Source organism: Tenacibaculum sp. SM2510 (assembly GCF_057002845.1).
Map to the genome: position 1 here is coordinate 702,501 of NZ_CP192703.1, position 461,373 is coordinate 1,163,873.

The 461,373-nt window shown below is 31.9% G+C and carries 398 protein-coding genes, 16 tRNA genes, 3 rRNA genes, 2 other RNA genes, 3 pseudogenes and 1 riboswitch (1 of these 423 cut by a window edge); of the genes and pseudogenes, 203 read left to right on the forward strand and 219 right to left on the reverse strand.

Annotated elements, in window-relative coordinates:
• Positions 1 to 664: 664 nt before the first annotated feature.
• The 17 genes from rrf to ACQ629_RS03120 form a co-directional block, all read right to left on the reverse strand.
• A 5S ribosomal RNA gene (rrf, locus tag ACQ629_RS03040) occupies positions 665 to 773 on the reverse strand.
• Positions 774 to 873: 100 nt separating this feature from the next.
• Positions 874 to 3,757, reverse strand: a 23S ribosomal RNA gene (locus ACQ629_RS03045).
• Between the two features lie 222 nt (positions 3,758 to 3,979).
• A tRNA-Ala gene (locus tag ACQ629_RS03050) sits at positions 3,980 to 4,053 on the reverse strand.
• An 87-nt stretch (positions 4,054 to 4,140) separates the two neighbouring features.
• Positions 4,141 to 4,214 (reverse strand) — tRNA-Ile (locus tag ACQ629_RS03055).
• An 81-nt stretch (positions 4,215 to 4,295) separates the two neighbouring features.
• Positions 4,296 to 5,813: ribosomal RNA gene (locus tag ACQ629_RS03060) — 16S ribosomal RNA — on the reverse strand.
• The 16S, 23S and 5S rRNA genes sit together here with 2 tRNA genes alongside, the layout of an rRNA operon.
• Positions 5,814 to 6,607: 794 nt before the next feature.
• Positions 6,608 to 7,345: a DUF4294 domain-containing protein gene (locus ACQ629_RS03065; protein ID WP_483706480.1), complete on the reverse strand. Its 738-nt coding sequence runs from the start codon at positions 7,343 to 7,345 to the stop codon at positions 6,608 to 6,610.
• A 104-nt stretch (positions 7,346 to 7,449) separates the two neighbouring features.
• Positions 7,450 to 8,700, reverse strand: a complete 1,251-nt coding sequence (locus ACQ629_RS03070) for an aminotransferase class I/II-fold pyridoxal phosphate-dependent enzyme (RefSeq protein ID WP_483707150.1) — start codon at positions 8,698 to 8,700, stop codon at positions 7,450 to 7,452.
• A gap of 135 nt (positions 8,701 to 8,835) precedes the next feature.
• A complete protein-coding gene (locus ACQ629_RS03075; protein WP_483706481.1) occupies positions 8,836 to 11,055 on the reverse strand; it encodes a xanthine dehydrogenase family protein molybdopterin-binding subunit in 2,220 nt (739 codons plus the stop codon).
• 10 nt (positions 11,056 to 11,065) lie between these two features.
• Complete coding sequence (locus ACQ629_RS03080; protein ID WP_483706482.1) at positions 11,066 to 11,527, reverse strand: (2Fe-2S)-binding protein; 462 nt, start codon at positions 11,525 to 11,527, stop codon at positions 11,066 to 11,068.
• Between the two features lie 66 nt (positions 11,528 to 11,593).
• Positions 11,594 to 13,498, reverse strand: a complete 1,905-nt coding sequence (acs, locus tag ACQ629_RS03085; protein WP_483706483.1) for an acetate--CoA ligase — start codon at positions 13,496 to 13,498, stop codon at positions 11,594 to 11,596.
• A gap of 146 nt (positions 13,499 to 13,644) precedes the next feature.
• Positions 13,645 to 14,121, reverse strand: coding sequence for a hypothetical protein (locus ACQ629_RS03090; protein ID WP_483706484.1), 477 nt, complete (start codon positions 14,119 to 14,121; stop codon positions 13,645 to 13,647).
• Between the two features lie 83 nt (positions 14,122 to 14,204).
• Positions 14,205 to 15,392 (reverse strand): enoyl-ACP reductase FabV, encoded by a 1,188-nt coding sequence (gene fabV, locus ACQ629_RS03095; protein ID WP_483706485.1) that lies wholly within the window; start codon positions 15,390 to 15,392, stop codon positions 14,205 to 14,207.
• Positions 15,370 to 15,780, reverse strand: a complete 411-nt coding sequence (locus ACQ629_RS03100; RefSeq protein WP_483706486.1) for a glyoxalase — start codon at positions 15,778 to 15,780, stop codon at positions 15,370 to 15,372. Before ACQ629_RS03100 ends, fabV begins: the two co-directional genes overlap by 23 nt.
• Positions 15,773 to 16,720: a phosphoribosylaminoimidazolesuccinocarboxamide synthase gene (locus ACQ629_RS03105; RefSeq protein WP_483706487.1), complete on the reverse strand. Its 948-nt coding sequence runs from the start codon at positions 16,718 to 16,720 to the stop codon at positions 15,773 to 15,775. The genes ACQ629_RS03100 and ACQ629_RS03105 overlap by 8 nt, the downstream gene beginning before the upstream one ends.
• A gap of 102 nt (positions 16,721 to 16,822) precedes the next feature.
• Entirely contained in the window at positions 16,823 to 18,268 is a 1,446-nt protein-coding gene (locus ACQ629_RS03110) for a bifunctional metallophosphatase/5'-nucleotidase (protein ID WP_483706488.1), read from the reverse strand.
• A 62-nt stretch (positions 18,269 to 18,330) separates the two neighbouring features.
• Entirely contained in the window at positions 18,331 to 18,513 is a 183-nt protein-coding gene (locus ACQ629_RS03115; protein WP_483706489.1) for a hypothetical protein, read from the reverse strand.
• Position 18,514: 1 nt separating this feature from the next.
• Positions 18,515 to 19,468, reverse strand: a complete 954-nt coding sequence (locus tag ACQ629_RS03120) for a PhoH family protein (protein WP_483706490.1) — start codon at positions 19,466 to 19,468, stop codon at positions 18,515 to 18,517.
• 119 nt (positions 19,469 to 19,587) lie between these two features.
• On the opposite strand from ACQ629_RS03120, the gene ACQ629_RS03125 reads away from it, so the two are divergent.
• The 5 genes from ACQ629_RS03125 to gldG are packed head-to-tail and all read left to right on the forward strand — an operon-like array spanning position 19,588 to position 23,619.
• On the forward strand, positions 19,588 to 20,451 hold the full coding sequence (locus ACQ629_RS03125; protein ID WP_483706491.1) for an SAM hydrolase/SAM-dependent halogenase family protein: 864 nt from the start codon (positions 19,588 to 19,590) through the stop codon (positions 20,449 to 20,451).
• 4 nt (positions 20,452 to 20,455) lie between these two features.
• Entirely contained in the window at positions 20,456 to 20,752 is a 297-nt protein-coding gene (locus tag ACQ629_RS03130) for a putative quinol monooxygenase (protein WP_483706492.1), read from the forward strand.
• Complete coding sequence (locus ACQ629_RS03135) at positions 20,752 to 21,276, forward strand: GNAT family N-acetyltransferase (protein ID WP_483706493.1); 525 nt, start codon at positions 20,752 to 20,754, stop codon at positions 21,274 to 21,276. The genes ACQ629_RS03130 and ACQ629_RS03135 overlap by 1 nt, the downstream gene beginning before the upstream one ends.
• Positions 21,276 to 21,986, forward strand: coding sequence for a gliding motility-associated ABC transporter permease subunit GldF (gldF, locus tag ACQ629_RS03140; RefSeq protein WP_483706494.1), 711 nt, complete (start codon positions 21,276 to 21,278; stop codon positions 21,984 to 21,986). The genes ACQ629_RS03135 and gldF overlap by 1 nt, the downstream gene beginning before the upstream one ends.
• Positions 21,979 to 23,619: a gliding motility-associated ABC transporter substrate-binding protein GldG gene (gene gldG / locus ACQ629_RS03145; protein ID WP_483706495.1), complete on the forward strand. Its 1,641-nt coding sequence runs from the start codon at positions 21,979 to 21,981 to the stop codon at positions 23,617 to 23,619. Before gldF ends, gldG begins: the two co-directional genes overlap by 8 nt.
• 294 nt (positions 23,620 to 23,913) lie before the next feature.
• Here gldG and ACQ629_RS03150 read toward each other — a convergent pair whose 3' ends face one another.
• From ACQ629_RS03150 to ACQ629_RS03170, 5 genes and pseudogenes are all read right to left on the reverse strand, one after another.
• Positions 23,914 to 24,480, reverse strand: a complete 567-nt coding sequence (locus tag ACQ629_RS03150; protein ID WP_483706496.1) for a hypothetical protein — start codon at positions 24,478 to 24,480, stop codon at positions 23,914 to 23,916.
• 5 nt (positions 24,481 to 24,485) lie between these two features.
• Positions 24,486 to 24,650, reverse strand: a complete 165-nt coding sequence (locus ACQ629_RS03155) for a hypothetical protein (protein ID WP_483706497.1) — start codon at positions 24,648 to 24,650, stop codon at positions 24,486 to 24,488.
• A gap of 99 nt (positions 24,651 to 24,749) precedes the next feature.
• Positions 24,750 to 25,142: pseudogene (locus ACQ629_RS03160) on the reverse strand (transposase); the annotation flags it as partial.
• Positions 25,139 to 25,903 carry an NAD-dependent epimerase/dehydratase family protein gene (locus tag ACQ629_RS03165; protein ID WP_483706498.1) on the reverse strand — a complete coding sequence of 255 codons (765 nt, stop codon included), beginning with the start codon at positions 25,901 to 25,903 and terminating at the stop codon, positions 25,139 to 25,141. The pseudogene ACQ629_RS03160 and the gene ACQ629_RS03165, both read right to left, overlap by 4 nt.
• Positions 25,890 to 26,555: an MIP/aquaporin family protein gene (locus ACQ629_RS03170; protein ID WP_483706499.1), complete on the reverse strand. Its 666-nt coding sequence runs from the start codon at positions 26,553 to 26,555 to the stop codon at positions 25,890 to 25,892. Before ACQ629_RS03170 ends, ACQ629_RS03165 begins: the two co-directional genes overlap by 14 nt.
• A 107-nt stretch (positions 26,556 to 26,662) precedes the next feature.
• On the opposite strand from ACQ629_RS03170, the gene ACQ629_RS03175 reads away from it, so the two are divergent.
• Both ACQ629_RS03175 and ACQ629_RS03180 read left to right on the forward strand, forming a co-directional pair.
• A complete protein-coding gene (locus ACQ629_RS03175; RefSeq protein ID WP_483706500.1) occupies positions 26,663 to 27,502 on the forward strand; it encodes a DUF2911 domain-containing protein in 840 nt (279 codons plus the stop codon).
• Between the two features lie 115 nt (positions 27,503 to 27,617).
• On the forward strand, positions 27,618 to 28,805 hold the full coding sequence (locus ACQ629_RS03180) for a BaiN/RdsA family NAD(P)/FAD-dependent oxidoreductase (protein WP_483706501.1): 1,188 nt from the start codon (positions 27,618 to 27,620) through the stop codon (positions 28,803 to 28,805).
• Positions 28,806 to 28,810: 5 nt separating this feature from the next.
• On the opposite strand, the gene ACQ629_RS03185 is transcribed toward ACQ629_RS03180, so the two are convergent.
• The 4 genes from ACQ629_RS03185 to ACQ629_RS03200 all read right to left on the reverse strand — a co-directional run bounded on the left by ACQ629_RS03185 (position 28,811) and on the right by ACQ629_RS03200 (position 33,700).
• Entirely contained in the window at positions 28,811 to 29,269 is a 459-nt protein-coding gene (locus tag ACQ629_RS03185) for a GNAT family N-acetyltransferase (protein ID WP_483706502.1), read from the reverse strand.
• Positions 29,270 to 29,271: 2 nt separating this feature from the next.
• The gene (locus tag ACQ629_RS03190) at positions 29,272 to 30,927 is read right to left on the reverse strand and encodes a sodium:solute symporter family protein (protein ID WP_483706503.1); all 1,656 of its coding nucleotides are present in this window, start codon (positions 30,925 to 30,927) and stop codon (positions 29,272 to 29,274) included.
• A gap of 111 nt (positions 30,928 to 31,038) precedes the next feature.
• Entirely contained in the window at positions 31,039 to 31,791 is a 753-nt protein-coding gene (locus ACQ629_RS03195) for a DUF6503 family protein (protein WP_483706504.1), read from the reverse strand.
• Between the two features lie 139 nt (positions 31,792 to 31,930).
• Complete coding sequence (locus ACQ629_RS03200; protein ID WP_483706505.1) at positions 31,931 to 33,700, reverse strand: ABC transporter ATP-binding protein; 1,770 nt, start codon at positions 33,698 to 33,700, stop codon at positions 31,931 to 31,933.
• Positions 33,701 to 33,857: 157 nt separating this feature from the next.
• Between ACQ629_RS03200 and ACQ629_RS03205 the strand changes: the two genes are divergently transcribed.
• Entirely contained in the window at positions 33,858 to 34,427 is a 570-nt protein-coding gene (locus tag ACQ629_RS03205) for a VTT domain-containing protein (RefSeq protein WP_483706506.1), read from the forward strand.
• 8 nt (positions 34,428 to 34,435) lie between these two features.
• On the opposite strand, the gene ACQ629_RS03210 is transcribed toward ACQ629_RS03205, so the two are convergent.
• From ACQ629_RS03210 to ACQ629_RS03240, 7 genes are all read right to left on the reverse strand, one after another.
• Entirely contained in the window at positions 34,436 to 35,161 is a 726-nt protein-coding gene (locus ACQ629_RS03210; protein WP_483706507.1) for an acyl-CoA desaturase, read from the reverse strand.
• A 59-nt stretch (positions 35,162 to 35,220) separates the two neighbouring features.
• Positions 35,221 to 35,793 carry a Crp/Fnr family transcriptional regulator gene (locus ACQ629_RS03215; RefSeq protein WP_483707152.1) on the reverse strand — a complete coding sequence of 191 codons (573 nt, stop codon included), beginning with the start codon at positions 35,791 to 35,793 and terminating at the stop codon, positions 35,221 to 35,223.
• A 234-nt stretch (positions 35,794 to 36,027) separates the two neighbouring features.
• Complete coding sequence (locus ACQ629_RS03220) at positions 36,028 to 36,408, reverse strand: hypothetical protein (protein WP_483706508.1); 381 nt, start codon at positions 36,406 to 36,408, stop codon at positions 36,028 to 36,030.
• A 56-nt stretch (positions 36,409 to 36,464) separates the two neighbouring features.
• Positions 36,465 to 37,760 carry a Glu/Leu/Phe/Val family dehydrogenase gene (locus ACQ629_RS03225; RefSeq protein ID WP_483706509.1) on the reverse strand — a complete coding sequence of 432 codons (1,296 nt, stop codon included), beginning with the start codon at positions 37,758 to 37,760 and terminating at the stop codon, positions 36,465 to 36,467.
• An 8-nt stretch (positions 37,761 to 37,768) separates the two neighbouring features.
• Complete coding sequence (locus ACQ629_RS03230) at positions 37,769 to 37,960, reverse strand: hypothetical protein (RefSeq protein WP_483706510.1); 192 nt, start codon at positions 37,958 to 37,960, stop codon at positions 37,769 to 37,771.
• Between the two features lie 176 nt (positions 37,961 to 38,136).
• On the reverse strand, positions 38,137 to 39,453 hold the full coding sequence (locus tag ACQ629_RS03235) for a sigma-54-dependent transcriptional regulator (protein WP_483706511.1): 1,317 nt from the start codon (positions 39,451 to 39,453) through the stop codon (positions 38,137 to 38,139).
• Positions 39,443 to 40,558 (reverse strand): sensor histidine kinase, encoded by a 1,116-nt coding sequence (locus tag ACQ629_RS03240; RefSeq protein ID WP_483706512.1) that lies wholly within the window; start codon positions 40,556 to 40,558, stop codon positions 39,443 to 39,445. The genes ACQ629_RS03235 and ACQ629_RS03240 overlap by 11 nt, the downstream gene beginning before the upstream one ends.
• A 458-nt stretch (positions 40,559 to 41,016) precedes the next feature.
• Between ACQ629_RS03240 and ACQ629_RS03245 the strand changes: the two genes are divergently transcribed.
• Positions 41,017 to 41,895 carry an AraC family transcriptional regulator N-terminal domain-containing protein gene (locus ACQ629_RS03245; protein ID WP_483706513.1) on the forward strand — a complete coding sequence of 293 codons (879 nt, stop codon included), beginning with the start codon at positions 41,017 to 41,019 and terminating at the stop codon, positions 41,893 to 41,895.
• A 12-nt stretch (positions 41,896 to 41,907) separates the two neighbouring features.
• Positions 41,908 to 42,678, forward strand: coding sequence for a sulfite exporter TauE/SafE family protein (locus ACQ629_RS03250; RefSeq protein WP_483706514.1), 771 nt, complete (start codon positions 41,908 to 41,910; stop codon positions 42,676 to 42,678).
• Positions 42,679 to 42,682: 4 nt separating this feature from the next.
• Here the strand turns inward: ACQ629_RS03250 and ACQ629_RS03255 are convergent, their stop codons facing one another.
• From ACQ629_RS03255 to ACQ629_RS03265, 3 genes are all read right to left on the reverse strand, one after another.
• Entirely contained in the window at positions 42,683 to 44,419 is a 1,737-nt protein-coding gene (locus ACQ629_RS03255) for a cytochrome-c peroxidase (RefSeq protein WP_483706515.1), read from the reverse strand.
• 51 nt (positions 44,420 to 44,470) lie between these two features.
• Positions 44,471 to 45,991 carry a PhoX family protein gene (locus ACQ629_RS03260; protein ID WP_483706516.1) on the reverse strand — a complete coding sequence of 507 codons (1,521 nt, stop codon included), beginning with the start codon at positions 45,989 to 45,991 and terminating at the stop codon, positions 44,471 to 44,473.
• Positions 45,992 to 46,179: 188 nt separating this feature from the next.
• Positions 46,180 to 46,650 carry a Dps family protein gene (locus ACQ629_RS03265; RefSeq protein WP_483706517.1) on the reverse strand — a complete coding sequence of 157 codons (471 nt, stop codon included), beginning with the start codon at positions 46,648 to 46,650 and terminating at the stop codon, positions 46,180 to 46,182.
• Positions 46,651 to 46,765: 115 nt separating this feature from the next.
• Here ACQ629_RS03265 and ACQ629_RS03270 point away from each other — a divergent pair, with 115 nt between their 5' ends.
• A complete protein-coding gene (locus ACQ629_RS03270) occupies positions 46,766 to 47,707 on the forward strand; it encodes a LysR family transcriptional regulator (RefSeq protein WP_483706518.1) in 942 nt (313 codons plus the stop codon).
• A 37-nt stretch (positions 47,708 to 47,744) separates the two neighbouring features.
• Here ACQ629_RS03270 and ACQ629_RS03275 read toward each other — a convergent pair whose 3' ends face one another.
• Entirely contained in the window at positions 47,745 to 49,637 is a 1,893-nt protein-coding gene (locus ACQ629_RS03275; RefSeq protein ID WP_483706519.1) for a SulP family inorganic anion transporter, read from the reverse strand.
• Between the two features lie 145 nt (positions 49,638 to 49,782).
• Between ACQ629_RS03275 and pyrR the strand changes: the two genes are divergently transcribed.
• From pyrR to ACQ629_RS03300, 5 genes are read left to right on the forward strand one after another with little or no spacing between them, the layout of a single operon-like run.
• Entirely contained in the window at positions 49,783 to 50,340 is a 558-nt protein-coding gene (pyrR, locus tag ACQ629_RS03280) for a bifunctional pyr operon transcriptional regulator/uracil phosphoribosyltransferase PyrR (RefSeq protein ID WP_483706520.1), read from the forward strand.
• A gap of 24 nt (positions 50,341 to 50,364) precedes the next feature.
• Positions 50,365 to 51,297 (forward strand): aspartate carbamoyltransferase catalytic subunit, encoded by a 933-nt coding sequence (locus tag ACQ629_RS03285; protein ID WP_483706521.1) that lies wholly within the window; start codon positions 50,365 to 50,367, stop codon positions 51,295 to 51,297.
• 2 nt (positions 51,298 to 51,299) lie between these two features.
• Positions 51,300 to 51,632 carry a hypothetical protein gene (locus ACQ629_RS03290; protein WP_483706522.1) on the forward strand — a complete coding sequence of 111 codons (333 nt, stop codon included), beginning with the start codon at positions 51,300 to 51,302 and terminating at the stop codon, positions 51,630 to 51,632.
• Between the two features lie 32 nt (positions 51,633 to 51,664).
• Positions 51,665 to 51,982 carry a T9SS type A sorting domain-containing protein gene (locus ACQ629_RS03295; protein ID WP_483706523.1) on the forward strand — a complete coding sequence of 106 codons (318 nt, stop codon included), beginning with the start codon at positions 51,665 to 51,667 and terminating at the stop codon, positions 51,980 to 51,982.
• Complete coding sequence (locus ACQ629_RS03300) at positions 51,983 to 52,924, forward strand: ribonuclease Z (RefSeq protein WP_483706524.1); 942 nt, start codon at positions 51,983 to 51,985, stop codon at positions 52,922 to 52,924.
• Here the strand turns inward: ACQ629_RS03300 and ACQ629_RS03305 are convergent.
• Complete coding sequence (locus ACQ629_RS03305; protein ID WP_483706525.1) at positions 52,921 to 53,283, reverse strand: CoA-binding protein; 363 nt, start codon at positions 53,281 to 53,283, stop codon at positions 52,921 to 52,923. The genes ACQ629_RS03300 and ACQ629_RS03305 overlap by 4 nt on opposite strands.
• Before the next feature lie 267 nt (positions 53,284 to 53,550).
• On the opposite strand from ACQ629_RS03305, the gene ACQ629_RS03310 reads away from it, so the two are divergent.
• Positions 53,551 to 55,935 (forward strand): TonB-dependent receptor, encoded by a 2,385-nt coding sequence (locus ACQ629_RS03310; protein WP_483706526.1) that lies wholly within the window; start codon positions 53,551 to 53,553, stop codon positions 55,933 to 55,935.
• Positions 55,936 to 55,990: 55 nt separating this feature from the next.
• On the opposite strand, the gene ACQ629_RS03315 is transcribed toward ACQ629_RS03310, so the two are convergent.
• Positions 55,991 to 56,998, reverse strand: coding sequence for a 3-oxoacyl-ACP synthase III family protein (locus tag ACQ629_RS03315; protein WP_483706527.1), 1,008 nt, complete (start codon positions 56,996 to 56,998; stop codon positions 55,991 to 55,993).
• Between the two features lie 285 nt (positions 56,999 to 57,283).
• On the opposite strand from ACQ629_RS03315, the gene htpG reads away from it, so the two are divergent.
• The 3 genes from htpG to ACQ629_RS03330 all read left to right on the forward strand — a co-directional run bounded on the left by htpG (position 57,284) and on the right by ACQ629_RS03330 (position 60,241).
• Complete coding sequence (gene htpG / locus ACQ629_RS03320; RefSeq protein ID WP_483706528.1) at positions 57,284 to 59,197, forward strand: molecular chaperone HtpG; 1,914 nt, start codon at positions 57,284 to 57,286, stop codon at positions 59,195 to 59,197.
• Between the two features lie 152 nt (positions 59,198 to 59,349).
• The gene (locus ACQ629_RS03325; protein WP_483706529.1) at positions 59,350 to 59,706 is read left to right on the forward strand and encodes a VF530 family protein; all 357 of its coding nucleotides are present in this window, start codon (positions 59,350 to 59,352) and stop codon (positions 59,704 to 59,706) included.
• Between the two features lie 124 nt (positions 59,707 to 59,830).
• On the forward strand, positions 59,831 to 60,241 hold the full coding sequence (locus ACQ629_RS03330; protein WP_483706530.1) for a GNAT family N-acetyltransferase: 411 nt from the start codon (positions 59,831 to 59,833) through the stop codon (positions 60,239 to 60,241).
• A 78-nt stretch (positions 60,242 to 60,319) separates the two neighbouring features.
• Here ACQ629_RS03330 and ACQ629_RS03335 read toward each other — a convergent pair whose 3' ends face one another.
• Together ACQ629_RS03335 and ACQ629_RS03340 are read right to left on the reverse strand one after the other, a co-directional pair.
• On the reverse strand, positions 60,320 to 60,727 hold the full coding sequence (locus tag ACQ629_RS03335; RefSeq protein WP_483706531.1) for a hypothetical protein: 408 nt from the start codon (positions 60,725 to 60,727) through the stop codon (positions 60,320 to 60,322).
• A complete protein-coding gene (locus ACQ629_RS03340) occupies positions 60,714 to 61,298 on the reverse strand; it encodes an RNA polymerase sigma factor (RefSeq protein WP_483706532.1) in 585 nt (194 codons plus the stop codon). Before ACQ629_RS03340 ends, ACQ629_RS03335 begins: the two co-directional genes overlap by 14 nt.
• Positions 61,299 to 61,435: 137 nt before the next feature.
• On the opposite strand from ACQ629_RS03340, the gene ACQ629_RS03345 reads away from it, so the two are divergent.
• The 4 genes from ACQ629_RS03345 (at position 61,436) to ACQ629_RS03360 (ending at position 64,617) form a co-directional block, all read left to right on the forward strand.
• Positions 61,436 to 61,783 (forward strand): DUF6249 domain-containing protein, encoded by a 348-nt coding sequence (locus ACQ629_RS03345; protein WP_483706533.1) that lies wholly within the window; start codon positions 61,436 to 61,438, stop codon positions 61,781 to 61,783.
• A gap of 94 nt (positions 61,784 to 61,877) precedes the next feature.
• A complete protein-coding gene (locus tag ACQ629_RS03350) occupies positions 61,878 to 63,203 on the forward strand; it encodes a M28 family peptidase (RefSeq protein ID WP_483706534.1) in 1,326 nt (441 codons plus the stop codon).
• An 89-nt stretch (positions 63,204 to 63,292) separates the two neighbouring features.
• Positions 63,293 to 63,820 carry an RNA polymerase sigma factor gene (locus ACQ629_RS03355; protein ID WP_483706535.1) on the forward strand — a complete coding sequence of 176 codons (528 nt, stop codon included), beginning with the start codon at positions 63,293 to 63,295 and terminating at the stop codon, positions 63,818 to 63,820.
• Positions 63,820 to 64,617 (forward strand): anti-sigma factor, encoded by a 798-nt coding sequence (locus tag ACQ629_RS03360; RefSeq protein ID WP_483706536.1) that lies wholly within the window; start codon positions 63,820 to 63,822, stop codon positions 64,615 to 64,617. The genes ACQ629_RS03355 and ACQ629_RS03360 overlap by 1 nt, the downstream gene beginning before the upstream one ends.
• 449 nt (positions 64,618 to 65,066) lie before the next feature.
• On the opposite strand, the gene ACQ629_RS03365 is transcribed toward ACQ629_RS03360, so the two are convergent.
• The 4 genes from ACQ629_RS03365 to ACQ629_RS03380 all read right to left on the reverse strand — a co-directional run bounded on the left by ACQ629_RS03365 (position 65,067) and on the right by ACQ629_RS03380 (position 70,073).
• Positions 65,067 to 67,295, reverse strand: coding sequence for a TonB-dependent receptor (locus ACQ629_RS03365; RefSeq protein WP_483706537.1), 2,229 nt, complete (start codon positions 67,293 to 67,295; stop codon positions 65,067 to 65,069).
• A gap of 13 nt (positions 67,296 to 67,308) precedes the next feature.
• Positions 67,309 to 68,604: a tetratricopeptide repeat protein gene (locus tag ACQ629_RS03370; RefSeq protein ID WP_483706538.1), complete on the reverse strand. Its 1,296-nt coding sequence runs from the start codon at positions 68,602 to 68,604 to the stop codon at positions 67,309 to 67,311.
• Positions 68,605 to 68,763: 159 nt separating this feature from the next.
• Positions 68,764 to 69,321, reverse strand: a complete 558-nt coding sequence (locus tag ACQ629_RS03375; RefSeq protein WP_483707154.1) for a DUF4331 family protein — start codon at positions 69,319 to 69,321, stop codon at positions 68,764 to 68,766.
• Positions 69,322 to 69,422: 101 nt separating this feature from the next.
• Complete coding sequence (locus ACQ629_RS03380; RefSeq protein ID WP_483706539.1) at positions 69,423 to 70,073, reverse strand: DUF4331 family protein; 651 nt, start codon at positions 70,071 to 70,073, stop codon at positions 69,423 to 69,425.
• A gap of 276 nt (positions 70,074 to 70,349) precedes the next feature.
• On the opposite strand from ACQ629_RS03380, the gene ACQ629_RS03385 reads away from it, so the two are divergent.
• Both ACQ629_RS03385 and ACQ629_RS03390 read left to right on the forward strand, forming a co-directional pair.
• Positions 70,350 to 71,240: a TIGR01777 family oxidoreductase gene (locus ACQ629_RS03385; RefSeq protein WP_483706540.1), complete on the forward strand. Its 891-nt coding sequence runs from the start codon at positions 70,350 to 70,352 to the stop codon at positions 71,238 to 71,240.
• Positions 71,233 to 71,910, forward strand: coding sequence for a GNAT family N-acetyltransferase (locus ACQ629_RS03390; protein WP_483706541.1), 678 nt, complete (start codon positions 71,233 to 71,235; stop codon positions 71,908 to 71,910). The genes ACQ629_RS03385 and ACQ629_RS03390 overlap by 8 nt, the downstream gene beginning before the upstream one ends.
• A 44-nt stretch (positions 71,911 to 71,954) precedes the next feature.
• Here the strand turns inward: ACQ629_RS03390 and ACQ629_RS03395 are convergent, their stop codons facing one another.
• Both ACQ629_RS03395 and ACQ629_RS03400 read right to left on the reverse strand, forming a co-directional pair.
• Positions 71,955 to 72,692: a DUF6263 family protein gene (locus ACQ629_RS03395; RefSeq protein WP_483706542.1), complete on the reverse strand. Its 738-nt coding sequence runs from the start codon at positions 72,690 to 72,692 to the stop codon at positions 71,955 to 71,957.
• A gap of 97 nt (positions 72,693 to 72,789) precedes the next feature.
• Complete coding sequence (locus tag ACQ629_RS03400) at positions 72,790 to 74,088, reverse strand: dihydrolipoamide acetyltransferase family protein (protein WP_483706543.1); 1,299 nt, start codon at positions 74,086 to 74,088, stop codon at positions 72,790 to 72,792.
• A gap of 323 nt (positions 74,089 to 74,411) precedes the next feature.
• Here ACQ629_RS03400 and ACQ629_RS03405 point away from each other — a divergent pair, with 323 nt between their 5' ends.
• Positions 74,412 to 77,048: a DEAD/DEAH box helicase family protein gene (locus ACQ629_RS03405; protein WP_483706544.1), complete on the forward strand. Its 2,637-nt coding sequence runs from the start codon at positions 74,412 to 74,414 to the stop codon at positions 77,046 to 77,048.
• Between the two features lie 18 nt (positions 77,049 to 77,066).
• Here ACQ629_RS03405 and hemF read toward each other — a convergent pair whose 3' ends face one another.
• The 10 genes from hemF to hemA form a co-directional block, all read right to left on the reverse strand.
• Positions 77,067 to 77,969 (reverse strand): oxygen-dependent coproporphyrinogen oxidase, encoded by a 903-nt coding sequence (gene hemF, locus ACQ629_RS03410; RefSeq protein WP_483706545.1) that lies wholly within the window; start codon positions 77,967 to 77,969, stop codon positions 77,067 to 77,069.
• 28 nt (positions 77,970 to 77,997) lie between these two features.
• Complete coding sequence (locus tag ACQ629_RS03415; RefSeq protein ID WP_483706546.1) at positions 77,998 to 78,744, reverse strand: EI24 domain-containing protein; 747 nt, start codon at positions 78,742 to 78,744, stop codon at positions 77,998 to 78,000.
• Between the two features lie 70 nt (positions 78,745 to 78,814).
• On the reverse strand, positions 78,815 to 79,432 hold the full coding sequence (locus ACQ629_RS03420) for a TlpA family protein disulfide reductase (protein ID WP_483706547.1): 618 nt from the start codon (positions 79,430 to 79,432) through the stop codon (positions 78,815 to 78,817).
• A 26-nt stretch (positions 79,433 to 79,458) separates the two neighbouring features.
• The gene (gene hemE / locus ACQ629_RS03425; RefSeq protein ID WP_483706548.1) at positions 79,459 to 80,484 is read right to left on the reverse strand and encodes a uroporphyrinogen decarboxylase; all 1,026 of its coding nucleotides are present in this window, start codon (positions 80,482 to 80,484) and stop codon (positions 79,459 to 79,461) included.
• Position 80,485: 1 nt separating this feature from the next.
• The gene (locus ACQ629_RS03430; protein ID WP_483706549.1) at positions 80,486 to 80,923 is read right to left on the reverse strand and encodes a protease complex subunit PrcB family protein; all 438 of its coding nucleotides are present in this window, start codon (positions 80,921 to 80,923) and stop codon (positions 80,486 to 80,488) included.
• An 11-nt stretch (positions 80,924 to 80,934) separates the two neighbouring features.
• Positions 80,935 to 82,224: a glutamate-1-semialdehyde 2,1-aminomutase gene (hemL, locus tag ACQ629_RS03435; protein ID WP_483706550.1), complete on the reverse strand. Its 1,290-nt coding sequence runs from the start codon at positions 82,222 to 82,224 to the stop codon at positions 80,935 to 80,937.
• Positions 82,225 to 82,315: 91 nt separating this feature from the next.
• The gene (locus ACQ629_RS03440; protein WP_483706551.1) at positions 82,316 to 82,570 is read right to left on the reverse strand and encodes a GIY-YIG nuclease family protein; all 255 of its coding nucleotides are present in this window, start codon (positions 82,568 to 82,570) and stop codon (positions 82,316 to 82,318) included.
• Positions 82,571 to 82,624: 54 nt separating this feature from the next.
• Positions 82,625 to 83,590, reverse strand: a complete 966-nt coding sequence (gene hemB, locus ACQ629_RS03445) for a porphobilinogen synthase (RefSeq protein ID WP_483706552.1) — start codon at positions 83,588 to 83,590, stop codon at positions 82,625 to 82,627.
• 121 nt (positions 83,591 to 83,711) lie between these two features.
• Positions 83,712 to 85,298: a hydroxymethylbilane synthase gene (gene hemC, locus ACQ629_RS03450; protein WP_483706553.1), complete on the reverse strand. Its 1,587-nt coding sequence runs from the start codon at positions 85,296 to 85,298 to the stop codon at positions 83,712 to 83,714.
• Entirely contained in the window at positions 85,282 to 86,550 is a 1,269-nt protein-coding gene (gene hemA, locus ACQ629_RS03455; RefSeq protein WP_483706554.1) for a glutamyl-tRNA reductase, read from the reverse strand. The genes hemC and hemA overlap by 17 nt, the downstream gene beginning before the upstream one ends.
• Before the next feature lie 209 nt (positions 86,551 to 86,759).
• On the opposite strand from hemA, the gene ACQ629_RS03460 reads away from it, so the two are divergent.
• From ACQ629_RS03460 to ACQ629_RS03480, 5 genes are all read left to right on the forward strand, one after another.
• Positions 86,760 to 87,647, forward strand: a complete 888-nt coding sequence (locus ACQ629_RS03460) for a helix-turn-helix domain-containing protein (protein ID WP_483706555.1) — start codon at positions 86,760 to 86,762, stop codon at positions 87,645 to 87,647.
• Positions 87,648 to 88,178 carry a TrmH family RNA methyltransferase gene (locus ACQ629_RS03465; protein ID WP_483706556.1) on the forward strand — a complete coding sequence of 177 codons (531 nt, stop codon included), beginning with the start codon at positions 87,648 to 87,650 and terminating at the stop codon, positions 88,176 to 88,178.
• Between the two features lie 72 nt (positions 88,179 to 88,250).
• A complete protein-coding gene (gene hemH / locus ACQ629_RS03470; RefSeq protein WP_483707156.1) occupies positions 88,251 to 89,261 on the forward strand; it encodes a ferrochelatase in 1,011 nt (336 codons plus the stop codon).
• 231 nt (positions 89,262 to 89,492) lie between these two features.
• On the forward strand, positions 89,493 to 90,083 hold the full coding sequence (locus ACQ629_RS03475; protein WP_483706557.1) for a CopD family protein: 591 nt from the start codon (positions 89,493 to 89,495) through the stop codon (positions 90,081 to 90,083).
• A gap of 79 nt (positions 90,084 to 90,162) precedes the next feature.
• A complete protein-coding gene (locus tag ACQ629_RS03480; RefSeq protein WP_483706558.1) occupies positions 90,163 to 90,588 on the forward strand; it encodes a hypothetical protein in 426 nt (141 codons plus the stop codon).
• Between the two features lie 61 nt (positions 90,589 to 90,649).
• On the opposite strand, the gene recR is transcribed toward ACQ629_RS03480, so the two are convergent.
• Positions 90,650 to 91,267 (reverse strand): recombination mediator RecR, encoded by a 618-nt coding sequence (gene recR / locus ACQ629_RS03485; protein WP_483706559.1) that lies wholly within the window; start codon positions 91,265 to 91,267, stop codon positions 90,650 to 90,652.
• A gap of 93 nt (positions 91,268 to 91,360) precedes the next feature.
• Between recR and ACQ629_RS03490 the strand changes: the two genes are divergently transcribed.
• From ACQ629_RS03490 to ACQ629_RS03575, 18 genes are all read left to right on the forward strand, one after another.
• Entirely contained in the window at positions 91,361 to 92,824 is a 1,464-nt protein-coding gene (locus ACQ629_RS03490; protein ID WP_483706560.1) for an aminoacyl-histidine dipeptidase, read from the forward strand.
• A gap of 68 nt (positions 92,825 to 92,892) precedes the next feature.
• Positions 92,893 to 93,480, forward strand: a complete 588-nt coding sequence (locus ACQ629_RS03495; protein ID WP_483706561.1) for an acyl carrier protein phosphodiesterase — start codon at positions 92,893 to 92,895, stop codon at positions 93,478 to 93,480.
• Positions 93,481 to 93,484: 4 nt separating this feature from the next.
• Positions 93,485 to 95,176: a gamma-glutamyltransferase gene (gene ggt, locus ACQ629_RS03500; protein WP_483706562.1), complete on the forward strand. Its 1,692-nt coding sequence runs from the start codon at positions 93,485 to 93,487 to the stop codon at positions 95,174 to 95,176.
• A gap of 102 nt (positions 95,177 to 95,278) precedes the next feature.
• Positions 95,279 to 95,701 carry a VOC family protein gene (locus tag ACQ629_RS03505; protein ID WP_483706563.1) on the forward strand — a complete coding sequence of 141 codons (423 nt, stop codon included), beginning with the start codon at positions 95,279 to 95,281 and terminating at the stop codon, positions 95,699 to 95,701.
• A 144-nt stretch (positions 95,702 to 95,845) separates the two neighbouring features.
• Entirely contained in the window at positions 95,846 to 96,706 is an 861-nt protein-coding gene (locus tag ACQ629_RS03510) for an RluA family pseudouridine synthase (RefSeq protein WP_483706564.1), read from the forward strand.
• Positions 96,707 to 96,736: 30 nt separating this feature from the next.
• Positions 96,737 to 97,414 (forward strand): tRNA (guanosine(37)-N1)-methyltransferase TrmD, encoded by a 678-nt coding sequence (gene trmD, locus ACQ629_RS03515; RefSeq protein ID WP_483706565.1) that lies wholly within the window; start codon positions 96,737 to 96,739, stop codon positions 97,412 to 97,414.
• Positions 97,407 to 98,156, forward strand: a complete 750-nt coding sequence (locus ACQ629_RS03520; protein ID WP_483706566.1) for a glycosyltransferase — start codon at positions 97,407 to 97,409, stop codon at positions 98,154 to 98,156. Before trmD ends, ACQ629_RS03520 begins: the two co-directional genes overlap by 8 nt.
• Before the next feature lie 4 nt (positions 98,157 to 98,160).
• Positions 98,161 to 99,570, forward strand: a complete 1,410-nt coding sequence (locus ACQ629_RS03525; RefSeq protein ID WP_483706567.1) for an ArnT family glycosyltransferase — start codon at positions 98,161 to 98,163, stop codon at positions 99,568 to 99,570.
• A gap of 145 nt (positions 99,571 to 99,715) precedes the next feature.
• Positions 99,716 to 100,063, forward strand: coding sequence for a 50S ribosomal protein L19 (gene rplS, locus ACQ629_RS03530; RefSeq protein WP_483706568.1), 348 nt, complete (start codon positions 99,716 to 99,718; stop codon positions 100,061 to 100,063).
• Positions 100,064 to 100,762: 699 nt separating this feature from the next.
• Positions 100,763 to 102,988, forward strand: a complete 2,226-nt coding sequence (locus tag ACQ629_RS03535) for an NADP-dependent isocitrate dehydrogenase (RefSeq protein WP_483706569.1) — start codon at positions 100,763 to 100,765, stop codon at positions 102,986 to 102,988.
• 131 nt (positions 102,989 to 103,119) lie between these two features.
• Entirely contained in the window at positions 103,120 to 103,935 is an 816-nt protein-coding gene (murQ, locus tag ACQ629_RS03540; protein ID WP_483706570.1) for an N-acetylmuramic acid 6-phosphate etherase, read from the forward strand.
• A complete protein-coding gene (locus tag ACQ629_RS03545) occupies positions 103,928 to 104,167 on the forward strand; it encodes a DUF6095 family protein (RefSeq protein ID WP_483706571.1) in 240 nt (79 codons plus the stop codon). The genes murQ and ACQ629_RS03545 overlap by 8 nt, the downstream gene beginning before the upstream one ends.
• Position 104,168: 1 nt before the next feature.
• Complete coding sequence (locus ACQ629_RS03550) at positions 104,169 to 105,227, forward strand: D-alanine--D-alanine ligase (RefSeq protein ID WP_483706572.1); 1,059 nt, start codon at positions 104,169 to 104,171, stop codon at positions 105,225 to 105,227.
• A gap of 111 nt (positions 105,228 to 105,338) precedes the next feature.
• Positions 105,339 to 106,274 carry a hypothetical protein gene (locus ACQ629_RS03555; protein ID WP_483706573.1) on the forward strand — a complete coding sequence of 312 codons (936 nt, stop codon included), beginning with the start codon at positions 105,339 to 105,341 and terminating at the stop codon, positions 106,272 to 106,274.
• A 34-nt stretch (positions 106,275 to 106,308) separates the two neighbouring features.
• Positions 106,309 to 107,013, forward strand: a complete 705-nt coding sequence (locus tag ACQ629_RS03560) for a hypothetical protein (protein WP_483706574.1) — start codon at positions 106,309 to 106,311, stop codon at positions 107,011 to 107,013.
• 117 nt (positions 107,014 to 107,130) lie between these two features.
• Positions 107,131 to 108,324, forward strand: coding sequence for a hypothetical protein (locus ACQ629_RS03565; RefSeq protein WP_483706575.1), 1,194 nt, complete (start codon positions 107,131 to 107,133; stop codon positions 108,322 to 108,324).
• Positions 108,321 to 109,484 carry a T9SS type B sorting domain-containing protein gene (locus ACQ629_RS03570; protein WP_483706576.1) on the forward strand — a complete coding sequence of 388 codons (1,164 nt, stop codon included), beginning with the start codon at positions 108,321 to 108,323 and terminating at the stop codon, positions 109,482 to 109,484. Before ACQ629_RS03565 ends, ACQ629_RS03570 begins: the two co-directional genes overlap by 4 nt.
• A gap of 602 nt (positions 109,485 to 110,086) precedes the next feature.
• Positions 110,087 to 111,418, forward strand: coding sequence for a hypothetical protein (locus ACQ629_RS03575; RefSeq protein WP_483706577.1), 1,332 nt, complete (start codon positions 110,087 to 110,089; stop codon positions 111,416 to 111,418).
• Positions 111,419 to 111,535: 117 nt separating this feature from the next.
• Here ACQ629_RS03575 and ACQ629_RS03580 read toward each other — a convergent pair whose 3' ends face one another.
• Positions 111,536 to 112,099, reverse strand: coding sequence for a DinB family protein (locus ACQ629_RS03580; protein WP_483706578.1), 564 nt, complete (start codon positions 112,097 to 112,099; stop codon positions 111,536 to 111,538).
• A gap of 168 nt (positions 112,100 to 112,267) precedes the next feature.
• Between ACQ629_RS03580 and ACQ629_RS03585 the strand changes: the two genes are divergently transcribed.
• Complete coding sequence (locus ACQ629_RS03585; RefSeq protein ID WP_483706579.1) at positions 112,268 to 112,999, forward strand: hypothetical protein; 732 nt, start codon at positions 112,268 to 112,270, stop codon at positions 112,997 to 112,999.
• Between the two features lie 183 nt (positions 113,000 to 113,182).
• Here the strand turns inward: ACQ629_RS03585 and rny are convergent, their stop codons facing one another.
• The 4 genes from rny to ACQ629_RS03605 form a co-directional block, all read right to left on the reverse strand.
• Positions 113,183 to 114,748 (reverse strand): ribonuclease Y, encoded by a 1,566-nt coding sequence (gene rny, locus ACQ629_RS03590; protein WP_483706580.1) that lies wholly within the window; start codon positions 114,746 to 114,748, stop codon positions 113,183 to 113,185.
• A gap of 49 nt (positions 114,749 to 114,797) precedes the next feature.
• Positions 114,798 to 114,906, reverse strand: a non-coding RNA gene (gene ssrS / locus ACQ629_RS03595) — 6S RNA.
• 55 nt (positions 114,907 to 114,961) lie between these two features.
• Positions 114,962 to 115,249, reverse strand: a complete 288-nt coding sequence (locus tag ACQ629_RS03600) for a cell division protein ZapA (RefSeq protein WP_218773341.1) — start codon at positions 115,247 to 115,249, stop codon at positions 114,962 to 114,964.
• 13 nt (positions 115,250 to 115,262) lie between these two features.
• A complete protein-coding gene (locus ACQ629_RS03605; RefSeq protein ID WP_483706581.1) occupies positions 115,263 to 115,553 on the reverse strand; it encodes a hypothetical protein in 291 nt (96 codons plus the stop codon).
• 151 nt (positions 115,554 to 115,704) lie between these two features.
• On the opposite strand from ACQ629_RS03605, the gene ACQ629_RS03610 reads away from it, so the two are divergent.
• The 17 genes from ACQ629_RS03610 to ACQ629_RS03690 all read left to right on the forward strand — a co-directional run bounded on the left by ACQ629_RS03610 (position 115,705) and on the right by ACQ629_RS03690 (position 133,150).
• Positions 115,705 to 117,396 carry a M23 family metallopeptidase gene (locus ACQ629_RS03610; protein ID WP_483706582.1) on the forward strand — a complete coding sequence of 564 codons (1,692 nt, stop codon included), beginning with the start codon at positions 115,705 to 115,707 and terminating at the stop codon, positions 117,394 to 117,396.
• Positions 117,397 to 117,408: 12 nt separating this feature from the next.
• Positions 117,409 to 119,853: a TonB-dependent receptor gene (locus ACQ629_RS03615; RefSeq protein ID WP_483706583.1), complete on the forward strand. Its 2,445-nt coding sequence runs from the start codon at positions 117,409 to 117,411 to the stop codon at positions 119,851 to 119,853.
• Between the two features lie 100 nt (positions 119,854 to 119,953).
• On the forward strand, positions 119,954 to 121,141 hold the full coding sequence (locus tag ACQ629_RS03620) for a tyrosine-type recombinase/integrase (protein ID WP_483706584.1): 1,188 nt from the start codon (positions 119,954 to 119,956) through the stop codon (positions 121,139 to 121,141).
• A 197-nt stretch (positions 121,142 to 121,338) separates the two neighbouring features.
• On the forward strand, positions 121,339 to 121,818 hold the full coding sequence (locus ACQ629_RS03625; RefSeq protein WP_483706585.1) for a hypothetical protein: 480 nt from the start codon (positions 121,339 to 121,341) through the stop codon (positions 121,816 to 121,818).
• Entirely contained in the window at positions 121,815 to 122,489 is a 675-nt protein-coding gene (locus tag ACQ629_RS03630) for a hypothetical protein (protein WP_483706586.1), read from the forward strand. Before ACQ629_RS03625 ends, ACQ629_RS03630 begins: the two co-directional genes overlap by 4 nt.
• A 202-nt stretch (positions 122,490 to 122,691) precedes the next feature.
• Entirely contained in the window at positions 122,692 to 123,396 is a 705-nt protein-coding gene (locus ACQ629_RS03635; protein ID WP_483706587.1) for a hypothetical protein, read from the forward strand.
• A gap of 544 nt (positions 123,397 to 123,940) precedes the next feature.
• The gene (locus ACQ629_RS03640; RefSeq protein ID WP_483706588.1) at positions 123,941 to 124,495 is read left to right on the forward strand and encodes a hypothetical protein; all 555 of its coding nucleotides are present in this window, start codon (positions 123,941 to 123,943) and stop codon (positions 124,493 to 124,495) included.
• Positions 124,496 to 124,690: 195 nt separating this feature from the next.
• Entirely contained in the window at positions 124,691 to 125,377 is a 687-nt protein-coding gene (locus tag ACQ629_RS03645) for a hypothetical protein (protein ID WP_483706589.1), read from the forward strand.
• Positions 125,378 to 125,536: 159 nt separating this feature from the next.
• Positions 125,537 to 126,115: a hypothetical protein gene (locus ACQ629_RS03650; protein ID WP_483706590.1), complete on the forward strand. Its 579-nt coding sequence runs from the start codon at positions 125,537 to 125,539 to the stop codon at positions 126,113 to 126,115.
• A gap of 151 nt (positions 126,116 to 126,266) precedes the next feature.
• Complete coding sequence (locus ACQ629_RS03655; protein WP_483706591.1) at positions 126,267 to 127,034, forward strand: hypothetical protein; 768 nt, start codon at positions 126,267 to 126,269, stop codon at positions 127,032 to 127,034.
• Positions 127,035 to 127,594: 560 nt separating this feature from the next.
• Positions 127,595 to 128,221, forward strand: a complete 627-nt coding sequence (locus tag ACQ629_RS03660; protein ID WP_483706592.1) for a hypothetical protein — start codon at positions 127,595 to 127,597, stop codon at positions 128,219 to 128,221.
• A 216-nt stretch (positions 128,222 to 128,437) separates the two neighbouring features.
• Entirely contained in the window at positions 128,438 to 128,977 is a 540-nt protein-coding gene (locus ACQ629_RS03665; RefSeq protein ID WP_483706593.1) for a hypothetical protein, read from the forward strand.
• Positions 128,978 to 129,107: 130 nt separating this feature from the next.
• Positions 129,108 to 129,842 carry a hypothetical protein gene (locus tag ACQ629_RS03670; RefSeq protein ID WP_483706594.1) on the forward strand — a complete coding sequence of 245 codons (735 nt, stop codon included), beginning with the start codon at positions 129,108 to 129,110 and terminating at the stop codon, positions 129,840 to 129,842.
• 2 nt (positions 129,843 to 129,844) lie between these two features.
• Positions 129,845 to 130,612, forward strand: a complete 768-nt coding sequence (locus ACQ629_RS03675) for a hypothetical protein (RefSeq protein ID WP_483706595.1) — start codon at positions 129,845 to 129,847, stop codon at positions 130,610 to 130,612.
• A gap of 688 nt (positions 130,613 to 131,300) precedes the next feature.
• Positions 131,301 to 131,759, forward strand: a complete 459-nt coding sequence (locus tag ACQ629_RS03680; protein ID WP_483706596.1) for a transposase — start codon at positions 131,301 to 131,303, stop codon at positions 131,757 to 131,759.
• The gene (locus ACQ629_RS03685; RefSeq protein WP_483707158.1) at positions 131,705 to 132,553 is read left to right on the forward strand and encodes an IS3 family transposase; all 849 of its coding nucleotides are present in this window, start codon (positions 131,705 to 131,707) and stop codon (positions 132,551 to 132,553) included. Before ACQ629_RS03680 ends, ACQ629_RS03685 begins: the two co-directional genes overlap by 55 nt.
• A gap of 108 nt (positions 132,554 to 132,661) precedes the next feature.
• On the forward strand, positions 132,662 to 133,150 hold the full coding sequence (locus tag ACQ629_RS03690) for a hypothetical protein (RefSeq protein WP_483706597.1): 489 nt from the start codon (positions 132,662 to 132,664) through the stop codon (positions 133,148 to 133,150).
• Positions 133,151 to 133,249: 99 nt separating this feature from the next.
• Here ACQ629_RS03690 and ACQ629_RS03695 read toward each other — a convergent pair whose 3' ends face one another.
• Positions 133,250 to 134,218 carry an IS110 family RNA-guided transposase gene (locus tag ACQ629_RS03695; RefSeq protein WP_483706598.1) on the reverse strand — a complete coding sequence of 323 codons (969 nt, stop codon included), beginning with the start codon at positions 134,216 to 134,218 and terminating at the stop codon, positions 133,250 to 133,252.
• 356 nt (positions 134,219 to 134,574) lie between these two features.
• Here ACQ629_RS03695 and ACQ629_RS03700 point away from each other — a divergent pair, with 356 nt between their 5' ends.
• The 5 genes from ACQ629_RS03700 to ACQ629_RS03720 all read left to right on the forward strand — a co-directional run bounded on the left by ACQ629_RS03700 (position 134,575) and on the right by ACQ629_RS03720 (position 138,632).
• Positions 134,575 to 135,276 (forward strand): fibronectin type III domain-containing protein, encoded by a 702-nt coding sequence (locus tag ACQ629_RS03700; RefSeq protein WP_483706599.1) that lies wholly within the window; start codon positions 134,575 to 134,577, stop codon positions 135,274 to 135,276.
• A gap of 242 nt (positions 135,277 to 135,518) precedes the next feature.
• The gene (locus tag ACQ629_RS03705) at positions 135,519 to 136,082 is read left to right on the forward strand and encodes a TetR/AcrR family transcriptional regulator (protein WP_483706600.1); all 564 of its coding nucleotides are present in this window, start codon (positions 135,519 to 135,521) and stop codon (positions 136,080 to 136,082) included.
• 79 nt (positions 136,083 to 136,161) lie between these two features.
• Positions 136,162 to 136,725, forward strand: a complete 564-nt coding sequence (locus tag ACQ629_RS03710; RefSeq protein ID WP_483706601.1) for a carboxymuconolactone decarboxylase family protein — start codon at positions 136,162 to 136,164, stop codon at positions 136,723 to 136,725.
• A gap of 82 nt (positions 136,726 to 136,807) precedes the next feature.
• Positions 136,808 to 137,470 carry a DsbA family oxidoreductase gene (locus ACQ629_RS03715; RefSeq protein ID WP_483706602.1) on the forward strand — a complete coding sequence of 221 codons (663 nt, stop codon included), beginning with the start codon at positions 136,808 to 136,810 and terminating at the stop codon, positions 137,468 to 137,470.
• A gap of 82 nt (positions 137,471 to 137,552) precedes the next feature.
• Entirely contained in the window at positions 137,553 to 138,632 is a 1,080-nt protein-coding gene (locus ACQ629_RS03720) for an NADH:flavin oxidoreductase (RefSeq protein ID WP_483706603.1), read from the forward strand.
• A gap of 137 nt (positions 138,633 to 138,769) precedes the next feature.
• On the opposite strand, the gene rlmF is transcribed toward ACQ629_RS03720, so the two are convergent.
• On the reverse strand, positions 138,770 to 139,627 hold the full coding sequence (gene rlmF / locus ACQ629_RS03725) for a 23S rRNA (adenine(1618)-N(6))-methyltransferase RlmF (protein WP_483706604.1): 858 nt from the start codon (positions 139,625 to 139,627) through the stop codon (positions 138,770 to 138,772).
• A gap of 12 nt (positions 139,628 to 139,639) precedes the next feature.
• Here rlmF and ACQ629_RS03730 point away from each other — a divergent pair, with 12 nt between their 5' ends.
• Positions 139,640 to 139,930 carry a hypothetical protein gene (locus ACQ629_RS03730; RefSeq protein ID WP_483706605.1) on the forward strand — a complete coding sequence of 97 codons (291 nt, stop codon included), beginning with the start codon at positions 139,640 to 139,642 and terminating at the stop codon, positions 139,928 to 139,930.
• A 1-nt stretch (position 139,931) separates the two neighbouring features.
• Here the strand turns inward: ACQ629_RS03730 and bshC are convergent, their stop codons facing one another.
• Positions 139,932 to 141,518 carry a bacillithiol biosynthesis cysteine-adding enzyme BshC gene (bshC, locus tag ACQ629_RS03735; protein WP_483706606.1) on the reverse strand — a complete coding sequence of 529 codons (1,587 nt, stop codon included), beginning with the start codon at positions 141,516 to 141,518 and terminating at the stop codon, positions 139,932 to 139,934.
• Positions 141,519 to 142,184 (reverse strand): class I SAM-dependent methyltransferase, encoded by a 666-nt coding sequence (locus ACQ629_RS03740; protein WP_483706607.1) that lies wholly within the window; start codon positions 142,182 to 142,184, stop codon positions 141,519 to 141,521.
• A 183-nt stretch (positions 142,185 to 142,367) separates the two neighbouring features.
• On the opposite strand from ACQ629_RS03740, the gene ACQ629_RS03745 reads away from it, so the two are divergent.
• From ACQ629_RS03745 to ACQ629_RS03760, 4 genes are read left to right on the forward strand one after another with little or no spacing between them, the layout of a single operon-like run.
• Complete coding sequence (locus tag ACQ629_RS03745; RefSeq protein ID WP_483706608.1) at positions 142,368 to 144,299, forward strand: BatA domain-containing protein; 1,932 nt, start codon at positions 142,368 to 142,370, stop codon at positions 144,297 to 144,299.
• Entirely contained in the window at positions 144,296 to 145,555 is a 1,260-nt protein-coding gene (locus ACQ629_RS03750) for a dihydroorotase (RefSeq protein ID WP_483706609.1), read from the forward strand. Before ACQ629_RS03745 ends, ACQ629_RS03750 begins: the two co-directional genes overlap by 4 nt.
• A gap of 2 nt (positions 145,556 to 145,557) precedes the next feature.
• Complete coding sequence (locus tag ACQ629_RS03755; protein ID WP_483706610.1) at positions 145,558 to 145,884, forward strand: hypothetical protein; 327 nt, start codon at positions 145,558 to 145,560, stop codon at positions 145,882 to 145,884.
• Between the two features lie 4 nt (positions 145,885 to 145,888).
• The gene (locus ACQ629_RS03760) at positions 145,889 to 146,527 is read left to right on the forward strand and encodes an alpha/beta hydrolase (protein WP_483706611.1); all 639 of its coding nucleotides are present in this window, start codon (positions 145,889 to 145,891) and stop codon (positions 146,525 to 146,527) included.
• A 135-nt stretch (positions 146,528 to 146,662) separates the two neighbouring features.
• Here the strand turns inward: ACQ629_RS03760 and bcp are convergent, their stop codons facing one another.
• Positions 146,663 to 147,115, reverse strand: coding sequence for a thioredoxin-dependent thiol peroxidase (gene bcp, locus ACQ629_RS03765; RefSeq protein WP_483706612.1), 453 nt, complete (start codon positions 147,113 to 147,115; stop codon positions 146,663 to 146,665).
• Between the two features lie 34 nt (positions 147,116 to 147,149).
• On the opposite strand from bcp, the gene ACQ629_RS03770 reads away from it, so the two are divergent.
• Positions 147,150 to 147,806: an endonuclease III domain-containing protein gene (locus ACQ629_RS03770; RefSeq protein WP_483706613.1), complete on the forward strand. Its 657-nt coding sequence runs from the start codon at positions 147,150 to 147,152 to the stop codon at positions 147,804 to 147,806.
• A gap of 237 nt (positions 147,807 to 148,043) precedes the next feature.
• Here the strand turns inward: ACQ629_RS03770 and ACQ629_RS03775 are convergent, their stop codons facing one another.
• Positions 148,044 to 148,631, reverse strand: coding sequence for an RNA polymerase sigma factor (locus tag ACQ629_RS03775; RefSeq protein ID WP_483706614.1), 588 nt, complete (start codon positions 148,629 to 148,631; stop codon positions 148,044 to 148,046).
• A gap of 236 nt (positions 148,632 to 148,867) precedes the next feature.
• On the opposite strand from ACQ629_RS03775, the gene uvrA reads away from it, so the two are divergent.
• A complete protein-coding gene (gene uvrA, locus ACQ629_RS03780; protein WP_483706615.1) occupies positions 148,868 to 151,660 on the forward strand; it encodes an excinuclease ABC subunit UvrA in 2,793 nt (930 codons plus the stop codon).
• Positions 151,661 to 151,782: 122 nt separating this feature from the next.
• Here uvrA and ACQ629_RS03785 read toward each other — a convergent pair whose 3' ends face one another.
• Positions 151,783 to 152,868, reverse strand: a complete 1,086-nt coding sequence (locus ACQ629_RS03785) for an HmuY family protein (RefSeq protein ID WP_483706616.1) — start codon at positions 152,866 to 152,868, stop codon at positions 151,783 to 151,785.
• 11 nt (positions 152,869 to 152,879) lie between these two features.
• Entirely contained in the window at positions 152,880 to 155,006 is a 2,127-nt protein-coding gene (locus ACQ629_RS03790; RefSeq protein WP_483706617.1) for a TonB-dependent receptor plug domain-containing protein, read from the reverse strand.
• Between the two features lie 101 nt (positions 155,007 to 155,107).
• Between ACQ629_RS03790 and ACQ629_RS03795 the strand changes: the two genes are divergently transcribed.
• From ACQ629_RS03795 to ACQ629_RS03830, 8 genes are all read left to right on the forward strand, one after another.
• Entirely contained in the window at positions 155,108 to 156,013 is a 906-nt protein-coding gene (locus ACQ629_RS03795) for a DUF6607 family protein (RefSeq protein WP_483706618.1), read from the forward strand.
• Between the two features lie 5 nt (positions 156,014 to 156,018).
• Positions 156,019 to 157,503: an ankyrin repeat domain-containing protein gene (locus tag ACQ629_RS03800; protein WP_483706619.1), complete on the forward strand. Its 1,485-nt coding sequence runs from the start codon at positions 156,019 to 156,021 to the stop codon at positions 157,501 to 157,503.
• A gap of 25 nt (positions 157,504 to 157,528) precedes the next feature.
• The gene (locus ACQ629_RS03805) at positions 157,529 to 158,002 is read left to right on the forward strand and encodes a DUF2271 domain-containing protein (RefSeq protein ID WP_483706620.1); all 474 of its coding nucleotides are present in this window, start codon (positions 157,529 to 157,531) and stop codon (positions 158,000 to 158,002) included.
• Positions 158,003 to 158,020: 18 nt separating this feature from the next.
• Positions 158,021 to 160,195, forward strand: coding sequence for a PepSY domain-containing protein (locus tag ACQ629_RS03810; RefSeq protein ID WP_483706621.1), 2,175 nt, complete (start codon positions 158,021 to 158,023; stop codon positions 160,193 to 160,195).
• 277 nt (positions 160,196 to 160,472) lie between these two features.
• On the forward strand, positions 160,473 to 160,973 hold the full coding sequence (locus ACQ629_RS03815) for a GbsR/MarR family transcriptional regulator (RefSeq protein WP_483706622.1): 501 nt from the start codon (positions 160,473 to 160,475) through the stop codon (positions 160,971 to 160,973).
• 11 nt (positions 160,974 to 160,984) lie between these two features.
• Positions 160,985 to 162,115 (forward strand): efflux RND transporter periplasmic adaptor subunit, encoded by a 1,131-nt coding sequence (locus tag ACQ629_RS03820; RefSeq protein WP_483706623.1) that lies wholly within the window; start codon positions 160,985 to 160,987, stop codon positions 162,113 to 162,115.
• 22 nt (positions 162,116 to 162,137) lie between these two features.
• Positions 162,138 to 165,275 carry an efflux RND transporter permease subunit gene (locus ACQ629_RS03825; RefSeq protein WP_483706624.1) on the forward strand — a complete coding sequence of 1,046 codons (3,138 nt, stop codon included), beginning with the start codon at positions 162,138 to 162,140 and terminating at the stop codon, positions 165,273 to 165,275.
• 4 nt (positions 165,276 to 165,279) lie between these two features.
• A complete protein-coding gene (locus tag ACQ629_RS03830) occupies positions 165,280 to 166,701 on the forward strand; it encodes an efflux transporter outer membrane subunit (RefSeq protein ID WP_483706625.1) in 1,422 nt (473 codons plus the stop codon).
• A 547-nt stretch (positions 166,702 to 167,248) separates the two neighbouring features.
• On the opposite strand, the gene ACQ629_RS03835 is transcribed toward ACQ629_RS03830, so the two are convergent.
• Entirely contained in the window at positions 167,249 to 167,779 is a 531-nt protein-coding gene (locus ACQ629_RS03835; RefSeq protein WP_483706626.1) for a hypothetical protein, read from the reverse strand.
• Between the two features lie 254 nt (positions 167,780 to 168,033).
• Between ACQ629_RS03835 and ACQ629_RS03840 the strand changes: the two genes are divergently transcribed.
• The 5 genes from ACQ629_RS03840 to ACQ629_RS03860 all read left to right on the forward strand — a co-directional run bounded on the left by ACQ629_RS03840 (position 168,034) and on the right by ACQ629_RS03860 (position 172,860).
• Positions 168,034 to 168,249, forward strand: a complete 216-nt coding sequence (locus ACQ629_RS03840) for a hypothetical protein (protein ID WP_218773421.1) — start codon at positions 168,034 to 168,036, stop codon at positions 168,247 to 168,249.
• A 27-nt stretch (positions 168,250 to 168,276) separates the two neighbouring features.
• Complete coding sequence (locus ACQ629_RS03845) at positions 168,277 to 169,362, forward strand: hypothetical protein (RefSeq protein WP_483706627.1); 1,086 nt, start codon at positions 168,277 to 168,279, stop codon at positions 169,360 to 169,362.
• A 107-nt stretch (positions 169,363 to 169,469) separates the two neighbouring features.
• Positions 169,470 to 171,461, forward strand: coding sequence for a sensor histidine kinase (locus ACQ629_RS03850; RefSeq protein WP_483706628.1), 1,992 nt, complete (start codon positions 169,470 to 169,472; stop codon positions 171,459 to 171,461).
• A gap of 1 nt (position 171,462) precedes the next feature.
• Positions 171,463 to 172,212: a LytR/AlgR family response regulator transcription factor gene (locus ACQ629_RS03855; protein WP_483706629.1), complete on the forward strand. Its 750-nt coding sequence runs from the start codon at positions 171,463 to 171,465 to the stop codon at positions 172,210 to 172,212.
• Between the two features lie 90 nt (positions 172,213 to 172,302).
• Complete coding sequence (locus tag ACQ629_RS03860; RefSeq protein ID WP_483706630.1) at positions 172,303 to 172,860, forward strand: YqgE/AlgH family protein; 558 nt, start codon at positions 172,303 to 172,305, stop codon at positions 172,858 to 172,860.
• Here ACQ629_RS03860 and ACQ629_RS03865 read toward each other — a convergent pair.
• Together ACQ629_RS03865 and ACQ629_RS03870 are read right to left on the reverse strand one after the other, a co-directional pair.
• Positions 172,857 to 173,687, reverse strand: coding sequence for an aminotransferase class IV (locus ACQ629_RS03865; protein ID WP_483706631.1), 831 nt, complete (start codon positions 173,685 to 173,687; stop codon positions 172,857 to 172,859). The two genes, ACQ629_RS03860 and ACQ629_RS03865, sit on opposite strands and share 4 nt — an antisense overlap.
• 97 nt (positions 173,688 to 173,784) lie before the next feature.
• Positions 173,785 to 174,168, reverse strand: a complete 384-nt coding sequence (locus tag ACQ629_RS03870; protein WP_483706632.1) for an START-like domain-containing protein — start codon at positions 174,166 to 174,168, stop codon at positions 173,785 to 173,787.
• Positions 174,169 to 174,272: 104 nt separating this feature from the next.
• Here ACQ629_RS03870 and ACQ629_RS03875 point away from each other — a divergent pair.
• Positions 174,273 to 174,346 (forward strand) — tRNA-Met (locus ACQ629_RS03875).
• Between the two features lie 36 nt (positions 174,347 to 174,382).
• Here the strand turns inward: ACQ629_RS03875 and ACQ629_RS03880 are convergent.
• On the reverse strand, positions 174,383 to 174,814 hold the full coding sequence (locus ACQ629_RS03880) for a GNAT family N-acetyltransferase (RefSeq protein WP_483706633.1): 432 nt from the start codon (positions 174,812 to 174,814) through the stop codon (positions 174,383 to 174,385).
• A gap of 837 nt (positions 174,815 to 175,651) precedes the next feature.
• Here ACQ629_RS03880 and ACQ629_RS03885 point away from each other — a divergent pair.
• The 3 genes from ACQ629_RS03885 to ACQ629_RS03895 all read left to right on the forward strand — a co-directional run bounded on the left by ACQ629_RS03885 (position 175,652) and on the right by ACQ629_RS03895 (position 175,956).
• Positions 175,652 to 175,727 (forward strand) — tRNA-Gly (locus tag ACQ629_RS03885).
• A gap of 40 nt (positions 175,728 to 175,767) precedes the next feature.
• Positions 175,768 to 175,843 (forward strand) — tRNA-Gly (locus ACQ629_RS03890).
• 40 nt (positions 175,844 to 175,883) lie between these two features.
• Positions 175,884 to 175,956: transfer RNA gene (locus ACQ629_RS03895), tRNA-Gly, on the forward strand.
• A gap of 35 nt (positions 175,957 to 175,991) precedes the next feature.
• Here ACQ629_RS03895 and ACQ629_RS03900 read toward each other — a convergent pair.
• On the reverse strand, positions 175,992 to 176,633 hold the full coding sequence (locus ACQ629_RS03900; RefSeq protein ID WP_483706635.1) for a rhomboid family intramembrane serine protease: 642 nt from the start codon (positions 176,631 to 176,633) through the stop codon (positions 175,992 to 175,994).
• A 91-nt stretch (positions 176,634 to 176,724) separates the two neighbouring features.
• Between ACQ629_RS03900 and ACQ629_RS03905 the strand changes: the two genes are divergently transcribed.
• Positions 176,725 to 177,636 (forward strand): lysophospholipid acyltransferase family protein, encoded by a 912-nt coding sequence (locus ACQ629_RS03905; protein WP_483706636.1) that lies wholly within the window; start codon positions 176,725 to 176,727, stop codon positions 177,634 to 177,636.
• Positions 177,637 to 177,693: 57 nt separating this feature from the next.
• Here the strand turns inward: ACQ629_RS03905 and ACQ629_RS03910 are convergent.
• The 3 genes from ACQ629_RS03910 to ACQ629_RS03920 all read right to left on the reverse strand — a co-directional run bounded on the left by ACQ629_RS03910 (position 177,694) and on the right by ACQ629_RS03920 (position 179,695).
• A tRNA-His gene (locus ACQ629_RS03910) sits at positions 177,694 to 177,769 on the reverse strand.
• A gap of 55 nt (positions 177,770 to 177,824) precedes the next feature.
• Positions 177,825 to 178,541, reverse strand: coding sequence for a bacillithiol biosynthesis deacetylase BshB1 (gene bshB1, locus ACQ629_RS03915; RefSeq protein ID WP_483706638.1), 717 nt, complete (start codon positions 178,539 to 178,541; stop codon positions 177,825 to 177,827).
• Positions 178,542 to 178,549: 8 nt separating this feature from the next.
• On the reverse strand, positions 178,550 to 179,695 hold the full coding sequence (locus ACQ629_RS03920) for a trans-sulfuration enzyme family protein (RefSeq protein WP_483706639.1): 1,146 nt from the start codon (positions 179,693 to 179,695) through the stop codon (positions 178,550 to 178,552).
• A gap of 73 nt (positions 179,696 to 179,768) precedes the next feature.
• On the opposite strand from ACQ629_RS03920, the gene ACQ629_RS03925 reads away from it, so the two are divergent.
• Genes ACQ629_RS03925 through ACQ629_RS03935 form a run of 3 tightly spaced genes read left to right on the forward strand, consistent with a single transcriptional unit; the run spans position 179,769 to position 181,509 of the window.
• On the forward strand, positions 179,769 to 180,527 hold the full coding sequence (locus tag ACQ629_RS03925) for a Rossmann-like and DUF2520 domain-containing protein (RefSeq protein ID WP_483706640.1): 759 nt from the start codon (positions 179,769 to 179,771) through the stop codon (positions 180,525 to 180,527).
• Entirely contained in the window at positions 180,511 to 181,038 is a 528-nt protein-coding gene (locus ACQ629_RS03930) for a KdsC family phosphatase (RefSeq protein WP_483706642.1), read from the forward strand. Before ACQ629_RS03925 ends, ACQ629_RS03930 begins: the two co-directional genes overlap by 17 nt.
• Positions 181,039 to 181,086: 48 nt before the next feature.
• Positions 181,087 to 181,509: a DUF2147 domain-containing protein gene (locus ACQ629_RS03935; protein ID WP_483706643.1), complete on the forward strand. Its 423-nt coding sequence runs from the start codon at positions 181,087 to 181,089 to the stop codon at positions 181,507 to 181,509.
• Positions 181,510 to 181,567: 58 nt separating this feature from the next.
• Here ACQ629_RS03935 and ACQ629_RS03940 read toward each other — a convergent pair whose 3' ends face one another.
• Genes ACQ629_RS03940 through ACQ629_RS03955 form a run of 4 tightly spaced genes read right to left on the reverse strand, consistent with a single transcriptional unit; the run spans position 181,568 to position 189,053 of the window.
• The gene (locus ACQ629_RS03940) at positions 181,568 to 183,166 is read right to left on the reverse strand and encodes an OmpA family protein (RefSeq protein ID WP_483706644.1); all 1,599 of its coding nucleotides are present in this window, start codon (positions 183,164 to 183,166) and stop codon (positions 181,568 to 181,570) included.
• Positions 183,167 to 183,168: 2 nt separating this feature from the next.
• Positions 183,169 to 184,092, reverse strand: a complete 924-nt coding sequence (locus ACQ629_RS03945) for a PorP/SprF family type IX secretion system membrane protein (RefSeq protein ID WP_483706645.1) — start codon at positions 184,090 to 184,092, stop codon at positions 183,169 to 183,171.
• Between the two features lie 5 nt (positions 184,093 to 184,097).
• Positions 184,098 to 185,321, reverse strand: a complete 1,224-nt coding sequence (locus tag ACQ629_RS03950) for a T9SS type B sorting domain-containing protein (protein WP_483706646.1) — start codon at positions 185,319 to 185,321, stop codon at positions 184,098 to 184,100.
• 21 nt (positions 185,322 to 185,342) lie between these two features.
• Positions 185,343 to 189,053, reverse strand: a complete 3,711-nt coding sequence (locus ACQ629_RS03955) for a beta strand repeat-containing protein (RefSeq protein WP_483706647.1) — start codon at positions 189,051 to 189,053, stop codon at positions 185,343 to 185,345.
• A 679-nt stretch (positions 189,054 to 189,732) separates the two neighbouring features.
• Here ACQ629_RS03955 and ACQ629_RS03960 point away from each other — a divergent pair.
• Positions 189,733 to 190,611, forward strand: coding sequence for a metalloprotease (locus tag ACQ629_RS03960; protein WP_483706648.1), 879 nt, complete (start codon positions 189,733 to 189,735; stop codon positions 190,609 to 190,611).
• 88 nt (positions 190,612 to 190,699) lie between these two features.
• Here the strand turns inward: ACQ629_RS03960 and ACQ629_RS03965 are convergent, their stop codons facing one another.
• From ACQ629_RS03965 to ACQ629_RS03990, 6 genes are all read right to left on the reverse strand, one after another.
• Positions 190,700 to 190,915 (reverse strand): Arm DNA-binding domain-containing protein, encoded by a 216-nt coding sequence (locus ACQ629_RS03965; RefSeq protein ID WP_483706649.1) that lies wholly within the window; start codon positions 190,913 to 190,915, stop codon positions 190,700 to 190,702.
• 248 nt (positions 190,916 to 191,163) lie between these two features.
• Positions 191,164 to 191,370 carry a hypothetical protein gene (locus ACQ629_RS03970; RefSeq protein WP_483706650.1) on the reverse strand — a complete coding sequence of 69 codons (207 nt, stop codon included), beginning with the start codon at positions 191,368 to 191,370 and terminating at the stop codon, positions 191,164 to 191,166.
• A 112-nt stretch (positions 191,371 to 191,482) separates the two neighbouring features.
• Positions 191,483 to 191,556: transfer RNA gene (locus tag ACQ629_RS03975), tRNA-Arg, on the reverse strand.
• Between the two features lie 29 nt (positions 191,557 to 191,585).
• Positions 191,586 to 191,660, reverse strand: a tRNA-Pro gene (locus ACQ629_RS03980).
• Between the two features lie 15 nt (positions 191,661 to 191,675).
• Positions 191,676 to 191,759, reverse strand: a tRNA-Ser gene (locus ACQ629_RS03985).
• Between the two features lie 99 nt (positions 191,760 to 191,858).
• Positions 191,859 to 193,910 carry an HD family phosphohydrolase gene (locus ACQ629_RS03990; protein WP_483706651.1) on the reverse strand — a complete coding sequence of 684 codons (2,052 nt, stop codon included), beginning with the start codon at positions 193,908 to 193,910 and terminating at the stop codon, positions 191,859 to 191,861.
• A gap of 105 nt (positions 193,911 to 194,015) precedes the next feature.
• Here ACQ629_RS03990 and ACQ629_RS03995 point away from each other — a divergent pair, with 105 nt between their 5' ends.
• Positions 194,016 to 195,191 carry an acetyl-CoA C-acyltransferase gene (locus ACQ629_RS03995; RefSeq protein WP_483706652.1) on the forward strand — a complete coding sequence of 392 codons (1,176 nt, stop codon included), beginning with the start codon at positions 194,016 to 194,018 and terminating at the stop codon, positions 195,189 to 195,191.
• A gap of 18 nt (positions 195,192 to 195,209) precedes the next feature.
• Entirely contained in the window at positions 195,210 to 195,980 is a 771-nt protein-coding gene (locus ACQ629_RS04000; RefSeq protein WP_483706654.1) for a C40 family peptidase, read from the forward strand.
• Between the two features lie 73 nt (positions 195,981 to 196,053).
• On the opposite strand, the gene ACQ629_RS04005 is transcribed toward ACQ629_RS04000, so the two are convergent.
• On the reverse strand, positions 196,054 to 197,289 hold the full coding sequence (locus tag ACQ629_RS04005; RefSeq protein ID WP_483706655.1) for a tetratricopeptide repeat protein: 1,236 nt from the start codon (positions 197,287 to 197,289) through the stop codon (positions 196,054 to 196,056).
• A gap of 17 nt (positions 197,290 to 197,306) precedes the next feature.
• Entirely contained in the window at positions 197,307 to 199,823 is a 2,517-nt protein-coding gene (gene gyrA, locus ACQ629_RS04010) for a DNA gyrase subunit A (protein WP_483706656.1), read from the reverse strand.
• A gap of 310 nt (positions 199,824 to 200,133) precedes the next feature.
• Here gyrA and ACQ629_RS04015 point away from each other — a divergent pair, with 310 nt between their 5' ends.
• Positions 200,134 to 202,686: an ATP-dependent Clp protease ATP-binding subunit gene (locus ACQ629_RS04015; protein ID WP_483706657.1), complete on the forward strand. Its 2,553-nt coding sequence runs from the start codon at positions 200,134 to 200,136 to the stop codon at positions 202,684 to 202,686.
• Between the two features lie 178 nt (positions 202,687 to 202,864).
• Positions 202,865 to 204,253: a TlpA family protein disulfide reductase gene (locus tag ACQ629_RS04020; protein ID WP_483706658.1), complete on the forward strand. Its 1,389-nt coding sequence runs from the start codon at positions 202,865 to 202,867 to the stop codon at positions 204,251 to 204,253.
• Between the two features lie 70 nt (positions 204,254 to 204,323).
• On the opposite strand, the gene ACQ629_RS04025 is transcribed toward ACQ629_RS04020, so the two are convergent.
• Complete coding sequence (locus ACQ629_RS04025; RefSeq protein WP_483706659.1) at positions 204,324 to 205,124, reverse strand: TIGR00266 family protein; 801 nt, start codon at positions 205,122 to 205,124, stop codon at positions 204,324 to 204,326.
• A gap of 276 nt (positions 205,125 to 205,400) precedes the next feature.
• Here ACQ629_RS04025 and ACQ629_RS04030 point away from each other — a divergent pair, with 276 nt between their 5' ends.
• Positions 205,401 to 205,574, forward strand: coding sequence for a hypothetical protein (locus ACQ629_RS04030; protein WP_483706660.1), 174 nt, complete (start codon positions 205,401 to 205,403; stop codon positions 205,572 to 205,574).
• 113 nt (positions 205,575 to 205,687) lie between these two features.
• Here ACQ629_RS04030 and ACQ629_RS04035 read toward each other — a convergent pair whose 3' ends face one another.
• Complete coding sequence (locus ACQ629_RS04035; RefSeq protein WP_483706661.1) at positions 205,688 to 206,146, reverse strand: DUF4442 domain-containing protein; 459 nt, start codon at positions 206,144 to 206,146, stop codon at positions 205,688 to 205,690.
• A 155-nt stretch (positions 206,147 to 206,301) separates the two neighbouring features.
• Between ACQ629_RS04035 and ACQ629_RS04040 the strand changes: the two genes are divergently transcribed.
• The 5 genes from ACQ629_RS04040 to ACQ629_RS04060 all read left to right on the forward strand — a co-directional run bounded on the left by ACQ629_RS04040 (position 206,302) and on the right by ACQ629_RS04060 (position 210,297).
• The gene (locus ACQ629_RS04040; protein ID WP_483706662.1) at positions 206,302 to 206,730 is read left to right on the forward strand and encodes a DUF4870 domain-containing protein; all 429 of its coding nucleotides are present in this window, start codon (positions 206,302 to 206,304) and stop codon (positions 206,728 to 206,730) included.
• 18 nt (positions 206,731 to 206,748) lie between these two features.
• A complete protein-coding gene (locus ACQ629_RS04045; protein ID WP_483706663.1) occupies positions 206,749 to 207,093 on the forward strand; it encodes a PadR family transcriptional regulator in 345 nt (114 codons plus the stop codon).
• Positions 207,086 to 209,059, forward strand: coding sequence for a PspC domain-containing protein (locus tag ACQ629_RS04050; protein WP_483706664.1), 1,974 nt, complete (start codon positions 207,086 to 207,088; stop codon positions 209,057 to 209,059). The genes ACQ629_RS04045 and ACQ629_RS04050 overlap by 8 nt, the downstream gene beginning before the upstream one ends.
• A gap of 15 nt (positions 209,060 to 209,074) precedes the next feature.
• The gene (locus ACQ629_RS04055; RefSeq protein ID WP_483706665.1) at positions 209,075 to 209,581 is read left to right on the forward strand and encodes a nuclear transport factor 2 family protein; all 507 of its coding nucleotides are present in this window, start codon (positions 209,075 to 209,077) and stop codon (positions 209,579 to 209,581) included.
• A 194-nt stretch (positions 209,582 to 209,775) separates the two neighbouring features.
• Positions 209,776 to 210,297 (forward strand): hypothetical protein, encoded by a 522-nt coding sequence (locus ACQ629_RS04060; RefSeq protein WP_483706666.1) that lies wholly within the window; start codon positions 209,776 to 209,778, stop codon positions 210,295 to 210,297.
• Positions 210,298 to 210,385: 88 nt separating this feature from the next.
• Here ACQ629_RS04060 and ACQ629_RS04065 read toward each other — a convergent pair whose 3' ends face one another.
• Positions 210,386 to 210,673 carry a hypothetical protein gene (locus tag ACQ629_RS04065; protein ID WP_483706667.1) on the reverse strand — a complete coding sequence of 96 codons (288 nt, stop codon included), beginning with the start codon at positions 210,671 to 210,673 and terminating at the stop codon, positions 210,386 to 210,388.
• A gap of 212 nt (positions 210,674 to 210,885) precedes the next feature.
• On the opposite strand from ACQ629_RS04065, the gene ACQ629_RS04070 reads away from it, so the two are divergent.
• From ACQ629_RS04070 to ACQ629_RS04085, 4 genes are all read left to right on the forward strand, one after another.
• The gene (locus ACQ629_RS04070; RefSeq protein WP_483706668.1) at positions 210,886 to 211,551 is read left to right on the forward strand and encodes a M15 family metallopeptidase; all 666 of its coding nucleotides are present in this window, start codon (positions 210,886 to 210,888) and stop codon (positions 211,549 to 211,551) included.
• Between the two features lie 109 nt (positions 211,552 to 211,660).
• On the forward strand, positions 211,661 to 212,341 hold the full coding sequence (locus tag ACQ629_RS04075) for a hypothetical protein (protein WP_483706670.1): 681 nt from the start codon (positions 211,661 to 211,663) through the stop codon (positions 212,339 to 212,341).
• A 142-nt stretch (positions 212,342 to 212,483) separates the two neighbouring features.
• A complete protein-coding gene (gene pdhA / locus ACQ629_RS04080; RefSeq protein ID WP_483706671.1) occupies positions 212,484 to 213,479 on the forward strand; it encodes a pyruvate dehydrogenase (acetyl-transferring) E1 component subunit alpha in 996 nt (331 codons plus the stop codon).
• Positions 213,480 to 213,482: 3 nt separating this feature from the next.
• Positions 213,483 to 215,108, forward strand: coding sequence for a 2-oxo acid dehydrogenase subunit E2 (locus ACQ629_RS04085; RefSeq protein ID WP_483706672.1), 1,626 nt, complete (start codon positions 213,483 to 213,485; stop codon positions 215,106 to 215,108).
• A gap of 64 nt (positions 215,109 to 215,172) precedes the next feature.
• Here ACQ629_RS04085 and ACQ629_RS04090 read toward each other — a convergent pair whose 3' ends face one another.
• The 4 genes from ACQ629_RS04090 to aroC all read right to left on the reverse strand — a co-directional run bounded on the left by ACQ629_RS04090 (position 215,173) and on the right by aroC (position 220,385).
• The gene (locus ACQ629_RS04090; protein ID WP_483706673.1) at positions 215,173 to 217,287 is read right to left on the reverse strand and encodes a DUF5916 domain-containing protein; all 2,115 of its coding nucleotides are present in this window, start codon (positions 217,285 to 217,287) and stop codon (positions 215,173 to 215,175) included.
• 49 nt (positions 217,288 to 217,336) lie between these two features.
• Positions 217,337 to 217,765 (reverse strand): nuclear transport factor 2 family protein, encoded by a 429-nt coding sequence (locus tag ACQ629_RS04095; RefSeq protein WP_483706674.1) that lies wholly within the window; start codon positions 217,763 to 217,765, stop codon positions 217,337 to 217,339.
• Between the two features lie 102 nt (positions 217,766 to 217,867).
• Positions 217,868 to 218,782: a helix-turn-helix domain-containing protein gene (locus ACQ629_RS04100; RefSeq protein ID WP_483706675.1), complete on the reverse strand. Its 915-nt coding sequence runs from the start codon at positions 218,780 to 218,782 to the stop codon at positions 217,868 to 217,870.
• Between the two features lie 541 nt (positions 218,783 to 219,323).
• Positions 219,324 to 220,385, reverse strand: a complete 1,062-nt coding sequence (gene aroC / locus ACQ629_RS04105; RefSeq protein WP_483706676.1) for a chorismate synthase — start codon at positions 220,383 to 220,385, stop codon at positions 219,324 to 219,326.
• Positions 220,386 to 220,719: 334 nt separating this feature from the next.
• On the opposite strand from aroC, the gene ACQ629_RS04110 reads away from it, so the two are divergent.
• A tRNA-Ser gene (locus ACQ629_RS04110) sits at positions 220,720 to 220,804 on the forward strand.
• A gap of 190 nt (positions 220,805 to 220,994) precedes the next feature.
• Here ACQ629_RS04110 and ACQ629_RS04115 read toward each other — a convergent pair.
• The 10 genes from ACQ629_RS04115 to ACQ629_RS04160 form a co-directional block, all read right to left on the reverse strand.
• Complete coding sequence (locus ACQ629_RS04115) at positions 220,995 to 221,486, reverse strand: CAP domain-containing protein (protein WP_483706677.1); 492 nt, start codon at positions 221,484 to 221,486, stop codon at positions 220,995 to 220,997.
• Between the two features lie 2,731 nt (positions 221,487 to 224,217).
• On the reverse strand, positions 224,218 to 224,934 hold the full coding sequence (locus ACQ629_RS04120; RefSeq protein ID WP_483706678.1) for a LytR/AlgR family response regulator transcription factor: 717 nt from the start codon (positions 224,932 to 224,934) through the stop codon (positions 224,218 to 224,220).
• Positions 224,935 to 224,943: 9 nt separating this feature from the next.
• Positions 224,944 to 225,267 carry an Hpt domain-containing protein gene (locus tag ACQ629_RS04125; protein WP_483706679.1) on the reverse strand — a complete coding sequence of 108 codons (324 nt, stop codon included), beginning with the start codon at positions 225,265 to 225,267 and terminating at the stop codon, positions 224,944 to 224,946.
• A complete protein-coding gene (locus ACQ629_RS04130; protein WP_483706680.1) occupies positions 225,267 to 228,014 on the reverse strand; it encodes a PAS domain-containing sensor histidine kinase in 2,748 nt (915 codons plus the stop codon). The genes ACQ629_RS04125 and ACQ629_RS04130 overlap by 1 nt, the downstream gene beginning before the upstream one ends.
• A 539-nt stretch (positions 228,015 to 228,553) precedes the next feature.
• A complete protein-coding gene (locus tag ACQ629_RS04135) occupies positions 228,554 to 228,967 on the reverse strand; it encodes a response regulator (protein WP_483706681.1) in 414 nt (137 codons plus the stop codon).
• Positions 228,968 to 229,446: 479 nt separating this feature from the next.
• A complete protein-coding gene (locus ACQ629_RS04140) occupies positions 229,447 to 230,007 on the reverse strand; it encodes a phosphatase PAP2 family protein (protein ID WP_483706683.1) in 561 nt (186 codons plus the stop codon).
• A gap of 2 nt (positions 230,008 to 230,009) precedes the next feature.
• Complete coding sequence (locus tag ACQ629_RS04145; RefSeq protein ID WP_483706684.1) at positions 230,010 to 231,053, reverse strand: peptidylprolyl isomerase; 1,044 nt, start codon at positions 231,051 to 231,053, stop codon at positions 230,010 to 230,012.
• Between the two features lie 89 nt (positions 231,054 to 231,142).
• A complete protein-coding gene (gene bamJ, locus ACQ629_RS04150; RefSeq protein ID WP_483706685.1) occupies positions 231,143 to 231,868 on the reverse strand; it encodes a BamJ family beta-barrel-assembly machinery protein in 726 nt (241 codons plus the stop codon).
• Positions 231,869 to 231,881: 13 nt separating this feature from the next.
• Positions 231,882 to 232,406: a gliding motility-associated peptidyl-prolyl isomerase GldI gene (gene gldI / locus ACQ629_RS04155; RefSeq protein ID WP_483706687.1), complete on the reverse strand. Its 525-nt coding sequence runs from the start codon at positions 232,404 to 232,406 to the stop codon at positions 231,882 to 231,884.
• Complete coding sequence (locus ACQ629_RS04160; RefSeq protein ID WP_483706688.1) at positions 232,396 to 233,424, reverse strand: DHH family phosphoesterase; 1,029 nt, start codon at positions 233,422 to 233,424, stop codon at positions 232,396 to 232,398. Before ACQ629_RS04160 ends, gldI begins: the two co-directional genes overlap by 11 nt.
• Before the next feature lie 93 nt (positions 233,425 to 233,517).
• Here ACQ629_RS04160 and ACQ629_RS04165 point away from each other — a divergent pair, with 93 nt between their 5' ends.
• Entirely contained in the window at positions 233,518 to 233,937 is a 420-nt protein-coding gene (locus ACQ629_RS04165; RefSeq protein WP_260585078.1) for a nucleoside-diphosphate kinase, read from the forward strand.
• 306 nt (positions 233,938 to 234,243) lie between these two features.
• Here ACQ629_RS04165 and ACQ629_RS04170 read toward each other — a convergent pair whose 3' ends face one another.
• From ACQ629_RS04170 to ACQ629_RS04180, 3 genes are all read right to left on the reverse strand, one after another.
• A complete protein-coding gene (locus ACQ629_RS04170) occupies positions 234,244 to 234,888 on the reverse strand; it encodes a response regulator (RefSeq protein WP_483706690.1) in 645 nt (214 codons plus the stop codon).
• Positions 234,885 to 237,035 carry a tetratricopeptide repeat-containing sensor histidine kinase gene (locus tag ACQ629_RS04175; protein WP_483706691.1) on the reverse strand — a complete coding sequence of 717 codons (2,151 nt, stop codon included), beginning with the start codon at positions 237,033 to 237,035 and terminating at the stop codon, positions 234,885 to 234,887. Before ACQ629_RS04175 ends, ACQ629_RS04170 begins: the two co-directional genes overlap by 4 nt.
• A 298-nt stretch (positions 237,036 to 237,333) precedes the next feature.
• The gene (locus ACQ629_RS04180; protein ID WP_483706692.1) at positions 237,334 to 237,753 is read right to left on the reverse strand and encodes a hypothetical protein; all 420 of its coding nucleotides are present in this window, start codon (positions 237,751 to 237,753) and stop codon (positions 237,334 to 237,336) included.
• A gap of 266 nt (positions 237,754 to 238,019) precedes the next feature.
• On the opposite strand from ACQ629_RS04180, the gene ACQ629_RS04185 reads away from it, so the two are divergent.
• Both ACQ629_RS04185 and ACQ629_RS04190 read left to right on the forward strand, forming a co-directional pair.
• Positions 238,020 to 244,673 (forward strand): T9SS type B sorting domain-containing protein, encoded by a 6,654-nt coding sequence (locus ACQ629_RS04185; RefSeq protein ID WP_483706693.1) that lies wholly within the window; start codon positions 238,020 to 238,022, stop codon positions 244,671 to 244,673.
• Between the two features lie 3 nt (positions 244,674 to 244,676).
• Positions 244,677 to 245,597: a PorP/SprF family type IX secretion system membrane protein gene (locus ACQ629_RS04190; protein ID WP_483706694.1), complete on the forward strand. Its 921-nt coding sequence runs from the start codon at positions 244,677 to 244,679 to the stop codon at positions 245,595 to 245,597.
• Positions 245,598 to 245,722: 125 nt separating this feature from the next.
• On the opposite strand, the gene ACQ629_RS04195 is transcribed toward ACQ629_RS04190, so the two are convergent.
• Both ACQ629_RS04195 and recF read right to left on the reverse strand, forming a co-directional pair.
• On the reverse strand, positions 245,723 to 246,019 hold the full coding sequence (locus ACQ629_RS04195; RefSeq protein ID WP_483706695.1) for a DciA family protein: 297 nt from the start codon (positions 246,017 to 246,019) through the stop codon (positions 245,723 to 245,725).
• 83 nt (positions 246,020 to 246,102) lie between these two features.
• A complete protein-coding gene (gene recF, locus ACQ629_RS04200; RefSeq protein WP_483706696.1) occupies positions 246,103 to 247,182 on the reverse strand; it encodes a DNA replication/repair protein RecF in 1,080 nt (359 codons plus the stop codon).
• 114 nt (positions 247,183 to 247,296) lie between these two features.
• Between recF and ACQ629_RS04205 the strand changes: the two genes are divergently transcribed.
• The 11 genes from ACQ629_RS04205 (at position 247,297) to ACQ629_RS04255 (ending at position 258,965) form a co-directional block, all read left to right on the forward strand.
• Positions 247,297 to 248,079, forward strand: coding sequence for a tetratricopeptide repeat protein (locus ACQ629_RS04205; RefSeq protein ID WP_483706698.1), 783 nt, complete (start codon positions 247,297 to 247,299; stop codon positions 248,077 to 248,079).
• Between the two features lie 92 nt (positions 248,080 to 248,171).
• The gene (ribH, locus tag ACQ629_RS04210) at positions 248,172 to 248,678 is read left to right on the forward strand and encodes a 6,7-dimethyl-8-ribityllumazine synthase (protein WP_483706699.1); all 507 of its coding nucleotides are present in this window, start codon (positions 248,172 to 248,174) and stop codon (positions 248,676 to 248,678) included.
• 177 nt (positions 248,679 to 248,855) lie between these two features.
• Entirely contained in the window at positions 248,856 to 249,140 is a 285-nt protein-coding gene (locus tag ACQ629_RS04215) for a riboflavin synthase subunit beta (RefSeq protein ID WP_483706700.1), read from the forward strand.
• Positions 249,140 to 250,999 (forward strand): DNA mismatch repair endonuclease MutL, encoded by a 1,860-nt coding sequence (mutL, locus tag ACQ629_RS04220; protein ID WP_483706701.1) that lies wholly within the window; start codon positions 249,140 to 249,142, stop codon positions 250,997 to 250,999. The genes ACQ629_RS04215 and mutL overlap by 1 nt, the downstream gene beginning before the upstream one ends.
• 9 nt (positions 251,000 to 251,008) lie before the next feature.
• Positions 251,009 to 251,734 (forward strand): rhomboid family intramembrane serine protease, encoded by a 726-nt coding sequence (locus tag ACQ629_RS04225; protein WP_483706702.1) that lies wholly within the window; start codon positions 251,009 to 251,011, stop codon positions 251,732 to 251,734.
• Positions 251,735 to 251,772: 38 nt separating this feature from the next.
• Positions 251,773 to 252,630: a rhomboid family intramembrane serine protease gene (locus ACQ629_RS04230; protein ID WP_483706703.1), complete on the forward strand. Its 858-nt coding sequence runs from the start codon at positions 251,773 to 251,775 to the stop codon at positions 252,628 to 252,630.
• A 4-nt stretch (positions 252,631 to 252,634) separates the two neighbouring features.
• Positions 252,635 to 253,648 (forward strand): endonuclease/exonuclease/phosphatase family protein, encoded by a 1,014-nt coding sequence (locus ACQ629_RS04235; protein ID WP_483706704.1) that lies wholly within the window; start codon positions 252,635 to 252,637, stop codon positions 253,646 to 253,648.
• An 83-nt stretch (positions 253,649 to 253,731) separates the two neighbouring features.
• The gene (locus tag ACQ629_RS04240; protein WP_483706705.1) at positions 253,732 to 255,132 is read left to right on the forward strand and encodes an FAD binding domain-containing protein; all 1,401 of its coding nucleotides are present in this window, start codon (positions 253,732 to 253,734) and stop codon (positions 255,130 to 255,132) included.
• Complete coding sequence (locus ACQ629_RS04245) at positions 255,132 to 257,387, forward strand: xanthine dehydrogenase molybdopterin binding subunit (RefSeq protein WP_483706706.1); 2,256 nt, start codon at positions 255,132 to 255,134, stop codon at positions 257,385 to 257,387. Before ACQ629_RS04240 ends, ACQ629_RS04245 begins: the two co-directional genes overlap by 1 nt.
• Before the next feature lie 170 nt (positions 257,388 to 257,557).
• On the forward strand, positions 257,558 to 257,932 hold the full coding sequence (locus ACQ629_RS04250; protein ID WP_483706707.1) for a hypothetical protein: 375 nt from the start codon (positions 257,558 to 257,560) through the stop codon (positions 257,930 to 257,932).
• An 82-nt stretch (positions 257,933 to 258,014) separates the two neighbouring features.
• Positions 258,015 to 258,965 (forward strand): XdhC family protein, encoded by a 951-nt coding sequence (locus ACQ629_RS04255; protein WP_483706709.1) that lies wholly within the window; start codon positions 258,015 to 258,017, stop codon positions 258,963 to 258,965.
• 29 nt (positions 258,966 to 258,994) lie between these two features.
• On the opposite strand, the gene proC is transcribed toward ACQ629_RS04255, so the two are convergent.
• The 6 genes from proC to ACQ629_RS04285 all read right to left on the reverse strand — a co-directional run bounded on the left by proC (position 258,995) and on the right by ACQ629_RS04285 (position 264,604).
• Positions 258,995 to 259,801, reverse strand: coding sequence for a pyrroline-5-carboxylate reductase (gene proC / locus ACQ629_RS04260; RefSeq protein WP_483706710.1), 807 nt, complete (start codon positions 259,799 to 259,801; stop codon positions 258,995 to 258,997).
• Between the two features lie 48 nt (positions 259,802 to 259,849).
• Complete coding sequence (locus tag ACQ629_RS04265) at positions 259,850 to 260,041, reverse strand: hypothetical protein (RefSeq protein WP_218771113.1); 192 nt, start codon at positions 260,039 to 260,041, stop codon at positions 259,850 to 259,852.
• A gap of 526 nt (positions 260,042 to 260,567) precedes the next feature.
• Positions 260,568 to 261,230 (reverse strand): HAD family hydrolase, encoded by a 663-nt coding sequence (locus ACQ629_RS04270; RefSeq protein WP_483706712.1) that lies wholly within the window; start codon positions 261,228 to 261,230, stop codon positions 260,568 to 260,570.
• Between the two features lie 55 nt (positions 261,231 to 261,285).
• Complete coding sequence (locus ACQ629_RS04275) at positions 261,286 to 261,912, reverse strand: tetratricopeptide repeat protein (RefSeq protein ID WP_483706714.1); 627 nt, start codon at positions 261,910 to 261,912, stop codon at positions 261,286 to 261,288.
• 4 nt (positions 261,913 to 261,916) lie between these two features.
• Positions 261,917 to 262,336, reverse strand: coding sequence for a DUF2141 domain-containing protein (locus ACQ629_RS04280; protein WP_483706715.1), 420 nt, complete (start codon positions 262,334 to 262,336; stop codon positions 261,917 to 261,919).
• Positions 262,337 to 262,447: 111 nt separating this feature from the next.
• Positions 262,448 to 264,604, reverse strand: a complete 2,157-nt coding sequence (locus tag ACQ629_RS04285) for a TonB-dependent receptor (RefSeq protein WP_483706716.1) — start codon at positions 264,602 to 264,604, stop codon at positions 262,448 to 262,450.
• A 223-nt stretch (positions 264,605 to 264,827) separates the two neighbouring features.
• On the opposite strand from ACQ629_RS04285, the gene pdxH reads away from it, so the two are divergent.
• From pdxH to ACQ629_RS04300, 3 genes are read left to right on the forward strand one after another with little or no spacing between them, the layout of a single operon-like run.
• Entirely contained in the window at positions 264,828 to 265,475 is a 648-nt protein-coding gene (gene pdxH / locus ACQ629_RS04290; RefSeq protein WP_483706718.1) for a pyridoxamine 5'-phosphate oxidase, read from the forward strand.
• 30 nt (positions 265,476 to 265,505) lie between these two features.
• Positions 265,506 to 265,994 carry a SixA phosphatase family protein gene (locus ACQ629_RS04295; RefSeq protein WP_483706719.1) on the forward strand — a complete coding sequence of 163 codons (489 nt, stop codon included), beginning with the start codon at positions 265,506 to 265,508 and terminating at the stop codon, positions 265,992 to 265,994.
• Positions 265,995 to 266,005: 11 nt separating this feature from the next.
• Positions 266,006 to 266,899, forward strand: a complete 894-nt coding sequence (locus tag ACQ629_RS04300) for a Ppx/GppA phosphatase family protein (protein ID WP_483706720.1) — start codon at positions 266,006 to 266,008, stop codon at positions 266,897 to 266,899.
• A 66-nt stretch (positions 266,900 to 266,965) separates the two neighbouring features.
• Here the strand turns inward: ACQ629_RS04300 and ACQ629_RS04305 are convergent, their stop codons facing one another.
• The 9 genes from ACQ629_RS04305 to ACQ629_RS04345 form a co-directional block, all read right to left on the reverse strand.
• A complete protein-coding gene (locus tag ACQ629_RS04305; protein ID WP_483706721.1) occupies positions 266,966 to 268,411 on the reverse strand; it encodes a DUF389 domain-containing protein in 1,446 nt (481 codons plus the stop codon).
• A gap of 115 nt (positions 268,412 to 268,526) precedes the next feature.
• Positions 268,527 to 269,642 carry a C1 family peptidase gene (locus ACQ629_RS04310; RefSeq protein WP_483706723.1) on the reverse strand — a complete coding sequence of 372 codons (1,116 nt, stop codon included), beginning with the start codon at positions 269,640 to 269,642 and terminating at the stop codon, positions 268,527 to 268,529.
• Positions 269,643 to 269,704: 62 nt separating this feature from the next.
• Positions 269,705 to 272,104 carry a TonB-dependent receptor gene (locus tag ACQ629_RS04315; RefSeq protein ID WP_483706724.1) on the reverse strand — a complete coding sequence of 800 codons (2,400 nt, stop codon included), beginning with the start codon at positions 272,102 to 272,104 and terminating at the stop codon, positions 269,705 to 269,707.
• Between the two features lie 118 nt (positions 272,105 to 272,222).
• Positions 272,223 to 272,305, reverse strand: a tRNA-Tyr gene (locus ACQ629_RS04320).
• Positions 272,306 to 272,355: 50 nt separating this feature from the next.
• Positions 272,356 to 272,428 (reverse strand) — tRNA-Lys (locus ACQ629_RS04325).
• A gap of 231 nt (positions 272,429 to 272,659) precedes the next feature.
• Positions 272,660 to 272,742 (reverse strand) — tRNA-Tyr (locus ACQ629_RS04330).
• A 49-nt stretch (positions 272,743 to 272,791) separates the two neighbouring features.
• Positions 272,792 to 272,864: transfer RNA gene (locus ACQ629_RS04335), tRNA-Lys, on the reverse strand.
• Between the two features lie 131 nt (positions 272,865 to 272,995).
• The gene (locus ACQ629_RS04340; RefSeq protein WP_483706726.1) at positions 272,996 to 273,760 is read right to left on the reverse strand and encodes an ABC transporter ATP-binding protein; all 765 of its coding nucleotides are present in this window, start codon (positions 273,758 to 273,760) and stop codon (positions 272,996 to 272,998) included.
• Positions 273,760 to 274,500 (reverse strand): MlaE family ABC transporter permease, encoded by a 741-nt coding sequence (locus ACQ629_RS04345; protein ID WP_483706727.1) that lies wholly within the window; start codon positions 274,498 to 274,500, stop codon positions 273,760 to 273,762. Before ACQ629_RS04345 ends, ACQ629_RS04340 begins: the two co-directional genes overlap by 1 nt.
• Before the next feature lie 117 nt (positions 274,501 to 274,617).
• On the opposite strand from ACQ629_RS04345, the gene pafA reads away from it, so the two are divergent.
• Positions 274,618 to 276,258 (forward strand): alkaline phosphatase PafA, encoded by a 1,641-nt coding sequence (gene pafA / locus ACQ629_RS04350; RefSeq protein ID WP_483706728.1) that lies wholly within the window; start codon positions 274,618 to 274,620, stop codon positions 276,256 to 276,258.
• Between the two features lie 259 nt (positions 276,259 to 276,517).
• On the opposite strand, the gene ACQ629_RS04355 is transcribed toward pafA, so the two are convergent.
• Together ACQ629_RS04355 and ACQ629_RS04360 are read right to left on the reverse strand one after the other, a co-directional pair.
• The gene (locus tag ACQ629_RS04355; protein ID WP_483706730.1) at positions 276,518 to 276,673 is read right to left on the reverse strand and encodes a YqaE/Pmp3 family membrane protein; all 156 of its coding nucleotides are present in this window, start codon (positions 276,671 to 276,673) and stop codon (positions 276,518 to 276,520) included.
• A 113-nt stretch (positions 276,674 to 276,786) separates the two neighbouring features.
• Complete coding sequence (locus ACQ629_RS04360) at positions 276,787 to 279,291, reverse strand: M14 family metallopeptidase (RefSeq protein WP_483706732.1); 2,505 nt, start codon at positions 279,289 to 279,291, stop codon at positions 276,787 to 276,789.
• A gap of 153 nt (positions 279,292 to 279,444) precedes the next feature.
• On the opposite strand from ACQ629_RS04360, the gene ACQ629_RS04365 reads away from it, so the two are divergent.
• On the forward strand, positions 279,445 to 280,584 hold the full coding sequence (locus tag ACQ629_RS04365) for a geranylgeranyl reductase family protein (protein ID WP_483706733.1): 1,140 nt from the start codon (positions 279,445 to 279,447) through the stop codon (positions 280,582 to 280,584).
• Positions 280,585 to 280,653: 69 nt separating this feature from the next.
• On the opposite strand, the gene ACQ629_RS04370 is transcribed toward ACQ629_RS04365, so the two are convergent.
• Genes ACQ629_RS04370 through ACQ629_RS04385 form a run of 4 tightly spaced genes read right to left on the reverse strand, consistent with a single transcriptional unit; the run spans position 280,654 to position 283,578 of the window.
• The gene (locus ACQ629_RS04370; protein ID WP_483706734.1) at positions 280,654 to 282,288 is read right to left on the reverse strand and encodes an ABC transporter substrate-binding protein; all 1,635 of its coding nucleotides are present in this window, start codon (positions 282,286 to 282,288) and stop codon (positions 280,654 to 280,656) included.
• Entirely contained in the window at positions 282,245 to 282,757 is a 513-nt protein-coding gene (locus tag ACQ629_RS04375; protein WP_483706735.1) for a DUF4442 domain-containing protein, read from the reverse strand. Before ACQ629_RS04375 ends, ACQ629_RS04370 begins: the two co-directional genes overlap by 44 nt.
• Entirely contained in the window at positions 282,758 to 283,084 is a 327-nt protein-coding gene (locus tag ACQ629_RS04380; protein WP_483706736.1) for an antibiotic biosynthesis monooxygenase family protein, read from the reverse strand. It abuts the gene before it with no gap.
• Entirely contained in the window at positions 283,081 to 283,578 is a 498-nt protein-coding gene (locus tag ACQ629_RS04385; protein ID WP_483706737.1) for a GNAT family N-acetyltransferase, read from the reverse strand. Before ACQ629_RS04385 ends, ACQ629_RS04380 begins: the two co-directional genes overlap by 4 nt.
• Before the next feature lie 127 nt (positions 283,579 to 283,705).
• On the opposite strand from ACQ629_RS04385, the gene mtaB reads away from it, so the two are divergent.
• The 5 genes from mtaB to ACQ629_RS04410 are packed head-to-tail and all read left to right on the forward strand — an operon-like array spanning position 283,706 to position 287,409.
• Positions 283,706 to 285,040 carry a tRNA (N(6)-L-threonylcarbamoyladenosine(37)-C(2))-methylthiotransferase MtaB gene (gene mtaB / locus ACQ629_RS04390; protein ID WP_483706738.1) on the forward strand — a complete coding sequence of 445 codons (1,335 nt, stop codon included), beginning with the start codon at positions 283,706 to 283,708 and terminating at the stop codon, positions 285,038 to 285,040.
• Between the two features lie 38 nt (positions 285,041 to 285,078).
• On the forward strand, positions 285,079 to 285,600 hold the full coding sequence (locus ACQ629_RS04395; RefSeq protein ID WP_483706739.1) for a DUF6438 domain-containing protein: 522 nt from the start codon (positions 285,079 to 285,081) through the stop codon (positions 285,598 to 285,600).
• Positions 285,600 to 286,265, forward strand: coding sequence for an alpha/beta hydrolase family protein (locus ACQ629_RS04400; RefSeq protein ID WP_483706740.1), 666 nt, complete (start codon positions 285,600 to 285,602; stop codon positions 286,263 to 286,265). Before ACQ629_RS04395 ends, ACQ629_RS04400 begins: the two co-directional genes overlap by 1 nt.
• Before the next feature lie 37 nt (positions 286,266 to 286,302).
• Entirely contained in the window at positions 286,303 to 287,202 is a 900-nt protein-coding gene (locus ACQ629_RS04405) for a lytic transglycosylase domain-containing protein (protein ID WP_483706741.1), read from the forward strand.
• A 3-nt stretch (positions 287,203 to 287,205) separates the two neighbouring features.
• Positions 287,206 to 287,409 (forward strand): hypothetical protein, encoded by a 204-nt coding sequence (locus ACQ629_RS04410; protein WP_483706742.1) that lies wholly within the window; start codon positions 287,206 to 287,208, stop codon positions 287,407 to 287,409.
• A gap of 15 nt (positions 287,410 to 287,424) precedes the next feature.
• Here ACQ629_RS04410 and ACQ629_RS04415 read toward each other — a convergent pair whose 3' ends face one another.
• From ACQ629_RS04415 to nadC, 11 genes are all read right to left on the reverse strand, one after another.
• Positions 287,425 to 287,625 (reverse strand): YwbE family protein, encoded by a 201-nt coding sequence (locus ACQ629_RS04415; RefSeq protein ID WP_483706743.1) that lies wholly within the window; start codon positions 287,623 to 287,625, stop codon positions 287,425 to 287,427.
• Positions 287,626 to 287,715: 90 nt separating this feature from the next.
• The gene (locus ACQ629_RS04420) at positions 287,716 to 287,907 is read right to left on the reverse strand and encodes a cold-shock protein (protein ID WP_483706744.1); all 192 of its coding nucleotides are present in this window, start codon (positions 287,905 to 287,907) and stop codon (positions 287,716 to 287,718) included.
• A 195-nt stretch (positions 287,908 to 288,102) separates the two neighbouring features.
• On the reverse strand, positions 288,103 to 288,294 hold the full coding sequence (locus ACQ629_RS04425) for a cold-shock protein (protein ID WP_483706745.1): 192 nt from the start codon (positions 288,292 to 288,294) through the stop codon (positions 288,103 to 288,105).
• A gap of 195 nt (positions 288,295 to 288,489) precedes the next feature.
• A complete protein-coding gene (locus ACQ629_RS04430) occupies positions 288,490 to 288,681 on the reverse strand; it encodes a cold-shock protein (protein ID WP_483706745.1) in 192 nt (63 codons plus the stop codon).
• 515 nt (positions 288,682 to 289,196) lie between these two features.
• On the reverse strand, positions 289,197 to 289,889 hold the full coding sequence (gene folE, locus ACQ629_RS04435; RefSeq protein ID WP_483706746.1) for a GTP cyclohydrolase I FolE: 693 nt from the start codon (positions 289,887 to 289,889) through the stop codon (positions 289,197 to 289,199).
• Between the two features lie 44 nt (positions 289,890 to 289,933).
• Positions 289,934 to 291,298, reverse strand: coding sequence for a histidine--tRNA ligase (hisS, locus tag ACQ629_RS04440; protein ID WP_483706747.1), 1,365 nt, complete (start codon positions 291,296 to 291,298; stop codon positions 289,934 to 289,936).
• A gap of 158 nt (positions 291,299 to 291,456) precedes the next feature.
• Entirely contained in the window at positions 291,457 to 292,386 is a 930-nt protein-coding gene (locus tag ACQ629_RS04445) for a YihY/virulence factor BrkB family protein (protein WP_483706748.1), read from the reverse strand.
• A 143-nt stretch (positions 292,387 to 292,529) separates the two neighbouring features.
• A complete protein-coding gene (locus ACQ629_RS04450; RefSeq protein ID WP_483706749.1) occupies positions 292,530 to 293,099 on the reverse strand; it encodes a pentapeptide repeat-containing protein in 570 nt (189 codons plus the stop codon).
• A 56-nt stretch (positions 293,100 to 293,155) separates the two neighbouring features.
• Entirely contained in the window at positions 293,156 to 293,914 is a 759-nt protein-coding gene (locus tag ACQ629_RS04455; RefSeq protein ID WP_483706750.1) for a hypothetical protein, read from the reverse strand.
• A gap of 95 nt (positions 293,915 to 294,009) precedes the next feature.
• Complete coding sequence (locus ACQ629_RS04460) at positions 294,010 to 296,115, reverse strand: M3 family metallopeptidase (protein ID WP_483706751.1); 2,106 nt, start codon at positions 296,113 to 296,115, stop codon at positions 294,010 to 294,012.
• Between the two features lie 15 nt (positions 296,116 to 296,130).
• Positions 296,131 to 296,991, reverse strand: a complete 861-nt coding sequence (gene nadC / locus ACQ629_RS04465) for a carboxylating nicotinate-nucleotide diphosphorylase (RefSeq protein ID WP_483706752.1) — start codon at positions 296,989 to 296,991, stop codon at positions 296,131 to 296,133.
• 61 nt (positions 296,992 to 297,052) lie between these two features.
• Between nadC and rlmH the strand changes: the two genes are divergently transcribed.
• From rlmH to ACQ629_RS04500, 7 genes are all read left to right on the forward strand, one after another.
• Positions 297,053 to 297,526, forward strand: coding sequence for a 23S rRNA (pseudouridine(1915)-N(3))-methyltransferase RlmH (rlmH, locus tag ACQ629_RS04470; RefSeq protein ID WP_483706753.1), 474 nt, complete (start codon positions 297,053 to 297,055; stop codon positions 297,524 to 297,526).
• 140 nt (positions 297,527 to 297,666) lie between these two features.
• The gene (locus ACQ629_RS04475) at positions 297,667 to 298,515 is read left to right on the forward strand and encodes a hypothetical protein (protein WP_483706754.1); all 849 of its coding nucleotides are present in this window, start codon (positions 297,667 to 297,669) and stop codon (positions 298,513 to 298,515) included.
• A 220-nt stretch (positions 298,516 to 298,735) separates the two neighbouring features.
• On the forward strand, positions 298,736 to 299,314 hold the full coding sequence (locus tag ACQ629_RS04480) for a non-canonical purine NTP diphosphatase (protein ID WP_483706755.1): 579 nt from the start codon (positions 298,736 to 298,738) through the stop codon (positions 299,312 to 299,314).
• Positions 299,315 to 300,346: a FecCD family ABC transporter permease gene (locus ACQ629_RS04485; RefSeq protein WP_483706756.1), complete on the forward strand. Its 1,032-nt coding sequence runs from the start codon at positions 299,315 to 299,317 to the stop codon at positions 300,344 to 300,346. It abuts the gene before it with no gap.
• A gap of 2 nt (positions 300,347 to 300,348) precedes the next feature.
• Positions 300,349 to 301,146, forward strand: a complete 798-nt coding sequence (locus ACQ629_RS04490) for an ABC transporter ATP-binding protein (RefSeq protein ID WP_483706757.1) — start codon at positions 300,349 to 300,351, stop codon at positions 301,144 to 301,146.
• Between the two features lie 67 nt (positions 301,147 to 301,213).
• Positions 301,214 to 302,260: a M28 family metallopeptidase gene (locus ACQ629_RS04495; protein WP_483706758.1), complete on the forward strand. Its 1,047-nt coding sequence runs from the start codon at positions 301,214 to 301,216 to the stop codon at positions 302,258 to 302,260.
• Between the two features lie 108 nt (positions 302,261 to 302,368).
• Positions 302,369 to 303,085: a 3-ketoacyl-ACP reductase gene (locus ACQ629_RS04500; protein ID WP_483706760.1), complete on the forward strand. Its 717-nt coding sequence runs from the start codon at positions 302,369 to 302,371 to the stop codon at positions 303,083 to 303,085.
• Positions 303,086 to 303,128: 43 nt separating this feature from the next.
• Here ACQ629_RS04500 and moeB read toward each other — a convergent pair whose 3' ends face one another.
• The 8 genes from moeB to thiS form a co-directional block, all read right to left on the reverse strand.
• On the reverse strand, positions 303,129 to 304,184 hold the full coding sequence (gene moeB / locus ACQ629_RS04505) for a molybdopterin-synthase adenylyltransferase MoeB (protein WP_483706761.1): 1,056 nt from the start codon (positions 304,182 to 304,184) through the stop codon (positions 303,129 to 303,131).
• Positions 304,184 to 305,311, reverse strand: a complete 1,128-nt coding sequence (gene thiH / locus ACQ629_RS04510; RefSeq protein ID WP_483706762.1) for a 2-iminoacetate synthase ThiH — start codon at positions 305,309 to 305,311, stop codon at positions 304,184 to 304,186. Before thiH ends, moeB begins: the two co-directional genes overlap by 1 nt.
• Before the next feature lie 109 nt (positions 305,312 to 305,420).
• Positions 305,421 to 306,191, reverse strand: coding sequence for a thiazole synthase (locus ACQ629_RS04515; protein ID WP_483706763.1), 771 nt, complete (start codon positions 306,189 to 306,191; stop codon positions 305,421 to 305,423).
• Positions 306,192 to 306,281: 90 nt separating this feature from the next.
• The gene (gene thiE, locus ACQ629_RS04520) at positions 306,282 to 306,929 is read right to left on the reverse strand and encodes a thiamine phosphate synthase (protein ID WP_483706764.1); all 648 of its coding nucleotides are present in this window, start codon (positions 306,927 to 306,929) and stop codon (positions 306,282 to 306,284) included.
• Complete coding sequence (locus ACQ629_RS04525; RefSeq protein WP_483706765.1) at positions 306,926 to 307,687, reverse strand: hydroxymethylpyrimidine/phosphomethylpyrimidine kinase; 762 nt, start codon at positions 307,685 to 307,687, stop codon at positions 306,926 to 306,928. The genes thiE and ACQ629_RS04525 overlap by 4 nt, the downstream gene beginning before the upstream one ends.
• A 1,070-nt stretch (positions 307,688 to 308,757) precedes the next feature.
• A complete protein-coding gene (locus tag ACQ629_RS04530) occupies positions 308,758 to 309,360 on the reverse strand; it encodes a thiamine phosphate synthase (protein ID WP_483706766.1) in 603 nt (200 codons plus the stop codon).
• Between the two features lie 294 nt (positions 309,361 to 309,654).
• Positions 309,655 to 311,514 (reverse strand): phosphomethylpyrimidine synthase ThiC, encoded by a 1,860-nt coding sequence (thiC, locus tag ACQ629_RS04535; RefSeq protein WP_483706767.1) that lies wholly within the window; start codon positions 311,512 to 311,514, stop codon positions 309,655 to 309,657.
• Between the two features lie 33 nt (positions 311,515 to 311,547).
• Positions 311,548 to 311,751, reverse strand: coding sequence for a sulfur carrier protein ThiS (thiS, locus tag ACQ629_RS04540; protein ID WP_483706768.1), 204 nt, complete (start codon positions 311,749 to 311,751; stop codon positions 311,548 to 311,550).
• Positions 311,752 to 311,796: 45 nt separating this feature from the next.
• A riboswitch (TPP riboswitch) is annotated at positions 311,797 to 311,891 on the reverse strand.
• 270 nt (positions 311,892 to 312,161) lie between these two features.
• Between thiS and ACQ629_RS04545 the strand changes: the two genes are divergently transcribed.
• Positions 312,162 to 312,446: a hypothetical protein gene (locus tag ACQ629_RS04545; RefSeq protein ID WP_483706769.1), complete on the forward strand. Its 285-nt coding sequence runs from the start codon at positions 312,162 to 312,164 to the stop codon at positions 312,444 to 312,446.
• Positions 312,447 to 312,508: 62 nt separating this feature from the next.
• Here ACQ629_RS04545 and ACQ629_RS04550 read toward each other — a convergent pair whose 3' ends face one another.
• From ACQ629_RS04550 to rpsL, 38 genes are all read right to left on the reverse strand, one after another.
• Positions 312,509 to 313,462 carry an arginase gene (locus ACQ629_RS04550; RefSeq protein ID WP_483706770.1) on the reverse strand — a complete coding sequence of 318 codons (954 nt, stop codon included), beginning with the start codon at positions 313,460 to 313,462 and terminating at the stop codon, positions 312,509 to 312,511.
• 59 nt (positions 313,463 to 313,521) lie between these two features.
• Positions 313,522 to 314,808 carry a citrate synthase gene (locus tag ACQ629_RS04555; protein ID WP_483706771.1) on the reverse strand — a complete coding sequence of 429 codons (1,287 nt, stop codon included), beginning with the start codon at positions 314,806 to 314,808 and terminating at the stop codon, positions 313,522 to 313,524.
• Between the two features lie 343 nt (positions 314,809 to 315,151).
• Entirely contained in the window at positions 315,152 to 315,499 is a 348-nt protein-coding gene (locus tag ACQ629_RS04560; RefSeq protein ID WP_483706772.1) for a hypothetical protein, read from the reverse strand.
• A 299-nt stretch (positions 315,500 to 315,798) separates the two neighbouring features.
• Positions 315,799 to 317,088: a phosphopyruvate hydratase gene (gene eno / locus ACQ629_RS04565; RefSeq protein ID WP_483706773.1), complete on the reverse strand. Its 1,290-nt coding sequence runs from the start codon at positions 317,086 to 317,088 to the stop codon at positions 315,799 to 315,801.
• A 125-nt stretch (positions 317,089 to 317,213) separates the two neighbouring features.
• Positions 317,214 to 318,329 (reverse strand): glutamine-hydrolyzing carbamoyl-phosphate synthase small subunit, encoded by a 1,116-nt coding sequence (carA, locus tag ACQ629_RS04570; protein WP_483706774.1) that lies wholly within the window; start codon positions 318,327 to 318,329, stop codon positions 317,214 to 317,216.
• Between the two features lie 80 nt (positions 318,330 to 318,409).
• Positions 318,410 to 319,087 (reverse strand): hypothetical protein, encoded by a 678-nt coding sequence (locus ACQ629_RS04575; protein ID WP_483706775.1) that lies wholly within the window; start codon positions 319,085 to 319,087, stop codon positions 318,410 to 318,412.
• A 92-nt stretch (positions 319,088 to 319,179) separates the two neighbouring features.
• Entirely contained in the window at positions 319,180 to 319,653 is a 474-nt protein-coding gene (gene rplQ, locus ACQ629_RS04580; protein WP_483706776.1) for a 50S ribosomal protein L17, read from the reverse strand.
• 60 nt (positions 319,654 to 319,713) lie between these two features.
• Positions 319,714 to 320,706: a DNA-directed RNA polymerase subunit alpha gene (locus ACQ629_RS04585; RefSeq protein ID WP_483706777.1), complete on the reverse strand. Its 993-nt coding sequence runs from the start codon at positions 320,704 to 320,706 to the stop codon at positions 319,714 to 319,716.
• Positions 320,707 to 320,801: 95 nt separating this feature from the next.
• Entirely contained in the window at positions 320,802 to 321,407 is a 606-nt protein-coding gene (gene rpsD / locus ACQ629_RS04590; RefSeq protein WP_483706778.1) for a 30S ribosomal protein S4, read from the reverse strand.
• Between the two features lie 135 nt (positions 321,408 to 321,542).
• Positions 321,543 to 321,929 carry a 30S ribosomal protein S11 gene (gene rpsK, locus ACQ629_RS04595; RefSeq protein ID WP_028887452.1) on the reverse strand — a complete coding sequence of 129 codons (387 nt, stop codon included), beginning with the start codon at positions 321,927 to 321,929 and terminating at the stop codon, positions 321,543 to 321,545.
• Positions 321,930 to 322,010: 81 nt separating this feature from the next.
• Entirely contained in the window at positions 322,011 to 322,376 is a 366-nt protein-coding gene (gene rpsM, locus ACQ629_RS04600; RefSeq protein WP_218771177.1) for a 30S ribosomal protein S13, read from the reverse strand.
• A complete protein-coding gene (gene ykgO / locus ACQ629_RS04605) occupies positions 322,376 to 322,492 on the reverse strand; it encodes a type B 50S ribosomal protein L36 (protein ID WP_073316873.1) in 117 nt (38 codons plus the stop codon). Before ykgO ends, rpsM begins: the two co-directional genes overlap by 1 nt.
• A 12-nt stretch (positions 322,493 to 322,504) precedes the next feature.
• Positions 322,505 to 322,720 carry a translation initiation factor IF-1 gene (gene infA, locus ACQ629_RS04610; protein WP_104808455.1) on the reverse strand — a complete coding sequence of 72 codons (216 nt, stop codon included), beginning with the start codon at positions 322,718 to 322,720 and terminating at the stop codon, positions 322,505 to 322,507.
• A gap of 1 nt (position 322,721) precedes the next feature.
• On the reverse strand, positions 322,722 to 324,041 hold the full coding sequence (gene secY / locus ACQ629_RS04615; protein ID WP_483707160.1) for a preprotein translocase subunit SecY: 1,320 nt from the start codon (positions 324,039 to 324,041) through the stop codon (positions 322,722 to 322,724).
• Positions 324,042 to 324,055: 14 nt separating this feature from the next.
• Entirely contained in the window at positions 324,056 to 324,505 is a 450-nt protein-coding gene (gene rplO, locus ACQ629_RS04620; RefSeq protein ID WP_218771178.1) for a 50S ribosomal protein L15, read from the reverse strand.
• 11 nt (positions 324,506 to 324,516) lie between these two features.
• Positions 324,517 to 324,699 (reverse strand): 50S ribosomal protein L30, encoded by a 183-nt coding sequence (rpmD, locus tag ACQ629_RS04625; protein WP_218771179.1) that lies wholly within the window; start codon positions 324,697 to 324,699, stop codon positions 324,517 to 324,519.
• 11 nt (positions 324,700 to 324,710) lie between these two features.
• Entirely contained in the window at positions 324,711 to 325,235 is a 525-nt protein-coding gene (gene rpsE, locus ACQ629_RS04630) for a 30S ribosomal protein S5 (protein ID WP_483707162.1), read from the reverse strand.
• Positions 325,236 to 325,243: 8 nt separating this feature from the next.
• Positions 325,244 to 325,594: a 50S ribosomal protein L18 gene (rplR, locus tag ACQ629_RS04635; RefSeq protein ID WP_483706779.1), complete on the reverse strand. Its 351-nt coding sequence runs from the start codon at positions 325,592 to 325,594 to the stop codon at positions 325,244 to 325,246.
• Between the two features lie 18 nt (positions 325,595 to 325,612).
• Positions 325,613 to 326,158 carry a 50S ribosomal protein L6 gene (rplF, locus tag ACQ629_RS04640; RefSeq protein ID WP_483706780.1) on the reverse strand — a complete coding sequence of 182 codons (546 nt, stop codon included), beginning with the start codon at positions 326,156 to 326,158 and terminating at the stop codon, positions 325,613 to 325,615.
• 12 nt (positions 326,159 to 326,170) lie between these two features.
• Positions 326,171 to 326,569: a 30S ribosomal protein S8 gene (rpsH, locus tag ACQ629_RS04645; RefSeq protein WP_218771183.1), complete on the reverse strand. Its 399-nt coding sequence runs from the start codon at positions 326,567 to 326,569 to the stop codon at positions 326,171 to 326,173.
• 371 nt (positions 326,570 to 326,940) lie between these two features.
• Complete coding sequence (rpsN, locus tag ACQ629_RS04650) at positions 326,941 to 327,210, reverse strand: 30S ribosomal protein S14 (protein WP_101046946.1); 270 nt, start codon at positions 327,208 to 327,210, stop codon at positions 326,941 to 326,943.
• Positions 327,211 to 327,213: 3 nt separating this feature from the next.
• Positions 327,214 to 327,765, reverse strand: a complete 552-nt coding sequence (gene rplE / locus ACQ629_RS04655) for a 50S ribosomal protein L5 (RefSeq protein WP_483706781.1) — start codon at positions 327,763 to 327,765, stop codon at positions 327,214 to 327,216.
• 2 nt (positions 327,766 to 327,767) lie between these two features.
• Positions 327,768 to 328,076, reverse strand: coding sequence for a 50S ribosomal protein L24 (rplX, locus tag ACQ629_RS04660; RefSeq protein ID WP_483706782.1), 309 nt, complete (start codon positions 328,074 to 328,076; stop codon positions 327,768 to 327,770).
• A 12-nt stretch (positions 328,077 to 328,088) separates the two neighbouring features.
• On the reverse strand, positions 328,089 to 328,457 hold the full coding sequence (gene rplN, locus ACQ629_RS04665; protein WP_218771186.1) for a 50S ribosomal protein L14: 369 nt from the start codon (positions 328,455 to 328,457) through the stop codon (positions 328,089 to 328,091).
• A gap of 1 nt (position 328,458) precedes the next feature.
• Entirely contained in the window at positions 328,459 to 328,716 is a 258-nt protein-coding gene (gene rpsQ, locus ACQ629_RS04670) for a 30S ribosomal protein S17 (protein ID WP_068703444.1), read from the reverse strand.
• A gap of 18 nt (positions 328,717 to 328,734) precedes the next feature.
• Positions 328,735 to 328,926 (reverse strand): 50S ribosomal protein L29, encoded by a 192-nt coding sequence (gene rpmC / locus ACQ629_RS04675; protein ID WP_483706783.1) that lies wholly within the window; start codon positions 328,924 to 328,926, stop codon positions 328,735 to 328,737.
• Positions 328,927 to 328,937: 11 nt separating this feature from the next.
• Positions 328,938 to 329,369, reverse strand: a complete 432-nt coding sequence (gene rplP, locus ACQ629_RS04680) for a 50S ribosomal protein L16 (RefSeq protein ID WP_218771188.1) — start codon at positions 329,367 to 329,369, stop codon at positions 328,938 to 328,940.
• Positions 329,370 to 329,391: 22 nt separating this feature from the next.
• On the reverse strand, positions 329,392 to 330,114 hold the full coding sequence (rpsC, locus tag ACQ629_RS04685; RefSeq protein WP_483706784.1) for a 30S ribosomal protein S3: 723 nt from the start codon (positions 330,112 to 330,114) through the stop codon (positions 329,392 to 329,394).
• A gap of 11 nt (positions 330,115 to 330,125) precedes the next feature.
• Positions 330,126 to 330,530, reverse strand: coding sequence for a 50S ribosomal protein L22 (gene rplV, locus ACQ629_RS04690; RefSeq protein ID WP_418649878.1), 405 nt, complete (start codon positions 330,528 to 330,530; stop codon positions 330,126 to 330,128).
• 9 nt (positions 330,531 to 330,539) lie between these two features.
• On the reverse strand, positions 330,540 to 330,818 hold the full coding sequence (gene rpsS, locus ACQ629_RS04695; RefSeq protein WP_028887472.1) for a 30S ribosomal protein S19: 279 nt from the start codon (positions 330,816 to 330,818) through the stop codon (positions 330,540 to 330,542).
• 3 nt (positions 330,819 to 330,821) lie between these two features.
• Positions 330,822 to 331,646, reverse strand: a complete 825-nt coding sequence (gene rplB / locus ACQ629_RS04700; RefSeq protein WP_483706785.1) for a 50S ribosomal protein L2 — start codon at positions 331,644 to 331,646, stop codon at positions 330,822 to 330,824.
• 11 nt (positions 331,647 to 331,657) lie between these two features.
• Positions 331,658 to 331,948: a 50S ribosomal protein L23 gene (gene rplW, locus ACQ629_RS04705; RefSeq protein WP_218771192.1), complete on the reverse strand. Its 291-nt coding sequence runs from the start codon at positions 331,946 to 331,948 to the stop codon at positions 331,658 to 331,660.
• A gap of 8 nt (positions 331,949 to 331,956) precedes the next feature.
• Positions 331,957 to 332,586 carry a 50S ribosomal protein L4 gene (rplD, locus tag ACQ629_RS04710; RefSeq protein WP_483706786.1) on the reverse strand — a complete coding sequence of 210 codons (630 nt, stop codon included), beginning with the start codon at positions 332,584 to 332,586 and terminating at the stop codon, positions 331,957 to 331,959.
• A complete protein-coding gene (gene rplC, locus ACQ629_RS04715) occupies positions 332,586 to 333,203 on the reverse strand; it encodes a 50S ribosomal protein L3 (protein ID WP_483706787.1) in 618 nt (205 codons plus the stop codon). Before rplC ends, rplD begins: the two co-directional genes overlap by 1 nt.
• 282 nt (positions 333,204 to 333,485) lie before the next feature.
• Complete coding sequence (gene rpsJ / locus ACQ629_RS04720) at positions 333,486 to 333,791, reverse strand: 30S ribosomal protein S10 (RefSeq protein WP_024740605.1); 306 nt, start codon at positions 333,789 to 333,791, stop codon at positions 333,486 to 333,488.
• 12 nt (positions 333,792 to 333,803) lie between these two features.
• The gene (fusA, locus tag ACQ629_RS04725) at positions 333,804 to 335,921 is read right to left on the reverse strand and encodes an elongation factor G (RefSeq protein WP_483706789.1); all 2,118 of its coding nucleotides are present in this window, start codon (positions 335,919 to 335,921) and stop codon (positions 333,804 to 333,806) included.
• Positions 335,922 to 335,924: 3 nt separating this feature from the next.
• Positions 335,925 to 336,401, reverse strand: a complete 477-nt coding sequence (gene rpsG, locus ACQ629_RS04730) for a 30S ribosomal protein S7 (RefSeq protein ID WP_218771196.1) — start codon at positions 336,399 to 336,401, stop codon at positions 335,925 to 335,927.
• Between the two features lie 32 nt (positions 336,402 to 336,433).
• Complete coding sequence (gene rpsL, locus ACQ629_RS04735; RefSeq protein WP_028887479.1) at positions 336,434 to 336,808, reverse strand: 30S ribosomal protein S12; 375 nt, start codon at positions 336,806 to 336,808, stop codon at positions 336,434 to 336,436.
• Between the two features lie 307 nt (positions 336,809 to 337,115).
• Between rpsL and ACQ629_RS04740 the strand changes: the two genes are divergently transcribed.
• The 6 genes from ACQ629_RS04740 to rlmB all read left to right on the forward strand — a co-directional run bounded on the left by ACQ629_RS04740 (position 337,116) and on the right by rlmB (position 348,320).
• A complete protein-coding gene (locus ACQ629_RS04740; RefSeq protein WP_483706790.1) occupies positions 337,116 to 340,394 on the forward strand; it encodes a SusC/RagA family TonB-linked outer membrane protein in 3,279 nt (1,092 codons plus the stop codon).
• An 11-nt stretch (positions 340,395 to 340,405) separates the two neighbouring features.
• Positions 340,406 to 341,836, forward strand: coding sequence for a SusD/RagB family nutrient-binding outer membrane lipoprotein (locus ACQ629_RS04745; RefSeq protein WP_483706791.1), 1,431 nt, complete (start codon positions 340,406 to 340,408; stop codon positions 341,834 to 341,836).
• 162 nt (positions 341,837 to 341,998) lie between these two features.
• On the forward strand, positions 341,999 to 345,205 hold the full coding sequence (locus ACQ629_RS04750; protein ID WP_483706793.1) for a SusC/RagA family TonB-linked outer membrane protein: 3,207 nt from the start codon (positions 341,999 to 342,001) through the stop codon (positions 345,203 to 345,205).
• A gap of 17 nt (positions 345,206 to 345,222) precedes the next feature.
• Positions 345,223 to 346,689 (forward strand): RagB/SusD family nutrient uptake outer membrane protein, encoded by a 1,467-nt coding sequence (locus ACQ629_RS04755; protein ID WP_483706794.1) that lies wholly within the window; start codon positions 345,223 to 345,225, stop codon positions 346,687 to 346,689.
• Between the two features lie 60 nt (positions 346,690 to 346,749).
• Positions 346,750 to 347,493 carry a hypothetical protein gene (locus ACQ629_RS04760; RefSeq protein WP_483706795.1) on the forward strand — a complete coding sequence of 248 codons (744 nt, stop codon included), beginning with the start codon at positions 346,750 to 346,752 and terminating at the stop codon, positions 347,491 to 347,493.
• A gap of 89 nt (positions 347,494 to 347,582) precedes the next feature.
• The gene (gene rlmB, locus ACQ629_RS04765) at positions 347,583 to 348,320 is read left to right on the forward strand and encodes a 23S rRNA (guanosine(2251)-2'-O)-methyltransferase RlmB (RefSeq protein WP_483706796.1); all 738 of its coding nucleotides are present in this window, start codon (positions 347,583 to 347,585) and stop codon (positions 348,318 to 348,320) included.
• Between the two features lie 37 nt (positions 348,321 to 348,357).
• Here the strand turns inward: rlmB and ACQ629_RS04770 are convergent, their stop codons facing one another.
• Complete coding sequence (locus ACQ629_RS04770; protein ID WP_483706798.1) at positions 348,358 to 349,071, reverse strand: rhomboid family intramembrane serine protease; 714 nt, start codon at positions 349,069 to 349,071, stop codon at positions 348,358 to 348,360.
• Positions 349,072 to 349,147: 76 nt separating this feature from the next.
• Here ACQ629_RS04770 and ACQ629_RS04775 point away from each other — a divergent pair, with 76 nt between their 5' ends.
• Positions 349,148 to 350,419, forward strand: coding sequence for a replication-associated recombination protein A (locus ACQ629_RS04775; RefSeq protein WP_483707164.1), 1,272 nt, complete (start codon positions 349,148 to 349,150; stop codon positions 350,417 to 350,419).
• Between the two features lie 49 nt (positions 350,420 to 350,468).
• Here the strand turns inward: ACQ629_RS04775 and ACQ629_RS04780 are convergent, their stop codons facing one another.
• From ACQ629_RS04780 to radC, 4 genes are read right to left on the reverse strand one after another with little or no spacing between them, the layout of a single operon-like run.
• Positions 350,469 to 351,200, reverse strand: coding sequence for a hypothetical protein (locus ACQ629_RS04780; protein ID WP_483706799.1), 732 nt, complete (start codon positions 351,198 to 351,200; stop codon positions 350,469 to 350,471).
• A 28-nt stretch (positions 351,201 to 351,228) separates the two neighbouring features.
• Entirely contained in the window at positions 351,229 to 351,906 is a 678-nt protein-coding gene (locus tag ACQ629_RS04785; RefSeq protein ID WP_483706800.1) for a YjjG family noncanonical pyrimidine nucleotidase, read from the reverse strand.
• 30 nt (positions 351,907 to 351,936) lie between these two features.
• Complete coding sequence (locus ACQ629_RS04790; RefSeq protein ID WP_483706802.1) at positions 351,937 to 353,241, reverse strand: polysaccharide deacetylase family protein; 1,305 nt, start codon at positions 353,239 to 353,241, stop codon at positions 351,937 to 351,939.
• Between the two features lie 24 nt (positions 353,242 to 353,265).
• Positions 353,266 to 353,952 (reverse strand): RadC family protein, encoded by a 687-nt coding sequence (gene radC, locus ACQ629_RS04795; RefSeq protein WP_483706803.1) that lies wholly within the window; start codon positions 353,950 to 353,952, stop codon positions 353,266 to 353,268.
• Positions 353,953 to 354,050: 98 nt separating this feature from the next.
• On the opposite strand from radC, the gene trkA reads away from it, so the two are divergent.
• From trkA to ACQ629_RS04830, 7 genes are all read left to right on the forward strand, one after another.
• Positions 354,051 to 355,397 (forward strand): Trk system potassium transporter TrkA, encoded by a 1,347-nt coding sequence (gene trkA, locus ACQ629_RS04800; RefSeq protein ID WP_483706804.1) that lies wholly within the window; start codon positions 354,051 to 354,053, stop codon positions 355,395 to 355,397.
• Entirely contained in the window at positions 355,397 to 356,896 is a 1,500-nt protein-coding gene (locus ACQ629_RS04805) for a TrkH family potassium uptake protein (RefSeq protein WP_483706805.1), read from the forward strand. The genes trkA and ACQ629_RS04805 overlap by 1 nt, the downstream gene beginning before the upstream one ends.
• Before the next feature lie 243 nt (positions 356,897 to 357,139).
• Entirely contained in the window at positions 357,140 to 357,778 is a 639-nt protein-coding gene (locus ACQ629_RS04810; protein ID WP_483706806.1) for a phage tail protein, read from the forward strand.
• A gap of 132 nt (positions 357,779 to 357,910) precedes the next feature.
• On the forward strand, positions 357,911 to 362,776 hold the full coding sequence (locus ACQ629_RS04815; protein ID WP_483706807.1) for an Ig-like domain-containing protein: 4,866 nt from the start codon (positions 357,911 to 357,913) through the stop codon (positions 362,774 to 362,776).
• A gap of 11 nt (positions 362,777 to 362,787) precedes the next feature.
• A complete protein-coding gene (locus ACQ629_RS04820) occupies positions 362,788 to 362,958 on the forward strand; it encodes a hypothetical protein (protein WP_483706809.1) in 171 nt (56 codons plus the stop codon).
• Between the two features lie 64 nt (positions 362,959 to 363,022).
• Entirely contained in the window at positions 363,023 to 364,132 is a 1,110-nt protein-coding gene (locus tag ACQ629_RS04825) for a hypothetical protein (protein ID WP_483706810.1), read from the forward strand.
• Positions 364,122 to 365,177: a nucleotidyltransferase domain-containing protein gene (locus ACQ629_RS04830; protein ID WP_483706811.1), complete on the forward strand. Its 1,056-nt coding sequence runs from the start codon at positions 364,122 to 364,124 to the stop codon at positions 365,175 to 365,177. The genes ACQ629_RS04825 and ACQ629_RS04830 overlap by 11 nt, the downstream gene beginning before the upstream one ends.
• Here the strand turns inward: ACQ629_RS04830 and ACQ629_RS04835 are convergent.
• Positions 365,170 to 366,525, reverse strand: coding sequence for a UDP-N-acetylmuramate--L-alanine ligase (locus tag ACQ629_RS04835; RefSeq protein ID WP_483706812.1), 1,356 nt, complete (start codon positions 366,523 to 366,525; stop codon positions 365,170 to 365,172). The two genes, ACQ629_RS04830 and ACQ629_RS04835, sit on opposite strands and share 8 nt — an antisense overlap.
• 154 nt (positions 366,526 to 366,679) lie before the next feature.
• Here ACQ629_RS04835 and ACQ629_RS04840 point away from each other — a divergent pair, with 154 nt between their 5' ends.
• From ACQ629_RS04840 to ACQ629_RS04860, 5 genes are all read left to right on the forward strand, one after another.
• A complete protein-coding gene (locus ACQ629_RS04840) occupies positions 366,680 to 369,550 on the forward strand; it encodes a T9SS type B sorting domain-containing protein (protein ID WP_483706813.1) in 2,871 nt (956 codons plus the stop codon).
• A 4-nt stretch (positions 369,551 to 369,554) separates the two neighbouring features.
• Positions 369,555 to 370,505 (forward strand): PorP/SprF family type IX secretion system membrane protein, encoded by a 951-nt coding sequence (locus tag ACQ629_RS04845; RefSeq protein WP_483706815.1) that lies wholly within the window; start codon positions 369,555 to 369,557, stop codon positions 370,503 to 370,505.
• Between the two features lie 12 nt (positions 370,506 to 370,517).
• Entirely contained in the window at positions 370,518 to 372,584 is a 2,067-nt protein-coding gene (locus tag ACQ629_RS04850; protein ID WP_483706816.1) for an OmpA family protein, read from the forward strand.
• Between the two features lie 201 nt (positions 372,585 to 372,785).
• Positions 372,786 to 378,917 (forward strand): alpha-2-macroglobulin family protein, encoded by a 6,132-nt coding sequence (locus ACQ629_RS04855; protein ID WP_483706817.1) that lies wholly within the window; start codon positions 372,786 to 372,788, stop codon positions 378,915 to 378,917.
• Positions 378,918 to 378,971: 54 nt separating this feature from the next.
• Positions 378,972 to 379,457, forward strand: a complete 486-nt coding sequence (locus tag ACQ629_RS04860) for a hypothetical protein (RefSeq protein WP_483706818.1) — start codon at positions 378,972 to 378,974, stop codon at positions 379,455 to 379,457.
• A 57-nt stretch (positions 379,458 to 379,514) separates the two neighbouring features.
• Here ACQ629_RS04860 and ACQ629_RS04865 read toward each other — a convergent pair whose 3' ends face one another.
• The 3 genes from ACQ629_RS04865 to ACQ629_RS04875 form a co-directional block, all read right to left on the reverse strand.
• Entirely contained in the window at positions 379,515 to 380,030 is a 516-nt protein-coding gene (locus tag ACQ629_RS04865) for a DUF4136 domain-containing protein (protein ID WP_483706819.1), read from the reverse strand.
• Between the two features lie 88 nt (positions 380,031 to 380,118).
• Positions 380,119 to 381,597, reverse strand: coding sequence for a S8 family peptidase (locus tag ACQ629_RS04870; RefSeq protein WP_483706820.1), 1,479 nt, complete (start codon positions 381,595 to 381,597; stop codon positions 380,119 to 380,121).
• A gap of 178 nt (positions 381,598 to 381,775) precedes the next feature.
• Positions 381,776 to 382,774 carry a M20/M25/M40 family metallo-hydrolase gene (locus ACQ629_RS04875; protein ID WP_483706821.1) on the reverse strand — a complete coding sequence of 333 codons (999 nt, stop codon included), beginning with the start codon at positions 382,772 to 382,774 and terminating at the stop codon, positions 381,776 to 381,778.
• A gap of 169 nt (positions 382,775 to 382,943) precedes the next feature.
• Here ACQ629_RS04875 and ACQ629_RS04880 point away from each other — a divergent pair, with 169 nt between their 5' ends.
• Positions 382,944 to 383,897, forward strand: a complete 954-nt coding sequence (locus ACQ629_RS04880; RefSeq protein WP_483706822.1) for a transglutaminase domain-containing protein — start codon at positions 382,944 to 382,946, stop codon at positions 383,895 to 383,897.
• On the opposite strand, the gene ACQ629_RS04885 is transcribed toward ACQ629_RS04880, so the two are convergent.
• From ACQ629_RS04885 to ACQ629_RS04900, 4 genes are all read right to left on the reverse strand, one after another.
• A complete protein-coding gene (locus ACQ629_RS04885) occupies positions 383,887 to 384,249 on the reverse strand; it encodes a DUF1801 domain-containing protein (protein ID WP_483706824.1) in 363 nt (120 codons plus the stop codon). The genes ACQ629_RS04880 and ACQ629_RS04885 overlap by 11 nt on opposite strands.
• A 20-nt stretch (positions 384,250 to 384,269) precedes the next feature.
• Positions 384,270 to 384,491 carry a DUF3820 family protein gene (locus ACQ629_RS04890; RefSeq protein WP_483706825.1) on the reverse strand — a complete coding sequence of 74 codons (222 nt, stop codon included), beginning with the start codon at positions 384,489 to 384,491 and terminating at the stop codon, positions 384,270 to 384,272.
• Between the two features lie 33 nt (positions 384,492 to 384,524).
• A complete protein-coding gene (locus ACQ629_RS04895) occupies positions 384,525 to 385,508 on the reverse strand; it encodes a mechanosensitive ion channel family protein (RefSeq protein ID WP_483706826.1) in 984 nt (327 codons plus the stop codon).
• A gap of 341 nt (positions 385,509 to 385,849) precedes the next feature.
• Complete coding sequence (locus ACQ629_RS04900; RefSeq protein ID WP_483706827.1) at positions 385,850 to 387,058, reverse strand: NAD(P)-dependent oxidoreductase; 1,209 nt, start codon at positions 387,056 to 387,058, stop codon at positions 385,850 to 385,852.
• A 195-nt stretch (positions 387,059 to 387,253) separates the two neighbouring features.
• Between ACQ629_RS04900 and ssrA the strand changes: the two genes are divergently transcribed.
• The 6 genes from ssrA (at position 387,254) to ACQ629_RS04930 (ending at position 393,255) form a co-directional block, all read left to right on the forward strand.
• Positions 387,254 to 387,649, forward strand: a transfer-messenger RNA (tmRNA) gene (ssrA, locus tag ACQ629_RS04905).
• Between the two features lie 477 nt (positions 387,650 to 388,126).
• A complete protein-coding gene (locus ACQ629_RS04910) occupies positions 388,127 to 389,518 on the forward strand; it encodes an arginine decarboxylase (protein WP_483706828.1) in 1,392 nt (463 codons plus the stop codon).
• A 12-nt stretch (positions 389,519 to 389,530) separates the two neighbouring features.
• On the forward strand, positions 389,531 to 390,469 hold the full coding sequence (gene speB, locus ACQ629_RS04915; protein WP_483706829.1) for an agmatinase: 939 nt from the start codon (positions 389,531 to 389,533) through the stop codon (positions 390,467 to 390,469).
• Between the two features lie 9 nt (positions 390,470 to 390,478).
• Complete coding sequence (locus ACQ629_RS04920) at positions 390,479 to 392,011, forward strand: bifunctional GNAT family N-acetyltransferase/carbon-nitrogen hydrolase family protein (protein ID WP_483706830.1); 1,533 nt, start codon at positions 390,479 to 390,481, stop codon at positions 392,009 to 392,011.
• A gap of 7 nt (positions 392,012 to 392,018) precedes the next feature.
• Entirely contained in the window at positions 392,019 to 392,987 is a 969-nt protein-coding gene (locus ACQ629_RS04925) for a deoxyhypusine synthase family protein (protein WP_483706831.1), read from the forward strand.
• Positions 392,988 to 392,991: 4 nt separating this feature from the next.
• On the forward strand, positions 392,992 to 393,255 hold the full coding sequence (locus ACQ629_RS04930) for a hypothetical protein (protein WP_483706832.1): 264 nt from the start codon (positions 392,992 to 392,994) through the stop codon (positions 393,253 to 393,255).
• Between the two features lie 472 nt (positions 393,256 to 393,727).
• Here the strand turns inward: ACQ629_RS04930 and ACQ629_RS04935 are convergent, their stop codons facing one another.
• Positions 393,728 to 394,501, reverse strand: a complete 774-nt coding sequence (locus tag ACQ629_RS04935) for a hypothetical protein (RefSeq protein ID WP_483706833.1) — start codon at positions 394,499 to 394,501, stop codon at positions 393,728 to 393,730.
• A 60-nt stretch (positions 394,502 to 394,561) separates the two neighbouring features.
• Positions 394,562 to 395,629 (reverse strand): hypothetical protein, encoded by a 1,068-nt coding sequence (locus ACQ629_RS04940; RefSeq protein WP_483706834.1) that lies wholly within the window; start codon positions 395,627 to 395,629, stop codon positions 394,562 to 394,564.
• A gap of 141 nt (positions 395,630 to 395,770) precedes the next feature.
• Here ACQ629_RS04940 and ACQ629_RS04945 point away from each other — a divergent pair, with 141 nt between their 5' ends.
• From ACQ629_RS04945 to ACQ629_RS04955, 3 genes are read left to right on the forward strand one after another with little or no spacing between them, the layout of a single operon-like run.
• Positions 395,771 to 396,295: an RNA polymerase sigma factor gene (locus ACQ629_RS04945; RefSeq protein WP_483706835.1), complete on the forward strand. Its 525-nt coding sequence runs from the start codon at positions 395,771 to 395,773 to the stop codon at positions 396,293 to 396,295.
• A gap of 50 nt (positions 396,296 to 396,345) precedes the next feature.
• Complete coding sequence (locus tag ACQ629_RS04950) at positions 396,346 to 397,251, forward strand: FecR family protein (RefSeq protein WP_483706836.1); 906 nt, start codon at positions 396,346 to 396,348, stop codon at positions 397,249 to 397,251.
• Positions 397,238 to 399,745: a TonB-dependent receptor gene (locus ACQ629_RS04955; protein WP_483706837.1), complete on the forward strand. Its 2,508-nt coding sequence runs from the start codon at positions 397,238 to 397,240 to the stop codon at positions 399,743 to 399,745. The genes ACQ629_RS04950 and ACQ629_RS04955 overlap by 14 nt, the downstream gene beginning before the upstream one ends.
• A gap of 68 nt (positions 399,746 to 399,813) precedes the next feature.
• Here ACQ629_RS04955 and prfA read toward each other — a convergent pair whose 3' ends face one another.
• Complete coding sequence (gene prfA / locus ACQ629_RS04960; protein ID WP_218771254.1) at positions 399,814 to 400,890, reverse strand: peptide chain release factor 1; 1,077 nt, start codon at positions 400,888 to 400,890, stop codon at positions 399,814 to 399,816.
• A gap of 80 nt (positions 400,891 to 400,970) precedes the next feature.
• Here prfA and ACQ629_RS04965 point away from each other — a divergent pair, with 80 nt between their 5' ends.
• From ACQ629_RS04965 to ACQ629_RS04985, 5 genes are all read left to right on the forward strand, one after another.
• Positions 400,971 to 401,402 (forward strand): hypothetical protein, encoded by a 432-nt coding sequence (locus ACQ629_RS04965; RefSeq protein ID WP_483706838.1) that lies wholly within the window; start codon positions 400,971 to 400,973, stop codon positions 401,400 to 401,402.
• 134 nt (positions 401,403 to 401,536) lie between these two features.
• Positions 401,537 to 402,277 (forward strand): hypothetical protein, encoded by a 741-nt coding sequence (locus ACQ629_RS04970; protein ID WP_405376577.1) that lies wholly within the window; start codon positions 401,537 to 401,539, stop codon positions 402,275 to 402,277.
• On the forward strand, positions 402,270 to 403,586 hold the full coding sequence (locus ACQ629_RS04975; RefSeq protein WP_405376579.1) for a DGQHR domain-containing protein: 1,317 nt from the start codon (positions 402,270 to 402,272) through the stop codon (positions 403,584 to 403,586). The genes ACQ629_RS04970 and ACQ629_RS04975 overlap by 8 nt, the downstream gene beginning before the upstream one ends.
• Positions 403,587 to 404,199: 613 nt before the next feature.
• A complete protein-coding gene (locus ACQ629_RS04980; RefSeq protein ID WP_483706839.1) occupies positions 404,200 to 404,364 on the forward strand; it encodes a hypothetical protein in 165 nt (54 codons plus the stop codon).
• A gap of 459 nt (positions 404,365 to 404,823) precedes the next feature.
• Entirely contained in the window at positions 404,824 to 405,420 is a 597-nt protein-coding gene (locus tag ACQ629_RS04985) for a hypothetical protein (protein WP_483706840.1), read from the forward strand.
• Between the two features lie 128 nt (positions 405,421 to 405,548).
• Here the strand turns inward: ACQ629_RS04985 and ACQ629_RS04990 are convergent, their stop codons facing one another.
• Entirely contained in the window at positions 405,549 to 406,517 is a 969-nt protein-coding gene (locus tag ACQ629_RS04990) for an IS110 family RNA-guided transposase (protein WP_483706841.1), read from the reverse strand.
• Between the two features lie 350 nt (positions 406,518 to 406,867).
• Here ACQ629_RS04990 and ACQ629_RS04995 point away from each other — a divergent pair, with 350 nt between their 5' ends.
• The 4 genes from ACQ629_RS04995 (at position 406,868) to ACQ629_RS05010 (ending at position 411,108) form a co-directional block, all read left to right on the forward strand.
• A complete protein-coding gene (locus ACQ629_RS04995) occupies positions 406,868 to 407,743 on the forward strand; it encodes a pPIWI-associating nuclease domain-containing protein (protein ID WP_483706843.1) in 876 nt (291 codons plus the stop codon).
• Between the two features lie 271 nt (positions 407,744 to 408,014).
• Positions 408,015 to 409,265, forward strand: coding sequence for an alpha/beta hydrolase-fold protein (locus tag ACQ629_RS05000; RefSeq protein ID WP_483706845.1), 1,251 nt, complete (start codon positions 408,015 to 408,017; stop codon positions 409,263 to 409,265).
• A 144-nt stretch (positions 409,266 to 409,409) separates the two neighbouring features.
• On the forward strand, positions 409,410 to 409,910 hold the full coding sequence (locus ACQ629_RS05005; RefSeq protein ID WP_483706846.1) for a GNAT family N-acetyltransferase: 501 nt from the start codon (positions 409,410 to 409,412) through the stop codon (positions 409,908 to 409,910).
• Between the two features lie 481 nt (positions 409,911 to 410,391).
• Entirely contained in the window at positions 410,392 to 411,108 is a 717-nt protein-coding gene (locus ACQ629_RS05010; protein ID WP_483706847.1) for a lysostaphin resistance A-like protein, read from the forward strand.
• A gap of 291 nt (positions 411,109 to 411,399) precedes the next feature.
• On the opposite strand, the pseudogene ACQ629_RS05015 reads toward ACQ629_RS05010, so the two are convergent.
• Positions 411,400 to 411,642 (reverse strand): annotated as a pseudogene (locus tag ACQ629_RS05015) (IS110 family transposase); the annotation flags it as partial.
• Positions 411,643 to 411,903: 261 nt separating this feature from the next.
• Positions 411,904 to 412,335: an Lrp/AsnC family transcriptional regulator gene (locus tag ACQ629_RS05020; RefSeq protein WP_483706848.1), complete on the reverse strand. Its 432-nt coding sequence runs from the start codon at positions 412,333 to 412,335 to the stop codon at positions 411,904 to 411,906.
• 103 nt (positions 412,336 to 412,438) lie between these two features.
• Here ACQ629_RS05020 and ACQ629_RS05025 point away from each other — a divergent pair, with 103 nt between their 5' ends.
• Positions 412,439 to 413,374, forward strand: coding sequence for a proline dehydrogenase family protein (locus ACQ629_RS05025; RefSeq protein WP_483706849.1), 936 nt, complete (start codon positions 412,439 to 412,441; stop codon positions 413,372 to 413,374).
• A 123-nt stretch (positions 413,375 to 413,497) separates the two neighbouring features.
• Here ACQ629_RS05025 and ACQ629_RS05030 read toward each other — a convergent pair.
• Positions 413,498 to 413,704, reverse strand: a pseudogene (locus ACQ629_RS05030) (IS110 family transposase); the annotation flags it as partial.
• Between the two features lie 253 nt (positions 413,705 to 413,957).
• Between ACQ629_RS05030 and ACQ629_RS05035 the strand changes: the two are divergent.
• The 8 genes from ACQ629_RS05035 (at position 413,958) to ACQ629_RS05070 (ending at position 419,965) form a co-directional block, all read left to right on the forward strand.
• Positions 413,958 to 414,446, forward strand: a complete 489-nt coding sequence (locus ACQ629_RS05035; protein WP_483706850.1) for a hypothetical protein — start codon at positions 413,958 to 413,960, stop codon at positions 414,444 to 414,446.
• Positions 414,447 to 414,522: 76 nt separating this feature from the next.
• Positions 414,523 to 415,023, forward strand: coding sequence for a hypothetical protein (locus ACQ629_RS05040; RefSeq protein WP_483706852.1), 501 nt, complete (start codon positions 414,523 to 414,525; stop codon positions 415,021 to 415,023).
• 206 nt (positions 415,024 to 415,229) lie between these two features.
• Positions 415,230 to 415,565: a hypothetical protein gene (locus tag ACQ629_RS05045; RefSeq protein ID WP_483706853.1), complete on the forward strand. Its 336-nt coding sequence runs from the start codon at positions 415,230 to 415,232 to the stop codon at positions 415,563 to 415,565.
• A 27-nt stretch (positions 415,566 to 415,592) separates the two neighbouring features.
• Positions 415,593 to 416,468, forward strand: a complete 876-nt coding sequence (locus tag ACQ629_RS05050; protein ID WP_483706855.1) for a LytR/AlgR family response regulator transcription factor — start codon at positions 415,593 to 415,595, stop codon at positions 416,466 to 416,468.
• Between the two features lie 90 nt (positions 416,469 to 416,558).
• On the forward strand, positions 416,559 to 417,686 hold the full coding sequence (locus ACQ629_RS05055; RefSeq protein ID WP_483706857.1) for an acyltransferase family protein: 1,128 nt from the start codon (positions 416,559 to 416,561) through the stop codon (positions 417,684 to 417,686).
• Positions 417,687 to 417,995: 309 nt separating this feature from the next.
• Positions 417,996 to 418,883 carry an alpha/beta fold hydrolase gene (locus ACQ629_RS05060; protein ID WP_483706858.1) on the forward strand — a complete coding sequence of 296 codons (888 nt, stop codon included), beginning with the start codon at positions 417,996 to 417,998 and terminating at the stop codon, positions 418,881 to 418,883.
• Positions 418,870 to 419,376: an RNA polymerase sigma factor gene (locus tag ACQ629_RS05065; RefSeq protein ID WP_483706860.1), complete on the forward strand. Its 507-nt coding sequence runs from the start codon at positions 418,870 to 418,872 to the stop codon at positions 419,374 to 419,376. Before ACQ629_RS05060 ends, ACQ629_RS05065 begins: the two co-directional genes overlap by 14 nt.
• Positions 419,369 to 419,965, forward strand: a complete 597-nt coding sequence (locus ACQ629_RS05070) for a hypothetical protein (RefSeq protein WP_483706861.1) — start codon at positions 419,369 to 419,371, stop codon at positions 419,963 to 419,965. Before ACQ629_RS05065 ends, ACQ629_RS05070 begins: the two co-directional genes overlap by 8 nt.
• A gap of 130 nt (positions 419,966 to 420,095) precedes the next feature.
• Here the strand turns inward: ACQ629_RS05070 and ACQ629_RS05075 are convergent, their stop codons facing one another.
• Positions 420,096 to 420,959: a winged helix-turn-helix domain-containing protein gene (locus ACQ629_RS05075; RefSeq protein WP_483706862.1), complete on the reverse strand. Its 864-nt coding sequence runs from the start codon at positions 420,957 to 420,959 to the stop codon at positions 420,096 to 420,098.
• Positions 420,960 to 421,287: 328 nt separating this feature from the next.
• Between ACQ629_RS05075 and ACQ629_RS05080 the strand changes: the two genes are divergently transcribed.
• Both ACQ629_RS05080 and ACQ629_RS05085 read left to right on the forward strand, forming a co-directional pair.
• Positions 421,288 to 421,866 carry a hypothetical protein gene (locus tag ACQ629_RS05080; protein WP_483706863.1) on the forward strand — a complete coding sequence of 193 codons (579 nt, stop codon included), beginning with the start codon at positions 421,288 to 421,290 and terminating at the stop codon, positions 421,864 to 421,866.
• A gap of 38 nt (positions 421,867 to 421,904) precedes the next feature.
• Positions 421,905 to 422,489 (forward strand): hypothetical protein, encoded by a 585-nt coding sequence (locus ACQ629_RS05085; RefSeq protein ID WP_483706864.1) that lies wholly within the window; start codon positions 421,905 to 421,907, stop codon positions 422,487 to 422,489.
• 57 nt (positions 422,490 to 422,546) lie between these two features.
• On the opposite strand, the gene ACQ629_RS05090 is transcribed toward ACQ629_RS05085, so the two are convergent.
• Genes ACQ629_RS05090 through ACQ629_RS05100 form a run of 3 tightly spaced genes read right to left on the reverse strand, consistent with a single transcriptional unit; the run spans position 422,547 to position 426,429 of the window.
• Positions 422,547 to 423,725 (reverse strand): AIR synthase related protein, encoded by a 1,179-nt coding sequence (locus ACQ629_RS05090; protein ID WP_483706865.1) that lies wholly within the window; start codon positions 423,723 to 423,725, stop codon positions 422,547 to 422,549.
• 53 nt (positions 423,726 to 423,778) lie between these two features.
• Positions 423,779 to 424,246 (reverse strand): GNAT family N-acetyltransferase, encoded by a 468-nt coding sequence (locus ACQ629_RS05095; protein ID WP_483706866.1) that lies wholly within the window; start codon positions 424,244 to 424,246, stop codon positions 423,779 to 423,781.
• A complete protein-coding gene (locus ACQ629_RS05100) occupies positions 424,246 to 426,429 on the reverse strand; it encodes a glutamine synthetase III family protein (protein ID WP_483706867.1) in 2,184 nt (727 codons plus the stop codon). Before ACQ629_RS05100 ends, ACQ629_RS05095 begins: the two co-directional genes overlap by 1 nt.
• A gap of 188 nt (positions 426,430 to 426,617) precedes the next feature.
• Between ACQ629_RS05100 and ACQ629_RS05105 the strand changes: the two genes are divergently transcribed.
• Positions 426,618 to 427,643: a glutamine synthetase beta-grasp domain-containing protein gene (locus tag ACQ629_RS05105; RefSeq protein ID WP_483706868.1), complete on the forward strand. Its 1,026-nt coding sequence runs from the start codon at positions 426,618 to 426,620 to the stop codon at positions 427,641 to 427,643.
• Between the two features lie 220 nt (positions 427,644 to 427,863).
• Here ACQ629_RS05105 and ACQ629_RS05110 read toward each other — a convergent pair whose 3' ends face one another.
• Positions 427,864 to 428,802 carry a calcium/sodium antiporter gene (locus ACQ629_RS05110; RefSeq protein ID WP_483706870.1) on the reverse strand — a complete coding sequence of 313 codons (939 nt, stop codon included), beginning with the start codon at positions 428,800 to 428,802 and terminating at the stop codon, positions 427,864 to 427,866.
• Positions 428,803 to 429,322: 520 nt separating this feature from the next.
• Between ACQ629_RS05110 and ACQ629_RS05115 the strand changes: the two genes are divergently transcribed.
• The 4 genes from ACQ629_RS05115 (at position 429,323) to ACQ629_RS05130 (ending at position 431,298) form a co-directional block, all read left to right on the forward strand.
• Positions 429,323 to 430,660, forward strand: coding sequence for an SPFH domain-containing protein (locus ACQ629_RS05115; RefSeq protein ID WP_483706871.1), 1,338 nt, complete (start codon positions 429,323 to 429,325; stop codon positions 430,658 to 430,660).
• A 95-nt stretch (positions 430,661 to 430,755) separates the two neighbouring features.
• Entirely contained in the window at positions 430,756 to 430,908 is a 153-nt protein-coding gene (locus ACQ629_RS05120; protein WP_483706872.1) for an SsrA-binding protein, read from the forward strand.
• Between the two features lie 12 nt (positions 430,909 to 430,920).
• Entirely contained in the window at positions 430,921 to 431,145 is a 225-nt protein-coding gene (locus ACQ629_RS05125) for a putative signal transducing protein (protein WP_483706873.1), read from the forward strand.
• A gap of 79 nt (positions 431,146 to 431,224) precedes the next feature.
• Positions 431,225 to 431,298: transfer RNA gene (locus tag ACQ629_RS05130), tRNA-Arg, on the forward strand.
• A gap of 123 nt (positions 431,299 to 431,421) precedes the next feature.
• Here the strand turns inward: ACQ629_RS05130 and ACQ629_RS05135 are convergent.
• The 3 genes in view from ACQ629_RS05135 to ACQ629_RS05145 are tightly spaced (at most 28 nt apart) and all read right to left on the reverse strand, a layout consistent with a single transcriptional unit that may run on beyond the window.
• Positions 431,422 to 433,368, reverse strand: coding sequence for an OmpA family protein (locus tag ACQ629_RS05135; RefSeq protein ID WP_483706874.1), 1,947 nt, complete (start codon positions 433,366 to 433,368; stop codon positions 431,422 to 431,424).
• 12 nt (positions 433,369 to 433,380) lie between these two features.
• Positions 433,381 to 434,307 (reverse strand): PorP/SprF family type IX secretion system membrane protein, encoded by a 927-nt coding sequence (locus ACQ629_RS05140; RefSeq protein ID WP_483706875.1) that lies wholly within the window; start codon positions 434,305 to 434,307, stop codon positions 433,381 to 433,383.
• Between the two features lie 28 nt (positions 434,308 to 434,335).
• A protein-coding gene (locus ACQ629_RS05145) for a Calx-beta domain-containing protein (protein ID WP_483706876.1) crosses the window boundary here: on the reverse strand, positions 434,336 to 461,373 show its 3' portion. The gene runs 2,914 nt beyond the window's last position; 27,038 of the gene's 29,952 nt are visible here — the last part of the coding sequence; its start codon lies beyond the right edge, outside the window — the gene reads right to left on this strand; its stop codon occupies positions 434,336 to 434,338.

Genomic DNA, 461,373 nt, shown 5'->3' on the forward strand with positions numbered 1-461,373 from the left:
TTTTTTCGTTTTTCACCTATCTACTCTTTTAAAATTGCTTGAAACATTATTGCAAAATATCGCTTTTTGTTTACTTCACTTTTTAGAGAACACTAAAAACTTGTTTTTTATCTTTTTATAAGTTTATATTCTAATTTAATCTCGATAATTGCATGCTCTAAAAAGCGTTTTTATTCAATATTTCTCTTTATAAATTACAATCAGTGTTTTTTAATCACTCCTTTCTACTAATCAATTTTCATTTTCCTTCTCTGGAGACTATAAAGCTATTTGTAATCCTTTTTTTTGTACATAATTGTACTGTATAAGTTTGGGTTACTTAATAGTACTTTATTCTTTTTATTTTCTAAGAAATATCTTGAATTTAGGATTATAAATACTGTGGTTTTAATCAGCGTCTGAACATATTGGCTGCTATAATAATTTGAACTCGCAGAACACCCAATTAATAAATTTACAATCAGTCATTATAGTGCTATAGTTAACCTTAATTTAGAGAAAAAGGGAAACGAACTATTAGAAAAAATAGAAAGCTATGAGTAATTTAAAATTATATAAGCTTTATTTATAATATAAGAAGAGGGGTAATTATGCTAAAAGCGATGTATTTCAGTTAAATTTCGCGTAAAAAAAAACCTCAATCTATAAAGATTGAGGTTTAAAAGAAAGGCAACGACCTACTCTCCCACCATTGGCAGTACCATCGGCGCAAATGGGCTTAACTTCTCTGTTCGGGATGGAAAGAGGTGAGCCCCATTGCGATAATCACCTTAAATTGTTTCAGTATATTGCAACTGTATAAGTTAACATATTAGTAAAATCATATCGTAAATTATCAAAAGAGTTTGCGTCCCGGTCCGAAGACCGGGAACTATACATAAGCCTATGGGTTATTAGTAATACTCGGCTATGACATTACTGCCTTTACACCTGTATCCTATCAACGTGGTAATCTTCCACGACCCTTTAAAGAAATCTCATCTTGTGGTGGGTTTCGCGCTTATATGCTTTCAGCGCTTATCCCTTCCCAACGTAGCTACTCTGCAATGCTCCTGGCGGAACAACAGATACACCAGAGGTTAGTTCAACTCGGTCCTCTCGTACTAAAGTCAAATCCACTCAAATTTCTAACGCCCACAGCAGATAGAGACCGAACTGTCTCACGACGTTCTGAACCCAGCTCGCGTGCCACTTTAATGGGCGAACAGCCCAACCCTTGGGACCTTCTCCAGCCCCAGGATGTGACGAGCCGACATCGAGGTGCCAAACCCCCCCGTCGATGTGAGCTCTTGGGGGAGATCAGCCTGTTATCCCCGGAGTACCTTTTATCCTTTGAGCGATGGCCCTTCCATGCGGAACCACCGGATCACTATGCTCTACTTTCGTACCTGATCGACCTGTATGTCTCTCAGTCAAGCTCCCTTATGCCATTGCACTCTACGCACGGTTACCAAACGTGCTGAGGGAACCTTTAGAAGCCTCCGTTACTCTTTTGGAGGCGACCACCCCAGTCAAACTACCCACCACGCACTGTTCTCATTGCTGAGTTAGACTCTAGATAAGCAAAGGGTGGTATTTCAAGGACAACTCCACAACGCCTAGCGACGCCGCTTCATAGTCTCCCACCTATCCTACACATTACTTATCCAAAACCAATACGAAGCTATAGTAAAGGTTCACGGGGTCTTTTCGTCCCGCTGCGGGTAATCGGCATCTTCACCGATACTACAATTTCACCGAGCTCATGGCTGAGACAGTGTCCAGATCGTTGCACCATTCGTGCAGGTCGGAACTTACCCGACAAGGAATTTCGCTACCTTAGGACCGTTATAGTTACGGCCGCCGTTTACTGGGGCTTCATTTCATTGCTTCGCCGAGGCTAACAACTCCACTTAACCTTCCAGCACCGGGCAGGTGTCAGGCCTTATACATCATCTTTCAATTTAGCAAAGCCCTGTGTTTTTGATAAACAGTCGCCTGGACCTTTTCACTGCGGCCCATCCGAAGATGGGCGACCCTTCTCCCGAAGTTACGGGTCGATTTTGCCTAGTTCCTTAGCCATGAATCACTCGAGCACCTTAGAATTCTCATCCCAACTACCTGTGTCGGTTTACGGTACGGGTTCTCATAATCTGAAGCTTAGAGGTTTTTCTTGGAAGCCTTTAGGCACACTATCAACGCATCCGAAGATTTGTTGTACTATCACACTTCACCTAGATCTGCGGATTTACCTACAGTTCCAATAGCTACATGTTTCAACGAACTATTCCGTCAGTTCGCGGTGCTTTCATTACTCCGTCACCCCATCGCAATTATAAGAAGTACAGGAATATTAACCTGTTATCCATCGACTACTCCCTTCGGATTCGCCTTAGGACCCGACTAACCCTCAGCTGATTAGCATCGCTGAGGAAACCTTAGTCTTTCGGTGAGGGGGTTTCTCGCCCCCTTTATCGTTACTTATGCCTACATTTTCTTTTCTATCCGCTCCAGCATACCTTACAGTACACCTTCGGCGCAAATAGAATGCTCCCCTACCACTTACGTGTCTTTCAACGTAAATCCATAGCTTCGGTAATATGTTTATGCCCGATTATTATCCATGCAAAACCGCTCGACTAGTGAGCTGTTACGCACTCTTTAAATGAATGGCTGCTTCCAAGCCAACATCCTAGCTGTCTAAGCAGTTTCACCTCGTTAGTTCAACTTAACATATATTTGGGGACCTTAGCTGATGGTCTGGGTTCTTTCCCTCTCGGACATGGACCTTAGCACCCATGCCCTCACTGCTGAGTAACATTTAATAGCATTCGGAGTTTGTCAGGAATTGGTAGGCGGTGAAGCCCCCGCATCCAATCAGTAGCTCTACCTCTATAAAATTTTCGCTCAACGCTGCACCTAAATGCATTTCGGGGAGTACGAGCTATTTCCGAGTTTGATTGGCCTTTCACCCCTACCCACAGGTCATCCAAAGACTTTTCAACGTCAACTGGTTCGGTCCTCCACTGTATGTTACTACAGCTTCAACCTGCCCATGGGTAGATCACTCGGTTTCGCGTCTACTACTACTAACTATGGTCGCCCTATTCAGACTCGCTTTCGCTTCGGCTCCGGACCTTAAATCCTTAACCTTGCTAGTAACAGTAACTCGTAGGCTCATTATGCAAAAGGCACGCCGTCACACAGTAAATGTGCTCCGACCGCTTGTAGGCGTACGGTTTCAGGTTCTATTTCACTCCCTTACTTAGGGTTCTTTTCACCTTTCCCTCACGGTACTAGTTCACTATCGGTCTTTCAGGAGTATTTAGCCTTACCGGATGGTCCCGGTGGATTCATACAGGATTACTCGTGTCCCGCACTACTCAGGGTACTGCTATATCTTCTTCGCTTACCTATACGAGACTATCACTCTCTTCGGTTTGTCTTTCCAGACAATTCTAGTTCACTTAGATTCTAATGTCGCAGCCCTACAACCCCATATTTGCCGTAACAAATATGGTTTGGGCTAATCCGCGTTCGCTCGCCACTACTAACGGAATCACTATTGTTTTCTCTTCCTCCGGTTACTTAGATGTTTCAGTTCACCGGGTTTGCCCCTCTTACGAGGTGATATGTCTTCAACATACCGGGTTGCCCCATTCGGAAATTAACGGATCATAAAATATGTGCTTCTCCCCGTTACTTATCGCAGCTTATCGCGTCCTTCATCGCCTCTGAAAGCCTAGGCATCCGCCATACGCCCTTATTTAGCTTATTGTACTTTTTGCTCTAAACATAAATGTTTAGAACGAGCTCTTTATAATTTATTATAAAAAATATTGTTGTTAGATTTAACTCTAACTCTCTATCTTGATTTCTTTACGATATCATTTTACCAATATGTCAATGAACATGGCGAATCGCCATTGATAAGTATTTTATCAACTTAAATTCTGCAATACTCTTGGAATAAATTTAATTATCCCTAGGCATTGCCTAGTGGAGAATATCGGAGTCGAACCGATGACCTCTTGCGTGCAAGGCAAGCGCTCTAGCCAACTGAGCTAATCCCCCATTATAAAATCCTAGAATACTATTCAGAGATTTGAATGTCGAATCCTCTAATTTCTAGAATTTCCTTTCTAATAAATCGCCTTATAGTAGTCTCGGGCAGACTCGAACTGCCGACCTCTACATTATCAGTGTAGCGCTCTAACCAGCTGAGCTACGAGACTATAATAGCTTATTATTAGTGTTTTTTTAAAATTAACAGCAAAGAGTAAAATTTCCTTTTGTAACTCACCATCTTTCTCTAGAAAGGAGGTGTTCCAGCCGCACCTTCCGGTACGGCTACCTTGTTACGACTTAGCCCTAGTTACCAGTTTTACCCTAGGTCGCTCCTTGCGGTAACGAACTTCAGGCACCCCCAGCTTCCATGGCTTGACGGGCGGTGTGTACAAGGCCCGGGAACGTATTCACCGGATCATGGCTGATATCCGATTACTAGCGATTCCAGCTTCACGGAGTCGAGTTGCAGACTCCGATCCGAACTGTGATATGGTTTATAGATTCGCTCCTGGTCGCCCAGTGGCTGCTCATTGTCCATACCATTGTAGCACGTGTGTAGCCCAGGACGTAAGGGCCGTGATGATTTGACGTCATCCCCACCTTCCTCACGGTTTGCACCGGCAGTCTCGCTAGAGTCCTCAGCATTACCTGTTAGCAACTAACAATAGGGGTTGCGCTCGTTATAGGACTTAACCTGACACCTCACGGCACGAGCTGACGACAACCATGCAGCACCTTGTAAATTGCCCGAAGGAAAAACTATCTCTAGTCCTGTCAATCTACATTTAAGCCCTGGTAAGGTTCCTCGCGTATCATCGAATTAAACCACATGCTCCACCGCTTGTGCGGGCCCCCGTCAATTCCTTTGAGTTTCAGTCTTGCGACCGTACTCCCCAGGTGGGATACTTATCACTTTCGCTTAGTCACTGAACCGAAGTCCAACAACTAGTATCCATCGTTTACGGCGTGGACTACCAGGGTATCTAATCCTGTTCGCTCCCCACGCTTTCGTCCATGAGCGTCAGTATATACGTAGTAGACTGCCTTCGCAATCGGTATTCTAAGTAATATCTATGCATTTCACCGCTACACTACTTATTCTATCTACTTCCGTATAACTCAAGTCAACCAGTATCAAAGGCAGTTCCATCGTTGAGCGATGGGCTTTCACCTCTGACTTAATTGACCGCCTGCGGACCCTTTAAACCCAATGATTCCGGATAACGCTTGGACCCTCCGTATTACCGCGGCTGCTGGCACGGAGTTAGCCGGTCCTTATTCTTACAGTACCGTCAAGGTGGTACACGTACCACTGTTTCTTCCTGTATAAAAGCAGTTTACAACCCATAGGGCAGTCATCCTGCACGCGGCATGGCTGGTTCAGAGTTGCCTCCATTGACCAATATTCCTCACTGCTGCCTCCCGTAGGAGTCTGGTCCGTGTCTCAGTACCAGTGTGGGGGATAATCCTCTCAGACCCCCTACCTATCGTTGCCATGGTAAGCCGTTACCTTACCATCTAGCTAATAGGACGCATAGTCATCTTGTACCCATAAATGTTTAATATAAAAGAGATGCCTCTTCTATACATTATGGAGTGTTAATCTTCATTTCTAAAGGCTATCCTCCTGTACAAGGCAGATTCTATACGCGTTACGCACCCGTCCGCCGGTCGTCATCTGCGCAAGCACAATGTTACCCCTCGACTTGCATGTGTTAAGCCTGCCGCTAGCGTTCATCCTGAGCCAGGATCAAACTCTTCATTGTATATTTTAAATAATATTAATGAATAAGTTTCAAAAGAATTTGTTCTAAATTAATAGAACGTGGTTATTCTACTCTTTGTTTACGCTGTCAATTTCAATATTTTCAATGAACGTGTCGAGTCGACACTCACAAGTATTTTCAACTTGATTATCTTCTCAGACTTTTTGTAGAAATGCTAGATTCGAACTAACTGATTCTTATTACAAAACCATTCCAAAATTTCTCTGATCGTATCGCTTTCTTAAAGCGGTTGCAAATCTATAAACTTTTCTAAAACTGACAAAACTTTTTGAAGTTTTTTTTGAGTTTATTTTTACAACATTTTAATGAACTATTTGCCCTAAATCGGACTGCAAAGATACTCCCTTTAATTTGTATCAAACAAGAAAAAATTAACTTATTTTTTACACTTTATTGAACTTATCTTAACCAGCATTTTCAAGAACTTTTAGAGTATATCACTCATGCCCTAAAGCATTCGTTTTCCTCTTAGCGGGTGCAAATATAGATTCCTTTTCTAACATAACAACTACCTTTATGAACCTTTTTTTAAAGTATTTTATGCAACCCTGTTATACAACTACTTAACACCTGTTTTAATCTTGTAAATTATTAACTTTGACTTTAAATGCTCTTCACGTGAGGGATTGAATATTTCGACTACGCTCAATACAAGCTCTTTGTTTGAGCTCTTTTGACCTCTTTTGGTAAAAAAGCGAGTTGTGAAAGCCCGACAATTTTAGAAAAATTGACATGCCATAAAGCTTTTCAAACTTAATAACACACCTCATAAATTACTTCTTCTTGCTTTTATTTTTCCTTGCGCGCTTTTTTCGCTGCTTAGCAAACATCTTTTTATAGACCTCTAGATTTAAGACACCTCTTCCTTTTGATACTAATGATAAATACTCTTTTTTTAACTTTGGTTTTTGATACTCTAGCTTTTCTTCAATGAAAGCACGCTGTAAAACATCCTCTATTAAAAAGTCTTCATTTTCTTTTTGTGGTGAATACTCTGATTTTAATGATAATTTAAATACGTTTGCTGATGCATTATACCAAAAAGCTTTCCAACCACTTCGCAATTCTTTAATATTATCGAATGCTGTTTTACCTGATTGACGGTGGATTAACTTTAATAATATTCGTCCTTCTGTTCTTGTTAATTTTTTTAATGGTTTTGTTAATTCTTCTTCTAGGTATTTTTGCGTTTTTTTTACAAAACGTCTTTTTTTTCTTTTTGAATTTATTTCTAATAAATGAGCGTTTACACTATCTATTTTTTTTACTGTTAGTACGGCATAAGGGTAAGCTTTAAAAACTTTACGGCGAAACCAATAATAATAATGTGCATCTGATTTCTCATTGTATTTATGTTTTGGTAAAATAGACACTTCGTTTAATGTTATCATTAAACTATCACCTTCTTTTATTAAAAAATACTCATTATTAAAATTTGGAAGTGTGTCTTTTATTTGTCCTATTGAGGTAGCCGCAAATAATATTATATATAGGTGTAAAAAAAATTTCATTATTTTTTATTTATCAAAAAGAATTCCAAATGTATTCCTTTCTTTTTTAAAATAAAAAAGCTCATGAAAATTTCATGAGCTTTTTTATTTTAATCTATAATTTATTACTCAGCCATTATAGCTTCTGCAACTTTTTTATATGTTCCGTTTTCTAACTTTTCTCTTATCGCTGAAAATGCAACGATTGTTTCTTCTACATCTTCTTGTGTATGCCTTGCAGTAGGAATTAATCTTAAAATAATTAATCCTTTAGGAATTACAGGGTATACTACTATTGAGCAAAAGACTGCATGATTTTCACGTAAATCTTGTACCATTGCCATTGCTTCTGGTATTTCTCCTTTTAAAAACACTGGAGTAATACAGGTTTGTGTTGTTCCTAAATCGAAACCAGCTTTTCGTAAACCAGACTGTAAAGAATTCGTAATTTTCCATAAGTTCTCTTTTAACTCAGGCATTGTGCGAATCATATCCAAACGCTTCAGTGCACCCTTTACCATTGGCATAGGTAATGACTTTGCAAACATTTGAGACCTCATGTTGTACTGTAAATACTGAACTACATCTTTATCACCTGCAAAAAAGGCTCCAATACCAGCCATAGATTTTGCAAACGTTGCGAAATATACATCGATACCATCTTGAACACCTTGCTCAAAACCAGTACCTCTACCTCCTTCTCCTAGCGTTCCGAAACCATGTGCATCGTCGACTAAAATTCTGAAATTATATTTTTCTTTTAAAGCAATAATCTCCTTTAAACGACCTTGCTCTCCACGCATACCAAAAACACCTTCAGAAACTAATAGAATTCCTCCACCAGTTTTTTCAGCCATTCTAGTAGCTCTTTTTAAGTTTTTCTCACAACTTTCGATATCGTTATGACGGTAAACAAAACGTTTACCTGAGTGTAAACGCACTCCATCAATAATACAGGCATGTGTATCCATGTCGTATACAATAATATCGTCTTTGTTTACCAAAGCATCAATAGCCGAAACCATTCCTTGATATCCGAAGTTTACCAAATACGCTGCTTCTTTATCAACAAACTCAGCACATTCTTGCTCTAACTGCTCGTGATATTTTGTGTGACCAGACATCATACGAGCACCCATTGGGTATGCTAATCCATCAGTTGAAGCTGATTCTCCATCTACTTTTAAAACTTCAGGATGATTTGCTAATCCTAAATAATCATTGATACTCCAAGTAATTACTTTTTTTCCATTAAAAGACATTCTGTTTGAAATTGGTCCTTCTAACTTAGGAAACACAAAATATCCTTCTGCTTTATCTGCCCATTTTCCTAAAGGCCCTTTATCTTCTTTAATTCTTTCAAATAAATCTTTTATCATTATTACCTTTGTAATTTTATATGTGGCGAAATTAACGCTTTTTAACAGATTTTCAAAATTGATATTTTCTTCATTAAACATCAATAAAAAAGATGCCTTAACGATGACACCTTTTTATATAAAACTATAATCTTATCCTTTTATTGATTGATCAAACTCTTTAATAAAAGGTTGTTTATACAATCTTTTACCTAATGCCTTAAAAATAGCATTCGCAACAGCACCACCTGCTGGCGGCAAACCAGGTTCTCCTAAACCTGTTGGCGATAGTTGGTTTTCGACAAAATGCACTTCTACTTTAGGAGTTTCATTCATTCTTATTAATCGGTAGGTATCAAAATTTTTGTTAGATGGTTTTCCGTTATTAAAAGTTAAATCACCATACATTGCGTGTCCTATTCCGTCGATTACACCACCTTGCACCTGATTTATTGCTCCGGTAGGGTTTACAACAATTCCGCAATCTACCGCAGCAACTACTTTTGTAACCACCGGTAATCCATCTTTTAAAACAATTTCAGCAACTTCGGCAACATGAGTATTATGACTATAATATGCTGAAAAACCTTGATAAACACCTTTTTTTGCTTTTCCCCAACCACCTTTCTCTGCTGCTAGCTTAATAGTATCTTCCATTCGTTTACCGGAATATTCTATTTTTTCATCTTTATTATCTTTAACATTTTGCAATAAATCGATTCGTAATTGCACAGCATCTATATTTAATTCTGTTGCTAATTCATCAAAAAATGATTGCTCTGCAAAAGCTAAAAAATTAGTGTATGGTGCCCTCCAAGCTCCTGTAGTAATATCACTTTGATAATTTTTCGTAGAAACTTTATAGTTTGGAATACATCCCGCAGGGAAAAAGTGCGGAATTAATCCGTACATATTACTATTTGCTCCTGCTTCTTTTAAATGATATCCTGTAATTTTATTGCCTTTTATTGATGCTGCTATTCGGTATTTTATTGCTGGTCGATAAACACCAGTAGTCATATCATCTTCTCTGGTAGATATCACTTTTACTGGTTTTTTAATTACATTAGAAATCTCAGCTGCTTCATACACAAAATCACCATATAAACGACGACCAAATCCACCACCCATTCTTGTCATATGCACTTGAACTTCGGATAAATCTCTACCTAACATTTCTGCAACCACCATCGCAGCAAACTCTGGAGTTTGTACTGGGCCAATTAAATCAACTTTTTCGGGAGTAACATTGGCGAAAAAATTCATTGGCTCTAAACAATTATGAGGTAAAAAAGGTGAATGGTAAGTTCTTTCAACTATTTTATCTGCTGTTGCAAATGCTTTTTCAATATCTCCATCTTCACGACGTACATCAAAATCTTTAGCATCTAAAATATCATTTAGCGTTTTATCATGAGCTTCAGTATTTTCTAATTCTTTATTATTCGTTTTCCAAACAGCCTTTATAGCATTTTTTCCTTTAATAGCTGCCCACGTATTTTCTGCAACAACTACTACTTTATCTGTTTCAGACATTTTAAAAGTCCAATTAGATTTACCTGAATCTAAAAAACTTCTAACTTTATCTCCAATAGTTATAACATCTATTACTCCTTTTACTTTTTTTGCTTCGGATGCATCAAAAGAATCTAATAATTGTCCAAATGCCGGAGGTCGTAATACTGTTGCGTATACCATTCCGGGAGCTTTATAATCTAAGCCAAATAAAGGTTTACCGGTTACTATTTTTTCTAAATCGACATTGGTTGCACTCTTTCCTATAATGGTAAATTCAGATGGCTTTTTTAAAGTTACATTTTCAGGCACTTCTAAAATAGCTGCTTCTTTTACAACATCTCCGTAACCTAAAGTTTCTCCTTCTGCATTTGTAATAACACCTTTTGATGCTTTACATGTTGCTGCATCCACGCCCCATTTTACGGCAGCTGCATTTACTAACATTTGTTTTGTAGTAGCTCCTGTTTGCCTTAATGCGTCCCAACCAAAACGTATTGACTGACTTCCTCCTGCTAATTGGCGTTTATAATTTTTAGTATCTAAAGGAGCTTGTGCTACGTGTACTTTATCCCAATCGATGTCTAACTCTTCTGCGATAATCATTGGCATTGATGTTTTTACTCCCTGCCCTATTTCGGGATTTGGAGAGAAAATCGTTGCATAGCCTTCTTCAGAAATTTTAATAAAAGCGTTAAAATCGTTATAATTTAAGTTTTCGATATCGATTGATGGAGTTACATTTGGTTTACATGCTGTAAATAGATTAAAACCTATTATAATCCCGCCACTTGCCAATGCTGATGTTCTTAAAAAATTTCTTCTACTAAACGTGAATTTATTTTCTTGTGTGCTCATAGTTCAATTTTTAAGACATTTTTTTTGCAGCAATTGCTACTGCTTTTTCAATTCTATTATAGGATGCACATCTACACAAATTACCATGCATTGCTTCGCGAATTTCTTCTGTTGACGGTGTTGGATTGTCCTTTAAAAACGAAGCGGCAGTCATTATTTGACCAGCTTGACAATATCCGCATTGCGGAACATCAACTTCTTTCCAAGCCTCTTGTAACGGGTGATCTGCATTTTCTGATAAACCTTCAATTGTTGTAATTTCTTCTTTATCTAACATCGACATTTTTAACTGGCAACTTCTCATTGCTGTCCCATCTACATGTACTGTACAGGCTCCACATTGCGCAATACCACAACCGAATTTAGTACCAACCATATCTAATTCATCTCGTAAAACCCATAATAAAGGCGTATCATCATCCGCAGAAAAAGAGCGTGATTTTCCGTTAATTTTCAAAGTATAATTTGGCATATTGATTGTTTTTTTATTATTTGTAAGGTACAATAAATTAATTATTTTCTAAAAAACAGCTTTCTTTTAAGCTTGTTTAATTATATCTGCTACAACTTCTGGGTTTAACAATGTGCTTATATCTCCTAAATTGTCAATATCATTATTTGCTATTTTTCGCAAAATACGTCTCATTATTTTCCCTGATCTTGTTTTTGGTAATCCTTTGGTAAATTGTATTTTATCTAATTTAGCAATCGCACCTACTTGCTCCGTTATAATTTGATTTATTTCTTTCCTTAAATTATCTTGGTTTCTAGACTCGCCTGTTTCTTTTAAAATTACATAACCAAACAATGCGTTACCTTTTATATCATGAGGAAACCCAACAATTGCTGATTCTGCCACAGCAGGGTGTTCATTAATCGCATCTTCAATCGGTGCGGTTCCTAAATTATGTCCTGACACAATAATTACATCATCAACTCTTCCTGTAATTCTGTAATAACCTACTTCATCTCTTAAAGCTCCGTCTCCTGTAAAATATGTATTCTCATATGCAGAAAAATAAGTTTCTTTATATCTTTTATGATTTCCCCAGATAGTTCTAGCTATCGAAGGCCATGGAAATTTAATACATAAACGTCCGCTTACTTGATTTCCTTCTATCTCTTTTCCTTCTTCATCCATTAAAGCTGGCTGAATACCTATAAACGGCAACGTTGCATATGTTGGTTTTGTTGGTGTTACATAAGGAATTGGTGTTAGCATAATACCGCCATTTTCTGTTTGAAAATAGGTATCTACTATAGGTGCTTGATTTTTACCGATATTATCATCATACCAATGCCATGCTTCTTCATTTATTGGTTCTCCTACCGTTCCTAAAACTTTTAATGATGATAAATCATAATTTTCTACATAACCAATACCTTCTTTAGCTAATGCTCTTATGGCTGTTGGCGCTGTATAAAACTGTGTAACTTTATGTTTCTCTACTGTTTGCCAAAAACGACTATAATCTGGATAACTTGGTACACCTTCAAATAATACTGAAGTAGCGCCATTTGCTAAAGGTCCGTATATTATGTAACTATGACCTGTTATCCAACCAACATCTGCACTACACCAATACACATCATTCTCTGTGTAATTAAACACATTTTTAAAAGTATATGCCGAATACACCATATAACCTGCTGTAGTATGTAACATTCCTTTTGGTGTTCCTGTTGAACCAGATGTGTATAGTATAAATAACGGATCTTCAGCATCCATAATTTCAGGCTCACATGCTATTGAGGCTTCATCTAAAAGAGCTGCTAGCCAAAAATCTCTATCCTTTTTCATTGTAATATGAGATTGGATTCTTTTAACTACTAAAACAGCTTCAACACCTAAGCAACTTTCTAGCGCTTCATCTACTATTCCTTTTAAATCTATTGTTTTACTTCCTCTAAAAGAGCCATCACTTGTTATTACAATTTTACAATCACAATCATTTATTCTTGTTGCTAGAGCCGTTGATGAAAACCCAGCAAAAACTACTGAATGTATTGCCCCTATTCTAGCACAAGCTAAAACGGAGTAAACTAGTTCTGGAATCATTGGTAGATAAATACAAACTCTATCTCCTTTTTTAACTCCTTTATCTTTTAACACATTTGCCATTTTACATACTTTTTGATGTAAATCTCTGTATGTTATATGCTGCGCTTCTTCCTTTATATCATTTGGCTCAAACAGAATCGCTGTTTTATCGCCTCTTGTTAACAAATGACGATCTAAACAATTTTCTGTAATATTTAATTTCGCGCCTTCAAACCACTTTACTTCTGGCTTCTTAAAATCCCAGCTTAGTACTTTGTCCCATTTTTTTCTCCAAAGAAAATGTTCTTCAGCAATTTCCTCCCAAAACTTCTCTGGAGTATCTACTGATTTTTTATATACTTGAAAGTACTCTTCTAAATGTTTTATATGATAGTTGCTCATGTAATTTAGCTAATTGTAATTTGTTTTAAATTTAGCTTTTTTATAGAAATAAAAAAAAATGTATTCATACATTTTTTAAATAACAATTTATCTTTTTAAAAAGTGACAGTAGGTTAAACTAATTGACTTATCAAGTATATATTTTTCTAATCTTTTAATTTATCTAATTCAAGTCGATAATCATATTGTAAATCTTCGTGTAGCGTTGTTATTAGTTTCTCTATCAACTTTACTTGCGCCGTTAATATGTTTTGCAAACGCGGACTATTTTTTATGGAAGGCTTAAAGTTTTTAAGTTTTATACAGAAATACAAAAGCAATTCGACCTCTGTTTCTTTTTTCTTTGAAAAACGGATATACTTTTTAGCACTTGTTAATATTTTACGTGCACTTTTTCTGATAAAAAAATAACTTTTAGTATTAATGCCTTCAAATAATATATCTATATCATTTTTTACACCTAAAATATATCTTTCTTCATCATGAGATTCAAATAATAAGTAGGTAAGTAATTCTTTATTTTCTTTTTTGAATCGCGCTAATTTTAAACACAGCTCTAACAATTCGTTAGAATTTTTATGTTTTAATTCATCTTTTAATGCTTTTACTGTAGCTGTTTCCATACTATAATTTAAAAAATTGAATATAACTAAAAAACCTCATAGACTTAACATCTATGAGGTTTTCAATTTAATTTTTTATCGACTTATTGAATACTAGGAATATTAACCAATTCGTTAACATCAACATCATAATCTACTCCGTCAACTTTAAATCCGAATAACTTAAAAAATTCTTTACTATACCCCTCTAAATCTCCTATCTCGGCTAAATTTTCTGTAGTTGCTTTTTTCCATAATTCTGCTATTTCTACTTGTACATCTTCACGCATTTCCCAGTCATCAACTCTAATTCTACCTTTAGCATCTAAATTTAAATCACCACCAAACAAACGTTCGCTATACAAACGTTGAATTTGCTCGATACATCCTTCGTGAATTCCTTTTTCCTTCATCACTTTAAATAATAAAGAAATATATAACGGAATTACCGGTATTGCAGAACTAGCTTGTGTCACCAATGCTTTATTTACTGAAACATACGCTTTTCCGTTTAATGATTTTAAATCATCTGTAATTTTAAAAGCTGTTGCTTCTAAATCGTCTTTTGCGGCACCAATTGTTCCGTTTCTGTATACTGGCTTTGTTACTTCTGGACCAATGTAAGAATAAGCAACTGTTGTAGCACCTTCTGATAATAAGTTCTCAGATTGCAATGCGTCCATCCACATTTTCCAATCTTCACCTCCCATTACCGTTACTGTATTTTCAACATCTTCACCTTCGGCAGGATTTATAGATATTTCTGATACTTTTCCTGTATGAAAATCAACTGTTTTGTTCGTAAAAACTTCTCCGATTGGTTTTAAAACCGACTTAAAGCGTTTTCCTGATGTGGGATGCGTTCTTACCGGTGATGCTAAACTATAAATTACTAAATCAATTTGACCTAAATCCTCTTTGATTAAGTTTACAACTTGCTCTTTTATTTCGTTAGAAAAAGCATCTCCGTTGATACTTTTTGCATACAAACCTGCTTTTGTTGCTTCTTGTTCGAAAGCTGCTGTATTGTAAAAACCTGGCGATCCTGGTCTTCCTTCTGTCGCTGGCTTATCAAAGAAAACTCCGATCGTTGCTGCGTCAGAACCAAAGGCACTTGAAATTCTTGATGCCAATCCGAAACCTGTTGAGGCACCTATTACTAATACTTTTTTAGCGCCTTCTATTTTACCTTTCGATTGTACGTATGCTATTTGATCTTTTATGTTTTGCTCGCATCCTATTGGGTGAGATGTTAAACAAATAAACCCTCTAGTTCTTGGTTCTATTATCATTGTTGTTTGTTTTAAAATCTTTAATTTCTAATTGGCTATCTTTAATTCGTTGCCCAATCATCGTTAAAATTCTTTTATTAATATCAGCATTGTTTTCTTTATAAAACTCAAATTCACCAACGGTAAACTGACCTATAATTAAACCTAAAAACTGATTTTTTAAATTTATGTTTTTTTTGGTGATATTGTTCACCGCTTTATTAAATTTCTCTTTTTCGATATTTAAAATATCTACTTTTTGATTCTTACAAAAGAAAACAAAAAATTGTAAAAGCAGCTCGTGCTGTAACTTTAAAATTGGCCGTATTGTTTTATTCTGAAAATCTTCTACAGGAATTTCAGAGGATAAATTTAAAACCGGACGAATACTTATTTTGTTACTATCCATTTAAAAAATTAACTACATTTTTTTCTATACGATCTAATACGTTTGTTGTATTTGCTTTTACAAATTTCTCTCCTGTAATTTGTTCGTACAATTCGATATATCTATTTGAAATCTCGATAACCTTTTCGTTAGACATTTCAGGAATTTGTTGTCCGTCTTTTCCTTGAAAATCATTTTCAATTAACCACTGACGCACAAATTCTTTTGATAATTGCTTTTGAGCTTCTCCTTTATCTTGTCTTTGCTGATATCCTTCAGTATAAAAATAACGAGAAGAATCTGGCGTATGAATTTCATCAATCAAAACAATTTTACCATCCTTTGCTTTTCCGAACTCATATTTAGTATCTACTAAAATCAATCCGCGAGAAGCTGCAATTTCAGTTCCTCTTTGAAACAATGCCCTGGTATATTTTTCTAAAATGATGTAATCTTCTTCAGAAACTACATTTTTAGCTAAAATTTCTTCACGTGTAATATCTTCATCATGATCACCATTATCAGCTTTGGTAGATGGTGTTATTATAGGAATAGGAAACTTGTCGTTCTCTTTCATTCCTTCTGCCATTGTTACGCCACATAAAACTCTTTTACCTGCTTTATATTCACGCGCTGCATGACCAGACATGTAGCCACGAATTACCATTTCTACCTTAAAAGGCTCACATAAATAGCCAATTGCTACGTTTTCATCAGGATTTGCATGTAACCAATTCGGAACAATATCTGCTGTGTCATTCATCATTTTGGTCGCAATCTGATTTAAAATTTGCCCCTTAAAAGGAATTTGACGTGGTAAAACTACATCGAAAGCAGATAATCTATCAGAAGCTATCATCACTAATAACTCATCATTAATATTATAAACCTCTCTTACTTTACCTTTGTAAACAGATTTTTGTTTTGGAAACTGAAAGTGAGTTTCGTTAATTGTATTCATTTTTTGTTTGTTGTGTTGTTGGCTACAAAAATATGTTATTTATTCTTCTTTTTTATTTAACAACACTTTTTAATTATCGAAATTATCTTTCGTAAAAAAGACCTAAATAGTGTATTTAAAGTAATTAGCACAACTAGGATAATTTACCTCTGAGTTGGTGTTTTTTAAATAAGACATTATTGATTCTGCTGCCGAAAGGTCTTGAACTTTATTCTCTTCAGGGAAATACTCATCGTGAACTGCAGGAATATAATCATTTAAACCTACAGAAAGTATCGTACTATTATCAATTAAATTACCAGCGGCATCTTTAATTTCAAGTTCATCTCCTTTTTGTTCAATTGTAATCCCTGAATAATAAAATCCAGATTTTGAACCTATTAAAAAATCCTTTATCTGTTGAACACTCATATCGTATTTTACGGTTCCGTTATTAAAAGGCTCGATCGTATATATTTCTTTTTTAGTAATATCTCCTTTATCTAAAGAGCTCCTAACACCTCCAGAATTTTGAAAAGAAACATCTACATTCATGGCACTTTTAAGAGCATCAGCATAAAAACAACCTACTTTATGTTTTTCGTGATATATTAATGACTCACCAACTACTTCTTTTAATTCTGGCAAATCGTTATAACCGTCAATAATATCTTTTAAATTTTGATCATATTCTGTTACTTCATCAAGATTGATAAGTGTATATTTAATATTAGTAATTGCTTTATTTTTTACTGATATTTCAATTTTTCCTAAATTCTTTAAATAAGATCCTGATTGAAAAATAGGAATTCCGTTTTCAACTGTGTTTATTTCTTGATGAGAATGACCACCTACTATTAAATCGAAATACGGATATTGTTCTGCTAATTGTACATCTCCTAACCCTTTATTTGTAGAATGCCCTAAATGAGTTAATGCAATAAAAAGATCTGAATCTTCAGATTTCTTAACATCCTTATATTTGCTTACAACAGCTTCTGGTCTTTGAAAAGCAAAGTTTTGAACTTTCCATGGATGTGTAGACGGAATTGTACCGTTTTCTTTTCCGTTTGTTTCTACCAAACCTAAAAACGTAATTTTTAAACCATCTTTTAAAACCGTATAATATTCGTTTGGTTGCGGCACATTGGTTTCTAACATATCAACATTTGCGCACACCCATTTAAAATTAGATTGATCTATTCTATCTTTCAATGTTTCTTCACCGTAGTCGAATTCGTGATTCCCTAAAACTGAAATATCAAATCCTACTCTATTCATAACATCAATCATTGGGTATCCTTGATTGTCTGTATAATTATCAACCACTGGACTGCCTGAAAACATGTCGCCACTACACGCTACAACTACACTATTATTTTCTTTTTCCTTATCAATTATATATTTAATTTTAGCGAAATTGTCCAATCGTGCATGCTGATCATTTACAAAAAAAAGTGTTATGCTTTTTTCTATATTATCATTGTTATTATCTGTCTTTGGTGAACATGAAAAAAGTATTAAAAGAGAGATTATATTTAGAAAATAAAAAGGTAATTTATTTTTCATTCTATTGAAAATTTTAATCGTTTTATCAATTTGATGTATTATTAAAAATAGTAGTTGTTATTTTATTTTTTCCTATCAAAAAGAGAATAAAAAAAAGCAACTGATGACCCTAAAAGCAGAATAAACAAACTTGTTCCTTCTAAGAAAGAGGGAAGAATAGGGTTGTTATTATATTCTAAAAAATAAATAGTTGCACCTATAATGCAAATTAAAAGTCCCAATAAAGCGATTACTTTCTTTTTCATATTATTCAGTTTCTATACTTTTATACGCTTTAATGATACTTTTTATTAATCGATGACGCACTACATCTTTATCATCTAAATACACCATTGCAATTCCTTTAATATCTTTTAAAGCCAGTAATGATTCTTTTAAACCAGAAATTTGTTTGCGAGGTAAATCTATTTGGCCAGGATCTCCGGTAATAATAAATTTTGCATGCATTCCCATTCTTGTTAAAAACATTTTCATTTGGTTGTGCGTTGTATTTTGCGCTTCATCTAAAATAACAAAAGCATTATCTAACGTGCGACCACGCATAAATGCCAAGGGAGCAATTTGTATAATTCCTTTTTCTAAATGTGACTCTAGTTTTTCATGCGGAATCATATCACGCAACGCATCGTATAAAGGTTGCATATACGGGTCTAGTTTTTCTTTTAAATCTCCCGGAAGAAAACCTAAATTTTCGCCCGATTCTACCGCTGGCCTTGTTAAAATTATTCGGCGAACTTCTTTTTCTTTTAATGCTTTTACAGCCAATGCTACCGCTGTATATGTTTTCCCTGTACCTGCTGGCCCAACAGCAAATAACATATCATTTTTACCCATCAAATCAACCATTTTACGCTGATTTGTTGTTTGCGGTTTTATTAATTTACCATTAACTCCATGCACTAAAACACCTTCAATTTTTCCTGATTTTCGAATTTCTTCTTCTTTACCTGTTGATGTTAGAACACGCTCGATACTGTTTTCATCTAACTTATTATACTTATTAAAGTATTTCATTAGCATATCAACCCGTTTTTCGAGTTCATCTAAAATCTCGGGCTCACCATAAACTTTAAGCTTATTTCCTCTGGCTACAATTTTAACTTTCGGAAAATACTTTTTCAACTCAGTTATCGTACTATTTTGAGCTCCAAAAAACTCATTTGGGTCAATTTCTGTTATTTCAATGATACGTTCGTTCAATTGATAAAAGTTTTAATTTATTCACTTTAAAAATAATGATTATTTTTATTGATTTATGTAGTTTTGCTATAAAATTAAGCCTATTTTTTCAACCTATTAATTAACAAGTACTTATATTAATGTCTCTAATTACATTAACCACCGATTTCGGAATAAAAGATCACTTTGTAGGGGCTGTAAAAGGGGCGATATATAGTGAATTACCTGAGGCCAAAATTGTTGACATTACACATCATATAACGCCTTTTAACATTACCGAAACTGCTTATATTTTAAAGAATACCTACAAGAGTTTTCCTGACAAGACAATACATATTATTGGGGTAGATTCTGAATTAAGCGTAGACAATAAACATATTGCCATTGAATTAGATAACCATTATTTTATTTGTCCTAATAACGGATTAATATCTATGATTGCTTCAGAAATTAATCCTACTAAAATTGTAGAAATCAACATTCATAATCATATAGAAACCAGTTTCCCTGTGTTGGATGTTTTTGTACAGGTAGCTTCGCATATTGCTCGTGGCGGTAGCTTAAATGTAATAGGTAAAGAAATAACTTCTTATAAAAATATTATTGAAATACAGCCAAAAGTAAATCAGGCTCAAACTGTTATTATTGGTGGCGTTATTTATATAGATAACTACGGAAATGTAATTACCAATATCAATAAAAAACTCTTTAATACTATAGGAAAAGGCCGAGATTTTAAAATTTCAGCAAAACGCTCTTTTTTTAATAAAATTTACAATCGTTATAACGAGATTGTAGATTATACTATTCCTGAAGAAAAAAGACGCTATGACGGAGAAAAGCTTGCCATTTTTAATTCGGGAGGTTTTTTAGAAATTGCTATTTATCGAAGTAATTTAAACACCGTTGGTGGCGCATCATCATTGTTAGGTTTAGGATATAGAGATACTATTACCATTGAATTTGAAACGATTACAGCACCAAATTTTACCACAATAAATTAATTATATGTTTGTACGAATTGTAAAAATGAGTTTTCAATCAGAAAAAATTGAAGCGTTCTTAGCTAACTTCAATACCAAAAAAGAGTTTATTAGAAACTCGCCAGGTTGCCGTTTATTAGAATTGTATAGAGACAAAACAAATTCTGATATCTTTTTTACTTACAGCTACTGGGAAACCGAACAAGATTTAGAAAACTACCGAAACTCTGATTTATTTAAAGGAGTTTGGGCACAAACAAAAGTATTATTTAACGACAAACCATTAGCTTGGAGTGTTGACAAAACCGTAAGCCTACCATAATGAACTACCCTACAATTTTCCCTGAATTATCTACCGAAAGATTAACATTACGTCAATTATCTTTTAACGATAAACGAACTATTTTTAAACTGCGTTCTAACAAAGAAATCAACAAATTGATTGTTAGAGATACGCCTAAAAACTTAAATGATGCTGATTCTTTTATTCAAACTTGTTTGGATGAATTTGAAAAAGGAAATCGAATTTTTTGGGCAATTCAGCATCAAGAAAGCAACCAAATAATTGGTACCATTGTTTATCATAATATCAATGCCGAAAATAATTATGCAGAAATTGGCTATGAATTAAATCCCGATTTTCACAATGAAGGTTTTATGAGTGAAGCTATGGCTACTGTTTTAGAGTATGGTAAATCGGTTTTAGAACTAAACACCATTGAAGCTTTTACACATCAAAAAAATACTGCATCAACAACGTTATTACAAAAACATCAGTTTATTTTAGATGATGAGGATTTATTTGACGACAATACTATTTTTCGCCTCGATATAACCCAAGAATAATGTACGCCATACTAAAAAAAGAATTCAACTCATTTTTTGCATCACCAATAGCTTATTTAGTTATCGGTGTTTTTTTACTCGTAAACGGATTATTCTTATGGGTTTTTAAAGACAATTTCAATATTTTAAATGCTGGTTTTGCCGATTTAAGTTCTTTCTTTTATTTAGCGCCTTGGTTATTTTTATTTCTGATTCCGGCAATTACCATGAAGAGTTTTGCTGATGAGTTTAATAGCGGAACCATAGAGATTTTAAAAACCAAACCAGTAACCGATTGGCAAATTGTACTTGGTAAATTCACAGCTTCTTTACTTTTAGTATGCATTGCGTTGCTACCTACTTTAACATATGTATATACCGTTTATTTGCTAGGAAATCCTATTGGTAATTTAGATATTGGTAGTACAATTGGTTCGTATTTAGGATTACTTTTTTTAGCTGCTACTTATACCGCGGTTGGCTTATTTACTTCTACCCTTTCTAAAAATCAAATAGTAGCTTTTATCTTAAGTATATTTATCACTTTTATTTTATTCTACGGATTTGATGCAGTAAGTGACACTTTAGGAAATTCGATTCAGCAATTCGGAATTAACGAACACTTTAAAAGTATTAGTCGCGGTGTGGTAGATACTCGCGATGTTATTTACTTTTTAAGCGTTACTATTTTCTTTTTATTCATCACCAAACAACAATTAAAAAATGAATAAGAAGCTACAACATATTGCTTTTGCACTTATCGGATTAATCTTGATAAACTACCTTTCTAATGCTGTTTATAAGCGATTCGATTTAACGCAAGATAAACGATATACAATTTCTGATGTTACCTATAAGTTGCTCGAAAAACTAGATAACACTATTTTAATAAACGTGTATTTAGAAGGCGATTTTCCTGCAGAGTTTAAACGTTTACAAACAGAAACACGTCAGTTTTTAGAAGAATTAAAAGCAACAAACTCTAATGTTCGCTTTCGATTTATCAATCCGAAAAATATTCGTGAACGTTTGATAAAAAGAGGAATGATGCCAAGTCAATTAACTGTTGAAGAAGACGGTAATTTATCTGAAGCTATTATTTTTCCTTGGGCAGAAATTAGTGTTGGTGAACAAACAGAATTGGTTTCTTTATTACCAAATTCGCTAGCCAAAACACAAGAAAATCAATTGCAAAACGCTATTGAGAAATTAGAATATTCTTTTGCTAACGCAATTCATAACATCACCAAAACAACAAAGCCAAAAATAGCTGTAATTGCTGGTAATGGTCAATTAGAAGATATTCAATTATACAGCTTACTAACCGAGCTCGGTAAAAAATACCGTTTAGCGAAATTTACTTTAAATAACGTAGCAACTAATCCGCAAAAAACAGTAACCGACTTAGCAAAATACGATTTGGCAATTATAGCCAAACCTACGGAACGTTTTACAGAAGAAGAAAAATTCACTTTAGATCAATTTATTACCAATGGAGGAAAATCTCTTTGGATGATTGATCAAAATTATGCAGATACTGATAGTTTATATAACAACGGAAAAATGTTAGCTTTTCCACGTGATTTAAATTTAACCGATTTATTATTTAGCTACCAAGTTCGTGTAAACAACAAATTAATTCAAGATTTGTATTCCGCTAAAATTCCATTAGCGACTGGTAATGTTGGAAATCAAGCACAGTTTCAACATTTAAATTGGTTTTACCATCCGTTGGTAAACGGAAATCCGAAGCATCCGATTACTAAAAACCTTGCTCCTATTCGTTTTCGTTTTGCTACGCAAATAGACACTTTAAAAGGAAGTCTAAAAAAAACACCTTTATTAGTTACTTCTGTACTTACAAAAAAAATAGGAACTCCTAATTTTGTTGAGTTACAAAGTATCGCTAAACAACCTGTAGAAAACGAATTTAATAGTGGGCCGCAACTTTTAGCGGTCTTATTAGAAGGTACTTTTAATTCAGCTTATAAAAACAGAACGAAACCTTTTAAAACACCGCTTTTTAAAGCAGAAAGTAAGGCAAATAAAATGGTGGTTATTGCTGATGGAGATATTGCCAAAAATCAGATTTTAAAAGGGAAACCACACGATTTAGCTTTAGATAAATGGACAGGTGAGCAATTCGGAAATAAAGATTTCTTAATCAATACAATCGATTATCTTTTGGATGATTCAGGTTTAATAAATCTTCGTAATAAAACAGTAACCATTAATTTATTAGATAAACAGAAAGCATACAATGAAAAAAGCTTTTGGCAATTTATAAATATTGGAGTTCCGTTACTACTACTTGCGTTGTTTGGTTTTGGTTTCAATTATTTAAGGAAGCGGAAGTATTCTTAATCAGCTAACAAATTTTCATATGTAAAGGTTTACAACATTTTTTTCCTTGTGAAAGAAACTCACTAATGCAGTCACAAGCAGGATGCTAGCGCTAGCGAGGACTTATTATGAAATTTATATTTTCTACTCATTTATTCTTTTTACGCTGCCTTTTATTTTGCTCACTTCATTTTTTGCTAGTTCGAGGGTCTCGCTCGTAATAATTATTATACTTTTTTACTATTAATTATCTTTGATGGCACGAGCAGGATGCTCGCGCTAGCGGGTTGCAAATCCGCGCTATCGGGAATACAATTATTTTTTCACAGGATATATAACTTTCCCTCCTTTATAATATTTAATTTCTTCTTGAGTAGGTGAGAAATTATAATCTGTAGCAATATTAGGACACTCTAATACATATTTTATTAAAATTGTATCTCCTATTTTTTTTCTCTTTAATAAACTTCCATTTATTTTAAAGTATTTACTTATACTATCCTTACTTTTATTTATCTTAAATCTAGAGATTGCATGCCAAGAAAATTTTGAATTACTTTTTTCTACTATAATAGCTCTATCAATAATAACCTTACTATTCAATAATAATTTATCTCTTTTTAAATAGTAAACTCTAGAAGAAACTAAAAGTAACACCACAGGTAAAGTATAAATTAACGTTAACCCGTTATATCCTTTCTTTTCAAAAAATTTTCCCATTAGAAAACATAAACCAAATAAAACTATTAATAAAATATACATTGATGATAAATTACTTGCTCGAAATACACTATAATCTTTTAAATCCAGAAAATAACCGCTATTAAAAACTGTAGTAGTTATTAAAATAATAGTATATATAATTAATAAACTGTTCTTCATGTTATTTAATTTTTATTCATGTTATTTTCTTCTTTGAAAATATCACTTCTATCATCCTTTATAATATTAGTAATAGCACCTATTGTTATATCTGTAACTTTATCTACAATAATAAGTAACCCTTCTTTGTCTTTTAGTTTAGCAAAATATTCTTTGCTTCCTTCTATCATTCTGTAATATTCAAACCCATCTTTTGATGCTAGAAAATCCCCCCGCTGGCGCAAGCGTCTCGCTTGTGCTATTATACAAACTATATGTATCTCTCATTGTCATATATCTATTTCTAAAATAGTTTGGTCTTCTTGATAGTTCCTTGCACTACTATATTTCCAATCTATAGGATTTGTTACAAATCCACTTTCTACAGGATTGTTGTGTATATAAGCTATCTTTTGTTGTATTACTTTTTCACTCCACAATTCTATAAGCTTATTATGTTATTGCCAAAACTGGCGCTTTTTAACATTACTTTTTTTACTTCCCCCTCTTTCCATCATCCATAACAGCCATTCTTTTCTGCTCTCTTGTAGATTCTCTTCTATTGTTTTAATTAACTTTCTTGCTGTAAACCCTTTAAAATCTCGTATCAATCCTGATGGGTCTTCATTTATAGACCTAAAAATTAAATGAACATGACTCGGCATAAAACAATACGCTATTAATCAACTAACAAATCACCATAAATAAAAGTATAATTCAATCTCTTTTGCACTTTATCAGCATTTATAATTTTATATTTTAAAGGAGAAGAATCTTCAAAGGTTGGTGGTTCTTTTTTTAATACTTTCTTCGCGTTTATATAATATTCTTTTCGTGTTGGATGGTGATTTGAGCAAGCATTAAAAACTTCTCCAAAAACATCTTGTTGTATAATTTGATAGATAATTTCTACGCAATCATCTTGATGTATCATATTTACAAAACCTTTGGGTTGTGGTACTTTTTTATTTTGAAACCAATTTCCGGGCTGTCGTTCATATCCAAAAAGCCCTGCAAAACGGATTATTGTTGTTTTAAAGTTTTTATTAACTCTAAAAGCATTTTCTATTTCAACTAAGGGAGAATTTATTGTTGCATTTTTTTCTGTCATTTCTTTATTCAAACTAGGATATACCGAAGTTGAACTTATAAAAATCACTTTTTTAATAGTTGACTTTTCTATTTCTCTAATCAGGTTTTTAAAACCTAATACATTCTTTGAAGGAATTGCTACGATTAATATTTTAGAAGTCAAAAATGGTTGAATAGTCTGTTCATTAACTTCATCAATATCAACTAAAAAAGAGTTAATTCCAAGGTTTTTAAAAACAGGTAGCTTATCTACAGATGTTGTAGAACCTTTTATTATAAATTCTTTACTTATTAAATATGTAGCCAATGGTTTTCCTAACCAACCACATCCTAAAATACTAACATCCTTCATCACAACAATTATCGTCTTTAACTAATTTACAAGAAACCACCGCTAACAAAGCCCCTAAAATTGGCGCCAATATATATAACCACAAATGTTCTAAATGCCCAGAAACCAAAGCTGGAGCAATGGAACGAACAGGATTCATAGATGCTTTTGTCATTGGCCCAGCAAACATTGCTTCTAATAAAACCACGCCTCCAATAGCAATTCCTGCCATTACGCCTACCTCTTTACTTCCGCTAGAAACATTAATAATTGTTAGCATTAAAAAGAAGGTTAGTAGTAATTCTAAAATAAATGCACGCCACGGTTCAAACGACGGAATCGTAGCTCCGTAATATTCACTTGCAGGAAACAACACCCATAAAATACAACTTGCCAATATTGCACCTAGTAATTGGGCAATAATATATTTCGGAACTTCTTTCCATGAAAATTTTTTAGCATACGCAAAGGCAATTGTTACTGCAGGGTTAAAATGTGCTCCTGATATTTCTCCGAAAGCATAAATCATTGCCATTACAATTAAACCCCAGGTAATTGCAACACCTGTATGCGTTAAATCGGTTCCGCTGGTTATTTCACTCACTGTCATGGCACCTGTACCACAGAAAACTAAGGCAAAAGTTCCTATTAATTCTGAAATATATTTTTTCATATTGCAAATATCAACTAAAAAAATGATGTTTATTTTAAGTTTTCATTAACATTTAACTGAATTATTACTTGTAATTTTAACATCTAAATTTAAAACAATCAATTATCATGAAAAAAATAGTTTTAAGCCTATTTGTAGCAGCACTTACGTTAACTACAAACGCACAAATAAAAACACCTGCTCCAAGTCCTACTTCTAAATTAGAACAAGCTGTTGGATTATCTGATGTAACAGTTGAATATGCAAGACCAGGAATGAGAGGAAGAACCATTTTTGGGGACTTAGTACCTTACGGAAAAGTATGGAGAACTGGAGCAAATGAAAACACGAAAGTTACTTTTAGTACTGATGTTACTATCGACGGAAAAGAATTAAAAAAAGGAACGTATGCTTTATATACCAAGCCTGGAAAAGATGCTTGGGAAGTAATTTTTTATACGGATGCAACTAACTGGGGAACTCCACAAAAATGGGATGCTAGTAAAGTAGCTTTATCTACAACTGCTAAAGTTGAAATGATGCCTATGAAAATAGAATCTTTTACAATTACTATTGACGACCTTAAAAACGATTCAGCTGTTTTAGGAATGTTATGGGAAAATGTGTATGTTGGTGTGAAATTTAACACGCCTACTGATAAAGCTGTAGAAGCAAGTATTGCTGCTACTATGCAAGGGCCAAAAGCAGGTGATTTTTATTCTGCTGCTGTATATTATTTACAAAGTGGTAAAGACATTAAAAAGGCTGCAACTTGGATTAACAAGGCTGTAGACATGACTAAAGATAAGCCTCGTTTTTGGTATTTACGTCAGCAATCTTTAATTTTAGCAAAAGCTGGTGATAAAAAAGGAGCTGTTAAAGCTGCAAAAGCATCTTTAGCTGGTGCTGAAAAAGCAGGTAACGCTGATTATATTAAAATGAATAAAGAGTTTTTAGCAAAAATGTAATCCATTTAGAGTAAAAACGTTTATATAAAATAAAGTTTGCAACCAAAGTTGCAGACTTTATTTGTTTTGTACCCTTTTTTATCACACCATAAAAAACAAATAGTAACTTTGTGCTATGAAAAAATCAATAGCCATTATTGGTGGAGGTCCATCTGCATTATTTACTGCAGCTTTTTTAGATACTAACAAATTTGATGTTACCATCTACGAAAAAAAGAAGTCTTTAGGACGAAAATTCTTAGTTGCTGGTGATGGCGGATTTAACCTTAGCCACGGAGAATCTATTGATAATATAATTGCTCGTTACACACCTACTTCATTTCTTAAAAATGCTTTATTAAACTTTACGAATGAAGATTTACGTAACTGGTTATTATCTATTGATATTCCAACTTTTGTAGGAAGTAGTAATCGTATATATCCTGAAAAAGGAATTAAACCTATTACAGTTCTTACTAACATCAAACAGTTTTTAATTGATAAAAATATACAATTCGTGTACAATTATGAATGGAAAGGTTGGAATGATAAAAGTGAATTGGTTTTTAATGACAACAAAACTATCAATGCTGATTACACTATTTTTTCATTGGGTGGCGCTAGTTGGAAAATTACTGGATCAGATGGTAATTGGACGGATAATTTCAAGGAAAAAGATATAAATATACTTCCTTTTTCACCTGCAAACTGTGCTTATAATATTAACTGGAAAAGCGATTTTATATCTAAAAATGAAGGGCAACCTTTAAAAAACATGGCGCTTTCTTGTTTGGATAAAAAACAAAAAGGAGAATTGGTTATTACTAAATTCGGACTAGAAGGAAATGCCATTTACGCTTTGAGTCCGCAAATACAATCGCAACTATCTGCTAATATAAAACCTGTGGTTTATTTAGATTTAAAACCGATGCTTACCTTTACTGAAGTTGCTAAAAAAATAAATGATTCTCATTTAAGAACAACTGATATTCTTAAAAAAATATTGAAGTTAAGTCTACCTCAAATTACTCTTTTAAAAACTACTTTAACAAAAGAAGAGTACATCGATAAAAACAGTATTGCTGAAAAGGTAAAAAACTTACCACTTATTATTGAAGCTGCCGCTCCTTTAAATGAAGCTATTTCAACTACTGGTGGAATTCCTTTAAACGAAGTCAACGAAAACTTCGAGTTAAAAAAACTCAAAAATAATTATTGTATCGGTGAAATGTTAGATTGGAATGCCCCTACCGGAGGTTATTTATTACAAGCCTGTTTTAGTATGGGTGCCTACGTTGCTAAGCACTTTAATGAAAAAGAATAAGGCAATTACTTTAAACTTCTTCTCATATTAATTAAATGCTTGCTAAACCCTGCTTTCTCATACGCTTTAATGGCTGCAGGATTATCAGCATATACATCTAAACGGACTTCAAATGTGTTTTTAGATATTACCCAAGTATGCAAAGTATCAATAACTAATTTATTAATTCCTTTACCTCTATGGGAATTTTCAACATACATAAAACCTAAATACCCCAAGTTTTGATGTTTTAAATATGGTTTTGCTAGTTGTATTCTCGCATATCCAGAACCAACAATACTTTCTTCATCTATAGCTACAATAACCTCTACTTCATCAGACAAAATCATTGCTTTAATATCGTAATATGATATTTTCTCTTCTTTTAAAGTAACATCAAAAGGCCTTTCAAAATTAATAAGCGCTTGTTCAAACTCTAAAAGAATAGGTAAATCTTTTAAAGTCGCTGTTCTAGTTGTAATCATTCTTATTTCTTATTTAAAAATGGTTGTAATAAAGAAGCTATTAAAATTACCAATCCGCAACCTAAAGCATTTAACCATAAGAAAGGTAACCAATCTGCTTTCCAAACATAAATAATAATTAACTGGGTGATAATTGCGGCTATAAAAACGGCATTCGATTTCACAAATTTAAAGAAGAATGCCAATAAGAATATTCCTAATACATTTCCATAAAAAATAGAACCTATAATATTAACTAACTGAATAAGGTTGTCGAATAAATTGGCGACACAAGCAACGGAAATTGCCAAGATACCCCATCCTAGAGTAAACCATTTGGTCATTTTTACATAATGCTCTTCACTCCTATCTTTTGTTTGATTTCTTTTATATAAATCGATAACAGTAGTTGATGCCAAGGCATTTAACTCGGATGCTGTTGAAGACATTGCTGCCGATAAAATTACTGCTAATAATAAACCTATTAAACCTTTTGGTAAATTGTGTAGTATAAAATGAATAAAAACATAATCTTTATCATTCGTTTCTACTAGAGCATCTGCCTTTGTAATTACTTCTTTAGCTTGTTTTTTTATTAATTTATCTTGCTCATTTAATTCTTGAAGTTGCTTTTTATTTTCATCTGTTAAGCCTTCAAAAATTAAAGCTTTCTTTTGATTTTCTATATTGATGTGTTTTTCACCTAAAATCTTGTATTCTGAAGCGTATCGAGAGTTTTCAACAGCTTCACTGGCTTTCGGATTAAAATTTAAAGGAGATGTATTAAATTGATAAAATACAAATACCATTACACCAACCAATAAGATAAAAAACTGCATTGGCACTTTTAACAATCCGTTAAAAATTAAACCTAATTGACTCTCTCGAACCGATTTTCCTGATAAATATCGTTGAACTTGACTCTGATCGGTTCCGAAATAAGAAAGCATTAAGAAAGTTCCTCCTAAAATACCTGTCCATACAGTATAACGATTGTTTAAATCCCACGAGAAATCTAATACTTGCATCTTATCTGAAGCTCCGGCAATTTCTAATGCTTTTGTAAAGGTAATTCCGTCAGGTAAATATTGTAATATTAGGTAAAAAGCAATAAACATTCCTGCAAAAATTACCGCCATTTGTTGTTTTTGAGTAACACTTACGGCTTTTGTTCCGCCAGAAACAGTATAAATAATTACTAAAAAACCGATGATTATATTTAATGTAATTAAATCCCATCCTAATACAGCAGACAAAATAATTGCAGGCGCAAAAATGGTGATTCCTGCAGCTAATCCTCTTTGTATTAAAAATAGAATAGCGGTTAAGGTTCTTGTTTTTCTATCAAAACGACCTTCTAAATACTCGTATGCTGTATATACTTTTAATCGATGATAAATAGGAATAAATACCAAACAGATAATAACCATAGCTATTGGCAATCCGAAGTAAAATTGTACAAAGCCCATTCCGCTATGAAATGCTTGACCTGGTGTAGATAAAAAAGTAATTGCACTTGCTTGTGTTGCCATTACCGACAAACCAATTGTCCACCATTTACTATCACTTCCTCCTTTAATATAATCTTCTGCGTTTTTTCTTCCTCTAGTTTTCCAAACTCCGTAAAAAACAATAAATGATAATGTTAACGAAAGTACAATCCAATCGATTACCTGCATATTCTAGTTAGTATATAAGTTTGTAATAATATAAAATAATGCGATGTAAACTATATTTGCAATCAACACTACTGTGTATTCTTTTTTCCAAGTATATTTTTGTGAATCCATTTATTTTGTTGGTTTTACATAAAAGTCAGCATCAAATGAAGCTTCACTTAATAAAGGTAATACAAATTCAGTCGGTTCACCTGCTGGCTCAGTAGGATTACCATTTTCGTGCTTCTTATACCAAGTTAAAGATTTAGGTAATAAAAACCCGTTAACGTTTTGCCAATCGTTATATCTAATAATACTCTTTTTATTTGATGCTTTTTTACTATGATACGTAACCGTATAAGCTAACCAACTCATTTCATTGGTAGTTTCATTATAATAAATAAAATAATTATCATCTGGCGATGAACCTACATTTTCATTGTATGAAATTTTAAACCCTGGATATTTTTTTCCTTCAAACTCTAATGGTTTTGTTTCTGAATAAACGATTCCGTCATCTGCCAAAACAAAAGGCATTGTATAAAAATAGAAATATAAGTTATAATAAAATTTAGCATCTTTCTTATAAACTGCAGTATCTGAAACCCAAACATCTTTACCATCAAAACCTAATGAATATTCTTTAGCATTTATAACTGTTTTTCGTGAATGTAAATCAGTTGTATGCTCTTCATTTTTTAAAGTATAAGACAACGTATTCATTTTTTGCCAATTATCAATACCACCATGTTTATCAAAAACAGCGGCCAAAGCTTTTGGATATTTTTCTGAAATTGTTTCTTTTTGTACAACTTCCTTTTTTGCTTCATTTTTACAAGCAATAGAAATTACTGCAATGACAATTAATAAGATTATTTTTCTCATTTTTTTATAGATGTTTTATTACTAAAAATACAGTCGAGTAAGAAGAGTAAACTTACACAACTTCTATGAATTTATAAAATAAAAAAGCATCCGAATTCGGATGCTCATATTTTATTGATTTACTTGAAAGTGTTTTTTATTAAATTTTTGATTGGTAGGTGTACAACTCAAAATATCGTCCTTCTTTTTTTATCAACTCATCATGCGTACCTCTTTCTACTATCGAACCGGCTTCAATCACTAATATTTGATCTGCTTGTTTAATCGTACTTAATCTGTGTGCGATTACAATGGTTGTTCTGTCTTTTATTAATTCTGATAAACTTTTTTGAATTAAAGCTTCACTTTCGGTATCTAAGCTAGAAGTTGCTTCATCTAAAATGATAATTTTCGGGTTTGCTAAAATGGCTCTTGCAATTGCTAAACGCTGACGTTGTCCGCCTGAAAGCTTCACGCCTCTTTCACCGATTAATGTATTTAATCCGTCATCAAAACGATCGGTAAATTCATTTACATACGCTGCTTTTACAGCGTTTTGTAATTCTTCTTCAGTTGCATTTGGTCTTGGAAATAAAATATTTTCTCTAATGGTTCCTTCAAATAAAAACTCATCTTGTAAAACTACTCCTAGATGCTTTCGGTAAGAATTTAATTGAACTTTAGACATATCATGGTTGTCAATCGTTACTTTTCCTGATTTTGGATTTAAAAAAGTCGCTGATAAACCCGCAATGGTAGATTTACCCGACCCAGAACTTCCTACCAACGCTGTTACAGTTCCTTTAGGAACCTGAAAACTTATATTATTTAACACTTGCTTTCCTTCTTCATAAGCAAAAGAAACATCGTCAAAAACTAACGCTCCTTCAACATTATCTAACTCAATAACTCTTTCTTCATTATCTTCTTCAGCTTCCATGTTCATCAACTCTTCCGTTCTATCTAAACCTGCTAAAGCTTCTGTTAATTGACTACCAATGTTACTCATTTGTACAATGGGTGCAATCATTAAACCTAATAAAAAAGTAAATGATAAAAAATCACCTACGGTTAACTCTCCCATCATAATTTTATAACCTCCAATTCCCATTATTCCGGTAGACGCGATTCCCAACAAGAAAGTTGCCGAACTTGTCATGATTGCAGTTGCCGTTAAACTCTTTTTTACGTTTTGAAATAAAAGATCAACTCCTTTTTCAAAAGATTCATTTTCTTGTTGTTCTGCATTAAATGCTTTTATAACTCTTACCCCTGCCAACGTTTCTGTTAAACGCCCTTTTACCTCGGCATTAATTACACCTCTATTTCTAAATATGGGTCTGATATACTTAAAAGCTTTTAAGGCAACTAAACCAAAAACAATTACAGGAATCAACACAAAAAGTGTCATTGAAAGGCTAATATTTATCAATAAAATTAAAGAAATTACTGCTGTTATTGTTCCTCCTACTAACTGAACCAATCCGGTTCCTATTAAATTACGAACACCTTCAACATCACTCATAATTCGAGAAACCAATGCGCCCGATTTTGTGTTATCGAAAAAACTAATGGGTAACGATAATACTTTCTTTTGCACTTTTGCGCGCAATTCTGAAATTAAATATTGTGCTTGTACACTTAAAATACGTGTTAATAAAAATGACGTTACCGCTTGTATTAAAATAGCCGCACCAACTACAAATAATAAGCTATACAACGCATTGTAATCTTTATTAGGAATTACATCATCTAACAGTGATTTAATTTTTAAAGGAGCCACCAGGCTTGCCAATCTACTTACCACAATTAATAACAAACCGATAAAAACTAATTTTCGTTTTGGCCAAATAATCGTTTTAAAAGCGGTACCAATAGTTATTTTAGGTTTTTTATTGGCTCTTTTTGATGTTTCACCTAGATGTTGCATGGTTTATTTTTTAGTTAATATTTTCTCTAACTAGTTCTTTTTTGTCAAATGACATGCCACTATAAATAAGCATGACAGGTTAACAAATATTAAAACACTGTTACATTATTTGTTTTTAATCGTCATATACAGACCAGACTAACCGATTTCAAAATTAATGCTAAAAAAAGGAAAAATACTAATTTATGTTATTTGGATAACATTCTTAATTGGATTGCTAATTACCTACCTATTAAACCCTGAACTCATAACAGCTGATAATTTGGTTGCTGTTATACAAAAATTTAAAGGTGAAATGTTACTTATATATGTTTTGTTAACATTAATAAGAGGCTTTTTTTTAATACCCAGCACACCTTTTGTTATTGGAGGTGGTATTTTATTCCCCAATCAATTGCTATTAATTTTACTCATCTCAATTCTAGGAGTGCTATTTTCAGCTACAGCATTATATTACTTTTCTGACTTGCTAGGTTTCAGTAATTATTTAGAAAGTAAATTCCCTTCAAAAATTACCATTTTGAAAAAAAAGTTAAATACACCAAGATCAACTTTATTGATTGCGTGTTGGTCTATTTTTCCTTTTGTTCCTACAGATATTATTTGCTATGTTGCAGGCATCTTAAAAACTCCTATCAAAAATGTACTTTTTGGAGTTTTTTTTGGTGAATTTATTTTATGCAGTTTGTATGTTTATTTTGGAGGAACAATTTTCAATTCACTTTAAATAAAACATTATTTAAGTTTTATCAATCTTAACTTATCTAAAACAACCATTATGCAATAAGTTACATCAATTTCGTGCCATCTTACACCTCCAAAATTAGCACGACCACCATTAGCATGGTGATTATTATGATACCCTTCTCCCATCATTAAAAAATCGAATGGTAACAAGTTTTTAGAAGTATCACTCACTTTAAAGTTTACATATCCATAAATATGAGCAAACCAGTTAATAATTACTCCGTGTATTGGTGCCATTAAAAAAGCTACTGGCAAAAACAACCATTGCCACCAAGCAGTTGCAAAAAACACAAAAAATACAACATATAAAGCACCCCAGGTTAATCTAGAAAACTTTGAGCTTGCAAAATTATCAAAACTCTTCCATTGTGGTACATTTTTGGTAAACTTATCAGCTACTTCAATTCTGTTATTATTTATATCTTGATATATGTTTTTGGTACGCCACATCATTTTAAATAAGTTTTCATCATACTTTGGCGAATGCGGATCTTTCTCTGTATCTGCATACGCATGATGAAGTCTATGCATCACTCCGTAACCATAAGCACTTAGGTAATTAGAACCTTGTGTTAACCAAGTTAAAAAGAAACATAATTTTTCTCCAAAATTTGACATTTTAAAGGTTTGATGCGCTGAATATCTATGTAAAAAGAAGGTTTGAAAAAATAAACCTGAGTACCATAAAATTATTATAAAAATTACTATTGTCATTCTTGTAAAATTAGCCTACAAAGAACCGATTTTAGTATGATAAAAAAAATGAACCCAAGTTAAGTAATTCGTTTTCTAATTCGACTTAAAGCCTGTGCTGTAACACCAATATATGAGGCTATATATTTTAGTGGAATTTCTTTAATTAACTTAGGACGTTCATCAAATAAATTAAGGTATCGTTTTTCTGCTGTTTCATTTAACAACGATTGTTCTCTTTTAGATTTTATTAAAAATAAGCGTTCAGACGATAATCTACCAATGGTATTTCCTATGGTTGTTTTTTTGTATACTTCTTGTAAATCTTCATACGACATACTCCACATTTCTACATTTGTAAGGGTTTCTAATTCGTATAACGAAGCAGATTGCGTTAAAAAAGAATCATAAGCACTTACAAACTCATTGTTAAAACAAAAACCAAAAGTTATTTCTTTTTCTTTATTTTCTTTAGGTATAAAAAAGCGTACAACACCTTTATCTATAAAAGAAATATACTTTTCTACTTCACCCAATTTTAAAAGCTTTGTCCGTTTTTTTACTTTTCTTAGCTTTAATTTAGATGTAAAGAAATCCCAGTCACTATCATTAATTGTAAGTGATTTTTCTAGGTATGTTCTAATATTTACAATACTCATAGTACGCTATAATCTTTTGCACAACTTCTTTTGGTTTAGTATAAGAGACATCTTCTTGATTGTCTATTTCACTAAGTGTAATTTTGTGCAAGATACAACGCTTAGTTTTATCCTATTAGGTTCTTTCTTTTTTATAAATAGACTTTAACCTAAAAAAGTACCCTAAAACAAAACTGTCTTATGGTACTTTTAAATTACTACTGTTCTATTCTAAAAAAACTTATTAAACTACACTGTTAAAAGATAATACAAAACTTCTTCCTTAAGCTTTCTATAAATTTTAATGTGTTTTAGATATAACGACCTCGTACTTTCATGTTCATTTAAATAGAATAACTCACAAGCAACATCATCGCATTCATTTAGTTTTTCAGTTTCATTTCTAGCATTATATAATTGTGTTAAAACTTTAGAGTTTTCTAGGAGCATTAACAACAACTCATCTCTTAAATCTTTATCTTTTATTAAATTAGAAGCTATTTTAGCTAAATTATCACATTCATTTGTAATATAACTTACATGAGAAATCCACATGTCTAATTCTCTAAAACTTCTTCTTTGAATAATTTGTGTTTCTGTATCGTAATCAGTGTAGGTATTTAATTCCATAATCTTATTATTTATCTTTTCAATCACTAACTTTTGTTACTTTATAATATTATTTTCTATGGAAAAATACCTCTTTGCACATAAGCTCTTTCTATACGTTCTATTGCTATTACATATGCAGCAGACCTCATATCTAGCTTTCTGTTTGCAGCCATATTTAAGACCCTAATAAAAACTTCTCTCATCTTCTTATCTAGTCTCGCCATAATTTCATCTAGCTCCCATAACTCACCATTTCTGTTCTGTAACCATTCGAAATAACTAGCAATTACACCGCCTGAATTACATAAAATATCCGGAATAATTTCTACTCCCTTTTCTAACAATATTTTCTCTGCTTCGACAGTTGTAGGACCATTTGCTCCTTCAGCAATTAAAAAAGCTTTTATTCTTGATGCATTATCTTTAGTTATTTGATTACCTAAAGCTGCTGGAATACAAATATCACAATCCAAACCAAAAAAGTCTTCAGTATTTACTTCTGCGGTATTTAAAAACCCAACAACACTTCCGTTATTAAACTTTGTGTACTCAAATAAGTCTTTTACATTAATTCCTTTTGAATTTGTAATCGCACCAAAAGCATCCTGAACCCCAACCATTATGGCTCCTTCTTTTTCTAGAAAATGTGCTGCCCAGTAACCTACGTTTCCAAAACCTTGAACTATAAACTTTTTATCTGTAAGATTTAAACTTCTTTGTTCTGCCCAAAATTTTATATTTAAGAAAACTCCATAACCTGTTGCTCTATCTCTTCCTTCTAATCCTCCAGAACCAATTGGTTTTCCGGTAACAACATGTTGATTTTTTGATCTTTCTGCTGGTGCTTTTGTAGACATATACGTATCAGCAATCCAAGCCATAGTTTGCGAATTTGTATTTACATCTGGAGCAGGAATATCGTGCTCTGGACCAATATTATCTCCCAAAGCATAGGTAAAACGTCTTGTAATACGTTCTAACTCTGATTGTGAATATTTTTTAGGATCCATTTGAATCCCTCCTTTTGCACCACCATAAGGCAAACCTGTTAACGAAGTTTTCCAGGTCATCCACATTGCCAATGCTTTTACAGCATCAATATCTATCGTTGGATGATATCTTAATCCACCTTTATAAGGCCCTAATGCATTGTTATGCTGCACACGATATCCTTTAAAAATTTCTACCTCGCCATTATCCATACGAACCGGAAAATGAATAATTAACTCGTTATTAGTGATCCCTAATATTTTTTTAATATTCGGGTTTAAGTTTACCAAGTCAGATGCAGCATCAAACTGCTTCATAACATTATGCAACATTCCTTGCTTTGGTTCCTTTTTCTGTTTTAATTCTTTTGTTAAAGTCATTTTGTTAATTAAATAAGTTCTAATTCTTTTTTACTGCTGATTTCATCAAAATCTTTAGCAGTTAGAGTAACAATGTTTTCTTCTGATGTTTCTTCTTGATCAAACTCACTACAAGACCAAATAAAAGCGTTATTTGATGTTAAGCTGCAAGAATTAACATGAATACAAGTACTACACAAACTTCTTTTATAAGCGTTCATAAATCATAATATTTGAATATGTTACTATATTGGCAACAGGTATACCAAAAAAACACCATCAAACAAAACAAAAACATTAACAACTAACTAACAGGTACTTAAACCTAAAAAAGATATTTTTGCAAAAAAACAAAAGCGGGTAACTATTACCCGCTTGATACTTTTTTACCCGATACTTATTTTAATTTTTCTCGAAGTGTTTTTCTATCTATTTTAAGAATCTCTGCCGCTTTAGTTTTATTATTATTGGTAGCGGCTAGAACCTTAATGATGTAATTTTTTTCTAGTTCTTTTAAAGATATCAATTCTTGATTTTTAGGGAAATCTATTTGATATTTCACATAATCTGGAAGATGTACAATTTCTACTGATTTATCACACATAATTACAGCACGCTGAATTACATTTTCTAACTCTCTAATATTACCAGGCCAATGATATCTTTTTAGTACTTCTATGGCTTCTTGACTTATTTTTATAAATCGATCTTTATATTCTATTCCATATTTAAAAAGGAACTTCTCTACCAGTAGAGGAATATCTGAAATTCGTTCAGATAATTTAGGCACCTCTATTTGCACTACTGTTAATCGATAATATAAATCTTCTCTAAACTTTCTTTTTATGATTAGCTCTTGTAAATCGATATTAGTTGCTGCTATTACTCGAACATCTATTTTTTCTGTTTTTTGAGAACCTACTCTTACTATTTCTTTTTCTTGTAAAACTCTTAACAAACGCAACTGTGTTGCTAAAGAAGCATTCCCTATCTCATCTAAAAACAATGTTCCTTTATTTGCTGCCTGAAAAAAACCAGTTCTATTTGAATCTGCCCCTGTAAAAGCACCTTTTACGTAACCAAATAATTCTGACTCTAGTAAATTTTCTGGAATTGCACCACAATTTACTGCTACAAAAGGCGCTGTAGAAAACTTACCCATATAATGTATAGAACGTGCTACGAGCTCTTTTCCTGTACCACTTTCTCCTGAAACAAACACTGTTGCTTTGTTGTTTTTAAGTCGCTCAATTACATCTGTAACTTTTTGCATTGCAGGAGAGCTTCCTATTAACTCACCATAAGAATTTTCTTTAGCCTCTTTATCTACTTTAATCGTTTTTGGAGCATTCTTTAAAGATTTTAATATCGCCGTTTTTAATTCCTCTTTTGTAAATGGTTTGGTTATATAATCTGCTGCACCAGATTTCATAACCTCTAGTGCCCCATTGATTGAAGGAAAACCTGTAACTACTAATTTTGGAGTTTCAGGAAAATGTTCTGAAGCGTATTTTATCAGCTCTAAGCCATCAACTCCTGGCATTTGTAAATCGGTAATTAATAAATCGATTGACTGGTCTTTTAAAATTTGCAATGCTTCTTTTACTGAAATTGCCTTATATGTATGATAATTTAACGATTGTAAATGACGCTGAATAAGCTCCAAAATTTGAATATCATCATCAACAATTAAGATATTTTCTTTATGTAACATTTGTTATTTTTTTTAGAAAATTAATTACAAAAACAGTTCCTTTGGGTAAATTTGGCATATGTTTTATAGTGCCTTTATGGCTTTTTACGATTCCATGAACAACACTTAAACCTAAACCTGAGCCTTCTCCTATAGGTTTTGTTGTAAAAAAGGGATTAAAAATATTTCCCGCAGAATTTGAAGGAATCCCAACTCCTTCATCTGATATATTTAGCTGTACGTGTTCTTTAGTTTCTTCAATAGCAATTTTAATTTTTCCTTTAACAGGCGAAAAATAAATTGCGTTGATAACTAAATTAAAAATCACTTGTGTTAATTGAATTTTGTCTGCTTTTAATTGAATATTTTCTTCACTGAAAGACAATTCACTTTGAATATTCTTTTTTATAAAATTCGGAGTCAATAAACCAATCGCCTCCTTTATAATTGGCACACAGTTTATGACTTCCATTTGTTGCGGCATTTCACAAGAAAAAAACATTAATTTTTTTACAACTTCTCTAGAGTAAATAGCACTATTTATTACTTTTTGTAAATCTTTTTTTCCAACCTCATCAGTTTTAAACCGCTCTTTTAGCAGCTCTGTAAAACCTAATATATTAGCTAAAGGCGTATTTAACTCATGTGCTATTCCTGCTGTAATTTCTCCTAAAATAGACAGTCTATCTATACGCTCTATTTGTCTATTGGCAAGAATTTCTTTTTCCTTAATTTGTTTACGCTCAAATAAATCTCCAATTTCTGAAGCTATTTTGTTAAGCAAAAACTGTTCTTCTTCTAAAAAAGCGTTTTGAGAAAACTTTACTTTTGAATATCCTACTTTTATCGAACCATAAATCTCTCCGAATACTTTTATAGCTGAAATGATAAAAATAGCATCCTGGTTCTGATTACCCTCTATACTAATATTCTCTTTCGTTTGAATTTGTACAAAAGCAGCATCTGGATAACGGATAGACTTTTTTACATTTGATGCAATTCCGCTTAACAGGGTTTTTATATCAGATAAATCACTATTTCTAATTAAAGAGCTAACGTTATACAAACAGGTTAATTCTTTAACGCGTTCTTTTAGTTTATCTTCTATTGAGACTGGTTGTTCCATACGTTTTTAGTTCAAAAAACAAATTTAAAATTTTTGCTTTTTTTTAACAATCAAAAAAACACAATTTATACTTAAAATTACAACGTTTCCTTAATAATATACTTGAAGCTTAATAACGCAGAAATTATCTAAAATTATTAGTTTTATAAATAAAAATTTATGAAAATTGATGCCATTTATAGCAGTTACCCTGAATTTTGTCTTCATAAAAAAAACTAACACCTTTTAAAGTGCTAGTTTTCTTTCTCTTTTTAATTGCAATTATGTAAAAAAGGTATTTTGGGGGAACTCTCCTATTTATAATTAGATAAAGTATTGAAAAAATCAATATTAATTAATAATAAATCAAACTTACAGTTAAAATTACAACAATAAATGAACTATAGTATTAAATAATTGCACTATATTACTATATGAATAAAATTATGATGCCCCACAAGCATTTTCAAACAAGAAAGTTGACATCTCTTATAGAGAACAAAACAACTTATGCTTCTGAATATGCGGAACTTAACATTTTTGAAACCTATAAAGCTACTAAAAATGTGTTTTTAAATTTCGATAGCACTATTATTGCTAGTGTATTAACTGGTAAAAAAATAATGCATTTCGATAAGGCATCTCCATTTTCTTTTATCCCTGGTGAATCATTAGTTGTACCAGAAGAAAATGGTATGAATATTGATTTTCCTGAAGCTTCATTAGAAAATCCAACTTCGTGCTTAGGTTTAGCTATTGATCAAAATAAAATTAATGAAGTTGTTTATAATTTTAACGAAGCAACTGTTATCGAAAGAGAGAATAACACTTGGGATTTCAAAAAAAAATGTTCACACCTAAATAATAATGAAGACATAAATGTACTCATTAACAGGTTAACGAATACTTTTATTAATAATACAAAATCTAAAGATGTATTGTTAGATTTAATGATTCAAGAATTAGTTATTCGTTTATTACAAAGTAAAGCTAGAAAACTTATTTTAAATAACGTTGACGATATATATGATGATACTCGAATAGGATATGCTGTAAAATATATCAAAGAAAACTTAACCAAAAGCAATTTAACTTTAAATGATGTTTCTAAGAAAGCCTGTATGAGTAAATCGCATTTTTTTAAGAAGTTTAAAAGCACTTTGGGAATCACACCTACAGATTACATAAATTCTGAAAAAATAAAATTCGCTAAAAATTTAATTAAAAACAACCCTAATGAAAACATTTGCAACATCGCATATAAAGCAGGTTTTAACAACGTAAGTTACTTTAATCGTCTTTTTAAGAAGAATGAACTTTTAACACCTCAACAATTTAAAATATCTTTGAAAGATTAATTTTATAAAACTTTGACTTTCTTAATTGACGCTTTTACTTTAAACTGGCATATAATATTGCTTTTCTTTATTATTGCCATACTCTACTCTTCTGTTGGTTTTGGCGGTGGCTCTAGCTATTTAGCCGTATTAGCTTTAACCGGCATTGCATATACACAAATAAGATCAACTGCATTGATATGTAATATAGCTGTTGTTTTTAGTAATGTGCTTTTATTTCACAAAGAAAAATTACTTAATTGGAAGAAAGTAACGCCGTTAGTTTTATTTAGCGTGCCATTAGCCTTTTTAGGTGGTTTTCTAAAAATAAATCAGACCATATTTTTTATCCTTTTAGGCATTACTTTATTAATAGCTGCGATTACCATGTGGCTTTCTAAAAACATTTTTTTAAGCAGTAAAAAACCTAAAACAAACAGCTATAAAAATGCTATTTATGGCGGTGGTATTGGTTTTATTTCTGGAATGGTAGGAATAGGTGGTGGCATTTTTTTAGCTCCTTTTTTACATTTAAAAAAATGGGATATACCTAAAAAAATTGCTGCGACATCAAGTGTTTTTATTTTAGTAAACTCTATCGCTGGCTTACTTGGTCAATACATTAACCCTAATTTTGCAATTGACTGGAATTTAACTTCTATTTTATTAGTAACAGTGTTTTTAGGTGGGCAAATTGGTAGCAGAATGAGCCATAAATTCTTTAGCCCGATTCAATTAAAAAAGGCAACCGCTATTTTGATTGCCTTTGTTAGTATTCGTATTTTAATAAAATATTTATTTTAAATAATTACTCATCGGTAAGTGTTTTCATAAAATCGATAACCTGGTCTATTTCTTTGTCTGATAAATTTAAATTATCAAAAGGTAATGTTTGATATTCGTTGTGAATCCCCAAACCTTCTCCGCCTCCTTTATTATAAAAATTCATTACTTCCTCTAGAGTTGTATATACACCATTATGCATATAAGGTGCTGTTTTAGCTATATTTCTAATAGTAGGTGTTTTAAAAAAATGTTTTCGCTCTGATGTTTTATATAGATTATAGCGTCCTAGGTCTGTTGAAATTTCAGCATTAATAGTGTCTGTAGATATAGGAACACCAATGAACTCTAATTCTGTATCGTTATAATTAGGCGGAACGGTTCCGTTAAAAACAGGTGCGAAATGACACGTTGCACACATTGCCTTTCCTGCAAACAAGTTAAACCCCTTTTGTTCATTTTCTGTCAGCGTTTTTTCTTGTCCACGAATGTTTTTATCAAACTTTGAATTAAAGGTGTTTAAGGTTCTTATATATGATGCAATTGCATGTCGTATATTAAAATTCACTCGTTTATTATTATATAAATAAGCAAGTGATTTTTTATATTCTTCGTTTTTTAATACACGATGTACAACAGAATCCATCGACATATTAAACTCATTATGATTCTCTACAACTCCAACAACCTGACCTTCTAAACTACCAGCTCTAGCATCCATAAAAAAACCTCTTTGATATGCTGAATAAGCTACTGTTGGTGTATTTCTTGTTTGATTTTTATCAAACACTCTTCTGCCGTCTGTAAAAGCTAAATCTTTAACATGGCAAGTTGCACAAGCCATATTGTAATTCTTAGAAAGTGATACATCATTAAATAACTGCTTTCCTAAAACCACCTTTTCTGCCAATTGAGTGGTATCACTTAAATGATCTGAAAAATAATTAACATTTAATGTTTCTTCTGAAAATAAGGTTTCCATCGTATTAGATAATGCCATTTCAAAAGGAAACTTAACGTTCCAATCTTTTTGAATTTGAACCAATATTTTTAATTGAAAATTCGTGTGCTTTTTTATAAAAGTGAATCTATCAAAACTATCAAAATCATGTTTTAAAAATTTTTGAGCATTTATAACTGCTTCTTCAAACTTTACTAATAATTCTTTTGATTTGAACTTCTCCTCATTAAGTTTAATAATTTTTAATACTGTTTCATAAGTATATGAACTTTCTAACAGGGATTGATTTAAAACAGGCGAATCGAAACCCGTAATACCAGTTGTAGCTACACGTGTAATTTGATCTCTTAACAGCCATACAATATGATGGTCTTTTAATTTAAGAACACTATTTTTTTTTATTAATTTTAATCGATTACTTGTAACACGTACGGCCCTTTTTAAAACCTCTTTATCAATATTTTTATCATAAAGAGTTTCTTCTATCACTTGAAAACCTATCGGTTTTATAACTCTTGTATCATTACTCGTTTCTCCCTTAACACTAATTATATTTGGTGCATTTAATGATTTATAGTTATCCTTATCAGAAAAAGCTAAAATTGGCTCTAGTAATTTAAAATGCTTTCTTGCTAGCACATAATATTTTTGCTGCTCTTTAATTGATTTACCTTTCATACTATCTAAATTATTAATAGTATTAGATAGTTGATTTAGGTATAATTTATTTATACCATCAGAAAGTACTGTAACAGATTTGTATTTATCTATCTTTTGATTACACGATACTATTACAAGCAAAAGACATACACAAAGGTATGTCTTAGCTTGACTTAAGAAGTTTTTCATTTTTTATCTTTCTAAACCTGTAATTAAGTGTAAAACAGAACCTTCTTTTCTGTTTGCTAAATTAGGATTTGCCTTTGGATCTGTAAATGAAGTTCCGTCTGCTGGTTCCCATCCATGGTTTTGAGTCATTACTAAAAATGAGTTCTTACCATTATTTACAATATCAGTTACGTCAATCATTCCTGTAATTTCCCAATTTCTTGAAGTTGTTCCGTACCCTAAAGATTCTGCTCTTTCTTGATCACATTCTAACACCGTTTTTATAGCACCGGTTGTTAAATTGTATTGGTATAATTTAGAATATCCGATAATATTTGGATTTACAGATGCATATCCGTTAGGATCTTCTTGAATATAAGCATAGTTTTCGGTTACTAAGATATTATCAGGCGAGTGAAATCCGTCCGCTTTTCCTCCTGCAATATCACCATCTAACACACAGGTAATTTTAGCAGCTCCTGTTGGATCTGTATCATTTAAAACTACTTTATAAACACGACCTAAAATAGAACCTTTACCTACTAAACCTGGTTTGTTACGACCTGTAACCGCAAAATAAATTTCTCTATTATTTGCTGCAGAACCTCTTCTCCAATCAATATCTTCTAACCTAGAGAATCCCATAACACCTTTCGTTTTACATTCTGTATCTAAAGCATTAATTTCTTTTTCTTCAAGTTCTACAAATTCTACATCATACTCAGCTCCTTCAGCCATGTCCATTTCATAAGTTACACCAGAAGATGTTACCTTTAAACCATATAGTTTTCCTCCATTTAAATCTCCTCTATCGCCAACATACATTCCTAATTGACCCGATGGCACATTATTATCTGCATTATCATCACCAATAAAAGCCACTGTTTTATCTGAATAAGCATCTTTACCTATTACTACGGCGTTTTCTGTAGACCATTGCCCAAATGCTGATAACATATTACCTGCACTTGCATCTGTAGGTGACTTATAAGGATCTGTTACAAAAACACCTTTTGATGCACCACCCCATTCACCTCCTGACAAATACAACGGACCAAAACCATGTTCTTCTGGAGAGATCATTGAGCCAGAACATTGAGCCGTTTCACCAGTTGCTGTTGCATTTAAAATGTATTCTGCTGATAATGGTTTTAAATTTTCATTTAATTTAATTCTTGCGATAGCATAATCTGCTTCTATATTATTAATTAACGTAAAAGTACCATCAGTTTCAGGTAACAATCCTGCACCATCTGCCATAGAGCCGTATACAAAATCAGGTGAATTTGGTATTACATCTTCTGATGATAATATCGGTGTAATTTTTAATCCGATAAACTCACTTCTTACTTTTAAAAAGTTAGGTGTTTTAGAGGTTTTTAAATAAGCTGTTGCATCAGAACCATCATTCCCATCTGCTCCATTACTTCCATCAATACCATTTACGCCGTCTGTTCCGTCAATTCCATCTTGACATGCAGTAAATGTACTAACACCAATACAGGCTGTTAATAATGTTAATAAGCTTAATTTTAGTTTTTTCATTTTAATAATTTTTAAGTTTTTTTAATTCCTCAAATTAAAGGCTCGTTTGTAAAACTTACATCAATGCTATTTTAATAGCACATCATTAAAATGTAAATTTTATTAAGAGAACTTAAACAAATAGACCTATTCTAAATAAAAAAGGTGTGCTAAATTAGCACACCTTTCACCTCTTAAATCAACTAGATTTATGCTAACCAAGCATTTAACATCCATATTGTTTTTTCTTGCTCAGCAATAAAGTCACTCATCATCGAATTTGTTCCTTCATCATCTGCATTGTCTGATAATTCTAAAATTTCTCTTTCTATTTTTAATAATTCAGCCAATGATTCAATTACTAATTCTACCGCATCAACATCTTTACTTATATTTTTGCCTACAGGTACTTTTGCTGCTTTTATATAATCATCAAAAGTATGTAATGGTGTTCCTTGTAGTGTTAAAATTCTTTCAGCAATTAAATCTACCTTTAATTGAGAATCTGTATAAAATTCCTCGAACTTAACATGTAATTCAAAGAAATTTTTTCCTTTAATGTTCCAATGTAATCCTCTTACATTTTGATAATATATTTGAAAGTTTGCTAATAAAGTGTTTAATTCCTTTACTAAAGCTATCGATTTGTTCTTATCTAATCCTAAAACAGTTGTGTTCATTTTATTATCTTTTTAATTATTCTTATTTCAATACCTCAAAATTAGACTTAAATAAACAACAAAAACTATAACTGTTATTGATAGTTTTAATATCTTTATCAAAAAATCTGATACAATGACAATCACACAGTTAAAATATACGCTAGCTGTAGCTGAATATAAAAATTTTACGGTAGCCGCCGAACATTGTTTTGTTACGCAACCTACCTTAAGTATGCAAATACAAAAGCTAGAAGACGAGTTGGATGCTAAAATATTTAACCGTTCTAAAAAACCCATTGAATTAACCGAGGTTGGTAAAAAAATTATTGAACAAGCCAAGGTTATTGTTGATGAAAGCAATCGTATTGTAGATATTGTTCATCAACAAAAAGGATTTGTAGGTGGCGAATTTAAACTTGGTATTATACCAACGGTTATGCCTACCTTATTACCAATGTTTTTAAAAACCTTTAGTAAAAGCTATCCCAAGGTTCAATTAATTATTGAAGAGTTAACCACCGAAGAAATTATTAGAAAACTAACTGATGGTCACATAGATGCTGCTTTAGCGGCTACTCCTTTAGAGAATGAAGCCATAAAAGAGCGTGTTTTATACTACGAACCTTTTGTAGGTTTAATACCTAAGGAACATAGATTATATGATCAAAAAAAGATAAAAGTAGAAGATTTAGAGCTTGATGATATTTTACTACTAGAAGATGGTCATTGTTTTAAAAATAGTATTATTAATTTATGTAGAGCTAATAAGAAAAATTCCACTCATCATTTTCAGTTAGAAAGCGGAAGTTTTGATACGCTTATAAAACTATCTAAAGATGGTTTAGGAATGACTTTATTACCATATTTAAATACATTAGATTTAAACGATAAAGACAAGGAGCATTTAAGAGAGTTTGAAACACCTCCTCCAGCAAGGGAAGTAAGTTTAATATACCATAAATCGCAACTTAAAATGCAATTAATAGAAGCTTTAAAAAGTACTATAGACGGTGTAATAAGAGGCGCAATTGCTTTTAGTGATGTTGATATTATTAGCCCGATAAATAAAAAATAACTCATAAAAAAATCCCGCAATTGCGGGATTTTTTTATTTAAAATTTATATTCTGATAAAGGTTTCGGAAAATCTTCTGGATTCGCCGCTAAATGATAACGAGGATCCTCTACATCTTCTTCTATAACTCCTGTAAAAATTGGACTCGCTTTATAAAGCAATATCTTACAATCTTCACTTAAATGTTTTAAAGTAACTTTTTTACCTGCCGCTTGGTATTTTTCCACCAAACCAAAAATAGCTTCGATTGCTGAATGATCTGAAACTCTAGATTCAACAAAATCAATTTCTATTTTTTCTGGATCATTTTTAATATCAAATTTACCGTTAAAAGCTGTAATACTTCCAAAAAATAAAGGTCCCCATATTTCGTACACTTTTGTTCCGTCTGCTTTCATTCTTTTTCTAGCTCTAATTTTCTTAGCGCTTGTCCATGCAAAAGATAAAGCTGATATAATTACCCCTACAAAAACAGCAATTGCTAAATCAAAAAATACAGTAACTGCAGATACGATTACCAATACAAATGCATCTGAAGCTGGAATTTTTTTCATGATTCTAAAGCTAGACCATGCAAAAGTTTCAATAACCATCATAAACATTACTCCTACTAAAGCTGCAATTGGCACTTGCTCTATATATTTATCAGCAAATAAAATAAAGGTTAATAAGGTTAATGACATCATTACTCCTGATAATCTTCCTCTACCACCAGCATTGATATTAATAACTGTTTGACCAATCATACCACAACCACCAGTTCCACCAAATACACCACTTACAATATTTCCGGCTCCTTGCGCAACACATTCTTTATTTCCGTTTCCTCTACTGTCTGTTAATTCATCTACCAAATTCATAGTCATTAAAGTTTCTATCAAACCAACAGAAGCCGCTAAAAAGGCATAAGGTGCTATAAATTTAAGCGTATCTAAATTAAAAGGAAGGTTACTCCAAAGCTCTAATAAATTTAGTTTTTTTGATATTTCATCAATACCATTTAAACCAGCGCCACCACCATCTCTAATAAAATCACCAACATTAATTGAACTTAAGCCACTAAATATTGATATTAATGTAACAATTAAAATAGCCGTTAATGCTGCCGGTATTTTAGTAGTTATTTTTGGTAACCCCCATACAATAAGCATCGTTAATAAAACTAACCCAATCATTGTATAAAGCTTTTCTCCTTGCATGGTTGATTTTACAACTCCGCTATCTTTTACCGAATAAAACCCTTCTTCTGAAGCGTTAAAAACCACTTTTTTTGTTTTAGCGTCAAAAACTTGTCCGTCTGACACAAAAAACATTTCCTCATTTGTGTTATTATTTTTTACTGAATTACCATCAACAGTAAATAAAACAGCACCAGAATTTAAATCTTTAACTTGATTATCTGTTACATTATAAACCAACTCTTTCGATTCGGTTTTACGCATATTTTGTCCAAAAAAATCTTTCTTATTTTCTGTAAACATTCCCAATTGCGCCATAAAAATAACAATTGCCAATCCGTTTACAAATCCCATCATTACAGAATGCGGAATTAAACGCACAAATTTACCTAGTTTAAATACACCAGCTAGCACTTGTATGACTCCCATTAAAACTACTGCTGCTAGCAAATAGAAGTATCCCATATTTTCTACAGGATTATCAAATAAAAGACCTTTTGCATGTCCTTCTTGTATCATCGTCACAAAAATAACTGCTACAGCTCCTGCTGCACCAGAAATAAGTCCTGGTCTACCACCAAAAATGGCAGATATTATTCCTACCACAAATGCACCAAATAATGCTACTATTGGGCTAATTTGAGCAACGAAAGCAAAAGCAACCACTTCTGGTATCATTGCTAAAGAAACTGTTATACCTGCTAACGTATCATCTTTAATGTTAAGTTTCTTATTTTTAAGGTATTTCATCATAATATTTTCGACTATTGTAAAAGTTGGCAAATGTAAAGATAATTTTATTCATATAGTTTTATGTTTGATCAACTTTAATTTTGTCCGCAGTTTTTTTTACTTTATTTTTGGACAACGAACTATCATACCAATTTGATAGCAAAACATGAGCAGGAAAACACTACTTACTTCAAAAGAAATTGAAATTATTCTGCATCGATTAGCCTGTCAGTTAATCGAAAACCACAACGACTTTTCTAATACCTTTTTAATAGGTTTACAGCCAAGAGGTACTTTTTTAGCGAAACGATTGGCTAAACTTTTAACCGAAAAATATGCTATTAAAGATCTTAAATTAGGGTTGTTAGATATTACTTTTTATCGTGATGATTTTCGTAGAAGGAATGCGCCATTAGAAGCTACTTCTACTCAAATTGATTTTTTAATTGAAGATAAAAAAGTAGTTATTATTGATGATGTATTATATTCTGGTAGAAGTGTACGAAGCGCTTTAACAGCTATTCAATCATATGGAAGGCCTAAAAACATTGAATTATTAGTATTAATCGATCGTCGTTTTAGTCGCCATTTACCAATTCAACCTAATTATAGAGGTAGACAAGTAGATGCTATTAATGAAGAAAAAGTTGTTGTTAATTGGCAAGAGACTCACAAAAAAGATACAATATACCTAGAAACCAAGCCTACTAAGCTTGATGATTAGTTATGATTATAAAAACAAACTAAGATGAAGCAGTTAAGTGTTGAAAATTTATTAGGTATAAAATACCTAAACAAAACTGATTTAGAGCTTATTTTTGAAACTGCTTCTCATTTTAAAGAAGTTATAAATAGACCCATTAAAAAAGTTCCTTCTCTTCGAGATATTACAATTGCTAATTTATTTTTTGAAAATAGTACACGTACTAAACTATCTTTCGAATTAGCAGAAAAACGTTTATCCGCAGACGTGATTAACTTCTCTGCAGCGCAATCATCTGTAAAAAAAGGAGAAACTTTAATAGATACCGTTAACAATATATTAGCCATGAAGGTTGATATTGTTGTAATGCGTCATGCAAGTGTTGGTGCTGGTATTTTTTTATCGAGGCATGTAGATGCCAAAATTATTAACGCGGGTGACGGAACTCACGAACATCCAACACAAGCTTTGTTAGATAGTTTTTCGATGCGAGAAGCTTTAAATAGCAACTTAAAAGGTAAAAAAATTGTAATCGTTGGTGATGTCTTACACTCGCGAGTAGCGCTTTCTAACATATTCGCTTTGCAGCTACAAGGCGCTAAAGTTAAAGTTTGTGGACCAACTACTTTAATTCCCAAATACATTACTAGCTTAGGTGTTGAAGTTGAAACAAACTTAAAAAAAGCTTTAGAATGGTGTGATGTAGCCAATGTTTTACGTGTACAACATGAACGAATGGATATTAAATATTTTCCATCAACAAGAGAGTACACACAACTTTTTGGTATCAATAAAGAAATACTAAACAGCCTTAATAAAGAAATTGTAATTATGCATCCAGGGCCTATAAATCGTGGTGTAGAATTAACAAGTGATGTTGCCGATAGTAATCAATCTATTATCTTAAATCAAGTAGAAAACGGAGTTGCAGTGCGTATGGCCGTTATATATTTATTAGCGCAACAAATAAAAAGATAAGAATGAAAATAGACGATAAAGTTGATTATACTTTAATTAGTTCTGATGAAAATAGCTTTCTAGAATTTTTTACTGAATTTAAAAAAAAGTATAATCAATATGAAAAAAAACACCTTATTATTAAAATTTTAGAAAATTTTAACCCTTCTAAAGAAAATATTTTATTATTTTTACCATATTGTGTTGAACATCAACAAAATGGTATATCTTTTGTTATAGTAACAAAAGGTGTAAATATTGATGATTTTCCTGAAACATTTAATATTGTTCCAACATTAGTTGAAGCTGAAGATGTTATTGAAATGGAAAATATGCAACGTGAATTAGGTTTTTAGCCTTATATTTATTACCCCCTAAATGAATACACATGGTGAAAAAAGTACTCTTTCTATTCTTATTAGTAACGCTATCTAGTTTTTCTCAGCAAAAATCTATAGATAACATGGTTGCTTCCCCAAATCCTTTTATTAATAACACTACTATTTTTGTTAATTCTAAAACAAGTCAGACTGTAATTTTAACTATTAGAAATGTACTTGGTAAAACTGTATATTCTAAAGAAATTAAAATTCGTAATGGACGTAACTCTATTCCTTTTCAGCGTAATGACTTAAAATCGGGCATGTACATTTATGCAATTCAAAATAACAAAGAAGTTATTTCTAAACGCTTTGTAATTAAGTAAATGAGCTTAAACTTAACTATTTTAGGTTGTCATTCTGCTACACCCAGAGTAAATGCACATCCAACGTCACAGTATTTAGAAATTAACAATCGTCATTTTTTAATTGATTGTGGTGAAGGAACACAAAGGCAAATGCGAAAATATAAAATTGGTTTTTCTAAGATCAATCATATTTTTATATCTCATTTGCACGGTGATCATTTTTTTGGACTTATAGGTCTTATCTCTACATTTGGTATTTTAAACCGAGAGAAAGACCTGCATATTTATGGCCCAAAAGGAATTAAAGAAGTTACTACTCTTCAATTAAAACTATCTAAATCTTGGACAAAATATCATATTCACTTTCACGAATTGGTATCTAAAGAAAGTGAGTTGATTTTTGAAGATGATAACGTTTCTGTACATACAATTCCTTTAGATCACAGAGTTTATACAAATGGGTTTTTATTCAGAGAAAAAGAAAAGTTAAGAAAATTACATATTGGTAAAATAGAAGAGTATAAAGAAATAGACACGTGCGATTATCATAATATTAAAGCAGGAAAGGATTTTGTATTATCTACAGGTAAAATTATACCAAATTCAGAATTAACACTAGATCCTCCTAAATCAAAAAGCTTTGCTTTTTGTAGCGACACTGTTTATAAGCCAAATATAGTTCCTATTATTAAAAATGTTGATTTACTATATCACGAAGCTACATTTTTAAAAAACAGAGAAGATTTATGCGAAAGAACAAAACATTCTACTGCCGAACAAGCTGCTTCTATAGCAAACCAAGCAAATGTTGCTAAGTTAATTATTGGTCACTATTCTAGTCGTTATTCAAATATTGAAGACTTTAAAGAAGAGGCACAAACTATTTTTAAAAACGTAGAATTAGCTGAAGCTGGTAAATTATATTCAACAAATACTGTTCCCGTTTCTATTTTAAATTAATATTCATTGGTTGCTAATAAAACCAAGGTACAAGCTACTTCTGACTTGATTCCATTTTCTTTTAAAATCTCATAAAACTCCGTATTCTCAGTACCTGGGTTAAAAATAACTCTATGAGGATTCAATGAAACTATATATTCATAATATTCTTTTTGTCGCTCAGCATTTAAATACAACGTAACTGTATCTATATCTTTAAATGGCTCTTTTTTTGTTGTTATAGCAACACCTAATACTTTACCACTTCTTAAACCAATTGCAGTTGTTTTTATTCCTTTATCTGCCAATCTTTTAATAGCGATATTTGAATATCTAGTAGGATTTAAAGACGCTCCTATAACTAATGTATGCTTTTTCATAACGATTAATATTTAGTTAAATCTACTTAAAATAAGTAACAAATTGTTTATTTGTTAAACTAATTGTTGTTCAAAAATTAGACCATACGTTTCAATTACAGATTAAAGGAAGAAAAAAGAGCACTAAACACAAAAGAAATAAAAGGCTTTAACGAGAAAAGAAGTCGTTAAATTTTCATATCGTAAAACATCTTCCTATCAGATATTTAACACAAAAAGTATTCTGTTTTTTTTATTATATTTACCTTTAAAAAAAGTCCCCTCTAAATGAAAAAGTTACTATTTATAATTGGATTAATAACTATTAATACTTTTTGTTATGCTCAAGTCACAAAAATCACTGGTAAAGTAATCGATTCAAAAACTAAACTACCTTTAAATTACGTTACTATTTCCTGTAAAGAATTCAGTAACAAGCTTATTAACGGAACGATTACTAATCCTAAAGGAGAGTTTACCATCCAAGAAATACCTTTAAAAAAAATACTTCTTAGTTTTCAATATATTGGTTATAAAACACAAGTACTAGAGGTAGCATTAACATCTAGTAATTTTAATATTAATTTAGGGATTATTTCATTAGCTGAACACGCAACCCATATAGATGAAGTTGAAATACAAGCTGAAACAACAACTGTAATTCAAAAAATAGACAAAAAAATAATTAATATTGGTAATGACTTAGTGTCTACAGGAGGTAATTCTTTTGAAATGCTTCAAAATATACCATCAATAGATGTAAACCAAGCATCTGGGACTGTGAGTTTAAGAGGTAATGAAAATGTACGTATTTTGATAAATGGGAAACCATCAAATTTAAACTCAAAAAATCTTCTAAGCCAAATTCCTTCAAGCACTGTTAAAAGCATTGAAATTATTACAAATCCTTCTGCAAAATATACTCCAGAAGGAATGAGTGGTATACTTAATATTATTTTAAAGAAAAACACTAAAATAGGCTTTAATGGGAGTGTTTCTTCTGGAATTACCCACAGTAAAAACACAAGACCTGAAGCCTCATTAAGCCTTAATTACAAAACAAAGAGTGTGAATTTTTACACAAATTATAATACTGACTGGGGTGATTATGCTACTTTTAATAGTTTAAATAGAACAGACAAAAACCTACTTCAAAACATTGATTTTTTAAATAAATCATATACAAACAGTTTTAAAATTGGTGCTGATATTGATTTATCCGAAAAGAGTATACTTTCTATATACACTAATCAGAGTTTTAACACTAACAGCCTACAAACTAACACTATTGTTTCTGAAAACTCAAACACTATTTTTAATAGTAATAATTTATCTGAGTATGATGAAAGTGAACAAGCTTATAATATTGATTACCTGCATAAGCTTGATAGCTTAGGTCAAAACATTGAGATAGAACTTAATCACACAATTACAAAAATCCCTGAAAAATCGATTAATTCAGAATTAAAAAACCCCAATTCAAAAGAATATAATTACACCAACGACATAATTGATACCCGTAAATTATGGCTGCTAAATGTTGATTATACAAAACCCATTAAATCAGGGAAAATTGAAATAGGGATAGAATATCGAAAACAAGGTTTTAAAAATAATATATTAACAGATCAAGAAAAGTCAACAAATAATACTTCACCGCAACAACCTGTTGGGAATACTAACTTAAATTACAGTCGCTCTTTATATTCAGGATATATAAATTTTAACAAAAATTTTTCTAAACTCTCTTTTCAAACTGGTGTTCGATTTGAACAATTTAATTTAAAAGCTTTATTTAATAATACACAACAAGGAGAAAAAAACCTAAAAGATAATATTTTTAGTGTATATCCATCTGCTTATGTTACATATCATATTACAGATAATGATGATTTACAACTGGGTTATAGTAGAAGAGTTGATAGGCCTTCTTCATATCAAATAACACCTATTCAAGAATGGGTTTCTCCTCTTTCAATTTCTAAAGGAAACTTTAATTTAAAACCACAATTTACAAACTCCTTAGAGTTAAACTATACAAAATCTATTACTAAAGGATATATTACATTTGGTACTTTCTATAGAAAAACTCATAATAAAATAGGCCGCTTTATAGAAAAAGAAGACGCTAATCCTGACAAGCAAATTATTTCTTTTACCAATTATGATTTTTCTGACAGCTACGGTGTTGAATTTTCAGCAAGCTTTAAACCTATAAAATGGTGGACAATTAGACCTTCCTTTCAAACATACATTCAAGATTCAGAAGGCATCTTAAATAATAGAACACAAATAATAAAAAACACCCGTATCAAAAGTAACCTTAGCAACTCATTTAAGCTATCTAAAAAACTAAACATCCAACTATCTGGTATATACAGTGGTAAAAATGAAAATGTTCAATACACCATTAAACCCTATACTATGGTTAATATCGCTGCCAGATTGTCTATTTTAAATAAAAAAGGAAAAATTACAGTAAGAGCTTCAGATATATTTAATAATTTAAACTTTGATTATACCGCTGTAAATCCTTTTCCTCAAAAAGGTAAATACATTTTAGAGTATAACACAGTTTACTTTGGTTTTTCTTATAATTTTGGAAGTGTTAAAAACCGTGCAAAAAAACGAAAATATAGAGATAATAATGAGTCTCAAGGAGGTTTGTTTTAATAAAAAAACCGAAGCTAGTAGCTTCGGTTTTTTTGTATTATATATTTAATTAATATTACCAACGAATCACTACCGACCCCCAAGTAAATCCGCTACCAAAGGCAGCTAATACAACTAAATCATTTTCTTTAATCTTTCCTTTTTCCCAAGCTTCAGTTAAAGCTATAATTACAGAAGCAGCAGTAGTATTACCATACTTCATAATATTATTATGTACCTTATCATCACTCAATTGAAACTTCTTTTGAATGAACTGAGCGATACGTAGGTTTGCTTGATGCGGAATTAACATATCAATATCTTCTTTCTTTAATCCGTTTGCTTCTAAACCTTCTATAATAGCTTCAGAAAAACGACCAACAGCATGTTTAAACACAAATTGACCATTCATGTGCGGATAGTAAGAAACATCTTCAGGATCATTTGCTTCCATTATTTCAGGTACCCATCTACCAGTAGAAGGTCCCATTAAAGCTAATTCTTCTGCATGTTTTCCTTCAGAGTGTAAGTGAGAAGATAAAATTCCTTTTCCTTCTTCTTCACTTCTAGACATTACTGCAGCTCCAGCTCCATCACCAAAAATTACAGTAACTCCTCTACCTCTTGTAGATTTTTCTAAACCTCCTGAATGATTTTCAGCCCCAATTACAAGAATATTTTTATACATTCCTGTTTTTATAAACTGATCGGCTACAGACATTGCATAAATAAAACCAGAACATTGGTTACGTACATCTAACGCACCAATAGTTGGCATATCTAACATATTTTGTATTTGCACTCCCCCACCAGGAAAATACATATCAGGACTTAAAGTTGCAAAAACGATAAAATCGATGTCATCTTTAGTTAATCCAGCTCTTTCAATTGCTATCCTAGAAGCTTTTGCTCCCATAACAGCAGTCGTATCACCAGTTTTTGGATCTATCCAACGACGCTCTTTAATACCTGTTCTTTCTTGGATCCATTCATCTGATGTTTCCATAAACTCTTTTAAGTCATTATTAGTAACCACATTATCTGGCACATAATAACCTAATCCTGTTATTTTTGAATTATACATACTTTATGTTATTCTTTTTGTTGTTTGTTTATTTGTAGTCTGTAAAAATAGTAATTTTTACCATGATATAAAACCGTCTAAAAAGATAGTCATTATTAACACAAAAAATGTCATCTTGTCACAAAACTTCTTTTGGTATTTTTTTTGACTACTACTCTAACAGAAAACGAACTGTTAGTTCGAGTGCATTTAATTTCTTATCTGATTTTCAAAAGAAATTTAAATAAGTATAGAGAACATCTCGACTGCGCTCGATGAGACACAAATCAAACAAAATATATAATTATGAGTAAAGGAAGTATTAATGTGTCGGTAGAAAATATATTTCCACTGATTAAAAAATTCTTGTATTCTGATCACGAAATCTTTTTACGTGAGTTAATATCTAACGGAACAGATGCAACAACTAAATTAAAACACTTAATTTCTATCGGTGAAGCAAATACCGAATTAGGAGATGCTAAGATCGAAATCAGTATTGATAAAGAGGCAAAAACTTTGACGATTAAAGATCAAGGTTTAGGTATGACTGCTGATGAAGTTGAAAAATACATTAACCAAATTGCTTTTTCTGGAGCTGAAGAGTTTTTAGAAAAATATAAAGATGATAAAAACGAAACAGGTGTAATTGGGCATTTTGGTTTAGGTTTTTATTCTGCTTTTATGGTGGCTGATAAAGTTGATTTAATTACAAAATCATTTAAAGACGAACCAGCTGCACATTGGACTTGTGATGGTTCTCCTGAATATACGTTAGTAGCGCATGACAAAGCTGACAGAGGAACTGAAATTGTTTTACATATTGCAGAAGATTCTTTAGAATTTTTAGAAGAAGGTAAAATTGGTGGTTTATTAAATAAATACAATCGTTTTAACCAAGTACCAATTAAATTTGGAACGAACAAGGTTAACGACCCTGAATTTACACCAGCAACAACTACAGATGCTGAAGGTAAAGAAACTACTGAGCCTCACAAACAGATTGAAGTTGATAATATTATCAACAACACAAACCCTGCTTGGACAAAAGCACCTGCAGATTTAAGTGATGAAGATTATACTAACTTCTACAGAGAGTTGTATCCAATGCAATTCGAAGAATCTTTATTTCACATTCACTTAAATGTAGATTATCCATTTAACTTAACAGGAATTTTATTTTTCCCGAAGTTAACGCAAAGTTTAGATATGCAAAAGGATAAAATCCAATTGTATCAAAACCAAGTATATGTAACTGATAATGTTGAAGGGATTGTACCTGACTTTTTACAAATGTTAAAAGGTGTTATCGATTCTCCAGACATTCCATTAAACGTTTCTCGTTCTGGTTTGCAAGCAGATGGTGCTGTAAAGAAAATCTCAGGTTACATTACTAAAAAAGTAGGTGATAAATTAGCTTCTTTATACAAAAAAGACCGTGCTGATTTTGAGCAAAAATGGAACGATATTAAAGTGATTATCGAGTACGGAATGTTATCGGAAGATAAATTCTTTGATAAGGCTAAGAAATTTGCATTATATCCAACAGTTGCAGATACATATTTCACTTTTGATGAGTTAATTGAAAAAACAAAAGCTGCTCAAACGGATAAAGATGGAAACCACATAATCTTATATACTTCTAACAAAGAAGCACAACACAGTTATATTCAAGATGCAACTGCAAAAGGATATGAAGTTGTTGTATTAGATTCTCCAATCGTATCTCACTTAATGCAAAAATTAGAAACTTCAGGTGAATCTAAAGTTCAGTTTACACGTGTTGATTCTGATTTTATTGATAACTTAATCAAGAAAGACGAAGCTGTTATTTCTAAATTAACTGATGAAGAAAAAGAAACGTTAAAACCAGTTATTGAAGGAGTAATTGCATCACAAACATATACTGTTCAATTAGAAGCTATGGATTCTTCTTCGTCTCCTTTCTTAATTACGGTACCAGAATTTATGCGTCGTATGAAAGAAATGCAAGCTTCTGGTGGTGGAGGTGGAATGATGGGAATGGGTAATTTACCTGAAATGTATAACTTAGTTGTAAATACAAATCACCCATTAGTTTCTGAAATCTTAAATGCTGATGAAGACAAGAAAAAAGGATTGATTACGCAAGCTTTCGATTTAGCTAAACTATCTCAAAACCTATTACATGGTGAAGATTTAACTAACTTTATTAAACGTTCTTATGCGTTAATTAAATAAGTAACATAGTTATTTTAAGTATTACAGAACCTCTTTGTTAATTCAAAGAGGTTTTTTTAGCAAAAAATTCTTAAAAACTATATTAAATTGGTTTAATTACTAATGCAAGTTCTATTTTTGTAGTTCAGTATTAAGATAAAAACACCTGAGTAATGGATACAGAAAACAATCCAATTAATAACACAACACCATCTGAAGATCTTACAAACACAGATTTTAAGCCAATAACGAACGAACAATTAAATAAAGAAGACCCAACTAGACAAAACAGGAGACAGGCAACTGAAGAGCAACTTAAGAATCCGTTACATGGTGTTAAACTTGCGCAGCTTCTAGAACGTTTAGTTGATCATTATGGTTGGGAGTATTTAGCAGAGCGTGTAAATATTCGTTGTTTTAAAAACAATCCAACTATGAAATCTAGTTTAGGTTTTTTAAGAAAAACACGTTGGGCTCGTGAACATGTTGAAGATGTTTATTTAGATATGTTAGAAGAACAACAGCAGTAATATAATTTAAAATATAGAAATCATTAAAATAACAAAAGCAAACACCGCACAAGCAAAACTTTTTTCTGAAATTAGTGTCGCTTCTTTTTTGCCTGCTCATGGTCATTCTGCCCCTGAGAAAGATATGAATGCATATATCGCTAATAACTTTAAAGAAAGTGACTTTATAAAAGAATTAGAAACTGCAGAGAATGAATATTATTTGTTAGAATATGAGAACGAAACTGCAGGCTATTCAAAAATAATTTTCAATAAAACCTGTAAAGATGTTGTTGCTAAAAACATCACTTATATGAGTAGGCTGTATTTACTTGAGGAATTTTATGGTTTAGGACTCGGTAAAACATTATTTGATTTTAATGTAGCCTTATGTAAGGAAAATAACCAGGCTGGAATTTGGTTAAACGTATGGGTGGAAAATAAAAAAGCAATTCAGTTTTATGAAAAAGTAGGATTTAAAATAATAGGGGAAACTGATTTTCAAATATCAGATACACACTCAAATCCGAATCATATTATGTATTTAGAATTTTAAAAATATTTTATAATACTTCCTTATGTAAATCATAAAAAAATCCGCTTTGAAAAACTCAAAGCGGATTTTTTATGCTAATTATAATTCTTTGGTAAAATAATTTTTAAGCATATAAACTTGACCAAAAAACATTATCGTAAAAAAGAAACAAGCATATAACATTGTATTAGAAACGGTAAGACCTTCAAATAAGTTTGGCATCTGTACTTCTGATAAAAAGCCTAAATTAATTTCAGGCATTTTAATCGATTTTAATGAACTTCCTCTTGATACGTATAAAATACTTGCCGTTAAAACTCCCACAAGAACAAACCATATTTTAGTTGATATTAAAGGCGTAGCTTTATAAACCTCCATATTTTCTTTTTGTAATATTGTATCCATCAAATTAGCTGTAAAGTTTACAGACGGACTCTCTATTTCTATTTCTTTGATATACTTTTTAGTAAAAGCATCAAGATTTTTTATGTCTTTATTTTCTCCCATAATGATTAATTAATTCGGGTTCTACTTTCTTTTCTACTATATTTAATAAACTCTTTCTTGCTCTGTGCAGCTTTACTTTTAAATTTGCTTCCGAAAAATCTGTTACCTCAATAATTTCTTTTAAACTTAATTCTTCAAAATAAAACATCCATAAAATGGCTCTTTCATCTTCAGGTAATCTTAACATACAGCCATTTATTACTTCTGCCCGTTCTTTACGCTCAATACCTTCTAAAATACCTTCTGTCGATTTTATTTTATTAATAGTAACCTCATCTATTGTATCAATATTGTATTTACCTTTATTCTTCTTTAAATTATCTAAAGAAGTTCGGTAACCAATTTTATAAAGCCAGGTAGAAAATTTTGAATCTCCTTTAAACTTATTTAAATTTTTATAGGCTTTAATAAACGTATCCTGAGAAATCTCTTCGGCCTCTTCCCTATTCTTTACCATTTTTAAAGCCAAAGTAAACACCATATTTTTATACCTATCTACTAAGGTAGAAAATGCATTGGCATCACCCTTTAATACTTTATCAATATATGTTTGGTCGTTGTTAGTCGTCATTTTATTCTTTGACAGTATATTCTTTTAAAAGGTTACATAAATTTTAAAAAAAGTTTTTTATTTTTTCTGTAACCTTTTTTTTAATAACACGGTCATACTTGCAAACACATTAAAAATAATCATTTAAAATTAAAAATATGGAAGTAGCAGTTGTATTTATGTTCTTATTCGCAATAATATTCGGAATCTTTTATTTATTCTTTTCAACTCGTAATAAAGAACGTTTGGCTTTAATAGAAAAAGGTGTAGATGCTAAAGTTTTTATACAAGGAGAACGAAAAAAATCAACACTAACAGGTAGCATCATTGTTTTAAACTTAGCCTTATTATTAATGGGTATTGGCTTAGGTATTTTCTTAGGATTAATAATAGATACGTACACATCTATTAATGAAGATGCTGTTTATCCTGCAATGATTTTTATTATGGCAGGTGTAGGTTTATTTACAGGTTTTAACATTACTAAGAAATTAGACAACGAATAAATTAATATAATACCTTATATTTTAAAAGAGAATGAAACAATGTTTCATTCTCTTTTTTGTTTTTGTAATTTAGTCACCTAAATTTTTATTTCAAATGAAAAAACTAACATTATTTTTTTTTATAATTACCTCAACCTTAATAGCACAAACCGATGCTAGAATTTACGATATTATAAATACTATTTCTGCGGATAGAATTAAGGCTGATATAAAAACACTTACAGAGTTTGGTACAAGAAATACTTTTTCTGATACTATTTCTAACACGCGTGGTATTGGTGCAGCAAGACGTTGGATAAAAAATGAGTTTAATAAAATATCGAACGGTTGTAATAACTGCATAAACACATTTTATCAAAAAGATTTTGTTACCAAAAAAGGTAATAGAAGAGTTCCGCATGATGCTTGGATTGTAAATGTTGTAGCTATACAAAAAGGAACAAAATACCCAAACAGATATGTTATTATGAGTGGTGATATTGATTCACGTGCTAGTAATACTATGGATTTTACAACGGATGCTCCAGGTGCCAACGATAATGCTTCCGGCATGGCTGGTACCATTGAAGCTGCTCGAGTTTTAAGTAAGTATAAGTTCGAAAGTAGCATTGTGTATGTTGGTCTTTCTGGAGAAGAACAAGGATTATTTGGTGGTGCAGGATTGGCTAAATATGCTAAAAAGCAAGGTTGGGATATTATTGGTGTTTTAAATAATGATATGATTGGTAATATTACCGGTGTGGATGGCGTAATTGACAATCGTAGTTTTAGAATTTTTTCTGAACCTGTACCTGCGAATGAAACTGAAAGACAACGAAAAATGCGCCGCTTTTATGGTGGTGAGGTTGATGGTATTTCGCGTCAATTAGCTCGATATATTCATAAAACAACAAAAACATATATGCCCGAAATGAATCCGATGATGATTTATAGGTTAGATCGTTTTGGTCGTGGTGGTCATCACAGACCTTTTAATGATTTAGGTTTTGCAGGAATACGAATCATGGAGGCTCATGAAAACTACACACAACAACATCAAGATATAAGAACCGAAAAAGGCATAGAGTATGGTGATACTTTTAAACATGTAAACTTTGGTTATGCAAAAAAATTAACGGCTGTAAACGCAATTACAATGGCTAGTTTAGCGTTGGCTCCACCTAGCCCGAAGGAAGTTGCTATAGGCGGAATTGTAGAAGCTTCTGTAAAATTAAAATGGAATAAAGTTGCTGGAGCAAAAGGCTATAAAATTTATTGGAGAGATACCACATCCCCTACCTGGGATAATGCTAGATATGTAGAGACTACTGAATTTACTTTAGACGGAATTGTAATTGATAACTTTTTCTTTGGCGTAGCCGCTGTAGGAGAAAACGGGCATGAAAGTGTTGTTGTTTTTCCAAACAAAATTATGAGGTAACATCTTTATTTTTTAAAAAAACATTTTAATACTCTATTAAAGATAATACTTAAATTTAAGTACCTTAGAAAACTCTTAAAAAAAATAAAATGCAATTAGAAGAACTTGTTATAAAATTTAAAGAAAAAGATGTAAAGGCTTTTGAAAAACTACATCAAATGTATAATAAAAGTGTAGAAGGTGTTATTTTTAATATTGTAAGAGATAGAGAAATTGCTGAAGAAGTAACGCAAGATGTTTTTATTAAAGCTTGGAATAATGTAGATTCTTATTCACAAAAAAAAGGACGCTTCTTTACATGGATTATCAATATTGCTCGTAATGCAGCTATTGATAAAACACGATCTAAAAATTTTAAGAACAGTTCTAAAAACCTTGACGCTCAAATTTTCGTAGATATATTAGAGACTTACGATAGTTTAGACTCAAGAACTGATACCATTGGTATTAAAAACTTTGTTAGCAAGTTAAAAGACACTTGTATTAAGGTAATTGAATTACTTTATTTTAAAGGTTTTACGCAAAAAGAAGTTTCAGAAAGCTTAAACATGCCTTTAGGAACCGTTAAAACGAGAAATAGAAATTGTATTAATGAATTAAGAATAATGCTTAAATAATGGAAGCAAAAAAACACATAGAATCTGGTATATTAGAACTTTATATTGCTGGCGCTCTTTCTGAAAAAGAAAACGAGCAAGTATATAAATTAATAATGGAGCATCCAGAAATTTTAAAGGAAGTAGGTGAAATAGAAAAATCAATTTCTGTTCTTACAGCTCATGTTGCTCCGAAAGAAAACAAAAGCTCTTTTAAAGACATTTTAATTAAAATGTTACAAGAAAAAGAGAGTTCTACCAAAGTTATTCCTTTAAACCCGTCAAAAAATAATTGGCTTACCTATACTGGTTGGGCTGCTACTTTTATTATTGGTAGTACTTTGCTTTTATCAATAAATAAAAACAATAATTTACAAGGTGAACTAGACACCATAAATCAAGCAAAAGATCAGTTTGAAATTCAATTAGAAAAATCGAACACCTATTTAGCTCAAAATGAAAGTTTGCTAAAGGTAATTAGAGATAAAGATATTGTTGCAGTGCCCCTACAAGGACAAAAGGTGCGTCCTGAGGCTTATGCCAAGGTTTACTGGAACAAAAACACAAAAAACATTTACTTAGATGTACAAGGATTACCAGATCCTCCTAAAGGAAAAGTATATCAAGTATGGTCTTTAAAACTTGATCCTTTATCTCCTACCAGTTTAGGAACTATAGATAATTTTACAGCTAGTAAAAACAAGGTATTCACAATAAGTAACCCTAATGATTCTCAAGCTTTTGGTATTACATTAGAACCTGCAGGTGGTAGTATATCTCCTAATTTAGAGCAATTATATACGCTAGGTGCTGTTTAATTAAAGAACCTTTTACATATGTTATAAATATAGCCGCTTAAAAGCGGCTATATTTATTTCTATCAAACTTATATATTTAAAATTGATGCCTGATAGATTTGGTTTTGCTGTAAAACTATTTATTTAACTCATTAATATAGTCAATCACTTAATTGAATTTTTATTCGTCCATATTTATTATACTTCACCTTCACATCTATTGATTTACTTTAATCGTACATCGCTTCTTGTTGTAGAAAAATATTTATCAATTATTAAAAGATTAAATTTAAATAGTCTATTCACTAAACAAATAATAATTATTTAGCAAATAGAAATAAATAAGCTAAACTCTTTATTAAACAAAATAAATATAGCCGCATAAAGCGGCTATATTTTGTTATCACTAATCCTTCTAAAGAAAATGATAACAGTCAATAGTTGTCCCCCCGAACAACTATATTTTTTTTTTAAAATGAATACCTTATTGATGCCTTTACCGAAAAAGGTGTACCTGGTGTAAAATGAATTTCTTCTACTGAGTTAGATTCATTTTCTAGCCTAGATTCTGTTGCAAACTGCGTCTCGTTCCAGGCTACATTAAATAAATTTTCGACAGACAAACCAAGCGTTATATCATTCATCTTATAACTAATATTTGCATCTGCAACAAAATAACCTTCTGCTACAATCGAATTATCTTCATTTGCAGGCCTATCTCCTAAATATCTATAATCTATACCTCCAGAAAAATTTTTATAATTATTTATTGATAACCCTCCTGTAACTGTTACAATCGGTGCCAATGGTATATTATCTTCACCTGATGGTGTTCCTAAGCTTTTTGCTTTAGTCAATGTAGCATCACTATTTAAATACAACCATTCGTTTATTTGGTATCTAAACCCTAAGTCTAAACCAAAACGTTGTGTTTCTCCTGAAGGTTCTATAATACCAGCATCACCAACATACACCAATTCATCTTCTGATAATAAAAACCATAAGGCTGTGTTTATAGCTACTTTTGATGTAGGTTTCCATACATTTCCTATATCTAATCCGTAAGCTCTCGGCAATGTTTTTCTATTGGGTTGTTTAGCTACTACTCTAGTATCATTTGTATGAAACCCAATTCCTGATTTTAAAAACCACTGAGTTTTAGCATTGGTAGTATACGTTATACTTACTTTAGGGTTTACAATTACTTTTGATTTTGAAAACGTTATATATTCATCTAACAAATAATCATTGTATGAAAAATTTAAATAATCTAAACGTAAAGCAGGTGCTATTATAAACTTACCTAATTCAAATTCACTATTTAAAAAAGAGTAATAATTTGTTTGATGTACTGCTCCTAGCTGAATTTCATCTAAAACTTCTTTTCTTTGTAAGGTGTGTGAAAGCTCTAAATTATTAATTATATCTGTCCTTAAACCTGTTCCGAAAGTTAAAGTTACAGGTGTATTAGAAAGCTTTGTTTTCTTTTTAAACTGCGTATTAAATCCAAAAATATCTCTATTTTCTGTTTGTTTAATTTGATCACCATTTATAGGATCATCTAAGAAAAAAGTAAAGTTAGAAAACAGGTTAAAATTATAGTTTGAATAGAAAACGTTAGAAGTAACTTTTACATCGTTTTTTAAAACTTTAGAATGTTCTAAATTAATATTTGTTCTAGAGGTGGTTCCTCCTTCTGTATCATCGATACTTCCAAAACGAGTAATATTTCCATTAGCAACTTCCCTTACAGGAATTTGACCCGATGCATCCCATTTACTTGTAAAGTGCGATGCTGATAATGACAAGCTACTATTATCTTTTAAAAACGTTTTGTATTTAGAAAAAAGATTGATTCTGCTAAAATTCTGAGAAGATTCTACAAAACCGTCTGTTGCTAAATACTCTATCGCTACATAAGCATTATCTGTACTGTTTTTATCTAAAAGATTAAACATACCTAATGTTCTAAAAGTATTAAATTGCCCTATTCCTATTTCAATTTGACTTTCATCTAAATATGATTTTGTTTTAAAATCTACATAACCGGCTGTATTAAAATCACCTTTACTGGCATAATAAGGTCCTTTACCAAAGTTTATTTTTTCAATAGTTTCTGGTATCACAAAATGCAAATCACTATATCCCTGTCCGTGTGCATGAGAAACCATATTTACTGGTATTCCATCAACTGACAATGCTAAATCGGTACCATGATCAATATCAAAACCTCTTAAAAATATTTGCTCTGCCTTTCCTCCACCGGCATGTTGACCTATAAAAAGCCCTGGTACTTTTTGTAAAATTTGCTGAGAAGAGCTTACTGGCTTCTTATCTAAATCAATTCTAATAAAAGTTTGCAAAGGGTCTTGCTTACTCGACAATGTCATTTCATCTAACATAAAACTCTTCATCGATAAAGTTATAACATTTGCCTTGTTAAAATCTTTTTTGGTTAATTGTATTATTTTTTTCTCATATCCTAAAAGACGAAACTCTACATAATCTCCTTCTTTAGCATTATTTACAACAAATTTTCCGTTTAATTCAGTGTGTGTATGACTATTACTTGTTATGTTATATACATATACGTTTTCTAAAACTTTACTATTTGTATTTATAACTTCACCACTATACTCTTGTGAAAAGATATAATGACAGTTTAAAATTGTCAGGAATAATAGTAGTTTAGTCTTCAAAATGCTATTTTTTTTAAATATTTAAAATTTTATTCTCCATTAAAGGTCCTAATTCAAAAGAACTTTCTAACAACTCTTTTTTTAATTTCTCTGCTTTTTCTTTCATACCATTTGCCTTGTATATTTCGGCTATATGATACTGTACTAATGGTTCGAAAGTTTTTCCTAGCACATGCTTATTTACAATTTCTAATGCTTTTTTAAAATCTTTATTCTTGTAATAATACCATGCTAATAAATCGTAAGACTGTGGTGTTGGTCTGCTTTCAATTTCTTTTTTTATTAAAGGATAAGCCTTAACAACATCATTATATTCTTCTAAATATAATTTTGCTAAATGTTGATTATACATTACACCGTACAAACTATCTTTTACTGCCGACAAATATATATCTACATTCTCTTTTGTCATTGTTAAATTATTCTTAAACCCTGCTATTTCGGCTTTTAATAAGTAATAATCTGGTGAAGAATGTTCATTACTTATAATGTCTAAAATTCGCAATGCTTCATCTGCATTTTTATCATAAGAATACACAATCCATGCAATACCTTTTTTAGCGTAAGCGTTATTATTATCTAATTCTAATGTTTTTAAATATAAATTATAAGACTCTTCTATTTGACCATTATGACCATAAAAATCAGCCAAATTAGTATAACTCCAAATTTTAAGAGCTGTATTGTTTGACTCTTCTGCTTTTTTCATTCCCTTTTTCATAAAACGAATTGCTGAAGTTAAATCACCTTGATGATCATGCCATTTAGAAGCTCTTATTAAGTAATCGAAATCTGAATAATTTTCAATTTTAGATAAATATTCAGATGCTTTTTCAGTATCCCCTAATTCTAAGTAAACATCAAAAAGCATTTTATGAGTACTATTTAAATTATCTGCATTTATTGCTGCTTTTTTTAATAATTCTAATGATTCCTTAAACCGATGTTGTGATATGTAGTTTTTTGCTAATGATCGCAAGCTCGATGAGTTACTAAAATTAGTCTTTATGTTTATTTGGAGTAATTTTTTCTCAGCTTCTATTAAATAAGAAATGTTACCTTTTTCTGAAAAAAGTAATGTATTTGCACTTGCTATTTTAGCCAAGTAAGGGTATTGTGTAGGTTGTTCTTCTAATTTTTTTTGCCAAAACTCTAGTTCTTTTTCAGCTGAAGAAACTAATACATTTACTGTATTGTTTAAATATTTACTATAATCTGACTCTTTAGTTATTTTTTCTTTTTTAGAAGTTGAGCAACTTAATAATATGCTTAAAGTAGCTAACGTAAGTATTGTTTTTAACGTTTTCATAATGTAAGAAGGATTAAAATGTTTTTTCAAAAAACTGGCTGCTACTTTTAAAGCAACCGGTTTTTATTCAGGGGAAAGGTTTTAAAATATTTTCAAAAAACTGGCCACTAATTAATTAGCAACCAATCTTTTTTTAGGGATTTTTTTTTAAAATCACTATTACCAAGGACTCGCTAAGTAAGGAAAAGATGTTAAAAAATCTTTATCATTAGCACTTACATTATCATCCGATAAAGTTGGGTTCTCAGTAAAGTCCTCACCTCCAAAAATCAATAATAATTCTACTGTAATTACATCGTCTGCCAATGCTCTACCTGTTAATACATTTGTTCCATCATAAAAGGTTGTTTTTCCATCTAATGATACAGTTAAAACATCTGTAGCTAAAACTCCTGCAAATGCATTTGCATCTAAACCTAAAGCATTTTTATCGCCATCATTGGCATAAGCAGGGCTTAAAGCCTTTAAGTTTGTTTCAAACATTGTAGCAAATGAGACTCCTTGTTCAGAAGGTATTGTTACATTAAACATATCTTTTTTATCACTGTTTACAAATACTGTATTAACAGCTGGCCTACCCATTTGATCTTTCTGAACATAAGTTCCTGAAAAACTAATTGTTGCTCCTTTATCTATATTATCGTCATCACTACAACTTGTTAGCGTTAAAAACGATAACATTAATATTGTTACTATTCTTATAGGCTTAAGTTTCATTCTTGTAGGCTTTGTTAAAATAAAGATTGATAGAATTGAAATTGCTATGTTTTTTATATTTTTAAGTTTCATAATTGTAGAATTTAAAATTTGATTAATGATTACTGCTTAGTTTTAGTTTCTACCCAAGTATTAATATTTCCTGATCCTCCGATCATCGCCTTAGGTACTTCAACAACAACAGATAATACATTTGTTCCGTTAAACGTATCTGATCCTGGATTATCAAATCCGGTTGCGGTACCACCAATAATTTCTCCGTACTTAGCAAAATCCATAAAAAAAGGATCATCCCTAGGCCCAGCAAAAAACTTCATTGCTCCTTTACTACCTATTATTACATTAGAACCATATGGAGTAATTGATACACCATATTCAGAACCGTCTTGTGGCAATGTACTATTCAAACCTGTTGCTGATGGTTTATAAGGTCCAAAAAAATACATTTTTCCATTTCTTGGTGTTGCTTGAATAACCAGGTCTTCTACATTATCTAAATCAGTATCTATATTGAACTCAATTAACACATTCTCATCAAATTTAGCCGCTCCTGTTACGGCAGGGCCTAATAAACCTTGAACATTAGCTACAAAAACCAAATTAGCTGTGTCTTCTGCTTCAAATGCATAAAAATCTGTAATATCACTTGAACCTCCTTTTACATCTGGAGCTTCGATATGGTCTGCTGCAAAAAGCATCAATCCTATTAAGGCAAAAGCTCCTGCTCCGATAATTAGTTTAATTTTTTTCATAATTATAAATTTATTAGTTAATTATTCATTCACCTTTACTTACGGAAAAAAATCCCTTGCGGTTTTATTTTTCAATTTATTTTAAATATTTTCTCAAAAAACATTTCTAAAAAACACTTTAATATTCTTTTAATTTTTTGAATGTAAATAACAAATTGGGGTTATATATTTGTGTTTTACAATCTAAAGACATTCCTTTGGTTTTAATTACTTCTCTTGTACACCTTAAAAATTAAGGTTGTATAACCAACATAATAATTCTAATACTAACTAATAATGAGTAAAATTCTTATAACAGGTGGAACCGGATTAGTAGGAAAACATCTTCAAAAAAAATTAGAAGAAAAAAATCATTCTGTTGTTATACTTTCCCGAAGTCCGACCTTAAAAAATGAATTTAAATGGGACATCTCCAAAGAATATATTGATGATAATGCTTTTAAAGACGTTACACATATTATTCATTTAGCAGGAGCTGGTATTGCTGATAAAAAATGGACGACTAAACGTAAAAAAGTACTTATCGATAGCCGTGTAGCGTCTACTAACTTGCTTTTTAAAAAAATAAAAGAGTTAAAAATTGATTTAAAAGGTTTCATTTCTGCATCGGGAATTGGTTATTATGGTGCCATTACTTCTGACAAAATATTTATGGAAGATGATGCTCCTGAGAATGATTTTATTTCTAAAGTTTGTGTTGAATGGGAAAAAGCTGCTCATCAATTTAAACAACTAAACACTTCGGTTACTATTTTACGAACTGGTATTGTACTTACAAAATTAGGCGGTGCTTTGCCAAAAATAAATACACCTTTATTTTTAGCTTCTTTAGGAACAGGTAAGCAATACATGCCTTGGATTCATATTGATGATTTATGTAACATATATGTAAAAACAGTTGAAGAGGTTAATTTTACAGGAATATATAACGCTGTGGCCCCCGAACATGAAACGAATAAAAGTTTTACTGAAAAATTATCAAAAACTGTTTCTAAACCTATATTCCCACTTAATGCTCCATCATTTGTTTTACAAACGATTTTAGGAGAGATGGCTTCCATATTACTAAAAGGTAGTAGAGTCTCTTCATTAAAAACATCTGCTATTTATTCTTTTATATTTACTGATTTAAAATCAGCTTTAAAAAATATTTACAGTAATGAATAATAAACTAAAAAACCCGGTTTGGTATTCTTTAAATGAAACTCATAAAAATATAGCCATTAAATATGATGGTGTACAATTTTACGACCCTGAAATTTGTCCTTTTGGTGCTTTTAATGATCACTTAAAAATAACTGCTGCTATAAATGAATATGCTAAACTTACAGATAGTTTTTTCTTAGTAACAGAAAATGAAATTCCGATTTACGACACCAATATTGTTTCTTTTGATAAAAAAATAGAAGGTTGCCAAATGGTGTTATATGATTTAATTGAAGTTAAAATTACAGAGGAAATTATACCACTTACTTCTAAACATATAAATGAAATTTACGATTTAGTGTGGTTAATTATGCCTGGATACTTTAAAAAAAGAACTTTTGAAATGGGTAAATACTTTGGTGTTTTTAAAAACAACAAACTCGTTTCAATAGCGGGGCAAAGAATGCAAACTAATGATTTTATTGAAGTAAGTGCTGTAGTTACACATCCTGATTATACTGGTAGAGGTTTTGCTAAACAACTAACAACTCATGTTACTAAAGAAATCTTAAAAGAAAACAAACATCCTATTTTACATACTACAAAAGGAAATACTGCTATAAAACTATATGAAAAATTAGGTTATAAATTAACTCGTGAAATGAATTGGTGGCTTTTTCATAAAAAATAAAAGCCCAAACATTACTGCTTGAGCTCTTTTATGAGAAAAAAATATTATTTTTTTGTGATACTCATACTTACATTTGTTTTTAAATCTTGCTCTTGAACTTTCATCAACATTTCTATTTTTGATGTTAAGGCTACACCTGTTTTTTTATCAATATTCATTGTCCCTGTAATGTTTCCTATACCAATACCTGTTACATCACCAGAAACATCTACCACTATGTTTTTTGCAGTAATTGAATTTACTTTATAAATGAAATTTAATTTCATTCCGTTAGTATCTTTATTCATAGACCACGTATCTCCAACAGAAACTGCTTTTTCAGGATAAACTACATTACTAGATTGTTGTGTTAAATTATTTGCTCCAGGAATATTAGGTTCAACTTTTGTTTCGATAACCTTACCTAAGTTATCTCCTTTCGTTGTTATTAATACCTTCATCATTGGTGCCATTTGAGCCTTCATAGCTTCATTTGTCTGACTTAACTCTTCCTCTTTATTATTAGAATCATATGACATTAATTGTCCTCCTTGTGATACATTCATTACCATACTAGTAATTTTCATATCACTTTCATACTCCTCTTCGGAAACACTTTTAATTTCTTGGTGCATTGTTATTTCTGAATCCATAGACATTAAACCTGCACCCATTTTTTGAGATACTTCCATTTTCATTTCATAAACATCACCTTTTTCATAGTTTAAACGAAGTAATACTTTTTCTTGACCTACACTTACCATTGTTATACCTAATAACAATGCTACTAATAAATTTTTCATTTTATACTTTTTTATTATTACAAAAGCGAATATACATAAAAACAAAAAAAGGCTTAGAAAATATTCTAAGCCTTGGTTTACTATACTATGTAGTTATTTAAAAATCTTGATTTACATCCCAAGATTCTAATATTTCTTTTAATGTTTTAATAAACATTCCACCTAAAGCTCCGTTAACAACCCTATGATCGTAAGAATGAGCAACAATCATTCTTTGACGAATTCCTATAAAGTCTCCATCTTTTGTTTCAATAACCGCTGGTTTCTTTACAATTGCCCCTAAAGCTAAAATCGCTACCTGTGGTTGGTTTATAATTGGTGTTCCTGTAATACTTCCAAAGCTACCTACATTTGTAACTGTGTAAGTACCTCCTTGAATATCGTCTGGTTTTAATTTATTTCCACGAGCACGACCTGCTAAATCATTTACTTGTTTGGTCATTCCTACCAAACTTAACTGATCTGCATTTTTAATTACTGGTACAATTAAATTACCATCAGGTAAGGCAGCTGCCATTCCTAAATTAACATTCCCTCTTTTAATAATCTTATCGCCATCAACAGCAATATTAATCATTGGATGTTTTTTAATTGTTTGTGCTACTGCTTGCATAAAGATCGGAGTAAACGTTAATTTTTCCCCTTCTCTTTTTTGATAAGCATCTTTTACTTTATTTCTCCAAGTAACAATATTGGTAACATCAATCTCTATAAACGATTGAACATGTGCAGATGTTTGAACAGAATCTACCATATGCTTAGCAACTAATTTCCCCATACGTGTCATTTCGATAATCTCGTCTTGACCGCTTAAAGTAACTGGTGCTGCTTGTACTTTTGCTTTTCGCTTTTCTGCTTTAGCAGAAGAAACAACATTTTTAGGTTGATTCCCTCTATTTTCTAAATAAGATAAAATATCTGTTTTAGTTACTCTTCCTTCTTTTCCTGTTCCTTTTATTGTTTCTAATTCAGAGAAAGAAATCCCTTCTGTTTTTGCTATATTCTTTACTAAAGGAGAATAAAAACGATCACTAGATGAAGTATCAATAGCACCAGAAACTTCTTCTTTTGCATCTTCTACTGTTTTCTCTACTGCTACTACAACTTCTTTTACCGCTGCTTTTTTAGGCGCATCGTTTGAAGCAGCATCACCACCTTCAGTTTCAATAATGGCTATTGTTTGTCCTACTTGAATAACATCATCCTTACTAAATAATATTTCTACTAGAATTCCTTCAACTTCACTGGGCACCTCACTATCTACTTTATCTGTGGCTACTTCTACAACAGTTTCATCAATTTCAATAGTCTCTCCTATTTCTTTAACCCAAGAAGTAATCGTTGCTTCTGCAACACTTTCGCCCATTTTAGGCAACTTTAGTTCAAATCTAGCCATTGTATCTTTTTTAATCTTTCGCGAAATTACTAAAAAACATGCATTTTTCAATATTTTTAGTATTAAAATATTTATAAAAAATAGCAGTTTTTTTAAATTATTCACAACAAAAACTCCATTTAATAAAGTATTTTGTTTTTAAAGACAAATAGTGTCTTGTATAATTATTGATTTATCAATTAAAAAAGGTTTATTTATTATTAGTATTATCTTTTACGTTTAATTAAAAAAAGAACAGAAATAGTCTTAAAAACCTATTTTAAATACTAATTTATTACTTTTACTTGCATGAATAATTTTATTATAAATAACAACATCACTTTTTGTCAGCACTAATTAAACAACTTAACTTTTTACATACTTGGCGTCCTTACCAAGACAAAATATTATCTAATTTTTCTAAGCACCTAGAAGATAATCATTTTCATATTGTTGCTCCGCCTGGTTCTGGAAAAACTATTTTAGGTCTTGAAATTTTAAAAAGAATTGGTAAAAAGACGATCGTGTTAGCGCCAACTTTAACAATTCGTAATCAATGGGAAAATAGATTGCAAGAATTTTTTACGGAAGACTGTGATTTTAAAGAGTTCTCTTTTGATATAAAAAAGCCTGCTGATATTACCTTCTCTACTTACCAAGGTTTGTATTCTTTTTACAAGACATTTAATAATAAGGAAGACTATTTTTTATTCTTCACTAAAAACAATATTGAGGTAATATTGTTAGATGAAGCACATCATTTAAAAAGTGAATGGTGGAAATGTTTATATGAATTAAAACAACAACATTTACAAACCGTAATAGCGCTTACCGCAACACCACCATACGATAGTGAGGCTTCTGAAATTCAAAAATATTTTAATTTATGTGGAGAAATTGATGATGAAATACTGGTGCCAGATTTAGTAAAAGAAAAGAATTTGTGTCCGCATCAAGATATTGTTTACTTTTCTAAACCTGAAGATAAAGAAATTAATGCTATTGTTGATTTTAGATTGAAAACGGCTGATTTTATTACTAATCTATTAAAAGATAAAGAGTTCATCAATTTTATAAAACAACATCGATTTTATAACAATACTGAAGAAAACATAAACGAACTTTATAAGTTTTCTGCTTTTTTTTCTGCAATACTTATTTTTTTAAATGAAGCTGGAACCATTATTTCAAGAGAGAAATTATCAATATTAGGCTTTGAAAAAAATGAGTTTGTTGAGTTCCCTAAAGTAACACATAAATGGATTGAAATTCTCTTTCAACATATTCTTGTTATTGATAGAGACCAATTAATTGAAGATGAAATTTACATTAATTCTTTAGAAAAAAAGCTAAGAAAACTCTCTATATTCAGTAATAAAAAAGTTAACTTAATAGGGAATGCTTTTTTATATAAATCACTTAACAAAAGTCCTAGTAAATTAAAAAGTATTGTTGCTATTGTACAACAAGAACAAATAAATTTAAAAGAGCAACTGCGCTGTGTTGTCTTATCTGACTATATCAGAAAAGAATACCTTAATATTTCTTCTACTGAAGTAAGAAGTATTGAAAAACTTGGTGTAGTACCCATTTTTCATCATATAAGAATAACGACAAAAAACAAACAAAACTTGGCAGTTTTATCTGGGAGCTTGGTCATTGTTCATTGCTGTTGTATAGCTAAACTAGATCTAATTGATTCGATTACAAACTATACACAAACTCCTTTAATTTCTGATACTGAATTTGTAATTCTACATTCAAAATCATCTTCTAAAAACACGCTAGTAGCAACTATTACTCAATTATTTCAATTAGGCCATATTAAAGTTTTAGTGGGGACTAAATCTTTACTAGGAGAAGGTTGGGATGCGCCTGCTATTAATAGCTTGATTTTAGCCTCTGTCGTTGGCTCTTTCGTTACTTCTAATCAAATGCGTGGAAGAGCTATTAGAATCGATAATAACGACCCTGATAAAACAAGTATCATTTGGCATTTGGCATGTATTGATACTTCTGATATTTATGGAGGTAAAGATTTAGAAGTGCTTAAAAAACGTTTTGACGCTTTTATTGGGATTTCAAATAATGATAAAAATGTTATTTCTAACGGAATTGAACGCTTAGGGTTACCTAATATTTTTCTTGATGAAAATGTAGATATACTAAACAAGAAAGCACTAGCTACATCTAAAAACAGGACTTTAATAACAGAAAAATGGAAAAATACTGTCCGTTTTAAAAAAGAAGTTGCTCACGAAATAAAGCTGTATCATAAAAAAGATCAATCATTTTTAAAACAAAAAAAAACCTATTTAAACGATTTTGTTAAGTATTCAATTCTTGAACTTTTAATTAGTCTCGCCTTATTTTTTCCTCAATTTATCTTCAAAAATTTTAATTTAATAGCGTATAAAGGTTTTTACTATTTTTTATATTCTTTACTAACTACACTAGGTTTGTCTTTTGGTTATAAACTTTATAAAACTTTTAAAATGTATTTTCACTATGGTCTTGTTCATAAAAAAATACGTAAAATGGCTTATGCTATTTTAAATTCTTTATATGAATTAGGAGAAATAACCACTCCAAAAAAAGAAATTAACATCGTTGTAGATTTACTGTCTATGGGCGATGTTACTTGTTCTATTAACGGTGCTAATAGATATGAAAGCAATTTATTTATTAAGACTTTAGAGGAACTGTTGCAACCTATTGACAATCCCAAATATTTAATAATTAAAACCAATTGGTTTCGTAAAAAATTAAACACTCAAAATTTTTATCCAGTTCCTGATATTTTAAGCAAAAGAAAAAAACAAGCGTTACTATTTCAAAAACATTGGAATCATCAACTTGGCAAATCTAAACTTATTTACACTAGAAGTATTAGCGGGCGAAAATATCTTTTAAGAGCTAGATTATTTCATGCTCATAACATACACAATGAAATTACAAGGAAAAATATAATTTGGAAATAACCCTAACCTTTAAGTTATTTAAACCCAATTTTTAGGTTTTTCTAAAACTTTTAATAATTTAGCTTCTTCACTTCCTTTTTCTGGTTCCTGATTATAAACCCACTGAACTACAGGCGGTAAACTCATTAAGATACTTTCGATACGTCCGTTTGTTTTTAATCCAAACAAAGTTCCTCTATCATGCACTAAATTAAATTCAACATAGCGCCCTCTTCTAACTTCTTGCCAATCTTTTTGTTCTTTACTATATGTTATATCTTTTCTTTTCTCTACAATAGGCACATAAGAGTTTAAAAAACTGTTACCTACTTCTGTTACGAAGTTATAACGATCTTGCATTGAAAGCTCATCCGTTTGCTTTAAATAATCGAAAAACAAACCTCCAATTCCACGAGCTTCATTTCTATGAGCATTCCAAAAATAATTATCACAAGTTTCTTTAAACTTCGGATGAAATGCTGAACTATGTTTATCGCATGCCTCTTTACAGACCGAATGAAAATGTATGGCATCTTCATCAAATAAATAATAAGGAGTTAAATCTTGACCTCCCCCAAACCACTGAGTAACTATATTTCCTTCTCCATCATACATTTCAAAATAACGCCAGTTTGCGTGTACTGTTGGTACGAAAGGGTTTTTAGGGTGTAATACTAAACTTAAGCCACATGCAAAAAAATCGCCACTCTCAACGCCAAATTGTTTACGTAAAGCTTCTGGCAGCTCTCCAAAAACCTTAGATATGTTTACGCCTCCTTTCTCAAAAATATTTCCATTTTCAATTACACGAGTTCTTCCACCACCACCTTCAGTACGTTTCCAATTATCCTCTTTAAACATTGCGCCTCCATCAACGGCCTCTAGCTTAGAGGTTATTGTATCTTGTAATTGTTGAATATATGTGTAAAACTGATCTTTCATTTGTATAATTCTTGAGAAGCAAAAATACTTATTCTATTGCTTTTTTTCGTTGAATATTCTTAATAGTTTCCGTTGTTGCTGCTGTTACCGATAATGGCAAAACAAAAATTACTCCGATAACAGGTACTAATAAAAATAGCATAAAAACGATTCCATTTCCGATTGCGACTCCTTTATTTTCCTTTACAAAACTGATACTTTCTTTATATTTAAAATGACGTTCTAAGGTATAATCCATATTACCAAATCCGGCATAATATGCTTGCATAATAAATAATAAAATCGCTGAAAAGAAACCTATAACAGGTATAAAACTTATTAGTAAAATAGGAAGTGTAAAAAACAACTCTCTTAAAAGGTTTCTTACATTTATTCGAATACCTCTTATTAATTGTTCTTGAAAAGAAGTTTTTCTATGCTGATGTTTTTCTTTTGTTAAGTAATGTTCTATTTTTTCTGAAACTGGACTCATAAATGGTGCCGATAATGCCATTACAATATGCTTGTATAAAAGTAAACCAATCACTATAATTAACAATCCGCTAAAAAAAGTACTAAGCATTTCAAACGCTTGCTTACCAAATTCCCATCTCCAAATTCCAGCAATATAATAACCGATGTTATCTGATAAAGCATAGGCTGTTACTCCAATTAAAGTTGCTGTTAAAATACTAATCGTTATTGGCACAATAAAGTATTTCCACAATTTTAGTTTTGATATTATTTGAAAAGCACCAAAATAAGCTTGTATTCCTTTTAGTATATTCTGTATCATTTTTAATTTTTCACTAAAATAAAAAACCTCTTTCTGTTAAGAAAGAGGTTTTTTATAAATCTTTATAAAATTATTTTAAAACAGGCTTAATAAAAGTTTCTAATTCTTCTTCATTAATTTTATTTACTTCATCCCATCCCATTTCTTTTGTTGGAGATAAAGCTCCTCGCTTAAAGTCTAAAATTCTTTTATTACTCGTTATCAAATATGCCGATGGATAATCTAACTTATGAATAAAACCGGACACGTTTAAACTTGATCTGTCTTTCATTTTTTCTTTTGAAGCTACTAAAGTTATTCTTTTATCAAATTTTTCAGCGATTTTTTTAACGTCATCTTCTTCATTTGAAAAAAGCATAATAAATTTAATCTTATCGCTATACTTTTCTACGATTTTATTTATCGCAGGTATTTGAGCTCTACATGGCGCATATCTAGTAGACGCAGCGAATAACATGATTGGCTTTTTAATTTGATTTGTGCTAATAGTTATTCCATCAATTGAAGTAAAATCGTAATTAGAAATAAACTTATCTTTAATACAATTATACACAACATCTTCTAACATAGCGGCATCACTACTGGCTGTCGTAATACAATCATCTACAATATCTTTATAATATATTTTCTTTTGTGAAAAGCTTTTCGTAACTAATAAAAGGGTTAATAAAAGTAATATTTTTTTCATTTTTAATAATTTAAGGGGATTAAATTTTAAGCCTTATATTCTTTTACCGCATCTACAAATGCTTTTGCATTTTCAAGCGGAATATTAGGTAAAATTCCGTGCCCTAAGTTAACAATATATTTATCTTTACCAAACTCATTTATCATTTGGTGTACCATTCTCTTTATTTCAGCAGGTGGAGATAATAACCTAGAAGGATCAAAATTACCTTGTAAAGTAATATTCCCTCCTGTTAAATATCGTGCATTTCTTGCTGAACACGTCCAATCTACACCTAAAGCAGAAGCTCCTGATTTTGCCATTTTATCTAAAGCAAACCAACATCCTTTTCCGAAAGCAATTACTGGAGCATCATCTTTTAACGCATCAATAATTTGTTGAATGTATTGCCATGAAAATTCTTGATAATCTATTGGAGATAACATTCCGCCCCAAGAGTCAAAAACCTGAACAGCATCTACACCTGCTTCTACTTTTGCTTTTAAATAAGCAATTGTGGTATCTGTTATCTTCTGAAGCAATTCGTGTGCCAAAACTGGTTTTGTAAAACAAAATTCTTTTGCCTTGTCGAAATTCTTAGATCCTTGTCCTTGTACAACATAGCATAAAATTGTCCATGGAGACCCTGCAAAACCTATTAAAGGAACCTCGTCATTCAACTTTTCTTTAGTTGCTTTTATCGCTTCCATTACGTAACCTAATTCTTGATGAACATCAGGAACAACTACAGTATCTAATCCTTTTTGATCTCTAATCGGATTTGGTAAATAAGGTCCGAAATCAGGTTTCATTTGCACTTCAATATTCATTGCCTGTGGAATCACCAAGATATCTGAAAACAAAATAGCTGCATCCATTCCGTATCTACGAATAGGTTGCACCGTAATTTCAGAAGCTAATTCTGGAGTTCTACAGCGTGTAAAGAAATCGTATTTCTTTTTTATTACTTGAAATTCTGGTAAATATCTTCCTGCTTGACGCATCATCCATACTGGCGGACGATCAACAGTTTCTCCTTTTAATGCTCTTAAAAATAAGTCGTTTTTAATCATACTATTTCGTTACAAAGACTATTTCTTTGCTTGTTTTATTAATTTTAACAATATGTATTGGTTGTGTAAGTGCCATTGTTACCATATCTGTTGGCTTTGGTCCTTCAGACGTAATATTAACATGAAGCTTACCTCCTTTTTCTGTTATTTTTGATATCTCTATCGAAAATCCTCCTGTATTTCTTTTACTATCAATAGCAACTAAGACTGTTTGCTTTGAAAAATCAATAGCATCTTTAAATTGGTTATCAACAGTTGTTTTAGCTAAGAAATCTTGCCATTCTTTTGTAGAGTTAATTACAATGTTCTCTTTTGTAAATCCTTCAGAACCGTCGCCTTTTAAACTACCTTGATATATAGAAATCATTGCAGCTGTTTCTTGATTACTAGGACATGAACTCATTAAAAAACTAAAAAAAATGGTTAGAATAATTTTCATAAATAGTTGTTTTACATTTTAGATACCGCTTCCATTCCTTTATCAATTGCCTTAGCAATCTTTTGAATATCTTTTTCTGTTAAAGCTGATGATAAAAACCATGCTTCAAACTGCGATGGTGGTAAGAAAACACCGTTATGCATCATCTCCCAAAAGAAGGTAGCAAACTTTTTAGTATCAGAAGTTTGTGCTTCTTCAAAATTAGTCACCGTAACATTCGTAAAAAATGGATTGATCATAGAACCAAATCTATTTACTGTAATTTCTACACCGTGTTTCTTTGCTTTTTCTAATAAGAATACTTCAATAATTTGAGCAATCTCATTAAATTTCTCATACGGATTTTGTTTCTTTAACTCTGTTAAGGTAGCAATTCCTCCTGCCATAGCAATCGGGTTTCCACTTAAAGTTCCTGCCTGATACATTCCTCCTAAAGGTGCTACTTCTTGCATAATTTCATTACGCGCTCCGTAAGCTCCTACCGGAAAACCACCACCAACAACTTTACCTAAACAAGTAATATCTGCTTCTACTCCTAATAATTCTTGTGCACCACCAAATTTAGAACGAAAACCTGTCATTACCTCATCAACAATTAACAACGCTCCTTTAGATTCTAAATACGTTTTTAATTCTTTTAAGAAATCATTTTGAGGAATTACAACTCCCATATTACCAGCAATTGGTTCTAAAATAACCCCAGCAATATCGTCGTGTTCTTCAAAATGTGCTTTTACACTTTCTAAATCGTTATATTTTGCTATTAAAGTATTTTTTACCGCACCTTCAGGAACTCCTTTAGATCCCGGTAAACTTAACGTTGCTAAACCAGAACCTGCTGCTACTAATAAAGCATCTTGATGCCCATGATAACAACCTGCAAATTTTATAATTTTATCTTTTCCTGTAAATGCTCTTGCTAAACGTATTCCGCTTAAAACGGCTTCTGTACCTGAATTTACAAAACGAACTTTATCCATTCCTGGAAAAGCATCGCAAACTATTTTTGCTAATTTAATTTCGTTTTCTGTTGATGCACCAAAAGTATAACCGTTCTTTAAGGCTTTGTCTATTGCTTTCTGAACTTTTTTATGACGGTGACCTAAAATCATTGGCCCGTAAGACAATACTAAATCTACAAACGTATTACCATCTACATCTGTAATTTTGCTTCCTTTTGCCTTTTTGATAAATAACGGATTCCCTCCTACTGAAGAAAATGCTCTTACCGGAGAATTTACCGCTCCAACAAGATGTACCAATCCTTTTTTATATAATTTTTGTGATTTTTTAAATTCCATCTTTTAAAATATTCTGTCATTCCTGCGCAGGCAGGAATCTTTTATTTAATGAAACCAATTTTCGGATAAATCTTTCCAATCGGTATTGTTTTCAATTATAATTAACTTTCCAATCTCTTTTCCACTTTTTCAAATTCTTTTCTCTTTTGATAGCTTCATCTATATATTGATGAACTTCAAAGTAAACTAATTTATCTAAATTATATTTTGAAGAAAATCCTTTTACTAATTTGTTCTTATGTTCAAATATTCTTCTTTCTAAATCATTTGAAACACCTATATATAAAACTCCATCTTTTTTATTTGTAATAATATACACATAATATTGATGATTAGTTTTATGCACTTCTTTTCTAGTATGAGATTCCTGCCTTCGCAGGAATGATACTATTAATAATCTTTATTTTTTTAATAATACTTTTGCGGCTTCTTTTGCAAAATAGGTAATAATAATATCTGCTCCTGCTCTTTTCATAGATAGTAAACTTTCCATCATTACTTTTTCGCCATCAATCCATCCTTTTTCAGCTGCGGCTTTAACCATTGCATATTCTCCACTTACATTATAACATGCAATTGGTCGGTCGAAATTATTTTTTAAATCTCTAATGATATCTAAATACGATAACGCTGGTTTTACCATTAAAATATCTGCTCCTTCTTGATCATCAAAGGTAGCTTCACGCATTCCTTCATCTCTATTAGAAGGATCCATTTGATAGGTTCTTCTATCGCCAAAAGTAGGCGCAGAATCGGCCGCATCTCTAAATGGCCCATAAAATGCGGATGCATATTTTACCGAATACGCCATAATTGGCAAGTTTACAAAACCTGTATTATCTAAAGATTGGCGAACCATATCTATCGTTCCGTCCATCATTCCTGAAGGCGCAACCATGTCTACTCCTGCTTTTGCATGAGAAATAACTTGTTTTGCTAAATTTACCAACGTTGCATCGTTATCAACATCATTATCGTGAATAATTCCGCAATGCCCATGTGAAGTATATTCACAAAAACAAACATCTGTAATTACGTATAAATCTGGATAGTTCTTTTTGATAAAACGGATTGCTTGCTGCATAATTCCGTTATCATTCCATGTTTCTGTTCCTTCATCATCTTTTTCAGATGGAATTCCGAATAATAAAACAGCGGGAATATTTAATGCTACAACCTCATCTAATTCTTTAGAAATTGTATCTAAAGAAAAACGTTTAATACCAGGCATTGAAACTATTTCTTTTTCAATTCCCGTTCCTTCTTCTATAAATAAAGGATAAACAAAATCATCTACAGATAGTTTTGTTTCCTTTACCAATCTTCTGATTCCTTCTGTTTTTCTTAACCTACGTGTTCTAAACATAATTTGTCACTTGTTAGGTCGAGCGCAGTCGAGACCTCATTATAAAACCCTCTCTTATGAGCTGCACTTACTACTTTCTGCAAAACATGTTTTGCTTCAGTAATGCTCGAGGTGATATTTATTATTTCTTAACAAAATGCAAATTCACTAATTCTACCACACTTTCTACAGTTGGTAAGTTAGCTACTTGTACATTCTTAAAATGTTTTCTTGCTTCTTTTGCGGTGCTTTCGCCAATACAAAAAGCTACTTTATCAATAGGGTTTTCTTGCATATAACTTTCAACCCCTGATGGACTATAAAATAACACTCCGTTTACTTTTTCATCAATTTTAGACGGACTGTACATTGTTTTGTATGCTTCTACTTCGTTTACCGTAATTCCGTTTACTTTTAAAGCATTTGGTAAGGTATCTAAACGTAAATCGCTACAGAAATAAGTTACTTCTTTTCCTTTTATTTCTTTAGCTAGATAAGCAGCTAACTTATCTGCATTTCTCTCAGATTTAACAACTTTTCCTATTTTTTGTTCGATTAACTTTTTTGTTCTTCGCCCAACACAGTAAATGTTTTTGAATTTTAATTCATCTGCTGTAAAAGAATTTGCTATTGCTTCTACTCCGTTTTGACTCGTAATAATTACATTTTCAATTTCATTCTTAATTACCTTAGGTGCGATTCTGTTAAAACGAATTTTAATAAAATCACTATCTGTAATACTAACAGATGCTGGTAATAAATCTTTTTGAATTTCTGATAACTTCTTAGTTGAGTAAACAGAAAACTCTTTTTCTTCCTCAACGTCATCGGCCATTAATTCTTTTCCGCCTCTATTAATTACATAATCAGCACAATCTTTTGCTAAGAAACGATGACTTCCTACTTTTGCGTTTTTTGTTACTGATATTTTCTTTTTACCGTCCTTACTTAATAATAAACCTTTAAAGTTTATTTCTTCTGTTTTAGGATCAACGTAAGCAATCGCTCCTATTGGTGCTGTACATCCGCCTTCTAATAAATTTAAGAATTCACGTTCTATACCCACACAAACTTGCGATTCGTAATGATTTAATTGCTCACAAGCATCTCTAGAAAAATCATCATTTTCTAAAGCCGTAATCATTATAGCGCCTTGTGCTGGCGCAGGAATCATCCAAGAAAGATTAATTGCTCCTTCTGGTCTTTTTCCTAATCTCTCTAAACCAGCTGCTGCAAAAATTGCACCGTCCCATTCGCTATTTTCTAACTTTTCTAAGCGCGTATTTACGTTTCCTCGTAAACCAACAACTTCATGCGTAGGATAGCGATTTAACCACTGTGCTTTTCTTCGTAAACTACCTGTTGCAATTACACCATTAGGCTGACCAAAAAACTCTTCGTTGTCTTTTAAAACTAAGATGTCGTTGTAATTGGCACGTTTTAAAACAGCTGCTTGAATAATCCCTTCAGGTAAAACCGTTGGAACATCTTTTAAAGAATGTACTGCAACATCAATATCGCCATTTAACATTGCGATATCTAAATTTTTAGTAAAAATTCCTGTGAATCCTAATTCATACAAAGGCTTGTCTAAAACAAGATCTCCAGCAGATTTAATCGGCACTATTTCACATTTATACTCTAATTCTTCTAGTTCTTTACGAACTTTGTTTGCTTGCCACATAGCCAATTGGCTATCACGTGTACCTATTCTAATTGTCTTCTGCATGGATAGTTTCTAAATTTGCACCAAATACTTTAGCCATTACCTCTATACTATTACTTACAGAAGTTTCTTCAGCTTTTAAGTGTTTTACAAATTGTGTAGTTATTTTTTGAATAAATCTCGACGTAATTACTTCTGCCTGAGATTCATCAAAGTCTTTTATTTTTTTCTTATGAAAAGCTATTTCGTCTTGTTGAATTGTTTTTAACGATTCTTTTAACGCAGTAATAGCTGGGGTAAATTTTCTATGATGCAGCCATTCTCCAAACTCTTCTTTATGAGTTTCTATAATAGCTTCGGCTGTAGGTATTTCTTGCTGACGAATTGCTAATGTTTCATCTGTAATTTTAGATAACTCATCAACATTTATCAGCGTAACATTTTCTAAATCTGCTACTTCTTTCGAAACATTTGCCGGCATCGATAAATCTAAAATTAGCAATTCTTTAGTCGTTAAAATATGTTCTCTTTTGATAGTCGCTTCAGAAGCACCTGTAGAAACAATCAAAACATCTGTATTTGCTACTTCTTTCGTTAAATTATTATATTTAACTTTTTTTATTGATGGATGTTCTTTTACAAACTCTTCCGCTTTTTCTTCGGTTCTATTAATTAAACTTACTGTTTTATTTTGAGTATATTCAGCTAAGTTCTTGCAAGTGTGTTTCCCCATTTTACCCAATCCGAAAACTAAAATATTTTTCGAATTATAATTTGGCGAATTTTTAATGATGTATTGAACTGCGGCATAAGAAACCGATGTAGTTCCTGAACTTAACTTTGTTTCATTCTTTACACGCTTACTTGCCTGCATTACATGATTTAACAAACGCTCGAAATATGCATTGGTAGTTCCTACTTCTTTTGCTAATTTAAACGCTTGGCGCAATTGGCCTACAATTTCGTAATCTCCTAAAATTTGGCTATCTAAACCAGTACCCATCCTAAAAAGGTGCGTAATAGCTTCGTTGTTTTTATATACATTAGAAACTTCTGCAAACTCCTCTACCGCTCCGTTTGAATACTTACAAAGCATACTAATTAATTGAAAAGGGTGTTCTGCAAAACCAGTAATTTCTGTTCTATTACAAGTTGATAACACAAAAATACCATCAACACCGTTTTGCCTTGCTTCTTCTAAAAGTTGTATTTGATTTTCCTTAGAAATACTAAACTTACCTCTAATAGTAGCATCAGCCTTTTTGTAACTAACACCTATGTTATATAAATTCTTATTATGTGTATCTGCTGTCATTCAGTCTTCTTCAATAAGGTGGGTCAAAAATATAAAGATTAAATATAAAAAAATGTCGCTGAAAGAACTTTTAATGTCGTTATCAGTTTTTTAAACTAAAAACATCTCTAAAACACAGATAAAGTGTATTTTTGCAATGAAACCCACTATTGGTAGCATTTCAATTTAGAGTCGTTCTAAATAAATTGTTTTTAAATATATTTTGATCTATGTCAAAAAACATCGCAGAAAGTACGTTTAGAGAAGTATTGTTAGAAAAAGGTTTTTTTGTCTTAAAATTTCAAAATAACTCTAACAAAACAGAAGTCTATAAAAGAGACATCGATAACTCTTATATACAGCTACATTATTGTGTAAAAGGAAATTGTAAGTTCCATTTTAATGAAAACAGCTATACTTTTAATGTATTAGATAAACACGCTATATTTTTATACAATCCGCAGCAAAACTTACCAATAAACTTAGAGATTTTACCAAAAACATCTTTGGTGTCTGTTTTAATAACTATCGAAAAATTTCATGCTTTGTTTTCGAAAGAAGCTAGTTATATTCCTTTTTTGAGTGATGATAACAAGAATAAAAAATATTATGACAATACAGAAATAAGTTCGAATACCTTAATGGTATTGCAGCAAATTTTAACAGCACAAAATCATAGCTCAATGAAAGACCTTTATATTAAAGGTAAAACATACGAGTTACTTAGTCTTCATTTTGATACTGGCGAAAATACAGAAAATGAATACTGTCCGTTTTTAGTTGATGATCGTGAAATTTTAAAAATCAGGCAAGCTAAAGACATTATTATCTCAAGAATGAGCGAACCACCAACATTGCAAGAATTAGCAAACGAAGTTGGTTTAAACTTAAAGAAATTAAAAGAAGGTTTTAAGCAAATATATGGTGACACTGTTTACAGTTTTCTGTTTGATTACAAGATGGAACATGCTCGTAAACTTTTAGAAAGCAACCAATACAATGTAAACGAAGTTGGCTTGCAAGTTGGCTACAGCACTTCTAGCCATTTTATAGCAGCCTTTAAAAAGAAGTTTGGCACCACACCAAAACAATATGTAATGAGCTTACAAAACAACTAAATGAAACAACTTACACATTACGACATCGAAAACAAACAACAACTGTTTCCTATAACTATTGTTTGCGACGCTATAAGAACTCCCGAGAATATTGGTATGTGTTTTCGTATTTCTGAAAGCTTTGGTGTTCAAAAAATATTTTTACATGATAGTTCGCCTTCTGTAAAGAACAGAAATGTATCTCGTACTGCTAGAAACACCATAAATCAAATTGAACACGCTACTTACAGTGATTTCAACTTGCTAATAAATCAACTAAAAAAAGAAGGAAATACTATTATTGGTATTGAAATTACTGATGATAGTATAAATATTCAGGATTTTGATTTCACAGCAACAGAAAAAATAGTTTTACTTTTGGGTAGCGAAAGAAATGGAATTGAAAATATTGATTTGTTAGACGCAACTGTTGGAATACCAATGTACGGCCGCAACTCATCTATGAATGTGATACACAGTTTAAGTATTGCTTTATATGAAACAACAAACCAGTTAAATAAAAAGAACGTCATTACGAACATAGTGAAGTAATCTTTAACTTAAGATTACAACGTTTTACTCGCAATGACAGATAAAATAGATACTGAAATAAATTCTAAAAAAATGAAAGGAGCTTTATTAGTAAACCTAGGATCACCAGAAAGCACAGGTCCTAAGGATGTGAAAAAATATTTAGGAGAGTTTTTAATGGACGAACGCGTTATTGATGTTCCTTATTGGTTTCGTTCGTTTTTAGTGAAAGGAATTATTTTAAATACGAGGCCTAAAAAATCTGCCGCTGCTTATAAAAAAATTTGGTGGAAAGAAGGTTCTCCTTTAATTGTACTTTCTCAACGCTTACAAAAAAAAGTGCAACAAAAAACTGAGCTTCCGGTTGCATTAGCAATGCGCTATGGTACAATGACCATAAAAAAAGGACTACAAGAATTACATGATAAAGGCGTTACAGAAGTTATGTTAGTTCCGCTTTACCCTCAGTTTGCAATGGCAACTACCGAAACTATTGTCGTTTTAGCAGAAAAAATTCGCAAAGAGTTCTTTCCTGAAATGAAAATAACATATGTTCCTGCGTTTTATAATAAGCCTGAATATATTAAAGCTTTATCAAATAGTATTAAAGATTATTTAGCTGATAAAGATTATGACCACTTATTATTCTCTTACCACGGAGTTCCTGAACGCCACATTGGTAAATCAGACATTACAAAAAGTCATTGTAAGATAGATGGTAGCTGTTGCAACACACCATCAAAAGCACATGAGTTTTGTTACCGCCACCAATGTTATCAAACAACAAAAAATGTGATTTCAGCATTAGGTTTGGATGAAAATACGGTATCTACTTCTTTTCAATCTCGTTTAGGTGTAGACCCTTGGTTACAACCTTATACTGATAGAACGATTGTGAAAAAAGCTGAAAAAGACGGAGTTAAAAAATTAGCCATTGCTACTCCTGCTTTTGTTTCTGATTGCTTAGAAACATTAGAAGAAATTGCCATGGAAGGAAAACATGAGTTTTTAGAAGCCGGTGGAGAAGAATTTTACACGGTGCCGTGTATTAACGACAATGATGAATGGGTAAGTGTTTTAGCCGGATGGATTAATAATTTTTAACTAGTAGTTAGTAGAAAATATAAGTTGTTTGGTCGAGCGCAGTCGAGATCTAAAAACTTCTCGACTGCGCTCGAAGTGACATATAATTATCATTTAGAGCATTTTTTTAAATAAAAACGAATGTCAGTTCGAGTAAATTTTTGAGGAACAAAAAACTGTATCGAGAACTTTGTTTAATTAGTTTTTGATCTGTCTCTAAACTATAACAGTTAATAAATTTAAATAGAAAAAATGGATTTTTTATACGTAAAAGCATTACATATTATTTTTGTAGTTACTTGGTTTGCTGGTTTATTTTATATTGGTCGCTTATTTATTTACCATGTAGAAGCCGAAACAAAAGACGAACCCGCTAAAACTATTTTGCAAACGCAGTATAAATTAATGACAAAACGCTTGTGGTATATTATCACATGGCCTTCTTTAGTTTTAGCTAGTTTTTTTGCTTTTTGGATGCTTTATAAAAACCCTGCTTATTTTCAAATGCCTTGGATGCATGTAAAGCTAGCATTTGTTTTAGCTTTATATTTTTACCACGGATTTTGCCACAAAATATATAAAGAATTACAACGGAATAAAATTAACTACTCACCAACAAAACTAAGAATATTTAACGAAGCGCCAACCGTAATTTTGTTTGCCGTAGTATTTTTAGTCGTTTTAAAAAGTGCTATTAATTGGATTTGGGGAGTTGTAGGTATTGTTCTTTTTGGCGTTTTATTGATGATCGGAATTCGTTTTTACAAAAAAGTAAGAGCAAAAAAATCGTGGGATAAATTTGAAAAAGAATTGATTGAAAAGGATGAAGAATTAGAGCTATAAAAAAACCATATATAAAGATAAATTACTGAATAATAAATTATTATTAGTATCATTGCGGCTTAATTCTAAAAAAAAAATGATGAAAAAATTACTTATCTTATCTATTGCTGTATTTACCTTATTTTCTTGTTCTGACAATAATGATAACCTTGACCCTTTTGTTGGCAGCTGGTATCCTTTTTCTCAAAGCGAAATTATTGATGGTGTTACGAATACTGAAGAAACAACAACCTGCGAAAGAAAAAGAAGCATAAATATTCTTGAAAATGGAAAGTTAAATATTGAATCATTTTTCTTTGATGGAACTGATTGTGTTAATGAAGGAACGACAACTGGTACTTGGACAAATAAAGGGAACGGTAGCTATGGAATAACTACGACTAGAGAAGCTGAGGAAATATCTAACTTAACTTTTAAGGATAACGACAATACTTTTGTTATTTCTGAAACAGATGATTTTGACGGTGTTATTACAATTTATACTTCAACATATAAAAGAAAGTAAATATTTACTTTTTCCATATTAAATATAAAAAAAGGTGAAGTTTTAAAACTTCGCCTTTTTTCTACCCTTTTATAGATTGCTCAAAAGGTATTCTATTAACAATACTTCTACCAAGCGTAACTTCATCAGCATATTCTAATTCATCACCAACCGAAATTCCTCGTGCAATTGTAGAGGTTTGTATATTGCATTCCTCAATTTGCTTGTAAATATAAAAATTCGTTGTATCACCCTCCATAGTAGAGCTTAAAGCAAAAATTAATTCCTTAATATTCCCTTCTTTTACTTTATTAACTAAAGATTCTATTTGTAAGTTTTGTGGTCCAATTCCTTCGATAGGAGAAATTTTCCCACCTAATACATGATACACACCTCTAAACTGAGCTGTATTTTCAATAGCCATTACATCACGAATATCTTCTACAACACATACTAATTCAGCATTTCTATTTGGGTTATTACAAATTTCACACAAAACAGTATCTGAAATATTATGGCATTTATTACAAGATTTTACATCAGTTCGCAAGTCTGTTAAAGCAGCCGTTAAATACTTTGTATTCTCTGTAGGCTGTTTTAATAAATGCAATACCAAACGAAGTGCTGTTCGTTTACCAATACCGGGTAATCTACTCACTTCATCTACCGCTCTTTCTAATAATTTTGATGAAAAATCCATGCCGCGAATTTACAATTTTTCAAACACAGCACACTAACATATATCACTTTAAAAAAGTATATTTGTACTTTAAATTTAAACAAACATTTTACAATGAATTCAGATATAAAAAACTTAGAACCTAAAGCAATTTGGAAGAATTTTGCGCTTTTAAACGCAGTACCTCGTCCATCAAAAAAAGAAGAAAGAGTTATTCAATTTATGGTTGATTTTGGTAAAAGCCTTAATCTTGAAACGATGGTTGATAAGGTTGGTAACGTAATTATTCGCAAACCAGCTTCTTCTGGAATGGAAAATCGTAAAATGATTGTGATGCAGAGTCACCTAGATATGGTACATCAAAAAAATTCTGATACTGTTTTCGATTTTGATACAGAAGGAATTAAAATGTTTATTGATGGTGATTGGGTAAAAGCAGACGGAACTACCTTAGGTGCTGATAATGGTTTAGGTGTAGCGTCGATTATGGCTATTTTAGAGTCTACTGATATTGCACATCCTGCTGTTGAAGCCTTGTTTACTATTGATGAAGAAACAGGTATGACTGGTGCAATGGGATTAGAAGGCGGAATTTTAGAAGGTGAGATTTTATTAAACCTAGATACAGAAGATGATGATGAAATTAGCATGGGTTGTGCTGGTGGTGTAGATGTTACTGCAACAAGAACATACAATGAAGAAACTACTCCTGATAATACCACTGCTTTTGAGATTTCTATTACAGGTTTAAATGGAGGACATTCAGGAATGGATATCCATAAAGGCTTAGGAAATGCCAATAAAATAATGAATCGTTTATTATTTGATGGTTTTACAAACTTCGGATTACGTGTTGCTGAAATAAATGGTGGTAGTTTACGTAATGCAATACCTCGCGAAAGCTTTTCTACTGTAGTTATAGATACTGTCTCTAAAGAGCCATTCTTATCCGAAATTCAAGAATTAATCAACAGTATTAAAGCTGAATTTTCTTTACTTGAACCAAATTTATCAATCGAATTAAAAACTATAGAAACTCCTAAAAAAGTAATGGATTTAGGTGTTCAAGAAGGATTGATAAAATCAATATATACAGCTTTAAATGGTGTGTATCGTATGAGTCCGGATATTGAAGGTTTAGTTGAAACTTCTAACAATATCGCTAGAGTTATAGTAAAAGAAGGAAAAATTAAAATAGGATGTTTAACACGTTCTTCTTCTGATAGCAATAAATGGGACTTAGCAAATTCGTTACGTTCAGCGTTTGAATTAGCAGGTTTTGATGTTGAATTTTCTGGAACATACCCTGGCTGGTTGCCGAATTTAGATTCTGAAATCTTAAAAATGGTTGCAAAACTATATGAAGATTTACATCATGAAAAACCGAATGTGGCTGCTTGTCATGCAGGTTTAGAATGCGGTCTTTTAGGTCAGAATTACCCAAAAATGGATATGGTTTCTTTTGGACCAAACATTAGAGGACCTCACTCACCTGATGAACGTGCACAAATTTCATCTACTCAAAAATATTGGAAATTTTTATTAGCGGTTTTAAAAAACATTCCTAGTAAAAATTAATAAGTTATATTAAAATAAATACTAAAACCACAACTTACAAGTTGTGGTTTTTTGTTTACTTTTATCAAATGAATTTTTTAGCACATTTATATTTATCTGGGAATAATACAGACTTAATGATTGGTAATTTTATTGCTGATCATATTAAAGGAAATAAATTTTCTCATTTTAAAGAAGAAATAAAAAAAGGGATTCTTTTACACCGTCAAATAGATACTTTTACAGACGCACACCCTATTGTTAGAAAAAGCAAAAGACGATTACATGAACGTTATCGTCATTATGATGGTGTAATTATCGATATTTTTTTCGATCATTTTTTAGCCAAAAATTGGAGTACTTACTCTGAAATTCCTTTGGGTATTTATGTGAAATCTGTTTATAAACTTTTAGAAGAAAATTTTGATATTCTTCCCGAAAAAACACAAGAAATACTTCCCTTTTTAACCAAATACAATTGGCTATATAACTATCAATTTGCAAAAGGAATTCAAGAAGTTTTAAACGGCATAAACAAAAGAACTAAAGGAATCTCTCAAATGAATTTAGCTTCTGAAGATTTATTAATTCACTATCAATTATTTGAAGAAGACTTTACCTTATTCTTTGAAGATTTACGTGAGTATTGCAATTCAAAAATCAACATTACAACTTAAAATCATGAAAAACATATTCTTATTTATATTCTTTTCAGCAACTATATTAAGTTGTAAAAAGACACTTCCTAAAGAGAAAATTATCGGATTAGTTACAACCAAAGCAATGGTTGTTTCTGCTAGAGAAGAAGCTTCAAAAATCGGAGCTGATATTCTTAAAAAAGGGGGAAATGCTTTCGATGCAATGGCAGCCACAGAGCTATCTTTAGCGGTAGCATATCCGTATGCAGGTAATATTGGCGGTGGCGGATTTATGGTATATCGTAAAAACACAGGAGAAATTGGCGCGTTAGATTATCGTGAAAAAGCACCACTCGCGGCTGCTAAAAACATGTTTTTAGACAGTCTTGGTAATGTTGTTAAAAACAAAAGCACACTTGGCGCGATGGCTGTTGGAATCCCTGGTACAGTTGCCGGAGTTTTCGCTGCTCATAAAAAATTTGGAATTTTACCTATTGCTGATATTTTGATGCCGGTTATTGCTTTGGCTAAAAAAGGCGTTATCGTTACGCAAAAACAAGAAAATCGCATAAAAAAACACCAACCTTCATTCTTAAAAGCAAATAAAGACACGATTCTTTTTAATAAACCTTGGAAAAAGAACGACACTATTAAATATCCTGCGCTAGCAGCAACTTTAGAGCGCATTTTAGTAAATGGTAGGAATGAATTTTACAAAGGTGAAACAGCAAAACGTTTGGTGAGGTTTATGCAAGCCAATGGCGGAATTATGACTGAAGAAGATTTGGCGAAATACGAAGCTAAATGGCGAACTCCAGTTACCTTTAAATATGATGACTTACGTGTAATTTCTATGTCGCCTCCATCTAGCGGCGGCGTTTGTTTGGCACAAATAATGAATGCTATTGAACCTTATGAATTAGATAAGTTTGGCCATAACTCTACAAAAACGATTCAGGTTATTACAGAAGCCGAAAGACGTGCATATGCCGACAGAAGTTTCTTTTTAGGAGACCCTGATTTTGTTCATATACTGCTAGATACTTTAACGAGTAAAAGATATACCAAATACAGAATGAGAGATTTCTCTTTTGATAAAGCAACTTCTTCTGATGATGTTTCTCATGGTGATGTTCAAATGACAGAAAGTGATGAAACAACGCATTACTCTATTGTTGATAAATTTGGAAATGCCGTTTCTGTAACCACTACAATTAATGGTGCCTATGGCTCTAAATTATATTGTGCCGATTTAGGTTTCTTTTTAAATAATGAAATGGATGATTTTAGCAGCAAACCTGGTGAACCAAATATGTTTGGATTAATTGGTGCAAAAGCAAATGAAATTGCTCCAGAAAAACGCATGTTAAGTTCAATGACACCAACTATTGTTGAAAAAAACGGTAAACTATGGATGGTTGTTGGTACGCCTGGCGGATCTACCATTATAACTTCTGTATTACAAGCTATTTTAAATGTACACGAATTTAAAATGGGCATGCAAGAAGCTGTTAATCAACCACGATTTCACCATCAATGGTTGCCTGATGTTATTATGATGGAACCTAATAAATTCGATACAACTGTTAAACAAAATTTACAAAAATTAGGATATCTTTTAAATGAAGAAGACAGTCCTGTTATTGGTAAAGTAGCCGGGATTTTAGTATTACCTAACGGGAATTTAGAAGGTGGCGCGGACCCTAGAGGTGATGATAAAGCTGAAGGATTTTAATGAGTAGTTAGTAGTTAGTAGTTAGTAGTTAGTAGTTAGTAAAAATGAAAAAATAATGAATGTCATTTCGAGCGAAGTCGAGAAATATCAACTTTAAAACTAATGCAAATACAACCATTTCACATAGCAATTCCTGTTCAAAACTTAGAAAAGAGCAGAACTTTTTATAGAGATATTTTACAATGTGAAGAAGGTAGAAGCTCTGATCATTGGGTAGATTTTAATTTCTTCGGACATCAATTAGTTATACATCAAAAAGAAGGTTATCAACCAACAAATTCAATTACAAATCCTGTAGACGGGCACGATGTTCCTGTTCCGCATTTTGGAGTTGTTTTAAAATGGAATGATTGGATAGCACTTTCTGAAAGATTAAAAACGAATAACACCAAGTTTATTATAGCTCCAACTATTCGCTTTAAAGGATTGGTTGGCGAACAAGCAACGATGTTTTTTAATGATCCAGAAAATAATGCTTTAGAATTTAAAGCCTTTAAAGACATGTCGCAATTGTTTGCTAAATAATGAACAAGGTATTTAATGACAATTACCAACCAGTTTCGGCAACCTGAACTTGTTTCAGGTTCACATAATGAGTGATTCATATAAAGTTCAAAAATATTAAAGTAAATTTAGAATCATACTAAGAAAAAGGATTTTCAAAAAACAATGACTGTATCAGAAACACATGAGGTTCCGACGTTAGAAAAATCGCTTCGATTACAAGAATACGGAGTTGGTATTTTTAAAACAATTCCGACTAAATCTGGTTTAAAAAAAGCAATTAAAAAAGAATTGATTTTAGTAGATGGTAAAATTGCCACTACTGCCCTATTTATAAATGGTAATGAACTTATCGAATTATATAAAAAAGTAAACGATACTACGTTTAAACAATTTGAGTTTGACTTAGATATTCTTTTTGAAGATGATTATTTAGCCGTAATTTATAAACCTTCGGGAATTTTAGTTAGCGGAAACTCATTTGCAACGATAGATAATGCTTTGCTGCAAAACATAACAAAAAGTACTCTTTTTGACGCTGTACGACCAAGACCTGTGCATCGATTAGATTACCCGACAAGTGGATTATTACTAATCGGAAAAACTAGCTCAAGTATTATTGCTTTGAATCAGTTATTTAAAAATAAGCAAATTCAAAAAACATATCATGCCATAACTATAGGTAAGATGGAAGAAAAAGGAGAAATTAATTCCCCTATTGATGCAAAAGCTGCATTTACTTCTTATCAAGTTTTAAAAACCGTTATTTCTGAGCGTTTTAATAATTTAAATTTAGTTGAATTAACACCAAAAACAGGCAGAAAACATCAATTAAGAAAACATCTATTAGCTATTAAAAATCCGATATTAGGTGATAAAGAACACTTTATAGACGGACTAATTTTAAACGGAAAAGGATTGTATTTACACGCATCTGCTTTAAAGTTTGACCATCCGTTTACGAAAGAAACAATTAACGAAACAAAAGAACTTCCGAAGAAATTCAAAAAAATATTTCCATCTTAAGTATCCTTTAAAAAATATATCTTTGCCATTATGCGAATAGATATTATTACCCTAGCACCAGATTTACTAAAAAGCCCGTTTGAACATTCTATGATGAAACGCGCCATTGATAAAGGTTTAGCTGAAATCCATTTTCACAATTTACGTGATTACGGAATCGGTTCTTACAAAAAACTAGACGACACCCAATTTGGTGGTGGCGCTGGTATGGTTTTAATGATCGAACCGATTGATAATTGTATTTCTAAATTACAATCAGAAAGAGCGTATGATGAGATTATTTATATGACTCCTGATGCTAAAACGTTAAATCAATCTACCGCAAATACACTTTCGTTAAAAGAAAATATTATTATTTTAACAGGGCACTATAAAGGAGTAGATCAGCGTGTTAGAGATCGATTTATTACGAAAGAAATTTCTATTGGCGATTATGTTTTAACAGGTGGCGAATTGGCCGCAGCAATTTTATGTGATGCTGTTGTTCGTTTAATTCCGGGTGTTTTAGGTGATGAGCAATCTGCTTTAACAGATTCTTTTCAAGACGACTTATTATCTCCGCCAGTTTATACAAGACCTGCAGAATATGATGGAATGAAAGTTCCGGAAGTATTATTATCGGGTAATTTTCCAAAAATTGATGAATGGAGAAATGAAAAAGCGTACCAACACACTAAGAATATAAGACCCGATTTATTAGATGATTAATCAAAAACCACATCACGATTTAATTATTGTTATTCCTTGTTATAATGAGGAAAATCGATTACCTATAAATCAGTTTAAACAGTTTTTAAATACAACTCCTGGTGTGCTGTTATTTTTTGTAAACGATGGTTCTTCGGATAAAACTGATGACGTTATAGAGAAATTAATTACTGTATATCCTAAAAACATAAAACTACTTTCTTTAGCTCAAAATGTAGGAAAAGCAGGTGCTGTTAAAGCTGGTTTTAATTTCTGTGAAGCAAATAATTCCTTTTTAAAAATTGCTTATTTAGATGCTGATTTAGCAACTACCTTAGAGGAGTGCCAAAGTATAAGTAAAGAAATAAATACAACAGTTCAATTTGCTTTCGGATCTAGGATTGCAAAAATAGATACTGATATTCAGCGTAAACAATATCGTTTTTTTATCGGTAGATTTATTGCCACTTTAATATCTAAACAATTAGATTTAAAGGTTTATGATACACAATGCGGATGTAAAATTTTCAATAAAGAAATCGCTTCAAAAGTTTTCAAAGAAGATTTTATTTCGAAATGGCTATTTGATGTAGAAATTTTTCACCGTTTAATTTTCATTTTCAAAAAAGAAAACATGAAAAATATCGCTAGAGAAATCCCTTTAAAATCTTGGATTGATGCTGACGATAGTCGTGTAAAAATGACTTATTTCTTTAAACTTTGGTTTGATTTACTTTCTATAAAAAAACGATACAAATCTTAAATAAATGCGTAACCTAATCAATAAGAAAAACTTTTTTGCCATCACTGTACTTCTCTTAATACTATGGAGAGGTTTTTTAAACGCTGTAGTTCCATTAATGGATAAAACAGAAGCTCGTTATGCAGAGATTGCCAGAATAATGGCAGAAACAAACGACTACATAACACCGCAAATAGATTACGGAGTTCCGTTTTGGGCAAAACCACCACTTTCTACTTGGTTATCTGCTTTAAGTTTTGATATTTTCGGAGTTTCTGAGTTTACTGTAAGGTTGCCATACTTATTATTAAGTATTTTACTAATATTCTTAATTGGTAAATATGCCAAAAGAGAAAATCTTTCGTTTTTTTTACCAGGATTTATAGCACTTACTATTCCTGAATTTTTAATTCATGCCGGCGTAGTTTCTACTGATACTTCTTTAGCTTTTTGTGTAGCCTTAGTAATGCTTTCTTTTTGGGAAGCCATACATCATCCAGAAAAACCTATTTGGAAATATTTAATTTTTGTTGGTTTCGGATTAGGATTATTAGCCAAAGGACCTATTATTTTTATTTTAACCTTGCCTCCTATTTTTATGTGGACGCTAATTTCAAAATCATTTAAAAAAGTATTTAAAACATTTCCTTATCTCTTAGGAATACTAATAATGGCACTAATTGCAATTCCCTGGTATTATTTAGCAGAACAAAAAACACCTGGGTTTATCGATTATTTTATCGTTGGTGAGCACTTTAGTCGATTTTTTGATAGTAGTTGGTCTGGTGATAAATATGGTTTTCCGAAACAACAACCTTTAGGAATGATTTGGATTTTCCTTTTATTGTTTGCCTTACCTTGGGTTCAAGTAATCATTGGCAAACTATGGAAAAACCGCACAGAATTATTTTCTAACAAATGGGTATTATTTTTAAGTGCTTGGCTTATCTGGACACCACTGTTCTTCACCGTTTCTAAAAGTTTAATTCACCCATACATATTACCTATATTAATTCCGATTGCACTTTTAGCTGTTCATTTTTGGAAAGACATCAAACAAAAAACAGCAATAATAACAATTAGTTTAATCGTACCTATTGCAACTATTTTGGTTTATAGTTTTGGTTTGATAAATAATAATATGGAAACATATGCAAATTCTGATAAATATTTCATTCAGGATTCTTGCAAAAAAGATATTCAGATTTATCATTACAAAACAAAAAGCTACTCTAGTCAGTTTTATTCTAAAGGAAAGGTTAAATCTATAAAAGTAAAAGAATTAGAGACTATTTCAAAAAGTGAGATCCCGTTTTATCTAATAATATCAAAAAAGAATTTAAAAAAAACAAACATAGTCAGCAACCTTAATTACAATTTAATAGCTAGTAATAAAAAGAAAAACATCTATCTGTTTAGTTCCAAAAATAATTAATTGTAAAGCTGTTTTATAAAGTGAAAAATATTATGAAACAAAAGTTCGTATTTTATAATATTTTAATTAATTTTGCAGCCATAAATTAACCTCTGACGAAGATATCGTGAATGTTGTTTTATAAAATCATATAAATATCATTACAATGGATTTAGTTAAATTTGTTCAAGACGAGTTTGTAACAAGAAATGAATTACCAGAATTTTCGGCTGGAGACACACTTACAGTGTATTACGAAATTAGAGAAGGTGAAAAAGTACGTACGCAGTTCTTTAGAGGAGTAGTAATCCAAAAAAGAGGTGTTGGTGCTTCTGAAACTTTTACAATCAGAAAGATGTCTGGTACTGTAGGAGTTGAACGTATCTTCCCTGTAAACTTACCTGCTATTCAAAAAATAGAAGTAAACAAAAAAGGTATTGTACGTAGAGCACGTATCTTTTACTTTAGAGGTCTTACTGGTAAGAAAGCAAGAATTAAAGAAAGAAGAGGTTAAGATTTACTTCTTAATTCGATTTATAAAAAAGCGTTGTGATTTTCACAACGCTTTTTTTATTCACAATTGTTAACAACTTCAGTTCATATAGTGTTGATATCTAAATTATTAAAAATTATTATAGTAAGATATAAGTATGTATTTTTACAATAGAGTTTATATTAATAGCTAGTATTAGTTCATAGCTTAATAATCGCTACTATAAACTCGTTAAAGAAATGTTCTTTATATATTATTTTTAAACATTTTTAGTTTGATTATCTAATTGAATATAATATAAGTTGTTTTTATAAATTACAACGATTTATTAGACATTATTGATGACAGCATAAAAAATTAAAAATAATGAAACATAATTTTAAAGATATGTTTCGATTTAAAATAGGAAAGTAGTCTTTTCATAAAGAGAAGCATAGAACATTGTTCTATTTGGTAAGCACAGCAATACATATCAATACAACTACTATTTTAAAGAAAGCCATGTTATTACAAGAAATTGTTTAATATGGCTTTTACTTTTAAGAAAAACAACCTACTAAATCTTCCTTTTTTTTATCAAATCCATAATAAAACACCCTAATTAATAACGTTTTACCATGTAAAAACTCATCTGTAATTCTTAAATTTGCAATACTTCAAAAATAAAATTAATGATTACTGTGTGTATTTTTAATAATACCACCTTAAAACAACTAATATATGAGCAAAACTGCTAAAATCATGTACACTAAAACGGATGAAGCTCCAGCATTAGCTACACGTTCGTTTTTACCGATTGTAAAAGCTTTTACAAAATCATCTAATATAGAAATAGAAACAAAAGATATTTCTCTTGCAGGACGTATTCTTGCTAATTTCTCAGATTTCCTTACGAAAGAGCAACAAGTAGAGGATGCTTTAACCTTTTTAGGTGATTTAGCTAAAAGACCAGAAGCAAACATTATTAAATTACCTAATATTTCTGCTTCTGTACCTCAATTAAAAGCAGCTATCAAAGAATTACAAGCTTTAGGATATGCTTTGCCAGATTTCCCTGAAGAAGCTAACTCTGAAGAAGAAAAAGCAATTTTAGTACGTTATAATAAAATTAAAGGATCTGCAGTAAATCCTGTTTTACGTGAAGGAAACTCAGATCGTAGAGCACCAAAAGCAGTAAAAAACTACGCAAAAAAGAATCCGCATTCAATGGGAGCTTGGAGCCCTAGCTCAGAAACGCATGTTGCAACAATGACTAGCGGAGATTTTGCACACACTGAAAAATCAGTTACTCTAAAAAATGCTACTGATGTAAAAATTGTACATACTGATGCTAACGGAACAAAAACTACTTTAAAAGAAAAAGTTTCTTTATTAGATGGTGAAGTTATAGACGGATCTGTAATGAATAAAAAAGCTTTATTAGCCTTTTTAGCAGAGCAAATTGCAGATACGAAAGAAAAAGGATTGTTATTTTCATTACATATGAAAGCAACCATGATGAAGGTTTCTGACCCTATCATTTTTGGACATGCAGTTCGTGTTTTCTTTAAAGACTTATTTGCTAAACACAACGCTACTTTCGAAGAAATTGGAGTTGATGTAAATAACGGATTCGGTAACTTACTAAGTAACCTAGAAGCGTTATCAGCAGATAAAAAAGCAACGATTTTAGCAGATATTGAAGCTATTTATGCAAACAATCCTGATGTTGCAATGGTAAATTCTGATAAAGGAATTACCAACTTACACGTACCTTCGGATGTTATTATTGATGCATCTATGCCAGCAATGATTCGCACATCGGGACAAATGTGGAACAAAGCAGGAAAACAACAAGACACAAAAGCAGTAATTCCTGATAGTTCTTACGCCTCATTATACCAAGCTACTATAGATTTCTGTAAAGAAAACGGTGCGTTCGATCCTACCACAATGGGAACAGTTCCTAATGTTGGTTTAATGGCTCAAAAAGCTGAAGAATATGGATCACATGATAAAACTTTCGAAATCGCATCAAACGGAACAGTTAATGTAATTGATGCAAACGGAAAAACCTTAATTTCTCACGAAGTGGAACAAGGTGATATCTGGAGAATGTGTCAAACAAAAGATGCACCAATTCAAGACTGGGTTAAATTAGCTGTTACTAGAGCTAGAGCTACTAAAGCACCTGCTGTTTTTTGGTTAGATGAAAACAGAGCTCACGATGCTGAAATCATCAAAAAAGTAGAAAAATACTTGGCAGATCACGACACTAACGGTTTAGATATTTTTATTATGTCTATTCCTGAAGCAACTACTTTTACTTTAGAAAGAGTTAAACAAGGTGAAGAAACTATTTCCGTAACCGGAAATGTATTACGTGATTATTTAACTGATTTATTTCCTATTTTAGAATTAGGTACCTCTGCAAAAATGTTATCAATCGTTCCATTAATGAATGGTGGTGGCTTATTTGAAACTGGTGCTGGAGGTTCTGCTCCGAAACACGTTGAGCAATTAGTTAACGAAAACCACTTACGTTGGGATTCTTTAGGTGAATTTTTAGCTTTAGCCGTTTCTTTAGAGCATTTAGGTGAAACGAATAGCAATAGTAAAGCAAAAGTATTAGCTGAAACTTTAGATGACGCTACTGATAAATTGTTAGACAACAGAAAAGGGCCTTCTAGAAGAACTGGAGAATTAGATAATAGAGGTTCTCATTTTTACTTAGCAATGTATTGGGCACAAGCGTTAGCTTCTCAAACTAAAGATGCTGATTTAAAAGCGCAGTTTGCTCCTATTGCAGATAAAATGGCAGCAAACGAAACTGTTATTGTTAATGAGTTAAACGCTGTACAAGGAAAGCAAGCTTTAATTGGTGGTTATTATGAACCAACAGATAATTTAGCTGATGCAATTATGAAACCGAGTGTTACTTTAAATACTATTTTACAAAGTATTTAATTTTTTAAATTATATATTATAAAAGCAGGTGATAAATCACCTGCTTTTTTTGTGCTATAAAAACACTACTAATAACAATTTGAAACACATGCTGTTTCTTTTTTTTGTTTTATTATTGCTAAATTTGAAATATGAAATTCACAAAAACAACCGAGCAATCTTCAAAATATAATCATTTAGAAAAAATGAGTATTTCTGAATTATTATCAAACATTAACATCGAAGACAAAACAGTTCCTTTAGCTGTAGAAAAAGCATTGCCTCAAATAGAAAAACTAACAATTCAAATAGTTTCAAAATTAAAAGAAGGAGGTAAATTATTTTATATTGGCGCTGGTACAAGTGGTCGATTAGGTATTTTAGATGCTAGTGAGTGCCCTCCTACTTTTGGGGTTCCTCATGAATTGGTTATCGGACTTATTGCTGGTGGAGATATCGCCATAAGAAAAGCCGTAGAAAATGCCGAAGATTCAACAACCCAAGGTTGGATAGATTTACAAGAACATAACATATCAAATAAAGATGTAGTTATTGGTATTGCTGCCTCAGGTACTACTCCCTATGTAATTGCTGCTTTAGAAAAATGTAATGAAAACAACATCATTACAGGCTGTATTACTTGTAACGAAGGCAGTCCGGTAGCTTTAACAGCAAAATTTCCGATAGAAGTTGTCGTTGGTCCGGAATTTGTAACCGGAAGCTCACGTATGAAAGCTGGTACTGCTCAAAAACTAGTATTAAACATGTTATCTACCGCCACCATGATTCAACTAGGTAAAGTAAAAGGTAATAAAATGGTTGACATGCAATTATCAAACAAAAAATTGGTAGATAGGGGTGAAAAAATGTTAATATCCGAATTAAATATCGACCAAAAAACTGCTAGTCAATTATTAAAAAAATACGGAAACGTGCGTACTGTAATTAAAAACTATCCGAATGAATAAGACAAAAACATTTGACACCGTTGTAAGAAAATTTGTTTTTCTATTAGGGCTATTAATCTTATCTCCTATTGTATTAAGTTTCGGTTTTAAAGCTTTTAGAATTTACACAAAAGCACCTGAAACTTATATTGCTTATGTATTATTAACTTTAGGTACTTTTTTAATTTTATTTACTGTATACTTCGGCTTTAAAACAATAAAGGCTTTTTTAGATTATTTATTTCAAAAATAACTTGAGAAAAAATTCTACTATACAGAAACTTACAAAATGGGAACACTGGCCAACAGCTATGTTTTATGTTCCTAATTTACCATATGCTTTTTATTTAGCTTTTAAAGCCAAACACCTTGCCTTTTTTAGTGCTGTAAATCCGGCCATAAAAAGCTCTGGAAACGGCACCGAAAGCAAGTACGAAACTACCATGCTAATTCCTGAAAAGTACAGACCTAAATCGATATTAGTAACACCTAATAACGATTTTAATAGTGTTTTAGCTAAGATGCAACAGCTACAAATCACGTTTCCTTTAATAGCGAAACCGGACATTGGCTTTAGAGGTTTATTGGTGAAGAAAATATATTCTAAAACTGACTTAAAAGAATACTTAAATAAATATAAAATCAATATCATTATTCAGGAATTTCTTGATTTTGAAAATGAATGTGGTGTGTTTTACCATCGTAATCCACAAAACAATAAAGGCCACATTAGCTCTTTAACTTTAAAGCGTTTTCTATCTGTCGTAGGAGATGGAAAATCTTCTTTAAAAGAACTAATTTTAAATGATGATAGAGCCAAGTTATATATTGAATTATTTACCGAAATTCATCAAGAAAAACTAGCTAAAATCCCTCAAAAAAAAGAACTCATAAGGCTAACTGCAATCGGAAATCACTCTAAAGGAACACAGTTTTTAAATGGAAATCACTTAATCAATGAAAGTTTAATAAAAACTTTCGACAAACTAAGTATAGCAATTCCTGGATGGTATTATGGTAGAGTCGATTTAAAATACAATTCTTTTTCAGCTTTAGAAAATGGTAGTGATTTTAAAATTATTGAGATAAACGGTATTCTAGCAGAACCTACACATATATATGACGCTGAAAACTATACTTATTTCAAAGCTCTTAAATGTATAAGAACTCACTGGAAAAGCATATACGAAATAGCTACCACGAACAATAAAGAGTTTAGAACTCCTTATAAAAGTTCGAAAGTTTTTGCTAATGAAATGTTAGAATTAAAAAAATATATCTCGAAACTAAAAAACACCTACACCCCTAGATAAAATGACCAAAACACTAAATAACAACAGCTTGAATTTTTTATTTATCAAAATAAAATTTTTATTTAATAAAATTTTCGTTATTATTGTGTAGCTAATCACCCAAGTAATTATATGAAGACAAAACTATTTTTACTCTTTATTATTTTAATTAACAGCACTATTTACGGCCAAATAAAGGTAGGTGATAATCCGTCATTAATTCACTCCAATTCTATTCTAGAATTAGAAAGCACCAATCAAGCATTAGTTATAACTCGTATGTCAGAGGCACAAATGAATGCGATGTCTCCACTTAGAGGTGCATTAGTGTTTAATGTAAACGCAAACTGTGTGTTTTTATTTGATGGACTACTTTGGCAAAACCTATGCAACTCTAATATAAAAGTTACCACAAACACCACCGCACCAACAGATAATAACATAGGTGATTTTTGGATTAACGACTCAGAGAACAATTTAACTAGTATCTGGGACGGTTCAAATTGGATTTCGATAGACAACAACCCAAGGCGAGGCTCAGGGCCGCCAAATACATCAACCGCTGCAAATCCTTTAGCAGGTGATGTGTATGTAGATAATACTACTGGATATATTTATGCCTTCGATGGTGTAAATTGGGTGAATTCAAACATTATACCAACAGCAAATAACGGATTACTTATAGATAGTAGTAACACTATACAATTGGGTGGTATATTAATAAAACCAACCACTATTCAAACCGATATAACAAACACACTTGCTATTACAGGTCTAGAAGATGGAGACTTAACTACAGATGACGTAATTACAGTTAACCGAACAAATGGTACCTTAAGAAAAGTACCCTCTTCAAGATTATTTAATGAAGAAGTAGCTGAAATTACTGCCTTTGATGGACAAGTACAGTTTAGCCCGCCTTTAAGTATTGAAGATGCTAAAAAAATTAATGTATACAGAAATGGTGTTCGGATAGATTTCACTATCGTAAACATAAATACCATACAACTTGAACCTGAAGCAACTTGTTACTTAGGGGATCAAATAAGAATCGTACAATTTTATTAACTAAAACCAATTATTAACTTTAAAATAATTAATTATGACCAAAATTACAAACAAATTTAAAATCGCAATCGCTGCAATCGCTTTTATGAGCTATGGTGCAGTAAACGCACAAACTGCAGGAGGTGCAACTACTTCTCTTGGAAAAGGAGCTGAAGCTGCAGCTGATGCTCAAGGAGGGCATGTTAGAGTTATTGATAACAAAGGAACAAAAAAGTTTCTTACTTCAAATAACGGTATTACAATGTTTACAGATAACGCACCCGATGGAGGTATTGTTACCACTTGGCAACTTGGAGGTACTTTAACTGAAAGTACTATTATTGATACTAATGGTCAGACATTTGCTATTACTGGTACTGCTGATGCATCAGCTGATGCCGCTGCTACGGCATATGATGCAACTGGATATACCTTAGTTGTGAGAGACGAAGCTACAGGAGAAATGAAAAAATTATTGGTTACCGATCTTATTACCAGTGGTCAAACTTATTTTACTGCTGCTAATAATCAACTTACATATGATGTTTCTGCAGTAACTGCCACACCAACAATGGCTGGGGCTCAAATCCCTTTACCTGAATACAGTAAAGTATGGGTTTATAGAAATGGTGCTAAATTAATTGCAGGTGTAGATTACACAATAGCTGCTAGTACTGTTACACTTGACCCTAGTGGTAGTGTAGGTGGTGCTTGGGCTGTATATGCAGGTGATATTATAGAAGTTCAATATTATAAATAATTAATTTTCATTATAAATTATATTAAAGTTAAAGAAAAGTTGGTTGAAAAATCAACCAACTTTTTGTTATAACTTCTATCAATGAACCTATAATTTTTTTACATATACATGGTATAAATGTCTCAAACTAAAAAATATATATACTCACTCCTTATCTTATTATTAAGTTTAGTTAATACATCTTTCGCCCAAGAGGTTAAGGTTATTGACAATAAAGGAACCATAAATAATATAAAAAACACACGTGTGTTTACTGGAACAAAACCAGCAAATGCTGATGTTGTAACTGGAGATATATATTTTGATGTATACCCTAACCCTACTTCTATAGAAATTTGGGATGGTAACAATACTGAATGGAGAACATTAACTAGTAATAGCAACCATACAGGTACTACGGGATCTGTTTTTTTTGCAAATACCGATGGCACACCTACAGAAAACAATTCTCAACTTTTTTTTAACAATTCTAATAATCGATTTGGGATTGGAACAAATACACCAACAAATAAACTTCAGGTTACTGGTGCAATTAGGTCTGCAGGAATGTTAAACTCAGATGGTAATGCAGGAGAACCTGCTTATCGTTTTAATAATGACACTAATACAGGTATGTACAGGCCTGCTACAGATGAACTAAGTTTTAGTGCAGGCGGAATTGAAGCTATAAACATCGATGAAACAGCTAATGTAACAAAAGTTACGATTAGAGAAAATTTAGAATTAGATGGTACTTTACTAGATATTAATAACAATGCAGGAACAGCTGGCCAAATACTATCATCTACAGCCACTGGTGTTGATTGGATTGATAATACTAGTGGAGGCAGTAATACAGTTACAGAATCTACAAATGTAACCGAAAGAACACCTGCTACGTTTACATTTCCAGTAGGCTATACGCCTTTAGAAGCTGATGTTTTTATATTTTCACTTGCTTCAGGCAACCATAAAGATGTTTTTATATACAACGATGGCACATGGGTTCAGATAACACCTACTAAAGCTGATAAAGCTATTTACTTACCTCCTATTGAAATAAATGTTGAGTTAGGGACTACAACTCTAGTAGATCTTTATATTCAATACCTTAATCAATTTAACACTCCACAAGTTGTTGGTGCTGGCGCACCTGCTAGTATTCATTCATACAATAGAGATGAATTTTATTATTATGTAACCTATTATGATAACAGTGCCGGGCTTATAGGTTCAGTTACTATAGATAGCGATGGAAACATGACAATAACCTCTTCTAACCCAGCTCTTTCAACATCTGCTTTATTTAATATAGTTTTAGTTGTTAAATGATAAAACACAAAAAACATATCATAACCTTATTTTTAATAAGCCTAAGTTTACTATGCTCAGCACAGGCTGCATTTCAAAACTATGGTACTATACAATTACATGACAATGCTAAAATAGGCTTTCATACCGATTTAATAAACAACGGAACTTTTAATAACAACAGAGGATTGGCTGGTTTTTACAGTGATAATATTACCCGAGTTGTTACAGGTAGTAACATGCCTGTTTTTTACGATGTTGATATAGATACCTATAATGATTTAGAACTTCAAATATCAATGGGAGTTACCAATGAATTAAGTTTTATAAACGGTAAAATTTTAACTGATAAAAACGATTTATCTGTTTCTTTAAATTTTATAAATCACAATTTTTATGCTGGTGAAGACGACGACAGGTATGTTGATGGCTATTCACAAGTTGAAGGCTTAAACGAATTTTCATTTCCTATTGGAGACGATAATCGCATAAGGCCTATGATTTTACCAGAACAAAATCAGAGTACCACATTTAAGGGAGCTTATTTTTATGAAGACCCTAACTCACCAATGACATTTAGCACTTCATTTTTAACAGATCAAAGGCAAATATTCATTGAAAATATAAACACAAATGAATTTTGGGATCTCGACGGAGCTACTGAAACTACCGTAACATTAACCTGGGATGTTTTTAGCTATATACCTGGTATGACCGACAAAATAGAAAACCTACGTGTTGTAGGTTGGAGCAGTGTAATAAATAAATGGGTAGATCTTGGTCGCACCGCTGTATCAGGTAGTGTAATTAAAGGCCAGGTAACCTCTAATAATTTTATACCCGATAATTACGATGTAATTACAATAGGTTCCAACTTTTCTGATGGTAACCTAGACAGTGTAAACATTATATTTACTCCTAACGGAGATACCACAAACGAAACCTTAGTATTTGAAGGTTTAGAACAATATGATAAAAGCCATCTTGAAGTATATAACCGATGGGGTATATTAGTGTATAAAGCTACTAATTATCAAAACGATTGGAATGGTAGATCTATGGGTAGAGCAACCATTAAAACAAACAGCGATTTACCTGTTGGTACTTACTTTTATTTATTAAAATTTGGCGATGCTACTTTATCAAAACAACAAAAAGGTTGGGTTTACATACATAGGTAATTATTTACTTCACCATTCCATTAGCATATCTCTCTAAATTGCTGTACATTCCTAAATAAATGTGCTAATTAACTAAACTCTTTATTACCCTCTTCTTTTTTACATCAAATCTATAATTTCTTACACACCATATAGATTCAATAAAGATAACTAACAGTCTTTTTAGAACTTTTGCTCTGATTTTTCAATAACCAAATAATATAGCAAAACACCCTTCGTATGCAAACTATAAGACATAATTAATTCCTTAAAAATCCAATTACTTTACGATTTTTTACAAAAAAAATAAAAAAAACCACGTTAAATTTAATTCAAAATAGTGGTGAAATTCTCTTAAAAATAGAAATATGTAAAAATACATGCTATTAAAAAAATAATGCTGTAAAAAAATTCACCGATATAATAAACTTAATTAAACATAGTGCTAAAATTCATTCTTATACTAAACATTGAATATTTTCCTTTACAAAAAAATATTATATTAGCAATCTGTAATAAAAAATTACAGTAATTAGAATTCTATATTTAAAACAATAAAACTAAAAATATTTACCATATTACCCCACTTGTTTATGGTATTTTTTACATTAACCTTCCCCTATATGCAACCATATTATACATTACTAAAACTATTTATTAGTTCCCTTGCCTTAATATCTCCTTTTTTAGTTTCTTCACAAGAAATTAGAGTTATAGATAATAAAGGTACCATACAGTTTGTTAATAACAACAATGTTACCTCTGGAGCAGAACCTACAACCCCTTTAGAAGCAGATGTTTGGTTTGATACAACTGTTACACCTAATGTTATTAAAATAAGAGATAATGGCGTGTGGAGACCTATTTTAGACAACGGTAAATGGGCCTTAACCGGAAACGCTACTACCAACCCTACTACTAATTTTTTAGGCACTACAGATGCACAAGATTTGGTTTTTAGAACCAATAATTTAGAACGCATGAGAATTACTAATGATCGTGGCCAATTAAGAATAAATCAAGCTCCTGTTTTTAATAATCATCCACTTGTAATACGTGCTAACGGAAGTGATATACTAGCCTTTCAGGATAATACAGGTACACCAAGATGGCATTGGAATCTTTTAGCTAGTGGTTTAAACTTTGTAGAAAGCAATGTTGCCGATTACAGACTTTTTCTTGAAATAGGTGGAAATGTAGGTGTAAACACAAATGCCCCTACAGAACGTTTAGATATTAATGGTAAACTACGCATACGAGATATTGTTACAACTACTGCAAACAATGATATTTTAACAACTACAGCTACTGGTGTTGTAGAAAAAAAAGTAGGCTCTAAGTATGAAAATACATGGCTTGGAAAAGATGATGATTTAACGGCTGATAAAAACGATACTGAAATATATAAAAACGGAAAAGTTGGTGTTGGAGATTTTTCTGGTGCTAGCACTATTGATGCTCAACTACACGTAAAAAGTACTACTGTGCCTTTTAAAATTCAACCCAATACAACTACTCCTGCTGGAACTAGTGGTGGCCAAATGTTTGTAGACAATACAAATGGTATTTTATATATATTCGACGGCACAAGAAACAAGTGGTTAAGCGTAGACAGAACCATGGTAGGTTGGGGAAGAAACAATGCTACTACAACAAATGAATATTTAAGACAATTTAACGGAGCGTTATCTAGCGATAATGGATGGAGAATGATTAGAAACGGTACAATAACAGCCATCAGTGCTCAGAGTAATATTAATCAAAACTGGACCTTGGAAATTCGTAAAAATGATGCTACCGCTGTTATTACATCTATAACCATGACTGGTGTACAAGGAAACCACAACAATACAATTAATGTAAATATTAATGAAGGTGACTTTATACAAGCATATTGTAATGGTACTAGTGTAGATTTTCCTGAAGTTTTAATTGAAATAGCCTGGAGAAAATAATTTTACATAAAAAATACCTAAATTTAGGCAGCAATTAGTTATGCTTTATCTTAGGTGTATTAAACATTCGTAATTTAAAACTTATAAAGATTTAGCATCAATTTATGCTTAACACCTCTAGTTTACAAATACTTTTTTTGGTGTTGTTGGGTTGTAACCAAAATCGGCATCAGGCAGTGCTATTTCTAGTTGATTTACTATAAAACCAATACTTGCAAAATGATGTATTGCATGGCTGTGTGCTTGCATTAATGCACTTGCTAAAGTGTAATTTACTGTTATTTTCCCTGTACCTAAATCATCCGTAACCGCAACAATAACATCATAATCTGCAACTTTTAAAGAATGTAATTGCCTTAAAACATCATTAAAATATTCAATTCCGAATTTAGTTTGCTCCTCTGCTAGCTGATTTCTTTCTCTGTCTGAAAAATCAACAACCTTATTCTCTACCCCATTAAAAAGACAAACAAAAACATCTAAAACATGACGCATATTTGCACCTATACTCGAATAATAGGGTGCTATTGATGTGTTACTGTATTGCTCATCAGAAATAGCGCTTAATAGTTTTATTCCTCTTCGCAAATTTTTATCAATAGCATCAATCATTTTTTTGTGGGATTTAAAAGTAAGGTGTATAAATATAGCGTTTTTAATAACTAAAATAAAGTATTTCATCACATTCGGTTAAAAAACTAAAAATCAACACCATACCTACCACTAAACTATCTTTTACTTTAAAATATAAATACCCTATTTTATTTTTGGCACGTTCTTTGAAAATTATCAATCAAATGCGGAAGCCGAAAAGCAAATAGAGTAAGCAAAACCCTAAATTTAGCAATTATGAAAAAAGGGATACTTTTATTATTAGCAATTATGTCATTAGCAACTGTTAATGCTGAAAACATAAATAAATCAACAAATAAAGTTGGGGTTACAAACCGTTACAACGACGTTGTTACCTTTATTGAAAGAGATGTTCAATTTCACGTATTTTTAAACGGTGATTTTGACTTTAATACACACTATAGAAACTCAAGGTATGCTGATTATAACGGCAGACGTGTTAACACAAATAGCGGTGTTCGTATAGAACGAGATCGTAGGGGCCGTGTTAGGCGTGTTGGTAACACTTATATTAATTATGATGGTAGAGGAAATGTAAAAAGAATTGGTAGTGTTTATATTGATTATAGGTATGGAAAATTATCAAAAGTTGGAAATTTAAAAATTAAATATGATCGTTGGAACAATCCTCGTTTTTATGGAAATGTAAGGTATAATGATTATTGTGAAGATGATACTTATTACAACAACGGAGGCATAGACATTGGTATTAACATTGGTGGTATATTTAATTATGATGATGCTTATTTTTACAAAAGAGATTTCAGAAAGAACTACCGAAAGTATAGAGAAGATAAAAAATTCTTTTATTACAGAGCTGTTCCTAATGCGAAAACAGGAAAAAGAGGTAAGTTATTAAAAAGACGTAAAAATAAAAATTACTCAAAAAAATATCATAAAAAAAGAACAACTCCTGAGCAAAAAGGAAAGTCTAAAAGAAATAGATAAAACAAAAACGTATTGAAGCTGTCGTTCTGAACTTGATTCAGAATCACATCAGAATGGTAGTCAAATATCATAAGAATCTAAAATGGATTTCGATTCATGCAAAGCTTTAATTATTTAGATAGTTTTCTATAAAAAAAATCCTCATCAATTACGATGAGGATTTTTTAAGATTATTAATTGCTATTATTTAGCAACATTAACAGCTCTTGTTTCACGAATCACAGTAACTTTTACTTGCCCTGGATACGTCATATCATTCTGTATTTTTTGTGATATATTAAATGATAACTCAGCAGCTTTAGTATCATTTACCTTAGCACTTTCTACCATTACTCTTAATTCACGACCTGCCTGAATAGCATATGCTTTTTGCACACCACTAAATCCGAAAGCAATATCTTCTAAATCTTTTAAACGCTGAATATAAGAATCTAATACCTGACGACGTGCACCTGGTCTTGCTCCTGAAATAGCATCACAAACCTGAACGATAGGTGACAATAAACTCTTCATTTCTATCTCGTCGTGGTGAGCTCCAATGGCATTACATACATCTGGTTTTTCACCAAACTTTTCTGCCCATTGCATTCCTAATAAAGCATGCGGTAATTCACTTTCAGTTTCTGGCACCTTACCAATATCATGTAATAAACCAGCACGTTTAGCTGCTTTTGCATTTAAGCCCATTTCTGATGCCATAATACCACAAAGATTTGCTACTTCACGCGAGTGCTGTAATAAATTTTGCCCATAAGAAGAACGATATTTCATACGACCAACGATTTTTATTAATTCAGGATGTAAACCATGAATTCCTAAATCGATAACGGTACGTTTACCAACTTCTATAATTTCTTGACTAATTTGTTTTTCTGTTTTTTTAACAACCTCTTCAATTCTCGCTGGGTGAATTCTTCCGTCTGTTACTAATTTATGCATTGATAAACGAGCTATTTCTCTACGAACAGGATCAAAACAAGATAAAATAATTGCTTCAGGTGTATCATCTACAATAATTTCTACTCCCGTAGCCGCCTCTAAAGCACGAATATTACGTCCTTCACGACCAATAATTCTACCTTTAACATCGTCTGATTCTAAATTAAAAACAGATACACAGTTTTCTACAGCTTGCTCTACTCCTACTCTTTGTATGGTATTCAATACAATTTTACGAGCATCTTGTTGCGCTGTCATTTTAGCTTCTTCAATAGCATTTTGTATAAACGACATTGCATCAGCTTTTGCTTCATCTTTTAATGACGAAACTAATTCTGTTTTTGCATCTTCTGCCGATAAGCCAGAAATTTGCTCTAACATATCTACCTGACGTTTGTGCTGTTTTTCTAAATCTGATTCTTTTTTATCTAAAAAATCTAATTTATAATCAAAATCCGCTTCTTTCTTCTCTACAGATTTGTTTAATTTTTTACTTTTATCTAATTCTGAAGAAATCTGACTTTCTTTATCTCTTATTCTCTTTTCTACATCAGACATCTTTTTTTCTCTCGAAAAAATTACTTTTTCATGCTCAGATTTTAGTTCAATAAACTTTTCTTTCGCCTGTAATATTTTATCTTTCTTTATTACTTCAGCTTCTACTTTAGCTTCTTTTACAATATTTCTTGCTTGCTTTTTAGTTTGTTGTATTAACTTATTAGCGGTCGATTTTTCTAATATTTTAGCGATTATAAAACCTATTGCTATCCCTATAATTCCTGCTAGTACAGGAAATAATATTCCATCCATAATTTTAATTTGATTGTATAAAAAAAGCCTACATTAGTATGGGTTTTATAAACTCCGATAAAACAGGTTTAGGACTAACTGGCTTATCAAGGGTCCGATCTAAAATCGGCATGCTTTACGAACCAAGACTCATCCTTTCTAAATAAATAGTGTTGAGTTTAACAAACAATGTACTAATGTAGGCAGTATATTAATAATGTATTTTAAAGAACGTTACAAATGTTTATCTAACAAGTTAGCTAAATCATTTATTTTATTTATTACTTCAGTATTTTCTTTAGTATTTGTTAAAGATACTATTTCTGATTTAGATGCAAACTGCAATGCGCACATTGCCAATACATCTTGTTTATCTGATACTGCATAACTTTGTTCAAACTTAGCAATTAAATCATTAATGTTTTTTGCCGCACTACGCATCCCTTGTTCTTCATCTGTGTTTTCAACACTCAACGGGTACGTTCTTCCTGCAATTACTACATTAACTTTAATCTTTGCCATGTAAATAACTTTTTTATGAATTCAAAAGAGTAATGCATTTATCAATCTCCCGAACTAATGTATTTATTTTGAGTTTTGTTTCTCTTGTGTTTTCATTACTGCCCTCTATAGTTTTAGCAATTTTAAGCAATTTATATTCTTCTTGCTTTTTGTTTAATTCTTGCTGTTTCTCTTGTAATAAAATTTGTAACTCTGCATTATTTTGAAGCAATACCTGGTTTTCTTCTTTTAAAAACTCATACCTCGAAAGTAGGTTTTTTAACTTATCTTCCAGTAAATGAATTGCTTCTAAAGGGTTACTCATTTATTTGTGAGAATAAAACTATACTTACAAAGTTATCAATATAGAATTTAAATAACAACTATTTTATTGTTTTTTTAACAACACCCCTGATTATAAAGCTTCTAAGTGTTTTAGCTTATTTTTAGTATTTTTGTTTTAAAACCGCTATACCTTGAAATTTTATTTTTCTATTATTTTTTTATTGTTCTTTTACACAGCTAATGCTCAAAAGAAATATCCTAAAAATTACTTTGCTTCTCCTTTAAAAATACCGATTATTTTATCGGGTACTTTTGGTGAATTAAGAAGTAATCATTTTCATTCGGGGATTGACATTAAAACTGAAGGTAAACAAGGTTTGCCCATTTTTGCCGCTGCAAGCGGATATGTTTCTCGCATAAAAGTATCGCAATATGGCTTTGGTAAAGCAATATACATTAAACATCCTAACGGATATACAACGGTATACGCACACTTAAAAAACTTTAAGCCCACTATTCAGAAATACGTTAAAGATATTCAATACAAAAAAAAGAGTTATCAAACGGGAAATATATTTCCGAAACCAGAACAATTTCCTGTTATTAAAGGTCAAATTATTGGTTACACCGGTGATACTGGCGGCTCTGGTGGCCCACATTTGCATTACGAAATTAGAGACACTAAGACAGAACATATTATAAATCCTTTGCATTTCGGAATCACCGTTGCAGATGATACATCGCCTAGTATTAAAAAAATAATGGCATATCCGTTAAATGAACAATCAAGAATTAACAACTCTAGCTTAAAATCGGTTTTATCATTTAAAGAAGTCAGTGAGAATAAGTTTATAACTGAAAGTATTACTGCAAATGGTGTAATTGGTTTCGGAATTAGCGTTTTTGATAGATTAAACGGGGCTTTGAATAAAAACGGAATTTACAGTTTAGAGATGAAAGTAAATGGTAGTAGAGTTTACTATCATGATGTTGAAACTTTTTCTTTTTCTGAGAGTAAATACATTAATTTATTAATTGATTATAAGCATTATAAAACTTATAAAAGCAAAGTACAAAAAACACATAAAGTAAGTGCTAGTAAATTAAACTTATATGAAGATTTAGTAAATAATGGTAAAATTATTATTGAAAAAAATGCGAGTTATAATATTGAAATTATTGCAAAAGATTTTAAAAATAACACCGCTTCTGTTAAAATACCAATTAGAGGTGTAGAAAGCAATTTAGTATACCAACAAAAAGATACTACAAATTATAAAATCATTGCTAAAAACTTTCAAACATTTACCCTTAACAACGTAACTGTTGCCTTTCCTAAAAACACTTTTTATAAAGACTGTTTTATCGATTTTTCTTTTAATGATGGTATTGCTAAAATTCATAATAAAACAAAACCAATAGACAAGCGATATACATTAACTTTTGACAGCTCTTTTTTAAATGAAAAACAAAAGCAACAAGTATATATAGCTAATGTAACCAACTCGAAATACCCTAGGTATGCTTCAACAAGAAAAAAAGAAAATAAAATATATACCACCACAAAACTTTTAGGCGACTATACATTGCTTTACGATACCAAAAGCCCAACAATTAAACTGTATAATTTTAATGATAAACAATGGATCTCAAAAAACAAAACCCTAAAAGTAAAAATTAAAGACAGCGAATCGGGTATAAAAAATTACCGCGCAACCATAGATGGTAGCTGGGTATTAATGGAATACAATCATAAAAAAGGAATTCTTACCTACGATTTTACCGACAAAAAGTTGGTTGGCAGCAAACATCTCTTTAAACTTGTAGTTTCGGACAATGTTGGAAATATAAAGACTATTACTGCTACATTCTTCAAAAAATAAATTATAAAACCCTTGAAAAAACTACTTTTTTTACTGCTATTTCCTTCATTAATATTTGCTCAAAAAAAAGCAATTGTAACAGGTACAATAACCAACAAATTTAACACTCCTATAGAAGGTGTAGCTATTACATACCTATCTGAAGGAGCCACAACTAATGCCAAAGGAGACTATAATTTTACCATACCCATGCGTAAAACAGTAACTGTTACCTTTAGTCATGTTTCTTATAAAACGGTTACAAAAAAATTTACTTCTAGAGGGAAAAAAATCTTTAACTTCTCTCCTTCTCTTACTTTTAAAACAGAACAACTAGAAGAAGTTAGTCTTAAAAACCTAAGAAAAGAAGCACAAGGAATTACAAAAATCGACACAAAAAAAGTTCAAAAAATAGTAGGCGCCAACGCAGGTGTAGAAAATATTTTAATGACGCTGCCTGGTGTTAGCAATAATAATGAGCTAAGTACGCAATATAATGTTCGTGGTGGTAATTTTGATGAAAACTTGGTATATGTAAACGGCATAGAAGTATATCGTCCGTTTTTAATCAGGGCAGGGCAGCAAGAAGGACTTAGTTTTATTAATCCGCAGATGGTGCAAAATATTAATTTTTCCGCAGGCGGATTTCAAGCCAAATACGGCGATAAACTTTCTTCTTTTTTAGACATCACCTATCGTAAACCAACTGAATTTAGTGCGCAACTAGATGTTAGTTTATTAGGCGGAAGTTTTACGATAGAAGACACTTTTTTAAATAACAAGTTAAGTGCCATTGTTGGTGTTCGTTATCGCGATAACAGTTTATTTGTAAATAGTAAGCAGGTAGACGCAAATTTTAAACCCACTTTTACCGACCTACAATCTTTTTTAACCTACAAAGCAACCGATAAAGTTACTTTCAATTTTTTAAGCAACTTCTCTCTAAACAATTATAATTATCAACCATTAACAAGAAAAACACGTTTTGGTACATTGGTGAATCCGTTAGAGCTTATTGTTTATTATCAAGGGCAAGAAAAAGATCAATTTAAAACACTTTTTGGTGCTTTTTCTACCGATTATCAAGTAAATGATAATTTAAAAATTACAGGAACCATTTCATCTTTTAATACCCAAGAAGAAGAATATTTTGATATTGCCGCTTCTTATAATTTAGGGGAAGTAGATAGCAATATTGGTTCTGAAAATTTTGGTGAAGTCGCTTTTTCACAAGGAATCGGATCGCAAATTAACCATGCCCGTAACGATTTAGATGCCTTAATAAGCAATATGCAACTTAAAGCCACTTTAAAAGATGGTAAAAACGAATGGAAAGCAGGCGTAAAATATCAAACAGAAAACATAAAAGACCGTATACGTGAATGGGAAGTGATCGATTCTTTAGGTTTTTCTGTGCGTCCGCCAAACCATACAGGTAACAATCAACCTTATGAACCTTTTACAGGACCGATTGAACCATTTAATAACGTTAGAGCAGATAATGATGTAACTATTAATCGCATTACAAGTTATGTACAGTTTAGTAGAAAAACTGACTGGAAAAGCCATCAACTATGGATGAATATTGGTGTACGTGCTCATAATTGGCGTGTAAAAACTGCTAATGAAAGCGCTGAAAATCAAATTATATTTAGCCCTAGAGCGCAATTTGCTATCAAACCAGATTGGGACAAAGATATGTTGTTTCGAGTTTCTGGTGGATGGTATTCTCAGCCTCCATTTTATAAAGAGTTAAGAGGTTATGACGGTCAAATTAATCCGAAGGTAAAAGCCCAAAAATCAATTCATTTAGTAGCTGGTAATGAATATAGTTTTACCATGTGGCAACGCCCTTTTAAACTAACAACAGAGTTATATTATAAAGATTTATCAGATGTAAATTCGTATTCGGTAGACAATGTTCGTATTCGTTATAGAGCAGATAATGTAACAAATGGGTATGCTTACGGATTAGATGTTCGTTTAAATGGAGAATTTGTGCCAGGCAACGATAGTTGGGTAAGTTTTGGTTATTTAAAAACAGAAGAAAACATCAACAACCAGGGATATATTGCAAGACCTACCGATCAGCGGTTAAAATTTGGCGTTTTATTTCAGGATTATGTACCTAACATACCCGATTTAAAAGCCTATTTAAATATTGTTTATAACACAGGGCTTCCCGGTGGCGCTCCTGCTTATTCAGATGTATATCAATATCAAAACAGGCTAAATGATTACAAACGTGCCGATGTAGGAATATCATATGTATTTACAGATGCTAATAAAAAACGAACTACTGGTTTTTTACGTAATTTTAAAGAACTGACAGCTGGTTTAGAACTTTTTAATCTTTTTGACATCAGAAATTCGATAACCAATACTTGGGTTCGTGATGCATACAGCAAACAACAATACGGAATTCCGAATTACATGACTGGTAGAGTTTTAAATTTTAAAATTGGCATGCAGTTTTAAAATTCGTCAAACCACCCACGCAAAACAAACACTTGATTTAAAACAACTTAACACCTTTAAAGTTTATATATTATCAATCATTTTGTATCTTTAGCAAGATATGAAAACGACATTGGCACCAAAGAAAATTATTTTCGCTAAGAAAACATTGCATAGAAAAAAAGTAGTTTTATTACTTACTTTTAAATATGATGATGCTATAAATAACCATATTAGGAGTTTAAAAAAATTTACTTGGAGTAAAACTTTAAAAGGATGGGTTAGCCCTTTTGCTGATAAAACACTTTCTGACATACAACAACTATTAACTGCTACTGCTGATTTTAACATAGATGAATCAGTAACTAAAAAATTATATCACAGAGGTGTAAAAAAAGAACGTAAACTTACAAGTGCGAACAAAGAAATTATTCGGAATTATGTAAAGTATTTGCGAGGTAAGCGTTACAGTGAAAGTACGGTGCTTACGTATTTTACATTTATTGCTGATTTTATTGATTTTAGTCAGCCCACTCCTATCGAATCACTCACTAATAAGAATGTTGAATTGTTTATTGAAACTATTTTTATTGCCAGGAACTACAGTATAAGTTCGCAACGACAGTTTATAAGTGCTTTAAAACTGTTTGTTGTTTATTACCCTACATGTAATATTGAATCTCTTACTTTAGAAAGACCTAAAAACTCTAGAAAACTACCTTCGGTTTTGTCTCAACAAGAAGTGGTAACCATATTACAGGTTACTAAAAACTTAAAACACCGCGCTATTTTAGCCATGTTATATTCTGCCGGATTACGTATTGGTGAATTAACAAAACTAGAGTTAAGACATATTGATGTTGCAAGAAGACAATTATTTATACAAAACGGAAAAGGAAGAAAAGATAGGTATGTAATTTTAGCCGACAGTTTTTTACCTTTATTACAAAACTATATTAGCACATATGTTCCGAAACGTTTTTTTGTTGAAAGCCCAACCGGAACAAAATATTCTGAAAGTAGCATTCGGAAATTCTTGCACACCTCTACCCGACTTGCCAAAATAAAAAAACATGTTACTCCGCATACATTAAGGCATAGTTATGCTACGCATTTATTAGAAAACGGTATTGGCTTGCGTCATATTCAGGAATTATTAGGCCATGCAAAGCCAGAAACAACGATGATTTACACACATGTTGCTAAAAAGGATTTATTAGAAATAAAAAGTCCGCTAGATACCATATTATTAAGTCTCCAAAAAAACACTTCAGCATCAGAACAATTTTTAAATTCTAGAAAGGTTTAAGAAAAATAACGTCAATTATTTTTATATATTAGTAGCTCTTAAAAAAACATTTTATTGCTATAAAAATGCTTTTTTAAGATCCGATAAAAAAGCGTAATAGTTCCTTTTATCTGGAACTATTTAATACAAAAGAGGAAGTTATTTCTCTATATAACGAGTTAGCTTTAATGCAAAAAAAATCCGTCTTAATTTAAAATATGAACTATAAAATAGAAGAATCAAACCTGTTAGAGAAATTAAGTGAATTGGAAATTGACGTTCCTGAATCTCTAACTTTTCTGCCAGAAAACATATCTGAAGTAGGTAATAAATCGGATTTTATATTTTCAGATTCTACAACGGATTTTAAAAAAGTGTTTAGACTTAATAACCTTGGAGCAACCGAATTAAATTCTGACTCTTCAATCTATCGTAGTAGAAAAAGTGCTGACTATTATGGGCCAGCAATTTTCATAAGTTTATCAATGTTATCTGAAAACCAGCACCTCATTGCAATAGCTATTAATGTTGCTTCTGAATATTGCAAGGACTTTTTCAAAGGCACGCTTGGAAAGAAAAAAGTAAAACTTGACATATATGTAGAAACTCATAAAAAAAAGACTGTCAAGAAAATATCTTACGAAGGAGATTCAGAAGGAATCAAGGATTTAGCTGACGTTATTAAATCATTAAAATGACAAAAGCATATCTTATAAATCCCAATGAACTCATTCGTGATTACAACGAAGTGGTAGATAAAGCCCAAAAAATAGCGGTTTTCACAATTGGAGTTGAGCTACAAAAAAAGGAAATAGAAAATTTACAGCTCTATATTGATAAACTTTCTGTTCAAAGAGAAGAATTTGCGACAAAAAACAATGGAAATGAAGCAAATTTAATTTATTGTTTTGAGCGTTTAGCAATGATAATTCAGAGTGAAATAAAAATGCTTGTAAGTTTAAAAGAAGGTGAAATGTCACAAGCTTGGGATATTCTTGTCGATTGTCAAGTTCATTTAGGAACAGTAATTAGAAACTATCCATTTGAAAGCGACCACTTAGAAAATTACTTACAACGTTTACATAATTACGAAAAAACTCTATTTCCAAAAATGATTTTCAATAGTTATGGTGGTTTTGTTAAAGAAAGCCATTGCTCAATTTGTAAATCTGATTATGGAGATTGTGACCATATAAAAGGAAAGTTATATAATGGAAAAATGTGCACAAGAAATATAACAGAAGTTGAGCTTGAGGAAGTTTCAATTGTGGAAAATCCTGCAAATAAACATTCAAGAGCTCTTTATATTGAGGAAAACGGAGTTAAAATAGATTTATTAACAAAGAGAGAAGTAAGCACTAAAAGCTAACACTATATATAACAAATTGAGCGATTAGTGTTTAACCCAAAAGTTATTGTCTATTTGCAAAGTCGCCAAATCTTTTGATTTGGTATTAAATGAGAAAAATTAAAACAAAATAAAAAGATTTGGCTTGTGGCTAAACCGAGAATAATCGCTTGTTTTCTGCCCAACTTGCCATATATTTAACGTTAGCAATAATTTAACGCCAATGAACATACTTTTAGAAATACTTCAATACGTAGGACCATTTATTGGAGTTCTTATTGGCTGGTTTTTAAGCCAAAGAAGTGAAAAAAAGAAAATTCAATATGACGAACGAAAAAAAGTAAATCATACCCTTTTTCTTCTTCTTGAAATCCGAAACGAATTGACCAACATTCTAAAAGATGATAAATTCTTGCGGACTTATATTGACAAAGTAAAAGAAAAATTAAACGTTGCTGAACCGACTGCTGAAGAAAACACTTTACTAAAAGGATTTATGTTAAATCTAAAAAACACAATGAAATCGGATAATCAAACTGATAATTTGGAAAGCCAATTTTTATCTTGTGTCCGCAATCTTTCAGAAATAAACCCAATATTAGCATACCGAATAAGTGGAAAACAAGATTTACGAAAATTTATAGAGAATTGGGAAAATCAATCAAAACAAGTTTTGAGTTTGGAGGATTTCAATCAGACTGAACAAATGTTGGAGCATTTTAAACCTAAAGTAATTAATGAATTGGAAACAGACTTAAACGACATTATAATCAATGTTGCTAAACTGACAGAAAACGAACAAGTCATTGAAGACACTACCGAATTAATACAAAGGAAATCTGACGGAGAATTCGAAAAGGAAATAACAGAATTAGTAGGAAGATTATTCGATGCTGACGGAATAAAAACTATTGCTAACACCGTATAAAAATAATTGCGGTTTAGTGCTTAATCAAAGGTCGTTGCGTGTTTGTTACGTCTGAATTTCCTTCGGAAATTCCTCGCATACAAACCCGCAACTATTCTTATACATAAACGTTAGCAAAAACTTTGGAAATTACTCAGACGGAAATAATTTTGAGTTAAAAATCTTAAATTTATTATTCAATAATTTTCTTTTCATAACATTGGAAAAATAACAAACAAAAGTTAAGAGCAACTTTACGGAATTCTTACTCAAACGGAATTCTAAACATTGACATCAACAGAACTGAACGCAAAAAATCACTCTTGCGGAATTGAAAACCTTTGCGGAATTGTTTACTCAAACCCTGAATTTTGAAACTATTAGAAAGCTAAAAACGGAATTGTAAACCGAAAAAAACGCATTTGCTAACAACTTGTATATAAAAATTGCTTTATTTTAGCTAAACTAAATAGTCTGTGCTTTTTAACCAAGTCTAATTTTCCTGCGGAAAATTCGCCGCGCACTTACAAAGCAACTTTCTATACAAAAAACCGTTACACCACATTTGAAAAAACCACTCGAAATAGAAATTAACAATTACGAAAAGCCGATTAAGGAATTAATTGGGCAATCAATTTTGGACGTAAATTATTACGAAATTGATTACGGAGAGCCTTTATGGAATGAAACCGAATATCACTCATTGGATTACGGAATTGAAATTATATTGTCGGATAATAATTCTTATTATTTTATTTGGGGAAACGAATTCACTCAATATGATGTGAAATTCAGAAAAGGTAATATTTCAACTGAATTTAGCTCTGAAAATAGTGCTAAAAAATATATCGCAACAGAAAATCAAAAATGGACGGAATTGATTGGAAAAAAAATATGCAGAATTAAAAGTTTTTGGTCATATTGGAGTTTGATTAATGACAAAAAGCGGAATCATTATCCACAGGATGTTCGAATTGATTTTGAGAATGGGAAAAGTATATGGATTTCAGCATTTGAGGTTAGAGATAAAACAAATTTTGGAATGCAAGACCACATAACTATATTTTTTGACAAACAAACGGCTGAAAAATACAGCATCGGAAAAGAAAACGTGGTGTAACAATGGCTATAATTAATACGGGTTTTACTACTCAACCCAATGTTTAGTGCTTTTTAACTAAGTCCGCCAAATCTTTTGATTTGGCTTTAAAAATGAAAAGATAAAACAAAATAAAAAGTTTTGGCTAAGTGCTTAATCGGAAATTCAGTACTTTTAAATCCCGTACTAACCATAGTCGAGACGTTACCTACAATTATGAAAAACATTCCGTTACTGATTTTAACATTGATTTTAATTGCAAGTTGTAATTCAAAACAACCTTCATCGGAGTTGGAAAAATTGACTAAAAAACTGACCAAAAAAGAAAAGCAGATTTCGAATTTACAAACCCAAATTGAGAATTTAGAAAAAGATAAAAGTTCATCTGAAAACACTCAAACTTCGGATTACTATCGCTTCGTGGAAACTTCGGACTCTGAAATAAATGTTGCGGAAAAATTAAAAAGCGGAGAACAGAAATTAATTGACAAAAAGGATTTTAAAGACACTTTAGATATATCAGACAATTTTTTCGTCTATAAACATACATCTGAAATCACTCAAACGTCTGAATCGGAATTTGAATCAGTCCTACGTGATTTTGACCAAGTCAAATCGGAATATGGAAATGACTTTTTTGTTAGAGTAATGACTTTTTACAATGGACAAAGTTTACCTCTTGAAACAGAAAATTCTAAAACTGATATTCATATTTTAATCCAACCGACTGAATTGGGTTATGAAAATAAAACCTTCGTGATTTCTGACTTTTATAATGTTGACATAAAATCTCTTGATAAAAAAGGAGATAACGTAGAACTGATTTTTGAACACGGAGAATTTCCGAGAAAAAAAGAATTGATAATTATAAAACCCGAGTTAGTTAAGTTCGGAAAAAAATAACTGTAGGTAACACCGTATAAAATTAATGGCTAGTCCTCGCCTACTTACGAAAATCCTCGCGGATTTTCTATCTGGTGTTTATTTGCTAAATTAGGTGCTTAAACACGCCACTAATCTTATACAATCCCGTTACCAACAAGCTGACCAAAACACTCTGAATTGAAAACCGAACAAACTTACTTAAAAGGAAAATCTGTTTTTATAGTCTCGCTACTTGTAATCGGAATTGCAATTCTGACTGTGTATCTGACTGGGATTAACTTTAACCGAAGTCTGACTTCTAATCTCTATTTGTCTCTTGGAATTATAGCGACTGCTCTTTTTCTGTTTATGACTTATGGACTTTATAAGGGAATTGGACTGATTGACAATTTTCCAAAATTTCGGAATTTTAAAAGAGGAGATATAATGGGAAATGCAACACCAACTTTTGATACACCAAGTGTTTCGGTTGGAGATGGAATTGGAGGACTGATTTTATCAATTGTATTGTGGATTGGAATGACGATTTTGATAATCATATTACTAATCGTATTGGAAGCAGTTTTTTGGTTTTCGCTTTTCATAATATTAGCAATGTTATATTGGGTGTTTTTCAGAGCATTAAAATTTGTTTTTAATAAATCAAAAGATACAAAAGGGGATATTGGAATTTCAGCAGCTTACTCGCTGACTTATACTCTACTCTATGTTGGTTGGATATTCGGAATCGTTTATCTGACTGAAATAATAAAATAAAGCCAGTTGGTAACACCGTGTATCATTAATTGCTAGGTTCTCGCTTACTTGGAAAATTCCTTCGGAATTTTCTCTGGTTCGTTTTTGTTTACTAAATTGGTTACCTAAACACGCAACTAATCATACACCAAACGTTGGCTATAATTAAAAAATGAAATCAATATTTATAATTTTATTAGCTTCAATAATTTTATTTTCTTGTGGGAGAAATAAAAGCGAAAAAAAATTAATTGGAAAATGGTATGAAATTAGAGAAATCAGTAAACTTGAATTTACTAAAGATTCTTTAATTATTTCGGAATTATCATTTACAAAAACAAAGTGGAAAGCAGATCAAGAGGAAATTACATTTGAATTTAAAGATGTTTTTAATGATTCTATTAAAAGTAATTCTTTAAAATACAAATTGAATAATGATACTTTATTTGTTAAATCTGAAATAGACTCAATGCCTGAATTTAAATTCATAAAGGCTGAAAATTTTACTGACTTTATATTTAAGAAAAATAATGTAAATATAAATTTAGAAAATAATTTAAATTCTGACTTTCAAAGAACTGAAAATAAATATGGTTTAAAAATTTTCATAGAATATAAAGATGGAACAGTTAAAATGAAATCTGAATATTCTGAAAACTTGGAGAATTTGGAAAATGATTTGGGAAAAATTCTTATTGACTTAAGTCCTTACTTTATGAATGAGTATAAAGATTTACACACTGAAAGGTTTACGGTTGAGGAATGGATTAGAATGAACATTTATTATTCTCTATTTATAGACGAAGGAATACCTGAATCAAAAATTAATTCTATTGTGGAAAAATTACGAAAAACAAAAATTAGGAAAATTTATAGAGTGTATAAAACTTTAGAAACAGAATTTGTTGATTTTAATAAATTGAAAGAAATAAAACTATAGCCAACACCGTACAAAATTAATTGCTTGCTTTTTGCTTACTTACGAAAATCCTCGCGGATTTTCTTTGTCAGTAATTATTTATTAACTTTATTGCTTAAACACAGCAACTAATCTTGTACAACAACGTTAGCAAAAACTTTGGAAATTACTCAGACGGAAATAATTTTGAGTTAAAAATCTTAAATTTATTATTCAATAATTTTCTTTTCATAACATTGGAAAAATAACAAACAAAAGTTAAGAGCAACTTTACGGAATTCTTACTCAAACGGAATTCTAAACATTGACATCAACAGAACTGAACGCAAAAAATCACTCTTGCGGAATTGAAAACCTTTGCGGAATTGTTTACTCAAACCCTGAATTTTGAAACTATTAGAAAGCTAAAAACGGAATTGTAAACCGAAAAAAACGCATTTGCTAACAACTTGTATATAAAAATTGCTTTATTTTAGCTAAACTAAATAGTCTGTGCTTTTTAACCAAGTCTAATTTTCCTGCGGAAAATTCGCCGCGCACTTACAAAGCAACTTTCTATACAAAAAACCGTTACCCACCATTTGAAAAAAACAACGCACATACAATTTAAAATACCGAAAAGCGAGCAAATAGCTCAAGCTGACGGAATAGTAAAACGGAATTTAAAAAAAGCCATAATTGGAATTTTAAGCACGATAATTCCAAAAGCAAATCCTGATTTCGAAAATAAAATTGACCTCGTAGAAACGTGGATTGTTGAATTGGATAACGAAACTGGAATTCCAGAACGTGAAATCGGAATGGATAAAAACGGGAGAATAATTATGAAAATGCCATTTAAGAATAACTATGGCTATTGGACTGACAACAATTTATTATTGACTGATTTTAAAAATCACTTTGAGACTTCAGAAATTAGTCGCGATAGTTTTGAAAATTATTGGAGTTTATTTGAAAAGACAGAAGACTTTGAAGCCGAATTAACGGACTTTAAAATTCAATCGACTGGAGCTGACGGCGGACATCATTACTTATTGGCAAAAGTTGATTACAACGGACAGAAACGAGATTTAATTGCTTATTTTACTGACAAATCGGACGAGCAAAAAATTAAGGAATTGAATAAAGTCAAAATACGTGGAAAAATAGTTGATGACGGAATTGAACAATCATTATCACTATTCGAAACTAAATTACTGGACGGATAAAAACGGTGGGTAACAATGTATATAAAAAATAGCGCAAGTCGTTGCTAAAACGAAGGTTTGGGCATTTTTGGAAAGTCGCCAAATTTTTAAATTTGACGATTCCCCAAAAATAAAATAAATAGTAAAATTTAAAAATTCGGCTTGTGTTTAATTCGAAAATTATCGCCTATTTTTAGCGCTACTTTTCATATACGAGACGTTGGCTATAATTTAAAAATGGAAAAAAACGAAGAAAATATAATTTTGAAATTTAAACCTAAACAGGGTTTATTATTTAGACTCTCTGACTTAATAACTATTCCATTTACACTTTTAATACTAGTCTTTTCTTCAATCTGGACAAAGAGTAGTTATCAATTAAATTTAGCTTTTACATTATTTGGAACTTTTTTCATTATTATATCTTTTACATATGCCTTTTTGAGATTTTTTATAGACAGCTATCACAGGAAAAATACTGAATATATTTTAACTCAAAATGAAATAATTATAAAATCAAACTTATTATTTAAAAGAACAACTGGAGTAGATTTAAAATCTATTAACGGAATTGAGTTATATGAATATTCTAAAGGCTATGGAAACATTTATTTTGGGAAAAAAGATCCTTTTGACTTTTATAATTTTAACGGCTTTCATTGGACAAATGAATTATTTGGAAGAAAATTAAGTTATACAATTTTGGAATATGTGCCAAACTCTAAAGAAGTTTATGATTTAATACGGAAACAAAAAACTATAGCCAACACCGTATAAAATTAATTGCTTATTTTAGGCTTAAACAAAGATCGTTGTGTTTTTGTTACGTCTGATTTTCCTTCGGAAAATCCTCGCACACAAAACCGCAACTAACCTTATACAAACACGTTGGCAATAATTAAAAAACATGACAATACTATTAATAATAATTGGAATATCATTACTAGTTTTTAGTATTTGGAATTTAATTTCTCTTAAAAGACTTAAAAAAAATTCAACTAAAAAAGATAAGCAACTAAACGATGCAAAATATTATGAACTTAAATATAAGTCAGAATTTATAATAGCTGTTTTTTCTATAGTTGTAACTGTAGCTGGTTTATTAGGTTATAACACTTTAATTAGTGCTAAAAACGAAATAAAATCTGATTTATTGAAAAAAACAAAATCTATTGATTCAATAATTACTATTACAGAAAAAAGAATAAAATCAAAGGATTCTATATTAGCAGAAATAGAATTAAAACAAAATATAATTAATTCATTACTACCTTTAAACGAGCAAAAAATAAATTTTCAAAACGCGGAAATAAATAAAATTCAAAAAATAATTTCTGACTTAAACGAGAATAATAAAATAAAACAAAGCTTCTATCTTGTTAGAGATTTTGTTCTTGAAGAAAAGAAAAGTTTAAATAAAACTTATAAGTTTGAGGGTTTGAAAACAAATATTGGAGATAATCTTCCCAAATTCACGAAAAAACCTTTTATAATACCAATTCCTGAATCTACAGCAAATATTGAGATTTATGGGATTTCAATAAATGGGTTTTCTGTAGCAATAAACTCTTGGACTCAAATGAATGACTCGAGTAAACTTGAAAATTTTAAATTTAGTATTATGATAATCGAAAATAAATAACTATGGAAATTGTAATTTTAGCTGCAATTGGTTTTCTGATATGGAAAGTGATTGTAGGAAAAAAGAAATCAAATGAAGAAATTAACGTTTTTACAAATAAACTTAATAAGACAGCAAATAAATCTGTATCAGTAATTGAATCAAATATTATTAAAGCTAAAAAAAATATAGAAAAATCTATAAGTAAATCCTACATTGTTGGTTCAAGTTGGTTACAAACAAATAATGATAATACTAACATCATTTATACATTTAGAAATAATGGTGAACTTTTATTAACAAAAAATGGGATTGTTGAAAAAGCTTCATATGAACTCATAGTTGATAATAACAGTATTTTAATTACTCAAGATAATATAACGCAACATTACAATTTAGTTAATGAAAAAAATGATTTTCTTTTTTTAAATAAACTTTCAACCGACTATATAATAATCTTAGCAAATCAAACAAAATTTAAAGACAAAGTAAAATCTGAAATAAATAGAATAGCAAGGAAACATCAACTTTTTGAGTTGGAACAAAATTTAGAAAGAGAAAAGTATAAAACAATAATTAACGAAGACTTTTATAATGGCTTTGATAGCTATTATAGAACTTGGAAAGAAATTAACCCCAACTCTGGAATCTATGATTATGTAGATTATATCGAAAAAGAAGCAGAAAAAGTAGATATTCACTATAATATTTGGAAAGAGCATAACCCTAAGTCCAATAGAATAAATTTTGGAGAGTATTTAGTTAGCAGGAATATTCACGGATTAAAATAAACTATTGCCAACAATGGCTATAATTAATACGGGTTTTGGTGCTTAACCTAAAGTTAGAGCCTTTAAACTAAGTCCGCAAAATCTTTTGATTTGGCTTTAAAATGAAAAGATAAAACAAAATAAAAAATTTTGTCTAAGTGCTTAATCGGAAATTAATTACTTTTAATTCCCGTACTAACCATAGCCGAGACGTTAGCAAAAACTTTGGAAATTACTCAGACGGAAATAATTTTGAGTTAAAAATCTTAAATTTATTATTCAATAATTTTCTTTTCATAACATTGGAAAAATAACAAACAAAAGTTAAGAGCAACTTTACGGAATTCTTACTCAAACGGAATTCTAAACATTGACATCAACAGAACTGAACGCAAAAAATCACTCTTGCGGAATTGAAAACCTTTGCGGAATTGTTTACTCAAACCCTGAATTTTGAAACTATTAGAAAGCTAAAAACGGAATTGTAAACCGAAAAAAACGCATTTGCTAACAACTTGTATATAAAAATTGCTTTATTTTAGCTAAACTAAATAGTCTGTGCTTTTTAACCAAGTCTAATTTTCCTGCGGAAAATTCGCCGCGCACTTACAAAGCAACTTTCTATACAAAAAACCGTTATGCTCAATTACAATTATGAACTTTCCTGAAATAGGTTGACTAAAAATTAAACCATTAATTATAGTCACTTATGAAAACACAAAATGAACACTGGCGAAAAAAAAGCTATCAAAAAGTAACCTTGGAGACCAAATTATTGGTCGTTGACCAAATCTTAAACGGTCAAGTATCCACAAACTTTGCTTCCAAAAAATACGATGTTCCTAGAACAACTATTTCTTATTGGATTAGAAAATACAGTACCTTAGTACAACAAAATACTGGTATGAGTAAATTAGATGAGATTAAAAAACTTAAAGAACGTATTGAAGAACTAGAGTTTCAAAAGGATTTTCAACAAGATATTATTGCTGATATGGAACTTATTACAGGTGTCGATATGTCAAAAAAGTCATTACCCAAAACATTAGCAAAAGAGATAGAACTAAAAAAGAAAAACCGTTTAAAAGAAAGTGGTTCTATGGATGTTTTGGGATTAGTAAACAAGCCTTCTATAAAAGACTCAAAACTCAACAAAAAAAAGAAATAGACCATCAAAAATTGATTAAGATGGTCAAAGACTACCGTAAAAAAGTAGGCTCTAAAACTGGTGGCATAAAACTACACACAGAACTAAATCAAGACTTTATAAAGGCTGATATTAAGATAGGTAGAGACAAGTTCTATCGTTTCTTAAGATTAAATAATCTGTTAATTCCAAAAACTAAAAATTACATCACCACAACAAACTCAAACCATATGTACAAAAAATATAAAAACTTAGTAAAAGACCAGGTTCCTACTCGTCCTGAACAATTATGGGTAAGCGATATTACTTACATCAAAACACAATATGGCCATAATTACTTAGCTTTAGTTACTGATGCATATTCTAAGCAAATTATGGGATATAAACTCGATAACCATATGAGAACATCACTTTGCACGGATGCGCTCGCGATGGCTATTAAAAACAGAAAATACCCTAAGAAAAAACTCATTCACCATTCAGATAGAGGTTTTCTGTACTGCAATCCTAAATACACCGAATTTGCTAAAAACAACGGGATTACAATGAGCATGACTGAGCAATATGACCCTTACGAAAACGCTGTGGCAGAACGCATTAACAGAACTCTTAAATATGAATACGGCTTAAAACAAACCATTAAGAACACAGATCTGGCTCAAAAAATGACTGAGCAAGCTGTGTACATCTATAACAATCTAAGAACACATTTTAGCCTGAACCTCAGAAAACCAGCAGAGGTACATTTAAATCCAAACATCAAATACAAATCATATCGAAAAAATAAGGTAAATTTACCTGAGCTTAAGATTTAAAAATAGACCTAGTTCAAACTATTTTTTTGCCTTCTAAACGGCTTAAAAAAAATCTTTTGAACGTGTAAACAATAACAAAAAAGAGTCAACCTATATCAGTATAATACAATGACGAACCACGAATTAACATTTAGTAAAATAAAAGAGCTTTTGGAATCTCATTTTCCTGATAGGATTTCGGAATTTGAAGACGGAACTCATCTTGCTCTGAATTCGGAAAACGAAGAAAAATCGTCAATTTGGATTGAACTTGATGAAGGCGGAATGTTGACAGTTGGATTCGGAATCTCGCACAAACATTTTTATCCGAAAATTGACAATTTAAACGTAGGGTTTGATGAGTTTTTGCGATTCCTGACCTGTAAAAAAAGGAGAATAGATTATTACAAAGGAAAATTCCCATTCAAAAACGAGTATGAATTTGAGAATGAAAACGGAACTTGGGAAAATTATGGAACTTCCTTAACTTGGGCTTTTCCTTTTTGGAAAAAAACGATTAAAAAAACAACCAATCAAAACGGATTTATAAACTTTACTGAAATTGAATCTGAAATTGAAAAAATAAAAAGTACTATGCACAACAAAGAACTGAGGTAAAAAACAAACCTTTTCTTCATTAATTTTACGCAATATTATTCTAGACTCAAAATGCTACTACTTGGTATTTTGAGCTTGTATTTTTTATATAATTACTAATTATTTAGGCAATACAGAAACATAACTTTCATCGTAAGCTAAACCCGATTTTGCTATTGCAAAACTTTGTTTTATTAACTTATTAGAAACTGCTATTAAAGCTAGTTTCTTACTCTTTCCTTTGTTTACAATACGCTCATAAATATCTCTACATGCTTTATTATGTTTGCATGCATTAAAGGAACATAAAAACAAAAGATTCCGTAACTTTCTATTACCTACTTTACTTATTCGACTTCGACCTCTTACACTACTCCCCGACTCTCGTATTGTAGGTGTGATGCCAACATAACTACAGAGTTGTGATGCGCTTTCGAATTTCTTAAAGCCATCGGTAACCACAATTAAAAACAAAGCTGTTTTCATTCCTATTCCTGGAATACTCTGCAACAATGTTAATTGATGCTGTTCATCTTGTTTTACTAAAGAAAGTAATTTGTCTTCAATACCTAAAATTTCTTTGTCTAAGTATTTTTTTACCCTATTTAAAGAGCGATAAACAAACTTTGATGGAACTCCTAAAACTTGCTCTCCATGAATCTTATTCTTAGTAGCTGTTCTTTTCTTGATCAAAGCATCTAACCATCTGAAAAGCTGTAAACACTCACTTTGAACATCTGTCAGAGCTGTATATAAAGGAACTTCATTAATTTTACCATACTCACAAATCGCTTTCGCATCACTCTTATCCGTTTTTACTTTCGCTAATTTTATCTGTATAAAACGCTTTACAGATAAAGGATTTACAACCGAAACTACTTGCTTTTCTTTGTATAAAAACTGCGCTAACCTGTAATGATAATAACCTGTTGCTTCCATTATTACTAATGATTCTTTAGGAAGACTTTTTAGAAAAGATCTAAAACCTGACGCATTATTTTTAAATTGATTATGCCCCTTTTTACTTCCATAAACATCAAATACGTCTTTGCTAATATCAACTCCAAAAATTTCCTTATATTTATTCATAAGAACTGTTTTATGAAAGAATAATCTACTTGACTCACAACAACTTGAAAACGAGATCTAGGTCTCACAGAACTGAACGTGATTTTTAGTAGAAAAGAGAGAGGATTATCAATGTTGTCGAAGTCAATGCTTCACCGTATATATTAACCTTAATTCTCTCTTTTATTCTTTCTGATTTATAACTCTTAAATTTAACCTTTTTATTAAATTGCTAACTTAAGCCGTGTATAATTCAGTTGCCACGTTTGTTGTGTTAAAACCTTGAATACAGCTAAAATCCTATCGAAGAAATAAAAACAAACTGGAATTATTAACCTTTTAAACACAAAAAAAAGGTCAACCTATATCTGTACAATATGAAAAAATTAAAAACTAAAGAAATGAAAAACTATTATTTACGATCAATTGTATTATTCTCTTTTTTAATTGTCTTTACAAGTTGTGAAGGTAATGATGAACCTGAAATATTAGCTCCGATAATAACAAGCCAAACAACCAGCGAAAATGTAGAAGTCGATTATACAACAATTAAAATTAATGGAAATATATCTTTAAATGGAGCAAATGAAATTACTGCTCGTGGTGTTTGTTGGGACACAAGTCCAAATCCTACTATTTCTAATGATAAAACTACAGAAGTATCTAATACATTTACAAGCACAATTTCTAATTTAGTTGCAAATACAACTTATTATTTTAGAGTTTACGCAACAAATAGTGCAGGAACAAACTATTCTGCAGAACAATCATATGAAACATCATCATTAGACGCTACTACTTGGGATTTTTTAATTAAACATCCAAGAGGTTCCTGGAATGCTGATGTTATTTTTAATGCCGACGGAACAACAGTATATGATGAGCCTAGTTCTCCTGGAACTTATTTAACAAATGGTACTTGGTCATTGAGTGAGAATATATTAACTTATGATTTGGATTCGTCTGACCCTAAAAATACAGAATATCAATTTACAGGAACATTATTAAATAATACTATGAGCGGAACATATACTTTTGGAACAAGTCCTGACAGAACTTGGAGTGCTACAAAATATTAAAACTGTCTTACAATATTATAGAAAATTAAATATTAGTAAAACTAGCCTAAAAAATCTCGCAGTCTTTTTTTAGGCTAGTTTTTTATTTGCTTATTTAGGTAAAAAAACACGTAATTCTCATACACTAGAACTCTATTTAACAAGTTAATAGTGTATAATCCTAAAATAACTTAACACAATAATAAGTAAAACATTTGCTTATTTCTAACCGATTGTTTAGTTTTGTAGAGTAATTAGAAATAATGGCAAGAAAAAAAGAATATAATGAAGATATAGTCGTAGAAAAAGCAATGAATCTATTTTGGAGGAATGGCTATGAAACGACATCTATGCAAATGCTTGAAAAAAAAATGGGCATTAATAAGTTCTCTATATATGCTAGCTTCGGGAATAAACATGGTTTGTTTTTAGAAAGCTTAAAGAATTACAAGAAAAAAATAAACTTGATTTTCGAAGATTTGAAAAACTCGAACAATGGAATTGAAGATATTAAAGACTTTTTCTATAATTCAATAAAAATTTGTGCTGACGGTGGTAATCAAAACGGTTGTTTGGTTACAAATACTTATAACGAATTTTTGAACAAAGAAGATGAAATAATTAATGATCAAATGAATTCTTTTATGTCTGATTTAAAAGATTTATTTATTCTCAAGTTAAAAATAAATTCTGATAAGTGCGACGAAACCATATTAAAGCAAGCTAATTATTTACTATTAGCAAAACATGGTCTGGCTGCAGCATCAAGAGTAAATAGTAAAAAAGAAATAGAAGATTATATTGAAATGACTTTCAAAAACTTATAACCTTTTTTTTTGCCATTAACTAAACGATTGTTTAGATAATAATAAGTTCAATAATAAACATAAACTCAAATATATAATTATGACAACATTAAAAATTCACAACATAGAAACAGCTCCAAAAGAAAGTAAAAACTTATTGGAAGCATCTAATAAATCTTACGGAATGATTCCAGGATTACATGGAGTTTTAGCAAGTTCACCAGAGATACTTGAAGCGTACCAAACATTACACAAATTATTTACAGAATCATCTTTTAACAATGAAGAGTTAACAGTTGTTTGGCAAACTATAAATGTAGAACACGAATGTCATTATTGTGTACCTGCCCATACAGCAATTGCCGGAGTAATGAAAGTAGACTCTGCTATTTCAGATGCTTTAAGAAACGGAACTTCTATGCCTACAGACAAACTACAGGTATTGCATGAGTTTACGCTAAAGGTTACCCGTAATCGCGGTAACGTAACACAAGATGATCTAAACACTTTTTATGCTGCTGGTTATGAAAAAAAACAAGTTTTAGAAGTTATTTTAGGCTTATCTCAAAAAGTAATAAGTAACTATACAAACCGTATTGCAAATACACCTGTAGATGCACCTTTTCAAAAATATGCATGGTCTAAAAATGATGTTGTTTCTTAAGACTTACAGAAAATATTTGATTAATACTTTAGATTTCTATATTTACATAATGATATAGTTAATAAAATAGAAATAAAAGAATATGAAAGAAAAACTAAAAATAGATATTGTATCAGACGTGGTATGTCCTTGGTGCACCATTGGTTATAAGCGATTAGAAAAAGCAATTAAAGAACTTGGTATTGAAGATAAAATTGATATTGAGTGGCAACCGTTTGAACTAAATCCTAATATGCCTGCAGAAGGGCAAAATGTTATTGAGCATCTTACTGAAAAATATGGTTCAACCATAGAACAACAAAATCAGTCTAAACAACAAATGACAGAAGTTGGTGAAGAGCTAGGTTTTAAATTCAATTATTTTGATGACATGAGAATGGTAAATACATTTAATGCGCATGTTTTATTGGAATATGCTAAAAATTTTGGAAAACAAACCGAATTAAAAATGCGATTAACAACTGCTTTTTTTAGCGATCAAAAAGATGTTTCTAGTAATACAGTATTAAAAGAAGCCTTATTGGATGTTGGTTTAAATGCTAATGAAGCCTTAGCTAAATTAGACGATGAAAATGCGCGTTACGAAGTAAGAAATAAACAAAACTATTGGAAAAACTTGGGTGTAAACTCTGTTCCTACTTTTGTGTTTAATAAAAAAAGTGCGATTACAGGAGCACAACCTGTAGACTCACTTAAACAAGTTTTAACTGAATTAATTAAGCAATCATCAAACAAAAATAATTAAAAGAATAGAAACAAAGATGTTTTTAATTTTAAACGTCTTTATTTTCTATTTAAATTTGAAATCAAAATTTTAATAACACCTTATGATTAAAGCAAACACAACAATAAAATTCTCTAATGGCTCAATAATGAACAATCGCTTCATGTTAGCTCCTTTAACCAATCGCCAGAGTCATGAAAACGGTCAACTTTCTGATGATGAATTAAATTGGTTAAAAATGAGAGCTGAAGGTGAATTTGGTTTAGTGATGACGTGTGCTTCTCACGTACAAGAAATAGGTAAAGGTTTTCCTGGGCAATTAGGTATTTTTAGCGACGACTTAAATGACGGTCATAAAAAACTAACCAAAAGCATCAAAGCAAAAGGTAGTTTAGCTGTTATTCAATTACATCATGCAGGAATGCGTACGCCGCATGAATTGATAAACGAAAAACCTGTTTCTTCTTCTGATAATGAAAAAACAGATGCAAGAGGTCTTACACTTACAGAAGTAAAACAATTAAGAGATGATTTTATTACTGCAGCTGTTCGTTCTAAAAAGTGTGGTTATGATGGTGTTGAAGTTCATGGTGCACATGGTTATATTTTAACACAATTTTTAAGCTCTGAAATAAATCATAGAACGGATGAATATGGTGGCTCTCTAGAAAACAGAGCTCGAATAATTTTTGAAATTGTAGACGGCATCAGAGAAAAATGCGGAAAAGAGTTTTTAATTGGAGTTCGCTTATCTCCTGAAAGGTTTGGAATGGATATTAGTGAAGTGAAAATTGTTTGCCAACAATTAATTGATGCAGGAAACATTAATTTTTTAGACATCTCTTTATGGGATTGCTTTAAAATACCGAATAATGAAAAATATCAAAATCTTAGCTTATTAGATCACTTTAAGAGTTTAGATTTTAAAGATGTTAAATGGACAGTTGCTGGTAAAATTAGCAACGCTGTTGATGTTCAAAAAATATTAGATGCTGGTGTAGATTTTGTATCAATAGGAACCTCTGCTATATTACATCATAATTTTCCGAGGTTAGTGATGAATGATTCTAATTTCATACCTGTTGCAACACCTGTTTCAGAAGAACATCTTTTAAAAGAAGGTGTAAGCAAAACGTTTATAAAATACTTAAAAAGATGGCCGGATTTTGTTAAAGAAAATTAAAAAATAACTTCTTTTTTATATTTAGCGATTATTTCATTAATCTAAATTTGGTTCAGTTTATATCTCGATTTTAAACAAACTAAAAAAAACGTCTTAAAAGTAATTTTAAGACGCTTTTTTTATAGTTATAAAAATATTTAAAATCGCCAACACACAATACGTGTAACTTTATTTCCCTGGCTCATAGGTATCACCTTAAATTCTGCTACTTTTAGTTTTTTAGCGGAATCTTCTAAACTTTTTACATTCTCTTTTTTAGACACTAAACTAGTAAACCATTTACTTGCCTTAGGCTGTAATGAGCTTTCATATAAATACGTGTGTAAAAATGCTTTTTCGCCACCAACATACCATAGTTCATTAGAATTTCCAGCGAAATTACGAACCGTATTATTACCTAAATTTCTAGATTTTCTTCGGTTTGCTCCTCTTGCTTCTTCTGCCGATTTATAAAACGGAGGATTACACATTGTTGCCGAAAAAGAATCTCCTTCTTCTATAATATCTTTTAAAATATGTGTTTCATTAAACTGTTGACGTAATTCAATTTTATCACTTAAATCATTGTCATCAATAATGTCTTGTGCATAATCTAACGAATCTAAATCGATGTCTGTAGCTACAAAATTCCAGTCATACTCTACAGTTCCTAAAAGCGGATAAATACAACTTGCTCCGGTACCAACATCAAGTACCTTTATGTCTTTAGCATCACCAATTAAATCGGCTAAATGATGAATATAATCTACTCTACCAGGAATTGGCGGACTTAAATTTTCATCAGAAAAATTCCAATCTTTTATATTATAATGTGCTGCTAGCAATGCTTTGTTAAATTCTTTTACCGCTATCGGATCAGAAAAATCGATTGTTTCTTTATCAAATTTCTCGATAACAAACTCTTCTATTTTCGGATACTTTTCTTTTAGCAATGTAAAATCATATCCGTTTCTATGCTTGTTATTTTTATGTAATTTACTTTCTTTGTCTTTCATTAATTTTTGTTTATGAAACCGAATTCAAATGCGTATTATAAAAAGAAAACTTCTTTGTTTGTGAAAAACTGGAAAACTAAAAGAAATAACAAATCGTTATTTGCTTTTAAAAGGGCAGTTAGTTTTGCACTTCCTTTTTCGTTTATATTTATTTTTTGGGAAGTTGGTTTTTCTGAAAAATTCTTTTATAAATTTCCGTTATTCTTTTTTATTAATATGGTCATCTATTTTATTTTCACCTATTTCATATCATATAAACTGAACGAAAAAACTTATCAAAAATATAAAAACCAAGGATTTTAATTTAAATTTCTATTACTGTAAATTCTAATTGTAATGGCTGTAAACCTTCTTTTAATGCTTTAATTAAAGTATCACCGTACTCTAAATAATACTCAGAAAAGTTTCGTTGTCGCTCTTCTAAACTTTGATTTGGTAATATTTCGTTTTGCAATAGTACAATTCTATCTACCAAATCTTTTTGTTTTCGTTTTTCTGCTCGTAACCAACGTTTTTCTAGATTATCTAATCCTTTTAATTGCTTTTTTTCTTGAGCATTTACAGCACCAACAAATGAAACATCCGTTTTTTTAGCCAATTCTCTTAAATAAACAAACTGTTGCTGTAAAAATTCTTTTTGACTTGTAAAATCAACTTTCTCTTCAGATATTTCTAATACTTTATCTTTTAATAAGCTATTTTGATTTTGAAAAGATTCTTCTAATGAAATATCTAGTTTTTCTAATTTCTTAGCTTGCTTTTCAGAAATTATCTGCACTGAATTACGCAACAATAAAATAGGAAATGGTACTTTAACTTCATCAAAATAATCTTTTAACTGCATCCAGTAAGCCAACTCTCCTCCTCCACCGATATAACATAAGTTTGGCAGCACTACTTCTTGAAATAACGGACGCATAATTACATTTGGTGAAAATCGTTCAGGAAAATCATGAACTTCTTTTAACAACGCGTCTAATTCCCAATAAATACTAGTGTTATTCACTTTATACACATCATCTTCAAAAACAATACGTTCACGAATTTCATCTGTTAAATAAAATAAATTAATTTCTCTTGGGTTCACCTGAATCTTATATTCATCACCCAAACGTTCAATCGTTTCTGTTACTTTTTTATATGAAATCTCTTCTTTTAATTCGCGCTCAATAAACGGAGTAAACTCTTGCTTTAATTCTCGGTTATCAGCATCAAGAATTACCAATCCATATTCACTAAACAATTCATTAGCTATGTATCTTGTAGCATCAGCTAAATTGTCGTGTTCTATATATCCATCTTTAAAAAGGTTGATTAAATATTGTGCATTTTTTGAAGTTCCTAAGTGGTTCGAAAACACTTCTAAAACATCCTGTAATCCATCTGTAGAAAAACGCCCTACACCTCCTGTTTCATTAGAATTCCATTGTACCTTTTTCCCTTTGAAGTTGAAATAGTTTATTTCTTCAAAATCATGATCTTCTGTTGCCATCCAATAAATTGGCACAAAGTTTTGTTGCGGATAATTAGCTCTTAACTCTTCACATAAATTAACGGTCGAAAATATTTTATAGAGAAAATATAACGGCCCTGTAAATAGATTTAACTGATGCCCCGTAGTTACTGTAAAAGTAGTATCTAATAATAAATCATCAATATTTTGCTGTGTAGCTTCTGATGTTTTTATCGTAGTATATTGCTTTTTTAAAACCGTAACTAACGTTTTTCTTGCCGCTGTTGAAAAAGTTTTACTTTCTATCTGGTTTTTAAAACTTTCTAATGACGGAAAGTTTTTATAAAATGGTTGTAGTTTTTCTGATTGCTCTAAATAATCAATCATTGTTTTAGAGAAAAAACCGGTCTTTTTAAAAGGAATATGTGTTACTTTCATTTACTTATTTATTCTTTGAAACAATGTGTAAATATAAGGTCTTTTTCCACCATACGGATTTACAAATGTGTGATTAAATTCTGATATTAATTTAAACTGATTTCCTAAACGTTTTTGCAACATTTCGCTATTGTATCTCTGCAAGTCTAAGCCACAACATTTTTCTGCACCATCTAAAGCAAAAACTGCAATAATTACAAATCCACCTTTAGTTACAACTTGCTTTAATAAATTAAAATAAGCCACTTTTTCTTCTTCTTTTAAAAAGAAATGCAATACTGCCCTATCATTCCATAAATCAATATCATTTAACTTATCTAACTTTTTGGGTTGCATTAAATCATCCGCAATAAAAGTTACTTTCGATGCTTCTTCAGCTAAGCGGTCTTTTAAAGTAGTTAATGCTTTTTCAGATAAATCGCTTGCTATTAAGTTCGTGTAACCATCAGCTAATAATTCGTCTATTAAAACCGAAGAACCAACACCTACATTTAAAATAGTTGCGGTTTTTTTTAACCCTGATTTAGAAATTAAAGACATTGTTTGTGCTGCCTTATCTTCAAACCAACCTAACTTTTCGGTTGTGTTTTTTGTGTATGCTGTATTCCAGTGATTTTTATATTCAATTTTCGCTGGGCTTTTACAATCACTCTCTTTTGTAGTCATAGTTCAAAAATAGTGAAATTTGATATCTTGTCGAAAACAAAACACTTTTCTAACAGATTTTTAACTACATTCTTTTTTAAATCATCAATTTGGCTATTTTTACAGTTAATAAGCTACCTTGTAAAAACATTTTTATAAAAGCCTAATCACTTAAAACCTCACTTAGTGAGCAAAAAATGAACTATGCAGTTTAAACATCCTGAAATTTTATACTTCTTAGTACTTTTACTAATTCCGATTATAGTTCACCTATTTCAATTACAACGATTTGTTAAAGTTCCGTTTACCAATGTTGCCTTTTTAAAGAAATTAGCACTTCAAACTCGTAAAAGTTCTCGCATAAAAAAATGGCTGATTCTAGCTGCACGTTTACTATTATTTGCCGCTTTAATAATCGCTTTTGCACAACCTTATTTTAGCAATCATAAAAGCGATCAACAGCAACATTTCTTAATTTATTTAGATAATTCTTTAAGTACAAATACCGATGGTGAAAAAGGAAACTTACTACAAGTAGCTAGCCAAGAAATTATAGAAAACATCTCAGAAAAAGCAACTTACTCTTTAATTACAAATGATGAATTTCATAAAAATAAAACAGCTTCTGATTTAAAAGATATTTTACTAAAAGTAAAAAATACCGCTAAAGAGAAGGGATTAAAAGATGTTTTATTAAAAATATCGACCGAAAGCAAAACAAATACACTTTCTGAAAACATTATTATTTCTGATTTTCAGAACATAAAAAAGGAAGATTTATCAAGTTCGCCAAAGAATACTTCTTTTGTAAAACTAAATCCGCAGCAAAAAAGTAATTTATCTATAGATAGTGTTTTTATAAGTGACAACGGAACAACAAATTTTGAAGTACATATTCTTGTTAAAAATCAAGGTATCTTTAAAAAAAATGTACCAATTGCTATTTACAACAAAGAGAAATTAATCAATAAACAACTTTTTTCTATTGAAGAAAATGAAACTAAAAAAGTGATTTTTTCAATCTTAAAAACAGCTAATTTTTCTGGAAAAATTGAACTAAATTTTAAAGACACTTATACTTTTGATAATTCCTTTTATTTCGCCATAAACTCCAACACTAAAACTGCTGTTTTAAATATTGGTGAATCTGCTGATTTTTTAAACAGAATTTATACAAAAGAAGCATTTGACTTTACATCTTCTGCTATTAAAAATCTGAATTACAATTTAATTCCGAAACAGCATTTAATTGTTTTAAATGAAATTGATAATATTCCGGAGAATCTTATTGCTAGTTTAATTGAATTCACTAAAAACGGTGGAAACTTGGTTGTAATACCTTCTAGAGATTTAACTATTTCGTCTTACAGTAGTTTATTCAACAAACTTAAAATAGGAAAGCTACTCTCTAAAAAAAATGATAGTTTAAAAATTACAACTATAAATTACAGACACCCAATTTTAAAAAATGTGTTTGAAAAAAATGTGCGTAATTTTCAATATCCGTTTGTAAAAACTTCTTATAATACGCAATTATTAAACGCTAGTACTGTTGTTTCTTTCGAAAACAAACAAGGCTTTATACAACAAGTAAACTTAACAAATTCGGCTATTTATTGGGTAGCCGCTCCGCTTTGTAAAGAGAATAGTAACTTTATAAATTCGCCTTTGGTGGTGCCTATTTTTTATAATATCGGTAAATACAGTTTACAACTTTCTAAATTATATTATACAGTTGATAAGCAATCAATTATTGACATTGATAAACAACTAGGCAAGGATGAAATAGTAACTATTTCAAATAATCAAACTTCCTTTATTCCGCTGCAACAAACACTTCAAAATAGTGTAAAAATTACAACTACAGATCAACCTTTAGTTGCCGGATTTTATCAAATAAAACAAGAAGCTACTATTTTAAAAAACATTGCTTTTAATTATCCGAAGAAAGAAAGTTTATTAAATTTCTTAGATACTGAAAAATTAAACTCAAAAACCACGGCTAGTTCGATTAAAAACACCTTAGAAAATATTAATAGTGAAAATAAAATTCAATGGCTTTGGAAATGGTTTTTAGCCTTAGCCATTGTATCTTTGCTTGTAGAAATTTTGATCTTAAAATTCTTTAAACCATGACAACGCTGCTAAAATCGGCTACAATTATTGATGCTTCTAGTCCTTATCACCAACAAACTAAAGACATTTTAATTACTGATGGAGTTATTACCGAGATTAACGATACGATTACTTCTAAAAAAGAATATCAACTTGTAGAGCTTGATAATTTACATGTATCTTCAGGTTGGTTTGATACGAGTGTTTCTTTTGGTGAGCCTGGTTATGAAGAGCGCGAAACAGTTAAACATGGTTTATTAGTAGCCGCTAAAAGCGGATTTACAGCTGTTGCCGTAAACCCGAATACAAACCCGGTAATAGACAATAAATCTGCCGTGGAATTTTTAATTAATAAAGCAAACGGATTCGCGACTAACCTATACCCTATTGGTACGTTAACACAACAAGCTAAAGGTGTTGAAATGGCAGAATTGTATGATATGCAGCAATCTGGTGCTATTGCTTTTGGAGACTATAACAAACCTATTTCTAACGATAACTTGTTAAAAGTATCCTTACTATATACTCAAAATTTTAACGGCTTGGCAATGAGTTTTCCTAAAAACAATGCTATTGCTGGTGAAGGTGTTGTTAATGAAGGTAAAAACAGTACGCTTTTAGGTTTAAAAGGAATTCCTGCTTTGGCAGAAGAGCTTCAAATTTCTCGTGATTTATTTTTACTAGAATATACCGGAGGAAAACTACATATTCCTACAATTTCAACTAAAAAATCGGTGCAGTTAATTAAAGACGCTAAAAAGAAAGGTTTAGATGTTACGTGTAGTGTGGCGATTCATAATTTATTTTTAACAGATGATGAATTGCATGAATTTGATGGTAACAAAAAAGTAAATCCGCCGCTAAGAACATCAACCGATATAAAAGCACTTTTAAAAGGAGTAAAAGACGGAACGATTGATATGATTACTTCAGATCATAATCCGATTGATATTGAACATAAAAAAGTAGAATTTTCTGAAGCAAAAGACGGAACCATCGGTTTAGAAAGTGCTTTTGGCGTTTTAAATTCAGTATTAGATTTAGAAACTATTGTAGACTGTTTCTCTAACAACCCAAAAGAACGTTTTGGAATTGAAAGATCAGTTATCAAAGAAAATGAAAAAGCAAATCTATCAATTTTTAATCCTGATGGATCTTATACTTTTTCAAAAGAAAACATCATTTCGACATCAAAAAATAGTATTTTTTTAGACAAAGAACTAAAAGGAAAAGTATACGGTATATATAATAACAAGCAACTTATTTTAAACTCATAATTATGGAAAAAAATACAATAACTGACGGTAAAACAAATGCAATAATTAGCCATTTTTGGATTATTGGAACAATAATCGCGTTTATATTAAACATGAATAATAAAAATGCTTTTGCTAGTTTTTACATTAGACAAATGCTTGGATTAAATATTTTATCTTTTTTAAATACTTGGATTATTTATAAGTATTTAGGAGGTTTTGCTGGTTGGATTGTAGGTGTGCTTTTATTTGTCCTTTGGCTTATAAGTTTTATGGCTGTTTTAAAAGGAGAAAAAAAAATAGTTCCCTTTATAGGTGAACAATTTCAAGAATGGTTTAAAGGAATTTAATTATATGAGTTTACATTATATTGTAAGAGAACCAAAGGAATCGATTAGTAATCCGCCTTTATTAATTCTATTACACGGATACGGTAGTAACGAGCAAGATTTATTTTCATTTGCAGAAGAATTACCTGATAATTTATTAATTGTTAGTGCGCAAGCACCACACAGTATGGGCATGGGAGCTTATGCTTGGTATGCCATTAATTTTGATGCTATTAACGGAAAGTTTTCTGATTTAGTTCAAGCAAAAGAATCTGTTGATGAAATTGCCTTATTTATTGATGAAATTAAAAACAAATACAATACCAACCCTGACAAAACATTTCTTTTAGGTTTTAGTCAAGGAGCTATTTTAAGTTATGCCTTAAGTTTTAATTACCCGAATAAAGTGCAACATGTAATTGCTTTAAGCGGTTATATTAATGAAGAATTATTACCTAAAGAAACACCAAATACGATTACCTCAGATTATTATATTTCTCACGGAACTGTAGATCAGGTATTACCTATTGATTGGGCTCGTAAAGCACCACAAATTTTATCATACAATAAATTACAAAGCGAATATTCAGAATATCCGGTAGGTCATGGAGTGGCTCCTCAAAACTTTTATAGTTTTAAAAAATGGATTGAAAATCGTTTGTAAAAAGGAATAGTTAATATTTTTTTTATAGAATAAAATATTTACCATTGAATACTCATATCTAACAGGTAAAGAAATACAAGCTAAATTATCATCTAAACAAAAATAAAAAAACCGAGTTTTAAGCTCGGTTTTTTGTTATCCTAAAATCTGTTTAGCGTGTTCTTTTGTTTTTACTTTACTAATTATATTTTCAATAATTCCGTTTTCATCAATTATAAAAGTTGTTCTATGAATTCCGTCATATTCTTTTCCCATAAACTTCTTTGGTCCCCAAATACCGAACGCATTGATTACTTCTTTAGTTTCATCTGCCAATAACGGAAAAGGTAATTCATGCTTGTTTATCCAATTTTGTTGACGCTTAGCAGAATCTGCACTCGCCCCTAAAACCTCGTAACCTTTTGCTAAAAAAGCCTGATAATTATCTCTTAAATCGCATGCTTCATTAGTACAACCTGGCGTACTCGCCTTAGGATAAAAAAATAAAACTAACTTTTTACCTTTATAATCCGTAAGTTTTACTGTATTTCCTTTTTCATCAACAGATTCGAAACTTGGTGCTTTATCTCCTATTTTTAATGTTGTCATAATTCGTATTTTTGTCGATATAAAGATAAAGAAAATGACCAAGGCAAACAAAGTTCAATTTGTGATAGATACATTAGAGAAATTGTATCCAGAAATACCAGTTCCTTTAGATCATAAAGATCCATACACCTTACTTATAGCTGTTTTATTGTCTGCGCAATGTACTGATGTTCGTGTAAATAAAATTACACCTCTTTTATTCGCTAAAGCAGATAACCCTTACGATATGGTAAAAATGACTGTAGAAGAAATTAAAGAAATCATTAGACCTTGCGGATTGTCGCCTATGAAATCGAAGGGAATTTATGGTTTATCTAAAATATTAATAGAAAAACACGGTGGAGAGGTTCCTGAAAGTTTCGAGTATTTAGAAGAGTTACCTGCTGTTGGCCATAAGACCGCTGGAGTAGTAATGAGTCAGGCCTTTGGAGTTCCTGCTTTTCCAATAGATACTCATATACATAGATTATTATATCGTTGGAATTTAACGAACGGTAAAAATGTGACTCAAACAGAAAAAGATGCAAAGCGTTTATTTCCTAAAGAAATTTGGAATGATCTTCACTTGCAAATAATTTGGTACGGACGAGAATATTCTCCTGCTCGTGGCTGGGATTTAGAAAATGATATTATTACAAAAACGATAGGTAGAAAAACTGTTTTAGATGAATATTATAAAAAAAGAACATAAAAAAGCTCCAACAAATGTTGAAGCTTTTCCTCTCTTAATTCAAATTCAATTCAATGAGATAGTTTGATTTGGTTTTAACTATTTGTAAAGATTTAGAAAAATTAATCAAAAATTGAATTGTTTCTTGTTTAGGTTTCATAGTAGAATCCGAAGATTTCTGCGAGTAAGTTTGCATCATATATTCCCTTTATATATTTTGTTATCAAGTATTTAACGATGCGTTTTTACTAATATTGTCTAATTTACTAAAATTATTTTATTTTTTTCTATTATTTTTCTTAAATTAATTAATGCATATCTCATTCTCCCTAAAGCAGTATTAATGCTCACCCCTGTATTCTCAGAAATCTCATTAAAACTCATGTCATTATAAATACGCATTTTTAAAACTTCTTTTTGCTCTTCTGGTAATTCTTCTACCAAATCTCTAACATCAGATAAAATTTGTTCTTTTATAATTTTATTTTCAGCATTTAAAGCACCATCTGTTAATACCGAAAAAATATCAAAGTCCTCCGTGTTATTAAATGTAGGCATTCTGTTATTTTTTCTGAAAAAATCGATAATTAAATTATGAGAAATTCTCATAACCCAAGGCAAAAACTTACCTTCTTCGTTATAACGTCCTTTTTTAAGTGTTCTTATCACTTTAATAAAAGTGTCTTGAAAAATGTCTTCTGTAGTATCTCTATTCTGTACTTTGCTATATATAAAGCTATATAATCTTTGCTGGTGGCGTTTAATTAACAACTCTATTGCTAATTCTTTTCCGTTAATGTAGTCTCTTACTAAAGCGCTATCGCTTACAACATCTTTATGCATCATAATTACTTTTTTAAGAACATTTTTTAAACATTCTTTCGTTAAGGGGTAAATCTTTAAAAGTAATTATTTAGCTATAGGCTTTTTATTTATTGATTAGTAACTAGTTACAAATATTGTTTTTTTTATTAACAAATACAAGTATTAAATTAATTTTATATTGATTTTTTAAAAAAAGAACCAATTATCTTCTTCTTTCATTTACAAAAATGGTATTTTTATAAATTATTTTTTTATAGATGAAGACAGATATTTCTACCGTAAATCCTAAGGAAAACATTATTATAAAAGGAGCCAAACTACACAATTTAAAAAATATTGATGTGGTTATTCCTCGAAACAAATTAGTTGTAATAACAGGACTTTCTGGTTCCGGAAAATCTTCTTTAGCTTTTGATACCTTATATGCCGAAGGACAGCGACGTTATGTAGAAAGTTTATCTTCTTACGCACGTCAGTTTTTAGGCAAATTACACAAGCCTAAAGTAGACTATATAAAAGGAATTGCTCCAGCAATTGCTATCGAACAAAAGGTAAATTCTACAAATCCACGATCAACCGTAGGTACTTCAACAGAAATATACGACTATATAAAACTATTATATGCACGTATCGGTAAAACTATTTCGCCAATATCTGGTAATGAAGTAAAAAAACATACCGTTTCTGATGTGCTTACTTTCGTTAAAAATTTCGAAGAGCGCACTAAACTTTTATTACTTGCGCCAATTACCATTAATGAAAACAGAGATTTAAAAACTGTTTTACAAGTATTAACGCAACAAGGCTACGCGCGATTAAAATATAATGATACTGTTTTAAAAATTGATGATTTTCCTATTGAAGATTATAATGATGAAGCATTATTTTTAGTGGTTGATCGAATTGTTTTAAAACAAGAAGAAGACTTTTACAATCGTTTAGGAGATGCTATTCAAACTGCTTTTTTTGAAGGAAAAGGATTCTGTTTAATAGAAAACTTAAATACGAACACTGTTACTGAATTTAGCAATAAATTTGAGTTAGATGGTATTACTTTTCTAGAACCGAACACTCATTTATTTAGTTTTAACAACCCATACGGAGCCTGCCCTACTTGTGAAGGTTACGGAAGCGTAATTGGTATTGATGAAGATTTAGTGATTCCGAATACCGGATTATCAATTTTTGAAGATGCTATTTTTCCTTTTAAAACAGATGCTTACAGAATATATAAAGAAGAATTAATTATTAACGCCGAAACATTTGGTATTCCTATTCATAAACCTTGGTTTGAAATTTCTGAAGCACAAAAAGAACTTATTTGGAACGGAACAAATAAGTTTGAAGGAATACACGATTTATTTAAAAAATTAGAAGAAAAAAGTTATAAAATTCAAAACAGAGTAATGCTTTCTCGCTATCGCGGAAAAACAACCTGTACCGATTGTAATGGCAAAAGATTGCGTAAAGAAGCCAATTACGTAAAAATATACGATAAAATAATTTCTGACTTAGTTACACTTCCTTTAGATGAATTGGCTGTTTTTTTTAAGAACATAAATTTAAATGAAAACGATAAAAACATTGCTAAAAGATTGCTTACCGAAATTAATAATCGTTTGCTTTTTTTAACTGATGTTGGTTTAAAATACTTAACCTTAAATCGTACTTCTAACACGCTTTCTGGTGGTGAAAGTCAACGTATAAACTTAGCCACTTCTTTAGGTAGCTCGCTCGTAGGATCTATGTATATTTTAGATGAACCAAGTATTGGTTTGCATCCAAAAGACACAGAAAGACTAATTGAGGTTCTTAAAGATTTACGCGATTTAGGTAACACTGTTATTGTGGTTGAACATGATGAAGATATTATGAAGGAAGCCGATTATATTATTGATATCGGTCCTGAAGCAGGTACTTATGGCGGACACGTAGTTGCCGAGGGTACTTTTGAGGATATTATGAAATCTGACTCATTAACTGCCAAATATTTATCCGAAGAATTAAAAATTGATATTCCAACTTCTCGCAGAACATCAAAAAACACCATTAATATTATTGGTGCACGAGAAAACAACTTAAAGAATGTAGATGTTTCTTTTCCTTTAAATAACTTAACGGTAATTACAGGAGTCTCTGGTAGTGGAAAAAGTACGTTGGTTAAGAAAATTTTATATCCTGCTATGCAGAAAAAGTTAAACGGATATGGAGATAAAGTTGGCCAATACACCAACATAACGGGAAGTTTTGATACCATAAAACATATCGAATTTATCGATCAAAACCCTATTGGTCGTTCATCAAGATCTAACCCAGTTACCTATATAAAAGCGTATGATGATATTCGTAAATTGTTGTCAGATCAGAAACTATCTAACATAAGAAATTACCTACCTAAACATTTTTCTTTTAATGTAGAGGGTGGTCGTTGCGAGGTTTGTAAAGGTGAAGGTGAAGTTACGATTGAAATGCAATTTATGGCCGACGTGCATTTGCAGTGCGATACCTGTAACGGAAAACGCTTTAAAAAAGAAGTGTTAGAAGTTACTTTTGGAGGGAAATCTATTGATGACATTTTAAACTCAACTATTGATGATGCTGTTGCTTTTTTCTCGGAACACGAGCAACCTAAAATTGCTAAAAAGTTAAAACCTTTGCAAGATGTTGGTTTAGGTTATGTACAATTAGGGCAATCGTCATCAACCCTATCTGGTGGAGAAGCACAACGTATTAAACTAGCTTCTTTTTTAATAAAAGGAAATACTAAAGACAAAGCCTTATTTATTTTTGATGAACCTACAACCGGATTGCATTTTCATGATATTAAAAAACTATTAGCATCGTTTAATGCTTTAATCGAAAAAGGACATTCGATTATTGTAATTGAACATAATATTGAGTTAATAAAATGTGCCGATTATATTATAGATCTGGGTTTAGAAGGTGGTAAAAACGGAGGTAATTTAATTTTTACTGGAACTCCTGAAGAGTTAATTAAAAATAAAGAATCTTATACTGCAAGTTATTTAGCAGAGAAGTTAAAGTTATAAAATATTACTATAAGAAACTGCCTAACTTTTTCAAGCTAAGCAGTTTCAACTGTAACAAAAACTAACAAAATTCAATAATTATTGAAATATCGTATTGTTTACATAAAATGTAAGCACTTTTTTTACTCTAATAAACTATAAACAAACTTCGGATAACCACGTTCACCTGCTTCATTTGTTAATGCTAAAAATTGTAACTTATATAAATTACCTGCGGTATCATTTATTATATAGAATACATTTTCTTTTAAAGAAGGTAAGCTTCCTGGTCCTCCTCCATTTCTCCAGCTACTACCAATACTACGTTGGTCGTTTGTGAAATTACCAAAAACAACATCTGTTAATACAAAGTCATCATATGTAAAAGCATCTACGTTTACATCGACCTTATAAACTCTTGCATCTGACTTTGTATTATTTACAACAAAATCTGAATAGCCATAAGAACCAAAACCTGGAATTTCATTTGTAAAAACAGAGAAGTTTAAATCCCAATCTGTTTTTTCAGGTTCTACATTTACTATTCCTTCAGTATTAAAACTAAAAAAGTTAAAATTATACTTACTATCTTTAGATATAACAATCTCTTGATGAGTTGTAGCATCTAAATCTGCAAATTGAAGCACGTAATCATTATTATTATTTAGCACTCTAATTTTTTTCCATCCTCTTAAATCACCCGAAATATTAACACTTCCTGTTGTTGCTGTTCCCGTTCCGACTTCGTATCCTAAATTCACTAAATACACTTTATTATTTGCTTCTATGTTAGAAACCTCAGCAATTGCTGTTTTAGTAATATCGCCATCTGGTGCATCTACATATACTGTATTTTCAGAACTAAAAGTACCAACTGCTACTTTTGGTTGTAAATCTACTACTTCTGTAGATGTTGAAGTTATAACGTCTATATCAGTTGTTGATAATTCGGCTACTGCCATATATATAGACCCATTAATTACAACTCTAAAATCGTTACCAGAATAAAAACCTAAATCCCAAGAATCTCTTTTTACAACCGTAGTTGTTTTTGTGCTTAAATCTAAATACACTTGATTTTGTTCGTTTGATCCTCCAACTTCTGGAGTAATCGTTGCTCCTTTAATTACTACTTTAATTGGTTCTAATGGTAAATCGCTTTCGCTACTACAGCTTCCTAATAAAAATACAGTGGCGATTAAAATGAATGTTAAAAACTTGTTTATCATGATTATTAATTTTAAAAATTGAGGTTATATAATAGTTTTAAATAGTATGATCTTCCGTAACCCAATAAAAGTGAGTTATTATTTGATGAATGCACAGCTCCTGAGTTTGAATTACTAATGTTTACGTTAGTAACATCAAATAAGTTTCTTGCTCCTAGTGTTGTTTGTATTTTGTTATTAAAAAAAGATTTTTTTATTGAAGCATCTAACCACTGATAAGCACTTGTGGCTGATTTCGAAAATATAGAATTACCATCAACATCTGTTCCTGATGCAACGTAATTTTGTCGCTTACCGTTGTGCTTTAACAATACTGTAATAGCTGTTTTCCATTTTTTAATTTGATAAGTAGCACTTGTATTTAATTGAAAAGAATACAAGTAGTCATTTTTAGCATTTTCTTCGTTATTCGCAACTCTAGAAATACCTTGCACTGTACCTCCTAAATTAAAAGCCCAGTTATCCGTTTTAATACTATTTTCAGTTGTAATTCCCCACAGTTTGTATGCATCAATATTTATATATTGATATTTTAAAGGCGAACTATTTACAATTGCTAAATCTATTTTATCACTTACATTAATGTAGCTTAACTTTATAGTATTTAATAAAGATTTGTTTTTAAACCAACTATGTTTTTTAAAATTTACAGAAGCTGAATACCCATTTTCTGGTTTTAAATTTTCGTTACCTCTAACGTCATGATTAGAATCTACAAAATAATAGTAGAGCTCTTCAAAATTGGGTGTTCTATAAGACGTTCCTACATTACCTCGTAACTCAAAACCTTTTTTCATTAAATATCTTACACTTAAAGAAGTAAGTAGTTTAGAGTTAAACAATGAACTATATTCATATCGCATACCTGGTCGTAGCATAAAATTATCAGAAACATTTATTTCAGACGAACCAAATACAGCATAATTATTTTGCTTTTTTTCTTTATCTTGTTGTGTTACATCACCTGATGCTTGCGTATCAAAACCACTTATAAAATGTGTTTCATAGCCTAATTGAAAATTATAAAAATCATTTTTTATAATATTGTTTATTGTTCCTTTAGAAAAGAAAACTTTACTTGATTGTTGTAATTCATCCCTTTCATTTGTTTTCTCTCCGCCTAGTATATAATAATTAAACTCGTTTAAATAACGCTTTTGAGTTTGGTAGGACAATGAAACATTATAATTAGCACCTGAATTTAATTTACCGCTTATATTTAAATTATTTACAAACCTATTAGAAGTAAAAACTCTATCGGTTGCTGACGGATTACTAGTTTGTGATCCTGTATCTATATTCACTCTTACAGCTGCATCATAGTAGTTTATAAGTTCATTAAAATACTCGAACTTATACAATAGTTTAAAATTTTCTATTCTATAATTTAACAAGGCATTTGTACTTACTTGTGTTTTTGGCAACCAATCGTATCCTCGTAATTTGTCGTTTTTATAATAATCTCGCCCCTGTTTATTATTATAGAATCCGGCAAACTGATTACGGTTAAAACCTGTTCTTACAAACCAATTTTGATTGAAATTATGAGAAATATTAACTGCTTGTATATGCCTTCCTTCATCAAACAAAGCATACTCATCACTAACTGTTTCTTCTTGTAAAGACGCTTTAATATTCCATTTACTATTTATTGATTTTTTTGTAATTATGTTAATTACTCCAGATACAGCATTAGCACCATACTCTACTCCCATTGCTCCTTCTACAATTTCTATACGATCAACATCATCTAAATTTACTTGTGTTAAATCAATATTATTTCCCAATCCGTTATCACTAACTAAAGGAACATTATCGATAAGAATATTAAAGTATTGAGAATCTAATCCAAAAAAAGAAATTGTTGATTTTCCTGTTTGAGAGCTAGGTATAATTGTTAGGTTTAAATTAAAATTAAGTAAGTCTGCTAAATTGTTAGCTGCTTGTTTATCTATCTGTTCTCTCTTAATTACTGTTACATTATAAACCGATTTCCTTATAGATTGAGGGTTATACTGCCCCGTAACTACAACCTCATCTAATTTAACAGAAGCAATAGAGTCTTGCTTTTGTTCTTGACCAGAAGCAACTAAAGATATTAGTAAAAGGAATCCTGTAAATTTACTATCTAGAAACATTCTTAATAATTTTCGACAAATATATCTATTATTCTTAATCAATCTAAATAAAATTTATATTTTTGTCAAAAAAATTAATTCAACTAAAAATAAATCATAAAATGAAAAAAGTATTATTAGGAAGCATGCTATTATTATCTGCTTTAACAATAAATGCTCAAAGTAAAAAAGCAAAAGACAAAGCAGCTATAAAAAAAATGTGTGGCTGTTTTGAAGTGACTTTTAATTTTGCTGAAACTTTTAATAACAGTAAAGATTCTTTATACAAACCTTCAAAAACAAAAATTGCAAAAGGTTTAGAATGGGCTGAGTTAATAAAGGATGATAAAAACAATATATCAATTCAGCATTTATTGCAAGTAGGTAATCCTGCTAGCCCTCATATTGTAAAACATTGGCGACAAGATTGGGCATATCAAAATCAAGATCTTTATATGTATAACGGAGATAACAATTGGTTATATGAAAACAAATCAAAAGCAGATGTAAGAAAACAATGGACACAAAAAGTCTATCAAGTAGATGATAGTCCTCGTTATGAAGGTTCTGGAACGTGGGTTCATATTGATGGAAAAAGTTATTGGGAAAACACAACAGATGCGCCTTTACCTCGTAGAGAATATACAAAACGAAGCGACTATAATATAACTGAAAGAGGAAACCGTCATGAAATTACAAATTATGGTTGGGTACATGATCAAGACAACAAAAAAATAATTAGAAAAACAAACACTAAAGATATTGTATTAGCGTATGAAAAAGGCTATAATACTTATGTTAAAGTTGCTGACAATAAATGTAAAGCATCGCAAGATTGGTGGAAAAAAAACACCAACAAATGGCAATTAGTTAGACGTAAATGGGATGAAGTTTATGAAAGAAACATCAATCTTTCTCTAGAGAAAAAAGTGGACAACAAACCATTATATAAACATTTATTTTCAGACCAAATAACCGAGCAACAACAAATAGAAAAAACCATAGAATCTTTCGTTAAAAACAAATAAAACACATGAAAAAATTACAATTTACATTTATACTTGTTTTCATTGCAAGTATGCTACAAGCACAAACAAAAAACGTTTTTTTAGATCGTGATTTCTGGAAAACAAAACCAACTGTTGCTATTATTGATCAAAAAATAAAAGAAAACAACAATCCTAGCGCATTAACATCTAATGGATTTGATGCTGTTGTCAATGCAATTTTAGCAGAAACACCAAATAGTACCATAAAACACCTTCTTAAACAAAAAGGTAATGATGTAAATAAGCTAACACACGATAAAAGAACTTACGTTTTTTGGGCTGCTTATAAAGGAAATTTAGAATTAGTTAAACATCTTATTGATAATAAAGCGCGACTAGATTTAAAAGATTCTCATAATTTTTCACCGTTAACTTTTGCTGCGGCAGCAGGGCAAACCAACACAAAAATATACGATGTACTAATTAAAAACGGTATCGATATTAAAAATGATGTAAACGAAAATGGTGCTAATGCGTTGTTACTAGTAATTTCTAATTTAAAAGATTTCGCCTTGGTTGATTATTTTACTTCAAAAGGATTATCTCTTACTAGTTTAGATAATGATGGTAACGGAGCGTTTAATTATGCTGCCAAAAATGGTAATAAAAAAATAGCTGAATTATTATTAAAAAAAGGAATTCCATATAAAAACCTAAATAAAAATGGTGGAAATGCATTTTTGTTAGCTTCAAGAGGCTCTAGAAGTGGTTACAATTCTTTAGATTTTTTTAAATATTTAGAAAACTTAAGCATCAACCCTAACATAACTAATAACGAAGGTAAAAATCTTATTCATAATTTAGCTTATGGAAATAAAGACATCGCTACTTTAAATTACTTTATATCAAAAGGAATAGCTATTAATAAAGCTGATGTTAATGGAAATACTCCCTTAGTAAATGCATCTAGAAGAAACTCTTTAGAGGTAATTAAGCTATTAGCTTCAAAAACTAAAAACATTAATCACTCTAATAAAGAAGGAAAATCTGCCCTTACAAATAGCTTAAGCAACAGTTTAGAGGTTGTTAAATTTTTATTAGAAAAAGGAGCCAAAACTACTATTGTTGACGCCAAAGGTAATAACCTTAACTATTACTTATTTAAAACTTTCAATGCTAAAAAAACAGCAGAATTTCAACAAAAATTACGTCTTTTAAAAACTAAAGGTTTAAATGTTGAAGAGATACAAAAAGACGGAAATACGTTATTTCATCTAGCTGTTAAAAAACAAAGTATTGCTATGCTAAATTTTATAGCTGATTATAAAATTGATATCAATGCTAAAAACAAAAAAGGATTATCAGCATTACAGGAAGCTGTTTTAATTGCTAAAAATCATAAAATCATAAAACATTTACTTAGCAAAGGAGCAGATAAAAATGTAAAAACAGATTTTGATGAAACTTTATATGATTTAGCTAAAGAAAATGAAAACCTAAAAAACACCGATATCAGTTTTTTAAAATAAACACAAGTAATTAAACATAAATAACATGAAAAAAACACTTATAATTTTATTCTTGGCTTTCGGAACGATGGCTTTTACCACTTCTGATGATGCTACTTATAAATGTATGATTCAATTAAAAAATTATACAGGCGAAGGTGCTTACATTACAGTTTCTTTATTAAACCCAGATGGCGAATATGAAAAAACGCTATATGTACAAGGTGATGATGAAGATTGGTATTCGGATATAACAGAATGGTGGAAGTTTCAAGGTACAAAAAGAGCCGATATAGATGCGATAACAGGAGCTACTGTTAGTGGAGGTAATAGAACTATTAGTATTCTTAAAATTCCGGAAAGCAAATTAAATAAAGGTTATAAAATTAGATTTGAATCTGCCGTAGAAGATCAAGAATATTATAAAGATGATGTTGAATTTGAACTTACTACAGAAAACGTAAAAACCAAGGTTGAAGGAAAAGGATTTATACGTTACATCCGCATGATTCCGCAATAATTAGTAAAATAATATTTAATGAAATTAACTACTTCTGTTTGGAGGTATAGCCATTTAACACTGGCTATATCTTCATCTATTTTTATACTTATTGCTGCTGTAACCGGTATAATTTTAAGTTTCGAACCGATATCTAATCAATTAAAACCGTATGCAATAGCTACTGATAATGTTTCTATATCTCAAACAATTTCTTCTTTAAAAAAAGAGTACAAAGAGGTAATTACTCTAGATGTTAATGAACATAATTTTGTTACCGCTGCCGTAATTACCAAAAACGGAAAAATTGAAACGTTTTACATTAATCCTATTACAGGTAAAAAAATAAGTAGTGTTGTTTCTAAAGCAACTATTTTTAAATGGACAACCAATTTACATCGTTCTTTATTTTTAAAATCTACCGGTCGTTTTTTAGTTGGGTTTTTCTCTTTCCTACTATTGCTAATTACTATTACAGGAAGCATTCTTATCATTAAAAGGCAAGGCGGAATTATACGTTTCTTCACTAAAGTTGTTAAGGAAGGTTTTAATCAATATTATCACGTAATTATTGGTCGATTTACCTTAATTCCTATATTAATAATTACAGTAACCGCTGTATACTTATCTCTAGAAAAATTTTCTCTTTTACCAGAAAACAACATTAAGCATACTTTTGATTTTTCAGCGATTTCTTCGGATAAAAAAATTGCCGCTGAGGAGTTTTCAATCTTTAAAAATATTCAATTAAATGAAGTTAAAAGTATTGAATTTCCTTTTTCTGACGATGCCGAAGATTATTTTTTTTTAAAATTAAAAACCAAAGAATTGATTATTCATCAATATTCTGGTGAAATTATTAGTGCAAAAAAATTACATTCAACACAAATACTGTCCGATTGGAGTTTGTTTTTACATACCGGTCGTGGCACTATTATTTGGTCAATAATGCTACTTTTATCCTGTCTTGCTATTTTATTTTTCATCTATTCTGGTTTTGCAATGACGTTAGAAAGAAAACGTAAAAGTTCATTACCTAAGAACAAGTTTAAAAAAGAAAATTCAGAAATTATTATATTAGTTGGCTCAGAAACAGGCAGTACTTTTAGTATTGCGTCTTCTTTATATGATGCTTTAATTACTGATAAAAAATCAGTTTTTATAGACCATTTAAAGAACTACACATATTATAATAAAGCCACCCAATTAATTGTTTTGACGGCAACTTATGGCGAAGGACAACCTCCTTCAAATGCAAATAACTTCTTAACATTAGCAGAAAAAATTAAACAGCCAAATCCCATAAACTATGCTGTAGTTGGTTTTGGCTCATTAGCATATCCTGAATATTGCAAGTTTGCTATTGAAATTGATAACGTATTAAAAAAGGAAAAGCACTTCTCTCCTACTTTACCTCTTTATAAAATTAACAATCAAAATTTTAATGATTTTAAAACCTGGGGAATACAATGGGGTCAAAAAACAAATATCGACTTACAACTAAAACAAAAACTAGTTAAACCTAAAAAGCAGCAAGCTTTTTCGGTAATAAACACTACTGAATTAAATACAGATGCTTCTTTTTTAATCCGTTTAAGACCTCTTAAAAAAATGCGCTTTTCATCGGGTGATTTACTAGCTATCACTCCTAAAAATGATAACGTTAAACGCTTATATTCTATAGGTAAAATTGATAAGGATATTTTATTAAGTATAAAAAAACACGAATTAGGTGTTTGTTCAAATTTACTTTTCAACCTTAAAACAGCAAATACTTTACTTGCTAGAATTGAAAAAAATAAAGAATTTCATTTCTCTAAAAATTCACGAAACACAATTCTAATAGCCAATGGAACAGGTATTGCTCCTTTTTTAGGAATGTTACACAATCCTTTAAAAACTCATTTATTTTGGGGGGCAAGAACTAAAGAATCTTTAAAGATGTATGCTCCGTTTTTAACAAATTTAAATGAAGAAAATATTCATATTACTTACTCGCAAGAGCAAAATAAAGAATATGTACAAGATCTTATTTTAAAAGAACAAGCCTTAATTGCATCAACATTAAAAAATAATGGAACAATTATGATTTGTGGCTCTATTAGTATGATGAATGGTGTTTTAACTATTTTAGAAAAAATTTCTTTAAATAAATTAAATACTCCGTTAAGTACTTTTCTAAAAGCAAATCAAATTAAAACTGATTGTTACTAAGCAACAACCTGTTTTAAATATATTTCTATAATTTATTTTTACTTCTAATTAATACATGAATAATTCCCTTAAAGAGAAGGCTTGAAAATTTAAATATAATAGCTTCGATATTTTAATAATTCAGATCTAAATTACTTAGTTATAAATAACATTTATGATGCAATAAATTCAAACTTCGTATTGTTCGGTTTGTTCCGAACTAATACATTATCTTTGCATAGAAATTAACTGTAAAGTGATATTTACTTTCAAAAAACAGTTTTCATAAAATTAAATAATGAAAGAAATCTGCCAAGAAAAAATGCGATTAGTAGAAAAACTAGGTGTGCATTTAGAAAACAGAGAAAAGCTAGCTCCTGTAGCTGCTCGTATTTTAGCTTATATAATTCTTACCGGCAAAAAAGGAACCACTTTTGAGGAAATGGTAACGATTCTTTGCGCTAGTAAGAGTACTATTTCTACCCATCTTAATCACTTACAAGATTTACACAAAATAACATATTTCACAAAAACAGGTGATCGCAAAAAATACTTTATCATTAATAAAGATTCTGTTTTACAACATATAGACAATCTTATCGGCGAATGGCAAGAAGTAAAAGAACTGCACTTAGAGATCAAAGAATATAAAAACACCATAAACAATCATAAAATTGATAAAAAAGATGAAAAATTTGATTTAAATTTTCATAATGATTATATAAAATTTATAGACGGAGCAACTGCTTCAATAGAAGAATTAAGAACAAAATTAATAGACCAAAAGTTCGATTTATAAAACTACCCAAAATGAAAAACAATAAATTATATACCATATTAACGCTAAGTGTATTCTTCGCAATTGTGAGTTGTGGAAGCGACAAGCAAAACAAATCAACTGTAACTGCAACACCACTGCCCTTTCCTGTATCTCAACTACAAACTAAAACAGTAACGGGTTACACCGATTACCCAGCAACTATAGAAGGAATAGTAAATAGTGATGTACGAGCAAAAACAGCTGGATATATAGAAAAAGTATATGTAGACGAAGGTCAAAAAGTACGTAAAGGACAAAGGCTTTTTAAATTAGAAACACAGTCGTTAAGTCAAGATGCAGGTGCTGCAAAAGCTCGTGTTAATGTAGCTCAGGTTGAAGTTGATAAATTAATTCCTCTTGTAGAAAAAAATATCATTAGCGCAGTACAATTAGAAACTGCAAAAGCAAACTTAGCACAAGCAAAAGCAAATTTAAGCGGTGTTTCTGCTAACATTGGTTATGCAACTATTAAAAGTCCTATAGATGGTTATGTAGGAGCTATTAATTTTAGAGAAGGAGCCTTAATTAGCCCAAGCGACGCAAAACCATTAACAAGAGTTAGTGAAATTGATCAAGTATATGCTTTCTTTAGTTTTAATGAAGCGCAATACATAGATCATTTACAGCGCTCTGAAGGTCAAAACAAAGCAGAACGTATTAAAAATTCTCCCGATTTAACTTTGATTCTAGCTAACGGAAAAGAATATTCAGAAAAAGGACGTATTCAAACTAGTACAGGTCAGATTAATCAAAATACAGGTACAATCAAAATTAGAGCTTCTTTTAACAATCCAAAAGAAATTTTAACCAACGGTAACAGTGGAAAAATAAGATTTCCTATAGAATATAAAAATGCAATTGTTGTACCTCAAACGGCTACTTTTGAGCAACAAGGGAACATCATGATATTTAAACTTGGTAAAAACAATAAAGTAGAAACGTCAATTTTAAAAATAAAAGGAACAGTAGATAATCTATATGTTGTTGCCTCTGGTGTAGATGCTAATGACAAAATTATCATCTCTGGAATAGGAAAATTAAAAAACGGTATGACAATCTCGCCAGAAGAAACATCTTTTAAGGATGCCATTGCGCCTATCGCCACTTTATTCAGAAATTAAATAACAACCAAACATATTAGTCATGTTAAAAACATTTATTGAAAGACCCGTTCTTTCGACAGTAATCTCTATTATTATAGTGTTGCTAGGAGTTATTAGTATAACTAGCTTACCGATAGAAGAATATCCTGATATTGCACCACCAACAATAAAGGTAATTGCCAACTATACAGGTGCAAATGCAGAAACCGTATTAGAGAGTGTAATCGTTCCTATAGAAGAACAAATTAACGGTGTAGAAGGAATGACTTACATTACCTCTACAGCATCAAACAACGGTACAGCAGAAATTACCGTATATTTTAATCAAGAAATTGATGCTGATATTGCTGCAGTAAACGTGCAAAATCGTGTATCAAGAGCAACACCTTTATTGCCGCAAGAAGTAATACAAACAGGTATTACAACGCAGAAGCAAGAAACGAGTGCGTTAATGTTTATTTCTATGTATTCTGAAAGCGACAATTACGATGCTACTTTTATTCAGAACTACTTAAAAATTAACGTTATTCCGGCAATGCAACGTATTAGTGGTGTTGGTGATGTTAGTGTTTTCTCACAGCAAGATTATGCTATGCGTATTTGGTTAAATCCAGAAAAATTAGCCTCTTACAACTTAATACCTTCAGATATTTCTGTGGCGATTGCAGAACAAAATTTAGAAGCAGCAGCAGGATCTTTAGGTCAGAATAATGGGGAATCATTTTCTTACACATTAACTTATAGTGGTCGTTTTAAAGACGAAGCTCAATACAGCGACATTGTTATTAAAGCTTTAGGTAACGGAGAGTTTTTACGTTTAAAAGATGTTGCTACTATTGAGTTAGATGCGCAATCGTATGCATCAAACGCAATGAGTAAAGGAAATCCCGCTGTTTTTATGGGGATTTTTCAAACCAAAGGATCTAACGCTCAAGAAATTATTGAAAATATTAAAGTTACTTTAGAACAAGTAAAAGCAGATCTTCCTGAAGGTTTAGATGTATTTGTTCCTTATGACACCAGTTTATTCTTAAATGCTTCAATCGATAAAGTAATTACAACATTACTAGAAGCCTTTTTACTAGTATTCTTAGTCGTATTTATTTTCTTACAAGACTTCCGTTCTACATTAATCCCTGCTATTGCGGTTCCTGTTTCAATTATTGGTACATTCTTTTTCTTAAATGTATTTGGCTACTCAATTAACTTATTAACGCTATTCGCTTTAGTTCTTGCTATTGGTATTGTGGTAGATGATGCTATTGTTGTTGTAGAAGCCGTTCATGCTAAAATGGATGAAGGTGAAAAAGATGCTAAAAAGGCAACTCTAACTGCCATGAATGAAATTTCAGGAGCTATTATATCTATTACTTTAGTAATGGCAGCTGTATTTATTCCTGTAACTTTTGTAACAGGACCAACAGGTGTGTTTTATGAGCAATTTGGTGTTACTTTAATTATAGCAATTCTAATTTCTGCTGTAAACGCCTTAACCTTAAGTCCGGCTTTATGTGCTTTATTATTAAAAACACATAAAGAAGATGAAGAATTAAAAGGTAAAAGCCCTTTAAAACGTTTTTATACATTATTTAATCGCGGGTTTAGTGCTACTGTAGAGCGCTATGGTAAATCATTACAATTTTTATACAAAAGAAAATTCGTCTCTGTTTTATTATTAATTATTGCAGTAGTTGGAATCTTTTGGGCTTCATCTACAACTCCAACAGGATTTGTTCCGGGTGAAGATAGAGGTATTATTTTTGCAAATATCGAATTACCACCAGGAGCATCTTTAGACAGAACAGATGCAGTATCTAGAAAATTATACGATAAAATTGAAGGTTTAGAAGGAGTTGTAGCGGTTAACTTTATTAAAGGTAGAAGTTTAATTAGTGGAGCTGGTAGTAACTTTGGTTTTGGAATTATAAAACTAGAAGATTGGGCAGATCGAACAGATCCTTCTCTTTCATCACAAGCCATCACTGGAAAATTATTTGGTGTAGCCGCAGGAATTCCTGATGCTAATATTATTTTCTTTTCACCACCAAGTATACGTGGTTTTGGTAACTCATCTGGTTTCGAAATAAACTTATTAGATAAGTTTGGTGGAGAATTTAAAGATTTAGATAAAACAAATAAAGACTTCTCGATGGCCTTAATGAGTCACCCAGAAATCAAATACGCAACTTCAGCTTTTAACACAAATTATCCTCAATATGAAATGGAGGTAAATGTGCCTTTAGCGAAAGAAAAAGGAGTTTCGGTTACAAGTATATTTTCAACACTACAAGGTTATATTGGTGGAATTTATGCTTCTGATTTTTCTAGATTCGGAAAACAATTTAGAGTTTATATTCAAGCCTTACCAGAAGACAGAGCAGATAAAGATGCTTTAAATAGCATGTATGTACGAACAGAATCTGGCGAAATGACTCCTATTACACAGTTTGTAAAATTAAAACGTGTATATGGACCACAATCAGTTACGCGTTTTAACTTATTTAATTCTACCATGATTTCTGGAGCTACTAATGACGGATTTAGTACAGGAGATGCGATTAGAGTTATTGAAGAAGAAGCTGCAAAATTACCAAGTAATTATTCTGTTGCATACTCTGGTTTAACACGTGAAGAAGTTAATGCAGGTAACCAAACAGCTTTTATCTTTGCATTAAGTATTTTGTTTGTGTATTTCTTATTAAGTGCACAATACGAAAGTTACTTATTACCTTTTGCTGTAGTATTGTCATTACCTTTTGGTGTATTTGGAGCCTATATAAGCACTAAGTTCTTAGGGTTAGAAAATAATATTTATTTCCAAATTGCTCTGATTATGCTTATTGGACTACTCGCCAAAAACGCCATACTTATTGTAGAATTTGCTTTAGCCAGAAGAAGAAATGGCGAAAGTATTGTTGATGCAGCAATTAATGGCGCAAAATCACGTCTACGTCCAATTTTAATGACCTCTTTTGCTTTTATTTTAGGGTTAATGCCACTAGCATTAGCCAAAGGTGTTGGGTCTGAAGGAAACAACTCTATTGGATCTGGTGCCGCAGGAGGAATGTTAATTGGTACTATTTTAGGAGTCTTTGTTATTCCTATCTTATTCATACTATTCCAATGGTTACAAGAAAAAGTTTCGGGTAAACCAGCAATACAAACTATTGAAGACTAAAAAAATGAAACGTAATAAAACATATAAAAATCTTAGCAAAGGAGCCTTAATACTAATTGTAGTATTAACACTACAAAGTTGTTTTGTGGCTAAAGATTACGCCAGACCAGATTTAAATACTGAAACGGAAGCACTTTACAGAACAGATAATTTACCAGCAGATAGTATTTCTATTGCAAATATATCTTGGAAAATATTATTTAAAGACCAATATCTTCAGCAATATATAGAAGAGGGGTTACAAAACAACATAGATATTCGTATTGCTTTACAACAAATAATAGCTGCACAATCTTACGCCAAACAAGGTAAGGCTGGTTATTTTCCATCTGCAAGTATAGGTACAAAATGGACGCATCAAGATCAATCTAAAAACACACAATTTGGTGCTTTTTTAAGTGAAAGATCTACAGATCAGTTTGATTTAACCGCTAACTTATCTTGGGAAGCAGATATTTGGGGTAAAATAAGAAGTAATAAAAGAGCAACGCAAGCAGCATACTTAAAAAGTGTAGCAGGACATCAAGCTGTAAAAACCCAGTTAATTTCTAGTATAGCAAACACATACTATAACTTACTTGCTTTAGATGCTCAATTAGAAATTACAAAACAAAGCATAGCTACAAGAAAAAGTAGTGTAACAACTATTAAAGCCTTAAAAGATGCTGGTCAGGTAACACAAGTTGCTGTCGATCAAAATATAGCACAATACAATAATGCAAAAGCATTACAAATAGATATTGAAATTGCTATATTTAAAACAGAAAATACCTTAAGTATTTTTTTAGGTAAAGCACCGAAAAGTTTTAAAAGAAGCACGCTTGATATTCAAAAAATAGAACAAGATATTGTATTAGGAGTACCAGCTACTTTACTTAGCAACAGGCCCGATGTAATGGCTGCCGAATATAACTTAATACAATCATTTGAGTTAACTAACGTAGCAAAAAGCAACCTATACCCTTCATTAACATTAACAGCTTCAGGAGGGTTTCAAAGTTTAGAATTAGGTAATCTATTAAATGCTAATTCACTATTTTCTAACATTGTTGGAGGCTTAACACAAGCTCTTTTTAATCAAAGAAAGTTAAAAACTCAAAAAGAAGTTACCATTGCACAGCAAGAACAATCTTTACTTCAGTTTAAAAAGACTTTATTAATAGCAGGTACAGAAGTATCTAATGCGCTATTTAGTTACGAGTCTGAGGTTAAGAAATTCGAATTCAGAAGAAATGAAGTTGAAGCTTTACGCACAGCTGAAGCGAACTCTGAAGAATTACTTAAAAATGGTTATGCTAACTATTTAGATTTATTAACCGCAAGACAAAGTGCCTTAAGTGCAGAACTTAATATTATTGACAGTCAACTACAACAACTAGTGTCTGTTGTTGATTTATATGAAGCACTTGGTGGCGGATGGAGATAAATTAATGGCTCGTATAAAATGATTACCAAAGCTCAGTTGCTAGAATTCGCTATCTCTAAATTTACCCAATTTGGCAGTAAACACGTGACTTTAGACGATTTATAAAGTGAGCTTGGAATATCAAAAAAAACAATTTATTCTTTTTTCAAAAACAAAGAAGACTTAGTAACTTCTAGTCTAGAAAGCTTATTAAACAAATATAAAAACGACATAAATAAGATCATTAACAATAACCATGATGATCCTATTTTATGTGTCGTATTAATTTATAAAAGAGGGTTTGAGTATTTAAAATACTTTAAACCCTCTTTTCTTTTTGGCTTAAATAAATACTCCCCAAAAGCAAGTACCTTGTTTGACGTATTTATTGAAGAATTACCCAATAAAAAACTACAATATACTTCTGGTGATTTATTAGTAATTACTCCGAAATGTGACAATATTGAACGTTTATATTCTGTAGATAAAATTGAGAATGATATTTTATTAAGAACTCTACCCTCAGTTTATAATAATTGTATAGTTTATTTGATTAAATATGATTAGACTAACAATTAACTAAATCATTATATATTTTCCCTAATATTTTATTTAAGTTATTTTTTCTCTTTAATAACATATGGTTGCTATATATATTATTTTTTAAATCTTCTTTATTATTATCAATGTTTATTCTAATTTTAACCTCTCCATTTCTTTCTGTAAATGAAAGAAAAAGTAAATTAATTCTATCTAATTTATTTACATCTCTATAATCAATAGCTACTTTTGAATGTGCCATATAGTTTCTTATTTTCTTCAGGTAATCTAGATCAGATCTAACGCTGTCAGTCGTATCGATAAATACTTTTTTTTTATGAAGAGAATTGAATAAGTTAATTTTTTTTTCAAAGGTTAATGTATCAGAAAACAAATATTTTTCTATACTTTCTTTTACTTCTTTAGTTTCTCCTAAAAAATTAATCAAAATTTTTGAAATTAAAAACTCAGTATTAATTGCAATGTTAAGTATTTCCGTTCTAAACTTATTTGATTGTTTTTCTTTTTCGTCAAAAAAAATATCTTTCTCGTTTATCATTTCTTTTATAAATTATAATTGTTACATTTTATATAAAAATACAAGAAATAATTAAAGAGATTACTTATGTTAAAAATAAGTTATTAAACATATAAAAAATAACACTTTATTAGTTGTTTTCTAGTTTTAATGAAGACCCTTTGCTTATAATATTTTCCTTTTTTAACGAATTCTAATTTATCTACTACGAATTCTAATTAGCTTAAAATTACTCCTTACTTCCTTCCTACTTTTGATCATATAAAACAACAATTATGTGGTCAAACAACAATTACTCATCAGTATTAAAAATGTATTTAAGCAAATATAATAGCTTAAAACTACAAATAAACAACAACGGATTAATAGCTTCTGTTGAGAAGCAAAAAAATGGTCAATGGATTAGTGACAGGAACTTGCCAAACATTTTAAATAAATTATCTACAAATTTTAATTTAGAAAAAAATGTAACCATCATTTTACAACAATAATAAATAATAACCTTAAAAATAAAACCTATGAAACAACACATTTTAAAAGTAGGAATAGTAATGGGATTACTACTACTAATCGGAACATTTACAAGCTGTGATGAAACAAAAAAAAGCAACACACAAGAGTTGGGAAACATTGCTAAAAAAGAAGAAACGGTAAACAAAATTAATTTAAACTCAAGAGAACCAATTGTATTTATTGCAGGTTATGATAAAAGCGATAGTAAGTTTTATGATAGTGCTAGAGTTTATTTTAAAGACAAAAAATACCGTGTTATAAATGAGGAATATTCTTTAGAAGAAATAATTACGTGGATGAATAAAAACGCTACTGAAAATCCGTACGGCGATATTCATATTGTTAACTATAGTAACCCTTTTAAAGGTATGCATCTTGAAACGGTTGTAAACGGAGAAAAAATTACAACAGAATCTTTACAAAAAAGTATTTCTAAAGGGAATTTACCTACTCTAAAAAAGGGAATTAATATAAATACTAAAATTGTATTTCATTCAAACGGCTTAGGTAAAAACGAAGCACTTTTAAATAGTTTAAAACAAGCTTTTTCTACGAATGAAGTTCCGCAAGTTGTAGCTTCACCTTACTTTAATGTATTCGGAGGCGAGTTTACGAATCACTATTTAGCAGAACCATACTACGTATTTTATCCGACAGCAAATTCACCAGGAAAAGTAGATTTATCAAAAGAAATTGCTAAAAAATATCCGAAGGAAAGAGACATAGATTGGTTTGCTGCTTTAACAAACGAAAGAGAGCGTTACATAGGCGAGCCATATACAAAACAGTTTAGTGTACCTGTAAGTTTAGAAGTTGATTATTTACACTCAGATGAAGAAATTCCAACTTTTGTAATGCAAGAAGAATTAATGGATTTTATTGCTAATGATGAAGATTTAATGAAAGACATGGATAAGTTAAATATTCCTGTTGAAAAATTTAGATGGACCTATAAAATAAAAGATAGTAAATTACTTATTAAAGGAAAAACATCTGTGCTATGTGTATTAAAGCCACTTACAAAACCTTTTGGCGATTTAGAACACATTAAACCCGACACTAATAATAAGCGCTTATACGCTATGAAATAATTTAATATAGGGGAACGTCATCGCTAATAAAGTAGCTGTATTTATCTTAAAAAGATTACTTCTTATACTTTATCGCGATGACGTTTAAATTGGTTAAGTTTGTTACTATGAAGTTACTTAAATATTTATTTATTTTTATTTTTTCATCAACTGTTACAAATACATTTACACAGTTAAACACGCTAAAAAACTACAATTTAAATGATGGGTTACCTAGTTTAACTATTACTGATATTACACAAGATGAAATTGGTTATTTATGGTTTACTACTAATAAAGGAATCTCTCGTTTTGACGGTTATGAATTTATAAACTTTAGTGAAAAAGACGGATTAATAACTGATAAAACAACAGTTGTTACTGCTACAAAAAACGCTCTTTATATTGGTAGTAATAACGGATTAAGCATTAAAAGTAATAATATATTTAGTTCTTTTGATGAAAAAAAAATCAACTGTATACTAACTACAAGTCATGGTACTTTTTTAGGCACAAATAAAGGTATATTAAGAGTTCGTGAGGATTTCCTTTCTAATATTCGAACTAATTTTCAGATTGATTTAAACATAATAAACGATTTAAAGTTTGATGGTTCTTTTTATTGGATTGCAACCAACAAAGGTTTATGGAAATTAGATAAATTAATTAACCCGACTCTTTTAAAAAGAATAGATTTAGGTAATTACACTTCTATTATCTTTCATAAAAAAAAGACTGTTGCAGCTACTTATAACAACGGAATTAAATTAATTAATAACGACCAGGATCAGACAATTACAAGCTCTTTAAAAAACATAATTGATATTAAGTTTATTAACAATCAATTTTGGATTATTTCCCAAAACGACGGAATTGAAATACTTAATGAGAATTTGAACTTCGAAAAAAACATCAATAAATACAATACATTAACAACAAATAAAATAAATACTGTTTTTCAGGATCAGCAAAAAAATATTTGGATTGCCACAAAAAACAAAGGTGTATATAAATTAAAAGGAAAGAATGCTACAGAAAAAAACCCTGTAATTACCTTTCAAAATATTGACGTAGTTTACAAACCGCTAGACAGCATTGATATTAACAATTATCAAAAAACATTACAATTAAAACCTACTAAAAACCATATTTCATTTACTTATAAAACGGTTAATATTAACAATCCGAAAGATGTTTTATACCGCTATAAATTAAATGATGAATTTAGTAATTGGACTTCTAAAAACACCGTTGATTTACCTTATTTAAATTACGGAAACTATACTTTTACAGTACAATCTAAAAGCGCTAAAAAAATAAGCAAACCAATACATTTTCAATTCTTTATTGATACACCTATTTATGAAAGAAGCTGGTTTATATGGACAAGTATCTCTTTAATACTCTTTTTTTTAACGGTGATAACTCTACTTTATATTCGGAAAATTAAAGCTAAAAATAAAGCTAAAGTTAAAAAACTACAGTTAGAAAATCATTTATTATCGCTAGAGCAAAAAGCCTTGCAGTTACAAATGAATCCGCATTTTATTTTTAATGTTTTAAACGGGATTAAAGCTTTAGGTACTGCCGGAAAATCAGCAAATCTCAATACAACAATAAGTAAATTCGCAACGCTGTTACGTGGAATTCTACATAATTCTAGACAAGAAGAAATTAGTTTAACCGAAGAAATATCAGTCTTAAAAAACTATATAGAGCTAGAACAACAGATGAGTTCAAATACTTTTAAATATGAAATCATTACCGATTTAAAACTAGATCCTGAAGAAATATTAATTCCGCCAATGCTAATTCAGCCTTTTGTTGAAAACAGTATTAAACATGCTTTTAAAACAACATCAGAAGGTAAAATTACGATTGATTTCTCTATTAAAAATCAGTTTTTAATATGTACTATTATTGATAACGGTATAGGAATCCATCAATCAAAAAAAGACACCAACGCTAGTTCTCATAATTCAGTTGCTATTAAAATCACTGAAGAACGTATTAGATCTTTATCTAAAAAAAGTTTTTTTAATATTGATGAAATCACCTATAAAAATGAGATAACCGGAACAAAAGTGTCTTTTAGAATCCCTTTAAAAACTGATTTTTAACATGAGTAAATTAACTGCTATTATTGTTGATGACATGCCATCTGCTTTAGAAATGTTACAAAACGACATTTTAAACAACTACAAAGAAATAGAAATAATCGGTACAGCGAAAAGTGTTGTAGAAGCATCAATATTATTAAGAAAAAAACAGCCTGATATTTTATTTTTAGATATTATGCTTGGTGACGGCACTGGTTTTGATGTTCTTGAGATTCACCCTAATTTATCATCAAAAATAATTTTTGTTACCGCAAGTGATGAGCACGCTATTAAAGCTTTTAAGTTCGCTGCAATCGATTATATATTAAAACCATATACCAACGAAGATTTATCTAACGCTATTAATAAAGCTAAAACTCAAATTAAACCCGATAAAGAACAATTAAGTGTGCTACAAGAATCTATAAAACAACCTAATTTACGCCCAAAAAAGATTTCATTAAGCACTTCTGATAAAATTATTGTTGTAAGTTTAGATGATATTGTTCGTTGTAAGTCCGATAATAATTATACCGAGTTCTTTTTAGTCGATAATCAAAAAATTTTAGTTGGTAAAACACTTAAGTACTTTGCAGACATGTTAAAAGAGTTTGAATTTATTAGAGTACATCAAAGCCACTTAATTAACATACAGCATATCAAAGAGTTCATTAAGTCTGATGGAGGATATTTAGTGTTAAAAAACAAAATTACGATACCTGTTTCTGTTAGAAAACGCAACGAAGTTGTTCATATTTTAGAAAAAATGTAAACTTTTTTAATTATTTAGTATATATTTCAACAACTATGTTAAATTTTTATTAAAATTTTACCTATTTTAGTAATATAAATAACTAAATATATGGTTGCACTTAAACCCGAAAAAGGCAGATTATTAATTGCAGAGCCTACTATTTTAAATGATAGTTCTTTTAAACGAACCATTATTTTATTAACAGAGTATACACTAAAGAGTTCAGTTGGCTTTATACTAAACAGGCCTTTAAATTACGTCCTCAGTGACTTAGTACCAGAGATAGATTGTAATTTTAAAATATATCAAGGCGGGCCTGTAGAACAAGATAATTTATATTTTATACATAAAGTACCTGATTTGATACCGAATAGCATTGAAGTAGCAAATGGTATATATTGGGGAGGTAACTTTGACCTTTTGAAAGAAATTTTAATAGAAAAAAAATTAAAATCAACCGACATACGTTTCTTTCTAGGGTATTCTGGTTGGGAAACAGATCAATTAGAAGAAGAATTAAAAACCGATTCTTGGTTTATCTCTGAAAATGATTATACAAATATCTTAAAAACCAACGATAAAATTTTGTGGAAAGAAAAACTTCTTCAAAGAGGTGGCAAGTATAAAATATGGGCTAATGCGCCAAGTGATATTCAAATGAATTAACCAGTTATTGTTAATAACTTTAGACTACTTTTTATTTTATTGGTTATAGCTGATATAAATTCTTTCTTACGGTAATTAGTAACCGATTGAATACCTATAATCGCATTAGTAATAAAAACCTCATCTGCTTTTTGTAACTCGAATGGAGAAATTGTAGTTTCTTCAATAGTATATTCTGGATTTTTCTCTAGAATTTCAATTACTTTCTTTCTTACAATTCCCTTTATACATCCTTCTGTTAAAGCCGGAGTTTTTATTACGTTATCTTTTATTATAAAAATATTTCCGTTGGTTGCTTCAACAACCCCTTTTCTTTCATTTAATAATATACAATTGTCTAAATCATTTTCATCTGCAAAAATAGCAGACAATGTATTTAGCATTCTGTTAGAAGTTTTTATAGTTGATAACAACCCTGAATAGTTATAAAAATCTTTATATAAGTCTACTTTATAGCTAGATTTCTCCACATAACTAAACTCAGATGCTTCTATTAAATAATCAATTTCGTTAGACTTCGGATTATACAGCCCTCCATCTTTTCGATAAACAGTTAATCGAACTCTGTAATTGTTTGCCTTCGCAAGTTCTTTTGTAGTTTTTAAAATTTCTTCTTGTAAGAACTCTAACGTAAACTCCATTGGTATTTTCATACGCAGCATTCTCATTGACGCCATTAACCTAAAATAATGATCCTCAAAAAAAACAACTTTAGTGTTAAGTACTCTTACCGTTTCAAAAATAGCATCACCATATTTAAAGGCCCTATTATTATTAGATAATTGTAACTCTTTTTCTGATATTATTTTCCCGTTAAAATTTAGCATCTTTCAAAAAATTTGATTGCAAATTTACAGCTTAGGTAATTAGCAGCCATAAAAAAACTCGACAAAATGTCGAGTTTTTAATATCTAATATAAAAAATTACGCTCCTATACTATTTTTTAGACTTTCTATTTGGCTTTCCCATAACATTTTTGCTTCTTCTACAGCTTCATCATCATCTGCAAAATCGGTAACAATTACTACCACATCTTTAGTTAAAGGGTCCACTTCTATTCTAAATTCAAAATAACTTTCATCATCTTCACTTTCTTCCCATTTAAATTTTATACGTTCATTGTTTTTTTTCGATAAAATTTTAGCTTCCTCCTCAGAGTCATCCCATATAAAAGTGATTAATTTCCCTCTAGAATTAACTCTATCAGCAAACCACTCCTCTAATCCTGAAGGAGTTGCTAAACTATTAAATAACATACTTGGTGATGCATGTATAGGGAACTCTAATTCGAACTTTACTTTACTCATTTGTTTTTTTCTTGAGGTGGCAATATATATCTTTATTTTTTAAAAAAAAATTTCATTTTTTTGTTGCTTAAAAATAAATAACTTCTATATTTGCAGCCGCAATTGGCGAGATAGCTCAGTTGGTTAGAGCGCAGGATTCATAACCCTGAGGTCGGCAGTTCAAATCTGCTTCTCGCTACTAAACTCAAACTTAACAGTTTGAGTTTTTTTATGCCTAAATTTCAGTATACATTTTAAAATGTGGTCCTACTTTATCTACATTAAACTCTGCTCCTATTTTACTAAAAGATAGCTTTTCGTAAAATAAAACTGCATCTTTTCGAGCATTACACCATAAAACAAGTGTGCTTTTTTGCTTTAAAATATTTTTTGCAGCTTTAATCATGTATTTTCCAAAACCTTTCCCTCTTACTTTTAAAACTGTTGCCATTCCTCTTAATTGATATTGCTCTTCTTCAAAATCTTCCATTCTATTCTGAATAAAAGTAGCAATACCTACTAACTCATTTTTATAATAGGCGCCCAAATGAAAAGTGCTTTCATAAAAGTCTTCTTTAAATTTATAAGGTAAATCAATTTCATTACGTAAAATAGCTAATCTAATTTCATACGTTTCTTCAGCCTTTATTTCTTTAATCTTAATCATTTCTTATCCTTTAAACTCTTATAAATGGTTTCTCTAATTTTTTTAGCAGAAATAAACCATGCTCAATATTCTTTTTTATATTCTTTCGTTATATTACTATCGTTAGATACATCATTAAACGACTTCCCTTTATTAATACACCTAATAAACTTACTGCTATTACTTTTTTAATATTCATAGTTATATAATTTAGAATAGTTTTTCAGCGTATTAATCACTCGGAATTACATTGCCCAAGTTAACATTTTAAAAACTCAATTTTATACCTTCTTCTTAAATTTCAACGAATGAGTATAAATTTCTGACCTATAAAAAAACACTGATCATTCTACCTCTAAAAAAATAAGTTAAACGATTTCTCACTAACTTCTAAGAGAACGTATTCTTGAAATCGCTAATTATAACACTTACGAATAGGTTGGCTTTTTTGATGATGATTTATTAATTATTATCTTTAGTCATTGACACAGTGTCCCTCATTCCTTCAGAAAAAATATAGAACCAGATCATCCTATTATTGACGAAGCCTAACGAGGTAAAAATATAGGAAAGCTATTTTTAAATGGGTTTACGAATATACGAAGGTAGAAAGACGTAAAACTACCAAATTAAACACCTATACTGATAATAGGACGCTTCCTAAGTTTTATCACAATGAAGTATTTGATATCTATGGTTTTCATTTCGTGAAAGTTATGAAGGAAGATCAAAAAATTTATTAATTTTATGTAAAAAACCATTGTAAATTCTATAAACTATTTTATATTTGCAACCGCTTTACAATAGAAATTATTTTATTTAAAAGCAAAGCAAGAAATTGCAACAATCTTTACCAATGCGAAAGTAGCTCAGTTGGTAGAGCGTCAGCCTTCCAAGCTGAATGTCGCCAGTTCGAACCTGGTCTTTCGCTCCAAGTCTTTAAAAGATAGACTCTAAAATCTTTATTTACCAATGCGAAAGTAGCTCAGTTGGTAGAGCGTCAGCCTTCCAAGCTGAATGTCGCCAGTTCGAACCTGGTCTTTCGCTCCAAGTCTTTAAAAGATAGACTCTAAAATCTTTATTTACCAATGCGAAAGTAGCTCAGTTGGTAGAGCGTCAGCCTTCCAAGCTGAATGTCGCCAGTTCGAACCTGGTCTTTCGCTCAAAAAGCCGAAACATTTGTTTCGGCTTTTTTATTTTACTTCTTTAATTTATCACCAAACAAGAATAACCCTACTATAATCGCTCCGATAATTCCGATCATTAAAGTATTATTTCCTATTACACTTGGCCTTAATAGTAATGTTAATACATAACCACCTATTGCACCTCCTAAATGTGCGGAATGACCTACATTACCTACCTGATTTTTCATTCCGTAGATTGAATACAACAAATATCCAATACCAAAAATATACCCTGGCAAAGGAATAGGAATTGGCAACATAATTAACTCCATATCTGGATACAACATTATTGACGAAAAAATAACGCCCGATACTGCTCCCGAAGCACCAACAGCACTATAATATAATTCTTTTTTATGTTGATATAATGAATACATACTCCCTGCAGCCAAACTCCCAACGTAAATGAACAAAAAATAAGGAGTTCCGAAATTAAGAACAACTACTTTTCCGAAAAGATACAAAGCATACATATTAAATCCTAAATGCATCCAATCCACATGTAAAAATCCCGAAGTTAGCATTCTTAATTTTTCTCCACCTAGTATTTTTTGTACCTGAAACTTGTATCTATCAAAAAAAACAAGATTATTAAACCCTTTATAGGACACTAAAACGTTTACAACTATTAATATTAAAATAATTTGACTCATATAGTATATTTATAACCACAAAAATAATCAAAAGTTAATAAAGTAAATGATTGATAATTTAATACGATATTTGCATTTTTAAATTTATAATATGAAGTTTTTTACCTTTGCCATTACTTATCCTTTTATTTGGCTATTATCAAGATTACCGATGGGAATCTTATACTTATTTTCAGACTTTTTCTTTTTTATACTATACCATATTATTGGCTATAGAAAAAAAACTATTATCAGTAACTTAACAACTGCTTTTCCTGATAAAAAAAGAAAAGAGATAAACAAACTATCAAGAAAATTCTCTAGACACTTTGTTGATTTAATTTTTGAAAGCATTAAATCTTTTACCATTAGTGAAAAAGAAATACTTAAAAGATACAAATACAAAAATCCTGAATTGATAAACGAATTAACAAAACAAGGAAAGAGTATTGCTTTAGTTGGCGCTCACCAAGCCAACTGGGAATGGGCCTTTGCTATGCCTAAATACTTAAATATTAATTGTTACGGAGCGTATACTAAAATACAAAATCCTTATTTTGAAAAAAAGATAAAAGCTTCAAGAACTAAATTTGGCTTTGAAGGAGTTCCTACTATTGAATTTAACAAAACTATTAGCAACAGAGAAGCTAAAAAAATACAGACTCTTTATATTTTACTTAGCGATCAATCACCAAAAGTACGTAAAACAAGATACTGGTCTCATTTTTTAAATGAGAAAGTACCGGTACATACTGGAGCTGAAATTTTAGCTAAAAAATATGACTTAATAGTTGTTAACATGAATACAACTAAAATTAAAAGAGGATATTTTGAAACAGAATTCGAACTAATAACTGACTCTCCTAAGAATTTTGATAATTTTGAAATAACAGATACTTTTTTAGAAATAACAGAGAGAAATATAAACAAACAACCTGAGTGTTATTTATGGACACACAAACGCTTTAAACATAAAGACAAATACGACGAATGGTTAAAAATCAGAAAAACTTCTCAAAAATAATTGAGAAGTTTTTTTTGCTGTAAATTAAAAAAGTCTTCTCTAATGAGAAGACTTTTTGGGTGGAAGACGGGATTCGAACCCGCGACCCTCGGTACCACAAACCGATACTCTAACCAACTGAGCTACAACCACCATGTAACTTGCGGGTGCAAATATATAACAGTTTCTGATATCTGCAAAACTTTTTTTTAAATTAATTTACTTAAATTTTCAACAGCAACGTAACGTTCTGATGTAAAACCTTCTGCATAATCTACCCCTATCAACCTTCCTAAATCTTTTGCTCTATAATTTATACTATCTGTAAAGTTTTTGCTTGTTATTGGTGTTTCTGGGGCATTACTTTTAGGATCAAAGAACTGAGAACTATATGCTAAAACAGAAGCTTCTTTTTTATTCATAAAACCAGTTACATCAATTACAAAGTCTGGCTCAATATTTTTCCATTGCATATAATGATATACTTGTTTTGGTCGCCACTTTTCTTGTAGCTCACCATCTAACTCAGTTTCAATCTTCATCAAACCACTTAAAAAGCAAGCATCAGACACCACTTTACTTCCTTTCGGATGATCAATGTGCCTATCATCTATTGCATTGCATAATACCACATCTGGCCTATACTTGCGTATCATCTTTATAATTGCCAACTGATGTTCTTTATCATTAATAAAAAAACCATCAGAAAAACCTAAATTTTCACGAACGGAAACTCCTAAAATACTAGCTGCTTTTGCAGCTTCCAGGTCCCTTAAGTCAGCAGAACCTCTTGTACCAAGCTCTCCTCTTGTTAGATCTACAATACCTACTTTTTTACCTAATGATATTTCTTTCGCAATCGTAGCGCCACAACCTAGCTCAACATCATCTGGATGCGCTCCGAACGCCAATATATTTAATTTCATCTATTTTATTATTTTAAAGCTTGCTCTATATCTTCTATTAAATCTTCTGTTTCTTCTATACCTACTGAGAAACGAATTAAGTTATCCTTTATTCCTTGGCTTGCTCTTTCTTCGGTTGACAATAAAGAATGAGAAGTTTCAGAAGGGCTTAACATCGTACTTTCAATTCCTGCCAAACTCATTGATGGCTTTATTAATTGTAACCTATTCATAAAATCCATCGCGTTTAAATTTTCATTTAACTCAAAAGAAAGCATCCCTCCGTAGTATTTCATTTGAGAAACTGCTAGTTCATGATTTTCATGAGATTTTAAACCCGGATAATATACTTTTGATACTTGCTTATTGCTCTCTAAATAAGTCGCCATTTTTAAAGCATTTTCACTTTGATGCTTTACCCTTAAATTTAACGTTTTTAAACTACGTTCTAACATCCAAACTGTAAAATCACTTAAACTTCCCCCTAAGTTTTTTGCAAGATTCCAAATTCTATCAATATGCTTATCTGATGCAGCTACTGCTCCCGCTAAAATATCAGAATGACCGCCCATATATTTAGTTGCCGAATGCAACATAATATCAATACCAAAATCAGCAGGTGTTTGATTTATTGGCGACGCAAATGTATTATCAATCATTGTTATAAGCTTATTTTCCTTTGCCAGATCGGCAATAGCTTTAATATCAACAATTTTTAATAACGGGTTTGACGGAGTTTCTATAAAAATAACCTTTGTGTTAGGCTTTATTTCTTTTTTAAACGCCGCTATATGCAAACTACTCGTAAATGAATATTCAATTCCAAATTTATCAAACTCCTCAACTACAAAGTTATAAGTACCGCCATATAATGTTTCTTGCAATATAACATGATCTCCTTTTTGTAAAAAAGCAAGCATTGTAGTGCTTATTGCCGCCATTCCTGATCCAAAAATTAAAGCGCCTTCTGTTTTTTCTAATGCTGCTATTTTTTTACACAAATACTGTTGATTAGGTGTATTAAATGAACGTGGATATCTTTTTACATCTACCGCATCAAACTCATAAGATGTAGACATGAATATAGGCGAAATGGCTCCTTTAAATTGCTCGTCTTTAATTTCTCCTACATGCGTACATATCGTATTAATACCTAGTTGGCTACTTTTTTTCATCTTTACAAAATTTAGCAGCTAATTTACTAAATCCATTTTCGTTTTGAAATAAAATATCAATATCTTCGTACCTATGATTAGAATTGCCATTATTGGAGGCGGAAATGTAGCAACACACTTAGCAAGTGCTTTTAATAAAAATAAAGAAGTTTCTTTAGTGCAAGTCTATGCTAGAAATATTGAACAAATTGCATTTTTAAAACATGATGTAAGCATAATAGATAACTTAGGTTTACTAAAAGACGCCGATGTTTATATTATAGCTGTTTCTGATGACGCTATAACTGAAGTTTCATCAAAAATTAATAAAAAAAATAGCTTAATTGTTCATACTTCTGGAAGCGCTTCTTTAGAATCATTAGAAAACAAAGGCAGAAAAGGTGTTTTTTACCTCTTACAAAGTTTCTCTAAAGACAAGGCTGTTAATTTTAATGAAATTCCATTTTGTTTAGAAGCTGAAAATAAGAAAGATTTAACTACGCTAATAACAATAGCTAAAGCTATCGGAAAAAAAATATATTCTATTAATTCCGAACAACGCAAAGCAATACATGTAGCGGCTGTTTTTGTAAACAACTTTACAAACCACTTTTATAAAATTGGTGAAGATATTTGTAAAGAACATCAAGTTCCTTTTGAAATATTACAACCTTTAATTCAGGAAACAGCAAGTAAAATTATTTCCTTAAATCCAGAAGAAGCTCAAACAGGACCTGCCAAAAGAAACGATCAAAAAACGATTCAAAATCATTTAGAATTACTCAACAAAGAACAACAAGAAATGTATCAACTTATTACAAAATCAATCCAAAACAATGGAAAAAAGTTATAAAGAAATATTACCTCAAATAGATACTTTAATTTTTGATGTGGACGGCGTTTTAACTAACGGAATCGTAACCGTTTTTCCTGACGGACAATTAGTTCGCCAAATGAATATTAAAGATGGATATGCTTTAAAGGCTGCAGTAAAAGCTGGTTTTAGGGTTTCTATTATTTCTGGAGGTAAGAACGAAGGTGTTCGTACTCGTTTAGCTAATTTAGGTATTACCGATATTTATTTGGGAGCACATGATAAAATTAAGCAGTTTAATGAATTAGTTGAAAAATATAATTTAAAATCAGAAAACGTCTTATATATGGGCGATGACATTCCTGACTTCCCTGTCATGAAGCTAGTAGGAATGCCATGTTGCCCTAATGATGCCGCTAGAGAAATTCAGCAAGTATCTAAATACATCTCTGATAAAAATGGTGGAGATGGCTGTGCTCGCGACATTATAGAGCAAGTATTAAGAGTTCAAGGAAAATGGAATAACAATTTTGATGCTCAATACGATTAATTGGAACAATTTTTGAAAACTAATTTTTTATCTTAAAAATACACAAAAATGAAAAATACTATTTTAACACTTTTATTAATTATTAGCTCTTCAATAAGTGCTCAAACTATTTTCGGTAAATGGGAAAATCGCAATGAAGAAACCAATAAGGTAGATTCAGTAATTGAAGTTTATGAAAAAGGCGGAAAAGCTTTTGCTAAAATTATAGAAATTACTGATAAGAATAGACAAAATGCTTTATGCACCGAATGTAGTGATAAACGTAAAGACACACCAATTTTAGGAATGAATATTTTAACTGGTTTAGGAAAAGATGGTGACGAATGGAGCGGTGGTAAAATATTAGATCCTAAAAATGGAAAAGAGTACAAATGCTATATTAAACTTGAAAGCAGTAATAAATTAAAACTACGAGGTTATCTTGGGTTTGCTGCCTTTGGTAGAACTTCGTATTGGTATCGAAAAAATTAAATACTCTATGATGCAATGGAGATTTTTGTTTTATTATAATTTCCATTGCATCTTAAAATTACTTTATAATTAAAAAATTTGTCCTCCTGTTCATTAAATGCTCTTCACTAGTACACTTAACAGTATTTAAACATCTATTTGCTATTGCTTTTTCTCCATATCCTTCATGAAAAACTCTTTTAGTTGATACCCCTTGTTTTACTATATAATTTTTAATTGATAAAGCTCTTTTTTTAGAAAGCTGCAAATTATACAAATCCGTTCCTCTACTGTCTGTATGTGAATTAACTTTTACTTTTATTTTAGGGTACCTCTGCATTATATCAACCAACATATCTAACTTACTTTTACTTTCTTTACTGACTTTAAAATTATTATATCCAAAATAAATATTACCTATAATTATTTGTAGTTTATTGTCTATAATTTTTACTATTTTTTCAGATAAAATATCTTTTTCTATAAAAAACTCATATTTATTTTCTCCGTTTTCAATTTTAAAAACCTTTTTCAATTGGGAATAACCTTTTTTAAAAGCTGAAATTTCAAAGTTTATTGATGTACAGTTTTTAACAAACATAAAAGCACCTCCGTTATTAGTAATTTTAGCTTTTAATAGTTTTTTATGATGTGGTTTTAAGAAGGCTTCAACACCATTTAGAGGTTGTAAAGTCTTACTATCTTTAAATATAATTTGAATTGAATCTTGGCACTTTTTTATTTGCTTTTCTGCCCCTACCTTAAACGAATAGATATCATCATCTCCCTTACCTCCTAGCCTATTTGATGAAAAATAACCTTTATTTACTCTTCTAATTTTATAAAAAGAAAAATCATCTGATTCGCTATTTATAGGGCGCCCTAAATTTTTTACAGTAAGAGCATCTTTATTTAAATCAGCGTAATAAATATCTAGCTCTCCAATACCTTCATTGAATCCGTTTGAAGAATAGTACAAAATATTATTTTCATCTACAAAAGGAAACATTTCTTTTCCTTTTGTATTAATTTCAGGTCCTAAATTTTTAACAGAAGAGAAAGATCCGTCTGGCAAAATATTAACCACATAAATATCTGTTAAACCATAACCTCCAGGCATATCAGATATAAAATATAGTTTTTTTTGATCTTCACTAAGCCAAGGGTGGCCTGTAGAATATTTTGATGAATTAAAAGGTAATTCCTGTATATTTGTCCAATTATTAGCTATCCTTTTAGCGCTATATAATTTTAACCTTATTAGTTGTTTTATTTTTTTACTCTTTGATACACTTAAATTATTTGTTGTAAAGTACATTATAGTCTTATTAGCATTAAATGAAACAGAACTTACATGGTGCTTTATTTTATTCTTTTTATCAAATAATTCTTCACTAGTATAAACATCTTCTACCTTATTATTAACAGTATAAATCTTTAAAAAAGGTTGCATATTATCTTTCCATATTTTTTGGCTTTTTTTTATTTTTTTAGAACTAGAAAACAATAATATACTATCATTATATTGTAAGGCTCCGAAATCGGAGTATTTAGTGTTAATAGATAGGTTTTTTACTTCAACAGAATCCTGATTTTTATTTTGAGCTCTAGCAGCTATAGCTAGCAACAAAATAAAAAACAAGATGATCTGTTTTTTTTTGCTGTTTTTAAAGCTCATATTTAAAAGTATCTAGGTGATAAATATTTTCTCTCTATTAATTGAAAATCAAAAAGAAGTATTAATTCATGTGAACCTGAATTAAATTCACTTAAATCTGAAATTGTATGGTCATAGGCATACCCTATTCTTAATTTATTATTTACTCGAAAATTAACTATTCCACTCCAAGAATCACTTAAACGGTGCGAAACCCCAAATTCAACCTTATTTTTCCATAATACATTTAACGAAACATCTAATGAAATTGGTGAGTAATTAGCGTATTTAATTAAAAAAGATGGTTTTAATCTAAAATCACTTTTTAAATCAAAAACATAACCTGTTGTTATAAAGGCATGCATTTCTTCTGACGCTCTTGCTATAACTCCATTCGTTTTTCTAAAATGTAATGATTCTAAAAGGTTAGGCACTGAGGCTCCGAAGTAAAACTTCTCTAGGTAATAAAAAACACCTACACCTATATTTGGATACGCATTATTTACATTTTGACTGAATTTAGGATCATTTGTGTCATTTTGTTTTAAATTTAATAATCCTATTTGCTGAAAAGTAGCTCCTGCTTTTAATCCAAATGCCAAATTAGATTTTTCTGAAGGTTGAATTGTAAAAGAAAAATCAGCATACGCATGTGTTTCATTTACTGGACCTGTTTTATCGTGAACTAAAGACAGCCCTAATCCTATTTTTTCTCCAATAGGACTATGAATAAAAGCACTTAATGTTTTTGGAGCTCCATTTACCCCCAACCATTGAGTTCTTGCCAAAACCCCCATACTTACACCTTCTGTACTTCCTGCATAAGCAGGATTCATCATTGTCATGTTGTACATGTATTGTGTATATTGAGGATCTTGTTGTGCAATAATTTCTGTACTTAAATTAAAACATATAAATAATACTATAATATATAAGTTAATTTTCATGCAATTTATTTATTTAAATATAACCAACCTTGGTAAGGCTTTGTTACACCATCGTTAAAATCTACAATATACCAATAGGTCGCTGCTGCAACCATTTCTTCATCTCCTAATACAGTTGTTCTTTTATAGTATTTCCCATCCCACCAAACAGGGTTTAAATTACCATTGTTCTTATAATCATATAATATATTACCATACCTATTGTAAATTTTCATCTTAAAATTAGGGTACATTTCAACTAATCCCGGAATCATAAAAACATCATTAATACCATCTCCATCAGGAGAAAAAGAATCTGATATATCTAAATCTGGTATAATATTATCATCTGACTTATTAGCTAAAGTAAATACTCCAAACTCATTTACCGTTGTGGTAATTTCTTTGTTTGCTATATTAACAACACCTCCTTCATTTACCCATTGAAAACCATCCCACCTAACAATAATCATCTGATTAGGATTAGCTGTTAAAAAATCTGGGGTGGTTACATCGCTCCATGTTAAAGTAATTTCCACGTCTGAATTCCCTACCTCTCTATTAATTTCCCAAAACTCATTCATATTAACTAAGCCTATAGAAACTTCTTTATCATTATGGGAAAAATTAACATCAGAATTTTCCCAATTGAAAGCGACAAAGAACTGATTATCTACGTCTTTAATCGCACTAACCTTTGCTTGTCTAGGTATAAAAGTGCTTCCTTGATAGTCGCCTACAGGAAACGTAAAAGAAGTATTTCCTACTTTTCTAACTTTATTGTTTACATAGCTTTGAATGCTTAAATTTTCATAATCTGCACTCGCTTGAAAACTCAATAATCCTTGTGTGGTTTCATGTACAATACCTTGTTGAAAAAATGATGTGCCGTGAATACCAATTTCCTTATCTAGAGAAAAAGAAAAAGCTCCATAACTATTATTAAACTCAATATCTAAAACATTTGTTATACCCCTTCCATCTATAACTTGTTCTTGGTTTCCTACAAAGTTTAACACACTTGTGTTTTGGCTTGCATCAAAACTAAAACCACCATCATTCGTTAAGTTTTGAAATAAGTATAATTCGCCATTATTTACCAATTCAGATCCCGTGCTATTAATTAGGTCATCATAAACACTAACGATTACATTTGATGAAACATAAAAATCACCTTTGTTAAAAACCTGAGCATTTAAAGCCCCAGTAAACCATAGAACCAAACAAGTATTCATAATATATTTATTCATAATATAAGTTGGTTTTAATTATTAAAGTCCTAACAATGCACTATCAATCTGATACCAATAATAATTACCATCTCCTCCTGCTGCCGGATCTGAATACCCACATTGAATTGTCATTGATGAATTTGTTCCTAGAGTAGATAATCCAACTACTGTTAATAATGAACCTTGTATCGTAGACCCTCCTGATATATTAAGGTTTAATGCTACACTAAGACCCAATAAAGTTCCATTACCTGCTCTGTTAACAATGGTTAGTTTGTTACCTACGTTAGTAGAAGTAGGTAAAGGAATAGTAATATTAGCTCCAACTCCAATAGTCAACAAACCTGTTTGTTCTATTATAACGGTTCCATCATTATTTGTAATACTCGTAGCTACTGTTGGGTTTTTAACTACTCTAATATTATTTATTCTATTTATAGAGGCTAGTAGCGTTGCTAAGTCGGTAGTATTTGTGGAAATATTACTTGTATTAGTAGATATATTAGATGCTAATGTTGAATTACCTAAATCTACAGTAGAAGTAGATTTCGTTATGCTAATTATATTACCACTTAATGATATATCTTGATTATCTGCATCAACATTTGTCCAGGTTGTCCCATCTATTGTTTTGTATAAAATTCCTGTTACAGTATCAAGGTATAATTGACCTACAACTCCCGTAACAGAACCATTAGGATCACTTGTACCTGACAATGCCGCATCGGCTCCTGCTGCTCCGACCAAACTAACTCCTGCTCCCCAACCTGATCCTGTTTTGGGTCCGTAGATTAAATTATCATCTGTATCAATATAAAAATCGCCTAATACACCTTCGGTCGTTGGACTCGCTGTGCCGCTTAAAACTGTTTTTCCGTCTGAACCGTCTGAACCATTTGCGCCTGTTGCTCCGACTAAACTTGTTCCTACTCCCCAACCTGATCCTGTTTTGGGTCCGTAAATTAAATTATCATCTGTATCAATATAAAAATCTCCTAATACACCTTCCGTAGTTGGGCTCGCTGTACCGTTTAAAATTGTTTTTCCGTCTGACCCGTCTGATCCATTTGCGCCTGTTGCTCCGACTAAACTTGTACCTACTCCCCAACCTGATCCTGTTTTGGGACCGTAAATTAAATTATCATCTGTATCAATATAAAAATCGCCTAATACACCTTCGGTAGTCGGACTCGCTGTGCCGTTTAAAACTGTTTTTCCGTCTGAACCGTCTGATCCATTTGCGCCTGTTGCTCCGACTAAACTTGTACCTACTCCCCAACCTGATCCTGTTTTGGGACCGTAAATTAAATTATCATCTGTATCAATATAAAAATCGCCTAATACACCTTCGGTAGTCGGACTCGCTGTGCCGTTTAAAACTGTTTTTCCGTCTGAACCGTCTGAACCATTTGCGCCTGTTGCTCCGACTAAACTTGTTCCTACTCCCCAACCTGATCCTGTTTTGGGACCGTAAATTAAATTATCATCTGTATCAATATAAAAATCGCCTAATACACCTTCGGTAGTCGGACTCGCTGTGCCGTTTAAAACTGTTTTTCCGTCTAAACCGTCTGAACCATTTGCGCCTGTTGCTCCGACTAAACTTGTTCCTACTCCCCAACCTGATCCTGTTTTTGGACCGTAGATTAAATTATCATCCGTATCAATATAAAAATCGCCTAATACACCTTCGATAGTCGGACTCGCTGTGCCGTTTAAAACTGTTTTTCCGTCTGAACCGTCTAAACCATTTGCGCCTGTTGCTCCGACTAAACTTGTTCCTACTCCCCAACCTGATCCTGTTTTTGGACCGTAGATTAAATTATCATCCGTATCAATATAAAAATCGCCTAATACACCTTCGATAGTCGGACTCGCTGTGCCGTTTAAAACTGTTTTTCCGTCTGAACCGTCTAAACCATTTGCGCCTGTTGCTCCGACTAAACTTGTTCCTACTCCCCAACCTGATCCTGTTTTGGGTCCGTAAATTAAATTATCATCTGTATCAATATAAAAATCGCCTAATACACCTTCGGTAGTCGGACTCGCTGTGCCGTTTAAAACTGTTTTTCCGTCTAAACCGTCTGAACCATTTGCGCCTGTTGCTCCGACTAAACTTGTTCCTACTCCCCAACCTGATCCTGTTTTGGGACCGTAAATTAAATTATCATCTGTATCAATATAAAAATCTCCTAATACACCTTCGGTAGTCGGACTCGCTGTGCCGTTTAAAACTGTTTTTCCGTCTAAACCGTCTGAACCATTTGCGCCTGTTGCTCCGACTAAACTTGTTCCTACTCCCCAACCTGATCCTGTTTTGGGACCGTAGATTAAATTATCATCCGTATCAATATAAAAATCTCCTAATACACCTTCCGTAGTTGGGCTCGCTGTACCGTTTAAAACTGTTTTCCCGTCTGAACCGTCTGAACCATTTGCGCCTGTTGCTCCGACTAAACTTGTTCCTACTCCCCAACCTGATCCTGTTTTGGGACCGTAGATTAAATTATCATCTGTATCAATATAGAAATCTCCGTTTACTCCTTCGGTAGTTGGACTCGCTGTACCGTTTAAAATTGTTTTTCCGTCTGAACCATCTGATCCATTTGTTCCTGTTGCTCCGACCAAACTAACGCCTACTCCCCAACCTGATCCTGTTTTTGGACCGTAAATTAAATTATCATTTGTATCAATATAAAAATCGCCTAATACACCTTCGGTAGTCGGACTCGCTGTGCCGTTTAAAACTGTTTTTCCGTCTAAACCGTCTGAACCATTTGCGCCTGTTGCTCCAACTAAACTAACGCCTGCTCCCCAACCTGATCCTGTTTTTGGACCGTAGATTAAATTATCATCTGTATCAATATAAAAATCTCCTAATACACCTTCGGTAGTCGGACTCGCTGTGCCGTTTAAAACTGTTTTTCCGTCTAAACCGTCTGAACCATTTGCGCCTGTTGCTCCGACTAAACTTGTTCCTACTCCCCAACCTGATCCTGTTTTGGGACCGTAAATTAAATTATCATCCGTATCAATATAAAAATCGCCTAGTACACCTTCGGTCGTTGGGCTCACTGTGCCGTTTAAAACTGTTTTTCCGTCTGAACCGTCTAACGATGCTATAAATTCTGCTTCTGTTCCTGTATTACCAGCATCTAACCATACTTGATATGCTGATTTACCATCTGCTCCTGTTGCAGCAACAGCAAACCACAGCCTTCCATCTGATGTGTATAACTCTCCTGTATCTGTATCTATATATAAGTCAGCTAATGAAGGATTTACTGACCTACTTGCCGGCGACCCTGGACCAGTTACTATTTTATTAGCGTTTAAAAATGAAGATAAATCGGCAGAGGCAGTTCCTCCGTTCTCAATCTCTATTCTAAGAAAATTAGAGCTATCAAGAAAAAAACTAGTTATTTGTTGATTATCGGCTTGTGCTGAAATAAGATTTGAAACAGTGCTTGCATCTGCTAACTTATTCCATTCAACTCCTGTCCAATAATAAAATCCCTTCCCTATATTTTCATTCGTATTATAAACAAATAAGCTTTCTGTTATTGAAGAATTTAATACTGGCGATGCCGTATTTAAATCCTCAATATATATTCTTGGTACTAAAAGACCTTTGTTTTGAGATTCAATATCTAATTGAGCTGATTCATTTGGAGTTAAGGTACCTATTCCTACTTGAGAGAATAAACTAACACTTAACATTAATACTAGTAGTGTAATTTTTATTTTCATATATAAAGTTTTTAAGGTGAAAAGTTGTATAAAATGCTACTGTACTAGGTGTACTTGATTTTATTTAACATAAGGTATATGTAAAAAGCACTAATAAAAGTATCTTATGAAGTAGTGAGCTTTCTTAAAATTCATTTTATTACTGTTTTAAGTTTAATTAAACACTTAAATGCACATTTAAAAGTATAAAAAATTAATTTAAAAAACAAATTAAAATTTAAAAAAAAGACTCAAAACCAAACGTTTAACAAATTTACAAACTATAAAAACTTCCGTTAACTTTACTACACATGCGTATTATTGTGATATAAAAAACAACTAAATTAAGACTCTAAAAATGTTAATTATTCAATTTTTTATTAAATAGTTTTGTTATTTATTTCTTATGTAACTAAACTTTTGTTTTATAATTATCTTATACAAAACCGATTTCCTTAATATAATTCTACATTTTCAGAATATTTTATCGATAGATATGAGCAAAACGACTCCCGTTTTGTAATGACATATCTTAATTTAAAAATAAACACTCTTTGTTTAATATAATACATTATTTACTTTTTTGTTAAATTATTAAACTTATTGAATAATATTAATCATTATATTAAATAAACAACAACATATAACTACTTTCGTTTATAAATTGATCAACCTTCAAACCCTTCAAATAAATAAAAAAATGAAACAAATTATTAAATTAATAACGTTAGCTCTTTTAGTTTCGTTACAAAGTTGTGACAAACAAGAAATAGAGAAAGATTTAGATTTAAACGCCAATTCACCAGAAAATGGCATTTTACCTAACGAATTAGGTAATCATAACACAGCGCATAACTGTGCAACTGTATCTCAATTTGGGCCAAACTCTTATTGGTCAAACACACTTGTAAACACAAGTGAAACAAATTTTTTAAAACAACAAAACAATAAGGCTTCAAATCTTTTTGGCATATCTAATGTTCCCCTTTATTTTGCAGCAGGTAGCGGTACATTTAACGCACTTTCTTATGGCCCACCTAACAATTATATTATTTGGGGTGAAGAAATGTTAAGTGGTGCATTAAATTACGGAAGATCTGCTGTTGCATATATTGTAGCACATGAAGTAGCGCATCAAATACAATTTAGACAAGGATACCCATCAGTAACAGGAGCCTCTAATACAGAATTAGAAGCTGATGGTTTTGCTGGTTATTTCTTAAGAAGAAGTTATACTAGTAATTGGTCTGATGTTATCCCTGCATATAACTTTTCTCAATCTATAGCAGGTTCTAACGGATCTTCTCACGGTACTGCCGCACAAAGACGTTCTTCGGTAAGGTTAGGATGGTTATTAGCTAATAATGGTGCTTTATCTAACTCAAGCCTTGATTATAACTTTTTTTACTATTATAATAGCCATATTCTTCCTGGTAAATTAAGAAGTAGTGACCTTAAAAAACCAAAAAGAATTAATGAAGATTTGCATAAATTTATGTTAACCAAACTAGAAGAATTACGCGATATTCATACAGGGGAAATCTCTGAAGAAGAGTATGCTAACCTAGGTAATAACTAAAATAATATTAAATATAAGGTTGATCATTTTACAAAGAGAGGTTTCTTTAACCTCTCTTTTTTTTATTATAAAATTATATTGAAAATACTCAAAAAAAAGCCTCCTTAATTATTTTATTCCCTGTGCTAAGAGCTTTAGCTTTCTTAATTGCATTATTCCAAGATTCTGGATAAATAAACACCCCTGTAGAAAATATTTCCCTTTTCTGATAAAAGACTAACCTAAACCTTAAAGGGCATTTACCTTTTTTGTTTCTTTTTATCTTTTGTATTACAAATAATACAGACAACATATAATCATTCATAATATTATAGTTTTGATTTTAAAATGGGAGCCTCTGAAGAAAAGCAGGAACCTTTTAATGCACCTAGAAAGGTTTATATCGATTAAGTAATTAGATAAAAAAACTGGTATAAAAAATAAAACTACCTCACAAGTTAATGTAAGGTAGCCCTGTATTTTTTTATTCTTTTTTAATATTCACTCTTGACAATCTAGTCTTGAACTAGCAAGAAAAAAATATCACATAACTTTATTACTGACTCAATTTAATTATTCTAGTTTTTTAATTAAAAATTTTAAGACAATCGCAAATATTAATGGAGTTCCTAATATTAAAGGGACTTTATGCCAGCTTATATCTAAATTTAAAAAACCTTCTACTGCCCCTTTAAAAATAAGCATAATTACTAAACCACCTAAATAAAGTAAAAGCAATACATAAATGTAACTAATTACTGAGTGTATTCTATCTTTCAATTTATTCTTATTTAAGATACTATCCTATTGTTTTTATAACTTTTACAAAGCTACAAGCTCTATGAAACATAAGAAAACAAAAAAGCCTCACTATTTCTAGTGAAGCTTTAAGTGAGCCCTGGAGGATTCGAACCTCCGACCGCCTCCTTAGAAGGGAGGTGCTCTATCCAGCTGAGCTAAGAGCCCGTAGTTTTTATGTTTCTACGAAAACAGTGTCGGGGTGGCAGGATTCGAACCTGCGACCTCCTCGTCCCAAACGAGGCGCGATGACCGGGCTACGCTACACCCCGAGTGCAATTTAATTGCGGAGAGACAGGGACTCGAACCCTGGCGACAGTTACCCGTCGACAGATTAGCAATCTGCTCCATTACCACTCTGGCACCTCTCCTTGAACTTTAAACTACTTAATAAATAAGAGTTTTAAATTGCGAGTGCAAATATACAACCACTTAAATGCTTTCACAAGTGTTTTTTAAAAAAAATTACACTAATCTGGGTACTCAACTCGTAAGTGATAGATACTCATCAACTTATTCTTTATAATTTTTTTTATTTTTTCTATTTCTCTAAAGGTTATATCTGAATTTGAGAACTGATTGTCGTTTTTTTGCTTATCAATAATCTTATCTATTAAATTATCTATCGATAGCGCTGTTGGGTTTTTTAAACTTTTAGATGCTGCTTCTGCTGCATCGCACATCATCAAGATAGCAGTTTCTTTCGAAAAAGGGATTGGTCCTTGATATTGAAATTTTTTAATATCAACTTCTTCTCCTTCTATAGTGTTCTTTAATTCTTGTTTGTAAAAATAATAAGTAACATTTGTTCCATGATGTGTTCTTATAAAATCTATTATTCTATCTGGTAATTTATTTTTCTTTGCTATCTCTATCCCTTTTATAACATGATCTAAAATTATTCGAGCACTATCCTTTGGTGATAAATCATTATGCGGATTTACACCTGTTGATTGGTTCTCTGTAAAATACATCGGGTTTGCCATTTTACCTATATCATGATACAATGCTCCGGTTCTAACCAACATCGAATTAGCGCCTATCTCATTTGCCGCAGCTTCTGCTAAATTTGCCACCTGCATAGAGTGCTGAAATGTACCTGGTGCTTTTTCATTTAAATCTCTTAATAGTTTCGAGTTTGTGTTAGACAACTCTAATAAAGTAACATCTGAAACCAAACCGAACAACTTCTCGTAAAAATAAATAAAGAATACTGCTAAGAAAGATAACATTCCGTTTGCGGCAAACAATCCAAAATACAACCAATTTATTTTATCTGCATTCCCTTCTTTTAATATTGAAAAAGCAAAATAGGTAATCATATAAATTAAAGTAATTTGCCCTATCGACACAAATAAACTTGCTCTTTTATATAACTCTGATACAGTTAATATTGTTACAATTCCTGCAATAATATGTAAATAGATAAACTCAAAACTGTTAGGAACTATAAACCCTAATAACAAAACGGTTAAAACATGTGTAAAAAGTCCTAATCTAGCATCAAAAAAAGCTTTTAGCACTATTGGTAAAATACTTAATGGCACTACGTATAAGTATTCAGAATTGTATTTAACAACCAATGTTTGCACAAAAATCATTAAAAAAACATTAAAGAAAATAAAGGTTACTTTATTATTGTCACTAAAAATTTCGAATCTATATTTATGTAAAAAAAGCAATAACATTAATAATGCTAAGGCTACTAAAATAGTGTACCCGAAAACAATCCAATAGTAATTAGACTTTGTCCAAAGTTGTGAACTTGAAGCAGTTTCATACGATTTTAAAACATTAAGCTTTCTTCCTTCAATAATATCACCTTTTAATATTATTAGTTCTCCTTTTGATACTTTTCCTTTTACGTGTGATATATTTTTTAATGCTTCATTTAATTCCTTGCTACTATATTTAGTGTCAAAGAGTACATTAGGTTTAAGACTTTCTGATAAAAGCGTTAAAAGTATGTTCTGCTTTTGCAAATCAAGTTTATCCGTATTTTTAGAAATAAAATTAAGTACGTCTTTAGACTGTAATAACCTAGAAAAGGAAACGTCGTCTATTGAATTTCCTTTACGTAAAATTATAAGCTCCCCTTGATTTGCCCTATCTACACTTGCATCATCTAAAAATCCGTATTTATATATTTTTTTGATAACATATTCTCCTGCTTTTTTTAAAACCCCTAGATCTTTCTTAGAGAAAGAATCGAAAAGAGGTAACTTACTTCTAAATGATTTTAAGACTTGTCCTTCTATCTCTTCATTATAAACAAAATATTTTTTAATATTTGATCTAACTTCACGAGTTTCAGTATCAATTTCTTTTGCTGTTTTTTGAATCGCAAAATCAAATGGAGCATAAAAATTATCGTACTGCCAAGGTTTTCCTTGCGGATAATCATATTTAAATTGTCCACCTTTAGGAAACAGGTACACAATTAATACAACTGTAATTAAAAATAATAATACTTTATAAATAATAGCATTATTCTTATATAACTTATTAATGAAATCGTTCATTTTAAATGTTTAAAAATGTAAATATAACCTTTCTCTATTATTTGAGTACTTGTTATAAAATGGTTATTTTCGCAAAACAAATCTTAACACAATACACCCAAATATATGAAAGAAGTAGTTATTGTATCAGTTGCAAGAACACCAATTGGTAGTTTTTTAGGAACTTTATCAACTATACCTGCACCAAAATTAGGTGCTGTAGCAATAAAAGGAGCTTTAGAGAAGATAAACTTAAAACCTGAAATGGTGGATGAAGTTTTTATGGGAAATGTAGTTTCTGCCGGAGTTGGTCAAGCACCAGCTCGTCAAGCTGCTATTTTTGCCGGAATTCCTAATACTGTACCTTGTACTACTGTAAATAAAGTTTGTTCTTCTGGTATGAAATCTATCATGTTGGCTGCGCAAGCAATTGCTTTAGGTGATGCTGAAGTTGTTGTTGCTGGTGGAATGGAAAACATGAGTATGATTCCTCATTATCAACACGCTAGAACGGGTTCTAAATTCGGACCTATTAAAATGGAAGACGGCTTACAAAAAGATGGTTTAGTTGATGCTTACGAGCAAGTAGCAATGGGAGTTTGTGCGGATGAATGTGCAACTGAATATAGCTTTTCTAGAGAAGATCAAGATGCTTTTGCTATTGAATCTTACAAACGTTCTTCTGATGCTTGGAGTAAAGGAAAATATGCGGATGAAATTGTGCCCGTAGAAATACCTCAACGTCGTGGCGAACCAGTTATCTTTTCTGAAGATGAAGAATATAAAAATGTGAAAATGGAAAAAATTCCTACTTTACGTGCTGCTTTTACCAAAGACGGAACAGTTACTGCTGCTAATGCCTCAACAATTAATGATGGTGGAGCTGCTTTAATTTTAATGTCTGCTGAAAAAGCTGCTGAATTAAACTTAACTCCTTTAGCTAAAATAAAGGGATATGCAGATGCTGCACACGAACCAAAATGGTTTACGACTGCACCTGCTAAAGCATTACCAAAGGCTTTAGCGAAAGCTGGAATTGCAATTGATGATGTAGATTACTTTGAATTAAACGAAGCGTTTTCTATTGTTGGTTTAGCTAATATGAAAATTCTAGGCTTATCTACTGATAAAGTAAATGTAAATGGTGGAGCTGTTTCTTTAGGACATCCATTAGGTGTTTCTGGAGCAAGAATTGTTATAGCTTTAACCTCTATTTTAAAACAAAATAATGCTAAAATAGGAGCTGCTGGTATTTGTAACGGTGGTGGTGGTGCTAGTGCAATGGTAATTGAAAGAGTTTAATGTTTAAATAATTGATCAATGTCTTTCGGAATTTGTAATTTAAGTATTGTGCCTCTTCGACTTGAGCCCTCTGATCCTTCAGAAATGGTGAGTCAAGTAGTTTTTGGTGAGCATTTTAAGGTTTTAGAAAAATCTAAAAATTGGAGTAAAATTCGTTTAGCTTTCGATAATTATGAAGGTTTTATCGATAATAAACAATACGAAGAAATTACTGAGGAAGTTTATAATTCTTTATCCGAAGAAAATAAAAGCTATGCTGGGGAGTTAATTGATTTTATTACAGATAATAATCACAACTTAACTACAATTCCGATGGGAGCTAGACTTCCATTTTATAAAGATAAAAATATCAATATAAATAAAACTCTTTATACTTATGAAGGAAAAGTATGCAATAAGAAGCTTATAAAAACAGCTATTATTGATACCGCTTTTCTGTTTTTAAACGTTCCGTATTTATGGGGAGGAAAATCTCCTTTTGGTATTGATTGTTCTGGTTTTACACAAACTGTGTATAAATTATGTGGATACAATTTATTACGCGATGCAAAAGAACAAGCTACACAAGGTGAAGTTTTAAGCTTTATTGAAGAAAGTGAACCTGGAGATTTAGCTTTTTTTGATAATGAAGATGGTACTATTACACATGTTGGCATTATTATGAATGATTATAATATTATTCACGCACACGGTAAAGTACGAATTGACAAGTTAGATCACAGCGGAATTTACAATATAGACACCAATAAGCACACTCATAGGTTAAGAGTTATAAAACGTTTTATTTGAAAATATTTAATAAATAAGCACAAAAAAAACCGAAACTTAAAAGTTTCGGTTTTTTTTAACTAATAAAAGAACTCTATCTCATTGACTTATATAAATCTCTATACTCTGTTGCTTTCGCTTCATTTTCTAAAACCTCGTATAAGTTCATAAGAGTTTTAACAGTATCTATATTTCTATTTAAAGAATCTGCCTTTTCTAAGTAAGGTAATGCTTCTTTATACACTTCTTTTTGTTGTAGCGCTAACTCATCATACTTTTTAAAGTTTGATAAATTTTTATTCATTTCATCTACAATTTTCTTATCCTTATTTAAAATAGCAACTGCTAAATTCATATAAGCATCAGCATAGTCTGGCTTTAACTCAACTGCTTTTCTATAATATTTTTTAGCATCATCAACTCTTCCATCATTAAAGTTAACTACACCTAAGTTATAATATAACGTAGGGTTTTCAGGATCTAAAGCAATCGCCTCACTCATTAGCTCTCCGAACTTATCCATTTGCTTAAGCTTAATATACATATCAGCTTCATTTAACAATAAATTTAAATCCTTCGGATTTGCCTTTCTTGCTTCTGCTAATGCCTCAATAGCCTCATCTGTTTTTCCTTGCTCTTTTAATAATAAAGCAATGTTTTTAACGATTATAGCTGTTTTAGATTCTGATGATTTTACACCTGGCTTAATATATTGCTTAGATTTAACCATTAAATCTCTTTGCTGCTTAGAACCTAAGTTCTCTACTTTACCTGTTAATTTATTGGTTGCTATATACTGAGTTTCAATCCCTGTATAACCTACTTTTCTTAACTCTTTATAATACTTAATAGCTGTATCATACTCTTTAGCTTGTGTTGCAGATATTGCTGCATTATAAACAAAAGAGGTATCAGTAGGACTTAACATATATGTTAAGTAGAAATTTTCTGCAGCGTTTTTATAGTCTTTTTTATTATTGTATAAATCAACAGCTTTATTAGATACTTCCTGAACCATTTTATTCAATAAAGGTTTAGCTTCTTCAGTATAATTATTATCCTTCATTGCTAACAACGCTTGAAAAGCCTCTGCAGAATTTTTATAATCTTTTTTTATCGCTAATACTTTAGCCTTTAAAAAGTAAAATTTAGATTTATACTTATCTTCATCGCTCATCATTACAGCTCCCTCTACAGAATTAAGAGTAGTAATAGCTGTTGTATAGTCCTGTTTTTTTATTGCTTTTTCAGCTGCTTTTAATTCAGATTTTTGAGCCATTAAACCTAATGACATCAATCCTAAAGAAAAGGTTAAAATTTGTTTTTTCATTTTAATTACTGTTTTATTTATTGTTGTTCTTGATCTTCGTTTGTTTCGTTTTCAATTTCCGTGCCATTTTCTGCATCTTCATTTTCATCCTCATCATCTTCACGCATAACTTTTGCAACAGCAGCAATACTATCACTGTCTTTTATATTAATTAAACGAACACCTTGCGTTGCACGTCCCATAACACGTAAATCTTCAACAGCCATACGAATTGTAAGACCTGATTTGTTAATAATCATTAAATCATTTGAATCATCTACATTTTTAATTGCAACTAATTCACCTGTTTTTTCTGAAATATTTAAGGTCTTAACTCCTTTTCCTCCACGGTTTGTAACTCGATAATCTTCTAGCTTAGATCTTTTTCCGTATCCTTTTTCAGAAACAACTAAAATATTACTGTCCATGTCATTTACTGCAATCATACCGATAACCTCATCTTTATCGTGTTGTAAAGTAATACCACGAACTCCAGATGCAGTTCTTCCCATAGGACGAGTTTTTGCTTCTTCAAAACGAATAGACTTACCTGATTTTAAAGCTAACATTACTTGGCTATCACCAGTTGTTAGTTTAGCTTCTAATAGTTCATCTCCTTCTTTAATAGTAATTGCATTAATACCGTTAGTTCTTGGACGAGAATATTGCTCTAAAGGTGTCTTTTTAACTTGACCCTTTTTAGTAGCCATAATCACAAAGTGGCTATTAATATACGCTTCGTCTTTTAAATCTTGAGTAACTAAGAACGCTTTTACCTTATCATCTTGCTCGATGTTGATTAGGTTTTGCATTGCTCTACCTTTGGTATTCTTTCCTCCTTCTGGGATTTCATACACACGCATCCAGAATACTTTTCCTTTCTGTGTAAAAAACATCATATATTGATGATTTGTTCCTACGAATAAATGCTCTAAGAAATCTTCATTTCTGGTAGTTGCTCCTTTTTGTCCACGCCCTCCTCTATTCTGAACTTTATATTCGTCAAGATTGGTACGTTTTACATATCCTGCATGAGAAATAGTTACCACTACTTTAGAGTTTGGTATCATATCTTCGATACGCATATCTCCTCCTGCATAATGAATTACAGAACGACGTTCATCACCATATTTATCTCTAATATGAATTAATTCATCTGTAATTATTTGGTAACGTCTTGATTCGTTTGCTAAAATATCTTTCAAGTCAGCGATTGTTAACATTATTTCGTCAAACTCTGCACGTAACTTATCTTGCTCTAGTCCTGTTAACTGACGCAAACGCATTTCTACAATTGCTTTTGCTTGAATTTCTGTCAGTTCAAAACGCTCTATTAATTTTTCTCGTGCTTCATCTCCATTTTTAGAAGCTCTAATAATCTTAATTACTTCATCAATATTATCTGAAGCAATAATTAATCCTTCTAAAATATGCGCTCTAGCTTCTGCTTTCTTTAATTCAAACTCAGTTCTACGAACAACAACTTCATGTCTATGCTCAACAAAGTATTGAATTAATTGCTTTAAATTTAATTGCTCTGGTCGTCCTTTTACTAACGCAATATTATTTACACTAAAAGAAGTTTGTAATTGAGTGTATTTATATAGTTTGTTTAAAACGATATTAGGAATTGCATCACGTTTTAAAATATAAACGATACGCATTCCGTTTCTATCAGACTCATCACGAATATTTGCTATTCCTTCAAGTTTTTTATCATTTACTAACTCCGCAGTTTTCTTAATCATTTCTGCTTTGTTAACCTGATAAGGAATCTCAGTAACAATAATACATTCTCTTCCTTTTACTTCTTCAATGGTAGCTTTGGCACGCATTACAATACGCCCACGACCTGTATGAAAAGCATCACGAACACCTTCATAACCATAAATAGTTCCTCCTGTAGGAAAATCTGGTGCTTTGATGTGTTGCATCAACTCATCAATTTCAATATCTTTATTTTCAATATAAGCAAGAGTACCATTAACAACTTCTGTTAAGTTGTGAGGCGCCATATTTGTTGCCATACCTACTGCAATACCAGACGCTCCGTTTACTAACAAGTTAGGAATACGTGTTGGTAATACCGTTGGTTCTTGCAAAGTATCATCAAAATTTAAGCGGTGATCAACAGTATCTTTTTCAATATCTGCTAACATATCTTCTGATATCTTCTGCATTCTAACCTCAGTATAACGCATTGCTGCTGGAGAATCTCCATCAACAGAACCAAAGTTACCTTGCCCATCAACCATCATATAACGCACACTCCAATTTTGCGCCATACGAACCATAGAGTCATATACAGAGGTATCACCATGTGGGTGATACTTACCTAATACTTCCCCTACAATTCTTGCAGATTTTTTATATGAACCTGTTGCTTTAATTCCTAATTCGTGCATCCCAAATAAAACTCTTCGGTGAACAGGCTTTAAACCATCTCTTACATCTGGTAATGCCCTTGACACAATAACCGACATCGAATAATCGATATACGCTGATTTCATTTGCTCTTCAATGTTGATAGGGATCAACTTTTCGCCATCTGCCATATATATATCTTTAAAATATTAATTGTCATTTTTTCGTTAAAAAAGTGAATTTTACACTTGATAAAACTCACTTCTAAAATACACTAAAATTAACGGTACTTATTAAAACATTGCAAGATACTATAATGCCTTCTTTTACACAAAAAATATTTTTATTGTTTTAGTGATACTTATCAACAATTTCAATAATTATTCAACCTACAATGAAGCAATTTTACCTTGCCAGAATGTCTGTTAAAAACTATTGGCATCTTTTTTGTAATTTTTAAGAAAAAAACTTACTAACTTTACACATATACAAATTAAATTTATGGACGATAATTTTTCACCACGAGTTAGAGATGTAATTACTTTCAGTAAAGAAGAGGCCCTAAGATTAGGCCATGATTTTATCGGAACAGAACACCTGTTACTAGGTTTGATTAGGAATGGAGACGGTAAAGCCATTGAAATACTAACTACTTTTGACGTAGATTTAGATTTGATGCGCAATAAATTAGAAAAACTAAATCCGACCACCCCATCAATAGCAAGCATCGAAAAAAAGAGCTTGCACCTTACAAGACAAGCTGAAAAAGCAATAAAAACAACGTTTTTAGAAGCTAAATTATATCAAAGTAACTCTATAGACACTGCTCATTTGTTGTTATGTATTTTACGTAACGAGAATGACCCAACAACAAAACTACTTCAAAAATATGATGTAGGCTATGAAGAAGCGAAAGCACTTTACAAGGAACTCCACGTAGAAGATACTTTTTCTTCTCCTACTGCCGAAACACCTTCTGAAGATGAGTTTAATGATGATAAATCTAATCCTTTTGGACAACAAAGCCCCAAAGGAAAACAAGCCAAAAAGTCTAAAACACCAGTTTTAGATAATTTTGGAAGAGATTTAACACTATTAGCCACTACAGGTAAATTAGACCCTGTGGTTGGTAGAGTAAAAGAAATTGAACGTGTTTCTCAAATCTTAAGCCGCCGAAAAAAGAACAATCCAATGTTAATTGGAGAACCTGGTGTTGGTAAGTCTGCCATTGCAGAGGGTTTAGCCTTAAGAATTGTAGAACGAAAAGTATCTCGTATCTTATTCGACAAAAGAATTGTTTCTTTAGATTTAGCCAGTTTAGTTGCCGGAACAAAATATAGAGGGCAGTTTGAAGAGCGCATGAAAGCTTTAATGAATGAATTAGAGAAGAATGACGACATTATTTTATTTATTGACGAAATACATACCATTGTTGGTGCGGGTGGAGCTACAGGCTCTTTAGATGCGTCAAACATGCTAAAACCAGCTTTAGCTCGTGGAGAAATTCAATGTATTGGAGCCACTACTTTAGATGAATTTAGAACCAACATCGAAAAAGACGGAGCTTTAGAGCGTCGTTTTCAAAAAGTAATTGTAGAGCCTACAACGGTTGAGGAAACTATACAAATTTTACATAATATTAAAGGTAAATACGAAGCGCACCATCAAGTATCATATACCGATGAAGCTATTAATGCGTGCGTTAAGCTTACCAATCGCTATATGACAGATCGCTTTTTACCTGATAAAGCTATTGACGCTTTAGACGAAGCAGGATCTAGAATACATATAACTAACATTGTTGTTCCACAACAAATATTAGAACTAGAAGCTAAACTAGAACAAATTCGTAAGCAAAAAACAAAAGCTGTAAGCGGCCAAAAGTACGAAGAAGCAGCTAAGCTACGTGACGATGAAAAAAACATTGAAACAGCACTAGAATCTGCTCAAAACCAATGGGAAGAAGACGCTAAATTAAATCGAGAAATTGTTACTGAAGACAATGTTGCCGAAGTAGTTTCTATGATGACAGGAATACCTGTTAACAGAGTTGCTGAGGCAGAAAGTCATCGTTTAGCAGATTTACCAAACATGATTAGAGGTAAAGTTGTTGGTCAAAATGAAGCTGTAACCAAAGTAGTAAAAGCCATACAGCGTAATCGCGTAGGTTTAAAAGACCCCAACAAACCAATTGGTTCCTTTATTTTCTTAGGATCAACTGGTGTTGGAAAAACACAGCTAGCAAAAGTATTGGCTCGTGAGTTATTTGACTCTAGCGATTCTTTAATTAGAATTGATATGAGTGAGTATATGGAAAAATTCGCTATCTCTCGCTTAATTGGTGCACCTCCAGGATACGTAGGCTATGAAGAAGGTGGTCAATTAACCGAAAAAGTTAGAAGAAAGCCATATTCAGTAATTCTTTTAGATGAAATTGAAAAAGCACACCCTGATGTTTTTAACATGCTCTTACAAGTCTTAGATGACGGACATATTACTGACAGCCTTGGTAGAAAAATTGACTTTAGGAATACGATTATCATCATGACCTCTAACATAGGTGCCCGTAAAGTAAAAGAGTTTGGTGCTGGTGTTGGTTTTGGTACTGCTTCTAAAAAAGATCAAGAAGATGCACATGTAAAAAGCATTATCGAGGGAGCTTTAAAAAAATCTTTCGCTCCAGAATTTTTAAATCGTATTGATGATGTTATAATTTTCAATTCATTAGAGCGAGAAGATATTCATAAAATCATTGATATTGAATTAGAAAAGCTTTTAAACCGTATTGCTGATTTAGGATACAAATTAATGCTAAGCGAAAAAGCAAAAGACTACATTGCCGATAAAGGCTTCGATAAAAAGTACGGAGCAAGACCTTTAAAAAGAGCCATACAAAAGTATATTGAAGACGCTTTAGCTGAAGAAATTGTTAATTCTAAATTAGACGAAGGAGATACCATTTTTATGGATTTAGATGAAAAAGACAATAAGTTGAGCATCAAAATAGAGAAAGGACAAAAACCAAAAGAATCTCGCACAGAAATAAAAGAATAAAAACTGCACCCCCCTAAATACAAGTTGTTTGGGGGTTATTTTTTTTAAAAACAAAAACAATTGTAAGTAAAAATATATTAAAGTTTCACAAAATAGTAAATACTTTGTTAAATTCTTTGATAAAAAAACTAAAAAAAGTAACTTCGGCGCTTAAACCCCTTATTAACATAAATATTAAATGATGAAAAGACTAATACTTTTAGCCCTTATAGGAGTTACTATAATCTCATGTAAAAAAGAAAAACCGGTAAAAGATTATCTTATTCTATCTGGTAAAATAGAAAACTTTAAAAAGAAAGATGTTACCTTAGCAGGGTTTCGTTTTGAAAAAAAAATAAAATTCGATAAAAAAACAGGGTCTTTTTCAGATACTGTAAGAATTAACAGAGATGGTTATTACACCTTAATGCTTAATAAAAAACCTATTAATCTATACCTTACTGATACTGTTGATGTAAAAATATCTACTGACTACAAAAAAATTCTTAAAGCAAAGTTTAAAGGAACTAGTGCGGATATCCAAAATTACTTCCTTCTTAAAAAGAAAGCTTGGAATGAGCATATAGCGAATCCTAATAAATTTTTCGCCTTAGAAGAAGATATTTTTTTAGAAAAATTAAACAATTATAAAGAAGCTTTAACGGAGTTATCAATATCTAATAACCTGCCTGCTGAATTCTTAAAAAAAGAAGTTAAAAATATTAATTATGAATATTTAAAGTTTTTAAGTAATTATCAAGAATACTATGGTATTTTAACTAGAAATGACGAATTTATTGTTTCAGAAAATTTCCCTGACCCTTTAAAAGACTTTAATTATAGTAGCGGTGATGATTATGTTAATTCATATTCTTACCGTAAAATTTTAGAAACACAATTAGATCAAATATCTAGAGCTAAAACTGAAGAAGGTGGCGATCGTTTTCTAACATACTTAGAAGTAGTACAAACTGAAGTTAATGATACTTTAGCAAAGAACGACTTATTGTATGAAAGTGCAAAAAGAAGTATTACATATACACGTAACTTAAAAGAATTTTATGCTAAATTCATGGCCTATTCTACAAATAAAGAGCACAAAGAAGAGGTTTCTAAAAGTTATAATTCATTAAAAACAACTGCCAAAGGCGAGCCTGCTCCAAAATTTAAAGATTTTGAAAACTATGCTGGCGGAACAACTTCTTTAGATGATTTACTTGGTAAAGGAAAATATTTATACATTGATGTTTGGGCAACCTGGTGCGCATACTGTAAAAGAGAAATACCTTTATTAAAGAAACTAGAAGAAGAATACCATGGAAAAAATGTAGAATTTGTAAGCATTAGTGTTGACGCTAAAGACGATTATGAAAAATGGAAACAAACCATTGTAGATCGTGAAATGACAGGTGTACAACTTTTTAGCGGTGAGAAATTGGCAGATTTAGAGTGGGCTCAAAAATTCTTAATTAAAGGATTACCAAAGTTTATTATTATAGATCCTGATGGAAATATTGTAAGTCCCACCGCTCCTGCTCCTTCAGAAGGTGAAAAATTAATTAGTCTTTTTGATGAGTTAGGTATATAGAAACCTACATTGATAACATAAAAAAACCGCCAATTGGCGGTTTTTTTATGTTATCATATTATTTATTTTACTAAAACCGATTATCACCATCAAGGATATTTCCTAAACCACCTAAAACACTTCCTTCACCTTTATCTCCTCTGCCTGTTTGTGGTGCCATTGCTAATACACGACCTGCTAACCTACTAAATGGTAATGACTGAATATAAACCGTCCCTGGTCCTTGAAGTTTCGCAAAAAACAAACCTTCACCACCAAACACGGTGTTTTTAATTCCGCCTACAAACTCAATATCATAATCTACATCTTTTGTAAAACCTATAATACATCCTGTATCTACTTTTAAAATTTCACCCGCTTGTAAAACTTTTCTAGCCATTGTACCACCAGCATGCACAAAAGCCATTCCGTCTCCTTCTAATTTTTCCATAATAAAACCTTCACCACCAAACAAACCTCTTCCTAAACGCTTAGAAAACTCTATACCGATAGAAACTCCTTTCGCTGCACATAAAAAAGCATCTTTTTGACAAATGAATTTCCCATCAAACTCTGATAAATCGATAGGTATTATTTTCCCTGGATATGGCGAAGCAAACGAAACTTGTTTTTTACCGCTACCTTCGTTAGTATAAACAGTCATGAATAAACTCTCACCAGTAAGAATTCTTTTTCCTGCTGAAAATATTTTACCTAATAAACCAGTTTCCTGATTAGAACCATCACCAAAAATAGTGCTCATTTTCACATCAGCCTCCATCATCATAAAGCTTCCGCTTTCGGCAACAACTCCTTCTTGTGGATCTAATTCTATTTCTACATACTGCATTTCTTCTCCGAAAATGCGATAATCTATTTCGTGTGCGTTCATCTTTTTGGTTTTAGTATTTAATAATTAGACGTAGAAAATTATTTTTTGTTACGGCCAATCTCTTTAATTACTGATATTTAAATGCATTATTCTATTTACAACGCTATCTAAAAAATTAAAAGTAATAACTTGCTTACTAAATAAAACAAGGTTAAACCTTACTTTTATTACGGTTTTTTATTGACTTTTTAAAAAATTAAAAAATACATTTGTTAAACATGGCAAACATAAAAGTTGTATGCCTTTAACATAATCTATTATAAATTTTCAAAAATTATGAGAAAATCAATTTTAAACTTAGGAATTAAGCTAACTAATGTGCAGCAAAAGCAAATTTCTGGAGGGAAGCTAGCTGACTATGGTTGCTATATAGCATGTGATGGTGATGGACATTGCTGGCAAGAAGAAGGAGTAATAGACAAACATGACCCGTTCGTTGTTCTTTGCTAAGATTTTTTTTATCCTTAAAATACACATTAAAATTTAATGTGTATTTTTTTTACTAAATAATAGATAGTTTTTATCTTTTGAAATATATAACAATATGAAATCGATATAAATTACTATTTTTTTTTCACTTTCAAGCTCCACTCAAACTGAAATTTAGATACTGAAACTCCGTCTTTATTTATGCCTTCTGAAGTTACTAAAATTGTTTGCCCCTCGCCTGTTTCTACTGATTTTTGGATTGCTTCTTTAATAGCCAAACCATCATTACACTCAAACACAATTCTGCCGGTTGCTTTTTTTGTAAAAGTTGCATTCATATTCGTAACCAACATTGACACCTTTTTTTTAGAAACATCTATAGATTGCATCACTAATATTCCCGTAGATAGTTCTGCAGCCATTCCTTGAACAGCCCAAAACATACTATTAAAAGGGTTCTGATTTATCCATCGATGCTTTACGGTAACGTATGATTTTTCATCAGAAATAGATTTTACTTTAATTCCACAGATATATGCAGACGGTAATTTAAATAAGGTGAAAAAGTTAATTTTTCGAGGTGTAAACTTCATTTTATCAGTATTTATGGGCAATTTAGAGCTTTTTTTTAACACTTCCTAAAACATGACAAATGTTAAATAAATGTTAATTACAGTACTATGTATTGCATAATACCTTTTTAAAGATATATATTTGCATAGTCAAGTATTATATAAAATATTTAATCATGCAAAAAAACAACGAAAACACCAACGCTTTCTTAATACACATATCCGCTTTTGCGGGATACTTATTTCCTTTAGGAAGCATTATAACTCCGTTAATATTATGGCAAACGTTAAAAGATAAAAGTCCGTTTTTAGACAATCACGGTAAAGAAGCAGTAAACTTTAATATCAGTTTTGGTTTGTACATCTTTATATTAAGTGCTTCATTTTTCTCTTTCTTTTTTGGAAGTTTTTTAGACATTTTTAATGGAGTAGATATTGATTTTGGTGGGCATCATTCTTACAACGGCCTTTTTGGCTTTATTAGTATCGTATCCTTAGTAAGTATTGTTTCACTCATTAAAATAGCTTTAATAATTATCGCAGCCATGAAAGCTAACAAAGGAGAAAACTACAAATATCCTTTTACAATTAATTTTATAAAATAACCTCATAAACCGCATTATATGAAGATAGAGAACACAAAAGCACAAATGCGTAAAGGAGTTTTAGAGTATTGCATTTTATCAATTTTACAAAATGGTGATGCATACACTTCTGAAATACTTTCGACATTAAAAAGTGCTGAAATGATTGTGGTTGAAGGAACTATTTATCCGCTACTAACCCGTTTAAAAAACGCTGGATTATTAACGTATAGATGGGAAGAATCAACCTCAGGACCGCCAAGAAAATACTATGTTTTAACAGAAAACGGTGGCATGTTTTTAAAAGAACTAAACAAAACATGGGGTAATTTAGTAAACGCAGTAAACTTAGTAACAAGTACAAAATCAACTAACGATGAATAAGACAATAAATATAAACTTAGGTGGATTCTTCTTTCATATAGATGAAATTGCTTATCAGAAATTAAAGCGTTATTTAGAAGCCATCGGGCGCTCTTTAAGCGATGATCCGCAGGGAAAAAATGAAATTATATCAGATATTGAAGCTCGTATTAGCGAACTTTTATCTGAAAGAATTACGGATGCTCGTCAAGTAATAAACGAAAACGATATTGAAGAGGTTATCGCTATTATGGGGCAACCTGAAGATTATGCTGAAGCTGAAGACAGTTACAACGAAGGTTCTACTTACAATACAAGATCTAATAACAGATCATCTAAAAAATTATTTAGAGATGGTGATGATAAGTTTTTAGGTGGAGTTTGTTCTGGTATCGCGCATTATTTTAATATTGATGTTATTTGGATTCGTATTGCTTTTATTGTTTTAGTAGCCTCTGGTTTTTCGCCTTTAGCTTATATAATCCTTTGGATATTATTACCTGAAGCAAAAACAACTTCAGAGAAGTTACAAATGGAAGGTGAAGCTGTAAATATTGACAACATCGAAAAAAAAATTCGTGACGAGTTTGACTCTTTTTCAACAAAAATAAAAGACAGCGCAACTGGTATTTCAGAAAAAATATCGAGTGCAGATTACGAAAAAATGCGTGCGCAAACAAAATCTGGTTTTCAGGATTTTATAGACACTATGAGTAAAATTTTACTAACACTTTTTAAAGTATTTGGTAAATTTATAGGAGTACTATTAATATTTATTGCTGGTATAACTATTGTTTCTTTACTGCTAGGTGTATTTTCTATAGGAAGTTTAGAGTTTTTAAATGTTGATAGTGAATTTGTGCATTATCCGCCTTTCTTTTACGAATCTACTTTACCTAGATGGTTATTGTCTATTTCATTATTTGTTTTAATCGGAATTCCGTTTATTGTATTATTCATTTTAGGCTTACGAATATTATCGCCAAATATTAAAAAACTAAGTACCGGTGCTATCTTAACCTTATCAGGAATTTGGCTAGTATCTTTATTAGCAATCGGTTTTTCGGGTATAGAATTTGCTACAACACACGCTTATAATGGCGCAAATATTAGCAAACACAGTATTAGTTATGCTATAAATGAACCTCTTAAAATTAGAGTAGTTAATGATGATAATATTCATTACAACCATAACTTACGCAACAGAAATAATTCGGTTGGCGTTTCCGTTAATAATACTGAGTTAAAATATTCTAACGATATAAATATTGATGTTCGCAAAAGTGAAACCGGTAACGCTTATATAGAAATTAAAAAAACATCAGAGGGTAGAAAACGTAATAACGCAAATGATAATGCTAAAGCGATTCAGTACAATTTTAAATCAGCAAATAACACGATTGTTTTTGATGCTTTCTTTTTAAGTGAATACAAAAATATTTGGAAAGACGAAGAAGTGAAAGCTACCATTTTTATTCCCGAAGGAACAACGGTATATTTTGAAGGATCCTCGCGTAGGTTTTTAAATGACGTTAAAAATACGGAAGACATTTATGATCGTGACATGGCTAATCATCATTTTAAAATGACAACAAAAGGTTTTGAATGTACCGATTGTGATGATGATGAAATAAAGAATAATGAAAGTAATAACTGGAACTCAGATAACGATGACGATGTAAGTTTTTTATTCGACAGTACTATTAACGATGTAAAAGCTGAGTTTATTATCAGTAAAAAAACCACTAAAAAAGAGCTAGAAAAGTTAGTTACATGGTTTAAGAACAAAAAAAACATTGACATTAATATTGCAGATTCTAAATACAATAACAATAATCAAATAGATAAAGTTACGCTAAGAATAAACTGTAATGATGGCTATAGAGGCGAATTAACAATCTCTAACAATACTTTAAATGATATCTCTAAAGGTTTTAGACGAACTTATAATCAAGAACACAGAGGTATAGCCTTTAAAACCTGGTAATCAAAAACAAAAACTATGGGAGCTATTTTCGATTTTTTCTTTAAAGGCAGTTTTTTCTTAAAATTCATCACCCTATTATATGCTTTATTATTCTCTTTGATAACAAATGCACAAGTAGCTGAAATTCCGAATTACAAAGCTGTGGATATTAATTTACACAATGAAATTGTAAAAATGGATAGCATTTATTTTACTGCTTATAATACTTGTGATATGAAAACCCAAGCAAAGTTGTATCATGAAAATTTAGAGTTTTTTCACGACAAAGGAGGTTTATCAACTTCTAAAAGTGATCTTTTAAAAGCCTTAAAAAAAAACATCTGTGGTAAAGTAACTCGTACATTAATAAAGGGAAGTATTGAAGTATACCCTATAAAAGATTACGGCGCAATACAAATTGGTTATCATAAATTTTATAATAATCAAGAACCCAATGCGAAATCAAATCCAACTAAATTTATTGTTATTTGGAAACAAGAAAACAAACAATGGAAAATAACAAAAGTTATTAGCCTACATTAAAATACAGTTTATACTAAAAACATTAGTTCATTCGTTATAGCTAACTCCAATGACACTAATACTTGGTTTTATTAGTTTACTAAGCCAAAGCTTAATTGCTTTGGCTTTTTTATTTTTAATAACTTTGGTTAATTCTTAATTTATTTAATAAAGCTTTTATCTTTGATAAATATAAATTGCAAAAGAAAAAATATATGAAAAAAATATCTTTTATACTCTTTCTAATATTGATAAGTTGTAGTTCCCAAAAAGAAGTTAAAAACTCATCTGAAAAGAAAAAAATAGAGATTTTTACTAGCTCACAAAATTATACCCTAAAAATACCTAATCATTGGCAGACTGTAACTGATCATGATTTCATAAGTTATACACCTAAAGATTTAAGTGATATTTTTTATAAAAATACTGTTAGAGTATTTACAATCGCTCAAAAAGAAAAAACGTCTCTAAAGGAAATAACAGACGCCAAAATAAAAAAGCTAAAAAAAGCAATAAAAATAAATTCTCAACAGGTTATTAAAGATAAAACTCAATTCGGAACAACCTATATTCATCAATACAAACACAGTTGGAACCTCACTAATTATGAAGTAATAACATATTATTTTAAGGTTAAAGATAATTACTATTTATTTAGTTATTCTTCTGATGAAAGATTTCAAAAGAAATACTATAATGATGCTTTATCAATTTTCAAATCATTCACATTGAAATAAATCCTTAGTACTAAAGACAAACTAACTTAAAAAAAAACAATTCATAACAATAAAAACCCACACTTTATAAAGTGTGGGTTTTTGTTATTTACGCTACTCCTAAAATTCTTTGGAGCGGAATAATTGTTGATTTTTTTAAGATGACCGACTTCTCTGTCAGCCCCCATATAGTAGTTTCTACCATTTTTAAACCTGTATCATCTACAAAGGTAATTCTTACTTTTCCTTTTTCTAGATTACCAAGTGCCAAAGCTCTTTTTAAATCTAAAAACCGGTTAAGCTGATCGTTTTTCTTTCCTAAAACTTCTGATTTAGAAAAAGTTAAAAATTTAATTTGCTCTTTATCAATACTTTGAATTTCATTAACTAAGTTCATACAATTAGGGGATTATAAATTAAATGCATTATACATATTAAAAGAATACAATATATAAATATAACTAAATGAAACAAACTAAATAATGTTAAATAAATACAAATAATGACTAAAAAATAAACATTAACTAATTTAAAACACTTTAGTTTTTCGATTTTTTGAACTTCATCTTTAACTAATTTTTTTTAAAATCAATTTCCTATTTTTACGCTATGAAATGGATTTTATCTTTATTATTATTTTCGTCTTACATCTTACAAGCTCAAAAGCTACCAAATGGTTTTTCGTATCTAAAAAACATTGCTCCTAGTATTCAAAAAGATCTTAGGTATTGTAAAAACAATAATTTTGTAGGTACTGCGATTAATGGGTATCAAGAAAACGCACTTATTATCACTACAAAAGCAGCCAAAGCATTAAATAAAGCACAAGACGAATTGCTGAAAAAAGAATTGAGTCTTAAAGTTTTTGATGCTTACAGGCCACAAACTGCTGTTAACCATTTTGTAAAATGGGCGCGTGTTATGAATGACACATTAATGAAGCAGCAATACTATCCGAATGTTAAGAAAAGACAGCTATTTAAAAAAGGATATATATCCTCAAAATCTGGTCATTCTCGAGGTAGCACAGTCGATTTAACAATTATCGATTTAAAAACAAATAAGGAATTAGATATGGGAAGTCCGTATGATTTTTTCGGAATTTCTTCACATATTTTATATCCTAAATTAACCCAACAACAAAAAGAAAACAGGCAATTATTACAAACTATAATGCGTAAAAATAACTTTAGACCTTATTCTAAAGAATGGTGGCATTTTACTTTAAGGAATGAACCTTTTCCTACAACCTATTTCAAATTCCCTATTAATTAAAAGACACTTGCTTAACATTGTTTTAAAAAACCTTTAAACAAGTAACTTTTAACGCTTTGTTTAGATAAAGAAAAAAAATCGGCATTATATTTGCTTAGATTTATTTGAAATGACAAAAAAACTGCACTTCTTTTTATGTATTATTACGTTAAGTATAAGCTCGTATAGTTTTGCGCAGCTTGATGGTTCTTTTGGTAATAAAAAAGATAATAATTCTTCTTCTTTTGGAAATATACCTGCCGCTTCTAAAGAAGCAAAAAAACCAACATCGTTAGATTTTAAAAATAATGATGGTTTTAAAACGGCACATACCAAGCAACAACAGGATCTTAAAAAGAAACAAGCTGAAAGAAATTTAGAGAATAAAGGTATTTTAACCAAAGCAAAAATAGCTGAACAACAATACTTAAAAGCATTTCAAAAAATAAACGGAATGTATCAATATCCTGTTATTGATCAAGATTTAGGTAGTTTTAGTACAAAATCTAAGAGTGTAAATATTATTTGTAGAGATTTTCAATATCCTGATGGAGATACAGTAACCATTCTTATTAATAATATTCCTGTGGTTAGTAATCTAATTCTTAAACAAAATTACCAATCTTTTAATATCCCTTTAGATGAGGGAATAAATACTATTGAAATTGTAGCTTTAAATCAAGGTACATCAGGACCTAACACGGCTGGTTTTAAAATATATAACGATGCAAACATGTTAATTTCATCTAATGAATGGAATTTAGCAACAGGCGCAAAAGCATCAATTATTATAGCAAAGCAAAAAGATTAAAACTAAAAGGTTTCAATGCTAAAAAAACCTTGCTGCAACTTTTAACAAGAACTTTTTTAAATTTACCAAAAACTACTTACTTTTGTAGCTACGTTTTAAAATACGTAAAACAAACAAACTTTAAATAAACAACTAATATATAATGAATAAAATAACCAAAGAAACCTATATCAATTGGTATAGAGACATGCTCTTTTGGAGAAAGTTTGAAGATAAACTAGCTGCGGTTTACATTCAACAAAAAGTAAGAGGTTTTTTACACTTATATAACGGTCAAGAGGCTGTTTTAGCTGGTTCATTGCATGCAATGGATTTAACTAAAGATAAAATGATTACTGCATATCGTAACCACGTACAACCTATTGGTATGGGTGAAGACCCTAAACGTGTAATGGCCGAATTATACGGTAAAGTTACAGGTACCTCTAAAGGTATGGGAGGTTCAATGCATATTTTCTCTAAAGAATTTGGTTTTTACGGTGGTCACGGAATTGTTGGTGGTCAAATTCCGTTAGGAGCAGGATTAGCTTTTGGAGATAAATACAAGGGTAATGATGCCGTAACTCTTTGTTATTTTGGTGATGGAGCAGCACGTCAAGGATCATTACATGAAACCTTTAACATGGCTATGAACTGGAAGTTACCAGTAATTTTCATCGTTGAAAACAACGGATATGCAATGGGTACTTCTGTTGAAAGAACTGCTAATCATACCGATATTTGGAAACTAGGTTTAGGTTATGAAATGCCTTGTGGACCGGTTGATGGAATGAACCCTATTAAAGTTGCTGAAGCTGTTGATGAAGCTGTTCAAAGAGCTCGTCGTGGTGAAGGACCAACTTTCTTAGAAATGAAAACTTACCGATATAGAGGTCACTCAATGTCTGATGCACAACAATACCGTACAAAAGACGAGGTTGAAGAATACAAAAAAATTGATCCTATTTCGCAAGTATTAGAGATCATTAAAGAAAATAAATATGCTTCTGATGAAGAAATTGAAGCTATTAAAAAAGAAGTTAAGGATTTAGTAAATGAATGTGAAAAATTTGCTGATGAATCTCCATATCCTGAATTAAATCAATTACATGATATGGTATACGAACAAGAAGATTATCCATTTATAAAATCTAAGTAAACCATGGCTACAATTATAAACATGCCTCGCTTAAGCGACACGATGGAAGAAGGAGTGGTAGCTTCTTGGTTAAAAAAAGTTGGTGATAAAGTTGAAGAGGGTGATATTTTAGCCGAAATCGAAACTGATAAAGCTACAATGGAGTTTGAATCTTTTCACGAAGGTGTTTTATTACACATCGGTGTTCAAGAAGGAGAAGCTTCTCCTGTTGATACCTTATTAGCTATTATTGGTGAAGAAGGTGAAGACATTACTTCTTTGTTAAACGGAAAATCTAATGATAAAGAAGAGACTCCTAAACAAGAAGAAAAAAACGCTAACGAAAATAACACTGACGAGAATGAAACAATAGCAACTCCTGAAGGTGCAATTGTTATTAACATGCCTCGACTAAGTGACACCATGGAAGAAGGTACTGTAGCTTCTTGGTTAAAAAGCGTTGGAGACAAAGTTGAAGAAGGTGATATTTTAGCTGAAATTGAAACGGATAAAGCTACAATGGAGTTTGAATCTTTTAACGAAGGTGTTTTATTACACATCGGCGTTCAAGAAGGTGAAGCTGCCCCTGTAGATACTTTACTTGCTATTATTGGTAAGGAAGGAACAGATGTTGCTGCTGTATTAGCTTCTCAAAAATCAGGAAATACAACTGCTGCTCCTAAAGAAGAGCATAAAAAAGCGGATCAAAAAGAAGAAAAAACTGCAGTTACTGAAATTGCAACAACTTCTTCTGGAGGTAGAATATTTGCATCTCCATTAGCTAAAAAAATAGCAGTAGATAAAGGGATTAATTTAGCTGATGTTAAAGGATCTGGGGAAAACGGACGTATCGTTAAAAAAGATGTAGAAAATTACACTCCATCTGCAAAAACTGAAACTTCGGTAGCTTCAACTAAAACTAGTGCTTCTACTCCATCTACAGTAACAAATTTTGCTGTTGCAGGAGAAGAAAGTACATCTGAAGTTAAAAATTCTCAAATGCGTAAAGCAATAGCTAAAGCATTAGGTAATTCTAAATTCTCTGCACCTCACTTCTACTTAAATATTGAAGTAGATATGGACAACGCAATGGCTTCTCGTAAAACAATTAATTCGATTCCTGATACCAAAGTATCATTTAACGATATGGTTGTAAAAGCGTGTGCTATGGCATTAAAAAAACATCCGAATGTAAATACTAGCTGGACAGATAACAACACGTTATTTCACAGCCATATTCACATTGGTGTTGCAGTAGCTGTTGATGAAGGCTTAGTGGTACCTGTTGTAAAACATACAGATGCTTTAAGCTTAACTCAAATCGGTGCTTCGGTTCGTGATTTAGCAGGTAAAGCAAGACACAAGAAAATTACTCCTGCAGAAATGCAAGGAAGTACTTTTACGGTTTCTAATTTAGGTATGTTTGGTATCGAAAGTTTTACCTCTATTATAAACCAACCTAACTCAGCAATTTTATCTGTTGGAGCCATTATACAAAAACCTGTTGTTAAAGACGGTGCAATTGTAGTTGGTAACACCATGAAATTAACTTTAGCTTGCGACCACAGAACGGTTGACGGTGCAGTTGGTGCTCAGTTCTTACAAACATTAAAAACATTTATTGAAAACCCTGTTACAATGTTAGCTTAGTTTTTCAATAATATTCAATAAAAAAAGCTCGCTATTTGCGAGCTTTTTTAGTTTACTACAAGTTTTAAAAATCAAAACGGTAATTTATTTTAAAAGCAACTCCCCAATTTTTTCGTTTTATATTTTTATTAAAATTATCACTTAAAACTAAGTATATATAAGACAACGGCTTGTACTCCCACTGCAATCTTGTATTTATATTAAAATTATCTCTTTGTGTATTATGCTGCACATAGCTTGTCCAATTTAATCGATTATTAAAGAAAACTTGCCCTGTAAAACGTGTTAAATGAAAGGTTGCTTTCCCTAATTCGTTCAAATCTATTTTATTTACATTGTATGCTATTTCGAAATTTGCATGTGGTAACATTTGATAATTTAAATATGCACCCGCTGTGGTTCGGTTTCCGTCGTAATATGTTCCTTTTTGAACATTTACTCGATAACGCATTTTTTGATTATTAGCTGAATTATATCCAATTTTTAAAACCCCGAAATTATATTCCCCTGGAGATAAGGGACTCCCTTTTCCTAAAGGATCAAAGCCATATTTTAAATCTACATTATCATAATTAACAACATAATAAACGGAAGACAAATCCTTAAAAAACACTGATGAATTTAAAAAATGTTGCGTTTGTGTTAGTTTTCCGTTTACATCAAAATAATTATTTAATCCATAATTAATAAAACGAACTGAGTTTATTTTATCTGAATTCACATAGAATTTTTCATATTCAATTCCAGATGATGTTTGTAAGTAACCTTCTCTAATAATAAGATTATTTATAGCATCATAATTATACAATCTTGGTACAAAACCAACATCTGTTATATAGTTTTTCTCTAATTTTCTTACAGACGTGTTAAAGTTAAATCCTCTTTTATTAAAATAAATACTAGCGTTATAAAATGAATTATCATTAAAAATTCCGTTATTAAAACTTTTACCATAATTAAGTAATCCTGTCCACTTATTATTATCAGACTTATAATTTACATTAACACCTGTAACACGGTTATAATCATTTATAAAGCCAAATTTATCTGTTTTTTGCCTATTGATAAAAAAACCAGTAGTTGTAAAGTTTTTAGTTAACTGATGCTCTGCAACCAATACTCCGAAATTTTGTGAAGCAATATCATTCTCTTTTTCTGTTTGAACATTTAAAACACCAATTCTGGTTTTTGAAGACACATTTCCTGATAATTTTAATCCAAATTTAATAGTAGAACCCGAACCAATTCTTCTAGAATAAAACGGATTAATTCCGAATACACCCAGGTTAGAAAACAAATCAGCATTTTCTAAAAAGAAGCTTCTTCTTTCAGGAAAGTTCACCGTAAACCGAGTTAAATTAGTTACTTGTTGATCTACATCAATTTGAGAAAAATCAGGGTTTATAGTCGCGTCTAACTTTAATGATGATGTTAAGTTATATTGCGTATCTAAACTTGGCTTAAAAGAAATTTTAGGCGTATTCCCCTTTAGGTTATTTTGATAATTTAAAGTGATAGATGGTGTTACTGTATATCTTGAATTAGATTTTTCTGATAAATTTTCTATTAAAAACTCCTCATTAAATCGTAAATCAAAATTGGCATAATTGCGTTTTACATTTTTTAAAATTGTCCAAGAGTTGTTTTTGATATCACGTACATAAAACTGTACTCCAAAAACACCATTATCTTTATTAAAGTTTAACGATTTTAAAGGAATGGCTATTTCGTACTGTTTGTTTGTACCGTTTAAAATTGCTTTAGATTGCCAAGCTGAGCTCCAGCTAAAACTTAAATCATAGCCTTCACTCTTTCTACCAATCAAACCATCTGTTTGAGCTCCTAGAGAGTTTACTGCAAAGAAATATCCGTTTTGTTTTTGATTTTGAGTGTCTAAAACCATTACAAAAGCATCACTTAAAAAAATTGATGTATCTCTTTTTAACGTGCTAACTTGTGTTTTTTCAGTTGAATCATTATAAATTGCTCTCACATATAAATACTCTTTGTTATGAAATATTTTTACTGAAGTTTGATTCTCTGCCAAACCAACATCTTTTGGCGCATAATTATAAAAACCCGTATATTCTGGTAATTGTTGCCAAACAGTTTCATGAAATTCCCCATCAATATTCAGTTGTGTATCAATAAACTTAATTGTTGATTTTTGAGTATACATAACTAAAGGAAAAAACAATATTAGTAGCGATAAAAAACACTTCTTGCTTTTATTTTTCATCATCAATTCGTGTTGCTGTTTTACTAATTATTTTCCAACCTTTTTCGAATTTCTTCAATAAAAATAAATCAATATACACCCATTTTCTTGCAGGAATAGTTATTTCAATTTTTGCTGTTGCAATATCTTTTACAATATCAATAGCCAAAATTTTTGCATACCTACCGTTAAATTCACCATATTTTTTGTTCTTAAAAAAAGCTACATATTCTTTTGGTGAGTATCTTTTAAAGTCATTATTTCCTGATAAAAATAACGTTGCATTTTCGGTGTATACACTTTCTAAAACATCTAGTTTATTATAAGAACTTCCGTCCATATAATTTTCTAACGTTTTTTGGATTGAAGGAATTTCTGATTGTGCCTGAATAATTTGTAAACTAAAAAGTGCTACAGTTAGTAAAAGTAATTTTCTCATGTCGTAAATTTTAAAGATTTTGTCAAATCTCTAAAATCATTGAAAAAATGAAGTAAATAATTATAATTGAAGTGTCCGGAATTATAAAATAGGATTAAAAAACTAAGAAAATTGTTTTTTAAATTCTGATGGGGTTTTACCTACAACTTTCTTAAAGGTAGCATAAAATGTTGATTTAGAACTAAAACCTGCTTCGAAACCAATAGCTTCTAAAGTAAAATGGTTATTTTCTTGCAATAACTTTTTTGCTGCTTCAATTCTGTATTCATTTATAAACAAAGCAAAACTTTTTTCTAAATTGTCATTTAATAATTGGGATAATTGATGTGAAGAAACTTGTAATTCTTTAGCAATATCTTTTATTTTAACATTTGTGTTTCTATGAAATTGCCTTTCTGACATTATCTCTCCTAAAGATTTAATTAAAATAATTGCTGCTGCTTTTTGTATCTTTTTTGACGCATATTTTTCAGGAATATCTTTAAACACGTTCTCTCTATTACTTTTAAATAACAAGAAAATTAGCAACCCATAAAACACAATAGAAAAAGTGATTGTACCCACTAAATACAAATAAAAGTAACCAATAATATAAGCGGCATAAATTAAAACATTCCCAACATAAACCCAAATTAACCACAACTCAGAAATGGTTAACTTCTTGCTTTTAGTAACTAATTTTATAATAACATCTTTTAATACTAACCCTGATAGTAAAACATAAACTCCCCAAATAGCATAAATAACATGAATTACGTATTGATTCCAAAGTGCTTTATTAGATATATACGGCTTAAAAACTCCGACAATAAAAATTGTAAAAACCAGTATTAACACATGTATTTTCCAAGAACGTGGAATTACTTTTATGTTTTTAACAGAAGATTTTAAGTAAAAAAATAAAGCGACTCCTATTAAAAAACATGCTGACAATCCTATCTGTAAAACAATAAAATTCTTATCTATTTTCGCTGTAAATATTGCATAAACAGATTTGCCTATTCTAAGACTTAACATCAATAATAAAAAACCAAAAAATAAATTTTGAGCGCGTTTTTCTTTGCTAAAAAAAAGAAAATAAAAACTTGCTAAAAAACCATTAAAAACGCCAATGAAGCAAATAAAAAAAAGAATAGGGTTGTTAAACATCGTATTTTAATATAAAAAACTCACCACTGTTTCACAATATGATGGTTAGCTAAAATAACACATAATCTTATTATAGTATAAGAAACTATTTAATATACTGATGAATCTTAAATTTAAATACTTTTTTAGCTTGCTGAATGTGTCATTCATTATGATCAGTTACAACTCTAAAAGAGTTTACTTGTCTGAGCTTTAAAAAGGCTTTGCTATAGCTCATTTTACAGTAGTTAAACCAACTTTTTAAAATATTTAAGTAAAGACTACTAATTCTAACTGAAATGCTATAAAACGAAACAAAAAAATCATTTGATTTTAATACTGAAAACTTCGGGTTCTTACTCTTAAAAGTATTCATCGTTTTCATGCTTCGTTTCGGCAACACAGCTAGCAAGTCTATTACCTAAATAATTTAAATTTTCCGAGTCTTGTTCATCAACCAAAAATCTGCCAATACTAAAGCTGCTAATGCTTCAACAATAGGTACAGCTCTTGGAACTACGCAAGGGTCGTGGCGCCCTTTACCTTGTATTTCGGTTAATTCATTTTCTGAATTAATAGTTTGTTGATTTTGCATAATAGTTGCAACAGGCTTAAAGGCTACTCGGAAATAAATATCCATTCCGTTTGAAACACCTCCTTGAATTCCGCCTGATAAATTTGATTGCGTGGTGCCATCTTCATTAAAAATATCATTATGTTCAGAACCTTGCATTTTAGCACCACAAAATCCGCTTCCGAATTCAAAACCTTTTACAGCATTGATAGATAACATCGCTTTGCCTAACTCTGCATGTAATTTATGAAAAATAGGCTCTCCTAAACCAACAGGCATATTTTGTGCTACACAAGTAATTGTACCACCAATAGTATCGCCTGCTTTTTTTATTTCATTAATCTTAGTAATCATTTTTTCTGCCGAAGCTTCATCGGGACAACGAACAGCATTACTTTCTGTTTTCGCAAAATCTAAATCCTGATAAGGTTTCATCATAAAAACATCACCAACAGACGAGGTAAATGCATTTATATTAATGTGTTTTATTAATTGCTTTGCCAAAGCACCTGCAACTACCCAATTGGCAGTTTCACGAGCAGAAGTACGACCGCCACCTCTATAGTCGCGAATTCCGTATTTTTTATCATAGGTATAATCTGCATGTGAAGGGCGATATACATTTGTATTATGACTGTAATCTTTACTTTTTTGATTGGTGTTTTTTATTTGAAAGCCAATAGACGCTCCAGTTGTTTTACCTTCAAAAATACCAGATAAAAATTCAACCGTATCTGGTTCTTTACGTTGGGTTACAATTTTAGACTGCCCTGGCTTACGACGATCTAATTCTTTTTGAACCGCATTTAAGTCTACATCCATTCCTGCCGGAAAACCATCTATAACACCTCCTATTGCAATTCCGTGTGATTCACCAAAAGTGGTTAGTTTTAAAATATTTCCAAATGAATTAAACATGCCTTATCTATTTTAAAACAAAAATAATTTATTTGGAATAAAAATTGACGCTTTTACTTTTTAATTATCCTAAAAACAATACTAAAACTAAAAGAACTTATTCACCTAATCTATTTAAATATCTAAATTTTAAAAGCAAAGGAGGTGAAATATTATTTTTATAAAAATAAATACATTTTCACAAAACAGTAAACTACCTGATAACAAAACAATTGCAGCTACCACTGACTATTTATCTAAAAAAACACTAAAAAAAATTGATTATTTTTTTTCAGAACTAAAAAAAGGTTCTATATTTGCACCCGCAATCAGGACATACTTGATAGCACACTCAGGAGAGTTGGCAGAGTGGTCGAATGCGGCAGTCTTGAAAACTGTTGACTGTAACAGGTCCAGGGGTTCGAATCCCTTACTCTCCGCTAAAACCGAAGCTAACGCTTCGGTTTTTTTTTAGGGGATTAAAGAAAAAGCTTACTTTGTAAGCTTTTTTCTATTTTAAAAAATTTCTTTTCTTTAAAATTAGACAGACATAACTGTTTTCAATAAAAAAACGATTCGTTTTATACCGCTCGCCAGTTTTGTCATTTACAACTACACTTATTAAACTAATTATTTTTTAATAAACATGTTCGTAAAATACCACTTACCATCTTCACTTAGTTCTGCAGAGATTTGGAAATGTGTATAATCTCCTTCCATGTTTTTTTTGTGTCCTTCACTATTTACCCATGCATTTACTACAGATTGTGCACTTGAAAAACCATAAGCTACATTCTCAGACACTCTTTTTGCTCCTGAATGTTCTTTTAAGTATTCGCTTCTTTTAAAAAAATTATCATGTGATGGTGCTGCTTGCGTTATCATATAATCGGTATGTGTGTATGCTTGTGCTTTTATTACATCCATTTGATCTAAACTACTTAATCCTTTATCAACTCTATACTGATTAATCAACGCTAAAATTTCAACTTCTATTTCCTTGTTTTCTGGCACTATTAAAGACGCTGTTTCATACAAATCTGTATCTATATTTTCTTCAGAACAAGAAGTAAACATTAAACTGAATACTAAAAAAATCAAGATGGTTTGTAGCGTTTTCATAATGTTTTATTTTTAATTACATTATAAAATTACAACAGACATGAGCCTTATATCTTATTATTTCGATTAGGTAAAACGTTTGTGTAGGTGAGTAACGTATTGTTGGTGCTAACACCATTCATCGATACACAACTATCGACGAACAAAAAAACAATACACTTACAATCAATGTATTAAACCAATAAACTGTGCCAAAAAATTACAAAAATATATAACTCCAAGAACGCTTACTTAGCTTCGTAAAACTTAAAAACAAAAAAGAGCTACATTTTATAAAAGATGTTATTTTATAAAAAAATGGTCAATCCCCTCAAACATCTCTACTCTAATTTTTTGAAAAAAATAACGTTATTCGCTACAAACATATAGCTATGTACCCGAACCTAGGAACACTATTAGTTTAATAACTAGATGAATTACCGCTCTATAAAGATTAATAGGTAAAAATCACCTAACTCTTTAATAAGTGCTATTATAATTAATTACATATCCTTTTATTAATTTTCTTTACAACTTATAAACTACAGCTACCCTCTAATAAGACTATAAAGTGTTTCTTACAAATAATAAAAAAGTATAACAAAACAGCTTGCGACGTCTTAAAATGAAAAAACCACTAGACCTAATCAAGTGGTTTTTTTATAAAAAAGGGAGGGGAATTATGGAGAGAGATAAATTAAAAACCTTATCAAAGATTATTTTTTCTTTCTGTACATTTTTTGAATTTCTACATATACGATTCTTCTTTTCTTCGAATAAGCTGGAATGCTATTTAGCATACATAATACGATTGTTATAATTAGTTGTATTTTCATAATACTACAAATATACAGGGTACTTGTTTTTAATACGTTTAAATATCTTTAGTTAAGTGTTTTATGTAGCCGAACGGTTGTTTTGTGTAGATTAACGGAATATAATAGTTACGAATAGCTGCATTAAGTTCCAACCCCTACACTACTCTTATTAACAAACGGCACTTAACAAGGTTCCTTAAAAAAAATGAATATTACCTGTTTAAATACCATTTAAAATAAAACCTAAGCATTGTTTATAGATACTTAGGTTTTAAATGTTAACAAAACAGGCTGTGCCGTCCGAAAATGAAAAAACCACCAGACTGAATCAAGTGGTTTTTTTATAAAAAAAGGGAGGGGAATTGTGTGGGGCATATAAATTAAATAACTTATCAAAGATTATCTTTTCTTTCTGTACATTTTTTGAATTTCGATATATACTATTCTTCTTTTCTTCGAATAAGCCGGAATGCTATTTAGCATACATAATACGATTGTTATAATTAGTTGTATTTTCATAATACTACAAATATACAGAGCACTTGTTTTTAATACGTTTAAATATCTTTAATTAAATCTTTTATATAGCCGAACGGGTGCTTTTGTGTAGATTAACGGAATATAATAGTTACGAATAGCTGCATTAAATTTCAACCCCTACACTACCCTTATTAACAAACGGCACTTAACAAGGTTCCTTAAAAAAAATGAATATTGCCTGTTTAAATACCATTTAAAATAAAACCTAAGCATTGTTTATAGATACTTAGGTTTTAAATGTTAACAAAACAGGCTGTGCCGTCCGAAAATGAAAAAACCACCAGACTGAATCAAGTGGTTTTTTTATAAAAAAAGGGAGGGGAATTGTGTGGGGCATATAAATTAAATAACTTATCAAAGATTATCTTTTCTTTCTGTACATTTTTTGAATTTCGATATATACTATTCTTCTTTTCTTCGAATAAGCCGGAATGCTATTTAGCATACATAATACGATTGTTATAATTAGTTGTATTTTCATAATACTACAAATATACAGAGCACTTGTTTTTAATACGTTTAAATATCTTTAATTAAATCTTTTATATAGCCGAACGGGTGCTTTTGTGTAGATTAACGGAATATAATAGTTACGAATAGCTGCATTAAATTTCAACCCCTACACTACCCTTATTAACAAACGGCACTTAACAAGGTTCCTTAAAAAAAATGAATATTGCCTGTTTAAATACCATTTAAAATAAAACCTAAGCATTGTTTATAGATACTTAGGTTTTAAATGTTAACAAAACAGGCTGTGCCGTCCGAAAATGAAAAAACCACCAGACTGAATCAAGTGGTTTTTTTATAAAAAAAGGGAGGGGAATTGTGTGGGGCATATAAATTAAATAACTTATCAAAGATTATCTTTTCTTTCTGTACATTTTTTGAATTTCGATATATACTATTCTTCTTTTCTTCGAATAAGCCGGAATGCTATTTAGCATACATAATACGATTGTTATAATTAGTTGTATTTTCATAATACTACAAATATACAGAGCACTTGTTTTTAATACGTTTAAATATCTTTAATTAAATCTTTTATATAGCCGAACGGGTGCTTTTGTGTAGATTAACGGAATATAATAGTTACGAATAGCTGCATTAAATTTTAACCCTACAACTACCCTTATTAACAAACAGCATTTAACAGATTCTTTAAAAAAAATGCAATTTTTAAAACCCTTAACCTGCTCGCATATTTTTACTGTTATGGGCATCTTCGTTAATTCTATAATATAATTTAATAGCTGTAATCATTTTACCCTATGACCATACATGATCATAAAATTAACGCACTAATAAAATATTTTTAGGTATTTTGGATGGATGAATAATGACTATAAATAAGTTATTAAGCCATGAATTATGTGCTACAAAAAAAGTTTTTTCTACAATAGGTTTAACCTCCTCATAAGCTCTGCCCTATTAGATCTACTTACAGGAATAACATCCCTATCTATTAACACACTATTATCTTCTATATCAATTATTTTAGAGGTATTTATAATATAAGAGCGATGTACTTTTAAAAACAGTTCTTTAGGAAGTTTTTCTTCAATTTTTTTTAGGGTTGTATGAACCGTATAATTTTTATCTTCTGTTTTTAACTGAATATAATCACCTTTTGCTTGAATAAGCTTAATGGCTGGAATACTTATTTTAATTAAACGTCTATCAATATTAACATAAAGGTCATTATCTGTATCCTTTTTAGCGGTGTTAGCAACCTGTGTTATCGGTGCTGTTGTTGTTGTCTTAAATTCTCTAGCCTTATCTACAGCTTTAATAAAACGAGCTAAAGTTAAAGGTTTTACTAAATAATCAACAATACTTTCATATTCAAATGCTTCTATAGCAAAATTTCTATCAGAAGTTGTTAATATAATTTTTGGTGGATTTTTTAAGGTTTGAATAAAATCAAAACCCGTAAAACCAGGCATATGTATATCTAAGAAAATAAGATCTACCTCGTTTTTATTTAAAAACTTAATAGCATCAATAGCATTAGAGAATTGATCAATGACATCTATACTTTCTATACTAATGCTTAACTGCTCAAGTATCATTCTTGCGGCCGCTTCATCGTCTATAAATATACAGGTCATAGTATTTAATTATAAAGTTGTTAAATAATGAGCCATGATTTGCAAGATTCGTTCAAATTCTTCATGAAGTGCATCACTACCTTCATTTAAATTATTTTCATATACTACAGCAATTTCATAACTTTTTCCTAGACCTAAAATACTAATTTTATGCTTAAGTTTATGTACATTTTCTGCACATTTTTTAAATTTTTTTAAATTATAATTATTTAAATAAATTTTAACCTCCTCTGGAAACTCTTTTTTTATGATTTCAATTACCTTTTTCTCAAACGAAATATCTCCTCCTGAAAGCTCTTGGATATAGTTAATATTTGGTTTTTCGTTTATCATTATTTTTTTATTGTAAAATAAAATGTTGTTCCCAAACCTGGGGTGCTTTCTAACCAAACCTTACCATCATAAATGTCTACAATTTTCTTTACAATAGAAAGACCAATTCCTGTAGATTTTTCACTTCTAGCTAAAGAGTTAAAAATTTTAAATATTTTTTCATGATAGCTCTTTTCTATTCCAATACCGTTATCTTTTACCGAAAACTGGTAGTGTGTTCTGTTTTCAATACAATCTATTTCAATGAGTCCTTTTTCTTTATCGATATATTGTATTGCATTGCTTATTAAGTTCTGAAAAACCTGTTGTAACCTCATCCTATCACCCTGAACTATCGGTAAATTAGACTTCTTAACTAAAGTAACATGATCTGGACAATATAGAATTTGTTTTAAATCATCTATTACATCATTTAAATCTACAGGTTTAACTACCACGATATCTGAAGTTAAACTAGAATAGTTTAAAATATCTGTAATTAATTGTTCCATATTTTCTAGAGTAGACTCAATTAAAGCCATATTAACTAAACTTGCTTGATCTAAATTGTTTTGATTATCTTCCTTCAGCCAAGATACCAATGCAAAAAGACTTCGAAGTGGTGATTTTAAGTCATGCGATACAATATGAGCATACTCTTGTAGTTCATCATTACTTTTTTCAAGATTTTTAAGTAGTTCCTCTTTTTGCCTTTCAAGTTGCTTTAATTCCGATACATCTAATATAACACTTATTGTACCCGTAATCTCTCCTTTTAAATTATAATTAGGAGCAGAACTAAGTAGAATTGTTTTATTAATACCCTCTCTAGTTTTAAGTTCAAGCTCATATGAAGTTTCTTTACCTTCTCTCGCTAGCTTACTTCTCTCTAAAGCATATTCTTTATTAACAGGAAGTACTTCTCTTGCAACCATACCAATTAACTCACTTTCATTATAGCCTGTAATTTTAGTAAAACTTTGATTAACCATTAATATACGGCCTTCCAAATCAGCCTCTACCATTCCTATATTCGTGTTAGCTATAATGTTTCTATACTTCTGTTTTTCTTTTTCTAGATTGTCCTTGTACTTTCTAGTTAACGTTACATCGTTAAAACTCCACAATTGCCCTTTAAAAATACGATTGTTAAAAAGAGGTATATAATTCCGCTCAAGAACCTTACCATCCGCCAATCTAATCTCTTCTTTAATAACAGGTTTCTTGTTGCTAATTACTTCTTTATAGCGTTTATAAAAACCTTCAGGGTCTTGAAACAAAACTTTGCTTTTTATTGCTAGTTTTGAAACATCTTCACCAGGAATCAAATCTGGCGGCATAGACACATTAAACTGCTCACAGTACTTTTTGTTAGCTAATACTGCTATCCCTTTGGCATCTTCCATATAAATACCATTATCTAGGTTTTGAACTAAAATTTTCAAATTGTTCTCAGACTCTATCAGGTTTTGTTCTGCTTGCTTTTCTTCAGTTACATCTTTAAAATTCCATAGATCGCCTTTGTACACTCCCTCAGTTATAATAGGAATGTAATCACGAGCTAAAACAGTACCGTTTTTCATGAAAAACAAATCTCCTAAAACAATCTTTTTATTTGCTAAAGTATCTTCAGTTCTTGAAATAAACTCATTTGGATCTATAAATTTGTGTTTTAACTCATCATTTAACAATGAACTATTTTTACCTATTAATAATTCCGCACACATAGGGATAGATAATAATTCGCAAGCTTTGTTGTTTGAATGTAATATCGTACGGTTTTCGTCTTCTAACAATACACCATTATGTAAGTTTTCTAAAAGCAATTTAAACTTCCTGTCAGACTCTATAAGTTTTTCTTCTGCTTGTTTTTCTGTAGTTATATCTTTAAAACTCCAAAGATGACCTTTAAATACCTTATTAATATAAATAGGTACATAATCACGTTGTAAAGTTTTACCACTTTTTAATTCAATCTGTTGCGCAATCTGTTCTTCTTTATTGGTTATTAATTCATCAATTTGCGATACAGTTTCTTTTGGGTTTACAAACAAGTCTTTCACTTGTTCTGCTGAAACTGCACAATTCTGACCTATTAACATAGTTGGAGTTACCGTAAGAGAAAATATTTCGCAAAACTTTTTATTGGTAAGTACTATTTTTCTATTTTGATCTTCAAGTAATACTCCTGTATCTAAATTTTCTAATAACATCTTAAATCGATCTTCAGATTCAAGAATTTCTTTTTTTAATTGGTACTCTTTTGTAACATCTCTAGCAATACCTTGCATAGCTATTGCTTCACCTTTTTCATTAAATACTATACTCGTATTAATATTGAGCCTTTTAATAATTCCGTCGCGAGGTTTAACCCGAATCCTTAAGTTTTTAAACACCCCATGCACTTTTAATTGTTTAAAAGCATGAATTGCAGAAGGGACATCTTCTTTATAAACAAAATTCAACAAATTTAGAGAGTCTATTTTTTCTTCACAACCTAGCAGTTTAAAAGTAGCTTCATTCATTTCTAAAATGTTACCAGACATATCTGCAACACAATAGGCGTCTGCAATATTTCTAAAAACGCCTTTTAACTCAAAATTTTTCTTGTCTAATAATAACGCTAATGTATTATTAGACACTTTAAGCTCTTCTAAAGTGTTATGTAACTTTCTAGCTTTTTTTTCTAAAATTTTTTCAGCACTTTTTCTGGCTAGTTTTTCTCTAGCAAGAGCACGCTGTAACAAGGCGATCTTATTGTCACTCATTCATTTTTTGTGATTATAAATTTAACCTCAGTACCGGTTTTTTTTAATTTTTACTTGATAATTTATGCTGTTAAATTAAAGTGTTCGAAAGTTTTATTCATTAATCCTAATCCAAAGTAATAAGTTGTATAACTTAAATATCATTACCAACCTACTTTCTGTTTTTTTTCTAAGATTTTAAATTTAGGTAACTCGACGTATGGGTAAATTTTTAAAACCTCAACATGAATATAACCACCTACAGATGACCTAATGTTTTTATTAGACCTCTATACCTCCCTACAAACCACTGATAATTAAGCTCTAATATAGTTGAAACATCCGGAATATAAAAACAATAATTGGGATAGATTTAACTTAGTGTATTCACTTAAATGAGATAAAAGTGAACGTATTTCTGAAAAGCCATAAGTACCTATAGCTACATACACCTCTTTAGATTGTAATTTAGATTCCTCTATAATACCACCTACTATTCCTAAACCTTATTAATTTTCAACTAATTACAGAAGAAACTCTGTAAATCTGCACCTTTTCTTCTAACTTTTTATTAAATCATTAATAGCCCAATAAGATAATAATTTTTCAATTTTATTAATGTATTCATCATACTTTAAAGGTTTTATAATGTATCCTGACACACCTATCTTATAGCACTCTAACAAATCTCTTTGATTATTTGATGTTGTTAAAATAATTGTAGGTATATGCCTTAATAGTTCATCCTTTTTTAAAATTGATAGAAATTCTATACCATTCATCTTCGGCATGTTTAAATCTAATAAAATAATATCAGGAAGATTAACTTTTTTATTTAAAATATCTAATGCTTCTTCTCCATTAGTTGCTTTTTGCAGAACATGAGACAGGCCTAGCTTTTTTATAACTCGGTCTATTTTCATTGATTCAACAACATCATCTTCTATAAACAAAATAGATAAACTTTGTAACATGGGCTTTTATAATTAATATGGGGTACCAACAAACATAACCACATACCTACACTTTTCAAAAAAAAACCGTTCAACCAACTTTTTCTATCGATGAATTGCATTTATTAGCCGTTGAATGAACTCTTCTTATTTGTTTAATAACTTAAAAATTCATGTTTTCGTTTTTTTAAAAAACCATATAATATTAAATTAAACACCTCATATTGTCCTATCTATTTGCAGGAATATCTTTTAACTAAAATATTTTCTAAATTTAATAATGCATCTTTTACGCTATTTTTATAACCTAACAATTACTAAAACCTCCAGTAAACAAATAAGACTCGAAATATTTAATTTCTTATTATGATAACCAATCACACTAGTTTTGTTCTCAATAAAAAAACCACATTCCATAAATATTCACTTATAAAATTACAAAACAAAAAAACGATCCATTTTATATAAAATGGATCGTTTTTTTATGTTTATTAGAAATTTTAGCTAAATATTTTTCTAGATAATTTCATATATAAAAAATATGCTGAAAAACCAATTACGGTTCCGTTTATAAATCCACATAAAATATCAATAGGAAAATGAACTCCTAAATACAATCTACTATAGGCGAATACTAGAGGAAATAGAACCAAAAATTTAACATAACGCACATGATTTTTTAATAACATAATTAAAAAAACAGCTACTACTGTAGAGGTTGTTGCATGGCCAGAAGTAAAACTAAAACTTTGCGGTCTTATTAGCGTCCTTAACGAATCTTTTATTGAAGGATCGTTATTTGGCCTTAACCTTTCAAAGACACCTCTTATAACGTTTGTTATCTGATCTGAAAAAGTGATTAAAACTGCTATAAACAACATTGTAAACAATCCTTTTTTCCATCCATGATGCTTAAATATCAAAAAAAGCATAAAAATGAATAAGGGAATCCAATTAAACTGATTGGTTATTGCTAACCAAAGTCCATCCCACTGCTCACTTCCTAAATTATTTAAATAAATAAGGAGCTGCTTGTCTTTTTGTATAATGTTTTCTATCAAAATTACTTACCTACTTTTAATACTTCAATTTCAAAAATTAAATCAGATTTACCAATGATTGGCCCTAAACCAGCTTCACCATACCCCAAGTAATAAGGAATAAAAAATATTGATTTATCTCCTTCTCTCATTGTTTTCACGCCTTCTTTCCAACCCGCTATTAATGGTTTTTCTGGATTGTTAATTGTAAAAGTAAATGGTTTTTTATCTAAGCTAGAGTCTATTTTTTTTCCATCTGCTAAATACAATGTATAATGAACCGTCGTTGGTAATGCCGGATTCACCTTTTTACCACTTCCTTTTTGCCGTTTTAAGATCTTTAAACCCGAATCTGTTTCAACAGCATCGTTAATACCTTTTTCTTCTTGAAACTTACGTTTCATCATCTCCACTGCTTTCTTACGCTCAGCTTCTCGCTTTGCCACATTGGTTAATTCGTGCTCGAAAACAGCAACTGCTTTAAATTTTTTAGCTTCTTTACCAACTCTAATTATAGATACATGATTGATGTAATCGTTTTTCTTAATTATATCAACAATATTTTGACCAAATAGCACTTTACCGAAAATTGAATGCAAACCATCTAACCAAGGTGTTTCTTTATGTGTTATAAAAAACTGACTAGAGTTTGTTGCTTTTCCTGAATTTGCCATCGACAAAACACCTGGCGAATCGTGTTTGTAAATTAATTGTCCGTTTTCATCCATCGGAAATTCATCTCCAAACTTATACCCTGCATTACCAGCGCCTGTACCTGTAATATCGCCTCCCTGAACCATAAAATCTTTAATTACTCTATGAAATTTTGTTTTATCATAGTAAGGCTTCCCTTTTAAAGAATCTGTCATTTTCGGATTATCTCCTTCCGCCAAAGAAACAAAGTTAGCAACCGTCATTGGCACTTCTTGTTCGTGTAGCTTTATTAAAATATCTCCTCTATTAGTTTGTATATCTGCATACAATCCGTTTTCTAAATCTGGATATTTAACAGATTTACAAGCTGAAAACAATACCACTACTGCTATTAAAACTTTATAAAACTTCATTTGTTATTATTTTAAGATTCTCTTATAAACAATCAATTAGGTTAGTAACAAGTACTAACCTAATTGTATTTTAGTTATTTATATTTTTATTACTTAACCTCAAGTAGCTCTACATCAAATACTAAAGCAGAAAAAGGCTTAATTTTAGCACCTCTTTGTTGTGCTCCGTACGCTAAATCTTGTGGAATAAAGAATTTATACTTTGCTCCTGGCTTCATTAACTGTAAACCTTCTGTCCAACCTTTAATAACTTGGTTTACTCCAAATTCTGTTGGTTCACCTCTATCTACAGAGCTATCAAAAACAGTTCCATCTGTTAACGTACCGTGATAATGAACTTTTACACGTGAAGTTGCCGTTGGCGCATCTCCGTTACCCTCTTTTAAAACAATATACTGTAAACCAGTAGCCGTTGTTTTTACACCGTCTTTTGTTTTATTTTCAGCCAAGAAATTTTCGCCTTCTTTTTTATAATCTCCAAATTCAGCTTCTGCTTTTTTAGATTGAAGTGCTTGTTGCTCCTTCATTTTCTCTTCTTGTTTTTTCTGGAAAAACGCTCTTAAAATATTATTAATATCTTTAGATTCAACTAATAAATTGGTAGAATCCATTCCGTTTTTAAATCCTTGAACGAATAAACCTTGATCTATATCGTCAAAATTTGTTTTAATCTTATTTGCCATATCCAAACCTAAACTATAACTTACAGAATCTACTTCTGAAGCTAATGAACTTTTAGTTTTAAATTGGCTATTACCACATGATACAATTGATAAGGTTACAACTGTTGCTGCTAAAATTTTAGTTAATTTCATTTTTATTTATTTGTTATTTAATTTGGATTAATGTTACAGTACTTTTTATTGGTTGATTTACAACAATCTTGTTTCCGTCTCCTACAACACCGAAAGCTCTATATGACGGAATTACAAATGTAATTGTTTCTCCCTTTTTCATCAACTTTATTCCGTCTTGTAATGCCGGAATAAAATCTTCTTTATCTACTTTATAACTTTTTTCTTGTTTATCATAAACAATATTCCCCTGTATATCAGAAACGTCATAACTTAACAAAACAAGATCCTCCGATTTAGGTTTTACAGCATTTAAAGTATCTTTAACAACGTACATATACCAAAACCCGCTTTCTGAAGCTATATATTTATGAATTGTATCTTTAGAAATAAAGTTTTCTAGCCGCTCTTTCTCTAAAGCATTTAACTTTTTATTTTTAGCGACAACTTCTTTATAAAAATTAACAGTTCCTTGTTTTTTAGGTCTTCTTGCTTCAGGCTCTTTACAAGAACTTATACTTAAAACAACTAGTAAGAAAAAAACTATATTAAACTTCATAAGACGCTTCTAATTCTTTTTGATAGTTAGGTAATAACGCTGTAAATGTAGCAATCGTATCTTCCATCGACTCTAAACTTTTACCTCCAGCTGCATTGTCATGACCGCCACCTGTAAAATGATTTCTAGCAAACAGATTTACAGAAAATTTACCTTTACTACGAAGTGACATTTTAATTATTCCTTGCTCTTTGTCTTCTATAAAAATAGCCGCAAATACAATTCCTTTTAAAGAAAGAGCATAATTTACAACACCTTCTGTATCTCCTTTCTCGTAATTAAATTTTTTCTTTTCTTCTTCGGATAAAGTTATAAACGCTGTTTTATATTCTGGCAGCAACTTCATATTACTTAATGCTTGCCCTAACAACAATAATCTACTGTATGAATTTGCATCGTGCACATTGCTATGAATTTCATCGTTCTTAGCTCCTTTATCTATTAAATCTGCAATGATACGGTGTGTTGTGCTGGTGGTTGATCTAAAACGGAAAGAACCTGTATCAGTCATAATTCCTGTATATAAACAGGTGGCAATGTTTTCATCTATCAAAGCTACATCTCCCATCATTTCAATGAAATTATATACCATTTGGCAGGTAGATGACATGGTAGTATCTGAATACATATACTTAAAATCATCTGGTTGCTGATGATGATCTATCAACGCAAAATCGTTTCCGTATTGCTCTAAAGTATTTTGCATATCGCCTCCTACTCTGTGCAACGCATTAAAATCTAAAAGAAAAACAATTTCAGAATTATTTAAAGACCGAACACTTTGCTTGTTTTGACGATCGAAACGATATACGGTATCTGAACCAGGAATCCAATGTAAAAAATCCGGATATTCATTAGGCATAAGCACCTGAACGGTATGTCCTTTTTTATCTAAATAATGTTTTAACCCTAATGTAGATCCAACGGCATCACCATCGGGATTCCTATGACCTATTATCACAATATTTTTAGGTTGCGATAAAAATTCTTTGAGTTCTGTAAAGTGTTTTAAAATCATAAGTGGCGAATATACAATTAAATTAAAAAAATTGTGTAATTTCGCGCCGATTTTGTGTGACGTTCACACGTACAACTATTAAAACAAATACAGATGGCAACAAATAGAACTTTTACAATGATTAAACCAGATGGTGTTGAAAACGGACATACTGGTGCAATTTTAGACAAAATTAATGCTGCAGGTTTTAGAATCGTAGCAATGAAAAAAACTCAAATGACTAAGCGTGATGCTGAAGCTTTTTATGCTGTGCATAACGAGCGTCCTTTCTTTGGTGAATTAGTTGAGTTTATGACTCGCGGGCCAATTATCGCTGCAATTTTAGAAAAAGACAATGCTGTTGAAGATTTTAGAACTTTAATCGGTGCTACAAATCCTGCTGATGCTGCTGAAGGAACTATTCGTAAAATGTTTGCTACTTCTATTGGTGAAAATGCTGTTCACGGATCTGATTCTGATGAAAATGCTGCTATTGAAGGTGCTTTCCATTTTTCTGGTAGAGAAATGTTCTAAGAACAAACTTCTTAAAAATATAAAAAACTCGTTACTGTACAGTAATGAGTTTTTTTATGCATTTTATTTTCACTAATTGTGTTGACTTTAATATAAAAAAAAAGAACATTTAAATTATTAATTAACCTATCTTCTTAGCTTGTAATGAAACATTTTACACCTCTTTAAAATAATTAAATAGAACTTCAATATTATTAAATTCAGTAGTGATTATTTTCGCAAATAGATTGAGGCATTAATGCTGTAAAATTACAAAGCTTTATACCTTCATTATTCTCTTAAATTAAAAGATGTCAAACTCTGTTTCTATTCATTAACATACTTCATTTTTAAAGCATATTTTGTTAAGCCTGCAAGATTTCTAACTTCTAGTTTTGCTATAAGGTTTTTCCTATAGCTTTCTATAGTATGCTTACTCAAGCATAGTTTATCTGCAATTTCCTGGGTGGTGAATTCTTCTGCTATTAAAGTAACAACATCTATTTCTCTTTGAGTCAATTTAATTTCATCTAGTTTCTTTTTTGAGAATTTATTCTCTAAGTAAACATCTTTTATTTCTTTTGAAAAATATTTCTCTCCTTTTAAAATCGTTTTTATTGCTTTTAAAAACTCTTTCTTTTCTGCATTTTTCGGAACGTAACCATCAACATCATGCGCAATAAGGTTGTCAATCATTTCAATATTATTATGCATACTAACAACCAATGTTTTTATATTTTTTCTTTTTTCTTTTATAATTTTATTAAGCTCAATACCATCTAATTCTGGCATAGAAATATCTGTTATTATAAGATCTATCTTTTCATCAGTGTTAATCTCTAAGTATTTAATAACTTCCTTTCCTTTAGTGGTAGTTAATGTTATGTTATACTCCTTTTTTGTATTTAAAATACTAAGTATACCATCTAAAAACATTTTATGATCATCTACAATAATTAAGTTATACTTCATTCTTTTATAGTAGTTAAGGTTGATATTTCAATGTTAATTATTGTTCCTCTATTAATTCTAGAATCAATATGAAAAGTACCATTAAATTTCTTCAATCTATTTTTTATATTCTCAAATCCAATACCTCCTTTATTATTTTTGTAAATAAAACCAATACCATTGTCTTCAAATAAAATATTCAATTCATCATCTACTAAATTAATTTGTAGCTCAATGAATGTGGCTTTTGCATGTTTAATAGTATTGGTTGTTAACTCTTGAATTATTTTGAAAACTTCAATTTGTAGGTTTTCGTTCAAAAGATCAATTTCTTTTCTTGGATGTACTATAAAAGAACTACTAGATCCCCATATACTATTGATATACTCTCCTAATATGTCACAAAAATTATTTTCACTAAACTGTTTTGGTATTAAATTATGTGATATATTTCGTACTTGTTCGTACGTATAATCTATTTGATTATTAATAGTTCTTAAAGAATCTTCTTTTACATTCTTTTTTATAGAGTTATTGAGTTTTAATTTAATTGCAGCCAAATTACCACCAATACTATCGTGTAATTCTTGAGCAATATGTTTTCTCTCTTTATTTTGACCTTTTATAGATGCTCTGATTACTTTTAATTCCTGGTCTTTTATTAATGATGAAATTTTTTGATTATTTATTTCTTCTTGCTTTATATTTAATTCACTTTGTGTTTGAAGCTTTTGGTAGTATATAATGAGTAAGCCAATAATTGGAATAAGAAGTATTAAAAAAGAATATAGAATAGTGTTTTTTATGCTCTCCTCTCTAACTAATTTAGTTTCCTGAATTTCTTGATTCTTCTTTAATAATGCTATTTCATTTAATTTTTTTTCAGAAGCATTTTGGAATGATAAAATTTTATATTCGTTATCTTTTTCCTCTATCTTTTGTTTTAATTCTAGGTTCTTTATAGCTTCTTTTTGATTTTTAATTGCTAATTTTCTATTATAATTTTCCTTTTGTAATAATTTTATTTCTTTTTCTTTCTGTAGCGTTTTATATTTTACATCCAACTCATTAATCTCTTTATCTTTCTGTAATTTAGTAATGGAATCTTTAACTTTAAATGATTTTGTAGCAAATTGGAATGCATTTTTATAATTATTAGTAGCTATAGAGATATCTTTCAGTTTATCATAAATAACTTTTTGTTGATCTAAATAACCTAATTCTATAGCATTGGGTAAACTAGAGGAATAAATCAATTCTGCATCTTTATATTGCTTTAATTTGAAATAAAGACTTCCTATATCAAGACGTATCTGCATTGCTAGTAACTTATATCCTTTTTTCTCTGATAACTTAAGCCCTTCATTGTATAACAAAATAGCCTTTCTTAGATTATTTTGCTCCTGATAATTTGCCGCAAGATTTATTTTAATTACGGCAATAGCATAATAATTTTCAGTGCTAAGTTTTAATGCTTTTTGAAAATAGTCGTTTGATGCATTATAATCCTTCAATTCAGAATAAATAGCACCAATATTAATATAACTTCCACACCTAATTTCTATGTCTTCTTTATAGGTTAGGCATTCTTTAAATAATTTTAATGCATTTTTATAATCCCCCATTTGCATATAGGTATTGGCGAGCCCATGCGTATGTGTATAATAAAAACTTTCTTCCTTATATTTTTGTGAAGCCTCTATTCCTCTAAAATGCCACTTTTTACTTTCTTCCAATAAGCCTTTTCTTTTATTATTGAGCGCAAATAAATTGTATACAATACAATAAAGTCCATTTTTTAAGGAATCATTTAGAATGAAGGAACTGCTTTTTAATGCTCGATTACTATAAAACAAAGAAGAATCTATTAATTGTCTGGCATTAAAATAATGCCCTAAAAGTAAATTAGCATTCGCCTTAGAACGAGGATCTAGTTTTTTTTTTAGTAATTGATGGGCAATTCTATATGCTTCTTTTTGCTTATTGCTATTAAAAAGAGCAAATGCCCTATCAATTTTTTCTTTTTCTTTATATACGGCCTCAACACTTTCTATTGGAAGTAATGAATTATCTTTTATATCCTGAGCATTAAGAACAAAGGATACTAGATAAAGCTTAATTATAATAAGTTTGTATAAAAATTGAAGCATAATAACAAATGTATTCATTTTTATGAATACTAATATTTCTGGGAACTTTAATTAATAATATTTATAGTTTAGGTAAATATTTTTTTTAAGGAATGACAAAAAACATCTAATATTATTACTATAAATTCGATCTTAAAAATGAAACAACAATTACAAAAATATAAATTAAACAATAAATAAAAACACCTTTTCCAGTGAGAACACACACTGAAAAAAGTGTTAAGCTTAATACTTAAATACTTTTTTTATTAATAACATAGAATTAAATCTATGAGCACTTGTTTTTATTAGCAATAAAAACTTTCTTCAAATTACTCTATAAAAACAGAAACGAAGCTACAATCATCCAAGCTCCTACAATTAATCCCAAAATTCCTAGTTGACCTTGTTTTGGTGCTAATTTTGCTCTTAATTTATTTCCTTTTTCTTCTCCAGCTGGACTTTTAGATAAAACGAATTTATTTATTAAGCCAAAACCTAACATAAATCCTAAAATAGCTTCAATAACATTTCCTGCTAATAATGTTATCCACCAAATTGGATACAAAGTAAGACCTCCAATATTTAATAATGCTGAAATAACGCCCCAAACCCCCCAAAAGAAAAAAGCAAATCCAATCCAACCTTGGTATGGTTCAATTTTCTCTAAAAGTTCTTTTGCGTTTGGTTTTTTAGATAACAATAACGATGGTACTGCTATAATACTTAATAAGATTAATGTAATTCCCCAGATCATAATTTTTTGGTTTTAATTAGTTAATATTTATTTTTTGTGAAACTTATAAGTGACTTTATATTGTTTTCATTTTATTCTGCAAACTATAAACGTCAAATAATCACACTGCAAAGATGTGAGAGAATTCTTGATAATAAAACACCTTTTTAAGTGAAAACCACCCCCCTGAAAACAGGGGTATAGGACTGAATTAAAACCCCCTTTTGTAGTGATAAATATCAAAAGTAAGTATGGTAGTTTCGCCCTATACTACTAAAATATAAATTATGAAAAACAGCAATGAAAAAAGATTTGGATTAAAATTTAGTAAAATAACCAGTCTATTATTATTGTTTTTTAATGTTTTTATTTCTTTTTCTCAGGGTTGCCCAGAGGTTCCTATATCTATTTTAGATGGGGCAAATGGTTTTGTTACAGAAGGAATAAATCAACAAAATAAATTTGGAAACTCTGTTAAGAATGCGGGAGATATTAATGGAGATGGTATCTCTGATGTTATTATTGGGTCTCCCTATTCTAATTCTGGAATAGATGAAGGTAATGCTTATGTTATTTTTGGAGGTTCTGGAGTAACTTTATCTCCATTTGACATTTCAACATTAAATGGTAGCAATGGTTTTGTTATAACAGGTACAGGCGTAGATAATGAACTAGGTTTCTCTGTAAGTACAGCAGGAGATTTCAACGATGACGGAATTGATGATATTATAATTGGTGCTCCTGATCTTACTAATGGAGGGAAAACAATAATTTTATTTGGTACAAACACTGGATTTTCTCCTTCATATACCCCATCCGATATTAATGGTATTAATGGTATTATTTTAGAAGATACAGCACAGGCTAACTTTGGATATTCTGTAAATTATGCTGGAGATGTTAATACTGATGGAATAGCAGATATAATTATAAGTTCACCTACATATGATACTTCTGGGTTTAGAAACAATGGTAGAACTTATGTAGTTTTTGGAAACTCTTCTGTGTCCAATATGAATGTATCTTCATTAGATGGTAGCAATGGTTTTATCATAAATGGTTTTTTACAAGATAATGCTGGATTACAAGGAAGTATAAGTAATGTTGGTGATGTTAATAATGATACGTTTGACGATATTATTATGGGATTCCCTAGTTATGAAGTTGGTGGTAGTGATGTTGGTCGGGTTTGCATAATCTATGGAAAAAACAATCTAAGTAGTTTCCCTGCAGTAATTGATTTAGAAAGCTTAAGTGTTAGTGACGGTTTTTCTATTATAGGAGAAGGAACGGGAGGTGCTCTAGGTTTTTCTGTGGGGTCTGCAGGAGATTTTAATAATGATGGGATAGACGACTTAGTAATAGGTGATCCTGAAAAAGATGTAGATGAAGCAACAAACATAGGTGAAGCGTATCTTATTCATGGTCGTAGTTCTTTTCCTAGCTCATTTATAATTTCTGATTTTAACAACACAAATAGTTTAACTCTAAGAGGAGATGATCCCTATGACTATATGGGATTTTCGGTAGATGGAGCATCAGACATTAACCGTGATGGTATTTCAGACATCATTGTTTCTGCAACTAGTGGAGGAGCAGGATCTCAAGGAGCAGCTTTTATAATATTTGGAGGAACAACTACTAGTTTAGTCGCTATACCAGCTATTAATATTATAGGAAGTATTGGATATTCTGTATTTGACGATGTAAGGTATGGGAGACATGCTTTTGGTCATTCGGTTAGTATGATAGGCGATTTTAATAATGATCTTAATCCTGACTTTGCAGTTGGAGCAGTAAAACGTTATAGCTTTGGAACAAATAGCGGAAGAGCTTATGTTTTTTATGGAGAAACTGTAGCTATTGCAGATACAGAACTTCCAACAATTAGTTGCCCTCCTAATCAAGAATTATATGCAAATTCTGTTTTACCTAATTACATTTCATTTCTTGGGGATGTAAAAGATAATTGCACCTACGAACGGAACCTTATTTTTTCTCAAACCCCAGCCCAAGGAACTATTATAAATACAGATACAAATGTTACCGTTTCTGTAACAGATAGGTCAGGAAATACAAATTTTTGTAATTTTATGGTAACCATAAAAAAAGTAACGTCTACTATAACATGTAACACACCTTCTTTTCCTGTTAGCCATCTTAATGGAGATAATGGAATATTGCTTTATGGCGCAACGCCTATGGGAAGAAACGGCGGAGGTGAAAAACTTGATGTAGATACTGCTGGAGACATCAATGGAGATGGGTTTAATGATTTTATAATAGGTGTTACAGGTACTAGCCTATCTTTTAGCGGTCCTTATAATAATGAACGAATTACAATAATTGGCGGAGCATATCTTGTTTTTGGTACAAATATTGGCTTCCCTCCAAATATAGATTTGGAGATTTTAGATGGCTCTAATGGATTTAGAATTCGCAATGACACTCCATATAGCAGTCAACCTTATACTGGACATTCAGTTAGCAGTGCCGGAGACATTAATGGAGATGGAATTGATGATATTATGGTAAGTGACCCTTATAGAAAAAATGCTTTAGGACAAGAACTAGGACATACCTATGTTATATTTGGAAGTAGAACTCCTTTCTCCCAAGAATTTAAACTTTCTACTCTTAACGGAACTAACGGATTTACAATCGCAGGAATAAACAACTATGAAAACGCAGGATATTCAATTGATAATATAGGTGATATTAATAACGATACTATAGATGATATTGCTATTAATTCATCAGGGTCAGGTAGTGTAACAGGTGATACTTATGTGTTTTACGGAACCTCTTCAGGTTTCCCTCCTTTAGTAAGAGTTAACGAACTTAATGGAACTAACGGCTTTATTATAAGAGGCTATAAAGAACCTGGAGGAGGCGGAACTTCAGTCGCAGGCTTGGGAGATGTTAATGGAGATGCTATAGACGATATTGCTGTTTCTGCTAGAGGAACTAAAAAATACGTAATTTATGGTAACGTTACTCTTCCTAGTGTATTGGAAGTAGCTACTTTAAATGGGGTAAATGGGTTTACCGTAGAAAATTCAACCTCGTCTAATATCGTTTCAAAAGCAGGCGATATAAATAACGATGGGTTTCAAGATATTGTCTTTGGACCAGATATAATATTATTTGGAAGTAATACACTACCAAGCATAATTGATCTTAGTACTCTTAACGGTACTGATGGATTTTCATTTGATAGTAGTGCTAGAATTAAAAACGTAGAATATGCTGGTGATTTTAATAATGATGGTATTGATGACCTTATTATGAATGTCGATGATCGTTCTGTTAGTATACTTTATGGTAAAAATGACTGGGAACAAATTATAACACTCACTTCTCCTTCTATCTCGGTCTTACCTATAAGTTTAAATATTGGAACCGGAAGGAAAATTTCAGTAAGTCATGCAGGAGATGTAAATGGAGATATGATTGACGATGTTATTATAGGAAAATATACTGTCGCGAATTCCTATGATGTAGATGCTCCTGCTCCTACAATATTTGTGCTTTTTGGACAAAACACTCCAGATATAGAAGCTCCAAAAATTACAACCTGTACAAGTGATCAAACCTTAAGTTCTGGATCAAATTTACCAGATTATACAACTTCTATAAATGCAACTGATGATTGTGATACTAATATCGAGATTGTTCAAAGCCCTGAAGTTGGAACCTTATTTACCTCAAATATAACGATTACAATTACAGCAACTGATAATACAGGAAAAGTAGACCAGTGTAGTTTTGAAGTTACAACACCTAGTAGTACTGATACAGAAAATCCTACGGCAAGTAATCCAATTCCAAATAATGTACAATGCTCTGCAAATATACCTTCTCCAAATGTACTAGTAGTTACAGATGAAGCCGACAACAGTGGTGCTATTCCAACAGTATTGTTTGTTGGTGATGTTAGCAACGGAAGTAATAATCCTGAAACTATTACAAGAACCTACAGTATTACTGATGATGCTGGAAATTCAATAAATGTAACGCAAACGATTACGGTAAATGATACTGTGAATCCAACGGCAAGTAATCCAATAGCAATAAACGTTTCTTGTGTAGGAGATATTCCAGCAGCAGATACCACGGCAGTAACCGACGAAGCAGATAATTGTACCGCTACTCCAACTGTATTCTTTGTTGGTGATGTAAATACAAGTGCTAATGTAACTACAAGAACCTACAGCGTTACTGATGATGCTGGAAATTCAATAAATGTAACGCAAACGATTACGGTAAATGATACTGTGAATCCAACGGCAAGTAATCCGATAGCAATAAACGTTTCTTGTGTAGGAGATATTCCAGCAGCAGATATCACGATAGTAAACGACGAAGCAGATAATTGTACAGGAATTATAACCGTAGCATTTGTAAGTGATGTAAATACAAGTGTGGGTGTTATTACCAGAACATACAGTGTTACTGATGATGCCGGGAATTCAATTGATGTTACACAAACCATTACAGTGAACGACACCGTAAACCCAACAGCAAGTAATCCGCTAGATATAACCGTTTCATGTACAGGTGACATTCCTACAGCAGACATTACAGCCGTAACAGATGAAGCGGATAATTGTACTTCTACTCCAACTGTATTCTTTGTTGGTGATGTAAATACAAGTGCTAATGTAATTACAAGAACCTACAGCGTTACTGATGATGCTGGAAATTCAATAAATGTAACGCAAACGATTACGGTAAATGATACTGTGAATCCAACGGCAAGTAATCCAATAGCAATAAACGTTTCTTGTGTAGGAGATATTCCTGCAGCAGACATTACAGCCGTAACAGATGAAGCGGATAATTGTACTGCTACTCCAACTGTATTCTTTGTTGGTGATGTAAATACAAGTGCTAATGTAATTACAAGAACCTACAGCGTTACTGATGATGCTGGAAATTCAATAAATGTAACGCAAACCATTACAGTAAATGATACTGTGAATCCAACGGCAAGTAACCCGCTAGATATAACCGTTTCATGTACAGGTGACATTCCTACTGCAGACATTACAGCCGTAACAGATGAAGCGGATAATTGTACTTCTACTCCAACTGTATTCTTTGTTGGTGATGTAAATACAAGTGCTAATGTAATTACAAGAACCTACAGTGTTACTGATGATGCCGGGAATTCAATTGATGTTACACAAACCATTACAGTAAATGATACTGTGAATCCAACGGCAAGTAACCCGCTAGATATAACCGTTTCATGTACAGGTGACATTCCTACTGCAGACATTACAGCCGTAACAGATGAAGCGGATAATTGTACTTCTACTCCAACTGTATTCTTTGTTGGTGATGTAAATACAAGTGCTAATGTAATTACAAGAACCTACAGTGTTACTGATGATGCTGGAAATTCAATAAATGTAACGCAAACCATTACAGTAAATGATACTGTGAATCCAACGGCAAGTAACCCGCTAGATATAACCGTTTCATGTACAGGTGACATTCCTACAGCAGACATTACAGCCGTAACAGATGAAGCGGATAATTGTACTGCTACTCCAACTGTATTCTTTGTTGGTGATGTAAATACAAGTGCTAATGTAATTACAAGAACCTACAGTGTTACTGATGATGCCGGGAATTCAATTGATGTTACACAAACCATTACAGTGAACGACACCGTAAACCCAACAGCAAGTAATCCGCTAGATATAACCGTTTCATGTACAGGTGACATTCCTACAGCAGACATTACAGCCGTAACAGATGAAGCGGATAATTGTACTGCTACTCCAACTGTATTCTTTGTTGGTGATGTAAATACAAGTGCTAATGTAATTACAAGAACCTACAGCGTTACTGATGATGCTGGAAATTCAATAAATGTAACGCAAACCATTACAGTAAATGATACTGTGAATCCAACGGCAAGTAACCCGCTAGATATAACCGTTTCATGTACAGGTGACATTCCTACTGCAGACATTACAGCCGTAACAGATGAAGCGGATAATTGTACTTCTACTCCAACTGTATTCTTTGTTGGTGATGTAAATACAAGTGCTAATGTAATTACAAGAACCTACAGCGTTACTGATGATGCTGGAAATTCAATAAATGTAACGCAAACCATTACAGTGAATGACACCGTAAACCCTATAATAACCTGTCCTTCTAATAGTACTAAAAAAGTAGATTCCGGATTATTAACAGCGATTGTAACTTATACAATTCCTGTTGCTACAGATAATTGTACCGCTATAACAATAAATCAAACAGCAGGTTTACCTCCCGGGTCAGAGTTTCCTATAGGTATAAATACAATTAGTTTTGAAGCTACCGATGCAGCAGGTAATACAGCAACTTGTAGTTTTACTATAACTATTGAAGCAGAAGATCCACTAGTGTGTACTGTAGATGCTGGGACAGATTTAGACATCATTGAAGGAGATGATATAGAGTTAAACACTGTAATTTCAGGAACAGGGTTAATAGAATGGTTACCTTCAACGGGGTTAAGTAGTAGTACAATAGCAAATCCAATCGCAAACCCTACAGTAACAACAACTTATACTATTCGATTTGTTAACACTGAAGGTTGTGCAGCAGAGGATACAATTACTGTTTTTGTAACACCACTAGAAAAAGATGAAACCAAATATGGTTTTTCTCCAGATGGTGATGGGATTAATGAATATTGGGAAATAGATGGCATCGAAAATTACCCTAATAACCAAGTGTTAATTTATAACAGGTGGGGAGATTTAGTTTTTGAAACTACAGGCTATAACAATACATCAAATGTATTTAGAGGAATAGCAAACAAGAAGAAAAATTTAGGCGCAGGTAGATTACCAGAAGGCACTTACTTATTCCACATTAAAATTAAAGGTTCTCACAATTTAAAAAAGGAAAAAGGTTTCCTTATTCTAAAAAGATAATAAATGAAAATTAAAAATATAATATTGATAGTAGTAACACTATCAACAGGGGTTTTTCATGCTATATTTGGACAACAAACACCTGTTTTCGCAAATTATAGTTATAATAATGTAGTTATTAACCCAGCGCATGCAGGGTATTATCCAGATATTGATATTACAGTAACTAATAGAGGTCATTTAAATGGCATTGAAGGAAGCCCTAAGAATATTGGGTTAACAGTTAACTTTCCGGCAAGTTTTAAAAATGTAGGAATAGGAGCAGGTATTTCTAATGATCGAATAGGAGTAACGAATATTACAAGTTTGTTTGGAGCGTATTCATACAAGATACACTTTAACTCAGACAATAGTACTTGGTGGGATTACAATCCACATGTGTTGTCTTTTGGAGTAACAGCTGGTGCTATGCTCTATAATGAAAACCTTTTAGATTTAGGGATTCAAAATGACCCAAACTTCGCAAATAATATTAGTACTATTATACCAACTATGGGTGCAGGTGTTTTTTATAACAGAGAGCATATTTATGTAGGTTTTTCTATACCTAATTTACTAGGAAATACTTTGTCTTCTGAGAATAATATAAACATAAAAAGCACATATTACTTTCTTGGTGGTTATCGTCTCTTTGCTACACGCTTTCAAGAAATAATGATAAACCCAAGCGTACTTATCAAGTATGTTTCTGGAGCCCCTATACAAGCCGATTTAAATACTAAGATAAATTATAAAAATAAATTTGAACTTGGTTTAGGTTACAGAACTAATTCTTCTATCAATTTCCTTACAGGTTTTCATATATCTAATAACTTTAGAATATTATACAACTACAATAAAACCATGAATAATACCACAATGGACACTCATGGTATTGTCTTAAATTTCCGCTTAGGGAACGGATTTAGATCAAAATTAAAATAACACTATCCATCTTAACCTGTAGTATCTTCAGAGAAAATAATAACAAATAAATTAGTACTTATAAAAATTTCATATCAGTTAAATACAAATCATAAATAATTGAACTTAACTTTTATTAACACATGCTAAACCAACATTAATTTCTTTACTAATGTTTCGCCCATTTCTTCATTAATCATTGTTATAATTTTATCTTTTCCGTAACTTAATTGCTCTCTTAAAGCTGATGAAGTTAAACTAACTATTAAAGTTCCGTTTTGCAATTTTACCTCACTTGTGTACGACATCACACCTGGCCCCATCATTTTACCCCAAGCTTCGTCTATATGAATTTTCTGAAAACCTTTATTTAAGTTTCCTTCCTTTATATAACTACCTAATAAATCTTTCATTGAAAGACTATCGTTTTCTCTTTTTGCCATAATTAATTATGATAATAGGTCATTGCGAACAAAATGAAGTAATCTTTTAAATGATTACTTTAATATTCATTCTTGTGATGACATTATAATTTAAAAATTTGATATTCTTGATTACTCTTTTTAATTACACTTTCGGTACGATCAAAATGCGTATCGGTAATAAAAATTTGTCCAAAAGCATCATTATTTACTAAATCTACTATTTGTGCTACGCGATTCTCGTCTAATTTATCAAAAATATCATCTAATAATAAAATTGGAGTTACGTTAGATTGTTTTTTAATAAACTCGAACTGTGCTAACTTTAAAGCTATTAAATATGATTTTTGCTGCCCTTGAGATCCGAATTTTTTAATCGGATACTCTCCTATTTCAAAACTCAAATCATCTTTATGAATTCCCGACGACGTGTATTGCAACATTCTATCTTTCTCTAAACTTTGCGCAAACAAATCGGTTAAAGAAAAGTCATGTAACTGACTTTTATAACGCAAATTCACTACTTCTTTAGCTCCTGATATAATTTGATGCTTTTCATTAAAAATAGGCACAAACTCCTCTAAAAAAGCTTTTCTCTTATTATAAATAACGCTTCCATACTCAACTAATTGCTCGTCGTACACTTTTAAATTTAATGCATCAAAAATTCTGTTTGCTGCAAAATACTTTAACAAAGCGTTACGCTGACTTACAATCTTATTATACGAAATTAATCCTTGTAAATAACTTTTATCTTGCTGAGAAATAACGCCGTCTATAAATTTTCTACGAGTATCGCTTCCTTCTACAATTAAATCTCTATCGGCAGGAGAAATAATAACCAAAGGCAACTGCCCAATGTGTTCAGAAAATTTTTCGTAGGCTTTTCCGTTTCTTTTCAATATTTTTTTTTGTCCTCTTTTTAAAGAACACAAAATTTTCTCATTTCTGTCGCCTAATAAGTAATCTCCTTCGATCATAAAAAAATCTTGTCCGTGACGAATATTCTGCCCTGCAACCGAATTAAAATAACTTTTTGCAAAAGATAAATAATAAATAGCATCTAACACATTGGTTTTTCCAATTCCGTTATTACCTACAAAACAATTTATTTTCTTCTGAAAATCAAAGGTTTGGGTCTCTATATTTTTAAAATTTACTAGTGATATTTTCTGCAAATACATGAATGGGAATTATTTCGGAAAAGAAAGCGCAAATTATCAATTTTTTTACGAATAACCGATTTTTAAAATCCAATTTAAAAAGCTACTTTTGTCGCCACTAATTTTTAAGCAATTATGGCTACATACAAGAAAAGAGGTTATAAACCTAAAAAAGAAAAGTTTGCACAGGAAGAAGTAGAAAACTTTGATGAATCTCAAAGTACTACAGCCGAAGTATTTAATACTTTAGACGATACTGCTAACAAATCTGAACAATGGATTGAGAAAAACAGCAAACCATTATTTTACGGACTGGTAACAGTTGCTGCTTTAATTTTAGGATACTTAGCATACACTAAATTTGTTGCTGAACCTAACGAACAAGAAGCATCTAACGAGTTAGCTTACCCGAGAACTTTCTTTGCAAAAGCTACTATATCTGCAGGTGTTGCAGCTGATTCTTTATATAATTTAGGATTAACTGGTGCTGATGGAAAATATGGTTTTACTGATATAGCTGCTGAATTTAGCGGAACTAAAGCAGGAAACTTAGCTAATTATTATGCAGGTATTTCTTACTTAAAAATGAAAAAATACGAAAAGGCGATTGAGTATTTAAGTGATTTTAATTCTGATGATGAATTATTAGGCCCAACTGCCTTAGGTGCTATTGGTGATGCTTTTGCTGATATTAATCAACCAGAAGATGCTTTAGCTTATTACCAAAAAGCAGCCAATAAAAAAGACAATGACTTTACGTCTCCTTTATTTTTATTCAAAGCAGCTCAAATTGCTATGAACTTAAAGGATTATAGTACTGCTGAAAAATTATACACAAGCATTAAAGAAAAATACGCAACTACAGATCAAGGTAGAGATATTGAAAAATATATCAACAGCGCAAAATATGCTCAATAATTAAATATTTCGTTATTACGAGGAAAATAGCAACGTAATCTCTTTCTTAAAAAGATTGCTTCATTTTATTCGCAATGACATAAAAATAATATATGGCAACAACAAATTTATCATACTACGATAAAGCTTCAATCCCAAATGCGAAATCTTTTCGATTTGGGATTGTTGTTTCAGAGTGGAATCCTGAAATTACTGGTAACCTACAAAAAGGAGCTATCGAAGCACTTTTAGATTGCGGCGCAACAGAAGCGAATATTATTTCTTGGGAGGTACCCGGAAGTTTTGAATTGGTGTACGGTTGTAAAAAAATGATAGAATCTCAAAAAGTAGATGCTGTTATTGCAATTGGAAACGTAATTCAGGGAGAAACAAAACACTTTGATTTTGTATGTGAAGGAGTAACTCAAGGAATTGTAGATTTGAATATTAAATACGATGTTCCTGTAATTTTCTGTGTTTTAACCGACAATACTAAGCAACAATCTATAGATCGTTCTGGAGGAAAACTAGGAAACAAAGGTATTGAATGTGCTGTAGCCGCTGTTAAAATGGCTGCTATTAAAAATTCGGAAAAACCAAAAGGTTCTTTAGGATTTTAAATACTACAAAAAATACAATTAAAATATAAAGAACCAAGATGCTTATCATTTTGGTTCTTTTTTTAACTTTAATTTAGCCATAATTTTTGACCACTTATTCATAATTCAGTAACTTTGAATTTCGTCTTTATTTGGTGTAATTTTTGTTACACTACAGTATTTTAAAAGCAACATTTTATGGGATTTATTAAAAGAGAAAATAAAAAGTTCGATTACAAGCCAACCTATTACAAAGGCGAAGGAAATCCGTACCAAGTAAAGCATAAATTTGATAAATACCGTACAACTGTTGGAAAATCAAAAGGCTTAAAGGGTAAGTTTACTGATGCTATTAATGAATTTAAAAGTTCTGAAAATGGCGGATTTAACCCTACAATCATAATTATAATTGCTGTTTTATTACTTTTATTTTTATTTTTTATCGATTTTGATCTTTCTATATTTCTATCTAAAAACAACTAATGTCAGATATTATACAATTACTTCCTGATCATGTAGCTAATCAAATTGCTGCAGGTGAAGTAGTACAAAGACCCGCCTCTGTAGTTAAAGAATTAGTAGAAAATTCTATTGATGCAGGCGCTAGTTCTATAAAACTCTTAATAAAAGATGCCGGTAAAACGTTAATTCAAGTAATCGACGACGGTAAAGGTATGAGCGCTACCGATGCACGTTTAAGTTTCGAGCGTCATGCTACTTCAAAAATTAAAGATGCCCAAGATTTATTTAATTTAAATACCAAAGGGTTTCGTGGAGAGGCCTTGGCTTCTATCGCGGCGATTGCGCATGTTGAGTTAAAAACAAAACAAGAAGATGAAGAGCTGGGGACTCAAATAAAAATAGAAGGAAGTAAAATTGTTTCTCAAGAAACTGTTTCAACTTCTAAAGGAACAAGTATTGCTGTTAAAAACTTGTTTTATAACATACCTGCAAGAAGGAATTTTTTAAAATCAGATACTATTGAAACGCGTCATATTGTAGATGAATTTCAAAGAGTTGCCTTAGCGCACCCTAATATTTCTTTTTTATTACATCACAATAATACAGAGGTTTATCATTTAAAGAAAAGTAATTTACGCAAACGAATTGTAGCTATTTTCGGCGCAAAGATGAACGAAAAATTAGTTCCCATTTCTGAGCAAACCGATATTATTACCATCAACGGATTTACTGCTAAACCTGAGTTTGCTAAAAAGAAAAGAGGTGAACAATATTTTTTTGTAAACAATCGATTTATAAAAAGTTCTTACTTAAATCATGCCGTTTCTAATGCTTTCGAAGGTTTACTAGAGCACGGTTCGCATCCGTCTTATTTTTTATATTTAGAAGTGCCGCCTAATAGCATCGATATAAATATACATCCAACAAAAACTGAGATTAAGTTTGATAATGAAAAAGCATTATATGCTATTTTACGTGCTACTGTAAAACATAGTTTAGGGCAATATAATGTTGCACCGGTATTAGATTTTAACAGAGACGCTACGCTTGATACTCCGTATGATTATAGCAAAAACAAAAGGACATCATCTTCTGTACCTCCGATTAGTGTAGACCCTACATTTAATCCGTTTAAAACAGAAACTAGCTACGAATCAAAATCAAATAACTCAAACGACTCACAGGGTTCTAAATCGGTAAGTTATCAGTCTAATTTCAAAAAAGACACCAGCAACTGGGAAGCTTTATATACCAATACAGAACCGTTAGATACAATAAAACAAGAACAGCTTTTTGAAAGTCATCAAGAAACCGAAACCGGTAAAACTTTTCAAATTCAAAAAAAATATTTATTAAGTTCTATTAAATCTGGGGTTGTTTTAATCAATCAATCACTAGCACATCAACGTATTTTATACGAAGAGTTTTTAGAGAATATCACCGTAAAAGAAGCTAGTAGTCAACAATTGCTATTTCCTGTAAATATTTCTTTTTCTAAAGCAGATATTGAAATGATATATACGATAAAATCCGATTTAGAAAGTGCAGGTTTTATGTTTGATGAATTTACTAAAGAAAGTGTTGTTATTGGCGGAATACCAACATCTATAAGCGAAAGTCAAATCACTTTAATTTTAGAACAATTATTAGACGACATTAAGTTAGAAGTACCTGATACTAGCTTTAGTCATTTTGATGTAATGGCAAAATCTTTTGCAAAATCATTGGCTATAAAAACAGGAACAGTACTATCTACTAAAGAACAAGAAAACTTAGTTGACGATCTATTTTCTTGTAAAGAACCAAATACATCGCCTTTTGGTAAGCCAACGTTTAAAACATTGACTTTAAACGAAATTGACACCATTTTTAATAAATAAAATAAAAACATGGGAAAATTAACTGACGCTATAAAACATTTAATAATCATTAACGTGATTATGTATTTTGCGCCACAATTTTTAAATTTAGACTTAACAAATATATTTGCTTTACATTATCCACAAAACGAGCATTTTGGTGTTTGGCAATACGTTACGCATACTTTTATGCATGGCGGAACAATGCATTTACTTTTTAACATGTATGCGTTATGGGCTTTTGGTACACCTTTAGAACAAATGTGGGGTAGAAATAAATTTATATTTTTTTACTTCTCTGCAGGTATAGGTGCCGGACTAATATATACACTTGTAAATTACTACCAATTTAATGGTATTTATGAGCAAATAGCTGCCTCAGGTATTTCTCCTTCAGAAATACAAAAAATTTTAACTACCGGACATTATAATGAAAATATCATAACCCTTTCTAACAGAACAATGAGCGAGTTTTACAGCTTGTACCATACGCCTGCCGTTGGTGCTTCTGGTGCTGTTTATGGTATTTTAGTTGCCTTCGGATTAACGTTTCCGAATGCAAAACTAGCTTTGATCTTTTTTCCAGTGCCAATTGCAGCTAAATACTTTATTCCGGTAATGATTGCTAGTGATTTATTTTTTGGAGTTACAAAATACTCAATTGGTAATATTGCGCATTTTGCACATATTGGAGGCGCTATTATTGGTTTTATTATTGCTTGGTATTGGAAAAAAAAACAGTTCAAAACTCATTAATGTAGTATATTAGATTCCTTGAAAGAAAAAGAAAATTGATGAATACTTTAGATAACTTAAAATATCGTTTTAAAAATGCAGGTATTGTAGAACAACTTATCTACGTAAATCTTGCTGTTTTTTTATTGGTTTTTATTACCAATACTTTTGGATTTTTATTTCAATCTAATAATAATTTATTAGTTGAATGGTTTTCTTTACCAGCCAACTTTGATGAATTTTTATACAAACCGTGGACAATTATTACTTACGGATTTTTACACACCAGTTTTCTTCATATACTATTAAACTTAGTTGCTTTATTCTATATCGGGCATCTTTTTAAACAATATTTCACCTCTAAGCAATTACTAAATTTTTATCTTTTAGGAACCTTATTTGGCGGAATTATTTTTATTGCTAGTTATAATTTTTTCCCTGCACTACAACGTGTTGCAGATAATAGCGTGCTTTTAGGAGCATCGGCAGGAATTTCAGCAATTTTTATAGGAATAGCAACATACATACCTAATTATCAATTAAAGTTCCCGTTAATTGGTTTTGTGAAACTATGGACGTTAGCTTGTATTTGGATAGCTATTGATATTATACAAATACCTGCAGGTAATGCTGGCGGACACCTTGCACACATTGGTGGTGCTATATTTGGATTTTTATATGTTGTACGAGCTAGCAATAAAGAATTAGAGATTTTAAAACCACTAAAAAAGTTTTTTGAGAAAAAGGAAAAACCTTTAAAAACAGTTTATAAATCTGGAAAAAAGCCATCAAAAAACAACTACAAAAAAACAGAAGACCAAGCTGAAATAGATCATATTTTAGATAAAATAAGTAAATCAGGTTATGATACTTTAACAAAAAGCGAGAAAGATTTTTTATTTAAACAAGGTAAATAATTAAATGAAAAAATATTCACTTGTCCGTAAGTTGATGTTCTTTATCAATTCAGTTTTTGCAACTGTTTTGTTGCTCTGTTATGTGTTACCTTTTCTATCTCCAAAAACAATCCCTGCACTTGCCGTTTTTAGTTTATTTGTACCTTTATTAGTTATTTTAAATATTGCTTTTTTTATATACTGGTTACTTAAACTACATAAAAACGCTTTATTATCGCTACTTATATTAGTAGTTGGCTATTTCATTTCTCCGCCTTTAATAAAATTTTCTAATAAAGAATTAATATTAAATAACGACTTAAAAGTGATGAGTTATAATGTGCGATTATTCAATCATTATAAACACTTAGAAGATAGCACTACCGAACAAAAGATTTATGCTTTTATCGACAATGAAGATCCCGATGTTCTTTTAATGCAAGAGTTTTACAGATCTAAATCATTAGACATAAATCTTCCTTATAAATACATTAAAACCAAGTCGAAAGCTAATAAATTCGGACTAGCTATTTACTCGAAATATCCGATTATAAACTCGGGCTCTTTAAATTTTAAAAACAGTGCTAACAATACTATTTTTACTGATATTTTAAAAAATAAAGACACAATTCGCGTTTATAATGTACACTTAGAATCCTTGAAAATAAATCCGGAGAAAGTAAATTTCGGAGAGAAAGATTCCGAACACTTATTTAAACGTTTGTCTAGCGGTTTTAAAAAACAAGTAAGTCAGGCTGAACTTATCTTACAACATGAAACTTTATGGAAAGGTAAAAAAATTATGTGTGGTGACTTTAACAACACTGCATATTCTTGGGTTTACAACAAATTATCTAAAAACAAAAAAGATACTTTTTTAGACGCTGGTATTGGCTTAGGTAAATCTTTTAGATATATCTACCCTATGCGTATCGATTTTATTTTTACTGATAACAAAGCAACTATAAATCACTACAAAACATATAGTGATATTAAATTATCAGACCACTACCCTATTATGACACGTTTAAATTGGTAATTTTAAGAATCCTATAGTTCTTTTTTTAAAACTATAAATACTAACCAAACACTTCGTACTATTTCGTATCTTGCCCTTTGCATATGGTACAATTTATACTCAACAATCAGATTATTAAAACACCTGTAAATTCAGGTATTACGCTACTCGATTTCATTAGAGATCATCAACAACTAAAAGGTACAAAAATCGGTTGTCGCGAAGGCGATTGTGGAGCCTGTACAGTTTTAATTGGCACATTAGAAGGCGACAATGTAAACTACAAAAGTATTACTTCTTGTATTTCTCCTTTAGGAAACGCAAATGGTAAACACATTGTTACTATAGAAGGAATTAACTTACCCAAGAGCTTAAATACTGTTCAAGAAGCGATGACTAGCAATTACGCTACTCAATGCGGATTTTGCACGCCTGGTTTTGTAGTTTCTATGACTGGTTTTGCTTTAAGCAACAATAATAACACTACATGTAATGATGCCATTAGTGGTAATATTTGTAGATGTACTGGTTATAAATCTATCGAAAAAGCAGGTTTAGAAGTTGAAGAAAAATTAGCTAATAAAGACGATAATCATCAAATAGATTGGTTGATTAAAGAAGGATTTATTCCTAATTACTTTGAAACAATTCCTGATCAATTAAAAAAAATAGGGGCAACAAATCCTAAACAAACAAAAGGAATAAAAGTTGCTAACGGAACCGATTTATATGTTCGCTCCGCGGATAAAATGGCTGACGAACAGGTTTATTTATTAGCAGATAAAAAAACATTATCTGGTATTTTTTTTTCTAAAGGAATTTGCACTTTAGGTGCGAATACAACGGTTACTGAAATTGCAGAAAACAAAAAACTACAAACTTTATTTCCGAAGCTACAGCAGTTTATGAAATTAATTTCATCGGAACAAATTAGAAATATGGGAACCATTGGCGGTAATTTCGTTAATGCGTCACCAATTGGCGATATGTCTATCTTCTTTTTAGCTTTAAATGCTACTTTAACAATTATTAAAGAAGACGAATCAGAACGTCATATTTCATTTCAAGAATTTCATCAAGATTACAAAAAATACGATTTAAAAGAAAATGAAGTTTTAAAGGCTATTTCCTTTAAAGTTCTTCAAAAAAATGAAGCTTTTAATTTTGAAAAAGTAAGCAAACGTACCCATTTAGATATTGCGAGTGTTAATGCAGCTGGTAGAATATCAATAGAAAAAAACACTATTATTGAAGCTCATTTTTCGGTAGGTGGCGTTGCTGCGATTCCGAAATACTTATATAAAACGAATGACTATTTAATAGGGGAAAAGATTAATTCTGATACTATAATAGCAGCACAAAAAATACTTCAATCAGAAATTTCACCAATTAGTGATGTAAGAGGAACATCAGAATACAAACGTTTATTAGCTAAACAATTATTCTTTGCTCATTTTATTGAATTATTTCCGAATCTAATCGAACTAAAAAAACTAATTGCCTAATGAGAAACATAGATAGTTATACACATGTTCGAGGAGAATCGTTATTTGTAGACGATTTAATGCTGCGCCAAGATGCTTTAATAGGCTTATGTTTTGATTCGCCAAAAGCGCATGGAAAAATAAAATCGGTAGATTATTCTAAAGCAGAAGCTTTAGATGGTGTCGTAAAAATATTTACCTACAAAGATGTTTTAGGGGAAAATCAAATCGGAGGAATTATTCCTGATGAACCATTATGGGCAGAAGATGAAGTACATTTCTGGGGGCAACCAATTGCTTTTATTGTTGCTAAAACAGAAGCTATTGCTAAAAAAGCAAGAGCTTTAATTACAATTGATATCGAAGAGCTTCCTGTAATTACAACAGCTAAAGAGGCTAAAGAAAAAAATAGTTTTATAAACGCACCTCGCTCTTTTAAACTTGGTGACTCATCTGGTTCTTTTTCTGAATGTGAATATGTTTTTGAAGGTGAAACATTCTCTAACGGACAAGAACATTTATATTTAGAAACACAAGGTTGCTACGCTGTTCCGTTAGAAAACGGAAACATCAAGCTAACGTCTTCTACCCAAGGACCAACACAAGTACAAAAAACAGCTGCTAAAGTATTGGGAATTCCGATGCATAAAATAGAAGTAGACGTTATTCGCTTAGGCGGTGGTTTTGGTGGTAAAGAAGATCAAGCAACTCCTTGGGCAGTTATGACAGCAGTTGCTGTGCAACATTTAAATCGCCCAATAAAATATATGTTAAATCGTCATGACGATTTACGCATGACTGGTAAGCGCCACCCATATTCATCTTTCTATAAAATAGGATTAACAAAAGACTTAAAAATTAAAGCCTTTGAAGTTGAGTTTTTACAAAATTCTGGTGCTGCTGCCGATTTATCTCCAGCAATTGCAGAACGAACTTTATTTCATGCCACAAACAGTTATTTTATTCCGAATGTAAGCACTACTGTATTTAGTTGTAAAACTAATTTACCACCCAACACTGCTTTTCGTGGTTTTGGAGGGCCACAAGGAATGTTTGTTATAGAAAGTGCGATTGCAGATGCAGCAGATAAAATAGGCATCAATAAAAAACAAATACAAGAAGTTAATTTGTTAGCTGAAAATGATGAGTTTTCATACGGACAAATTGCGACACAAGTTGAAGCTAAAAATACATGGTTTACTGCTAAAAATACTTTTGAATTAGAAAAATTAGAAGCTGAAAAAATTTCTTTTAATAAAGAAAATAATAGATTCAAGAAAGGCGTATCGTTAATGCCAATTACTTTTGGTATTTCATTTACAAACACACAAATGAATCATGCGCGTGCATTAGTTCACATTTATCAAGACGGTAGTGTGGGAATTTCTACAGGAGCTGTAGAAATGGGGCAAAGTGTAAACACTAAAATGCTGCAAGTAGCGCAAACTGTTTTAGGCGTTTCAGCTACTAAATTAAAGCTAGAAACTACCAATACAACCCGTGTTGCAAACACTTCGCCAACTGCAGCGAGTTCTACTGCAGATTTAAACGGAAAAGCCGTTGAAATGGCTTGTAACGCATTAATTGAAAGATTAACTAAAGTTGCTGCTATATTAACTTCGTCCGAAGAAAAAAACATTTATTTTCAAGAGGATTTTGTTTTTATTAATGGTGAAAAATCTACTATTTCATGGGAAGATGTAATTAGTCAAGCCATGATGCAACGTGTTGCTTTAACTGAAAATGCTCATTACGCTACACCTATTATTCATTTTGATAAATCTAAAGAAAAAGGACATCCGTTTGCCTATCATGTTTACGGAACAGCAATTACTACAGCAACGGTAGATTGTTTGAGAGGAACTTATGAAATTGATGCCGTAAAAATTGTACATGATTTCGGGAAATCTATGAATTTAGGAATTGATATCGGTCAAGTTGAAGGAGCTTTAGCACAAGGAATTGGATGGATGACAATGGAGGAAATTGCTTACAATTCTGACGGATGTTTATTATCGAATGCATTATCTACTTATAAAGTTCCAGATATTTTTTCTACGCCGAAAATAGTAGAAACGATTCCTGTTAAAACAGCAGGAAATGATATGGCCATACAAAAATCGAAAGCGGTAGGAGAACCTCCTTTAATGTACGGAATTGGTGCTTATTTTGCGATTCAGGAAGCTGTTAAAGCATTTAATCCTAATTATAAATTAAAGTTTCACTCGCCTTTTACACCAGAAAAAGTATTAATGGGCTTGTACGAAAACCAATAACAGTTATTTAATATTTATAGATTCTTTTACCTATAAACTCTAAAAATAAAAAATCAATCAAACTACAATACACCAAACAAAATATATTAAAAGGTGCTATTATTTATAGCACTGGAGATACGATTGCAGCACTTTTATTAAACGATTTTTCTATATATCGGTTACTCGGAATGTTGTTAATCGGAGCAACCATATATGCTTTTGAAATTCCTAATTATTTTATTTGGATTGATAAAAAAACAGCTTCTTTTACCGGCATAAAAAAAACGGTAGCAAAAACAGGTTTGGCTATCGCCTATTTTAATCCGATATGGGTTTTTAGGCACTTAGCTTTTATTAAATTGTTGACAGGTAATTATGATCAAATAAATGCAAATTTATTAACCATTGCATTGCTGTCTTTTACTGTAAACATTCCTATATCATTTACTGTTAATTTTATCATCCAAAATAAAATACATTTAAATTGGCGTTTTATAGCAAGTGCAATTTTCTCTGCTTTAATGGCAATTTATTACGCTTTAAGTGAAACAATTTTTAATTAATTCATCATTCAAATAAGATACTGTAGCCTTCTTTAAAAGATAACTTCATCATACTTATTCGCCATGACGGTAATAACAATCAATGAAACTCTGGAAATACATATTAGATAAAATCAAGGACCATCAAAAAGTATATGTCTTAACAGTTATTGAAAACTTTGGGAGTTCTCCTGGCAGAAAAGGTTTTAAAATGCTAGTTGCCCAAGACGGATTTATTTTTGGTTCTGTAGGTGGTGGCGTAATGGAATTTACTTTGGTTGAAGAGGTTCAAAATCTTTTGCAAAATGAAGATTCATCTATATTTATAAAAAAACAGATTCATAAAGGTAATATCGAAAACGGATCTGGAATGATCTGTTCTGGTGAACAAACAATTGCTTTTCATTGTTTAGATTTTAAGCATACAACTGTAATTGAAAGTATTATAAACTGTATTCAAACAGGACAAAACGGAACATTAAATTTAACGCCTAACTCATTCTGTTTTTCAAAAAAACAACAAGAAAATCAATTTAATTATCAAATTGATTCAAATACTGATTGGTATTTTAATGAATATATAGGTTTTAAAGAGACTTTATATATTGTTGGCGGAGGGCATGTTGGGGTAGCTGTTTCAGGAACTTTTGTAAAACTTGGGTTTTATGTAGTTGTTTTTGACAATAGAGAAAACCTCAACACACTCGAAAATAATAATTTCGCACATAAAAAATTAGTTATTGATTATAATGATATCAACAACCATATTCCCGAAGGAAAAACAAGTTATGTAGCTATTATGACCAATAAATACACCGATGATAAATTGGTTTTAAGTAAACTACTTAAAAATGATTATAAATTTATTGGTGTTTTAGGCAGCAAGGCTAAATTAGAAACAATGTGGCAGGTTTTACGAAACGAAAAATACTCACAAAAAGAGTTACAAGCTGTATATGCTCCTATTGGTTTATCAATAAAAAGTGAAACTCCAGAAGAAATTGCCATTAGTATCGCTGCTCAAATCATTCAGCTAAAAAATTCACATAAATAGTTTTAAAAACAAGGTAGGTTAAACTAATCTTAATGCTCCTCCCCTAGTTCTACAGCTCTACTAAAAGCAGCAAAAGCCGCTTCTTTTATCAACTCATTTACATTGTTATCTTCCATTGAATCTAAAGCTGCACGTGTTGTACCTCCTTTTGACGCTACTTTTTCCATCCAAGAATTAGGTGAAATATTCGATTGGTTAAAAAGCTCGATAGCTCCTGAAAAGGTTTGAGTAACTAGCACTGTAGAATCTTTTTTCGAAAAACCCATTTTTAATGCTGCCTCCATCATACTTTGCATAAAGTAAAAAACATAGGCAGGTCCACTTCCTGAAATCCCTGTAGAAGCGTCAATTAATTTTTCACTAGAAACCTGAATAGATTTACCTGTAGTAGCTAATAAACTTTCTACCGTTAGCATTTCTATTCTAGATACTTCATCAGAAACCACGAAAGAGGTTAAACCTTTTCCTATTTGTGCTGGTAAATTTGGCATTGCTCTAACAATCTTTTTTAAGCCTGTTAGCTCTTCAATAGACTCTATAGTAACACCTGCCATTATAGATACTATTATTTGCTCGTTTTGCACAAGTGGCTTTATAGTATTAAACACATTAATTGCGTGGTGTGGTTTTACAGCGATAAAAATAATATCAGCCTTAGGAACACAATCTTCTAGTTTCTCAAAAGTATCAAAATGTGCTATTTTATGAAGCTCTTTAAGTTTTTCTTCAGATTTATCTAAAACCATAATATTCTTTTTCTTAAGAAGTTTAGATTTAGACATTCCTTCTGCATAGGTTAACCCCATATTTCCTGCACCAATAACAAGTACTTTCATGTGTTTTTATATTTTTAGATAAAGTTAGATTGTTGATTTATAAAAGTACTATACGAATAACATACAGTCTTCACAATCTTTTACTTCCCCATAATACGTTTCTCTATATTTATGTACAGTTTTAAGAGGTAACCCAAGTAAGTATTTTTTAATATATGTTACTTTTGTCGTCAGTTCACCCATAGGGATACTGTATCTTTTTTCTTGAATAGTTTTTCTTTTTATATATATCAGTTTCATATAATTATTTTTAATTAATATTATTTTTATAAAGGAATCATGCTGTTATAGCTAATTAATAGCCGTAAACATTTAGAAAAGTAACAAAGTGCTTTTACACCTATTCTTACTTAACTTAATAAGTTGAATAGGTAATATTGCAATATTTTTAAAGTATGTAGCGATAGCCTAATTAAAGACTGACTGTTCTTAACAGAAAAAAATGTTACAAGACTTAGCTTGTAAATTAAGAAGCAGGAGGTATGAATTTATCTGATTGATTTCTAAAAACCAGATAATTAAAAGTTAATACTCGTGAATTTTTTTGTTCAGTATTTTTCTGTACCATAGTGCAAATTTACAAAAACAAACAACCACCAACAAATACTCTTTGTTAAGATTATTATAAAGCTAAATATTTAAAAATAAAATACTTACCTGCAAATTATTACACTAATAATTATAAACTACTATTATTACAAATAACATAATTATATACCTTAAAACTATTAAACCAATTATTTTATGAGGTAATAATTGATAAAAACTAAACAATGTTTTTTACTAAATTATATCTAATTTCAGTATAATTAGAGATTATTTCCTGTGCTAATGTGTAATCTTGCGCTTTAGAGTGCTCACTTTTATACGCTACACAATAAATTCCGCCATCATAAGCAGCTTTTATTCCGTTTGTAGAATCTTCTATAACCAAACACTCCTCTTTCTTAAAACCTGCAATTTCAGCTGCTTTTAAAAAAATTTCTGGATGTGGTTTTGAAGCCTTTAAATCTGCTCCACTAATCTTTCCTTTAAAGTATTGATTTAAATCAAATTTATTAAAAACATTATCAATCGTTACCATAGAAGCAGATGATGCTAAAACGAGTGTTATTCCGTTTGCATAATAATCTTTAATTAAATCTAAAACACCTTCTAATAATTGCAAATCATTTTTATCAGAAAAAAAGAGCTCTTTAAAAAAAGCTCTTTTGTAAGCAACTAATTCGGTAGCTGCTATCGATAAGTTAAACTTGCTAACTAAATCTTTACAAATATCTATGGTTGATTGCCCTGTATAAGCATTATATAATTCCTGAGAAACTTCGATACCCACTTTAGCAAACATTAAAAAATATGCTTTTTTGTGTAAAGGTTCGGTGTCTACAATTACACCATCCATATCGAATAAAACTGCTTTTAAAGCCATTGTGTTTAGTTTGTGTTGTTTTACAAAAATAAGCAATTGCCTGTTTAGCTAGCTATTATTTTTTCTCGCATTGTTTTAACGCCTCTTCTGCCCTATCAAACATAAATTTAGGATAAAATTTTTCTGTTATTTTTTCTTTTTTAGCTAATTCAATAGCTCTTTTAATATCTTTACAAAAAGGTGCTGTAGATTGACCGAAAAAATTAGCAGCTCCCATATCTGCTTGTGCTTTACTTAATATAATTCTTGGGTTGTTAGGCGCTAATTTAAATGCTTTTGAATATAACGCTCCGTTTTTCATAGACATTGACATTCCGTATTTCTGTCCGTCAAAAGCCATGTAAGCCGTATTTAATAATGCTTGTGTTATTAAAATTTCTGGGTTGTTAGGTGAAACAGCTGTTGCAGCATCTAAAAACTCTTGGGCCTTGTTAAGTTTCGCTTTTAAAACAGTTTCGTCCTTTATACCAAAACTTGCAATAATTTCAATTGTTGCTGCGTAGTATGGAGGTAACCAATTTTCTTTTTCTGCTTTAGAAATACGTTCAAATAACTGACTAGCTTCTGTTGTTTTGTTTGATTGCCAAAGCTCGAAACCTTTGGTCATACCTTTTTCATATTTACTTTGCGCTGATAAATTTATAGCTAATAGTAATACTAGTAATGTGATTATTTTTTTCATCTTTTTAGTTTATCTTAATTGATAGTTTTATATTTTTAGATACTTCAAACTTTGCATTTTTATATTTTGGCGGTCCCATAAAACCTGTCGCATTATTAGAAATACCTATTGGTTCTTTCGGTATTCCGAAAAAATTTGTATCCATTTTTTTGTTATCATTTTCATCGTGAAAGGCAGAAACAGCGTAAGTTCCTATTGCTATATCATTTAATATTACTGTTGCTTTTTTATTAATAACTTTTACAACGGTTCCTTTTAAAGGTTTCTTTAAGAAAGAATCTTCAGAGTTATATAAAGCGATATATAAATCTCCTTTGTCTGATTTCATTCCACTGAACTCTAAAGTAATTGTCTGTTTTTCTTGAGCTACAGAACCTAAAACTCCACTTAAAATGATTATTGCTGTTAAAATGATTTTCTGCATTGTTTTTGTTTTTTTATTGATGATTCAAATATCTTGACTTTCTTTCTCTTTTTATCAAGAATAGCGCCGAATTGTTGTTTTTTATTACTCAACTGTACTTTTTCTATTTAATTACAAATTATCTAATTGATTGTCTTTCTTATTATCGCTAATTGTCCAAAAGAAACCAACAAAGAAAAACCGATCTGCATTAGGCACAATTGCTTGCCTATCAAAAACACCGTTCATATTTGGTGTGTTTTTATAATTATAACCAAATACATTCTGATGTCCTAAAACGTTATTTACTGAGAAATACAATATTTTTTGCTGACTAATTAAATACGCCCAATTTACACTTACCGAATTGTAATTTTTGGTCTTGTTATTTAAGAAGCCTGTTTCATTCGGATTCGTGTAATTTCTACCAGAAGCAAAGTTGTAACTAAACCCTACTTGACTTTTCATGTCTTTAATAAAATGTTTTCCTACTACTGATAAATTATGTGCCGATGCAAAATTTGGAGTAGCCGTTGTTGGGTAGTTTTTATAATCTCTTTCCGTATCTAAAAACGAATATGAAATCCAATAATCGGTATTTTTTATACTTTTATTATCTCTCCAAAAAACATCAATTCCTTTAGCGTAACCTGTTCCTAAATTAGAATAATTAGTCGTTGGTAAAAAAGAATCTGTGTCATATTTCACTAAATCTTGATACTTTTTATAATAGCCTTCTACTCTAAAAATCTGTTTGTTTTTTACATATTGATAATTAGCTATAAAATGTGACGTGTTTTCTGCTTTAAAATCAGTGTTGAATTTTAAATAATCATTTTTAGGATTCTGAAAAAAGCGTCCGTACGCAAAAGAAAACTGTGCGTTTTTTCCTGACTTATAAGCAATAGATGCCCTTGGCGAAATGGTAAACTCATTTAACAACTCAGAATAGTCACCACGAATACCTATTTTTGATGCTAATTTTTTAGAGAAAAACATATCAGCCTCTGCATAAGTTCCTAAAATATTATTATCAAATCCGTATTTATAAGTTTCATTAGTTACGTTCTTATAATTTTCTTTAAAATCGGTGACAAAATACTCCGCTCCGAAATTTAATTTAAATCGATTCGAAAAACGTTTCTTCATCGCTACTTTAAAATGTGCTGAGTTTTCTTCATCAGTAATTTCATCATCAGCTACTTTAATAGTAGCTTGATCATTTGTAAAACTTACACCTGTGGCAATTTTCCATCCATCACCAAAACTATTTTTATAAGAGCTATTAAAATATAAGTTTCTGTTTGTTAATCCGAAGCGCACACCTTCTTCATAATTTATATCTTCTTGCGTTAAATCAAAATCAGTATAACTAAATGCTCCGTACACTTTTAATAGCGATTCGTTTTTAAACTTAAAACGATATACTGCCTCACCACTTAACGATTGCACTGGTTTATGCCACGTATTTCTGTCAGGAAAAGCCGATTGATACGGTGCTAAATTAATATACGATGCATTAACACTTAATGAGTTTTTGCCAAAAACTTGTGTATTACCAACTCCTAAACCAACTGTCATAAAAGACAAATCTGTTTTTTCTTCAACCACTTCATCCGTTGTATTCAATAACAATACACTCGATAATGCTTGTCCGTATTCTGCTGAATAACCTCCCGTAGAAAAAGTGATTCCTTTAAATAAAAAAGGAGAAAATCGACCACGAGAAGGAATATTATTTGCTGATGGCGAGTACGGTTTAAACACTCTAATTCCGTCTACAAAAATCTGGGTTTCTTCGGCATCACCACCCCGAACGAAAAGCCGCCCATCTTCATCAACTGTTGATGTTCCTGGTAAGGTCTGTAAAGCACCTACAAAATCGCCCAACGCACTCGCAGTAGTTACAACATCTAACGGTTTTAAAGCAGTTACTTTTGCATTGTCTCCGGCTTCAAAAGTTCCGGCGTTTATAGTTACAGCATCTAAAGTATTTACATCTTCACGTAATTTAATTTTTAGCTTATTAAGTACAGTTACATCTGCTGCTTTTGAGAATGTTTCAAAAGAGATAAAAGAAACTATTAATGTTTTCACTCCTTTTTCTGATGTTGAAAAAGAAAAATATCCTTTAATATTTGTAGATCCGCCATCGTATGTTCCGTCTAAATACACATTTACCCCTTCAATCGGATTTCCTTTTTTATCGGTTACATTTCCTGAAATAGTGGTTTGTGCTATTATAGAACCCTGAATAAATAAACATAAAATTACTACTAAGTTTTTCATCGTTTTGTTATTTGATTGGTCAAAAATGCTTCCTTTTTAAAACTTAACACAAAAAGTCATACTGAACTGTATAAAATTAATGATGAATTGTTCTTTTATCAGAAATTAAATACTATTTACTTAAAAATTACTCTTTTTATTTATAAGGATTCGTAAAATTTAAGACTATAAAAGGCTGTAAAACTCATGAAAACTGTATTTTTACATAGTATAAAAAATCACAATGTCACACGACTTAAGTAACCATAGAAAATCTTACGAAAAGCAAGAACTTTTAAAAGAGAATTGCCCAGAAAACCCAATTGAATTATTTAGAAATTGGTTTTTAACTGCCGATGCATCTGAAATTGTAGATGAAGCTAACGCAATGAGCATTGCATCAATAGGTTTAGATGGTTTTCCTAAAAGCAGAATTGTATTGTTAAAAAAGTACACTTGGGAAGGTTTTATTTTTTACACCAATTATAACTCTGAAAAAGGAAAAGCTATTTTGAATAACAACAACGTGTGTCTTTCTTTTTTCTGGGCTGGTTTAGAACAACAAATAATTATAAAAGGAAAAGCCGAAAAGTTATCAGAAAATTTATCTGATGGTTATTTTGAATCAAGGCCCAACGGAAGTAAACTTGGTGCTTGGGCTTCTAACCAAAGTGATGTTGTTACTTCTCGTGCAGAACTTAATGAGCAACTAAAAGAAACAACAGAAAAATTTAACGGTAAAGAAATTGTAAGACCACCACATTGGGGCGGTTTTATGGTTAAACCAATATCTATTGAGTTTTGGCAAGGACGCCCTAACAGAATGCATGATCGTATAAGATATACCTTGCTAAAAGATTTATCTTGGAAACTTGAACGTTTAGCTCCTTAGTTTTATATTTACACAGCTATTAAAAATTAAATGAAAACACTTTATATTGTTCGCCACGCAAAATCTTCTTGGAAGTACGAAAGTATAGAAGATATTGATAGACCTTTAAAAGAAAGCGGTATTAAAGACGCACATCTTTTATCGAAATACCTATCTAAAGAAATAAAAAGACCAGATGTATTTGTATCTAGTAGTGCTAACAGGGCACTACATACTGCTGTTATTTTTTGCGAAAACTTTAAATACCCTCTTGCTAACCTTAAAATAAAACGTCAGTTATATAGTTTTAGCGATGGGTATTTAGTAAAAACTGTAAAAGCTTTAGATGATAGTTTTGACAGTGCTATTATATTTAGTCATGACCACGGAATTAATAGTTTTGTAAATAAATTTGGCGATAAGCCTATTGCTCACGTATCTACTTGTGGTGTAGTTGGTATTCAGTTTGAAGAAAAACATTGGAAAAATATAAAAAAAGGAAGTACTAGTTTAGTAGAATTTCCTAAAAACCATAGATAAATCTATATAGTTTGAAAATTAAAAAATACGGTGCGATAGATATAGGTTCGAATGCTGTAAGACTTTTAATAGCAAATGTTATTGAAGAAAAAAATAAAGAACCTCAATTTAAAAAATCATCATTAGTTCGGGTTCCTATTCGTTTAGGAACAGACTCTTTTGTTTCCGGTGTTATTTCTGAAGAAAACACCAACAGAATGGTTGATGCAATGGAAGCTTTTAAATTACTTATGAAGGTTCATGGTGTTGAAAGATACAAAGCCTGTGCCACCTCAGCAATGAGAGAAGCCAAGAACGGAACCGAAGTCGTTAATACTATTTTTAAAAAAACCAGTATAGAGATTGATATTATTGATGGTAAAAAAGAAGCTGCCATTATATTTGCTACCGACTTAAGTCAATTAATAGAATCAGATTTAACATACCTTTATGTTGATGTTGGTGGTGGTAGTACAGAATTCACCTTGTTTTCTAAAGGAAGAATTGTTAAATCGAAATCTTTTAAAATAGGTACTGTGCGATTAATCAACAATAAAAAAACAGAAAACAAAGCCATTTTCAAAGAAGTACAAGAATGGATTGAAGGAAATACTAAAATATATAAACGTATTTCTTTAATAGGTTCTGGCGGAAACATTAATAAAATATTTAAAATGTCGGGTAGAGACATTGGTAAACCAATTTCTTACATATACTTAAATGCTCAGTATCAATTCTTAAAAAAGATGAGTTATAGTGATCGAATTTCTGAATTAAGTTTAAATCCTGATAGAGCAGATGTTATTGTCCCTGCAACTAAAATTTATCTTTCTGCTATGAAATGGAGCGGAGCTAGAAAAATATTTGTCCCTAAAATCGGACTTTCTGATGGAATTATAAAAAGCTTATACCTTAATAAATTATAAACATTTCTTTTAAGCAAAACAAAAAACCGAGCACTTGCTCGGTTTTTTGTTTGAAATGGATTGTTTTTACTTCACTAAAGTAATCTTTAATTTAAGTTCTTTTTGCAACCATGTTTTAAGTTCTTTTTCGTTCTTTTTCACAATTGAATCTGCCAGTTTAGGGTTCCACCTTACTGATAATTCAGGAATTGTATCAACCTTTATAAAATCTTTAGAAGACAATTTTTTAGAAAAACTGATTTCTTTAATATCATTAAATCTAATTTTAGCTTCTTTTGCTACTTTACTAAATGGCACACTATTTTTATCTCTATCTAAAGCGTTTTGCTCTATATTAGTATTTAACCTTGAAATTGTGCTTTTTAAATCTTCAATTTCGCGATGTAAGCCTTTTATTATATTATCTTTTAAATCTAAATCAGTAATTGCTCTATCATAAGCATCTACTACTCTATCTACACTACGTGCTTTGTTTTCATTTATTACCAACTCGTAAGTGTCTAACTTTGCATAGGTTTTTAATTCATTTCTTAAAAAGGTTTCTGTTGCATCAGTTACATCTCCATTAAAGAACAAGTTTACTTTTTTAGTATCTCTATGAATTTTTTCTCTTTGCAACCATAAATCTTTATTAGACTCTATTTTCTCTTTTAAAAACTTCTTATAACTTGCATTTACAACGCTTTCTTTATAAACACTGATAAACGTAAATACCGCAGGTACCATAACTAAAAAGGCTACAAAAGATGCTAAACGAGCAATTCGTTTTCTTTTTACAGAATTTACGTAACGAATCATTGTAAACCCTAATAATTTTAACACTAAAAATGTTGCTAATGCTATAAATATGGTGTTAATAATAAATAAATACATGGCACCAAAAAAGTAATCGAAATTACCAATTGCCAAACCATAACCTGCTGTACATAAAGGTGGCATTAATGCTGTTGCAATTGCAACTCCAAAAATAACAGAAGCTATTGTTCCTTTTTTTGTTCGTGCTATAATTAAAGCTAAACCTCCAAAAAAGGCGATTAATACATCTCTAATATCTGGTTTTACTCTACCTAATAATTCAGACGTATCTTCTTTTAATGGAAATAGAAAGAAAAAGAAAAACGCGGTTAATAAACTCAACACAATCATCGTTGCTAAGTTGATCAATGACTTTTTTAATGTATCAATATCGTTTATAGCAATAGACATTCCTATTCCTAAAATAGGCCCCATTAGAGGTGATATTAACATGGCACCAATTACAACTGCTGTAGAGTTTGCATTTAAACCTATAGAAGCCACAAATATTGAGCATATTAAAATCCAAGCTGTTGCTCCTTTAAACGGAATATCAACTTTTATCGCTTCAATTGTTTCCTCTTGATCGGTGTCTTCTCGAAAATCTAATAACTCAACAATAAACTTTTTAGAACTCTCCCACAAACCCTTCGCATCTTCTTGAATTGCTTGTTTAGATTGCTCTACACTTTCTTCCTGATTTATTTTCTCCTCCATTTAAATTGTTTTTATAACTTGCGAAAGATACAAAATTCCTTATTTATTTTATAAAAATAATAAAAGCTCAAAGAGGTTTCTTTGAGCTTTATATTCTTCTAATTATAGGATCAAATTAATTGATTTTCAATTTCTTTCTTAAATCGTTTGACATACCATCTTTATGAACTAAGACAGAAATAGTTTTTAATTTAAAATAAGGAATAGACATGTATACATATCCGTTGTTTCCTTGCTTTCTTCCCCAAGAATTTTTCACTTTAAAATACTTATTTCCTTGCTCATCTTTAACCAAACCTACAATGTGCATTAAGTGATCGTCTGTAGTATTAAAATTTTCGAATTCTGATTGACGGAAATTTGGCGTTATCTTTTTTTCTTTTACAATTTCTTTTAATCCCTTCTCACTATCTAAACTACTAGCAGGTATAAATGCTACTCCGTTTTTTGATGAAAATGTTTTTTCAGAAACATCACAGTCTAATTCAACCGTAAAACCTTTTTCTAAAGCATTTTCTGTTACAGTAACCAATTCATTTAAAGGAACATTATAAAACGACCCGTTTGAAAAATTATCAGGAATATTTAAAACAAAATCTTCATACATTTTAGCATGCTTAAAAGAAGTAATTGTTACGTAATTTGACGGGGTTATTTTCACGTACTCAGCAAAACTTTTTGGCGTATACTCTTTACCTTCAAACTCGAACTTTGTTTTATTTTCCCCTAAATAAACATCTAAAACACTTTCTGTTGCTTTTTTCCATTTCGGACTTAACTCATTAGCCGGATTTTTAATATACGCATCTAGCATCGATTTTAAAACAGCTACAACCTCAGCGTGATTATGTGATTCTTGACCTACATCTAATCCAGAGAAAACTTGCTCTGGCACTAACCCGTATCTCGCAACAGAATTAATAACATCATGCCCTAAACCACCTTCACTAAACTGTGCTTTCCCTTGCCTATATAAATAATTGCTTGCTTTATCTGAATACGTATTACGAACGGTATACATTTCTGATAAGTCGATATTTTTACCTGTTAACCGAATAATTTCAGACTCTAAAAATGACGTTGTAGAAAAACTCCAACAAGTACCCGTATTTCCTTGGCTTTTTACTTGCGTGTTTTCGATATCCTTTATCGTTTTAAACTCATATTCTTGAGCTGCAATAGCACAAATACTTAAAACGCTAAAAGCGGCTCCTATAAATAAATTTTTCATGTGTGAATTTTATTAATAGAGCAATTTACAGTTTTTATAATAACATTAAAAATTTCAAACTGCTAAAAATCTACAATTACACCTATTCTAGGCAAAGCTCTTCCTGACGTATTTTCAATTTCTTCTAACAGATATCTTGAATTATCGCTAGGATCTGAAACTCTACCGTTTTCATCTTCTATTGGTAATAAATACGGCTGCTGATTTGAGCTACTTGCATAAATATTCTGAATATCAACATATAAATTAATAGCTACTTTTTTTAAAAACCATGTTTTATCTACCCGAACATCTAACTGCGTGTAACTATCAAAACGTTGATCATTTAACTTTGTGTAATCTAAAATACCACTGTTTACAACATCGTAGTTTTCTTTTAATGAAGAAGCATCTCTATCGTAAGGTGTATAAGGTCTACCGCCAACTAATCTAAACTTAGCACCTACTTCCCAGTTTCTTTTTAATTTTTTACCTGCAGTTATCGTTATTAGGTGTTTGTTATCCCAAGTAGACGGAATATAATTACCTAGTGTATTTTTAAATTCACTTCTTACAAAAGTGTAAGATGCTATTCCGTATAATCCATTATATGATTTTTTCTGAGCAAGTACCTCAAATCCGTACGCTCTTCCTTTAGAATTAGATACAACTTCTTCATTACCTACCACTCCAAAATCTGCCCCTAAATTTGCCAAACTTATTTGATTTCTTACTGAAAAAGGATAATTACTATAGGCTTTGTAAAAACCTTCTAGAGTGATTTTAGAACTTGTGTTTGGATTGTATGCTAATCCGCTTACAAAATGATCAGATTGTATATATTTCAAACCTTGTTTATTTACAAAGTCACCTGTATTATTTTTAAAACCTAAAACTGTATAAGACGGTAGTTGATAGTAACGACCTACTGATGAATTTAAAGATAATTTATCAGTAAGATTATAACTTAAAGAAAGTCTTGGTGAAAATTGATTTAAAATATTTTTCATTTCACTATTATAATCAACTCCGTCAAATCTAAACCCAAAAGAAACTCCTAATTTATTGTTTAAATATCCTTTTGAAACTTGACCAAATACGCCGTATTTTATAAAATCAATTTCTGCGTTAAATATATCTTCAAAAACGCCATCTGAATTGGCTACTTTTCTATAGGTATTGTTAATGTATGTCGCTTTTTCTAAATTGGTCCCTATGTTTATTTTATAATCATTTTTAGCACTAAAGTTATTCTCGTATCTAAATTTAGTTTCTATTTCTTTAGAATCATAATCTAGTAATAAATTCGACGGTATTTCTTCATTCATAAAGTATTTTACAGCTGTATTCTTTAGTTCATTTCTGCTTAAAACAAATAAATGAGTAGCATCATTTGCAAAATATTTATAACTAGCTCCAATCGTATAGTTCCACTGACGATTTACAGGAACCGTATTTAAGAACACTTTATTGCTTTTTAACGTTTGCTCGTCTGTTTCCCCATCATTAACTGATGTATTCAGCTCAAAATCATCAATAGCTCCTAATGCAATTATAGATAGCTCACTATTTTTAGATAACTGTGAATTAACATTTAGCTGAAAATCATTATAGGTTGGTAAAAACGGAAGTTTAATTAACTTAAATAATAACTGAAGATATGATTGACGCACAGAAAACATAAAGGTAGTTTTATCTCCTACAGGACCATCTAGAGTTATACCCGCATCTGAAGTTCCTAAAGTTGCTCTTGTATTAAGAGCCGTTGGATTTCCTTTCTTTTGCGTAAACTCTATTACCGAACTTAATGTATTACCTCTATTTGCAGGAAAAGCACTTGAGTAAAAATCAACCTTACGAATTAAATCAGCGTTTATGATTCCTACAGGCCCGCCAGTAGCTCCTTGTGTTTGAAAATGATTAATTACAGGAACTTCAATTCCATCTAAATAAAACTTATTTTCTGATGTTGCTCCTCCTCTAATTATAATATCATTTCTAAAACCTGGGTTTGATGCTACTCCTGGAAATGATTGAATTACTTTTAAAACATCTCTATTTCCTCCTGGGTTTTTTTCTATCTCCGCAACACCTAAAGATTGTAATGAAAGTGGGCTTTCTAATGATTTTTTAAATAAGCTAGCCTTTACTTCTACCTCTTTTAAATTGGTCCTACTCTCTTTTAACTTTACAACAACAAAAGGCGCGTTATCATTTGTTACTAAATATTCGTCTGAAATTAACGTTTCGTATCCTATAAAAGAAACTTGCAACTTATTATACCCCAAAGGAACATTAGATATTTTAAAATTACCTTCCTCGTCAGATGCTGTTCCGATAGATGTTCCATAAATTAACACGTTTACAAAAGGAATCACTTCTCTTGTTTTTTCGTCGATTACCTTACCTGTGACTACTCCTTGGTCTTGACCTACAGATATAAATGCTTGTAACAAAAAGATAAATAAAAATAGATTTTTCATAAATGTAATAATTAATATAATACAATAATACAACAATGTTTAATAAAATCCTGAAAATGCTAAACAAAATATTTATTCAATGTAAAAAACCTCAATCTTTTTAGATTGAGGTTTTAAGTGGGGAGAGCAGGATTCGAACCTGCGAAGTCGTAAGACAACGGAGTTACAGTCCGTCCCAGTTGGCCGCTTTGGTATCTCCCCAAAGCTTTAGAAAAAAAATAAAAGCTTTTCTTATAAAGAAAAGCTTTTTGTGACCGGGCTGGGGCTCGAACCCAGGACCCTCTCCTTAAAAGGGAGATGCTCTACCAACTGAGCTACCAGGTCATTTATTTTTCTCCTTAGCGGGTGCAAATATAGATGCTATTTTCGATTTCACAAACTTTTTTTAAATAAAAAAACAGGAATAAAAATCAAAAAAACGGACATCCCTAAAAACCTGCGAGTTAGATCAAAAAATACTATACAAAAGATAAGTTTTACGTAATTAAAATAATGAGAGCTTTCAAAATTTATAGCGCATAAAAAACCTCAATCTAAAAAGATTGAGGTTTTAAGTGGGGAGAGCAGGATTCGAACCTGCGAAGTCGTAAGACAACGGAGTTACAGTCCGTCCCAGTTGGCCGCTTTGGTATCTCCCCAAAGCTTTAGAAAAAAATAAAAGCTTTTCTTATTAAGAAAAGCTTTTTGTGACCGGGCTGGGGCTCGAACCCAGGACCCTCTCCTTAAAAGGGAGATGCTCTACCAACTGAGCTACCAGGTCATTTATTTTTCTCCTTAGCGGGTGCAAATATACGCACCTTTTTCACTTCTACAAAACCTTTTTTAGAAAAAAATTATCAATTTATCAATACTAATTTTAGTACCTTGTTTTACAATAATTTAACACTAAAATTATTTTTCTGACAAATACGCTTCACGTACTTTTTTGAACAGATTAGATGAATACACAAAATCTACCACAGCTTGATTATCTGTTTTAAAAATTTCTTTATGGGAACCTTCCCATGCTTTTATTCCGTTTTTCAGAAAAACAATCTTATCTCCTATTTCCATCACAGAATTCATATCATGCGTATTAATAACGGTTGTTATTTGATATTCATCAGTAATTTCTTGAATTAAATTATCAATTACAATTGATGTTTGCGGATCTAAGCCTGAGTTTGGTTCATCACAAAACAAATATTTAGGATTCATAACAATAGCACGTGCTATTGCAACACGTTTTTGCATCCCTCCTGATAATTCTGCTGGGAATTTTTTATTTGAATTATCTAAGTTTACTCGATTTAAAACAAAATTAACTCTATCTAACATCTCACTTTCAGGCTGCTTTGTAAACATCTTTAAAGGAAACATTACATTCTCTTCAACAGTTTGTGAGTCAAATAAAGCACTTCCTTGAAAAACCATTCCTAGTTCTTTCCTGAAATTCCTCCTATCGTCTATAGTCATTTCAGTATTTACACGTCCATCATATATAATGTTTCCACTTTCAGGAACATGTAGCCCAATCAATGATTTTAAGAAAACAGTTTTACCAGAACCACTTTGTCCAATAATTAAACTTGTTTCTCCTGGTAAAAATGATGTTGAAATTCCTTTTAAAATTTCAACACCATTAAATCCTTTATATAAGTTATTTACTTCAATCATTATGTTAACAACATTTGAGTTAATAAATAATTAGCGATAACGATAAGAACGGTTGTCCAAACAACAGATTGTGTACTTGCTTTACCTACCTCTAACGAGCCTCCTTTTACATAATAACCATGATACGAAGGCACCGTAGCTATTAAGAAGGCAAAAATTAATGTTTTTATAATTGCATAGGTTAATAAAAACGGATTAAACTCCATCTGTACGCCTGTTATATAATCTACTCCAGAAAACAAACCTGAAAGTACGCCTGCTAACCAGCCTCCAAAAATTCCTAAAAACATTCCAAGAACTATTAAAAAAGGGTAAAAGAATACCGTAGCAATTATTTTAGGCAACACTAAGTAATTTAAAGAGTTTATTCCCATTACTTCTAAGGCGTCTATCTGCTCAGTAACTCTCATCGCTCCTATGCTTGACGTAATATACGACCCTACTTTTCCTGCCAAAATAATAGAACAAAATGTAGGTGCAAACTCTAATATTATAGAACGCTTAGCCGCAAAACCTATTAAGGACCGCGGTATAAAAGGGCTTTCTAAATTTAATGCTGTTTGCAAAGCTATTACTCCTCCAATGAAGAAAGAAATAAAAGCTATAATACCCAGAGACTTAAGACCTAACTCGTCTATCTCTCTAAACAAAGCTTCTCTAAAAACACGCGCTCGCTGCGGTTTGGTAAAAACTTGTTTTAGCATTGCGAAATACTTACCTATATGCTCAATGTAGTTCATTAAACTAATCTATTTTTCTTTTTTGCTAAAGTATTAAAAAAGCGTTAACTCTTCACTTTAATATCCGTTTTAGTGTTCATTTACTTACCTTTGATTTTATCAATTTTAAAAATTAGAATGAAAAAGTTACTCTCTTTAGCTGCTATCGCAATCATTTGTTTATGTAGTTTTATTACTCTTAAAGAAAAGGCTACTAAAAAACCAAAACTAGTTATAGGCGTTGTTATTGATCAAATGCGTTATGATTATCTTACTCGTTTCGCTAACAAATACGGTTCCGATGGTTTTAATCGTTTATTAAACAGTGGTTTTTCGTTAGAAAATGCACATTATAACTATATACCTACATATACCGCAGTTGGTCATGCTTCTATTTATACAGGCACAACACCTGTAAATCATGCTATAATTAGTAATAACTGGTATGATAAATACTTAAAAGAAACCATTTACTGTGTTGATGATAAAAATTACAAAACAATAGGAAACGATGGTGATGGTGGAAAAAAATCGCCATACAGAATGCTAACTACTACAATGACTGATCAATTAAGATTAGCACAAAACATGAATGGTAAAACGATTGGTATTGCCATTAAGGATCGTTCTGCTATTTTACCTGCTGGACATACAGCTAATGCAGCCTATTGGTTTGATGGTGGAAGTAAAGGAGACTGGATTAGCTCTTCATACTACATGAATAAACTTCCTAATTGGGTACAAGAATTCAATAATTCCAAAATTGTTGATAATTATTTATCACAACCCTGGGAAACACTTTACGATATTAACACCTATACAGAAAGTATTGCAGATGATAATAATTTTGAAATGCCTTTTAAAGGAGAAGAAAAACCTGTTTTTCCACATGACATTCCAAATATAAAAAGCAAAAACAACAATTATAGTATTATAAAGGCAATTCCTGCTGGAAACTCTTTGACTACCGATTTTGCTAAAGCTACGATTATAGGCGAAAAACTAGGCCAATCAGCATACACAGATTTTTTAACGATTAGTTACTCATCAACTGATTATGTTGGACATCAATTTGGTGTTGCCTCTAAAGAAACCGAAGATACTTATTTACGTTTAGATAAAGATCTCGCTAACTTATTTCAGTTTTTAGATACTCAAGTTGGCAAAGGTAACTACACTTTATTTTTAACTGCAGATCATGCTGCTGTGCAAACTCCATCATATTTACAGTCGGTTAAAATTCCTGCAAATTATTTTAGCTATAAAAAATTTAGAGCTTTTGTAAATACAATCACACAAAAACACTTTAATTCGGATATGTTAGTTGAAAACATTTCAAATTTTCAAATTTTCTTAAATAAAGACAAAATTGAAGAACTTAATTTAGAAGCAAATACAATTGCTCAAAAAATAGCTGATGAAGTAATTAACTATAAAGATATATACAAAGCGGTAACTGCAAGAACTTTACAAACCACTTCATTTACCTCTGGAATTTTAAACTCATTACAAAACGGTTATAATCAAAAATTTTCTGGTGATATTTTATTAGTTCCAAGTCCATCAATAATTAGCTACCCTAAAAAAGGTACAACTCATGGATCTGGTTATTCATATGACACTCATATACCAATTATTTTTTATGGTAACGGAATCAAACAAGGTGCTTCTAAGAAAAAATATGAAATTATAGATATTGCCCCTACAATTTCTAATTTACTTCAAATTGAATTTCCAAATGGTTCTACAGGTAAAATCATAGAAGAAGTTTTAAACTAAAAAAAGCGCTCAATGAGCGCTTTTTTTTTTAAATAATATAAACAAGAGAAATACACAAGGGGGGAGATATGTATTCTACTTAAATGTTTTTCTATTCTTAACCTTGCAGAATATCTTACTCATTTTTTTGTTGTCTGATTTAATTATATAATTGTAAGAAATGACAGTAAGCAGGGTAATAAAAATGTAAATCATATTATTATAAGTTTGTTTTCTAATTAGTTAGACACAAAACTTAATGATAAGTCACATTATTTTTTTAATTTGGTTTATTCAATATTATCAGCGCTGCAATAACACCTGGCACCCAACCACATAAAGTTAGTAGGAATACAATTATAATTGAACCACACCCCTTACCTATCACTGCCAACGGCGGAAAGAAAACTGCTAATAATACTCTTAGTAAACTCATTTATTTTATAATTTATTAATCTACTATAAAGACGTTTATCTTTCTGTTTTGTTACAATAAAAACCCGCTAATAGCGAGTTTCTATTTTTTAATAATTAAAAAACTACTAATCTCTACATTAACTTCCCGAAGAAAATAGCATTCATTAATAACTTGTTTGTTCCAAACCAAAAAGCTCTAAAGTTGGTGTTATCAGTAAAAACAATAACCCTACCTGACCCTAATCTATTAACTTTAAACGGAACCGTATTTTTTAACACCTTTAAGTTTTCTTTAGATACATAACCACTCAATAAAGGGCTATCGGTATACTGTATCGGATTATTATAACTCTCTTTGTCTGGCTGAATAAACTGACGTGTATTTCTAAATAATGCTATTTTATCATTCTTATACCCAAAATTTACAGGGTGTGATCGATCAATTTTCGCTTCAAAAATTGCACCTCCGATTACCTGTGCACCTGATTGTAACGATTTATTTTCAAACGATATATTTTCAACCGTATCTATTTTTGTTTTATTAAATTTTAAATTGATAAACTTTTTATTTGATAACCAATTAACAGCATTTCTATAACCTATTAAAACACCGCCATTTCGCACCCAAATTTTTAATTTTCCCTCTAGTTTTTTATCTACAGAATAACTATTTGGCACAACAATCGTTGTATACTTCTCTAAGCTTATTCTTGAAGCATACGAAACATCTAACTTTGTTAATTTCATTTCAAAACGCTGGTCTAATAAATGCCAAATTTCACCAGCATCGTAACTCGTCATTCCGCTACCTACTAACATTGCCACTTTTTGTGGTTTTATTGCTCTAAAATTCCTGCTTCCTAAATCAATTCCGTCATTTAATCCCGTAGCAACACCTTTGATTTCGATATGATTATTAACGGCTATTTTATTTAAAAATTGATATAATTCTGAGTTGTTTAATTTCTGATTTTGAGCCGGAATAAAAATAGTTCCGTAATCAAACGACTCTCCATTATTTTTAAACTGCTTCATTGCCACTTTCGCACGCAATCCGTTTTCTAAAATTGCATTTAACGCTTTCGGAGTTTCATATTCATTCCAAGAAAACAAATATCCAATACTACTTTGATTTTTAATTGTTCCCTCTTTTTTCTTTAAATCAATAATTTCTTCTCCTGCTTTTGATAACGAAACATTATCTGCAAAATCTACACCAAAGGCGTGATTGAATGTCCATGCAGAAACATCGTAAAATAAGCTGTCTTTAAAAGTTGTTCGAACATCAAACATTGCTTTTACCAATCGGTTATTTTTCTGATTCATTGGCACAACGTAACTATAACCTTTTTTAAAGTTTTTTCCTTTTGATGTAAAATCCGCTTTTAATTCGTGTATTTTTATTTGATGCTTTTTTAAAACTGCTGCTAAATGATACGTTTTTACAGCATCTTTTTCATCACCAAAAACAATAGCTTTGTTTTCTCCTGAATTTCTATATTTTTTATAAAAACCTTGTTGATATTTTAAGATTTTTACGCGCATATTTTTAGCTGCTTCTAAAGTTGATAAAGTAGCTGTAAATTGATTTCGAATTGTAAACGGAAAGGTTAATATACCGTTTTCATTCTCTTGCGCATGTCCGCGAGAACTTCCTTGTTCAAACAAAATACCAATACTTCCATTAATATCTGGGAATGTTGATCCTTTTCCGTAATAAAAATCATCAAAACTTTCTTCTGAATAATACGTAGATCCGATTTTATCAAAAGCTTTTGCATGATAGGTTGCAATTTCTTTGGTTAAATCCTGATTCATCTGTGGCGTTAACGGATTCGTCCTACTCGGAATTCCCGGCTGAAAAAAGAAACTCGAGTTGGTTCCCATTTCATGATGATCGGTTAAAATATTTGGTAACCATTTATGAAAAGAAGCTATTCTTGCAGTACTTTCTGGCAACTGAACTGGCAACCAATCACGGTTCATATCAAACCAATAATGATTTGTTCTTCCGCCAGGCCAAACTTCGTGATATTCTCTATCATTAGGGTCAGGATTTATATTGTCTGCCTTATTCGTATTTGCCCAATATGCAAAACGCTGCAACCCATCAGGATTTAAAGAAGGATCGAACAGAATAATTGTATTCTCTAGTAATTCATCAATCTTAACTCCTTCGGCTGCCGCCAAATAATAAGCAGATGCTAATGCAGAGTTTGTTCCGCTTGGTTCATTTCCATGAATAGAAAAACCCTGATAAACAACAATTGGTTGCTTTGAAACATCTAGCGAAGCATCATCTGTCGCTTTTATATGTTGCTTTCTTATTTGTTCTAAATTCTGTTGGTTTCTAGAAGAAGTAATTGTTAACAATAACAATGGTCTTCCCTCATATGTTTTCCCTCTATCATCAAAAGAAACTCTATCAGAAGCTTTTGCTATGGCTTTCATATATTCCACCAACTTATCGTGTGTAATATGCCACTCGCCTACTTCATGACCAATAACTGATTTTGGTGTTGGTATATTTTTAGCATACGAAACATCGGTTGGTAAGTAATACGATAAATCTAGTTTTTGTTGAGCAGCTACTGTAATTGATACTAAGATCAATAGTAATAAATAAACTTTTTTCATTAATTTAGTTGTTTAATAGGTTAACAAATATATTAAATCTAATAATGTTATTTTTTGATATTAATTAATTCATTTTAATCGACCAAAAACCATTACTTTACTACACATTTTAATTGGAAGTAATGTGTATATTGCGACTCAAAAAAAAAACTTATGCAACATTTTGATGTAGCCATTATAGGTAGTGGCCCTTCTGGGGCTTCAACTGCTTTTCACTTGGCTAAGAAAGGTATTTCGACTGTTATAATAGAAAAAGAAACATTACCTCGCTATAAAACTTGTGGAGGTGGATTTGTTTTTAGGGGCCGTAATGATTTACCTTTTGATATTTCTTCTGTTGTTGAACGTGAATTTCATACGATTGATATTTACTTAGGTGAAACATTACACTTTCAAACACATAGAAAAGACCCTACGGTTACTATGATTATGAGAGATTCTTTTGATCATTTAATTGTAAAAAAAGCAAAGGAACTTGGTGTTACGCTACTAGAGAATCATAAGTTAAATGAATTGCATTTTTCTGATGATAAAATCACTTTAAAAACGTCTCAAGGCGAGCTTTCTGCTAAGTTTATAATTGCTGCAGACGGTGCTTTAAGCCCTACTGCAAAAATGGCCGGGTGGAAAGAAGATACTCGAAAATTAATACCTGCTTTAGAATATGAAGTAGAAGTTTCTGAAGACGACTTTAATAGATTAAAAGATGAAGTAAGATTTGATATTGACGCTATACCATATGGTTACGCATGGAGTTTCCCTAAGAAAAACCACTTATCAATAGGTGTTGCATCTGCAAGAAGAACAAAAATAAATTTAAAGAAATTTTACCAAGAGTATATGGAAACACTTGGTATTACTAATGTTATTAGCGAATCTCAACACGGATTTCAAATTCCTGTAGCACCAAGAACTGATGGTTTTGTAAAAAACAACGTGTTTTTAATTGGAGATGCTGCTGGTTTTGCCGATCCTATTACTGCTGAAGGTATTTCAAACGCTATTTATAGCGGTAAATTAGCTGCTGAAGCAATAATTGAAAGTAACCTAAACGATAAACTTGCTAAGGAATTATACCTTGATAAATTAGGCGAAAAATTACTACCAGAACTTAACACTGGTTTATGGCTTTCTAAGTGGTTTTACGAGCAAAAAACTATCCGTAATCTTTTATTAAAAAAATACGGACAACGTTTTAGCGAAGCAATGGCAGATGTTTTTCACGGAAAACGTTCGTACCCAAAAGACATTAAACAAACAATAAAAAACAAAATAAAATCGTTGGTTTCTTAATCGAAGATGTATAAATAAAAAGACACCGTTTAGATAATCTAAACGGTGTCTTTTTATTTATAGCTGATTTTAATCTTTACGCACTCTTTTTAAATTCAGTAAATCAACCGGATTAATTCCTAATCCTTGAATGTTTTTTTGACTGAAACGAATTACTTCGTCATAATATAACGGAACAATGGGAGCTTCTTCGATAATAATACCATCCATTTGCTGATATAGTTTGTGTCTTTTTTTAACGTCAACTTCTTTTATTGATTTCTCATATAAATTATCAAATTCCTCATTCTTAAAATGCGTGTAATTTGGTCCGTTAGGTGTAAAATTTTTACCGTAAAATAACGAGACATAATTTTCTGCATCTGGATAATCAGCAATCCAACTTGCTCTAAAAACAGGCAGTTTTCCACTTGATTTTCCTTGCCGTAAAGTTGAAGGCGGAATTACATCAACTTTAGTTTGTAATCCTATATTTTGTAACTCCCGTTGTATAAACTCACATAAATCTAAATAATTACCATTGGTAGTAATCGTAATTTCAGGGTTTTTATTTCCTGTTATCTTTACATACTCCGAAACCAACGCAGCCGCTTTTTCTGGCTGGTATGAATATCCTTTCTGGTTATTAAACGATGGCAACCCTTTTGGTATAAATCCACTTGTAGCAGGTGTACCAATTCCGTTTCTTAAGAATTTAATCATTTTCACACGATCAAATCCGTAATTTATAGCTTGCCTGATTAATTTTGACTTCGTTGGCTGTTCATTTTCACCATCTAAATAAATCCCTAAATATTCAGTATTCAAATATGCGCCGGTTTCCATCTTAATCTTACCAACATATTTTTCTTTTAAAGTTCCGTCTGTGTTTAAAATATCGTCTTTATAAGAAGCATCTAAACTTTTCATAAAATCGAGATTCCCTTGAATAAATTGCAAAAACTCACTCTGCTTGTCGGGTAAAAAAGTAATTGCAACGGCTTCTAAATATGGCAATGAGTTTCCTACTATATCTTTTTCATAAAACAACGGATTTTTACGCAATACTAACTTCGTGTTTTCTACCCATAGTTTGAATTTAAAAGGCCCCGTGCCAATTGGGTTTGCTCTAAAAGAATTACCAAAATAAGCTATTGCTTCTTTCGGAACTACCGAACAGTATTTCATTGCCAACAATCCTAAAAAAGGTGGAAAAGGTTGTTTTAAATTGATTGTAAAAAGCGAATCGTTTTCTGCTTTAAAATCTGCTACGTTTTGCAAAACCCAACCTCCTGGAGAGGCTACTTTTTTATCTAATAATCTATTAAATGAATACTCAAAATCATGAGCCGTTACATTTCTTGTGGAATCTTTTCCAAACAATATGTGTTTATGAAATTTAACATCTTTTCGTAGATTGAACTTATATGTTTTTCCGTCTTCAGAAATCGTCCAGTTTTTAGAGATATCAGGTTGTACATGCAAACTATCATCTAGCTGAACCAAACCATTAAATAACTGATTTACCGCCCAAATATTACGTTGATCTTTTGCGAATGCAGGATCTAGAGAGGTAATATTTGAATGTTCGTTATACCGAAAAACTTGTGCTTCTGAAAAAGAACTTATTTCTTTAGAACAGGAGTAAAAGCCTATAAAAAGAGCTATTAAAATAAGAATATTACTTTTTCTTCCTTTTGTTTTTATAATATGATTTATCTGCAATGTATATGATTTTAGAAACTTCAGCATATATCGTTGAAGCATCTTTATTTGTTATTTTAATATCTTTTTGTAAATCTATCTCTTTGGCAACTTTTACTCGTTCTTTTATTTGCTGAATCTCCTCTTCAGAAAAAATAAAATCAGCATACGAATTTGATTTTACAGGTCTTTTAAATTTAATATTGGCACTTTTATCCCAAACTACATAATTGTTTCCTAAAATATTCATTAACTGAATCATAAAAACAGGATCGGTTGCTGAAAATAAACTTCCTCCGAAAATAGAACCTACATAGTTTTTATTTTTATAACTAATAGGAATTTTAACTTTTACATTAAACAAATCATCAGATACTTCAATAATTTTACCGGTCGATCTACGATACATTGGCGAAATATTAAATCCGTATTTAAAAATAGTTCTTTGTTTTAAAAAAGCACTTAAAACCTTAGATATTGTCGCATACATTTAGTTATTTTTATTTTCAAACCCATATTCACGCTCTACTTTACAAATTCGGAGTTGGTATTTTTGATACCATTTTTCTCTTCCCTTTTCTCTAGCTTCTGCATGCTGTAAATTATTTTTCCATTTTGTAATTGCCTCTAAACTTCTCCAATATGAAACCGTAATTCCAACTTCAGAGCGGGCAGATTCAATACCTAAATAACCTTCTTGCTGTTTTGCTAGCTCTTCCATTGTGTTAGCCATATCGTTATACCCTTTTTGATTATCAGACAATATAGTTGTAAAAATAACCGCGTAATATGGTACTGTTAATGAATCTACTATCATAAAATTAATTCGTATTTTGTTTCAGGTAAGCCAATATCTTCACTTATAAATTTCTTTACTTCGGTAAAATTAAATCGTTTTAATATTTTAGCTGAAGCTATATTTTCATCAACTACATAACCTACAATCTTTTTCATTCCTACAAATTTACAATAAGAAATTAATCCTTCACAAATTTCTGTTGCATATCCTTTGCCCCAATATTCTTGAATAAATCGATATCCTATTTCATCATCTACATTGTCTTTTACCAAGGCAACAGTTCCTATCAATTTCTTATCCGTTTTTCGTTCGATTGCATAAATCCAAAAATCATTTTTGGGCTTATCATACTTATTCATCAAATCTTTAAGCTCTATTTCACACGCAACAATTGTTTTAATTTCACCTGTTGCGTATTGTAAAACTACAGGGTTACTTTCTAACTTAAAAAAAGGTTTTAAGTCAGTTAAAAGAAGTTTTCTAATGCGTAATCTTTCGGTTTCAAAAATCATGAATAAATTGTAATTTTGCAGTTGATAAATACTGTCTAAAACAGATTTATAAAAATACACCATACGAACTTCTAAAAAATTAAAGACCTACACAAGACTTTTGTTTTTTATTAAGGATATTAAAAGAATGAACGTAGATAAAAAAGTAGCTTTTTACACTTTAGGATGTAAATTAAATTTTTCTGAAACCTCTACTATTGCTAGAAATTTTGTTTCTGAAGGTTTTGAACGAGTTGAGTTTAATGAAAAAGCAGCTATATATGTAATTAATACATGTTCTGTTACTGACAATGCTGACAAACGTTTTAAATCGATTGTAAAATCAGCTTTAAAACAAAATGAGGATGCTTTTATAATTGGTGTAGGTTGTTATGCGCAATTAAAACCTGAAGAATTAGCCAATGTTAATGGTGTGGATTTAGTTTTAGGTGCTACCGAAAAATTTAACGTTACCAGTTACATCAACGATTTAACTAAAAATGATATTGGCGAAGTACATTCGTGCGAAATTGAAGAAGCCGACTCTTATGTAGGCGCCTACTCTATTGGCGACCGTACGCGTGCCTTCCTAAAAGTACAAGACGGTTGTGATTACAAATGTACCTATTGTACGATTCCGTTAGCACGAGGAATTTCTAGATCTGACACTTTAGAGAACGTTTTAAAAAATGCTAAAGAAATTTCAGAAAAAGGAATTAAAGAAATAGTTTTAACAGGTGTGAATATTGGTGATTATGGTAAAGGTGAGTTTGGAAACAAAAAACACGAACATACTTTTTTAGAATTGGTCAAAGAATTAGATAAGGTAGACGGAATTCACCGTTTACGAATATCTTCTATCGAACCTAATTTATTAAAAGATGAAACAATCGATTTTGTTTCTAAATCTAACACTTTTGTTCCGCATTTTCACATTCCGTTACAATCCGGATCTGACGAATTGTTAAAAAAGATGAAGCGTCGTTATTTAACGCAAACCTACACAAATAGAGTTACTAGGATAAAAGAAGTTATGCCAAATGCTTGTATCGGTGTAGATGTTATTGTTGGTTTCCCTGGTGAAACAGATGAATTATTTTTAGAAACCTATAACTATTTAAACGAAATGGATATTTCGTATTTACATGTATTTACCTATTCTGAAAGACCAAATACAGAAGCTGTTGAAATGAATGGTGTAGTTGCAAAAAATGTACGTGCAAAACGAAGTAAAATGTTACGTGGCTTATCGGTTAAAAAACGTAGAGCTTTTTATGAAACCCAAATAGGAAATACGTTAACGGTGCTTTTTGAAAGCGAAAACAAGGAAGGTTACATTCACGGATTTACTCAGAATTATGTAAAAGTAAAAACACCTTGGAATCCGGAATTGGTAAATACACTACATACTGTTTCTTTAACCGAAATTGACGAGGATGGTTTAGTTCGTTTTAACTTTGTGAAAAACCAAGTTATTGCTTAAATTGTGAATAGTTTTTAAAACTACTTTAAAATAAAATTATGAAATACGCACTAATATTACTTTTTGCTTTAAACTTAGCTTGTAGCACTCCTAAAAAAGAATTAAAAAAAGAGCCTAAACCTATCGAAAAAGAAATAGTTGTAGAAAAAATAATTGATAAACCTAAAGTAAAAAAAAACGAGTTAATTAAAAAAGAAAATACACTTGTTAATATTCGAAAAACACCTTGTTTTGGAGACTGTGCCGTTTACAATGTTACTATTGATAAAAAAGGTAATGTTACCTTTAACGGAATCGAATACGTACTTAAAAAAGGAATTCATGAGTTTAAACTTTCTGATGAAAAATTTAAAAAACTTAATGATATGTTTGATAGCAGTGATTTTAGTAAATTTAAAACTGTTTACGACAACACCAAAATATCTGATTTACCAAGCACATTTATAATCCATAATAACAAACAAGTAAAAATTCGTTTATGGAAAGATATTCCTGATGAGTTAATTAATATTCACGAATTTATTGAAGGTGTTTTACTTGACAAGAACCTTATCGAATAATGGTAAAAACTCACGTATATTTTGTGCCAGGTTTAGCTGCCGATACAAAAATATTTGAGCACATTTCTTTGCCAGAAAATGACGTTGAGCTCCACTTTATAGATTGGTTATTGCCAACATCAATAAATGAAAGCATTGAAGAGTATGCTGCTCGAATGTGCAAAACTATTAAACACGAAAATCCGATATTGGTTGGTGTTTCTTTTGGTGGCATAATGGTGCAAGAAATGAGTAAAATTATTTATTGTAAAAAAGTAATTATTATTTCAAGTATAAAAAGTAATAAAGAACTTCCTAAACGTTTAAAACTAGCTCAAATAACAGGGGTTTACAAACTTTTTCCTTCAGAAATAATAGCTAACATTGAAAATTATGAGCATTATTTCTTTAATGATTATTTGAAAAAAAGAGCCGAATTATATAAAATATATTTATGCATAAGAGATAAAAAATATTTACAATGGTCTATATATAACGTATTACATTGGCAACAAAAAGAACCGCTCAAAAACACAATTCATATACATGGCAGCGATGATGAGGTTTTTCCTGCAAAACATATAAAAAATTATATTAAAATAGATAAAGGGACTCATATTATGATTTTAAACAAAGCAAAAACTATTTCTAAAATCTTAGAAAAGGAATGCTTTTTGATTGATTAAAGATTATATTAAGTTCAAATTATAAAATTAAAAATAAATGAATAAATCTGTGCGTTTTTTATCAATACTAACAATTGTATTTGTTGCTATTTTATTTACAAATACAATAAGTCAATCAAACGAACCTCTTATTAAGAATGTAGCAGAAAGCTATCAAATTAAAGCGGTAAAAATACCTGAGAATTTGGAGTTAGCTGGAGAACGTGTTCCTTTAGAAAAAGCTGATATTAAAGAACGTATGGATCGTGAATTACTGGTAAATACTTATTGGCAATCTAATGGGTTATTATTGATAAAACGCGCTAACAAATATTTTCCTACTCTTGAACCTTTATTGGCTAAACATGGCTTACCTGACGATTTTAAGTTCTTAGCTTTGGCTGAAAGTGCTTTTATTGATGAAACTTCTTCTGTAGGAGCTGCCGGAATGTGGCATTTTATGAAAAGTACAGGTCGTGAATATGGCTTAGAAATTAACAACAATGTAGACGAACGTTATCATATCGAGAAATCTACTAGAGTAGCTGCTGAATACCTAAAGAAAGCATATAGTCGTTTTAATTCTTGGACACTTGCAGCTGCAGCATACAATGCGGGGAATTATGGTGTAGAAAAAAGATTAAAAGCACAAAATGTAACAAGCTATTACGACGTTTTATTACCTGATGAAACGGAACGATATGTATTTAGAATCTTAGCTTTAAAAGAAATAATTACAAACCCTAAAAAGTATGGTTTTCAGTTTGATGAAGAAGATTTATATACGCTACCATCTACCTATATTGTTAAAGTAGATACTGCCATTAACGACATCGCCTTATTTGCTAAAAAACATGGTACAACTTATAAAGATCTTAAACTGCACAACTCTTGGTTAAGAGAAAACAAATTAAATAATAAAAGTGGTAAATTATACGAAATTAAAATCCCTAATTAACTGATGAAAAAAGCACTCCCCTTCTTATACGTTATTATTGGCTTATTTATTTTAACAGCAACTTTCTCTCAATTTTTTAAAAATCAAGAAAGCTATAGAGTTGTTTTAAATTTCAGAACTGAAAACAAGTATCTATTTTTGCTGGCAAGAGTCTTATTTGCTAGTTGGTTTTTAATAGACGGGATAAAAAAATTAAACTCAAAATAAAGAAGATTAGATACTCTAATCTTCTTTGATGTTTTTTACCCTTCCTACAATTCCAGATTCTAACTGGACTTTAATTCCATGAGGATGGTTTGCTGAATTTGTTAATATTCTACTTACAACTCCTAAAGTTAATTCGCCTGATCTTTGGTGATTTTTTTGAACAACCTCAACCTCACTGCCAATATTAATGTGAGTTCTATTTTTACCGTCTTTCATTTAAAATATTTTTATTAAAATAAGAAAGCCTATCAATTAATTGATAGGCTTGTCTTTAAAAAGTTTACTCTGGTAATAAAATAATATATATTATAATACTCTTACGTTAACAGCGTTTAATCCTTTTTTTCCATCTTGTAAGTCAAACTCAACCTCATCGTTCTCACGAACTTCGTCGATTAATCCTGAAACATGTACAAAATGTTCTTTGTTGTTTCCTTCTTCTGTGATAAATCCAAATCCTTTTGATTCGTTGAAGAATTTTACGGTACCTTTATTCATAATAAAAAATTAATTTGTCGTTAACTTAAGTGCTAACAACGTTTATTGTATTGCAAAGGTAATGCCAAATTTTTAATTTTCACATAAATAATTGATTTTATTACAATTATCTTACAAATAAATATTAAAAAGCAGAAAGCCTATCAATTAATTGATAGGCTTTCTTTAAAAAGTTTACTCTGGTAATAATATATATTATAATACTCTTACGTCTACAGCGTTTAATCCTTTTTTTCCTTCTTGTAATTCAAATTCAACCTCATCGTTCTCACGAATTTCATCGATTAATCCTGAAACATGTACAAAATGTTCTTTGTTGTTTCCTTCTTCTGTGATAAATCCAAATCCTTTTGATTCGTTGAAGAATTTTACGGTACCTTTACTCATAATAAAAAATTATTTGTTACTTGCTTAAGTGCTAGCAACGTTTATTGAATTGCAAATATAATGCCAAATATTTTAAATACACCTAAATAATTGATTTTATTATCATTACCCTACTAATCAATTAATAAAAAGCAGAAAGCCTATCAATTAATTGATAGGCTTTCTTTAAAAAGTTTACTCTGGTAATAATATATATTATAATACTCTTACGTCTACAGCGTTTAATCCTTTTTTTCCTTCTTGTAATTCAAATTCAACCTCATCGTTCTCACGAATTTCATCGATTAATCCTGAAACATGTACAAAATGCTCTTTGTTGTTTCCTTCTTCTGTGATAAATCCAAATCCTTTTGATTCGTTGAAGAATTTTACGGTACCTTTACTCATAATAAAAAATTAATTTGTTGCTTGCTTAAGTGCTAGCAACGTTTATTGAATTGCAAATGTAATGCCAAATATTTTAATTACAACTAAATAATTGATTTAATTACAATTAAATATTTATTTTTTGAAGATTACACCTAAAAAACGCCCACTCTTATAGGGTATAAAACATTTTAAATACAAAAAAATTACTCTGCCAATAACATATCTATTTTAATGCACTTAGGTACAAAGCGTTTGATTCCTTTCTTCCTTCTTGTAATTCGAATTCGAAGTTTATCCTTAATAACATATACAAAAAACTCTTTTTCATTCCCTTCTTCTGTGATAAAATCCGAATCCTATAGATTCATTGAAGAATTTTACGACACCTTTAATCTAAATAAAAAATTATGTGCAGCTAACTTAAGCGCTAGCTATATTTATTAGGCAGTAAGTATACTATCAAAAAAAGGTAATTAAAAAAAGCTCGATTTTACATATTGTAAACCGAGCTTCTTTTTTTAATAGAGATGAGATTAATCGAATTTTGTATCCATTTTAACGTAGTCTAAAAATTCACGCTTAGTATCTTTCTCTTTAAATTTACCGCCAAATTCGGCTGTAACAGTACTACTTTCTATATCTTTTATTCCTCTAGAATTTACACACAAGTGTTTTGCATCAATAATACAAGCTACATCTTGTGTACCTAAAGCTTCTTGCATTGCCTGAACAATTTGCATTGTTAAACGCTCTTGTACTTGTGGTCTTTTAGAGAAATACTCTACAATACGATTCATTTTAGATAGCCCAATCACTTTTCCATCAGAAATATAAGCAACATGTGCGCGACCAATTATAGGTAATAAATGATGCTCACAGGTAGAATATACTACGATATTCTTTTCTACCAACATTTCACCATAATTGTAATTATTATCAAACGTAGATGCTTTTGGCATATTTGCTGGGTTTAAGCCCATAAATATTTCATTTACAAATGCTTTTGCGACACGCTTAGGTGTACCCTGCATACTATCGTCTGTTAAATCCATTCCTAAAGTGATTAAAATATCTTTAACACTTTCTTGAATTTTTTCTATTTTCTCTTCATCTGAAATATCAAAAGCATCAGCGCGTATTGGTGATTCTGCTGATGTACTTATGTGATTTTCTCCGATTTCTTCTATTCTCTCGTCATTCATTTTGTTGCTACTCACTTCAAACATTTCTTTCGATTATTAGGGCGTAAATTTACAAATTAGTTGTTAATTTACTGTACTTTACTTCTCAATTCATCTAAAGAACAAGTACTTTGCTCTCCGTTTACCATATCTTTTAAAACAAACAAATCGTTTTCAATAGTAGTTACTACAAATTGTATGCTTCTATTATCAACGTATTTCCACTGTTTTTTCTCTTGTTTATTACTCGTTGCTGTATCCGGGTACAACTCTGATTTTATGTTGTTTTCTCTTAAATTTTTAATCGCTTTTATCTTCGATAAATTTTCTGCTTCGTTAAAATTTAAAAATAACACTCTTGGTTTTGGCAACTCAACCTCTTCAAATAAGCTTAATTCTTCCATTACCAAGTAAATTCTATCTAACCCGAAAGAAATACCTACGCCACTTACATCCTTTAATCCGAAGATCCCTGTTAAATCGTCATAACGACCTCCGCCACCAATAGAACCCATTCTTACACCTTCTGGTGCTGCTACTTCATAAATGGCACCTGTATAATAATTTAATCCACGAGCTAAAGTTACATCTAACTCTAACGAAGCAGACGACAACCCTATTTCGTCTATCATTTCTACAACAGTGCGTAACTCTTGTACACCTACCAATCCTTCATCCGAGGCTTGTAACATTTCCTGCAAAGAAGCTAATTTATCTGAATTGCTCCCTGAAAAATTAAATAACGGATCTACTTTTACAATAGCATCTTCAGAAATTCCTTTTTCTAGCATTTCTTTTACAACACCTTCTTTGCCTATTTTATCTAACTTATCTAAAGCAACCGTAAAGTCGATTAATTTATCTTTTGCGCCAATTACTTCTGCAATACCAGATAATATTTTTCGATTGTTGATTTTGATAGTCGCACCGTTTAAACCTAACTTACTAAAAACAGTATCGTATAACTGTACAAATTCTACTTCTTGCAATAACGATTTACTTCCTACTACATCGGCATCACATTGATAAAATTCTCTGAAACGTCCTTTTTGCGGTCGATCGGCCCTCCAAACAGGTTGAATTTGATATCTTTTAAAAGGAAACGTAATATCGTTTTGATGCTGTACCACGTAACGTGCAAACGGCACCGTTAAGTCGTAACGCAATGCTTTTTCAGATATTTTTGAAGTCGTTTTAAGGCTGTTTTTTTCTGATAATAAAGTTTCATCTACCTTCTTTAAGTAATCTCCAGAATTTAAAATCTTAAAAATTAAACGATCTCCTTCTTCCCCATACTTTCCCATTAAAGTTGATGAGTTTTCGAAACTTGGAGTTTCAATAGGTTGAAATCCGAAATTTTCAAACGCGTGTTTGATCGTATTAAATATGTAATTTCTTTTTGCTACTTCGCTTGATGAAAAATCTCTGGTTCCCTTTGGGATTGATGGTTTCATAGTTAATTATGAATTGTGGATTATAAATCGTGAGTTTTTCTCAAAACTTAAAATCTTTAATTTTTAAACGTTTGTATTCTGTTACTTAAAATTAAGTTTTCACAAGAGTGAAATACTTAATCCAACTTAGTTGGCAAATATCTGAATTTATAGGCGAATTATAAAGTTTTATTTATTCGTTTTAATCGATAAATAGATGCGTTTAATTCAAACCCTAAAAGCAATATAATTGCGTTTAACCATACAAACAACATCAATACTAATAAAGTACCAATAGAACCATAAAGTTGGTTATAGGTTGCAAATTTTACTACATAAATTCCGAAGAGATAAAAAGAAAATAAAGACAGTATTGTGGTTAAAATTGCTCCTGGCGAAAAGAATCTTACCTCCCTACCTTGTTTGGTTCCAAAGCGAAAGAGTAATGAAACAATTGTAAAAATCATTATTAAAAACAACAAACCTCTACCCCAGTAAAAAAAATCTAAATCACTTGTTTCTAACCAGCCAATCTCATTGATTCTAGACAATGCTAATTGATAAAAAATAATAGCAACTACCGTTATTATTAAAAACAAAGACATTAACAATGAAACCCCTAACGATACTATATAAGCTACAAAAACACTTCTAAACTCTGTTACATGGTATGAATATTCGAACCCTCCAAAAATAGCGTTAACTCCGTTTGTCATTAAAAAAATTGACGCTAAAAAACCAAACGATAATAAACCACTATACTGATTGTTAACGATATCTTTTAACACCAAATCTACCGCTTCAAAAGTTTTGGGAGGTAACATTTCTTGAATTAACCAAAAGAGATTATCCTGAAATCCTTCGATAGGAATATAAGGTATTAACGACAAGATAAACAACATAAAAGGAAAAATTGCCATAAAAAAGCTAAAAGCAATACCTCCTGCTCTGGTAGTTAAAGCGCCTTTTACAATACCAATAACATACATTTCTAGCACATCATACAAAGACATTCCCTGCAGCCCAGGTATCTTTATTTTTTTACCAAAAACCACCAGTAAGTTTAATACTGGTATTTTTTCTAAATTACTTTCTATCTGTTTTGTCATTGATTAAAATTTCAAAGGCTTTAAAAACTGCAAAACCTGATATTTATATGTGTATTTCTTAATGTCAACCTTAATTTATTTCAAAATCGTATTAGCGAAAAGATTAATATATAATGAGAATCTAAAATAAATTCAGTTTAATATTACTCAATAATAATATTATGTTTCTCCAACAAGCCTATTATATTTTCTTTTGAAAATTTTGCTTTTTTAAGCTTATTATTGTCAGGATCAATACTAAAATTAAAAGCGCTTTTAAAATCTACTTTTTCTAAAATTGAGCGATCAAATATGGTGCTTTTTAAATCACATGTATCAAAAACGGCATTGGTTATATCTGTTTCAGTAAAATCAACCTCTTGTAAACTACAATTTACAAAATTTGTTTTTGGTATTTTCAATTTATAAAATGAAGAGAAGTTTAATTGACATTCTTTAAAACTGAACTGTAATAAAAACGAATCGCATTCATTAAATTTTACTCCTATCATTTTACACTTTACAAATACCACTTCTTTAAAAGCCGTATTTGTTACAATCGTATTACTAAAATTACAATCGATAAACTCACATTCTACAAATTGAATATTTGACGCATGAACATTTTCGAAATTACAATTCTCGAACGTACAACTGTCATACTCTCCTTTTTTGATTTTTTCTTTGGTAAAATCTATTTTATCAAATATTTCACTATCGAAGTAATCGTTCATTCTGTAATAAGTTTAATCTTAACAATTATATTCATTGTAAAAAAAATATTTTTTAGTTAAAAATTTTTTAAATTCAACTCTTCAATAACATTAGAATGCTTAATAGTCCACTTTTCACAAGCATCAAATAGAACATCAAATTCTTTTAGAAAATCTTTTAGAGTATAGTTACCATTAAATCTAAACATCCATTCTTCAGTTTCACCTTTCACTAATTTTTCTTTATACTCTGAAGTGAAATATAAAAATAGTTTTTTACTTGGATCATCTTTAGATGCTGTAGGCTCCCCCATATTGTTACCTTTTAAAAACTGGGCTTTATCTATTATTGATTTTGGCATTAAAGGATTATTTAAGACCCTTCTAACATTTTTAAAATCATTAAAGAAGTCGTTTGAACTAAAAAGAATTCTAGTATTTAATAAATTACCTAGTCCATCAATTTTAGAATAGATTTCTTTATTTACTTTAAACATATTCTTTTGATAATAAAAAGATGGATTTGCAAAACAATCTCCTCTATATGAGCTACCAAAACCATTCTGTTTTTTTAACTCTGTTAATAATTCAGTAATTAATTCAATTCTTTTTTCTGTTATTTTTTTGTTTAATCCAAAACGGTCAAAGACACTAATAGCAATAGTTATTGAAATTAATGAGAATAGAAATAGACTGAAATCTTTTATATTTAATGCTCTTAAAGATTTAGTAACTTTTTCCAGATAATAATCTTCATTAATTATCACCCAAAAAATAAGTATTATCATACTTAATATCAAAAACTTTATCATTAAGTTGATTGTTCTATTTTTCATCAGATATTGTTTTTAATAAGATAAATAATGTTGTGCTTATGATAATTTCACAAACACAACATTTATATATAATTTTACTTGTTGTAATAGAAATATTATTTTAACCCTCTTGCTTTTAACATAGGAGCTGCTGCTGGGTTTCTACCTGCAAAAGTGTTGTACATTTTTGCATAATCCATCGTATTTCCTTTTGATAAAATTTGCTCACGGAATTTTTGTCCGTTTTCACGTGTTAATAATCCGTTATTCTTAAACCAATCGTATGCATCGTGACTTAACATCTCTGTCCATAAATACGAATAGTAACCAGCTGCGTAACCACCACTAAAAATATGTGAAAAATATGTAGAACGATATCTTGGCGGAACTTCATCTATTTTTAACTGCATCATTTTTAAGGCATCTTCTTCAAATTTAGCAACATCCTCTATCTTTTCATCAGCAGAAATAGTATGCCAATTCATATCTAAACTAGAAGAACATAAGTTTTCTATCATCGAGTATCCTTGATTAAAAGTTCCGGCATCTTTAATTTTCTTTAATAAATCAGCAGGAATTACTTCTCCTGTTTTATAATGTACCGCGTAATTATTTAATACCTCTGGATGTGTTGACCAGTTTTCGTTAAACTGTGACGGGAACTCTACAAAATCTCTCGCTGTACTTGTTCCTGAAATTGATGCATATTGTTGATTTCCGAATAAACCGTGTAATGCGTGACCAAATTCGTGAAACATCGTTTCAACTTCACCAAAACTAATTAAAGCCGGTTCGCCTGCTGCTGGTTTCGGCGAGTTACACACATTGTAAATTACTGGTTTTTGATTACGCAACTTCGATTGTTTTACGAAAGCACTCATCCAAGCACCACCTCGTTTGCTATCTCTTGCAAAGAAATCTCCATAATACAATCCCAACTTAGATCCGTCTTCTTCAAAAATCTCATACACCACAACATCAGGATGGTAAACCGGAATATCTGTACGCTTTTTAAATGTAATTCCGTACAACTTAGTGGCTGCATAAAAAACACCTTTCTCTAATACATTTGTAACTTCAAAATAAGGTTTAACCTCCTCTTCGTTTAAATTATATTTCGATTTACGTACTTTCTCTGCGTAATGATTCCAATCATAAGCCGTTAATTTAAAGTCGTTTCCTTCTTTTTTAATTTCAGCTTGAATTTCTTTTGTTTCTGAAGTTACTTTCTCTAATGAACCCGGAATTAATCCGCTAAACATTTTAAAAACCTCATCTGGTGTTCCTGCCATTGTTCCTTGTAAACTCCAACTTGCGTAATTATCAAATCCTAAAATCTGTGCTTTTTTTGCTCGTAAAGCAACCATTTTCTTAACTAACTCACTTGTATCGTATTCGCCAGAATCAGACCTATGAATAGATTTCTCAAATAATTCTTTACGAATCTCTCTGTTTTCTAAAGTTTGTAATGATGGTTGTTGACTTGTATTAATTAACTGAATTTCATACTTATCATCTTTATTTAACGACTTAATCTTTTCTTCAGAAAATCCTTTTAGCTTTTCTTTATCAGTAACAACAACACCTCCTTTTTTACTTGCATCTAATAATTTTTTACCAAAATCGTTCGACAGACTTGCTATTTCTGAATTAATCGCTTTTAGCTTCTCTTTTTTATCTTCTGATAAATTAGCACCTGCTTTAGAAAAATTCTTATAATATTCTTTTACTAAGTGTGCAGACTCAGCATCTAATTGCAAACTATCTAAATTCTTATAAACAGTTTTAATTTTAGCAAACAATGCGGTGTTTAGTAAAATATCATCATTGTGTTTAGAGAATTTTGGAGCTAACTCTTTTTGAATCTCTTTAATTGTATCATTTGTATTGGCACCTGCTAACCCGTAAAAAACAGCGGTAACTCCATCTAAAATTTTGCTACTCTCTTCTAAACTTAAAATGGTATTTTTAAAAGTTGGCTCTTCTGTATTGTCAACAATTTCTTTAATTGTTTCATTTTGCGACTTCATACCTTCTAGAATAGCAGGCATAAAGTGTTCATTTTTTATTTTAGTAAAATCTGGCGCACCATAATCTAATCTACTTTTAACTAATAAGGGATTTTCTACAGCCATATTCGTTTTTGTTTCTTTTTCAGCTTCTTTTGTATTACAAGATATTGCAAACACTAAAGATGCTACAATAATTATATGTTTTTTCATTTTAATAAAATTAAATTAATCAACTGCTTTTAAACTTAAATCTAAATTATAAACCGAATGTGTTAAGGCTCCCGATGATATAAAATCTACTCCACAATCAGCATATTTACGAATTGTCTCTTCGTTAATTCCGCCTGAAGATTCCGTTAAACAAATATCACCTATTAAGGCAACAGCTTTACGAGTATCTTCATAATTAAAGTTATCTATTAAAATACGATACACACCTTCGTTTGATAAAATTTCTTTAATTTCTTCTAAGCTACGTGCTTCTACTATAATTTTAATATCTAAACCTTTTTCTGCTAAATATTTTTTTGTTTTAGTAATTGCTTGCGTAATTCCACCTGCAAAATCGATATGATTGTCTTTTATCATTACCATATCATACAATGCAAACCGGTGGTTTTCTCCACCTCCAATTTTCACAGCCCATTTTTCAATAGCTCTAATCCCAGGAGTAGTTTTACGAGTATCTAAAACCTTTGTTTTTGTTCCTTTTAATAAATTGGCGAAAAACTTTGTTTTCGTTGCAATTGCACTCATGCGTTGCATTGCATTTAACACCAAACGTTCTGCCATTAAAATAGATTGCGATTTACCTGTAACATAAAAAACAATATCTCCATATTTTACAGCATCTCCATCGTTAATTAATGTTTCTATTTGTAAATCGGCATCAACATAATTAAAAACCATTTTAGCAAACTCAACTCCAGCTATAATTCCATCATCTTTCACCAACAACTTTGCTTTTCCTATTGCATCCGAAGGAATACAAGAAAGTGAGGTATGATCACCGTCACCAATATCTTCACGAATGGCATTTGCAATAATTAAATCTAACTCTTTATTAAATTGTTCTTTTGATATCATGTTTTGAATAATTCTGACGTAAAAATACTAATTCGTAGTGCATAATTCATAATTTTACCCCATGAAAATAAAACTAATAGCTATTGGTAAAACTGATGATAAAAATTTGATTCAGTTAATTAACAATTATCAAAACAGGTTAAAACATTATATTAAGTTTGAACTAGAAGTTATACCTGACATTAAAAATGTTAAGAACCTTAGTGAATCTCAACAAAAAGAGAAAGAAGGTGAATTGATTTTAGCGAAGCTTCAAAACACCGATCAACTTGTTTTATTGGACGATAAAGGAAAACATTTTACATCTGTTGAATTTTCTCAGCACCTTCAAAAAAAGATGAATTCAGGCATTAAACAATTGGTTTTAGTTATTGGTGGGCCTTACGGGTTTTCTGAAGCTGTTTACAAAAAAGCGAACGGGAAACTGTCTTTATCTAAAATGACTTTTTCTCACCAAATGATTCGCTTATTTATTGTTGAACAAATTTACAGAGGCTTTACGATTCTTAAGAATGAACCCTATCATCATGAATAAATAAGAGCTGTTTTTTACTAGTTAAATTGACAACAAAACAGATGTTGTTTTATTTTTAAAAACCAAAGGTTATTTCATTTAAAAACCGTAATTTTGTCGCCCCTAAAAAGTGTATTAAATTTACAATTAAATAAATCAAAATGAAAACATTAAAATTTTTATTAACCTCTATTTTTTTCATCAGTATCGTTAGTTTACAACAAGTAAATGCTCAAAGCGAAATTGAGGCATTAAAATCACAAGTAGAAGACAAGAAAGATCAAATTGAGGCTAACGAAGAAGTATTAGTTAGTGGCGTTAGAGCTTTAAAACGTGTAACTGCTAATTTAGAAGACTTTAAAAAAGGTAAAAACGTAACTAAAGAAAACGTTAAAAGAAAAGAAAAGATTATTGCAAGCATGCAAAACAGGTTAACTAGATTGAATGCTCAAATCGATGATCAAAAAGAAAAATTAGCTACGGTTGAAAGAAAACTAGAAAGAAAAACTAGAAAGAGTTCAACAAAAGAAGCTAAACCAATTATAGAAAAAGAAGCTGCTGTTGTAGATAACAGTGTAAATAACACTGTAAGTAAATTAGCTTTACGTAAGCAAAAATTAGAAAATGCTCGTATAAAACTTGAGAACGATCGTAAAGCAAAAGAAATTGCTTACTTAAAAGAACAAGAAGCTTTACGTTTAGAGGTTGCAAAATTAGAACAATTAGACAATCAAATTAAAGCTGAAGAAAAATCTATCGTTAAGGAAAAAGGTACTTTAATTAGTGACTATGAAGATGATATTAGCATTAATGAAGAAATTTTGATTAGTGGTAAAGAAGGTTTAGCTAGAATGAAATCGAAGTTAGAAAAAGCGAAACAAGATCCTACTACCTCTAAAGAAAGTATTGCTCGTAAAGAAGCTATTATCGTTAAAATTCAAGAACGATTAAACAAAATACAAGAAGAAATTAACTCTAAAAAATTAGAGTTAAGTAAATTAAAATCATAAATAACTTTTATTATTTTCTTTTTAAAAAAGGCAAAATTTAGATAAATCTAAATTTTGCCTTTTTTTGTATTTATTTTTTCTTTTTTAATACCCACCACTTCACAATAAATAAATTTCTTTTTCAATACAATCACTCTTTGTATTTTCTTTAGGTAAAAGAAAAATAGTAATTATAAAGATGATAAAAATCGATACATTTGTTTACATCAAAACTTAATTAATGAAACTTGTTTTTGCCACAAATAACCTAAATAAGCTAACAGAAGTACAAAAAATGCTTCCTAAAAACATTGAATTATTATCTTTAAAGGATATTCAATGTTTTGATGACATTGAAGAAACTGCAACCACTTTAGATGGTAATGCAAAAATAAAAGCAGATCATGTTACTCAAAAATATAATCTTAATTGTTTTGCTGATGATACTGGCTTAGAAGTTGAAAGTTTAAATGGAGAGCCAGGTGTATATTCTGCTCGTTATGCCGGTGAACCAAGTGATTCAGAAAACAATATGCAAAAATTGCTTACTGAGTTAAACGGAAAAGAAAATAGAAAAGCACAATTTAGAACTTCAATATGTTTAAATCTAAACGGAAAACAATTTCTATTTAATGGTATTTGCAAAGGTGCGATCCTAACTAAAAAACAAGGAGAAAAAGGATTTGGATACGATCCTATTTTCCAACCTATTGGATTTAAACAATCGTTTGCAGAAATGAATTCTGATGAAAAAAATACTGTTAGTCACCGCGGATTAGCCATTAAAAAATTAGTTGAATTTTTAAAATCAATCAACTAATTGAAATCTTCTAAAAAACACACAAAATATTTTATTTTCTTATCAGTTATACTGGTTTTTTTCTTGTTTTTGAATATTAGCTTAGGTTCTGTATCAATTCCTCTTGATGATATTTTTAACGCATTAACTGGTGGTATTGCATCTAAAGACAGTTGGCAAACCATTATTTTAAATTTTCGCCTACCCAAAGCGATTACAGCAATTATGGTTGGTTCTGGTTTATCAATCTGCGGATTGTTAATGCAAACCTTATTCCGAAACCCATTAGCGGGTCCTTTTGTTTTAGGTATCTCTTCGGGTGCTAGCTTAGGTGTAGCCTTACTTATTTTAGGTTCTAGTTTATTTGGTGGTATTTTTGTTTCAATCGCTTTTTCTAATTGGGCATTAGCAATCGCCGCTAGTTTGGGTTCTTTCTTTGTATTATTTGCTGTAATTATAGCAGCTAATAAAGTTAGAAATACCATGTCGATATTAATTATAGGTTTAATGTTTGGTTCGTTAACATCAGCAGTAATAAGTGTTTTATCTTATTTTAGCGAAGCTGAACAAATTCAGCAATATATGTTTTGGAGTTTTGGTAGCTTAGGGAACTTAACCTGGACAGAACTTACTGTTTTTGGAATTATTTACAGTATTGGTATTTTAGGTACATTTAGCATTATAAAACCTTTAAATAGTTTTTTATTAGGTGAAAATTACGCGAAAAGTTTAGGTATCAATATAAAAAAAAGCAGAATTATTATTTTACTAATCACCAGTTTATTAACGGGTGTTATTACTGCTTTTTCTGGCCCAATTGCTTTTATTGGCTTAGCAGTTCCTCATATTTCTAAAATGATTTTTTCTACCTCTAACCATAAAACACTCTTGCCTGCAACAGCTCTTTTAGGTGCAATAATATTATTAATTTGCGACGTAATTGCTCAGTTACCTACAAGTGAATTTACCTTACCGATAAACGCAATAACTTCGTTATTTGGGGCTCCTATTGTTATTTGGTTGTTAGTGCGAAAAAAGAAAATATATGTATAATTTTGACTGATTTAAAAAAACATATCGTTCTTAATATTAAAAACCTTGCAATAGGCTATCAAACAAAAAAGCTACAAACCGTTATTGCTTCGGGTATTAATTTTTCTGTCGAAAAAGGAAAACTTGTGGCTTTATTAGGTAAAAACGGTATTGGTAAATCGACTTTACTGCGCACACTTTCTAAAGTTCAAAACCCATTAAGTGGAAGCATCGAAATCAACCAAAAGAGCATTACCGAGTATTCGCTCCAAGAACTAGCAACTTCTTTAAGTTTAGTTTTAACCGAACGCTTACCTCAAAGCCAATTAACCGTTTTCGAACTAATCGCTTTGGGTCGACAGCCATATACTAATTGGATAGATAAATTATCAGCCAAAGACCTCAAAAAAATTCTTTGGGCTATTGAACAAACAGCAATTGAACACTTAAAAGATAAACGATTTTATGAATTAAGTGATGGGCAATTACAACGTGTTCTTATTGCACGAGCTTTAGCTCAGGATACTGATATTATCATTTTAGACGAACCTACTGCTCATTTAGATATTCATCATACCATTAAAATATTCGCACTATTAAAACAATTAGTTGAAAAAACAGGAAAAACTATTGTCATTTCTACTCACGAAGTAAATCTAGCAATTCAATTAGCCGATGAATTTATTTTACTTTCTGATGAGCAAATTTATAGCGGAACGGCTAAAGAATTAATCTATAAAAATGCTTTTGAGCAATTATTTCCTAAAGAGCTGGTAAGTTTTAACAAAACATTAGAACAATTCGTGATAAAGAAAATTTAAATTTGAATTTCTGTAACATTTCGTTACTTTTAGATACTAACTAAACCAAAATCTTAATTAAATATTAATGAAAAAACTACTTTATTTAGCAAGTGCTTTTGCATTTGTAGCTTGCGGAGCAAGTAAAGATACCGCTAGCACCGAAACTAATGATACTACTATAGATTATGCTGCTAAATACGCAAAAACAATTACAGCTAAAGATTTAGGAAAGCATTTATTTATATATGCTTCTGATGAATTTGAAGGGCGTGATACTGGAGAACCTGGTCAGAAAAAAGCAGTTAACTATTTAAGAGACTTTTATAAAAATGAAGGAATTGTATCTCCCTTAGGTAATGACAACTATTTTCAAAAAGTTCCTTCTGCTTACTTAAGTAATAATCGTAGAGGAATGAAATTAAACGATTCTGAAAATGTTGTTGCTTTCATAAAAGGAACAGAAAAACCAGAAGAAATTTTAGTAATTTCTGCTCATTTAGATCATGAAGGTGTAAAAAATGGAAAAATATATAACGGTGCAGATGATGATGGTTCAGGTACTGTTGCCATTTTAGAAATTGCCGAAGCTTTTAAACAAGCTTATAATGAAGGTAAAAAACCAAAACGTTCTATTTTATTTTTACACGTTACAGGTGAAGAAAAAGGTTTATTAGGCTCTAAGTATTATACTGAAAACCCTATTTTCCCTTTAGCGAATACTGTTACTAATTTAAATATTGATATGATTGGTAGAGTTGATGATCGTCACAAAGGAAACCCAAATTATGTATATTTAATTGGAGCTGATAAGTTAAGTACTGAGTTACATAACATTTCTGAAGCAATGAATAATAAATACACTAATGTTGCTTTAGACTATAAATATAACGACGAAAAAGATCCGAATCGTTACTATTATCGTTCTGACCATTATAATTTTGCAAAGAATAACATTCCTGTTATTTTCTATTTTAACGGTACACACGATGATTACCACCAGCCAACAGATACTCCTGATAAGATTAACTACGAGATGTTAGAAAACAGAACTCGTTTGGTTTTTCATACAGCATGGGAACTTGCAAATCGCGAGAATCGTGTAGTTGTTGATAAAGGAGAAACTACAAAGTAAAAAACATATTTTAGTATAAAAAACTCACCAATTTGGTGAGTTTTTTTTGTATCTTTTAATTAAAGCTAAAGATACAAAAAACAATATATTTCACTTAAAAAACAATGAATGGAAAACTTAACGAATAAAAAAGCTATCATAACTGGAGGTAGTAGAGGTTTAGGAAAAGCCACCGCTATTGCTTTTGCAAAAAAAGGAATAAACGTTGCCATTACTGGTAGAAATGAAAAGCAATTAATTAGTACTGTTGCTCAAATAAAAACATACGGTGTTGAGGCTACTTATGCAGTGTTTGATGTTAGTAATTACAACGAAGTTCAAAAAGGGATAAAAGAGATTATAAATACATTTGGTACTGTTGATATTTTAGTAAATAATGCGGGTATTGCTGCTTTTGGTTCGCTGAACGAAATGCCTGTTAAAGATTGGACACAAATTATACAAACCAATTTAATGGGAATGTATTATGTTACCAAAGAAGTTTTACCTTATTTAATTGAAAAAAACGAAGGTGATATTATTAATATTGCCTCTACTGCAGGATTAAGTGGTAATGCAACCACCTCAGCTTATTCTGCTTCTAAATTTGCAGTAATCGGAATGTCGGAATCATTAATGAAAGAGGTTCGTAAAAATAATATTAGAGTTTGCACACTTACGCCTAGTACTATTGCGTCAGATATGTCTTTAGAATTAGGTATTACAGACGGAGATCCTGAAAAAATACTACAACCTGAAGATTTTGCTGAATTGATTGTCGCTGGCTTAACTTTACCTAGAAGAGCCATGCTTAAAGGAGCTTCTTTATGGTCTACAAATCCATAATTTATACAATGCGTTTCCTTTATAAAAAAGGAAACGCATTTTTTTAATTCAGTCCGTTTTTTAGGTTGATAAAAATAACCTCATCAATTGCCTCTTCTAAAAAGGTAATTGCTTTTTTACTTCGTATTCCTGATTTACAATACACAACGAGAGGTTTATCAATATTCAACTCTTTAAATCTATTTTGTAATTCTCCTAAAGGAATATGCTGTCCGTTTATATGATGTTGTTCACGCTCCCAATTTTCACGTACATCTAATAAATTATATTTCGGTAAACTCTTTTGAAGCTCCTCAAAAGTAATTTCATTTTTCACTGCTTTTATTCCGCAGAAAAAATCATAATCTTTTTCTAATGCTGTAACCGATGTATTAGCTGATTTCTCAAATTTTAAAATCATTTGACGCATAGTCAGCGTATCATACATCAATAATTTATTAGCTAAAACCTCCCCTATTTCGCAAATTATCTTAATAGTCTCATTTGCTTGTAAACTACCAATAATCCCAGGTAAAACACCTAAAACTCCAATTTCAGAACAATTTGGAGATTCATCTGGTTTTGGTGGTGTCGGATACAAGCACCTATACGTAGCACTTCCTTGATAATTAAATACACTAACCTGACCTTCAAACTTAAAAATAGCGCCGTACACCAATGGTTTTTTGGTAATTACAGCGGCGTCGTTTGTTAAATAACGGGTAGAAAAGTTATCGCTTCCATCTACAATAACATCATATTTTTCAAACAATGAAATGGCATTTTTATTGGTTAATTTTTCTTTATATACTTTAAAGTTTACAAACGGATTTAACCTTGATAATCGCTTTGCGGCTGTTTCAGCTTTCGACAAGCCAATATCATCAATCGTATATAAAATTTGACGCTGCAAATTGCTTTGATCTATAATATCATCATCTATAATTCCGAGTGTTCCAACACCTGCAGCTGTTAAATATTGCAATACAGGGCAACCCAATCCGCCAGCACCAATCACCAAAACTTTTGCTTGCTTTAATTTTAATTGACCTACTTCTCCTATTTTATCTAAAATAAGATGGCGGTTATATTGTTTTTGTTCTTCGTTGGTTAAATTCATTATTTTTCTATTGACTCAAAATGCGCCCAATCTTTCCAAACGACTTCTAGACCTTTATCTTTTAACATTTTTACCACTTCTTCTGTACTTCGTTCATCAGAAATTTCAAACTGCTCTAACGATTGTGGCTCGACGGTATACCCTCCCGGATTCGTTTTAGATTCTGCACTGATTGATGTAGCTCCTAAATTAACAATATTATTTCTGAAAATTTCACTTTCTCTGGTAGACATCGATAACTCTACATCTTCGTCAAGTAAACGAAAAGCACAAATTAATTGTACTAAATCGGCATCAGTCATTTCTACCTTTGGATCTAATCCACCAGAATGTGGTCGTAACCTCGGAAAAGAAATAGAGTACTTCGTTTTCCAATACGTTTTTTGTAAATATTTTAAATGCAAGGCTGTAAAAAAACTATCGGCACGCCAATCTTCTAATCCGAATAAAGCACCTAAACCTATTTTATGAATCCCTGCTTTCCCTAACCTGTCTGGTGTATCTAAGCGGTAATTAAAATTAGATTTTTTCCCCTTCGGATGATGTTTCTTATACTCATCTCTGTGATACGTTTCTTGATAAACTAATACAGCGTACAATCCCGCTTCAATTAACGATTCATATTCATCCTGGTCTAAAGGTTGCACTTCAATCGTAACATTTGAAAATTTAGAACGAATTAATTCGATTGCATTTTTTATATAAGCAACACCAACTGTTTTATTCGCTTCACCAGTAACTAACAATATATGATCATAGCCTTTTTCCTTTAAGAAAGCCACTTCTTTTAAAATCTCTGGATCTGTTAAAGTTCGTCTGGGTATTTTATTCGTCATACTAAAACCACAATAAGTACAAATATTCTGACATTCGTTACTCAAATACATGGGCGCATACATTTGTATGGTATTACCAAATCTTTTTTTAGTTAACAGACTACTTTTTTGTGCCATCTGCTCAATATAAGGTCGGGCAGCAGGAGATATTAATGCTTTAAAATCTTCTAAATCGAGTTTATCTTTTGATAAAGCACTTTCTACCTCAGCAGTTGTTTTATGGAAGATACTTTTTAGGGTATCATCCCAATTATAAGTGTCGAATGTTGTTTTAAAATTTTGTTTTACCACAATTTACTTTTTTAATGCTGTCATCGTCATTGCGAATGAAATAAAATGGAATGAAGCAATCTGCTTAATATTGTAAAAGGTCACTTCGTCATTCTTCATCGTAATGACGTTAATTTAAAAACGATGTTAATGGGCTACTTGCTACTGCCTGTTTTTGAACAGGTGCTAGTTTTGCTTCATACGCCATTCTACCCGCTTCAACTGCCATTTTAAATGCTCTTGCCATTGCTACTGGATTTTTAGAAACAGCTATTGCTGTATTTACTAAAACCGCATCTGCCCCTAATTCCATTGCATAGGCAGCATGCGATGGTGCGCCAATACCGGCATCTACAATTACAGGAACGTTAGATTGTTCTATAATAATTTCTAAAAAATCTTGTGTCCTTAATCCTTTATTACTTCCTATTGGTGCGCCTAATGGCATTACACATTGTGTTCCTACATCTTCTAAACGCTTACATAAAACAGGGTCAGCATGAATATAAGGCATTACCACAAAACCTAGTTTAACTAATTCTTCTGCTGCCTTTAAAGTTTCAATAGCATCTGGTAATAAATATCGTGGATCTGGGTGAATTTCAAGTTTTACCCAATTCGTACCTAACGCTTCTCTTGATAATTCGGCCGCAAACACGGCTTCTTTTGCTGTTCTTACTCCAGATGTATTAGGTAATAAATTAATATGTGCATGGTTTAAATGCTTTAAAATATCATCATTTTCATCTTTAACATCTACTCTTTTTAAAGCAACGGTAATTAATTCACTTTCTGATGCTAATAAAGAAGCACTCATTAATTCTGAAGAACTAAATTTTCCTGTTCCTGTGAATAATCGTGAGTTAAATTCTTTATCTGCTATTTTTAATATGTTATTCATTCTTTCTTGTCAGGCCGATCGCAGTCATGACCTTTTTTATATTTTATTAAACTAAAAACCACTCGACTACGCTCGAGAAAACATACAAAACTACTTATCGTCCATTTTATACACTTGCTCTTGTGTACTTGGCGCACTTAAAATTTTATGAAAAACAGGAATACTTGTAAAATCATTGGTAATTGCTCCAGATACTGCAACGCCATAAATACCTGAATGTACAATTGCTGCAACATCATCTAAAGTAATACCACCAATAGCAATTATTGGCGTTTCAGTATTTAGTGCTGTTAATATTTTTTTGTAACCTTCTACTCCTAAAACCGGACTTAAATTCTTCTTAGTTTCTGTAAAACGAAAAGGCCCTAAACCTATATAATCTACTTTTTTTTCTAACAGCTTTTTACAATCTTCTAGCGTATTTGCTGTTCCGCCAATACTATAAAATTTACCTAAATATTCACGAACTTTTAAAGGACAAGCATCCGAAGCACCTAAATGAACACCATCTGCATTTACTTCTTTTGCTACTTTATAATGATCGTTTATAATTAATCGTGTTTGAAAATGATTTGTAATTTCTCTCGCCTCTTTAGCTGTTTCTAACAACGTTTTCGGATCTGTTTTTTTTAATCGCAGCTGTACCCACTCTACTCCCGAAGCACATGCTTTTTGAATATTATCTAAATGATCTTGAGGTGTTTCTCCCTGTGTTATGTACTGTAATTTACTTATCATTTTTTTTTATAGTTATGCGTTCCTAACAAGGAATCGTTCGAGTTTAAAAATTGTTCTGTATATCGTTTTGTATTTTTACAGGCGTCTTCTAAAGAAAATTCTAACGCTAAGTTAGCTGCTAATGCGGATGATAAAACACAACCACTTCCGTGTTTTTCGAAAACGGTATTTGCAATAGGCGGAATATTTAGTTTTACTATTTTACTATAATACACTTCATCCCACCCTTTTTTATCTTTTCTGTGTCCGCCTTTTAAATAGATATTTGTTTTTTCGGATATAAAATCAATTGTTTCTTCGATATCTTTATTCGGAAAAAGTGCTGTTATCTCTTCATAATTGGGTGTTACAAAATCACAGAAATTTAATGTTTTTTCTAAAATTTCTAAATTTTTATTTGTATGAAAATTATATCCTGCACTCGCTTTTAAAACCGGATCTAAAACTATTTTTATCTTCGGATTTAATTGTTTCAAAGTTTGAATTACTTCTAATAAAACCTCCCAAGATTCTATAATTCCTATTTTTACTGCGGATATTGAAAATCGTTCAAACAGCGTTGTTATTTGCGAAAGAATAACCTTTTTTTCAATCCAAACACATCTTTTAAAATCAATGTCATTTTGAATAGTTATGGCTGTACATACTGATAACCCGTATAAACCATGCGCTTCAAATGTTTTAATATCTGAAGTGATGCCTGCTCCACTTGATGGATCTATACCTGCAATGGTTAGTATGTAGTTGTTTTTACTCAATATGCTATTTATTTTGACTCTCTTTTTTCGATGGCTTATTTCAATGGCTTATTTCGATGTGAACCTGAAATAAATTAAGGTTGACGTAATGTTATTTTTATTTAATAATTAGTTCTCGACTGCGCTCGAACTGACAAATCAATAAAATTACTTTATTCTGTGTTCTTCTTAACAACCTTTTATTCGTCATTGCGAATGAAATGAAGCAATCTATTTTTCTTCTAACAGGTTACATTATCGTTTTCAACTCTCCTTCTGATATTTAGTTCTCGACTGCGCTCCAACTGACAAACGAATAAAATTACTTCTTTGTATGTTCTTCATAACAACCTTTTATTCGTCATTGCGAATGAGATGAAGCAATCTATTATTCCTCTAACAGGTTACATTATCGTTTTCAACTCTCCTTCTGATATTTAGTTCTCGACTGCGCTCCAACTGACAAACGAATAAAATTACTTCTTTGTATGTTCTTCATAACAACCTTTTATTCGTCATTGCGAATGAGATGAAGCAATCTATTATTCCTCTAACAGGTTACATTATCGTTTTCAACTCTCCTTCTGATATTTAGTTCTCGACTGCGCTCCAACTGACAAACGAATAAAATTACTTCTTTGTATGTTCTTCATAACAACCTTTTATTCGTCATTGCGAATGAGATGAAGCAATCTATTATCCCTCTAACAGATTACATTATCGTTTCCTATTCTCTAACTCATATTTAGTTCTCGACTGCGCTCCAACTGACAAATCAATAAAATTACTTTATTGTATGTTCTTCATAACAACCTTTTATTCGTCATTGCGAATGAAATGAAGCAATCTATTATACTCTAACAGATTACATCATCGTTTCCTACTCTCCTACTGATATTTAGTTCTCGACTGCGCTCGAACTGACAAACGAATAAAATTACGTCATTGTATGTTCTTCTTGAAAACTTTTTATTCATCATTCCGAATGAAATGAAGCAATCTATTTGCCCTCTAACAGATTACATCTTCGTTTCCTATTCTCTAACTCATATTTAGTTCTCGACTGCGCTCGAACTGACAAACGAATAAAATTATTGAGTTAAACAATTTTTATATTGATGTTTTATCTCTTTAAAACTTTCAACTGGATTATCAGCATTCCAAACTCCACCTAAAACACCAATTCCTTTAAAACCTAACTCGATAGTCTGTGCAATGGTTTCTTTATTAATTCCGCCCATTCCTACGATTGATTTATCGATGTTATTCACATTAAAACCTCTTCCTTCATATCCTTTTTTAGAAATGGATGAAAAAACTGGACTCAATAAATGATAATCGAATTCAATATCACAAACTTCAATATCTTTAGGCTCATGAAAAGAACTACTCATTGTTTTTCCTAACATGTTTAATCCTATAAAATATCGATTGCCATTTTCTAAAGCATCGCGTCTTTTTTGTTCTTGAAAATGGATTCCTTTCAAATTAAATTCATTCGTTAATTCATGAAAATAATGTACGATTATCTTATTATGATATTCCGAGTTTACCTGATTTAGATAAACACAATGTTCTTGGTAATCTTTAAAAGGTTTTCTTAAATGATAGTATTCTAAACCTGCTTCAAATAATTGATGTAGTATTTCAATTTCGTTTTCTACATCTTTTTCTGGAGCAATAAGTACTATCATATTCGTTTGATTTTAGTCGCTATTAATTTGGTGTAAAAATAACCTAATTTAATCTTGAAATAGCAGATTTACCTTATCGTTTACTCCTTGTTATTACGGTTACTATTTTTCGGGTTAGGGATTGCAGTGGCATACTTTTGCTTTTTGTTCGAGTTAATTTATGTAGTAAAACGAAATAAATTAGTATCGAGAACTCGCAAAAGATATAACGGAAAGCCCGACTACGCCTTTTTTCAAGGCGTAGGAACCTCCTTCTTCTTCTTCATTTTCCCTCCTCTTCTTCTTACTTTTATTTTATAAATATACTTCTGATCCTTTTTCTTTAAATTCTTTCGATTTTTCTTCCATTCCTTTTGCAATCACTTCATTGTCTACAATATCATTTACGGCTGCAAAATCGCGAACTTCTTGTGAAATTTTCATAGAACAGAATTTTGGACCACACATAGAACAAAAATGTGCAATTTTTGCTCCAGCTGCAGGTAAAGTTTCATCGTGATACTCTCGAGCACGCTCTGGATCTAAACCTAAATTAAACTGATCTTCCCAACGGAACTCGAAACGCGCCATACTCAACGCATTATCTCTATGCTGAGAACCTGGATGCCCTTTTGCTAAATCGGCAGCATGTGCCGCCAATTTATAGGTTACAACTCCCACTCTTACATCTTCTTTATTTGGCAACCCTAAATGTTCTTTTGGAGTTACGTAACACAACATTGCGCAACCATACCAACCAATCATTGCCGCTCCAATACCCGAAGTAATATGATCGTAACCTGGTGCAATATCTGTAGTTAAAGGGCCTAAAGTATAAAAAGGAGCTTCGTCGCAAAGTTCTATTTGCTTCTCCATATTTTCTTTAATCATGTGCATTGGCACATGCCCTGGGCCTTCAATAAAACATTGAACTTCGTGCTTACGAGCAATCTGCGTTAACTCTCCCAACGTTTCTAACTCAGCAAATTGTGCTTCATCATTTGCATCAGCAACCGAACCTGGTCGTAATCCGTCTCCTAAAGAAAAAGCAACATCGTATTGTTTTAAGATCTCGCAAATATCTTCGAAATGCGTATATAAAAAGCTTTCTTTATGATGCGCTAAACACCATTTTGCCATAATAGAACCTCCACGAGAAACGATTCCCGTAACTCGTTTTGCCGTCATTGGTACATAACGTAATAAAACACCGGCGTGAATGGTAAAATAATCTACACCTTGTTCTGCTTGCTCAATTAAGGTATCACGGAAAATCTCCCACGTTAAATCTTCTGCAACTCCGTTTACTTTTTCTAATGCTTGATAAATTGGCACTGTTCCTACAGGAACTGGCGAGTTACGAACAATCCATTCGCGTGTTTCATGAATGTTTTCTCCGGTAGATAAATCCATAATATTATCCGCTCCCCAACGACAAGCCCAAACTGCTTTTTCTACTTCTTCTTCTATAGATGATGTAACAGCTGAATTACCAATATTTGCGTTTATTTTCACTAAGAAGTTTCTACCTAAAATCATAGGTTCTGCTTCTGGGTGATTTATGTTTGATGGAATAATAGCTCTACCTCTTGCAACTTCTGATCGTACAAATTCTGGTGTAATTTTATCTGGAATATTAGCACCAAAATGCTCGCCTTTATGTTGCTTTCTGATCTCTGTCATTTCATCTATTCGTTGATTTTCACGAATAGCTATATACTCCATCTCTGGCGTAATCATTCCTTTTTTGGCGTAGTGTAATTGTGTTACATTTTGCCCTTTTTTAGCACGTAATGGTTTTTTTAATAACTTAAAACGCATATGATCTAAACTAGCATCGTTTAAACGTTCGTTACAATAATCCGAAGAAAAAGATGTTAATTGCTCCACATCTCCACGATCTTTAATCCACGGTTCACGGATTCTTTCAATTCCTGCGTGTACGTCAATTTCTTTCGCAGGGTCGGTGTATGGCCCTGAAGTATCGTAAACGGTTACAGATTCGTTTGCCCTTTTCTTTTTGGTCATAGAATCAACCGTATCGCTTAAGGTAATTTCACGCATGGCTACTTTAATTTGCGGGTGAATTTTACCGTTTACATAAATTTTTTGTGAATTCGGAAACGGATTTCTTGTAATTCCGTTTTGCTTTGGAGCAGTGTCTTTATTCTTCATAAGATAATTAATACATTAGTTTTTAAAATAAGATCATCCTCCTTGGGTAGATTTTATTATTAAAATATCATCATTATTTTGAAGTAACTTTAAAGACCAATCAGCTCTTTTTATCACCCTACTATTTATAGCAATAGCAATACCATTCGTTTGAATTTTTAAATATTCAACGAACTCTTGTAATGTTAAGGTTTCTAAAAACTGGTGGTTTTCTTGGTTTACTTTTATAGTAATCATATTTATAAAATATTACTGTAAACCAAATGGTAGTATTTCGATATGGTATCGAACATAACTTTTTCCTACGTTGGTATTAACCAAATCAGGTTCTAAGGATGTTTCTCAAACTAATTTAATAGCTACTCCTAAAGTTTACAAAACAAATGTATTATTATTTTTTAGAAAACGAATATTTTTAAATTATTTTTTACGCTCTCACTTTAACTTTATTTCGCTTATACCTAAAAAACAAACGATTAAGGTATCTTTTAAAATAACATTATTTCTTTCTTATAACTTTGACTTATCAGATTAAAACACTTAAATGTGGAGCAGAAACCACTAAAAAAACGATTTTTTCTATAAAATAAATTATAGAAGGCGGTAACCGAAAAGCCTTATGAGTAGGTAAACTAACCAAATTAATTATGAATACTGAAACTTTAACAAGAAAAGAAACATTTGTAGGGGGATGGACTGCTTACCATGCACTAACGGCTGAAGACCGTAAAGTATTTGATGAAGCTTTAAAGGGATTTGTGGGTGTAAATTACACTCCTAATCAAGTATCAACACAAGTTGTAGCTGGCGTAAATTACCGTTTTAAATGTACTGCTTCAATACCGCCTTCTGAGGTTATTTGGGAAGCTATTGTTGAAATATATCAACCTTTAGATGGTAAAGCCCATATTACTGGTATTACTAGATTATAATAATCAACAAAGCCTGTCTTTTTACTTAAAATGACAGGCTTTATTTATATAAAAGAAATTTCTTATAACTTCTGAATTTCTTTCGTTACCTCTTCAAGTACTTTAAATGCCGTTTCTGCCATTTTATTTCCTTTTAAATCTAACAATGGATTTACTTCTACAAACTCAACACAAACTACTTTTTTACTTGCTAATAAACCATTAATTATTTCAACGATTTCTTTGTCATCAAAACCTTTTGGAACTGGTGTACCTGTACCATAAGAAATCATATCACAATCCATAGAATCAACATCAAAAGACACATAAATAACGTCACAATCTGTTAATTTTTCTAAAGCTTCGTTTACACAAACTTCTAATCCGCGGTAGCGAACTTCGGCAACCATATAGTTTTTAATACCATATTTTTCTATTTGCTTTTCCTCTGGTTCTTCAGTATCTCTAACTCCGAAAAAAACAATATCTTCAGGTAAAACTTTTTGACCTGGCATTCCGATATTTTTCATTCTATCCCACAGATCGGCAGTTTCTCTACTTACATCGTTAATCTGACAATCTAAATTATCATCTGAGATAGCTGCTCCTAATGGCATTCCGTGAATATTTCCTGATGGTGATGTATACGGCGTGTGCAAATCTCCATGAGCATCAATCCAAACTACTCCAACTCTTTTATTAGGGTTCGCTGCCTTAACTCCACTTATAGTTCCTAACGCAGAAGAGTGATCTCCTGAAAGAACTATTGGAAATTTACCTTCTTGTAAATTTACTTTTACGTGGTTACTCAATCTTTTACATTGATTAAAAACACTGCTTATTTGCTTACCAAACGAATTGTTTTTTTTGTTGTAAACCGATTCATTTTCTGTAATTACATCTTCAGAATCAAAACGATTAAAAAAATCGTTGTTTTGATTAATAGCGGCAATTTCAATAGCATCTACTCCCATATCAGACCCACGTGTTCCGGCACCAATATCTGATCTGTTTTTGATAATTTTAATTTCTTTCATCATCAATTATATTTAATAAAAAAATGCCATCTAAATATTAAATGGCACTTTTTGTTGATTTATCTTTTATTTACGTCTACAAAACTCCTAAGGTTTTCACCTACATAAATTTGACGAGGACGACCAATTGGTTCTTTATTTTCTCTCATTTCTTTCCATTGAGCAATCCAACCTGGTAAACGACCTAAAGCAAACATTACTGTAAACATCTCTACAGGAATTCCCATTGCACGATAAATAATACCAGAATAGAAATCTACATTTGGATATAATTTTCTATCTACAAAATAAGGATCGTTTAATGCTTCTTGCTCTAATCCTTTAGCTATTTCTAAAATAGGATCGTTAATTCCTAAATCAGCTAATACTTCATCAGCTGCTACTTTAATAATGGTTGCTCTTGGATCAAAATTCTTATAAACACGGTGCCCGAATCCCATTAAACGGAAAGGATCGTTTTTATCTTTTGCTTTTGCCATGTACTTTTTAGTATCACCACCATCTTCTTTAATAGCTTCAAGCATTTCTAATACCGCTTGGTTTGCTCCACCATGTAATGGCCCCCAAAGTGCAGAAATTCCTGCAGAAAGAGATGCAAATAAACCTGCATGAGAAGAACCTACTATTCTTACTGTTGATGTTGAACAGTTTTGTTCGTGATCTGCGTGTAAGATTAATAATTTATCTAATGCATTTTTTATAATTGGATTTATGGTATAATCTTCATTAGGCTGCTCAAACATCATTTTCATAACATTCTCTACATATCCTAATTTTTTAGAACCATAGTTTAATGGCAATCCTTGTTTTTTACGCATTGCCCAAGCAACTAAAACCGGGAACTTTGCTAAAATTTTAACGATTGCATTATACATTTCTTCTTCAGAATCAACATTTACTGAAGACGGATTAAATGCTACTAATGCACTTGTTAATGATGATAAAACTCCCATTGGGTGGGCGTTCTTAGGAAAAGCTTCGATGATCTTTTTTATATCTTCATCTACAATTGCTTTTTCTCTAATATCATTATGAAACTTTTCTAATTTATCTTTAGATGGTAATTCACCAAAAATTAATAAATAAGCTACTTCTAAAAAATCTGCTTTTTCAGCTAATTCTTCAATAGCATATCCTCTATATCTTAAAACTCCTTCTTCTCCATTTAAAAATGTAATAGCACTTTGACAAGAACCTGTATTCTTATATCCTGGATCAATAGTAATAACACCCTCGGTTGCACCTCTTAACGTTTTAATGTCAATCGCTTTTTCTTTTTCTGTTCCTTCTATTATAGGGAACTCATACGTCTTATCACCAATTTGTAGTTTTGCTATATCTGCCATTTATCTCTTGAATTTTATGATTGAACTGAGTTGCGAAGATACCATTTTTTGTAGTATTTTAAAAATAGGTTTTGATAGATTTTTAATATCTAAAAATAGAAATATTTTATTATTAATCACATAAAAAACAAAACCTCATAAACATATATTTATGAGGTTTTTGTAGACTATAAATTTGAGTGTACTTAAATAAAAAATTGACTTATAAAAACTTAAACCTGGTTCAAATTAACACCGTAAAATACTGATAATTAAAATAATGTGATTCTGAAATAGATTTAGAATGACGCTCTGATAATTAAACTATGATTCAATAAAAATCTTTTTAAAAATTAAAAAAAATTTAGTTTTTAATCTGATTTTTATCCATTTTTTTCATAATTCGGTTTAAACCATTTATGATTATGCTTGTAGCACTTGCTGTCAAAGCCAAATTATCTTGGTTTTCTGGAACAAAGACATTACCTACAACTGATTGAGAATACATTTCTTCAAGTAAATTTAAATCGTAAATAGTCAATGTTACCTCTCCTCTATTTTCAGAAGAAGACATTATATTTCCTTGTCCTAAAATTCCAGCTTCATCAGAAACTATGGCTGCATTAATCTTTATAAAAAAATCATATCCAGTTCCGTTTTTAATATCTTTTAAAACAGCTTTACTAAGATTGTTAGTTATATTACTTGGCAATAATATACCTCTAGTGGTAAACGAATCAGAAAACCGATTCCCTAATAGCTCCGTAAACTTTTCGGTCGCTATATTAGTTAAGCTTTCTTTTATACTTTTAGGGGCCTCACAACCATTTACCTTTTTTAAAATCTAAACGTGAATTTACACTTCCTGAATGTGTGTACTTTGTAGAGTGGCATGCTGTAAAGGTTATAACGACAAGTAAAACAAGTATTTTTTTGATTTCTGTAAAAAGCAAAAACCTCGCCATAAAATGACAAGGTTTTTTATATTGATGTATAATTGTAAGTTTTAAACTACTTTATTTTAAAAGCTTTTTCTTGCGGATAATAAGCAACACCATCTAATTGCTCTTCAATACGCAATAATTGATTGTATTTTGCCATACGATCTGAACGAGAAGCCGAACCAGTTTTTATTTGACCACAGTTTAAAGCTACTGCTAAATCGGCTATTGTATAATCTTCTGTTTCACCAGATCTGTGACTCATAACAGATGTATAACCTGCGTTGTGTGCCATATTAACCGCTGCAATAGTTTCAGTTAAAGTTCCTATTTGGTTTACTTTAATTAAAATTGAATTTGCAATTCCGTTTTCAATACCTCTTGATAAACGCGCTACATTAGTTACAAATAAATCGTCTCCAACTAATTGCACTTTATCTCCACAAATTTCAGTCAGGTATTTCCAACCTTCCCAATCGTTTTCATCCATTCCGTCTTCAATAGAAATAATTGGATATTTAGCTGCTAACTCCGCTAAATAATCAGCTTGTTCTTTACTAGAACGTACTTTTCCTTTTGCGCCTTCAAACTTTGTATAATCGTATTTACCATCAACAAAAAATTCAGCAGCAGCACAATCTAAAGCGATCATTACTTCTTCACCAAACTTATAGCCAGCATTTTTAGTCGCCAATGCGATAGTTTCAATAGCATCTTCTGTACCGTTTAAAGTTGGTGCAAAACCTCCTTCATCACCAACCGCTGTTGATAAATTACGGTCGTGTAAAACTTTTTTAAGATTATGGAAGATTTCAGAACCAATTTGCATTGCTTCTGTAAAATTTTTAGCTTTTACTGGCATTACCATAAATTCTTGGAATGCAATAGGTGCATCAGAATGTGAGCCTCCGTTGATAATATTCATCATCGGAACTGGTAACGTATTTGCTGATACTCCGCCAACATACCTATACAAAGGTAAACCTAGCTCGTTAGCTGCTGCTTTTGCTGCTGCTAAAGAAACACCTAAAATAGCGTTGGCTCCTAAAACAGATTTGTTTGGTGTTCCATCTAAATCAATCATAATTTGATCAATCATATTTTGTTCAAAAACAGAAACCCCTAATAATTCTTGTGCTATTAAAGTATTTACGTTCTTAACCGCGTTTAATACTCCTTTACCCATATAATCTTTTCCTCCATCACGTAACTCAACAGCCTCATGTTCTCCAGTAGAAGCTCCTGATGGAACCGCTGCTCTTCCCATAACTCCGTTTTCTGTAATTACATCTACTTCAACAGTAGGATTACCTCTTGAATCGAAAATTTGACGTGCGTGAATGTTGATTATAATACTCATAGTTGTTTATTTTTAATATAGAAACCCGTGAATTTAAATTCACGGGAATACTAATTTATATAGTTGCTAATTTACTAATTGTGGTTGATTTTGTAATGTTCATCAATAATTAATTACGAAAACGATTACGCTTCAACTTTTGCTTTTTTGATGTTTTCTATAAACTCATCAAATAAATATTCTGCATCATGAGGTCCAGGACTTGCTTCTGGATGATACTGAACAGAAAATACATTTTTAGATTTCATTCTAATTCCTGCTACCGTATGATCGTTTAAGTGTACATGAGAAATTTCAACATCTGCATGTGCTTCTGTTTCTTCACGATTGATAGCAAATCCATGGTTCTGAGAAGTAATTTCACCTTTCCCTGTAATTAAATTCTTAACCGGGTGGTTAATTCCTCTATGCCCATTGTGCATTTTATAAGTAGAAATTCCGTTTGCCAATGCAATAACTTGGTGCCCTAAACAAATACCAAATAATGGTAAATTTCTTTTGATGATTTCTTTTGCGGTATTTTGAGCATCAACCAAAGGTTCTGGATCTCCAGGTCCATTTGATATAAAATAACCATCAGGGTTAAAATCACTCATATTCTCGAAAGTAGCATTGTAGGGATATACCTTTATGTAGGCTCCTCTTTTCACTAAATTTCTTAAAATATTCTTTTTAATACCAATGTCTAAGGCTGCTATTTTAATTGGTGCATTTTCATCACCTATAAAATAAGGTTCTTTAGTTGATACTTTAGAGGCCAATTCTAAACCTTCCATATTTGGAGTAGCATCTAATTGTTTTTTAAGAGCATCAATATTATCTACTTCAGTAGAAATTATAGCATTCATTGCTCCGTTATCTCTAATATAAGCAACTAAAGCACGTGTATCTACATCTGAGATTGCTACCAGATTATGCTCTTTAAACCAGTCTAATAAATTTCCATCAGAATCTACACGAGAGTGTGTAAAACTAAAGTTACGACAAATTAAGCCCGATATTTTAATACCTTCAGATTCTACTTCCTCTTTATTTACTCCATAATTACCAATATGAGCATTGGTAGTTACCATAAGCTGACCAAAGTAAGAAGGATCAGTAAATACTTCTTGATAACCAGTCATACCTGTATTAAAACAAATTTCTCCAGTTGATGTTCCTTCTATTCCAATAGACTTACCGTAGAAAATGGTTCCGTCTGCTAAAAGAACTAATGCTTTTTTACGCTGTTGATATTTCATTTAGTGTGTGTTGTGTAGTTTGTTTGCAAAAATATATAAAAAAAGGGATAAACATTAAATGTTTATCCCTTTGATATAAATTATATTGAATTATAATAATTAATGATTTTAATTAAGTCTTGTTCTTTTTTACTTTTAAATTTATTTTTTTTGATAAACTGAGTCATCTTTTCTTTATTCGTTACATCAAATAAATTCACTATTTCCTTTTTCTTCAGTCTAACTTGGATGAACTCCCCTCCTTCATTATATTCTATATAATATATTTTACGAGTTTTCCATTCTTTAGCTTTAATTATCTTCCCTGTTAGTTTGTCAATTAACGCTTTATTTATTATTTTTTTAAAATTCACAAAAAGATTTAACTTTTTGCCTTGAGTAAGTTTTTCTAAAACTTTCCCATTATGTACTTTAAAATATATTCCATTAATCTTTGCTAGGCTTACATTCTTAAAATAAAATAAAGAATCTTTACTTATATTAAATAAAAACTTTCCTTCGTTAAGATCAATATTTAAACCTTTAAGGTTATAATTATTACCTCTTAAATCCAAAATACTGCCTTCATTTTCTAATCCTTGAAACCTAAAAACAGATCCCAAAACATCTTTTTCTAAAAAACCTGATCTATAAACTCCATCATCATTTTGAAAATTGCTAGATGTACCTGAATCTACATTAAGTATTGCACTCTGCCCATAAAAAGAAATAGTAAAACATGGTAATAATAATAATAATAATAATAATAGCTTTTTCATAATATATTTTTTATGTTTACTAAATTACAAAAAAAGGGATAAACATTAAATGTTTATCCCTTTGATATAAATTATAAAAATTTTCATTTTTACTATTCTTCTTCTTGTGAAGTTTGAGTTTCAACTGCTGCATCAGTAGTTTTACCAGCACCACGACGGCTACGACGAGTGTTCTTCTTAGCTTTGTTTCCTTTTGGATTGTAAATTTCGTTGTAATCAACTAATTCTACCATTGCCATAGGAGCATTATCTCCCTGACGGTTTCCTAATTTGATAATACGAACATAACCTCCTGGTCTGTCAGCTATTTTCACAGAAATTTCCTTAAATAATTCCGTTACGGCATCTTTACTACGTAAATAGCTAAATACTGTACGACGATTATGAGTAGTATCTGTTTTAGACTTAGTAATTATAGGCTCGATAAACGTACGAAAAGCTTTCGCCTTAGCAACTGTAGTGTTTATACGTTTGTGTTCGATTAAAGAACATCCCATATTTGCTAACATCGCCTTTCTATGCGCTGTTTGTCTTCCTAAATGATTAAATTTCTTTCCGTGTCTCATGACATTTGGTTTTGGCTTTCATCTTGCTGCAACCCATTCTGGGGAGCAAAATATGAAAGGTTAATCTCTATCTAATTTGTATTTACTTAAGTCCATTCCGAAATTAAGGTTTTTATTTGCCACTAACTCATCTAATTCAGTTAATGATTTTTTACCGAAATTTCTAAATTTCATTAAATCGCTTTTGTTGAAAGATACTAAATCTCCTAAAGTATCAACTTCTGCAGCTTTTAAACAGTTTAAAGCACGAACTGATAAATCCATATCAACTAATTTCGTCTTTAATAACTGACGCATATGTAATGATTCCTCATCATATGTTTCAGTCTGTGCAATTTCATCTGCCTCTAAAGTGATACGCTCATCAGAGAATAACATAAAGTGGTGAATTAAAATTTTAGCTGCTTCAGTTAAGGCATCTTTAGGGTTAATAGAACCGTCAGTATCGATATCGAAAACTAATTTTTCGTAATCGGTCTTTTGCTCTACACGAAAATTTTCAACAGCATACTTTACATTCTTTATAGGAGTGTAAATAGAATCTGTAAAAATTGTTCCTAAAGGTGCACCTGCTCTTTTATTTTCTTCTGCTGGTACGAAACCTCTACCTTTCTCGATAGTGATTTCAGCATTAAAACTTACGGATTTATCTAAGTTACAAATTACTAAATCTGGATTTAATACTTGAAAACCTGAAGTAAATTTCTGTAAATCTCCAGCAGTCAATTGTTCTTGACCTGATACTGATATAGATACTGTTTCTCTATCAGTTTCTTCAATTTGTTTCTTAAAACGAACCTGTTTTAAGTTTAAGATGATTTCTGTTACATCTTCTACAACTCCTTGAATCGTTGAGAACTCATGATCTACACCATCAACACGTAATGATGTAATTGCAAACCCTTCTAATGAAGATAATAATACTCTTCTTAAGGCGTTACCAATTGTTAATCCAAAACCTGGTTCAAGAGGTCTGAACTCAAATCTACCTGTAAAATCAGTAGATTCAATCATTATTACTTTATCAGGTTTCTGAAAATTTAAAATTGCCATTGTATCTTCTTTTTAATTGTTATTTAGTTGCGCGGTTTATTAGTTCGAAGATGTACATATAAACCCTTTGGCTAAATACCAATATGAATAATTTATTATTTAGAATATAATTCTACGATTAGTTGTTCCTTAATATTTTCAGGAATTTGTAATCTCTCTGGTGCTTTAATAAAAGTTCCAGATTTTAAATCAGAGTTCCAGCTTAACCATTCAAAAACGTTACTGTTTGATGCTAAAGCATCTTCAATAGCGATTAATGATTTAGATTTTTCTCTTACTGCAACAACATCACCAGCTTGTACACTGTAAGAAGGAATATTTAATATTTCTCCATTTACAGTAATATGACGGTGAGATACTAATTGACGTGCTCCACTACGAGAGTTAGCAACACCTAATCTGTATACTACATTGTCTAAACGAGATTCACATAATTGTAATAAAACCTCACCTGTAACACCTCCAGCAGCTTGAGCGCTTTTGAATAAGTTACGGAATTGACGTTCTAAAATACCATACATGTATTTCGCTTTTTGCTTCTCCATTAATTGAGTTGCATATTCAGATTTTTTACCTCTTCTTCTTGCATTTCCATGCTGTCCTGGTGGGTAATTTCTCTTTTCGAAGTTTTTATCGTCTCCGAAAATAGCCTCGCCAAACTTACGAGCTATTTTAGTTTTTGGTCCTGTATATCTTGCCATTTCTTGTTGTTTTAGCAGGGGTTATGAATTAAGGCTTAATCCTTCGATAACCTTGCTCCTACTTTAGTTAAAATACTTTTTTTTGCGCGCACAAAAGTACACAAAATAAAAATACAAGTTGAAAATTAATTCAACTTATACTCTTCTTCTTTTTGGTGGACGACATCCGTTATGAGGAATAGGTGTAACATCAATGATTTCAGTTACTTCAATTCCAGCATTGTGGATAGATCTGATTGCAGATTCTCTACCGTTACCAGGTCCTTTAACATACACTTTTACTTTACGTAAACCTGCTTCTTTTGCTACGTTAGCACAATCTTCTGCTGCTAATTGAGCTGCATACGGAGTGTTCTTTTTAGAACCTCTGAAACCCATTTTACCTGCAGATGACCAAGAAATAACGTCACCTTTTTTGTTTGTTAAAGAAATAATAATGTTGTTGAATGATGCAGTAACGTGAGCTTCACCTACTGATTCTATTACAACTTTACGTTTTTTTGTTATTTTAGACTTTGCCATGATTATTATAGTTTTAGTAATTTAGTTTTCTAACCTTGTAATTATTTTCAACTACTATTAGATCTTTATTACTTATCTAACTTATTTTTTCTTGTTAGCTACAGTTTTTCTCTTACCTTTTCTAGTACGAGAGTTATTCTTAGTTCTTTGACCTCTTAAAGGAAGACCTAATCTGTGACGAATACCTCTTTGGCATCCGATGTCCATTAAACGCTTAATGCTTAATTGAACTTCTGAACGTAATTCACCTTCAATAGTAAATGTTCCTGCTTGCTCACGAATCGCTGCAATTTGATCATCAGTCCAATCTTGAACCTTGATACTTTCGTCTACCTTTGCAGTTGCTAAAATTTCTTTAGATCTGCTGTTCCCTATACCAAAGATGTAAGTTAAAGCGATAACACCTCTTTTATTCTTTGGAATATCAATACCTGCTATTCTTGCCATTACCCTTGTCTTTGTTTAAATCTAGGATTCTTTTTGTTAATTACATATAATCTGCCCTTTCTACGTACAATCTTGCACTCAGCGCTTCTTTTCTTTAATGATGCTCTTACTTTCATCAGTGTGTGTTTTTAGTATCTGTAAGTAATTCTTGCCTTTGATAAATCATACGGACTCATTTCTAATTTTACCTTATCTCCTGGTAATAATTTGATATAGTGCATACGCATTTTACCTGAAATGTGTGCCGTTACAACATGGCCATTCTCTAATTCTACACGAAACATTGCATTAGATAATGCTTCTGTAATTGTTCCGTCTTGCTGAATTGCTGATTGCTTAGCCATATTATTTTAATGATTTTCTGTTACTGTTACCTGATTTCATTAAACCGTCATAACGACTATTTAATAAATACGAGTTAATTTGCTGTATGGTATCTATTGCTACACCAACCATAATGATTAAAGATGTACCTCCAAAAAACATTGCCCAGTTTTGAGTAACTCCAAACTTCACAATTATTGCTGGTAAAATAGATAAAGCTGCTAAAAATAAAGAACCTGGAAATGTTATCTTAGATAACACAGCATCTAAATAGTTTGCAGTTTCTTCTCCTGGCTTATAACCTGGAACGAAACCATTACTTCTTTTTAAATCTTCAGCCATTTTATTTGTTGGGATTGTAATCGCCGTATAAAAATAACTAAAAATGATTATCAAAAGAGCAAATATAAGGTTATACTGCCATCCGAAATTATCAGTTAAACTGTTTAATGCTGGGAATTTTTGTCCTAAAGCTACTGGTAAAAACATAATAGCTTGTGCAAAAATAATTGGCATTACTCCAGATGCATTCAATTTTAATGGAATGTACTGGCGAGCACCGTCTACATCTTTAATGTCTGTAACGGCTGTACGACGTGCGTATTGAACTGCTACTTTACGTACTGCTGTAACTAATAAAACGGTTAACAAAATTACTACAAACCAAACTATTAATTCGATTAGAATCATCATAATACCTCCTGCTCCTGCTGTTTGCTTAGAAACTAGTTCTTGAATGAATGCAGCTGGAAAGTTCGCGATAATACCTACAGTAATTAATAATGAAATTCCATTACCAACTCCTTTGTCTGTAATACGCTCTCCTAACCACATTGCAAAAATTGTTCCTGCAGATAAAAGGATTATTGATGACACCCAAAATGTAGCTCCTGTTACTAAAAATGCTTCAGGTCCTAATCCCATTTGATTTTGAATAATACCAATATAGGTAGGTGCTTGAAACAATGTTATAGCAATTGTTAGCCATCTTGTTATTTGTGTAATCTTCTTACGTCCACTTTCTCCATCTTTTTGTAATTTTTGTAAATAAGGTACCGCGATACCCATTAACTGTACTACAATCGATGCAGAAATATAAGGCATTATACCTAGTGCCATTACTGACGCTCTAGCAAATGCCCCTCCTGTAAATGCGTTTAATAAACCTAAAAGTCCACTAGAAGTACTGTCTTGTAAAGCTGACAACTGTGTTGGGTCAATTCCAGGTAATGGAACTGCCGCCATAAAACGGTATACAGCAATTAAACCTAAAGTTAAAAGTAATTTCTCTTTTAACTCTTCTATCTTCCAAATGTCTTTTAACGTATTTATAAAATTCATCATTTACAATTTTCTTATAATGTAACTACTTCACCTCCTGCAGCTTCTATAGCCGCTTTTGCTGTTGCAGTAAATTTATGTACAGTTATATTTAATTTAGCTTTTAACTCTCCACCACCTAGTATTTTAACTAAATCGTTTTTGCGAGCTAAACGGTTTTCTACTAAAACCTCTAAAGTAACTGTGTCTGTAATTTTTCCGTTTTCTACTAATCCTTGTAATTTATCTAAATTAACACCAACATATTCTTTACGATTAATGTTTGTGAAACCAAATTTAGGTACACGTCTTTGAAGTGGCATTTGCCCTCCTTCAAATCCTATTTTACGAGAATAACCAGAACGAGATTTCTGACCATTATGACCTCTTGTAGAGGTACCTCCATGTCCAGATCCTTCACCACGAGCGATTCTTTTTCCGCTCTTAGTAGATCCTGCTGCAGGTTTTAAGTTGTGTAAACTCATCTTATATTGTCTTATTTAATTTCTTCTACAGAAACTAAGTGTGAAACTGTTTTTACCATACCTAAAATTGATGCTGTTGCATTGTGTTCTACAGTATGATTCATCTTACGTAAACCTAAAGCCGCTAAGGTTAATTTTTGACTTTTAAGGCGACCGATTTTACTTCTTACTTGTGTAACTTTAATTTTACTCATCGTCTTAAATTTTAACCGTTAAAAACTTTCTCTAAAGAAATTCCTCTTTGCTTAGCAATTGTTGCTGCGCTACGTAATTGTAATAAAGCATCAAAAGTTGCTTTAACTACGTTATGAGGATTTGAAGATCCTTGAGATTTTGATAATACGTCTTTAATACCAACAGATTCCAATACTGAACGTACTGCACCACCGGCGATAACTCCCGTACCATGTGAGGCTGGCTTGATGAATACTTTTGCTCCACCAAATTTACCTTTTTGTTCGTGAGGTAAAGTTCCTTCTAAAAGAGGAATACGCACTAAACTTTTCTTTGCGTCTTCAATTGCTTTTGCAATTGCTGAAGCAACATCCTTAGATTTTCCTAATCCATGACCTACAACTCCGTTACCATCTCCAACTACTACGATTGCAGAGAAACCAAATGCTCTACCACCTTTTGTTACTTTGGTTACACGTTGTACACCTACCAATTTATCTACAAGCTCTAATCCGCTTGGTTTTACTCTTTCTACGTTTTTATATCCTAACATAATATAATTTCTTAAAATTTTAAACCAGCTTCTCTAGCAGCTTCCGCTAATACTTTAATTCTACCGTGGTATAAAAACCCATTTCTATCAAAAGAAATAGCTTCAACACCTTTTGCAGCAGCCTTTTCAGCAATTGCTTTACCTACTGCAGTTGCAGCTTCTGTTTTAGATCCAGATGTAATTTCTTTATCTCTTGATGATGCAGATGCTAATGTTTCACCAGCAACGTCATCAATTAATTGAGCATAGATTTCTTTGTTACTTCTAAAAACTGATAACCTAGGTTTTGCAGCTGTTCCTGTAACGATTTTTCTAATTCTATACTTAATTCGTTGTCTTCTTTCAAGCTTTGATAATGCCATAATAATTTCTCTTATTTATTATGCAGATTTACCTGCTTTTCTTCTTAATATTTCTCCTACAAACTTAATTCCTTTTCCTTTATATGGCTCTGGAGCACGGAAAGAACGAATTTTAGCTGCAACTTGACCAACTAACTGCTTATCAAATGAAGATAACTTAATGATAGGGTTTTTACCTTTTTCAGATACTGTTTCAATCTTTACTTCTGGAGCTAAGTTTAAAACAATGTTATGAGAAAAACCTAAAGCTAAATCTAATTTTTGCCCTTGGTTAGATGCTCTATAACCTACACCTACTAATTCTAATTCCTTAGTATAACCATTAGAAACACCTTCAATCATGTTACTGATTAAAGCACGATATAAACCGTGTGCTGCTCTATGGTCTTTACTATCTGATGTTCTTTTAACTGTTAAAACACCATCTTCAATTTCTGCAGTAATTTCAGATTTTAACTCTTGAGTTAATTCTCCTAATTTACCTTTTACTGTAACCACATTTCCGTTTACTTTAACTTCAACACCTTGTGGTAATGCGATTGGATTTTTTCCTATTCTACTCATTGTACAAAGTGATTAATAAACGTAACATAATACTTCTCCACCAACATTTTCAAGTTTTGCTTTTTTGTTTGTCATTACACCTCTAGATGTAGAAACAATAGCAATACCTAAGCCGTTTAATACTCTTGGCATCTCTTTCGAGCCAACGTACTTACGTAAACCTGGTGTTGAAATTCTTTGAATTTTTCTGATTACTGATTCTTTCGTTTCACGATCATACTTTAAAGCTATCTTGATTGTTCCCTGAACTTTATCGTCATTGAACTGGTAGCTTAAAACATAACCTTGATCGAACAAAATTTTCGTCATTTCCTTCTTCAATTTTGAAGCAGGAATCTCGACTACTCGGTGATTTGCTGCGATAGCATTTCTAACTCGAGTAAGAAAATCCGCGATTGGATCTGTATACATAATTAATTAAATTTCGGTTTTGGTTTTCAATAAACACTATTTCCTGTATGAAAAATCGCAATCACTGAACCTGAAACCAGTTAATATTCATTTTTTGTTTTTCATGATAAATCTCATAAGCATTATACTTTTAACGGTATTTACTTATAAGGCATAATTTACCCTGTAAAAACAGAATGCAAATATACATAAACTTTTGTAAAGTAAAGCATTTTTAATCCTTATCATTTTGAGTCTTAATTTATTGGCTAAAAATAGAAAAACTCTAACCAATAAAAAACAACAAAACTGTAGTGTTTTTTTAATTAAATAAAAAAAAGCGTACAACATTTTATAGTTGTACGCTTTTGTTTTCTGTATAAAAGAGCTGTTTACCAGCTTGCTTTCTTAACACCTGGAATTAATCCTTGGTTAGCCATTTCACGGAAAGTAACACGTGAAACTCCGAACTGACGCATATATCCTTTAGGACGACCTGTTAATTTACAACGATTGTGCATTCTAACTGGTGATGCATTCTTTGGTAATTTCTGTAAACCTTCGTAGTCTCCAGCTTCTTTTAAAGCTTTTCTCTTCTCAGCATACTTTGCTACCACTTTAGCTCTTTTGCGCTCACGCGCTTTCATTGATTCTTTAGCCATGTCTTAGTTCTTTTTAAATGGTAAACCTAATTCTGTTAATAATGATTTAGCTTCTTTATCAGTATCTGCAGATGTTACAAAAGTAATATCCATTCCACTAATCTTTTTTACTTGATCAATATTAATTTCAGGGTAGATGATTTGTTCAGTAATTCCTAAATTGTAATTACCTCTACCATCAAAACCATTAGCTTTGATTCCGTTAAAATCTCTTACACGTGGTAAAGAAGCAGTAACTAATCTATCTAAAAACTCGTACATTTTAACCCCTCTTAACGTAACTTTTACACCAATTGGCATACCTTTACGTAATTTGAAGTTTGCAACATCTTTCTTAGAGATTGTTGAAACTGCTTTTTGACCTGTAATTGTAGTTAACTCATCAATAGCGTATTCTATTAATTTCTTATCTGCTATAGCTGCACCAACACCTTTACTCACAACAATCTTTTGTAATTTAGGTACTTGCATTACATTACTATAACCGAATTCTTCAGTAAGAGCTTTTATAACTCTGCTCTTGTACTCCTCTTTTAATCTTGGTACGTAACTCATTGTTATATTGCTTTATCTGATTTTTTTGAAAATCTAACTTTCTTATCTCCTTCTACTTTATAACCAACTTTTACAGCTTCACCGTTTTCGATTAATGCTAAGTTTGATATATGTAAAGAAGCTTCTTTTTTTACAATTCCTCCTTGAGGACTAGCAGCACTTGGTTTAGTGTGTTTAGACACCATATTAACACCTTCTACTAATACTCTATCTTTATCTCTAAAGATTTGTAAAACTTTACCTTCCGATCCTTTGTGATCACCTGCTAATACTTTAACAGTATCTCCTGATTTAATTTTGAACTTCTTCATCTTAATGTCGATTTAAAGCACTTCAGGTGCTAATGATACTATCTTCATAAATTGCTTATCACGTAATTCACGGGCAACAGGACCAAATACACGAGTTCCTCTCATTTCCTCTGTAGGATTTAAAAGTACACAAGCATTATCATCAAATCTGATGTATGATCCGTCTTTACGTCTAATTTCCTTTTTAGTACGAACAACAACTGCGCGAGATACTTGACCTTTTTTTACACTTCCGTTTGGAGATGTAGACTTTACAGTTACTACAATTTTATCTCCAACGCTAGCATAACGCTTTCTTGTTCCTCCTAAAACTCTTATCACTAAAACTTCTTTTGCTCCAGTGTTATCTGCGACTCTTAATCTTGATTCTGTCTGTAACATATTATTTAGCTCTTTCTAAGATTTCTACTAATCTCCAACGTTTAGATTTACTCATAGGACGTGTTTCCATTATCCTAACTGTATCTCCTTCGTTGCAGTCGTTATTCTCGTCATGTGCAACGTACTTTTTCGTTTTTAATACGAATTTACCGTACATTGGGTGTTTGGTTCTTTTTACCTCATTAACAACAATAGATTTCTCCATTTTGCTACTAGATACTACACCTATTCTCTCTTTTCTAAGATTTCTTTTTTCCATCTTTAAAACTGACTAGAATTATTGTAATTCTCTTTTAGTTAACTCCGTAGCAATTCTTGCTACAGTTTTTCTTAAGCTTTTAATCTGCATTGGGTTTTCCAATGGAGTTATGGCGTGAGCCATCTTAAGATCCGTATAATTTTTCTTTAACGTCACAAACCTTCCTTGTAAGTCAGTTGTGGTTAATTCTTTAATTTCTGATTGTTTCATTGTATATAGAATTAAGCGTTAAAATCAAAATCTCTTGCAATAACAAACTTCGTTTTTACTGGAAGTTTTTGTGCAGCTAAACGTAAAGCTTCTTTTGCAACATCCATTGGTACTCCACCAATTTCAAACAAAATTCTACCTGGTTTAATAACTGACACAAAATGGTCAGGAGCACCTTTACCTTTACCCATACGTACTTCTAATGGTTTCTTGGTAATAGGCTTGTCTGGAAATATCTTAATCCAAAGTTGTCCTTCTCTCTTCATGTGACGAGTTGCCGCAATACGAGCTGCTTCTATTTGACGAGAGGTAAGTAAATTCTGATCTAATGATTTGATACCAAACATTCCGTTAGAAAGTTGAGCACCTCTACCAGAGTTACCTTTCATATTTCCTTTCGCCTTCTGTACCTTACGGTATTTTACTCTTTTTGGCTGTAACATTTTTAATTTCTAATTTTAAAAATTATTTTCTTCTGCGAGGTTGTTGACGTTTGTTTCCACCACCTTTACTAGCACCACCTTTTTGTTTAGATAATCCTACTAATGGAGATAATTCACGTTTTCCATAAACCTCACCTTTCATGATCCATACCTTAATACCTAATCTTCCGTATTGTGTATGTGCCTCAACAAGTGCATAATCAATGTCTGCTCTAAAAGTAGAAAGAGGAATTCTTCCTTCTTTATAATGCTCAGAACGTGCCATTTCTGCTCCATTTAAACGACCAGAAATTTGGACTTTAATCCCTTCTGAATTCATTCTCATTGCTGCAGTAATAGCCATTTTAGTAGCACGCTTGTAAGAAATTCTATTTTCAATTTGACGAGCAATACTAGCTGCTACTAATTTAGCATCTAATTCTGGACGCTTAATCTCAAAAATATTAATTTGAACTTCTTTTCCTGTAATTTTCTTAAGCTCTTCTTTTAACTTGTCTACCTCTTGACCTCCTTTACCAATAATGATACCTGGACGTGCCGTAGTGATAGTAACGGTTACAAGTTTAAGCGTACGCTCAATAATTACTCTTGATACACTTGCTTTAAATAAACGAGCATTAATATACTCTCTTATTTTAAAATCTTCAGCTAATTTATCTCCGTAGTCATTTCCACCATACCAGTTAGATTCCCATCCTCTGATAATTCCTAAACGATTTCCTATTGGATTTGTTTTTTGTCCCATATCTACTTTGATTAATTACTTTTATTTTTAGCTCCTAACTCTAAAGTAACGTGATTAGAACGCTTACGAATTCTATGTGCACGACCTTGTGGAGCTGGTCTTAATCTCTTTAACATACCTGCGCTATCTACACAAATAGATTTAACAAATAATCCAGCATCTTCGATACTAGCATCTTCATTCTTAGCTTGCCAGTTTGCAATTGCAGACATTAACAATTTCTCTAAGTTTCTTGATGCTTCTTTTGGACTAAATTTTAAGATTTGTAAAGCTTTTTCAACTTCAACTCCTCTTACTAAATCTGCTACCAAACGCATTTTTCTTGGTGATGTAGGACAATTAGTTATTTTAGCGAAAGCTTTAGACTTTCTTGCTTCTTTTAACTGTGTTGCCATGTTATGTTTACGACTTCCCATAATTTCCTACTATTTTTTTCCTTTATTTTTTGCACCAGCGTGCCCTCTAAAAGAACGTGTTGGTGAAAATTCGCCTAATTTATGACCTACCATGTTTTCAGTAACGTAAACTGGTACAAACTGACGTCCATTATGAACAGCTATTGTTTGCCCAACGAAATCTGGAGTAATCATACTTGCTCTTGACCAAGTTTTGATAACTGACTTACTCTCAGTTTCAACGTTAGTTAATACTTTTTTCTCTAACTTATAGTGAACGAAAGGTCCTTTTTTTAATGATCTTGCCATGGTTTATTTCTTTCTACGTTCTATAATATACTTATTACTAGCTTTAGTTTTAGATCTAGTCTTAAACCCTTTAGCTGGAATACCGTTTCTTGATCTTGGATGTCCTCCTGAAGAACGTCCTTCACCACCACCCATTGGGTGATCAACTGGATTCATACGTACAGCGTTAACTCTTGGTCTTCTACCTAACCATCTAGATCTACCAGCTTTACCAGAAACTAGTAATTGGTGATCTGAATTAGATACAACTCCGATAGTTGCCATACAAGTTAACAAGATTAATCTTGTTTCACCTGAAGGTAACTTAACTGTTGCGTACTTACCATCTCTTGCCATTAATTGAGCAAATGAACCTGCAGAACGAGCCATAACAGCTCCTTGACCTGGGTGTAACTCAATACAAGAAATAGTAGTTCCTAAAGGAATTTCGCTTAAGTATAAAGCATTCCCCACTTCTGGAGCTAAATCTTTACCTGAAACGATTACTTGACCTACTTTTAAACCGTTTTGTGCAATTACATAACGCTTTTCACCATCAGCATAACTAAGTAAAGCAATAAATGCAGTACGATTTGGATCGTACTCTATAGTTTTTACTGTTGCAGGGATACCTTGTTTATTTCTTTTGAAATCAATAATACGGTATTTTTGTTTATGACCACCACCGATGTTACGTGTTGTCATTCTACCCTGGTTGTTTCGACCTCCAGATCGTTTTTTCGGAGCAAGTAAACTTTTCTCCGGCTTATCAGTTGTTATGGTGTCGAACCCATTTACAACTCTAAAACGCTGACCTGGTGTTATTGGTTTTAATTTTCTAACTGACATTCTGTCTTTTCTTAAAGATTGTTATAAAAATCAATAGTTTCTCCTTCAGCTAACTGAACGATTGCCTTTTTGTATCCACTAGTTATCCCTGTTACTAAACCTTTTTTGGTGTGTTTAGTATTTCTTTGAATAGGATAGTTCATGGTCTTAACAGACTTAATTGCTACACCATAAGTTGCTTCAACAGCTCCTTTGATTTCCAATTTATTAGCCTTACTGTTCACAACAAATGCATAACGATTAAATACTTCGCTATCTTTAGTTGCTTTTTCCGTAATAATAGGTTTAATTAAAATACTCATATCTCTGCCTATTTACTTAAGTTAATTTGAATTCCTTCTAAAGAGCTTTCAGAAATAATTACTTTATTAGCGTTTAAAACACTATAAGTATTAACTCCTGTAACGTTCACTACTTTAGATCCTTTTATGTTACGAGATGACAAATAAACATTGTCACTTTCGTCTCCTAATACAAATAAAGATTTTTTCGTATCTAACTCTAAAGCTTTTAAAACATTGATAAACTCTTTAGTTTTTGGAGTTTCAAAATTGAAATCTTCAACTATAACTAAATTGCTTTCCTTTGCTTGAATACTTAAAGCAGACTTACGTGCTAAACGCTTTAAGTTCTTATTTAACTTAAAAGAATAGCTTCTTGGTCTTGGTCCAAACATACGTCCACCACCTCTGAAAACTCCAGATTTGATTGAACCCGCACGTGCAGTACCTGTTCCCTTTTGCTTCTTAATCTTTCTTGTACTACCAGCGATTTCTGCTCTTTCTTTAGACTTGTGAGTTCCTTGCCTTTGATTAGCCAAGTACTGCTTTACATCTAAATAAATTGCGTGATCGTTTGGCTCAATACCAAATACCTCGTTAGAAAGTTCAACTTTTCTACCGGTATCTTTTCCTGTAATATCTAAAACTGCTACTTTCATTATTTTTCGATAGTTACAAAAGTATTCTTGTGACCAGGAATTGCTCCTTTAACTACGATAAGATTCTTATCAGCAACCACTTTTAATACTTTTAAATTTTGAACTTTTACTTTGTCTCCACCCATACGACCTGCCATTCGCATTCCTTTGAATACTCTTGCAGGATATGATGCAGCACCAATCGAACCAGGAGCTCTTAAACGGTTATGTTGACCGTGCGTTGCTTGACCAACACCAGCAAATCCATGACGCTTAACAACACCTTGAAAACCTTTACCTTTTGAAACTCCAGAAACATCTACGAATTCTCCTTCAGCAAAGTGCTCAACAGTAATTGAATCACCTAATTTATACTCACCTTCAAATCCTAGAAATTCAATGACTTTTTTCTTAGCAGATGTACCAGCTTTTTTAAAGTGTCCATCTAAAGCTTTATTAGAGCTTTTTGCTTTTTTGTCATCGAAACCTAGTTGTAACGCACTATAGCCGTCTACCTCTTCGGTTCTGACTTGGGTAACCACGCATGGCCCTGCTTCGATTACAGTACAAGGAATATTCTTCCCGTTCTCATCGAATAAGCTGGTCATACCTACTTTTCTACCTATTAACCCAGACATATTTGTTAATTTTAAGACGATAGATTTTATTTATCCAGCGCGTCTATTAATAAAAATTTTTCGAAACAAATGTTTCATTTTTCCTTAAAATTTCACATAAAAAAAGAGCGAAAAACATCTTCACCCTGAATTTGTTTTTACCATTTTTCCTTCGCGAAACCCTCAGGACATGTTAAACACTGAATAAATCAGCATTTTTACACCACGGAACGTTAATTCCGGTGCGCAAAAGTATAAAAAACTTTCGGTTTAAAAAAATTAAACCGAAAGTTAGTCATTTACTTATACTTTAATCTCAACTTCAACCCCACTTGGTAACTCAAGTTTCATTAAAGCATCAATAGTTTTCGAAGAAGAACTATAAATGTCTAATAATCTTTTGTAAGCAGATAATTGAAATTGCTCTCTAGATTTTTTGTTTACGTGTGGTGAACGTAATACTGTAAAAATCTTTTTATTTGTTGGTAAAGGAATAGGACCGTTTACTACAGCTCCTGTTGACTTTACTGTCTTTACGATTTTTTCAGCAGATTTATCTACTAAGTTATAATCGTAAGATTTTAATTTAATTCTAATTTTTTGGCTCATCTTAATATCTTATTAACCTTTAGATTTTGCAATAACGTCTTCAGAAACATTTGATGGAGTTTCAGTATAGTGTGAAAATTCCATAGTAGAAGTAGCTCTACCAGAAGACATCGTTCTTAAAGCAGTTACATATCCGAACATTTCAGATAATGGAACTAATGCTTTTACAACTTTAGATCCAGCACGATCACTCATGTCGTTAACTTGACCTCTTCTTCTATTTAAATCTCCTACAATGTCTCCCATGTTTTCTTCAGGAGTTAATACTTCAACTTTCATTAATGGCTCCATAATTCTGGCTTTAGCAGCTTTAGAAGCAGCTTTATAACCCATTTTTGCAGCTAACTCAAAAGATAATGCATCAGAATCCACAGGGTGGAAAGATCCATCTCTTAAAGTTACTTTCATTGAATCCATTTCATATCCTGCTAAAGGACCGTTCTTCATAGCTTCTTTGAATCCTTTCTCTACAGAAGGAACAAATTCTTTAGGAACGTTACCACCTTTAATTACAGAACTAAATTGTAATCCCTGAACACCTTCATCAGCAGGCTCCATAGTAAATGCAATATCTGCAAATTTACCACGACCACCAGATTGCTTTTTGAAAACTTCTCTATGCTCAGCTGAAGCAGTAATTGCCTCTTTATATTCTACTTGTGGCTGACCTTCGTTCACTTCTACCTTGAATTCACGCTTTAAACGATCAACAATAATATCTAAGTGCAACTCACCCATTCCAGAAATAATAGTCTGTCCTGAAGCTTCATCTGTTCTTACAGTAAATGTAGGGTCTTCTTCTGCTAACTTAGCTAAAGCCATTCCTAATTTATCTACATCTGCTTTAGTTTTAGGCTCAACCGCAATACCAATTACTGGATCTGGGAAGTCCATAGATTCTAAAACAATAGGATGCTTTTCATCAGATAAAGTATCTCCTGTTTTAATAGATTTAAAACCTACAGCTGCTCCGATATCTCCTGCTTCAATGTAAGGGATAGCGTTTTGCTTGTTAGCATGCATTTGGTAGATACGAGAAATACGTTCTTTTTTACCAGAACGGTTATTTAAAACATAAGAACCTGCATCTAAACGACCAGAATATGTTCTAAAAAATGCTAAACGACCTACAAAAGGGTCTGTAGCAATTTTAAATGCTAAAGCAGCGAAAGGCTCCTTTACAGATGGCTTACGAGAAATCTCTTCACCATTATCAGGATTTGTACCAATGATTGCTTCCTTATCCATAGGAGAAGGTAAATAACGACAAACAGCATCTAATAAGAACTGAACACCTTTATTTTTAAACGCTGATCCACAAATCATAGGAATAATAGACATATCCATTACAGCAGCACGAAGCGCAGCATGCACTTCATCTTCAGTAATTGAATTTTCATCTTCCATAAATTTCTCTAAAAGATTCTCATCATAAGCAGCAACTTCTTCAATAAGTTTACCTCTTAATTCAGCAGCCTCTTCTTTTAACTCTTCAGGAATATCTACGATATCGAAAGTAGCTCCTTGTGTTTCATCATGCCATACAATAGCACGGTTCTTCACTAAATCTACAATACCTTTAAATTCATCTTCATCACCAATATTCATAACAATTGGCACTGCATTTGACTTTAACATATCCTTAACTTGCTGACATACTGCCATAAAGTTAGATCCTTGACGGTCCATTTTATTAACAAACCCGATACGTGGTACTTTATAGTTATCAGCAAGCCTCCAGTTAGTTTCAGATTGAGGTTCAACACCATCAACTGCACTAAATAAGAAAACTAATCCATCAAGTACTCTTAATGAACGATTTACTTCAACTGTAAAATCAACGTGACCTGGAGTATCAATAATATTAAAGTGGTATCCTTTAGTTTCGTCTGTAGTTTCACCATTGTTTAATGGGAACTTCCATTCACAAGTAGTAGCAGCAGAAGTAATTGTAATACCTCTTTCTTGCTCTTGCTCCATCCAGTCCATAGTTGCGGCACCATCATGCACCTCACCTATTTTATGACTCACACCTGTATAATACAATACACGTTCTGTCGTAGTGGTTTTACCCGCATCAATATGCGCAGCAATTCCAATATTTCTAGTAAATTTTAAATCTCTAGCCATTTCTTAGAATCTAAAGTGTGAGAATGCCTTGTTAGCTTCAGCCATCTTATGAGTGTCTGTACGCTTTTTAACAGCAGCTCCTTCTTCTTTAGCCGCAGCTAAAATTTCGGCAGCTAAACGCTGTGCCATGGTCTTCTCATTACGCTTACGCGTATAAGTTATCATCCATTTAATAGCCATAGACACTTTACGGTCTGGGCGAATTTGCATTGGGATTTGGAATGTTGCTCCACCAACACGACGAGAACGAACCTCTACATGTGGCATTACATTTGACAAACCATCTTTCCAAATTTCTAAGGCTGATTTTTCTTCGTCAGTCTTTTTTTCGTTTACGATATCCATTGCATCGTAAAATACTTTAAAAGCTACAGATTTTTTACCATCCCACATTAAGTTGTTCACAAAACGTGTTACTAATTGGTCGTTAAACCTTGGATCTGGTAAAAGAACCCTTTTTTTCGCTTTTCTTTTTCTCATGTCTTTACATTAAAAAAGTTAATTGATTAATTTTACTTCTTTGGGCGTTTTGCACCGTACTTAGACCTACGTTGGGTTCTACCCTCAACTCCTGCAGTATCTAACGCACCACGTACTACGTGATACTTAACTCCTGGCAAATCTTTTACCCTTCCACCTCTAACTAATACTATCGAGTGCTCTTGCAAGTTGTGCCCTTCTCCTGGAATATACGCGTTAATTTCGTTACCATTTGTTAATCTTACCCTTGCTACCTTACGCATTGCTGAGTTAGGTTTCTTAGGTGTAGTGGTATACACACGCGTACAAACTCCACGTCTCTGAGGACAAGCTTGTAATGCAGCCGATTTACTCTTCTTAGTTATTTTGGTTCTTCCTTTACGAACTAATTGTTGAATAGTTGGCATACTATTATTACTTGTTTTTAATTTGTACTAAAAATTACTCTCTTTAAAAGAGTGTGCAAATGTACGATTATTTTCTAATTATTCAAATATCAATGAGTTATTTTTTAAAAACAGTAATACACTTAATTATTAAAGTATATATAAATAGTGTAAATGAAAATAAAAAAATCACTTTGTCGTGACTTTAACACAGATACTTACAGTGCCTATAATGAATTACTCCTTTTTTTAAGAAATAATTAGCTTTTCTATTGTTTATTTAAGAATTATTTAAGATTTTTGAACAATTAATTCAAACAATTATAAAATGAAAACGAAATTTAATGGGATTTTAACTTTCTTTTTAGCGCTACTTGTTCAAGTAACATTTGCGCAAGAAAGAACAATTTCAGGTGTTGTTTCTGACGAAACAGGTCCTTTACCTGGAGTTAACGTACTTATAAAAGGTACTTCAACAGGTGTTGAATCAGATTTTAATGGAAACTACACTATAAAAGCTAATACAGGAAACGTATTAGTCTTTAGTTTTGTAGGTATGAAGACACTAGAAAAAACAATAGGAACTTTAACCACAGTGAACATTACAATGTCTAGCGACAATGTTTTAGACGAAGTTGTAATTACTGCTTTAGGAATGAGTAAGGCTGAAAAAGCTATTGGTTACTCTGTTCAACAGGTTGATGGTGAAAAGCTAAGCCAATCCAAAGAAACAAATATTGTTAACTCTTTACAAGGTAGAGTTGCGGGTGTTCAAATACAAGGTAGTCAATCTTCTTTAGGGGGGTCTTCAAGAATTACAATTCGTGGATCAAACTCTTTTTTAGGTAACAACCAACCTTTATTTGTTGTGGACGGTGTTCCAATCGACAACTCAAACTTTGCTGATGCGAGTCAACAATCTGGTTTTGGAGGTGGTTCTTATGATTATGGTAACTCTGCTTCTGATATCGACCCTTCAAATGTTGAAAGCATGTCGGTATTAAAAGGTGCTGCTGCAACTGCTATTTATGGATCTAGAGGTGCTAACGGTGTGATTTTAATCACCACTAAAACTGGTAAAAACAAAAAAGGGTTAGGTATAACAATTGACTCTGCTGTTAGTTTTGATAACGTGACCAATTTAATACCTATTCAAAGAATGTATGGTGGTGGTTCTATTTATGCTGATTTCACCAAAGATGAATTCGGTAATAATGTAGATAGGATTGGTCAAGACGGATTTAAAGTCTTTAATCAAGACGGGCAAACTTACTTAGCTCCTAATTATGCAAAAGATGGTTCATGGGGTCCTAAATTCGACCCTAACATGATGGTAAGACACTGGGATTCTTGGGATCCAGATTCTGCTAACTACAAAGAAACTAGGCCTTGGGTTGCTCCTGAAAATGACTATAGCGACTTCTTTAATACCGGTTTTACAAGAACAAACAGTATTGCTTTAGCTGGTGGTAATGAGCAAGGTACTTTTAGAGTAGGTTACACTAACTTAGACCAAGAAGGTGTTATGCCAGGTGGTAATCTTCAAAGAAATACTGTAAACTTTAATGGTAGTTATAATTTATCTGAAAAATTAAAAGCTGGTATTGTTGCAAATTATGTACGTACTGATGTTGCAGGTAGAAACGTAACAGGATATTCTAACGGAAATCCTATGCAAGGTTTTACACAATGGTGGCAATCTCAATTAGATGTTAACCGATTAAAAAGAAAGCAATACAGAACTGACGGTACACAACACACTTGGAACCCTGGTGGTATAACCTCTGAAACTGGTAACGGAAACAACATCCCTAACTTTGTTGAATTTGATGCTAAACCTAACTATTTTGACAATCCACATTGGACAAGATCTAACTTCATGCAAGAAGATTCTAAAAACAGGTTGTACGGAAATGCAAATGTTGCTTATAAATTAACTGATGAATTAACTGTTTCATCACAATTTGGTACAGATTGGTACCAAATTAGCGCTAAAGAAGGGGTTCCTTTTAACTCTGTAGATGGCTCAAGATATGCAGAAACAGAGAGAAGGTTTCAAGAAACAAATATGGATGTAAAATTAAACTACAATACTACATTTGGCGAAGATATCACTTTAAATGCACTTGTTGGAGCTAATAAAATGACTAGAAAATACCGATCTACTTCTTTAAGTACATCAGGAGGTATAGTTGTAGATAAATTTTACAACATTGCAAACTCTGTAGATTCACCTAACGTAGAAACTTTTGAGTCAAACAAGGCTATTAATAGTATTTACTTCACATCTTCTCTAGGTTGGAAAGACATGTTATTTTTAGATTTAACAGCAAGAAACGACTGGTCATCTACATTACCAAAAGATGACAATGGCTTTTTCTACCCTGGTGTATCTTTAAGTTGGGCATTAAGTGAATTACCTAGCCTAAAAGGAAACGAAGTTCTTAATTTTGCAAAAATAAGAGCCAGTGTTGCTCAAGCCGGAAACGATAGTGACCCTTATAGACTTTTAGATGTATATCGTCCTATTTCTCCTAATATAAACGGTTTACCTTCATACGAAGTACCTAACGCTGGACAAAATCCAAACCTTAAAAACGAGTTAACAACTGAAATAGAATTTGGTTTCTTAGTTAAAATGTTTAACAGACGATTAAGTATTGATGCTGCTTATTATGACAGAACTACAGAAGATCAAATATTTAATGTTCCTACATCAACAACTACTGGATACAGCTCTAGGTTGTTAAATGCCGGTACTATGAAAAATTCAGGAATAGAATTAATGGTTAGTGGTACACCAATTCAAACAGAAGATTTCCGCTGGGATCTTGGTATTAACTTAACCAAACAAAAAAATGAAGTTGTTAGCTTACTTAAAGATGAAAATGGTGAAAGCATCGTAGAAAGTATTCAAGTTGGTAACACTTGGTCTTCAGATTTAAGAGTGAAAGAAGGGTTGCCTTATATGGCTTTATTTGGTCAAGATTTCATATATGATGATGGTAAAAAAGTTGTAGGTGCAGATGGTATGTATAAATTTACATCTGACAGAGTATACCTAGGTTCTGCCCTTGCAGATTGGACCGGAGGTTTTAATACTTCATTCACCTACAAAGGATTTACTTTTTCTGGACTTTTTGACTTCCAAATAGGAGGTGTATTACACTCTGACTCTTTACAATGGTCTCATTACTCTGGAATGCACCCAAATACTGTTTCGTTTAATGGTGAATCTGACACTCGTGCTAATGGTATGGTATTACCAGGAGTAAAAGAAGATGGCACAGCCAATGATATAAGAGTAGACCCTCTTACTTATTATCAAACACACTGGAGAAAAGCTGCTCCATATACTTATGACGCAAGCTTTCTTAAACTAAGAGAAGTTAGGTTTTCTTACAGCTTCCCTTCTAAATTTATAGAGAACACGCCATTAACTAGCCTAAGCCTAAGTGCTTACGGAAGAAACTTAGCTATATTATACTCTAAAGTACCGCACTTAGATCCTCAAGGAGTTACAGGGTCAGGGAATATTCAAGGACTAGAGAACGCTCAAGTTCCATCAACTAGATCATTTGGTTTTAACCTATCAGCTAAATTTTAAAAGATAAAAAAATGAAAAAAATAAAATATATAATATTATCACTTGCTTCAGTCTTAACTGTTGCCTGTAGTGATTTTGGAGACACTAACATAGATCCTAATAACGCCGTTGCTATATCACCAAATTCCCTTCTTACCGAGGCTGAATATAGGTTGTACAGTTCAGTTCACGGAAGAACTTTAAATGCTGATTGGGGGCAGTTAATGGTTCAGTATTGGGCTCAGAACGAATATGCTTCAGATAGTAGATATAGTGCAATAGATGTAACTTCTTTTAACGGTTCTTTTGGAAGTATATATATAAATGTACTTAAAGAGTTAAATCAGGCTAAAAAAATAGTAGAAGAACAGATTGCCACTGATGAAATTAAAACAAATCGTAAAAACATTTTAGATGTAATGAGTATGCAAGCATTTGCGATACTTACAGATGGTTTTGGAGATGTACCTTTTACTGAGGCTATTTCTGATGTAAATTTAGCTAAATACGACTCTCAACAAGAGGTATACATGGGTATTTTGCAAACCTTAGACAATGCTGCTGCTACATTTATTAACTCTAGATCTTCTTTTTCTTCAGGCGATATTATTTACAATGGTGATATTGATGCATGGAAAAAATTTACCAGCTCTTTAATGTTAAGATATGCAATGAGGTTGTCAGATATTGACCCTGCTACTTCTAATACTTATGTTAACAAAGCAATTAGTCATGGTGTATTTACTAGTAATGATGACAATGCTTTATTTAAGTTTGATTCGAACATTAACAGAGCAAATCCATTACATAAAGACATTAGTCCATTAGATGGTAACAGAGATGATCACTGTGTATCTGAATTTTTTGTAAATACTCTTGAAGGTATGGGAGACCCTAGATTAGAAATGTATGCAGCACCAGCTCCAGGTGGTTCAATTGTTGGTATGCCATATGGCTTAACGGATAATGATGCTACAGCATTAAAAGGGACAACCTCTAGACCTACTGATGCTCTTAGAGAAGCTACAACTCCTTTTTATATCATCACCTATTCAGAGGTGCAATTTCTTTTAGCTGAAGCTTATCAAAGAGGTTTTGCTACAGGATCTGCTTCTGCAGCATATACAGAAGCTATTAACGCATCTATGAATAGATGGGAAATTACTGACGCAGTAGCTATTTCAACGTATATTTCTTCAAATCCATATAATGCTGCAAATTGGAAAGAGTCAATTGGTACTCAAAAATGGGTAGCTTTATACATGAATGGTTATGAAGCATGGAGTGAATGGAGAAGGTTAGATTACCCAGTTTTAACGGTACCAACTGCCGCTGAAATTTCTACTATACCAGTGAAACTACCTTACCCTTTATCTGAGACTACAACAAACTCAGGCAATTTGGGACAAGTAACATCAGATCCAGGTAGTATTACTACAAAAGTTTGGTGGGATGTAAACTAATATATTTATATCTTTTTAATAATAACAATACACCCAGTTATAGTAAACTGGGTGTATTTATATTTAACAACTATAATTTATAACAAACATAATGTGTTAAAAAATTGTTTATTTAAGATAAAATTAGGACTTTAGCACTTAATTAATTCAAATAATTATACAATGAGAACAAAGTTTAATGGAATTTTAACGCTGTTACTAGCGTTGGTTGTGCAAATATCCTTTGCACAGGACAAAACAATTTCAGGTACCGTTTCTGACGAATCGGGTCCATTACCTGGGGTTACAGTAATAAAAAAGGGTACAACTCAAGGTACTGAAACAGATTTTGATGGGAATTATTCTATTAAAGCGAAAACTGGAGACATATTAGTATACACTTTTGTAGGTATGAAAGCTGTAACAAAGTCTGTTGGTATTAGCAATACAATGAATATAATCTTAGAAAATGATAATTTATTAGAAGAGGTAGTTGTTACTGGTTATGGTACTTCTACTAAGCAAGCCTTTACAGGTACAGCAAAAGTTGTTAAAAGTGAATATTTAGAAGCTAAATCAGTATCTAATGTATCTCAAGCATTAGCTGGTGAAATTGCTGGTGTTACCGTTGTTAATGGTTCTGGTCAACCTGGTACCGCTGCAACAATTAGAATTAGAGGATTTGGAACCATTAATGGTAGCAGTGCCCCTTTATATGTAGTTGATGGTGTACCTTTTACAAATAGTATTAGTAACATTAATCCTGCTGATATTGAATCAACTACTGTTTTGAAAGATGCAACGGCTACTTCAATATATGGTTCTAGAGGAGCTAATGGTGTTATTGTTATAACAACTAAAAAAGGTAGAAATGGGGTTTCTAACATTTCTGTTGATATTAAAACAGGAGTTAACATGAGACTTTTACCTGCTTATGAAGTGGTAAAATCTCAAGATGAATATATTGAACTATCTTGGGAATCTTTAAAAAACACAGGTGACTTTTTAGGGAGTTCTGACCCTGCTGCTTATGCAAATGCTAATTTATTTTCAGGAGCTGGAATTAGTCCTGATTATAACATGTGGAACATTACTAATGTTAGTGAACTTATTGATCCTACTACAGGTAAGGTTAGACCTAGTGCTACAAGGAAATATACTCCTGAAGATTGGTCTGATTATGGATTTCAATCTTCTATAAGAACTGAAGCTAATATGAGTATGAGCGGTGGTAACGATACAACTACTTACTTCTCGTCTTTTGGTTACTTAGATGATGTTGGATATTTAGTAAACTCTGATTTTAAACGTTACTCAACTAGATTAAACCTTACGCACAAGCCTGCTAAATGGTTAGAAGCTAATGCTAATATAGATTATTCTTATGCTGTACAAACAGCTAACGGACAATCTGAAGATTCTGGATCAATTTTTTGGTTTACAGATAACATTCCTTCTATTTATCCTTTATTTTTACGTGATGCTAATGGTGCCGTAATTAATGATCCTTTTTATGGAGGTAATCAATATGATTATGGTCAAAATAGAGGTTTTGGAGGTTTAACAAATGCTATTGCTGATGCTAATTTTGATTTAAATCAAAATAAACGTCACTCTATGAATGGTAACTTTTCATTTAAAGTAAACTTTACTGATGACTTATCTTTCACTGCTAAATATGGAGCTAACTACTATAGCTTTATTGACGATAGTATTAACAACCCTTTCTATGGTTCTGCTGCAGGACAAGGTGGTAGTTTATTTAAAGAACAAAGACAAGCTTTAACTCAAAACTTCTTACAAATGTTTAACTACAGTAAGAGCTTTGGTAACCATAACATTAGTGCTTTATTTGCACATGAAAGTAATGAATGGAAAAGAGACCGTACATTTATAAGTAAAAATACAGTAGTAAATTTGGTAAATGGTTTAGACAATCCAACTAACTATGTTAATGTAGGTTCAAATCCAGAAGGATATACCGAAGAAACAGGATTAGAAAGCTACTTTGCACAGGCAAACTACAGTTATAATGATAAATACTTCTTATCAGGTACTATTAGACGTGATGGTTCTTCTCGTTTTGCTAGAAACAAATGGGGTACATTCTGGTCTGCAGGTGCATCATGGATTATGAGTAAAGAAAACTTCATGAGTAATGCTAGTTTTGTAAACTATTTAAAATTAAAAGCTAGTTACGGTATAACTGGTGATCAAGGTGGTGCTGGTTTCTATTCTGGACAAAACAATTATGACATTGATAATTTAGATGGTAATATTTCTTTAATTCTTGGAGCTATTGAAAACCCAGAATTAACATGGGAATCTAGTAATATGTACCAAGTAGGTACTGAATTTAGACTATTTAATAACATTATTGATGGTTCTTTAGATTACTACATTAAAGATACTGATGATTTATTTTTTAATGTTCGTATCCCAATCTCAGCAGGTGATGCTATTTTAACTAGAAATGATGGATCAATTGTAAACAGAGGTTTTGAATTTGATTTAACCGGTCACATTATAAATAAAGAGAATTTTAAATTAGATTTATCTGTTAATGGTGAAATGTTAGAAAATGAAATAACTCAAATGCCTTTTGATACACCAGCAGGAAGAAATAAAATAATTGATATAGACGGTAACTTTGGTAGAACTGAAGGAAGAAGTAGATTTGATTACTACATGCCAGTATGGGCAGGTGTTGATGCTTCTAACGGTAACCCTTTATGGGAAACAAACTATGTAGATACCAATAGTAACGGGGCGTTTGATTCTGGAGAAGAAATTTTAGAACTATATGAATATAAAGTACTAAACCCTGACGCTACGATAGAACAAGCTCTTACGAGTGACTATACTGAAGCTTCAAATAAATTTGTTGGTAAGTCTGCAATACCTACTGTAAGAGGAGCTTTTAGATTATCTGCTAAAATTCATGATTTTGACATTAGCTCTCAATTTGCTTATAGTTTAGGTGGTTATGGTTATGATGGTAACTACGCGAGTGTTATGGGTAATGATCAAGCAGGTGGTAATAACTATCATGTGGACATCAGAGATAGATGGCAAAACCCAGGAGATGTAACAAATGTACCAAGATTATATAGTAACCAAAATATCAGAGTTACTAGTCAATCTACTCGTTTTTTAACAAAATCTGATTATTTAGGATTAAATAATGTAAGGATTGGTTATAGTATACCGTCTAACTTCCTAAACAACACAGGTGTTTCGGGTGTTAACATATGGTTAGCTGGTGATAATCTTTTCTTATTAAGCGCTAGAGAAGGATACAACCCATCTACCTCATTAGTAGGGGCTGCTGCAAGATACAGATACAACCCATTATCTACATTCACATTAGGTGTTCGTATAAAAATTTAATTTAAAAAATTTAAAAAATGAAACGTAATTTAATCAAAACAGTATTTGCTCTTGCTGTAATTACAACATTATTTAGTTGTAGTGATGAGCTCTTAGACAAAAGTCCTACTCAATTTATAAGTGTTGAAGATACAGGTGCTTCTGGTCAATTAAACCCAGTTATCTTAGAATCTACCCTTAACGGTGTTTATTCTATGATGATAAATGCATTTACGGGAGGAACGGGTGACCATAGTGATTTTGGTCAAAAAGGTTATGATATTTACACAGATTTCTTATCTGGTGATTTAGCTTTAACTGCAAACAACTATAATAGATATGGTGATTTTGCTAACTTACAATCTACCTTAGATTTTTCTAACGATGATAACTATATTCCTTGGAGATATTATTATAGAGTTATTAAGTCTAGTAATTTAATAATTTCTTCTCTTGGAGGTAATACAGCAATTCCTAGCTCTGAATCTGGAAGACACTCTTTAGGTCAAGCAAAAGCTTTAAGAGCTTATGCTTATTTTTACTTGTCTCAATTGTTTCAAGCAGAGTATAATGCTTCTGAAGCTATATTACCTTTATATACAGAGGTAAAAGATGTGGAACCTCAAGCTCCAATGAGTGAAGTTTTCGATGTAATTATTAGCGATCTTTCATCTGCTATTACTCTTTTAGATGGTTTTTCAAGGACTTCAAAATCTTCTGTAAATGCCGATGTTGCAAAAGGATTACTTGCATATGCATATGCTGCTAAAGGTGATAGTGCTTCAAATATTAAAGCTAAAAACTTAGCTGATGAAGTAATTGCAGGTTATCCTCTTATGGATGCTAGTGAAGTTACTGGAGGTTTTAACAATGTTGGAACACCTGGATGGATTTGGGGATTTGACGTTACTTTAGCTAATGGTTTAGATTTAGTTTCATGGTGGGGTCAAATGGATGTATTTACATACAGTTACCAATGGGCTGGTGATAAAAAAGGTATTGATAATGCTTTATATGCCTCTATAGATGATAATGACATTAGAAAAACTCAATTTGATCCTGCTAACGACTTACAACCTAGAAACAAGTTTTACAATGGAGCTAGAGTTATTGGTGGACAAAGAAACATTGAAGATGATTATGTTTTCATGAGAGTTGCCGAAATGTATTTATTATCTGCTGAAATGGCAGCCAAAGAAAGCATGGATGGTGATGCTAAAACTACCTTAAAGCAATTATTATCAAAAAGATATACTAATTCTGCTGATTATGCTTATGTTGATGCATTAGCTGGTAGTGCTTTATTAGATGAAATTATTTTAGAAACAAGAAAAGAGTTATGGGGTGAAGGAAAGAGTTATTTATCTATGAAAAGGAATAAACAAATGATGACTAGAGGTACTAATCATGTTTTTCTTCCTGGATTATCTATTCCTCATACAGATGAGAGATTAACTTACCGTATTCCACGTGCAGAAGTTCAAAATAACCCTTTTATTAACTAAAAATACAAAATCTTGTAGTAATTAATCTGATTAATTGCTACAAGGTAAATATTTAATATTATGACGAAAAAAATTTTTACCTTTTTAACCTTGTTCATTTTAGCTTTCACATTTAATAGCTGTGAAGAAGAAATAGAAACATCTGAGTTAAAATATGCCTCATTTGAAAAAGATAATTTAAATGTTGGTGTAGCCGATAGTGGTCAAAGTACTGCTGAGTTTAATATTTTCACAACAAACACAACTTCTTCTGACAGAGTATTTGATATTCAAGTTACTGAAGGTAGTACTGCTAGTCCTGATTTTTATACTGTACCAGCAACTGTAACTGTTCCTGGGGGAACGAATAAAGGTGTAATTTCTGTAAGTTTAACTGACGGAACTTGGTTAGACAGTGATCACTCTTTAGGTTTAAGATTATCTTCTGCTAATGATAGCCAGTATGTAGGTACTGATTTAAACTTAATTATATACAGGTTATGCCCTGGTGCTACAGAAACTAAAGTGAAATTTGATATTTCTTTTGATAAATATCCTGAAGAAGTAGCTTGGAGAATATTAAATGCTTCTGGAGATACAGTTATGGCCAGTGCTACCCCATTTAATTTTGGTGGTTATCCAGCTGGTACAACTGGTTCAACATACGTAGGTTTTTGTTTAACCAGCGGTACATATACCTTTGAAATTTTTGATCAATATAGCGATGGAGCTGGAGCTTTTTCTTTATCAACTTATGATGGTATAACATTAGTTAGTTCTGATGGAAAATACGGTGGTAGCCTTACTGCAGAATTCACCTTGTAGAAAACACTACTTATACCATATTATAAATAATTAAAACCACCTCTAACGAGGTGGTTTTTTTATACCATAAATTCTAGTACATTTGCAGCATGGAAGAAAACACTACTATTTTTGGTATTAGAGCAATTATTGAAGCTATTGAAAGTGATGCATCAATTAACAAAGTATATTTACAAAAAGGACTTAGAGGCGAGTTATTTTTTGAATTAGATAAGTTATTAAGAAAAAATAAAGTATCAACTAGTGTTGTTCCTACAGAAAAACTTGATAGACTATCTAAACACAGTAACCACCAAGGAGCTGTTGCTAAAATTTCTCCTATAGACTTTCATGATTTAGAAACATTAATTGAAACTACTTTAGAGTCTGATAAAATGCCTTTGTTTTTATTATTAGATCAAGTTTCTGATGTACGTAATTTTGGTGCTATTATTAGAACAGCTGAATGTACAGGTGTTAACGGAATTATCATTCAAAAAAGTGGTAGTGCTCCTGTAAATGCCGAAACGATAAAGACATCTGCTGGTGCAGCTTTTAAAATTCCTATCTGTAAGGTAGATCATATTAAAGATGCTATGTTTCAATTACAAGCGGCAGGTATAAAAATGGTTGCTGCTACCGAAAAAACAGAAGATTCTGTTTTTGATGTTGATTTTAATCAACCAATGGCAATTGTAATGGGTTCTGAGCATAAAGGTGTAAGTACTTCTGTTTTAAAAATGGTCGATTACAAAGCTAAATTACCTTTACTTGGTGAAATTGAATCTTTAAATGTTTCTGTTGCCTGTGGTGTATTTCTTTATGAAACACTAAGACAAAGACAATAATATAAATAAAAAAACCTGCTTAAAAGCAGGTTTTTTTTTATTCTTCTTCTTTATAAAAAAATTTATAATCTAATTCTGATAGTTTAGTTAATTCATTCTCTTCATTAATTTCAGGTGGAATATAATTACCTTCTTCATCAAACATATCATCAAAATCAGTTTTAGAAAACTCGTATTTTTCTTTTACTATTCCATTTTTTCTGTAAAAAAAAGAAAAAACAAAACCTGTTATTAATCCTGAAAGATGTCCTTCCCAAGACATACCTTCTTTAATTGGTAATACATACCAAATCATACTTCCGTAAAGAAAAATTGTAATTAACGATACAGCTACCAATCGATAGTGTTTTCTTATTATTCCGCTAAAAAAAACAAAACTAAACAGTAGATATACTATACCGCTAGCGCCAATATGGTATGAGCTAGATGCAATACTCCACGTCAAAAAACCTGTTAAGAGTACTCCATAGATTAAAACTTTTAATGCAACCTTATTATAAAAATAAAAAAGGCAAGTAGAAAGCACAAATAAAGGGACTGAATTATTAAAAAGGTGACTCGTATCACTATGTATAAATGGAGATGCTAAAACACCTCTTAAACCATAAATTTTTCTGGGGGCTACTCCATATTTATTAAAATTAAATCCGAATGTAATTTCTACCCAATAAATAAACCATATTAGGAGAACGAAAATAAACGGAATAAGAAAAACGGTATTCGAGAATTTTAATTGAGTTGCTGTTTTCATCAGTATGAAAATAACAAAAATAAATCCAAACAACAATTTCGGAACATCTGTCATAAATCTTTTATATTTTTACATCATGAATGAACCTTTGGCAGAAAGAATACGTCCACAACAATTAGCCGACTATATTAGTCAACAACATTTAGTTGGCGAAAGCGGAATTTTAACAAACCACATTAAACAAGGAATTATACCTTCTTTAATTCTTTGGGGGCCTCCTGGTATCGGAAAAACAACCTTAGCAAATATTATCGCAAACGAATCGGGACGCCCCTTCTATACCTTAAGTGCTATAAGTTCGGGCGTAAAAGATGTTAGAGAGGTAATAGAAAAGGCAAAAAAAAGTGGTGGGTTGTTTACACAAAAGAATCCTATTTTATTTATTGATGAAATTCATCGTTTTAGTAAATCTCAACAAGATTCGTTGTTAGCTGCGGTTGAAAAAGGATGGGTTACTTTAATTGGTGCAACAACTGAGAACCCAAGTTTTGAAGTGATACCTGCCCTACTCTCTCGTTGCCAGGTGTATATTTTAAATTCATTTGATAAAACCGATTTAATAGCGCTGTTACATAGAGCTATGAAAAAAGATGAACTTATCTCTCAAAAAAAAATAACTTTAAAAGAAACTGATGCTTTATTACAAGTATCTGGTGGAGATGCTCGTAAATTATTAAATATTTTTGAATTATTAGTTGCAGCCAATGATGAGATTGAAATTACGAATGAATTAGTTTTATCTAAAATTCAGAAAAACACGGTTCGTTACGATAAAACTGGGGAGCAACATTACGATATTGTTTCCGCTTTTATAAAATCGATAAGAGGTAGCGATCCTAATGGCGCTGTTTATTGGTTGGCTAGAATGATTGAAGGTGGCGAAGACGTAAAGTTTATTGCACGTAGGCTTCTTATTGCTGCTTCAGAAGACATTGGTAATGCAAACCCTACTGCCTTTATTATGGCTAATAATACGTTTCAGGCTGTATCTGTAATTGGTTATCCTGAATCGAGAATTATACTTAGTCAATGTGCTATTTACTTAGCTAATTCAGCAAAAAGCAATGCATCCTATATGGCAATTGGCGAAGCTCAGAACTTAGTGAGAATGACAGGTGATTTATCAATTCCGTTGCACTTAAGAAATGCTCCTACAAAACTAATGAAAGATTTAGATTACGGAAAGGACTATCAATATTCACATAACTATGCTGGTAATTTTGTTAGTCAAGAATTTTTGCCTGATGAAATTAAGAACACAAAATTATATGAACCCGGTAATAATGCTCGAGAAAATCAATTTAGGGAGTTACTAAAACAACGTTGGAAGGATAAATATAATTATTAAAAAAGAGCGCTATAATAGCGCTCTTTTTTAATGTGATTTTAAATAGAAATTAAAACTTAACTTCGTATTTCTCAATAATTTTTATCCCATCTTTATAATATTCAGCAATCCAAATAGTATTATTTTTATATAAAATTCCGTTTTTATTTTTTAGTATAAAAACATCTTTAACAGTAGTTTTTAATATTTGAAAAATAACTTCTGATTTTGTATTTACTAATTGAAATCCGTTACTTATTGATTGCGCATATAAACTAGTTACTTTAGCTTTATTAACAGTTTTGTCTAATAAAACTTTAGGCGATATGACTTTAGTATTCAACACAACAGGTTCTTCTATTTTTTCACCCTTAAGAGGAACATAACTATACTTTAAAGCTTCAATAGATTTAAAAGCATCACGTATAGATTCGTGATATGCATTTTTGTATTCTTTCAGTTTGCTTTTTCCAGCTCCAGAAGTAAAAACAATATTGTTAAAACAATCTCGTAACTCAACAACAGTTTTTGTTGAAAACATCCCCGATTCATCTTTAACAATCCCTGTTAATCCCAAACACCTATCTTTAGCTAAATCATCTGGTAATTTTTCATCTGATAAAATGGTTATAAAACCATATTTATTAAATAGAAATTTTGTTAGAGAACTTGTTTGATATTGATCCTCTTTTTTTACAAAATCTAATTTCTTAGGCACTATTACATACTTGTAGTTATTAATGTTCTTTTGAGCAAAAACTGATGTTGTTAGCATCAATAAAATAAAAAGTAATTTGTTCATGTTTATTTTAATTTATATAAAAATTGATTTATAGATATTGTTTTAATTCTATTAGTGACTGAATATTTAATACTCCCGATTGTGGTTCTGTTTCATTAGTAAAATGAATAGCTAACATACCAGAATTTAACGCCCCTAAAACATCTGCTTCATAACTATCTCCTATCATTATAGCATCTTCAGCAGTTGTTTCTGCTTTCATTAAAGCATACTCAAAAACCTTAGGATTCGGTTTTTTTACTCCCACACTTTCTGAGGTGATAACTTCTTTAAAATATGTATCTATTCCTGATTTCTGCATCTTTAAGCTTTGAATTTCTTCAAAACCATTTGTTATTATATGCAACTCATACTTTAGCTTTAAATACTCTAAAACCTCAACAGCTCCCTCAAATAAATGGTTATAATTAGGTAAGTAGTTAATGTAATCGTCAGAAATAGTAATAATTAAATCATCTGATACTTTATAATTTAAGGCATCAAAAGTATCTTTTAACCTATTATATCTTAAGGTTGTTTTTGATACTTTTTCGTCTCTGTAAAGTTTCCAATATTTTAAATTTATTGGCAAATAAACTTTCAAAAAATCATCTATGTTTAATTTTATATTTTGTTCTTCTATAATTTGTTTAAAGGTTAGCTTGGAGTTTTTATCAAAATCCCAAAGCGTGTGATCTAAATCAAAAAAAATGTGTTTTATATTCATTCTAATATATTATTCTAAACAAGGTTTTATTTAACTTCTAACTATTTTCAACATCGAACTATATACGCGTCTCCAACCTTTCCAACGTTGATAATTACTTAAGCTTTCATTGTGAAAAACAGTAATGAAAAGTCCATTTACCGCCTTTACTTCATTTTTAAGATCTCTTATTTTCCCTAATGATTGTTTTGGAGTCAATTTCATATAATCATTTAAAGTAGTATCTATTAAGGCAAACGGAAACACTTTTAAAGGTGTTTGAATTTCAAATTCTAAATCATAAAAATAAAAAGGCGTACAAGTTCCGGCCCTAAAACCAGTATGGCTTGCATACCCCATAGAATAATCTTCCGTTATTTCTAAATCAATTAAATTCTGATATGTTTCTGGTAATGATAATCGTAAGTAATGCTGTCGCGAACGCCTTATTGGCATATTAATAATATTCTCTAGCCGTTCTTTTTCTTTTTTTAACTGTGTACTATTATTCATGGTATAATATGAAGGGTGCAAACCTACCCGAGCATAATCTACCATATCTTTTATTAGTAATTTAAACTTACTTTTTGAGGCTGAAACATTTGTATCAAAAGTGGTATAATCTCCTATTAAAAAGAAAAATATAGTTCGGACTTCGTATATTTTTTTTAATTCTATTATTGATTTAAACGTATTAAAAGGGTCTCTTTTTATATTAAACAAAACTGCAAGTCGATCCCAAATTGTAAATATTTTAAATTGTGATGCATCTTTTAAAAACCCTCCTACAGTTCGCACAAAGCTTTTATACTTGTAGGCAAAAGCATTATCTACATCAATTGTAGAAATGTATTCATATTTTCTTGTTGAGTGCTCGTAGTCTGGGAATTTAATTTTTAAAATTTCTAGAAATTTATATGCCCAAATATCAACTACAGGTTTCTCTAAAAAACCATATTTAAAAGCAATACTTTCGGTTGCAGAAAACCGTCCGTGTTCATCTTTTACCTGTATCAAATACTCCTCATATCTAGATACTAAATAAAAGCTTGCAGCAAAAATATCAAAAGGTATTTCTGATTGTTCATCTGTTGGAAAAAAGCAAGGAATACCATTCCATTTTTTAAAATTTATTTCAAAATTTCTCACTCCTTGTTGAAATAATAATTCATTACTTTTTACAAAAAACTCTTTTCCTAAAGCTACGTTTGTATACGAAAATTTAGGTCCATTATACGCTACAAACTCCTCTACTTTACCGGTAAAATCGATAGGGATTTGTAATATTCGCGTAAAAATGTGCTTAAAAACATACCGAACACGAGGCGTAATTTTATGAGTGTAAATAAGTATCATAGTTTTTTTTAAATAAACAAACGACTATAGTATCCCTTCGTCTGCAAAGCTAAAATACATTTTTTCGGTAATTATTAAATGGTCTAAGAGTTTTATATCTAAAGTAACACCTGCTTCTTTAATTTTATTGGTAAGTTCGATATCTGATTTACTTGGCCTTAATTTTCCTGAAGGATGGTTATGTGATACTATAATCCCAACTGCTGATAATTTTAATGCCTTTTGATATAACAATCGTACATCTACTAAAGTTGCCGTGAAACCTCCTTTACTTAATTGATGTTTTGCCAGGACTTTATTCGAATTATTTAAATATAAAACCCAAAATTCTTCATGTTCTAAATCACCCAACAACGGTTGTAGTATGGTCACGGCATCTAATGAACTTTTTATTTTCAAAACAGTATGTCTCTCTTCAAACTGTCTTCTTTTTCCGAATTCTAATGCTGTAATGATTGAAATTGCCTTCGCCTCTCCTATTCCTTTAAACTGCATTAACTCTTCGATAGATAGTTTTGCTAAAGCATTTAAATCATGATTTACGGAGGCTAATATTTTCTGAGACAATGCAACCGCGCTTTCCTCTCTATTACCAGAACCTATTAAAATAGCTACTAACTCTGCATCCGATAAAACCGACTTGCCTTTTAGCATTAATTTTTCACGAGGTCTATCATCTAAAGCCCAAGATTTAATTGATATCTTTTTCATCTATTACAGTATCAGAATTCTATATAAATATAATTCATTTTTTGCACAACCAAAAGAAGCACTGTATCTTTGCCTTCTATCATTTTTCAAACTTACATATGAAAATTATTATAGCCGGAGCTGGAAGCGTAGGTTTTCACCTGGCTAAACTCCTTTCTTACGAATCTCAAGATACTTTTGTAATTGATTTTGACGGCGAGAAGCTGAATTACATCAATAATCATTTAGATGTAATAACAAAAAAAGGAGACGCTACTTCTATTAAGTTATTAAAAGAAATTGGTATTGGTTCTGCCGATTTGTTATTGGCCGTTACCGAAAGTCAAAACACCAACTTTACCATATCTGTTATTGGTAAGGCACTAGGTGTAAAAAAAACAATTGCGAGAATAAACAACCCTGAATTCTTAAAAAACGACAGCATAAACTTCAAAGATTTTGGAGTAGATTTTATGATTTCTCCAGAGGCTTTAGCTGCTGAAGAAATAAAATTACTCTTAAATCAATCGTCTTTTAATGATACGGTGGCCTTTGAAAACGGTGTTTTTAATATCATGGGAACTGCCCTTGGTTATAAATCAAAAATATTAGATTTAACCGTTAAAGAAGCTAAAGAAAAATTTAGTTTAGTCGATTTTATTACCATTGCAATAAAGCGAGAAGGAATAGCACAAACTATTATTCCTCGTGGTGATACTACCTATAAAATGAACGATCAAGTTTATTTTTCAGTGCCAAATTATAGTATTTCTAAACTATACCCTATTATTGGTAAAGAGCATGTTAACATTAAAAATGTTATGATTCTTGGAGGTAGTAGTATTGGTAGAAAAACAGCCAGAAGTCTTTGTAAGGACAACTTTAAAGTAAAATTAATAGAACGCAGAAGAGAAAAGGCATTAAGCCTTGCTGAAGATTTAATGGATACTTTAGTAGTTCATGGTGATGGAAGAAATATAGAACTTTTAGAAGGTGAAAATATTCGAGAAATGGATGCTTTTGTTGCCGTAACGGGTGATTCTGAAACGAATATTATGTCTTGTTTAGTTGCAAAATCTAAAGGCGTAAAAAAAACAGTTGCTTTAGTTGAAAATATGGATTATATAAACATATCGCAAACTATTGGTATAGACACACTTATTAACAAAAAATTAATTGCTGCTAGTAGTATTTTCCGTCACATACGTAAAGGAGATATCTTAGCATTAGCGAATTTGCACAATATTGATGCGGAGGTTTTTGAATTTGAAGTACCACAAAATGCTAAAGTAACAGAAAAACCTATTAAAGATTTACGCTTTCCTAGAGAAGCCGTTTTTGGAGGGGTAATTAGAGATGGTAAACCTCATATGTCTTTCGGAGATTTTCAACTTCAAGGAGGTGATAAAGCAATTATTTTTTGTTTACCTGAAGCAATATCTATGGTAGAAGACCTGTTTAAATAATGGAAAACCTTAATCTAAAGCTAATTTATCGTTTTTTAGGAATAACTGCCATACTTAACGGTTTATTCATGTGGCTTTCGTTACCTTTTAGTTTTTATTATAATGAAACCTCAAAATGGGGAATCTTAAATGCAGGTATTATTACTATCGCTATAGGTTTAGTTCTTTACCTTTTTAACAAACCCGACAATAAAAAAATTCAAAAAAAAGAAGGATACCTTATTGTTACTTTTGGGTGGCTTACTTTATCTGTTACAGGAATGCTTCCCTACCTATTATCTGGTAGTATCCCTAGTGTAACAAATGCCTTTTTCGAAACAATATCAGGCTACTCAACAACCGGTTCATCTATCTTAACAGATATAGAATCAATGCCTAAAGGGATTCTTTTTTGGCGGAGTGCTACACATTGGATTGGTGGTATGGGAATTATTGTACTTACCATTGCAATCTTACCTTTATTAGGTATTGGAGGAATGCAATTATTTATGGCTGAAGCACCTGGCCCATCAGCAGATAAACTACACCCTCGTATAACAGACACAGCCAAGCGGTTATGGCAAATTTATGTACTACTAACTATTGTTGAATTTCTTCTTTTAAAACTAGCAGGTATGAATTGGTTTGATGCCATTAATCATGCCATGGCAACAGTGAGTACAGGTGGTTTTTCTACAAAAAATGCAAGTATTGCTCACTGGAATAACGCTCCCTTAATTCAATATATAATTATATTCTTCATGTTTATTGCAGGTACTAATTTTGTACTTACTTACTTTGCTTTAAAAGGAAAGTTCAGAAAAGTAATTCAGAGTGAAGAATTTAAATATTACTTATTTGGTACCTTAACAATTTCTGCGATTATTGCCGTAATGATTCTTTTTAATCAAGATCCAGCTTTAAAAACATCTATAAATCACCCAATGGTTTTAGGTAAAGTAGAAAGTGCTATAAGACACTCTCTTTTTTCTGTAATTTCTGTCGTAACAACAACTGGTTTTGTAAGTGCCGATTTTACAATGTGGAGTTTCTTTATTACCGCGATATTCTTTTCTCTCTTTTTTTTAGGGGGCTCTGCAGGGTCTACCTCTGGTGGTGTGAAAATTGTTCGCCATATTGTAATGCTTAAAAATAGTTTTTTAGAGTTTAAAAAATCATTACACCCTAATGCTATAATACCAGTTCGTTATGATGGTAGAGCTGTAAAACAAACCATTGTATTTAACATCCTTTCGTTTTTTATTTTTTATATGCTGATTTTTATTATTGGAGCTGTAGTATTAACTTTTTTCGGTTTAGATTTTTATTCAGCTATAGGAGCCTGTGCTTCTTCTTTAGGAAATATTGGCCCAGCAATAGGTAGCGTAAGCCCAGTAAGTAATTTTAATCATTTATCTACAGGAGCTAAATGGTTTTGTTCTTTTTTAATGCTTATAGGTCGTTTAGAGCTTTTTACTGTCTTAATATTATTTACACCTTTCTTTTGGCGTAAAAGCTAATTCTATTTTCTTTTCTTTTTAAATAAACTTACTCCTATAAAACATATCTTCTTATGCCTTTTATAAGACCCCTTATGTCTATAATTTATGCACTTAAGGAATTGTTTGCTATTGACCTGCCCCTAATTCCTAAATTTGAGTATCGAAGACACGTACATACTCTTTTTTTTACTTTAATAATAAAGAGATTTACGCCAATGTCTATAGAGAAAACAAATATTAATAAACTAAATTTTACACATTATGAAACTAAAAATTAAATTTATTGGACTACTATTTATTGCACTCTTTTCAATGACGAGTACCAATGTACAAGCACAAGAAGGTTTTATTGGAGAAGTAAGAATGTTTGCAGGAAATTTTGCTCCAAGAACATGGGCATATTGCGACGGACAGTTATTATCAATAGCGCAAAATACAGCATTATTTTCAATTTTAGGAACTACTTATGGTGGTGATGGAAGAACCACTTTTGCTTTGCCAGATTTGCGTGGTAGAGCTCCTATTGGGCCAAGAAATGGACCAGGTTTACCAAGCTATAGATTAGGTCAAAAAGGAGGTGTTTCAACAAACATTTTAAATGTAACTCAACTGCCTAGTCATACGCATGCTGCTACAGGAACAGTAAAAGCATCAAATACAAGTGGTACAACAAACGACCCAACTGGCAATGTTTTAGGTCTTGCCAAAACACCTATTGATAGATCTACTACCGCTAGTTCTAATATTTATACTACTACGACTAATGCTAATATGGCTACAAACGGAGTAAGTGTAACTGTTGGTAATACAGGAAATAATCAGCCAATTAACAACATGCAACCTTATTTATCAATTAATTATATCATTTGTACACAAGGGGTTTTTCCTTCAAGAAGTTAAACTTCTACTAACAACATACACATAAACAAACAATACTTATTAAGTATTGTTTGTTTATGTGTATAAAAAAAATAAAAACCTATCTAACAATATTTTACTATATTTATATACTATTTAATCAAACAATACATTATGAAAAAACTTTACCATTCTTTTTCTTATTTACTAGTATTTATTCTTTTGGTATCTAGCCAAACGAGTTTATATGCGATTAATAAAACAGTAAATAAAAAATTAAAAACTGAGTTTTCTGAAACTAATTACTTTATTTTCAGAAATATTCCTATAGACAACTTTACGTCTATTTTTAATATTAACATGCTAGCTTCTCAAACATTTAATGGCTTAGGCGGCCCTGATTCTGGAGGAACTGGTTTTGAAACAATTACCAATATTCCTGAATTAGTAGTTAGCAATAATTTAGAACATACACCCAATGAGCTATATGGTATCGTAAATGGAGCTGGAGCTTCAGAAACTCATACTATTAAAGCTGATAATATTGATGCAGAATCATTCGACGTAAACGATATTATCGTTGCAGATTTTTCTGGAAGCTCTACATATGCGTCTTCAACAATCGTTTTTAAAGATAAAAATGGTGTTACACTTCAAACAATGTCTAATCCTGGCCCTCTTACTCAAACAAATGTTTCTATAGGTAGTTTATACACAGCAGGAAACACATTGCCTGTAACTGGTGTAGCGGAAATTATAATTACTGTATCTGGTGGAGGGTCACCTAGTAACTATACTCTAAAATCTATAGATATTTCAAACGCTGCTACCCCTGTATCAAATACTGCTCCAGTAATAGCAGGTACTTCAGCAGGTCAAGCAGTAAATGATAATGCTACATTATCTCCTTTTTCTGCAATAACAACTACCGATGCTGATGGAGATAATTTATCTGCAACCATTACCCTAGATAATAATGCCAAAGGTATTTTATCAGGTACTGGTTTAACAGGTACTGGTCCTTATGCAATTGCGAGTACTACAATTGCTGATTTACAAGCAAAATTAAGAGCTATATCTTATAATCCTACAGACAACAGAACAGCATCTTCAGAAACTACAACTTTTACTGTGGTGGTAAATGATGCTACTGATACTGATACTGATGCTACAACTACCGTTGTATCTAGTGCTGTAGCTCCTACATTTAACAGTGCTGGTTCTACACCTAATGACAATGCTATTAGTGTTGCTACTAGTAACGATATAGTAGTAGGTTTCAATGAGAATATAGCTAAAGGTACCGGTAATATTAGTTTACGTGACCTTACCAACTTTTCAAATTCTGAGTATTTTGACATCTCGGGAGCAACGGCTACAACTAGTCCAGGCCCTGGAGCTGTTGGTATCGTTAATGACAAACTATATATTAACCCGACAAGTAATTTATCTGGTTCAAATAATTATTCAATCAGAATTGACGCAACAGCTATAGATGATGTAGGAGGCACTAGTTTTGCAGGTATTTCAGATGACGTAACTTTTAATTTTACGACAGCAGATGTTACTGCTCCTCGTATCACAAGTGTTGTTCGTCAAACACCAGCTACAAGCCCTACCAATGCAGATGCATTAGTGTTTAGAATTACGTTTGATGAAAGTGTTCAAAATGTAGGAGCTGCTGACTTTACTATTACAGGAGCTTCAGGAGTATCTATTGGTACAGCTGGTTCAGGTACAACATATGATGTAACCTTTTCAGGCGGAGATTTAGCTAGTGTTAACGGAACAATAATACTAGGATTTGCTGCTGGTCAAAATATTACTGATACCGCTGGTAATGCTTTAACTAATTTAACACCAACAGGAACTAACAATAATACTTTTGTAGTAGATAATACCAACCCACTTATTAGTAGTATAACTCGTCAGACTCCAACAACAAGCCCAACAAACGCTGATGCATTAGCTTGGGATGTAACTTTTGATGGGCCTGTTAGCAATGTCGATCCAACTGATTTCACTTTAAGTGGAACAACTGGTACAGTTTCTTCGGTAACTAACCCTAGTGGTAATGTGTACAGAATAACTGCTTCTGGTGGTGATTTAGCTGCTTTAAATGGAACAGTTACTTTAGGATTTGCTGGTGGTCAAAACATTACTGATGCAGTGGGTAACGCCTTAACTAACTTAACACCAACAGGTACTAACAATAATACTTTTGTAATAGATAATACGCAACCGCTTATCAGCAGTATTGCGCGTCAGAGTCCTACAACTAGTCCTACAAATGCTGATGCATTAGCTTGGGATGTAACTTTTGATGGTGTAGTAACCAATGTGGATGCAACAGATTTCGCTGTAAGTGGAACTACAGCTACGGTTGCTTCGGTAACTAACCCTAGTGGAAATACATATAGAGTAACAGTTTCTGGTGGAGATTTAGCTGGGTTAAATGGAACAGTAACTTTAGGATTTACAGGAGGGCAAAACATTACTGATGCAGTGGGTAATGCCTTAACTAACTTAACACCAACAGGTACTAACAATAATACATTTGTAATAGATAATACCAACCCACTTATTAGTAGTATAACTCGTCAGACTCCAACAACAAGCCCAACAAATGCAGATGCTTTAGCTTGGGATGTAACTTTTGATGGGCCTGTTAGCAATGTCGATCCAACTGATTTCACTGTAAGTGGAACAACTGCTACAGTTTCTTCGGTAACTAACCCTAGTGGAAATACATATAGAGTAACAGTTTCTGGTGGAGATTTAGCTGGGTTAAATGGAACAGTAACTTTAGGATTTGCTGGTGGTCAAAACATTACTGATGCAGTGGGTAACGCCTTAACTAACTTAACACCAACAGGTACTAACAATAATACTTTTGTAATAGATAATACGCAACCGCTTATTAGCAGTATTGCGCGTCAGAGTCCTACAACTAGTCCTACAAATGCTGATACATTAACTTGGGATGTAACTTTTGATGGTGTAGTAACCAATGTGGATGCAACAGATTTCGCTGTAAGTGGAACTACAGCTACGGTTGCTTCGGTAACTAACCCTAGTGGAAATACATATAGAGTAACAGTTTCTGGTGGAGATTTAGCTGGATTAAATGGAACAGTAACTTTAGGATTTTCTGGTGGTCAAAACATTACTGATGCAGTCGGTAATGCCTTAACTAACTTAACACCAACAGGTACTAACAATAATACATTTGTAATAGATAATACGCAACCGCTTATCAGCAGTATTGCGCGTCAGAGTCCTACAACTAGTCCTACAAATGCTGATGCATTAGCTTGGGATGTAACTTTTGATGGTGTAGTAACCAATGTGGATGCAACAGATTTCGCTGTAAGTGGAACTACAGCTACGGTTGCTTCGGTAACTAACCCTAGTGGAAATACATATAGAGTAACAGTTTCTGGTGGAGATTTAGCTGGGTTAAATGGAACAGTAACTATAGGATTTGCTGGTGGTCAAAACATTGCTGATGTAGTAGGTAATGCATTAACTAATTTAACACCAACAGGAACTAACAATAATACTTTTGTAATAGACAATACACCTCCTGTTTATACTTGGACAGGAGTATCCAATAGTACATGGGGAGTCTCGTCAAATTGGAACCCAACAAATGTTCCTCCTGCGAATTCAGATATTATTATTCCTAGTGGTTTAGTAAATTACCCAACAGCTAGTGCAGCGGTAACATTTAATACCTTAACTATTGATTCTGGAGCAAGTTTTATACCTCAGAGTACAGTAACGGGTGTCGTAACATACAAAAGAAGCTTACCAACAACAAATTGGTACTTAGTAGCTCCTCCGGTTTCTGGAGAGACTTCTGAAAATATTATTAGTAATCATACCTTTGCTTCAGGAACAGGTAGCAATATAGGTATAGGAGCATATTTAAATAACATAGGTGCTACTTGGGCATATTCAACTTTAACAACAACCGGACCTGTACCATCAGGAGGTGGATTGTCTATGAAGTTAGATGCTCCTGGAGAAATATCTATTACAGGAACTGCTAACACATCTAGTGTGCCATATCCAATCACAACAGGAACTCGTGATAACTTTAATTTAATAGGAAACCCGTTTACTTCTTATGTAAACTCTGCAACATTTACTACTGCAAACACAGGTTTACTAAGCGAAGAAACAGTTTGGTTATGGAACGGAACATCGTATGTAACATATAATGCTTTAAGTTCTATAGAGCTTGCACCAGGGCAAGGTTTCTTTGTTGAAGCAGGTTCTAATGGTAATATTACCTTTGCTGCCTCTAATCAAAGTCATCAAAATGATACTTTTATGAGACAAGCACCAAAATCTACTTTCGAACTATCAATAGCTGAAGGCATTAACAAAGCTTCTACTAAAGTATTTTATGTTGATAATAAAACTACTGGTTTTGATAACGGGTACGATTCTAAAATATTTGGAGGTGCTGATTACAAATTCAATGTATATACAGAATTGGTTTCTGGTAATGAAGGTAAAAAACTAGCTATTCAAGCTTTACCTAATCAAAACCTAGAAACAATGATAGTACCTGTAGGTTTAATTGCTGAAGCTGGTAAAAAAGTTACCTTTTCTTTAAAAGCACAAAACTTACCAAATAACAGTAATGTATTTTTAGAAGATAGAGTTAATAATACTTTAGTAAATATTTCTAAAGAAAATTATGTTGTAACCTTAAAAAATACTGCTAAGGGTACTGGTCAATTTTACATTCATACAAGTGCTAAAAACATAGAAGATTTTGATATTAAACAAGAATTACAAAATGTAAGTATTTATAGATCAACTAATAATACATTAACTGTTGCTGGTTTACAAACTGATAACGCATCGTTAAACATTTACTCTATTTTGGGTAAAAAAATAATTAGCACACAATTTAAATCTACAGGTGTTCATATAATTAAATTACCAGAAACATCTAAGGGAGTTTACATTGTAGAATTAAAATCAGATTTAGGTAAAATTAGTAAGAAAATTATTTTAGAATAATATACAGCATCATGAAAAAACAAATTAAAAATAATAGTGAAGACATCTCTCGAAAAGAGGCTCTAAAAAAAATAGGTGGTTATGGTAAGTATGCAGCTTTAACCGCTTTAGGAACTTATCTTATTTTAAGTCCACAAAAAGCACAAGCGCAAAGCCCTGGAGCTCCAGGAGAAGACTTTTAATATCTTTTTATTTTTTTAACAATAAAACCTCGATTATTTCGGGGTTTTATTATTTTTACTACCTATGATTTTACAGCGAACATTAGAAAACAAAACTATCTTATGGCTTCAAAAAAGCAACCAATACTTAATAGTAGAACCTTTTGTTGCTGAAATTATTTCTCTTTTAAACAATCAAGTTACTAAAGAAGAAATCATAACTGCTTTATCTGATAAAAACAGCACCACAAACCATAAAATTTCTGTTATTATAGATGATATTTCTAAATTATTAACCACACCGTCAAAAGAAAAACCTAATAATTATTTAGTTAAAAAGCCTCAACTATTTCAATACCAATCTTATTATAAAATTAATGATGTTATTATTCATGTTCACTATTCTACCGAATATGAACGATTTTTAGTACATCCAAAATTTGCACACTTAGAAACTAGTAAACCTGAAGGTAAAATAGATTCATTTCATGTGTATAGTAACGACCAGCATATTTCTTTCTCTATAAATAATGAAGTTATAGAAACTTGGCTATTAAAAGATGTTCACTTTTTTCAGGGAAAATTTTCCATGAAAATAGTAGAACACATGCATCAAAAAACAGAAGATGAATGGCTTGGTGTTTTTCATGCATCAGCAATAAGTAACGGCACATCATCTATGCTTTTTTTAGGAGATTCAGGGAACGGAAAAAGTACATCTTTAGCGCTATTACAAGCAAACGACTTTACCTGTTTAGCTGATGATTTTGTACCTATTGATGCAAAAAAACAGCATATCTATAGCTTTCCTTCTGCTATTTCAATTAAAAAAAATAGTTTAAAAACATTACTTCCTATTTATCCTGAGTTACAAAATTCTGCCGAGTATCATTTTAAAAAGCTAAATAAAATTGTTCGTTACCTTATTCCTAATAATTCTAATAATTACCAACATTTTCCTTGCAAGGCATTGGTTTTTATTAAATACAAAAAAGACAGTGACTTGTTAGTTTCTAAAATATCTAATTTAGATGCATTTCAACAATTAGTTCCTGACTCTTGGTTATCACCTATACCAGAAAATGTAATAAAATTCTTAGACTGGTTTGAAAAACTAACTTGCTACCAACTTACCTATTCTAACAATAGTAAAATGATTGAGACGGTACATAAAATTTTTAACGATGACTTATAAAGAAACACTATTGTTTGTTGGTAAATGCTTAACTATTACACATGAAAAACACAATTATGAAATAGTTAAACAAGAAATAAAATCTGGAAATATCGATTGGGATAATGTGGTTAAATTAAGCACTTCTCATTATGTGTTTCCTGCATTGTATTGTAATTTAAAACGTGCTGATTTTCTACATTACTTACCTAATGATTTAGTTGCCTATATGCAACATATAACAGCTTTAAACCGCACTAGAAATTCTGAAATTATAGCTGAAGCCAAAGAAATAAATGAGTTACTTCTTAAAAATAATATCACTCCTATATTTTTAAAAGGAACAGGTAATTTATTAGACAATCTATACGAAGATATTGCAGAGCGCATGGTTGGGGATATTGATTTTTTGGTTGATAAAAAGGAGTTTGCAAAAACCGTAAATATCTTAAAAAAAAGCGGGTATTCTCAAAAAAACGAAAAAGATATTGATAGCACAATTCTTAATCGACATTACCCTAAAATGACAAAAAACAAAAAAACGGCGGCTATTGAAGTTCACTATAAAATGGTTACAAAAAATGATTGGTTTAATTATAATTATATATATACCGATATAAAAAAACTACCAGATACTACCTCTGTACTTTCCTTTAATAATCAATTACTTTTAACGTGCTTTAACAAACAAATTAACGACAAAGCACAGTGGACAAAAAATATTTCATTTAGAAATTCTTATGATTTATACTTACTCTCTAAGTTTACAAAAGTTAACAAAATACTTTCTATTACAAAAAAACCAGAAATAAGTTTCTTTACAAACTTCGTAGCCAGCACTTATCATTTTTTTAACCAACCAAATTCTTTAGAATATACTAAAACAAATAAGTCTGAAAACTATGTAAATAAACAACTGTATTTTATAGAACATCCAAAAAAAAGCATCTCTTATCAAAAGAAATGGGAATTGTATTTTCTATATCATCATCGTTTTAATGTTATTTTAAAAGCTATATATTTAAAAGAATATAGAACAATTTTTATTAAAAAAATATTTAATTAACCAACCTTTTAACTTCATCAAAATCTAAACCTCCATAATTACCAGAACTCATTAGTAACAAGGCGGTGTTTTCTAAATTCTGATTAAATAAATACTCTTTAAACTCAGCAGGGTTGGTATATATAATTAAATCATCACGTTTAAAAGCATCCGCAATTTGCTGTTCTGTAACCTCTTCTAGTTGCTTAATTTTTACTGCGTGCGGTGAATAAAACACCACTGCTTTGTCTGCTTTATCTAAAGCACCTTTATATTCTGTTAAAAACTCAGCATTTAAACTTGAATACGTATGTAACTCTAAACACGCTAAAACTGTTCTTTCTGAATATTGTTTCTTTACAGCTGTAGTTGTTGCAGCTACTTTACTTGGGCTATGTGCAAAATCTTTAAAAATTACTGATGTTTTATTTTCTGCAATTTTTTCTAATCGTTTACTAGCTCCTTTAAAACTAGCTATTGCTTCATAAAAATCATCCTCATCAATTCCCATGTGTTGGCAAATCCACTTTGCCCCTGCCAAGTTTTGTAAATTATGATCACCAAAAATTTCTAAAGGCAAATCTCCATCAGAAGTATCTAAATACGTAATTCCGTTATCTATAAAATAAGTAGGTGTTTTGTATGGATATTTTTTTATCGGATGATTAGAGTTTTCAACAACCTCTTTTAAAATTAAGTCTTCTTCATTATAAACCATCATTCCGCCATTGGTAAGCGAATCATTAAATATTTTAAATTGCTCTATGTAGTTCTCAAACGTTGGAAATACATTAATATGATCCCATGCAATTCCTGTTAACAACGCAATATTTGGCTTGTATAAATGAAATTTCGGACGCATATCTATCGGAGAGCTTAAATACTCATCTCCCTCTAAAACAATAAATTCATTTTCTTCGGTTAAATGCACCATGGTATCAAAGCCTTCCAACTGTGCTCCTACCATATAATCAACTTCTCTTTCATGATAATTTAACACATGTAAAATCATTGAAGTAATTGTTGTCTTTCCGTGAGAACCTCCAATAACAACACGCGTTTTATCTTTAGACTGCTCATATAAAAACTCTGGATATGAATATATTTTAACACCTAACTTCTGTGCTTTTAACAACTCAACATTATCTTTCTTAGCATGCATTCCTAAAATTATAGCATCTAAATCGGCATTTATTTTTTCTGGAAACCAACCAAATTTTTCTGGTAATAATCCACGCTTTGCTAAACGAGATTTAGAAGGGTCGTGAATTGTATCATCACTTCCTGTAATTTGGTATCCCTTTTGGTGCAAGGCAATTGCTAAATTATGCATTGCACTTCCGCCTATCGCTATAAAATGTACTTTCATCTAAATCTCTTAATTTTCTGTAAATATAATAAAGAACAACAGCTTTAAAAAAACAGAAATCATCGTTTTTAAAATTTAATGATTTTTATTTTTATTAATCGCTGTTTTTTATGTTGTTTTGCCAACATAAAAACTGCTATAAATAATTACCCGTATGCCTAAAAAAACACCCATATATTTCTTCTTGCTTTTACTATCCTCATACAATTTTTTTTCTCAGTGTGCAGGAATAAATAATACGATAACAGTATGCGATAAAGAATCTGATGTTAATTACCAAAACTTAAATTTATTTGATGAATTAGCAGGCGCTCCTGAAGCTGGTGGTACTTGGTTTGCTAACAGCCCTATCAATCAAAATGCAATAAACAGTACTACAGGAGTTGTAAACTTATGGGCTATAAATAGATTTGGAGACCACACATTCACTTACACCAACCCTACTTGTAATGAAAGTGCGGAAGTTACCATTTCTTTGGGTGGTTACCCTGGTGAGGATAATGTTGATGGAGGAGCTAATGCCTGTAGTGATGAAATCGTTGTTGATTTATTTAAGTTTTTAGATAACAACTTAGTTAACTTAACTGCTGATATAAATGGAGAATGGACAGAAGATCCTGCTACCAAAACAAATTTTTTAATTGGTAATTTATTTAACACCTACTCAGCTGGTCCTGGTACCTATACTTTTTACTATACGACTAATTCATTTAAAAGTTGCCCACAAAAAAGAGCAAAAGTAATATTAGAAGTGCATAGAGCTCCAGAAGCTGGAGAAGCCACTAATATTGAAATTTGTGACACCGATGATTTAACCCCTTATGAAAACATAAATTTGTTTGACTATATATCTGGTGAAGACACAAACGGAATTTGGACTGACAAAAACTCGACAAATCAAATAACAAGCCCTTTAGATCATACTATTAATATTAAAGAAATTTATGCCAATTTCGGATCTGGCGTATATGAGTTTAGTTACTCTGTATTACAACCCCATGGTGTTTGTTCTTCTGACGATGCTATTGTTAAAATAATCTTACCAAAAATTTCAGGTCAATTTAAAGTTAACAATCTATGCACCGGTAACCTGATTAATGTTGAAATTGCACATACGCGTACTCTTGACACTAATTTTATTTATAAGTTAGAATATGAAATTGAAAATACAATTACCAATCAAATTGTTTATAACGGTATTGTAGATAACATTAATATTACTAATACTGATAACACTACTAGAAACGCCAATTTTTCAATACCAGCAAACTCACTACCACCCGGAAGTTATGCAATTAAAACAACTGTTATAAACAGCATAGAAGGTGCTATTTGTAATTCTTTTATTATAACTAGTGATTATTTTACCATATATGAAGCAAAAGCTAAAATAGAAGACACTTGTTATGGAGAAAACAACCTTAACCTGATTATTTATAATTTTTATGATGATCAAGGAAATTTATTTACTGGTACAAAAAACGTTGATTATACCATTACAAGTGATACTACAAATGCAACTATAGCTACTGACCTTGATTTTATAAACGGAGAAGTTACATTACCAATTAATTTATCTAACTTTCCTGTTAATGAAAATGATTATAATTTTACAATTCAATCAGCAAACCAAAGCGGATTAAACTGTATTAATTATAACTTCACAATTAATCGAGTTCCTGAAGATATTCAATTAGATATCTCAGTAGATAATTTTTGTAATGCTTCTGATTTAAAAGTGGGTATAAATGCACCCAATTTAGCTGATGGGCAATACTATATAAGCTATGAAGTAATTGATGTTAATAGTACTAGAGTATTAGTTGAAAACACCATTGTTTTTAATGGAGGAATGGCTAACTACAATATCGACATCAATAATTTAGATGATGGTTTTTATAATGTAATACTAAAAAGCACTCAAAATGACACAACTCCCTGTAGAGTGAATTTTGATTTTGAGGTACAAGAAAACTTTTCTATAAATGGCCTCCCAGAAGCCCCCGTACTTGAAGCTAATCAGTCTTTTTGTTTTTCAAATTACGCTCCAAATTCACCTACTTTAGCTGATATAATTGTAAATAGTGGCGAAAATTTAACTTGGTACGCAAATAATACTTCAATCGATTCTCTTAATATTTCAACCCCACTTGTTAATGGTGAAGATTATTACGTAACTGCCAAAAACTTAAACAGTAACTGTGAAAGTGCTGAGCGCTCTGTAGTAACCGTAACTATTTTTACACTACAAATTATAAGCGCTACAAATACTGAGCCTTTATTTTGTAGTAAAGAAAATGCAACTCTTGCTAATTTAGATGCGCAAATTAATTCAGGAGAACTCCTATGGTACGATAGCCCTTCTAAGGGTAATTTACTATCGACTAATACGCTATTAATTAATGATACAACATATTACGCTACAGAAAGCATTAATGGATGTGAAAGTGTTTCTAGAGTACCTTTTAACGTTACAATAGTTACGCCTCCTAAACCAGTAGTAGAAGGAACAACACTTTTATGTGCCTTAGAGAATCCTACATTATTCGATTTTGAGAGCTCTATAACAAACACTACTAATTACGAGCTTATTTGGTACGATGCTATTGAAGGAGGATTAGAACTTAACAATTCTGATTTATTAGATGCAAATACGATATACTACGTTGCTAGTGTTGACACATATTCTGGTTGTGAGAGTGAAAGAGCCCAAGTATCGGTAACCCTTAATAATTGCAACCCTGAAGATTATGATTTTTTTATTCCAGACGGGTTTTCCCCTAATAATGATGGTACTAATGACTACTATTTTATTCCTAATATTGAATACTTCTACCCAGAATATCAACTAGAAATTTTTAATAGATATGGTCAATCTTTATTTAAAGGGGATATAATTTTCCCTAAATGGGATGGAACAGTTTCCTCTGGAAATGAAGCAACTAGCGGCGTATACTTTTATATTCTTAGATATAATAAAAGCGATTTAAAACCAAAACAAGGTAGAATTTATCTAAGTAAATAATAACATGAAAAAAATTATATTTATCATTTGTTTAAATACCGTACTAACGGTGTTTGGGCAACAAGATCCACAGTATACTCAGTACATGTACAATCAGAATGTGGTAAACCCTGCATATGTAACCAATGATTTAGGTATTATTAATTTCGGTTTTATACATAGAACTCAATGGAAATCGGCAGTAGGATCTCCTAAAACATATAACTTATTTGCCCACGTGCCACTAAGTGAAAAAATAGAAGTTGGTGTTTCCGTTATAACTGATAATATTGGTGACGGAGCCTTAAAAGAAAATAATATTTATGCTGATTTTGCTTACATCTTAAAACTTGCTGAAGGACACAAATTATCATTAGGGCTAAAAGCTGGAATTACAAATTTTAATACAAATTTTACAAATTTTAGGTTTCCTGATGACGATACTACAACTGGTTTTATCACGAATGATTTAGCTTTTAAAGATCAAAACAAATCACTCCCAAATTTTGGTACTGGTGCTTTCTATTTTACAGACAGTTACTACCTAGGTGTTTCTGTCCCTAATCTTTTAAATACTAAATACATTGAAGAACGTAATGGAGTTAATAGCCTTGGTGGTGATGAAATTCATTTATTTGTTAATGGTGGATATGTGTATAAATTAAGCAACACCGTTAAGCTAAAACCTTCATTTATGATGAAAGCCGTAAAAGGATCTCCTGTAGTTTTAGATACTTCTTTAAATGTTTTATTTAACAGTAAGTTTGAAGCTGGTTTGTCTTATAGAATTAACGATTCTTATAGTGCTATGTTTAATGTTAGGGCTTTTGATTCGTTAAGAATTGGATATGCTTTTGATTACACAAGTACAAATTTAAGTAGCTTTAATTCAGGCACACATGAAATAATGGTACTCTTTGATTTTGATACAGTAGGATTAAGAAAAGGATATGATAAATCTCCTCGATTTTTCTAAAAAAAGCATATTATGAAAAAAATAACATTCGTATTATTTACAATCTTTATAACCATCGCTTCTAATGCTCAAAGTTTGCATTTAAAAAGAGCCAATAAATATTTTAACAAAGCTTTTTATAGTGAAGCAATACCACTATATGAAAAAGCAATAAAAGAAGAGAAAAGCTTCGAAGCTATAAGAAACCTTGCAGACACTTATTATTACTTAAATAATATGCAGTATGCTTCAAAACATTATAAAACACTGTTTAAATATTATAAAACACTACTAGATGAAAGCTATTATTTTAAATATGCAACGACATTAAAAGCTAACAAAAAGTACAACAGTGCTAACAATATTCTTTTAAGTTATTACAAAAAAAATGATATACAAAAATTTACTACTTTAAAGAAGGAAATTAAATATCTTGAAAACGTAAGTGCTTTAGGTAATCGTTTTATGATTGAAAACTTAGCCATAAATACAAGTCAATCTGAATTTGGCGCGATTCAAAGAGGAAGTGATATTATTTTTGCTGCATCTAAAAAAGAAAACAACACTTTTAATAAAAAGTATGGTTGGAACGGGCAGTCCTATTTAGACTTGTATACAATTCCTAGTAACAAAATACATTTAGGAGATAGCCTTGCTACTTCTTTTTCTGAAACCATAAATACAAAACTGCACGAAGCTACTATTGTATTTACAAAAGATGGTAAAACAGCTTATTTTACCCGTAACAATTTTATAAAAGGAAAACGTAAAAAAGACAACAACAAAATTACGCATGTCCAAATTTATAAAACAGAATTCATTGATGGAAAGTGGAGTAATATTACTCCTCTTCCTTTTAATAATAACGAATATTCTACCGAGCATCCTGCATTAAGCTACGACGAAAAAACATTGTATTTTGCATCAGATATGCCTAATGGTTTTGGTTCTTTCGATATCTACTCTGTTGCAATTAATAATGATGGTACTTTTGATGTTCCTAAAAATTTAGGTGCAACCATCAACACCTCTAAAAAAGAACAATTCCCTTTTATTAGCAAAAATAATAAGTTTTATTTTTCTTCAAATGGCCACCCAGGTTTTGGTTCTTTAGATGTATTTGTAAGCACTATTTCTAATGAAAAAATTAGTAAACCAGATAATGTAGGTTTCCCTGTAAATTCAGGCTATGATGATTTTTCTTTTTCTATTAATTCTGATACTAAAGAAGGTTATTTTGCTTCTAATAGATTAGAGGGTAAAGGAGGTGATGATATTTATAAAATTATAGAAAAAAAACCTTTAATTATTAAAAACTGTAAGCAATTTATTTCAGGTACAATTACAGATATTGATACTAATAAAATATTAGCAAATACATTAATTTTAATTAGTACAAACGAAACTGAATTAGAAAAAACACATACTAATAGTAAAGGTTTCTTTAGTTTCAATGTTGCTTGTGAAACGTCTTACATAATTACAGCCTCTAAAAAAGAATATCAACAAAAGCAAAAAAAAGTTACCACTTATAAAGAAAGAGACAAGAATAATGACGCTTCTTTAGCGCTAAAATCAATTACCGAAATTGAAAGGGAAAGACAAATTGCTATTAAGTTAAAAACTACAAGAGAAAAAGAATTAATCATAAAAGCGAACAACAAACTAAGGCTACTAAAAAAGACTAAAATAGCCCAAGCAATTGCTGCTGAAAAAAACATAGAAAAAGAAAATAATAGAATTATTATTAAAACAGATCAAATAAATTTTGATTATAAACTTTGGTATCTCCGCCGAGATACTAAAAAAGAAATTGACAAAGTAATTGACTTAATGAAAAAGTACCCTGTTATGGTAGTCGAAATAGGTACGCATTCTGATATTCGAGGAAATAATCGATACAATTTAGAATTATCACAAAAAAGAGCTACTTCTGCAAGAATGTATTTTATGGAAAAAGGCATTGAACCTGATAGAATTTCTGCCATTGGTTATGGTGAAACAAAGCCTATTATAAAATGCCAAACAGAAAACGCATGTACCGAAGAGCAACACGAGGTAAATAGAAGATGTGAATTTATCGTAAAAAAAATGTATTAAATTAATAAGAACGAGCCAATTGGTTCGTTCTTTGTTTTATAGACAATCTAAATAATTAAAATAAGTTATTGCTTTATTAATTATCTTTAGAGTTAAACTCAATCATAAAGAAACTTTACTCCTTCAAACAGGTTGTTTACTAACTATTGATTGTTATTGCTATTAATTTACCCTTGCTTTAAGAGCATCAAAACATAAGCTATGAAAAAATTGACCTCTATTTTACTACTAATTTTATTTTCATCTGTTATACATGCCCAAGAAAATTACAAAAACCTTTGGGATGAAGTTCATAAATTTGAAAAAGACAATCTTCCAAAATCTGCCTTAAAAGTTGTAACTATTATTTACGCTAAAGCGGAAGCTGCTAAAAATTCGCCACAAATTATTAAAGCATTATTTTATAAAAGTAAGTTTTCGTTAACTTTAGAAGAAGACGCACAATTAAAAATCATCAATCAATTTAAAGAACAAATTGATAAAAGTAGTTTCCCTACAAAAAACGTATTAGAAAATGTTTTAGCCAATTTGTATTGGCAATACTTTAATGAAAATAGATGGAAATTTTATCAACGCACCAAAACATCAGAAAAAATTGATGAAAACGATTTTAGAACTTGGGATTTAGATACTTTATTCGCTGAAATTCACAGCTATTATCAGAAATCATTAGCAAACGGATTGCTATTACAACAAAATGATGTTTCTGAATTTAGTGAGATTTTACACATCGCTAAAGGCTCAAAAGAATACCGTCCTACTCTATTCGATTTCTTAACACATAATGCACTAGAGTTTTATAAAACATCGGAAACAAATATTACCAAACCTGCGTATCAATTTAAAATTGATAATCCTAAATTAATAAGTGAAGTTGGTTACTTTTCTACTATCAACTTAACTTCAAAAGACACTGTTTCACTTCAACTTAATGCGTTAAAAATTTATCAAGAACTAATAAACTTTCATTTTAAAAACAACAATTTAAAAGCTTTAGCTACGGTAGATTTAGAACGCTTAAATTTTGTGAATCAATATGCTACTTTTAATAATAAAGAACAGTTGTTTTTGCAAACATTAAAATCAGCTGAAAACAACTATAAAAAACAAGAAATAGCTGGATTGTATAGTTATAAAATTGCTGAAATTTATAAACAACAAGCAAACAATTATAAATCAACCAAAAATAAGGAATTTCGATTTAAAAACGAAGAAGCGCTTGCCATTTGCAATCGTGTAATTACAAAGTTTCCTAAAAGTGTTGGTGCAAAAAAATGTGAAGCTTTAAAAAAGCAAATAAAAACGAAAACACTTTCTCTTTTATCAGAAAAGTTCAGTCCTATAAATACTGCTTCTCGTTTATTAATAACCTACAATAATATTGATAAGTTATATTTTACAACTTATAAAATCAGTAGAGATCAAATAGAAAAATTAAATAACATATATAAGGAAGAAGAACGTATCATCTTTATAAAAAAACTAACGACAGTAAAAGCTTGGAGTAATAAATTAAGAAACGAATCTGATTATTTATCGCACTCAACCGAAGTTGTCGTTCCAAAACTTACACAGGGAAATTATTTAATTGTAGCCCATGAAAACGAGACTTTAGGTGCTACTGACTTGTTTGCTACTGCAAATATTCAGGTAAGTAATTTGGTGTTAATTGAAAGCACAGACAACAATATAAAAACCTATCAAGTAGTTGATAGAAATACTGGCAAACCTATTAAAAATGCGCAATTATTACTAAAAAATAAAGAGTATCGAAACAGAAAAAACATCAATCAGAAATTAATTACTGATGAAAATGGTTTTGCAACTTATAAAAGTAACCACACGTATTACAACATGTATATTAATGTTAGCACCGATAATGATAGCGCTGTTTTTGGTAATTATTTTTTATATAAACATCAAAAATCAAATACAAATATACAGGATGAAAGCATCAAAATAAAACCGTTTATTTTTACTGATAGAAGTATTTATCGACCTGGACAAACGGTTTATTTTAAAACTATTTTCATTCAAAAAAAGAACGATAAACCTACTGCTTTTACAAATGAATATGTTCAAATTACTTTAAATGATGTAAACGGACAAGAAGTTAAAAAGCTAGATTTAAAACTAAATGAATTCGGGTCTGCATCTGGTGAAATAGTATTACCTAATAACGGTTTAACTGGCGAATATTCTTTTAATATTGATGAAAGTGAGAAAAAAGAAAGTGTTTTTTACGATACTGTTGATTTCGATTTTGACAGGGGTGATTACATTACTACTATTTCTGTAGAAGAATACAAGAGACCGAAATTTGAAACCGATTTTAAACCAGTTACCGAAACTTTTAGACTGAATGATAGTATTACCGTAAACGGATTTTCAAAAGCTTTTTCTGGAGCAAATATAACCGACGCTAAAGTGGTATATCGAGTTCATAGAAAAGTACAATACCCTAATTGGTGGTATTGGCGTAGACCAAATTCATCGTCTGAAGCACAAGAAATTACACACGGAGAAAGCATTACTGATGCAGCAGGTAATTTTTCTATCAAATTTAAAGCACTTCCAGATGAAAGTGTTTCTAAAGAAGATTTACCAATTTTTAATTATGAAATTACGGCTGATGTTACCGATATTAATGGAGAAACAAGAAGCGCTACTACAATCGTAAAAGTAGGTTACCATGCATTAACGGCTTCTTTACAAATAAATCCGATTGTTAATAAAGAAGAGAAACAGCATAAAATAAAAATTAACACTGAAAACTTAAATAACGAGTTTGTGGCTGCTAACGGAACTGTTAAAATTTACAAGTTGCAAGCTCCTAAAAATCCGTTACGAAAAAGGCCTTGGAATACACCCGATTATCAAGATATTTCAGAGGTTAAATTCAAAAAATTGTTTCCGAATGATGCTTATACTAAAGAAGAACAAAATGAAGCTTCTTGGGAGAAAGGGAAATTGGTTTTTGAAAAAGAGTTTGATACTAAAAAATCGAAAGAGATTATTTTTAAACACATAAAAAACTGGACTTCAGGTAAATATATCGCCGTTTTAACTACGCAAGATAAATTTAAACAGCAAGTAACCGACAAAGCTCACTTTACAGTTACTAGTGCTAGTGATAAAAAAATTGCTGATAATAAATTATTTTTTATCAACACGAACAAAACTAATTATTTGGTTAACGATACTGTTTGTTTAGAACTTGCCTCTGCATCAAAAGATATTACTGTAATTATTCAGGTTGAAAAAAATTACAAAATTGTAGATACACAATTAGTCTATTTAAATAATAACGTAAAGTCTATTGAAATCCCTGTAAAAAAAGAAGATATTGGCGGTTTTGCTGTTAAATACTACTTTGTAAATTATAATTCTTTTAGCAGTGGTGTACTTAATATTTCGGTTCCTAAAAAAGAAGAACTTATTACGATTGAAACCACTACTTTTAGAGATAAGTTACAACCGGGTGTACAAGAAAAATGGAGTTTCACCATTAAAAACGACCAAAAAAATAAAGTAACTGCCGAAGTTTTAGCAAGTATGTACGATGCTTCTTTAGATGAGTTTAAACCTCATAATTGGCAATTCAACCCAGTAACAACCTCTAGTTATTATTCATACAGAAATACCGCAAACGCACAACATAGTTTTGGGTACGAGAATTTTAGAATTTATAACCGTAATTATTCGAATAACAATTATCAACATCAACAATATGATCAATTAAATTGGTTTGGGTTTTCATTTGCAAACAATTATGCTAGAACAATGACAATGGATAGAAGAGTTAAAATGAGTGCTCCTTCTCCTGAAAGAATACAGGTCGTTGAAAATGAAATGGAAGAAACAATCATGTCTGTTACCGAAGGTGATTCTTTAGATGAAATTGTAGTAATTGGTTTAAACAGTGAGAATGAAAAAAAACAAGAAAAAACATCCTTAAAAGGAATTAAAATTCGTAAAAACTTACAAGAAACGGCTTTCTTTTATCCGCATTTAACTACCGATAAAAAAGGAAATATTACGTTTAGTTTTACAACTCCCGAAGCGTTAACAAAATGGAAACTGCAATTATTAGCACATACTAAAGAAGCACAATCGGCTATAAAAACATTAACATCGGTAACTCAAAAAGAGTTAATGGTTACCCCAAATGCTCCGCGGTTTTTAAGAGAAGGCGATAAAATAACGTTGAGTGTTAAAATTTCCAATCTGTCAGATAAAAATCTGCTAGGTATATCTCAATTAATTTTAACGGATGCTATTACAGGTAAAGAGATTCATCTATTAGAAAATTCAACAAAAAATCAATCTTTTAAAGTTGATACAAACGGAAATACAAATGTTTCTTGGAATTTAACTATTCCGGATACTGTGCAATCCGTTCAATATAAAATTATAGCCAAAGCCGGCGATTTTTCTGACGGAGAACAAAATGTCTTACCTGTTTTATCTAATCGAATGTTAGTTACTGAAACACTGCCAATGTGGGTGCGTTCTAATCAAACAAAAACATTTACGTTAAATAAACTAAAAAACAATACCTCAACAAGCTTAAAACATCACAAACTAACACTAGAAGTCACTTCTAATCCGGCTTGGTATGCTGTGCAATCGTTGCCCTATTTAATGGAGTATCCATATGAATGTAGCGAACAAACTTTTGCACGTTATTACGCAAATACATTGGCGAATCATATTGCTAATTCAAACCCAAGAATTCAGGAAGTTTTTAAACAATGGAAATCTTCGGAAGCCTTAGTAAGTAACTTAGAGAAAAATCAGGAATTAAAATCGTTGATTATTCAAGAAACTCCTTGGTTACGAGATGCGCAATCTGAAACAGAACAAAAGAAACGTATTGCCTTATTATTCGATTTGAATAAAATGAAAAATGAGCAGCAAAGAGCAATTAACAAGCTTAAAAATATGCAAATGAGCACTGGTGGTTTCCCTTGGTTTAAAGGAAGTGATTATGCCAATACATATATTACGCAACACATTGTTAGTGGTTTTGGTCATTTAAAAAAATTAGGTGTCAATAATTTTGATAACGACACAAATAAAATGCTTACGGATGCCATCCATTTTTTGGATAGAGAAATAGAGGAGCGCTACACTAGTTTATTAAAACAAGCCAATAAAATAAAAGCAACAAAGGGCATCGTTAAACATAAAGAATATTTAAAGAAAAACCATTTAAGTTATTTTACGATTCAGTATTTATACATGCGTAGTTTTTATACTGAAATTACATTTTCAAACACGACTAAAAGCGCAATTACATATTATAAAAATCAAACTGCTACTTATTGGAATACTTATAATTTATATGCAAAGGGTCAGATTGCTTTAATTCAATTTAGAGAAGGCAACAAACCCGTTTCTATGAAAATAATTAAATCGTTAAAGGAAAACAGTATTACTTCTGATGAGCTAGGAATGTATTGGAAAAGTAATGTTGCTGGTTATCGGTTTTATGAAACTCCTATTGAAATACAATCTTTATTAATAGAAGCTTTTTCTGAAATTGAAAATGATACTAAAACTATTGATAACCTAAAAATTTGGTTATTAAAAAACAAGCAAACCAATCGTTGGCAAACAACCAAAGCAACCACAGAAGCTGTTTACGCCTTATTATTACAAGGAAGTGATTGGCTTTCAATAACCGATATGGTTGCTATTAAAATCGGAAATCAAAAAATTGATCCTGCTAAGCTAGAAAACGTAAAAATAGAAGCTGGAACCGGATATTTTAAAACTTCTTGGAATAAAGAAGAAATTAAATCGAATATGGCAGAAATAACCATTTCTAAAAGAGGAAAAGGTATTGCTTGGGGAGGATTGTATTGGCAATATTTTGAAGATTTAGATAAAATTACAAGTGCTGAAACTCCACTAAAACTCACTAAAAAATTATTTAAAAAAGTAAATACCGATACAGGTAAAGAGCTTATTGAAATTACTAACAAAACTGATTTAAAAGTTGGTGATTTAATTACCGCAAGAATTGAGCTTCGCTCTGACAGAGACATGGAGTTTATCCATATGAAAGATATGAGAGCATCTGGTGTAGAACCTATAAATATACTTTCGCAATACAAATGGCAAGACGGGTTAGGTTATTATGAAGCTACAAAAGATGCTGCAACAAATTTCTTTTTTGAACGTTTACCTAAAGGGGATTATATTTTTGAATATGATGTGCGAGTAAATAATACAGGGGATTTTAGTAACGGAATTACAACAATACAAAATATGTATGCGCCTGAATTTAGTAGTCATTCAAAAGGAAAACGATTAGTTATTAAGTAACTTTGCTTCCAATTTATAATAAACTACTTTTAACAATAATTAAAACTTAAAATTATGAAAAAAACATTTTTTATTATCGCCTTATTATTTATCGGCGTGTTTTCTGCAAATGCTCAAGACATCTCTAAGAATGCTATTGGTCTTCGATTAGGAGATAGTGATGGTTTTGGTACTGAAATTTCTTATCAAAGAGCCTTAGGAGGCAACAACAGATTAGAAATTGATTTAGGTATAAGAAACGGTAAAGGTTATGATGGATTTAAAGCAACAGGGCTTTACCAATGGGTTTGGCAATTAGAAGGTAGATTCAACTGGTTTGCAGGTGTTGGTGGTGGTCTTGGATCATATAGCTTTGAGAACAACCTACCTAATGGTGATGATAGCGAAACTTTTATTTTTGCTGCTGGTGATATTGGTATTGAATACAATTTCGATATTCCTTTAATGCTTTCTTTGGACGTAAGACCTGAATTTGGTTTTGGTAATTTTAGAGATGATTTAGATTTTGATGTTGCATTAGGTATACGTTACCAATTTTAATCAACTTTTTAATACATAAAAAAACCTCCTTAATTGGAGGTTTTTCTGTTTACAATACTATTTTTTAGGCGGATAATTCATTAATATTTTCTCAATGGTTTTTTTATAATGCATTAATTTTTCTTCTGGTGTTGTCCGTTCTTTTATTGCTCCGTTTGATATTCCTTGCCACAACAACTCATCATTTTCACTCTTTACAAAATCAATAATTAATTTTTGATTCATTTTTTTACTTCCAATAGGAATTCCGCCAGAAATTCCAAAACCTACATTTCGTCCTCCTCCCATTCCTATACCAATAGTGCTTCTATCAATTTTCTTACTTTCATTTGAAATGATATTTATATACATGTCAGGATCTTCAGATAGTTTCATACCCTTTTGTTGTAATCCATTCGTTAATTCGTTCGTTATCCTCTTTACATCCAATTCATTTAAGCCTTCACCAGCATCTTCAAAATAATTAAATGTTTTATATACTTTAAAATCAGTTTTACTATCATAATCATATATCACTTTAGATGAAGAACACCCTACTATAAAAATTAGAAAAAGATACTTTAGTTGTTTCATAATTATATTACTTAAATAATCTGCTTTTATAAAAATACAAAAAACCTCGAAAATTCGAGGTTTTTATTAACTTAGTTAGTTGATTTTTTTATTGAACAGCTTTTAAGGCATCAATATTTCCGTATCCAAATTTAGAATGTTTATTTGGATAAAAGTCTGCAGATTCTTTCATTTTTTGCAATACTTGTTCACGAGACCAAGATGGGTTTTTAGACCATACTAAAGAGGCGATTCCTGCTGTTGTTGCGGTTGCAACAGATGAACCACCAATATAATTAGCTTGCCCGTCATAATAACTTAATACTGGCATCTTATTATCTGTACCATTAGTTCTTTGCATTTGAATAGTAAAATCGATTTTAGAACCTGTATGGCAAACATCACACTTATCATACTCACCTTCTTTAACCCCTGTAACAGCTACTGTTTCAGACATACTTGCCGGAAAAATAACACCATACCAAGTTGTAAATGAAGTTGAAGTACCACCTGCTGCTAAAATCATTTTACCTTTACTATGTGCATATTTAATTGCATCAGAAACATTACCTATACTAAAAGGAGATCCTATAGACATTGAAATTACTTTTACATCACTTCTGTTAGCTAACGCTGTTAGCGCTTCTACAACTCCTCTTTTTTCATGATAATCATTAATAATAACATTCTCTACAGCTCTATAAGTTACTAAATTTGAGTTGTATGCTACACCTACAGGTAAATTATCATTATTTCTTGGAGCCGTTGCTACAGCTGCCATTTTTGTACCATGCCCACACTTATCATTAACACCATCGTAATTATTAGACCATGCCCACCAAGAATCTACAAATGTTCCATACTTCTGAACAGTTCTTCCTGAAGAATCACCATCATTAAAATATTGATTCATCCATTTTTGTTGGGGTGACAAACCTGAATCGATAATAGCAACCGTTACGCCTGCTCCTGTACTATAATTCCATGCGGCTGGAATATTATGTGCATCAAAAGACCAAGGTACTCTTGCTCCTGGCGATACTGTACGGTAATCATTTGTACTTAATGTTGTACTTCCATAACCACAGCCTGAACCACCTTCTGATCGAGCTTGATTATCTGAATCTAAGAAATTATAGCCTCCAGGCTCAATATAACGTACTCTACTATCTTTTAATAATGTTTCAATAGTTTCTTTATTTGTTACTCTAATATCTATAACATTAATAATTTCATCAACATATAATTCACTAGCTCCTTTTGCTGATGTTTTTTCTAGGCCATGAACAAGTTGAATTAATTCATTTTTAATATTATTTGTCTCTGTAGTTCTTGCAAATTGATTTTTAGAATTCCCATAACCAATGGTTAAAATATTCTCACCATGTTTTACAGCACTCCAAATTGTATGAGCATTTTGTGTTGTCCAATTGAAATCACCCGTAGTTTGTAATGAGGTATTAATAATTGAGTTAATTTCTTTTTTTGAAAGCAGTTCATTTTGTTCTTCTTGCACCTCTAATGTTTCGTTATTAGAACACGAAAACATTGCTAAAACAATAGCTAAACTTAATATTTTTTTTTTCATTTTAATTGAAGGGTTTAGGTTAAACTTTTGCGAATATAGTAAAATTTTAATAATACTTTAACACAAAACTCAGTATCACCGCCAAATAAAATGATTTTGTTAATTTATAGCTTTTTTCATAAAACAAGAGCAGCACCTTTATAAAAGTGCTGCTCTTGTTTTGTAGAATTAAAAAAAATCACTTTTCAAGAACTACTCTTGTAGGAGTATCTTTACCATTTATAATACTTTCTGTTCCTTTTGCGACTGCTTGTATCGTTTGTGTAATTACCGTCATATTTAAAGTTTCTGCTTCATCAGATACTTTATGATAATCTTTATCTACATCAATTGGTGTAGTAGAAAATGTATGTGAAGGCACTCCTAAACGAGCTAAAGAGGCATTATCAGATCTAAAAAATAAATTGAATTTTTTATATGGATCTGGAAACAATTGATAGCCTGTACCTACTAAATTCTTCTGAATAATTTTACCAAAATCAGAACGTTCGAAACCTGTTAGCCAAGCAGTATTTGGTCCAAAACTTGGCGTTTTCCCTATCATTTCTAAATTAATTCCTGCTACAAATTTACTAGCATCAATTCCTTTACCAAAATGTGTAGAACCTATTAATCCCATTTCTTCTGCTGTAAAAGCCACAAAAATAATTGTTCTTTCGTTTTGTCCTTTATTTTTAAAATACTTTGCCAAGGCTAAAACTCCCGTTACACCAGATGCATCATCATTTGCTCCGTTAAAAATTAAATCTCCTTCTCCTGTTTCTTTTGTACCTAAATGATCATAATGCGCCGAAACTACCACATATTCATTCTTTTTACTCTTCCCTTCTAAAACTCCAATTACGTTGAACATTTTAATTCCTTTATATTCAAAATTCTGACGAAAAGTTGATAATGAATTATACTTTTTTAATCCAATTTTTTCAAATTCATTTTCTATATATTTTGCTGCTTTTTCAATACCATCTGTACCAGGCTTCCTACCTCCCATTTCGTCAGAAGCCAGTGTATACAAGTGTTTTTTAACAAGAGATGAATCAATATTAATTACACTTTTTTTAATATTCGTTGAAGCTTTTGCACTGGTAATTGTTAATTTTTTATTGTCCTTTTGCACTGTTTTACACGATAACATCAACATTGTTAACAATGTTGACACATATATTATTTTTCTCATCTGGTTAATTGATTCTATTTGTTATTTAATTTAAAAGGTTAAATATAACCAATTATTTTTTCGCTTTTTGTGAACTTTTTGTTTTAAAAGCTCAGTGTTTATTCTTAAATTTTAAACAAATAATTTATAGGCATAATTTTTGATAAATAAAGTTGTTATAACTTTACATATGAAGCCATATTACTTTCTTTTTTTTCTAATATTTTCATCATTATCAGCGCAAGATTTTTCTTCTGTTGATGCCAAAATAAAAACCTACCCTAAAATAATTACTGCTGATAGACTAGCAAATAAAATTACTACTGATTTTAATTCTGATCAAGAAAAGGTAAGGGCTGTATTTTCTTGGCTAGCATTTAATATTCGATATAATTTAAAAGAATTTTATAATACTAGTCAAAAAAAAATCGGTTTTAGATACAGAACAGAAGATGAAAAACAAGCAAAGATTAAAGCTATAAAAGAAGCTATTGTAAATAAAACACTTTCTAGTAGGAGTGCTGTTTGTGAAGGTTATGCACAAACATTTAGTAAAATTTGCTCACTTTTAAATATTGAAAATGAAGTAATAAAAGGACATGTAAGAAACTCCTCTAGTGATATAGGAAAAATAAATAACCGTACAAATCATGCATGGAATGCCGTAAAGCTAAATAATAAATGGATTTATATTGATGCTACCTGGGCGGCTGGCGCTGTTATGAACGGTAATTGGCAGCGTAACTTTAATAATTATTACTACAACATACCGAAAGAAAAATATTTCTTCACTCACTTTCCTGAAGATGTACTATGGCAATTACGTGTAAAGCGAATGAGCTTAAAAGAATACTTTAACCAACCCATATATTCTTCTTCTTTTCTTAGAAATGAATATGAAATAATTAAACCAACATCAGGTATCGTATACCGAAAACCAAATGAACCTGTTAGTTTCACTCTTAAAAACGTAAAATCCAATCAATCTATTTATTGTGCGTTTAGAAACTCTAAATATGCTGAAAAGCCAAAAATAACCTTTGACAAAAACCTTGTAACTATTAGTATTATTCCCCCTAGTAACAGCAAAGAAATTTATTTAATTATAGATAAAGAAGTTGTATTAGAATACCTTATAAAATAGATTCATTCTTTCTAACTTTATAAGCCTCTAACAAAACATTTATTAATATCTTTTCATTAACATCTTCTAGTCGATAATACCGAAGAGATTTCACTGCCTTTCTTTTTTCTAATACTAAAAATTCATTGTACTCTTTAAGTACCGTTTTAGAATAAAATCCAACATCAACAGACCCCTTTTTAGTCGCATTAAAATAACACAAAGGCTTGCCTTTTAAATAATAAAAAGGCAGTTTCCATTTATACAACAATTCAGTATCAGTAAAATTAGCTTCAATTAAAACCTGAAGGTATAATAAAATTGATCGTAACGGTTCTTCTTGCTTTAAAATATATTCTTCAGATGGTTTCATCCTTTAAAAATAACATAATTTTAAAAATTTGCTTTTATTTTTTTAAGAATATCCTCGATACCATTTAGTTGTAACTCATAGACCAATCCCATCATTTTACCCAACTTACCCTCAGGAAAACCTTTGTTTTTGTACCAAACTAAATAATACTCAGGAATATCTACTAAATAAGTTCCTTTATATTTACCAAATGGCATTCGCATTTTTGCGGTATCTATTAAAAATTGTTGGTCTGGTAGCATTTAATACTATTAAAAATTATATTATGAAAAAATTTAATTATCAATCTTAAAACCTGGCTTCACATATCCTTTCGGAACGTTTTCTGGAGGAACGGTTAACACATTTCCATCTCTAACAGCATTGTAATGCGGAGATAATATTTCGATACCTGCATTGTGTAACTCATTTTTAATACTTTCATGTAAATGAGAATATATTACAGCTGCTTTTTCTGGATTTTTAGTATGGCAATTAATTTCATAATTGATGTAAAAATCATCCAAACTTTTTACCAATACAAAAGGCAAAGGTTTATCTAAAATCATCGGAGTATTTTTTGCTCCTTTTACTAAAGCCTTTATAACCTCATCACTCGAAACGTCGTAACCGATAGTTACAGAAGTGTGCAGAATTACGCCTACATCTTCTGTTGCATTTTTACTGAAATTAATAATGTGATTCCCTAAAATTGATGAATTAGGAATCGTTACATCAATATTTTTAATTGTTTTAACTCTTGTTACCAATAAACTTCTTTCGGTAACATCACCAATAGTAGTTCCTATTTCTACGCGATCACCAACTTTAAAAGGACGCATGTAAGTAATTACGATACCTGCAACAATATTAGATATTGCAGCTGTTGAACCTAAAGAAAATAACACTCCAAAAAAGATAGAAACACCTTTAAATCCGTCAGACTGAGAACCCGGAATATAAGGCCAGCAAATAATTACTGCAAAAGCAATTATAACAACTCTTAATAAATTAAAAGTTGGCTTAGCCCAATCGGCATGAAAACCATCTAATGTTACAGCCTCTCGTTCTAATTCACTCGTTAAATACTTTAAAAACTTTAAAAGGTATTTGGTTCCATAAAAAATTACAATTATAAAAAACAAGCCTGGTATAAAATCTAAAAGTCCTTCTATTATAAAGTATACAGGTTTTAGTATGTATTCAAAAGCTTTTTTAGCATACTCTTCTGTTTCTGGTATAAAGCTAAAAACAAGCGGTAAATAAAATATTAAAAACAAAATGCTTGTTGCATACCTTAAACTTTTTGTTACAAATTTTAAGATATGCCTTTCTCTTCTAGGCGTTATAAATTTAAAGAAATTAACTAATTCTATTTTTCTAAAAAAGAAATTCCGATCTAGCTTATCTAATTTAGACTGAAACCAATTGAAAAGTTTTTTTAGTAGATAAAAAAACAGGAGAATTCCTAAAATAGATACCCCGAAATATATGTAACTTAAAATCATGTTATTAAAAATGTTATTTATAAAGAAGAATGTTTTAAAAACGAAGTATTAAAACTCTTTATATACTCGTAGTTTTAAATAAACTAAAAATCCCGCTAAGTGCGGGATTTTAATTATTCTTTTCCGTCTACATATTGTTGTAAATACGAATATCGTTCTGCTAACTCCCCTTTGCTAGTTGTCATTTTTGCTCTTGCTAAAACTCCGTCTTTATCATTATTAAAAAATGACGGAATTACATGTTTTAAAAACATTTCACCAAAACCTTCACTTGCATCTTTAGGTAATTCACAAGGTAAATTATCTACCGCCATTACCGTTATTGCTTCTGGACTTTTAAAATCGACTTCTTTTTCTGTTTGCGGGTTATATCCATAAATAGGATCGGCAATTGTAGATGCTTTTATTGTTGAAGCAACAGGGCCGTCTACATCACACGAAACATCGGCAACATATTTTATCTTAAAATCTGATAATTTAGCATCTTCTCTTGTAAATAAATAAGGTGCTCCGTTTCCGTAAAAATGACCTGCAATAAAAAAATCTGTTTCCTTTGCATATGCCATAAAATTACTTTCATAATCTGTAGGGTCTTTATAAAAAGCTTGTTTATTACCTACTTTTCCATCTTTGCGTTTTGCATATTCCATAACATCTGCCATGCAATATACAGGTTCGGTAAATTTTGATGTTAAATACAAGGCGTCAGAAACTTGTTTTATACCTAAAAAATCTAAAATTTCTTTAGCTCCGTATGCAACTTTACCTGTACCTGTTAATAATATTTTTAAATTTGGTAGTTTAATTTTATCTAATTCAACTTTTACCGCTTCTAAATCTGCTAATGTTTCTACTTTAGGTAAAGTAAATGTGTTTTCACGTAAACCTATCGCTCTAAATCCGTTATAAGCACCAACCAAACCTGCATAACGGCCAAAACCAATTAAACGTGTTCCGTTTTCTTTAACAATCGTTTCATGGTCAAACATTTCAATGTTTTTTGCCAACATTTCTTTTAACAACTTACGGTTGTAAGGTTGTTTTTTGATGGTATGACTGAAATAAAAATATTTTTTATTAGGAATCAAATTTTCTAAAGGAACTTCTTTTACTCCTAATAAAACATCGCAATCTGAAACGTCTTTTACCACTTCAAAACCTGCTTTCTGATACTCCTCATCAGTAAAAATTCTAATATCAGAACTTTCTACAACTATTTCAGCTTGTGGAAATTGTTGTTTAAATTCTTTTAATTTTTCTGGTGAAAATACGACACGCCTATCTGGTGGATTTTTACGTTCTTTTATGATTGCAAATTTCATACTTATATTTTATTTTTTTGAAGCCCTGCGAATTTACTCTTTTTTATAGGTTTGCACAACCTTGTTTTTATTATCTTTGCCGACCGCGTTAGGGATTGAAGCATTTGTTGGAGCTCCTTGAAAAGAGCGACTGCGAAAAGCCCGCCCGAACGCCCTAATAATTGGTATAGTTTTTGACTAATTATTTGACATAATGGGGACGACTGGTTTTGACAGCGAGGCCAGTGATCATGTAAGCATACCGAGGAGCGAAGAGATACACTCGTTAAACTTTTTTTCAACTTTTTAAACGGCGAGAATAACTACGCTTTAGCTGCTTAATCCGAATCACAGTAGGATTGGCCTAGGCACACAAGGTGTGCAAGCTTTATGTCCACGGATAGCCTTGATTTACGGCGCTTCACTTTTGGATATCGTAAAAGTAAATATAGAAAACTTGCTGCTTCGACAAGTTTTTGAAACTAAAGAAGATAAGCTTTTAACAGATTGTTCTTAATCAGTTACTAGTCGAAAATTAAGAAAGAAATAAGTATGTAGAAAGCATTTGAACTGCTTGTTTGGACCCGGGTTCGATTCCCGGCGTCTCCACAATTACACCCTGTAAGCACTATGTTTACAGGGTTTTTATTTTAAGGTGTCAATTTTGGTGACACCTGTCAGTTTCATTCTTTTTAAAAAAAATAAAAAAAAGTTTGTTTTTTTAAAAAATAGTTTACATTTACCGTATCTTATTAGATAGGTTTAATGTATCGTTCTACTTATTTCGTAAACAATTTTTATGGGAAGATAAAAAGTTGTCTAGTGTTTTGGAAACACAGCGAAAAAATTAAGGTTTCTTCCTCTTCAAATAACTACTCTTTAACACTGAATTTTTACAATCAGTGTGGTGACTGTTTGGTTCTAAGGGTTTGATATATTCATTTACATTTTAGTTTTTAACAAATAAGCTATAAAACATAGCCTTTAATTTGTTACGCTTTATTTTAAAAAAGATATACTTTTTCGTTGTATCTATTTTTTAAACAACTTCTCTGTACACTCTATTTACAGAGATACATTAAAAACAAAATGAATACTAAATATAAAGATTTAATAGCACAAACTTTCGATTTTCCGCAAGCGGAATTTCGTACAGAAAAAAACAATTTATTTTTTCATGATATAGATATGATGGAACTGGTTAAACAATACGGTGCGCCGTTAAAGTTTACCTATTTACCTAAAATATCAGAAAACATTAACAATGCCAAAAATTGGTTTGCCAAAGCAATAAAAAAACACCAATATAACGGTAGTTACAACTATAGCTACTGTACCAAAAGCTCACACTTTAAATATGTGTTAGATGAAGCTTTAAAAAATGATATTCATATTGAAACATCTTCTGCTTTTGATATTGATATTGCAAAAGCACTTAAAAAATCTGGCAAACTAAGTAACGATGCTTATGTACTTTGTAATGGTTTTAAACGTGATAAATATATTGAGAACATTGTAAGTTTAATTGATGGCGGGCATAAAAACTGCATTCCGATTATAGATAATTATGAGGAGCTAGATCTTTTATTAAACGAAACTAAAAATAAGTTTAAAGTAGGTATTAGAATTGCTTCTGAAGAAGAACCTAAATTCGAGTTTTACACCAGCCGTTTAGGTATTGGTTACAAAAACATTGTTTCTTTTTACGAGCGTGAAATTGCTAAAAACCCACAAGTAGAGCTAAAAATGCTTCACTTTTTTATCAACACAGGTATAAGAGATAACGCTTATTATTGGAACGAATTACTAAAATGTTTAACAGTATATATCAAATTAAAAAAGGTATGCCCTACTTTAAATAGCTTAAATATTGGTGGTGGTTTTCCTATTAAAAACTCATTAGCATTTGATTATGACTATGAATATATGGTTGATGAAATTATCAATCAAATTAAAGCTGCTTGTGATGAAGCTGAAGTAGATGTTCCTAATATTTTCACTGAATTTGGTAGTTTTACTGTTGGTGAAGCTGGTGGTGCTGTGTACGAAGTATTGTATCAAAAAAAGCAAAATGATCGTGAAAAATGGAATATGATTAACTCATCTTTCATTACAACATTACCAGATTCTTGGGCTATTAACAAACGCTTTATTATGCTTCCTGTTAATAAATGGAACCATAGATATGAACGTGTTTTATTAGGTGGCTTAACTTGTGATAGTGATGATTATTACAACTCAGAGCAACATGTTAATGGTATTTATTTACCGGTATATGAAAAAGAGAATCCGCTGTATGTTGGTTTCTTTAATACCGGAGCTTACCAAGAAACAATTGGTGGTTTTGGCGGCTTACAACACTGCTTAATACCAGCACCAAAACATATTCTGATATCAAAAGACGAAGAAGGAAACATTGTTACCAAATTATTTAAAGACCAACAAAAAAGCGAAGAATTCTTATCAATTCTTGGTTACTAACAATATAGTATAATGAAAAATAAAAATTACGCAGGAATTCCAGATCAATACGCAAAACTAGAAAATGCACAAATCGTATTAATTCCGGTTCCGTATGACGGAACAAGTACTTGGCAAAAAGGAGCTGATAAAGGTCCGCAAGCATTTTTAGATGCTTCAGAAAATATGGAGCTATATGATATTGAAACAAACAGCGAAGTATATAAACAAGGTATTTATTTAGCAGATGCTGTAACAGAAAACTCATCGCCAGAGGCAATGGTAGAAGCCGTTCATGTAGCAACTAAAAAGTTTATCAATAAGAAAAAATTTGTAACTCTTTTTGGTGGCGAGCACTCTATATCTATCGGAACAATAAGAGCTTTTGATGAATGCTTTAACAACTTAACTGTTTTACATATTGATGCGCATGCCGATTTAAGAAAAGAATACCAAGGCTCTTCATGCAACCACGCTTGTGCGGTTTATGAAGCGAATCAGAATACGAACTTAGTTCAGGTTGGTATTAGAAGCATGGATATTTCTGAGCGAAAGGAAATGAATGAAGATAAAGTGTTTTTTGCACACGACATGGCTGTAAATGAAGACTGGGTAGACGATGTTATCGATCAATTAACGAATAACGTTTTTATTACATTCGATTTAGATGCTTTCGATCCTTCTTTATTACCATCTACTGGAACACCAGAACCTGGAGGTTTATTTTACTATGAAACTTTAGACTTTTTAAAGAGAGTGTTTACATCCAAAAATGTTGTTGGTTTTGATATTGTTGAGCTATGCCCTAATCCGTCTGAAAAATCATCAGACTTCTTAGCTGCAAAACTCTACTATAAAATGTTAAGCTATAAATTTTCTAACGATACAGACGAAGAGGAAGATATTGATTCTAAAAAAAGCAATCGCGCTGCTGTTACTAAGTTTAAGGATGATGATAATGACGATTTTTAATTCTATAAGATGCTAAAAAATATTGAAAATATTGAGCTTCATTATTTAACGTTAACTGATTATAAACAGTTAAAAGAAGCTATGATTCAGGCTTATTCAAGTATGCCAGATTCTTATTGGAAAGAAAATCAAATTAAATCTTTAATTGATAAATTCCCTGAAGGACAAGTTGTTATAAAGATAAATGGAGATTTAGCTGGCTGTGCGCTTTCTATTAAATTAGATTATGATAGTTTCGACGACCAGCATACCTATGAAGATATTACAGGCAATTATACATTTGACACTCATAATGAAGACGGTGATATCTTATACGGAATAGATGTTTTTATAAAATCGGAATACAGAGGCTTACGTTTAGGCAGAAGACTGTATGATTACAGGAAAGAATTGGCTGAAAAACAAAATTTAAGAGGAATTGCGTTTGGAGGTAGAATTCCGAATTATCATAAATATGCAGCAACTTTATCACCAAAAGAATATATAGAAAGTGTAAAACGCAAAGAAATTCAAGACCCTGTTTTAAACTTTCAAATATCAAATGATTTTCATCCATCAAAAATTTTAAAAGGATATTTAGAAGGCGATGAAAATTCTGGTGAATTTGCCGTTTTATTAGAATGGGATAACATTTACTATGAAAAAAAATCTAAAAAAGCAGCAACAAAGAAAAAAGTGGTGCGTTTGGGGTTAATTCAGTGGCAAATGCGCTTGTATAAAGATTTGGAAGAATTAATGCAGCAAGCAGAATATTTTGTAGATGCAGTTTCTGCTTACAGATCTGATTTTGCATTATTTCCTGAGTTTTTTAATGCTCCTTTAATGGCAGATAATAATCACTTACCAGAATCGGAAGCAATTAGAGAATTAGCAAAATATACACCGCAAATTGTTCAGAAATTTTCTGAATTGGCAATTACGTATAACATCAATATTATTACTGGTAGTATGCCAGAAATTAAAGATGACTTGTTATACAATGCTGGGTATATATGCAAAAGAGATGGCTCTACAGATCGCTATGAAAAACTACATGTTACGCCAGATGAAGCTAAAGTTTGGGGAATGCAAGGCGGAAATGAACTAAAAACTTTTGATACAGATTGCGGTAAAATTGGCGTTTTAATTTGTTATGATTCTGAATTTCCTGAATTAAGTAGAATTTTAGCAGAAGAAGGAATGGATATTTTGTTTGTTCCGTTTTTAACAGATACTCAAAACGGGTATTCAAGAGTGCGCCATTGTGCGCAAGCTAGAGCAATAGAAAACGAATGTTACGTTGCCATTGCAGGTAGTGTTGGTAATTTACCAAAAGTAAATAATATGGATATTCAGTATGCACAATCTATGGTTTTTACACCTTGTGATTTTTCTTTTCCTGCAAACGGAATAAAAGCAGAAGCAACGACAAATACTGAAATGATTTTAATTGCGGATGTAGATTTAGATTTACTAAAGGATTTAAACCAATTTGGTAGCGTACGAAATTTAAAAGATAGAAGAACAGATATATTTGAAGTAAGAAAAATAGCTAAAAAATAAAATAAAAATGAGTAAACCAATATCAAACTTTATAGAAAAATACTTTTTACACTTTAACGCAGCATCTTTGGTAGATGCTGCCAAAGGGTACGAAACACAATTAGAAAAAGGCTCTAAAATGTTAGTTTCTTTAGCGGGTGCAATGAGCACGGCTGAATTAGGTAAAATTTTTGCAGAAATGATTCGTCAAGATAAAGTACACATTATTTCATGTACCGGTGCAAACTTAGAAGAAGATGTAATGAATTTAGTAGCACATTCTCATTACAAGCGCATACCTAACTACCGCGATTTAACGCCACAAGACGAGTGGGATTTATTAGAAAAAGGTTTAAATAGAGTTACAGATACTTGCATTCCTGAAGAAGAAGCTTTTAGAAGAATTCAAGAGCATATTGTAAAAATTTGGAAAGATGCAGAAGCAAAAGGCGAACGTTATTTACCGCATGAATATATGTACAAACTATTGTTGTCTGGTGTTTTAGAAGAGTATTACGAGATAGATATTAAAGATTCTTGGATGTATGCAGCTGCCGAAAAAAACTTACCAATTGTAGTTCCTGGATGGGAAGATTCTACCATGGGTAACATCTTCGCCTCTTATGTTATGAAAGGGGAGTTAAAAGCATCTACCGTAAAATCAGGTATCGAATACATGACCTTTTTAGCGGATTGGTATACTGATAATTCTGAAAACGGAATTGGGTTCTTCCAAATAGGTGGTGGTATTGCTGGTGATTTTCCTATTTGTGTGGTGCCAATGCTTTATCAAGATATGGAAAGAAAAGACACGCCATTTTGGAATTACTTTTGTCAAATTTCTGACTCTACAACAAGCTACGGTTCATACTCTGGTGCGGTACCGAACGAAAAAATTACTTGGGGTAAATTAGATATTGATACGCCTAAGTTTATTATAGAAAGTGATGCTACTATTGTTGCTCCGTTAATTTTTGCCTATCTATTAAAAATGTAAAAGAATGAAAAGAGTTATTGTAAACTACGAAAAACTAACTGCTAGTATTTTAGATTTGTTAATTAAAGAATATCCTAACGGATACGATCACAGTGATATTATTTCGTTTAAAAATGCCAGAAACGAAACTATTAAAGCTGTAGAGGTTAAAACAGACGATACTTTATATTTAGTAAAAATCAGCTCTAAGCTAGAGCAAACGATGGAAGATTATGCCGACGATGAAGATTCATTTGATGAAATTAATTTCGATGAAGAATTTGATTAGTACTTATTAAATATCTTTTTTTACAATACATAAAAAGCAACCAAATTGGTTGCTTTTTATGCTTTACTATTCTTGTTTAAATAATTACTCTTCATATACTGCTTCTTTTAACAAAACTCTTTTTATTACTAAAGGTTTCGTAAATTATTTACACCCTCTTAATTCTTGCAATACTTTTACATTTCTAAATTACGCCTCTTAGCTATTTTTATTTCAGATATACTTTCTGCAAGCATTAATTCATTTAAAATATAACTACCTCTCCAAACTCCATAATACTATTTTTCATATTTAAAAAGGTAAAATGACACACCTAGTACTACTGTGTTCTATTCTCATGAAACATAAAAAACCAGCTGAGGCACTCAGCTGGTTACAAATGATTAAATCATAAAAGTTAAGGGGGATGTAATAAGACATTGCCTATTATTAACTTTTATCTAACTAAATCATTCCCTTCAATTGTCTAAAATTAATCGTCTAATAAATCTAAAGCAGCGATAATTTTCTTTCTTATAGCATCCGCTAAGGTTTTATTTCCATCAACATCTGAATGGTCAATTTCAATAACACCATCGTTATTACCATCTACTGCTTGAGATAAATCTACTCCGTTTACTGCATCGAAAAGTTGATTCACATCAAAATCAATAACAATACCGTTGTCTACTTCAGAAACAACAATATCAAAATTAGGATCTTCAAAATCTACTTCTACTTTCTCAGTAAACTTATGTGAATAAATAAAAGGCACCTCATTAACTGTTCCTTCTACTAAAATAGATTTTCCAAATAATTCACTATCTGGGTTAGGACTTGGTCCAAACTTAAACTCTAACTCTTCATACTTTCCAAAAGGAACAGTTATATCTAAAAATGATAATTGACCAGACAATAAATCTACCTCAAAAGGCCCTTTTAATTTAAGTTCATCTTCAAAATCCAATTTACCATCATCATCCCAGTCTTTATCATTCTGCATCAAATCTTCTGTTTCATCATCTATATCTACCTCTAATTCAAACTCTTTTAAGTTTAAAAGAAGCTTGGTAATTTCAATAGTAGAAACCGCTGATTTGTTTACGACACTCTTTGCTACTCCATTATAAACAGTACTCTTTGCGCTTATACTTAAGTTTCCTTCTCCGGAAGGCTCGCTATTACTAGAACAACTGTATAAAATTGTTACTAATGCCGCTAAGGCTAAAACTGTTTTCAGTTTTGAATAAAACATGTTATAATTCATAATTTAAAAATTAGGGGTTATTATTATTGTTATATTATTGGGAAATAGTATTCTTTTTAATTAAAAGCTTCGAGAAAAAACTAATTCGTTTTCCCCTTTTTCAAATTTAATTTCTGCTTTATTTGATTTTATCTTTATCTCCTGTAAATTCCAGGTATCATTAAAGTCTGGCAACTCTGGAATATTAATTACAACTGTCATATCATTTGCAGTTCCTGAGGCTTCCCAAGTTCCAGTAATTGTAGTGCCTTTTTTAAAAACCTTTATAGTTTCATCGATATTAAAAGAAAATAAATAATCATTATAGTTGGCCTCTATATTATTTTCGTTTAATTCAAATTCATCAACACTGAATTTTTTATCGGCACCAAACAAGTTTTTTAATTTGTCTTTACTGCACGCATCACAATCATCATCATTGTAATCGTTATCATCATCTTCATCACAAGAGTTATTTGCGTCTTCTATTACTTCTTCTAAATGTTTGATACTTTCAACTTCTATAAATGACCCATTTGCAAAAATTAGTTTTATAGGGAAATTGATTGTTACCGCTGTAAAACTCCCTATATTTTTAATGAACTCATACAATTGATTATCATTTTCTATAATAACAGTATCTAATAAATCACTATTCTCATCAAAAAAAGAAGTTTTAATTGGATATTTGAAATCTACACATTCAATATCATCATCCTCTTCATTTTCTCTTTTACATTTTTTTACTACTTCCATTAATTCAGCATCAGAATTGATTGTTTCAAAAGTATAATCACTAAAAACAACCTTAATCGGATAAGAAATTACAAGGGTATCAACATCGTCTTTGAATGCATCAAAAAGTTCTTCAATCATATCATAACCGTCTTCTCCTTCAATCACCAACTCTTCACCATTTACGGTAACGGTTACAGGAAATTTAACTGTTAAACAACTTGCTTTATCAATAATATTATCTTTTGAACCATCTTTCTGAGCAGTTCTACTCATTAAATTAGCTACTGTAGAGTTTGCTTGAATAACGTTTGTTTGTATTGGATCGATCTCAATAGTTTCTTCAGTTCTACATGATGGTAATAAAATGATACTTCCTAGAAAAAAAAATATAAAATATTTGAAAGCTTTCATATGCTTAGGTTTTAATTGCAGTGTACAAAATACACCATATTAATAACTACCTTTGTTATAAAACAACTTCGCTTTAAAATATCCCGATTTTTTTTTACTTTTTTTTCTATACATTTGAAAAATAAAATTTACCTGTAAAAATTGAACATACCATTACATAAAAATATTTGCGATAAGTTGCGCTTTTCAAAATTATATGAATTGTATGCTCAAGATCTTAGTAATATATTCTATTATAAATATGGGGCGCTTTTAAACCCTTCAGATAAAGTACAAGATGCGTTTATTAAACTGTGGGAAAATTGCGATAAAGTAACGTCTCAAACTGCAAAATCATATGTATACACCGTCGCTAATAATTTAATATTAAATGCTCTAAAGCATCAAAAAGTAGTTCTTAAGTATACACAAGTACAACCAAAAGATTACACCAACGAATCTCCTGAATTTTTAATGCAAAAAGATCAATTTTTAGAAAATTATGAGCATGTTTTATCTACATTAAAATCAACAGATCGAGAAGCTTTTTTACTCAGCAAAGCCGAAGGAAAAACCCATAAAGAGATTGCTGAAATATTAGGGGTAACAAAAAAAGTAGTTGAACATAGAATTTATGCCGCTTTTAATATTTTAAAAGAAAAAATAGAAGATTTTAAATTAAAATAATTTCTGGGATAATTAACAAGTCAGTTGTTTTAATACTATAGCCTTATATAATGGAGAAAGAATACTTAATAAAAAAATGGCTTAATAATGACTTATCACCTGAAGAGCAAAAAGCTTTTGAGGAGCTGGAAGATTCTGCTTTTTTTAAAGAAATTATAGTTGAAGCAAAACGCTTTAAAGGTAAAAATGAAAATACAATACCTAATTTTGATCGTATTGAAAAACACCTTATTCCGAAGAAAAAACAGCAAACCAATTGGGTAAATATTGCTTTAAAAATTGCAGCTATTTTTGTTCTAAGTTTTTCGGTGTATTCCTTCTTTAGTGAAAAAGAGCTCGTAACATTTAGCACACAGTTTTCACAAAAAGAAACAATTATATTACCCGATAATTCAGTAGTAAATTTAAATGAAACCTCTACTCTTAAATACAACAAAAAAACTTGGAAAGACAAAAAAACGCTGCAACTAAAAGGAGAAGCTTTTTTTAATGTTACCAAAGGAAAACGCTTTGATGTAGCTACCGAAAACGGAATTATTAGTGTTTTGGGTACAGCTTTTAATGTACAAACTAATGATAGTATTTTTAAAGTAGCTTGCTACGAAGGTATCGTTCAAGTGTCGTATAAGAAACAACTTATAAAACTACCTGCGGGTGGTGCTTTCGAAGTTCTTAAAGGTAAAATAAACACATATACAATCGCTATATCACAACCACATTGGCTAGAGAACATGAGCGTTTTTAACCAAGCAAAAATTTCTGATGTTCTAAACACGCTTTCTAAGCAATATAATATTTTAATAGACTACAAAACAATTGATACCAATATACTTTTTACGGGTGCGTTTGAACATAATAACTTAGAGAATTCACTAAAAGGTATTACAAAAACCCTTAACTTAACCTATAAAATTAAAAATACTAATGAGGTTATTATAAGGAATGTTAAAAAGTAATATATTACATATCAATATATTTTTATGTGTTTTTTTTTCATGTATTACTTACAGTCAAGTAGCTCATAAAAAGACTCCTATAAAAGAAGTACTTCAACTATTAAAAGAGAAACATAAGGTTCAATTTAACTACCAAAGTGATTTACTAGACGGAATTTATGTTTTTCTTCCCAACAAAAATCTTACTTTTTTTCAAAAAATAAAAAATTTAGAGGCTCAAACATCCTTAACATTTTCTGTAATAAGCAATAAAATAGTTTCAATAGTAAAGAAGCTTAAAATTTGCGGAATTATAAAAGATAAACATACTAATCAACCACTGCAAGGGGCTACAATAATTGCAGGAAACCTTATTTTAACTTCTGATAATACAGGTTATTTTGAAGGAAAAACATTAAACTCTCAAAGTAATATTTCAATCCATTTTATTGGCTATACAACGGCTAATCAAAAACTAGATTCATTTACTTCTTCAAAATGTAAAACAATCTTTTTACAACCAGAAAATGAAGTTATTGACCCAATTATTATAACCCAATATTTAGTTAACGGAATTAACAAAACAGCAAGTGGAAATACCAGTATAAATTTTTCAAATTTCTCCATATTACCTGGTCTTATAGAAGCAGATGTTTTACAAACGATACAAGCATTACCCGGTATCCAAAGCGCAGATGAAACTGTTTCAAATATTAATATTAGAGGTGGCTCTAATGATCAAAACTTAATTCTTTGGGATGATATAAAGATGTATCAATCTGGTCACTTTTTTGGACTTATTTCTAGTTTTAATCCACAGATAACTAAAAAAGCAACCGTAATTACAAATGGTACAGATGCTTCCTATAGCGATGGCGTTTCGGGGACTATTAGTATGAAGACTGATGAAAAAATAACATCTGTTTTTAACGGAAACGTAAGTGTTAATTTTATTAGTACAGATGCTTTTTTTGATATCCCTTTAGGAGCGCAATCATCCGTGCAAATAGCGGGGCGAAAATCTATTAATAACTGGATACGGACACCTATCTATAAAGTATATTTTGATAGGATAACCCAACTAACAGAAATTGAAAATAATGTAACTGACGTAATTAATTCAGACAAAGCCTTTGATTTTCACGACACTTCTGTTCGTTGGTTATATCACCCATCAAAAAAAGATGTTATTGGTGTAAATTTCATTCTAATTAATAACGATTTATCTTTTAATGAAACAGCTAGTTTCTCTGGTAATTTAAAAACCAAAACAAGTAGCTTATCTCAGAATAGTATTGCTGCAGGAATTAGCTATAAGCGTAGATGGAATACTACATTTTCAACAATACTCAACGTTTACGAAACTGATTATAAGCTAAAAGCTATAAATGCTAATATCCTTGAAAATCAACGTTTTTCACAAGAGAATACCGTTTCTGAAACAGGCATTAAGGTTAGTGCTTTATACAATTATGAAAAATGGAAGTTAAAAACGGGATATCAACTTATCGAATCGAAAGTTACCGATCTTAACGATATAGATTTACCTCGATTTTTAAGGCTCAAATCTTCAGTTATTCGCGAACATGCCGTTTTTTTACAAATAAAGTATCAAAATAAAAAAAATGCTTTTTCAATTAATCCTGGGCTTCGAATTAACTATAACGCTAAGTTTTCTCAGTCTCTTTTTGAACCTAGATTAAGTGTCAGAAAAAAGCTTAATGAAAATTTTCAGATAGAAGTTTTAGGAGAATTTAAACATCAAAATTCCACACAAATTATAAATTTTCAAAATGATTTTTTAGGTTTAGAGAAACGAAGATGGCAGTTGGCTAATAACAATGATATTCCTATTCTAAAAAGTAAACAAGCTACATTAGGGGCATTATATTCCAATAATAATTGGTTAATGGATACCAAAGGGTATTATAAAAAAGTAACTGGAATTACGACCCAAAGTCAAGGATTTACCACTAAGTACGAATTTGAAAAAGCAGCAGGGAATTATAGCGTTCTTGGTTTTGACTTTTTATTAAGAAAACGAATTAAAAATATTAGTAGTTGGTTAAGTTATTCTTTTATGAATAACCAATACGAATTCAATTCGCTTGAAGAGTTTAAGTTTCCAAGTAATTTTGACAGCTCACATTCAATTACACTAGGCGCTACGTATTTAAATGATTATTTAAATTTTTCAGCAGGGTTTAATTATAAAACAGGAAAACCAACGTCAATACCGCTACTTGGAAACGAAATAGTAACTAATAAAGTTAACTTTGATACCGCTAATAATACGCGTTTAAAAGATTATTTTAGAGTTGATGCTTCTGTTGTTTATAAGTTTAAAATATCGGAAGTTTTTAATTCAGAAATAGGAGTTTCTGTTTGGAATTTATTAAACAGAGAAAATACAATCAATAATTATTATCGTATTGGAAATAATAATTCACCCAATAAATTTTCACGCTTATCTTTAGGTATTACCACCAACTTTGTTTTTCGCCTTTACTTTTAACAAAAAAGTAAGAGCAATTCAAATTAATTGCTCTTACTTCTAATCTTCTTTTAAAGAAATTTGTATGATTAAATAGACTCCCCTAACTCTTTTAATTTAGAGGTATTTTCTGCCATCATTAACTCATCAATAATTTTCTGAATATCACCATTTATAATATTCGATAAATCATATAATGTTAACCCGATTCTGTGGTCGGTCATACGACCTTGTGGAAAGTTATAGGTTCTAATCTTAGCCGATCTATCTCCAGAAGTAACCATGGTACCTCTTTTTAAAGCATCTTCGGCATTTTTCTTAGCCAATTCCATTTCGTATAAACGAGAACGTAATACTTTAAAGGCTTTTTCTTTGTTTTTATGTTGCGATTTTTGATCTTGACATTGCGCTACTAAACCAGTAGGAATGTGTGTTAAACGCACCGCTGAATAAGTAGTGTTTACCGACTGACCTCCTGGACCTGAAGAACAGAAAAAATCGATTCGTACTTCTTTTGGGTTTATCTCTACATCAAACTCTTCTGCTTCCGGGAAAACCATACAAGTAGCTGCCGATGTATGTACACGACCTTGGGTTTCGGTTTGTGGTACACGTTGTACACGGTGTACACCTGCCTCGAACTTTAACGTTCCGTAAACATCATCTCCAGAAACTTCAAACTGAATTTCTTTAAATCCACCATTTGTTCCTTCAGAATAATCTACTGTACTCACTTTCCAGCCTCTGCCTTCACAGTATTTAGTATACATTCTAAACAACTCACCAGCAAAAATACTTGCTTCATCACCACCTGCCCCAGCTCTTAGTTCTACAACGGCATTTTTAGCATCTTCTGGATCTTTAGGTATTAACATGAATTTTATTTCATCTTCTAAAACCGGAATACGCTTTTTAGCCTCATCCATTTCCATCTTAGCCATTTCAGTCATTTCTGCATCACTTCCGTCTGCAATAATTTCCTTAGCCTCTTCAATTGAGTCTGTTAGACTTTTATATTCATTACCTTTTTCTACGACTTTACCTAAATCTTTATATTCTTTACTTAATTTAGCGTAACGTTTTTGGTCCATTATAATATCTGGCTGGATAATTAAATCCGAAACCTCATCATAACGTTGTTTTATAATTCTAATTTTATCTAACATCTTCTAACTTTTCTGGTTCGCGAATTTACGCTTTTTTATCGAATTTATTCTATATCTTTAACTCATTTAAAACCAATATTATGCGCTATTTCCTATTCATTCTTACTTGTATACTATTTTTTTCTTGTCAAACAGAAACAAAAAACAACAAACCAAATTGGTTAATTGGTAAATGGGAACGCGTAAATGAAAAACCCGATAAAAGTACTTTCGATTTTTGGAACAAAGATTTAACAGGAATTGGTTTTACCTTAAAAGAAGAGGATACTATTTTTAAAGAAATTATGAGTATTGTAACGATTAAAGATACCTTGCATTTAAAAATTGATGGCGTAAATGAAACCCCAACATTATTTAAGTTCACTAAGCAAACAGATTCTTCTTTTGTATGCGAAAACCTAGAGAATGAATTCCCTAAAAAGATCTATTATTTTTTAGATAACCATCAGTTAAAATGTAAAATTTCTAATGACGAGTTTTTAGTTGACTTCGTTTTTAATAGAACAGAATAAATACATAATGCTACTAGAAATATTTTTTATATATTTAAAGAAAAATTGCAACATCTAACAAATCAACTTATTATATCACGTTCTTTTATCTTTATATAACGAGTTGGCAGCAAGGTTGAACGAAAACAAACTAAATGAAAGGATATAATTTACTTTTAAACACATTTGCAACTATCATTATAGGAGTTGCAGTTATCGGTGTTTTAGCGATCACATATAAGTTTCTTAATGTCGAACAACCTAAAACAGACACTATTAAAATTGAATATCACGGAGTTAAGACTGATTCAATTAATGAAATTAATAAGCTGGAAATTAAAAAAATAGACTCGTTATTATCTGAAATTAAAGAAACATCTAATAACATCCAGAAACGTCAACTAAACCTTGTAGAAGATAAAGAAAATGATAATTTCTTCAATAAACTTTATGCGGCAATAGTAGCAATCATTTTAGCAATTGCAGGTTTTTTCGGTTTTAAATCCACTAATGATATTAGATCTCGATCAATTGAAGAAGCTAAATATGAATCAACAAAAATAGCTGAAGTATCAGCAAAAGAAGCCAAAGCCGATTCTATTGAAATTGCTAAAAATTCAGCAAAAGAAGAGTTTAACAGAATCTTTGATGAAGAATACAAAGGTGAGGTTTTTGAACAAGCAACAAAAGCTAGTTCGGAGGTTTTAAGAAAGGAAATTGGAAGGTTAGAGAAATCTATTTTTAAAATTAATGCTAGAATTGAAAAATTAGAAAGCAAAGAAGTTCCTGAAGAAAATACTACGGATGATCCTGAACCAGTTATTGAAGATGAAATTAATGATGATAACGTAGATCAAATTATTGATGACACAAAAAACCCTTTTGACAATGAGTAACATAACTAAAATAAAGGGGCTTTTGGTTAATCAATTGACCTCGAAACCAATTGCAATTTCTGCAATAGATTTTCCAACTTTGAGAAGTATGGTGAAATTCACCTCACGTGAAGCTCAAAACTATGATCCATTTGTTCCTATTAAAGATGTTAGTCAAGTTGAAAAAGAGGTTAAAAACTCTTATTACCAAAGATTAACAAATGATAAAAGAGTAAGTAATATATATAAGTTTTTATTGAAAGAAATATCTAACATATATTCCTCAAAAACTAACGCACTTGGTTCATTTCCTACTTCTGTAATTATATCACTTGATTTAAATCAAGAATTTGATACAAAAAAGGAGTACTTGGAGTTTATTGAAACAGCAAAAAAAGAAGAGTATATTGGTGCTTATTATGAAAATTTTGAGAATAACGTTGAACTTTCAGTTCCTGATGGAAAATATGGTTTAATCGTAGATGGTCAACATAGATTAATGGGGATGATAAAACTCTATAATGATGCTTTAAACAATAGTATAAAAATTGGTAGAAAAGCACTAACAGATGAATACCCCAAATTAACTAATGATCTTGTATTAGATTATATAAAACAATTTGAATTCAATTGTACAATTTTATTAGGTTTCGATAAATGGGAACAAGGAAAAGTTTTTGCTGATGTGAATTTTAATCAAAAGCCTGTAAATAAGTCTTTATACTATGATATTTTTGGATCTTATCCTGATCCTAATAAAAACGATATATTCCTTTCACATATGCTTGCTATGCATTTAAATAATAATGAGGATTCTGTATTAAAAGGTTTTATCAAAATGTTGGGTTCTGGTAAAGGATATTTTTCACAAGCATTTTTTGTAGAAGCTATATTATCACATTTTAGACCTAAAAGTATTTGGGCATCTATGCCAATGGACTATTTAAATGATGGAGATGATTACAAAATACTTCCGAAATTTTTCAAATCTTATTTCAAGGCAACTAAAGAAGTATTTAATGAATTTTGGCCAAAAGAAGACGAAGACACTTCTAGAAAATATCCAAATATCCTGTGTAAAACGACAGGTATGGGAGCATTAATTAAATTAATTGATCCAATATATCGAAAATTGAAAATTAATGCTGATTTAAAAACTATTTCTTCCGGTGATTTAACAACTTTACTTAAATCAGAATTGGAAAAAGCTGAAAGTAAAGGAAAAGAATTCTTTTCGAAAGAAGGTGATTTTTCAGGTTCAGGAAGTCTTGGTTTACAAAATAAATTATATATAGAATTAGCAAAGGAATTAGGTTACATAAAAAAATAAAACCCAGCTGCCAACACCGTATATAATTTATTGCTAGTTCTAGCCTACTTACGAAAGTCCTTGCGGACTTTCTTGGTCGGTAATTATTTACTTAAGTTAGGTGCTTAAAACACGCAACAAACCATATACAACAACGTTAGCAAAAACTTTGGAAATTACTCAGACGGAAATAATTTTGAGTTAAAAATCTTAAATTTATTATTCAATAATTTTCTTTTCATAACATTGGAAAAATAACAAACAAAAGTTAAGAGCAACTTTACGGAATTCTTACTCAAACGGAATTCTAAACATTGACATCAACAGAACTGAACGCAAAAAATCACTCTTGCGGAATTGAAAACCTTTGCGGAATTGTTTACTCAAACCCTGAATTTTGAAACTATTAGAAAGCTAAAAACGGAATTGTAAACCGAAAAAAACGCATTTGCTAACAACTTGTATATAAAAATTGCTTTATTTTAGCTAAACTAAATAGTCTGTGCTTTTTAACCAAGTCTAATTTTCCTGCGGAAAATTCGCCGCGCACTTACAAAGCAACTTTCTATACAAAAAACCGTTGGCATTCATTGAGTAAATCACGTTCTAAATAATAAAACTAAAGATAAAATAGATGAAAGTATTAATGATAGGTGGTCCTGAAATAATGATTTTAGTTATATTAATTACTATAGGAATTTTAGTTTTGACTTTTTTTCTTGGATTTAATGCTGGAAAAAAATCAGGATATATAAAAAGAGTAAAAGAAACTGAAAATAATGAATTAAATAAAAAATAATTCCAAATTTCAGAAATTAATCCTTTTTAAAAAAATATAACTTCTTCTGAGAATGTAAAACTCAAGAGTTTTGTCGTATTATGAAAAACTAAACTATTTCCAAGAACAAAATATTAGAAATTACTCAAACGCTGAAAATCCAAAATTTCGGAATTAAGCAATATAAAAAATAGAATTGTGGAATTGAGAAAGTTTGTTGACTAAATCGCTGACTCAATTCATTCAAACGCAAGAAAATAGAAAAAGGTATTAAGCCGAATAATTAAAAATCTGAATAAAAACAACGAAATGCCAACAACGTGCATAATTCATTAAGGTGGAACTTCCTTGCGGAATTTCTTCGCACTTTTATTATCTTTCGTTCAAATTCGGAAAAGTGCTGCGCTCTTTTCCTTAACAAATCATGCACAAACACGTTAGCTAACATTTATGAGAAACATCCAGATTTTAATATTAATTATGATAATTGGAATCAGTTCGTGTTCGAATAACAAAAAAACGACAGTCTCGAAAGAAAAGCATTACAGTGAAAAAATAAACAATGAAAAGTATAAAAGAATCTGGATTAATTATAAATATCCTAATGATATTAATGAAAATATAGAGGCTTATCTATCTAAAGAAAAAGATACAATTTTCAACCAATATAAAACTTATAAGAACGGAAAGTTAGATTCAACAAAAAGTCGTTTTTATGAATTGAATCTAAAAAAATCTGAAAAGACAGACATTTATGAGGGAATATTTAGATATTTTTCTGAACACGACTCAAATCCGAAAAATATTAATGAAAGGAAGACTTTGAGCCTTTCTATTTTTCAAAAATCGAAGGATAGCTTTTATTTTCAAACATTTGAATCCAAGTCAAGTAATGAAATAAAATTTAAACTTATTAATTTTGAAAACGACCAATTATCTGGAATAATGACTGAATTTAGAGTTATTGAAAATGATAAAGCAGGAAAAGATATGGTTGATGTAATTTCGACACAAATACCAGTCGATAACAAAAAGAAAACACATAATATGGCAATAGAAGTTTACGAAATTAAATAAAAACGTTAGCTAACAAAGAACTGAGGTAAAAAACAAACCTTTTCTTCATTAATTTTACGCAATATTATTCTAGACTCAAAATGCTACTACTTGGTATTTTGAGTTTTTATTTCCTGTATAATAACTACTTATTTAGGTAATACAGAAATGTACTTTTCATCGTAAGGTAAACCCGATTTTGCTATTGCAAAACTTTGTTTTATTAACTTATTAGAAACTGCTATTAAAGCTAGTTTTTTACTCTTTCCTTTGTTTACAATACGCTCATAAATATCTCTACATGCTTTATTATGTTTGCATGCATTAAAGGAACATAAAAACAAAAGATTCCGTAACTTTCTATTACCTACTTTACTTATTCGACTTCGACCTCTTACACTACTCCCCGACTCTCGTATTGTAGGTGTGATACCAACATAACTACAGAGTTGTGATGCTCTTTCGATTTTCTTAAAGCCATCGGTAACCACAATTAAAAACAAAGCTGTTTTCATTCCTATTCCTGGAATACTCTGCAACAATGTTAATTGATGCTGTTCATCTTGTTTTACTAAAGAAAGTAATTTGTCTTCTATACCTAAAATTTCTTTATCTAAGTATTTTTTTACCCTATTTAAAGAGCGATAAACAAACTTTGATGGAACTCCTAAAACTTGCTCTCCATGAATCTTATTCTTAGTAGCTGTTCTTTTCTTGATCAAAGCATCTAACCATCTGAAAAGCTGTAAACACTCACTTTGAACATCTGTCAGAGCTGTATATAAAGGAACTTCATTAATTTTACCATACTCACAAATCGCTTTCGCATCACTTTTATCCGTTTTTACTTTCGCTAATTTCATCTGTATAAAACGCTTTACTGATAAAGGATTTACAACCGAAACTACTTGCTTTTCTTTGTATAAAAACTGCGCTAACCTGTAATGATAATAACCTGTTGCTTCCATTATTACTAATGATTCTTTAGGAAGACTTTTTAGAAAAGATCTAAAACCTGACGCATTATTTTTAAATTGATTATGCCCCTTTTTACTTCCATAAACATCAAATACGTCTTTGCTAATGTCAACTCCAAAAATTTCCTTATATTTATTCATAAAAAATGATTTATGAAAGAATAATCTACTTGACTGACAACAACTTGAAAACGAGATCTAGGTCTCACAGAACTGAACGTGATTTTTAGGAGAAAAGAGAGAGGATTATCAATGTTGTCGAAGTCAATGCTTCACCGTATATATTAACCTTAATTCTCTCTTTTATTCTTTCTGATTTATAACTCTTAAATTTAACCTTTTTATTAAATTGCTAACTTAAGCCGTGCATAATTAATTGCTTAACAAGTTTTTCCTTCGGAAAAACCTCGTGGATATCAAAGGCTTGTAATTGTTAACTATTTATTCGCTAAATTCACGCAAACAAATCATGCACAAACACGTTGTGTGTAATGCAAGAAAATACTTTGGACAAAATATCAAAATTGACAGGAATGAATTCAAAACTGTTGGAAATGGCTAAAATAGCCGACAGATTTGCTATACCTGAAAATGTCCGACAAATGATTGAGACACAAAACAAATTCAAAGCTCTACTTCCTGAAATTGAAATACCTACTTATAATTTTTCAAAGTTTGATATTCTTGAATTTAAGCCATTTTTAAATTCCGAACTACTTGAGAGTTTAAGAAAAATTGGAAATATTGGCGAACGATTAAGAAATAATCCGGAACTACAATTTGGATATATAACCAACCTTGAAATTCTGAATTTAAAATCTGCCGAAGAATTTAAAGAAAGTTTAGTTTCTGATTTGACCGATGAAGACATTAAAGCGAAAGAAGAGGTTTTAAGCGAAAATCTAATTCCGTATTTGGAAGAACTTGGACTTGAAAACCTTTGGTTTGGAGCAAATTACGCACTTGAAAACGACTCAAATCCTGACCGATTAAGACATTGTTTAATTTCATTACGCACAATTTTGGAATACCTGATTGACGATATTCTCGCACCAATAGAGAAATTAAAAGATGCGGAAATGTTTGAGAAAGAATTTAGAAAATATAAAAATGGAAAACAGAAACTAATCCATATACGAATTAAAAGGGAGCAGAAAATTGAGTTTTTTACATCGCAATTTGAATATGGAATGTTGGAGGATTTTACCAAAAACGAAATAAAATACGTCTGTGATTGCTATTCCATTTTATGTAATGTTCATCAGCCAAATGTCGGAATTACGGAAAATCAAGTTAGAAGTTTAAAGGTTAAAACAGGTATTACGATTTGGTTATTGGCATACTTGAATGAAATAATTAGTGAATAAAGCACTACACACAACAATGGTTATAATTCATTATGGCATTTTAGTTAATATATAATTTAGTACTTTTAAATCGGCTTGATTACATCTTAGGAAAAGTCCGTTGGACATTTTCCACAACGAAACCATAGCCTAAACCGCTGGCATTCATATACAATACTCCTTCAAAACTCCACCTTTCCTAATAAATAAATTAACAAATTATTAACCTCTTAATTCTAACTATAATTATTGGATAATATTAGATTTGAATATAATTCTCTTAAAAAACATAATGAATTTAAAAAAAATAATTGTATTCTTAATCTGCATATCTCCCCTTTTTCAATGTATAAATGCGCAAACAAATAGGGAAAATAATATAGTTGGCGAAAATTACATTCTAAAATCAAAAATTCTTAATGAAGACAGAACACTTCAGGTATATCTTCCCGAAAACTATTTTAAGACAAAAAAAAAGTATCCAGTTCTTTATGTTATTGATGGTCAACGATATTTTCTTAATGGAATAACTTTTCAACAAAATCTAACTTGGGAGAATTTAATTCCAGAATTTATAGTAGTTGGAATTATTACTCATTCTCAAAAAAGACGTGATCTGTTTTATAAAGAATCATCGAAATTCATCCAATTCTTAGAAAAAGAACTTATTCCATCCATTGATAAGGATTATCGAACCCTTGATGACCGAATCTATTTTGGATGGGAAATGGCAGCAGGATTAGGTCTACAAATAATGACACAATCACCATCACTATTTAAAGGATATCTCTTATCTAGCCCTACTCATGTTTCTGCTAATCGATTAGATAACGTGAAAAAATTATTAAATAATAACCTACCACATAACTTGTTTATATACGCTAGTTTGGGAACCATTGAAAATTGGGCGTTAGAATCAATGACAATCTTAGATTCCGTGTTTAAACAATATCAAGGTAAAAATATAAAATGGAATTACAATCTTTCAGAAAATGAAAACCATTATACAACCCCACTAGTCACATTTAATAAAGGGTTAAGGAAGTATTATAATGATTATGGACCACTTCGATTTTATACATTAAAAGAATTCAATAATTTTGGAAGAATAAAGGCTTTGAAAACATATTATGACAATAGAGGAAGTAAATATCAAATATCTACTGATATTCATTTAGATACTAAACACTTTATTCTTTGGCAGTCTGTAAAAGAGAATGATTTTAGTCTTTTTGAACAGTTAGTAAAAGAATTAGATGGAAAAACATTCATTAAGAATTATTACAATCAAGCAAGATGGTTCAATAGCTATGCGACATTTTATCTTGTAAACAATAAGTTAGATGAGGCATTAGAAACTCTAGAAATAGGTCTGAAAAAATTCCCAAATAATTCAGTTTTGTACAATGGAATGGGGAATTATTTTAAAGCAAATGGAGAAGTAAAAAAAGCCGAATATTGGTATAAAAAAGCAATTCGTACCGCAGAGAATAATGGTGACCCAAAATTATCAGAATATAAAAAAAACTTAAGAAATCATTAATACGAGTTATAATTAATGGCTACAAAGAGTAAGCCTTAGAGTTAGCTTCTTTTTATAAATTTATTGCTTACCAAAAGTTATAGTATTTTAACACGCCACTAACCATACAGTAAACGTTGTGAAAAATTTAAAAAAAAATGAAAAATGATAACTAAAAGTAATAAAGAAAAGGATTTCAACACTATCTACGAAATAATAAATGATGCCTCAATTGCCTATAAAGGAATTATTCCTGCTGATAGGTGGAAAGAGCCTTACATGCCAAAAGAAGAATTGAAAACTCAAATTGATGAAGGAGTAGAATTCTGGAATTATAAAGAAAACCATACAATTCTAGGTGTAATGGGAATTCAATTCAAAAATGATGCAACCCTGATTAGGCACGCTTATGTTCGAACTTCTGCAAGACAGAAAGGCATTGGAGGAAAACTATTAAAGCACTTAATAAACATGGCAGAAACACCAATTTTAATCGGAACTTGGAAGGATGCGTCTTGGGCTATTAGTTTTTATGAAAAATACGAATTTAGACAATTATCTGACGAGGAAAAAAATAGGTTATTGAAGATTTATTGGTCCATACCTGAAAGGCAAGTTGAAACTTCGATAGTTTTAGCAAGCAATGATTGGAAATCGGACTTTTGAGCTAGGTTCATAACGGAATTAGCGCTCTAGTGAATTTAAAAAACAAGCTATAAATTGCTATCATCTGATGGAAATAACAAACGCTAACTTAAGCCGTATATAATTCATTGCTAGTTCTAGCATATTTACGAAATTAGGTACTTAAAATCAATTTTAACCTGTAGCCTTATTTCAGGACTAGACATTATTGAAAAATGGTAACATTATAGATTTAGATTCGTCTAATTTAAAAATCAGATAAAATCAGATGCGTAAAATCATTTTCAATTCTAACAACAAAATACGTCCAATATGGCGTATATTTCTTTTCTTATTAATAACTTTTCTAATAAATATCCCATTACAATTGGGGCTCCAAAAAGTTTTTAATCAAAGTTTTTTAAGAGGGTATATATCAGGTTCAATATATCTTGTCTGTGTTATCTTAAGTTTATTCATTCAAATAAAATATATTGACAAATCATCTTTTAAAAAATATGGCTTGAAAATTAACAAAGCTTGGCGGCATGAGTTTTTTATTGGCTTTCAAATCTCCTTCTTACTACTAACACTCTTTTTTACAACCATGTATCTAACCGGAAATTTAGAGGTCGTAGGTTATTTTATAACCAAATCTTCAGATTATTCATTTATAGAAGGATTTATTTCAGAATCATTTGGCTTAATTGTAGGTGCAACTGTTGAAGAGATTTTTTTTAGATCTTTTCTTTTTTATGTTATATATGAAGCATTACGTAAAGTTAAAAAAGATTCTACAAAAAGAGCTTTTTTGGTCGTCATTGCTACATCTCTCATATTTGGAATTACTCATTATGCTAATGAAAGTGCCACTGTTATTTCATCTATAAATCTTTGTCTTTATGGCATGATGGTATGCTTACCCTTTTTAATAACAGGACGATTAGGAATGTCTATTGGATTTCATTTTTCGTGGAATCTAGTTCAAGGCGCTGTTTATGGCTTTCCTATTAGTGGTAACATAGCTAAAGCATCGATAATGAGTATAGAATTCCGAAATAATTTGCTTACAGGTGGCGCATTTGGCGCAGAAGGAAGTATGTTGTTTGTATTACTGGTTGTAATAGGTGTAATGCTAATATTATATTGGAAGAAGCTTAAAAGCTATAATAGTTTTGTTAGCCCTTGTATTATCAAAAATGACACTAATATTACTAGATATTTTTTTCATAGACAGTAGCATTGCAATTTTTATATACCTAAAAATTGAATTAGATACTATTTTAATATTTATATCTACTAGAGAAATGTATTCCTGTAACTTATAAAAAGAATATTGTTTATATAAAAAACTTTAAGGTACCCGGTTTTGAAAAAAAATTATCTACTAAAAAATTAGTCAAATAAAACAACTATTACCAACAATGAACTGAGGTAAAAACCAAACAAACTTTAATTTATTCACTACTATTCTAAGCTCAAAATACTATCATTTGGTATTTTGAGCTTGTATTTTTTATGTAATTACTAATTATTTAGGCAATACAGAAACATAGCTTTCATCATAAACTAAACCAGATTTTTCGATTGCAAAACGTTGTTTGATTAACTTATTTGAAACTGCTATTAATGCTAATTTCATACGCTTACCTTTGTTTACAATACGCTCATAAACATCTTTACAGGCTTTATTATGTTTGCATGCATTGAAAGAACAGAGAAACAAAAGGTTTCGTTACTTTCTATTACCAACTTTAATTCTCTCTTTTATTCTTTCTGATTTATAACTCTTAAATTTAACCTTTTTATTAAATTGCTAACTTAAGCCGTATATAAAACATAGCTAATAAGTGCTAATCGAAAGGTTTGTGTATATTTATTTGCTAAGACCGCCAAATGTTCAAGTTTGGGTTTTAATAAAATAAAATTTAAAAATTCGGCTCATGTTTAATCCGAAAAGTTAGCGTCTTTTTACACGCTACGTTTATACAATACCGTTAGCAAACATAAGATAACATGAATGCAACCCATTATTTCATACGTTGAAGCAGGTTCTATCATTATAATTGGAAAGAATTATAGAAGTATTAGGATGTCCATATAAAGTAAGCCTATCAATTAAATCTTCCAACTCTTTATCTGATTTTACTGCAGCTCTCAATAACACACAATATTCGCCTGTCACTTTTATACAATCAAATATTTCAGGAAATTCATTCAGCTTTGAAACAAAAACCTTAAATCCAAAAGAATCAATCTTTAGCCCTATGTTTGCCCGAATCCGGTAATCAAATTTTGCCAAATCTAGTTTAACCTTATATCCTAAAATTAGACCTAATGCTTCCAATTTCTGAACTCTATCGGCCACAGAAGGTGCCGAAAGCCCAACCGTTCTACCTATCTCTGCAAATGATATTCTAGCATTATGCCGTAACATTTCAATAATTTTTTTATTAAGGATTTCCATATTAAATTCATTTGATTAAAAGGTAAATTTATAAATATTCATTTGATTAAAAGGCAAAACCCTTATAATGTAGCTTAAATTTGAGAAACTAATTTTACTCAAGATGGAAAAATTATTATTACAGATGGGAGCGGATGGTTTAAAAAAAGCTGCTCTTAATGAAAATGCGAAAGAATTTATATTAAAAAACGAAACATTATTTAACGCCTTAAAAAAAGCTGCCAATCGATACATCGGAGGAGAAACGATAAACGAAACTTTGGAATCTGTCCGCGAATGGAACCAAAAAGGGTTTGATGTAACGACCGACTTTATGGGAGAGAGCATTCGTAACGAAAAAGAGGCAAATGATGCTACAACTGAATTCATAAATTTTGCGAAAGCTATTGGAACTGAAAAACTAAACTCATCAATTTCATTGGATTTATCACACATCGGATTACTAGTTTCAAAGGAATTAGTAACATATAATCTGAAAGCAATTTGTAAACGAGCGGAAAAAATAAATCAAGAAGTTATAATCAGTATGGAAGGGACTGACAGAACGGACAGTATTCTAGATATTTATAAAGAAACCCTGAAAATTCATAAAAATCTTGGTATTACAATTCAAGCCTACCTCAAAAGAACTAAGGATGACTTTCAAGAAATATCAGCATTATCAGGCAGTATCAGAATCGTTAAAGGAGCTTATGAAACTCCAAATGGATTGTCAATAGAAAGAGGAGAAAAACTTGATGAGATTTACCTTGGGTACGTTGAAAAACTATTAGCAAAAAACCACAAATGTTCGATAGCTTCACATCACGAGAAAATACACCAAGAAACAATTAAACTTATCGACAAATACAAACCAACAGATTATGTTCTTGAGCGACTTTTAGGTATAAGGAACGAAGAATTGAGGCAAATCAAAGACAAGGGATATAATGCTCGAATCTATGTGGTTTATGGAAAGGAGTGGTATCTTTACTTATGTAATCGCTGGGCTGAATATCCATTGAATGTTTTTCAAGGTATCGCTGATATGATAGAGTAAAGCACTACACATAACAAAGAACTCAGGTAAAAACCAAAAAAATTTTAATTTATTCACTACTATTCTAAGCTCAAAGTATTATTATTTAGTGTTTTGAACTTGTATTTTTCATGTAATTACTAATTATTTAGCCAATACAAAAACATAACTTTCATCATAAGCTAAACCAGATTTTGTGATAGCAAAACGTTGTTTGATTAACTTATTTGAAACGGCAATTAATGCTAATTTCTTACGCTTACCTTTGTTTACAATACGCTCATAAATATCTTTACAGGCTTTATTATATTTGCATGCATTGAAGAAACAGAGAAACAAAAGGTTTCGTAACTATTCTTATACTAGACACCGCTAAAAATTGGCATAAAATTACCATTATTAAAACCTTTGTTCATTTCTATCTTTTTACATTGCTCGATAATAAGACAGCTACTGAATGTAAGAATTTCACAAAGCATTTCTAAAGTCATTTAAAAGGATTCAAAATGTTACCGATTTAAAAGTAATATCTACAATTAGTATTACCAAGTTGTAACTAATAGCACTCACCTATTGTAATTAAATTTTTAAAAAGATAAAAAAAATGAAAATATTGCCAACGCTGTTTTTAACCATAACCACTATTTTAAGCTCTCTTAATACCAACAATTCTTTATTTAATGATGTGACTGGCGTGGTTATTTATAATGAAAAAATGGCAAGTATAGTAAGTGTTACTTCGTCAGGAACAGAGAATAATTACACCTTTAACGTGGGGATTTCTAGTCCAGATACAGGGTGTAATCAATATGCAAATTGGTGGGAGGTTTTAAAAGAAGATGGCACACTTTTATATCGTAGAATTTTAGGTCACAGTCACGTAAATGAACAACCTTTTATTAGGTCTGGAGGAACGATAAGTATAGCTGGTGATCAAGTGGTAATTATTAGAGCACACATGAACACTTCTGGTTATGGAACTAAGGCTTTTATTGGGTCTGTTAGTGATGGATTTTCGGAAACCATACTTGATGTTACGTTTGCAGAAGCCCTTGCTAAAGTTGCACCTCAGCCAAATGGATGTGCTTTTTAATACTTTAAGCGAGAAATAAACACAGTCGCCTTTATATATTCTTATAAACCATAACTTTTAAAAACAGTATTCAATTATGAAAAATTTATTTATTGCATTATTTTTATTACTTACCTACACTGAATGTTCAAGCCAAACTAAAGCAGAAGCGCTAATTGCTTTGGGTGAAAAAATAGATATACATAAATTTAATAGCACTGAAAAAAATTATAACTATTTACTTCAGGAAGTTGAATTTAAGAAAAAAAAAGTGATTAGGTTTATACAATTCTGCACAACATTCAAACTTTGTTCAACAGCCTATTTTTTGAATACAAATGAGTATATTGAAATTACAGTTAAAGAAAATACTGAAAGTAAATGGATTGAAATAGTATTTAAGACGAATTCAATAGAGACCCAGAAGATTAATATAAATACTGAAGAACATTTTAAAGGAGACCCAGCTTCTCGGATTAAAATTATTCTAGAAAAAGATACACCGCAGTCTGAAATTAATAAAATAAAAAAGGCTTTTGTTAATTTATTTAAAATGTATGGTATCGAAAAAAACACATTTAAAACTAAAAAGCTATAGCTAATAATGTCTATCAAAACTGTTGTATAGTTTATCTTTACTTCGTTAAAAAAAGAGAAACCCAAGCGTGCTTATTCTAACGAGTTGCTAACACTCACACAGAATTCTGAATTAACTGATTCTTTTTATCCAATTCACGAAAATTCTTACTGATTTTCTATTCGGTTTTAATTTACTAATTTTAGTGCTTAAACACGTTGTAAGTAATGCTAAAAAAGACAATTTTTGAAATTACCAAAATGGATTGTCCTTCAGAGGAAAATCTAATCCGAATAAAGTTGGATGGAATTTCGAACGTTGCAAATTTGGAATTTGATATTCCTAATCGAAAATTGATTGTTTTTCATAGTGGAGAAATTGACCAAATAGAAAAATCTGTTATCGAACTGAATTTAGGCGGAAAAAAAATCTCAACGGAACAAACCGACCAGACGGAGTTTAAAGAAAATGAAAACCAAAAAAAATACTTTGGTCTGTACTTACCATTAATTTCGCCTTTTTTATTAACGAAATCATGCACAAACAAGTTGGCAATAAGCTAAACACCCGAACTTAACCGAATAGAATTAATGCAAATTGAAGCCTACATAAAACAGCCTTATCCATTTTATTATGAGGAATTAAAAAGAGTATTCCTATTACTTTGCTTTGTTGCGATAGCTAGCTTTATTTTTACTTATTTATTTCAACCATTTGTTGTAAATGTTGATGAGCATAAAATAGACAACTTATGGATTATAGTATTGCATTCCGTCATACCGATTCCAATCGCTTTTGCCTATTTATTCTTGATTAAAAAATCGGTAAAAAATATTGAAAATTGGACTTTAGGCAAGGAGTTTTTGCATTTGGCAGTAATTCTGTTTCTTATAGGTTTTGTTAGCTTCTTAATTCGAGACTTTATTTATACAAATCCTAATAACTGGTCTTTTCGCTACTTGTGGGAAGAAATAAGAAATACGTTTTTAATCGGCATTTTATTGCTGATAATTATTTTACCACTAAATCTTCAACGTTTGATTATTAAGCACTCAAATGATTTAAAAAAACTACCCGTTAGTCAACAATATATCAATGACATCAATACAACTGTTCAAATTGTTACACCAATAAAAGAGGAGAGTTTTGAGTTAAATATTCAGACTTTTCTTTATGCAAAAGTGGATAGTAACTATCTAGAAATATTTTATGCCTTTTCAAACAATAATGAAAAAGACCTAAAAAGACTAACACTAAAAGAATTTTCAGACCAATTAAAGTCTTATCCGTTCATCTTTAAAACCCATCGCTCTTATATTGTAAACCTTAACGCAATTGAATCTGTTTCTGGAAATGCCCAAGGATATGCCCTTTACTTAAAAAACTATTCTAAAAGAACAATCCCTGTTTCTCGCTCAAAAGTTCAAGAATTTAACCAAGCCTATACTAACCTAAAAAATGATTAGCCTTGTATTTCGTCACTATCGTTTGCTATTTATCACTTAACTAAAAACCACGCTAATTTTGTTTTTATCATTGCAAGAAAAACAAAATTAATGAATATTTCAAAAAGAAGATACGATTTAGATTGGTTAAGAGTTATTGCTATTTTGGCTGTTTATTTCCATCATTTAGGTATGCCTTTTAATGGGGATGATTTTCATATTATGAATTCAGAATCTAGCAAGTTGTTAGATGATATTATGGTTTACTTTGAGCAATTTAGACTTCCCTTGTTATTTTTGATTTCTGGAACAGGAACAGTTCTCGCTTTCTCAAAACGGACTTGGAAGCATTTTTTTAAGGAACGTACGGGAAGACTTATAATTCCACTTTTCTTTGGTGTGCTTTTTATTGTACCACCTCAAACATATTATCAATACATCAATGAATTCAACTCTTACTGGCAGATATACACAGAAGGTAGATTTGAAACCAATCACCTATGGTTTATAGAAAATCTTTATGTGATTTCTATAATTGTAATTCCTTTAATTATTTTTCTTAAATCCAAAAAGTCTGAAAGGTTTATAAATTGGTTTGAAAAAATATCTTCTTATAAAATGGGGCTTTTATTGAGCGGACTTCCTCTTATCATTTCAACAGTAGTACTTAAAAGGTATTATCCAACTGGGTCTTCTTCATTGACAAATTTTTCAGAAACATTCTTTTATAGTTACTTTTTCATCTCTGGTATTTTGTTTGCAAGCTCAAAAATATTTTGGCTAAACTTGAAGGAATTTAGACACTTACATCTTATTGGTTTTATTATTAGCACACTATTATTCTACAGTTACTATTTCATACCGAATAATATTGTAGAGCCTTATTTAACCCTTTCTGTTCGCTGGGATATTTGGTATGCCTTGTGTAGTCTGTTAGGATGGTGTTTTGTTTTAACAATATTGGGATATGGACAAGTTTACTTTAACAAACCTAGTCTCTACCTTAAACGAATGAACGAAGCTATTTATCCGTTTTATATTTTACATCAAACAGTAATTGTAATTTGTGCTTATTACATCATTAAACTCGACTTAAATATTCCTGTTAAGTTTATCATTCTTTTAGTTAGTTCGTTTTTAATAATTGTGCTTATTTACCGTTTTTTCATTTACCCTTTTAAAATAGCAAGAATACTTTTTGGTATGAAAAAAAACAAAAACACATTTAAAAAAGAATAACTCTTTTGATATTTAAATTCAATCAATTTACCTAAAATTATATATCCCGATAAATAAAAGCTTGTTGCCAACCCCGTATATAATTTATTGCTAGTTCTAGCCTACTTACAAAAATACTCGCGAATTTTCTATTCGGTTTGTATTTACTAAATCAGTCACTAAAACAACGTAACTAACACTATACAAAAACATTAACACCAATCACAACCCATTAATACAGCTGCTATAAATAAAAAAATAATTTTAAAGTGTAACAAATACTACTTTTTTTAATCAAAGGAATAAAAACAATTAAAAAACAGTAGTATTATGTCGAAATTAATTAGAATTATCATCCTATTAACTATTACCTTAAGCACAAAAAACAGCTTCGCTTTAAACAACAAAAAAAATCTAATCGAAATAGCAAAAACTAAACCTTTTACCCTAGAAATCGTTGGACAAGGAAAACCAATTTTATATCTTCCTGGATTTGCTACACCAGGTACTATATGGAAAGAAACCGTTGAGAACTTAAATTTAGAAAAAAAATCTTATCTCTTTTCTTATGCTGGTTTTAATGGTAATGCGCCCATAAAAATGCCTTGGTATTCAAACATTAAAAACTCAATTATTAAATATATAAAAGACAATAATATGTCTGACATTGTTATTATTGGTCATAGTATGGGCGGAAACTTAGCTGTTGATATAGCTTCTGAACTACCAAATAAAGTCTCAAAAATTATTATCGTTGAGGCGTTGCCTTGTATGCGAGAAGTAATGATGCCTAATGTGCCAGCAGAAAGTTTATATTATGAAAGTCCTTACAATAAACAAATGCTTGAAATAGATGCCCAACAATTTAAAAGCATGGCGACTATGATGGCTGCAAATATGACAATTAAAGAAGATAAAAAGGAAATAATTACAAATTGGATATTAGAAGCAGACCGAAAAACATGGGTTTATGGGTATACAGATTTATTAAAACTCGATTTAAGAAATGTTTTAAATAAAATAGAATGTGAAACCTTAATACTAGGCGCATCTTTCCCTAATGTAAAAGTAGCACAAGAAAATTATGAAAATCAATATTCAAACCTACCGAACAAAACAATACTAATGGCATCTAATAGCAAACACTTCTTAATGTTTGATCAACCAGAGTGGTTTTATAAAACTGTAAATGATTTTTTGATCAATGAAAAACAATAAAAACAAACCTTTTGAAACAATTTATCACCAACACCATCCTATGGTTTTACAAATGTGTTTGGGTTTTGCGAAAGGTGACAAAGATGCTGCCAACGATTTATCTCAAGAAATATTTATTAGTGTATGGAGTAATTTAGACAAATTTAGAGGTACATCTTCTTACAAAACTTGGATTTATAGAATAACAGTAAACACGTGTCTACAATATGTTAAAAAGGATAAAAAAGAAAAGACAGTTCCGATATTAGAACTAGAAAATCAAGCATCAGTTATAGAAATTGAAACAACAAAAAACAACAATGTATCAGAACTATACAAAGCCATTGGACAATTAAAGAAAGTAGACCGATTAATAATTATGATGGTTTTAGAAAATCAAGATTATAATAGCATAGCAGAGGTTATAGGTATAAAATCGATAAACGTAAGAGTTAAAATATATAGAATAAAAAAACGTCTTGAAACAATTTTAAAAAACAACAAAAATGAGTAGCGATTTTAAAGAACTACAAAATAAATGGGAAATTGGTAAAAAAAACATTGACCATTCTGTTACAAACTTTGATAGTTTATATGCAAAAATTAAAACAAAGGAAAGAGAAAATTATTTTTTCTATTATGGCACAATTACAATCTTGTCTGTTACACTTGCAGTAATTTCTCTATTCTTTTTTTATGTTGCACCAGTAAAAGAAATGTTAAGCAGAATAGGTGCTGGGTTAATGATTTTTGGTTTATTATTTAGAATTTATATTGAAATAATTAGTATTTATAAAGCAAAACAAATTAACAACCTTGATAGCAGCACATTAAAAACAGTAGAAAACACTATTAAATTTCATCAATTTAGAAAAACAATTCATACGTTTATCGCACCTGTTATTATAGGGCTATATACTATTGGTTTCTATATGATTACACCAGAATTCAGTCTATATATGAAGCTTTGGAATGTTGTGTTAATTGATATTTCTTATGTAGTTATTGGGATAATTCTTTTTATTGTAATTCGAAAAGGAGTTAAAAAAGAAATGCAAAAAATAAAAGATATTATGAAGCTAAAAAAAGAGATAACCGAATAAAATCAAAAATTAACAACGTATAAAATTAATGATTAGTTCTCGCCTACTTACAAAAGTTTGTGAGGACTTTTATTTAGTTCCTCTCTTGCAAAACTAGATAATTAAAACCTGTATTTTTTATATAAAACTATTAATCTATTTCTAACTTATAACCAACGCCATGTACATTTGTTAATTTAATAGACGTGTCTTCCTTTAGTTTTTTTCGTAATTTAGATATATAAGTATCTAAGCTTCTGCCAACAAAAACACCGTTATCTTCCCATACTTTTTTTGTAAGCTCCTCTCGTTTTATAATTTGATTTGGGCTTGCTACAAAAACAGCTAGTATTTCACATTCTTTTTTAGAAAGATTAATTTCTATTGCTTTTTTTACCAGTTTATTTTGTGTTGGGTAAAACTGAAAGCTTCCGATTGTAGTGTATTCTTCTACATTCTCTCTTATATTAACAGCTTCCTCTTTTCTAGAAAACAGCATATCAAAAATAAAAACGATTACTAAAAGAAGTAATGCTATTAAAAAGAAATTACCTTTCCAAAAAGGAACTTCTTGTACAAGGAATACAACCTGAATAACATAACATCCTTTAAGTAAAACACGTTCTCTACAAGGTATAATTGTATCCTTTTTTAAAGCGCTGTTTTGATAACTATAACTTACTTGACTATCTAAACATCGCAATACTTCTACTCTATAATCATTTGGTAATTTTACTTTACTAAAACTAGCATTTATAAAAGTAACTAAATTGTCTGGCTCAAAAGAAAACTCTTTTTGAAAAGATAATTTATACCTCCTATTTTCTAATTCGATAATTGGTAAAACCAACGATATTGAATCTTTATCTGAAAGCAATAATTGGTCACCAACATCTCGTAAAGAAACCTTTACTCTTTCGGTAAAGTCTCCATTACTATTTGTAGTAGAAAAAAACCATCCTAAAAGAAGAAAAAAAGCAAAGCCACTATATATATAAATCTTATTTTTATTCATAATCTTGGTAAATAACATACATTTTTATGACTTTTTACAACTGTTCACACTTCTTTTACATTTTTTTGACATAGTTTAAAGTACCTAGCCTTATTTTTATCAAACGAAACGAATTCAATAATAAATTGATTCTTTTATAAAATAAACTAAATCCATTCTGCATTTTAAGTTTAAAAAAATCGTACTAAAATTGTATCGAAAACTATTTTAACTGCTTAAGCTTTAATTCTCGATACAAGTTTTACTCATTTCAATCGTAAAACTCACTCGAATTGACAGAATCTTATCAAAATGCATAACGGGTAAAACTAATTTAAATCTCAAAAAAATGAAAAACGTATTACTAGCCTTAGGCTTCTTTTTAATTTTCATCATCAGTTGTAAGAAAGAAACTCAAAAACCTGAAACCTTAATAACAAGTAACGCTATTCAATATCAAAACTATCAAAGTCCGATAAATTATTTTGACAGTATAAAAACAAACTCGTCTGCACCTTATAAACTAAAACTTAATTTAGAAAATCAAAAAAATAATAGTTATGATTTATCTATAGCCATGGAATTAAATAATGGCGCTCATTTTGTTTCCCCTAACGCGAAACGAGATTTTAAAGGTAAATTTAAGATTTCTTTTGACGAGACAACTCACTTTAAACGAGTAGGAAAACTTATTGAAACTCCTCTTTCTACAGAAGAATATGATGAGCACCCTTTTGTAAACGGAACTATTAATTGGGTGCGAGAAAACACCGTATATCATCAAAAAATAAAACGAACTAACAGCGAGAGTTTTCAAGTAAAAGGATATATTCATTTTACTATTGAACCAAGATGCACTTTAGAGAAAATTCCTTTTATTATAAAAAATGAAAATAACAAAATGAGCATAGAATTATTTGGCTGCTAATCAGAAACACTTATTATTTTCAATAAAAACCGAACACAATGAAAAATAAAACCATTTTACTTATTGTTTTACTGCTGCTTGGCGCCATAAACAGTTTCTCTCAAAAAAATGAATTTAATTTAATAGTCCTTGATTCCACTTGGGGGCAAGAAGTTCTTCGTTTTCCTGCACGAAGTATGAACTATGTTGGTGTAGGTGATATTAGGTTTCCTCCTAAAGGTTGGATAAATCCAGAGCACACGTTTTTTTGGTCATACACATATGCTTGGAGTATTAATGTAAATAGAGAAATTACAGAAGAAGAACTAGAACTCGATTTAGTAAAATATTTTAACAGTTTAAATAAGGTTGATATGAATGCTACCGCTGATAAAAAGTATGCTTCTGCTAAAATAACCAGTACAAAAAAGTACAAGTCAACTACTTTTTTTAAAGGACATATTAATACTTACGATCGCTTTGCTACTAATAAACTAATTACTTTAAATATTTTAATCGAAAGTAATTATTTAGAAAAAGAAGAAAGAACCATCATCTTATTTAAATTTTCGCCCAAAGAGTTTAAACATAAAGTTTGGAAAACCTTGAACGAAATAAAACTACATAATTCCGTTTTAAATTAAAAGTAAAAAACCTCAGTTTAACAACTGAGGTTTTTATATATAAAAATACTTTTTATTTTAATATTCAAAAGTTCCGAACTCACTATTTATAGTCAGTTTTTTAGTTTCAGAAGCTTCTACCCTACCTACAATCTGAGCATTTACATTGTAACTTTTAGAGATAGTGATAATATCTTCAGCAATTTCTGGCGATACATAAACCTCCATTCTATGTCCGCAATTAAATACCTGATACATTTCCTTCCAATCTGTTTTAGATTGTTCTTGTATCAATTTAAATAAAGGCGGAATTGGAAACATATTGTCTTTTACAATATGTAGCTCATCAACAAAATGTAAAATTTTAGTTTGCGCTCCACCAGAACAATGAATCATTCCGTGAACAGTATCTGAATTAAATGTGGATAAAATTTCTTTAATAATTGGTGCATATGTTCTTGTTGGCGACAACACTAATTTACCTGCATCAATTGGCGAATTTTCCACTGCATCTGTTAATTTTGCTTTACCAGAATATACTAAAGCAGCAGGAACTGCTGCGTCATAACTCTCTGGATATTTAGTCGCTAAATAATTATCAAAAACATCATGACGGGCAGACGTTAATCCGTTAGAACCCATTCCACCATTATATTCTGTTTCGTAAGTTGCTTGTCCGAAAGATTCTAAACCTACAATTACATCGCCTGCTTTTATATTTGCATTATCAACAACATCTGTACGTTTCATACGGGCAGTTACGGTAGAATCTACAATAATTGTACGCACCAAATCACCAACATCAGCGGTTTCACCTCCTGTTGAATGAATAGTTACTCCAAAACCTTTTAAGTCTTCAATTAACTCTTCTGTACCGTTAATAATTGCTGATAAAACTTCTCCTGGGATTTTACTTTTATTACGCCCAATTGTAGATGATAACATAATATTATCGGTAGCTCCGACACATAATAAATCATCAATATTCATGATTAATGCATCTTGTGCAATTCCTTTCCAAACAGAAATATCTCCTGTTTCTTTCCAATACATATATGCTAAAGATGATTTTGTTCCTGCACCATCAGCATGCATGATTAAACAATAATCATCGTCATTTGTTAAATAATCTGGAACAATTTTACAGAAAGCTTTTGGAAACAAACCTTTATCAATATTCTTAATTGCATTATGCACATCTTCTTTAGATGCTGAAACGCCTCGTTGTGCGTAGCGTTTAGATACCTCGTTACTCATGTGTTGTGTTGTTGTTGGTTGCAAATTTAACAGAATTCAAAAGGCTTTCCTATTTAATTTATATTTAATTCTTTTTTGAAACAAATACTATTTTTAACCTCTTTATATTGCCCATATTTTGGTATTTCTAAATATCCAGCGCTTTTATAAAAGCTAACTGCTGGCTTCATTTCTATACTAGTTTCTAATATACAATATCTATAATTTAATTCTTGTGCCAACTTTTCTAGTTCAGCAACAATTTTTTGTGCAATTTTTCTACCTCTATACTTAGGAGATACAAACATTCTTTTTATTTCTAAACTATTTGCATCAAAAATTTTAAACGCTCCACAACCTACAGGAATATCATTTACATAAGCAACAATTACATATTGCAAATCCTCTACTTTATTAAAGTTCTTAAAAAAAGAATCTTCATTTCCGTTTATAATAGTTAGGTATGCGTCTAAAGATTTTACCAAATCAATAAAATCTCTATTACTAATATCTGTTCTTTTAAATTTAATTTCTGATAACATTATCTGGTAAATAGTAATTCTCTATACTTAGTTAAAGGCCATAAATTATCATCTACCATTAATTCTAACTTATCACAATGATACCTTATTTCATCAAAAAAGGGTTTTACTTTATCGCAATAACTATCGGCGTTCTCTTGACCAATGAGCTTATTCGACTTCTTGCGCTCTTCAGTCATTTTTTCAATTTTAGAATTAATTTCTGCAATATGGCTCGATATAGTTTTAATTAAATCAATTTGCTCTTTTGCATACTGCTCAAATCCATTTCCGAAAATCTCCTTCAATCCTTTTACATTTTCTATTAATGTATTTTGGTATTGAATTGCTGTAGGAATTACATGATTTCTTGCAATATCACCCAAAACTCTACTTTCTATTTGAATGCGTTTAGAATATTCTTCTAATTCAATTTCGTGACGCGCGACTACCTCTATTTTATTCATTACATTCATTTCTTCAAAAAGCGATATCGCTTTTTTAGAAACTTTAGCCTTCAATGCTTCTGGAGTCGTTTTATTATTGCTTAAACCTCTTTTTAAAGCTTCTTTTTCCCATGCATCTCCATAACCATCTCCTTCAAATCTAATTTTCTTTGAAGCTTTAATATACTCTCTTAATATATTAAATACTGCTTCATCTTTTTTAAGGTTTTTAGCATCAATCAACTCGTCTACTTCTATTTTAAACTCTTTTAATTGCTTTGCTATAATGGTGTTTAAAACCGTCATAGGACCAGCGCAATTAGACCAAGAACCAACAGCGCGTAGCTCGAATTTATTTCCTGTAAAGGCAAAAGGAGAAGTTCTATTTCTATCTGTATTATCTAACAGTATTTCCGGAATTTTACCTACAATATTCAGCTTTAAATCTGTTTTCTCTTGCGGTGATAATTTCCCCTTAGTTACATTTTCCAACTCATCTAGCACAGCAGATAATTGTGAACCAATAAATACAGATATAATTGCTGGCGGCGCCTCATTTGCTCCTAAACGATGATCGTTACTTGCACTCGCAATTGAAGCCCTAATTAATTCTTCATAATCATGAACTGCTTTTATAGTGTTTACAAAAAAGGTTAAAAATTGTAAATTTTTCATTGGTGTTTTACCCGGACTCAATAAATTAATTCCGGTATTCGTTGCCAAAGACCAATTATTATGCTTTCCCGAACCATTAATTCCTTTAAATGGTTTTTCGTGAAATAACACTTTAAATTGATGACGTTGCGATACTTTTTCCATCACATCCATTAATAACGAATTATGATCTACCGCTAAATTGGCTTCTTCAAAAATTGGCGCCAATTCAAATTGATTCGGAGCAACCTCATTATGACGTGTTTTTACAGGAACTCCCAACTGCATACATTCTTGCTCTAAATCACGCATAAAACTCATCACTCTGTCCGGAATCGAACCAAAGTAATGATCATCTAATTGCTGTCCTTTTGCAGGTGAATGCCCTAACAAAGTTCTTCCTGTCATCATTAAATCAGGGCGTGCCGACATTAAAGCGGTATCAATTAAAAAATATTCTTGCTCCCAACCCAAAGTGGCATTCACTTTCGATACATTTTTATCGAAATACTTACAAACCGCTGTTGCAGCTGTATCCACAGCCTGTAAAGCTCTAAGTAAAGGCGCTTTATTATCTAATGCTTCCCCCGTATACGCTACAAAAACAGTTGGTATACATAATGTTGTACCGTATATAAATGCGGGCGATGTAGGATCCCAAGCTGTATAACCACGAGCCTCAAATGTATTTCTAATTCCGCCATGCGGAAAACTTGATGCATCTGGCTCTTGTTGTACTAATTGCTCTCCATCAAAACGCTCCATTGCGCCACCTCCTTCAATAGTATCAAAAAAAGCATCGTGCTTTTCAGCTGTTGCTCCTGTTAACGGCTGAAACCAGTGTGTATAATGTGTTGCTCCTTTAGACAGCGCCCAATCTTTCATACTAACCGCTATTTGATCGGCAACTTTTCTATCTATTTTACTTCCAAATTCAATTGCATCCATAACACTCTGGTAAGCATCTCTAGTCATATATTGACGCATTGCTTGCTCATTGAAAACATTTTTTCCGAACAATTCAGAACGACGTCCTTTTTCTTCTATAAAAACAGGTTTTCTATGTAAAGTTTCTTTTAAAGCGCTAAATCTTAAAGTTGACATTATATATGGTGTAAAATTCGACATCAAAAATACAAAATATAATCTATTTTAAATAACACCCCCTAAAAAATAGGGTTAAGATTAAATTAAAGTTAATTTTTAAAGTTTTACCCCTGTATATTTTAATATTAAAGATAAAATATTCATTTTTGCATTGAATTTGATTATAAACACATTCTGATATTATCATGGCAAAAATTAAGTTAGAGTACATTTGGTTAGACGGTTACAAACCAACACAAAACCTAAGAAGCAAAACAAAGGTTGAAGAACACGATAATTTTCAAGGAACAATTGAAGAAATAGGAAATTGGTCTTTTGATGGGTCTTCTACAAAACAAGCTTCTGGTGGAGCATCAGATTGCTTACTTGTTCCGGTAGCAATTTACCCAGACCCTGCAAGAGATAACGGTTATTTAGTTATGACAGAAGTTATGAATGCTGATGGTACTCCGCACGAAACTAACGGAAGAGCAACTATTGATGATGATGATAATGATTTTTGGTTTGGGTTTGAGCAAGAGTATTTTATTATGGATACAGCAACTCAACTACCTTTAGGGTTCCCTATAGGCGGTTACCCAGGACCACAAGGAATGTACTACTGCTCTGTAGGCGGAAGAAATACACATGGTAGAGATTTCGTTGAAGAGCATGCTGATTTGTGTATTGAAGCAGGATTAAATTTTGAAGGAATAAACCAAGAGGTTGCTTCTGGCCAATGGGAATACCAATTATTCGCACAAGGAGCAAAAAAAGCGGGTGATGAAATTTGGATCTCTAGATACTTATTAGATAGATTAACAGAAAAATTTGGTTACTACATAGAATACCATCCTAAACCTGTAAAAGGAGATTGGAATGGTTCTGGAATGCACGCTAATTTTTCTAATGAAGTTTTAAGAACCTGTGGTTCTCAAGAAATATATGAAACTATTTGTGAAGCATTTAGACCTGTAACTAAAGAACATATTGCTGTTTACGGAGCTTACAATGACGAACGTTTAACAGGTTTACATGAAACAGCTTCTATAACAGACTTTAGTTTTGGTGTTTCAGACAGAGGTGCATCAATACGTATACCAATAATTACTGTAGAAAAAGGCTGGAAAGGATGGCTAGAAGACAGAAGACCTGCTTCTAACGGTGATCCTTATAAAATTGCAGCGAGAATTATTAAAACAGTAAAACCAGTAAGCGAACAATTCAAATAAATTATTTCCATAACAACACACACTAACAACAACTAAAAAGCCTTTAAATTAATTTAAAGGCTTTTCTGTTTTATATAATTAAACAGTATCTTTTATGTATTTTAATTTGAATGATTTTTGATAAAGAATCACATCGGAAACTAATCTAAAAGCTAAGTAATATAAATTTTATTCACTCAATTGATAAAGTTTTATCAAAAAGAAAAATAGTTTTATAATTTTATTTAAAAGCTAAATAGACAAAAGAAACATATCCTATTAACAACACAAAACCTTTGACTCTTCCTATTTCATTTTTCTTATAAAAATAAGCCATAGGCAACAAAATAAAAGCGAAACCTAACATCCAAAATATATCTTCATTTAATATTTGAGGCTCTGTTACTTTTATTGTTGTTATCATAGAAGTTAAACCCAATACAGAAGCAATGTTAAAAATATTAGATCCTAACAAGTTTCCTAATGATATTGCCTTTTCTCCTCTTATTGCCGCTATTACTGAAGCTGCTAATTCCGGAACACTTGTACCAATAGCAATCATCGTTACAGATATTACTCCTTCACTAATTCCTTGATCTCTTGCCAATGTTTTTGCCCCGTCAACCAATAATTCAGAACCAAAATACAATGCTAATCCACCAATTAACAACCAAACAACTATTTTAAAATAACTTACTTCTGCCAACGCATCATCTACCTCTTCATTATCCTCATCAGATTTCGCATTTTTAATTAAATACACTAAAAACAGCGCTAAACCTACTAACAAAATACCTCCTTCAATTGCGTTTAAATCGTTGTTATAATTCAACATTCCCCAAAGAGCTAGAGAGAACAACATCATCACTGGCCAATTTACCTTATAAAAATCTTTACTTATTGCAATAGGACCAATTAAGGCTGTTATACCCAAAACCATTCCGATATTAGCTATATTAGACCCAATAACATTGTTTATGGCAATTGCAGGAGAACCATCTAAAGCAGCCTGTAAACTAACTAATAGCTCTGGTGCTGAAGTTGCAAAAGAAACCACCGTCATACCAATTACCATTTTAGAGATATTCAACTTAAAAGATAACCCCACAGAAGAACGAACCAAAAACTCACCTCCAAAAACCAACAAAATCAATCCTATTATTATATATACAACACTCATGTAATATTATTATTTTTTGCGAAGATACTGCTTTGATATCAAAAATTACAACCTTCAAATACATCAAAAAACACCTTCATCTAATTTTTAAAATAACACTTTTTATTTAGCTATCAATAATCAAACAACTAAAAATAGCTGCTATTTAAACACTTTTTACTTTAGTTTTAAGTATTCATTTAAAAACACTCTTTGTTTTATTACAGTTCGAAATACTAAAACCACTTATAAGTTAATAAAAACAACATATAGAAAGCAAACATAGTTTCATTTTAAAACAAAAATTACTTTTTTATATTTAAACTTAAACACAAACTAATTAAATCATGCTAAAGTTTTTGGAAGTATGATTCTCTTTGATATATATTGATAAAACAATTCCGGAATCAACTAATATTAACCTATTAAAAACACTAAAAACTATGATCACTATTACTCTTAAATTAATTACTATTGCAGTAAAAATTGCAACTATACTAACACTTTTATATTAATCAACTTTAAAATCAAACTATACATTATGCTAACATTTATCGGAGTACTATTAATTATTACAGGGTTAATTACCATTGTATTAAATTCAATTTTTAAAAACAGTAAAGTATTAAACTGGTTCACCTTACAAAGAAGTATTCAACTAACCATACTTGGTGCTCTTATGAGCATTATAACAGGAATGTTTTTTTATGCAGATGCAGGTACAGCCTATGCTGTGCAATTTGTTTCTGGTGGCGACAAAATGATTACCACACAAGGTTTAAAACTTAAATGGTGGGGAAGAATTATTCCGCTTTCATACGAAACATCAATAAAAGATATTATTGTTGATGACGAAAGTGAACTTCCAAAAAGCGATAGAGGTATTTACAACAGAAAAGCTCAGAAATGGGAATTCAGTGATGCTATTAAAGCAGAAATAAGCACTTCTGTAATTGTTGGAGTTAACATTAACGACGAGGAAGTATTTTTAAATATGGCCGACAGAAACAGGAGCGAATCTAAATTGATATACGGAAGAGTTTTACCTAATATTGACGCAGCGATTAAAAATACATGTAAGCTAATGGATGCCCAAGATTACATTTCTGGTCAAGCATCTGATTTCGACAGGTATTTTAGAGATCAATTAGAAAACGGAATGTATCAAGTAGAGCAATATTATGAAGCTGAAAATATGAATGAAATTGTAGGTGATACCACTACCATCAGAAAAATAAAGGTTGGTAAATCTAGTAAGCAAAAAAAGTTCAGAATAAAAAGAAATGACGATGGCAATATTGTTAGGGACAACTCAAACACCTTAAAGCAATATGGTTTAAAAATATACCAGGCACAAGTAACGGGTATCGACTGGGAAGCTTCTTTTGATGAACGTTTAGATTTACAAAAAAATGAAGTTGCACAAACCCAACTAGAAAAGCAACAAGCAGAGCGCGAATATTATAGAGCAAAAAAAGAAGTTGCAAAAGGAGAATCTGAAAAAGCGAAAGAAAGAGCTAGGTTAGAAAAAATTCAAATTCAACAAACTATTGAAGCCGAAACCGAAGCAAAAGTTGCTGGTTTTAACTTAATTAAAGAAAAAAAGCAATACGAAGTTGAACAATACAAAGCGAAAAGTAAAAAAGTTGCAGCTGATGCCATGTATTATGAAAACTCTAAATTAGTTAGCGCTGGTTTAACTCCGCAAGAAAAAGCAGAATGGGAGTACAAAACAGCTGTTGGAGTAGCCGGGCAAATAAAAGATTTACAGCTACCATCGACATATATTGAAGGTAATAAGAATGGAAGTGGAGGAAACTTATTACAGTCACTAATTGGAGCTGATCTTGCGAAAAAAATGATGGAAAGTAAAAAGTAAAAAAATTAAATTATAAATGAGTGAAGTATTCCTTTTTACTTCACTCATTATAACAAATTATTTTTCAGTATTTTTGATACAGAATCAAACTTATAATGAAAAAACAATTTTTTAAATTTTTAGCAAAATTAAATAAAACGATACTCCCCTCTTTTACACAAAAGGAGTTAGATATTTCTAAAGCTACAAAATTTCAATTAGCAATTATTGGATGGCGTGCTTTTGTAACCATAAATTCATTAGACTAAAAACTTATAATTATGAAAGAACATATAAAAGTATATACAGGAACCACAATTTTAACAAACAGGTTAGCTTTTTTACTGGACGAAGCTAAAATAGCCACTTTAATTAAAGACAGTAAAGAATCTGGTAGATTGGCTGGTTTTGGAGACACAGGTGATTCTTGTGAATTATTCATCTACAAATCTGATTCTGAGGCTGCTCAGAAAATAATAGATAGTTTTAAAGAAGAGGTTAATTAATTTTAAAAAATAAAAAGCAAAAAAAATGTTTTTTTGCTTTTATAATTAAAAAACATCTGTATATTTGCACCCGCAAAACGGCCTCGTGGCGCAACTGAATAGCGCACTTGATTACGGCTCAAGAGGTTGCTGGTTTGAATCCAGCCGAGGTCACAATAAAAACCACATATTAATTTATGTGGTTTTTTGCTTTTAATAAATAGTGCAAAATGCATAGTCATAAAAAAACCTCAAAGTAATTACTTTGAGGTTTTTTTATGACTATACTAACAAATATTAATTGTTTGCTTTTACATTTTTTACTCCATCTAAAATGTAAAAATAAGAGCGTCTATTTTTTTGATGTTCCTCTTTACTACACTTATTTTGGTTAGCATCATCACATTTATTTAACAATTGACTTTCACCAAAACCTAAGGCGCTTTTAATTCTATTTGATGCAATACCTCTAGAAATTATATAATCTCTTGTAGAAATAGCTCTATTACCAGACAAACGCTTATTATATTCTTTCGTTCCCCTACTATCAGTATGAGATTCAATTTTTATAACCATTTTAGGATGGTTTTTCATTACTGATACAATATGTTCTAATTCATATTCCGCATCTTCCCTTATATTAGATAAATCAAAATCAAAATAAATAGGATTAATAACAATTTGATTTTCTATAATAAGAGATTCTAACGTTAGATTTGCACTAATTAACTTATTATTTACATCTATCGTTTTCACTTCTTTTTGAGCATCTTTAAAATCTTCTTTTGAAGCTACTACTGTAAAATTATTTTCACAATCTATTTTTGTAAATATATAACTACCATCTTCTTTTGTTATTTGTTTTGAAACAGGATTGCCTTCTGAATCAATCAATCTAACTTCTACATTTAGCATAGGCTTGCCTGTGCGAGAGTTAGTAACAATACCTTCAATATCTTCTTTACAATTAAAAATTAAAAAACTATAAATATCATCATCTCCTTTACCTCCCTTTCTGTTTGACGAGAAAAAACCTTTACTTCTTTCTTTATTTATCACAAAAGAAAAGTCATCTAAGGGGCCATTTACAGGCGACCCTAAGTTTATTGGATTTGTATATCCTTCATTTTTTATTTTTGACTCAAAAATATCTAAAGCCCCTAATCCTAAATGGCCATCTGAAGCGAAATAAAGAGTATTATCAGTACCTACAAAAGGAAACATTTCTCTCCCTTCAGTATTGATTTTATTTCCTAAATTTATAGGCTCTCCATATTTATCATCTTCTAAAATTGCTACTTTATAAATATCTGTTTCTCCAAATCCGTTTGCCATATCAGATACAAAGTACAACGTTTTTTCATCTGCGCTTAAAGCAGGGTGACCATAAGAATAATTATTGGTATTAAAAGGTAATTCTTTTACATCTACCCATTTATTGTATTTTTTTCTTGCCTTATAAATTTTTAAATGTGTAACACGCTGTTCATCTCCCTTAAGTTCTTCTCCATCAAAATTATCTCTTGTAAAATACATCGTTTTACCATCATTAGTAATTACAATGTTAGATTCGTGATAGTTTGTTGTTAAATCTTTTAATCTTTCTGCTTCAGAAATATCTAAAACTTTATCGTCTCCTTTTTCTTTTAGCTCTGAACTATATATGTTTAAAAAAGGTTGATTATTCCATTCATATAATTTATCTTCTTTTTTAAGACCTAAAGGTTTTGTTGAAGCATAGTATAATTTGTTTTCATATATAAATCCTCCAAAGTCTGAATATTTTGTATTTGTAGCAACATTGTGTACATTAAAATAAATCTTCTCTCTATTTGTATACTCTACGAAATAATCTTCATTTTCATCTAAAGCTATCGCCCTACTATCGTTTGCTTTAACTTCTTTAATTTTTAGCAACCAGTTATCTGATTCTTCTACTTTACCATTACTTTTTAATACTTGTGCATATCTAAAATAATGCTTAGTTGTTTCTTCTTTTTCAAACCTTTGCATTAACTTCTCATACCATACTTCTGCTTTAACAAAATCTGCATTATAATAGTATGAATCTGCTAACCTGCTTATAACTAATTGTGATGTATCTCCTTTTTCATATAAAACCTCATAGAGTTCTGCTGATTTTTTGTAAGCAAACTCTTTAAAATACCTGTCTGCTGCATATTTTCGTTGTCCAAAACTAACAACGCTGGTAATTAAGAATACGAATAGTATTATTTTTTTCATCTGATATTATCTTTAGAAGAATCTTGGGGATTTCATTTTTTGTTGTTTAAAAATCTCGTAGCGTAACATTAATTCATAAGTTCCTGAATTATAATTACTGTAATTTGAAGTGGTTAAATCATATGCAAAACCTACATATAAACTTCTTTTTGCCTGAAATCCTAATAAGGCACTTAATGAATCATCCCATCGCCAGGCCAAACCTACAGTAAATTTTTCTTTAAAAAGAAAATTTGCAGAAACATCTATAGATAATGGTGCTCCTGTAACGACTTTTGCTAAAGCTGCTGGTTTAAATTTTAAGTCCTCATTTATATCAAAAACATAACCTGCTATTAAAAAGAAATGCAAACGTTCTTCAGCAACATCTCCGCCATTTGCTGTATCATCGTAATGACTTGTCTTTAATAAGTTTGGAACAGCTAGACCGACATACCATTTAGGCTTATAAAAATATACACCTGCACCTATCGTTGGCAAAAACTCACTTACATTCTCAGATAAGTTCGCGTCTGGATTCTGAGATATTCCTTTACTCCAATCCACACTTAAATGTCTTGCTCCTAACTTTAGTCCAAATGCCAAATTCCCTTCATCACTTGTACGTACTGTATACGATACATTTGCATCTAAATAAATTTCATTTGATGGTCCGATTCTATCATTTGTTAAATTAACCCCTAACCCAACTCCACTATAGCCTAATGGTGTGTCATAACTTAATGTTTGAGTATCTGGCGCGCCATCTAAACCAACCCATTGAGTTCTTCCCAATGCTGTTATTGTTGTATGTCCTCTAGATCCAACATATGCTGGATTCACACTCATCGTATTATACATATACTGTGTGTATTGAGGATCTTGTTGAGAGTAAATAACGCCTGATAAGCTTAGTAACAATAACAGTGTTATTTTTATATGAAAATTTATTCTACTCATACCTTAAACATTTCATTTTAAATTTATATTATCTATTTATATATAACCATCCTGATGTAGGCTTAGAACCATCACCTAAATCTAATACATAAAAATAAGTTCCCACTGGTAATTTAACATCTTTTTCTAATGTTACTCTACCATTCGATATTCCAACAAATGAAACATCTTTATTATTATATCCTGATGCTTTATAAACCGTGTTACCCCAACGATTATAAATTTCTATAGTATTATTCTTATAGTTTTCTATACAATCTATAATAAACACATCATTATCTCCATCACCATTCGGTGTAAACTCGTTAAATACTCTTATACACGATTCAAGATCCCCGAAGTTAGCATCATCACCATCTACACTATCTGCAATTCCATCGCCATCAGCATCAGTTCCACTATCAACAACTACTCCTGTTCCACCATCGGTTGGATCGGTTGGGTCGGTATCATTTACATCGGTGTTTCCTGCATCTCCAAAGTTTCCATTGTCTTGATCTACTTCATCTAAGATTCCGTCGCCGTCACTATCTACTCCATCTACAATTCCGTTTCCATCTAAATCTGAACCTTGGTTTCCGCCTTCTACTACATCATTAACGCCGTCGTCATCACTATCTAAATCTTTATAATCTGGTACGCCATCGCCATCGCTGTCTGTATTATCTGGTTCTCCTCCATTACCTTCTCCAAAGTTAGCATCGTCTGCATCTGCACTGTCTACAATTCCATCGCCATCAGCATCTACTCCATCTGCGATTCCATCATTATTTGCATCGATATTCTCATCTTCGATAACATCGTTGATTCCGTCATTATCACTATCTAAATCTTTATAATCTGGTACACCATCGCCGTCTGTATCTGGTTCTTCATCTGCATCTACTGATGCATCTGCTTGCCCATCGCCATTCGTATCTTCTCCTGATACACCATCGTTAGCATCGATAACTCCGTCATTATTTGTATCTAGATCACCATTTCCTCCTTCATCAACATCTAAGATTCCGTCATTATCACTGTCTAAATCCAAACTATCAATAATTCCATCACCGTCGGTATCTCCGTTTCCTTCTGCTGTGTCTGGAATACCATCATTATCATCATCGATGTCATCTGCATCTGAAATTCCATCGCCGTCGGTGTCTGTTGTTCCCACAACTGTGATCGTTACCGTAGCGGTTTCACATACTGCTGGTACAACACCTGTATTACATACTTGATATACTACCGTTACTGTACTTCCTCCTTCTCCTGGTAATGGCGTATAACTCATCTCTCCTGTAGATGCATCGAATACAACCGTTCCGCCTGCAGTTCCTCCTGTTTGAGTTATACTCGTATTAGCTCCTGCTAAGAAATCATCATTTGATAATACATTTACAACTCCTGTTCCTCCTTCAGATACTGTTAAAACATCGTCTGTTGCCGTTACAACTAATGGATTTGAATCTGTTGTATCTGGATTCCCATCGTTATCATCATCTGGATCTGTTACATCAGGATCGCCATCGCCATCAGTGTCTTCTAATATCGTTCCTGTTCCTGAGACTCCGCCTACTGTTAAGATAGTCGTTTCACTTCCTTCGTCTAATGCATCCGCTGTAGTTGGATACGTTACCGTAAAGTTTGTTACTCCTGCTGGTACTGTTAAGATTCCGCCTGCTAAAGTAACGCCGTTACTAAAGGTTGGGGTATTGTCATAATCTAAACCTTCTGTTGCTGTACCATCTGCCAAGACATATGGATAGTTTGTTAGCTGTGTAGTTACCGTACTTAAGGTTACCGTTTGTATTAAAGCTGTTCCTTCTATTACATTTGCATCACTTACTCTTAAAACCGTTGGATCCGCTGCATCATCATCGTTGATTGTTCCAATACCTTGTGCATCCGATACTGTTACAACTGTATTGGTTGTATCGGTTTCTGCTCCTGTAATATTTACCTCAAAGGTTTCTGTTGGCTCATTAGTCGTATCCTCTACTGTTGGAACTGTTACATTAACTGTCGTTGCTCCTGCTGGAACTGTTACCGTTAATGTCACTGGTTCTGTATAATCGTCTGTTTCATTTGCGCTTACATCATCAACCGTAAAAGTTACCGTGATTGCCTCACTACTTGGGTTGCTTAAGTTTACCGCAAATACCGCTGCATCTCCTTCTAATACTGATACATCTGTAATGCTTACCGTTGGCGCTGCATCATCATCGTTGATTGTTCCAATACCTTGTGCATCCGATACTGTTACAACTGTATTGGTTGTATCGGTTTCTGCTCCTGTAATATTTACCTCAAAGGTTTCTGTTGGCTCATTAGTCGTATCCTCTACTGTTGGAACTGTTACATTAACTGTCGTTGCTCCTGCTGGAACTGTTACCGTTAATGTCACTGGTTCTGTATAATCGTCTGTTTCATTTGCGCTTACATCATCAACCGTAAAAGTTACCGTGATTGCCTCACTACTTGGGTTGCTTAAGTTTACCGCAAATACCGCTGCATCTCCTTCTAATACTGATACATCTGTAATGCTTACCGTTGGCGCTGCATCATCATCGTTGATTGTTCCAATACCTTGTGCATCCGATACTGTTACAACTGTATTGGTTGTATCGGTTTCTGCTCCTGTAATATTTACCTCAAAGGTTTCTGTTGGCTCATTAGTCGTATCCTCTACTGTTGGAACTGTTACATTAACTGTCGTTGCTCCTGCTGGAACTGTTACCGTTAATGTCACTGGTTCTGTATAATCGTCTGTTTCATTTGCGCTTACATCATCAACCGTAAAAGTTACCGTGATTGCCTCACTACTTGGGTTGCTTAAGTTTACCGCAAATACCGCTGCATCTCCTTCTAATACTGATACATCTGTAATGCTTACCGTTGGCGCTGCATCATCATCGTTGATTGTTCCAATACCTTGTGCATCCGATACTGTTACAACTGTATTGGTTGTATCGGTTTCTGCTCCTGTAATATTTACCTCAAAGGTTTCTGTTGGCTCATTAGTCGTATCCTCTACTGTTGGAACTGTTACATTAACTGTCGTTGCTCCTGCTGGAACTGTTACCGTTAATGTCACTGGTTCTGTATAATCGTCTGTTTCATTTGCGCTTACATCATCAACCGTAAAAGTTACCGTGATTGCCTCACTACTTGGGTTGCTTAAGTTTACCGCAAATACCGCTGCATCTCCTTCTAATACTGATACATCTGTAATGCTTACCGTTGGCGCTGCATCATCATCGTTGATTGTTCCAATACCTTGTGCATCCGATACTGTTACAACTGTATTGGTTGTATCGGTTTCTGCTCCTGTAATATTTACCTCAAAGGTTTCTGTTGGCTCATTAGTCGTATCCTCTACTGTTGGAACTGTTACATTAACTGTCGTTGCTCCTGCTGGAACTGTTACCGTTAATGTCACTGGTTCTGTATAATCGTCTGTTTCATTTGCGCTTACATCATCAACCGTAAAAGTTACCGTGATTGCCTCACTACTTGGGTTGCTTAAGTTTACCGCAAATACCGCTGCATCTCCTTCTAATACTGATACATCTGTAATGCTTACCGTTGGCGCTGCATCATCATCGTTGATTGTTCCAATACCTTGTGCATCCGATACTGTTACAACTGTATTGGTTGTATCGGTTTCTGCTCCTGTAATATTTACCTCAAAGGTTTCTGTTGGCTCATTAGTCGTATCCTCTACTGTTGGAACTGTTACATTAACTGTCGTTGCTCCTGCTGGAACTGTTACCGTTAATGTCACTGGTTCTGTATAATCGTCTGTTTCATTTGCGCTTACATCATCAACCGTAAAAGTTACCGTGATTGCCTCACTACTTGGGTTGCTTAAGTTTACCGCAAATACCGCTGCATCTCCTTCTAATACTGATACATCTGTAATGCTTACCGTTGGCGCTGCATCATCATCGTTGATTGTTCCAATACCTTGTGCATCCGATACTGTTACAACTGTATTGGTTGTATCGGTTTCTGCTCCTGTAATATTTACCTCAAAGGTTTCTGTTGGCTCATTAGTCGTATCCTCTACTGTTGGAACTGTTACATTAACTGTCGTTGCTCCTGCTGGAACTGTTACCGTTAATGTCACTGGTTCTGTATAATCGTCTGTTTCATTTGCGCTTACATCATCAACCGTAAAAGTTACCGTGATTGCCTCACTACTTGGGTTGCTTAAGTTTACCGCAAATACCGCTGCATCTCCTTCTAATACTGATACATCTGCTATTCTTACTGTTGGAACCCCGTCATTATCCACAATTGTTCCTGTGGCATTTATAGCCCCATTAGCAACTGTAAATGTTTCATCTGCCTCATCAATCGTATCTAATGTCGTTGGTACACTTACTGTTCCTGTGGTTGCTCCTGCTGGAACCGTTACCACAACATCTGTAGTGGTATAATCTGCTGTTCCTGCTGTTCCGTTGGTTAAGGTAAACGTATAGTCTACCGCCACTGCACTGGCATTGCTTAACGTGAATGGAAACTCTACTGGGCTTTCCTCTGTTGCACTCGCATCTGTGATTGCCGTTACTGTTGGTGCTGCGTCATTATCCACAATTGTTCCTGTGGCATTTATAGCCCCATTAGCAACTGTAAATGTTTCATCTGCCTCATCAATCGTATCTAATGTCGTTGGTACACTTACTGTTCCTGTGGTTGCTCCTGCTGGAACCGTTACCACAACATCTGTAGTGGTATAATCTGCTGTTCCTGCTGTTCCGTTGGTTAAGGTAAACGTATAGTCTACCGCCACTGCACTGGCATTGCTTAACGTGAATGGAAACTCTACTGGGCTTTCCTCTGTTGCACTCGCATCTGTGATTGCCGTTACTGTTGGTGCTGCGTCATTATCCACAATTGTTCCTGTGGCATTTATAGCCCCATTAGCAACTGTAAATGTTTCATCTGCCTCATCAATCGTATCTAATGTCGTTGGTACACTTACTGTTCCTGTGGTTGCTCCTGCTGGAACCGTTACCACAACATCTGTAGTGGTATAATCTGCTGCTCCTGCTGTTCCGTTGGTTAAGGTAAACGTATAGTCTACCGCCACTGCACTGGCATTGCTTAACGTGAATGGAAACTCTACTGGGCTTTCCTCTGTTGCACTCGCATCTGTGATTGCCGTTACTGTTGGTGCTGCGTCATTATCCACAATTGTTCCTGTGGCATTTATAGCCCCATTAGCAACTGTAAATGTTTCATCTGCCTCATCAATCGTATCTAATGTCGTTGGTACACTTACTGTTCCTGTGGTTGCTCCTGCTGGAACCGTTACCACAACATCTGTAGTGGTATAATCTGCTGTTCCTGCTGTTCCGTTGGTTAAGGTAAACGTATAGTCTACCGCTACTGCACTGGCATTGCTTAACGTGAATGGAAACTCTACTGGGCTTTCCTCTGTTGCACTCGCATCTGTGATTGCCGTTACTGTTGGTACTGCGTCATTATCCACAATTGTTCCTGTGGCATTTATAGCCCCATTAGCAACTGTAAATGTTTCATCTGCCTCATCAATCGTATCTAATGTCGTTGGTACACTTACTGTTCCTGTGGTTGCTCCTGCTGGAACCGTTACCACAACATCTGTAGTGGTATAATCTGCTGCTCCTGCTGTTCCGTTGGTTAAGGTAAACGTATAGTCTACCGCCACTGCACTGGCATTGCTTAACGTGAATGGAAACTCTACTGGGCTTTCCTCTGTTGCACTCGCATCTGTGATTGCCGTTACTGTTGGTGCTGCGTCATTATCCACAATTGTTCCTGTGGCATTTATAGCCCCATTAGCAACTGTAAATGTTTCATCTGCCTCATCAATCGTATCTAATGTCGTTGGTACACTTACTGTTCCTGTGGTTGCTCCTGCTGGAACCGTTACCACAACATCTGTAGTGGTATAATCTGCTGTTCCTGCTGTTCCGTTGGTTAAGGTAAACGTATAGTCTACCGCCACTGCACTGGCATTGCTTAACGTGAATGGAAACTCTACTGGGCTTTCCTCTGTTGCACTCGCATCTGTGATTGCCGTTACTGTTGGTGCTGCGTCATTATCCACAATTGTTCCTGTGGCATTTATAGCCCCATTAGCAACTGTAAATGTTTCATCTGCCTCATCAATCGTATCTAATGTCGTTGGTACACTTACTGTTCCTGTGGTTGCTCCTGCTGGAACCGTTACCACAACATCTGTAGTGGTATAATCTGCTGTTCCTGCTGTTCCGTTGGTTAAGGTAAACGTATAGTCTACCGCCACTGCACTGGCATTGCTTAACGTGAATGGAAACTCTACTGGGCTTTCCTCTGTTGCACTCGCATCTGTGATTGCCGTTACTGTTGGTGCTGCGTCATTATCCACAATTGTTCCTGTGGCATTTATAGCCCCATTAGCAACTGTAAATGTTTCATCTGCCTCATCAATCGTATCTAATGTCGTTGGTACACTTACTGTTCCTGTGGTTGCTCCTGCTGGAACCGTTACCACAACATCTGTAGTGGTATAATCTGCTGTTCCTGCTGTTCCGTTGGTTAAGGTAAACGTATAGTCTACCGCCACTGCACTGGCATTGCTTAACGTGAATGGAAACTCTACTGGGCTTTCCTCTGTTGCACTCGCATCTGTGATTGCCGTTACTGTTGGTGCTGCGTCATTATCCACAATTGTTCCTGTGGCATTTATAGCCCCATTAGCAACTGTAAATGTTTCATCTGCCTCATCAATCGTATCTAATGTCGTTGGTACACTTACTGTTCCTGTGGTTGCTCCTGCTGGAACCGTTACCACAACATCTGTAGTGGTATAATCTGCTGCTCCTGCTGTTCCGTTGGTTAAGGTAAACGTATAGTCTACCGCCACTGCACTGGCATTGCTTAACGTGAATGGAAACTCTACTGGGCTTTCCTCTGTTGCACTCGCATCTGTGATTGCCGTTACTGTTGGTGCTGCGTCATTATCCACAATTGTTCCTGTGGCATTTATAGCCCCATTAGCAACTGTAAATGTTTCATCTGCCTCATCAATCGTATCTAATGTCGTTGGTACACTTACTGTTCCTGTGGTTGCTCCTGCTGGAACCGTTACCACAACATCTGTAGTGGTATAATCTGCTGTTCCTGCTGTTCCGTTGGTTAAGGTAAACGTATAGTCTACCGCTACTGCACTGGCATTGCTTAACGTGAATGGAAACTCTACTGGGCTTTCCTCTGTTGCACTCGCATCTGTGATTGCCGTTACTGTTGGTACTGCGTCATTATCCACAATTGTTCCTGTGGCATTTATAGCCCCATTAGCAACTGTAAATGTTTCATCTGCCTCATCAATCGTATCTAATGTCGTTGGTACACTTACTGTTCCTGTGGTTGCTCCTGCTGGAACCGTTACCACAACATCTGTAGTGGTATAATCTGCTGCTCCTGCTGTTCCGTTGGTTAAGGTAAACGTATAGTCTACCGCCACTGCACTGGCATTGCTTAACGTGAATGGAAACTCTACTGGGCTTTCCTCTGTTGCACTCGCATCTGTGATTGCCGTTACTGTTGGTGCTGCGTCATTATCCACAATTGTTCCTGTGGCATTTATAGCCCCATTAGCAACTGTAAATGTTTCATCTGCCTCATCAATCGTATCTAATGTCGTTGGTACACTTACTGTTCCTGTGGTTGCTCCTGCTGGAACCGTTACCACAACATCTGTAGTGGTATAATCTGCTGTTCCTGCTGTTCCGTTGGTTAAGGTAAACGTATAGTCTACCGCCACTGCACTGGCATTGCTTAACGTGAATGGAAACTCTACTGGGCTTTCCTCTGTTGCACTCGCATCTGTGATTGCCGTTACTGTTGGTGCTGCGTCATTATCCACAATTGTTCCTGTGGCATTTATAGCCCCATTAGCAACTGTAAATGTTTCATCTGCCTCATCAATCGTATCTAATGTCGTTGGTACACTTACTGTTCCTGTGGTTGCTCCTGCTGGAACCGTTACCACAACATCTGTAGTGGTATAATCTGCTGCTCCTGCTGTTCCGTTGGTTAAGGTAAACGTATAGTCTACCGCCACTGCACTGGCATTGCTTAACGTGAATGGAAACTCTACTGGGCTTTCCTCTGTTGCACTCGCATCTGTGATTGCCGTTACTGTTGGTGCTGCGTCATTATCCACAATTGTTCCTGTGGCATTTATAGCCCCATTAGCAACTGTAAATGTCTCATCTGCCTCATCAATCGTATCTAATGTCGTTGGTACACTTACTGTTCCTGTGGTTGCTCCTGCTGGAACCGTTACCACAACATCTGTAGTGGTATAATCTGCTGTTCCTGCTGTTCCGTTGGTTAAGGTAAACGTATAGTCTACCGCCACTGCACTGGCATTGCTTAACGTGAATGGAAACTCTACTGGGCTTTCCTCTGTTGCACTCGCATCTGTGATTGCCGTTACTGTTGGTGCTGCGTCATTATCCACAATTGTTCCTGTGGCATTTATAGCCCCATTAGCAACTGTAAATGTTTCATCTGCCTCATCAATCGTATCTAATGTCGTTGGTACACTTACTGTTCCTGTGGTTGCTCCTGCTGGAACCGTTACCACAACATCTGTAGTGGTATAATCTGCTGTTCCTGCTGTTCCGTTGGTTAAGGTAAACGTATAGTCTACCGCCACTGCACTGGCATTGCTTAACGTGAATGGAAACTCTACTGGGCTTTCCTCTGTTGCACTCGCATCTGTGATTGCCGTTACTGTTGGTGCTGCGTCATTATCCACAATTGTTCCTGTGGCATTTATAGCCCCATTAGCAACTGTAAATGTTTCATCTGCCTCATCAATCGTATCTAATGTCGTTGGTACACTTACTGTTCCTGTGGTTGCTCCTGCTGGAACCGTTACCACAACATCTGTAGTGGTATAATCTGCTGTTCCTGCTGTTCCGTTGGTTAAGGTAAACGTATAGTCTACCGCCACTGCACTGGCATTGCTTAACGTGAATGGAAACTCTACTGGGCTTTCCTCTGTTGCACTCGCATCTGTGATTGCCGTTACTGTTGGTGCTGCGTCATTATCCACAATTGTTCCTGTGGCATTTATAGCCCCATTAGCAACTGTAAATGTTTCATCTGCCTCATCAATCGTATCTAATGTCGTTGGTACACTTACTGTTCCTGTGGTTGCTCCTGCTGGAACCGTTACCACAACATCTGTAGTGGTATAATCTGCTGTTCCTGCTGTTCCGTTGGTTAAGGTAAACGTATAGTCTACCGCTACTGCACTGGCATTGCTTAACGTGAATGGAAACTCTACTGGGCTTTCCTCTGTTGCACTCGCATCTGTGATTGCCGTTACTGTTGGTGCTGCGTCATTATCCACAATTGTTCCTGTGGCATTTATAGCCCCATTAGCAACTGTAAATGTTTCATCTGCCTCATCAATCGTATCTAATGTCGTTGGTACACTTACTGTTCCTGTGGTTGCTCCTGCTGGAACCGTTACCACAACATCTGTAGTGGTATAATCTGCTGTTCCTGCTGTTCCGTTGGTTAAGGTAAACGTATAGTCTACCGCCACTGCACTGGCATTGCTTAACGTGAATGGAAACTCTACTGGGCTTTCCTCTGTTGCACTCGCATCTGTGATTGCCGTTACTGTTGGTGCTGCGTCATTATCCACAATTGTTCCTGTGGCATTTATAGCCCCATTAGCAACTGTAAATGTTTCATCTGCCTCATCAATCGTATCTAATGTCGTTGGTACACTTACTGTTCCTGTGGTTGCTCCTGCTGGAACCGTTACCACAACATCTGTAGTGGTATAATCTGCTGCTCCTGCTGTTCCGTTGGTTAAGGTAAACGTATAGTCTACCGCCACTGCACTGGCATTGCTTAACGTGAATGGAAACTCTACTGGGCTTTCCTCTGTTGCACTCGCATCTGTGATTGCCGTTACTGTTGGTGCTGCGTCATTATCCACAATTGTTCCTGTGGCATTTATAGCCCCATTAGCAACTGTAAATGTTTCATCTGCCTCATCAATCGTATCTAATGTCGTTGGTACACTTACTGTTCCTGTGGTTGCTCCTGCTGGAACCGTTACCACAACATCTGTAGTGGTATAATCTGCTGTTCCTGCTGTTCCGTTGGTTAAGGTAAACGTATAGTCTACCGCCACTGCACTGGCATTGCTTAACGTGAATGGAAACTCTACTGGGCTTTCCTCTGTTGCACTCGCATCTGTGATTGCCGTTACTGTTGGTGCTGCGTCATTATCCACAATTGTTCCTGTGGCATTTATAGCCCCATTAGCAACTGTAAATGTTTCATCTGCCTCATCAATCGTATCTAATGTCGTTGGTACACTTACTGTTCCTGTGGTTGCTCCTGCTGGAACCGTTACCACAACATCTGTAGTGGTATAATCTGCTGTTCCTGCTGTTCCGTTGGTTAAGGTAAACGTATAGTCTACCGCCACTGCACTGGCATTGCTTAACGTGAATGGAAACTCTACTGGGCTTTCCTCTGTTGCACTCGCATCTGTGATTGCCGTTACTGTTGGTGCTGCGTCATTATCCACAATTGTTCCTGTGGCATTTATAGCCCCATTAGCAACTGTAAATGTTTCATCTGCCTCATCAATCGTATCTAATGTCGTTGGTACACTTACTGTTCCTGTGGTTGCTCCTGCTGGAACCGTTACCACAACATCTGTAGTGGTATAATCTGCTGTTCCTGCTGTTCCGTTGGTTAAGGTAAACGTATAGTCTACCGCCACTGCACTGGCATTGCTTAACGTGAATGGAAACTCTACTGGGCTTTCCTCTGTTGCACTCGCATCTGTGATTGCCGTTACTGTTGGTGCTGCGTCATTATCCACAATTGTTCCTGTGGCATTTATAGCCCCATTAGCAACTGTAAATGTTTCATCTGCCTCATCAATCGTATCTAATGTCGTTGGTACACTTACTGTTCCTGTGGTTGCTCCTGCTGGAACCGTTACCACAACATCTGTAGTGGTATAATCTGCTGCTCCTGCTGTTCCGTTGGTTAAGGTAAACGTATAGTCTACCGCCACTGCACTGGCATTGCTTAACGTGAATGGAAACTCTACTGGGCTTTCCTCTGTTGCACTCGCATCTGTGATTGCCGTTACTGTTGGTGCTGCGTCATTATCCACAATTGTTCCTGTGGCATTTATAGCCCCATTAGCAACTGTAAATGTCTCATCTGCCTCATCAATCGTATCTAATGTCGTTGGTACACTTACTGTTCCTGTGGTTGCTCCTGCTGGAACCGTTACCACAACATCTGTAGTGGTATAATCTGCTGCTCCTGCTGTTCCGTTGGTTAAGGTAAACGTATAGTCTACCGCCACTGCACTGGCATTGCTTAACGTGAATGGAAACTCTACTGGGCTTTCCTCTGTTGCACTCGCATCTGTGATTGCCGTTACTGTTGGTGCTGCGTCATTATCCACAATTGTTCCTGTGGCATTTATAGCCCCATTAGCAACTGTAAATGTTTCATCTGCCTCATCAATCGTATCTAATGTCGTTGGTACACTTACTGTTCCTGTGGTTGCTCCTGCTGGAACCGTTACCACAACATCTGTAGTGGTATAATCTGCTGTTCCTGCTGTTCCGTTGGTTAAGGTAAACGTATAGTCTACCGCCACTGCACTGGCATTGCTTAACGTGAATGGAAACTCTACTGGGCTTTCCTCTGTTGCACTCGCATCTGTGATTGCCGTTACTGTTGGTGCTGCGTCATTATCCACAATTGTTCCTGTGGCATTTATAGCCCCATTAGCAACTGTAAATGTTTCATCTGCCTCATCAATCGTATCTAATGTCGTTGGTACACTTACTGTTCCTGTGGTTGCTCCTGCTGGAACCGTTACCACAACATCTGTAGTGGTATAATCTGCTGTTCCTGCTGTTCCGTTGGTTAAGGTAAACGTATAGTCTACCGCCACTGCACTGGCATTGCTTAACGTGAATGGAAACTCTACTGGGCTTTCCTCTGTTGCACTCGCATCTGTGATTGCCGTTACTGTTGGTGCTGCGTCATTATCCACAATTGTTCCTGTGGCATTTATAGCCCCATTAGCAACTGTAAATGTTTCATCTGCCTCATCAATCGTATCTAATGTCGTTGGTACACTTACTGTTCCTGTGGTTGCTCCTGCTGGAACCGTTACCACAACATCTGTAGTGGTATAATCTGCTGCTCCTGCTGTTCCGTTGGTTAAGGTAAACGTATAGTCTACCGCCACTGCACTGGCATTGCTTAACGTGAATGGAAACTCTACTGGGCTTTCCTCTGTTGCACTCGCATCTGTGATTGCCGTTACTGTTGGTGCTGCGTCATTATCCACAATTGTTCCTGTGGCATTTATAGCCCCATTAGCAACTGTAAATGTTTCATCTGCCTCATCAATCGTATCTAATGTCGTTGGTACACTTACTGTTCCTGTGGTTGCTCCTGCTGGAACCGTTACCACAACATCTGTAGTGGTATAATCTGCTGCTCCTGCTGTTCCGTTGGTTAAGGTAAACGTATAGTCTACCGCCACTGCACTGGCATTGCTTAACGTGAATGGAAACTCTACTGGGCTTTCCTCTGTTGCACTCGCATCTGTGATTGCCGTTACTGTTGGTGCTGCGTCATTATCCACAATTGTTCCTGTGGCATTTATAGCCCCATTAGCAACTGTAAATGTTTCATCTGCCTCATCAATCGTATCTAATGTCGTTGGTACACTTACTGTTCCTGTGGTTGCTCCTGCTGGAACCGTTACCACAACATCTGTAGTGGTATAATCTGCTGCTCCTGCTGTTCCGTTGGTTAAGGTAAACGTATAGTCTACCGCCACTGCACTGGCATTGCTTAACGTGAATGGAAACTCTACTGGGCTTTCCTCTGTTGCACTCGCATCTGTGATTGCCGTTACTGTTGGTGCTGCGTCATTATCCACAATTGTTCCTGTGGCATTTATAGCCCCATTAGCAACTGTAAATGTTTCATCTGCCTCATCAATCGTATCTAATGTCGTTGGTACACTTACTGTTCCTGTGGTTGCTCCTGCTGGAACCGTTACCACAACATCTGTAGTGGTATAATCTGCTGCTCCTGCTGTTCCGTTGGTTAAGGTAAACGTATAGTCTACCGCCACTGCACTGGCATTGCTTAACGTGAATGGAAACTCTACTGGGCTTTCCTCTGTTGCACTCGCATCTGTGATTGCCGTTACTGTTGGTGCTGCGTCATTATCCACAATTGTTCCTGTGGCATTTATAGCCCCATTAGCAACTGTAAATGTTTCATCTGCCTCATCAATCGTATCTAATGTCGTTGGTACACTTACTGTTCCTGTGGTTGCTCCTGCTGGAACCGTTACCACAACATCTGTAGTGGTATAATCTGCTGTTCCTGCTGTTCCGTTGGTTAAGGTAAACGTATAGTCTACCGCCACTGCACTGGCATTGCTTAACGTGAATGGAAACTCTACTGGGCTTTCCTCTGTTGCACTCGCATCTGTGATTGCCGTTACTGTTGGTGCTGCGTCATTATCCACAATTGTTCCTGTGGCATTTATAGCCCCATTAGCAACTGTAAATGTTTCATCTGCCTCATCAATCGTATCTAATGTCGTTGGTACACTTACTGTTCCTGTGGTTGCTCCTGCTGGAACCGTTACCACAACATCTGTAGTGGTATAATCTGCTGTTCCTGCTGTTCCGTTGGTTAAGGTAAACGTATAGTCTACCGCCACTGCACTGGCATTGCTTAACGTGAATGGAAACTCTACTGGGCTTTCCTCTGTTGCACTCGCATCTGTGATTGCCGTTACTGTTGGTGCTGCGTCATTATCCACAATTGTTCCTGTGGCATTTATAGCCCCATTAGCAACTGTAAATGTTTCATCTGCCTCATCAATCGTATCTAATGTCGTTGGTACACTTACTGTTCCTGTGGTTGCTCCTGCTGGAACCGTTACCACAACATCTGTAGTGGTATAATCTGCTGTTCCTGCTGTTCCGTTGGTTAAGGTAAACGTATAGTCTACCGCCACTGCACTGGCATTGCTTAACGTGAATGGAAACTCTACTGGGCTTTCCTCTGTTGCACTCGCATCTGTGATTGCCGTTACTGTTGGTGCTGCGTCATTATCCACAATTGTTCCTGTGGCATTTATAGCCCCATTAGCAACTGTAAATGTTTCATCTGCCTCATCAATCGTATCTAATGTCGTTGGTACACTTACTGTTCCTGTGGTTGCTCCTGCTGGAACCGTTACCACAACATCTGTAGTGGTATAATCTGCTGCTCCTGCTGTTCCGTTGGTTAAGGTAAACGTATAGTCTACCGCCACTGCACTGGCATTGCTTAACGTGAATGGAAACTCTACTGGGCTTTCCTCTGTTGCACTCGCATCTGTGATTGCCGTTACTGTTGGTGCTGCGTCATTATCCACAATTGTTCCTGTGGCATTTATAGCCCCATTAGCAACTGTAAATGTTTCATCTGCCTCATCAATCGTATCTAATGTCGTTGGTACACTTACTGTTCCTGTGGTTGCTCCTGCTGGAACCGTTACCACAACATCTGTAGTGGTATAATCTGCTGTTCCTGCTGTTCCGTTGGTTAAGGTAAACGTATAGTCTACCGCTACTGCACTGGCATTGCTTAACGTGAATGGAAACTCTACTGGGCTTTCCTCTGTTGCACTCGCATCTGTGATTGCCGTTACTGTTGGTACTGCGTCATTATCCACAATTGTTCCTGTGGCATTTATAGCCCCATTAGCAACTGTAAATGTTTCATCTGCCTCATCAATCGTATCTAATGTCGTTGGTACACTTACTGTTCCTGTGGTTGCTCCTGCTGGAACCGTTACCACAACATCTGTAGTGGTATAATCTGCTGCTCCTGCTGTTCCGTTGGTTAAGGTAAACGTATAGTCTACCGCCACTGCACTGGCATTGCTTAACGTGAATGGAAACTCTACTGGGCTTTCCTCTGTTGCACTCGCATCTGTGATTGCCGTTACTGTTGGTGCTGCGTCATTATCCACAATTGTTCCTGTGGCATTTATAGCCCCATTAGCAACTGTAAATGTTTCATCTGCCTCATCAATCGTATCTAATGTCGTTGGTACACTTACTGTTCCTGTGGTTGCTCCTGCTGGAACCGTTACCACAACATCTGTAGTGGTATAATCTGCTGTTCCTGCTGTTCCGTTGGTTAAGGTAAACGTATAGTCTACCGCCACTGCACTGGCATTGCTTAACGTGAATGGAAACTCTACTGGGCTTTCCTCTGTTGCACTCGCATCTGTGATTGCCGTTACTGTTGGTGCTGCGTCATTATCCACAATTGTTCCTGTGGCATTTATAGCCCCATTAGCAACTGTAAATGTTTCATCTGCCTCATCAATCGTATCTAATGTCGTTGGTACACTTACTGTTCCTGTGGTTGCTCCTGCTGGAACCGTTACCACAACATCTGTAGTGGTATAATCTGCTGCTCCTGCTGTTCCGTTGGTTAAGGTAAACGTATAGTCTACCGCCACTGCACTGGCATTGCTTAACGTGAATGGAAACTCTACTGGGCTTTCCTCTGTTGCACTCGCATCTGTGATTGCCGTTACTGTTGGTGCTGCGTCATTATCCACAATTGTTCCTGTGGCATTTATAGCCCCATTAGCAACTGTAAATGTCTCATCTGCCTCATCAATCGTATCTAATGTCGTTGGTACACTTACTGTTCCTGTGGTTGCTCCTGCTGGAACCGTTACCACAACATCTGTAGTGGTATAATCTGCTGTTCCTGCTGTTCCGTTGGTTAAGGTAAACGTATAGTCTACCGCCACTGCACTGGCATTGCTTAACGTGAATGGAAACTCTACTGGGCTTTCCTCTGTTGCACTCGCATCTGTGATTGCCGTTACTGTTGGTGCTGCGTCATTATCCACAATTGTTCCTGTGGCATTTATAGCCCCATTAGCAACTGTAAATGTTTCATCTGCCTCATCAATCGTATCTAATGTCGTTGGTACACTTACTGTTCCTGTGGTTGCTCCTGCTGGAACCGTTACCACAACATCTGTAGTGGTATAATCTGCTGTTCCTGCTGTTCCGTTGGTTAAGGTAAACGTATAGTCTACCGCCACTGCACTGGCATTGCTTAACGTGAATGGAAACTCTACTGGGCTTTCCTCTGTTGCACTCGCATCTGTGATTGCCGTTACTGTTGGTGCTGCGTCATTATCCACAATTGTTCCTGTGGCATTTATAGCCCCATTAGCAACTGTAAATGTTTCATCTGCCTCATCAATCGTATCTAATGTCGTTGGTACACTTACTGTTCCTGTGGTTGCTCCTGCTGGAACCGTTACCACAACATCTGTAGTGGTATAATCTGCTGTTCCTGCTGTTCCGTTGGTTAAGGTAAACGTATAGTCTACCGCCACTGCACTGGCATTGCTTAACGTGAATGGAAACTCTACTGGGCTTTCCTCTGTTGCACTCGCATCTGTGATTGCCGTTACTGTTGGTGCTGCGTCATTATCCACAATTGTTCCTGTGGCATTTATAGCCCCATTAGCAACTGTAAATGTTTCATCTGCCTCATCAATCGTATCTAATGTCGTTGGTACACTTACTGTTCCTGTGGTTGCTCCTGCTGGAACCGTTACCACAACATCTGTAGTGGTATAATCTGCTGCTCCTGCTGTTCCGTTGGTTAAGGTAAACGTATAGTCTACCGCCACTGCACTGGCATTGCTTAACGTGAATGGAAACTCTACTGGGCTTTCCTCTGTTGCACTCGCATCTGTGATTGCCGTTACTGTTGGTGCTGCGTCATTATCCACAATTGTTCCTGTGGCATTTATAGCCCCATTAGCAACTGTAAATGTTTCATCTGCCTCATCAATCGTATCTAATGTCGTTGGTACACTTACTGTTCCTGTGGTTGCTCCTGCTGGAACCGTTACCACAACATCTGTAGTGGTATAATCTGCTGTTCCTGCTGTTCCGTTGGTTAAGGTAAACGTATAGTCTACCGCTACTGCACTGGCATTGCTTAACGTGAATGGAAACTCTACTGGGCTTTCCTCTGTTGCACTCGCATCTGTGATTGCCGTTACTGTTGGTACTGCGTCATTATCCACAATTGTTCCTGTGGCATTTATAGCCCCATTAGCAACTGTAAATGTTTCATCTGCCTCATCAATCGTATCTAATGTCGTTGGTACACTTACTGTTCCTGTGGTTGCTCCTGCTGGAACCGTTACCACAACATCTGTAGTGGTATAATCTGCTGCTCCTGCTGTTCCGTTGGTTAAGGTAAACGTATAGTCTACCGCCACTGCACTGGCATTGCTTAACGTGAATGGAAACTCTACTGGGCTTTCCTCTGTTGCACTCGCATCTGTGATTGCCGTTACTGTTGGTGCTGCGTCATTATCCACAATTGTTCCTGTGGCATTTATAGCCCCATTAGCAACTGTAAATGTTTCATCTGCCTCATCAATCGTATCTAATGTCGTTGGTACACTTACTGTTCCTGTGGTTGCTCCTGCTGGAACCGTTACCACAACATCTGTAGTGGTATAATCTGCTGTTCCTGCTGTTCCGTTGGTTAAGGTAAACGTATAGTCTACCGCCACTGCACTGGCATTGCTTAACGTGAATGGAAACTCTACTGGGCTTTCCTCTGTTGCACTCGCATCTGTGATTGCCGTTACTGTTGGTGCTGCGTCATTATCCACAATTGTTCCTGTGGCATTTATAGCCCCATTAGCAACTGTAAATGTTTCATCTGCCTCATCAATCGTATCTAATGTCGTTGGTACACTTACTGTTCCTGTGGTTGCTCCTGCTGGAACCGTTACCACAACATCTGTAGTGGTATAATCTGCTGCTCCTGCTGTTCCGTTGGTTAAGGTAAACGTATAGTCTACCGCCACTGCACTGGCATTGCTTAACGTGAATGGAAACTCTACTGGGCTTTCCTCTGTTGCACTCGCATCTGTGATTGCCGTTACTGTTGGTGCTGCGTCATTATCCACAATTGTTCCTGTGGCATTTATAGCCCCATTAGCAACTGTAAATGTCTCATCTGCCTCATCAATCGTATCTAATGTCGTTGGTACACTTACTGTTCCTGTGGTTGCTCCTGCTGGAACCGTTACCACAACATCTGTAGTGGTATAATCTGCTGTTCCTGCTGTTCCGTTGGTTAAGGTAAACGTATAGTCTACCGCCACTGCACTGGCATTGCTTAACGTGAATGGAAACTCTACTGGGCTTTCCTCTGTTGCACTCGCATCTGTGATTGCCGTTACTGTTGGTGCTGCGTCATTATCCACAATTGTTCCTGTGGCATTTATAGCCCCATTAGCAACTGTAAATGTTTCATCTGCCTCATCAATCGTATCTAATGTCGTTGGTACACTTACTGTTCCTGTGGTTGCTCCTGCTGGAACCGTTACCACAACATCTGTAGTGGTATAATCTGCTGTTCCTGCTGTTCCGTTGGTTAAGGTAAACGTATAGTCTACCGCCACTGCACTGGCATTGCTTAACGTGAATGGAAACTCTACTGGGCTTTCCTCTGTTGCACTCGCATCTGTGATTGCCGTTACTGTTGGTGCTGCGTCATTATCCACAATTGTTCCTGTGGCATTTATAGCCCCATTAGCAACTGTAAATGTTTCATCTGCCTCATCAATCGTATCTAATGTCGTTGGTACACTTACTGTTCCTGTGGTTGCTCCTGCTGGAACCGTTACCACAACATCTGTAGTGGTATAATCTGCTGTTCCTGCTGTTCCGTTGGTTAAGGTAAACGTATAGTCTACCGCCACTGCACTGGCATTGCTTAACGTGAATGGAAACTCTACTGGGCTTTCCTCTGTTGCACTCGCATCTGTGATTGCCGTTACTGTTGGTGCTGCGTCATTATCCACAATTGTTCCTGTGGCATTTATAGCCCCATTAGCAACTGTAAATGTTTCATCTGCCTCATCAATCGTATCTAATGTCGTTGGTACACTTACTGTTCCTGTGGTTGCTCCTGCTGGAACCGTTACCACAACATCTGTAGTGGTATAATCTGCTGTTCCTGCTGTTCCGTTGGTTAAGGTAAACGTATAGTCTACCGCTACTGCACTGGCATTGCTTAACGTGAATGGAAACTCTACTGGGCTTTCCTCTGTTGCACTCGCATCTGTGATTGCCGTTACTGTTGGTGCTGCGTCATTATCCACAATTGTTCCTGTGGCATTTATAGCCCCATTAGCAACTGTAAATGTTTCATCTGCCTCATCAATCGTATCTAATGTCGTTGGTACACTTACTGTTCCTGTGGTTGCTCCTGCTGGAACCGTTACCACAACATCTGTAGTGGTATAATCTGCTGTTCCTGCTGTTCCGTTGGTTAAGGTAAACGTATAGTCTACCGCCACTGCACTGGCATTGCTTAACGTGAATGGAAACTCTACTGGGCTTTCCTCTGTTGCACTCGCATCTGTGATTGCCGTTACTGTTGGTGCTGCGTCATTATCCACAATTGTTCCTGTGGCATTTATAGCCCCATTAGCAACTGTAAATGTTTCATCTGCCTCATCAATCGTATCTAATGTCGTTGGTACACTTACTGTTCCTGTGGTTGCTCCTGCTGGAACCGTTACCACAACATCTGTAGTGGTATAATCTGCTGCTCCTGCTGTTCCGTTGGTTAAGGTAAACGTATAGTCTACCGCCACTGCACTGGCATTGCTTAACGTGAATGGAAACTCTACTGGGCTTTCCTCTGTTGCACTCGCATCTGTGATTGCCGTTACTGTTGGTGCTGCGTCATTATCCACAATTGTTCCTGTGGCATTTATAGCCCCATTAGCAACTGTAAATGTTTCATCTGCCTCATCAATCGTATCTAATGTCGTTGGTACACTTACTGTTCCTGTGGTTGCTCCTGCTGGAACCGTTACCACAACATCTGTAGTGGTATAATCTGCTGTTCCTGCTGTTCCGTTGGTTAAGGTAAACGTATAGTCTACCGCCACTGCACTGGCATTGCTTAACGTGAATGGAAACTCTACTGGGCTTTCCTCTGTTGCACTCGCATCTGTGATTGCCGTTACTGTTGGTGCTGCGTCATTATCCACAATTGTTCCTGTGGCATTTATAGCCCCATTAGCAACTGTAAATGTTTCATCTGCCTCATCAATCGTATCTAATGTCGTTGGTACACTTACTGTTCCTGTGGTTGCTCCTGCTGGAACCGTTACCACAACATCTGTAGTGGTATAATCTGCTGTTCCTGCTGTTCCGTTGGTTAAGGTAAACGTATAGTCTACCGCCACTGCACTGGCATTGCTTAACGTGAATGGAAACTCTACTGGGCTTTCCTCTGTTGCACTCGCATCTGTGATTGCCGTTACTGTTGGTGCTGCGTCATTATCCACAATTGTTCCTGTGGCATTTATAGCCCCATTAGCAACTGTAAATGTTTCATCTGCCTCATCAATCGTATCTAATGTCGTTGGTACACTTACTGTTCCTGTGGTTGCTCCTGCTGGAACCGTTACCACAACATCTGTAGTGGTATAATCTGCTGTTCCTGCTGTTCCGTTGGTTAAGGTAAACGTATAGTCTACCGCCACTGCACTGGCATTGCTTAACGTGAATGGAAACTCTACTGGGCTTTCCTCTGTTGCACTCGCATCTGTGATTGCCGTTACTGTTGGTGCTGCGTCATTATCCACAATTGTTCCTGTGGCATTTATAGCCCCATTAGCAACTGTAAATGTTTCATCTGCCTCATCAATCGTATCTAATGTCGTTGGTACACTTACTGTTCCTGTGGTTGCTCCTGCTGGAACCGTTACCACAACATCTGTAGTGGTATAATCTGCTGCTCCTGCTGTTCCGTTGGTTAAGGTAAACGTATAGTCTACCGCCACTGCACTGGCATTGCTTAACGTGAATGGAAACTCTACTGGGCTTTCCTCTGTTGCACTCGCATCTGTGATTGCCGTTACTGTTGGTGCTGCGTCATTATCCACAATTGTTCCTGTGGCATTTATAGCCCCATTAGCAACTGTAAATGTCTCATCTGCCTCATCAATCGTATCTAATGTCGTTGGTACACTTACTGTTCCTGTGGTTGCTCCTGCTGGAACCGTTACCACAACATCTGTAGTGGTATAATCTGCTGCTCCTGCTGTTCCGTTGGTTAAGGTAAACGTATAGTCTACCGCCACTGCACTGGCATTGCTTAACGTGAATGGAAACTCTACTGGGCTTTCCTCTGTTGCACTCGCATCTGTGATTGCCGTTACTGTTGGTGCTGCGTCATTATCCACAATTGTTCCTGTGGCATTTATAGCCCCATTAGCAACTGTAAATGTTTCATCTGCCTCATCAATCGTATCTAATGTCGTTGGTACACTTACTGTTCCTGTGGTTGCTCCTGCTGGAACCGTTACCACAACATCTGTAGTGGTATAATCTGCTGTTCCTGCTGTTCCGTTGGTTAAGGTAAACGTATAGTCTACCGCCACTGCACTGGCATTGCTTAACGTGAATGGAAACTCTACTGGGCTTTCCTCTGTTGCACTCGCATCTGTGATTGCCGTTACTGTTGGTGCTGCGTCATTATCCACAATTGTTCCTGTGGCATTTATAGCCCCATTAGCAACTGTAAATGTTTCATCTGCCTCATCAATCGTATCTAATGTCGTTGGTACACTTACTGTTCCTGTGGTTGCTCCTGCTGGAACCGTTACCACAACATCTGTAGTGGTATAATCTGCTGTTCCTGCTGTTCCGTTGGTTAAGGTAAACGTATAGTCTACCGCCACTGCACTGGCATTGCTTAACGTGAATGGAAACTCTACTGGGCTTTCCTCTGTTGCACTCGCATCTGTGATTGCCGTTACTGTTGGTGCTGCGTCATTATCCACAATTGTTCCTGTGGCATTTATAGCCCCATTAGCAACTGTAAATGTTTCATCTGCCTCATCAATCGTATCTAATGTCGTTGGTACACTTACTGTTCCTGTGGTTGCTCCTGCTGGAACCGTTACCACAACATCTGTAGTGGTATAATCTGCTGCTCCTGCTGTTCCGTTGGTTAAGGTAAACGTATAGTCTACCGCCACTGCACTGGCATTGCTTAACGTGAATGGAAACTCTACTGGGCTTTCCTCTGTTGCACTCGCATCTGTGATTGCCGTTACTGTTGGTGCTGCGTCATTATCCACAATTGTTCCTGTGGCATTTATAGCCCCATTAGCAACTGTAAATGTTTCATCTGCCTCATCAATCGTATCTAATGTCGTTGGTACACTTACTGTTCCTGTGGTTGCTCCTGCTGGAACCGTTACCACAACATCTGTAGTGGTATAATCTGCTGTTCCTGCTGTTCCGTTGGTTAAGGTAAACGTATAGTCTACCGCCACTGCACTGGCATTGCTTAACGTGAATGGAAACTCTACTGGGCTTTCCTCTGTTGCACTCGCATCTGTGATTGCCGTTACTGTTGGTGCTGCGTCATTATCCACAATTGTTCCTGTGGCATTTATAGCCCCATTAGCAACTGTAAATGTTTCATCTGCCTCATCAATCGTATCTAATGTCGTTGGTACACTTACTGTTCCTGTGGTTGCTCCTGCTGGAACCGTTACCACAACATCTGTAGTGGTATAATCTGCTGCTCCTGCTGTTCCGTTGGTTAAGGTAAACGTATAGTCTACCGCCACTGCACTGGCATTGCTTAACGTGAATGGAAACTCTACTGGGCTTTCCTCTGTTGCACTCGCATCTGTGATTGCCGTTACTGTTGGTGCTGCGTCATTATCCACAATTGTTCCTGTGGCATTTATAGCCCCATTAGCAACTGTAAATGTTTCATCTGCCTCATCAATCGTATCTAATGTCGTTGGTACACTTACTGTTCCTGTGGTTGCTCCTGCTGGAACCGTTACCACAACATCTGTAGTGGTATAATCTGCTGCTCCTGCTGTTCCGTTGGTTAAGGTAAACGTATAGTCTACCGCCACTGCACTGGCATTGCTTAACGTGAATGGAAACTCTACTGGGCTTTCCTCTGTTGCACTCGCATCTGTGATTGCCGTTACTGTTGGTGCTGCGTCATTATCCACAATTGTTCCTGTGGCATTTATAGCCCCATTAGCAACTGTAAATGTTTCATCTGCCTCATCAATCGTATCTAATGTCGTTGGTACACTTACTGTTCCTGTGGTTGCTCCTGCTGGAACCGTTACCACAACATCTGTAGTGGTATAATCTGCTGTTCCTGCTGTTCCGTTGGTTAAGGTAAACGTATAGTCTACCGCCACTGCACTGGCATTGCTTAACGTGAATGGAAACTCTACTGGGCTTTCCTCTGTTGCACTCGCATCTGTGATTGCCGTTACTGTTGGTGCTGCGTCATTATCCACAATTGTTCCTGTGGCATTTATAGCCCCATTAGCAACTGTAAATGTTTCATCTGCCTCATCAATCGTATCTAATGTCGTTGGTACACTTACTGTTCCTGTGGTTGCTCCTGCTGGAACCGTTACCACAACATCTGTAGTGGTATAATCTGCTGTTCCTGCTGTTCCGTTGGTTAAGGTAAACGTATAGTCTACCGCCACTGCACTGGCATTGCTTAACGTGAATGGAAACTCTACTGGGCTTTCCTCTGTTGCACTCGCATCTGTGATTGCCGTTACTGTTGGTGCTGCGTCATTATCCACAATTGTTCCTGTGGCATTTATAGCCCCATTAGCAACTGTAAATGTTTCATCTGCCTCATCAATCGTATCTAATGTCGTTGGTACACTTACTGTTCCTGTGGTTGCTCCTGCTGGAACCGTTACCACAACATCTGTAGTGGTATAATCTGCTGTTCCTGCTGTTCCGTTGGTTAAGGTAAACGTATAGTCTACCGCCACTGCACTGGCATTGCTTAACGTGAATGGAAACTCTACTGGGCTTTCCTCTGTTGCACTCGCATCTGTGATTGCCGTTACTGTTGGTGCTGCGTCATTATCCACAATTGTTCCTGTGGCATTTATAGCCCCATTAGCAACTGTAAATGTTTCATCTGCCTCATCAATCGTATCTAATGTCGTTGGTACACTTACTGTTCCTGTGGTTGCTCCTGCTGGAACCGTTACCACAACATCTGTAGTGGTATAATCTGCTGCTCCTGCTGTTCCGTTGGTTAAGGTAAACGTATAGTCTACCGCCACTGCACTGGCATTGCTTAACGTGAATGGAAACTCTACTGGGCTTTCCTCTGTTGCACTCGCATCTGTGATTGCCGTTACTGTTGGTGCTGCGTCATTATCCACAATTGTTCCTGTGGCATTTATAGCCCCATTAGCAACTGTAAATGTTTCATCTGCCTCATCAATCGTATCTAATGTCGTTGGTACACTTACTGTTCCTGTGGTTGCTCCTGCTGGAACCGTTACCACAACATCTGTAGTGGTATAATCTGCTGTTCCTGCTGTTCCGTTGGTTAAGGTAAACGTATAGTCTACCGCTACTGCACTGGCATTGCTTAACGTGAATGGAAACTCTACTGGGCTTTCCTCTGTTGCACTCGCATCTGTGATTGCCGTTACTGTTGGTACTGCGTCATTATCCACAATTGTTCCTGTGGCATTTATAGCCCCATTAGCAACTGTAAATGTTTCATCTGCCTCATCAATCGTATCTAATGTCGTTGGTACACTTACTGTTCCTGTGGTTGCTCCTGCTGGAACCGTTACCACAACATCTGTAGTGGTATAATCTGCTGCTCCTGCTGTTCCGTTGGTTAAGGTAAACGTATAGTCTACCGCCACTGCACTGGCATTGCTTAACGTGAATGGAAACTCTACTGGGCTTTCCTCTGTTGCACTCGCATCTGTGATTGCCGTTACTGTTGGTGCTGCGTCATTATCCACAATTGTTCCTGTGGCATTTATAGCCCCATTAGCAACTGTAAATGTTTCATCTGCCTCATCAATCGTATCTAATGTCGTTGGTACACTTACTGTTCCTGTGGTTGCTCCTGCTGGAACCGTTACCACAACATCTGTAGTGGTATAATCTGCTGTTCCTGCTGTTCCGTTGGTTAAGGTAAACGTATAGTCTACCGCCACTGCACTGGCATTGCTTAACGTGAATGGAAACTCTACTGGGCTTTCCTCTGTTGCACTCGCATCTGTGATTGCCGTTACTGTTGGTGCTGCGTCATTATCCACAATTGTTCCTGTGGCATTTATAGCCCCATTAGCAACTGTAAATGTTTCATCTGCCTCATCAATCGTATCTAATGTCGTTGGTACACTTACTGTTCCTGTGGTTGCTCCTGCTGGAACCGTTACCACAACATCTGTAGTGGTATAATCTGCTGCTCCTGCTGTTCCGTTGGTTAAGGTAAACGTATAGTCTACCGCCACTGCACTGGCATTGCTTAACGTGAATGGAAACTCTACTGGGCTTTCCTCTGTTGCACTCGCATCTGTGATTGCCGTTACTGTTGGTGCTGCGTCATTATCCACAATTGTTCCTGTGGCATTTATAGCCCCATTAGCAACTGTAAATGTCTCATCTGCCTCATCAATCGTATCTAATGTCGTTGGTACACTTACTGTTCCTGTGGTTGCTCCTGCTGGAACCGTTACCACAACATCTGTAGTGGTATAATCTGCTGTTCCTGCTGTTCCGTTGGTTAAGGTAAACGTATAGTCTACCGCCACTGCACTGGCATTGCTTAACGTGAATGGAAACTCTACTGGGCTTTCCTCTGTTGCACTCGCATCTGTGATTGCCGTTACTGTTGGTGCTGCGTCATTATCCACAATTGTTCCTGTGGCATTTATAGCCCCATTAGCAACTGTAAATGTTTCATCTGCCTCATCAATCGTATCTAATGTCGTTGGTACACTTACTGTTCCTGTGGTTGCTCCTGCTGGAACCGTTACCACAACATCTGTAGTGGTATAATCTGCTGTTCCTGCTGTTCCGTTGGTTAAGGTAAACGTATAGTCTACCGCCACTGCACTGGCATTGCTTAACGTGAATGGAAACTCTACTGGGCTTTCCTCTGTTGCACTCGCATCTGTGATTGCCGTTACTGTTGGTGCTGCGTCATTATCCACAATTGTTCCTGTGGCATTTATAGCCCCATTAGCAACTGTAAATGTTTCATCTGCCTCATCAATCGTATCTAATGTCGTTGGTACACTTACTGTTCCTGTGGTTGCTCCTGCTGGAACCGTTACCACAACATCTGTAGTGGTATAATCTGCTGTTCCTGCTGTTCCGTTGGTTAAGGTAAACGTATAGTCTACCGCCACTGCACTGGCATTGCTTAACGTGAATGGAAACTCTACTGGGCTTTCCTCTGTTGCACTCGCATCTGTGATTGCCGTTACTGTTGGTTGACACACTATAATCGAATCTTCAGAAGCAGCATTACTTTCACAACCACTTATTGTTTGTGTTACTGTATATGTTGCTGTGTTACTGACTGTTATACTTTCTGTTGTTTCCGCTGTACTCCATAATAAACTTCCTGTATAGTTACCTGCAGTTAATGTACTAGTACCATTACAGTTATCTACTACTGTGATTGTTGGTGTAGCTGGTGTTGCATTAATTGTTACTGCTACATCAGAGCTGTTTGGGCACGTTCCTGACGTAGTATACGTTACTGTATATGCCCCTGGTGTTGATGTACTAACATCAATCGCTCCTGTTCCTGCTGTAATGTTCAAGCCCGCTGATGAACTAAATGTTCCGCCTGCTAATCCTGTAATCGTAGGTGTTGGGTCCGATGCATCTGCACAATAAGCTGCTGCGCTGTAATTAAAACCTGCATCGTCTAAAGCATTAACCGTTACAGTTTCTGTTGCTTCTTCTGCACAGCCCCCTACTGAAGTAACAGTATAGGTAATAGTCGATGAACCTGCGCTAACACCTGTTACGACTCCTGATGAATTTACAGTAGCTACCGCTGTATTTGAACTAGTCCAGGTTCCTC

Bases quoted from the DNA above. Each gene is read 5' to 3' on its own strand.
- ACQ629_RS03240 (WP_483706512.1), bottom strand. From the start codon at position 40,558: ATGGAACAACCAGTCTCAATAGAAGATAAACTAAAAGAACGCGTTAAA.
- nadC (WP_483706752.1), bottom strand. From the start codon at position 296,991: ATGATATCAAAAGAACAATTTAATAAAGAGTTAGATTTAATTATTGCA.
- rplN (WP_218771186.1), bottom strand. From the start codon at position 328,457: ATGTTACAGACAGAATCAAGATTAAGAGTCGCAGATAACACTGGAGCA.
- ACQ629_RS03950 (WP_483706646.1), bottom strand. From the start codon at position 185,321: ATGAATAAATATATTATGAATACTTGTTTGGTTCTATGGTTTACTGGG.
- ACQ629_RS04460 (WP_483706751.1), bottom strand. From the start codon at position 296,115: ATGAAAAAACATATAATTATTGTAGCATCTTTAGTGTTTGCAATATCT.
- ACQ629_RS04095 (WP_483706674.1), bottom strand. From the start codon at position 217,765: ATGAGAAAATTACTTTTACTAACTGTAGCACTTTTTAGTTTACAAATT.
- ACQ629_RS04020 (WP_483706658.1), top strand. From the start codon at position 202,865: ATGATGAAAAGACTAATACTTTTAGCCCTTATAGGAGTTACTATAATC.
- ACQ629_RS03345 (WP_483706533.1), top strand. From the start codon at position 61,436: ATGGAAGTAGCAGTTGTATTTATGTTCTTATTCGCAATAATATTCGGA.
- ACQ629_RS04875 (WP_483706821.1), bottom strand. From the start codon at position 382,774: ATGAGAAAAATAATATATGTGTCAACATTGTTAACAATGTTGATGTTA.
- ACQ629_RS03665 (WP_483706593.1), top strand. From the start codon at position 128,438: ATGGAAAAAAACGAAGAAAATATAATTTTGAAATTTAAACCTAAACAG.
- ACQ629_RS03830 (WP_483706625.1), top strand. From the start codon at position 165,280: ATGAAACGTAATAAAACATATAAAAATCTTAGCAAAGGAGCCTTAATA.
- ACQ629_RS04450 (WP_483706749.1), bottom strand. From the start codon at position 293,099: ATGAACGATTACTTCGATAGTGAAATATTTGATAAAATAGATTTTACC.
- rpsN (WP_101046946.1), bottom strand. From the start codon at position 327,210: ATGGCTAAAGAATCAATGAAAGCGCGTGAGCGCAAAAGAGCTAAAGTG.
- ACQ629_RS03710 (WP_483706601.1), top strand. From the start codon at position 136,162: ATGACAACATTAAAAATTCACAACATAGAAACAGCTCCAAAAGAAAGT.
- ACQ629_RS04810 (WP_483706806.1), top strand. From the start codon at position 357,140: ATGAAACTAAAAATTAAATTTATTGGACTACTATTTATTGCACTCTTT.
- ACQ629_RS03945 (WP_483706645.1), bottom strand. From the start codon at position 184,092: ATGAAAATTAACTTATATATTATAGTATTATTTATATGTTTTAATTTA.
- ACQ629_RS03300 (WP_483706524.1), top strand. From the start codon at position 51,983: ATGAGCTTAAACTTAACTATTTTAGGTTGTCATTCTGCTACACCCAGA.
- ACQ629_RS04240 (WP_483706705.1), top strand. From the start codon at position 253,732: ATGGTACAATTTATACTCAACAATCAGATTATTAAAACACCTGTAAAT.
- ACQ629_RS03575 (WP_483706577.1), top strand. From the start codon at position 110,087: ATGCAACCATATTATACATTACTAAAACTATTTATTAGTTCCCTTGCC.
- ACQ629_RS03465 (WP_483706556.1), top strand. From the start codon at position 87,648: ATGAAACAACTTACACATTACGACATCGAAAACAAACAACAACTGTTT.
- ACQ629_RS03125 (WP_483706491.1), top strand. From the start codon at position 19,588: ATGTCTCTAATTACATTAACCACCGATTTCGGAATAAAAGATCACTTT.
- ACQ629_RS04050 (WP_483706664.1), top strand. From the start codon at position 207,086: ATGAATAAGACAATAAATATAAACTTAGGTGGATTCTTCTTTCATATA.
- ACQ629_RS04075 (WP_483706670.1), top strand. From the start codon at position 211,661: ATGACAAAAAAACTGCACTTCTTTTTATGTATTATTACGTTAAGTATA.
- ACQ629_RS04275 (WP_483706714.1), bottom strand. From the start codon at position 261,912: ATGAAAAAAATAATCACATTACTAGTATTACTATTAGCTATAAATTTA.
- ACQ629_RS03655 (WP_483706591.1), top strand. From the start codon at position 126,267: ATGAAATCAATATTTATAATTTTATTAGCTTCAATAATTTTATTTTCT.
- ACQ629_RS03795 (WP_483706618.1), top strand. From the start codon at position 155,108: ATGAAAAAAGTATTATTAGGAAGCATGCTATTATTATCTGCTTTAACA.
- ACQ629_RS03555 (WP_483706573.1), top strand. From the start codon at position 105,339: ATGAAGACAAAACTATTTTTACTCTTTATTATTTTAATTAACAGCACT.
- ribH (WP_483706699.1), top strand. From the start codon at position 248,172: ATGGCAACAACAAATTTATCATACTACGATAAAGCTTCAATCCCAAAT.
- rlmB (WP_483706796.1), top strand. From the start codon at position 347,583: ATGGAAGAAAACACTACTATTTTTGGTATTAGAGCAATTATTGAAGCT.
- ACQ629_RS03185 (WP_483706502.1), bottom strand. From the start codon at position 29,269: ATGATTACAACTAGAACAGCGACTTTAAAAGATTTACCTATTCTTTTA.
- ACQ629_RS04780 (WP_483706799.1), bottom strand. From the start codon at position 351,200: ATGAACAAATTACTTTTTATTTTATTGATGCTAACAACATCAGTTTTT.
- ACQ629_RS03275 (WP_483706519.1), bottom strand. From the start codon at position 49,637: ATGATGAAATACCTTAAAAATAAGAAACTTAACATTAAAGATGATACG.
- ACQ629_RS04055 (WP_483706665.1), top strand. From the start codon at position 209,075: ATGGGAGCTATTTTCGATTTTTTCTTTAAAGGCAGTTTTTTCTTAAAA.
- ACQ629_RS04825 (WP_483706810.1), top strand. From the start codon at position 363,023: ATGATTTTACAGCGAACATTAGAAAACAAAACTATCTTATGGCTTCAA.
- recR (WP_483706559.1), bottom strand. From the start codon at position 91,267: ATGGATTTTTCATCAAAATTATTAGAAAGAGCGGTAGATGAAGTGAGT.
- carA (WP_483706774.1), bottom strand. From the start codon at position 318,329: ATGAAATATCAACAGCGTAAAAAAGCATTAGTTCTTTTAGCAGACGGA.
- ACQ629_RS04280 (WP_483706715.1), bottom strand. From the start codon at position 262,336: ATGCAGAAAATCATTTTAACAGCAATAATCATTTTAAGTGGAGTTTTA.
- ACQ629_RS04835 (WP_483706812.1), bottom strand. From the start codon at position 366,525: ATGAAAGTACATTTTATAGCGATAGGCGGAAGTGCAATGCATAATTTA.
- ACQ629_RS04585 (WP_483706777.1), bottom strand. From the start codon at position 320,706: ATGGCAATTTTAAATTTTCAGAAACCTGATAAAGTAATAATGATTGAA.
- ACQ629_RS03315 (WP_483706527.1), bottom strand. From the start codon at position 56,998: ATGTATAATTCAAAAATAACAGGATTAGGTTATTATGTGCCAGATAAT.
- ACQ629_RS03605 (WP_483706581.1), bottom strand. From the start codon at position 115,553: ATGAGTAACCCTTTAGAAGCAATTCATTTACTGGAAGATAAGTTAAAA.
- ACQ629_RS04845 (WP_483706815.1), top strand. From the start codon at position 369,555: ATGAAAAAAATTATATTTATCATTTGTTTAAATACCGTACTAACGGTG.
- proC (WP_483706710.1), bottom strand. From the start codon at position 259,801: ATGAAAGTACTTGTTATTGGTGCAGGAAATATGGGGTTAACCTATGCA.
- ACQ629_RS05115 (WP_483706871.1), top strand. From the start codon at position 429,323: ATGCTAACATTTATCGGAGTACTATTAATTATTACAGGGTTAATTACC.
- ACQ629_RS03075 (WP_483706481.1), bottom strand. From the start codon at position 11,055: ATGAGCACACAAGAAAATAAATTCACGTTTAGTAGAAGAAATTTTTTA.
- rplO (WP_218771178.1), bottom strand. From the start codon at position 324,505: ATGAGTTTACACAACTTAAAACCTGCAGCAGGATCTACTAAGAGCGGA.
- ACQ629_RS04985 (WP_483706840.1), top strand. From the start codon at position 404,824: ATGATAATTGGAATCAGTTCGTGTTCGAATAACAAAAAAACGACAGTC.
- ACQ629_RS03270 (WP_483706518.1), top strand. From the start codon at position 46,766: ATGACAATCACACAGTTAAAATATACGCTAGCTGTAGCTGAATATAAA.
- ACQ629_RS03600 (WP_218773341.1), bottom strand. From the start codon at position 115,249: ATGGCAAAGATTAAAGTTAATGTAGTAATTGCAGGAAGAACGTACCCG.
- ACQ629_RS04920 (WP_483706830.1), top strand. From the start codon at position 390,479: ATGCTAAAAAATATTGAAAATATTGAGCTTCATTATTTAACGTTAACT.
- ACQ629_RS05075 (WP_483706862.1), bottom strand. From the start codon at position 420,959: ATGAATAAAAATAAGATTTATATATATAGTGGCTTTGCTTTTTTTCTT.
- ACQ629_RS03195 (WP_483706504.1), bottom strand. From the start codon at position 31,791: ATGAGAAAAATAATCTTATTAATTGTCATTGCAGTAATTTCTATTGCT.
- ACQ629_RS04930 (WP_483706832.1), top strand. From the start codon at position 392,992: ATGAAAAGAGTTATTGTAAACTACGAAAAACTAACTGCTAGTATTTTA.
- ACQ629_RS05040 (WP_483706852.1), top strand. From the start codon at position 414,523: ATGAAAAATTTATTTATTGCATTATTTTTATTACTTACCTACACTGAA.
- rny (WP_483706580.1), bottom strand. From the start codon at position 114,748: ATGGATGGAATATTATTTCCTGTACTAGCAGGAATTATAGGGATAGCA.
- rplP (WP_218771188.1), bottom strand. From the start codon at position 329,369: ATGTTACAGCCAAAAAGAGTAAAATACCGTAAGGTACAGAAGGCGAAA.
- hisS (WP_483706747.1), bottom strand. From the start codon at position 291,298: ATGAAACCATCAATCCCAAAGGGAACCAGAGATTTTTCATCAAGCGAA.
- ACQ629_RS03940 (WP_483706644.1), bottom strand. From the start codon at position 183,166: ATGAGCTTTAAAAACAGCAAAAAAAAACAGATCATCTTGTTTTTTATT.
- ACQ629_RS03775 (WP_483706614.1), bottom strand. From the start codon at position 148,631: ATGATGCATAAAGATGTTGTAAGCGATAGCGCTTTAGTAAGAGACTAC.
- ACQ629_RS04205 (WP_483706698.1), top strand. From the start codon at position 247,297: ATGGCTACATACAAGAAAAGAGGTTATAAACCTAAAAAAGAAAAGTTT.
- ACQ629_RS04745 (WP_483706791.1), top strand. From the start codon at position 340,406: ATGAAAAAAATAAAATATATAATATTATCACTTGCTTCAGTCTTAACT.
- thiE (WP_483706764.1), bottom strand. From the start codon at position 306,929: ATGATAAGTAAATTACAGTACATAACACAGGGAGAAACACCTCAAGAT.
- ACQ629_RS03535 (WP_483706569.1), top strand. From the start codon at position 100,763: ATGAGCAAAACTGCTAAAATCATGTACACTAAAACGGATGAAGCTCCA.
- ACQ629_RS03165 (WP_483706498.1), bottom strand. From the start codon at position 25,903: ATGAAGGATGTTAGTATTTTAGGATGTGGTTGGTTAGGAAAACCATTG.
- ACQ629_RS03355 (WP_483706535.1), top strand. From the start codon at position 63,293: ATGCAATTAGAAGAACTTGTTATAAAATTTAAAGAAAAAGATGTAAAG.
- bamJ (WP_483706685.1), bottom strand. From the start codon at position 231,868: ATGAAATTAACTAAAATTTTAGCAGCAACAGTTGTAACCTTATCAATT.
- ACQ629_RS03905 (WP_483706636.1), top strand. From the start codon at position 176,725: ATGAAGTTTTTTACCTTTGCCATTACTTATCCTTTTATTTGGCTATTA.
- ACQ629_RS03350 (WP_483706534.1), top strand. From the start codon at position 61,878: ATGAAAAAACTAACATTATTTTTTTTTATAATTACCTCAACCTTAATA.
- ACQ629_RS04170 (WP_483706690.1), bottom strand. From the start codon at position 234,888: ATGAAGTATAACTTAATTATTGTAGATGATCATAAAATGTTTTTAGAT.
- ACQ629_RS04830 (WP_483706811.1), top strand. From the start codon at position 364,122: ATGACTTATAAAGAAACACTATTGTTTGTTGGTAAATGCTTAACTATT.
- ACQ629_RS03990 (WP_483706651.1), bottom strand. From the start codon at position 193,910: ATGAACGATTTCATTAATAAGTTATATAAGAATAATGCTATTATTTAT.
- ACQ629_RS03790 (WP_483706617.1), bottom strand. From the start codon at position 155,006: ATGTTTCTAGATAGTAAATTTACAGGATTCCTTTTACTAATATCTTTA.
- bcp (WP_483706612.1), bottom strand. From the start codon at position 147,115: ATGACAACATTAAAAATAGGAGATAAAGCACCAAGTTTCGAATCTGTT.
- ACQ629_RS04365 (WP_483706733.1), top strand. From the start codon at position 279,445: ATGCAACATTTTGATGTAGCCATTATAGGTAGTGGCCCTTCTGGGGCT.
- hemH (WP_483707156.1), top strand. From the start codon at position 88,251: ATGAAAGGAGCTTTATTAGTAAACCTAGGATCACCAGAAAGCACAGGT.
- ACQ629_RS04230 (WP_483706703.1), top strand. From the start codon at position 251,773: ATGAATACTTTAGATAACTTAAAATATCGTTTTAAAAATGCAGGTATT.
- ACQ629_RS03745 (WP_483706608.1), top strand. From the start codon at position 142,368: ATGCAGTTTAAACATCCTGAAATTTTATACTTCTTAGTACTTTTACTA.
- ACQ629_RS03310 (WP_483706526.1), top strand. From the start codon at position 53,551: ATGAAAAAGTTACTATTTATAATTGGATTAATAACTATTAATACTTTT.
- ACQ629_RS04515 (WP_483706763.1), bottom strand. From the start codon at position 306,191: ATGAATAACATATTAAAAATAGCAGATAAAGAATTTAACTCACGATTA.
- rpsC (WP_483706784.1), bottom strand. From the start codon at position 330,114: ATGGGACAAAAAACAAATCCAATAGGAAATCGTTTAGGAATTATCAGA.
- ACQ629_RS03380 (WP_483706539.1), bottom strand. From the start codon at position 70,073: ATGAAAAAAATTAAACTAATTATCGGAGCAGGAGCTTTTGCCTTAATA.
- fusA (WP_483706789.1), bottom strand. From the start codon at position 335,921: ATGGCTAGAGATTTAAAATTTACTAGAAATATTGGAATTGCTGCGCAT.
- ACQ629_RS04965 (WP_483706838.1), top strand. From the start codon at position 400,971: ATGCGCTATTTCCTATTCATTCTTACTTGTATACTATTTTTTTCTTGT.
- ACQ629_RS03480 (WP_483706558.1), top strand. From the start codon at position 90,163: ATGAAAAAATTACTTATCTTATCTATTGCTGTATTTACCTTATTTTCT.
- ACQ629_RS03995 (WP_483706652.1), top strand. From the start codon at position 194,016: ATGAAAGAAGTAGTTATTGTATCAGTTGCAAGAACACCAATTGGTAGT.
- ACQ629_RS04015 (WP_483706657.1), top strand. From the start codon at position 200,134: ATGGACGATAATTTTTCACCACGAGTTAGAGATGTAATTACTTTCAGT.
- ACQ629_RS03675 (WP_483706595.1), top strand. From the start codon at position 129,845: ATGGAAATTGTAATTTTAGCTGCAATTGGTTTTCTGATATGGAAAGTG.
- ACQ629_RS03965 (WP_483706649.1), bottom strand. From the start codon at position 190,915: ATGAATGATTATATGTTGTCTGTATTATTTGTAATACAAAAGATAAAA.
- ACQ629_RS03400 (WP_483706543.1), bottom strand. From the start codon at position 74,088: ATGGCTAGATTTGAACTAAAGTTGCCTAAAATGGGCGAAAGTGTTGCA.
- ACQ629_RS03770 (WP_483706613.1), top strand. From the start codon at position 147,150: ATGACCAAGGCAAACAAAGTTCAATTTGTGATAGATACATTAGAGAAA.
- ACQ629_RS03865 (WP_483706631.1), bottom strand. From the start codon at position 173,687: ATGCTAAATTTTAACGGGAAAATAATATCAGAAAAAGAGTTACAATTA.
- ACQ629_RS04500 (WP_483706760.1), top strand. From the start codon at position 302,369: ATGGAAAACTTAACGAATAAAAAAGCTATCATAACTGGAGGTAGTAGA.
- hemF (WP_483706545.1), bottom strand. From the start codon at position 77,969: ATGAAAGATCAGTTTTACACATATATTCAACAATTACAAGATACAATA.
- ACQ629_RS03860 (WP_483706630.1), top strand. From the start codon at position 172,303: ATGGTTGCACTTAAACCCGAAAAAGGCAGATTATTAATTGCAGAGCCT.
- ACQ629_RS04760 (WP_483706795.1), top strand. From the start codon at position 346,750: ATGACGAAAAAAATTTTTACCTTTTTAACCTTGTTCATTTTAGCTTTC.
- ACQ629_RS03395 (WP_483706542.1), bottom strand. From the start codon at position 72,692: ATGAAAAATTTATTAGTAGCATTGTTATTAGGTATAACAATGGTAAGT.
- ACQ629_RS05055 (WP_483706857.1), top strand. From the start codon at position 416,559: ATGAATATTTCAAAAAGAAGATACGATTTAGATTGGTTAAGAGTTATT.
- ACQ629_RS04770 (WP_483706798.1), bottom strand. From the start codon at position 349,071: ATGAAAACAGCAACTCAATTAAAATTCTCGAATACCGTTTTTCTTATT.
- ACQ629_RS04420 (WP_483706744.1), bottom strand. From the start codon at position 287,907: ATGAATAAAGGTACCGTAAAATTCTTCAACGAATCAAAAGGATTTGGA.
- ACQ629_RS03510 (WP_483706564.1), top strand. From the start codon at position 95,846: ATGACTGTATCAGAAACACATGAGGTTCCGACGTTAGAAAAATCGCTT.
- pdhA (WP_483706671.1), top strand. From the start codon at position 212,484: ATGAATAAAATAACCAAAGAAACCTATATCAATTGGTATAGAGACATG.
- ACQ629_RS03065 (WP_483706480.1), bottom strand. From the start codon at position 7,345: ATGAAATTTTTTTTACACCTATATATAATATTATTTGCGGCTACCTCA.
- ACQ629_RS03135 (WP_483706493.1), top strand. From the start codon at position 20,752: ATGAACTACCCTACAATTTTCCCTGAATTATCTACCGAAAGATTAACA.
- ACQ629_RS04425 (WP_483706745.1), bottom strand. From the start codon at position 288,294: ATGAGTAAAGGTACCGTAAAATTCTTCAACGAATCAAAAGGATTTGGA.
- ACQ629_RS03430 (WP_483706549.1), bottom strand. From the start codon at position 80,923: ATGAAAATTATTCTAACCATTTTTTTTAGTTTTTTAATGAGTTCATGT.
- rpsH (WP_218771183.1), bottom strand. From the start codon at position 326,569: ATGTATACAGATCCAATCGCGGATTTTCTTACTCGAGTTAGAAATGCT.
- ACQ629_RS04345 (WP_483706727.1), bottom strand. From the start codon at position 274,500: ATGAACTACATTGAGCATATAGGTAAGTATTTCGCAATGCTAAAACAA.
- ACQ629_RS03715 (WP_483706602.1), top strand. From the start codon at position 136,808: ATGAAAGAAAAACTAAAAATAGATATTGTATCAGACGTGGTATGTCCT.
- ACQ629_RS04575 (WP_483706775.1), bottom strand. From the start codon at position 319,087: ATGAAAAAGCTATTATTATTATTATTATTATTATTACCATGTTTTACT.
- ACQ629_RS03260 (WP_483706516.1), bottom strand. From the start codon at position 45,991: ATGAAAAAACTAAAATTAAGCTTATTAACATTATTAACAGCCTGTATT.
- ACQ629_RS03870 (WP_483706632.1), bottom strand. From the start codon at position 174,168: ATGAGTAAAGTAAAGTTCGAATTAGAGTTCCCTATACATGCATCACCA.
- pafA (WP_483706728.1), top strand. From the start codon at position 274,618: ATGAAAAAGTTACTCTCTTTAGCTGCTATCGCAATCATTTGTTTATGT.
- ACQ629_RS04160 (WP_483706688.1), bottom strand. From the start codon at position 233,424: ATGATTTTAAAACACTTTACAGAACTCAAAGAATTTTTATCGCAACCT.
- ACQ629_RS03335 (WP_483706531.1), bottom strand. From the start codon at position 60,727: ATGGGAGAAAATAAAGACATAAAAAATCTTGATGCTTTTACTAAAAAG.
- ACQ629_RS05025 (WP_483706849.1), top strand. From the start codon at position 412,439: ATGGAAAAATTATTATTACAGATGGGAGCGGATGGTTTAAAAAAAGCT.
- ACQ629_RS04085 (WP_483706672.1), top strand. From the start codon at position 213,483: ATGGCTACAATTATAAACATGCCTCGCTTAAGCGACACGATGGAAGAA.
- ACQ629_RS03585 (WP_483706579.1), top strand. From the start codon at position 112,268: ATGAAAAAAGGGATACTTTTATTATTAGCAATTATGTCATTAGCAACT.
- ACQ629_RS04175 (WP_483706691.1), bottom strand. From the start codon at position 237,035: ATGAATACATTTGTTATTATGCTTCAATTTTTATACAAACTTATTATA.
- ACQ629_RS04130 (WP_483706680.1), bottom strand. From the start codon at position 228,014: ATGAGTGACAATAAGATCGCCTTGTTACAGCGTGCTCTTGCTAGAGAA.
- ACQ629_RS03545 (WP_483706571.1), top strand. From the start codon at position 103,928: ATGAATAAGACAAAAACATTTGACACCGTTGTAAGAAAATTTGTTTTT.
- ACQ629_RS04375 (WP_483706735.1), bottom strand. From the start codon at position 282,757: ATGTATGCGACAATATCTAAGGTTTTAAGTGCTTTTTTAAAACAAAGA.
- ACQ629_RS03100 (WP_483706486.1), bottom strand. From the start codon at position 15,780: ATGGATAGTAACAAAATAAGTATTCGTCCGGTTTTAAATTTATCCTCT.
- ACQ629_RS04415 (WP_483706743.1), bottom strand. From the start codon at position 287,625: ATGAAAGACGGTAAAAATAGAACTCACATTAATATTGGCAGTGAGGTT.
- ACQ629_RS03230 (WP_483706510.1), bottom strand. From the start codon at position 37,960: ATGAACGCTTATAAAAGAAGTTTGTGTAGTACTTGTATTCATGTTAAT.
- ACQ629_RS03625 (WP_483706585.1), top strand. From the start codon at position 121,339: ATGAACTATAAAATAGAAGAATCAAACCTGTTAGAGAAATTAAGTGAA.
- ACQ629_RS03560 (WP_483706574.1), top strand. From the start codon at position 106,309: ATGACCAAAATTACAAACAAATTTAAAATCGCAATCGCTGCAATCGCT.
- ACQ629_RS04035 (WP_483706661.1), bottom strand. From the start codon at position 206,146: ATGAAGTTTACACCTCGAAAAATTAACTTTTTCACCTTATTTAAATTA.
- rlmH (WP_483706753.1), top strand. From the start codon at position 297,053: ATGAAAATAAAACTAATAGCTATTGGTAAAACTGATGATAAAAATTTG.
- ACQ629_RS03305 (WP_483706525.1), bottom strand. From the start codon at position 53,283: ATGAAAAAGCATACATTAGTTATAGGAGCGTCTTTAAATCCTACTAGA.
- hemL (WP_483706550.1), bottom strand. From the start codon at position 82,224: ATGGAATTTAAAAAATCACAAAAATTATATAAAAAAGGATTGGTACAT.
- ACQ629_RS03475 (WP_483706557.1), top strand. From the start codon at position 89,493: ATGGATTTTTTATACGTAAAAGCATTACATATTATTTTTGTAGTTACT.
- speB (WP_483706829.1), top strand. From the start codon at position 389,531: ATGAAAAATAAAAATTACGCAGGAATTCCAGATCAATACGCAAAACTA.
- ACQ629_RS05125 (WP_483706873.1), top strand. From the start codon at position 430,921: ATGAAAGAACATATAAAAGTATATACAGGAACCACAATTTTAACAAAC.
- ACQ629_RS04840 (WP_483706813.1), top strand. From the start codon at position 366,680: ATGCCTAAAAAAACACCCATATATTTCTTCTTGCTTTTACTATCCTCA.
- ACQ629_RS04790 (WP_483706802.1), bottom strand. From the start codon at position 353,241: ATGATACTTATTTACACTCATAAAATTACGCCTCGTGTTCGGTATGTT.
- ACQ629_RS03580 (WP_483706578.1), bottom strand. From the start codon at position 112,099: ATGAAATACTTTATTTTAGTTATTAAAAACGCTATATTTATACACCTT.
- ACQ629_RS04315 (WP_483706724.1), bottom strand. From the start codon at position 272,104: ATGAAAAATCTATTTTTATTTATCTTTTTGTTACAAGCATTTATATCT.
- ACQ629_RS04245 (WP_483706706.1), top strand. From the start codon at position 255,132: ATGAGAAACATAGATAGTTATACACATGTTCGAGGAGAATCGTTATTT.
- ACQ629_RS03360 (WP_483706536.1), top strand. From the start codon at position 63,820: ATGGAAGCAAAAAAACACATAGAATCTGGTATATTAGAACTTTATATT.
- ACQ629_RS05095 (WP_483706866.1), bottom strand. From the start codon at position 424,246: ATGTTATCAGAAATTAAATTTAAAAGAACAGATATTAGTAATAGAGAT.
- ACQ629_RS04990 (WP_483706841.1), bottom strand. From the start codon at position 406,517: ATGAATAAATATAAGGAAATTTTTGGAGTTGACATTAGCAAAGACGTA.
- trkA (WP_483706804.1), top strand. From the start codon at position 354,051: ATGAAAATTATTATAGCCGGAGCTGGAAGCGTAGGTTTTCACCTGGCT.
- hemC (WP_483706553.1), bottom strand. From the start codon at position 85,298: ATGCAGAAGACAATTAGAATAGGTACACGTGATAGCCAATTGGCTATG.
- ACQ629_RS03800 (WP_483706619.1), top strand. From the start codon at position 156,019: ATGAAAAAATTACAATTTACATTTATACTTGTTTTCATTGCAAGTATG.
- ACQ629_RS04740 (WP_483706790.1), top strand. From the start codon at position 337,116: ATGAAAACGAAATTTAATGGGATTTTAACTTTCTTTTTAGCGCTACTT.
- ACQ629_RS04030 (WP_483706660.1), top strand. From the start codon at position 205,401: ATGAGAAAATCAATTTTAAACTTAGGAATTAAGCTAACTAATGTGCAG.
- ACQ629_RS03090 (WP_483706484.1), bottom strand. From the start codon at position 14,121: ATGGAAACAGCTACAGTAAAAGCATTAAAAGATGAATTAAAACATAAA.
- ACQ629_RS03110 (WP_483706488.1), bottom strand. From the start codon at position 18,268: ATGAAAAATAAATTACCTTTTTATTTTCTAAATATAATCTCTCTTTTA.
- ACQ629_RS04135 (WP_483706681.1), bottom strand. From the start codon at position 228,967: ATGTTACAAAGTTTATCTATTTTGTTTATAGAAGATGATGTTGTTGAA.
- ACQ629_RS03180 (WP_483706501.1), top strand. From the start codon at position 27,618: ATGAAAAAATCAATAGCCATTATTGGTGGAGGTCCATCTGCATTATTT.
- ACQ629_RS04980 (WP_483706839.1), top strand. From the start codon at position 404,200: ATGAAAGTATTAATGATAGGTGGTCCTGAAATAATGATTTTAGTTATA.
- ACQ629_RS03700 (WP_483706599.1), top strand. From the start codon at position 134,575: ATGAAAAAATTAAAAACTAAAGAAATGAAAAACTATTATTTACGATCA.
- ACQ629_RS04900 (WP_483706827.1), bottom strand. From the start codon at position 387,058: ATGAAATTTGCAATCATAAAAGAACGTAAAAATCCACCAGATAGGCGT.
- ACQ629_RS04850 (WP_483706816.1), top strand. From the start codon at position 370,518: ATGAAAAAAATAACATTCGTATTATTTACAATCTTTATAACCATCGCT.
- ACQ629_RS04180 (WP_483706692.1), bottom strand. From the start codon at position 237,753: ATGATCTGGGGAATTACATTAATCTTATTAAGTATTATAGCAGTACCA.
- mutL (WP_483706701.1), top strand. From the start codon at position 249,140: ATGTCAGATATTATACAATTACTTCCTGATCATGTAGCTAATCAAATT.
- ACQ629_RS04495 (WP_483706758.1), top strand. From the start codon at position 301,214: ATGAAAAAACTACTTTATTTAGCAAGTGCTTTTGCATTTGTAGCTTGC.
- ACQ629_RS03155 (WP_483706497.1), bottom strand. From the start codon at position 24,650: ATGATAGAAGGAAGCAAAGAATATTTTGCTAAACTAAAAGACAAAGAA.
- ACQ629_RS04815 (WP_483706807.1), top strand. From the start codon at position 357,911: ATGAAAAAACTTTACCATTCTTTTTCTTATTTACTAGTATTTATTCTT.
- ACQ629_RS04025 (WP_483706659.1), bottom strand. From the start codon at position 205,124: ATGAACGCACACGAAATAGATTATCGCATTTTCGGAGAAGAAATGCAG.
- radC (WP_483706803.1), bottom strand. From the start codon at position 353,952: ATGAAAAAGATATCAATTAAATCTTGGGCTTTAGATGATAGACCTCGT.
- rplX (WP_483706782.1), bottom strand. From the start codon at position 328,076: ATGAAGAAGTTCAAAATTAAATCAGGAGATACTGTTAAAGTATTAGCA.
- rpsJ (WP_024740605.1), bottom strand. From the start codon at position 333,791: ATGAGCCAAAAAATTAGAATTAAATTAAAATCTTACGATTATAACTTA.
- ACQ629_RS04785 (WP_483706800.1), bottom strand. From the start codon at position 351,906: ATGAATATAAAACACATTTTTTTTGATTTAGATCACACGCTTTGGGAT.
- ACQ629_RS04445 (WP_483706748.1), bottom strand. From the start codon at position 292,386: ATGACAAAACAGATAGAAAGTAATTTAGAAAAAATACCAGTATTAAAC.
- ACQ629_RS03460 (WP_483706555.1), top strand. From the start codon at position 86,760: ATGTCAAAAAACATCGCAGAAAGTACGTTTAGAGAAGTATTGTTAGAA.
- ACQ629_RS04395 (WP_483706739.1), top strand. From the start codon at position 285,079: ATGAAATACGCACTAATATTACTTTTTGCTTTAAACTTAGCTTGTAGC.
- ACQ629_RS03820 (WP_483706623.1), top strand. From the start codon at position 160,985: ATGAAAAACAATAAATTATATACCATATTAACGCTAAGTGTATTCTTC.
- ACQ629_RS03525 (WP_483706567.1), top strand. From the start codon at position 98,161: ATGCGTAACCTAATCAATAAGAAAAACTTTTTTGCCATCACTGTACTT.
- ACQ629_RS03645 (WP_483706589.1), top strand. From the start codon at position 124,691: ATGAAAAACATTCCGTTACTGATTTTAACATTGATTTTAATTGCAAGT.
- ACQ629_RS03740 (WP_483706607.1), bottom strand. From the start codon at position 142,184: ATGACTACAAAAGAGAGTGATTGTAAAAGCCCAGCGAAAATTGAATAT.
- rplE (WP_483706781.1), bottom strand. From the start codon at position 327,765: ATGAGTTACGTACCAAGATTAAAAGAGGAGTACAAGAGCAGAGTTATA.
- ACQ629_RS03205 (WP_483706506.1), top strand. From the start codon at position 33,858: ATGCTAAAAAAAGGAAAAATACTAATTTATGTTATTTGGATAACATTC.
- ACQ629_RS03210 (WP_483706507.1), bottom strand. From the start codon at position 35,161: ATGACAATAGTAATTTTTATAATAATTTTATGGTACTCAGGTTTATTT.
- rpsK (WP_028887452.1), bottom strand. From the start codon at position 321,929: ATGGCAAAGTCTAAAATAACAAAAAAACGTAAAGTTGTAATAGAATCA.
- ACQ629_RS05085 (WP_483706864.1), top strand. From the start codon at position 421,905: ATGAAAAATAAAACCATTTTACTTATTGTTTTACTGCTGCTTGGCGCC.
- recF (WP_483706696.1), bottom strand. From the start codon at position 247,182: ATGTATTTGCAGAAAATATCACTAGTAAATTTTAAAAATATAGAGACC.
- ACQ629_RS03785 (WP_483706616.1), bottom strand. From the start codon at position 152,868: ATGATAAACAAGTTTTTAACATTCATTTTAATCGCCACTGTATTTTTA.
- ACQ629_RS04935 (WP_483706833.1), bottom strand. From the start codon at position 394,501: ATGAATTATAACATGTTTTATTCAAAACTGAAAACAGTTTTAGCCTTA.
- hemB (WP_483706552.1), bottom strand. From the start codon at position 83,590: ATGTTTAGAACACGTAGGTTAAGAAAAACAGAAGGAATCAGAAGATTG.
- ACQ629_RS04755 (WP_483706794.1), top strand. From the start codon at position 345,223: ATGAAACGTAATTTAATCAAAACAGTATTTGCTCTTGCTGTAATTACA.
- rplC (WP_483706787.1), bottom strand. From the start codon at position 333,203: ATGTCTGGGTTAATAGGTAGAAAAGTAGGTATGACCAGCTTATTCGAT.
- ACQ629_RS03505 (WP_483706563.1), top strand. From the start codon at position 95,279: ATGCAAATACAACCATTTCACATAGCAATTCCTGTTCAAAACTTAGAA.
- ACQ629_RS03520 (WP_483706566.1), top strand. From the start codon at position 97,407: ATGATTAATCAAAAACCACATCACGATTTAATTATTGTTATTCCTTGT.
- ACQ629_RS04805 (WP_483706805.1), top strand. From the start codon at position 355,397: ATGGAAAACCTTAATCTAAAGCTAATTTATCGTTTTTTAGGAATAACT.
- ACQ629_RS04400 (WP_483706740.1), top strand. From the start codon at position 285,600: ATGGTAAAAACTCACGTATATTTTGTGCCAGGTTTAGCTGCCGATACA.
- ACQ629_RS04360 (WP_483706732.1), bottom strand. From the start codon at position 279,291: ATGAAAAAAGTTTATTTATTACTATTGATCTTAGTATCAATTACAGTA.
- ACQ629_RS03330 (WP_483706530.1), top strand. From the start codon at position 59,831: ATGAATGCATATATCGCTAATAACTTTAAAGAAAGTGACTTTATAAAA.
- ACQ629_RS04475 (WP_483706754.1), top strand. From the start codon at position 297,667: ATGAAAACATTAAAATTTTTATTAACCTCTATTTTTTTCATCAGTATC.
- gldF (WP_483706494.1), top strand. From the start codon at position 21,276: ATGTACGCCATACTAAAAAAAGAATTCAACTCATTTTTTGCATCACCA.
- ACQ629_RS03855 (WP_483706629.1), top strand. From the start codon at position 171,463: ATGAGTAAATTAACTGCTATTATTGTTGATGACATGCCATCTGCTTTA.
- ACQ629_RS04125 (WP_483706679.1), bottom strand. From the start codon at position 225,267: ATGATAAACGAAAAACCAAATATTAACTATATCCAAGAGCTTTCAGGA.
- ACQ629_RS03370 (WP_483706538.1), bottom strand. From the start codon at position 68,604: ATGAAAACGTTAAAAACAATACTTACGTTAGCTACTTTAAGCATATTA.
- murQ (WP_483706570.1), top strand. From the start codon at position 103,120: ATGAAATTCACAAAAACAACCGAGCAATCTTCAAAATATAATCATTTA.
- bshB1 (WP_483706638.1), bottom strand. From the start codon at position 178,541: ATGAAATTAAATATATTGGCGTTCGGAGCGCATCCAGATGATGTTGAG.
- prfA (WP_218771254.1), bottom strand. From the start codon at position 400,890: ATGTTAGATAAAATTAGAATTATAAAACAACGTTATGATGAGGTTTCG.
- ACQ629_RS04550 (WP_483706770.1), bottom strand. From the start codon at position 313,462: ATGAAAGAAATTAAAATTATCAAAAACAGATCAGATATTGGTGCCGGA.
- ACQ629_RS03265 (WP_483706517.1), bottom strand. From the start codon at position 46,650: ATGAACACAACTGTTTTAGGATTAGATAAGAACAAATCGATAGCTTTA.
- folE (WP_483706746.1), bottom strand. From the start codon at position 289,889: ATGTTTGAAGTGAGTAGCAACAAAATGAATGACGAGAGAATAGAAGAA.
- acs (WP_483706483.1), bottom strand. From the start codon at position 13,498: ATGAGCAACTATCATATAAAACATTTAGAAGAGTACTTTCAAGTATAT.
- ACQ629_RS03840 (WP_218773421.1), top strand. From the start codon at position 168,034: ATGTGGTCAAACAACAATTACTCATCAGTATTAAAAATGTATTTAAGC.
- pdxH (WP_483706718.1), top strand. From the start codon at position 264,828: ATGTCACACGACTTAAGTAACCATAGAAAATCTTACGAAAAGCAAGAA.
- ACQ629_RS04090 (WP_483706673.1), bottom strand. From the start codon at position 217,287: ATGTATACTCAAAAATCAACAATTAAGTTTATTGATACACAACTGAAT.
- ACQ629_RS04430 (WP_483706745.1), bottom strand. From the start codon at position 288,681: ATGAGTAAAGGTACCGTAAAATTCTTCAACGAATCAAAAGGATTTGGA.
- ACQ629_RS03620 (WP_483706584.1), top strand. From the start codon at position 119,954: ATGAAAACGACATTGGCACCAAAGAAAATTATTTTCGCTAAGAAAACA.
- ACQ629_RS03960 (WP_483706648.1), top strand. From the start codon at position 189,733: ATGAAACAAATTATTAAATTAATAACGTTAGCTCTTTTAGTTTCGTTA.
- ACQ629_RS04880 (WP_483706822.1), top strand. From the start codon at position 382,944: ATGAAGCCATATTACTTTCTTTTTTTTCTAATATTTTCATCATTATCA.
- rpmC (WP_483706783.1), bottom strand. From the start codon at position 328,926: ATGAAACAATCAGAAATTAAAGAATTAACCACAACTGACTTACAAGGA.
- ACQ629_RS05050 (WP_483706855.1), top strand. From the start codon at position 415,593: ATGCAAATTGAAGCCTACATAAAACAGCCTTATCCATTTTATTATGAG.
- ACQ629_RS05000 (WP_483706845.1), top strand. From the start codon at position 408,015: ATGAATTTAAAAAAAATAATTGTATTCTTAATCTGCATATCTCCCCTT.
- ACQ629_RS03570 (WP_483706576.1), top strand. From the start codon at position 108,321: ATGATAAAACACAAAAAACATATCATAACCTTATTTTTAATAAGCCTA.
- ACQ629_RS04165 (WP_260585078.1), top strand. From the start codon at position 233,518: ATGGCAACAAATAGAACTTTTACAATGATTAAACCAGATGGTGTTGAA.
- ACQ629_RS03810 (WP_483706621.1), top strand. From the start codon at position 158,021: ATGAAATTAACTACTTCTGTTTGGAGGTATAGCCATTTAACACTGGCT.
- ACQ629_RS03835 (WP_483706626.1), bottom strand. From the start codon at position 167,779: ATGATAAACGAGAAAGATATTTTTTTTGACGAAAAAGAAAAACAATCA.
- ykgO (WP_073316873.1), bottom strand. From the start codon at position 322,492: ATGAAAGTAAGAGCATCATTAAAGAAAAGAAGCGCTGAGTGCAAGATT.
- ACQ629_RS04870 (WP_483706820.1), bottom strand. From the start codon at position 381,597: ATGAAAAAAAAAATATTAAGTTTAGCTATTGTTTTAGCAATGTTTTCG.
- ACQ629_RS03115 (WP_483706489.1), bottom strand. From the start codon at position 18,513: ATGAAAAAGAAAGTAATCGCTTTATTGGGACTTTTAATTTGCATTATA.
- moeB (WP_483706761.1), bottom strand. From the start codon at position 304,184: ATGAATTTAACCAACGAAGAACAAAAACAATATAACCGCCATCTTATT.
- ACQ629_RS05140 (WP_483706875.1), bottom strand. From the start codon at position 434,307: ATGAGTAGAATAAATTTTCATATAAAAATAACACTGTTATTGTTACTA.
- ACQ629_RS05135 (WP_483706874.1), bottom strand. From the start codon at position 433,368: ATGAAAAAAATAATACTATTCGTATTCTTAATTACCAGCGTTGTTAGT.
- rpsQ (WP_068703444.1), bottom strand. From the start codon at position 328,716: ATGGAAAAAAGAAATCTTAGAAAAGAGAGAATAGGTGTAGTATCTAGT.
- ACQ629_RS03720 (WP_483706603.1), top strand. From the start codon at position 137,553: ATGATTAAAGCAAACACAACAATAAAATTCTCTAATGGCTCAATAATG.
- ACQ629_RS04355 (WP_483706730.1), bottom strand. From the start codon at position 276,673: ATGAGTTTACTAAGAGTATTATTAGCAGTTTTCTTTCCGCCGTTGGCA.
- ACQ629_RS03705 (WP_483706600.1), top strand. From the start codon at position 135,519: ATGGCAAGAAAAAAAGAATATAATGAAGATATAGTCGTAGAAAAAGCA.
- ACQ629_RS03760 (WP_483706611.1), top strand. From the start codon at position 145,889: ATGAGTTTACATTATATTGTAAGAGAACCAAAGGAATCGATTAGTAAT.
- ACQ629_RS03825 (WP_483706624.1), top strand. From the start codon at position 162,138: ATGTTAAAAACATTTATTGAAAGACCCGTTCTTTCGACAGTAATCTCT.
- ACQ629_RS04190 (WP_483706694.1), top strand. From the start codon at position 244,677: ATGAAAATTAAAAATATAATATTGATAGTAGTAACACTATCAACAGGG.
- ACQ629_RS03220 (WP_483706508.1), bottom strand. From the start codon at position 36,408: ATGGAATTAAATACCTACACTGATTACGATACAGAAACACAAATTATT.
- ACQ629_RS03200 (WP_483706505.1), bottom strand. From the start codon at position 33,700: ATGCAACATCTAGGTGAAACATCAAAAAGAGCCAATAAAAAACCTAAA.
- ACQ629_RS05105 (WP_483706868.1), top strand. From the start codon at position 426,618: ATGGCAAAAATTAAGTTAGAGTACATTTGGTTAGACGGTTACAAACCA.
- ACQ629_RS03900 (WP_483706635.1), bottom strand. From the start codon at position 176,633: ATGAGTCAAATTATTTTAATATTAATAGTTGTAAACGTTTTAGTGTCC.
- ACQ629_RS04265 (WP_218771113.1), bottom strand. From the start codon at position 260,041: ATGAAACTGATATATATAAAAAGAAAAACTATTCAAGAAAAAAGATAC.
- ACQ629_RS04910 (WP_483706828.1), top strand. From the start codon at position 388,127: ATGAATACTAAATATAAAGATTTAATAGCACAAACTTTCGATTTTCCG.
- ACQ629_RS03225 (WP_483706509.1), bottom strand. From the start codon at position 37,760: ATGACTTTAACAAAAGAATTAAAACAGAAAAAGGAACCAAAGCAAGGA.
- ACQ629_RS03680 (WP_483706596.1), top strand. From the start codon at position 131,301: ATGAAAACACAAAATGAACACTGGCGAAAAAAAAGCTATCAAAAAGTA.
- fabV (WP_483706485.1), bottom strand. From the start codon at position 15,392: ATGATAATAGAACCAAGAACTAGAGGGTTTATTTGTTTAACATCTCAC.
- ACQ629_RS03390 (WP_483706541.1), top strand. From the start codon at position 71,233: ATGAATAATAAACTAAAAAACCCGGTTTGGTATTCTTTAAATGAAACT.
- ACQ629_RS03880 (WP_483706633.1), bottom strand. From the start codon at position 174,814: ATGATTAAGATTAAAGAAATAAAGGCTGAAGAAACGTATGAAATTAGA.
- ACQ629_RS04225 (WP_483706702.1), top strand. From the start codon at position 251,009: ATGGGAAAATTAACTGACGCTATAAAACATTTAATAATCATTAACGTG.
- gldI (WP_483706687.1), bottom strand. From the start codon at position 232,406: ATGAAGTTTAATATAGTTTTTTTCTTACTAGTTGTTTTAAGTATAAGT.
- ACQ629_RS05065 (WP_483706860.1), top strand. From the start codon at position 418,870: ATGAAAAACAATAAAAACAAACCTTTTGAAACAATTTATCACCAACAC.
- hemA (WP_483706554.1), bottom strand. From the start codon at position 86,550: ATGACAGCAGATACACATAATAAGAATTTATATAACATAGGTGTTAGT.
- ACQ629_RS03635 (WP_483706587.1), top strand. From the start codon at position 122,692: ATGAACATACTTTTAGAAATACTTCAATACGTAGGACCATTTATTGGA.
- gldG (WP_483706495.1), top strand. From the start codon at position 21,979: ATGAATAAGAAGCTACAACATATTGCTTTTGCACTTATCGGATTAATC.
- ACQ629_RS05020 (WP_483706848.1), bottom strand. From the start codon at position 412,335: ATGGAAATCCTTAATAAAAAAATTATTGAAATGTTACGGCATAATGCT.
- htpG (WP_483706528.1), top strand. From the start codon at position 57,284: ATGAGTAAAGGAAGTATTAATGTGTCGGTAGAAAATATATTTCCACTG.
- ACQ629_RS04385 (WP_483706737.1), bottom strand. From the start codon at position 283,578: ATGATTTTTGAAACCGAAAGATTACGCATTAGAAAACTTCTTTTAACT.
- ACQ629_RS04045 (WP_483706663.1), top strand. From the start codon at position 206,749: ATGAAGATAGAGAACACAAAAGCACAAATGCGTAAAGGAGTTTTAGAG.
- rpmD (WP_218771179.1), bottom strand. From the start codon at position 324,699: ATGAGTAAAATTAAAGTTACACAAGTAAGAAGTAAAATCGGTCGCCTT.
- rplQ (WP_483706776.1), bottom strand. From the start codon at position 319,653: ATGAGACACGGAAAGAAATTTAATCATTTAGGAAGACAAACAGCGCAT.
- ACQ629_RS04380 (WP_483706736.1), bottom strand. From the start codon at position 283,084: ATGATAGTAGATTCATTAACAGTACCATATTACGCGGTTATTTTTACA.
- bshC (WP_483706606.1), bottom strand. From the start codon at position 141,518: ATGAAAGTAACACATATTCCTTTTAAAAAGACCGGTTTTTTCTCTAAA.
- ACQ629_RS05035 (WP_483706850.1), top strand. From the start codon at position 413,958: ATGAAAATATTGCCAACGCTGTTTTTAACCATAACCACTATTTTAAGC.
- aroC (WP_483706676.1), bottom strand. From the start codon at position 220,385: ATGTTTAATTCATTTGGAAATATTTTAAAACTAACCACTTTTGGTGAA.
- ACQ629_RS04405 (WP_483706741.1), top strand. From the start codon at position 286,303: ATGAATAAATCTGTGCGTTTTTTATCAATACTAACAATTGTATTTGTT.
- ACQ629_RS03375 (WP_483707154.1), bottom strand. From the start codon at position 69,321: ATGAAACTTAAGCCTATAAGAATAGTAACAATATTAATGTTATCGTTT.
- ACQ629_RS03805 (WP_483706620.1), top strand. From the start codon at position 157,529: ATGAAAAAAACACTTATAATTTTATTCTTGGCTTTCGGAACGATGGCT.
- ACQ629_RS03150 (WP_483706496.1), bottom strand. From the start codon at position 24,480: ATGAAGAACAGTTTATTAATTATATATACTATTATTTTAATAACTACT.
- ACQ629_RS03845 (WP_483706627.1), top strand. From the start codon at position 168,277: ATGAAACAACACATTTTAAAAGTAGGAATAGTAATGGGATTACTACTA.
- ACQ629_RS03175 (WP_483706500.1), top strand. From the start codon at position 26,663: ATGAAAAAAATAGTTTTAAGCCTATTTGTAGCAGCACTTACGTTAACT.
- ACQ629_RS04885 (WP_483706824.1), bottom strand. From the start codon at position 384,249: ATGAAACCATCTGAAGAATATATTTTAAAGCAAGAAGAACCGTTACGA.
- ACQ629_RS04555 (WP_483706771.1), bottom strand. From the start codon at position 314,808: ATGGCAGATATAGCAAAACTACAAATTGGTGATAAGACGTATGAGTTC.
- ACQ629_RS04865 (WP_483706819.1), bottom strand. From the start codon at position 380,030: ATGAAACAACTAAAGTATCTTTTTCTAATTTTTATAGTAGGGTGTTCT.
- ACQ629_RS03385 (WP_483706540.1), top strand. From the start codon at position 70,350: ATGAGTAAAATTCTTATAACAGGTGGAACCGGATTAGTAGGAAAACAT.
- thiS (WP_483706768.1), bottom strand. From the start codon at position 311,751: ATGATTACTATAAAAGTAAACCAAGAAAACCACCAGTTTTTAGAAACC.
- ACQ629_RS04860 (WP_483706818.1), top strand. From the start codon at position 378,972: ATGAAAAAAACATTTTTTATTATCGCCTTATTATTTATCGGCGTGTTT.
- ACQ629_RS04310 (WP_483706723.1), bottom strand. From the start codon at position 269,642: ATGAAAAATTTATTTATAGGAGCCGCTTTTAGCGTTTTAAGTATTTGT.
- ACQ629_RS03850 (WP_483706628.1), top strand. From the start codon at position 169,470: ATGAAGTTACTTAAATATTTATTTATTTTTATTTTTTCATCAACTGTT.
- rplR (WP_483706779.1), bottom strand. From the start codon at position 325,594: ATGGCATTATCAAAGCTTGAAAGAAGACAACGAATTAAGTATAGAATT.
- ACQ629_RS03730 (WP_483706605.1), top strand. From the start codon at position 139,640: ATGAAACCGAATTCAAATGCGTATTATAAAAAGAAAACTTCTTTGTTT.
- ACQ629_RS04235 (WP_483706704.1), top strand. From the start codon at position 252,635: ATGAAAAAATATTCACTTGTCCGTAAGTTGATGTTCTTTATCAATTCA.
- ACQ629_RS03695 (WP_483706598.1), bottom strand. From the start codon at position 134,218: ATGAATAAATATAAGGAAATTTTTGGAGTTGATATTAGCAAAGACGTA.
- ACQ629_RS03565 (WP_483706575.1), top strand. From the start codon at position 107,131: ATGTCTCAAACTAAAAAATATATATACTCACTCCTTATCTTATTATTA.
- ACQ629_RS04820 (WP_483706809.1), top strand. From the start codon at position 362,788: ATGAAAAAACAAATTAAAAATAATAGTGAAGACATCTCTCGAAAAGAG.
- ACQ629_RS03170 (WP_483706499.1), bottom strand. From the start codon at position 26,555: ATGAAAAAATATATTTCAGAATTAATAGGAACTTTTGCCTTAGTTTTC.
- ACQ629_RS04970 (WP_405376577.1), top strand. From the start codon at position 401,537: ATGAAAGGATATAATTTACTTTTAAACACATTTGCAACTATCATTATA.
- ACQ629_RS04545 (WP_483706769.1), top strand. From the start codon at position 312,162: ATGAATACTGAAACTTTAACAAGAAAAGAAACATTTGTAGGGGGATGG.
- ACQ629_RS04070 (WP_483706668.1), top strand. From the start codon at position 210,886: ATGAAATGGATTTTATCTTTATTATTATTTTCGTCTTACATCTTACAA.
- infA (WP_104808455.1), bottom strand. From the start codon at position 322,720: ATGGCTAAGCAATCAGCAATTCAGCAAGACGGAACAATTACAGAAGCA.
- ACQ629_RS04950 (WP_483706836.1), top strand. From the start codon at position 396,346: ATGGAGAAAGAATACTTAATAAAAAAATGGCTTAATAATGACTTATCA.
- ACQ629_RS04185 (WP_483706693.1), top strand. From the start codon at position 238,020: ATGAAAAACAGCAATGAAAAAAGATTTGGATTAAAATTTAGTAAAATA.
- thiC (WP_483706767.1), bottom strand. From the start codon at position 311,514: ATGAAGAATAAAGACACTGCTCCAAAGCAAAACGGAATTACAAGAAAT.
- mtaB (WP_483706738.1), top strand. From the start codon at position 283,706: ATGAACGTAGATAAAAAAGTAGCTTTTTACACTTTAGGATGTAAATTA.
- ACQ629_RS03340 (WP_483706532.1), bottom strand. From the start codon at position 61,298: ATGACGACTAACAACGACCAAACATATATTGATAAAGTATTAAAGGGT.
- eno (WP_483706773.1), bottom strand. From the start codon at position 317,088: ATGAGTATTATAATCAACATTCACGCACGTCAAATTTTCGATTCAAGA.
- ACQ629_RS04855 (WP_483706817.1), top strand. From the start codon at position 372,786: ATGAAAAAATTGACCTCTATTTTACTACTAATTTTATTTTCATCTGTT.
- secY (WP_483707160.1), bottom strand. From the start codon at position 324,041: ATGAATTTTATAAATACGTTAAAAGACATTTGGAAGATAGAAGAGTTA.
- trmD (WP_483706565.1), top strand. From the start codon at position 96,737: ATGCGAATAGATATTATTACCCTAGCACCAGATTTACTAAAAAGCCCG.
- ACQ629_RS04120 (WP_483706678.1), bottom strand. From the start codon at position 224,934: ATGACCTGTATATTTATAGACGATGAAGCGGCCGCAAGAATGATACTT.
- ACQ629_RS04250 (WP_483706707.1), top strand. From the start codon at position 257,558: ATGTTGTTAATCGGAGCAACCATATATGCTTTTGAAATTCCTAATTAT.
- ACQ629_RS04270 (WP_483706712.1), bottom strand. From the start codon at position 261,230: ATGGCTTTAAAAGCAGTTTTATTCGATATGGATGGTGTAATTGTAGAC.
- ACQ629_RS04890 (WP_483706825.1), bottom strand. From the start codon at position 384,491: ATGCTACCAGACCAACAATTTTTAATAGATACCGCAAAAATGCGAATG.
- ACQ629_RS03325 (WP_483706529.1), top strand. From the start codon at position 59,350: ATGGATACAGAAAACAATCCAATTAATAACACAACACCATCTGAAGAT.
- rpsM (WP_218771177.1), bottom strand. From the start codon at position 322,376: ATGGCAAGAATAGCAGGTATTGATATTCCAAAGAATAAAAGAGGTGTT.
- ACQ629_RS04305 (WP_483706721.1), bottom strand. From the start codon at position 268,411: ATGGAGGAGAAAATAAATCAGGAAGAAAGTGTAGAGCAATCTAAACAA.
- ACQ629_RS05080 (WP_483706863.1), top strand. From the start codon at position 421,288: ATGAAAAACGTATTACTAGCCTTAGGCTTCTTTTTAATTTTCATCATC.
- rplD (WP_483706786.1), bottom strand. From the start codon at position 332,586: ATGAAAGTAGCAGTTTTAGATATTACAGGAAAAGATACCGGTAGAAAA.
- ACQ629_RS05110 (WP_483706870.1), bottom strand. From the start codon at position 428,802: ATGAGTGTTGTATATATAATAATAGGATTGATTTTGTTGGTTTTTGGA.
- rlmF (WP_483706604.1), bottom strand. From the start codon at position 139,627: ATGAAAGACAAAGAAAGTAAATTACATAAAAATAACAAGCATAGAAAC.
- ACQ629_RS03630 (WP_483706586.1), top strand. From the start codon at position 121,815: ATGACAAAAGCATATCTTATAAATCCCAATGAACTCATTCGTGATTAC.
- rpsS (WP_028887472.1), bottom strand. From the start codon at position 330,818: ATGGCAAGATCATTAAAAAAAGGACCTTTCGTTCACTATAAGTTAGAG.
- ACQ629_RS05060 (WP_483706858.1), top strand. From the start codon at position 417,996: ATGTCGAAATTAATTAGAATTATCATCCTATTAACTATTACCTTAAGC.
- ACQ629_RS04145 (WP_483706684.1), bottom strand. From the start codon at position 231,053: ATGAAGTTTTATAAAGTTTTAATAGCAGTAGTGGTATTGTTTTCAGCT.
- ACQ629_RS03815 (WP_483706622.1), top strand. From the start codon at position 160,473: ATGAAAGAAATCTGCCAAGAAAAAATGCGATTAGTAGAAAAACTAGGT.
- uvrA (WP_483706615.1), top strand. From the start codon at position 148,868: ATGAAGACAGATATTTCTACCGTAAATCCTAAGGAAAACATTATTATA.
- ACQ629_RS03290 (WP_483706522.1), top strand. From the start codon at position 51,300: ATGAAAATAGACGATAAAGTTGATTATACTTTAATTAGTTCTGATGAA.
- ACQ629_RS03920 (WP_483706639.1), bottom strand. From the start codon at position 179,695: ATGAAAAAAAGTAGCCAACTAGGTATTAATACGATATGTACGCATGTA.
- ACQ629_RS03670 (WP_483706594.1), top strand. From the start codon at position 129,108: ATGACAATACTATTAATAATAATTGGAATATCATTACTAGTTTTTAGT.
- ACQ629_RS04750 (WP_483706793.1), top strand. From the start codon at position 341,999: ATGAGAACAAAGTTTAATGGAATTTTAACGCTGTTACTAGCGTTGGTT.
- ACQ629_RS03130 (WP_483706492.1), top strand. From the start codon at position 20,456: ATGTTTGTACGAATTGTAAAAATGAGTTTTCAATCAGAAAAAATTGAA.
- ACQ629_RS04060 (WP_483706666.1), top strand. From the start codon at position 209,776: ATGAAAAAAATATCTTTTATACTCTTTCTAATATTGATAAGTTGTAGT.
- ACQ629_RS03080 (WP_483706482.1), bottom strand. From the start codon at position 11,527: ATGCCAAATTATACTTTGAAAATTAACGGAAAATCACGCTCTTTTTCT.
- ACQ629_RS04285 (WP_483706716.1), bottom strand. From the start codon at position 264,604: ATGAAAAACTTAGTAGTAATTTTATGTTTATTTATTCAGGGTTCTATA.
- ACQ629_RS04340 (WP_483706726.1), bottom strand. From the start codon at position 273,760: ATGATTGAAGTAAATAACTTATATAAAGGATTTAATGGTGTTGAAATT.
- ACQ629_RS03190 (WP_483706503.1), bottom strand. From the start codon at position 30,927: ATGCAGGTAATCGATTGGATTGTACTTTCGTTAACATTATCATTTATT.
- ACQ629_RS03955 (WP_483706647.1), bottom strand. From the start codon at position 189,053: ATGAAAATAAAAATTACACTACTAGTATTAATGTTAAGTGTTAGTTTA.
- ACQ629_RS03750 (WP_483706609.1), top strand. From the start codon at position 144,296: ATGACAACGCTGCTAAAATCGGCTACAATTATTGATGCTTCTAGTCCT.
- ACQ629_RS05100 (WP_483706867.1), bottom strand. From the start codon at position 426,429: ATGTCAACTTTAAGATTTAGCGCTTTAAAAGAAACTTTACATAGAAAA.
- ACQ629_RS04925 (WP_483706831.1), top strand. From the start codon at position 392,019: ATGAGTAAACCAATATCAAACTTTATAGAAAAATACTTTTTACACTTT.
- ACQ629_RS03925 (WP_483706640.1), top strand. From the start codon at position 179,769: ATGATTAGAATTGCCATTATTGGAGGCGGAAATGTAGCAACACACTTA.
- ACQ629_RS04995 (WP_483706843.1), top strand. From the start codon at position 406,868: ATGCAAGAAAATACTTTGGACAAAATATCAAAATTGACAGGAATGAAT.
- ACQ629_RS03105 (WP_483706487.1), bottom strand. From the start codon at position 16,720: ATGAATACAATTAACGAAACTCACTTTCAGTTTCCAAAACAAAAATCT.
- ACQ629_RS03935 (WP_483706643.1), top strand. From the start codon at position 181,087: ATGAAAAATACTATTTTAACACTTTTATTAATTATTAGCTCTTCAATA.
- rplV (WP_418649878.1), bottom strand. From the start codon at position 330,530: ATGGGAAGTCGTAAACATAACATGGCAACACAGTTAAAAGAAGCAAGA.
- ACQ629_RS04195 (WP_483706695.1), bottom strand. From the start codon at position 246,019: ATGGCAAAAAGAGAAAACGATAGTCTTTCAATGAAAGATTTATTAGGT.
- ACQ629_RS05005 (WP_483706846.1), top strand. From the start codon at position 409,410: ATGATAACTAAAAGTAATAAAGAAAAGGATTTCAACACTATCTACGAA.
- rpsL (WP_028887479.1), bottom strand. From the start codon at position 336,808: ATGCCAACTATTCAACAATTAGTTCGTAAAGGAAGAACCAAAATAACT.
- ACQ629_RS05090 (WP_483706865.1), bottom strand. From the start codon at position 423,725: ATGAGTAACGAGGTATCTAAACGCTACGCACAACGAGGCGTTTCAGCA.
- ACQ629_RS04955 (WP_483706837.1), top strand. From the start codon at position 397,238: ATGTTAAAAAGTAATATATTACATATCAATATATTTTTATGTGTTTTT.
- rplS (WP_483706568.1), top strand. From the start codon at position 99,716: ATGGATTTAGTTAAATTTGTTCAAGACGAGTTTGTAACAAGAAATGAA.
- ACQ629_RS03415 (WP_483706546.1), bottom strand. From the start codon at position 78,744: ATGATACAGAATATACTAAAAGGAATACAAGCTTATTTTGGTGCTTTT.
- gyrA (WP_483706656.1), bottom strand. From the start codon at position 199,823: ATGGCAGATGGCGAAAAGTTGATCCCTATCAACATTGAAGAGCAAATG.
- ACQ629_RS04775 (WP_483707164.1), top strand. From the start codon at position 349,148: ATGAATGAACCTTTGGCAGAAAGAATACGTCCACAACAATTAGCCGAC.
- ACQ629_RS03285 (WP_483706521.1), top strand. From the start codon at position 50,365: ATGAAGCAGTTAAGTGTTGAAAATTTATTAGGTATAAAATACCTAAAC.
- ACQ629_RS04975 (WP_405376579.1), top strand. From the start codon at position 402,270: ATGAGTAACATAACTAAAATAAAGGGGCTTTTGGTTAATCAATTGACC.
- rplW (WP_218771192.1), bottom strand. From the start codon at position 331,948: ATGAGTATTTTAATTAAACCTATTATTACGGAAAAAGCAACTAAAGAT.
- ACQ629_RS03295 (WP_483706523.1), top strand. From the start codon at position 51,665: ATGGTGAAAAAAGTACTCTTTCTATTCTTATTAGTAACGCTATCTAGT.
- ACQ629_RS03755 (WP_483706610.1), top strand. From the start codon at position 145,558: ATGGAAAAAAATACAATAACTGACGGTAAAACAAATGCAATAATTAGC.
- hemE (WP_483706548.1), bottom strand. From the start codon at position 80,484: ATGATTAAAAACGACTTATTTTTAAGAGCATTAAAAGGAGAAACTGTT.
- ACQ629_RS04000 (WP_483706654.1), top strand. From the start codon at position 195,210: ATGTCTTTCGGAATTTGTAATTTAAGTATTGTGCCTCTTCGACTTGAG.
- rplF (WP_483706780.1), bottom strand. From the start codon at position 326,158: ATGAGTAGAATAGGAAAAAATCCAATCGCATTACCACAAGGTGTTGAA.
- pyrR (WP_483706520.1), top strand. From the start codon at position 49,783: ATGAGCAGGAAAACACTACTTACTTCAAAAGAAATTGAAATTATTCTG.
- ACQ629_RS03235 (WP_483706511.1), bottom strand. From the start codon at position 39,453: ATGTTACATAAAGAAAATATCTTAATTGTTGATGATGATATTCAAATT.
- ACQ629_RS03490 (WP_483706560.1), top strand. From the start codon at position 91,361: ATGAATTCAGATATAAAAAACTTAGAACCTAAAGCAATTTGGAAGAAT.
- ACQ629_RS05120 (WP_483706872.1), top strand. From the start codon at position 430,756: ATGAAAAAACAATTTTTTAAATTTTTAGCAAAATTAAATAAAACGATA.
- ACQ629_RS03930 (WP_483706642.1), top strand. From the start codon at position 180,511: ATGGAAAAAAGTTATAAAGAAATATTACCTCAAATAGATACTTTAATT.
- ACQ629_RS04455 (WP_483706750.1), bottom strand. From the start codon at position 293,914: ATGAAAAATAGAACAATCAACTTAATGATAAAGTTTTTGATATTAAGT.
- rpsG (WP_218771196.1), bottom strand. From the start codon at position 336,401: ATGAGAAAAAGAAAAGCGAAAAAAAGGGTTCTTTTACCAGATCCAAGG.
- ACQ629_RS05045 (WP_483706853.1), top strand. From the start codon at position 415,230: ATGCTAAAAAAGACAATTTTTGAAATTACCAAAATGGATTGTCCTTCA.
- ACQ629_RS04480 (WP_483706755.1), top strand. From the start codon at position 298,736: ATGAAACTTGTTTTTGCCACAAATAACCTAAATAAGCTAACAGAAGTA.
- rplB (WP_483706785.1), bottom strand. From the start codon at position 331,646: ATGTCAGTTAGAAAATTAAAACCAATAACACCAGGTCAGCGTTTTAGA.
- ACQ629_RS04255 (WP_483706709.1), top strand. From the start codon at position 258,015: ATGAAACTCTGGAAATACATATTAGATAAAATCAAGGACCATCAAAAA.
- ggt (WP_483706562.1), top strand. From the start codon at position 93,485: ATGAAAAACATATTCTTATTTATATTCTTTTCAGCAACTATATTAAGT.
- ACQ629_RS04940 (WP_483706834.1), bottom strand. From the start codon at position 395,629: ATGAAAGCTTTCAAATATTTTATATTTTTTTTTCTAGGAAGTATCATT.
- ACQ629_RS03495 (WP_483706561.1), top strand. From the start codon at position 92,893: ATGAATTTTTTAGCACATTTATATTTATCTGGGAATAATACAGACTTA.
- ACQ629_RS04100 (WP_483706675.1), bottom strand. From the start codon at position 218,782: ATGTTAAGTCTTAGAATAGGCAAATCTGTTTATGCAATATTTACAGCG.
- ACQ629_RS04040 (WP_483706662.1), top strand. From the start codon at position 206,302: ATGCAAAAAAACAACGAAAACACCAACGCTTTCTTAATACACATATCC.
- rpsD (WP_483706778.1), bottom strand. From the start codon at position 321,407: ATGGCAAGATATACAGGACCAAAAACTAAAATAGCTCGTAAGTTTGGC.
- ACQ629_RS05070 (WP_483706861.1), top strand. From the start codon at position 419,369: ATGAGTAGCGATTTTAAAGAACTACAAAATAAATGGGAAATTGGTAAA.
- ACQ629_RS04295 (WP_483706719.1), top strand. From the start codon at position 265,506: ATGAAAACACTTTATATTGTTCGCCACGCAAAATCTTCTTGGAAGTAC.
- ACQ629_RS03690 (WP_483706597.1), top strand. From the start codon at position 132,662: ATGACGAACCACGAATTAACATTTAGTAAAATAAAAGAGCTTTTGGAA.
- ACQ629_RS04215 (WP_483706700.1), top strand. From the start codon at position 248,856: ATGGGATTTATTAAAAGAGAAAATAAAAAGTTCGATTACAAGCCAACC.
- ACQ629_RS04115 (WP_483706677.1), bottom strand. From the start codon at position 221,486: ATGAAAACGCTACAAACCATCTTGATTTTTTTAGTATTCAGTTTAATG.
- ACQ629_RS04005 (WP_483706655.1), bottom strand. From the start codon at position 197,289: ATGAAAAAACAAATTTTAACCTTTTCTTTAGGATTGATGTCATTAGGT.
- ACQ629_RS04530 (WP_483706766.1), bottom strand. From the start codon at position 309,360: ATGATAGTACTTATTGCTCCAGAAAAAGATGTAGAAAACGAAATTGAA.
- ACQ629_RS03420 (WP_483706547.1), bottom strand. From the start codon at position 79,432: ATGAAAAAAATATTACTTTTATTAACCCTTTTATTAGTTACGAAAAGC.
- ACQ629_RS04410 (WP_483706742.1), top strand. From the start codon at position 287,206: ATGAAAAAAGCACTCCCCTTCTTATACGTTATTATTGGCTTATTTATT.
- ACQ629_RS04065 (WP_483706667.1), bottom strand. From the start codon at position 210,673: ATGAACTTAGTTAATGAAATTCAAAGTATTGATAAAGAGCAAATTAAA.